At 39.6% G+C, this 461,373-nt stretch carries 401 protein-coding genes, 5 tRNA genes, 2 rRNA genes, 9 pseudogenes and 1 riboswitch (2 of these 418 only partly in view); of the genes and pseudogenes, 206 read left to right on the forward strand and 211 right to left on the reverse strand.

Annotated elements, in window-relative coordinates:
- Positions 1-485, reverse strand: partial view of a type I restriction enzyme subunit R domain-containing protein gene (locus PL9214_RS07815; protein ID WP_222425209.1) — the beginning only. It extends 775 nt beyond the left edge of the window; the window shows 485 of its 1,260 coding nt (coding positions 1-485); its start codon is at positions 483-485; its stop codon lies beyond the left edge, outside the window.
- A 94-nt stretch (positions 486-579) separates the two neighbouring features.
- Here PL9214_RS07815 and PL9214_RS33225 point away from each other — a divergent pair.
- Positions 580-753: pseudogene (locus PL9214_RS33225) on the forward strand (NACHT C-terminal alpha/beta 1 domain-containing protein); the annotation flags it as partial.
- A gap of 96 nt (positions 754-849) precedes the next feature.
- Here PL9214_RS33225 and PL9214_RS07820 read toward each other — a convergent pair.
- Together PL9214_RS07820 and PL9214_RS07825 are read right to left on the reverse strand one after the other, a co-directional pair.
- Positions 850-2,091, reverse strand: coding sequence for an anaerobic sulfatase maturase (locus PL9214_RS07820; protein WP_072718209.1), 1,242 nt, complete (start codon positions 2,089-2,091; stop codon positions 850-852).
- 96 nt (positions 2,092-2,187) lie between these two features.
- Positions 2,188-4,557 carry an arylsulfatase gene (locus PL9214_RS07825; RefSeq protein WP_072718210.1) on the reverse strand — a complete coding sequence of 790 codons (2,370 nt, stop codon included), beginning with the start codon at positions 4,555-4,557 and terminating at the stop codon, positions 2,188-2,190.
- A 229-nt stretch (positions 4,558-4,786) separates the two neighbouring features.
- Between PL9214_RS07825 and PL9214_RS07830 the strand changes: the two genes are divergently transcribed.
- The 5 genes from PL9214_RS07830 (at position 4,787) to PL9214_RS07850 (ending at position 9,430) form a co-directional block, all read left to right on the forward strand.
- Positions 4,787-5,224 (forward strand): YidH family protein, encoded by a 438-nt coding sequence (locus tag PL9214_RS07830; protein ID WP_072718211.1) that lies wholly within the window; start codon positions 4,787-4,789, stop codon positions 5,222-5,224.
- Between the two features lie 39 nt (positions 5,225-5,263).
- Entirely contained in the window at positions 5,264-6,751 is a 1,488-nt protein-coding gene (locus PL9214_RS07835) for an outer membrane protein (protein ID WP_072718212.1), read from the forward strand.
- A 92-nt stretch (positions 6,752-6,843) separates the two neighbouring features.
- Positions 6,844-7,350, forward strand: a complete 507-nt coding sequence (locus PL9214_RS07840) for a cupin domain-containing protein (protein WP_072718213.1) — start codon at positions 6,844-6,846, stop codon at positions 7,348-7,350.
- Positions 7,351-7,392: 42 nt separating this feature from the next.
- Positions 7,393-8,088: a MarC family protein gene (locus tag PL9214_RS07845; protein WP_072718214.1), complete on the forward strand. Its 696-nt coding sequence runs from the start codon at positions 7,393-7,395 to the stop codon at positions 8,086-8,088.
- A 280-nt stretch (positions 8,089-8,368) separates the two neighbouring features.
- Positions 8,369-9,430 carry a DMT family transporter gene (locus tag PL9214_RS07850; RefSeq protein ID WP_072718215.1) on the forward strand — a complete coding sequence of 354 codons (1,062 nt, stop codon included), beginning with the start codon at positions 8,369-8,371 and terminating at the stop codon, positions 9,428-9,430.
- A gap of 17 nt (positions 9,431-9,447) precedes the next feature.
- Here the strand turns inward: PL9214_RS07850 and argS are convergent, their stop codons facing one another.
- Positions 9,448-11,205 carry an arginine--tRNA ligase gene (gene argS / locus PL9214_RS07855; protein WP_072718216.1) on the reverse strand — a complete coding sequence of 586 codons (1,758 nt, stop codon included), beginning with the start codon at positions 11,203-11,205 and terminating at the stop codon, positions 9,448-9,450.
- A 243-nt stretch (positions 11,206-11,448) separates the two neighbouring features.
- Between argS and PL9214_RS07860 the strand changes: the two genes are divergently transcribed.
- From PL9214_RS07860 to ssuE, 5 genes and pseudogenes are all read left to right on the forward strand, one after another.
- Complete coding sequence (locus PL9214_RS07860) at positions 11,449-12,633, forward strand: sulfonate ABC transporter substrate-binding protein (RefSeq protein WP_222425210.1); 1,185 nt, start codon at positions 11,449-11,451, stop codon at positions 12,631-12,633.
- Between the two features lie 39 nt (positions 12,634-12,672).
- Positions 12,673-13,830, forward strand: a complete 1,158-nt coding sequence (gene ssuD / locus PL9214_RS07865; protein WP_072718218.1) for an FMNH2-dependent alkanesulfonate monooxygenase — start codon at positions 12,673-12,675, stop codon at positions 13,828-13,830.
- 3 nt (positions 13,831-13,833) lie between these two features.
- Positions 13,834-14,613: an aliphatic sulfonate ABC transporter permease SsuC gene (gene ssuC, locus PL9214_RS07870; protein WP_072718219.1), complete on the forward strand. Its 780-nt coding sequence runs from the start codon at positions 13,834-13,836 to the stop codon at positions 14,611-14,613.
- Between the two features lie 124 nt (positions 14,614-14,737).
- A pseudogene (locus tag PL9214_RS07875) lies at positions 14,738-15,421 on the forward strand (ATP-binding cassette domain-containing protein); the annotation flags it as partial.
- A gap of 56 nt (positions 15,422-15,477) precedes the next feature.
- Positions 15,478-16,041, forward strand: coding sequence for an NADPH-dependent FMN reductase (ssuE, locus tag PL9214_RS07880; RefSeq protein ID WP_072718221.1), 564 nt, complete (start codon positions 15,478-15,480; stop codon positions 16,039-16,041).
- A gap of 160 nt (positions 16,042-16,201) precedes the next feature.
- Here the strand turns inward: ssuE and PL9214_RS07885 are convergent, their stop codons facing one another.
- Together PL9214_RS07885 and ychF are read right to left on the reverse strand one after the other, a co-directional pair.
- Positions 16,202-16,570, reverse strand: coding sequence for a phage holin family protein (locus PL9214_RS07885; protein ID WP_072718222.1), 369 nt, complete (start codon positions 16,568-16,570; stop codon positions 16,202-16,204).
- 150 nt (positions 16,571-16,720) lie between these two features.
- Positions 16,721-17,812 (reverse strand): redox-regulated ATPase YchF, encoded by a 1,092-nt coding sequence (gene ychF / locus PL9214_RS07890; protein WP_072718223.1) that lies wholly within the window; start codon positions 17,810-17,812, stop codon positions 16,721-16,723.
- Between the two features lie 200 nt (positions 17,813-18,012).
- Here ychF and PL9214_RS07895 point away from each other — a divergent pair, with 200 nt between their 5' ends.
- From PL9214_RS07895 to PL9214_RS07925, 7 genes are all read left to right on the forward strand, one after another.
- The gene (locus tag PL9214_RS07895; RefSeq protein WP_072718224.1) at positions 18,013-19,026 is read left to right on the forward strand and encodes a DNA cytosine methyltransferase; all 1,014 of its coding nucleotides are present in this window, start codon (positions 18,013-18,015) and stop codon (positions 19,024-19,026) included.
- Positions 19,027-19,037: 11 nt separating this feature from the next.
- A complete protein-coding gene (locus tag PL9214_RS07900) occupies positions 19,038-20,504 on the forward strand; it encodes an aminotransferase class I/II-fold pyridoxal phosphate-dependent enzyme (RefSeq protein WP_072718225.1) in 1,467 nt (488 codons plus the stop codon).
- Between the two features lie 67 nt (positions 20,505-20,571).
- Complete coding sequence (gene cbiT / locus PL9214_RS07905; protein ID WP_072718226.1) at positions 20,572-21,171, forward strand: precorrin-6Y C5,15-methyltransferase subunit CbiT; 600 nt, start codon at positions 20,572-20,574, stop codon at positions 21,169-21,171.
- Between the two features lie 139 nt (positions 21,172-21,310).
- On the forward strand, positions 21,311-22,201 hold the full coding sequence (locus PL9214_RS07910; RefSeq protein WP_072718227.1) for a phosphatidate cytidylyltransferase: 891 nt from the start codon (positions 21,311-21,313) through the stop codon (positions 22,199-22,201).
- An 87-nt stretch (positions 22,202-22,288) separates the two neighbouring features.
- The gene (locus PL9214_RS07915) at positions 22,289-23,488 is read left to right on the forward strand and encodes an FAD-dependent monooxygenase (RefSeq protein WP_072718228.1); all 1,200 of its coding nucleotides are present in this window, start codon (positions 22,289-22,291) and stop codon (positions 23,486-23,488) included.
- Positions 23,485-24,435, forward strand: coding sequence for a DNA cytosine methyltransferase (locus PL9214_RS07920; RefSeq protein ID WP_072718229.1), 951 nt, complete (start codon positions 23,485-23,487; stop codon positions 24,433-24,435). Before PL9214_RS07915 ends, PL9214_RS07920 begins: the two co-directional genes overlap by 4 nt.
- Positions 24,436-24,530: 95 nt before the next feature.
- Positions 24,531-26,321, forward strand: coding sequence for a mechanosensitive ion channel family protein (locus PL9214_RS07925; protein ID WP_072718230.1), 1,791 nt, complete (start codon positions 24,531-24,533; stop codon positions 26,319-26,321).
- A 73-nt stretch (positions 26,322-26,394) separates the two neighbouring features.
- Here PL9214_RS07925 and alr read toward each other — a convergent pair whose 3' ends face one another.
- On the reverse strand, positions 26,395-27,615 hold the full coding sequence (alr, locus tag PL9214_RS07930) for an alanine racemase (RefSeq protein ID WP_072718231.1): 1,221 nt from the start codon (positions 27,613-27,615) through the stop codon (positions 26,395-26,397).
- A gap of 333 nt (positions 27,616-27,948) precedes the next feature.
- On the opposite strand from alr, the gene PL9214_RS07935 reads away from it, so the two are divergent.
- The 7 genes from PL9214_RS07935 to nuoK all read left to right on the forward strand — a co-directional run bounded on the left by PL9214_RS07935 (position 27,949) and on the right by nuoK (position 33,701).
- A complete protein-coding gene (locus tag PL9214_RS07935; RefSeq protein WP_072718232.1) occupies positions 27,949-28,446 on the forward strand; it encodes an HNH endonuclease in 498 nt (165 codons plus the stop codon).
- 171 nt (positions 28,447-28,617) lie between these two features.
- Positions 28,618-29,115: a phosphohistidine phosphatase SixA gene (gene sixA, locus PL9214_RS07940; RefSeq protein WP_072718233.1), complete on the forward strand. Its 498-nt coding sequence runs from the start codon at positions 28,618-28,620 to the stop codon at positions 29,113-29,115.
- Positions 29,116-29,234: 119 nt separating this feature from the next.
- Positions 29,235-30,407: a citrate synthase gene (locus PL9214_RS07945; protein ID WP_072718234.1), complete on the forward strand. Its 1,173-nt coding sequence runs from the start codon at positions 29,235-29,237 to the stop codon at positions 30,405-30,407.
- Between the two features lie 433 nt (positions 30,408-30,840).
- Positions 30,841-31,959 (forward strand): NADH-quinone oxidoreductase subunit NuoH, encoded by a 1,119-nt coding sequence (nuoH, locus tag PL9214_RS07950; protein WP_072718235.1) that lies wholly within the window; start codon positions 30,841-30,843, stop codon positions 31,957-31,959.
- A gap of 60 nt (positions 31,960-32,019) precedes the next feature.
- On the forward strand, positions 32,020-32,607 hold the full coding sequence (ndhI, locus tag PL9214_RS07955) for an NAD(P)H-quinone oxidoreductase subunit I (RefSeq protein ID WP_186440325.1): 588 nt from the start codon (positions 32,020-32,022) through the stop codon (positions 32,605-32,607).
- A gap of 82 nt (positions 32,608-32,689) precedes the next feature.
- Positions 32,690-33,307: an NADH-quinone oxidoreductase subunit J gene (locus PL9214_RS07960; RefSeq protein WP_072718237.1), complete on the forward strand. Its 618-nt coding sequence runs from the start codon at positions 32,690-32,692 to the stop codon at positions 33,305-33,307.
- 82 nt (positions 33,308-33,389) lie between these two features.
- The gene (gene nuoK, locus PL9214_RS07965; protein ID WP_072718238.1) at positions 33,390-33,701 is read left to right on the forward strand and encodes an NADH-quinone oxidoreductase subunit NuoK; all 312 of its coding nucleotides are present in this window, start codon (positions 33,390-33,392) and stop codon (positions 33,699-33,701) included.
- Positions 33,702-33,893: 192 nt separating this feature from the next.
- Here nuoK and PL9214_RS07970 read toward each other — a convergent pair whose 3' ends face one another.
- From PL9214_RS07970 to ndhC, 5 genes are all read right to left on the reverse strand, one after another.
- Positions 33,894-35,156 carry a M16 family metallopeptidase gene (locus PL9214_RS07970; RefSeq protein ID WP_072718239.1) on the reverse strand — a complete coding sequence of 421 codons (1,263 nt, stop codon included), beginning with the start codon at positions 35,154-35,156 and terminating at the stop codon, positions 33,894-33,896.
- A 291-nt stretch (positions 35,157-35,447) separates the two neighbouring features.
- Entirely contained in the window at positions 35,448-37,007 is a 1,560-nt protein-coding gene (locus PL9214_RS07975; RefSeq protein WP_072718240.1) for an SdrD B-like domain-containing protein, read from the reverse strand.
- A 300-nt stretch (positions 37,008-37,307) separates the two neighbouring features.
- Positions 37,308-37,811: an NAD(P)H-quinone oxidoreductase subunit J gene (locus tag PL9214_RS07980; protein ID WP_072718241.1), complete on the reverse strand. Its 504-nt coding sequence runs from the start codon at positions 37,809-37,811 to the stop codon at positions 37,308-37,310.
- Entirely contained in the window at positions 37,804-38,526 is a 723-nt protein-coding gene (gene ndhK / locus PL9214_RS07985; RefSeq protein ID WP_139294997.1) for a photosynthetic/respiratory NAD(P)H-quinone oxidoreductase subunit K, read from the reverse strand. The genes PL9214_RS07980 and ndhK overlap by 8 nt, the downstream gene beginning before the upstream one ends.
- Before the next feature lie 14 nt (positions 38,527-38,540).
- A complete protein-coding gene (gene ndhC, locus PL9214_RS07990) occupies positions 38,541-38,903 on the reverse strand; it encodes a photosynthetic/respiratory NAD(P)H-quinone oxidoreductase subunit C (protein ID WP_072718243.1) in 363 nt (120 codons plus the stop codon).
- A gap of 316 nt (positions 38,904-39,219) precedes the next feature.
- On the opposite strand from ndhC, the gene PL9214_RS07995 reads away from it, so the two are divergent.
- From PL9214_RS07995 to PL9214_RS08025, 7 genes are all read left to right on the forward strand, one after another.
- On the forward strand, positions 39,220-39,549 hold the full coding sequence (locus PL9214_RS07995; RefSeq protein ID WP_072718712.1) for a rubredoxin: 330 nt from the start codon (positions 39,220-39,222) through the stop codon (positions 39,547-39,549).
- 24 nt (positions 39,550-39,573) lie between these two features.
- Entirely contained in the window at positions 39,574-40,581 is a 1,008-nt protein-coding gene (locus tag PL9214_RS08000; protein WP_072718244.1) for a photosynthesis system II assembly factor Ycf48, read from the forward strand.
- Positions 40,582-40,681: 100 nt separating this feature from the next.
- Positions 40,682-40,930 (forward strand): cytochrome b559 subunit alpha, encoded by a 249-nt coding sequence (gene psbE / locus PL9214_RS08005; protein WP_072718245.1) that lies wholly within the window; start codon positions 40,682-40,684, stop codon positions 40,928-40,930.
- A gap of 21 nt (positions 40,931-40,951) precedes the next feature.
- A complete protein-coding gene (psbF, locus tag PL9214_RS08010) occupies positions 40,952-41,089 on the forward strand; it encodes a cytochrome b559 subunit beta (RefSeq protein ID WP_072718246.1) in 138 nt (45 codons plus the stop codon).
- 10 nt (positions 41,090-41,099) lie between these two features.
- Positions 41,100-41,219, forward strand: a complete 120-nt coding sequence (psbL, locus tag PL9214_RS08015) for a photosystem II reaction center protein PsbL (protein ID WP_072718247.1) — start codon at positions 41,100-41,102, stop codon at positions 41,217-41,219.
- A gap of 161 nt (positions 41,220-41,380) precedes the next feature.
- The gene (locus tag PL9214_RS08020) at positions 41,381-41,500 is read left to right on the forward strand and encodes a photosystem II reaction center protein J (protein WP_072718248.1); all 120 of its coding nucleotides are present in this window, start codon (positions 41,381-41,383) and stop codon (positions 41,498-41,500) included.
- Between the two features lie 382 nt (positions 41,501-41,882).
- Positions 41,883-43,484 (forward strand): B12-binding domain-containing radical SAM protein, encoded by a 1,602-nt coding sequence (locus PL9214_RS08025; RefSeq protein ID WP_072718713.1) that lies wholly within the window; start codon positions 41,883-41,885, stop codon positions 43,482-43,484.
- Positions 43,485-43,533: 49 nt separating this feature from the next.
- Here the strand turns inward: PL9214_RS08025 and PL9214_RS08030 are convergent, their stop codons facing one another.
- A complete protein-coding gene (locus PL9214_RS08030) occupies positions 43,534-46,392 on the reverse strand; it encodes a glycerol-3-phosphate acyltransferase (protein ID WP_072718249.1) in 2,859 nt (952 codons plus the stop codon).
- 231 nt (positions 46,393-46,623) lie between these two features.
- On the opposite strand from PL9214_RS08030, the gene psb35 reads away from it, so the two are divergent.
- Entirely contained in the window at positions 46,624-46,794 is a 171-nt protein-coding gene (gene psb35 / locus PL9214_RS31140) for a photosystem II assembly protein Psb35 (protein ID WP_186440307.1), read from the forward strand.
- A gap of 225 nt (positions 46,795-47,019) precedes the next feature.
- On the opposite strand, the gene PL9214_RS08035 is transcribed toward psb35, so the two are convergent.
- From PL9214_RS08035 to PL9214_RS08050, 4 genes are all read right to left on the reverse strand, one after another.
- The gene (locus PL9214_RS08035) at positions 47,020-47,778 is read right to left on the reverse strand and encodes an LmeA family phospholipid-binding protein (protein ID WP_072718250.1); all 759 of its coding nucleotides are present in this window, start codon (positions 47,776-47,778) and stop codon (positions 47,020-47,022) included.
- Between the two features lie 244 nt (positions 47,779-48,022).
- Complete coding sequence (locus tag PL9214_RS08040) at positions 48,023-48,580, reverse strand: Uma2 family endonuclease (RefSeq protein WP_072718251.1); 558 nt, start codon at positions 48,578-48,580, stop codon at positions 48,023-48,025.
- Positions 48,581-48,676: 96 nt separating this feature from the next.
- Complete coding sequence (locus PL9214_RS08045) at positions 48,677-49,297, reverse strand: pentapeptide repeat-containing protein (protein WP_437126711.1); 621 nt, start codon at positions 49,295-49,297, stop codon at positions 48,677-48,679.
- 28 nt (positions 49,298-49,325) lie between these two features.
- Positions 49,326-50,741 (reverse strand): HD domain-containing phosphohydrolase, encoded by a 1,416-nt coding sequence (locus PL9214_RS08050; protein ID WP_072718253.1) that lies wholly within the window; start codon positions 50,739-50,741, stop codon positions 49,326-49,328.
- A gap of 260 nt (positions 50,742-51,001) precedes the next feature.
- Here PL9214_RS08050 and PL9214_RS08055 point away from each other — a divergent pair, with 260 nt between their 5' ends.
- Positions 51,002-52,024 carry an adenosine deaminase gene (locus tag PL9214_RS08055; RefSeq protein WP_072718254.1) on the forward strand — a complete coding sequence of 341 codons (1,023 nt, stop codon included), beginning with the start codon at positions 51,002-51,004 and terminating at the stop codon, positions 52,022-52,024.
- A gap of 183 nt (positions 52,025-52,207) precedes the next feature.
- The gene (locus PL9214_RS08060; protein ID WP_072718255.1) at positions 52,208-52,996 is read left to right on the forward strand and encodes a calcium-binding protein; all 789 of its coding nucleotides are present in this window, start codon (positions 52,208-52,210) and stop codon (positions 52,994-52,996) included.
- On the opposite strand, the gene PL9214_RS08065 is transcribed toward PL9214_RS08060, so the two are convergent.
- Positions 52,997-54,091: a sensor histidine kinase gene (locus PL9214_RS08065; RefSeq protein ID WP_072718256.1), complete on the reverse strand. Its 1,095-nt coding sequence runs from the start codon at positions 54,089-54,091 to the stop codon at positions 52,997-52,999.
- Between the two features lie 161 nt (positions 54,092-54,252).
- On the reverse strand, positions 54,253-54,540 hold the full coding sequence (locus PL9214_RS08070; RefSeq protein WP_072718257.1) for a hypothetical protein: 288 nt from the start codon (positions 54,538-54,540) through the stop codon (positions 54,253-54,255).
- A 225-nt stretch (positions 54,541-54,765) separates the two neighbouring features.
- On the opposite strand from PL9214_RS08070, the gene PL9214_RS08075 reads away from it, so the two are divergent.
- Together PL9214_RS08075 and PL9214_RS08080 are read left to right on the forward strand one after the other, a co-directional pair.
- On the forward strand, positions 54,766-55,017 hold the full coding sequence (locus PL9214_RS08075; RefSeq protein WP_072718258.1) for a type II toxin-antitoxin system RelN family antitoxin: 252 nt from the start codon (positions 54,766-54,768) through the stop codon (positions 55,015-55,017).
- Positions 55,018-55,084: 67 nt separating this feature from the next.
- Complete coding sequence (locus tag PL9214_RS08080) at positions 55,085-55,273, forward strand: hypothetical protein (protein ID WP_072718259.1); 189 nt, start codon at positions 55,085-55,087, stop codon at positions 55,271-55,273.
- A 187-nt stretch (positions 55,274-55,460) separates the two neighbouring features.
- Here the strand turns inward: PL9214_RS08080 and PL9214_RS08085 are convergent, their stop codons facing one another.
- Both PL9214_RS08085 and PL9214_RS08090 read right to left on the reverse strand, forming a co-directional pair.
- On the reverse strand, positions 55,461-55,730 hold the full coding sequence (locus PL9214_RS08085) for a hypothetical protein (protein ID WP_072718260.1): 270 nt from the start codon (positions 55,728-55,730) through the stop codon (positions 55,461-55,463).
- On the reverse strand, positions 55,678-56,016 hold the full coding sequence (locus PL9214_RS08090; protein WP_072718261.1) for a DUF6972 family protein: 339 nt from the start codon (positions 56,014-56,016) through the stop codon (positions 55,678-55,680). The genes PL9214_RS08085 and PL9214_RS08090 overlap by 53 nt, the downstream gene beginning before the upstream one ends.
- Before the next feature lie 161 nt (positions 56,017-56,177).
- On the opposite strand from PL9214_RS08090, the gene acnB reads away from it, so the two are divergent.
- A complete protein-coding gene (gene acnB, locus PL9214_RS08095) occupies positions 56,178-58,766 on the forward strand; it encodes a bifunctional aconitate hydratase 2/2-methylisocitrate dehydratase (RefSeq protein ID WP_072718262.1) in 2,589 nt (862 codons plus the stop codon).
- A gap of 126 nt (positions 58,767-58,892) precedes the next feature.
- Positions 58,893-59,573, forward strand: a complete 681-nt coding sequence (locus PL9214_RS08100; RefSeq protein ID WP_072718263.1) for a type 1 glutamine amidotransferase domain-containing protein — start codon at positions 58,893-58,895, stop codon at positions 59,571-59,573.
- A 197-nt stretch (positions 59,574-59,770) separates the two neighbouring features.
- Here the strand turns inward: PL9214_RS08100 and PL9214_RS08105 are convergent.
- A pseudogene (locus tag PL9214_RS08105) lies at positions 59,771-60,626 on the reverse strand (transposase).
- A 273-nt stretch (positions 60,627-60,899) separates the two neighbouring features.
- Between PL9214_RS08105 and PL9214_RS08110 the strand changes: the two are divergent.
- Positions 60,900-61,673, forward strand: a complete 774-nt coding sequence (locus PL9214_RS08110; protein WP_072718264.1) for a putative sugar O-methyltransferase — start codon at positions 60,900-60,902, stop codon at positions 61,671-61,673.
- A 130-nt stretch (positions 61,674-61,803) separates the two neighbouring features.
- Here the strand turns inward: PL9214_RS08110 and PL9214_RS31960 are convergent, their stop codons facing one another.
- The 5 genes from PL9214_RS31960 to scpB all read right to left on the reverse strand — a co-directional run bounded on the left by PL9214_RS31960 (position 61,804) and on the right by scpB (position 64,611).
- Positions 61,804-62,358 (reverse strand): TylF/MycF/NovP-related O-methyltransferase, encoded by a 555-nt coding sequence (locus PL9214_RS31960; RefSeq protein ID WP_222425211.1) that lies wholly within the window; start codon positions 62,356-62,358, stop codon positions 61,804-61,806.
- Positions 62,359-62,373: 15 nt separating this feature from the next.
- Complete coding sequence (locus PL9214_RS31965) at positions 62,374-62,856, reverse strand: class I SAM-dependent methyltransferase (RefSeq protein WP_222425212.1); 483 nt, start codon at positions 62,854-62,856, stop codon at positions 62,374-62,376.
- A 47-nt stretch (positions 62,857-62,903) separates the two neighbouring features.
- Positions 62,904-63,701 carry a glycosyltransferase gene (locus PL9214_RS08120; RefSeq protein WP_072718265.1) on the reverse strand — a complete coding sequence of 266 codons (798 nt, stop codon included), beginning with the start codon at positions 63,699-63,701 and terminating at the stop codon, positions 62,904-62,906.
- 63 nt (positions 63,702-63,764) lie between these two features.
- Complete coding sequence (locus PL9214_RS08125) at positions 63,765-63,971, reverse strand: hypothetical protein (RefSeq protein ID WP_072718266.1); 207 nt, start codon at positions 63,969-63,971, stop codon at positions 63,765-63,767.
- Between the two features lie 112 nt (positions 63,972-64,083).
- Positions 64,084-64,611, reverse strand: coding sequence for an SMC-Scp complex subunit ScpB (gene scpB / locus PL9214_RS08130; RefSeq protein ID WP_186440308.1), 528 nt, complete (start codon positions 64,609-64,611; stop codon positions 64,084-64,086).
- Positions 64,612-65,094: 483 nt separating this feature from the next.
- Between scpB and PL9214_RS08135 the strand changes: the two genes are divergently transcribed.
- Both PL9214_RS08135 and PL9214_RS08140 read left to right on the forward strand, forming a co-directional pair.
- Positions 65,095-65,328 (forward strand): hypothetical protein, encoded by a 234-nt coding sequence (locus PL9214_RS08135; RefSeq protein WP_072718267.1) that lies wholly within the window; start codon positions 65,095-65,097, stop codon positions 65,326-65,328.
- A gap of 171 nt (positions 65,329-65,499) precedes the next feature.
- On the forward strand, positions 65,500-66,345 hold the full coding sequence (locus PL9214_RS08140) for a M28 family peptidase (RefSeq protein ID WP_072718268.1): 846 nt from the start codon (positions 65,500-65,502) through the stop codon (positions 66,343-66,345).
- Between the two features lie 53 nt (positions 66,346-66,398).
- Here the strand turns inward: PL9214_RS08140 and PL9214_RS08145 are convergent, their stop codons facing one another.
- From PL9214_RS08145 to PL9214_RS08160, 4 genes are all read right to left on the reverse strand, one after another.
- Positions 66,399-67,754: a mechanosensitive ion channel family protein gene (locus tag PL9214_RS08145; RefSeq protein ID WP_072718269.1), complete on the reverse strand. Its 1,356-nt coding sequence runs from the start codon at positions 67,752-67,754 to the stop codon at positions 66,399-66,401.
- Between the two features lie 13 nt (positions 67,755-67,767).
- Positions 67,768-68,976 (reverse strand): sugar ABC transporter substrate-binding protein, encoded by a 1,209-nt coding sequence (locus PL9214_RS08150; protein ID WP_072718270.1) that lies wholly within the window; start codon positions 68,974-68,976, stop codon positions 67,768-67,770.
- A 209-nt stretch (positions 68,977-69,185) separates the two neighbouring features.
- On the reverse strand, positions 69,186-70,874 hold the full coding sequence (locus PL9214_RS08155; protein WP_072718271.1) for an NAD(P)H-quinone oxidoreductase subunit 4: 1,689 nt from the start codon (positions 70,872-70,874) through the stop codon (positions 69,186-69,188).
- 252 nt (positions 70,875-71,126) lie between these two features.
- A complete protein-coding gene (locus tag PL9214_RS08160; protein WP_072718272.1) occupies positions 71,127-71,615 on the reverse strand; it encodes a DUF1269 domain-containing protein in 489 nt (162 codons plus the stop codon).
- 122 nt (positions 71,616-71,737) lie between these two features.
- Between PL9214_RS08160 and PL9214_RS31145 the strand changes: the two genes are divergently transcribed.
- Entirely contained in the window at positions 71,738-71,908 is a 171-nt protein-coding gene (locus tag PL9214_RS31145) for a hypothetical protein (RefSeq protein WP_186440309.1), read from the forward strand.
- 141 nt (positions 71,909-72,049) lie between these two features.
- Here the strand turns inward: PL9214_RS31145 and PL9214_RS08170 are convergent, their stop codons facing one another.
- The gene (locus PL9214_RS08170; RefSeq protein ID WP_072718274.1) at positions 72,050-72,310 is read right to left on the reverse strand and encodes a hypothetical protein; all 261 of its coding nucleotides are present in this window, start codon (positions 72,308-72,310) and stop codon (positions 72,050-72,052) included.
- Between the two features lie 203 nt (positions 72,311-72,513).
- Here PL9214_RS08170 and PL9214_RS08175 point away from each other — a divergent pair, with 203 nt between their 5' ends.
- Positions 72,514-73,464, forward strand: a complete 951-nt coding sequence (locus PL9214_RS08175; RefSeq protein ID WP_072718275.1) for an ABC transporter ATP-binding protein — start codon at positions 72,514-72,516, stop codon at positions 73,462-73,464.
- A gap of 40 nt (positions 73,465-73,504) precedes the next feature.
- Positions 73,505-75,274, forward strand: a complete 1,770-nt coding sequence (locus PL9214_RS08180) for a hypothetical protein (RefSeq protein ID WP_072718276.1) — start codon at positions 73,505-73,507, stop codon at positions 75,272-75,274.
- A gap of 29 nt (positions 75,275-75,303) precedes the next feature.
- On the opposite strand, the gene PL9214_RS08185 is transcribed toward PL9214_RS08180, so the two are convergent.
- Together PL9214_RS08185 and hpsJ-B are read right to left on the reverse strand one after the other, a co-directional pair.
- Complete coding sequence (locus PL9214_RS08185) at positions 75,304-76,212, reverse strand: glycosyltransferase family 2 protein (protein ID WP_072718277.1); 909 nt, start codon at positions 76,210-76,212, stop codon at positions 75,304-75,306.
- A gap of 143 nt (positions 76,213-76,355) precedes the next feature.
- A complete protein-coding gene (gene hpsJ-B, locus PL9214_RS08190) occupies positions 76,356-77,189 on the reverse strand; it encodes a hormogonium polysaccharide biosynthesis protein HpsJ (RefSeq protein WP_072718278.1) in 834 nt (277 codons plus the stop codon).
- 414 nt (positions 77,190-77,603) lie between these two features.
- On the opposite strand from hpsJ-B, the gene rfaE2 reads away from it, so the two are divergent.
- The 5 genes from rfaE2 (at position 77,604) to PL9214_RS08215 (ending at position 80,645) form a co-directional block, all read left to right on the forward strand.
- Positions 77,604-78,107 (forward strand): D-glycero-beta-D-manno-heptose 1-phosphate adenylyltransferase, encoded by a 504-nt coding sequence (rfaE2, locus tag PL9214_RS08195; protein ID WP_072718279.1) that lies wholly within the window; start codon positions 77,604-77,606, stop codon positions 78,105-78,107.
- A gap of 228 nt (positions 78,108-78,335) precedes the next feature.
- Positions 78,336-79,064: a GUN4 domain-containing protein gene (locus PL9214_RS08200; RefSeq protein ID WP_072718280.1), complete on the forward strand. Its 729-nt coding sequence runs from the start codon at positions 78,336-78,338 to the stop codon at positions 79,062-79,064.
- Positions 79,065-79,232: 168 nt separating this feature from the next.
- Entirely contained in the window at positions 79,233-79,955 is a 723-nt protein-coding gene (locus PL9214_RS08205) for a biliverdin-producing heme oxygenase (protein ID WP_072718715.1), read from the forward strand.
- A gap of 62 nt (positions 79,956-80,017) precedes the next feature.
- A complete protein-coding gene (locus tag PL9214_RS08210) occupies positions 80,018-80,266 on the forward strand; it encodes an ApaLI family restriction endonuclease (RefSeq protein ID WP_083579916.1) in 249 nt (82 codons plus the stop codon).
- 7 nt (positions 80,267-80,273) lie between these two features.
- Positions 80,274-80,645 carry a hypothetical protein gene (locus tag PL9214_RS08215; protein ID WP_072718281.1) on the forward strand — a complete coding sequence of 124 codons (372 nt, stop codon included), beginning with the start codon at positions 80,274-80,276 and terminating at the stop codon, positions 80,643-80,645.
- A gap of 23 nt (positions 80,646-80,668) precedes the next feature.
- Here the strand turns inward: PL9214_RS08215 and PL9214_RS08220 are convergent, their stop codons facing one another.
- A complete protein-coding gene (locus tag PL9214_RS08220; protein ID WP_072718282.1) occupies positions 80,669-81,244 on the reverse strand; it encodes a Uma2 family endonuclease in 576 nt (191 codons plus the stop codon).
- Positions 81,245-81,308: 64 nt separating this feature from the next.
- Between PL9214_RS08220 and PL9214_RS08225 the strand changes: the two genes are divergently transcribed.
- The 3 genes from PL9214_RS08225 to PL9214_RS31150 all read left to right on the forward strand — a co-directional run bounded on the left by PL9214_RS08225 (position 81,309) and on the right by PL9214_RS31150 (position 85,469).
- Positions 81,309-82,748, forward strand: coding sequence for a sensor histidine kinase (locus PL9214_RS08225; RefSeq protein WP_072718283.1), 1,440 nt, complete (start codon positions 81,309-81,311; stop codon positions 82,746-82,748).
- Between the two features lie 133 nt (positions 82,749-82,881).
- Positions 82,882-85,152, forward strand: coding sequence for a heavy metal translocating P-type ATPase (locus PL9214_RS08230; RefSeq protein WP_072718284.1), 2,271 nt, complete (start codon positions 82,882-82,884; stop codon positions 85,150-85,152).
- A gap of 35 nt (positions 85,153-85,187) precedes the next feature.
- Positions 85,188-85,469, forward strand: a complete 282-nt coding sequence (locus PL9214_RS31150; RefSeq protein WP_072718285.1) for a hypothetical protein — start codon at positions 85,188-85,190, stop codon at positions 85,467-85,469.
- An 847-nt stretch (positions 85,470-86,316) separates the two neighbouring features.
- Here the strand turns inward: PL9214_RS31150 and PL9214_RS08240 are convergent.
- Positions 86,317-86,547: a photosystem II protein, Psb35-related gene (locus PL9214_RS08240; protein ID WP_072718286.1), complete on the reverse strand. Its 231-nt coding sequence runs from the start codon at positions 86,545-86,547 to the stop codon at positions 86,317-86,319.
- A gap of 440 nt (positions 86,548-86,987) precedes the next feature.
- Here PL9214_RS08240 and pedR point away from each other — a divergent pair, with 440 nt between their 5' ends.
- The 8 genes from pedR to PL9214_RS08280 all read left to right on the forward strand — a co-directional run bounded on the left by pedR (position 86,988) and on the right by PL9214_RS08280 (position 95,313).
- Positions 86,988-87,290 carry a photosynthetic electron transport-dependent transcriptional regulator PedR gene (pedR, locus tag PL9214_RS08245; protein ID WP_072718287.1) on the forward strand — a complete coding sequence of 101 codons (303 nt, stop codon included), beginning with the start codon at positions 86,988-86,990 and terminating at the stop codon, positions 87,288-87,290.
- Positions 87,291-87,312: 22 nt separating this feature from the next.
- A complete protein-coding gene (locus PL9214_RS08250; protein WP_072718288.1) occupies positions 87,313-87,624 on the forward strand; it encodes a hypothetical protein in 312 nt (103 codons plus the stop codon).
- Positions 87,625-87,642: 18 nt separating this feature from the next.
- Positions 87,643-88,926: a histidine--tRNA ligase gene (gene hisS, locus PL9214_RS08255; protein ID WP_072718289.1), complete on the forward strand. Its 1,284-nt coding sequence runs from the start codon at positions 87,643-87,645 to the stop codon at positions 88,924-88,926.
- A gap of 363 nt (positions 88,927-89,289) precedes the next feature.
- A complete protein-coding gene (locus PL9214_RS08260) occupies positions 89,290-89,754 on the forward strand; it encodes an ABA4-like family protein (protein ID WP_072718290.1) in 465 nt (154 codons plus the stop codon).
- A gap of 141 nt (positions 89,755-89,895) precedes the next feature.
- A complete protein-coding gene (locus tag PL9214_RS33035) occupies positions 89,896-92,553 on the forward strand; it encodes an SUMF1/EgtB/PvdO family nonheme iron enzyme (RefSeq protein ID WP_072718291.1) in 2,658 nt (885 codons plus the stop codon).
- 184 nt (positions 92,554-92,737) lie between these two features.
- Positions 92,738-94,159, forward strand: a complete 1,422-nt coding sequence (locus PL9214_RS08270) for a dihydrolipoyl dehydrogenase family protein (protein ID WP_072718292.1) — start codon at positions 92,738-92,740, stop codon at positions 94,157-94,159.
- A gap of 9 nt (positions 94,160-94,168) precedes the next feature.
- Positions 94,169-94,333: an endonuclease/exonuclease/phosphatase family protein gene (locus PL9214_RS08275; protein WP_186440310.1), complete on the forward strand. Its 165-nt coding sequence runs from the start codon at positions 94,169-94,171 to the stop codon at positions 94,331-94,333.
- A gap of 41 nt (positions 94,334-94,374) precedes the next feature.
- On the forward strand, positions 94,375-95,313 hold the full coding sequence (locus PL9214_RS08280; protein WP_072718293.1) for a C1 family peptidase: 939 nt from the start codon (positions 94,375-94,377) through the stop codon (positions 95,311-95,313).
- A 106-nt stretch (positions 95,314-95,419) separates the two neighbouring features.
- Here the strand turns inward: PL9214_RS08280 and PL9214_RS08285 are convergent, their stop codons facing one another.
- Positions 95,420-96,256: a metal ABC transporter permease gene (locus PL9214_RS08285; RefSeq protein ID WP_072718294.1), complete on the reverse strand. Its 837-nt coding sequence runs from the start codon at positions 96,254-96,256 to the stop codon at positions 95,420-95,422.
- A gap of 103 nt (positions 96,257-96,359) precedes the next feature.
- Positions 96,360-97,124, reverse strand: coding sequence for a metal ABC transporter ATP-binding protein (locus tag PL9214_RS08290; RefSeq protein ID WP_072718716.1), 765 nt, complete (start codon positions 97,122-97,124; stop codon positions 96,360-96,362).
- 151 nt (positions 97,125-97,275) lie between these two features.
- Here PL9214_RS08290 and PL9214_RS08295 point away from each other — a divergent pair, with 151 nt between their 5' ends.
- The gene (locus PL9214_RS08295) at positions 97,276-98,262 is read left to right on the forward strand and encodes a metal ABC transporter substrate-binding protein (protein WP_367400267.1); all 987 of its coding nucleotides are present in this window, start codon (positions 97,276-97,278) and stop codon (positions 98,260-98,262) included.
- 28 nt (positions 98,263-98,290) lie between these two features.
- Here PL9214_RS08295 and PL9214_RS08300 read toward each other — a convergent pair whose 3' ends face one another.
- Positions 98,291-98,728 (reverse strand): DUF29 domain-containing protein, encoded by a 438-nt coding sequence (locus PL9214_RS08300; RefSeq protein ID WP_072718295.1) that lies wholly within the window; start codon positions 98,726-98,728, stop codon positions 98,291-98,293.
- Between the two features lie 134 nt (positions 98,729-98,862).
- Here PL9214_RS08300 and PL9214_RS08305 point away from each other — a divergent pair, with 134 nt between their 5' ends.
- From PL9214_RS08305 to PL9214_RS30540, 13 genes are all read left to right on the forward strand, one after another.
- Entirely contained in the window at positions 98,863-99,342 is a 480-nt protein-coding gene (locus PL9214_RS08305; RefSeq protein WP_072718296.1) for a DUF29 domain-containing protein, read from the forward strand.
- A gap of 165 nt (positions 99,343-99,507) precedes the next feature.
- Positions 99,508-99,780 carry a hypothetical protein gene (locus PL9214_RS08310; protein ID WP_072718718.1) on the forward strand — a complete coding sequence of 91 codons (273 nt, stop codon included), beginning with the start codon at positions 99,508-99,510 and terminating at the stop codon, positions 99,778-99,780.
- The gene (locus PL9214_RS08315) at positions 99,746-100,189 is read left to right on the forward strand and encodes a type II toxin-antitoxin system VapC family toxin (RefSeq protein ID WP_245824197.1); all 444 of its coding nucleotides are present in this window, start codon (positions 99,746-99,748) and stop codon (positions 100,187-100,189) included. The genes PL9214_RS08310 and PL9214_RS08315 overlap by 35 nt, the downstream gene beginning before the upstream one ends.
- Before the next feature lie 192 nt (positions 100,190-100,381).
- Positions 100,382-101,350, forward strand: coding sequence for a glycosyltransferase family 2 protein (locus tag PL9214_RS08320; RefSeq protein WP_072718298.1), 969 nt, complete (start codon positions 100,382-100,384; stop codon positions 101,348-101,350).
- Positions 101,351-101,479: 129 nt separating this feature from the next.
- On the forward strand, positions 101,480-102,181 hold the full coding sequence (locus PL9214_RS08325) for a glycosyltransferase family 2 protein (protein ID WP_083579917.1): 702 nt from the start codon (positions 101,480-101,482) through the stop codon (positions 102,179-102,181).
- A gap of 4 nt (positions 102,182-102,185) precedes the next feature.
- A complete protein-coding gene (locus tag PL9214_RS08330; protein ID WP_072718299.1) occupies positions 102,186-103,127 on the forward strand; it encodes a phosphoglycerate dehydrogenase in 942 nt (313 codons plus the stop codon).
- A gap of 7 nt (positions 103,128-103,134) precedes the next feature.
- The gene (locus PL9214_RS08335) at positions 103,135-103,995 is read left to right on the forward strand and encodes an FkbM family methyltransferase (protein ID WP_072718300.1); all 861 of its coding nucleotides are present in this window, start codon (positions 103,135-103,137) and stop codon (positions 103,993-103,995) included.
- Between the two features lie 297 nt (positions 103,996-104,292).
- Positions 104,293-105,048, forward strand: a complete 756-nt coding sequence (locus tag PL9214_RS08340; protein ID WP_072718301.1) for an SDR family NAD(P)-dependent oxidoreductase — start codon at positions 104,293-104,295, stop codon at positions 105,046-105,048.
- A gap of 43 nt (positions 105,049-105,091) precedes the next feature.
- The gene (locus PL9214_RS08345) at positions 105,092-105,352 is read left to right on the forward strand and encodes a Uma2 family endonuclease (protein ID WP_083579918.1); all 261 of its coding nucleotides are present in this window, start codon (positions 105,092-105,094) and stop codon (positions 105,350-105,352) included.
- A 297-nt stretch (positions 105,353-105,649) separates the two neighbouring features.
- A complete protein-coding gene (locus tag PL9214_RS08350) occupies positions 105,650-106,165 on the forward strand; it encodes a class I SAM-dependent methyltransferase (protein ID WP_072718302.1) in 516 nt (171 codons plus the stop codon).
- A 221-nt stretch (positions 106,166-106,386) separates the two neighbouring features.
- A complete protein-coding gene (locus PL9214_RS30040) occupies positions 106,387-108,984 on the forward strand; it encodes a 6-hydroxymethylpterin diphosphokinase MptE-like protein (protein ID WP_083579919.1) in 2,598 nt (865 codons plus the stop codon).
- Positions 108,965-109,762 (forward strand): class I SAM-dependent methyltransferase, encoded by a 798-nt coding sequence (locus PL9214_RS08365; RefSeq protein ID WP_072718303.1) that lies wholly within the window; start codon positions 108,965-108,967, stop codon positions 109,760-109,762. The genes PL9214_RS30040 and PL9214_RS08365 overlap by 20 nt, the downstream gene beginning before the upstream one ends.
- Positions 109,763-110,010: 248 nt before the next feature.
- Positions 110,011-110,178 (forward strand): hypothetical protein, encoded by a 168-nt coding sequence (locus PL9214_RS30540; RefSeq protein ID WP_245824226.1) that lies wholly within the window; start codon positions 110,011-110,013, stop codon positions 110,176-110,178.
- A 12-nt stretch (positions 110,179-110,190) separates the two neighbouring features.
- On the opposite strand, the gene PL9214_RS08370 is transcribed toward PL9214_RS30540, so the two are convergent.
- The 16 genes from PL9214_RS08370 to PL9214_RS08450 form a co-directional block, all read right to left on the reverse strand.
- The gene (locus PL9214_RS08370) at positions 110,191-114,606 is read right to left on the reverse strand and encodes a tetratricopeptide repeat protein (RefSeq protein WP_072718304.1); all 4,416 of its coding nucleotides are present in this window, start codon (positions 114,604-114,606) and stop codon (positions 110,191-110,193) included.
- A 115-nt stretch (positions 114,607-114,721) separates the two neighbouring features.
- The gene (locus tag PL9214_RS08375) at positions 114,722-116,113 is read right to left on the reverse strand and encodes a galactose-binding domain-containing protein (RefSeq protein WP_072718305.1); all 1,392 of its coding nucleotides are present in this window, start codon (positions 116,111-116,113) and stop codon (positions 114,722-114,724) included.
- A gap of 408 nt (positions 116,114-116,521) precedes the next feature.
- Complete coding sequence (locus PL9214_RS08380) at positions 116,522-117,952, reverse strand: sulfotransferase family protein (RefSeq protein WP_072718306.1); 1,431 nt, start codon at positions 117,950-117,952, stop codon at positions 116,522-116,524.
- A gap of 86 nt (positions 117,953-118,038) precedes the next feature.
- Positions 118,039-119,988 (reverse strand): glycosyltransferase family 2 protein, encoded by a 1,950-nt coding sequence (locus PL9214_RS30045; RefSeq protein WP_083579921.1) that lies wholly within the window; start codon positions 119,986-119,988, stop codon positions 118,039-118,041.
- A gap of 256 nt (positions 119,989-120,244) precedes the next feature.
- A complete protein-coding gene (locus tag PL9214_RS08395) occupies positions 120,245-121,948 on the reverse strand; it encodes a tetratricopeptide repeat protein (RefSeq protein WP_072718307.1) in 1,704 nt (567 codons plus the stop codon).
- A gap of 46 nt (positions 121,949-121,994) precedes the next feature.
- Positions 121,995-122,249 carry a tetratricopeptide repeat protein gene (locus PL9214_RS08400; RefSeq protein WP_072718308.1) on the reverse strand — a complete coding sequence of 85 codons (255 nt, stop codon included), beginning with the start codon at positions 122,247-122,249 and terminating at the stop codon, positions 121,995-121,997.
- A 25-nt stretch (positions 122,250-122,274) separates the two neighbouring features.
- The gene (locus tag PL9214_RS08405; RefSeq protein ID WP_072718309.1) at positions 122,275-124,743 is read right to left on the reverse strand and encodes a glycosyltransferase; all 2,469 of its coding nucleotides are present in this window, start codon (positions 124,741-124,743) and stop codon (positions 122,275-122,277) included.
- 54 nt (positions 124,744-124,797) lie between these two features.
- A complete protein-coding gene (locus tag PL9214_RS08410; RefSeq protein WP_072718310.1) occupies positions 124,798-125,643 on the reverse strand; it encodes a Stf0 family sulfotransferase in 846 nt (281 codons plus the stop codon).
- Between the two features lie 96 nt (positions 125,644-125,739).
- Complete coding sequence (locus PL9214_RS08415) at positions 125,740-126,609, reverse strand: alginate O-acetyltransferase AlgX-related protein (RefSeq protein ID WP_072718311.1); 870 nt, start codon at positions 126,607-126,609, stop codon at positions 125,740-125,742.
- Positions 126,610-126,663: 54 nt separating this feature from the next.
- A complete protein-coding gene (locus PL9214_RS08420) occupies positions 126,664-127,560 on the reverse strand; it encodes a glycosyltransferase family protein (RefSeq protein WP_072718312.1) in 897 nt (298 codons plus the stop codon).
- 47 nt (positions 127,561-127,607) lie between these two features.
- Positions 127,608-131,666: a tetratricopeptide repeat protein gene (locus PL9214_RS08425; RefSeq protein WP_072718313.1), complete on the reverse strand. Its 4,059-nt coding sequence runs from the start codon at positions 131,664-131,666 to the stop codon at positions 127,608-127,610.
- Positions 131,667-131,800: 134 nt separating this feature from the next.
- On the reverse strand, positions 131,801-132,865 hold the full coding sequence (locus PL9214_RS08430) for a calcium-binding protein (RefSeq protein ID WP_083579922.1): 1,065 nt from the start codon (positions 132,863-132,865) through the stop codon (positions 131,801-131,803).
- Between the two features lie 372 nt (positions 132,866-133,237).
- Positions 133,238-134,443, reverse strand: a complete 1,206-nt coding sequence (locus PL9214_RS08435; protein ID WP_072718314.1) for a response regulator — start codon at positions 134,441-134,443, stop codon at positions 133,238-133,240.
- Between the two features lie 384 nt (positions 134,444-134,827).
- On the reverse strand, positions 134,828-136,528 hold the full coding sequence (locus tag PL9214_RS08440) for a tetratricopeptide repeat protein (RefSeq protein ID WP_306341359.1): 1,701 nt from the start codon (positions 136,526-136,528) through the stop codon (positions 134,828-134,830).
- Positions 136,529-136,619: 91 nt separating this feature from the next.
- Positions 136,620-137,558, reverse strand: coding sequence for a homoserine kinase (gene thrB, locus PL9214_RS08445; protein WP_072718316.1), 939 nt, complete (start codon positions 137,556-137,558; stop codon positions 136,620-136,622).
- A gap of 69 nt (positions 137,559-137,627) precedes the next feature.
- Positions 137,628-137,882: a DUF7219 family protein gene (locus PL9214_RS08450; protein WP_072718317.1), complete on the reverse strand. Its 255-nt coding sequence runs from the start codon at positions 137,880-137,882 to the stop codon at positions 137,628-137,630.
- Positions 137,883-138,278: 396 nt separating this feature from the next.
- Between PL9214_RS08450 and PL9214_RS08455 the strand changes: the two genes are divergently transcribed.
- From PL9214_RS08455 to gloA, 5 genes are all read left to right on the forward strand, one after another.
- Positions 138,279-139,640, forward strand: coding sequence for a folate/biopterin family MFS transporter (locus PL9214_RS08455; RefSeq protein WP_139295000.1), 1,362 nt, complete (start codon positions 138,279-138,281; stop codon positions 139,638-139,640).
- Positions 139,641-139,654: 14 nt separating this feature from the next.
- Positions 139,655-141,130, forward strand: a complete 1,476-nt coding sequence (locus PL9214_RS08460) for a carotenoid oxygenase family protein (RefSeq protein WP_072718319.1) — start codon at positions 139,655-139,657, stop codon at positions 141,128-141,130.
- Positions 141,131-141,641: 511 nt separating this feature from the next.
- Positions 141,642-142,670, forward strand: a complete 1,029-nt coding sequence (locus PL9214_RS08465) for a glycosyltransferase family 2 protein (RefSeq protein WP_072718320.1) — start codon at positions 141,642-141,644, stop codon at positions 142,668-142,670.
- Positions 142,671-142,674: 4 nt separating this feature from the next.
- On the forward strand, positions 142,675-143,463 hold the full coding sequence (locus tag PL9214_RS08470) for an ABC transporter permease (RefSeq protein WP_072718321.1): 789 nt from the start codon (positions 142,675-142,677) through the stop codon (positions 143,461-143,463).
- A 121-nt stretch (positions 143,464-143,584) separates the two neighbouring features.
- A complete protein-coding gene (gloA, locus tag PL9214_RS08475; RefSeq protein ID WP_072718322.1) occupies positions 143,585-144,022 on the forward strand; it encodes a lactoylglutathione lyase in 438 nt (145 codons plus the stop codon).
- A 94-nt stretch (positions 144,023-144,116) separates the two neighbouring features.
- On the opposite strand, the gene PL9214_RS08480 is transcribed toward gloA, so the two are convergent.
- A complete protein-coding gene (locus PL9214_RS08480) occupies positions 144,117-144,314 on the reverse strand; it encodes a hypothetical protein (RefSeq protein WP_072718323.1) in 198 nt (65 codons plus the stop codon).
- Positions 144,315-144,527: 213 nt separating this feature from the next.
- Here PL9214_RS08480 and PL9214_RS08485 point away from each other — a divergent pair, with 213 nt between their 5' ends.
- From PL9214_RS08485 to PL9214_RS08500, 4 genes are all read left to right on the forward strand, one after another.
- Positions 144,528-145,295 carry a pentapeptide repeat-containing protein gene (locus PL9214_RS08485; RefSeq protein ID WP_072718721.1) on the forward strand — a complete coding sequence of 256 codons (768 nt, stop codon included), beginning with the start codon at positions 144,528-144,530 and terminating at the stop codon, positions 145,293-145,295.
- A 69-nt stretch (positions 145,296-145,364) separates the two neighbouring features.
- Positions 145,365-147,110 carry a hypothetical protein gene (locus PL9214_RS08490; protein WP_072718324.1) on the forward strand — a complete coding sequence of 582 codons (1,746 nt, stop codon included), beginning with the start codon at positions 145,365-145,367 and terminating at the stop codon, positions 147,108-147,110.
- Positions 147,111-147,161: 51 nt separating this feature from the next.
- Positions 147,162-147,455 (forward strand): small RNA NsiR4-regulated ssr1528 family protein, encoded by a 294-nt coding sequence (locus PL9214_RS08495; protein WP_072718325.1) that lies wholly within the window; start codon positions 147,162-147,164, stop codon positions 147,453-147,455.
- Positions 147,456-147,615: 160 nt separating this feature from the next.
- The gene (locus PL9214_RS08500) at positions 147,616-147,810 is read left to right on the forward strand and encodes a hypothetical protein (RefSeq protein WP_072718326.1); all 195 of its coding nucleotides are present in this window, start codon (positions 147,616-147,618) and stop codon (positions 147,808-147,810) included.
- Positions 147,811-147,853: 43 nt separating this feature from the next.
- On the opposite strand, the gene PL9214_RS08505 is transcribed toward PL9214_RS08500, so the two are convergent.
- Positions 147,854-149,590, reverse strand: coding sequence for a pentapeptide repeat-containing protein (locus PL9214_RS08505; protein ID WP_072718327.1), 1,737 nt, complete (start codon positions 149,588-149,590; stop codon positions 147,854-147,856).
- 170 nt (positions 149,591-149,760) lie between these two features.
- Between PL9214_RS08505 and PL9214_RS08510 the strand changes: the two genes are divergently transcribed.
- Positions 149,761-149,852, forward strand: a tRNA-Ser gene (locus PL9214_RS08510).
- A gap of 17 nt (positions 149,853-149,869) precedes the next feature.
- Here the strand turns inward: PL9214_RS08510 and PL9214_RS08515 are convergent.
- Entirely contained in the window at positions 149,870-151,234 is a 1,365-nt protein-coding gene (locus PL9214_RS08515; RefSeq protein WP_072718328.1) for a serine/threonine protein kinase, read from the reverse strand.
- Between the two features lie 249 nt (positions 151,235-151,483).
- Between PL9214_RS08515 and PL9214_RS08520 the strand changes: the two genes are divergently transcribed.
- The 7 genes from PL9214_RS08520 (at position 151,484) to PL9214_RS08545 (ending at position 156,750) form a co-directional block, all read left to right on the forward strand.
- Positions 151,484-152,317: an SGNH/GDSL hydrolase family protein gene (locus PL9214_RS08520; protein ID WP_083579923.1), complete on the forward strand. Its 834-nt coding sequence runs from the start codon at positions 151,484-151,486 to the stop codon at positions 152,315-152,317.
- 411 nt (positions 152,318-152,728) lie between these two features.
- A complete protein-coding gene (locus PL9214_RS08525) occupies positions 152,729-153,760 on the forward strand; it encodes a C39 family peptidase (RefSeq protein ID WP_072718329.1) in 1,032 nt (343 codons plus the stop codon).
- Positions 153,761-153,916: 156 nt separating this feature from the next.
- Entirely contained in the window at positions 153,917-155,296 is a 1,380-nt protein-coding gene (locus PL9214_RS08530) for a serine/threonine-protein kinase (RefSeq protein WP_083579924.1), read from the forward strand.
- Positions 155,297-155,426: 130 nt separating this feature from the next.
- Positions 155,427-155,636 (forward strand): type II toxin-antitoxin system HicB family antitoxin, encoded by a 210-nt coding sequence (locus PL9214_RS08535; RefSeq protein WP_072718330.1) that lies wholly within the window; start codon positions 155,427-155,429, stop codon positions 155,634-155,636.
- Between the two features lie 346 nt (positions 155,637-155,982).
- On the forward strand, positions 155,983-156,228 hold the full coding sequence (locus PL9214_RS08540) for a hypothetical protein (RefSeq protein ID WP_072718331.1): 246 nt from the start codon (positions 155,983-155,985) through the stop codon (positions 156,226-156,228).
- A 146-nt stretch (positions 156,229-156,374) separates the two neighbouring features.
- Complete coding sequence (locus PL9214_RS32240; RefSeq protein WP_245824222.1) at positions 156,375-156,521, forward strand: type II toxin-antitoxin system VapC family toxin; 147 nt, start codon at positions 156,375-156,377, stop codon at positions 156,519-156,521.
- Positions 156,460-156,750, forward strand: coding sequence for a type II toxin-antitoxin system VapC family toxin (locus PL9214_RS08545; protein WP_245824198.1), 291 nt, complete (start codon positions 156,460-156,462; stop codon positions 156,748-156,750). Before PL9214_RS32240 ends, PL9214_RS08545 begins: the two co-directional genes overlap by 62 nt.
- Before the next feature lie 90 nt (positions 156,751-156,840).
- Here the strand turns inward: PL9214_RS08545 and argZ are convergent, their stop codons facing one another.
- Complete coding sequence (argZ, locus tag PL9214_RS08550) at positions 156,841-158,958, reverse strand: bifunctional arginine dihydrolase/ornithine cyclodeaminase (protein ID WP_072718332.1); 2,118 nt, start codon at positions 158,956-158,958, stop codon at positions 156,841-156,843.
- Positions 158,959-159,252: 294 nt separating this feature from the next.
- On the opposite strand from argZ, the gene PL9214_RS08555 reads away from it, so the two are divergent.
- The 4 genes and pseudogenes from PL9214_RS08555 (at position 159,253) to PL9214_RS31155 (ending at position 161,992) form a co-directional block, all read left to right on the forward strand.
- A complete protein-coding gene (locus tag PL9214_RS08555; RefSeq protein ID WP_072718333.1) occupies positions 159,253-159,561 on the forward strand; it encodes a hypothetical protein in 309 nt (102 codons plus the stop codon).
- 80 nt (positions 159,562-159,641) lie between these two features.
- Positions 159,642-160,298 (forward strand): annotated as a pseudogene (locus tag PL9214_RS08560) (dihydrolipoamide acetyltransferase family protein); the annotation flags it as partial.
- A gap of 170 nt (positions 160,299-160,468) precedes the next feature.
- Positions 160,469-161,467 carry a zinc-dependent alcohol dehydrogenase family protein gene (locus PL9214_RS08565; RefSeq protein ID WP_072718334.1) on the forward strand — a complete coding sequence of 333 codons (999 nt, stop codon included), beginning with the start codon at positions 160,469-160,471 and terminating at the stop codon, positions 161,465-161,467.
- Positions 161,468-161,704: 237 nt separating this feature from the next.
- Positions 161,705-161,992 carry a type I restriction-modification system subunit M N-terminal domain-containing protein gene (locus tag PL9214_RS31155; protein WP_245824199.1) on the forward strand — a complete coding sequence of 96 codons (288 nt, stop codon included), beginning with the start codon at positions 161,705-161,707 and terminating at the stop codon, positions 161,990-161,992.
- On the opposite strand, the gene PL9214_RS08575 is transcribed toward PL9214_RS31155, so the two are convergent.
- The 3 genes from PL9214_RS08575 to xdhA are packed head-to-tail and all read right to left on the reverse strand — an operon-like array spanning position 161,873 to position 166,021.
- The gene (locus PL9214_RS08575; protein WP_072718335.1) at positions 161,873-162,229 is read right to left on the reverse strand and encodes an XdhC family protein; all 357 of its coding nucleotides are present in this window, start codon (positions 162,227-162,229) and stop codon (positions 161,873-161,875) included. The two genes, PL9214_RS31155 and PL9214_RS08575, sit on opposite strands and share 120 nt — an antisense overlap.
- A 59-nt stretch (positions 162,230-162,288) precedes the next feature.
- Entirely contained in the window at positions 162,289-164,607 is a 2,319-nt protein-coding gene (gene xdhB, locus PL9214_RS08580; RefSeq protein WP_072718723.1) for a xanthine dehydrogenase molybdopterin binding subunit, read from the reverse strand.
- 4 nt (positions 164,608-164,611) lie between these two features.
- Entirely contained in the window at positions 164,612-166,021 is a 1,410-nt protein-coding gene (gene xdhA / locus PL9214_RS08585; RefSeq protein ID WP_072718336.1) for a xanthine dehydrogenase small subunit, read from the reverse strand.
- Positions 166,022-166,227: 206 nt separating this feature from the next.
- Here xdhA and PL9214_RS08590 point away from each other — a divergent pair, with 206 nt between their 5' ends.
- The 5 genes and pseudogenes from PL9214_RS08590 (at position 166,228) to PL9214_RS08610 (ending at position 170,926) form a co-directional block, all read left to right on the forward strand.
- Positions 166,228-166,635 carry a DIP1984 family protein gene (locus PL9214_RS08590; RefSeq protein WP_072718337.1) on the forward strand — a complete coding sequence of 136 codons (408 nt, stop codon included), beginning with the start codon at positions 166,228-166,230 and terminating at the stop codon, positions 166,633-166,635.
- Between the two features lie 171 nt (positions 166,636-166,806).
- Complete coding sequence (locus tag PL9214_RS08595) at positions 166,807-168,759, forward strand: AMP-dependent synthetase/ligase (protein ID WP_072718338.1); 1,953 nt, start codon at positions 166,807-166,809, stop codon at positions 168,757-168,759.
- Between the two features lie 161 nt (positions 168,760-168,920).
- The gene (locus PL9214_RS08600; protein ID WP_072718339.1) at positions 168,921-169,367 is read left to right on the forward strand and encodes a YlqD family protein; all 447 of its coding nucleotides are present in this window, start codon (positions 168,921-168,923) and stop codon (positions 169,365-169,367) included.
- 181 nt (positions 169,368-169,548) lie between these two features.
- Positions 169,549-170,130, forward strand: a pseudogene (locus PL9214_RS08605) (biotin/lipoyl-containing protein); the annotation flags it as partial.
- A 97-nt stretch (positions 170,131-170,227) separates the two neighbouring features.
- Entirely contained in the window at positions 170,228-170,926 is a 699-nt protein-coding gene (locus PL9214_RS08610) for a hypothetical protein (protein WP_139295001.1), read from the forward strand.
- A gap of 328 nt (positions 170,927-171,254) precedes the next feature.
- Here PL9214_RS08610 and tnpA read toward each other — a convergent pair whose 3' ends face one another.
- The 3 genes and pseudogenes from tnpA to PL9214_RS08630 form a co-directional block, all read right to left on the reverse strand.
- Positions 171,255-171,674: an IS200/IS605 family transposase gene (gene tnpA / locus PL9214_RS08615; RefSeq protein ID WP_072718342.1), complete on the reverse strand. Its 420-nt coding sequence runs from the start codon at positions 171,672-171,674 to the stop codon at positions 171,255-171,257.
- 35 nt (positions 171,675-171,709) lie between these two features.
- On the reverse strand, positions 171,710-172,273 hold the full coding sequence (locus PL9214_RS08620) for an XdhC family protein (RefSeq protein ID WP_222425213.1): 564 nt from the start codon (positions 172,271-172,273) through the stop codon (positions 171,710-171,712).
- 175 nt (positions 172,274-172,448) lie between these two features.
- Positions 172,449-172,902: pseudogene (locus tag PL9214_RS08630) on the reverse strand (hypothetical protein); the annotation flags it as partial.
- 591 nt (positions 172,903-173,493) lie between these two features.
- Between PL9214_RS08630 and PL9214_RS08640 the strand changes: the two are divergent.
- The gene (locus PL9214_RS08640; RefSeq protein ID WP_072718345.1) at positions 173,494-174,387 is read left to right on the forward strand and encodes an EamA family transporter; all 894 of its coding nucleotides are present in this window, start codon (positions 173,494-173,496) and stop codon (positions 174,385-174,387) included.
- 114 nt (positions 174,388-174,501) lie between these two features.
- Complete coding sequence (locus PL9214_RS08645) at positions 174,502-174,681, forward strand: hypothetical protein (RefSeq protein ID WP_072718346.1); 180 nt, start codon at positions 174,502-174,504, stop codon at positions 174,679-174,681.
- 60 nt (positions 174,682-174,741) lie between these two features.
- On the opposite strand, the gene PL9214_RS08650 is transcribed toward PL9214_RS08645, so the two are convergent.
- Positions 174,742-175,329, reverse strand: a complete 588-nt coding sequence (locus PL9214_RS08650; RefSeq protein WP_072718724.1) for a phycobiliprotein lyase — start codon at positions 175,327-175,329, stop codon at positions 174,742-174,744.
- A 223-nt stretch (positions 175,330-175,552) separates the two neighbouring features.
- On the opposite strand from PL9214_RS08650, the gene PL9214_RS08655 reads away from it, so the two are divergent.
- Positions 175,553-175,720 carry an NblA/ycf18 family protein gene (locus tag PL9214_RS08655; protein ID WP_072718347.1) on the forward strand — a complete coding sequence of 56 codons (168 nt, stop codon included), beginning with the start codon at positions 175,553-175,555 and terminating at the stop codon, positions 175,718-175,720.
- A 166-nt stretch (positions 175,721-175,886) separates the two neighbouring features.
- Here PL9214_RS08655 and pstB read toward each other — a convergent pair whose 3' ends face one another.
- The 4 genes from pstB to pstS form a co-directional block, all read right to left on the reverse strand.
- Complete coding sequence (gene pstB / locus PL9214_RS08660; protein ID WP_072718348.1) at positions 175,887-176,705, reverse strand: phosphate ABC transporter ATP-binding protein PstB; 819 nt, start codon at positions 176,703-176,705, stop codon at positions 175,887-175,889.
- A gap of 159 nt (positions 176,706-176,864) precedes the next feature.
- Positions 176,865-177,764: a phosphate ABC transporter permease PstA gene (gene pstA, locus PL9214_RS08665; RefSeq protein WP_072718349.1), complete on the reverse strand. Its 900-nt coding sequence runs from the start codon at positions 177,762-177,764 to the stop codon at positions 176,865-176,867.
- A gap of 108 nt (positions 177,765-177,872) precedes the next feature.
- The gene (gene pstC / locus PL9214_RS08670; RefSeq protein ID WP_072718350.1) at positions 177,873-178,829 is read right to left on the reverse strand and encodes a phosphate ABC transporter permease subunit PstC; all 957 of its coding nucleotides are present in this window, start codon (positions 178,827-178,829) and stop codon (positions 177,873-177,875) included.
- An 80-nt stretch (positions 178,830-178,909) separates the two neighbouring features.
- The gene (gene pstS, locus PL9214_RS08675; protein ID WP_072718351.1) at positions 178,910-180,094 is read right to left on the reverse strand and encodes a phosphate ABC transporter substrate-binding protein PstS; all 1,185 of its coding nucleotides are present in this window, start codon (positions 180,092-180,094) and stop codon (positions 178,910-178,912) included.
- A 358-nt stretch (positions 180,095-180,452) separates the two neighbouring features.
- Here pstS and bioB point away from each other — a divergent pair, with 358 nt between their 5' ends.
- The 4 genes from bioB to PL9214_RS08695 all read left to right on the forward strand — a co-directional run bounded on the left by bioB (position 180,453) and on the right by PL9214_RS08695 (position 185,247).
- Positions 180,453-181,571: a biotin synthase BioB gene (gene bioB, locus PL9214_RS08680; RefSeq protein WP_083579927.1), complete on the forward strand. Its 1,119-nt coding sequence runs from the start codon at positions 180,453-180,455 to the stop codon at positions 181,569-181,571.
- Between the two features lie 19 nt (positions 181,572-181,590).
- The gene (locus tag PL9214_RS08685; RefSeq protein WP_072718352.1) at positions 181,591-182,175 is read left to right on the forward strand and encodes a biotin transporter BioY; all 585 of its coding nucleotides are present in this window, start codon (positions 181,591-181,593) and stop codon (positions 182,173-182,175) included.
- 283 nt (positions 182,176-182,458) lie between these two features.
- A complete protein-coding gene (gene lspA / locus PL9214_RS08690; protein WP_072718353.1) occupies positions 182,459-182,920 on the forward strand; it encodes a signal peptidase II in 462 nt (153 codons plus the stop codon).
- A 56-nt stretch (positions 182,921-182,976) separates the two neighbouring features.
- Positions 182,977-185,247: a transglycosylase domain-containing protein gene (locus PL9214_RS08695; RefSeq protein ID WP_072718354.1), complete on the forward strand. Its 2,271-nt coding sequence runs from the start codon at positions 182,977-182,979 to the stop codon at positions 185,245-185,247.
- A gap of 129 nt (positions 185,248-185,376) precedes the next feature.
- Here PL9214_RS08695 and PL9214_RS08700 read toward each other — a convergent pair whose 3' ends face one another.
- A complete protein-coding gene (locus PL9214_RS08700; protein ID WP_072718355.1) occupies positions 185,377-186,012 on the reverse strand; it encodes a Uma2 family endonuclease in 636 nt (211 codons plus the stop codon).
- A gap of 171 nt (positions 186,013-186,183) precedes the next feature.
- Between PL9214_RS08700 and PL9214_RS08705 the strand changes: the two genes are divergently transcribed.
- Both PL9214_RS08705 and PL9214_RS08710 read left to right on the forward strand, forming a co-directional pair.
- Positions 186,184-188,124, forward strand: a complete 1,941-nt coding sequence (locus tag PL9214_RS08705) for a serine/threonine-protein kinase (protein ID WP_072718356.1) — start codon at positions 186,184-186,186, stop codon at positions 188,122-188,124.
- A gap of 52 nt (positions 188,125-188,176) precedes the next feature.
- Positions 188,177-189,490, forward strand: a complete 1,314-nt coding sequence (locus PL9214_RS08710) for a site-specific DNA-methyltransferase (protein WP_072718357.1) — start codon at positions 188,177-188,179, stop codon at positions 189,488-189,490.
- Here PL9214_RS08710 and PL9214_RS08715 read toward each other — a convergent pair.
- From PL9214_RS08715 to PL9214_RS08740, 6 genes are all read right to left on the reverse strand, one after another.
- Positions 189,465-190,325 (reverse strand): hypothetical protein, encoded by an 861-nt coding sequence (locus tag PL9214_RS08715; RefSeq protein ID WP_072718358.1) that lies wholly within the window; start codon positions 190,323-190,325, stop codon positions 189,465-189,467. The genes PL9214_RS08710 and PL9214_RS08715 overlap by 26 nt on opposite strands.
- Positions 190,326-190,394: 69 nt before the next feature.
- Entirely contained in the window at positions 190,395-193,085 is a 2,691-nt protein-coding gene (topA, locus tag PL9214_RS08720; protein WP_072718359.1) for a type I DNA topoisomerase, read from the reverse strand.
- A 207-nt stretch (positions 193,086-193,292) separates the two neighbouring features.
- Complete coding sequence (locus tag PL9214_RS08725) at positions 193,293-193,517, reverse strand: hypothetical protein (protein ID WP_072718360.1); 225 nt, start codon at positions 193,515-193,517, stop codon at positions 193,293-193,295.
- Between the two features lie 146 nt (positions 193,518-193,663).
- On the reverse strand, positions 193,664-195,145 hold the full coding sequence (locus tag PL9214_RS08730; protein ID WP_072718361.1) for a dolichyl-phosphate-mannose--protein mannosyltransferase: 1,482 nt from the start codon (positions 195,143-195,145) through the stop codon (positions 193,664-193,666).
- A gap of 136 nt (positions 195,146-195,281) precedes the next feature.
- A complete protein-coding gene (locus PL9214_RS08735) occupies positions 195,282-196,262 on the reverse strand; it encodes an ABC transporter ATP-binding protein (RefSeq protein WP_072718362.1) in 981 nt (326 codons plus the stop codon).
- Between the two features lie 5 nt (positions 196,263-196,267).
- Positions 196,268-196,699, reverse strand: a complete 432-nt coding sequence (locus PL9214_RS08740; RefSeq protein WP_072718363.1) for a CoA-binding protein — start codon at positions 196,697-196,699, stop codon at positions 196,268-196,270.
- A gap of 430 nt (positions 196,700-197,129) precedes the next feature.
- On the opposite strand from PL9214_RS08740, the gene PL9214_RS08745 reads away from it, so the two are divergent.
- Complete coding sequence (locus PL9214_RS08745) at positions 197,130-197,984, forward strand: glycosyltransferase 61 family protein (protein WP_222425214.1); 855 nt, start codon at positions 197,130-197,132, stop codon at positions 197,982-197,984.
- A gap of 84 nt (positions 197,985-198,068) precedes the next feature.
- On the opposite strand, the gene malQ is transcribed toward PL9214_RS08745, so the two are convergent.
- The gene (gene malQ, locus PL9214_RS08750; RefSeq protein WP_072718364.1) at positions 198,069-199,583 is read right to left on the reverse strand and encodes a 4-alpha-glucanotransferase; all 1,515 of its coding nucleotides are present in this window, start codon (positions 199,581-199,583) and stop codon (positions 198,069-198,071) included.
- Positions 199,584-199,853: 270 nt separating this feature from the next.
- On the opposite strand from malQ, the gene PL9214_RS08755 reads away from it, so the two are divergent.
- The 3 genes from PL9214_RS08755 (at position 199,854) to PL9214_RS08760 (ending at position 201,752) form a co-directional block, all read left to right on the forward strand.
- Positions 199,854-200,324 carry a hypothetical protein gene (locus PL9214_RS08755; protein WP_072718365.1) on the forward strand — a complete coding sequence of 157 codons (471 nt, stop codon included), beginning with the start codon at positions 199,854-199,856 and terminating at the stop codon, positions 200,322-200,324.
- Between the two features lie 174 nt (positions 200,325-200,498).
- On the forward strand, positions 200,499-200,663 hold the full coding sequence (locus PL9214_RS31160) for a hypothetical protein (RefSeq protein WP_186440312.1): 165 nt from the start codon (positions 200,499-200,501) through the stop codon (positions 200,661-200,663).
- A gap of 150 nt (positions 200,664-200,813) precedes the next feature.
- Positions 200,814-201,752, forward strand: a complete 939-nt coding sequence (locus PL9214_RS08760; RefSeq protein ID WP_072718366.1) for an NAD-dependent epimerase/dehydratase family protein — start codon at positions 200,814-200,816, stop codon at positions 201,750-201,752.
- A 168-nt stretch (positions 201,753-201,920) separates the two neighbouring features.
- Here PL9214_RS08760 and PL9214_RS08765 read toward each other — a convergent pair whose 3' ends face one another.
- The 4 genes from PL9214_RS08765 to purH all read right to left on the reverse strand — a co-directional run bounded on the left by PL9214_RS08765 (position 201,921) and on the right by purH (position 206,312).
- Positions 201,921-203,354, reverse strand: coding sequence for an FAD-binding domain-containing protein (locus PL9214_RS08765; protein ID WP_072718367.1), 1,434 nt, complete (start codon positions 203,352-203,354; stop codon positions 201,921-201,923).
- A 70-nt stretch (positions 203,355-203,424) separates the two neighbouring features.
- Positions 203,425-203,979 (reverse strand): NUDIX hydrolase, encoded by a 555-nt coding sequence (locus PL9214_RS08770; RefSeq protein WP_072718368.1) that lies wholly within the window; start codon positions 203,977-203,979, stop codon positions 203,425-203,427.
- Between the two features lie 29 nt (positions 203,980-204,008).
- Positions 204,009-204,491 carry a 2-amino-4-hydroxy-6-hydroxymethyldihydropteridine diphosphokinase gene (gene folK, locus PL9214_RS08775; protein ID WP_072718369.1) on the reverse strand — a complete coding sequence of 161 codons (483 nt, stop codon included), beginning with the start codon at positions 204,489-204,491 and terminating at the stop codon, positions 204,009-204,011.
- Positions 204,492-204,764: 273 nt separating this feature from the next.
- Positions 204,765-206,312, reverse strand: a complete 1,548-nt coding sequence (purH, locus tag PL9214_RS08780) for a bifunctional phosphoribosylaminoimidazolecarboxamide formyltransferase/IMP cyclohydrolase (RefSeq protein ID WP_072718370.1) — start codon at positions 206,310-206,312, stop codon at positions 204,765-204,767.
- A gap of 919 nt (positions 206,313-207,231) precedes the next feature.
- On the opposite strand from purH, the pseudogene ltrA (PL9214_RS08790) reads away from it, so the two are divergent.
- Positions 207,232-208,969: pseudogene (gene ltrA / locus PL9214_RS08790) on the forward strand (group II intron reverse transcriptase/maturase).
- A 306-nt stretch (positions 208,970-209,275) separates the two neighbouring features.
- Entirely contained in the window at positions 209,276-209,644 is a 369-nt protein-coding gene (locus PL9214_RS08795) for a response regulator transcription factor (RefSeq protein ID WP_072718373.1), read from the forward strand.
- Between the two features lie 193 nt (positions 209,645-209,837).
- Here the strand turns inward: PL9214_RS08795 and PL9214_RS08800 are convergent, their stop codons facing one another.
- Positions 209,838-211,706 (reverse strand): chloride channel protein, encoded by a 1,869-nt coding sequence (locus PL9214_RS08800; protein ID WP_072718374.1) that lies wholly within the window; start codon positions 211,704-211,706, stop codon positions 209,838-209,840.
- A gap of 527 nt (positions 211,707-212,233) precedes the next feature.
- Here PL9214_RS08800 and PL9214_RS08805 point away from each other — a divergent pair.
- From PL9214_RS08805 to PL9214_RS08815, 3 genes are all read left to right on the forward strand, one after another.
- Positions 212,234-212,668 (forward strand): Hsp20/alpha crystallin family protein, encoded by a 435-nt coding sequence (locus tag PL9214_RS08805; protein ID WP_072718375.1) that lies wholly within the window; start codon positions 212,234-212,236, stop codon positions 212,666-212,668.
- Between the two features lie 249 nt (positions 212,669-212,917).
- A complete protein-coding gene (locus PL9214_RS08810; protein WP_072718726.1) occupies positions 212,918-214,138 on the forward strand; it encodes an HhoA/HhoB/HtrA family serine endopeptidase in 1,221 nt (406 codons plus the stop codon).
- 431 nt (positions 214,139-214,569) lie between these two features.
- Positions 214,570-214,659, forward strand: a riboswitch (Glutamine riboswitch).
- Positions 214,660-214,696: 37 nt separating this feature from the next.
- Positions 214,697-214,891 carry a hypothetical protein gene (locus tag PL9214_RS08815; RefSeq protein ID WP_072718376.1) on the forward strand — a complete coding sequence of 65 codons (195 nt, stop codon included), beginning with the start codon at positions 214,697-214,699 and terminating at the stop codon, positions 214,889-214,891.
- Positions 214,892-215,082: 191 nt separating this feature from the next.
- On the opposite strand, the gene PL9214_RS08820 is transcribed toward PL9214_RS08815, so the two are convergent.
- Positions 215,083-215,943, reverse strand: a complete 861-nt coding sequence (locus PL9214_RS08820; RefSeq protein ID WP_072718377.1) for an alpha/beta hydrolase — start codon at positions 215,941-215,943, stop codon at positions 215,083-215,085.
- Between the two features lie 691 nt (positions 215,944-216,634).
- Between PL9214_RS08820 and PL9214_RS08825 the strand changes: the two genes are divergently transcribed.
- Positions 216,635-217,669 carry a hypothetical protein gene (locus PL9214_RS08825; protein ID WP_222425215.1) on the forward strand — a complete coding sequence of 345 codons (1,035 nt, stop codon included), beginning with the start codon at positions 216,635-216,637 and terminating at the stop codon, positions 217,667-217,669.
- 19 nt (positions 217,670-217,688) lie between these two features.
- Entirely contained in the window at positions 217,689-219,095 is a 1,407-nt protein-coding gene (locus PL9214_RS08830) for an MBOAT family O-acyltransferase (protein WP_083579928.1), read from the forward strand.
- Between the two features lie 187 nt (positions 219,096-219,282).
- On the opposite strand, the gene clpB is transcribed toward PL9214_RS08830, so the two are convergent.
- Complete coding sequence (gene clpB / locus PL9214_RS08835; protein WP_083579929.1) at positions 219,283-222,135, reverse strand: ATP-dependent chaperone ClpB; 2,853 nt, start codon at positions 222,133-222,135, stop codon at positions 219,283-219,285.
- A 161-nt stretch (positions 222,136-222,296) separates the two neighbouring features.
- Here clpB and PL9214_RS08840 point away from each other — a divergent pair, with 161 nt between their 5' ends.
- Positions 222,297-222,668 carry an AAA family ATPase gene (locus PL9214_RS08840; protein ID WP_083579930.1) on the forward strand — a complete coding sequence of 124 codons (372 nt, stop codon included), beginning with the start codon at positions 222,297-222,299 and terminating at the stop codon, positions 222,666-222,668.
- Positions 222,669-222,727: 59 nt separating this feature from the next.
- Here PL9214_RS08840 and PL9214_RS08845 read toward each other — a convergent pair whose 3' ends face one another.
- The 6 genes from PL9214_RS08845 to PL9214_RS08870 form a co-directional block, all read right to left on the reverse strand.
- Entirely contained in the window at positions 222,728-223,021 is a 294-nt protein-coding gene (locus PL9214_RS08845) for a hypothetical protein (RefSeq protein WP_072718380.1), read from the reverse strand.
- Between the two features lie 324 nt (positions 223,022-223,345).
- Positions 223,346-223,705: a hypothetical protein gene (locus PL9214_RS08850; RefSeq protein ID WP_072718381.1), complete on the reverse strand. Its 360-nt coding sequence runs from the start codon at positions 223,703-223,705 to the stop codon at positions 223,346-223,348.
- Positions 223,706-223,826: 121 nt separating this feature from the next.
- Complete coding sequence (locus PL9214_RS08855) at positions 223,827-224,393, reverse strand: transposase (RefSeq protein ID WP_072718382.1); 567 nt, start codon at positions 224,391-224,393, stop codon at positions 223,827-223,829.
- 262 nt (positions 224,394-224,655) lie between these two features.
- A complete protein-coding gene (locus tag PL9214_RS08860; protein ID WP_072718383.1) occupies positions 224,656-228,639 on the reverse strand; it encodes a magnesium chelatase subunit H in 3,984 nt (1,327 codons plus the stop codon).
- Positions 228,640-229,168: 529 nt separating this feature from the next.
- Positions 229,169-229,627 carry an apolipoprotein A1/A4/E family protein gene (locus PL9214_RS08865; RefSeq protein ID WP_245824200.1) on the reverse strand — a complete coding sequence of 153 codons (459 nt, stop codon included), beginning with the start codon at positions 229,625-229,627 and terminating at the stop codon, positions 229,169-229,171.
- A 126-nt stretch (positions 229,628-229,753) separates the two neighbouring features.
- Positions 229,754-230,515, reverse strand: coding sequence for a DUF364 domain-containing protein (locus tag PL9214_RS08870; protein ID WP_072718384.1), 762 nt, complete (start codon positions 230,513-230,515; stop codon positions 229,754-229,756).
- On the opposite strand from PL9214_RS08870, the gene PL9214_RS31165 reads away from it, so the two are divergent.
- The 9 genes from PL9214_RS31165 (at position 230,500) to PL9214_RS08915 (ending at position 240,679) form a co-directional block, all read left to right on the forward strand.
- Positions 230,500-230,676, forward strand: coding sequence for a hypothetical protein (locus PL9214_RS31165; protein WP_186440314.1), 177 nt, complete (start codon positions 230,500-230,502; stop codon positions 230,674-230,676). The genes PL9214_RS08870 and PL9214_RS31165 overlap by 16 nt on opposite strands.
- A gap of 592 nt (positions 230,677-231,268) precedes the next feature.
- Positions 231,269-231,622 (forward strand): metal-sensing transcriptional repressor, encoded by a 354-nt coding sequence (locus tag PL9214_RS08880; protein ID WP_072718386.1) that lies wholly within the window; start codon positions 231,269-231,271, stop codon positions 231,620-231,622.
- Between the two features lie 21 nt (positions 231,623-231,643).
- On the forward strand, positions 231,644-232,321 hold the full coding sequence (locus PL9214_RS08885; protein WP_072718387.1) for a DUF2834 domain-containing protein: 678 nt from the start codon (positions 231,644-231,646) through the stop codon (positions 232,319-232,321).
- A gap of 163 nt (positions 232,322-232,484) precedes the next feature.
- Positions 232,485-234,134, forward strand: a complete 1,650-nt coding sequence (locus PL9214_RS08890; RefSeq protein ID WP_072718388.1) for an efflux RND transporter periplasmic adaptor subunit — start codon at positions 232,485-232,487, stop codon at positions 234,132-234,134.
- Positions 234,135-234,210: 76 nt separating this feature from the next.
- Complete coding sequence (locus tag PL9214_RS08895; protein WP_083579931.1) at positions 234,211-237,552, forward strand: efflux RND transporter permease subunit; 3,342 nt, start codon at positions 234,211-234,213, stop codon at positions 237,550-237,552.
- A gap of 41 nt (positions 237,553-237,593) precedes the next feature.
- Positions 237,594-238,190 carry a GUN4 domain-containing protein gene (locus PL9214_RS08900; protein WP_072718389.1) on the forward strand — a complete coding sequence of 199 codons (597 nt, stop codon included), beginning with the start codon at positions 237,594-237,596 and terminating at the stop codon, positions 238,188-238,190.
- Between the two features lie 11 nt (positions 238,191-238,201).
- Positions 238,202-239,509 (forward strand): hypothetical protein, encoded by a 1,308-nt coding sequence (locus PL9214_RS08905; protein WP_072718390.1) that lies wholly within the window; start codon positions 238,202-238,204, stop codon positions 239,507-239,509.
- Positions 239,510-239,555: 46 nt separating this feature from the next.
- On the forward strand, positions 239,556-240,029 hold the full coding sequence (locus PL9214_RS08910; RefSeq protein WP_072718391.1) for a hypothetical protein: 474 nt from the start codon (positions 239,556-239,558) through the stop codon (positions 240,027-240,029).
- A gap of 407 nt (positions 240,030-240,436) precedes the next feature.
- Complete coding sequence (locus PL9214_RS08915) at positions 240,437-240,679, forward strand: hypothetical protein (protein ID WP_245824201.1); 243 nt, start codon at positions 240,437-240,439, stop codon at positions 240,677-240,679.
- Between the two features lie 95 nt (positions 240,680-240,774).
- On the opposite strand, the gene pyk is transcribed toward PL9214_RS08915, so the two are convergent.
- The 7 genes from pyk to PL9214_RS08950 form a co-directional block, all read right to left on the reverse strand.
- Positions 240,775-242,202 carry a pyruvate kinase gene (gene pyk, locus PL9214_RS08920; RefSeq protein ID WP_072718393.1) on the reverse strand — a complete coding sequence of 476 codons (1,428 nt, stop codon included), beginning with the start codon at positions 242,200-242,202 and terminating at the stop codon, positions 240,775-240,777.
- Between the two features lie 68 nt (positions 242,203-242,270).
- On the reverse strand, positions 242,271-243,269 hold the full coding sequence (locus PL9214_RS08925) for an L-lactate dehydrogenase (protein WP_072718394.1): 999 nt from the start codon (positions 243,267-243,269) through the stop codon (positions 242,271-242,273).
- A 132-nt stretch (positions 243,270-243,401) separates the two neighbouring features.
- The gene (locus PL9214_RS08930) at positions 243,402-244,214 is read right to left on the reverse strand and encodes an SDR family oxidoreductase (protein ID WP_072718395.1); all 813 of its coding nucleotides are present in this window, start codon (positions 244,212-244,214) and stop codon (positions 243,402-243,404) included.
- A 260-nt stretch (positions 244,215-244,474) separates the two neighbouring features.
- Positions 244,475-245,401 carry a 15-cis-phytoene synthase CrtB gene (crtB, locus tag PL9214_RS08935; RefSeq protein WP_072718396.1) on the reverse strand — a complete coding sequence of 309 codons (927 nt, stop codon included), beginning with the start codon at positions 245,399-245,401 and terminating at the stop codon, positions 244,475-244,477.
- A 30-nt stretch (positions 245,402-245,431) separates the two neighbouring features.
- Positions 245,432-246,868, reverse strand: a complete 1,437-nt coding sequence (gene pds / locus PL9214_RS08940; protein WP_072718397.1) for a 15-cis-phytoene desaturase — start codon at positions 246,866-246,868, stop codon at positions 245,432-245,434.
- Positions 246,869-247,037: 169 nt separating this feature from the next.
- Positions 247,038-247,676, reverse strand: coding sequence for a transposase (locus tag PL9214_RS08945; RefSeq protein WP_072718398.1), 639 nt, complete (start codon positions 247,674-247,676; stop codon positions 247,038-247,040).
- A 179-nt stretch (positions 247,677-247,855) separates the two neighbouring features.
- Complete coding sequence (locus PL9214_RS08950; RefSeq protein ID WP_072718399.1) at positions 247,856-250,162, reverse strand: NACHT domain-containing protein; 2,307 nt, start codon at positions 250,160-250,162, stop codon at positions 247,856-247,858.
- A 236-nt stretch (positions 250,163-250,398) separates the two neighbouring features.
- Here PL9214_RS08950 and PL9214_RS08955 point away from each other — a divergent pair, with 236 nt between their 5' ends.
- A complete protein-coding gene (locus PL9214_RS08955) occupies positions 250,399-251,052 on the forward strand; it encodes a hypothetical protein (protein WP_083579932.1) in 654 nt (217 codons plus the stop codon).
- A 126-nt stretch (positions 251,053-251,178) separates the two neighbouring features.
- Here PL9214_RS08955 and PL9214_RS08960 read toward each other — a convergent pair whose 3' ends face one another.
- Both PL9214_RS08960 and PL9214_RS08965 read right to left on the reverse strand, forming a co-directional pair.
- A complete protein-coding gene (locus PL9214_RS08960; protein WP_072718401.1) occupies positions 251,179-251,799 on the reverse strand; it encodes a DUF3177 family protein in 621 nt (206 codons plus the stop codon).
- 119 nt (positions 251,800-251,918) lie between these two features.
- Positions 251,919-252,140 carry a Calvin cycle protein CP12 gene (locus tag PL9214_RS08965; protein ID WP_072718402.1) on the reverse strand — a complete coding sequence of 74 codons (222 nt, stop codon included), beginning with the start codon at positions 252,138-252,140 and terminating at the stop codon, positions 251,919-251,921.
- 383 nt (positions 252,141-252,523) lie between these two features.
- Here PL9214_RS08965 and PL9214_RS08970 point away from each other — a divergent pair, with 383 nt between their 5' ends.
- Both PL9214_RS08970 and PL9214_RS08975 read left to right on the forward strand, forming a co-directional pair.
- Positions 252,524-253,783, forward strand: a complete 1,260-nt coding sequence (locus PL9214_RS08970) for an FIST signal transduction protein (RefSeq protein WP_072718728.1) — start codon at positions 252,524-252,526, stop codon at positions 253,781-253,783.
- A gap of 74 nt (positions 253,784-253,857) precedes the next feature.
- The gene (locus PL9214_RS08975) at positions 253,858-254,457 is read left to right on the forward strand and encodes a hypothetical protein (RefSeq protein WP_072718403.1); all 600 of its coding nucleotides are present in this window, start codon (positions 253,858-253,860) and stop codon (positions 254,455-254,457) included.
- Between the two features lie 104 nt (positions 254,458-254,561).
- Here the strand turns inward: PL9214_RS08975 and PL9214_RS08980 are convergent, their stop codons facing one another.
- Positions 254,562-255,647, reverse strand: coding sequence for a metallophosphoesterase family protein (locus PL9214_RS08980; protein ID WP_072718404.1), 1,086 nt, complete (start codon positions 255,645-255,647; stop codon positions 254,562-254,564).
- A 496-nt stretch (positions 255,648-256,143) separates the two neighbouring features.
- Between PL9214_RS08980 and PL9214_RS08985 the strand changes: the two genes are divergently transcribed.
- Positions 256,144-256,422 (forward strand): hypothetical protein, encoded by a 279-nt coding sequence (locus PL9214_RS08985; RefSeq protein WP_072718405.1) that lies wholly within the window; start codon positions 256,144-256,146, stop codon positions 256,420-256,422.
- On the opposite strand, the gene PL9214_RS08990 is transcribed toward PL9214_RS08985, so the two are convergent.
- The 5 genes from PL9214_RS08990 to PL9214_RS09010 all read right to left on the reverse strand — a co-directional run bounded on the left by PL9214_RS08990 (position 256,406) and on the right by PL9214_RS09010 (position 260,755).
- A complete protein-coding gene (locus tag PL9214_RS08990; RefSeq protein WP_072718406.1) occupies positions 256,406-257,029 on the reverse strand; it encodes a cysteine hydrolase family protein in 624 nt (207 codons plus the stop codon). The genes PL9214_RS08985 and PL9214_RS08990 overlap by 17 nt on opposite strands.
- A 21-nt stretch (positions 257,030-257,050) precedes the next feature.
- A complete protein-coding gene (locus PL9214_RS08995; RefSeq protein WP_072718407.1) occupies positions 257,051-258,583 on the reverse strand; it encodes a leucine-rich repeat domain-containing protein in 1,533 nt (510 codons plus the stop codon).
- 20 nt (positions 258,584-258,603) lie between these two features.
- Complete coding sequence (locus tag PL9214_RS09000) at positions 258,604-259,320, reverse strand: metallophosphoesterase (protein ID WP_072718408.1); 717 nt, start codon at positions 259,318-259,320, stop codon at positions 258,604-258,606.
- Positions 259,321-259,322: 2 nt separating this feature from the next.
- Positions 259,323-259,904 carry a L,D-transpeptidase gene (locus PL9214_RS09005; RefSeq protein WP_083579933.1) on the reverse strand — a complete coding sequence of 194 codons (582 nt, stop codon included), beginning with the start codon at positions 259,902-259,904 and terminating at the stop codon, positions 259,323-259,325.
- Positions 259,905-260,110: 206 nt separating this feature from the next.
- Complete coding sequence (locus tag PL9214_RS09010) at positions 260,111-260,755, reverse strand: bifunctional 4-hydroxy-2-oxoglutarate aldolase/2-dehydro-3-deoxy-phosphogluconate aldolase (protein WP_072718409.1); 645 nt, start codon at positions 260,753-260,755, stop codon at positions 260,111-260,113.
- A gap of 134 nt (positions 260,756-260,889) precedes the next feature.
- Between PL9214_RS09010 and PL9214_RS09015 the strand changes: the two genes are divergently transcribed.
- On the forward strand, positions 260,890-261,264 hold the full coding sequence (locus tag PL9214_RS09015) for a DUF4870 domain-containing protein (RefSeq protein WP_245824202.1): 375 nt from the start codon (positions 260,890-260,892) through the stop codon (positions 261,262-261,264).
- Between the two features lie 12 nt (positions 261,265-261,276).
- On the opposite strand, the gene PL9214_RS09020 is transcribed toward PL9214_RS09015, so the two are convergent.
- From PL9214_RS09020 to infC, 4 genes are all read right to left on the reverse strand, one after another.
- Positions 261,277-262,227 (reverse strand): bestrophin family protein, encoded by a 951-nt coding sequence (locus PL9214_RS09020; RefSeq protein ID WP_072718410.1) that lies wholly within the window; start codon positions 262,225-262,227, stop codon positions 261,277-261,279.
- A gap of 45 nt (positions 262,228-262,272) precedes the next feature.
- Positions 262,273-262,758: a Crp/Fnr family transcriptional regulator gene (locus PL9214_RS09025; RefSeq protein ID WP_072718411.1), complete on the reverse strand. Its 486-nt coding sequence runs from the start codon at positions 262,756-262,758 to the stop codon at positions 262,273-262,275.
- Positions 262,759-262,875: 117 nt separating this feature from the next.
- Positions 262,876-265,914, reverse strand: a complete 3,039-nt coding sequence (locus PL9214_RS09030; protein ID WP_072718412.1) for an MFS transporter — start codon at positions 265,912-265,914, stop codon at positions 262,876-262,878.
- A 159-nt stretch (positions 265,915-266,073) separates the two neighbouring features.
- The gene (gene infC, locus PL9214_RS09035) at positions 266,074-266,607 is read right to left on the reverse strand and encodes a translation initiation factor IF-3 (RefSeq protein ID WP_072718413.1); all 534 of its coding nucleotides are present in this window, start codon (positions 266,605-266,607) and stop codon (positions 266,074-266,076) included.
- Between the two features lie 152 nt (positions 266,608-266,759).
- Here infC and PL9214_RS09040 point away from each other — a divergent pair, with 152 nt between their 5' ends.
- Both PL9214_RS09040 and PL9214_RS09045 read left to right on the forward strand, forming a co-directional pair.
- Entirely contained in the window at positions 266,760-267,686 is a 927-nt protein-coding gene (locus tag PL9214_RS09040) for an alpha/beta fold hydrolase (protein WP_072718414.1), read from the forward strand.
- A 147-nt stretch (positions 267,687-267,833) separates the two neighbouring features.
- On the forward strand, positions 267,834-268,688 hold the full coding sequence (locus tag PL9214_RS09045; protein ID WP_072718415.1) for an Rpn family recombination-promoting nuclease/putative transposase: 855 nt from the start codon (positions 267,834-267,836) through the stop codon (positions 268,686-268,688).
- A 16-nt stretch (positions 268,689-268,704) separates the two neighbouring features.
- Here the strand turns inward: PL9214_RS09045 and PL9214_RS09050 are convergent, their stop codons facing one another.
- The 4 genes from PL9214_RS09050 to PL9214_RS32675 all read right to left on the reverse strand — a co-directional run bounded on the left by PL9214_RS09050 (position 268,705) and on the right by PL9214_RS32675 (position 273,741).
- On the reverse strand, positions 268,705-269,274 hold the full coding sequence (locus PL9214_RS09050; RefSeq protein WP_072718416.1) for a 2'-5' RNA ligase family protein: 570 nt from the start codon (positions 269,272-269,274) through the stop codon (positions 268,705-268,707).
- 49 nt (positions 269,275-269,323) lie between these two features.
- Positions 269,324-269,704, reverse strand: coding sequence for a calcium-binding protein (locus PL9214_RS09055; RefSeq protein ID WP_072718417.1), 381 nt, complete (start codon positions 269,702-269,704; stop codon positions 269,324-269,326).
- A 36-nt stretch (positions 269,705-269,740) separates the two neighbouring features.
- Positions 269,741-273,211 (reverse strand): response regulator, encoded by a 3,471-nt coding sequence (locus tag PL9214_RS09060; RefSeq protein ID WP_072718418.1) that lies wholly within the window; start codon positions 273,209-273,211, stop codon positions 269,741-269,743.
- 404 nt (positions 273,212-273,615) lie between these two features.
- Complete coding sequence (locus tag PL9214_RS32675) at positions 273,616-273,741, reverse strand: hypothetical protein (RefSeq protein ID WP_281250309.1); 126 nt, start codon at positions 273,739-273,741, stop codon at positions 273,616-273,618.
- Between the two features lie 39 nt (positions 273,742-273,780).
- On the opposite strand from PL9214_RS32675, the gene PL9214_RS09065 reads away from it, so the two are divergent.
- Complete coding sequence (locus PL9214_RS09065; RefSeq protein WP_245824203.1) at positions 273,781-274,446, forward strand: GNAT family N-acetyltransferase; 666 nt, start codon at positions 273,781-273,783, stop codon at positions 274,444-274,446.
- 8 nt (positions 274,447-274,454) lie between these two features.
- Here PL9214_RS09065 and larB read toward each other — a convergent pair whose 3' ends face one another.
- The 3 genes from larB to PL9214_RS09080 form a co-directional block, all read right to left on the reverse strand.
- Positions 274,455-275,240 (reverse strand): nickel pincer cofactor biosynthesis protein LarB, encoded by a 786-nt coding sequence (larB, locus tag PL9214_RS09070; protein ID WP_072718419.1) that lies wholly within the window; start codon positions 275,238-275,240, stop codon positions 274,455-274,457.
- 17 nt (positions 275,241-275,257) lie between these two features.
- The gene (locus PL9214_RS09075; protein WP_072718420.1) at positions 275,258-277,024 is read right to left on the reverse strand and encodes an ABC transporter substrate-binding protein; all 1,767 of its coding nucleotides are present in this window, start codon (positions 277,022-277,024) and stop codon (positions 275,258-275,260) included.
- Positions 277,025-277,173: 149 nt separating this feature from the next.
- A complete protein-coding gene (locus tag PL9214_RS09080) occupies positions 277,174-278,286 on the reverse strand; it encodes a sulfate ABC transporter substrate-binding protein (protein ID WP_072718421.1) in 1,113 nt (370 codons plus the stop codon).
- Positions 278,287-278,551: 265 nt separating this feature from the next.
- Between PL9214_RS09080 and PL9214_RS09085 the strand changes: the two genes are divergently transcribed.
- Positions 278,552-282,067 (forward strand): ATP-binding protein, encoded by a 3,516-nt coding sequence (locus PL9214_RS09085; protein WP_072718422.1) that lies wholly within the window; start codon positions 278,552-278,554, stop codon positions 282,065-282,067.
- A gap of 15 nt (positions 282,068-282,082) precedes the next feature.
- On the opposite strand, the gene ispF is transcribed toward PL9214_RS09085, so the two are convergent.
- From ispF to PL9214_RS09105, 4 genes are all read right to left on the reverse strand, one after another.
- The gene (gene ispF, locus PL9214_RS09090) at positions 282,083-282,565 is read right to left on the reverse strand and encodes a 2-C-methyl-D-erythritol 2,4-cyclodiphosphate synthase (protein WP_072718423.1); all 483 of its coding nucleotides are present in this window, start codon (positions 282,563-282,565) and stop codon (positions 282,083-282,085) included.
- Positions 282,566-282,628: 63 nt separating this feature from the next.
- Positions 282,629-284,497: a pyruvate kinase gene (locus PL9214_RS09095; RefSeq protein WP_072718424.1), complete on the reverse strand. Its 1,869-nt coding sequence runs from the start codon at positions 284,495-284,497 to the stop codon at positions 282,629-282,631.
- A gap of 246 nt (positions 284,498-284,743) precedes the next feature.
- Positions 284,744-284,935, reverse strand: coding sequence for a hypothetical protein (locus PL9214_RS09100; protein WP_072718425.1), 192 nt, complete (start codon positions 284,933-284,935; stop codon positions 284,744-284,746).
- A gap of 376 nt (positions 284,936-285,311) precedes the next feature.
- On the reverse strand, positions 285,312-286,430 hold the full coding sequence (locus PL9214_RS09105) for a Gfo/Idh/MocA family protein (RefSeq protein ID WP_072718426.1): 1,119 nt from the start codon (positions 286,428-286,430) through the stop codon (positions 285,312-285,314).
- Between the two features lie 152 nt (positions 286,431-286,582).
- Here PL9214_RS09105 and PL9214_RS31170 point away from each other — a divergent pair, with 152 nt between their 5' ends.
- Positions 286,583-286,732, forward strand: coding sequence for a hypothetical protein (locus PL9214_RS31170; RefSeq protein WP_186440315.1), 150 nt, complete (start codon positions 286,583-286,585; stop codon positions 286,730-286,732).
- A 97-nt stretch (positions 286,733-286,829) separates the two neighbouring features.
- On the opposite strand, the gene gshB is transcribed toward PL9214_RS31170, so the two are convergent.
- Entirely contained in the window at positions 286,830-287,804 is a 975-nt protein-coding gene (gene gshB, locus PL9214_RS09110) for a glutathione synthase (RefSeq protein ID WP_072718427.1), read from the reverse strand.
- A 181-nt stretch (positions 287,805-287,985) separates the two neighbouring features.
- On the opposite strand from gshB, the gene PL9214_RS09115 reads away from it, so the two are divergent.
- Positions 287,986-289,437 (forward strand): trypsin-like serine protease, encoded by a 1,452-nt coding sequence (locus tag PL9214_RS09115; RefSeq protein WP_072718428.1) that lies wholly within the window; start codon positions 287,986-287,988, stop codon positions 289,435-289,437.
- A 21-nt stretch (positions 289,438-289,458) separates the two neighbouring features.
- Here PL9214_RS09115 and PL9214_RS09120 read toward each other — a convergent pair whose 3' ends face one another.
- Positions 289,459-290,358, reverse strand: a complete 900-nt coding sequence (locus PL9214_RS09120) for a 2OG-Fe(II) oxygenase (protein ID WP_072718429.1) — start codon at positions 290,356-290,358, stop codon at positions 289,459-289,461.
- Between the two features lie 448 nt (positions 290,359-290,806).
- Between PL9214_RS09120 and PL9214_RS09125 the strand changes: the two genes are divergently transcribed.
- Positions 290,807-291,031 carry a hypothetical protein gene (locus PL9214_RS09125; RefSeq protein ID WP_072718430.1) on the forward strand — a complete coding sequence of 75 codons (225 nt, stop codon included), beginning with the start codon at positions 290,807-290,809 and terminating at the stop codon, positions 291,029-291,031.
- A 64-nt stretch (positions 291,032-291,095) separates the two neighbouring features.
- Here the strand turns inward: PL9214_RS09125 and PL9214_RS09130 are convergent, their stop codons facing one another.
- Entirely contained in the window at positions 291,096-293,975 is a 2,880-nt protein-coding gene (locus PL9214_RS09130; protein ID WP_072718431.1) for a PAS domain-containing protein, read from the reverse strand.
- Between the two features lie 205 nt (positions 293,976-294,180).
- Positions 294,181-295,650 carry a leucyl aminopeptidase gene (locus PL9214_RS09135; RefSeq protein ID WP_072718432.1) on the reverse strand — a complete coding sequence of 490 codons (1,470 nt, stop codon included), beginning with the start codon at positions 295,648-295,650 and terminating at the stop codon, positions 294,181-294,183.
- A 124-nt stretch (positions 295,651-295,774) separates the two neighbouring features.
- Between PL9214_RS09135 and PL9214_RS09140 the strand changes: the two genes are divergently transcribed.
- Positions 295,775-296,809: a histone deacetylase family protein gene (locus tag PL9214_RS09140; RefSeq protein WP_072718433.1), complete on the forward strand. Its 1,035-nt coding sequence runs from the start codon at positions 295,775-295,777 to the stop codon at positions 296,807-296,809.
- Between the two features lie 59 nt (positions 296,810-296,868).
- Here the strand turns inward: PL9214_RS09140 and PL9214_RS09145 are convergent, their stop codons facing one another.
- Positions 296,869-297,948: a tocopherol cyclase family protein gene (locus PL9214_RS09145; RefSeq protein WP_072718434.1), complete on the reverse strand. Its 1,080-nt coding sequence runs from the start codon at positions 297,946-297,948 to the stop codon at positions 296,869-296,871.
- A 251-nt stretch (positions 297,949-298,199) separates the two neighbouring features.
- On the opposite strand from PL9214_RS09145, the gene PL9214_RS09150 reads away from it, so the two are divergent.
- On the forward strand, positions 298,200-298,784 hold the full coding sequence (locus PL9214_RS09150; protein ID WP_072718435.1) for an Npun_F5749 family FMN-dependent PPOX-type flavoprotein: 585 nt from the start codon (positions 298,200-298,202) through the stop codon (positions 298,782-298,784).
- 42 nt (positions 298,785-298,826) lie between these two features.
- Here PL9214_RS09150 and PL9214_RS09155 read toward each other — a convergent pair whose 3' ends face one another.
- Together PL9214_RS09155 and PL9214_RS09160 are read right to left on the reverse strand one after the other, a co-directional pair.
- Complete coding sequence (locus PL9214_RS09155; protein WP_072718436.1) at positions 298,827-299,213, reverse strand: hypothetical protein; 387 nt, start codon at positions 299,211-299,213, stop codon at positions 298,827-298,829.
- A gap of 161 nt (positions 299,214-299,374) precedes the next feature.
- Complete coding sequence (locus PL9214_RS09160; RefSeq protein ID WP_072718437.1) at positions 299,375-300,778, reverse strand: protein adenylyltransferase SelO; 1,404 nt, start codon at positions 300,776-300,778, stop codon at positions 299,375-299,377.
- Between the two features lie 180 nt (positions 300,779-300,958).
- On the opposite strand from PL9214_RS09160, the gene PL9214_RS09165 reads away from it, so the two are divergent.
- Positions 300,959-301,435, forward strand: a complete 477-nt coding sequence (locus tag PL9214_RS09165; RefSeq protein WP_072718438.1) for an ankyrin repeat domain-containing protein — start codon at positions 300,959-300,961, stop codon at positions 301,433-301,435.
- A gap of 56 nt (positions 301,436-301,491) precedes the next feature.
- Here PL9214_RS09165 and PL9214_RS09170 read toward each other — a convergent pair whose 3' ends face one another.
- The 5 genes from PL9214_RS09170 to rpsT form a co-directional block, all read right to left on the reverse strand.
- Complete coding sequence (locus PL9214_RS09170) at positions 301,492-305,511, reverse strand: DNA-directed RNA polymerase subunit beta' (protein ID WP_139295023.1); 4,020 nt, start codon at positions 305,509-305,511, stop codon at positions 301,492-301,494.
- A 227-nt stretch (positions 305,512-305,738) separates the two neighbouring features.
- On the reverse strand, positions 305,739-307,637 hold the full coding sequence (locus PL9214_RS09175; protein ID WP_072718440.1) for a DNA-directed RNA polymerase subunit gamma: 1,899 nt from the start codon (positions 307,635-307,637) through the stop codon (positions 305,739-305,741).
- A gap of 170 nt (positions 307,638-307,807) precedes the next feature.
- On the reverse strand, positions 307,808-311,125 hold the full coding sequence (rpoB, locus tag PL9214_RS09180) for a DNA-directed RNA polymerase subunit beta (protein WP_072718441.1): 3,318 nt from the start codon (positions 311,123-311,125) through the stop codon (positions 307,808-307,810).
- A gap of 207 nt (positions 311,126-311,332) precedes the next feature.
- The gene (locus PL9214_RS09185; protein WP_072718442.1) at positions 311,333-312,112 is read right to left on the reverse strand and encodes a TatD family hydrolase; all 780 of its coding nucleotides are present in this window, start codon (positions 312,110-312,112) and stop codon (positions 311,333-311,335) included.
- 173 nt (positions 312,113-312,285) lie between these two features.
- Positions 312,286-312,582, reverse strand: a complete 297-nt coding sequence (gene rpsT, locus PL9214_RS09190) for a 30S ribosomal protein S20 (RefSeq protein ID WP_072718443.1) — start codon at positions 312,580-312,582, stop codon at positions 312,286-312,288.
- Between the two features lie 352 nt (positions 312,583-312,934).
- Here rpsT and hisD point away from each other — a divergent pair, with 352 nt between their 5' ends.
- Positions 312,935-314,230, forward strand: a complete 1,296-nt coding sequence (hisD, locus tag PL9214_RS09195) for a histidinol dehydrogenase (RefSeq protein WP_072718732.1) — start codon at positions 312,935-312,937, stop codon at positions 314,228-314,230.
- 121 nt (positions 314,231-314,351) lie between these two features.
- The gene (locus tag PL9214_RS09200; protein ID WP_072718444.1) at positions 314,352-314,783 is read left to right on the forward strand and encodes a universal stress protein; all 432 of its coding nucleotides are present in this window, start codon (positions 314,352-314,354) and stop codon (positions 314,781-314,783) included.
- Between the two features lie 85 nt (positions 314,784-314,868).
- Here the strand turns inward: PL9214_RS09200 and PL9214_RS09205 are convergent, their stop codons facing one another.
- Positions 314,869-316,938, reverse strand: a complete 2,070-nt coding sequence (locus tag PL9214_RS09205; RefSeq protein WP_072718445.1) for a thioredoxin domain-containing protein — start codon at positions 316,936-316,938, stop codon at positions 314,869-314,871.
- A 215-nt stretch (positions 316,939-317,153) separates the two neighbouring features.
- Between PL9214_RS09205 and PL9214_RS09210 the strand changes: the two genes are divergently transcribed.
- The 3 genes from PL9214_RS09210 (at position 317,154) to PL9214_RS31175 (ending at position 319,830) form a co-directional block, all read left to right on the forward strand.
- Positions 317,154-318,719: a PQQ-binding-like beta-propeller repeat protein gene (locus tag PL9214_RS09210; RefSeq protein ID WP_072718446.1), complete on the forward strand. Its 1,566-nt coding sequence runs from the start codon at positions 317,154-317,156 to the stop codon at positions 318,717-318,719.
- A 225-nt stretch (positions 318,720-318,944) separates the two neighbouring features.
- Positions 318,945-319,442: a 2TM domain-containing protein gene (locus tag PL9214_RS09215; protein ID WP_072718447.1), complete on the forward strand. Its 498-nt coding sequence runs from the start codon at positions 318,945-318,947 to the stop codon at positions 319,440-319,442.
- Between the two features lie 238 nt (positions 319,443-319,680).
- Complete coding sequence (locus tag PL9214_RS31175) at positions 319,681-319,830, forward strand: hypothetical protein (protein WP_186440316.1); 150 nt, start codon at positions 319,681-319,683, stop codon at positions 319,828-319,830.
- A gap of 100 nt (positions 319,831-319,930) precedes the next feature.
- Here PL9214_RS31175 and PL9214_RS09220 read toward each other — a convergent pair whose 3' ends face one another.
- Complete coding sequence (locus PL9214_RS09220) at positions 319,931-320,617, reverse strand: diacylglycerol/polyprenol kinase family protein (protein WP_072718448.1); 687 nt, start codon at positions 320,615-320,617, stop codon at positions 319,931-319,933.
- Between the two features lie 442 nt (positions 320,618-321,059).
- Between PL9214_RS09220 and PL9214_RS32680 the strand changes: the two genes are divergently transcribed.
- The 3 genes from PL9214_RS32680 to PL9214_RS09230 are packed head-to-tail and all read left to right on the forward strand — an operon-like array spanning position 321,060 to position 321,770.
- A complete protein-coding gene (locus tag PL9214_RS32680; RefSeq protein ID WP_281250319.1) occupies positions 321,060-321,182 on the forward strand; it encodes a hypothetical protein in 123 nt (40 codons plus the stop codon).
- A complete protein-coding gene (locus PL9214_RS09225; protein ID WP_245824223.1) occupies positions 321,152-321,367 on the forward strand; it encodes a type II toxin-antitoxin system HigB family toxin in 216 nt (71 codons plus the stop codon). The genes PL9214_RS32680 and PL9214_RS09225 overlap by 31 nt, the downstream gene beginning before the upstream one ends.
- Positions 321,351-321,770, forward strand: coding sequence for a helix-turn-helix domain-containing protein (locus PL9214_RS09230; RefSeq protein WP_072718733.1), 420 nt, complete (start codon positions 321,351-321,353; stop codon positions 321,768-321,770). The genes PL9214_RS09225 and PL9214_RS09230 overlap by 17 nt, the downstream gene beginning before the upstream one ends.
- Before the next feature lie 264 nt (positions 321,771-322,034).
- Here the strand turns inward: PL9214_RS09230 and PL9214_RS31180 are convergent, their stop codons facing one another.
- The gene (locus tag PL9214_RS31180; protein WP_186440317.1) at positions 322,035-322,178 is read right to left on the reverse strand and encodes a hypothetical protein; all 144 of its coding nucleotides are present in this window, start codon (positions 322,176-322,178) and stop codon (positions 322,035-322,037) included.
- A gap of 63 nt (positions 322,179-322,241) precedes the next feature.
- On the opposite strand from PL9214_RS31180, the gene PL9214_RS09235 reads away from it, so the two are divergent.
- The 4 genes from PL9214_RS09235 (at position 322,242) to PL9214_RS32245 (ending at position 327,858) form a co-directional block, all read left to right on the forward strand.
- Positions 322,242-322,625: a helix-turn-helix domain-containing protein gene (locus tag PL9214_RS09235; protein WP_072718450.1), complete on the forward strand. Its 384-nt coding sequence runs from the start codon at positions 322,242-322,244 to the stop codon at positions 322,623-322,625.
- Between the two features lie 218 nt (positions 322,626-322,843).
- Positions 322,844-326,110 (forward strand): peptidase, encoded by a 3,267-nt coding sequence (locus PL9214_RS09240; RefSeq protein ID WP_186440318.1) that lies wholly within the window; start codon positions 322,844-322,846, stop codon positions 326,108-326,110.
- Positions 326,111-326,305: 195 nt separating this feature from the next.
- Positions 326,306-327,388, forward strand: a complete 1,083-nt coding sequence (locus PL9214_RS09245) for a DUF3474 domain-containing protein (protein ID WP_072718452.1) — start codon at positions 326,306-326,308, stop codon at positions 327,386-327,388.
- A gap of 119 nt (positions 327,389-327,507) precedes the next feature.
- Positions 327,508-327,858, forward strand: a complete 351-nt coding sequence (locus tag PL9214_RS32245; protein ID WP_072718453.1) for a hypothetical protein — start codon at positions 327,508-327,510, stop codon at positions 327,856-327,858.
- 153 nt (positions 327,859-328,011) lie between these two features.
- On the opposite strand, the gene PL9214_RS09255 is transcribed toward PL9214_RS32245, so the two are convergent.
- Complete coding sequence (locus PL9214_RS09255; RefSeq protein WP_186440319.1) at positions 328,012-328,728, reverse strand: hypothetical protein; 717 nt, start codon at positions 328,726-328,728, stop codon at positions 328,012-328,014.
- 47 nt (positions 328,729-328,775) lie between these two features.
- Positions 328,776-332,333 carry an AAA-like domain-containing protein gene (locus PL9214_RS09260; protein WP_072718455.1) on the reverse strand — a complete coding sequence of 1,186 codons (3,558 nt, stop codon included), beginning with the start codon at positions 332,331-332,333 and terminating at the stop codon, positions 328,776-328,778.
- A 127-nt stretch (positions 332,334-332,460) separates the two neighbouring features.
- Here PL9214_RS09260 and PL9214_RS09265 point away from each other — a divergent pair, with 127 nt between their 5' ends.
- On the forward strand, positions 332,461-333,324 hold the full coding sequence (locus PL9214_RS09265; protein ID WP_072718734.1) for an amino acid ABC transporter substrate-binding protein: 864 nt from the start codon (positions 332,461-332,463) through the stop codon (positions 333,322-333,324).
- A 212-nt stretch (positions 333,325-333,536) separates the two neighbouring features.
- Here PL9214_RS09265 and PL9214_RS09270 read toward each other — a convergent pair whose 3' ends face one another.
- The 4 genes from PL9214_RS09270 to PL9214_RS09285 are packed head-to-tail and all read right to left on the reverse strand — an operon-like array spanning position 333,537 to position 336,111.
- Entirely contained in the window at positions 333,537-333,872 is a 336-nt protein-coding gene (locus tag PL9214_RS09270) for a DUF3082 domain-containing protein (protein WP_072718456.1), read from the reverse strand.
- 3 nt (positions 333,873-333,875) lie between these two features.
- Positions 333,876-334,823 (reverse strand): 4-(cytidine 5'-diphospho)-2-C-methyl-D-erythritol kinase, encoded by a 948-nt coding sequence (gene ispE, locus PL9214_RS09275; RefSeq protein ID WP_072718457.1) that lies wholly within the window; start codon positions 334,821-334,823, stop codon positions 333,876-333,878.
- 57 nt (positions 334,824-334,880) lie between these two features.
- Positions 334,881-335,720: a 16S rRNA (adenine(1518)-N(6)/adenine(1519)-N(6))-dimethyltransferase RsmA gene (gene rsmA / locus PL9214_RS09280; protein ID WP_072718735.1), complete on the reverse strand. Its 840-nt coding sequence runs from the start codon at positions 335,718-335,720 to the stop codon at positions 334,881-334,883.
- 7 nt (positions 335,721-335,727) lie between these two features.
- A complete protein-coding gene (locus PL9214_RS09285; protein WP_072718458.1) occupies positions 335,728-336,111 on the reverse strand; it encodes a nuclear transport factor 2 family protein in 384 nt (127 codons plus the stop codon).
- A 186-nt stretch (positions 336,112-336,297) separates the two neighbouring features.
- On the opposite strand from PL9214_RS09285, the gene PL9214_RS09290 reads away from it, so the two are divergent.
- From PL9214_RS09290 to PL9214_RS09310, 5 genes are all read left to right on the forward strand, one after another.
- On the forward strand, positions 336,298-337,407 hold the full coding sequence (locus PL9214_RS09290) for a tetratricopeptide repeat protein (RefSeq protein ID WP_139295002.1): 1,110 nt from the start codon (positions 336,298-336,300) through the stop codon (positions 337,405-337,407).
- A gap of 240 nt (positions 337,408-337,647) precedes the next feature.
- Entirely contained in the window at positions 337,648-337,977 is a 330-nt protein-coding gene (locus tag PL9214_RS09295) for a DUF433 domain-containing protein (protein WP_072718459.1), read from the forward strand.
- Positions 337,977-338,357 (forward strand): DUF5615 family PIN-like protein, encoded by a 381-nt coding sequence (locus PL9214_RS09300; protein ID WP_072718460.1) that lies wholly within the window; start codon positions 337,977-337,979, stop codon positions 338,355-338,357. The genes PL9214_RS09295 and PL9214_RS09300 overlap by 1 nt, the downstream gene beginning before the upstream one ends.
- Before the next feature lie 407 nt (positions 338,358-338,764).
- A complete protein-coding gene (locus tag PL9214_RS09305; protein WP_072718461.1) occupies positions 338,765-339,382 on the forward strand; it encodes a L,D-transpeptidase in 618 nt (205 codons plus the stop codon).
- Between the two features lie 149 nt (positions 339,383-339,531).
- Positions 339,532-340,080, forward strand: a complete 549-nt coding sequence (locus tag PL9214_RS09310; protein WP_139295003.1) for a hypothetical protein — start codon at positions 339,532-339,534, stop codon at positions 340,078-340,080.
- A 62-nt stretch (positions 340,081-340,142) separates the two neighbouring features.
- Here the strand turns inward: PL9214_RS09310 and PL9214_RS09315 are convergent, their stop codons facing one another.
- The 5 genes from PL9214_RS09315 to PL9214_RS09335 all read right to left on the reverse strand — a co-directional run bounded on the left by PL9214_RS09315 (position 340,143) and on the right by PL9214_RS09335 (position 345,646).
- The gene (locus tag PL9214_RS09315; protein ID WP_072718463.1) at positions 340,143-341,261 is read right to left on the reverse strand and encodes a site-2 protease family protein; all 1,119 of its coding nucleotides are present in this window, start codon (positions 341,259-341,261) and stop codon (positions 340,143-340,145) included.
- A 247-nt stretch (positions 341,262-341,508) separates the two neighbouring features.
- A complete protein-coding gene (locus PL9214_RS09320; protein WP_072718464.1) occupies positions 341,509-342,495 on the reverse strand; it encodes an NAD-dependent epimerase in 987 nt (328 codons plus the stop codon).
- Positions 342,496-342,499: 4 nt separating this feature from the next.
- Positions 342,500-343,789, reverse strand: coding sequence for a nucleotide sugar dehydrogenase (locus tag PL9214_RS09325; protein WP_072718465.1), 1,290 nt, complete (start codon positions 343,787-343,789; stop codon positions 342,500-342,502).
- Between the two features lie 29 nt (positions 343,790-343,818).
- Positions 343,819-344,643, reverse strand: a complete 825-nt coding sequence (locus tag PL9214_RS09330) for a polysaccharide deacetylase family protein (protein WP_072718466.1) — start codon at positions 344,641-344,643, stop codon at positions 343,819-343,821.
- Between the two features lie 79 nt (positions 344,644-344,722).
- Entirely contained in the window at positions 344,723-345,646 is a 924-nt protein-coding gene (locus PL9214_RS09335; protein WP_072718467.1) for a glycosyltransferase family 2 protein, read from the reverse strand.
- 97 nt (positions 345,647-345,743) lie between these two features.
- Between PL9214_RS09335 and PL9214_RS09340 the strand changes: the two genes are divergently transcribed.
- From PL9214_RS09340 to groL, 5 genes are all read left to right on the forward strand, one after another.
- Positions 345,744-347,450 carry a hypothetical protein gene (locus PL9214_RS09340; RefSeq protein WP_072718468.1) on the forward strand — a complete coding sequence of 569 codons (1,707 nt, stop codon included), beginning with the start codon at positions 345,744-345,746 and terminating at the stop codon, positions 347,448-347,450.
- A 104-nt stretch (positions 347,451-347,554) separates the two neighbouring features.
- Positions 347,555-350,086, forward strand: a complete 2,532-nt coding sequence (locus PL9214_RS09345; protein WP_083579934.1) for a CHAT domain-containing protein — start codon at positions 347,555-347,557, stop codon at positions 350,084-350,086.
- Positions 350,087-350,215: 129 nt separating this feature from the next.
- On the forward strand, positions 350,216-351,007 hold the full coding sequence (locus tag PL9214_RS09350) for a DUF928 domain-containing protein (RefSeq protein ID WP_072718469.1): 792 nt from the start codon (positions 350,216-350,218) through the stop codon (positions 351,005-351,007).
- A gap of 31 nt (positions 351,008-351,038) precedes the next feature.
- The gene (locus tag PL9214_RS09355) at positions 351,039-352,982 is read left to right on the forward strand and encodes a CHASE2 domain-containing protein (protein WP_245824204.1); all 1,944 of its coding nucleotides are present in this window, start codon (positions 351,039-351,041) and stop codon (positions 352,980-352,982) included.
- Between the two features lie 333 nt (positions 352,983-353,315).
- Positions 353,316-354,989 (forward strand): chaperonin GroEL, encoded by a 1,674-nt coding sequence (groL, locus tag PL9214_RS09360; protein WP_072718471.1) that lies wholly within the window; start codon positions 353,316-353,318, stop codon positions 354,987-354,989.
- Positions 354,990-355,444: 455 nt separating this feature from the next.
- Here the strand turns inward: groL and PL9214_RS09365 are convergent, their stop codons facing one another.
- From PL9214_RS09365 to PL9214_RS09375, 3 genes are all read right to left on the reverse strand, one after another.
- A complete protein-coding gene (locus PL9214_RS09365; protein WP_072718738.1) occupies positions 355,445-356,800 on the reverse strand; it encodes a DUF3370 domain-containing protein in 1,356 nt (451 codons plus the stop codon).
- Positions 356,801-356,922: 122 nt separating this feature from the next.
- Positions 356,923-356,994 (reverse strand) — tRNA-Asn (locus tag PL9214_RS09370).
- A 121-nt stretch (positions 356,995-357,115) separates the two neighbouring features.
- Positions 357,116-357,664 carry an NYN domain-containing protein gene (locus PL9214_RS09375; protein ID WP_072718472.1) on the reverse strand — a complete coding sequence of 183 codons (549 nt, stop codon included), beginning with the start codon at positions 357,662-357,664 and terminating at the stop codon, positions 357,116-357,118.
- 182 nt (positions 357,665-357,846) lie between these two features.
- Between PL9214_RS09375 and PL9214_RS09380 the strand changes: the two genes are divergently transcribed.
- Complete coding sequence (locus PL9214_RS09380; protein ID WP_072718473.1) at positions 357,847-358,698, forward strand: alpha/beta fold hydrolase; 852 nt, start codon at positions 357,847-357,849, stop codon at positions 358,696-358,698.
- Between the two features lie 38 nt (positions 358,699-358,736).
- On the opposite strand, the gene PL9214_RS09385 is transcribed toward PL9214_RS09380, so the two are convergent.
- Entirely contained in the window at positions 358,737-359,225 is a 489-nt protein-coding gene (locus tag PL9214_RS09385) for a GNAT family N-acetyltransferase (RefSeq protein ID WP_072718739.1), read from the reverse strand.
- A gap of 300 nt (positions 359,226-359,525) precedes the next feature.
- Between PL9214_RS09385 and pheS the strand changes: the two genes are divergently transcribed.
- The 3 genes from pheS (at position 359,526) to PL9214_RS09400 (ending at position 361,891) form a co-directional block, all read left to right on the forward strand.
- Entirely contained in the window at positions 359,526-360,527 is a 1,002-nt protein-coding gene (pheS, locus tag PL9214_RS09390) for a phenylalanine--tRNA ligase subunit alpha (RefSeq protein WP_072718474.1), read from the forward strand.
- A gap of 39 nt (positions 360,528-360,566) precedes the next feature.
- Positions 360,567-361,214, forward strand: a complete 648-nt coding sequence (locus tag PL9214_RS09395; RefSeq protein ID WP_072718475.1) for an SH3 domain-containing protein — start codon at positions 360,567-360,569, stop codon at positions 361,212-361,214.
- Between the two features lie 110 nt (positions 361,215-361,324).
- The gene (locus PL9214_RS09400; RefSeq protein ID WP_072718476.1) at positions 361,325-361,891 is read left to right on the forward strand and encodes a hypothetical protein; all 567 of its coding nucleotides are present in this window, start codon (positions 361,325-361,327) and stop codon (positions 361,889-361,891) included.
- A gap of 3 nt (positions 361,892-361,894) precedes the next feature.
- On the opposite strand, the gene PL9214_RS09405 is transcribed toward PL9214_RS09400, so the two are convergent.
- Positions 361,895-363,157, reverse strand: coding sequence for a bifunctional folylpolyglutamate synthase/dihydrofolate synthase (locus tag PL9214_RS09405; RefSeq protein WP_072718477.1), 1,263 nt, complete (start codon positions 363,155-363,157; stop codon positions 361,895-361,897).
- A 114-nt stretch (positions 363,158-363,271) separates the two neighbouring features.
- Between PL9214_RS09405 and PL9214_RS09410 the strand changes: the two genes are divergently transcribed.
- Positions 363,272-365,932 carry a putative bifunctional diguanylate cyclase/phosphodiesterase gene (locus PL9214_RS09410; protein ID WP_072718478.1) on the forward strand — a complete coding sequence of 887 codons (2,661 nt, stop codon included), beginning with the start codon at positions 363,272-363,274 and terminating at the stop codon, positions 365,930-365,932.
- A 63-nt stretch (positions 365,933-365,995) separates the two neighbouring features.
- On the opposite strand, the gene PL9214_RS09415 is transcribed toward PL9214_RS09410, so the two are convergent.
- The 7 genes from PL9214_RS09415 to PL9214_RS09445 form a co-directional block, all read right to left on the reverse strand.
- Positions 365,996-366,418, reverse strand: coding sequence for a type II toxin-antitoxin system VapC family toxin (locus PL9214_RS09415; protein WP_072718479.1), 423 nt, complete (start codon positions 366,416-366,418; stop codon positions 365,996-365,998).
- A gap of 3 nt (positions 366,419-366,421) precedes the next feature.
- Positions 366,422-366,673, reverse strand: a complete 252-nt coding sequence (locus tag PL9214_RS09420) for a DUF2281 domain-containing protein (protein ID WP_072718480.1) — start codon at positions 366,671-366,673, stop codon at positions 366,422-366,424.
- Positions 366,674-367,340: 667 nt separating this feature from the next.
- The gene (locus PL9214_RS09425; RefSeq protein ID WP_072718481.1) at positions 367,341-368,120 is read right to left on the reverse strand and encodes a hypothetical protein; all 780 of its coding nucleotides are present in this window, start codon (positions 368,118-368,120) and stop codon (positions 367,341-367,343) included.
- A 12-nt stretch (positions 368,121-368,132) separates the two neighbouring features.
- The gene (locus tag PL9214_RS09430) at positions 368,133-370,136 is read right to left on the reverse strand and encodes a hypothetical protein (protein ID WP_072718482.1); all 2,004 of its coding nucleotides are present in this window, start codon (positions 370,134-370,136) and stop codon (positions 368,133-368,135) included.
- 321 nt (positions 370,137-370,457) lie between these two features.
- Positions 370,458-371,156: a haloacid dehalogenase type II gene (locus tag PL9214_RS09435; RefSeq protein WP_072718483.1), complete on the reverse strand. Its 699-nt coding sequence runs from the start codon at positions 371,154-371,156 to the stop codon at positions 370,458-370,460.
- A gap of 76 nt (positions 371,157-371,232) precedes the next feature.
- On the reverse strand, positions 371,233-372,531 hold the full coding sequence (locus tag PL9214_RS09440) for a TldD/PmbA family protein (RefSeq protein WP_072718484.1): 1,299 nt from the start codon (positions 372,529-372,531) through the stop codon (positions 371,233-371,235).
- Between the two features lie 99 nt (positions 372,532-372,630).
- Positions 372,631-373,296 carry a lysophospholipid acyltransferase family protein gene (locus PL9214_RS09445; RefSeq protein WP_222425216.1) on the reverse strand — a complete coding sequence of 222 codons (666 nt, stop codon included), beginning with the start codon at positions 373,294-373,296 and terminating at the stop codon, positions 372,631-372,633.
- A 381-nt stretch (positions 373,297-373,677) separates the two neighbouring features.
- Here PL9214_RS09445 and metG point away from each other — a divergent pair, with 381 nt between their 5' ends.
- The 3 genes from metG to lptC all read left to right on the forward strand — a co-directional run bounded on the left by metG (position 373,678) and on the right by lptC (position 377,304).
- Complete coding sequence (metG, locus tag PL9214_RS09450; protein WP_072718486.1) at positions 373,678-375,285, forward strand: methionine--tRNA ligase; 1,608 nt, start codon at positions 373,678-373,680, stop codon at positions 375,283-375,285.
- Positions 375,286-375,392: 107 nt separating this feature from the next.
- Complete coding sequence (locus PL9214_RS09455; RefSeq protein ID WP_072718487.1) at positions 375,393-376,007, forward strand: LabA-like NYN domain-containing protein; 615 nt, start codon at positions 375,393-375,395, stop codon at positions 376,005-376,007.
- 169 nt (positions 376,008-376,176) lie between these two features.
- On the forward strand, positions 376,177-377,304 hold the full coding sequence (gene lptC / locus PL9214_RS09460) for an LPS export ABC transporter periplasmic protein LptC (RefSeq protein ID WP_072718488.1): 1,128 nt from the start codon (positions 376,177-376,179) through the stop codon (positions 377,302-377,304).
- A 25-nt stretch (positions 377,305-377,329) separates the two neighbouring features.
- Here lptC and PL9214_RS09465 read toward each other — a convergent pair whose 3' ends face one another.
- Positions 377,330-378,031: a helix-hairpin-helix domain-containing protein gene (locus tag PL9214_RS09465; RefSeq protein WP_072718489.1), complete on the reverse strand. Its 702-nt coding sequence runs from the start codon at positions 378,029-378,031 to the stop codon at positions 377,330-377,332.
- A 24-nt stretch (positions 378,032-378,055) separates the two neighbouring features.
- Positions 378,056-378,403 (reverse strand): NINE protein, encoded by a 348-nt coding sequence (locus PL9214_RS09470; protein WP_072718490.1) that lies wholly within the window; start codon positions 378,401-378,403, stop codon positions 378,056-378,058.
- A gap of 685 nt (positions 378,404-379,088) precedes the next feature.
- Between PL9214_RS09470 and PL9214_RS09480 the strand changes: the two genes are divergently transcribed.
- The gene (locus tag PL9214_RS09480) at positions 379,089-379,286 is read left to right on the forward strand and encodes an NblA/ycf18 family protein (protein WP_072718492.1); all 198 of its coding nucleotides are present in this window, start codon (positions 379,089-379,091) and stop codon (positions 379,284-379,286) included.
- A gap of 174 nt (positions 379,287-379,460) precedes the next feature.
- Here the strand turns inward: PL9214_RS09480 and PL9214_RS09485 are convergent, their stop codons facing one another.
- The 15 genes from PL9214_RS09485 to PL9214_RS09555 all read right to left on the reverse strand — a co-directional run bounded on the left by PL9214_RS09485 (position 379,461) and on the right by PL9214_RS09555 (position 396,918).
- Positions 379,461-379,913, reverse strand: coding sequence for a hypothetical protein (locus tag PL9214_RS09485; RefSeq protein WP_186440320.1), 453 nt, complete (start codon positions 379,911-379,913; stop codon positions 379,461-379,463).
- Positions 379,914-380,019: 106 nt separating this feature from the next.
- Positions 380,020-381,168, reverse strand: coding sequence for an anhydro-N-acetylmuramic acid kinase (locus tag PL9214_RS09490; protein ID WP_222425225.1), 1,149 nt, complete (start codon positions 381,166-381,168; stop codon positions 380,020-380,022).
- Positions 381,169-381,181: 13 nt separating this feature from the next.
- A complete protein-coding gene (locus PL9214_RS09495; RefSeq protein WP_072718495.1) occupies positions 381,182-381,922 on the reverse strand; it encodes a PP2C family protein-serine/threonine phosphatase in 741 nt (246 codons plus the stop codon).
- A 133-nt stretch (positions 381,923-382,055) separates the two neighbouring features.
- Entirely contained in the window at positions 382,056-383,768 is a 1,713-nt protein-coding gene (locus tag PL9214_RS09500; protein WP_245824224.1) for an ABC1 kinase family protein, read from the reverse strand.
- 101 nt (positions 383,769-383,869) lie between these two features.
- A complete protein-coding gene (locus tag PL9214_RS09505; RefSeq protein ID WP_072718496.1) occupies positions 383,870-384,199 on the reverse strand; it encodes a DUF6825 family protein in 330 nt (109 codons plus the stop codon).
- Positions 384,200-384,298: 99 nt separating this feature from the next.
- On the reverse strand, positions 384,299-386,032 hold the full coding sequence (gene ltrA / locus PL9214_RS09510; RefSeq protein ID WP_072718497.1) for a group II intron reverse transcriptase/maturase: 1,734 nt from the start codon (positions 386,030-386,032) through the stop codon (positions 384,299-384,301).
- 921 nt (positions 386,033-386,953) lie between these two features.
- Positions 386,954-388,591, reverse strand: coding sequence for a hypothetical protein (locus PL9214_RS30050; RefSeq protein WP_083579937.1), 1,638 nt, complete (start codon positions 388,589-388,591; stop codon positions 386,954-386,956).
- Positions 388,592-389,146: 555 nt separating this feature from the next.
- Entirely contained in the window at positions 389,147-389,845 is a 699-nt protein-coding gene (locus PL9214_RS09520) for a Uma2 family endonuclease (RefSeq protein ID WP_072718498.1), read from the reverse strand.
- A gap of 177 nt (positions 389,846-390,022) precedes the next feature.
- Positions 390,023-390,994, reverse strand: a complete 972-nt coding sequence (gene rimK, locus PL9214_RS09525; protein ID WP_083579938.1) for a 30S ribosomal protein S6--L-glutamate ligase — start codon at positions 390,992-390,994, stop codon at positions 390,023-390,025.
- Between the two features lie 36 nt (positions 390,995-391,030).
- Positions 391,031-391,483 carry an ATP-dependent zinc protease family protein gene (locus tag PL9214_RS09530; protein ID WP_072718499.1) on the reverse strand — a complete coding sequence of 151 codons (453 nt, stop codon included), beginning with the start codon at positions 391,481-391,483 and terminating at the stop codon, positions 391,031-391,033.
- Positions 391,484-391,559: 76 nt separating this feature from the next.
- Positions 391,560-391,868, reverse strand: a complete 309-nt coding sequence (locus PL9214_RS09535; protein ID WP_072718500.1) for a 2Fe-2S iron-sulfur cluster-binding protein — start codon at positions 391,866-391,868, stop codon at positions 391,560-391,562.
- Positions 391,869-391,970: 102 nt separating this feature from the next.
- Complete coding sequence (locus PL9214_RS09540) at positions 391,971-394,346, reverse strand: TolC family protein (RefSeq protein WP_139295005.1); 2,376 nt, start codon at positions 394,344-394,346, stop codon at positions 391,971-391,973.
- A gap of 120 nt (positions 394,347-394,466) precedes the next feature.
- Positions 394,467-394,892: a DUF4278 domain-containing protein gene (locus PL9214_RS09545; protein ID WP_072718501.1), complete on the reverse strand. Its 426-nt coding sequence runs from the start codon at positions 394,890-394,892 to the stop codon at positions 394,467-394,469.
- 188 nt (positions 394,893-395,080) lie between these two features.
- Entirely contained in the window at positions 395,081-395,425 is a 345-nt protein-coding gene (locus tag PL9214_RS09550; RefSeq protein WP_072718502.1) for a BON domain-containing protein, read from the reverse strand.
- Positions 395,426-395,466: 41 nt separating this feature from the next.
- A complete protein-coding gene (locus PL9214_RS09555) occupies positions 395,467-396,918 on the reverse strand; it encodes a serine/threonine protein kinase (protein ID WP_072718503.1) in 1,452 nt (483 codons plus the stop codon).
- A 206-nt stretch (positions 396,919-397,124) separates the two neighbouring features.
- On the opposite strand from PL9214_RS09555, the gene PL9214_RS09560 reads away from it, so the two are divergent.
- A complete protein-coding gene (locus tag PL9214_RS09560; RefSeq protein ID WP_072718504.1) occupies positions 397,125-398,462 on the forward strand; it encodes an ABC transporter ATP-binding protein in 1,338 nt (445 codons plus the stop codon).
- Positions 398,463-398,467: 5 nt separating this feature from the next.
- Positions 398,468-400,195 carry an ABC transporter permease gene (locus PL9214_RS09565; protein ID WP_072718505.1) on the forward strand — a complete coding sequence of 576 codons (1,728 nt, stop codon included), beginning with the start codon at positions 398,468-398,470 and terminating at the stop codon, positions 400,193-400,195.
- A 98-nt stretch (positions 400,196-400,293) separates the two neighbouring features.
- On the opposite strand, the gene PL9214_RS09570 is transcribed toward PL9214_RS09565, so the two are convergent.
- From PL9214_RS09570 to PL9214_RS09590, 5 genes are all read right to left on the reverse strand, one after another.
- Positions 400,294-400,554, reverse strand: coding sequence for a DUF1830 domain-containing protein (locus PL9214_RS09570; RefSeq protein WP_072718506.1), 261 nt, complete (start codon positions 400,552-400,554; stop codon positions 400,294-400,296).
- Positions 400,555-400,864: 310 nt separating this feature from the next.
- Positions 400,865-404,113: an efflux RND transporter permease subunit gene (locus PL9214_RS09575; RefSeq protein ID WP_072718507.1), complete on the reverse strand. Its 3,249-nt coding sequence runs from the start codon at positions 404,111-404,113 to the stop codon at positions 400,865-400,867.
- Between the two features lie 49 nt (positions 404,114-404,162).
- On the reverse strand, positions 404,163-405,758 hold the full coding sequence (locus PL9214_RS09580; protein WP_072718508.1) for an efflux RND transporter periplasmic adaptor subunit: 1,596 nt from the start codon (positions 405,756-405,758) through the stop codon (positions 404,163-404,165).
- Between the two features lie 77 nt (positions 405,759-405,835).
- Positions 405,836-406,405 carry a PadR family transcriptional regulator gene (locus PL9214_RS09585; protein ID WP_072718509.1) on the reverse strand — a complete coding sequence of 190 codons (570 nt, stop codon included), beginning with the start codon at positions 406,403-406,405 and terminating at the stop codon, positions 405,836-405,838.
- A 399-nt stretch (positions 406,406-406,804) separates the two neighbouring features.
- A complete protein-coding gene (locus tag PL9214_RS09590) occupies positions 406,805-407,008 on the reverse strand; it encodes a hypothetical protein (RefSeq protein ID WP_072718510.1) in 204 nt (67 codons plus the stop codon).
- 581 nt (positions 407,009-407,589) lie between these two features.
- On the opposite strand from PL9214_RS09590, the gene PL9214_RS09595 reads away from it, so the two are divergent.
- On the forward strand, positions 407,590-407,973 hold the full coding sequence (locus tag PL9214_RS09595) for a hypothetical protein (RefSeq protein ID WP_072718511.1): 384 nt from the start codon (positions 407,590-407,592) through the stop codon (positions 407,971-407,973).
- Between the two features lie 72 nt (positions 407,974-408,045).
- Complete coding sequence (gene ygfZ / locus PL9214_RS09600; RefSeq protein WP_072718512.1) at positions 408,046-409,104, forward strand: CAF17-like 4Fe-4S cluster assembly/insertion protein YgfZ; 1,059 nt, start codon at positions 408,046-408,048, stop codon at positions 409,102-409,104.
- A 29-nt stretch (positions 409,105-409,133) separates the two neighbouring features.
- Here ygfZ and PL9214_RS09605 read toward each other — a convergent pair whose 3' ends face one another.
- The 8 genes from PL9214_RS09605 to PL9214_RS09640 all read right to left on the reverse strand — a co-directional run bounded on the left by PL9214_RS09605 (position 409,134) and on the right by PL9214_RS09640 (position 419,137).
- Complete coding sequence (locus PL9214_RS09605) at positions 409,134-409,409, reverse strand: (2Fe-2S) ferredoxin domain-containing protein (RefSeq protein ID WP_072718513.1); 276 nt, start codon at positions 409,407-409,409, stop codon at positions 409,134-409,136.
- Positions 409,410-409,542: 133 nt separating this feature from the next.
- Positions 409,543-412,428: ribosomal RNA gene (locus PL9214_RS09610) — 23S ribosomal RNA — on the reverse strand.
- Positions 412,429-412,634: 206 nt separating this feature from the next.
- Positions 412,635-412,707 (reverse strand) — tRNA-Ala (locus PL9214_RS09615).
- Between the two features lie 12 nt (positions 412,708-412,719).
- A tRNA-Ile gene (locus PL9214_RS09620) sits at positions 412,720-412,793 on the reverse strand.
- A 124-nt stretch (positions 412,794-412,917) separates the two neighbouring features.
- Positions 412,918-414,408: ribosomal RNA gene (locus PL9214_RS09625) — 16S ribosomal RNA — on the reverse strand.
- The 16S and 23S rRNA genes sit together here with 2 tRNA genes alongside, the layout of an rRNA operon.
- Positions 414,409-414,751: 343 nt before the next feature.
- Positions 414,752-415,441, reverse strand: coding sequence for a GvpL/GvpF family gas vesicle protein (locus PL9214_RS09630; protein ID WP_072718514.1), 690 nt, complete (start codon positions 415,439-415,441; stop codon positions 414,752-414,754).
- 52 nt (positions 415,442-415,493) lie between these two features.
- Positions 415,494-417,200, reverse strand: coding sequence for a nucleoside triphosphate pyrophosphohydrolase family protein (locus tag PL9214_RS09635; protein ID WP_072718515.1), 1,707 nt, complete (start codon positions 417,198-417,200; stop codon positions 415,494-415,496).
- Complete coding sequence (locus PL9214_RS09640; RefSeq protein WP_072718516.1) at positions 417,197-419,137, reverse strand: serine/threonine-protein kinase; 1,941 nt, start codon at positions 419,135-419,137, stop codon at positions 417,197-417,199. The genes PL9214_RS09635 and PL9214_RS09640 overlap by 4 nt, the downstream gene beginning before the upstream one ends.
- Before the next feature lie 109 nt (positions 419,138-419,246).
- Between PL9214_RS09640 and PL9214_RS09645 the strand changes: the two genes are divergently transcribed.
- The 3 genes from PL9214_RS09645 (at position 419,247) to PL9214_RS09655 (ending at position 420,839) form a co-directional block, all read left to right on the forward strand.
- The gene (locus tag PL9214_RS09645) at positions 419,247-419,558 is read left to right on the forward strand and encodes a hypothetical protein (protein WP_072718517.1); all 312 of its coding nucleotides are present in this window, start codon (positions 419,247-419,249) and stop codon (positions 419,556-419,558) included.
- Between the two features lie 121 nt (positions 419,559-419,679).
- Complete coding sequence (locus PL9214_RS09650; RefSeq protein ID WP_072718518.1) at positions 419,680-420,177, forward strand: 2Fe-2S iron-sulfur cluster-binding protein; 498 nt, start codon at positions 419,680-419,682, stop codon at positions 420,175-420,177.
- Between the two features lie 179 nt (positions 420,178-420,356).
- Positions 420,357-420,839: a bilin-binding protein gene (locus PL9214_RS09655; protein ID WP_072718519.1), complete on the forward strand. Its 483-nt coding sequence runs from the start codon at positions 420,357-420,359 to the stop codon at positions 420,837-420,839.
- Positions 420,840-420,856: 17 nt separating this feature from the next.
- On the opposite strand, the gene PL9214_RS09660 is transcribed toward PL9214_RS09655, so the two are convergent.
- The 5 genes from PL9214_RS09660 to PL9214_RS09680 all read right to left on the reverse strand — a co-directional run bounded on the left by PL9214_RS09660 (position 420,857) and on the right by PL9214_RS09680 (position 424,371).
- The gene (locus PL9214_RS09660) at positions 420,857-422,017 is read right to left on the reverse strand and encodes a pentapeptide repeat-containing protein (protein ID WP_072718520.1); all 1,161 of its coding nucleotides are present in this window, start codon (positions 422,015-422,017) and stop codon (positions 420,857-420,859) included.
- Positions 422,018-422,062: 45 nt separating this feature from the next.
- Complete coding sequence (locus PL9214_RS09665) at positions 422,063-422,725, reverse strand: V4R domain-containing protein (protein WP_072718521.1); 663 nt, start codon at positions 422,723-422,725, stop codon at positions 422,063-422,065.
- 95 nt (positions 422,726-422,820) lie between these two features.
- A complete protein-coding gene (locus PL9214_RS09670; protein ID WP_072718522.1) occupies positions 422,821-423,297 on the reverse strand; it encodes a bilin-binding protein in 477 nt (158 codons plus the stop codon).
- 103 nt (positions 423,298-423,400) lie between these two features.
- On the reverse strand, positions 423,401-423,673 hold the full coding sequence (locus PL9214_RS09675; protein ID WP_072718523.1) for a hypothetical protein: 273 nt from the start codon (positions 423,671-423,673) through the stop codon (positions 423,401-423,403).
- On the reverse strand, positions 423,670-424,371 hold the full coding sequence (locus PL9214_RS09680; protein ID WP_072718524.1) for a V4R domain-containing protein: 702 nt from the start codon (positions 424,369-424,371) through the stop codon (positions 423,670-423,672). The genes PL9214_RS09675 and PL9214_RS09680 overlap by 4 nt, the downstream gene beginning before the upstream one ends.
- A gap of 289 nt (positions 424,372-424,660) precedes the next feature.
- Here PL9214_RS09680 and hpsE (PL9214_RS09685) point away from each other — a divergent pair, with 289 nt between their 5' ends.
- Positions 424,661-425,659, forward strand: a complete 999-nt coding sequence (gene hpsE / locus PL9214_RS09685; protein ID WP_083579939.1) for a hormogonium polysaccharide biosynthesis glycosyltransferase HpsE — start codon at positions 424,661-424,663, stop codon at positions 425,657-425,659.
- Between the two features lie 24 nt (positions 425,660-425,683).
- On the opposite strand, the gene PL9214_RS09690 is transcribed toward hpsE (PL9214_RS09685), so the two are convergent.
- On the reverse strand, positions 425,684-426,631 hold the full coding sequence (locus PL9214_RS09690) for a glycosyltransferase (RefSeq protein ID WP_072718525.1): 948 nt from the start codon (positions 426,629-426,631) through the stop codon (positions 425,684-425,686).
- A 313-nt stretch (positions 426,632-426,944) separates the two neighbouring features.
- Here PL9214_RS09690 and PL9214_RS09695 point away from each other — a divergent pair, with 313 nt between their 5' ends.
- Complete coding sequence (locus PL9214_RS09695) at positions 426,945-428,039, forward strand: glycosyltransferase (RefSeq protein WP_072718526.1); 1,095 nt, start codon at positions 426,945-426,947, stop codon at positions 428,037-428,039.
- Between the two features lie 56 nt (positions 428,040-428,095).
- Here PL9214_RS09695 and PL9214_RS09700 read toward each other — a convergent pair whose 3' ends face one another.
- Complete coding sequence (locus tag PL9214_RS09700) at positions 428,096-428,347, reverse strand: hypothetical protein (RefSeq protein WP_072718527.1); 252 nt, start codon at positions 428,345-428,347, stop codon at positions 428,096-428,098.
- 61 nt (positions 428,348-428,408) lie between these two features.
- Between PL9214_RS09700 and PL9214_RS09705 the strand changes: the two genes are divergently transcribed.
- The 3 genes from PL9214_RS09705 to PL9214_RS09715 all read left to right on the forward strand — a co-directional run bounded on the left by PL9214_RS09705 (position 428,409) and on the right by PL9214_RS09715 (position 431,421).
- Positions 428,409-429,302, forward strand: coding sequence for a sulfotransferase family protein (locus PL9214_RS09705; protein ID WP_072718528.1), 894 nt, complete (start codon positions 428,409-428,411; stop codon positions 429,300-429,302).
- A 190-nt stretch (positions 429,303-429,492) separates the two neighbouring features.
- Positions 429,493-430,443 (forward strand): hormogonium polysaccharide biosynthesis glycosyltransferase HpsE, encoded by a 951-nt coding sequence (hpsE, locus tag PL9214_RS09710; protein ID WP_072718529.1) that lies wholly within the window; start codon positions 429,493-429,495, stop codon positions 430,441-430,443.
- 42 nt (positions 430,444-430,485) lie between these two features.
- Complete coding sequence (locus PL9214_RS09715) at positions 430,486-431,421, forward strand: glycosyltransferase (RefSeq protein WP_072718530.1); 936 nt, start codon at positions 430,486-430,488, stop codon at positions 431,419-431,421.
- 13 nt (positions 431,422-431,434) lie between these two features.
- Here PL9214_RS09715 and PL9214_RS09720 read toward each other — a convergent pair whose 3' ends face one another.
- From PL9214_RS09720 to PL9214_RS09725, 3 genes are all read right to left on the reverse strand, one after another.
- Positions 431,435-432,349, reverse strand: a complete 915-nt coding sequence (locus PL9214_RS09720) for a glycosyltransferase (protein WP_072718531.1) — start codon at positions 432,347-432,349, stop codon at positions 431,435-431,437.
- 37 nt (positions 432,350-432,386) lie between these two features.
- Positions 432,387-432,524: a hypothetical protein gene (locus tag PL9214_RS33040; RefSeq protein WP_367400318.1), complete on the reverse strand. Its 138-nt coding sequence runs from the start codon at positions 432,522-432,524 to the stop codon at positions 432,387-432,389.
- Between the two features lie 84 nt (positions 432,525-432,608).
- Positions 432,609-433,772, reverse strand: a complete 1,164-nt coding sequence (locus PL9214_RS09725; RefSeq protein WP_072718532.1) for a glycosyltransferase — start codon at positions 433,770-433,772, stop codon at positions 432,609-432,611.
- 60 nt (positions 433,773-433,832) lie between these two features.
- On the opposite strand from PL9214_RS09725, the gene PL9214_RS09730 reads away from it, so the two are divergent.
- The 10 genes from PL9214_RS09730 (at position 433,833) to PL9214_RS09775 (ending at position 448,152) form a co-directional block, all read left to right on the forward strand.
- Positions 433,833-434,783, forward strand: a complete 951-nt coding sequence (locus PL9214_RS09730; protein ID WP_072718533.1) for a sulfotransferase family protein — start codon at positions 433,833-433,835, stop codon at positions 434,781-434,783.
- A 143-nt stretch (positions 434,784-434,926) separates the two neighbouring features.
- The gene (htpG, locus tag PL9214_RS09735) at positions 434,927-436,906 is read left to right on the forward strand and encodes a molecular chaperone HtpG (RefSeq protein WP_072718534.1); all 1,980 of its coding nucleotides are present in this window, start codon (positions 434,927-434,929) and stop codon (positions 436,904-436,906) included.
- Positions 436,907-437,071: 165 nt separating this feature from the next.
- On the forward strand, positions 437,072-437,308 hold the full coding sequence (gene rpmB, locus PL9214_RS09740; RefSeq protein WP_072718535.1) for a 50S ribosomal protein L28: 237 nt from the start codon (positions 437,072-437,074) through the stop codon (positions 437,306-437,308).
- Between the two features lie 552 nt (positions 437,309-437,860).
- A complete protein-coding gene (gene hpsA, locus PL9214_RS31185) occupies positions 437,861-442,957 on the forward strand; it encodes a hormogonium polysaccharide biosynthesis protein HpsA (protein WP_186440321.1) in 5,097 nt (1,698 codons plus the stop codon).
- A 24-nt stretch (positions 442,958-442,981) separates the two neighbouring features.
- Positions 442,982-443,626, forward strand: a complete 645-nt coding sequence (gene hpsB / locus PL9214_RS09750) for a hormogonium polysaccharide secretion pseudopilin HpsB (RefSeq protein WP_072718537.1) — start codon at positions 442,982-442,984, stop codon at positions 443,624-443,626.
- 67 nt (positions 443,627-443,693) lie between these two features.
- Positions 443,694-444,611, forward strand: coding sequence for a hypothetical protein (locus tag PL9214_RS09755; protein WP_072718538.1), 918 nt, complete (start codon positions 443,694-443,696; stop codon positions 444,609-444,611).
- A 41-nt stretch (positions 444,612-444,652) separates the two neighbouring features.
- The gene (locus tag PL9214_RS09760) at positions 444,653-445,234 is read left to right on the forward strand and encodes a prepilin-type N-terminal cleavage/methylation domain-containing protein (RefSeq protein ID WP_072718539.1); all 582 of its coding nucleotides are present in this window, start codon (positions 444,653-444,655) and stop codon (positions 445,232-445,234) included.
- 186 nt (positions 445,235-445,420) lie between these two features.
- Complete coding sequence (locus tag PL9214_RS09765) at positions 445,421-445,975, forward strand: pilus assembly FimT family protein (RefSeq protein ID WP_072718540.1); 555 nt, start codon at positions 445,421-445,423, stop codon at positions 445,973-445,975.
- A 336-nt stretch (positions 445,976-446,311) separates the two neighbouring features.
- Positions 446,312-447,601, forward strand: coding sequence for a phosphopyruvate hydratase (eno, locus tag PL9214_RS09770; protein WP_072718541.1), 1,290 nt, complete (start codon positions 446,312-446,314; stop codon positions 447,599-447,601).
- Between the two features lie 146 nt (positions 447,602-447,747).
- Positions 447,748-448,152, forward strand: a complete 405-nt coding sequence (locus PL9214_RS09775; protein WP_222425217.1) for a hypothetical protein — start codon at positions 447,748-447,750, stop codon at positions 448,150-448,152.
- Positions 448,153-448,422: 270 nt separating this feature from the next.
- Here PL9214_RS09775 and PL9214_RS09780 read toward each other — a convergent pair.
- Positions 448,423-448,496, reverse strand: a tRNA-Arg gene (locus PL9214_RS09780).
- A 94-nt stretch (positions 448,497-448,590) separates the two neighbouring features.
- Here PL9214_RS09780 and moaC point away from each other — a divergent pair.
- The 4 genes from moaC (at position 448,591) to PL9214_RS09800 (ending at position 450,553) form a co-directional block, all read left to right on the forward strand.
- Positions 448,591-449,091 (forward strand): cyclic pyranopterin monophosphate synthase MoaC, encoded by a 501-nt coding sequence (gene moaC / locus PL9214_RS09785; protein ID WP_072718542.1) that lies wholly within the window; start codon positions 448,591-448,593, stop codon positions 449,089-449,091.
- 64 nt (positions 449,092-449,155) lie between these two features.
- Positions 449,156-449,410: a 2TM domain-containing protein gene (locus PL9214_RS09790; protein WP_072718543.1), complete on the forward strand. Its 255-nt coding sequence runs from the start codon at positions 449,156-449,158 to the stop codon at positions 449,408-449,410.
- A gap of 51 nt (positions 449,411-449,461) precedes the next feature.
- Positions 449,462-449,767 (forward strand): DUF3181 family protein, encoded by a 306-nt coding sequence (locus PL9214_RS09795; RefSeq protein WP_439331529.1) that lies wholly within the window; start codon positions 449,462-449,464, stop codon positions 449,765-449,767.
- An 81-nt stretch (positions 449,768-449,848) separates the two neighbouring features.
- Entirely contained in the window at positions 449,849-450,553 is a 705-nt protein-coding gene (locus PL9214_RS09800; RefSeq protein ID WP_072718545.1) for a glutathione binding-like protein, read from the forward strand.
- A gap of 107 nt (positions 450,554-450,660) precedes the next feature.
- Here PL9214_RS09800 and purQ read toward each other — a convergent pair whose 3' ends face one another.
- The 4 genes and pseudogenes from purQ to PL9214_RS33230 all read right to left on the reverse strand — a co-directional run.
- Positions 450,661-451,338, reverse strand: a complete 678-nt coding sequence (gene purQ, locus PL9214_RS09805; RefSeq protein ID WP_072718546.1) for a phosphoribosylformylglycinamidine synthase subunit PurQ — start codon at positions 451,336-451,338, stop codon at positions 450,661-450,663.
- An 89-nt stretch (positions 451,339-451,427) separates the two neighbouring features.
- Complete coding sequence (gene purS, locus PL9214_RS09810; protein WP_072718547.1) at positions 451,428-451,700, reverse strand: phosphoribosylformylglycinamidine synthase subunit PurS; 273 nt, start codon at positions 451,698-451,700, stop codon at positions 451,428-451,430.
- 44 nt (positions 451,701-451,744) lie between these two features.
- Complete coding sequence (locus tag PL9214_RS09815; RefSeq protein WP_072718548.1) at positions 451,745-452,059, reverse strand: calcium-binding protein; 315 nt, start codon at positions 452,057-452,059, stop codon at positions 451,745-451,747.
- Between the two features lie 11 nt (positions 452,060-452,070).
- Positions 452,071-452,332: pseudogene (locus tag PL9214_RS33230) on the reverse strand (IS701 family transposase); the annotation flags it as partial.
- Between the two features lie 10 nt (positions 452,333-452,342).
- On the opposite strand from PL9214_RS33230, the gene PL9214_RS31195 reads away from it, so the two are divergent.
- Together PL9214_RS31195 and PL9214_RS09820 are read left to right on the forward strand one after the other, a co-directional pair.
- Positions 452,343-452,480: a hypothetical protein gene (locus PL9214_RS31195; protein WP_186440323.1), complete on the forward strand. Its 138-nt coding sequence runs from the start codon at positions 452,343-452,345 to the stop codon at positions 452,478-452,480.
- 130 nt (positions 452,481-452,610) lie between these two features.
- Positions 452,611-453,027, forward strand: coding sequence for a hypothetical protein (locus PL9214_RS09820; protein WP_072718549.1), 417 nt, complete (start codon positions 452,611-452,613; stop codon positions 453,025-453,027).
- 51 nt (positions 453,028-453,078) lie between these two features.
- On the opposite strand, the gene PL9214_RS09825 is transcribed toward PL9214_RS09820, so the two are convergent.
- The 7 genes and pseudogenes from PL9214_RS09825 to PL9214_RS09855 form a co-directional block, all read right to left on the reverse strand.
- The gene (locus tag PL9214_RS09825) at positions 453,079-455,034 is read right to left on the reverse strand and encodes an alpha-amylase family glycosyl hydrolase (RefSeq protein ID WP_072718743.1); all 1,956 of its coding nucleotides are present in this window, start codon (positions 455,032-455,034) and stop codon (positions 453,079-453,081) included.
- A 268-nt stretch (positions 455,035-455,302) separates the two neighbouring features.
- Positions 455,303-455,809 carry a heme-binding protein gene (locus tag PL9214_RS30565; protein WP_072718744.1) on the reverse strand — a complete coding sequence of 169 codons (507 nt, stop codon included), beginning with the start codon at positions 455,807-455,809 and terminating at the stop codon, positions 455,303-455,305.
- Positions 455,810-455,848: 39 nt separating this feature from the next.
- Positions 455,849-456,430, reverse strand: a complete 582-nt coding sequence (locus PL9214_RS30570) for an NADPH-dependent FMN reductase (RefSeq protein WP_072718550.1) — start codon at positions 456,428-456,430, stop codon at positions 455,849-455,851.
- Between the two features lie 13 nt (positions 456,431-456,443).
- Positions 456,444-457,394 carry a thermonuclease family protein gene (locus tag PL9214_RS09840; protein WP_072718551.1) on the reverse strand — a complete coding sequence of 317 codons (951 nt, stop codon included), beginning with the start codon at positions 457,392-457,394 and terminating at the stop codon, positions 456,444-456,446.
- Positions 457,395-457,705: 311 nt separating this feature from the next.
- Positions 457,706-458,317 carry a PH domain-containing protein gene (locus tag PL9214_RS09845; RefSeq protein WP_072718552.1) on the reverse strand — a complete coding sequence of 204 codons (612 nt, stop codon included), beginning with the start codon at positions 458,315-458,317 and terminating at the stop codon, positions 457,706-457,708.
- A gap of 127 nt (positions 458,318-458,444) precedes the next feature.
- The gene (locus PL9214_RS09850; RefSeq protein WP_245824206.1) at positions 458,445-461,258 is read right to left on the reverse strand and encodes a hybrid sensor histidine kinase/response regulator; all 2,814 of its coding nucleotides are present in this window, start codon (positions 461,256-461,258) and stop codon (positions 458,445-458,447) included.
- Positions 461,259-461,369: 111 nt separating this feature from the next.
- A pseudogene (locus tag PL9214_RS09855) lies at positions 461,370-461,373 on the reverse strand (shikimate dehydrogenase); its annotated part runs 341 nt beyond the window's last position; the annotation flags it as partial.

Raw genomic sequence — 461,373 nt, forward strand, 5'->3', positions numbered from 1 at the left:
TTGAGTTGTTGGGGGTCTGCTTTTTCTCCGACTGAGGTTTCTTCGTAATAAGGTTTAAAGGCGTTATAAATATCTTCAGATTTGTTAACAAAATCGAGAACAAAAGTGTCATCTTTTCCGGGGGTGGTGCGGTTGAGACGGGATAAAGTTTGCACCGCTTGAACGCCATCCAGTCGTTTATCGACAAACATAGTATGAAGTAAAGGTTGATCAAATCCGGTTTGAAATTTATTCGCCACCAACAATACTTGATAAGCATCACTAGCAAATTGATCAGCAATTTCTGAAGTTTTAATCCCTTGATTCATTTTAACTTCTGTAAAGGTTTCTTCTGGATATTCTTCTAATACCATTGAACCGGAAAAAGCCACCAGGGATTTAATATCATCATAGCATTTTTCTCGCAAATATTGATCAAAAGCAAGTTTATATTTTATCGCGTGTTCACGGGAAGTTGAATGTTTGGGAGGGGGAGAAAAACCCATTAAGGGATTTTGATGTTTATCGCAATTTAGATTTTAATTCCCAACAGATTCAGGATTTTATTGAACAATGGTTTAACGATGCANTCTATTACTCGCAGATGGGACACCCACCCCCGAAGTCATCGACTGTTGCGACTATCTCACCGACATCTTACACCTCGGTTGGATAACTCCCGACCCCCTCCCGTTACCATTCCCGCAACGTTCCTTTGTGGCGTCGCAGGAGAATTTATTAGAAGCAGTTGAAAGTTGGGTTAGGGAATATTAAATGGGTTTCGGGTTTCGGGTTTCGGGTGGGAGATATTTTAAAATCAAAAGTTAAATCAGTAGGGTGGATAAGCGCAGCGCACCCACCTAATTCTTACTAATTCTTACCAAATCCAACGGGTTTTTGCTGTCGTTTTTGTGCCAACAGTTGCATCACTTCATCCGCATAACGACCTTGACGCAATAATTCTGCCATCATCGTCATCGGTTGATTAATATGAGTAAAAAAAGCTTTATATCCCGCACATAAATAATTTAAACCTGCTTCTCCATCCGGGGTTTCAATAAAGCGGTTTTTCGGACAACCCCCATTACAGGCAAAACGCACCTCACAATTATGACAATAGTTCGGCAAAGAATCAAATTTAGCCTGACCAAATTGATATTGTTTTTCAGATGCAATTAACTCGATCATGTGGGTTTCCTGAATATTACCCAGTTTATAGTCCGGTTCAACAAAGTGATCACAGGAATACAGATCCCCATTATGCTCTAACGCTAACGCCGTTCCACAGGTTTTAGAAAAAATACAAACCCCTGGTTGCACACCCACCCAATTTGCCAAAGCCGCGTCAAAATGTTGAATAAAGATTTTACCTACATCTCGTCGCACCCACTGATCAAAAATAGCGATCAGAAATTGTCCAAACTGTTCAGGTTTAACTGATCGTTCTGTTACTTGATGACCCGATTGAATTAACGTTGAACCATCTGCATTGACCCGTTCAATAATTGGAATAAACTGGATAAATTCAACCCCTAAATGATCTCGAAAAAAGCGATAAACTTCTAACGGATGATTACTATTAACCGCATTAACAGTACAGAGAATATTAACATCAACCTGATGTTTTTTTAAGATTTTCCAACCCTGCATCACCTGTTCAAAACTACCCCGTCCCCGCTTATCCACCCGATAGACATCATGGAACGGTTGGGGGCCATCAATACTGAGTCCAATTAAGAAATTCTGCTGTTTAAAAAATCGTCCCCACTGATCATCGAGTTTTGTGCCATTCGTTTGCAGAGTATGAATAATTTGCTGTCCGGGTTTCTTATATTTTTCTACTAATTCTAGCGATCGCTCAAAAAATTCTAACCCCATTAATGTTGGTTCTCCTCCCTGCCAAGCAACCGTCACTTCTGGGGTTTGATGGGATTCTAACAACTGCTGAATATAGTTCTCCAATACCTCATCGGTCATGCGAAACTTGCTACCCGGATACAGTTGCTCTTTAGCTAAGAAAAAGCAATACTGACAATCCAAATTACAAATTGCCCCAGTAGGTTTTGCCAGCAAATGAAAAGCCAGAGGCGCGTTCTTCGGTCGGGTTCCCATAGTCAGAATAATGCAGGAGGGAAAATTAATAATTGATAATTGATAATTGATAACTAATAACTGATGATGCGGATACTTGATAACTGATAACTGTCTCTACTGTCGTGCCATGATGATCTTCAATTGATCTTCAGGATTTATCAAATGGTCGTGGTTATCTGTCCCCACATCAAGCTGTACCCAATCGATTTTCCCCGTAAATCGACTACTGTTAAAGGTGTAGTCAGGGGTGACAGGCGTACCGGACTCATAGCCGATATCAGTCGTTTCGTCTGCGGAAAAAATAAACGCTTGAGTATGTTCCACCCGACCCGTCCCTACTGACTGACCGTCGTAGTAAAGTGTGACATTGCCACCCTTACCTAAACCACCTCCATCATAGTTAAACTCCATTCGCACTTGATGTTGACCGGGTGGGATCGGTTGTTCGGCTTCTGTAACAAAACTCTGAATACCCAGGACGTTATAGACAAACTTGGCTTTTCCTTCATGGCTATAGACACTCCAACCCCCAAACCGACCGCCTTGGGCAATAATCACCCCTTCTACTCCTTCTGAGGGAACTTGCAGTTGGGATGTCACGGAGAAGGATTTGTTCTTAATATTGACAACGCTGTTTTCCGAGAGACGCCCCATCCCCGCAAAGAACAACTGGGAATTCCCCTTAATTAAAGTTGGTCGCCCCGCAGTTTCAGGATTACACCGTTCCACCTGGCGATCATCCAATGGTAGAACATTATACTTAACCGCCTCTATGAGAAATAGGCGTTGTAGTTCGTGCAGTTTCTCTGGCATCTCTTTGGACAGATCATGGGCCTGTATCCAGTCTTTGCTGCCGTCGTACAGTTCCCAGACATCATCATCAAAGGGCAACATCTTTTGATTTGTCATCACCCAGGGGGTGCGGTGTTTTGTAACGGCACTCCATCCTTTATAGTAGATGCCTCGGTTGCCAAACATCTCAAAATACTGCACCTCATGGCGTTCTGGAGCCTTGGCATCATTGAAACTATAAACCATGCTCGTGCCTTCATATTGGCTTTGCTGCACCCCGTTAACCATGATGGGTTCAGGAATTCCCGCCAACTCCAGAATTGTCGGTGCAATATCAATCACATGGCAAAACTGGTTACGGATGCCGCCCTTTTCCTCAATTTTCTTAGGCCAATGAACAATCGTACCGTTGCGAGTGCCTCCCCAGTGGGATGCGACTTGTTTTGTCCATTGATAGGGGGTATCCATCGCCCAAGCCCAACCGACGGCATAGTGGTTATAGGACTCAGGAGAGCCAAATTCATCTAATTTTGACAACATGAACTCCGGCGTTTCCAGGGCTGCCATGCCGTTGAAGTTCGCCATCTCGTTAAACGCTCCTTGCAGGGTTCCTTCGGCAGAAGCTCCGTTATCGCCAATAATCACATAAACGAGAGTCTCATCGAGGATGCCTAAGTGTTCTAGGGTGTCGATGACTCGCCCGACGTGGTAGTCGGTGTGTTCCAGAAAGGCGGCATAAACCTCCATCTCCCGTTCCAACACGGGTTTAAGTTGGGGGTTCATGTCGTCCCAGGCAGGAATTTCTGCATGGCGTTGAGTGAGTTGGGCATCGGGTGGGATGACTCCCAGTTCTTTCTGTTTGGCGAAGGTGATTTCACGTTGTTGATCCCACCCGTGAGCAAACTTACCTTTGTACTTTTCGATCCACTCCTTGGGAACGTGATGGGGGGCGTGGGTTGCACCGGGAGCAAAGTACATAAAGAAGGGTTTATCGGGCATCAGGGCTTTTTGTTGACTGACCCATGCGATCGCTTTATCTGCTAAATCTTCGGTTAAGTGATAGCCTTGTTCTGGTGTTTTGGGAGGTTCTATGGGAGTTGTACCTTCATAGAGGGCGGGTTCCCATTGATTATTCTCCCCACCAATAAAACCATAGAAATATTCAAAACCCCCGCCTCCAGTTGGCCAGCCGTCAAAGGGGCCCATCGGGGAGGTTTGCCACACGGGGACTTCATGACATTTGCCTAAATAAGCCGTTGAGTAGCCATTCAATTTCAGGGTTTCTGCAAGGGGAGCTTTGGTGTTGGGACGCACGGAACTGTAACCGGGGGCGGCGGTGGCCGTTTCCGTAATATTGCCCATGCCGACGGAATGATGGTTGCGTCCGGTGAGTAATGCCTGTCGGGTGGGAGCACAGAGGGCGGTGGTGTGAAAACGGGTGTATTTGAGTCCCTGGGATGCAAGTTTCTCGAAGGTGGGGGTATTGCAGGGGCCACCAAAGGCACTGGAAGCACCAAAACCCACATCATCCAGCAGCACAATTAACACATTGGGAGCCCCTGCTGGTGGACGCAGATCGCGAATGGGGGGATAGTGCGTATCGGGATCTTTGGCATCGTAGGTGGTCAGTCCGATGGGGGTCTGATCAGGAATCGGGAGAATTTGGCGTTGAATAGAATTACTGGGCGTCATAATGATCTGGCTTTCCTAAAATTTTTTAAATATATCTCAGGAGTCTGTTAGCCTTAAAGTTAACCTAGATAAGAATCAGGGATTGGCAAATCTTTACATTTCTTTATAAATAAAAGTTGATTTAGATCCAACTAATGATTAAGCTAAATCTGATCTTTATTAGTCCCTCTTTCCTGCTAAGTCTTCATTATAAAGATAGGATGATTTGCCCCTCGAAATCTTACCCGTTATGACTCAACCCCCCAACAACTCAGAAACCCATAAACAGCTTTCTACTAATGATTTAGCCGAAGATCGTACCGAACTCGCTAAATACCGCAGTCGCGCCGCCGCTGATCGGACTTTAATGGCTTGGATACGCACTTCCCTATCCTTAATTGGTTTTGGTTTTGGTATTCCTACTATTGTCAGAACTATTGAACAAACCCACCTGACTCCTAAACTTGATCCGGTGCGATTTTCTGTTATTGTTGGACTGTCTTTTATTGGGACGGGAATGCTAGGAATGGCTTTAGGACTGAGAGAACATCGTCGGTTACTTCAACAAATAGAAAGCGATCGCTATACTTATGAAACTTCCCACAGTACAGAAATTATCGGGGTTGCTTTACTGGTGATTGGGTTCATCAGTTTTATTGGGGTGATCGTTAAATCTCTCATGTTTTAATTTTGTTTTCAATAACTTTAAACCCGTACAAACGACCAGATGAAATCAGTTTTAACTTCTTGTTTTAGTTTATTAACTTTTCTAGTGGTGACTCCCGCTTGGGCGAGTTCTGTTAAACTGGATTCTGAACAAAACCTCTCCTCTGTTTTTTCAGAAGATCAGCATCAGTTTTTGATTCATTCTGATTGGCATTTTTCCGGTGATCTATCTTCAGTTCAGGTTAATCCGGTTTCGGTTGAGAAAATTGCGATCGCTCCTTCACCTTCACAACAATCCACCACACATAATGCAGAAGATTTTAAACTCTCTAATTTGAATTCAACCTTTTTAAATTCTAGCAGGAATGCAGCCGATTTGCAACCGTATCAACTGAGAAAAGATGATGAAATTTTATCAAATTCAAGTTGGTCTAATTTAGAAAAAAATACAATCAGCCAAAATCCGATTAATTTTGATCAGGTTGTTAATGAAGTCTTGACTGAAGAGTCCCAGAGTTCGACTCCTAAAACTGAACAACCTCAGTCCCGCAACGGATGGCGATTTGAAGTTGAACCGATGCTATTTGTTCCGTTTAATATTGATGGTTATGCCATTGTTGGAGAAGGTGCGAGTGTTAATCGAGTCGTTTTAGTAGACTTAATTACGGCTGAAATTACCAATCGTATCTTAAATCAATTACCCCAAGATTTAATTGAAAAAGCGGTTGATCGAGTGTTAGAACGATTACCTTTTGATCGCAGAAATACTCGATTAGAAGATCGCATTGCTCAAGAGGTGCGAGAACGTTTACAACAACGGGGACAAGACCTAACAGAACGCTTAGAAACGCAGATTCGGGAAGGGGTACAAACAATAGTAGATCGAGTTCCTCCGGGTCAAGTTCCCGTTGAAGTTGATTTTAATATTGGGTTAGGACAGATTTTGGATTTCAATAAAATTTTAGAGTTAGGAACTCGTTTAGAAGCGTGGAATGGGGATATCGGATTCATCTTTCAGGGAACTTATGCTGAAATGGGTGTTACCGAGAACGGTTCACAAATTGATCTTGATTTGAATACGAAATTATTAACAGCAGAAGTCTCCCTTGCATGGCATTTAGGAACCCTTTCTCTCACTCAGGTTAAAGATTCTTCTCGACAAAAACCTGTCTATCCTTCCCTTGATTTTGAAGTTTATGGTGGGACTCGTTTTGGCTATCTTGAGAGTGATTTTAGTTTTGATCCTGGCCCAGATATTAACTATCGACCTGATTGGTTTGATCCGTCTTTTGGTGCACAAATTAAACTCAATTTAGCCGATAATTTAGCGATTACAACACGGGGAGGAACTGCCATTACAGGAGGAAGTGATGCTCTTACGAATTGGGATTTACTCATTGGTTTAGATTGGCAAGTTTCCCGTGATTTAACCTTATCCGCAGGCTATCGTTTATATCAATTAAAAGTTGAACAAGAAGGAGACTATGGAACCTCTACTGTTAAAATGACTTCACAAGGAATGCGTTTAGGATTAGGTTGGTCTTTCTAATTTCGAGACAAATTCACGAACTGTTAAACGCAGTGTATATGACCATCCTAAATCTGATGTAAAATCTTTCTATTCCTTGTTCTGTTTAATTTATGATTACGGTAGAAGAATTAATTAAAAAATATCAGCTTATTCCTCATCCTGAAGGGGGATATTTTCGAGAAACCTATCGTTCAGAGGGGGTAATTCCTCATCAAGCTTTACCGGATAATTTTAAAGGCGATCGCAATTATTGTACAGGAATTTATTTTTTATTGCCTCAAGGAACCAAATCCTGTTTACATCGAATTCAATCCGATGAAATGTGGCATTTTTATTTAGGGGGTTCAATGACTTTGGTGTTAATGCACGAAGACTATGGCGTACAGAATATTATTCTGGGTTCTGATATTCAACAAGGGGAAACGGTGCAGTTTGTTGTTCCGGCGGGATGGTGGTTTGGCGGTTATCCTAACTCAGAAAGTGTCTATAGTTTTGTCGGGTGTACCGTTGCGCCAGGGTTTGATTTTGCCGATTTTGAATTAGCGAGTCGGACTGACTTGATCTCCAAGTTTCCAGAGTCTTCTGAACTGATTTTAAAATTAACTCCTGATGCTTAATTAAAGGTACAATACATCCTTTATGCTCTATTAATTTAACAGATGGTAGAAGATTTATTAACCTTTGTTTTAGGCAGTTTTGCGTCCTTATTCCCCATTGTCGATCCCTTGGGTGCTGTGCCGATATTTTTAATTTTAGCGGCGGGCTATTCTCCAGAGTTGCAACAAAAATGTGCGCTTAAAACTTCCTTGAGCTTTGTAGGAGTTTTAGTCTTCTTTTTATTAGTCGGAGATGGAATTTTAGAATTCTTTGGTTTAGCAATGTCTGGGGTAAAAGTAGCCGGAGGAATTGTAATTTTTGAATCAGGATGGGAAGCGTTAAAAGCAGAACCCAGATTAACCCCAACGGAAGAAGAAGCCTTAAGTTGTCAAATTCAAGAACATAAAGATATTTCCTTTATTCCCTTAACCATTCCTTTATTAGCAGGGCCAGGAGCGATCGCCGTAACATTAGGATTAGCCGCCCAAGCTGGCGAAACTTTATCCTCAGAAACTATATTACATTTAGGGGCGATTATTGTTGCGATTGTCCTGATTGGAATTTTAGTTTATGGCTGTTTAATTCTATCCCGTCGTTTACTTAATCTTTTAGGAGAAAATGGAATTATTGCCTTTACCCGTCTTCTGGGTTTATTTATTTTAGCCCTGGGTGTACAATTAATCTTAAGTGGGTTAGAAGACTGGATTGAAGGTTTATTTTCAACCTATTTATCCGATTTAATCTCTTTGCCTCGATAGAGAAATTCTCAAAACAGGTTGATCCTTAAGTCCTTCTGTCCCAACGCTCAACACCTCACACTGGATGTAAAGAATAATCCTAAAGTTAGGTCTTCACAAAAATCTAACTTCAAGAGATTCTATTCGTTCTAAAATATTCTTAGAATCCAATGCAGAAGGGTATTTTTGTAGAAATAACATCATTTAGCAGCCTATTAAAAAATTAATATGGATCTTAAGACTGAATTTTTATTTCTGCATCCCTTTCATCCTGAGCAATTAACACTTTATATCAACTCTAATGACCCTTTCTCAACCCAAATTCCAACATATCCAGGGGATTATTCTGTTGATCGTCGTTACTTTACTTTGGGGAACAACATTTCCCTTGGTTAAAGATACCATTCATAGTATTTCCCCAGGTGTATTAATTGCTATCCGATCTGCTTTAGCGGCGATCGCTTTTTCCCTGCATTTACGGAGTTTGAATCTGAAGTTAATTCGAGATGGGATTATATTAGGAATTCTACTCTTTGCTTCCTTAGCCATTCAAGCGATCGCATTAGAAACTCTCTCCGCCAATCGTGCTGCTTTTATTGCCAGTTTAAACGTCATTTTAGTTCCCTTATTAGGGCAATTATTCGGTCAAAAAATACGACGGGGACTATTCTTAGCCGCCGGACTGGCGTTAGTGGGGGTGGGGGTGATGTCCTGGGAAGGCGGAATGCTGACGGCTGGAGACTTGTGGATGTTATTAGATGTTCTGCTTTATACCAGCTATATTTTGCTTTTAGAAGCCGTCACCTGCACTCATTCATCTCAACCCTTGACCGCCATTCAGCTTGTAGTAATGACGGTTTTAGCGACTGTATGGACGTTACCGGATTTGATGGGACAATGGCAGGGGATTCAGGGTCATTACGTCCCTTTATTATACCTGGCAGTGGTGACGGCCGTTACGACTTGGTTGCCTGCGATCGCTCAACATTGGGTTTCTGCCTCAGAAACGGCTGTAATTTATACCTTTGAACCTGTTTTTGCATCCGTATTTTCCTTTTGGTTACTCGGTGAAACGTTAGGACTGCGGGGTTGGTTTGGAGGGGCAATGATTTTAGCAGCAATGTTTATTAGTCAACAACACACGAACCCGACCGGCTTGAAGGGTGAAACAAGCTGTGAAGAAAATATTCTCATTCCTACAATTGAACCCCTGGTAATGAGTGAGGAAATTTGTATTAATTTTTCTTGGAATCATCCCGAATTAGGAACAGAACCAATCCCTGTATTGGCGGCTTCAATTCCCCATCCAGAGTTAATAGAACAGAGAATTGAAAGATTAGAAGAACCGGGAAGGATAAAATAATTTTATTCGGTCTGATCTTACATTCGTTCTAATACCGAAATTCCTAACAGAGATAACCCTAATTTTAAAGTTCGTGCGGTTAAATCACACAAAGCAATACGGGAAGTTCGTTGAGGTTCTTCTGCGTCCAAAACCGAACATTGATCATAAAATTGATTGAATTTTTGGCTTAATTCAAACAAATACAAGCATAAACGGTTGGGTAATAAATCCTGGGAAACCTCTACTAAAACCTCTTGTAATTGCAAAAGATGTTTAGCTAATACCAATTCTGTCTCGGCTTGCAAAACTAGGTTAACATCCGTTCCCAACTGTTGCCAATTAATATTCCCTTTACGACTAATGCCTTGAATTCTGGCATAGACATAAAGCATATAGGGGGCTGTATTGCCTTGCAACGCTAACATTTTATCAAAGCTAAAAATATAATCACTGGTGCGATTTTGGCTTAAATCTGCGTATTTAACCGCACTCAAACCTACAACTTTCGCAACCTGATCAATAAATCCTTCAGTTTCCGTGCGAGCTTCTTCGGTGATGCGGGTTTCTAAATCGGTTTTGGCATAATTTACTGCCTCATCTAATAACTCTCTTAACCGCACCGTTTCCCCAGAACGGGTTTTTAATTTTTTGCCATCTTCTCCTTTGACAACTCCAAAGGAAACATGAACTAATTCGACATTTTCCGGTATCCAACCTGCTCGTTTTGCTACTTGCCAAACCTGCATAAAATGGTTTGATTGTCCCGCATCAGTCACATAAATAATCCGGGTCGCTTTTTCGGTTTCAATGCGATGTCTTAAGGCGGCTAAATCCGTTGTCGCATAATTATAACCGCCATCGGTTTTTTGTACAATTAAGGGTAAAGGTTCCCCCTCTTTATTGGTAAATCCTTCTAAAAAGACACATTTTGCCCCTTGGTCTTGCACTAATAATCCAATTTTGTCTAATTCCTCAATAATAGCAGGTAAAAAGGGATTATAAAAAGATTCTCCTCTTTCGGTTAATTGAATATCGAGATCATCATAAATTAACTGAAATTCTCGCCGAGATTGTTCACACAATAATTGCCAAGCTCGACGGCTATCTTCTGCCCCCGCTTGTAATTTTACCACTTCTTGACGGGCTGTTTCTTTAAAGGTTTCATCTTGATCAAATCTAACTTTGGCTTGCCGATAAAATTCGACTAAATCCCCTAAATCTAACGCATTCGCAGTCGTTAAAGCATCGGGATAAACTTCTTTTAAATAAGTAATTAACATTCCAAATTGAGTGCCCCAGTCCCCAACATGGTTCAGGCGTAAAACATCATGTCCTTGAAATTCTAAGATTCTGGCAATACAATCTCCAATAATTGTAGAACGCAAATGTCCGACGTGCATTTCTTTGGCAATATTGGGGCTGGAAAAATCGACAATTATTTTTTGATTGGGGTTTGCTTTAGGAATGTTTAACCGTTCATCTCCTAACATTTTTTGCAGTTGGGTTTTTAAATAATCGGTTTTTAAGCGTAAATTAATAAAACCAGGGCCAGCAATTTCGGGAGTTTCGCAAATTCCATCGAGGTTTAAATGGTTTATGATTTGAGTTGCGATCGCTCTCGGATTACTTTTTAAAGGTTTGGTTAAAGACATCGCCACATTACATTGATAATCCCCAAATTTGGGATTTGTTGCTGCAACAACCATCGGGTCAGTTGTGGCGAAATCTTCCCCAAATGCGGCGACTAACGCTTGATTAAATTTAATTTTGAGCAGTTCTACTGTAGATGTCATGATTAACTCTTTCGACTTAAGGCTTCCTTGAAAGCTGTGCTTTTGAGTCGATTGTACCTTGAATTCAGTCCATCCAGAAAATAGCCTATTGCTGGGCTTGGTTCTTAAGTCCTGATCTACTCAGGTGGCTAATGGGAGAAGTTTACATTCTGTTACAGAGTAAGATTTCTTCCCCCACCTACTGATCTGGCGTCGGGAAGGGGTGGCTAAATCCATTTCAAAATGAAATAATTTATAAATGTATTGAAATTCAATCGAAATCATATTACACTTTCCCTATCGATTTATGATGGATTCTGCATCAAAGTCCATCGCCAGGGTGAGATCCCTAGCTCAGAAATTACGTTAAAGGTGAGAAGTGTGATGACTCGATTATTTGCCCGGTTAAACGTTCCTTTTTGGCTGCGACACCTCTCAACAGCCCTAAAACGTCGTTCTCTTCTAAGGTTTATGGGTTTATTTGCGGGTGGCTTATATTTAAGTTTTGCCTTAGCCGCTTGCAGTAGCGGAAATTCTGCCAATACTCCAACTTCTGTCGCCACCAACACAGCCACCCCCTCCAGTTCTGTGGTTAGAATTGGCTATCAAAAATCCGCTACCCTCCTCAACGCCTTAAAATCCCAAGGAACCTTAGAAAAGCGTTTACAACCCCAGGGAATAACTGTTCAATGGTCGGAATTTTCGGCTGGCCCCGCAATTTTAGAAGGCTTAAACGTCGGACAAATTGACTTTGGTTACACCGGAGAAACCCCGCCCATTTTTGCTCAAGCCGCGAATGCGCCCTTAGTTTATGTTGCCTATGAACCCTTGGGGCCGAAAGCCGAAGCGATTTTAATTCCCAAGGATTCACCCATTCAAAGTGTTGCCGATTTAAAAGGGAAAAAAGTTGCTTTAAATAAAGGTTCAAATGTGCATTATTTACTCGTAGCAGCCTTAGAAAATGCCGGGTTGCAATATAGCGATATTACTCCGGTTTTTCTGCCTCCGGCTGATGCAAGAGCCGCCTTTGAACAAGGAAGCGTTGATGCTTGGGTCATTTGGGATCCTTATTTAGCCGTTGCCGAAACTGCGATTGGGGCAAAAATTTTAACCGATGGTACAGGATTAGTAGAAAACCGAGGCTTTTTCTTAGCCTCTCAAAAGTTTGTTGAGCAAAATTCTCCTGTAATTACTGCCATCTTAGAAGAACTGAAAACCACCAGCGAATGGGCAAAAACTAACCCTCAAAAAGTTGCAGAATTTCTATCGAAAGAAACAGGAATTGATGTTAATTCTCTGTTATTAGCTGAAAGTCGTCGCAGTTATGGTGTTGATCCCTTAACTCCAGAAACCATTTCAGGTCAACAAAAAATTGCCGATACCTTCTATCGTTTACAACTGATTCCACAACAAATTAGCATTCAATCGGCGGTTAAAAATCTATCTTAACGGGTTCTTTTGTTAACTAATTATTGCAGGAATAAAACAATGCAAATTCTTTGGTTTTTTCCCACTCACGGAGATGGACGTTATTTAGGAACGAGCTATGGCGGACGAGCCGTTACTCTGGACTACTTAAAACAAATTGCCCAAGCCGTTGATCACCTGGGCTACACAGGGGCACTGATTCCGACGGGACGCTCCTGTGAAGATGCTTGGATCGCTGCGGCATCCCTGATTTCCGTCACCCAACGGATGAAATTTTTAGTCGCCCTCCGTCCCGGGATGACTACCCCTAGCACCGTAGCAAGAATGGCGGCTACCTTTGATCGCCTTTCAGGAGGGAGGTTACTGGTAAATGTCGTCACCGGAGGCGATCCCGTTGAAATGGCGGGGGAAGGGTTGCATTTGTCCCATGATGATCGTTATGCGTTAACCGATGAATTTCTCCAAGTTTGGCGAGGAGTAATGGCCGGGGAAACGGTTGATTTTCAGGGGAAATATTTGGATATTCAAGGGGCAAAATTGCTATTTCCTCCCGTACAAACCCCCTATCCGCCTTTATGGTTTGGAGGTTCATCTCCCGCAGCGATGCAGGTAGCAGCCAAACACATTGATGTGTATTTGACCTGGGGAGAACCCCCGGAACAGGTGGCGGAAAAAATTTCCCAGATGCGCCAATTGGCGGAAGCTCAAGGTCGCACAATTCGGTTTGGGATTCGTCTCCATGTGATTGTCCGCAACACCTTAACTCAAGCTTGGGATGCCGCAAATGAATTAATTGAATATGTGGATGATGAGGCGATCGCAATCGCCCAAAAAGCTTTATCCCGAACAGATTCCGAGGGACAACGACGGATGACTCAACTGCATGGAGGCTCAAAAACTGCCCTAGAAATTAGCCCCAACCTGTGGGCGGGTGTGGGGTTAGTGCGGGGTGGGGCGGGAACGGCTTTAGTGGGGGATGCGGATACCGTTGTTAAACGGATGCTGGAATATCAACAATTAGGAATTGAAACGTTTATCTTCTCCGGTTATCCCCATTTAGAAGAAGCGTATCGCGTTGCTGAATTGTTATTTCCCCATCTTCCTTTAGAGTATCAACCTCCCTCTTTAGAGACGAATATGATGAGTCCTTTTGGGGAAATTATTGCTAATGATCGCCATCCCAAATCTCAACGGATTCCCACTCCTACTGCGTCCTAAATTATGGCTAAAAAAGGATTAGATACCGTTTTAAATCATCCGATTGTTCCTTGGATTGTACCCGTCGGATTTTTGCTCATTTGGCAATTTTTATCTCAGGTGGGATGGTTATCGAATCGGGTTTTACCCGCCCCAACGGATGTCCTACAAGCTGCGATTAAATTAGGGTTAAGCGGTGAATTATTCAAACATATTCTGATTAGTACCCAACGAGCGATCGCAGGCTTCATTGTTGGGGGAATAATTGGGGTGGCTTTGGGCTTACTCAATGGCATTTCCCAACCAGCTAACAGAATTCTGGATACCTCTGTGCAGATGGTCAGAAATATTCCTCACTTAGCTTTAATTCCCTTGGTCATTCTTTGGTTTGGAATTGGGGAAGAAGCCAAACTTTTTTTAGTGTCTTTTGGGGTATTTTTTCCCCTTTATATTAATACTTGGCATGGAATTAAAACCGTTGATGCAGGATTAATTGAAATGGGGAAAGTTTATGGTTTAAATCCTTGGGATTTATTTTGGCAAGTGATTCTGCCAGGGGCGTTACCGTCTATTTTAGTGGGAGTGCGCTATGGATTAGGAATTATGTGGTTAACCTTAATTGTTGCCGAAACCATTGCGGCGAATTCAGGAATTGGTTATATGGCGATGAATGCTCGTGAGTTTATGCGAACGGATGTCGTGGTTTTAAGTATTCTCATGTACGCCTTACTGGGAAAATTAGCCGATGCGATCGCCTGTGGATTAGAAGCGAAATTATTGCAATGGCATCCAAGTTATCAATAGAAATAAAAGGAGAATGTACAGTATGAATACAAAAATTAGAGGCTCAGATGTGAAACTTTTAGGATTGAGTAAATCCTTTGGTCAAACCTCTATTTTATCCCATTTGAGCTTAGACATTAAGCCCGGAGAATTTGTGGCGATTGTCGGGCGTAGTGGTTGTGGAAAAAGTACCTTATTACGATTAATTGCTGGGTTAGATCATCCGACGGCTGGGGGGATTTTAGTCGATGGAGAACCCCTGCATCAACTCAATCCCACTGCACGGGTGATGTTTCAAGATTCCCGTCTATTATTGTGGCGGCGGGTATTAGAAAATGTGGGTTTAGGATTGCGGGGAGACTGGAAACCGAAAGCCTTGGAAATGCTGACGCAGGTGGGTTTAGGGGAACGCGCTCAGGACTGGATTGCCGTTTTGTCGGGGGGACAACGACAACGGGTCGCTTTAGCCAGGGCGTTGGTGAGTCAACCCCGTTTACTCCTTCTCGATGAACCCTTGGGGGCGTTGGATGCTTTAACTCGAATTGAAATGCAATCTTTGATTGAACAATTGTGGTTAGAAAAGCAGTTTACGACGTTATTAATTACTCATGATGTTGAAGAAGCTGTAGTGTTAGCAGATCGAGTTTTGTTATTAGAAGCAGGGCAAATCACGATGGATTTAGATATTCCCATTTCTCGTCCTCGTCATCGCGGTGATCCGACCGTTGCCAGATTAGTTGAACGAATTTTAGCACGGGTTTTAAAGAGTCACTCTTCTGTTCAAAACCCATTTCAATTAGCAGGATTAGGTTCACCAAGATATCAATAAGAAATCTTTAAATTGAATCTATTCATGTTTTAAATTCTAACATAGGAGTTTTTCTAATGGCAAAAATTGTAGCGATCGCAGGCAGTCCTTCCCATCCTTCTCGGACTTATGGAATTGTCGAATATGCCCTAAATTTACTGGCTCAAAATGGGTTTGAAACCGATTTAATTTCCGTTCGAGATCTCCCTTCAGAAGATTTAATCTTTGGACGCTATGATAGTCCGGCTTTAGAACCTGCAAAAGCCTTAATTCAAGCTGCATCAGGATTAATTGTTGCTACACCTGTTTATAAAGCGGCTTATACTGGGGTATTAAAATCCTTTTTAGATTTATTACCGCCTAAATTTCTATCAGGTAAAGTGATTTTACCCATCGCTACTGGGGGAACAATTGCCCATTTATTAAGTATTGATTATGCTCTTAAACCTATTTTATCAGAATTAGGCGCGGAATATTTATTAAATGGGGTTTATGCAGTTGATAAACAAATTCAACGTCAAGAAAATGGGGGGTTTTTATTAGATGAAGAGATTGAACAACGCTTACAAAAATCGGTTCACGATTTAGGACAAACCGTTGAGCAGATATCTAACCTTACCGAAAAATTAATTCCGGCATAAATTTTATGTTTTGGGGCTGAAACTTATTCAGCCCTAATTCAACTTTTTTAGGACAACATTATTAGCATTAATCAACCCTGAAATCCTAGTCTATTAGACACAGATTAAAGGTGCATCCCTAGGGTGATATTCTGGGTTCTCTGGTAAGATTCAATGAAAATTATCTAATACCGACTTGTGCTAAGACCTGAAACAGAAGAGAATTAATAAAACTCAAAGCTAAAGCCCCAATTACAGCACTCCAAATTCCCCACCGTAAGCTAAATCCTTCCACCAGTTTAGCCGCTAAGGCAAACATCACAACGTTGAGAATAAATGTAATAAAAGATCCTGCAAAAATTAAAGTTGCTGGGAGGAAAATTAAGACTAAAAGAGGGCGTACTAAAGCATTAACCAGTCCAAAAACCGCCGAAGAAATCAAGGCTTTTTTAAAATCATTAATTTCAACACCAGTAAATTGACTGAGTTGAGCAATTAGATATAAACTGACGGCTGTTACTAACCAAGCAATTAACAAACTGACTAACATTTTCCAAACTCCAATTTCTGATAAAGCTTGATTTTACACCCTCAACTCTAAGTGATCACAGTTTCAAGATAAAACGATAAAATCTTTATTTTTTCTTAATAAAAATTTATACAACCTTCTCCCCAACTCGATAGGGAGAAGGTTCAAACATTAAACATTAAATCGGAATAACATCACATCTCCTTCTTGAACAATATATTCTTTTCCTTCACTACGAACTAACCCTTTTTCCTTCGCCGCCGTCATCGAACCTGTCGCCACTAAATCTTTATACGCAACGGTTTCCGCCCGAATAAATCCCCGTTCAAAATCAGAGTGAATAACTCCGGCGGCTTGGGGTGCAGACATTCCGGCTTTAATTGTCCAGGCACGAGTTTCTTTCGGGCCAGTGGTTAAATAGGTGCGTAATCCTAATAATTCATAAGTGGCTCTAATTAAGGATTTTAAACCCCCTTCTTCTACGCCTAAAGACGCTAAAAAGTCCGCTCGTTCTTCTTCGGATAAATCCACTAATTCGGCTTCCACTTGGGCTGAAATAATTACCACTTGAGCATTATCTAATTTTGCGACTTCTCGGACTTTTTCAACCTGTTCATTACCTGTTGATAAATCATCTTCTGACACATTTGTTGCATAAATCACAGGTTTTTGTGTGACTAACCCTAACCCTTTAACGGCTTCTATTTCTTCTTCGGTTAATGTTGCTTGACGGGCGGGTTTTCCTTCATTTAATAATACTGCAACTTTTTCTAAAGCGGTGACTTCAATTTGAGCTTCTTTGCTGGTTCTTGCTTGTTTGCGGGCACGGTCAATACGTCGTTCAACTTGGGCTAAATCTGATAAGGCTAATTCTAAATTAATAATATCAATATCACGCAAGGGATCAACAGAACCCGCTACATGAATAATATCATCATTTTCAAAGCAGCGCACGACATGAACAATGGCATCTACTTCTCGAATATGGGATAAAAATTGATTTCCTAACCCTTCTCCTTGACTCGCTCCTTTTACTAATCCTGCAATATCAACAAATTCAATTCGAGTGGGAATAATTTGTTCAGAATTAGAAATTTTTGCTAAAACGTTCAACCGTTCATCGGGAACTGCGACAACGCCGACATTCGGTTCAATAGTACAAAAGGGAAAGTTAGCCGCAGTCGCCTTCGCATTAGCAACTAAAGCGTTAAATAATGTCGATTTACCAACGTTGGGAAGTCCAACAATTCCGGCTCTTAGCATGGGTTCGATGGTTGAGTTAAACGTTCAATAGACTATCAATTTATAATTATAAACTGTTTGGGGACAAATTTAACAAATTTATAATTTAACACAATTTACGCTACAGTAATATAAAATTAATGCAGTGCGAGCGTCCTCGCTCGCTAGTTATAATTAAAAGTTCATAATGATTTGCAAGACAGACAATATCGAGTAAAAATATGAGTCAATCTCTTAAAATAGCAGATTTATTTTCAGGAATTGGGGGATTTAGGCTGGCTTTTGAAAAAGCGGGTTATCAATGCGTATATTCTTGCGAAAAAGATCCCGCCTGTCAATCGGTTTATTTCGACAATTTTGGAGAACAGCCAGAGGAAGATATTACTAAAATTGATTATCAGAATATTCCTCAGTTTGATGTCTTAACGGCAGGTTTTCCCTGTCAACCCTTTAGTATTTGTGGAAAACGTCAAGGCTTTCAAGATACCAGAGGAACCTTATTTTTTCATATTTGCGAAATTATAGAAACCCATCATCCTAGGGTTGTTGTTTTGGAGAATGTCAAGCATTTGTTACATCATGATCAAGGGAGAACCATTAAGACTATTTTATATTCCTTAGAAGATTTAGGCTATTTTGTAGATTATCAATTATTGAATGCTAAAGACTTCGGACTTCCTCAAAATCGAGAACGGGTAATTATTATTGCTTGCAAAGATAAAAAATTTTCTTTTTCAAAACTGCAAAGGGTTTATCCTGTGCCTAAATTAAGATATTTTTTAGATAAAAAGGGGAAATTCGACTACTTAAACCCGGAAGATTATACATTAATTGAAGGTTATAAACAGCAGTCATCTGGTTTAATTTTTGTAGGATATCGAAATAAAAATATCTGGAAAAAAGGAATCAGGCCGAATACTGAACATTTATCGAGGGTACATCACCAACCAAATCGAATTTACTCCATTGATGGAGTCCATCCTACTATTCCATCCCAGGAAACATCGGGACGTTTCTTTATTTATATTCCCGAAGAAAATCAAGTTCGTAAGTTAACCATCCAAGAATGTTATAGAATTATGGGATTCCCTGATACCTTTAAATTGCATTCCAATTTAGGAGAATGTTATAAACAGATTGGAAATTCTATCTGTATTCCTTTATTCCAAGAACTTGCAATTCAGATTAAAGAACAAATTTTTGATATTTTTGAACATCAGCGTTTATTAGGATAGAACATTATTCAATGTTAGAACAATCTCAAACCCCCTTATTAACCGCCTTAAAAAATTGTGCTAATCAACCCGATACTCCCTTTTATGCTCCTGGACATAAACGAGGACAAGGAACTTCACCGTTATTAATAGAACTGTTAGGAACCCAACTCTTTAAAGCGGATTTACCCGAATTACCCGAACTCGATAATTTATTTAATCCTGAAGGTGTCATAGCAGACGCTCAAGCTTTAGCTGCTGAAGCATTTGGTGCTGAACAAACATGGTTTTTAGCCAACGGTTCAACGGCGGGAATTATTGCAGCAATTTTAGCCATTTGTGGAACCGGAGATAAAATTTTAGTTCCTCGAAATGTACATCAATCTGTAATTTCTGGGTTGATTTTATCCGGTGCGATCGCAATTTTTATACAACCCGACTATAATCAAACTTGGGACTTAACCTATAGTATCACCCCGGAAATTATTGCTCAAACCCTACAACAACACCCCGACGCGAAAGCCGTCTTAATGGTGTATCCGACCTATCAAGGAATTTGTGGAAATATTACCGAAATTGCTAAAATTACCCATCAATATCATATCCCCTTAATTGTCGATGAAGCACACGGTGCCCATTTTAATTTTCATCCTAATTTACCCCTATCAGCCTTAAAAGCTGGAGCAGATTTAACCATACAATCAACCCATAAAGTTTTAGGTTCCCTCACCCAATCTTCCATGCTTCATGTTCAGGGAAATCTTATTAACCGAGAACGATTATCCCAAACCTTACAATTCGTTCAATCGACCAGTCCCAATTATATTTTATTAGCCTCATTAGATGCGGCTCGTCAACAAATAGCAACCCAAGGCTATGATTTAATGAGTCAAACCCTATCTTTAGCTAAAATTGCCCGAACTGAAATTAATAATATTCCAGGTTTATCTAGTTTTGGAACACCTGACTTTCAACCTACATCAGGATGTGTTACCTTAGATTTAACTCGTTTAACCGTTAAGGTTTCAGACTTAGGAATCAGTGGTTATGAAGCCGATGAAATTCTCCGTCAACAATTCCACGTTACCGCAGAACTTCCCAGTCTTCATCACCTCACCTTTATTATCAGTTTAGGAAACACGAAAACCGATATTGAACAACTGATTAACGCACTCAAAACCCTTTCTATTCAACACCCTCCCATCACCACCCCCGGTCAAAATTTCTTCCCTACACCCCATAACTTGCCCTCCATACCCCCTTGCTCTTGTCGAGAGGCTTTTTTTGCCCCAACAGAACAGCGTCCCCTAGCAGACTGTATTGGGCGCATCAGTGCAGAAATGATCTGTCCTTACCCACCGGGTATCCCAGTATTAATGCCTGGTGAAATTGTGACCTCTGATGCACTAAAATTTTTGCAACAAGTGATAGCTTTGGGTGGGAAAATAACAGGATGTAGCGATCCGAACCTGCAACAGCTTAAAATTGTTAAAGGTTAAATCAATAATAGACATCGATTCAGTTATCCCTAAGCTGATCATTACAACTTTAAACCAAGCCCCAAAAATGTCCAAACTTTGGCCCTATGTCACCCCTGGTATTCCTGATGATTTATTTGAACGGTTACCGGGTATTCCGTTGAGTAAGCGAGAAGTTCGGTTATTATTAGTGTCTCTCATGCGACTACAACCCGACTCAATTGTCTGGGATATTGGGGCAGGTACTGGGACAATTCCGGTGGAAACGGGGTTATTATGTCCTCATGGTCGAATTATTGCCATTGAACGGGATGAAGATGTGGCGAATTTAATTCGGCTGAATTGTGAACGGTTTGAAGTTAAAAATGTTGATGTTATTGAAGGGAACGCCCCAGATTGTTTACAGGATATTTCCTATCTTCCCCATCGGGTTTGTTTGGAAGGAGGGCGACCCATTAAAGCGATTTTAAATGAAGTTTGGAAATATCTACAACCTCACGGACGAATTGTGGCGACTGCATCAAATTTAGAAACTCTTTATGCTATTTCTGAAGGGTTTGCTGAATTACAAGTCCGTAATGTGGAAGTAGTTCAATCTGCCATGAATCGCTTAGAAAAAAGGGGAAATCATCAAACCTTTGAGGCTGTTAATCCCCTGTTTATTTTAAGTGGGGAAAAAATAGATTGAATTCAAAATCTAAACCCCTATCGAGACGTATCATGGTACCTCTTTAGAATATCCTAACTCCTATACAGACGCACTATGGATCGTCTTTACTCACTTTTGACTCCTGACTCCTGACTCCTGACTCCTGACTTCTAACACTATGCCTTCTTTGTCTCGCATTATAAGTGGAATTATAGCAATTATTTTAGCTTTGGGAATGCTCATTTTTGGAGGATGGTATTTTACCCTTGGTTTTAGTGTGATTGTCTATTTAGGTCAATTAGAATATTTTCAATTAGTCCGGGCTAAAGGAATAGAACCTGCGGGGAAAACAACTTTAGTGGTAAGTCAAGCCTTATTGTTAACGGCGGCATTTTCTCCAACTTTAGTCGATGCGATGTTCGCCTTAGCCGGAACGCTCATTTGTTTTTATCTCTTATTTCAACCGAAATTATCAACAATTGCTGATATTAGTTCCTCAATTTTAGGTTTATTTTATGGAGGATATTTACCCAGCTATTGGGTACGGTTAAGAGTTGGACTTGAACCCCATACATTATTAGAAAAAGCCTTTGCGAGTCCCATTACATTTAATGAACATTGGTTAGAGAATTTATCATTTCCTAATTTATCCCAAGGATTAACTGCAACTTTATTAGCTTTTAGCTGTATTTGGGCGGCGGATATTGGAGCTTATATTTTTGGTAAGTGTTTTGGACGGACTCGCCTATCGGATATTAGTCCGAAAAAAACCGTTGAAGGAGCAATTTTTGGGGTTTTAGGAAGTATTGTTGTAGCCATATTAGGATCTTGGTTGTTACAATGGCCAGGGTTTCCCTGGGCAGGTTTAATCCTGGGATTATTAATCGGAATTGCCAGTTTATTAGGGGATTTAACCGAATCTTTAATGAAACGAGATGCAGGCGTAAAAGATTCGGGTCAACTCATTCCCGGTCATGGCGGAATTTTAGACCGGGCTGATAGTTATGTCTTTACCGCCCCTTTAGTCTATTACTTTATCACCTTATTTTTACCTTTATTATTAGCCTAAACATCTTCTGAAGACAAATTTACCAGTAACAGTAACGAGAATAAACTCACGAATAACTCAACACAAACAACATCAATTATTAATAATATGGCTTCAGAATTCAAGGTGATTATTATCGGAGGTGGGATGGGGGGTTTAACTCTAGCCCATGCTTGTCTACATCAGGGGATTTCCGTTGAACTCTATGATAAACGTGACCTCAAAGCCATGCTTTCAGGGCCAGGAGGAATTTTTATTCAACACAATGCTTTAAGAGTCTATAAACTCCTAAACTCAGGACAGCTTTCTCAGCGTTTTTACCAACAGGGAGGCAAAATCCTCAAAGGTGGATTTTTTAGTCAAACTGGAGACCCCCTTTATATCAACTCCCCTGAATTTATCCGCGAAGACGACTTAGGGGTATGTCTGCTGCGACCGGAACTTCAGCAAATTCTGTATGAAACCTTACCCCCCGAAATCGTACACCCAGGAGTCGCCTTTGAAAACTTTGAAGACATCGGAAACCAGGTGCGGGTTAGTTTTTCCGATGGTAGCACCGTTGAGGGGGATATCCTTGTGGGTGCTGATGGTCTTTACTCCAAGGTGCGGGCTAGACTTCAAGATCAGGAACGCTTAGAAGAGCCTGTTTATAGTGGTACTTGTTGCTGGAGAGGATACTTCAACACCTCTAGTTTATCCCTAGATTCCCGCTACAGTTGGGCAGAATTCTGGGGTCAGGGTCATCGGTTCGGCTATTTTGATGTCGGTGGGGGTCGGTTCGCCTTCTATGCCTTTAACAACACCTCAGCCGGGGGAAATGACGATGCAGTCGGGGGTTCCTTAAAGGCGTTACGTTCCATTTTTCAAGACTATGCTGAACCCATACCTGCCATTATTGACGCATTAGACCCGGAGAAGATTTACCGAGATGATATTGTAGACCGAGCCCCCTTGGGAAGCCAATGGGGTCAAGGACGAGTTACTTTAATTGGAGATGCGGCACACCCCGTTTTACCGACGTTAGGTCAAGGGGGTTGCATGGCGGTGGAAGATGGGTTTGAATTGGCGAAACAACTGTCTGTTCATACCGGAAGTGCAGATAATGTTTCTGAACTGTTACGAGAATTTGAAGCCCATCGCAGTCAACGAGTCACTCGCGTTTTCAACACCTCCCGACAAATTGCTACATTAGCACAAGCAGATACGGCTATTGGATGTTGGTTGCGAAATTGGATTTACAAACTGACTCCAACTCGGTTGGCGGACTTGCAGTTTAAATGGTTGTTTGATTACCAACCTAAACCATGAGTCTAAAATTAACTCAATTCAGAGTCATTGATTTATTCTGTGGATGTGGGGGATTATCCCTGGGATTACAAAACGCTGGCTTTAATATTGTTGCCGGATTTGATAACTGGAAATTGGCTCTTGATATCTATCAAAAAAATTTTAAACATCCCAGTTTTTTAATGGATTTAGGCAACTTACAGGGCGATTTCTCAAATTTTAAAATGTTTAAGGCCGATATTATTGTTGGGGGCCCTCCCTGTCAAGACTTTTCCAGCGCCGGAAAACGAGATGAAAGTTTAGGGCGAGGAGATTTAACCTTAGTTTTTGCTGAAATTGTAGCTACCATTCAGCCTCAGTTTTTTATCATGGAAAATGTGGCTCGATTTATTAAAACTCAGAAATATAAACAAGCAAAAACTCTTTTAAGATCGGCTAATTATGGGTTAAGTGAAATCATCTTAGATGCAAGTTTATGCGGAGTTCCTCAAATTAGGAAACGTTTTTTTTGGATAGGAGAATTTCAAGGAAAAGATGACCAATTCAAACAAAGTTTAGAAGCCAATTTATCTTCAAAATCATTAACAATCCGAGACTATTTTAACCAAATTAGTAAACCCTTAGATATTGAGCATTATTATCGACACCCCAGAAGTTATCAACGACGTGGAATTTTTAGCATTGATGAACCTAGTCCTACTATTAGAAGTGTGAATAGACCTATTCCTAAAACCTATCAACCTCACCCCGGAGACTCCGCTTTAATTTCCCCGGAAGTTCGTCCCTTAACTACCCTCGAAAGAAGTTATATACAAACTTTTCCAGAGACTTTTATTTTCACCGGAAGTAAAACCCACCTCGAACAAATCATCGCCAATGCTGTCCCTGTAAAATTAGCCGAATATGTCGGTCGCTGCTTAATTCACGATTGTGTTTCTACTGAAGGTATAAAATGTGTCAATTATTAACGCAGAAAAACGATTTGATCTTGATAGGTCAATGATATATAATAACTTAAACATTTTAACTAACCACGAGTAAAAATTCCCACTCCAGTGTATCTATGTTAAAAACACTAAGACTTCAGAAGCGTCACTTTTCTCAACTGATTGTAGCACTTGGAATTTCTCTGTTCGCTTTAATATCGACTTGGGGCATTCCAGTAACCTTCGCTCAAGATGCTTTACCGAGTGCCATTAACCCTGTAACCTCTGTCATTCAGGTCGGAAATCTAATTTCAGCACCTGTTATTGTTGACGGTTACGAGTTATTTCGAGTGGCTATGAAAATTCCCATAGAGGCGGATAAAAAACAAAACAATCCCTCTATTATCCAAAGAGCCAAGCTCATTGAAAATGAAATTCATGGAATTTTAGATAATCGATTGTATGGAGGCAATTTTGCTAAAGGCTTTAATCCTGATACTCTCACCATAACTGTTAAAACAGATAATCAAGGGAATAGCCAGATTTTAGTATCTGATCAGGATCAACTTCAAGAAAGAGTCATTTTCACGGTGACTCCTCAAGATGCAGAATATAATGGTTATTCTGTTCAAGTTTGGTCTGATAAACTAGCAACAATCATTAAAAAAGCTTTAATGCGAGGTTATGAACACCGCCAGCCCGCTTATTTATATCAAGCGAGTTTATGGTCATTGGGTTTAATTTTAGTTTCATCCTTATTGAGTTTTGCGGTTTATTTGCTCCAGAAAAACTTATCCAAAAAGACACAAAATCTAAATGATAAAAAGCAGGAATTAACTTTAGAACAAAATCAGATCACGAATAATCTGACTGATTCTGATGATTCAGCATCAATTTCTGAAATCACTACTAAGCTACAACAGTGGCACACAAGATACAATACCAATCAATTTAAGAAATTGGTTTTAAAACTCATTCAACTTTTAATTTGGGCATTTACTATTTGGAAAATTGCTAGATTATTCCCTCAAACTCGATTTTTTGCCCATTGGATGAGTCGAGATCCTTTGTCTATTTTAATTATTGTAATTCTTGTGGGGATAGCGATCCGAATCAGTACCCTTTTGATTGACTATCTCTTAAAGTCCTTCCAAGATGAACATAGAAACTTTAATCTGAGTTCCACTGCCTCTCAGCGTCAAGAACTCCGTTTTTCTACTTATAGTGTTGTTTTAAAAGGCGTTAGTAAAGCCATCTGGATTTCCATAGGTTTTATTGTTGCTTTAGACTCCCTTGAAATCCCAGTTGCTCCTGTCGTTGCTGGTTTAGGAATTATAGGTTTAGCCTTATCCTTTGGGTCTCAAAATTTGATTCGAGATGTCTTAAATGGAATTTTCACTCTCTTGGAAGATCAGTATGCCGTCGGAGATTATATTACGGTTGGTGAAACATCCGGCTATGTAGAATATATGAACTTACGCATTACTCAAATTCGCGGGAAAGAAGGACGTTTAACCACTCTTCCTAACGGAAGTATTAGTATTGTTCACAATCAAACTAAAGACTGGTCAAGAATTGATTTTAAAACAACAATTACATACCAAACCGACATTGATTTTGCCTTGGATATCATGAAAAAAGTGATTGAAGAAATGGCAAACGAACCCGACTGGCAAAATTCAATTCTGACTCCGGTTCTTTTGACAGGGGTAAGTGATTTAGCAGATGCAGGTGTTGAACTGGAAATGCGAATTAAAACCCGTCCGGGAACGCAATGGACAATTGCTCGTGAATTTCGTCGTCGCTTAAAATTGGCTTTTGAGCAACAAGGAATTGAATTTGGACGGCATGAACAAGCTGTATTCTTACCCGAAGTTGCTCAGTGGTTAAATCAACAATCTGTTAATAACGGGTACACTGATGAATAAACCGGGTTTCTGAATCAAAAATTCTGATTTGATTCTATCCCTAACATCAGAAACTCGGTTTATTAGGTGATTATTATTTTATATTAACTCGAGGAAGCCGATGTTTAAAACCACAGAGAATTTCCCAAGAAATGGTTCCTAATATATTAGCCCAATCGTCAGCCGAAATCGAATAATCTCCATCTTGACCTAATAATGTGACCACTTCTCCCACTTGTAAATCAGGAATATCACTGACATCTAACATGATTTGATCCATTGTAATTGTTCCAATTTGAGTCACCCATTGACCCCGAATTAATACTTTGATCTTATTAGATAGATTTCGAGGAATTCCATCGGCATAACCGATTCCAACAACAGCAATACGAGTTTGTTTTTTCGCAATAAATTGATAGCCATAACTGACTCCTGTGCCAGCTTCAATGGTTTTAACTTGTGTTACCCGTGCTTTAATTTGCATCGCGGGTTTTAAAGTAACAGCCGATTCTAAATGAGGAGCCGGATAAAGACCATAAAGACTTAATCCAATGCGTACCATATCATAATGTAAATTAGCATCTGCTAAGGTCGCGGCGGAATTAGCAATATGTAATACCGGAAATTTCAAATGAGTATCAGATTGCCAATGGTCTCGAATTTCATTAACAACATTTTCAAAACGATAATGTTGTTGTCGCATTATGGTTGGGTCAGGGCTATCTGCTGTGGCAAAATGGGAATAAATTCCGGCTAATTCTAAATTCGGTAATCGTTGGACTAATTGAAAAAATTCTAACCCTTGTTGCCAAGGAGTTCCTAACCGCGACATTCCCGTATCAATCTTAATTTGAACCCCTAAAGATTGATTTAATGAACTCAAGGTTTCTGAGAATAATAAAGCCTGTTGGGGGGTGCATAATGTGGGTTGTAGTTGCCAATGGGCGATGGCCTGTACTTCTCCAGCAGTATGTATCGCCCCCAACACTAAAATCGGTTTCTTAATTCCGGCTTCTCGTAATTCTATCCCCTCTGGAAGGGTCGCCACGGCTAACCATTCCGCGCCTGCCTGACAAACCGTTTTCGCCACTGAAACTGCCCCATGTCCATAGGCATCCGCTTTCACAACGGCCATTAAATGGGTTTGGGGAGATAATAACCGTTTAATTTGGCGAACATTTTCCCCCAGTGCCTCTAAATCTACTTCAACCCACGCCCGTTGACGAATTCCAACCTCTATCTCGGAATTGTGCAACGATGAATCGAGGGATTGATTCGTTGTGTTTGCAATCGAAATCGATTTTCCGCTCACCATATTTTAATTCACTCCTCAACCCAGAATTAGAATTGACAATTCCTAATCAATAGAATTGTCCTATCAGTTATTTACAGCTTTCTACTCTATTGTCAACCTTCCGCAATCTGTTGTTATAGCAGGGAACAGGCAACCGGGAATAGGGAACAGCAAGAAAAAGACAGATACAAGTCTAGGTTTGAACATCAATCTTGCTCATTCACCGGGCTGGAGACTTCTCAGTCATCAAACAAGTAACAGTTTATGAATTGACTTCGCCGTATTTTGCCGTTTAACCCCTGAAGACGTTAAGCTGTGTTAATATCGGTCAAATCTTATTGCAGAATCCAGACAATGGGTAATGTGTTAGTTTTGAATGCCTCCTATGAGCCACTCAATATCACGACTTGGCGACGGGCGGTTATTTTGTTGCTCAAAGAAAAAGCCGAACAGGTTGAGCATAATGGAAAATTTATTTTTCCCGATTTTCCATTTCCAACCGTGATCAGACTTCGCCATTATGTTCGGGTTCCTTATAAAGATATTCCACTAACCCGAAGAAATATATTGCACCGGGATAGTCATTCCTGTCAATACTGTGGATATACCGGAGATGATTTAACCCTAGATCATGTGATTCCGCGTTCTCGTGGTGGAGGAGATTCTTGGGAAAATCTGGTGTCTGCTTGTGTTCAGTGTAATGTCAGGAAGGGCAGTCGCACACCAAAAGAGGCTGGGATGACCTTGCGGATACCCCCGCGAAAACCCTACAGCAGCCTTTATTTTGAAGTGACGAAGCACGTCAAAAGTGGCATGAACAAAGAGTGGCAAAAATATATAATTGGTCTTTAAGCCCCTGTCTATATCAAGTACAGGGGTTTTTTGTTAGTCGGGTTGCGGGTGTTGCTTGGTTCTTGATTTTTTAAGAATTACGAATTAAGAATTAAGAATTAAAAATTGTAATTCGTAATTTGTAATTTGTAATTCGTAATTAAATGTTCATTCTCAATTGAAAAAAATTTTATGACGGATTTATATTTAATTCGGCACGGAATTGCAGCAGAACACGGAACCTATCAAAATGATGACGAACGCCCATTAACCCAAGAAGGCGATCGCAAAACTCGAAAAGTTGCCAGTCGCCTTAAAGAGTTAGAATTAGAATTTGATATAATCTTGACCAGTCCTCTGATTCGCGCTCGCCAAACCGCAGAAATTCTCAAAGCCGCAGGATTATCACAGCAGTTAGAAGAATGTGCTGCTTTAGCTCCCGGTGGTAATCTTCACGATTGGGTAAGTTGGTACAACAATTGGAAAACAACATCCGCTAAGGCATTCGCTTTAGTCGGACATCAACCGGATTTAGGTCATTGGGCAGAATTATTGCTCTGGGGGAATTTTCAAGAATCCTTAATAGTCAAAAAAGCAGGAGTCATCGGGATTACACTCCCCTCAACAGGTTCTCCCATCGGTCAGAGTCAACTTTTCTGGCTGACTTCCCCTAAATTTTTGCTGAGTTAAGCCGTTCACCCCTTCTCCAAAGCCACTAGAAAGTTAATAAAATCCTGTCAAAACGAGAACACTATCAAGCACTCTGATAATGTACCTTGAGAAAGATCCACATACATACATAAACTTTTATGACTGCTGTTAGTGAATTCAAACCTGGTCTTGAAGGCGTTCCAGCCACCTTATCCAGCATTAGCTACGTTGATGGACAAAAAGGCATTCTGGAGTACCGAGGAATTAGTATTCAACAACTGGCGAACTATAGTACCTTTCTGGAAACATCTTATTTGTTGATTTGGGGAAAACTTCCCACTAAAGACGAATTAACTGAGTTTGAGCATGAAATTCGCTATCATCGACGGATTAAATATCGGATTCGGGACATGATGAAATGTTTCCCGGAAACGGGTCATCCTATGGATGCCTTACAAACCTCAGCCGCGGCGTTAGGATTATTCTATTCTCGTCGGGCTTTGGATAATCCTCAATATATTCGAGAAGCGGTGGTGCGGTTACTTGCAAAAATTCCCACGATGGTGGCTGCATTTCAATTAATGCGGAAAGGAAATGATCCGGTACAACCCCGTGATGATTTGGATTATTCCGCTAATTTTCTCTATATGTTGAGTGAACGGGAACCTGATCCCTTAGCAGCATGGGTTTTTGATGTGTGTCTGACTCTTCATGCAGAACATACCATTAACGCTTCTACCTTTTCCGCCATGGTGACCGCTTCTACGTTAACCGATCCCTATGCGGTGATTGCTTCAGCCGTTGGTACTTTGGCAGGGCCATTACATGGAGGGGCCAATGAAGAGGTTTTAGTGATGTTAGAAGAAATTGGTGCTGTAGAAAATGTCGCTCCCTATATAGACAGTCTGATTGCTCAAAAATCTAAGATTATGGGATTCGGACATCGGGTTTATAAAGTTAAAGACCCCCGCGCTACGATTTTACAACAACTAGCCGAAAAACTGTTTGAGAAGTTCGGTCATGACCAATATTATGAAATTGCGCTGGAACTAGAACGAGTCGTTGCTGATCGTTTAGGCGGAAAAGGAATTTATCCTAACGTTGATTTCTATTCGGGTCTGGTTTATCGCAAGTTAGGCATTCCGGCCGATTTATTCACCCCAATTTTTGCGATCGCTCGTGTTTCGGGTTGGTTAGCCCACTGGAAAGAACAACTCACCAAAAACCGCATCTTCCGCCCCACTCAAATTTATACGGGTTCTCACAATGAAACCTACGTTCCTATCGATGAACGTAACTGTGCCATTAACCTAGAAGAATCAACGTTGTAACAGTTGACGGTTGACGGCTTTGCACTGAGCTTGGTCGAAGTGTTGACAACTCGCCGTTAACCGCAAACTTTCGTTTTTTTAATTTCACCCATCAGTAAGTTTCGAGAGTCAGCGCAAGTTTTGAGGACGGTCAAACGCTATACTAATTTACGGTAAAGTCTTAAAAAATCTTTACGAGAATGTGGGCTTTGTGAAGTCGTAGAGACAGCCTAGGGCAAGTCTCGCCTCAACCCAGAGCGGTTTAAAGTCACTGAACTTTGTCTCTAACTGTTGCTATCGCAACAAAATTTAGGGAATTCAAAGTTAAAACTTCATCTAAGCTGGGGGATCAACAAAGTCTTCAAAACAGGACGGACAATCTCCTATTTTCACTTAATGGAATTTTGCCGTTTTTAAATTAATCAAGCATCCATTGTTGCGTATCACAGATTCCATGAACCCAGGAATTGACTTACAAGAAAGTTTTGTAGAAGCCCTAATAGGTCTGGGCTTACCGTCAGAGATTGCTAAATTGTTTTGGCTTCCTCTGCCGATGGGACTAATGCTTGTAGCTGCAACCGTTGGTGTTTTAGCAACGGTCTGGTTAGAACGGAAAATTTCTGCCGCAGCCCAACAACGCATTGGCCCGGAATATATAGGCCCGATGGGAACCTTAGCCCCTTTAGCAGATGGCTTGAAATTGCTCTTTAAAGAAGATACGGTTCCGACAAATTCTGACCCTTGGTTATTTACCTTGGGGCCGATTATTGTAGCAATTCCCGTGTTTTTGTCCTATTTAATTGTCCCTTTTGGACAAAACATGGTGATTACAGATTTAGGAACTGCTATTTTTCTGTGGATTGCCCTTTCGAGTATTCAACCCATTGGGTTGTTAATGTCGGGTTATGCCTCCAATAATAAATACTCTTTATTAGGAGGGTTACGAGCCGCAGCCCAATCCATTAGTTATGAAATTCCTCTGGCTTTAGCAGTTCTGGCTGTGGTGATGATGTCCAATAGTATGAGTACCCTGGATATCGTCAATCAACAGTCGGGCTATGGAATTTTAGGTTGGAATATTTGGCGTCAACCCGTTGGATTCTTGATCTTCTGGATTGCAGCTTTAGCTGAATGTGAGCGTTTACCTTTCGATTTACCTGAAGCTGAAGAAGAACTGGTGGCGGGTTACCAGACTGAATATTCAGGGATGAAGTTTGCTCTGTATTATTTAGCCTCATACATCAATTTGGTACTCTCATCCCTGATGGTGGCGGTTTTATACCTGGGGGGTTGGGATTTTCCGATTCCTGTCGATTGGGTGGCTCATACGTTAGGGTTGAGTGAAACCACACCCTGGTTACAAGTGATATTGGCGATGCTGGGCATCACCATGACGGTTTTAAAAGCTTATCTTTTGGTCTTTACGGCAATTTTACTGCGCTGGACAGTGCCTCGCGTTCGGATTGACCAACTGTTAAATCTAGGCTGGAAATTCTTATTACCGGTTGGTTTAGTCAATTTGCTGTTAACCGCAGCCCTGAAATTGGCGTTCCCCGTTGCTTTTGGTGGATAAAGCCATTGATCTCCATAAACCACGATTACTTGCCTTCATCTGTTCGAGGAAGACATCATGCTGAAGTTTCTTAACCAAGTCACTGAGTACGCCAAAGAAACCTTTCAAGCTGCCAAATATATTGGTCAGGGGCTTTCTGTTACATTTGATCATATGCGTCGTCGTCCGATTACGGTTCAGTACCCCTACGAAAAATTAATTCCTTCTGAACGGTTTCGGGGACGGATTCACTTTGAATTTGACAAATGTATTGCTTGCGAAGTTTGTGTTCGTGTCTGTCCGATCAATTTACCTGTGGTGGATTGGAACTATAACAAGGAAAGCAAGAAAAAGCAGCTTAAACACTACAGTATTGATTTTGGCGTCTGTATTTTCTGTGGGAACTGTGTAGAATACTGTCCCACAAACTGCCTCTCCATGACGGAGGAGTATGAATTAGGAGTTTATGACCGTCATGAGTTGAATTATGATAGCGTCGCTTTGGGACGTTTACCTTATAAAGTCACGAATGATCCCATGGTCACGCCGTTACGCGAGTTCGCTTATTTACCGGCTGGGGAATTTGACCCCCATGATCTGCCGGAAACGGCTCGTCGTGCTGGCTTGCGTCCAGAGTCCATTATTGAACAACTGGAAAAAAAAGAATAAGGGTTGACCGTTGACGGGAAACCGTTGACGGTTAATTACTGCTGAATTGCTCTAAATACTTTAATTAAGGGATGATGAAATTGTGAATCTAGCAGAAGGGGTTCAATTTGTTGCATTTGGCTTATTAGCCGTGATGATCATTGGAACAGCTTTAGGTGTGGTACTGCTGACCAATATCGTCTATTCTGCGTTTTTATTGGGTGGTGTATTTATTAGCATTGCCGGATTATATCTTCTCCTGAATGCTGATTTTGTCGCCGCTGCACAAGTTTTAATTTATGTCGGTTCGGTGAATGTTCTCATCCTATTTGGGATTATGTTAGTCAACAAGAGGGAAACTTTTAAAGAACTTCCTCTAAGTTGGCTTCGCAAAGGCTCAACAGCCGTTGTTTGTGTGGGATTATTTGCCCTTTTAGGCGCAATGGTCTTGTCTACATCTTGGTCAATTACCCCAGTGGTTGCACCCGTTGAAAGTTCAATTGCTTTAATTGGACAACACTTTTTTACCGATTTCCTATTACCCTTTGAATTGGCTTCGGTGTTTCTTTTAATGGCGATGGTCGGAGCAATTATTCTGGCCCGTCGAGATTATATTCCTGATGTTTCATCTACCCAAAAAACTGAGACTCCGGTTTTAACTTTACAAGAACGTCCCCGTGAGTTCGTATCTATAGGAAGCGATCGCCCTCAAGATCGTTAGGGATTTTAAGGGTAAAAAGGGGGAAAGGGACTGCTATTTTTAATGTGTTCAATTCAAGTCAATAGGAGAAAATCGTAATCTTATGCAATTACAACTGGAGTATTTTTTGTTGTTAGCGGCGGCTTTATTTTGCATTGGAATTTATGGATTAATTACCAGCCGAAATGCAGTGCGAGTGTTAATGTCCATTGAAATCTTACTAAATGCAGTCAACTTGAATTTAATGGCATTTTCTAACTTTTTAGATTCTGCTAATATTAAAGGTCAAGTCTTTACTGTATTTGTGATTACTGTAGCTGCGGCTGAAGCCGCCGTCGGTTTAGCAATTGTTCTCACCATTTATCGCAACCGAGACACGGTTGATATGGAAGAATTTAATTTGTTAAAATGGTAAGTCAGTTATCAGTTATCAGTTATCAGTTATCAGTTATCAGTTATCAGTTATCAGTGGTTATATATACTTGGAGCCTACGGCTTCACTCGGTGCTAGATGCGTCTGTACACAAGTTAATGATTTCCCATCTCTCCTCATCCCCTCATCTCCCCGTCCCCTTGTCTCCCCGTCCCCTTGTCCCCTTGTCCTCCCTTATGGCTGAACAACCATGACTGCATAATGGTTTAAATTCAGGAGTTCGGTCACAATATTTTGGAGTTCTAAAGGCTGAAAGGATTGAATTTGTAGGGGATAAGTTACGGATAAATCAGGTTGTGCGACGGTGAAATAATATCCATATAACCCGGCTAACTGTCCTGGAGTCTCCGTTGAAAAGGCATAGTCATTACAGAGAAAACGTTGACTTCGCCTCAATTCGGTTTCAGAAATTGGCTCAATCATTAATTCATGAATTTCTTCACAAATTAAGTCTTCTACTTTCTCTAAATTTTGAGGTTCTAATAAAGCACTAATTGTAAATAAGCTAGACTCTTGTTGTAAAGAAAAATCGCTGCAAATATCATGGACAAGCTGAAGTTTCTCTCGCAGTTTTTGGACTAATCGAGAAGTTCGTCCCGATGCGATAATGGAAGAAATTAAATCTAAGCCATAAGCTTGTCTTAAATGGTCAATTCCTGGCCCTGTCCACGCTAAGGTTAATCGTGCTTCTTCAATATAAGGTAAACGCAGTTCTCGGCGACGAATTTCTTTAATTTGGGGGCGAACCACCTCATAAAGATGGGGGAAACTAGCAGGGGGGAAAAAATTATCAAAGGCTTCATGAATTAAATCCAAAGCTTGCTGCTCCTCCACACCCCCAATAATCACAACCGCCATATTTTCCGGTTGGTAACGACATCGATGGAAGCAACGCATTTCATAGGGCGAGTGTTCCATTAATTTCGCTTCTGTACCCAAAACAGAACGACTGTAGGGATGACGTTCATACACCGTTTCCATCAAGGCTTGAAAACTCAGCCAATCAGGATCATCTTGCGCTTGACGAATTTCTTCTAAAACCACATCCCGTTCTCGATTAAACTCGCTTTCGGGAATCGTTGCGTGTAGTAATAAATCCCCCAAAGCCTGCAATGTTTCCTTCAAATATTGAGCGGCAGTTGTAATATAAAAATGAGCATAATCGTGACTGGTAGCAGCATTCGCCACACCCCCACAACTTTCAATCACTTGATCGAACACACCAGGGCCAATCCACTCTGTACCCTTAAAAATCATGTGTTCTAAAAAGTGCGCCATTCCTGACCACATATCCGGCTCATAAATGGCACCAGCCCTTACCCAGACATCAACAACGACAACTGGGGTTGCCGGAATTTGCTGGTGAATAACCGTTAAACCATTATTCAGCTTAAACGTGCTGGCGGGAAACGTTGACGTTGCGAAAACTTGAGACAAATTGTTAAGTATTAAACTCCACTTAATCTAGCCTACTCTAAATTAATCAGGAGTAACCGAGAAAATCTGAGTATCTTGATACAAATTGCCGACGGAAGAACCCTTGCTTGTGACTGGCAGCAGAAAATAGAACATCGGGAGTCGCTTAACTCGGTGAACCAACAATTCAGCGTCTAGGTGTGAGGGAAAAAAATATCATCCTAGAGCAAGGCTAGGGGCTGTGTAAGCCAGGCTGCTGCTCTAGGATGATATAAGTATTAAATAGATAGCAAAATCAATGCTATGTCCGTTTTAAACGACAGTGGTTCCCGGAACGGGAATTAAAGCGTTTTGGTTAATGGCGGGACTGGGTTGGAAAGTCGCCAAACCAACGGCAACTTGGGCTGCTTGATTCGTACCTAAGATGACATTAGGAACGGCAGTGGTTAAGAACTGATCCGTTGTCCGAACAATGTAGTCCTTGGGAGTGTCAAGATTCAAGAACCCGAAGGAACCCGCCGCATCACTCACTGAACTCGGTTCACTGGAATCTAACTTGGAGTTGTTATTGAGGTCAAGATAGATTTCCGCACCGGGCAGATTGGGTTCACCCGGTTGAACAATGCCATCACCGTTAAGATCATTGAAAACAAATCCTGTGATGCTGTCCGGTAAGACGGCACTTGCTGTAGGAGCAAAAGTATAGAGGAAGTTAGCCTGAGCAGAACCTGCTGGAATCACCGGAGCATCAATTGTAGCCCCAGGCAGAGGTGAAGTTCTAACGTAGCTAGTCGTTGGGGGAACGGAAGTTACGGGGAAAGACTTGGCGACAGAAAGGGGATCGGCTAAAAGCTGGTAAGCGAGATAGGGGTTTTGAGCTAAGGTTTCGTTAGATTGCTGTCCAACATTAGTATTTAAGCCTTTGATAATGTAAGCCCCATCAGCACCACTCACCGTAGACTTTTCACCTAAGTCAAAGACGTTATTTCCATTAGAATCAATAAAGACCGTAACGCCTCGAATTCCGGGTTCTGAAGCTTCGGGGAAGCCATTACCATTCAGGTCATTAATGACTTTACCGTAAACACTATTGGGAGCAACAACACCCAGATCGGCTCTGGTGGTCGAGCCACCAAAGACATCAACCACTAACGGAGTATTGGTTGTTGATAAGAGATCACCCAGAATCGAGTTTTCTCCTGTTACCTCAGAAGCTTGAGCAATTCTCAACAAGTAGGAACCCGGGGGTAAAACATTAAAGTTATAAAACCCGGCTTCATTCGTAAAAGTGCTAGGTTCGTTGGAGTTGAGGAAACCATCGTTGTTCAGGTCAATGTAGACCGGAATATTGGGTAACGTCGCATCCGTAAAGGGATCATATATCTGAGTATTGGCAAACCCATTGGTATTGACAATCAGGTTGCCGTTACTGTCGTAGATGTTGGAATTATAGGGAACGATATTGCCGTTATCGTCGTAGACGTAGTTGTAGAGACCGAGCAGATTGTTATCTACAAAGACAGCCCCTGCAATGTTGCCACTCAGAGACGGAACAACGGGGGTAACGGCTCCAGTATTGGCAATGTTAAATGTAGCTGTGTCTGCGGCTCCTGTTAGGGTGACAGGTTTGGCTACCGTTGTCCGTGTAAAACCTGGAGGAACGACTTGTCCAACTTGATAGCTTCCTGCCGCTAGACTGGGAAACGAATAAAAACCGTTAATGTCAGTGATCGAAACTTTTTCTAGGGACTCGGGTAAACCATTGCCATTGCTATCTAAAAAGACAGTGACATTGGGAAGTGCAATATCTCCAGCATCAAAGATGCCGTTGAAATTAATATCATTAAATGTTGTACCGTTGAGAGTGCTCACGATTTGACTCCTCCACCAAAGTGAATTGCGAAGACCGATTCCGTTTAGCTGCGGGCGTAACCCGTTGCTTACCCTTGTAACTACACCCCTTAATTTAGAATAAGCGAGTGTATCAAGTCCAAGCCGGATATGAATTCTACATTATCGTAGGCAACTATATCAGACTTCCTAGAGATCTGGCAATTTGGATCGCCGGATTGAATTGCATCTTTCAATTAAATTTAGGTTTGAGCAACACCAGCACCCCATAAGCCATCGGGGTGCTAGAAGCTCATCAATATCTAAGGGCTGGCTTTGCCCTCAATAGGCATCTTGCAATTCATGGAAATCAGGAGAGATATAATCTTTTCTTAAAGGCCAACCGACCCAATCTTCCGGCATTAAAATCCGTTTGAGATTGGGATGACCTTCGTAGACGATACCATACATATCGTAGGATTCTCGCTCCTGAAAATCGGCTGCTTTCCAGATCCAGTAGACTGAAGGGACTCTGGGATCATCCCGTGGAACGAAGACCTTGACGCAGATTTCCTGGGGTTGTTCCACATTGTCATCAATTTTAACTAAGTGATAAACGCTGACTAAGGCATCCCCAGGGCCAGCATCATAGGCGCATTGACAACGCAGACAGTTGAACCCATAGGCATACAAAGCAGTGGCTAAGGGGATCAAATAATCTCGATCCACTTTAATCATTTCCACGCCCATTGTATTCGGGCCAAGGGATTCATGCTCAAAGCCATTTTGACTGAGCCATTGAGAAACTTTTCTGGCTTCAACGAGGGGGGCTTCGGAATTAGCCACGTTTTTCCTCCTTTGTCCGTTCGGCAATTAAAGCGGGAGGAATCGGCATTCCCATAGCTTCGGTTAACTGTTTGGGGGGAACTTGACGGGACTCGGTGACTAAATATTGGCCGGTTAAAATCGGTGCAACCGGTTTCATATTATGACGACGGGTGTAATAGCGATGGGTTTGTTGAAGATTAGCCCGTTCTTGCAAGGAATCATCCGAAATTTTCTTACGCAGTTTGATCACCGCATCAATAATGGCTTCGGGACGAGGAGGACACCCCGGAATATAAACATCCACAGGAATTAATTTATCAACCCCTCGCACGGCCGTTGTGGAGTCCATGCTGAACATTCCTCCGGTAACGGTACAAGCTCCCATGGCAATCACATACTTCGGTTCTGGCATTTGTTCGTACAAACGCACCAAAATCGGAGCATATTTCATGGTGATGGTTCCGGCGGTAATCAATAAATCCGCTTGTCGAGGACTAGACCGAGGAACCAAACCAAAACGGTCAAAGTCAAACCGAGAACCAATTAAAGCGGCAAATTCAATAAAACAACAAGCTGTCCCGTACAACAGAGGCCATAAGCTAGACAGCCTTGCCCAGTTGTAAAGGTCATCCACCGTTGTCAGAATCACGTTTTCCGAGAGTTCCTGAGTGACTTGGGGACGCTCAACCGGATTGATAATTTTTTCCATTTCGGGTGAAATGCTTTGAGTCATGGTTTTATCACCTTTTATGACCATTCCAAGGCACCTTTACGCCAAGCGTAAACCAGTGCAATGACGAGAATTGCAATAAATATCAGGGCTTCAATAAAAGCCAAGAGTCCCAAATTATGAAAGGCAACGGCCCAAGGGTAGAGAAACACGGTTTCAACGTCGAAGACGACAAACACCAAGGCGAACATATAGTATCGGATGTTGAATTGAATCCATGCCCCTCCGATGGGTTCGTTCCCCGATTCGTAGGTGGTGCGACGGACACCACTCCGGCTTTTGGGTCGTAGGACTTTGGACGCGCCCAAAGCCAGGATAGGAACTAGGCTGCAAATGATTAAGAAGCCTAAAAAATATTCGTAGCCACTAAGAACAAACACAATAAATCACAGATCGCGCTAGGTTTGTAACTGATTTTTTACATTTTGACATAATCCCCCGTTAATCTTCGATCTAACCGGGAATTCTTAAATTTACAACTCTGTAAGATTTTAAAGCTTGATCGTCATTCCTCTGCCGTTAAGGGTCGTACCCATTTCACGAAAGTCCTGTTTCTGGATTTTCGGGTAGTGGGGGATACTGTTCAAATCTACGTCTGCTGTTCATACTGATGTGGGAAGGTTTGTTGTGATTTGCTCAAATTTTGTAATATTATTTAATAGTTATTCTAATAATCCTCAACTCATCCCTGTTCAAATGAGTGAACCAGCCACTGAAGTGACAGCCCTTGATCGCCATGAGTGTAAGGCTTGTGGCTATGTCTATGAGCCAACCAAAGGCAGTTCTAATGTTCTTGCGGGGACAGCGTTTACAGATTTACCGACAAAGTGGCGTTGTCCCGTCTGTGGCGCACCGAAAAGCCAGTTTATCAATATTGGCTCTGAGGAAAACCCCTCTGGGTTTCAAGAGAACTTAGGCTTTGGTTTGGGGGTAAATACCTTGACCGCCCAGCAAAAGAATCTCCTAATTTTTGGGAGCTTGGCCCTGGGATTTTTGTTCTTTATGAGCTTGTATGGCCTAAATTGAGGGATTAAAATTTCATTGAATCTAATGCACATTGTTAAATTTTTGCAAAAAATCGTTATAGTCTTGACAGTTGCATTAATTTGTGCAAGCTGTCGATACCTGCCCCAACTCAGTTACAATCCCTGGGAAGTGGTTCCCACTGAAACCCAAGCGAATTTAGCTGACATTGCCTTTACCGGAACCAACCCGAAACATGGTTGGATTGTGGGCAGTGACGCGACGCTATTGGAAACCACCGATGGGGGCGACCATTGGCAAGTCAAGCAACTGGATTTAGGGGAAGAAAAAGTTCGCTTCAACGCCATCAGCTTTAAGGGGTCTGAGGGCTGGATTGTGGGACTACCCTCCATTTTGTTGCATACGACCAATGAAGGGAATAAGTGGGAGCGAATTAGCCTCAATGCTAAATTACCCGGTGCTCCATATAGTATTGTGGCTCTTAGTCCCAATACCGCAGAAATGACAACGGATGTGGGAGCGATTTACCAAACCGAAGATGGCGGGAAAACCTGGAAAGCTCTCGTTGAAGATGCCGTAGGTTTTGTCAGAAGTCTGTCTCGTTCTGCGGATGGTCGCTATATTAGCGTTTCGGCTAAGGGGAATTTTTACTCAACTTGGGAACCGGGATCTAAAGCGTGGGAACCTCATAACCGTTACAGTTCTAAACGGTTAGAAAAGATTGGTTTTGGTCAAGATGGCCGCTTGTGGATGATTGCTCGGGGCGGTGAATTGCGGTTTACTGACCCAGAAGATATCCAAGCCTGGGGTGATCCGGTTAACCCAGAATATTCTACCAGTTGGGGATTTTTAGATTTAGCTTATCGCACTCCTGAAGAAATTTGGGTCAGTGGCGGGAGTGGAAATCTTCTGTGTAGTTTTGACGGTGGCCAAACTTGGCAGAAAGATCGGGGAATAGAAAATGTCCCATCGAATCTGTACAAAATCAAGTTTTTCGACCCTGAACAAGGGTTTGTCCTGGGTCAAAGGGGGACATTACTCCGTTATCAAGGTTCGACCCCAGAAGCGGCTTAAATAAACCTGAGATAAATCAATGGAGTAGGCTTGTTCCACATTCCCTGCTCCCGTATCATATAGATTTGAGTGTTCAACCGTTGCTTGAGGAGATTTAACGATGTCAGGAACAACTGGAGAGCGTCCTTTTGGCGATATTATTACCAGTATCCGGTATTGGGTGATTCACAGTATTACAATTCCGGCTTTATTTATTGCAGGTTGGCTGTTTGTCAGCACCGGTTTAGCTTACGATGCCTTTGGAACCCCTCGCCCTGATGAGTATTTTACTCAACAACGCCAGGAACTTCCGATTGTAAGCGATCGCTTTAATAGCAAAGATCAAATTGGCGATTTCATTAGTAAATAGTTGACAAAGGAGTTTAATAAAATGGCAACTGGTACCAGTTCCAATGAACCGATAACTTATCCGATTTTTACAGTCCGTTGGTTAGCCGTTCATACTTTAGCAGTACCTACGGTTTTCTTCCTCGGTGCGATCGCGGCCATGCAATTTATTCAACGATAGGAGACTGACAATGGAACGGAGTAATAATCCCAATCGTCAACCTGTTGAGTTGAACAGAACTTCACTCTATTTAGGTTTGCTGTTGATTTTTGTTCTGGGTATTTTATTCTCCAGTTATTTCTTTAACTAACTGGATTTTTTCTCGATTTAACGATTTTGGATTCACTTCGTGACGCTTCGCGAACGTTGATTGAGGAAACATATTTTTTACCTAAATATTCATCCTAAATCTCATATCCAAAATCTAAAATCCCTTGTCAATTAAGCTTTTGAATTAACGAGGTAATAGCCGTGTTGCAATCAGGTAGACTTCCCTTGTGGTTAATTGCCACTGTTGCGGGAACAGGTGTTTTAGTTGTGGTTGGTTTATTTTTCTACGGTTCTTATGTGGGTTTAGGTTCTTCCTTCTAAGACCGATGTAGGTTGATGAGCGCGAGGTATCGTGTCTCTACCCGCTTGAAAGTTGAGTATAAATTTCCCTAAAACTTTCATACTCATAACAAAATCCCGCTCCCTTCCATTGAGTGGGATTTTTGTTATACAGCAGGGAACGGGGAACCGTTAGGAAAAGTCGATAGCGGTGACATAAATGCTTGTTTTAGAATTTAAAGTTAGAGCAAAAAAACAACAGTATAAAGCGATAGATTTTGACTGGAGCAATCCTGTTAGGGCAAGTCGATTCGTTGAACAAAGAATCTGCCGTCACATTGCTTTGCGATTGACAGTGAGAGTGTCAAAGCAGGTTAAGCTAGAATAAAAGTACATTTCAAGGAGTGTTTTATTGATTAATTCTGTGAGTGCTTCTGTTTTTGATTCTGAACGTTTGCTGTTTAGTCCCACACCTTCTAATTTAGATGCCATTCCGATTATTTTTGCTTTTCCCAATGAATATACCGTTGGTATTACCAGTTTAGGATATCAACTGGTTTGGGCGACTTTAGCTATGCGTTCTGATGTAGAAGTAAGTCGTTTATTTACTGATGTGCATGAACCCTTACCTCAACAACCTAAACTCGTCGGTTTTTCCTTTTCTTGGGAACTGGATTACGTTAATATTTTTGAGCGTTTAGAATTCCTCAATATTCCCCTGCGTTCGGTTCATCGGACAGAAAAACATCCCTTGATTTTTGGGGGTGGCCCCGTATTAACTGCTAATCCCGAACCTTTTGCCGATTTTTTTGATATTATTTTACTGGGTGATGGAGAAAATTTATTAGGCGATTTCATAGACGCTTATCAACAGGTTTCTCAGGAATCGCGCTCGACACAATTACGACATTTAGCCCTAATTCCAGGAATTTATATTCCCAGTTTATATGAAGTATCTTATGACAGTTTAGAAGGTAACATTAAAGCCATTAAACCGGTAGATTCTAATACTCCTCCCGAAATCCAAAAACAAACCTATCGCGGAAATATTTTATCCGCTTCAACGGTTGTTACGGAAAAAGCGGCTTGGGAAAATATCTATATGGTGGAAGTGGTTCGCAGTTGTCCTGAAATGTGCCGTTTCTGTTTAGCCAGTTATTTAACTTTACCCTTTAGAACAGCTAGTTTAGAAGCATCTTTAATTCCAGCGATTGAACGGGGACTGCAAGTAACGCGGCGTTTAGGTTTATTAGGTGCGTCCGTCACACAACATCCTGAATTTGATGAATTATTGAATTATTTAACTCAACCGAAATATGATGATGTGCGTTTAAGTATTGCTTCCGTTAGAACAAATACCGTTACCGAAAAATTAGCAAAAACCTTAGCAAAACGAGACACTCGTACCTTGACAATTGCAGTTGAAAGTGGTAGCGATCGCCTACGAAAAATCATCAATAAAAAGTTAGAAAATCAAGAAATTATTCAAGCCATTATTAATGCTAAAAATGGCGGTTTACAGGGGATGAAACTCTATGGCATGGTGGGGATTCCGGGGGAAGAATTAGAGGATGTAGAAGCCACAATAGACCTAATGAAGACGTTAAAAAAAGCAGTACCGGGCTTTAAATTAACGCTCGGTTGTAGTACCTTTGTACCAAAATCTCACACTCCATTTCAGTGGTTTGGGGTGAATCCTGATGCAGAAAAACGACTGAAATTATTAGAAAAACAATTAAAATCCAATAACATTGATTTCCGACCTGAAAGTTATAAATGGTCTGTGATTCAAGCTCTACTTTCTAGGGGCGATCGTCGAATTTCTAATCTTTTAGAATTAGTAAGAAACTATGGAGACTCCCTCGGAAGTTATCGTCGCGCCTTCAAAGAATTACGCGGAAAATTACCCCCAATAGAATATTATGTTAACCAAAATTGGGATTTAGATCAAGTCTTACCTTGGCAACATCTTCAAGGCCCTTTACCCGTCAATACCCTGAAAAAACACCTAACTGACTCCCTGTAGAGTGCTTAAGCAACGTGGACGCACCATCATATTATTTAGGTATTATTTTTTAATCCTCCAAAATTTCAACAGTTCCTTGATAACCATCAACTCGAACTCGTTGACCGTCTTTTAAAGAGGTAGTAGCCCCTTGAATATTCATCACCGCAGGAATACCATATTCTCGTGCGATAATAGCACCATGAGAAAGTTGTCCGCCGACTTCAGAAATAATCGCTTTTGCGGTTAATAAAATGGGCGACCATCCGGCATCGGTGTAGGGAACAACCAGAATTTTATCCTCTGTTTGATCTATAATATTAGTTAAACTACGACAAATTTTAATGGTTCCTTCCACACAGCCAATACTAGCAGGAATTCCTTGTAAAATTGCAGCATTTTGAATATTTTGTAACCGATGTTTCGGTAAGATAGTACCATAAACAACGGGGAGAATTGTGCGATCGCAATCTTCTTGAAAAATATTCCGACGTTGATGAACTTTCGGAATAAAATCGGGTTCAATATTCTGTTCTATCCAAGCTTTAATTTCATCCCATTCTAAATAAAAGATATCTCCTGAGTTCTCTAATATTCCTTGAGTAATGGCTTGAGATTCTATAGCCAAGATTGTCCATCGTAAATGAGCTAAAAGTTTCCCATAAACTTCAGCGATTTTACTTTTCGTTAACGTGCGTTCATAACATTGAGCTTGTCGCCATTTTTCCCATTGATTTAAGTTAGAAACGTTTAAATTTTCCATGCGGTAGTTTACATTTTTGATAATTTTGAATAGCATTTCTTTAAATATTTCTGGTTGTTCTAACCAATTCGGTACAGAAATATCGGTTCCCACTTCACTTAAATAGCCATAGGTTTGTAACCAGGTTTCAAATTGTTGATGAAATTGTTGATTTTCTGCGAGTTTTTGCTCGAAAGATTGATGAGTAATGGGTTCGGTTTCTGTAAAAGTTTCTCTAATTTGATCGGCTAGAGTTTGTAATGCTTGCATTGAAGCAACTTCTGGGGAAGTATGGGTAGGGATCCAAGCATCAGAAACTTTAAATAAGCTTCGACGAATGGCTAACCCAATGGGTGCAATAATATTATAGTAAGTCGCTAATTTTAATGTTTTTTGTAGGGTTTCTGATTGTTCTAAGAGTTGAGTTAAGGTTAGTAATTCAAGAGATTGATGAGATTCAATCTGTTGTAATGTAGGTAAAAATAGCTGTTCTAAATCTCGTTTAAAATCTTGATCTAAATGCCGTTCTCGTTGAATTAATCGCCATAAACCGGGTAATGAAGGGAAGAGTTTACCCAGGGGAGGTTTTCCCATTTTTTGCCCTCGGACTAAAAACTCTAACCCCTGTTTAGGTAATCCCATTAACGTAAAGATTTCTCCTAATAAACTGGCATTAAAATAGGCATGGGAAGCGAATAACGTAGCAGTTTGTTTAAAATCTAAATGGGAAACTTTTTTTCCTAAAACTAAGGTGAATAGTTCACCCCAAACCCCACAGGTTAAGGGGCGATTAATTGACCAGGTTAAGGGAGGAATGACCCCAGGAATGACTTCTGCTGCGATAGTTCTTGTCCAAATAGGGCGTAAATTAGTAATCGGACGAGTTTGCAAAATCCAAACTTTGACTCCATCCCAACACCATTCAATATCTTGGGGGATACCTTGATAAAAAGCTTCTATATCTTGGGCGAGTTGAACTAATTCTAAAATAACTGTTTTTGGTAAAAAACTAGGAAGCTCTAACTCCTCTATTAAGGTATTGATTTCTATTTCTAAATGTACCGGAGTAAATTGACCCCCAACTACTAATTCTGCCCCCCCTCGTAAGGCTTCAATAATAATTTGTGAACCCCCATCTAAGGGGTTGCGAGTAAACATCACGCCTGCAACTTCACTGGCTAAATAAGGTTGAATTAATACAGCAATTCCCGCATCAGGAAGGTGTTGATTTTGACGATAGGAAATCGCTTCAGGATTCCAATAGGATTGACGACATTGAATAATAGCAGGTTGTAATTCCGTCGGAGAATAAATAGGGCCAATGGTTTGATATTGTCCTGCTGCTGATGAGTTGTTACTATCTTCTCCAATAGCAGAAGAACGGATAATTAAGGGATAATTGGTTAATTGAATTTGTTTTTTAAAAGGGATATTAATATCTTCTAAACGGTTAATAGCTGGCAAAACCCACCCTAAAGGAACTTTAAACCCAGCCCGTTTTAATTCACTTAATCGGGTTGCTTTTTCGCCACAGTGTTGAATATCAAGTTTATCTTTTAAGTTAAAATATTGTTGTTTCATATACAGTCCTACATCATCTTTTTGAGCTAAATTAATGATAACTAATTCAACCGCTAAACCGATCACTGCCACCAATTCCCAAGGAGAAAAGGTAGGAGATTGGGATTTTTGATGCCAAAACCACACCCAAAATATCGCACTTAAACACCCTAAACGGGATGCCCAAAGTCGAGAAGAAGACTTAGAAATGGGCAATAATAAATAACTAACTCTCCAGATCATTAATCCAGTGATTCCGCTACTGACGGCAATAATCGGAGAATAGACTAATATTCCCCAAGTTGCATTGGTAACGCCTCCACCTTTAGCAATAAAATATCGTCCTGCGACTAATAAAATTAAACTGACGATTTGCAAAACTGGAGTATTGGGGAATAAAATCTTGGCAGTAATTACTGGAATAATCCCCCGTGCTATTTCTAGGATAACAGCAATGATTCCCGCTTGTTTTCCTCCCTGGGAAAAGGCTGCGGAAACACTAATATTTCCTGTCCCTAATTGTGATAAATTTTTCCCAGATAAGAGTTGGACAACCCAACGGGTTAGGGGTAATGCCCCCAAACTAAAGCTACCCAATAATAGTAATAGTATTACGCCAAAATACATGATCAATATTTTCCTGTAATGCGGTTTTAGGGGAAGCTTGTTATCGTTATCTGGTGAATGATAATATTTTAATGACTTCTGGGGTTTCCGTTATTTTTAATCCTAATCCCGATTCTCCCTGCTATTGTGATGATATTGGCGTGGGTGTAATTCAAAGAAGTTTTAGCTTTTAATTAACAAAAAATGAGATAATCGTTAAGGTATCATTAAATTAAGGAACAAATCGGTCTTATGGCAAGTAATACCCTATGGATTCCGATTGCAGTGCTTGTTGTCGGATTTATTGCGGCAGTCAGCATTGGATCAATTGCTTGGTATAATTCCAAGCGTCCTCCCGGTTGGGAAGGTAAAGAAAGACCGGACTATATTCCTAAAGTCAATTCAGAAGATGAGAAAAATTAAGGATAAAATCGGTCTGTAGATCTGGAGTTTTAATTTCCTCGAATGAGAGGTGCTATTTTTACGCCAGATCCGGATCGGTTTTTACTCATCTTTTCAGGTTTCAAACGTTACTGTCAAGATGAAAGTCGGGAAGAACAGTTGCTTTTCCCGACTTCAAACTCAAACCGATTTTCTTTAACAACTCTCCTCCGACAATTGAATGTTTAACGACAAACCAACAACGGTTTAGTTTTTCTTTCCTTTCGGAAATTGGTTGATTTGAGCAGACCCATAAAAAATCAGAGAATTGTTTTGAATTCGCAGTCGATCAACCTTTAATTGGGTTCCATCTAAGGCGAACTTGTCGAGATCTAATAAATCATTGACATGGTTCACCAAAGCTTGACTCAGGTTAATAGCCTCCTGATTTCCGCTATATTGGACATCGACAAATCGGATTTTTTGACGGTCTTGCACCTCCACTTGAGTTGTAAAATCAACTTGAACAGGTTCCTGTGAATTTCCGAGTAGAATTTCTGATTGAATTCGCAGGGCTTTTTCAGGAGTAATAGTCATTAAAGTTTGAGTAAACTTTAAGGGTTCTCCCTGATATTGAAGGCGCTGAAGTTTTTCGACTACAAACGGGGTATTAAAAGAGTCCGTTAAGTCTTCCTCTGTTAACACGACCCGTAAACTCGCTTGAGTTGGTTGTCGTAACTTCACTTGACCTGTAAAAATGGCGCTGAAATCAATAGACACCGCTTGCACATAGAGTTCCATGACTGCAATGCGGAGGCCATTGTACATCAGCATCCCGTTTCCGATGAAATCAAAACCATCGACGCTTCCCTGCAATAGCTTGGCTACAGGTTCCGCCCGAACGTTGGCTTCAATTTTTTCAGAACGCTTGAACAAAGCCGCGATCGCAGTCCCGACAACCTTGCTGACGAGGCGATCGCCACTTTGAGTCTGAAAAGAAGTGCTTCCAAACAAAGCCTGTACCATTCCTATGCTCGCTAGCCGACCTACCTATTATAACTTTTTATGAAGTTTTGTAAAAATTAGTAATGCTTATCGAAGGCATAGTTGAAAGTTAAACCAGGGATGGTTGTTACAGGAAATGGTGAACCCGTTAGAATGGTTGAGTCAATCGTCACCCAATAGCGCGTATAAGTCGTGTTGGCTCTTAAGGTACACAACTTGATCCGCGATCGCTATGCTGTAATAGAGCATTTGTCCGAGTTGCCGATTACAAAATCAACCATTCAAAAATTTGATTAACGGTTAACTGTAACTTAATTTCTGTTAAAATAGGTAAGGGAGTATCTCCCCGTAAAAGTTGTACCCGTTGGTCAGCAAATACAATTAAAACTGTTTCTTCATCGGGGTCAATTAACCATCCTAATTCCGTTCCATTTTGGGAACAATGCAACAAATTTCCTAAAACTTTGGTTTGACTTTGTTCAGGGGATAAAATTTCAATTGACCAATCAGGATGAACCTCGAATCGATTAGCAATTCGACCGGAAGAGGTGCGAGAAATTCTTTCCCATCGGAATACAACAACATCAGGAACAATTGCATTTCCCCCAAAACTACAGCGTAATTCAGGAAACGCATAGGCAATTTTGTGAGGTTCAGCAACGGCGTTAATCACCTCACAGAGTTTACCTTGAATTAAACTATGTTCACCTTGGGGCATTGGCTTGGGTCTAATTTGACCATTAATAAATTCTTGAGCAGGTTTCGTTTCCGGTTGTTGCAGGAATTCCTCTAATGTTAACTTTGGGGTGGTCGTTTGAATCATCACTTTGAACCCAATTTCTGTTTTAATTTTGATACTTTATTACCCTTAAAGTAGGCACTCCTAGGCAATATCATTAAAATCAATCCCTGTGTTCTGTTAGGTGTTCAATTGATCGCTTCCTAACGCTGTTCCTTCCAAACAAGCACCTTCTAAAATAACACCTAAAAATACAGTTTGTTCAACAATGGCACAAAGTAAATTAGCTCGTTCTAAATTAGTTCCTCGAAGAATAGCACCAGATAAATTAGCTTCTTCTAAATCAGCTTGAGATAAATCAGCCCCCGATAAATTTGTATTTCTTAAATCAGCTTGACATAAAATTCCTTGAGATAAATTCACACCGCGTAAATCAGCCCCCCTGAAATCAATTCCACTTAAATCTATATTTCCACAGGTCGCTCCGGTTAAAAATGCCCCGATAAAACTCGCTTCTTGAACCTCGGCATTGATCAGAATTGCTCCTCTTAAATCAGCATTTCTTAAGTCTGCTCTTTGCAAATTTGCACCGGATAAATCAGCCCCTCTTAAGTTAGCTCGAAGTTGAGATCCTTGTAAATTAGCACCGGATAAATTAGCACCGGATAAATTAGCACCGGATAAATTTACCTCAGCTAAATGGGCTCCCGATAAATCCATACCGGATAAATTCATATTACTGAGGTCTTTAATAGTTCCTCGCTTAATAACATTGAGATCAACAGATGGGGATTGAGTCATAGTCATAAAAAGTGATGATTTAAACTTGTTAAACTTTAGATTCTTTTGGGGATTTCGATTTTGAACTTAAGGCTTCCTCTAACCAAACGTTGGGTAATTGGCTGGGTTGAGTTGGCAATTGTATTAATCCAATTTCAGCTAATTTTACAACATTTTTCAAGGCTTCAACTAATGCCGGATCAAACCGAGTTCCACTCAACTCCTGACATTTTTCTACCGCCTCTGTTAAGCTATGGGCGTGGCGTTTTCCTCTAGGATGAGTTAAGCTTTGGAAATAAGCAACTAACCCTAAAATTCGAGCTTTAATATTAATTTCTTCTCCTTTTTGCCCATCGGGTTTCCCACTGCCATCCCAATATTCTAACTGATGAGCAACTACATCCCGAATAATTGCTAATTCTGGCATCGACTCTAATAATCTTGCTCCAATTAAAGCCCGTTCTGACCAAAACTTGCGAGTCGCATCATCCATTTCTTCTGGGCTTTGAGTAAATACTTCATCCGGTGCTGAAGACAACCCAATTCTATATAATAATCCGGCTAATTGTAACCGCCTTAATTTCACCGTAGGCAGATCTAAAATTTGTCCAAGGGTTTCTGATAAGGCAGCGACTTGTAAGGAGGCACAGGGGTTATTTTGATCTCGTTCATCAACCCGTTGCGCCATTCTTAAAAATGCTTGTAATTTATTGCCAGTAATATTGCGACTGATTCGTTTTGCTTGTCCTTCTAATTCCCAGAATTCGCGGTTTTGGCGGTTAACAGTAATCAGTTCTTGTTGAGAAGATTGTAAATAACTGACAATCCGAGAAACGACTCCGGTTAAATCAGGAACTTGATGATAAGGTGTAGCTATAATTTCCTGATACTGTTGCAATAAACAATCTGCTAATTCAGCATTATAGGGTCGAAAACGCTCAATTAAAATTTTAGCCGATTCTCGAACTAATTTTTGATCAAATGTCCATAATCCATAAAATTTTCGTTCTGTATCAATCGTGGGTTTGGTATGAGCCGGATATTCATCAGGCATTAATTCATGGCATAATACCATTGTCGTATAACTCGGAGCTAGAATAATTAAATTCCACTCCATTACCAAACTATCAGAACGGTCTAAATTAATTAAAGAAACATTTTCTAACTGTCCGGTGCGATGGGTCAAAAACCCACTATCTGCAACGGCGCTAATCACAACATGACGACAAGATTGAACAACATCAAAATAGCGATCAGCTTCTTGAAGATACCATTTTCCCTCTTGAAATGTCACTAACACAAGAGGTTGTTGCTCTGGAGGTGCATCACTATTTTGCAAAATGTGATCTTCAAGTGCATGACAGAGTGCAACTAGCGTATTCTTGAAATAGACACCATAACTAGAAGGCAGTTGACCATCCGAAAGGGAGGCTTTAAGCTGATTGAGCGTGGATTCTGGATTCATTGGCAAACGCGAGTCCCGACTATTCCTTAAATCTTAACTGCTATGGGCAGAATTATAAAAGTAAATAGCTAAAAATTTTAATTTTCTGGTCGAGATCGCCCAGAATTTAGGATAGGATCAATCCATCAAGGATATTACAGCTTTTAAACCCCTCCGCATTTTCTGTTTAATTTTAGCTTGATCTGACTTAACAAGAGAAAAAACAGGAATAGGGTGGAACAATACTGTCGATTTGTACTGAAACAATAGGGAAAGTAGACATGATCACTGAGTTTATTCAACAGATTCCTAAAGCCGAATTACATATTCATATTGAAGGATCGTTAGAACCGGAATTTATGTTAAATTTAGCTGAACGAAATCAGATTAAATTACCCTTTACTTCGGTGGAGGAAATTCGACAAGCTTACCAGTTTAACCATCTCCAATCTTTTTTAGATTTATATTATTTGGGTTCTAGGGTATTATTGACAGAGCAAGATTTTTATGATTTAACTTGGGCTTATTTGGAAAAAGTAGCTTGTCAAAATATCCGACATACTGAAATATTTTTTGATCCTCAAACCCATACACAACGCGGAATTCCCTTTGAAGTTGTACTGTCAGGTATTGATCAAGCCTTACAAGCAGGACAGAAAAAATTAGGCATTTCTTCTCGGTTAATGTTATGTTTTTTGCGCCATTTAAGTCCAGAGTCTGCGATGGAAATCTTAAAACAAGCGATTCCATATCAAGATCAAATTATAGCAGTAGGATTAGATTCTTCTGAACAAAACCATCCCCCCTCTCAATTTAAAGACGTTTTTGAAGTCGCTAGAAATTTAGGCTTTTTAACCGTTGCTCATGCGGGAGAAGAGGGGCCTCCAGAATATATTTGGCAAGCGATTAATTTATTAAAAGTTTCTCGAATTGATCATGGAGTTCGCTGTATTGAAGATCCAAAGTTAGTCCAGTATTTAAAAGAAAAACAGATTCCTTTAACGGTTTGTCCCTTATCGAACGTGAGGTTAAAGGTTTTTCCAACTTTACAACACCATAATCTCAAAACCCTTCTGGATTTAGGATTATGTGTTACGGTAAATTCTGACGACCCAGCTTATTTCGGAGGGTATATTCTGGAGAATTTTCTCGAAACTCAATCCGCTTTAAACTTCAGTTTTCAAGAGATTTATCAATTGGCTAAGAATTCTTTTTTAGCGTCATTTTTAGGGGAACAGGAAAAGCACAATAGAATTGATGAGTTAGACCAATTTATGCAACAGTTTACACAAAAATTAAGTTAAGCTGTTCAGTCTCTAAATTTGATCCAGCTTAATTTCCTAAACCCCATATCCTACACTTGATCTCAATAGTTAGTTTTGAAATAGGCAGGTTATTGCTATTTTCACTTTTTTTGTAGTAGGATAATTTGTACTTTTTAAACAGAGCAATTTCTTTCGCCTTGATCTTTTACGGAGATTGGATTTATGACCTTGCAACCGAATTTTTCATCCCCATCTACTCCTGAACCTGTCGCAATGTCCACAGGTAGTACAACATCCTTAGTAGGAGTTAATATTATTACAATTACAAATAAAAATGTCAATAGAAAGGGGGAATATATTGGGACGACTAACCCTGATTATATTGAAGTTTCTCCATTTCTAGCCCCCTTTGATTTTATAATTTATGGCTTAGAAGGTGCGGATACCTTATCAGGAGGTGCAGGGGATGATAGTTTATTTGGAGGGAAAGGAAACGATTCTTTAATTGGTTTAAATAGTAATGATATTATCCAAGGAAATTTAGGTGCAGATTATATTAATGGGGGAAATGGAGATGATTCGGTTTTTGGCGGACAGGGAAATGATACTCTTTTGGGTTCAGCCGGAAATGATTCCTTGGCTGGTGATAAAGGGGTAAATCAATTAACAGGAGGATTTGGATCTGATCGCTTTGCAGTTCGTTCTATTGAGTCAGAAAATACAGGTTCAGCATCGGATTTTATTCCCGATAATGCGGATGTGATTACAGATTTTACCCCTGGGGAAGATGTGATTGTCGTCAGTGGTGTTCCTTCCTTTGCTCAACTCAGTTTAGTTTCAATTACCCCTGAAGCTGTCCGAGGTATATTCCCCAGTATTGAACGCACCCTGGGTGGGGGAACCTTAATCGAAGTTCAAGCGACAGGTCAAGTTATCGGATTTTTAGAAAATATTGAACCCCAGCAATTATTAACTTCTTCGTTCCTATTTTTTCCCACTTCTTTAGGTTAGTTAATCGGTAAAATCTGAACTATTGGTTTCTCCATCACTTAAGGGTAAAAAGATCTCAACAATAGTTCCTTGATTTTTTCCGGGACTGACTAATTGGATTTTACCTCCCATCATTTCTACTAAATTTCTGGAAATGACTAATCCTAGTCCTGTACTTCCTAACGCATGGAGTCGGGATTCATCTTCAACGACAAACGGTTGAAATAGTTTTTCTTGAATTTGAGGGGAAATTCCAATTCCAGTATCTTTAACAGTAATGACTGCCATTTCTTCACTCTCTTGAGTATCACTCTGAACAATAGAGCGAACTTCTGTGCTAATCGAAATACTCCCTCGATCTGTAAACTTAATAGCATTCCCAATAATATTGATTAAAACTTGTTTGAGTTTTGTCGGGTCTGCTTTAACTTTAATCCGGTGAGAATAGTCTTGTTTATAGAGGCGTAATCCCTTTTGACGAATATTAGAAAATTGTAGATAAATAGCGGCTGTTAAACTGGCGTGTAAATCAATGGTTTTAATATCAAAGGAAACTCGACCTTCTTCAATTCGAGCTAAGTCTAAAACTTGATTAATTAATGTTAAGAGATGGAGAGAAGAATCATGAGCTTGTTCTAAAAGCTCTCGTTCTTCATCTCGATCATCACATAAATCATCTAATAACAGTTGTAAGGAACCAATAATCCCATTCATCGGCGTTCTTAACTCATGGGAGGTTTGCCTCAAAAACTCATCCTTTCGATGATTCATCTCCTGCAAAACTTTATTTTTAGCTTCAACAGAACGATATTTATCCAAGGTTATTTTAAGTTTTTGTTCGAGATCTGCTTTTTCAACCTGAAACTTTTCTTTCGTGGTTTGTAATAACGCCTCTAAAGCAACTTTTTCCAGTTTTAACTGTTGCAGATTTTGATAATAAATCAACGCCATTACAGAACTAAACAAAGCCACTAACACCGAAACAATCGGTATGAATGCTGTGAAGACTGGAAAACTTTGAGCAAAATAAGCAATAAGTCCCACTGCTATCACACCGACTATAGCAATTAGCACTCCTCGCTGTAGTTCCCTGGATTGTCTGAGCTTTTGACCCATAATATATTACACCCGTCAGTCGCTCCAAAGGTTGAATCTCAGCAACCCTTAAACTTACTTTTCTATTCTAGGTGACAAATTCCAAAGCGTAACCCATCCTGATCCGTCTGAAATTACCATTGTTCTAGCTGGGTTAGGAATTTTTTGATCTTTATTGCCAATCATAGCGTCAATGTCTGATTTCGACTGCTATAGTCTGGACAATTGATTGCGGCTTCAGATAAGGCGATTTTCGGTTGGACTGGACATTTGAGGTGATAGTTCCCTGTAAAGAACATACAATCTGCACAGGGGATTTGGTGCATTTGCTTGGCCCGTTGCATGGTATCCCGCATCGCAGCACCGATACTCCAAACTATCAAAATCACAAATCCCCAAGCCAAAACAAAGCAAATGGGCACTAAAAAGGGTTGAATAATCTGAATTAGGATTTGTAACAGTTCCAACACGATGCTCCTCCTTCCGTTCATTATTTTAAATCTGATTCTAACGCAAGGAAAACCGTTAATCATCCCTTGAACAACAAAATTAATTGATTTTCAAGCATCAGGGGAAGAGGAGGAATTAATATCTATTTAAAGTTTTATTTTTAGACAGCGATCGCTTATACCCTATCCTGATTTAATAAAATCTGCTATAATAAAATTGAGTAAACTGTTATAAAAGATTAAATTATGCAAGCATTTGAAGTCATGGGAACAGTGGATGAAAACGGGCAATTAATTTTAGATCATCAACTTGATATTAATACACCGAGTCGGGTGAAAGTAATTGTTTTAGTTTCTCCCCAGGATGAATCTAAATCTGATCCTGATGATACCCCTGTGCAAGAAATAAAAGCGAGTTTGAGACGAGCGTTACACGAAATGAAAACAGGACAAACAATCCCTTTAGAAAAAATGTGGGAGCGTATTGATGCAGAATAATTGGTTACAGTTTATATAATTAAAATTTGTGATATAATATTTTATTATTTTTAATAAAAAATAAATTATGGCTAAATCAGTTCAAAAAAGTAATTCTACAAAATCAAAAAATGAAAAGCTTGAAGGAATTACTAAAATATCTGTTGATGGCTATAAATCTATTGCCAATCCCTGCACTATAGAAATTCGGAATCTAACGATACTATCAGGAGCCAATAGTTCACTATCAAATGCTTGGAAGAGGGAGCCAGATTAGAAAATAAAAGACTACTGGGCTATCGTGAAGAATAGAAACCGGGTTTCTGAGCGATCCCATCTCAAATTCCCCTACAACCTTATGTTTTCTTTTATATCCTTAAATCCCAGAATATATTCTTCTGTCGATGGCAAATTATCTAGCTTATAAATTTTCATTTTTAACTCATCCAAGAACTCAACCTTTATCAAACCCACTCATCCGACAACAACCTGCCTTGAATGGGTTCATATTCATCCTCTAATAACCACAATTTAGCGGTTTCATAATCTTCAGCCGAAAAAATAACTGTATAATCCTTAGCGGGGTCATAGATTTGACACTTTCCCTGAGCATCAGCTAAGAGTAATAAGATATAAGGCGGTGTTAACATTGGGTCTATCCAAACCTCGGCGAACTGCCAATTATTCTGTACTGGGTTGAGTTCTTGGGATAATGTGATATTGGTTATATTCATCTATTTTTATTTCTCCATAATAAAGGGGTTGCCTTGTACCATCAGGACTAATTCGATAACCAATAAGCTCGCTAAAATACAAGCCATATCGATCATATTTCCTGACTTTACCCGTATATTCTCCTCTCTCTATAATAGCTTGAGCCACTCGATATAACGTTTCGCTATCTTTAAAAACATGGGCTGCAAGTCCTTTTCTTAAAAGTCTTTGCATTTGGGGGGTATTGGGCAAATGTTTAGCGAGATGTCGTGTATCAAATTGAATTGAGATCTCAATACCAGCCATTCATAAATTTAAGGTAAATATTAAACTTGATTATATTCTAATGGCATATTCTTGATTAACTTCAACTCCAAAAACCGTTATCCCAGAACACTCTCACCCCCCTAATAGCGATAAACTAACGATAATAGCTAGAACATTGTCTTAGGAGAACACCCGAACCTATGCTAGAAGCATATCGTCAACACGCAGAAGAACGCGCTCAATTAGGCATTCCCCCCCTACCCCTCAACGCCCAACAAACCGCCGAACTCTGCGAACTCTTGAAAAACCCGCCAGAAGAAGAGAAAGAATTCTTGATGACCTTGCTGAGAGACCGTATCCCTCCCGGTGTCGATGAAGCCGCTTATGTCAAAGCTGCCTTTTTAACCGCTATTGCCAAAAACGAAATCACCAGCCCCCTGATTTCCCATCAAGGCGCTGTTTCTCTTTTGGGTACAATGGTGGGAGGCTATAACGTCCAATCCCTGATAGACTTACTCCAAGTTCGGGATGAAAGTATTGCTTCGGCGGCTGCTAATGCCCTCAGTAAGACGTTGTTAGTCTTCGACGCCTTCAACGATGTTCTGCATTTATCGGAAGTTAATCCTTTTGCTAAACAAGTCATTGACGCTTGGGCAGAAGCCGACTGGTTTATTGGACGTCCGCAACTCCCCAAAACCATTACCGTGACTGTCTTTAAAGTTCCTGGGGAAACCAACACCGATGACCTGTCCCCCGCACCCCACGCCACAACTCGCCCCGATATTCCCTTACACGCCTTAGTAATGTTAGAAAGTCGGATGCCCGGAGGGTTAGAAACCATAGCCGAACTGAAGAAAAAAGGGCATCCCGTCGCCTATGTCGGAGACGTTGTTGGCACAGGTTCTTCTCGGAAATCAGCGATTAACTCCGTGTTGTGGCATATTGGTAACGATATTCCCTACGTTCCCAATAAACGCGCTGGGGGCTATATTCTAGGGGGAAAAATTGCCCCGATTTTCTTTAATACGGCCGAAGATTCCGGCGCCCTCCCCATCGAATGTGATGTTAGTAAACTGAATACTGGGGATGTGATCACCATTCATCCCTACAACGGTGAAATTACCAACGAAGCGGGAGAAGTGATTTCCACCTTTACCCTGAAACCCGATACGATTTTAGATGAAGTGCGGGCTGGAGGTCGCATTCCTCTATTAATTGGTCGTAGCTTAACGGATAAAACCCGTGCCGCCTTGGGACTCGAACCCAGCACCTTGTTTGTGCGTCCTTCCCTGCCGGAAGACACCGGAAAAGGCTTTACCCTCGCCCAAAAAATGGTCGGAAAAGCCTGCGGGTTGCCCGGAGTCCGTCCAGGGACATCCTGCGAACCGTTGATGACCACCGTAGGTTCTCAGGATACCACTGGCCCGATGACCAGGGATGAACTGAAAGAACTTGCCTGTTTAGGGTTTTCGGCTGATTTAGTCATGCAGAGTTTCTGTCACACCGCAGCATACCCGAAGCCCGTTGATATTAAAACCCATAAAGAATTACCCGACTTTTTCGCGACTCGTGGGGGGGTTGCCTTAAAGCCTGGAGATGGAATTATTCACTCTTGGTTAAATCGGATGTTGTTACCGGATACCGTCGGTACAGGGGGCGACTCTCACACCCGTTTCCCCCTCGGTATTTCCTTCCCCGCCGGGTCAGGTTTAGTGGCTTTTGCCTCCGCTTTAGGAGTCATGCCCTTAGATATGCCAGAATCGGTGTTAGTTAAGTTTACCGGAGAATTACAACCCGGAGTCACCTTACGGGATATTGTTAACGCCATTCCCTGGGTCGCCATGCAACAAGGTAAGCTCACCATTGGAAAAGAGAACAAAATCAACGTTTTCAACGGTCGCATCATGGAAATGGAAGGTTTGCCGGATTTAAAGGTGGAACAAGCCTTTGAATTAACCGATGCCACGGCTGAACGTTCCTGTTCTGGAAGTACGATTAAACTCAGTGAAGAAACCGTCGCGGAATACTTGCGTTCTAACGTCGTGTTAATGAAAAATATGATAGCACGGGGTTATCAAGATGCTCCTACCTTGTTACGGCGGATTGCTAAGATGGAAGCATGGTTGGCTAATCCGAGTTTAATGTCTGCGGATGCCAATGCGGAATATGTGGATACCCTGGAAGTGAATTTAAGCGAGATTAAAGAACCGATTGTTGCCGCGCCTAATGACCCGGATAACGTTAAATTAATGAGTGAATGTGTCGGGGATAAAGTAGATGAGGTGTTTATTGGTTCTTGTATGACCAATATTGGACATTATCGGGCGGCGGCTAAGATTTTAGAAGGTGCGGGTACGGTTAAAGGCCGTTTATGGATTTGTCCCCCGACTCGCATGGATGAACAACAACTCCGAGAAGAAGGGGTTTATGGCATCTTTGCCGCCGCAGGTGCAAGGACAGAAATGCCCGGATGTTCCCTGTGTATGGGTAATCAAGCCCGTGTCGAGGATAATGCTACGGTGTTCTCGACTTCGACCCGTAATTTTAATAATCGCATGGGTAAAGGTGCAAGGGTCTATCTCGGTTCTGCGGAATTGGCGGCGGTTTGTGCCCTATTAGGTAAGATTCCGACCGTTGAGGAATATATGGATATTGTGGCGCAAAAAGTTGATCCATTTAAAGGTGATTTATACCGTTATCTCAATTTTGATCAAATTGAGAATTTTGAGGATTTCGGACGGGTGATTCCTGTGGATCAGATGCCTAAATTAGAGGAGGTTTTGGTTTAGTATAATGATTGGGGTGGGTCTTGATTGACTCACCTTGATGATCCAATTATTACTCGGTGAAAATAGGACGCACCTCGATTAAATTTGTCTATCGAAGTACCCTAAGTAAAGCAGGAAAAAAACATCATGAGTAAGAAAATACTTGTCGTTCTAACCAGTGTTGAAAAGTATCCAACCCTGAAACGAGCAACGGGTCTGTGGCTTGGAGAGGCTGTTCACTTTGTTAAGAAAGTTGAAGAAGCTGGCTATGAAGTTGATTACGTTAGCCCCAAGGGAGGATATACACCGATTGATCCCCACAGTCTGGAAATGGCAGATCCCATTGATTGGGAATGGTATCAGAAGAAAGAATTTATGAATCGTCTTGGGGCTACTCTCAAACCCAGTGAAGTGAATCCAGATGATTATGTTGCGATTTATTACGCGGGTGGTCATGGTGTGATCTGGGATTTTCCTGATAATGAGGTACTACAATCCATCAGTCAAAAAATTTATGAAAAGGGTGGTTTTGTCTCTTCGGTCTGTCATGGTGCCATAGGCTTGCTGAATATCAAATTGTCAAGTGGATCATTGCTGATTAAAGATAAAGAAGTCACTGGTTTTTCCAATGAGGAAGAGAAACTGGCGGGACTGGATCAATTGGTTCCTTTCCTAACAGAAACTGAATTAGTAGCACGAGGGGCTATTTACAAAAAAGCAGATGAGCCTTGGGCTGCTTTTGCTATTGAAGATCAGAGACTCATTACTGGGCAAAATCCAGCATCGGGTGTGGCTGTCGCTGATTTACTGATTGCAGCCTTAAAATAGAAGTCTAACCATCTTGTTGTAGGCTAATCGTATAGTCTGATCGCTGATCTTTTAGGTCTGTATGAGGTGCGATCGCTCTTTGAGGAGTTGAGGTGCGATCGCTTGTAAAGTAGATTTCAATGCCTAAGTTTGACGAGGCTTTAGTGTAGTATTATGATGAGGGTTTTAGGTTCTTCAGTATCTAGTCTGCAAAAGATTTAGTTAAAATGCCAATTCAGTAAACATCTTGATTGAAAGTTTTTGAAATTTCTGAATCCATAAGCCGAACGTTTAATCAGTTTCAGTTTGTTATTAATTCCCTCCACTACTCCACTGGTTGTTCTATGATCAAAGTAGGCAATAATTTCATCTAGCCATCGAATCATTGTATGAATGACTGTTCGGGAAATACTTTTGAGCTTCATCTAACCACCTCCCCAATTCCCATAATCCTCCTAACCAATCATTTGTTTCCTCAAAAATTTGACGGATTTTTTCTTGTGTTCTTCCTTCAAGTAGGGCTATTAACTTCGACTTTTCTAAATCTACTAGAACTGCACAATAATTTCCTTTTCCTTTAATCAATGCTATTTCATCAATTCCTAATCTTTTTAAATCGGTGGGTTTCAACTCGGCTAATTTTGATGATGCGTCTTTTAACATCCTTTCTATTTCTTCTGTTGTGACTAACCCTTTTTTGGCGACACTGTTTATATCCTTTTCTAAAACTTCTTGTAGGATTCTATCAGCCAATCTTTTTGTATAAGTCCTTCTTTTCCCCACGAAATCTAAATCCTCACTAAACGGCTTTTTACATTTCTTACATTTGAACTGTCGTCTATTTATTTCTAAGAATACTGGCGATTCTCCCCAAGGTAAATCTTTAATTATATATCTATGGTTTTGATGTAATTTATGACTTTTTTCCCCACAACGAGGACAGATACTTTCCTGATGGATTGGCTCTATCTCTAAAATTATTCCAATCCCTTTATGCTGATGACGTGAGACTACTTTTACTCCTTCTAGCTCCAGAAGTTCTGTGAGCATTTTAATTTCCCTTGAGGAAGTCATTGTTACTGATTTACCCTGAATTTACCATTTTTCTGATTTTAGTTAACAACACAGATGGCTTAACTGTCAACCGGAAAAAGCTTTTCAGCTAGGGGTAGATATATTTTTTGTCTTTCTTGATTTTATTAACTATAATTTTAGCATACTAGATACTGAAGAACCACTTAAGAATTCTGTTGATTTGGAATATTTTTTCCAAAATCTTGAAGATTTAACTCATCTATGATAGTGTAAACCATAATACCAGCCTAAAGGACATTAGGGAATATAAGTATGGATTGCAAAGATATGGTTTTTAAAACTAGCCTGAGTGACAATGGTAACTATCCTGAATTATGTCTGCAAGCCAGTTTAGATAATGCCACATTCCGAGATTTTCGTCGAAATGAAATATACAATATTACCTTAGAACACGACTCATTTGAGCAAGGTCTAGAGTATCTTGAAGTCACCCAAAAATCTGGATCTAATGTCTTGAGTAAAATTCATGAATTTATCAAAAATGATCAAATTGGAAATCCTAGAGTTTTTGATTACGAAGCCATTGGTAAAATCGCACCAACAACCCTGCGATACATAAAAATCCTGTCTGATTTGGAATCGGAATTCGGAACTTTAGACAACTACAATATATGTGAAATTGGAGTGGGTTATGGAGGTCTGTGCAGAATTATCAGTAGTTATTTTCATGTTAAAAGCTATACATTAGTTGACTTGAAACCTGTTCTCCTACTCGCGCAACGGTATTTAGATCATTTCCCATTAAACACGACGCTGATCTATAAGACTATGAATGAATTACGCAAAGACAATTATGATCTTGTGATTAGCAATTATGCCTTTACGGAGATTAGACGAGAAGTACAACAAATGTATTTAGAAAAAGTGCTTTTGTCTGCTAAAAGAGGCTATATTACATACAATGAAATTAACCCAGAAGATTTTAATTCTTACACAAAAGAAGAGTTGATTGAAATCCTGCCCCAAATCAGAGTCAAGCCCGAAGTTGGCATCTTACACCCTAAAGATTGTACTTTGGTTTGGTAAACTCACATTTTTCTGTAGGGTAGGGTTAGGGTTCTTGCGAACCCTTATTTTTATTGTGTTTTGTACCTGACCTATGGTTTCTGAATTTGGAATTGCAAGCTGTTCAAGTTCATCCTACTCAATTGACGAATTACTGTTCACCTTTTGTAAACCAGACGGCTGTGTAATCAATCAAGTGTAAGTTAAATTGTTCTTGTCTTGACTGTTCAAAATCATGTAAGGCTTTCTTGCAGCCGTCCCAATACCCATAATCATCTACCTGAATTTTACCATGAGGAACGACCTGATCGTAGAGGGTATTAAAAATATCCATTGTGGATTCATACCAGTCTCCATCTGCGTGCAAAAAAGCAATATTCCCAATTTTAGACTGATATTGGGGCAAGGTTTGAGCAAATAACCCCTTAACAGGAATCACAATATCTTGAATCTCTAATTTTTGACAAATTAATTGGATATTTTCTGCCATTGGTGCTTTTAAAGCGCCCACTCCAGCCCCAGTAAGGTTGGCGGGTATTCCTTCGTGAATATCAACGGTTGTGGGTTCGGGCATTCCTTCAAAGGTATCAAAGGCATAAAGTAAACGGGGGCGGCGACTGTAACGTTTAATCACCCAAGCTAACAACGCACCTGATCCCCCTTTGCAGCTTCCACATTCCACAAAGTTACCCGGAATATCTTCCAAACAAACTTTTTTCGCTCACTTACGCTGTTGTTGTTCGGCTAACTCCGCTACTGCGTCAGGACTATAACCACTGACTAAATTAACGCTTTCAAGCACACCCGCCGATTGCAAAGAATGAGCAACACTATCATAAATATCAGGTTTGGCTAAGAGCGGATCAATCACGTCTAATTCGACTCCGGCCAACGCCAGATGACAAGCTGACCAACCATACCAACAGCCAATTTCTAAGGCTCTTTTACCTCTAAATTTTAGGGCGGTATTATAAAGAATATGGGCTTCATCTCGATTGAGAAATCCCACAGATTTCTCTCTTTGATCTACATACCAGTTATGGGGAATATCCCGTCTGAGATAGGGCCAATCCGATGCACTGGTATCTTGAACAATCATATTGGGAAAACATTGATCAGGTTTGATGATTTCCAAACCAGGTGAAACATAATCGCCCTCTGCTAACAAGTCTCTATCAATAAATTCTACGGTTTCTTTATTCATCTTTTTCCTTTCATGTTCGGGTTTAAATGACTTAACCAACCTAGTCTTTAATAGTAAAAACTGGTAAATTCGTCAATGATTCTAATATAGTTTTTAATCAGGCGACTAAAATCAAAGTTGTCTTTGACATATTCTACAATTTCTTGACGATACTCTTGATTTTTTTCGATCATTTCCTGAATGGCTTCCGTGACAATTTCCTGATTTTCTGGGGTCACATTCGTTAGAATGTCATCAGGTAAAACTTTAATAAATTCTTTTTTGTGTAAATTAGCACTCGCTGATTCAGAAATAACCACACATAAGCCTGCTGCTAAAGCTTCAAGGATAACTAAAGGGGCAACTTCTCCATCACTAATAAGAACTAAACAATTATAATCAGTGAGATGGGTATACACCTGTTGTAAACTCCAAATTCCTAAATATTGAGTTGTGTTCCCTTCTTGAAAATCAGGATCATCCAAGGGGCCAACAAAATCTAAGGATAACTTTCCCTCTACAATTTCTGCCAATAATCTCTGCCGCTTTCTGGGTTGAATCCAACCTAAACAAATGGCTTTATTATTGCCTCTTTCCTTAAAATTAATTTTCTGTGTATCAATACCATTCGGTTGCATTCTCATAAACCCAGAGTATCCTTTGTTTAGGAAAAACTCTTTTGTTTCATGAGAAGCAGCAATTATACCTGGCGCATCTATATAAGGTTTAAAAGCTTGTCGAAAGTTTTCCTCCCATTTATTTTCTTTCAACAAATAACCATATTGGCAGGTAAAACAATATTTCTGTTTCAGTTTTTTATTGAATTCACCAACAAAATCGCAAGCGTGTAAGGAATGAAAAACCAATAAGGTGACTAATTGAGAAATAGTTTACAGTGGATCAAGGTTTCCAGGGTTTAGTTGTGCAAGTTATTTATTTTTCATTCCTAAATGTACAAAATCAAAATTACTATTGTTGATCTGATCAATTGCCTGATCAACATCTTTCTCATCTATAAAATCAACTTCATATCCCAGTTCATTTAAAAAAAATTTATACTCGTTCATTAAAGTATAAATAGAATTTGATAAGGGTGGAACCGGAATGTAACCCCAAGCAACAAGAGCAATTCTCATTACAAAATATCCTCTGGAAAAATCCGCAGTGTAAAAGATGTATGATTAATGAATAAATACCATCTTTAGGTGCAATTGATCAAGAAATTGTTACCCCCAACCCGTGTCAATACTACTGCACGGTCGAATCTAGGGGTAAATCCAGGGGTAAATCCTCGGCAAAATTCAAAGATAATTGCTTGGGAAGCTGATCGACCTGGAAATACTGATGAAATTTTTTCGTAACTTGTAGCCAATAGGAGCGGGCGTTGGGTTGTTTGCGTTTGTGAACAAATCCCAATTCCACCAATTCCTGAACCTGTTGATAGGCTCCTGATCCTCTTAATTCAACTAAATCCGTTTGCGTAATCCCTCCATTCAGGGCGATCGCCGCTAAGGTTCTTAAGGCCCCTACTCCTAACTCTGGGGCGACTAAGGTGTGCATTAACTCCATATAGGCTTCTCGGAGTTGCAAGGTATATCCAGAGTCGGTTTCTACCACTTCTAAAGCACTATCTCGATGGGCATAGTCAGACATGAGTTGAATTAATGCTTCTTCAACTTCTTTGCGATCGCACCGGGCTAATTCTGCTAGTCCTCCAATGGAAAGGGGTTGACCTTTTAAGTACAAAATTGCTTCAATTTTCGCCACTAAACTCATGTTCAAAAACAGATGACAGATCACGGTTTGGAGTCCCTAACTGTTGACTGTACACAGTTATCTGTAAACCGTCAACTTTTAAGGGCTTGGCTTTGAGGGTTGCCAATTTTTGTTGACTCCAGAAAAATTCAATCAAATCAATCTGATTCAAAACTTGGTAATTTTTAATTTTAACTTTAGGAAACTTTGGACAATTTTACCGCAAACCTCGACAGGGATCAGGGCAGAACTTTAATTTCTGGTTAAGGTTGACGAAGATCGGCGGGTCATGAGAGAATTTTTGTATCTTTTTTAACGAAATTCTATTAGATCCCTTCCCTGTAGAAAAGGGCATTTTTGTCAACCGTCTTAATAAAGATTTTTCCTTCAAGACTAAGCTTCATTAAACTTAACAAAAATATAGAGTAATTGTAAGTTAGACAACAAAGTAAAAGGCATCAATCATAGACAATTGAATTTATATAGGATTTGGGAGAGTTCAAAATGACCAGGGAAAATACAGTTCCCTCAAATTGTCGCAATTGTCGGTATTATAAGCCAGAAGGGCGACGGGGGGGAATTTGTCAAATGTTTCATGCTCCCGTTCAAAGTCATTGGAAATCCTGTACCTTAGCAACTTTACCTTTTATTTACTTATGGGATCGAGTGGATACTGAATTTCAGGGGGTACAAGATGGCAAAGATCCTAGAGTTCGTTTAAGAGATAATATCGGATAATTCCTATCTCTCATCCTAATCAATGATTCTTGGGATAGGAGAGGAAACTATGATAAAAATTGTTTATGATTGTCTCTTAAAATCAATTCGTTTTTACTAAGTTGCTCAAGCTCATTTTTTCCAATTCATGTTAAAATAAATCTAAAGAAAAACCTTCTTTAAGATGATTGAATGCAGTTTCATTTAAAAACCCAATTAACTCAACATCTACAACAGATGATTCGGGAACGTGACCCTTACCTAGCTTCGGAGGGTCATTTTTATGTCCGAGAATATATTCGTCAGCAACTCCAACAATGGGGAACTGTAATTACAGATGAGTTTCAACAAACTGGAAGAACCCATCAAAATTTAATTCTAAATTTACCCGCTTTATCAAAATCAAAAGATTCTATTATTCTAATTGGTGCCCATTATGATGCTGTTCCAGGGTGTCCGGGTGCTGATGATAATGCTACTGGCGTTGCGGTTTTATTAGAATTAGCCAGAAGCATTGCGGAACATCCCCTCAAATATCCGGTTCAGTGTGTGGCGTTTGATTTAGAAGAATATGGTTTTATTGGGAGTCAACATTATGCTCAACGTTTAAAACAGCAAAACAAACTCATTCGTTTGATGCTCTCGTTGGAAATGTTAGGGTATTGTAATTCTAACCCGAATTCTCAACTTTATCCCCCTGGATTAAAATATTTTTATCCGAATTCTGGCGATTATATTGCGTTAATTGGCAATTTAAAAACAATTCCTGATTTAATTAATATGAGTCGCGGAATTCGCCAAACCAAAACGCCTTGTGAATGGCTTCCGGTTCCCAACCGAGGAATGATGGTTCCTGATACCCGACGCAGTGATCATGTTCCCTTTTGGGATTTAGGATATTCAGCAATTATGGTGACAGATACAGCAAATTTAAGAAATCCCCATTATCACAAATCTACAGATACCCTAGAAACTTTAGATTTAGATTTTCTCACGGGAGTTTGTCAAGGTTTAATTGTTGGTTTACGGCGGGTTTAAATTTGAGAAATGACCTATAAAAGACGAAGTTTTATTATTAAAATTTCAGTAGTCTAGGTTTTTAAGGAATCTTCGTTTCTAATATCACTCCGAATATGTAAATCCCGTTGAGGATAAGGAATTTCAATATTGTTCTCAGCAAAAGTTTTCCAAATTTCACAAGAAATTTCACTCATAATTCGTTTACCTCCGATGGGAGTTGCTAACCAAACAGCAATCTCAAAATCCAAACTAGATTCTCCAAAATTAATCAAATTCACTGAAGGAGCCGGATCATTTAAAACTTCAGGATGTTCATCAACAATTTTTAATAAAATATCGATCACTTGTTGAGGATTACAATCATAACTCGCTCCCACAATTAAAGACTTTCGTACTCGCCGATCACTACCTGTCATCGTTTTGAGTTCCTGAGTAAATAACAGTTGATTGGGAATAATTTTTTCTGAATTATCTTTCATCACTTGTACCGTTGTGGCGCGGATACTGACTTTTTTGACTTCACTGGACTCTCCTCCAATTTCAATAATATCTCCGGGTCGTAACGAGCCTTCAAACAGTAATAGGATTCCACTAATTAAATCACTAAAAATCTCTTTTAAGCCAAAGCCAATACCAACGGATAATCCCCCTGTAATTGCAGCAAAAGCTGTGGGATTAAACCCAATATATCCAATTACAATCACTATCCCTAAACCGATTAAAAAATAACGAATTAAAATCAAAGAAGCATGAAATGCACCTGAATCTAGTTCTGTTTTATCAACAAAAATTTGCAGAATCACATATTGTAAAATACTCACAGCTACTATCCAAAAATATAACCCCACTGTACTGATAAAAATTGCTCCTAGGGTGATGGGACTGTTAAATAAATTGATCACCTCAACTTGCATCAGTTGATTGACATCTAAAAATAAACTTAAAATTTCTCTCAAAACATATAAAATAAATATCGGTCTAAAAAAATAGAATTTGTACTCTTTAACCCGGTGAATGGGAACAAATAAACATAATCCGATTGAAAAGACCCGATAGAATAGATAAACCCATAAAAGCTGGATGGCGGTACTTAGGAGTCCTGATATCCATCCTTGAGTCGTTAATAAATTCCGAACTAAAGTTAATATAATTAAGTTAAATCCCCTGCCAACCAGATCGGGAATCAAGCATAATCCACACCAATAAAGAGGTAATGTTGTTTCTTCTTTTAGAGCTTTATTTAGAGTAATTGTCAGTTGTTTAAATTGCTGTTGAATTTTTTGTCTTACCCAATAGGATAAGCCATGACTCAATAAAATTGAGATCAAAATCATCCCCAATTGAATCTGCACTGGAGAACGAGCCAAAAAAATCAAGAGTTTAGTAATTTGATCAAAAATAAATGTTAAATCGGGTTGATTATACATATCAAATTTTATTTTAGGGTTGACTCAATTTCTGATTAACGGTTTCTGAAATTTTTTGAGCAGCATTTTCAGGAGTGATGCTTCCCGCTAATACTTGGGGATATAAACTACTGCCCTCTTTCGCCCAAACACGAGCCGATTGCACTTGGTCTAGGGGAATGGCGATGGCGGTTTTAGCTTGCTGGACTAATATCGCTTCTAATGGAAACAAACGACTATTAATATGAACTTGATAAGCCGGAATAAAAGAACCTCGGAGTATCATTAACCGCTTGCGAATCTGTTCCCGATTTGTAAAAAATTGAGCTAATTGTTGGGATAACTGTTGTTGTTCAGGACTAGACATCCGATTAAACAAAATGACACGGGAATAAAGAAGAGGCGCTGCGGGATTGTTCTCTTCCCCTGGTAATATGGTGATACCCAAGTTATCTTTTCCTAAAGCTTGTTCATAGTCTACAAACTGAGAAGAATCACAAAACACATAGGCTAATCGTTGATTGGTAAAGGCTTGTTGTAAGACATCAATACTATCGGTAAAAATCATATTGGGTTCAGATTGGGCGTTTTTTAGCCACTCCATCCATTTTGCCCAACTGTTTTTATCAAAAATAAAATCACCTTCGGTATTAAAGGATTTTCCCCCAAAAACTTGCACCCCCCAAAAGGTGGTGATAAAGGTAGACCAAATTCCCACTGAATAACCGGCTTTTGCTTGTTGTAGAAGTTCTGTTAAGGTTTTAGGAGGAGACTTAACTTTCTTTTTGTTATAGCAAAGAACTTGAGTCATCACAGAAGTGGGGATACCATAAATTTTTCCTTGATAGCGAACATGACTCATGGCTGTAGGCAGGTAACTCGAAAAGTCAAAATCGTCAATCACCGGAATCAAATTATCGTGAATCAAACTTGGAATTACCCCAGAGGTGGTAAATAGAAAATCAGGCCCTAAACCTTGATTGACTTGTTTACGAAACTGCTGCTCTAATTGATCAGCCGGAATATATTCACTAACAATCCTGACATTAGGATACAGTTGTCTATAATCATTAAAAGACTGTTGGATCATGTCCTTGATTTTGCCTTCAAAGGAATGCCAAACTAAAATCTGTCCCTGAACGGGTTGTTCCTGAGACGCAATAATCTTCTCCGAACCCTTAAGACTACAACTGGTCAGGAAAAGAAAAATTAAGATAATTAACTTAAAAAAACGATAACGCACTGGGTTTACCTGTTCTCTTGGTTAGATTGCTCAACCTCAAACGAATTATGGGTTGAACATAAAAAATAATGGCCAATCCTTCAGCAATTGATTATATCCTGAAATGCCTGATCTGTTAATTTATTCCCGATTCCATGCTATACCAAAAACAAACGATCGCCTTTTTGAATAAAAGCGATCGCTATTTTGATTAGATTAAAATGCAAATGTTATTTAAACATTCCTGAAACCGAAGCCACTTCGGGTTTAGCAATGCGAGGAGCTAAGAATCCTTTGGCATATAAATCAGGATTTGCTTTTGCCACTTGAATATAAGAATCCCGTACCTGACTATTGAGGGCAACGGTTTTGACATCATAAACCTTCGTGACCAGTTTAGGATATAACCCAATTCCCACAATCAGTACCAGGAAACTAGCAGCAATAAAGACCTCACGGGGTCTTGCATCACTAAAGGTGGCTTCCGTTGGTAACACACAACTGGTTCCAAAACAAACCGCTTCTTCCTCACCCGAATTTTGTAAACCGGTATCACCCAGCATACAAACAGGCGCTTCACCCGTTGCATAGAACAGTTGACGCAGCATTGACAATAAATAAATCGGGGTGAGAATTAATCCCACACCAGCCAAAGCCACAATCACAACCCGGAAGGTCGAGCTATAGATATCGCTAGTTGTGATACCGATAAACACTAAGACTTCACTCGCAAAGCCACTCATACCGGGTAATGCCAGAGATGCCATTGCTCCGGCTGTAAACAGAGCAAACACTTTCGGCATCGCTTTACCGATATAGCCCATTTCATCCAAAGCCAAGGTATGAGTCCGGTCGTAGGTAACACCCGCTAGGAAGAACAGCACAGCCGAGATTAAACCGTGAGAGATCATTTGTAATAATGCTCCACTCACGCCAATATCGGTAAAGGAAGCAATTCCTAACAGCACAAATCCCATGTGAGACACCGAGGAGTAGGCGAGGCGACGCTTCATATTGGATTGGCCAAAGGAGTTTAAGCCACCATACACAATATTGACAACGCCTAAAATCGCTAGAACGGGTGCAAAGTAGATATGGGCATCGGGTAGCATTTCCATGTTGACCCGAATCAAACCATATCCGCCCATTTTTAACAGCACTCCAGCCAGAATCATTGAAACCGGAGCAGAAGCTTCCCCGTGAGCATCCGGGAGCCAAGTGTGCAGGGGGAAAACAGCCAGTTTTAAGCCAAAGGCAATTAATAACCCGGCATACATCAACAGTTCTAGGGTGAGGGGATAATCCTTCAGACCCAGTTCCACCATATCGAAGGTTAAGGGGCCACCGCCATAGAACGCCATTGCTAAGGCAGCTACTAAGATAAATAAGGAAGCAGCGGCCGTATACAATAAAAATTTAGTAGCGGCGTAGCGACGTTTTGGCCCGCCCCAGATAGAAACCAACAAATACACCGGAATTAATTCCAGTTCCCAGACAATAAATAGGAGTAGTAAGTCTTGGGCAACGAATACCCCAATTTGGGCCGAATACAGCACCAACATCAGGAAGTAGAACAGACGCGGTTTTTGATCAACCTGCCATGCTGCAAAAATAGATAGAGTTGTAACTAATCCTGCTAGAAGTACGAGGGGAAGGGAAAGACCGTCTACTGAAACGGCCCAGTTCAAACCCAATTGAGGCGCCCAGGCAAATTTTTCCACGAGTTGGAAATTTGCACTGCTCGCATCGTAATACTTCCAGAAGACATAGCACATTAATAATAAGTCCGCGATGCCTACACCGAGGGCATACCAGCGCAACTGTTTACCGTTTTGATCAGGCAAGACAGGAATGAGCAGGGAAGCTACGAGTGGGAGCAGGACAATCGTGGTAAGCCAGGGAAATTGATCCGCCATCATGACAGTAAGAACAAATACTTATCTGTGAATGATTTCATTGTACTAAACTTTGTAACGATTTGTATATAAATTTTTACCGGAGATAACAATTGATTAAAGTCTATTAATCCTGGCTTTGCATAGATTTTAATCAATCGCTAAGATAAAATCCGATTCCATTTGATGATTTCCCTATTCAAAGGCGAAAAATTCTCAAATAGAATCGGATTGATTCGAGGTTAAGGTTGAATTAAGCTTTTCCCAAAACTCTGATTATTCGCCAAAATGCTCCCGCAATTTTTCTTCTTGTTCTGAGGATAAATTAGATTGAATCAATTCACCTTTATCCATATCTTTGAAGGCATCTTCTACTTTGTCTATCGTGACTTTACCCGTGAGTAAAAACAAAGCAGAGGTTCCTTCGGTTACTTGTTCACGTACACTTTTAATAAAGTCGTCATTAATGCCATAATCGCTAAATTGACCGGAAAGTGCTCCGACTAAGGTTCCAATGGCGACTCCAATAACAGGCATAAAAAATATTAAGCCAAATAACATTCCCCAAAATGCACCGCCTAACATTCCGGCTCCCACTAAATCAAAGGCTTGAATAGTTTTAGGTTTTTTTCGACCTGTTGGCCAAGTAACAACAGCAGCATCTTGAATTTCAACTAAATACTCTTTTTGAAGTTGAACTAACTTGGCGAGTGCAGCTTCAGCACCTTCGGCGGTATGAAATTTCCAAACAGTTAGTGTGGCCATAATTTTAAATTCCTATCTTGATGTTCAAGAATAATTCGCTAATTTGTCATGATATAATAATACCTGAATTTGCGTCGATCTATTCAACAATTACCGAGCGTATGTTAAATATTCTTAACAAATTGAGCGCTGTAGCGATAGGAACAGTATTTCTATTTCCTAGCATTGCAGTCCAAATCGCCTCAGCTTCTCCTAATTTGGGTGATGGCATTATCTGTGTTGCCAAAGGAATGACGAATCAAGGTCATAAAATATACTTTTATACCTCTGTCATTGATGACAATACAATATAGTGGTCAAACATTTACTGGAGTTTGTCACTAGAATTTAGGTTGACTGCGGATTGGTATTAACTTGGAAATGATAATTATCCTTTTGAGCTTAATCATGAGGATAATTATCAAATATTGACCGTTAGTTTATGATGCTTGAAGTTACAAAAACCATAAAAGAGGAACTAAAATAGCCGTTAAAATTGCTGCAAAAATTAGGGCATATTCTACTTTTTTACTAATAAGTTTTATAACTAAAATTAGGGAAATTGCCAATAAAACAGCCCCAATCTCTACTAAATCTTGACCTTTTTTATCAATCAACATGGCATTCGGTGGAACTGTTGGAGAAGCAGAGGGAACTTGAATAAAGCAGTGATAAGAAATAGAATTAGAAAAATAAGGATAAGTTTTAATTAACATAGATAGATAGCTCCAAAATTTAGTAAAAATCAATTCGATCAAAACTGATTCTGCTCAATTAATGACCTCGGTAAAGATAGGGATTAGTCTAAACGATCTTGAACAAAAACTTCAATGATTAAGATTTGTGTCCGAAAATCGGCTAGAGCTTGTTGTAGGGGAAGTCTAAGTTACAACTCCACACCCCTTTCATCCCTACCCCTATGACAAAAGACCTTGCCATTCAAACTCGTGGACTGACCAAACGATTTGAACGCCACTTTGCGGTTAATGATTTAGATTTACAAATCGCAATGGGTGAAGTCTACGGACTCATTGGGCCTAATGGAGCCGGAAAAACAACTTTATTGCGGATGTTAGCCACCGTCGAAGAACCCACAATGGGGGAAATTTATATTAACGGAGAGGCGTTATCACGGGATCATACTAACCCCAAAATTAAACAACGTTTGGGTTATTTACCCGATGATTTTCCTCTGTATGATGATCTCACCGTTTGGGATTATTTGGATTATTTTGCTCGGTTGTATTATTTACGAGAACCTCGACGGACTCAACGATTATATGAAGTTCTGGAAATTGTGCAGTTAACCCATAAACGCAATAGTTTAATTTCCACCTTGTCACGGGGAATGAAACAACGTTTGAGCTTAGGTCGCACGATTATTCATGAACCTTTATTACTTTTTCTGGATGAACCCGTATCGGGTTTAGATCCCATTGCTCGAATGCAGTTTCGGGAGATTATTAAAGCTTTACATGAAGCCGGAATGACCATTGTGATTTCCTCCCATGTTTTAAGCGATTTAGAGGATTTTTGTACCTGTATTGGGATTATGGAATTGGGGTATTTAGTCGAAAGTGCATCCATTGGAGAGTTATATAAACGGTTAAGTATCCCGTATATTTTTATATCCACATTGGGTAAACTGGATACACTCATCGTTGAACTGAAAAATCATCCTGCGGTTCAAAGTTGGGAAATTTTACCAGGGAATCTACAAGTTAAAGTTCACTTTTCGGGAACAGAAAAAGACGCTGCTATTTTATTGCGATCGCTAATTAAAGCCCAAATTCCCTTAAGCGAATTTCATCGAGTTCAAGAAAATTTAGAATCGATTTTCTTAAAACTCGGACATAAACAAGCGTCTTAGAATAACTCCCTCCGTTCAACTTTATTCAGGAATAACGATCATGAACCTTCCCGTTTTCAATCAATTGAGAGAGTGGAACCCCCAACTGGTTCGAGAATTAAAAGGTCGGTTTCGACTTCGCAATATTCTGATGGTCATCGGAATTTCTATCCTCAGTCAAGTGATTCTATTTTTTTCCACCTTCGATAATTTTCCAGGACTCAAGAAAATCCCAATTTCTAGCCCCTACTGTCCCTCTCAAAACCAAGCGTTTCAAGCCTATGAGAAACAATATTGGCAAATACAAGATAAACTGGTTAACATAACCGATGCTACAAAACGTTCAGTTTTAGAACAACAACTGAAAACCCTTGAAAAACTCAAAAATTCTGATTGTCCTCATAATTTAATTGATTTTAATCGTTGGTTTACGGACTACTGGACAAATATTTTTATTTGGATCAGTGTGTTAGCAGTTTTTAGCTTAATTGTTCTGGGAACCTATATGCTGATTAATGATTTAGCCACCGAAGAACGGCGAGGAACCCTGAATTTTATTCGATTAAGTCCCCAATCTGCCCAAACTATTTTAATTGGCAAATTATTAGGTGTACCGAGTTTAGTTTATCTCGGAATTTTGCTAACGATTCCCTATCAATTATGGGCTGGAATTTCGGCTAATATCTCACCCTTAGAAACCTTAAGTTTTTATGGTTTGACGGTAGCCAGTTGTGCATTTTTATATAGTCTTGCATTGTTAGTGGGTGTTACCACCAGTTCTTGGTTACATGGATTACAATCTTGGGTCGGGAGTAGCTTCATTTTCATGTTTGTATTGACTGCGAATAATAAAGCTATCACCCATGATGGTTGGGATTGGCTAAATCTATTTTCTCCGACCTGTTTGCTTCGCTATTTAATTAATCGCACAGGAGAAAGTTACTTAAATTATCCCTTCTCTCACGCCAAGATCCAGCAATTAGAATGGTTTGGATTACGGATAGGAGAAAATGGTGTTTCTCTATGGGGATTAGCGTTACTCAATTATGCGGTTTTGACCTATTGGATTTGGCAAGCGTTAAAACGGAACTACAATCATCCCAATCTTCCGGCTTTAAGTAAGAAACAAAGTTATTTATTAACGATTAGTTTCACCTTATTAGCTTTAGGGTTTACAACTGCTAATTTTGAATCGGTTTATAATGATTCTTCTGCAATTTTTATCGCTAATATTTTTCTAATTGTAGGTTTGATTTTTGCTCTTTCACCTCAACGACAAACGCTACAAGATTGGGTTCGATATCGTCGAGAACGGAAACAGGATTGGTGGATAGACCTGGGAAAGGATTTAGTTTGGGGCGAGAAAAGTCCGGCAATTGTTGCCATTTTGATTAATCTTTTAATTGTTTCTACCCTTTGGATTGTAACGATTTCCCTCATCGTTAAACCCTCTCAAAAAATCGAAATTTTGTTAGCAGTTGGTTTACATTTGAGTTTTATGCTGCTCTGTGCCAGTATTGCTCAATTAATGCTGATGATGAAAACACCAAAACGAACCCTATGGTCAGCCGGAATTGTATCAGCACTTCTGATTATTCCTCCATTTATTACTGCTCTGTTGTTTAATTCTAAACCCGCTAGTGAAGCTGCCTATGTGTGGTCTGTCTTGTCCTTTGTCTCAGTTTCTTTTGCTACCACATCCTCAATTGCCATGAGTTTTGTAGGTCAAGGATTAATGATTATTCTGTGTAATGTACAACTCACACGATTGTTAAAAAAAGCAGGGGAATCTGAATTAAAAGCCTTAGCGTCTGGAATAAAAGCACCCTGAACAATAAAAACCTGATCAAAAAATAAGGATTAAGGTTCTGTTCCCAGATTGGAGATAACAGTCTGGGATTCTACTTTTTCTAAATTGGGTAAGGTCATCGCTTGAAGTTGATCTGCATAAAGTTGAGGTGAGTTTTGAACCTCCCAAACTTTCAGCAGAATCAAATATTCATAAAACGCTTGCAAAACACACCAAGTAAATCCTGAACGACCATCTAAAATTCCCCCTAAAATCAAGTACATATACAGAAACCGAATTAGGGGTCTAAAAGGTAAACGTAAGGATAAATCTTTTAACGCACGTCGCCGTTCAACTTCCGATGAACCTAAGAATAAATCCTTCCAATTTACCGTTCCCTCCTGTAACTGGCGCAGTGTTTCTACGGCTTCATCCGTTGAATAACGATTGTGTTTTTCAATCCAACGGGATAACCCTTTACTACAGGTATAATGGGGATAGGTTTCTTGAATAAATCCCGTAGGGCCGTTACAAACTTCTCGTTCGGTGTGACCATAATCGGTAAACCAAACTTTATCCTTACGAAAAAGACGCATTTGATACCGAGGATATTGGGTACTGCGTCGAATCCAACTCCCTAAAAAGATCACCCGTTCCGCGACATAATACCCAATAAAATCATCGCTTTGGATGGCTTGTAAACATTCTTGAAACAACTCAGTCGTCATCCGTTCATCGGCTTCTAAAATGTAAACCCACTCATGTTTAGTGGGAATTTCTTGTAACATCCAAGTCCGTTGTTTTCCGTGACTTTCAAAGCGATGTTGCACCACGCGAACGGGATACTGTTGAGCGATTTCAACGGTACGATCTTGACTGAAAGAATCGACCACAATAATGTCATCCGATAAGGATGCCGATTCAATACAATCCGCGATATCAATTTCTTCGTTGGCAGTGAGAATATAAATAGAAAACATGAAAGATCAGTTATCAGTTATCAGTTGTCTGTTATCAGTTATCAGTTATCAGTTATCAGTTAGGATTGAGTTGATTGTTGGTTTGAATCAATAAAATCAAGATTTTTTTTCACTGATAACTGATTACTGTTGACTGATAACTGTTAAGCTGCTGGCGTTTTACGACGATTTCCACCCCGGAGAATACCCAGACCTTTTAATCCTGTCCAGCCAATTGTAATATAGCCAATGGCTAATAATAAGCTACTAATTCCGGTTCGTAAACTTGATTTTAACGATTGGGTTTTGGCTTGTTGTTCAAGTTCTTGTTTGCGATCGCGAATTTGAGTTAACAACTGTGTCGGTAAATTATCTGCTTGTTGATTGAGGAACTCTTCAATAGCTTTCGGATTCGATTTAGACTGTTCTAAAATGTCTTTAACTGGCTTCGGTAGATTGGGATTAGAAAGCGCTTGATTGAGAGCATCAGGATTTTGTGTCAAGCCAGAAAATTGATCTTTAAGCTGAGTTTTTCGCTGTTGAATTTGTTGTTGAAATTGCTCGCTACTAATTTGTTGTTCCAGTTGAGTTTGAGCTTGAGTAGCTTGTTGATTAATTTGTGTAAGAGCTTCGGCTCTAGCCAAACGAGTATTATTGAGATGCAACGGAAACAGTAACAGATACAACAATCCCAATAAACTTGCTAGTAATGCCACCCAAAATCTTAAACTGGTAAAAGGTTTACTGGGTTTGACAGTTCCTTCTATTGCACTATCTATCCAAAAGGCAACAAAGATCAAGGCTATTCCCACCATAGGCACAATACCTCGATCTACTAAGTCGCTGGTGACATTAATTTGCCACCCTCGATTGAGAAAATTCGGCGGAATCAAAAGTACCAGATAATCCACAAGGGAAGAGAGAAGTAAAATTACCCCAACCAGTTTTAGGATTACAGAGGTTGTAGAGGAAAATTGACGGCTAGAAGTGGCTTTCATTGGATTATGCGTAAGCTAAGTAATGGTTGACCCAGATCGAGATCTGAGTTTCCTGATGTCTCGCCTAACCCAAACTTTTGAGAGTTAGTTAGGAGATGTTCAGGCAGGAGAGTTCCTATCTTTCTCTATCAAACTTATGGGTCGGTTGCAACAGGTTTCAAAAATTAAGGGTTTGGCTTTATCTGTCCTTACCCATTCAGTATTTCATTTTCTAATTCCTTTGCAAGGTTAAGATCAACAAACGTTACAATCTTAATCGGTTCGGAGCAATAACAGCGAACTGAGATTCAGTAATTTGTTGGATAGAGGGGATTGGGACAGCTAAAAACCTCTTGACAAAACAAAAAAAACGTGAATGATATTCCTCTGGTGAACTGATTTCAATAAATTCTCATCCTCCTTACTTAGACTTGAATGACTCCTTATCTCTACACCTTAACCCAATTACAACAAGACATCACCCTTCATCCTGATCAGTGGCGTCCGCTTGTTTTTACGAATGGCTGTTTTGATTTAATTCATGCAGGTCATGTTCGCTATTTACAAGCCGCTAAAGCTTTAGGGCGATCGCTCGTTGTCGGATTAAATAGCGATTTGTCCGTTCAAAGGATTAAACCCCAAAAACCCGGACAGCCTCCCCGTCCGATTGTCCCTGAAGCACAACGGGCGGAAGTGCTTGCTAGTTTGAAACCTGTTGATGGTGTGGTGATTTTTTCCCAAACCACAGCCGATGATTTAATCGCGACCCTGAAACCCGATATTTACGTTAAAGGAGGAGACTACACCTTAGAAACCCTGCCGGAAGCCCCTATTGTAGAATGCTATGGCGGTGAAGTGGCTTTCATTAATATTGAAGTTCCCTCGTCCACCACTGCCCTGATTCAACGAATTCTCAACGGTTATAGCGCTACGCGCTAGGGAACAGGGAACAGGGAACAGGGAACAGGGAACAGGGAACAGGGAACAGGGAACAGTAAGCAGTGAATAAGTTTGCTGGATTGAGTAGAGACACGCCATGCTACCTTCCTCTACATAGCGCGTCTGTCCAACTGTAATGCGTATTGCTATAACTATTCCCGGCTCCTTGTACAATAATTGAAGTTGAGAATTTTGTACTCAATCAAAACCTGAAACGCCACGCCCCTTATGACTGACTTGACCACTTCCCCACAACTTGACCTCATGAGTGCGGATGAATTACGCTCTCAGCTTTTTGCAGGGTCGGAAAAAGCCCAATTCCAACTACTACAAACATTAACCCAAGGTGGGGAGACGGTTTGGGATGTTTTAATGGAATTTTTATTAAAACAGCAGTCTCATCCCCCTAGTGTAGTTGAGGGTAAAGTTTATCAAATTTTATATACGGCTCATCCCAATTCAGAAAAAGTCAGTACCTTTTTGCAAACCCATTTTCCTACGGGAATTGTCCCGTTAAAATCCGAAGCCGGAATAGATTATATTCCCTTGCAAAAATTACTCGCCGAACAAAATTTTTTAGAGGCTGATAAATTAAGTTTACAAAACCTTTGTGAATTAGCTGGTGCTTCTGCCTTACAAAGAAAATGGCTTTATTTTTCTGAGATTGAACGCTTTCCAACAACGGATTTACACACCCTTGATGCTCTTTGGCGGATTCATTCTGAAGGCAAATTTGGCTATTCTATCCAAAGAGAACTTTGGCTTGGTGTTAATAAAAATTGGGATAAACTCTGGCCGAAAATTGGGTGGCGCACGGGTCGAAATTGGACGCGCTACCCCCAAGGATTTACTTGGGATTTAACAGCACCAAAAGGTCATCTTCCTCTATCTAATCAATTGCGAGGAGTGCGAGTCATTGAAGCGTTACTCTCTCACCCAGCTTGGTTAAAGTCTTAAGGCCTGTTGCATTCAGAATATAACGAATCCCGACCCGCAAATGTGACAATTCTTAACACCATTTATCATCAAATCAGTTTAATCTTAAAAATTAGGCGGTTTTTTCACGGTGCTGTCATTAGCAAGACCCCTACTGTTGAATTTAGCTTTGGGATTAAATTTTTTAGTATGAGCGTTAACTTAGCAACCCAACTGCGAGAAGGCACGAAAAAGTCTCACACAATGGCGGAAAACGTCGGTTTTATCAAGTGCTTTTTAAAGGGTACGGTAGAAAAGACGTCTTACCGGAAATTAGCGGGAAATCTCTATTTCGTCTACTCTGCAATGGAAGAGGAGATGGAACGCCACCGCAACCATCCTGTTTTGTCCAAATTGTATTTTCCTGAACTCAACCGCAAACAAAGTTTAGAGCAGGATTTATACTTTTATTATGGAGAAAATTGGAAGGAAGAAGTACAACCTTCCGAAGCAGCACAAGCCTATGTTGCTCGAATTCGGGAAGTATCTAACTCTCAACCCGAATTGTTAATTGCTCATCTCTATACTCGCTATTTGGGTGACTTGTCAGGGGGGCAAATTCTCAAAGGAATTGCTCAAAATGCCATGAACCTCCCAGAGGGGAAAGGAACCCAATTTTACGAGTTCAACGATATTCCTGATGAAAAAGCTTTTAAAGTGAATTATCGTCAACAAATGGATAGCGTTGATATTGACCAAGACATGGCAACTCGCATTGTTGATGAAGCCAATGATGCCTTCGGAATGAACATGAAAATGTTCAATGAATTAGAAGGTAATTTAATTAAAGCAATTGGTCAAATGTTATTTAATACGTTAACTCGCCGTCGTACCCAAGGGTCAACGGAAGAGTTAGCAACCGCCGCCGAATAATCAGTTAAAACACGGAAGATTCAACTTAATCCTGAACGTAAGATGGCTGTAAAGCAGTCACCTTGGGTTCAGGATTTTGCAGTGATTTTAATTTAATTACAAAAGAACATACTAGAATCAAAACCATATCAACCGCAGGTTACAGACCTATTCGTATTATGTTTTATTACCCCAATAGACAACAGGCTATAAGAGTTCAGCAAACTTTAGAAACCCTTTATAAGGGAATTGGCGGTGAATATCACTATGGAGAGAGTGCCTGGAATTATGTTAATGAAAGAACGGGTATAGATTTAAGGGCTATTTTCTAAAGATAGATTGAAAACCCCGATTAAGTCTGGGTCTTTGTTACTGAAAAAAGGTCGAAACGCTTACCTGAATCTTGATGAAGAAGTATTAAATATTATTTCAAGTTTAGATATTATTCCTGTCCAAAGAAATCAAGGAATAGATGCTATTTTAAAACAGAATTATCGAGGTAAACCTGTCCCAATTCGGGTACAGCGTCAGGGAGAAAGCTTACACAAAGCACTGAATTTATTGCATAAAGCATCTCAAGCTAAAGGAGCTTTGAAATCGATTTTAGTTAAAACCTCTGATGATCTTTTTGAGCTTGAAGTAACAGATATTCCCAATCATGTCATGATTAGAGAAGCTCCTGCTTATACGGTTCACAAGGTACTATCTTAGATGAATTAAATTAATTCTTGGGTTTAAAACTCAACTTTATCATAAATATCAGCTATAACTATTTCAAACGGAATCGAGTTAAGCACTAGGTTTTCATTGCTATTATTATACTCCACAAATATCCAGTGTTTATGATCGGTTTTATAATAATGTTCAATATGAATTGTATATTGATCTATGAGGAGATATTCTTGAAAAGTAGGAAGAGTACGATAGGCTGCAAATTTTTCGTCTTTGTCGTAGTTTCGGGTTGATGCTGATAATACTTCTGCAATGATTAACGGATTTGTAATCGTGTCTTTTCTGCCTTCTTGGAGTTGAATTTCACCCTGAATAACCATAATATCAGGATAGGTATAGAGGGGTTTTTCGGGAATCCAAAGCCGTTGATCGGTAACAAATACGCGATAGGGTTGACGCTTGAGGGAAAAATTTAGTGTTCCACTCAAATTAAGAGCAATTTGATTATGATTGGGAGTTCCACCGGTCATGGGTCTAATTTCACCGTTAATATATTCATGGCGTTCTGAGGAATTCACCTCAAAATCGAGATAGTCTTCAAGGGTATAGATTTGTTTGACTTCAACTTGTAAGATCATGATCCTTTCCTTACCCTAAAATAGAATTTTAACCTATTCATAGATTAGCAAAAATTTATCACTTATGTTTCAAGCAACCCGGCGACGGTTAGCAATTTGGTATACCGCAGTTACCGCTATTTTATTATTATTATTTGCGAGTGGGTTTTATTTCTATGTGCGAAATACCTTAATTGAACGCATTGATGATACTTTAAATCACGTTGTAGAAGTGGTTGAACGTTCCCTTGTTATTGAACCCGTTTCTACCCCTCCAGCAATGTCTCCTGCGGTTTTAGCAGGTCAATTTCAAGTTAATGTTGAAGCGAGTTTTAGAAATAATTCTAATACCGTTGAAGATGATCATATTGATCTTGAGTGGTTTAGTCCAACGGGGGAATTATTATGGTCTACCTTTTCTCAAGCTTTAGATATTCCCTTGCATCCTAATCGAAGTGGGGAAACCGTTCATATTTCAGAACAATTGAACCCTTCAGAAATGATTTTAAGACAAGTCACAGACCGGGTAGAAATTGGACGGCAAGTATTAGGCTATTTACGAGTTAGTCATCCTTGGTTTGAAGTTACAAAACCCATTCGTCAGTTAATATTGGATTTAACAATCGGAACAATTTCAATGGTGATTGGTGTGGCTGCAATTGGCTGGTTTTTATCCGGTTTAGCAATAGAACCTGTACGAGATTCTTATCAACGATTAAAACAATTTACCGCCGATGCGTCCCACGAATTAAGAAATCCAATTGCGATGATTCAAACCAATGTGCAGGCTGCTTTAGCCGAACCCAATTTATCCAGTTCTGAACAACAACAATTGCAAGTTATTGAACGAATTACTCGCCGTTTAGGTCGGTTAGTAGATGATTTATTATTTTTAGCTAGACAGGATAGCGGTATTGTTAAACCCCAATTTGTTTCCCTTCCTTTGGATGGGCTATTAATGGAGGTTATAGAGGAACAAAAAGTGATCGTAACACAACAAAAAATCCATCTTTCCTTAAATTTTATTGAAGATTCTGAGGATATTATTGCCAATTCCAATAGTCATCCTATCACCGAAACTGAACCCTTTACTTTACAAGGAGATTGGGATCAATTGGTGCGATTATTTACGAATTTAGTCAGTAATGCTGTCCAGTATACTCCGGCTGGTGGTGAAATTAAAATAGAATTAAAACAGATTCCTAAAATTAAACGACAACCTACATTAGGAAAAGTAACAGAATCTTGGGAAAAAAATCATTCTCTCTTGAAATTTGAAGCCTTACAAGTTATAATTAAAGATACAGGAATTGGAATTCCTCCTGAAGCCTTACCCCATCTTTTTGATCGGTTTTATCGCGTTGATCCCTCTCGGACTCATCGTAATAGTGGAGGGTCGGGTTTAGGTTTAGCGATCGCCCAAGCAATAGTAGAAAATCATCACGGTCAAATTTCTTTAGAAAGCCAAATTAATCAAGGAACAACCGTTACAGTTACTTTACCTCTACATCCAAGTGGGTTATAAGCGATTACAAATTTAATTTTCTATCCCCCCTTGACACTCCAGTAAAGAGGAGACTTTAGAATAACATCAACAACAGTGTAGGGTGTGTCAGCAAAGTCAACACACTCCCTGAACTCATAATGGAGTTTAAATCATGAAAACAAGCTATTTCCAATTAAAGGGAATGGGATGCGCCGCCTGCGCCAATACCATAGAAACCGCCATTCAAAATGTGGATGGGGTTGCTGTTTGTCACGTTAATTTTGGTGCTGAACAAGCAACCGTTGAATTTGATCCCAAACAAACTAATATTGAGCAAATTCAACAGGCGGTTATCGATGCGGGATATAGTGCCAAACCGATAGAAGATACAACCTCCCATCTCCAAGATCGTGAAAAAGAAAACCGAGAAATTGAACAAAAATTAACCCGAAAAGTCGCAATTAGTGCCATTATCAGTGTGTTTTTAGTTATCGGAGGATTACCGATGATGACGGGTTTAAATTTACCTTGGATTCCCACCTGGATGCACAATCCTGGGTTACAATTAATCCTGACAACACCGATTTTATTTTGGTCAGGTCAAGCCTTTTTCTTAGGAGCTTGGAAAGGCTTAAAACGTCATCAAGCTGATATGAATACTTTAATAGCAGTGGGAACAGGGGCTGCTTATTTGTATTCTATTTTTGTCACTTTCTTCCCGCAATTATTTTTAAATCAAGGCTTATCGGCAGATGTTTATTATGAATCGGCTGCTGTGATTATTACCTTAATTTTACTCGGTCAATTACTTGAACATCGCGCCAGAGGAAAAACATCCGATGCAATTAAAAAATTAATGGGATTACAAGCAAAAACTGCTCGTGTGATTCGGTCTGGAGAAGAAATTGATATTCCCATTGAAGCGGTGAATGTTGGTGATATTATTCGAGTCCGTCCCGGTGAAAAAATTCCCGTTGATGGTGAATTAATTGAAGGGAATTCTACGGTTGATGAATCGATGGTAACGGGAGAAAGTATTCCCGTTGAAAAACATCCAGAGGATGAAGTGATTGGGGCTACGATTAATAAAACCGGAAGCTTTAAATTTCGAGCTTCACGGGTGGGAAAAGATACCGTATTAGCCCAAATTGTGCAGTTAGTTCAACAAGCGCAAGGGTCAAAAGCACCGATTCAAAAATTAGCAGATCAAGTAACGAGTTGGTTTGTTCCAGTTGTAATTGCCATTGCGATCGCTACTTTTATTCTCTGGTTTAATTTGACTGGAAATCTGACTCTCGCCATTACAACAACCGTCGGCGTTTTAATTATTGCTTGTCCCTGTGCATTGGGATTAGCAACACCCACTTCTGTAATGGTAGGAACTGGTTTAGGGGCTGAACATGGTATTTTAATTAAAGGTGCTAATAGTTTAGAATTAGCCCATAAAATCCAAACCATTGTATTAGATAAAACCGGAACCATTACCGCCGGAAAACCCACTGTTACCCAGTATGTAACCGTAGGTGGAATCAACAATGATCATGAATTAAAATTATTACGATTAGTCGCAGCGATTGAACAACAATCTGAACATCCGTTAGCAGAGGCGATTGTTCAATATGCTAAAACACAAGGGGTGACTTTTCCCTTACCTGAAATTCGCAATTTCCAAGCTTTAGCAGGAATGGGAGTCCAAGGGTATATTTCAGATCGATTTGTACAAATTGGAACGTCTCGCTGGATGGAAGAATTAGAAATTGAAACTGAACCTTTACAACAGTATCAAACAAGTTGGGAGTCTCAAGGAAAAACCACCGCTTGGATAGCCATTGATGGAGAAATAGAAGGATTAGTTGCGATTTCCGATGCGGTGAAACTAACCTCAAAAACGGCTATTCAAGCCTTACAAAAAATGGGTTTAGAGGTGGTGATGTTAACCGGAGATAATCAAAAAACCGCCGAAGTGATCGCTGCTGAAGTGGGAATTCAACGGGTGTTTGCAGAAGTTCGTCCTGACCAAAAAGCGAATATGATTAAATCCCTGCAAACTGAACGCAAAGGACGGAAAAAACAGCCTTCAATTGTAGCCATGGTGGGGGATGGAATTAATGATGCTCCGGCTTTAGCTCAAGCGGATGTAGGAATTGCCATTGGGACAGGAACAGATGTGGCGATCGCAGCTAGTGATATTACCTTAATTTCAGGGGATTTAATGGGTTTAGTCACCGCCATTAAATTAAGTAAAGCTACCTTGAATAATATTCGCCAAAACCTGTTTTTTGCCTTTATTTATAACTCTGCCGGAATTCCAATTGCAGCCGGAATTCTTTATCCCTTAACAGGTTGGTTATTAAATCCCATTATTGCAGGAGGAGCGATGGCAATGAGTTCAATTTCTGTTGTTACCAATGCTTTACGTTTACGTCAGTTTAAACTGAATTAAACTCGGTAACAATATGATTTTAATCATAAATAATTATGAATAAAAAACACAAAACAAGATTACAATTTAGCGGGATTTTGCTATCAATTTTAATAGCTAATTCTGCTCCCCTTCGAGCAATGGAATCCCATTCCGAACCCTCTAACAATCAATTTCGGACAATTGAACAGTCCTTATCAACAAAAATGGTAGTTACTGCGGGGGGGTTAGCCTTAATTGGGTTAGAATTGTGGTGGTTTTTATTGAGTAAACCCAAAGCCAAAAAAGCAACAATCAATCAGAATATTCAAGAATTAGAGATTAAGGAGAAATCTTGAAACCCGTTAAAACGTTAGAATTCCTGATCTGGCTAGTCTAAATGATTTGTGATTAAAACCTGTAGGGGTTGGGAGACCCAACCCAGACACCAAGAGGGTTGGGTCTCCTAACCCCTACGATAAAATATGATTTCAGCCGATGATTTTTCTGAGTCTTGCAAATGCCGCCTAGACATCCGATGCTGTATGGGTTTAAAATGGGAGGCTTCCCTACTCGCTAGGGGAATTATTGGAAACAGCCAACACAACTTAGTTTAAGTCTTCTATTAATGCAGTAATTGAAGGGAAACAATCAATAACTGTTGACAAAAAACTAGATTTATGATAATATAAACTGGGGGGATGCCTCTACCGCATAGAAATAACGTCCCTAGCTTGACGCTCTAGTAGTGAAAGCACCTTAACCCGTAGCCGAAAGGTTACAAAATTGTGTAACGTAGCTACCTAGAAATAAGTAGCCAACACAAATTAGTCGAAGTCTTCTATTAATGCGGAATCGAAGGAGGCTTCGACTCCACCTCCCGCCGCAAACAGAAATTAAAAAATCAGAGCCTTCTGTAGTTGCTAAAAGCTCTAACTCTTTAACCTCTGGAAAACTCCAAAGAAAAACTTTTAAAACTTAAATTTCTGCAACAAAATCTAGTTACAAAAAGTTGCGATTAAAAAGCAAAAAAAAGCCCCATCGTTGGAGCTAAATATGAGGGTTTTTATCCCCTGCAAAAACTTTGACTCTGAAAAATTTTATTAGAATAAATTAGAATAAAAAAATACCCCTGCCATCTTCCACGAATTGCAGGGGTAAAAACGTTACTTATTTTTTGTGATTTGAGAGTAAATTTTTAGAGAATTAATTGCCTAAATTATTGCTGGCGTAAGCATCTAAACTATAGGCAGGAATGCGGACGCTGTAGTCGGTTTCTTGACCTGTAACGGACTGAGCGATTTGCTCAAAGGAGTTGGAATTCCAGTTCCGTTCGTGAATGGGTTTGGTTTGTTCACCCCGGAAGTAAGCTTGAGTCCCAATTACAACAGCCGCAACCCAACCCACAATGAATAAAGAAATTAAAACGGTAAACATAACTTTTCTCCTAACCTGCTTTAGCTTGCTTTCTATGTAAACGATTGTAACAGACAGTTAAAAAATATTGCAATAACTTGACAGATTTTTTTTGGTGTGTTTACCGTACCTGGTTAGGGGGGTGGGGAGGAGAAGGGGAGAAGGGGAGAAGGGGAGAAGGGGAGAAGGGGAGAAGGGGAGAAGGGGAGAAGGGGAGAAGGGGGAGTATCCTGGCTTCCTAGCAACAAACTGTCAACCATCAACCGCCAACTAAAACCAGAAATTAAGGAAGAATTAAGAAAATAGTGATAAGCATTTCTGCTAGATTTGATATACACCAGTGATGTCTTGTACAGGCAGAGTTGATTAGAAATTTCTAAGCCTGATCGAATAAAGGATATTTTTTGACAAGTTCCCTTTAGAATAATAAATAGGTAATTATGCAGAGATTGGAAGCTAATATGACGCAAAGCGATTCTCGCACTCCTGTTTCACTCTCAGAACGAGAACTGCAAGTTGTGGAGTTAGTTGCGAGTGGATTAACAAATCAAGAAATTGCGGAGAAACTAGAAATTAGTAAACGTACAGTTGATAATCATATCAGTAACATTCTCACAAAAACTGCAACGGATAACCGAGTGGCTTTAGTCCGTTGGGCGTTGCAATGGGGAAAGGTTTGTCTGGATCATATTAACTGCTGTCCTCTACCGCTAATTCCCACTGACGATGAAACGGAAGCTATCATTTCTTCTTCAGTAGAATAGCGAAACAATAGGTTAATGTTGAATGCAAACAGTTAAACAGAAACAACGGCTTCGCTATCAAGTTCGCTGTCGGACACTTCCTTTAACGGTGTATCGAGAAGTGGCTGCACATTTGCGTCAGGTCGAAGGAGTGAACACGGGGTTAATTCCGACAAGCATTAGTCCTGATGAAATACTGCCAGAATTTGATTACACTCAAAGTCAGGTTGGCAGTTTATGGATCGAATATGATGACACTCATGATTCGGCAACTCGTCAACAGATTGATCAAATTTTGGCGTATTATAACGATCGTTATGGAACCTGGGAGATAATCGATCCGCCACAGGAGTAACGATTAATTAAGAAACTAATGGAACTGATTAAAGCATTACGAGGAACACGAGATATCCTGCCTGATGAAATTGGATACTGGCAATGGCTGGAGTCTGTTGCCAGAGATATTTTATTGAAGGCAAATTATCAAGAAATTCGCACCCCAATTTTTGAACAAACGGCTTTATTTGAACGGGGTATTGGGGAAGCGACGGATGTGGTCGGCAAAGAAATGTATACGTTTGTTGACCGGGGTGAACGTTCAATTACTTTGCGTCCAGAGGGAACGGCGGGCGTGGTTCGCAGCTTTATTGAAAACAAACTCCACGCGACCGGAGGAGTGCAACGGTTATGGTATACCGGGCCGATGTTTCGCTATGAACGACCCCAAGCCGGACGTCAACGACAGTTTCATCAAATTGGGGTTGAAGTGTTAGGAAGTCGGGATGCGAGGGCTGATGTTGAAGTGATTGCGATCGCGACTAATATATTACAAAAGTTAGGATTAAAAAATTTAAACCTCAACTTAAATTCTGTCGGAAATTCAACGGATCGTCAAGTTTATCGTCAAGCTTTAGTGGATTATTTAACTCAATATAAAGATGAATTAGATCCAGATTCTCAAGATCGTTTATCTCGAAATCCCTTAAGAATTTTAGATAGTAAAGATCAACGGACGCAGGAAATTGTTCAAGATGCTCCGAGTATTTTAGAGTATTTAGGAGACGATTCTCGCGCTCATTTTGAACGGGTGCAACAGTTATTAACGGCGTTAGAAATTCCTTACAGTTTGAACCCTCGATTAGTGCGCGGTTTAGATTATTATACCCATACGGCGTTTGAGATTATTTCCGATGATTTAGGTGCTCAAGCAACGGTTTGTGGCGGCGGTCGTTATGATGGTTTAGTGCAAGAATTAGGGGGGCCAGAAACTCCGGCGGTGGGTTGGGCAATTGGGTTAGAACGGTTAGTCATTCTGTTACAACAGTTGAATTCTCTTTCGAGTTCTAGCTTAGATTTTTATATGGTTTCTAGGGGAACTTTAGCTGAATCTCAAGCGTTAATTTTAACTCAAAAATTACGTCAAAATGGCTTTAGTGTGGAGTTAGATTTAAGTGGAAGTGCCTTTGGTAAACAATTTAAACGGGCAGATCGCAGTGGTGCTGTGGCTTGTTTAGTATTAGGAGATGCAGAAGCAGAACAGCAAACAATTAAGTTAAAATGGTTAAAAACAGGGGAAGAAATCACAATTAATCAATCAGATTTATTCGATAAAATTGACCAATTTCGGGAACACATTAAAACCCTAAAAACCCCTTAATCTCTCGTTCCAATGCTCTGCATTGGAATGCTATCAAGAGGCTCTGCCTCATTAATTCTAATAATTAGAAGTGATAGTGTGTGTTTAAGAGGTGTTTAACAGGCAAGATGCCTGTTCCACTTCCACTTCCACTTCTAGCAGGATTTTAACCTCCCGCGGCAAAGGTTGCCATAATAATAATTGATAACGCTAAACCGGGGAACAACAGAATCAATAACATAAAAAGATCGTGAGTATTCATAGTAATAAAGGGTCTAAATTAACTTGCCGATAGCATAACATAAATTTCCTAAAAAGTGGCTCGAATTTAAAAAATATTTTAAAATGATAGAGTTTAAAGCATTTATCCTCATCATTCTTACCATGACAATTGCTGTTGACCAAATTTTCAATGTTGCGAACCTGTTTGTGCTTCCCTTTTGGGCGTTAATGATTATTTTACCGAACTGGGGAGTGACCCGAAAAGTCATGGAGTCCTATCTTCCCTTTGTGTTGTTAGCGGGAGTTTATTTATATCTGTTTATTAGCAGTATTAACCCTGAGAATGCAGCAGCATTATCCAATCCAAAATTATCAGATATTGCCCATTTCTTCGCTGATGAAAATGCCGCAGCAACGGGATGGATTCACTTTTTAGTGATGGATTTATTTGTCGGACGTTGGATTTATTGGGATGGACAAAAAACGGGAATTTGGACAAGTCATTCCTTAGCGTTTTGTTTATTTGCGGGGCCGCTTGGATTATTATCTCATATTCTAACTCGTTGGATGAGTAAGTTGTTTTTTTCTCAACCCCAGTCTGATATTAATCCAGTATCAAATTCTTAGATACCGAGAAACCGGGTTTCTGTAATACTTTTCTGTATAACAGAAATCTTGTTAAAGAAACCCGGTTTCTGAGTTCCTAATAAATACATAGCAGATACCCAAGAACTAAGTACAAGAATAATAGTAGATAATCAAGTTAAAATGGAGGAAAAACGACAACAAATTAAGTTAGCAGAGCTAAAATTACAATATATTCAAAATCAAGAAAATCGAGACTTTCAAGCCCAACAAGCGGAACTGAATCATCAACGACAAAAGGAACTCCAAGAATATATCCAAAGTGTTAACTTAGCCATTCACAAAAGCAATATTGAGTTTCAACGCTGGCGTTTTGAACAGGAAAAAAGCCTGGAAACTGAATTAGCTCAATATAACCGAGAAACTCAATTAGCCATCGCTGAATATCAACGGGAAACAGCGATAAAAGTTGCCCATAACCAAGCAGAAGTTCAGAAAATTTTTGCGAATTGGCCCTTAACTTTACCTCCTGCACAAATTTTAGAATCCTACAGTCATAATAGTTTAATTCCTTTGCGAGTTTTTATCGCGCCACCTAAAGTTAAATTTGAACGGTTTGTCGAAAAACCTCAAAATTTCCCCGATATTGAATTAACCTTAAATCAACAATTGCGTGATTTTTTTGACTACTATTCTCAACAGGGAAGACCGATAGAATTTTTAGCAGGAGCTTGGGAAAGTAAACGCTTTCATAGTGAAGCGAGTATTAAAGCTTTATTTGGGATGTTAAAATCAGAACCGACCTTAATATTAGAGTCGGAATTTGATGGAGGTTATCTCAATTTTAGAATCGCCTATTGGACAATAGGACAACCTAAATATTCCTATCAAACCATTATTGCTCGTTTATCCTATCGGGAGATTTTGTATAATTCTGCTAAAACTCGCGCCTTGACTTGGAAGAATACAAAAGATAAACTGATTGCATTAGGAAAAACCCAAGCTGAGATTGAAAAACGGGGCGGGGATAATGAAATTAATCTCAAGATTTGGGAAGAAGAACAAAGTTTGCGAGAAGCGGGAATTGAGGATAATGAGTTAGAAATTCACTATAAAATTAATCGCAAACATTTTGAAGATTTGTATCAGTTTTTAATTACTTGTCATTGTTTAGTTGCAGGTTGGATAGCTGATACCCATCATCTATTTTTACATGATTTAACACCCTTATTGCCACAACTCCTCCCAGATTTAACTCAAAATATTCCTGAAGGAGAGGTTACAGATGAAGTGGTGGGGGTTGTGATTTCCGGTTATGAACAAATTTATCAAGCCTTAGCCGTTGAACGTTCCCACTGGGTTCCTGAATTAATATTAAAATTAGCCCAAGGTTTAGTCAATTTTCCGAATCAATCTTGGGCGAAAACACAATTGTTGAATTCTGTTGAATATTGGTTGAAGTTAAGAAACTCGGTTTCTCAAAGAAACCGGGTTTCTGAAGAATCTGAGTTATGGGATGCTGTTAATTCTGTTGTAACCGCTCAGGATTTAGATTATATTGAAAATGTGAATAACTTGTTAGCAATATTGGGAGAAACCCACCGGGTTAATATTGTTCAAACCTGTTATAAACGGGGACAAAACCATTGTCAAAAGGGAGAATATTCTACCGCAATTGATGATTTTACCCAAGTGTTGTTACTAGAAACTAATTCCCCCGATGCCAATTATAATCGCGGATTAGCGTATAGTAAATTAGGGCAATATCAATCGGCGATAGAAGATTATAACCAAAGCTTGCAATTGAATCCGAATTATGCTGAAGCTTACAATAATCGCGGTAATGCTTATTATAAATTAGGAGAATATGAAAAAGCGATCACAGATTATAATTCCTGTCTCGCCCTCAATCCTAATTTACCCGGAGTTGCCCATAATCGAGATGTTGTTCAAGGGGTTTGGGATGAAAAATGCCGTCAGGAACAGATGGAAACGGAAATAAAACGTCAGGAAGAAGAAGAAAAACACCTTCAAGAAAGAGAATTTAAATTTGATGTGATTACGGTTAACGTACTAGGAAAGGAAACCAAACTAGAACACTGTCGGGCTGAATTTTTCAAAGAAGATTTAGGCAATAATATCAGCTTAGAAATGGTATCCATTCCTGGGGGAACTTTTATGATGGGTTCACCAGAAGATGACACTGAAAAACCCATACATCCCGTTAATATTGCTGCCTTTTCTATGGCAAAATATCCCATTACTCAAGCTCAATGGCAAGCCATTATGGGGAATAATCCTTCTAGTTTTAAAGGCGCAAATCGACCTGTTGAATGTGTAACCTGGTACCAAGCGCAAGAATTTTGTCAGCGACTTTCCCAAAAAACAGGCAAAACCTATCGTTTACCGTCTGAGGCAGAATGGGAATATGCTTGTCGGGCGGGAACAACAACACCTTTCCATTTTGGCGAAACAATTACAGTCGATTTAGCCAATTACGACGCAAATGACAGTTATGCTTCCGCCCCCACAGGAACCTATCGTCAACAAACCACCGATGTTGGTAGTTTTCCCCCGAATGCCTTTGGATTGTACGATATGCACGGTAATGTTTGGGAATGGTGCGCTGACCCTTGGCGTAGTAATTATAACGGTGCGCCGAGGGATGGCAGTGTTTGGCAGTTGTGTGGAAATACTCAAAACCGGGTGTTACGCGGAGGTTCATGGTACACCCATCCCAGGGAGTGTCGCAGTGCCAATCGCTGCGGGATCAAGTCAAATGCTGGGCTCAGTAACTTCGGGTTTCGCGTTGTTTCCCTTCCTCCTGCGTGGATTCTGTAACCCTTTGACCGAGAAACCGGGTTTCTGCCGTTTTACTGCATAACAGAAAGATAGCTGAAGAAACCTGGTTTCTGAGCCGCCATAGTTGTATCGAGAAACCGGGTTTCTGCCTTAATCTTTCCTGCATAATAGAAAGATAGCTGAAAAAATCCGGTTTCTGAATCTACAATTTTAAGGTCAAAATATGGCAGTTGAATATGATTTAGTAGTGATTGGTGGGGGTTCTGGGGGTTTAGTTGTTGCCAGTGCAGCAGCACAATTGAAAGCCAAAGTTGCCTTAGTCGAACGCGATCGCTTAGGGGGGGATTGTTTATGGTTTGGCTGTGTTCCCAGTAAGTCTTTAATTCACGCTTCCCGGGTTGCTTATGAAGTTAAAAATGCAGCTAAATTTGGCATTTATACCGACAATTATAACATTAATTTTGCTCAAGCTGCAAGTCATGTTCAACAGGTTATTTCTACCATACAACCCCATGATTCTCCAGAACGATTTGAATCTTTAGGGGTTGAAGTCATTTTTGGAGGAGGTCAATTTTTAGACAAAAAAACCTTTAGTATTAATGGACGAAAACTAACCGCTAGAGCTTTTGTCATTGCAACGGGTTCGCGTCCAGCTATTCCTAATATTCCAGGGTTAACTGAAGCTGGTTTTCTGACGAATGAACAGGTATTTTCTGTGCAAAATTGTCCTGAATCTTTAGCCGTTATGGGAGGAGGGCCTATTGGTTGTGAACTCGGACAAGCTTTTTCTCGGTTAGGGTCAAAGGTGACAATTTTATCGAGTCGGAATCAAATTTTACCGAAAGAAGATCCTGAAGCAGCACAGGTGGTTCAAGAGCAATTGTTATCCGAAGATATTGTGATTTTAAATCATACCAAAGCAGAACGAGTTGAAATTGAAAATGGCAAAAAGAAAATTATTGCTGGAAACCATAACATTTTAGCTGATGAAATTTTAGTTTCGGTGGGGCGAGTTCCCAATATTGAATCCTTGAATTTAGAAGCAGCAGGTGTTACAATTAGTCAATCAGGAATTAAAGTTAATCATAAACTGCAAACAACCAATCCGTGTATTTACGCTTGCGGAGATGTGATTGGTGGGTATCAATTTACTCATGTTGCGAGTTATGAAGCAGTTGTGGTGTTAACAAATACCCTATTTTTTCCCATTAGTAAAGTAAACTATCGAGTTATACCTTGGGCTACTTTTACTGATCCTGAATTAGCAAGAGTGGGGTTAACAGAACAGCAAGCAAAAGAAGAATATGGAGAGAATGTTTATGTTTTAAAACAACCCTTTGTAAGTGTTGATCGCGCCCTAGCCGAAGCAAAACCCCAGGGATTTGCTAAAATTATTACTAAAGGCAATGGAGAAATTTTGGGTGCTCATCTCGTGGGTTCATCGGCTGGAGAGTTAATTCATGAAATTGTTTTAGCGATGTCCCATCGACTTAAGGTTTCTGCCTTGACAGGAATTCATATTTATCCTACCTTATCAGAAGTTAATAGTAAGGCTGCCTTATTATTGAAAAAACAACAATATGCGAATAATTCTTGGCAACAAACCTTTTTAGAGCGGTTTTTTAATTGGAGGCGATCGCTGTAATCAAAGCTTATGAAAATTCTCACTTTTAATATTCGTTATGATAAACCAGATCTGGGTAATAATGACTGGAAATTTCGTCGTTATGCGATCGCAAAATTGATTCAAAACCATGACCCAGATATCATTGCAACTCAGGAAGGAAAAGCGCATCAACTCCTAGATTTACATCGATAAATTTTAAGTAAAGGAATCTAACTCAACACCCAGAATAACTCATGAGCCAATATCTTCAGACTCGAAAACTTTCCCTAGTAGACTATGGGAGCCGTAAGGCGGTCAAAGTGGGTGCCTATCGTCCCAGTCCCCTAAATGATCAACAAAAGAAATATAGCACTCACCGTTTTGCTCAAAAAGAACTACCCATTCGGGTGGATTTACGACATTATTTAACGGATGTAGAAGATCAAGGAGAGGTAGGAAGTTGTACCGCTAATGCGATGGCGGGAGCTTATGAATATTTGGCGAAACGAACGTTAGGAGAAGCGGGAGATGTGAGCCGATTATTCATTTATTATAATGCGCGATCGCTTGATGATGAAGTGGATCAAGATGCTGGAACAACCATTTTAAATTGTATTAAAGTCTTACAGGAATGGGGTACTTGTCCTGAGCCTATTTGGCCCTATGATCCCGATGCTGTTTTCGATGAACCTCATCAAGAAGCTTATGATGCAGCTTACAATTTTCGGTTAATGGAAGCGGAAAGAATTCCGGTTGATTTATATGCGATGAAACATTGTTTAGCGGAGGGATATCCCTTTGCTTTTGGTTTGCCTTTATTTGCATCTTTTATGCGCGAAGGAAATAAGGGAATTCCGATGCCTAAACCGGAACAAGAAGATTATATTGGCGGTCATGCAATGTTATGTGTCGGCTATTCTGACCCCTATCAAGTCTTTGTAGTTCGCAATTCTTGGGGAACAGATTGGGGGGATAATGGTTATTGTTATATTCCCTATGAATATTTAGCAAATCCTGCATTTAATGATGGGGATTGTTGGACAGTAAAAAGCGTTACGGATCTCGATTTTAGTGAAGGAGTTTGGTTTGATGATGAAGGAGAAATTATAGAAGATTCGGAGGAATACGAAGAAGAAGAATATGATGAGGATGAGGAATATGATGAAGATGAGGAATATGATGAAGAAGAATAATGTCTTAGAATCAATCTATATATAGGTTGAATATCAAGATTAAAAAGGTTATTTTTTTGTTGATAAAGGGTTAGTGGTGCGTACTTTAGGCTTACGCACCCTAATTTTAATGTTTTATTCTTAATAATCCTTGGGTGGGACTGAATAAAAAGGCTAATACAAATAACCCAAATGTTACTAATACAATAGCAGGGCCGGAAGGGAGATTATAAAAGTAACTTAAGTACATTCCGCTAATACTGGAAATTACCCCAATAATGACACCGAATATCATCACGAGATGGAGACGTTCGACTAATAAATAAGCTGTAGCGGCGGGAGTAATTAATAAGGATAAAACTAAGATGACTCCAACCGCTTTTAAACTGGCAACAATGGTTAAGGCAATTAATCCCATTAATCCTAAATTGAGCAGGTTAACTGGTAAACCTGTGGCTTCAGCACCCAAGGGATCGAAGGTATAAAACAGCAGTTCTTTATAGATTAAGGTAACAACCGCCAGAATAATAATCGTAATAATAAAGGTATCTCTAACATCCTCGACCGTCACCCCTAGAATATTACCAAATAAAAAATGATTGAGGTCGATTTTATTATCTTTTTGAACTAACGTAATTAAGGTAATTCCCAAGGCAAAAAACGCTGAAAATACAATTCCCATGGCTGCATCTTCTTTGATTCGGGAATAAGTTCTAATAATATTCATGCAAATGGTACTCAAAATCCCGGCAATAAATGCCCCAATAAAAATATTAGCATTGAGGATAAAAGCGATCGCTAATCCGGGTAAAACGGAATGACTAATAGCATCTCCTAATAAGGCTAATCGCTGCACCATTAAATAGCTACCGACAACGGCGCAAATAATTCCGACTAAAATAGCAATCGTCAGCGATCGCTGCATGAAACTATATTGTAAAGGTTCAATTAACAGATTGATCATGGGATTTCAACTCAAAAAATTGTAGGGTGCGTCAGCGCTGCGCACGCACCAAATTTTATAAAACATTTATAGCGCGTAGCCCTATAAAACCAGGAAGGAGAGGTTAAGCAACTTTTTCAGCAAAGAAAAATACCCTTCCCCCATAAGCTTTTTGTAAATAATCTTCTTTTAAAACCTGTTGACGATTGCCCGTCGCAATTATTTCTTGATTCAACAAGATTAAATCATCAAAATTAACAATAGATTCCCCTAAATCATGATTAATCACAATCACAATTTTACCCGATGCTGCTAACTCTCGAAATAAACTAAAAATTATGGCTTCTGTTTTTTGATCAATCCCAACAAACGGTTCATCAAAACAAAAAATTTCTGCTTCCTGCGCCAAAGATCTCGCTAAAAAGACACGCTGTTGTTGACCCCCCGACAGTTGACCAATGGGGCGATTTTTATATTCAACCATTCCCACCCGTTCTAACGCCTGAGTTGCAATGCGACGACTCACCCCGGAAAAAGGACGTAACCACCCCGTTTTCCGTACTCTCCCCATCATCACAATATCCCAAACCGTTGCTGGATAGTCCCAATCAATTTGCGATCGCTGGGGAACATAAGCCACTCGTTGGCGTTGCTGACTCAGGGGTTTTCCGCCATACACCACCGAACCCGTCCCCATTGGAACTAAACCCAACATGGCCTTCATCAACGTACTTTTTCCTGCGCCATTAGGGCCAATAATGCCCGTTAGTCGTCCGGGTTGAATGTCCAAACTGATATCTCGAAGTGCTTCCACCCCTCGATAGTTGACGCTGAGGTGATGGACACTGAGAGACTGGTGCAGAGGATGGGGGAATTTTAGACTGTTCATAGCCGTTTGATCCATTGTTATCTGTATTTTATGGAGTGGTTTCCCCATTGACTTCCTGATCACGGAAGAATTTGAGGGGCTACTTTAGGAGGATTATTCTTCTAGTCTACTGCAAAAATGAAAAAATTATGAAATAATTAATGAAAAAATTATGAAAATAGCTGACCGAATGATGAAAATAATCACTCATAAGCCTGTATCTGTAGGATTTTTCAGTGTTTTACTGGGAATAATTTTAAGTGGATTAAGTAGTTGTACTCAATCAATAACCGAAAATTCTGTGAATCAGGATCAACCGAAAGTCGTATCTACCAGTACCATTATTGCGGATTTAACAGAACAGATTGGCGGGGATGAAATTGACCATCAAGGGATTTTACAACCGGGCGCAGATCCCCATGTTTATGAACCTGTACCCCAAGATAGTATTGCTTTAGAAAAAGCAGATTTAATTCTTTATAATGGCTATAATTTAGAACCAGGTTTAATTAAATTAATGAAAGCTGCATCCACCTCTGGAAAAAAAGTAGCAGTGGGAGAAGTGATTAAACCTTTGGATTTTCAATATAAAGGACAAACACAACCCGATCCTCACGTTTGGGGAACCGCTAAAAACGCTATTTTAATGGTTAATAAGATTAGGGATGAGTTAACTATTTTATCCCCTAAAGATAAAAGTATTTTTAATAAAAATTCAGCGAAACTAATTCAAGAGCTAACACAGTTAGATCGTTGGATTCAACAACAAATAGCAACCATTCCTCCTCAAAATCGCAAATTAGTCACAACCCATGATGCGTTTCAATATTATGCTCACGCCTATGGCTTAGAGGTAATGGGGACATTAATTGGGATTAGTACAGAAGAACAACCGAGCGCAAAAACTGTTAAAAATTTATCCGATTCAATTCAAAAAACAGGAGTTCCGGCTATTTTTGCAGAAACCACCATTAACCCTAAATTAATTACAACCGTTGCAGAAGAATCAGGTGTTAAATTAGCACCAGAGCAATTATATTCGGATTCGATTGGTGCTCCAGGGGGTGAGGGAGATACTTATGTTAAAATGTTAGTTAAGAATACAAAAACGATTGTTGAAGCATTAGGAGGAAAATATACCCCTTTTAATCCTAATTAACTTGATACAATGCTATAAGGGTTTTCCATTAGGGGTCAGGCCAAAAGTCAGAACTCATGATTTGTTCTACAGAAAAAGGACAAACTTCAGGAAACTGATCATCGGGTAAATCGGTTTCTGCGATCGCTAAATCTCTAGCTTCTGACCAACTTTCATTCAAAGCTTCCTCTAAACGGGATTTTAAACCTGGATTTCGCCTCAGTAGTTTAGTAATAGCGGTGCGTTGAACACGGATAGTCGCCCGCCAACTGTTTGTCTGTTTCCAATACTGAACCTGCCATTTCAGTAAATGAGCAATTAACTGTATGAAGCGAGATTCAAGTTGGTCATAATGGCGATTTCCCAAGTCTTCTAACTCCTCAATGAGATGAGCTAAATCTAGTTGCTCAAATTTCCCTTCCCGTAGAAGGTTAGATTGCTGGTAAACCCAGCTATAGAAGTCCTGTTCGTAAAGGGTTATACTCATGGGATATACTCGAACAGAGGATTAATATTTTGTTGATCATAGATTAACATAACGAATTAGGGGATGCGATGGGCTCCGCCCAGCCAAAGGCGATCGCTAATCAAGGTTAAGCATTTAGAGACAGAGAAAAAAATATGGAAAATTTAGTTAAACATCAACTTCAAGACTTGTATCAAACCGACGATTATTTATGGTTACAAAAAACCATTGAAATATTAAAAATAAAAAATTTTAACAATTTAGATTTAGACAGTTTAATTGAGGAGTTAGAAAGTTTGGGAAGAAGCGAATTTAACAAAGTTAGAAGTCTTTTAAGGCAGATTATTATTCATTTACTTTTGTTGGAATACTGGGAGCAAGAGTATGAGCAAAACTATCGGCATTGGCAAGCAGAAATTATTGCTTTTAGAGATGATTTAAGTCATGAATTAACGACGACATTAAAAAACAAGCTAATTCCAGAATTAGACTCTATCTATCAGGTTGCTGTGAGTTTAGTTAGTAAAAAAACAGGTTTATCTCAAAGTCTATTTCCGACTGTTTGTCCTTATTTATTTGAACAATTATTAGAAGATAATTGGTATCCCCCAAATAATTTAAACCGTATTAATTAACAGAAGTTTTCATGCCTAGAGTTAGTGTTATTATTCTAACGTATAATTTTGATCGCTTTCTTCGGTGAAGCGTTTGTATGTTAACATAAAGCAAGGGATTCTCTGTCTAAGTCTGGGCGGGGATTGTTTCGAGGTCTAACTCGCATGGGAGAAAGAGGGGACTTTATGCAGTCAATAAGGGGTATTTTTAAAGATGGGGTAGTTCATCCCAGTGAACAAGTTTCTTATGGCGAATTTCACCCAGTTATTATCATATTCTTGGATACACCGACAACTGCTACAACAGTAGGTGTATCATCGGATGAATCTGAATCTGGGTGGGACAGGTTGTTATCGGTTATAGAAGATTGTCAAATGGAAACGGGAATACCTGATTTAGCAGATCAACACGATCATTATTTGTATGGTACACCTAAGCACGATGATCAAGGGACATAAAGTTTTTGTGGATACATCGGCTTGGATAGCTTTGATTAATCAGAGTGATCATCTCGCGGCTCAATCTGAACAAATTCTGTTGAAACTTAAGCAACAGAAGATTACTTTAGTGACAACAGAGTTTGTTTTGTTAGAAGTAGCTGATGCTTTATGCAGTACGAATTTGCGCCAGAAAACTTATGCTTATATTAATGGGATTAAAAAGGCGACCGATGTGATTCAAGTTATCCCTTTAGATCCAAATTTGTTGGATAAAGGTTGGGCGATTTACCATCAGTATTCTGACAAAGATTGGGGGCTAACGGATTGTATTAGTTTTGTTGTGATGAGGCAAGAAGGTATTACTGATGCGTTTACATCTGATCGACATTTTGAGCAAGCTGGATTTACTAAATTAATGGTGACTTAGGGCTAATTTGGATAGCCTGTTGATCAGCTAATAGTGGCTTGATTTAGTCAGCTACATCTTCCTAAATCTACTTTGGTCAGGGGGGGTTTATCTTTTGGGGCGATCGCATTTATCAGAAAATTTTGAACAATTATTAGAGAATAACTGGTATCCCATAAATAATTTAAACCGTATTAATTAACAGCAATTTTAATGGCTAGAGTGAGTGTAATTATTCCGACTTATAATTGCGATCGCTTTCTTCCTGAAGCGATTGATAGTGTTTTAATGCAGACCTATCAAGATTATGAAATTATTGTTATTGATGATGGTTCAACGGATGAAACTCGTCAAGTTTTAGAGTCTTACCAGAATAAAATTAGATATTTTTATCAACAGAATCAAGGTTCGGCTGTCGCTCGTAATTTAGGGATTAAACAAGCTAAGGGTGAATTGATTGCCTTTTTAGATGCGGATGATTTTTGGATTGTACCAGAAAAGCTGGCAGAACAAGTTAATTGTTTTGAGCAACAACCGAGTCTGGGTAGTGTGCATACAGGCTGGCAAATTGTTGATGCAGGAGGTGATAAAATTATTGATGTGGAACCTTGGCGTGAGATTCCTGATCTGAATTTGGAAAGTTGGTTAATGTACAAACCTGTAAAAACCAGTGGAATGATAATCCGACAAAACTGGTTACAACAGGCGGGGGGGTTTGATGGGGAGTTGCGCCAGTCCCATGATGTTGATTTGGTGTTGCGTTTAGCGTTAATAGGATGTGAAGCAGCTTGGTGGCGACGGGTGGCGGTGGGCTATCGCAGGTATGGGGGGAACACGACTAGAAACACCCAAACTCAAGCTGAATGTCTGCTGAATGTGTTAAATAAATTTTTTGCTCATGGGGATTTACCCGAACCTATTCAAAAAATAGAGTCGCAAGTGCATTATCATACTTTAGTGTGGATTGCTTGGTATCAGTATGAGCAAGGATTTTATGACGAGATGGCTCGATTTCTCAACAGGTCTTTAGAATATAGTCCCTACTACAAAATGGAAACGATTTCAGACTGGGTAGAGCAGTTTAAAAAGTTTTCTATTCAAAATGGTTTAAATTTTGATATTTGTTTGTTGATGGATTTACCGGATTGGCAACAACTTATGTTTAGGATTATGGAAAACTGAAGGTATATTAATGTTGAAAGTTTTAAGTCTTGACTTTCCGAAAATAAGCTATTGCTCTAAAAAAAACTAGCTCCGCACCGTTTGCACAGATTCCTATACTAACTCTAATACTCGGAACAGATAACGATTATGATTAAATACTCTATTGTGATCCGATGTTATAACGAAGAACAACATATAGGACGCCTGCTCAGTGGCATCATTGAGCAAAGTGTGCGGGATGTTGAAATCATCTTAGTAGACTCTGGGTCTACGGATGCCACCGTTGCTATTGCCTCCCGTTATCCTATCAAACTTTTGTCAATCCAGCCCCAGGAATTTTCCTTTGGTCGAGCCCTAAATCTGGGGTGTCAAGCTGCCACAGGGGATATCATTGTGATTGCCAGCGCCCACGTTTACCCCGTTTATCGGGACTGGATCGAGCAACTGTTAGTTCCCTTCCGTGACCCCAAAATTGCCCTAACTTATGGGAAACAACGGGGAAATCAACAGAGTAAATATTCTGAACATCAAGTCTTTGCTAAGTGGTTTCCTGATGAGTCTCACTGGTATCAAGACCATCCCTTCTGCAATAATGCTAACGCTGCGATTCGCCGTTCTCTGTGGCAACAACTGCCCTATAATGAAACCCTAACAGGTTTAGAAGATTTGGATTGGGCTAAACGGGTACTGGGACTTGGCTATCAACTTGCTTATGTGGCAGAAGCAGAAATTGNGATTGGAGAGCGACCGTTTATGTTTGAAATTGAACGATTACAAGCGGTGGATATTGATGAAGAATTGGATTTTAAAGTGGCTGAATTGTTGTATAAAGAATTAAATCAGAACTAATAATATGGCTTTTAACGTTTTAATTACCTGCCCCCATTTACAAAAAACCATTGATCACTATCGTTCTTTTTTTGCAGAACGAAATATTGAGATTGTGGTTCCTGATATTGTTCAGCAAATGAGTGAAGCGGAACTGTTAGAAATTATTGATCAATTTGATGGGGTAATTGCTGGGGATGATCCTTTTACTGCTAAGGTTTTGGCACAGGGAAAACGCCTCAAAATTGTCGCCAAATGGGGCATTGGTGTTGATTCCATTGACCGGGACGCAGCAAAAGAATTAGGGATTTTGGTCAAAAATACCCCGGATGTTTTTTCCGACGAAGTGGCGGATGTGGCATTGGGTTATATTATCCTATTAGCTAGACACTTACATCAATTAGACCAATCTGTGCGTTCAGGAGGATGGCTACAACTTCCAGGGATGACTTTACGGGGTAAAACCTTGGGTGTTATTGGGGTTGGCAGTATTGGACGGGGAATTGTTAAACGGGGTGTGGCGGTGGGAATGTCAATTCTGGGTTATGATATTATGCCCATTTCTGATGCCGTTCAAGCTGAATTCGGGGTTCAGTCAGTTTCTTTTGAGGAGTTATTACAAGAATCGGATTTTATTGCCTTATCTTGTAATTTGACACCCGAAAATCATCACTTATTAAGTCATCCGCAGTTTCAGTTAATGAAACCGGGGGTACGCTTGGTGAATGTAGCACGGGGGCCATTAATTGATGAAATGGCGTTGATTGCTGCCTTAAAGTCTGGGAAAGTAGCGGGTGCTGCTTTGGATGTATTTGAAGTAGAACCCTTACCCATGAACAGTCCCTTACGTCAATTTGATCAATGTATTTTTGGAACTCATAATAGTTCCCATACTAAAGAAGCTGTATTTCAGGTGAATGAAATGGCGATTCAGAATTTATTACAGGGATTAGGAATTAAGGAGTAAATAAAAAATGATTAATAATGTAATTCAGCTAATGAATATAGACATATTTAAGATCCTAAAACTAAGGCAGAAAATTTTTGGAGATTTGAATTTGTGCGTTGATGCAGGTGCAGCCGCAGGAATATATTCCAAGAAAATGTTTAACATCAATCCTCAAGCTAAAGTATATGCCTATGAACCCTTTCCGGGGAACTGGATTCACCTAGAAAATACATTGAAGGAATATCAAACTGTCAAGATTATCAAGAAAGCTTTATCTGACAAGAAAGAAACAAGAAAGCTATATGTTTCATCAGTTGTGAGCGAAGGCAATCAGTCTTTTGCTAAAGATATGATAGGTTACTCATCAGTGGGTACTTTTTGGGGTAATGCGGATAGGTCTAAAACAGTAATAGATGTAGAGTGTACAACTCTTGATGAAGAAATTCAGGCTGGTATAATAAACTTTTTAAAGATGGATGTTCAAGGTGCTGAACCTTTAGTATTAAACGGTTCTAAACAGGCTCTTGAACGAGGGATAGAAATGATGTTTATCGAGTTTTCATTTCAACCTCATTTGCTACAAATATTACAAAAGCATCAATACGTCTGCTTTGATACTGGATATGTTTTTTCTTCTAGCTCAACAATGACTGAACTGTTAGATGTAGGTTTTAGAGATTTGAAGAATGTTACTCTTTCTACTGGAGATACTGTATTTACAGCAAAGTTTCATGGAGATTATGCTCAACTACAATCTTCTGAATTTAAAAAAACATTAAAAATCGGCTGGCTGCAAACAGATTTAATTTGTGTCAGTCTTGATTATCTCAAAAAGTTTTTCTATATCATAGCAACAGAACTAGGCTCGAAAATTGAAGATAAATAAATCAGTTTTTGTTATTACATGAGTTTGAAAAACGGATTTTTTTGATAAGTCATTACTCAAGGTAAGAGCATTAAATTAGTCATAGAAGTTGTTAGTACAAATTGGCAAGATGATTATTTAATGAAGCTCGGAGAATATATGGTCAATTTATTTAGAAGTCAAGATTTCTTGCGATCGCTAACTTTCCCAGAATTCAACTTAATGGCAGAACAGATATTTGAAGTGGGTCAATAATTCCGATCAGGTTAATGTTATCGTGGGGTATGAGTTAGAAGAGGCAAGTATTTTAAAAACGTAATGACTAAATTAGTAGTTTTAATTACAGGAGTTTTAGGCGGTATTGGTAAGGCGACTGCCCAGTTGTTTCACAGAGAAGGGTGGTATGTGGTCGGTGTCGATCAAGGCAGTATGGCTGATTCTGCGGTGGAAATAGATAGGTTTTTTCAAGCTGATGTGGCTGATGTGTTGGCTTGGGAGGAGATAGCCCAGAAGTTGACACCGGAGTTGGGTCGGGTTGATGCTTTGGTGAATAATGCTGCGCTCCAAGTTTGTAAACCTTTGGTGGAAACAACACCAAAGGAATGGGATCGGGTGATGGCGGTCAATGTCCGCTCCGTTTATTTGGGGGTACGTCAGCTTTATCCTTTGATGAAATCTCAGGGAGGAGCTATTGTGAATGTGAGTTCGGTTCATGCGATCGCTACTTCTGGGAATATAGCGGCTTATGCGGCTAGTAAAGGGGCGATGTTAGCGTTAACGAGAGCCTTAGCAATTGAGTTAGCCTCTAATCATATTCGAGTCAATGCCGTGCTTCCGGGTGCAGTAGATACACCCATGCTGCATTCGGGGTTGAGTCGGGGGCATTTACAAGGAGATAATATGCTAGATCTGGTGGAACAGTTGGGGTCTAAGCACGTTATGGGCCGTGTGGGTCAGCCTCAAGAAATTGCTCAAGCGATTTATTTTCTGGCCGATCACAGTCGCTCTTCGTTTATGACAGGTCAAGGGTTAGTTGTGGATGGGGGGGCAACCTGTCGGTTAAGTACAGAGTAAAAATAAAGCACTAGACTAACCAAACGTTGTTAGGAGGTAAAAAATGGTTGCGGTTAATCAAATTCAAACAAAAATCACCTTAGAGGATTTTTTAGAATTTCCTGAAACTAAACCTTCTAGTGAATATATTAATGGAAAAATAGAACAAAAACCAATACCACAGGGAGAACATAGTCTGATTCAAACTTATTTATCTGCAAAGATTAATGAAGTCGGAAAAGCAAATAAAGCAGCCTTAGCTTTTACAGAATTAAGGTGTACTTTTGGTGGACGTTCTCTAGTAATTGAGTTGGCTTGTATATGACCCGGGTTAATGCAGTTTTGCCCGTTGCGATAGGAACTCAAATGTTGTATGCTTAGTTGAATCGCAGAGGTTTACAGAGCAGAAGTGGTAAATGTGGTATTGCGCTATATTATCCTCTTAGCTAGACATTTACATAAATTAGATCAATCTGTGCGATCAGGAGGATAGCTACAACTACCCATGAATATCGCCTTACGTCAATTTAACCAATAGGAGGAAATTAACAAATGATTAATAACATAATCAAGCTTCAATTTTTTATTTTTTAAAACAATCAAAACATAAGGTATCCATATCATGTATCACTTAGGATACTACGAAGATTATTTAAGATTAAGACAACAATATCCAAATTTTCATTTCGATTATCCTAGAGATTGGTCTCTTAAGGAATATGGGACTCTTTGGATATTCGATACAATCAAGTCTAATCGTGCAAAGAAAGTATTAGAAGTTGGATGTGGATATGACACATTTTTTGCTAAAGAAATGAAAAGTATAGGAGTTGACTACTGGTATATAGATAAATCAAACAATTATCTGGGCATAGGAAAAGACGATAAGCGGTTTTATAATGCTGTTGAAGAAAGAAAAAAATATGGTGCGACTTTTATTGACGGTTTACTCGGATCGCATCACTCTAACTTACCCGATGAATATTTTGATCTAGTTTTTAGTATTTCTGTTATAGAGCATATCAGTGATGAAGTTATACCAACTGTAGTTAATGAAATTAAGCGTATATTGCTTCCAGGAGGTTGTTCCGCTCATTCTATCGATATTTATCCCAGAAGTACCAAAGCTAAATCTTAGCATATTTATAATAAAAAAGCAGGATTTTATGTACCATTACCATATTATGATCGGTGGGAATTTGAAGGAAAGTACACAACTTTCATTGAAAATCCTAAAGTTCGCCATCTAATATATAACGGCATATCAAATAATGACCCAATCGATAAAGCACCTTATGTTTCGCAGTTTGCAACCACACTTTGTCGTAGTTTTAAACCAGAACTTATTAAGCAATAATTATGAATGCTAAAACTATTTCAATCATTACTCCGAGCTTTAATCAAGCTCGATTTTTACCAGAATGTTTAAATACTGTAGCTATTCAAACATTCAAACCTCTAGAACACATAGTTTTAGATCCTGGTAGCAGTGATGGTAGTCGAGAAATTGCCGCGCAGGCTAAGAGTGTCACCCTAGTTGCCGAGCCGGATAAAGGTCAGTCTGATGCTATTTGCAAAGGCTTTGCTATGGCATCTGGAGATGTATTGGGATGGTTAAATTCAGATGATCGCTATCCAAGTGACTCCATATTACAGTTAGTGATGGATAGATTCAACCAACCAGATCGACCAGATGTTGTCTATGGCAAATCTCAATTCATAGATGAGAAAGGAGAATTTATCAAAAAAGCATTTGTCAATCCTAATGTTGAAAAACTCCTTGATACTCTTCACTATCAGGTAGGTATCATTCAACCATCTGTTTTTATACATAGAAGGGTTTTTGAAGGGGTTGGTGGTCCCAGCGATATTTACAACTACACAATGGATTATGAGTATTGGGTTCGCATTCATCAAGCAGGATTTAAATGGGCTTATTTAGATTGTTTGTTATCAGAACATCGTTGGTGGCCGGGAATGAAAACTGCTGGTCAACGAGGCCCTAGTTTAATAGAACACTTAAAAACCGTGTGGCATCATTTTGGCTATGTTCATAGTCGTTGGGCGCAACGATACGCAGAGTTTTTAGTGAATGGTACTGATGGTATTATTAACGCCGGTCAAGATTTAGGGCAAACCAAGCATCTTGTTGACAAGGTAAAAGCTCAAATTTTAAATGATTATAATGGTTGTTATTCTTCTTATAAGATTATTTTTGAAAATCGGAATAAGCAACCTTGGAAAGAAACTTATGAAGAAATGAAACGGCTTAATGTTTTTGATAAGCCTATTGTTCAACCCGTTTCTAATTATAGTTATTTAAAGAATTTGCATACCAGAACTATGCCTGTGAAAAAAGCAAAAGGAATAGCATGGGATACATGGTTAACTGTTAATGAAAATGAAGACTATTTTTGGCGTTACCAAGTTAGCAATAATTTCGATTGGCTTTTTTCTATTAAAGCAATTGAAAAAGAGTTCTCTAAAAGTACACAGTTTTTAGAGGTTTTATCACGTCAACGCAAGCGAGATACTTGTGTAGTTGTTGGCAACGGGCCGAGTTTACAAGAAATCAATTTGGATTTGTTAGATGATCAAGATGTAATAATTTCTAATTATGCTTACTATAATCAAAAATTGCTTAAGTATGCTCGTTATTTAACTATAGTAAATCACTTTGTTGCAGAACAAGCCTGTTATGAAATAAATTCCCTGAAAAATGTAATTAAGGTTTTTCCTTTCTGGTTAAGCTACTGCTTAAACAGGAGTGAAAATACCTTATTTTTAAATGCAAATCTCAGACCAGAATTTAGTAAAGATGCAATAGAATGGATATCTTGGCGTTCAACTGTAAGTTTTTTTAACTTACAGTTGGCTTATACTTTAGGTTATAAAAAGATTCTTTTAATCGGCTTCGATCATAGCTACAAACAAGCCTCTAATCTTGTAGAAGGTGATGTAATCGACCAGAAAGATGACGACAAAAATCACTTCGATCCAAATTATTTTAAGGGAAAAAAATGGCAAGCAGCCGATGTTGATAATATGGAAGCAAGCTATCGTCTTGCTAAGGAAGCTTATGAAGATAATTCCAGAGAAATAGTCAACTGTACGGTAGGAGGAAAACTTGAGATTTTCAGGCGTGCAAAACTAGAAAATGAACTTAGGAGTCATACAAAATACACACTCGTTTCATTATTTAATGGCATTAGTGAAGATGAGTGTCAAAAAAAAGAAGAATCTATTTTAAATGATTCCTCTCAAATAATTCTTAAGTATAAGAATAAACATAAAGGTGAACGTTGTGTAATTATTGGTAATGGCCCTAGTTTGAACAACATGGATTTATCTTTTCTTAAAAATGAAATTTCTTTTGGTTTAAATAGAATATATTTAGGATTTGAAACATTTGACTTTATCCCTACATACTATGTCGCTGTTAATGACTTGTTGATCAAACAAAGTTATATTGAAATCTCTAAGATTCCTTGTACTAAATTTATCAGCAATAGAGGAATTAAATATTTACAACCTCAAGAAAATTTGATTTTTATTAAGACGCATCCTTATTCTGGGTTGAATTTTAGTGTGGATTTATTACAAGGGTGTCAAGAAGGATCAACAACAACTTACATTGCTATGCAGTTAGCATATTATATGGGTTTTGATACTGTTATTTTGATTGGGGTAGATCATAGCTATTGCAAAACAGGAATTCCAGGACAAGAAGTGATTTATTTAGAACCCGATCTCGATCACTTTAGCTCTAATTATTGTAGTACAGGAACAAAGTGGAATATGCCAAGTTTGACAGAATGCGAAAAATATTATAAAATAGCTCTTGCTAAGTTCTGGCTTAATAAACGTCAAATAATTGATGCCACTCTAGGTAGCCGATGCCACGTTTTTATCAAGAAAAGTTATAAGGAGGTTTTTAATGGAACGAGTTACAGTTAACGACAAATCCTTATCGCAAAGACAATTTAATTCCTCTGAGTCAGCTAGCAAGATTTCTATGCCCGAAAAGTGTGTTGTTTGCAATTCATCCTATGTATCCTTTGTAAAGGAATTACCTACTAAGCAAAACAAGATAGTCGATCTTTTTTATTGCATGGAATGCGAGTCTTTTTTCAGCCCTTTCTCATTACCAAACAAAGTATCTTCTCAACTGGAATGGCATAAGTCTGTTCTTGATCGAAACTTAGAATGGGCAACGGATCTCTTAACTAAGATCCAACAAAAAACATCTATCGATGGTCCTATAATTGATATAGGTTGTGGCATCGGTTCATTATTATTAGCAGCAAAGCAAATAGGGCTTGAAGGTATCGGCTTTGATATTGATGAGGATTCCTGTATCTATGGTTCTACAAAGTACAATTTAAAGCTAGTAGGAACCTATTGGGAGAGGAGCAATTCACCTCAATGTGGTCTTATAACCTGTATTAGCGTTCTAGAGCATATTCACTACCCTAGGCTACTTATAAAAGATTTAGTGAATGTAGCAAAAGAGAATAAGTGTTATTTATATATATCGGTGCCATTTTTAAATCGTGATTGGTGGAAATTCTTAATCACTGACAACTTAAGTAAAGGACATATCTTTGAGTACCCCCATGTTCACGTGACACACTTTTCTAGTAAAGGTTTAGGGACTGTCTGCCGAGAGTTTGGAGCAAAAAGTCTTGACCCCCTCAGAGCTGGGGGATGGTTTGGTTTTTTAGTCAGCTTTTGACCGATTATGATGTGGAATATGCGAAGTTTGATAGAATGGGAAAAATATTATAACCCACATTCCGCAGATATTTAAGCCAATTGAATTTCCCAATAAATTGTAATAAATAAATGCCCAAATGATTGCCATATAATGATTCAGGCTATTTTTAATGTAGGATAATAACTGAAGTAGTTGAAAAAATAAAAAGATGAAACCCCCCTAGAAGCGATGGAAATCGTAAATAAGGAAATCAGGAAGAAGAAGAAATGAAAGCGATAAAAATAGTGCATGGATACTCAAGAGATAAAAGACCAGATCTGAAACAATTTATAATAGATATGGTGGGAAGTGGAGACGGAGATGTGCCATTTTTTTTTAAAATAGATGACGGAAACGCCGATGATAAAAGCGTATTTGTAGAAAGACTGAACTGAACTATAGTATTTTCAGATCTCAAAACTCTTCTGAAGACAAAACTTTAATCTTTGCTGTATTTCAGATGAGTCGGGCTTTATTTCCAGTGCTTTTTTATAACAGTCAACTGCTTCTTTAAATAATTGATTTTGTTGATATATTTGGCCTAATCTTTGATGCCCATAAAAGTAGTTAGGTTCTATTTCGACACAGTGATGATAAGAATCTATTGCTTTAGGTAAGTTACTTTGTTCAAGATAAATGTCGCCTAAACCTCTCCAAGACCAATAATGTTTCGGACTGATTTCTAATGCTTTTTGATAGGAAGATAAAGCTTCTTTATATTTTTTTTGCTGCAAATAAACTTCACCGATTCGATGATATATTTCTGGATGACTTGTACTTAATTTTGCTGCCTTCAAAAACTCCTCAAGTGCTTTTGTCAAATTTCCTTCTCGCTCTAGTTTGATACCTGCATCTAAGTGAGTCTTGAAAGAAGATGAAGATTTTTTAGTTGATTTATTTGACACTTGCTTGGGGAACTTTCTTGGTCTTTTTGTTATTTCTAAATAGCTATAAGTTAAAGATGCTTGGCTCAAAACTTTATAAAATTTCTGTCGAATTTTTGATCCATTATGATGTTCAAAAGAAAATTTCTGAGCACATTTACTGAGTTCTTTGCCAAAATCATAATTGTTAATTAATTGCCTTATTGCATCCATTAACTGAACTTGATTTCGCTCAGTTACTAATTGAACACAGTTAGTCTGAGCGGCATACTCAACTGTTGCTACTTCTAAAGGTCCATAAACTATAGTGGGAACTCCCGAGGCCAAACATTCAGGTAATTTATTTGCTATCGAATACTTTGTATAAACAATGCTATTGAAATCAAAATTATAAGCAACAATTAAAGCATCAGCACTTTTGAGCAATTGATAATAATCTTCTTGTGATAAGTTTGCTTCATAAATAGTTGTGGCTGTAAATTTTGCAAAAGCTTTAATGGCTTTTTCTTGCCAATGTTTCATCGTGTATATCTCTAATTTAACAGGTAAAGTATCGGCTAATTTCTCAACCACCTCAACCAAATCGGATATGCTATAAAAATTCATTTCATCAGATAAACCACCAACATAGCGAACTTTAAAAGTTTTTCTCTCATCTTGCTCTAACTCTGTTTTTGAATTATTTTCAGAATTTAACCAATCATTAACATCAATGCAATTGGCGATTGGAACGAAATCTAAACCATAGCGCTCTTCAAAAGCTTCTGACATCTTTTCACCAATACTCAGGCGTATCGCAGAGTTTTTTAAAAGAGCATGAAAAGATTTGTTTAATTCTGTATAAAGCTCTGAATTCTGCTGAGATAATCTACCCATCCAATCATCCATAACATGAGTAACTAATGGTACTTTCAAATCAGTAATAATTTCACAGGCTAAATCATAAAATTCAAGATTATCTGAAACGGGACGATAATAAATTATACTAGGATTAAAATTTTTGCATTCTCTAACCAAACTATCTCGATCTGAAAAAGTTAATTCCTCTAACGATTCCTTGCCTTTTGAAAATAACTTAAACTCTTTGTTGTCCCGAACGTATAGCTGTAACCAATTGTCGGCAGGATATTCAGCCAGTAATTTTTCCTTAATTTGACCGGTGGCTGACATGGAGCCAGTTTTAATCCAGTCAATCAATAAAAGACGAGGATAACGTTGATTTTGACGTGCTAAACACTCACCTAAATTTTCATAAACCTGACTGGGTTGTTTAGGGTCTATTTTAATACCTTTCTCATAGGCATAGATGGCTTTGTCAAATTTGTTTTGGTTGAATAAAACATTCCCCAAGTTGATAAAAGAACTGCTATCTATCTTTGGATAAAATTCTTTAAATATTTCCTTATAATCCTGCTTAGGAAAAACTTGACAACGACCCTTAACTGTGGCATCAATAATCCTCCGACCACTTTCCTCAAATACCTGCTTGGCAACCTGATAACTTTTTTCCGAATTTTCCAAATCAGGTAACTGCCATGTTAATCCTTTACCGAAATAATCAGGATCAAAATGATTGGGATCATCCCCATCAGAAATGATCGCTTGGCCTGGAGTTCCCTGGGTCACAAAATGATGATCGACTCCTATCAAAATTACCTCATTAAACCCCATATAATAAGCTAACTGCATCGCCACATAAGTGACTGTAGAGCCTTCAGTTAAACCGACATCAGGATGCTTACTAAAGAGTTCCCCTGGAGAGGGGAAAGTTTTGATAAACATCATATCATCCGTAGGAGAAAAATAGGTAATCCCCCGATTCCCAATAAACTTAGGACAAGGGATCTCGCGAATTTCATCAACACTTTGTTCAATTACAAAGGGATTAACGGCTACATAATAAGTGGGTAAAAACTCCCAACGTTCAAACCCTAAATAAATCTTATTGGTTGCAAAACAAATTTCATGCTTCAGAAATGATAAATCCATTTCGTTTAAACTAGGGCCATTGCCAATAATGACACAGCGCTGACCTAAATGTTTATTATGAAACTGCCTAATTTTTTCCTGAGATTTTTCCAGCATCGCCTTGACTATTTCTGAGTCTAATGCAGTTTCCCAAGACTCTAAAGCTTTCTCTTTTCGCTGTTCCCGCCAAAGAATCAAACTATCATTGATTTGGATGTTTTCTACTTCATCTGGGTTTAAAGTCCATACATTCATCTGTAACTTGGACGGCTGATTCAGATTTTCACTGGGATAAACCCATGCTGTGCTACCTAAAATCGTAGTATCACCGTACTTATCGTAAGACCTTAACTGTGTTTCGTGAACGTGAACTATTTTGATGTAATTACATGGATTATATACCTTAGCACCATGAACTGAAAACAAGTAGGCAATTTTATTATCACACCGAGGCAATCCCAAAGGAACTGACAAAGATTTTTTCAAAGATTCAGTAAACTTATAGTCTCCACAAACCGCCCAAACATCCTGAGATTGATGGGGATTTTTATGCAAAGTTTGTTCTGAACCTTTTTGTTCATGACGGCTGAGGGCAATAAAAGCATTAGGGTTAGTAGAAAATATGTCTCTAAGCCATGAAATAGATTGATCTAAGTAAATATCAGTGTTTGCCAAAACTGATATATTATCAGTAAATCTTGCCTGTGTTAATTTTACCCAATCCAGATAAGTCACCCGAGAAGACAGCCTGATAATTTCAATCTTAGAATTTTCTAGTTCTGGTTGATAACCATCATCAATCAGTAAGACAATTTTTTCAATTTCAGGACACTCTATATTTTTCTTCAGGCAATAAATCAATTCATCCTGTCTTTCGGGCTGCTTGGCTTTATAATAGGGTGTGAATAATACGATATTCTGAGGGATTACAGTCCGGTAAACCCCAACACCCTTATCCTTTCCTAACTTCCGCAAAACATCCCCCAATTGGTGTCCAGCTACCGCTTGAATTTCAGGATTATTAGGTTCAATTTGTAAAGTGCTTTTATAAAAAGTAATAGCCTGTTCTACTTTGCCCTGATTTTTTAAAGTATTAGCTAACTTCAAAGACATTTCAGCATCTTTGGGGTTAACTTCTAATGCCTTATAATAAGCCTGTAAATCCGTAGGATTCTGTTCAACTGCTCTGTGATAAACTTCAGAAACTTCTTCCGAATATCTCTGAATCTGATGTCGTAGAGCATCGCCTAACTTTTCATGGAATTGTGGCAAATTGGGATCGAGTTTAACAGCAGACCGATAAGCTGCGATCGCACTTTCCCACTCCTCTTTTTGAGCTAAAACATCGCCTAAATTATAAGATGACCAAACAAAATTTGGATCTAACTCAATCGCTTTTTGATAAGCTGCGATCGCTGCTTCTAACTTTTCTTTTTTAACTAAAATATCCCCTAAATTATGATAAGATAACGCAAAATTACCATTCAAATTGATTGCCTTCTGATACTCCTCAGCCGCCTCATCCCAACGTTCTAACGTCCGTAACGCATCCCCTAAATTATTATAAGACCAAGAAAAATCAGGATTCAATTCAATCGCTTTTTGATAAGCTACAACCGCCTCATCCCAACGTTGCAACTTTAGCAAAGCATCGCCTAAATTATGATGAACCTGAGCTATATCCGACTGAAGCGTGATGGCTGTTTCATATACCTTAACAGCTTCTTCCCACTGTTCCAACTTTAGTAACAAATCTCCTAACTCTCGTTGTACCTCAACCCAAGTCGGCGCAATAGTTAATACTTGCTGATAAGCAGCGATCGCATCCTCCCATTTTTCCTGTTCAACTAATACTTTAGCTAGACGATAAGCAGGTTCAGCCGGAGAAACAGATCGACGACGACTTTTAGCCATAGGAGGTACAACTTTGGGACTTTTAACAAAATTTTTAGGTCGCTGCTCAATAATCATAGTCAATTATATATAGTAATCTATAGACAGGGAATAAAACAATAACCCTGTGGCTTGTTGATAAGCTTCAACGGCGGCTTCCACTTCTCCTTGTTGCCAGAGGACATCGCCTAACTTATGATGAACTTCCCATAANCTCGTTAGTATATACTAAGTTCCAGTTTTTACCATCGGACGAGAGCAAAATTCTCAGAGTACGAGCACGATCAGCACAGGTATCTATTCGATTGTAAACTTGTACTTCCGTGAGTAAGTAAATACCTTCTAAATCTACTTGCCACCAAGGATTGACTTCTAGTTTTGTGTGAAAGCTAAATTTTCCGTCTTTAATACCATTGACTGCTGATTGCAATTGATTACAATGAGATGAGTGTGAGCTTTGCTGAGTTGGTTTCCTTAAAGCTACGTTAGGATGGTAACTAATATTATCATTAAATTTTATGAGGATAGTGTTTAAATCTCGTTCAAATTGTAACAATAGATTGATCAAGTGAAAAACAATTTTTTGATCAAGATGCTGATTCAGATTAACAAAACTGTTCAGGAGATTCTCTAAAGTGGCAACAGGTTCTCCACAAACTTCAACTTCATCAATAGGATGATAACTCATATCATTATTAAATTTCATTAAGATAGCGTTTAAACCTCGTTCAAATTGTAACAATAGATTGATTAACTGATTTAAGTTTGAACCTCTATATAAAAATGAAATGTGTTGAGATGGCTTATCAAGTGCTAAGTTTATGCTTTTGATATCAGTATCATCTATATTGTTATAACCCACTTTTTCTTGAATAATTTTAAAGTTTTTTGAGTTACAAAACTCCTGATTCATTTGACTATCATACACTCGGCGTGGTCTAGCAACAATTACATTAGATTTACGCCCACTATCGCCCGTCAGTGTAATATTAGCTATCTTATTTTTGTAATTAGGATCATATTCTAAATTGCAATAAGCGCATATATTTTTTATAAAAGTATCAGGTAACTCTACAAAGTTCTCATATTTGTCTATATAACTATCTGAGAATTCGTCCACGAAAGAAATATATCTAGAACAATATTCTTCAAATGTACCAACTGGTTTATGCCAGTCCCTTTCAGTCATTCCCAACCAGCAATCAATTGGATTTCTCAGTGTTGCTACAGTTTTAATTTTAAACCTTTTTGACAATACTCTCTTTAAGAGAGAATACTTTCTTTGGCTACTAATAAAATCTATATAACTGTGATCCCTAATAATCAGCTTTTTACTATTTTGCTGGCAAACTTGCAGTATATCATTGATTTGATTTGAGAAAAAATCCAAAGCTTGTTGTTGAGAAAAAAAATCATATTTCAATAGTTGCCCAATCGGATCAAAAGCAAAACTTTCATAATGTAGAGGGTGTATTTCACTTAAAAAAACTACATTAGGCATTGCAGCAAGGCATTTACTAATAATGGTTCCACCAGCACAACATAAATGATGTAGAGTGATAATTTCAATTTCTTTTTTTTTCATAACTTAGTTATAAATTCAAACGTAAAGGTTTTATTAATTTTTGCTCAAATTACTAAGAATATATTAAAGGAATGTTTCCTAGTAGAAGCGCATATTCGCTCAAGCGAGAACCAGATGAGTATGAGATCTGCTAAGTTGGTTTCCTTAAAGCTAAGTTGGGATTATAACTATCATAACTCAATCTCATTAGCTTAGTGTTTAAAATTTCGTTAAAATTGTAACAACAGATTTATTAAGTTGACTTTGATGTTGATATTTTTCAGTTCCCTCAAGTAAATAATCAAATCAAGAAATATTCTAGGTAGATGGTCTTAACATATAGCAATCCTATTTGAGTTGTATCCAAAATTTCTGCTCAAAAGGGAACAGGGGTAATACTTCTGGCTGTTTTATATAAGTTTTAAATTATTACAATCTATTTGGGATTGCTAGAGCTTCTGGGGAAACTCCAAATAAATTCTCATAAAGCTCTATATCTTGTTGATATCGCTCACGAACCTTAGCAATCAATTCATTATTATACATTTCATCAGGAAGGGGTAAGGTTTTTTGATCCTTAAGGATTTGCCAGAGTTGATTACCCTTGATTGTCCAAGGTTCATCCAAACTCATTTTTGAATATGGGGTTGAATGTTGACCTACGTTGATTTTAGGAACTTCTATATTTATAGCTTTCTCTAATTTAGGAATATCTTGCTTTAAATTTTCCATCTGAAGGTACATATCATAGTGATTAAACAGCAAAAAATCTACTTGCGGTCTCCAATGCTCATTCAAAAATTGTGATTTTGTTTCATATAAATACTGAATAAAATCTTGAAAAGAAAGGGAGTTTGATTCATCAGAATAAACTATATTAATAACATTTTGGGCAAAAGGTTCATATTGATTAAATTCTGACCTCACTAATTTATCCAGATAAGCACTAACTAACCGTAAAAATGGATTTCTAATAATTACAAACTTAAAATAACTTGTATCCAATAAATCACTATAACTTGACATTAAACTCCATGTAAATTTATTATGTAGATCATGCACATTTAGATTGTCCAAAGTTGCCATATTTTCATATTTTACTAAAACTGACTTAAAAGTTGAACAAGCATTTTTACTAATATAACAGTACATTATTTTTTTTTCCTTAGATACTAAATGGTGTTCCATTGCAAATACACTATTCTGATCCGTTAGCCGCAGTTTAGCTTGTTCCTGTAAATAATTAATTACCAAATTTTTGAGTTCACAGGATTTTACAGGTTCATAGGGCGAGAAGAGATGGCGCTGATACAATCGGATTTCAAAAAGATCTATTCTTTTTCCATCTCTCAACACTACTATCAATTTTAACTGCACTTGCTCTGATAATGTTTTCAGATTTAGTAGACAATCAAAGCCACAAGTCTTACTATAGGGTAAATCCTCATATTGCTTGACTACATGATTCCGTAGAAGGTTGACAGGAGATTGACAGTGGAAGTTGTTGTTAACTTCGACTTCGACAGTTAAAGCTGGGGATTTTTTTCCTAACACCCATCCTCTCAATGGTAATAATCCCCCATCCCACACTTCTGTCTCTTGAGGAGTGTATAAACCAAACCCAACTAAAATTTCCGAAAAATTATCTGCCTGAATTCTGTTAACTTGCCTCACTTCATAACAAGGAATTTGATTGATGTAACGTTTAACTTTTTCCATCTCTAAACTCTCTTTAAGAATTTTAGATTCAGCTTGAAGTTGGGCAATTTCTTCTTGATACTTTTTAAGAGCATCTTGGGGAAAATTATTAGGGATAAGTTCGTGCATAGATTGTTGTTCTGGTTTTTGAGGTTCTGTCATTATTGCTTCCTCCATTTAACTATTAAGTTAATCATTGAAAACCGACTTAGCGTTGATATTTTTCCAGAATAAGTTGAAATTCCTTGTTATGTTTCAATTCCTATTTTTGATAAAATCCATTTCCACTCTTGAGATTGGGTTAGAGCGTAAGAGTCAAAATCATAGCCAAATCCTTTGGTATTATTGGCGAAACTGGTAATCCAGTCAGAAATTGTTTTAGCCCAAGAGTCCGATGTGTAATCCAACGACTTGTGTAAATATTCAGCCATTTCTGGAAGATAGCCGGTGTGGTAAAGTAGCCATGCAATCCACACTAAAGTTTGGTAGCGAGACTGACATTCTAATGCACGCATTGATTCTGGTAAATTAGATTGAGCAAAAAAATTGTCCAACATTTTTTCGGTACATCTTGCCTGTTTTGGGGTATTTCGGAGAGTTGCACTACTTTGATGAATGCGATAGCAAGCTGTAACTTTAGGTAGCCAAGTCGCTTTACATCCCAATGCTACCATGCGTAAAACTATATCAATATCCTCTCCTGCGGTAAGCCGAGAGTCAAATCCTCCGACCTTTTGCAACCATTCCCGACGAAACATCATAGCACTTGGCAATACAGGTTTATATAATAGCCAGGTTTGCTCCGTTAATTCAGAGATACTATGCCACCATTCCACATCTCGAATGACTTCATTATACTCATTAATAATACGAAAACCACTATTGACAATTGCCAAAAACGGCTGAGTATCAAAAATAGCAACTTGCTCTTCTAATTTATGAGGTAAAAACCAATCATCTGCATCCAACAGAGCAATCAACTCACCCCGTGCTAAATAAAGTCCATGATTTCTAGCTTCAGAAACCCCCTGATTCTCTTGATACACATAGCGAATACGTTCTCTGTAGGATTCTAAGACTTTAGAGGTATTGTCAGTGGAACCATCATCCACCACAATCACTTCATAATCACTATAAGTTTGGTTAAAAATACTGTCTAGACTTTGCTGAATGTATTGACCTGCGTTATAAGCAGGAATAATAATACTCACTCGTGGTTTTTTCCAACTCAGAGTATAAATCATCAGTTCTTGCCAAACGGGAGATTGAGTTAGGGAGTAAACATCTAATTCATAGCCATAGGAAGAACAGTTCGTGACCAAAAATTCAATCCAACTGCTAATAATTGAGGCTGGAGTGTTAACGGTATAATTCAGTGACTTACGGAAATATTGCCCCATTTCCTCGAAACGACCTGTGTGGTACAGACGCCACGCTGTCCAAATTAAACTATTGTAGCGAGTGCTATTTTCCAGTTGACGAACAGAGATCGGTAAATCTGCTCTAGCAAAAAAACGATCATATAATCGTTCAAAGGCTTGCGCCTGTCTTGGGGTATTTTGAGTAATAGTTTTGCCGTGTTGTCGATAACAAACCCCTGCTTTTCGTAGCCAGTCTGACTGACATCCCTGCACCACCATTCGTAAAACACAATCAATATCTTCTGCCGGAAATGCCTCGGTTTGAAACCCCCCCACCTGTTCGAGCCAATCCTTGCGAAACAATGTGGCACTGGGCAATAAAGGACGCCACTGTACCCAAGCTTCTAAGTCTAGTTTGGGCAAGCCCTTCCACAATTCTACAGTAGAGATGATTTTGCCTTGTTCGTTAGTCATGTGCCAACCACAAATAACAAGGCCCAGACTAGGTTGAGCTTCAAAAACTCCGACTAATTCTGTTAATATATTGGGCAAAAAAAAATCATCTGCATCTAGGAAGATCACCCACTTCCCTTTCGCTAACCGAATGCCATGATTTCTAGCTTCAGATAAGCCTTGATTATTTTGGTAAACGTAGTAAATACGATCAAAGTAAGGCTGCAAAATCTCACGAGTATTGTCAGTGGAGCCATCATCAATGACAATGATTTCATAGTCCTTAAAATTTTGGTTGATGACGCTTTCTATCGTTTCTCGGATGAAGTGAGCATAGTTATAAGTTGGGATCACAACGCTTACTTTGGGTTGTAGTTTAATCATTAATTAGATTTGACATTGTTGTTTTTTTTAACGGATGAATAGTAAATCGAATTAAAATGATCTATAGCAATCCTATCTGAGTTGTATCCAAAATTTCTGCTCAAAAGGGAACAGCTTAACTGGGAACAGGGAACAGGGGTAATACTTTTAGCTGTTTCATATCACTTTTAAATGATTACAACCTATTTGGGATTGCTATATATTATTTTAATTTTTGTTTAATTTGTGTTATGGTTTAAGTCAAAAATTATCAATTTTAATTTGAGCAATTTAGAGTATCGGGGTCTTGCTGTTTCAGCAAGATTTGTGACAAATGATAGGAATATTTAAATTCTTCAGGTTGAAGATGGTTGGCTTTTGAATAACAGTTTGTTGCTTCCAAAAACTGACCCCGTTGTTCTAAAATATTGCCGAGTTTAAAATAAGCTTGAGCATCATTCGGTAGCATCTGTATTGCCAATTGATAAAAAACAATAGCTTTTTGGAATTCCTGTTGCTGTGTAAATATATTTGCTAATTTAAAGCAGAGTTTTCCATGATTAGGTTTGATTGCTAAAGCGTTATAGTAAGATTGTAAATCATCGGGATTGAGTTCAATCGCTTGTTCGTAACATTCCAGTGCCTCTTGTAGTTTTAAAATCCTTTCTTGTGGCTTCTGTAGTTGAGCCAACGCTCTGAGAGCATCTCCTAGCTTTTGGTAAATATAAGCTAAATTGTGTTGATTGTCACTCAAGTTAAGAAAACCCCGGTAAGCCGCAACGGCTTCTTCCCATTGGGCTTGTTTAGCAAGGGCTTCTGCTAAATGATAATAAGACCAACAAAAAGTAGGATGCAACTCAATAGCGCGACGTGATGCTACAGCAGAGTCTTCCCATTCTTCAAGTTCTAACAAAGCTTTACCTAAATTATGATACGACCAAGAGTAATTGGGATTTAACTTAATTACCTCCTGATAGGCGGTCACAGATTCTTTCCACTGTTGTTGATGCAGCAAAGCATCTCCAAGTTTCTGGTAACTCTCCCAATATTTAGATTCCAACTGAGTCAGCTTTTGCCAACAAATAATAGCTTCTTCCCATTGTTCTAGTTCCTGCAAGGTTATACCCAGCCTTTGATAACACTCTGTCAAGTTCGGGTTGATCTCTAGAACTAAACAGTAACTCTCTCTGGCTTGTTCATAGAGTTGATTTTGTAGAAACGTATTTCCTAATTCCAACAATTTTTTGTCAAGATTCAGAACAGGTTGTTTTTTTTCGAGATCTTGAGAGGCTTGAACAATACCAATTGACTCAAATTCTTGCGCTTGAGGTGAATACTGTTGGTCTTGTTGTACAACTTTAGCTAACTGTGAAAGTTCTGGTAACTTGGGATCAAGTTCAAGCGCGCACGAATAGGCAGCCTCTGCTGTTTCCCATTGCTTTAACTTAACTAAAATATTTTCTAGATGGTAATGTGACCAAGCAAAATCCCTCTTTAACTTAATCGCTTTCTGATACGCCTCAACTGCATCATCCCAACGTTGCAACTCTCGCAGTGCATCTCCTAAATTATTATAAGACCAAGAAAAATCAGGATTCAATTCAATCGCTTTTTGATAAGCTACAACCGCCTCATTCCAACGTTGCAACTTTAGCAAAGCATCGCCTAAATTATGATGAACCTGAGCCACATCCGGCTGAAGCGTGATGGCTGTTTCATACACCTTAACTGCTTCTTCCCACTGTTCCAACTTGAGTAACAAATCTCCTAACTCTCGTTGTACCTCAACCCAAGTCGGGGCAATGGTTAATGCTTGCTGATAAGCGGTGATCGCATTTTCCCATTTTTCCTGTTCAACTAATACCTTAGCTAAACGATAAGCAGGTTCAGCCGGAGAAATAGATCGACGATGACTTTTAACCATAGAAGGCACAATCTGAGGATTCTTAGAAAACTTTGAGGGTTGTTGGTCAATAATCATAGTCAATTATATAATAATTTATAAACACAAAATAAACAATTAAAGGTTAAGAAATCCTAGACAACTCTGCGGCTTGCTGATAAGCTTCAACGGCGGCTTCCACTTCTCCTTGTTGCCAGAGGGCATCGCCTAACTTATGATGAACTTCCCATAACTCAGGCGACTTCTGAAGCACTTGTTGATAACAAGCGATCGCCTTTTCGGGCTGTCCTTGATCTAACCAGATATCTCCTAATGCTCCTTGAAAAAAGATTAAATTCGCGTTTAACTGAACTGTTTTTTGGTAAGAGATGAAAAACAACCTCGAATCTAAACTCTATGTTATCCTAAAATAAATTCAAGATAGAATCCAATTTTTCTGAAAAAACGGTCGCAGAACATTCAATTTCTACTCGATTAAGGGCATTTTTTCTGAGTTTATTCCATAGATTTGAATCTTGATAAAGTTTAACGCATTGTTGAGCGAAATTTACAGGATCATCCGCAACTAATAATTCTATTTCCGCGTTCCATCCTAACTGTTGAGCTATTAAGGATGTGGTAACAATGGGTAAACCATAAGCTGCGGCTTCATGAACTTTATGGGGAATTCCGGCTGCGTATCGGGTAGGGGCTACAAATAATCGAGCTTGGTTATAGAAAGGGATTAAATCATCAACTTTGCCTAATAATTTGATTGATGAATTGTTTAAATTATTAATTTTTTGTTTAATTTCTTCAACGGTATTATTACCAATAATTATAAGTTCAATTGTCTGATCAAGTTGATTTTGAATCAGGGGAAAGATTTCATGGGTTAGCCACAACAATGAATCAGCATTAGGAGATTCTAGTTCATAAATTGAACCTACAAATATTAAATTTTGCCGTTCTGCAAAGGGTTTAGGTGTGGGATAAGGCGAAAAAGTATGACCTAAAATGCTAAGGTTTGTGTAGCCTTGTTGAATAAATTGTTGTTTTTCTTGGGGGGAAACGGTAATAATATGATGGCTATTTTTAGCTAGTTTAATTTCCTCTGTAATAGCTTTTTGACGTTCTTCTTCAGTAAAATTAATTTTATTTAAACGTTTATATTCATAATCTCGAATACTAAAAATTGCTTCTGCGTCATAAATAATTTTTGCTGAATTTAGGAAATTTTCTTTAACTAAAATGGAGTTTAAATGTTTAATATTATGGGGACGACTAACAAAAACCAGATCATAATATCCTTGGCGTTCTCTGAGAAAATCTTCTAACATTACTAACCCATAACCTCGCATGATTTCAACGGTTTGGGGAATATCAGCATAAATTGTTGACCAATCTTCGAGATAACGGAGATCCCCAGGATAAAAGGTAATAGAATAGCCTAATTTAACAAGATGAGACAGAATAGAATGGCTGCGAGTATAGCCTGAACCGACCCAAGGATGAGGGATTCTATCATCAATATATAATAGGCGTTTTTGTTTTTCTCTGGCTTGAGTTCGAGCAAATATTAGGTTTTTGAGATCGCAGGGATATTGAGATTTAAACCAGTCTTTGTGTTTTTGTTTTAAAAGTTGTTGATTTTTTTCCATTAGGGCGATCGCATGATCACTAGAACCTGTATGACTGGAACTAGCAAACTCATAATGAAGAATATTGACATTAGGATCATAAATTATTTTTTTACCAATTTTTTGTAATCGAATACAATAATCTGTTTCTTCATAATAAGCAGGTTGATAATCTTCATCAAACCCACCTAATTGTAAAAATAAATCTCGTGGTGTTAATAGAAAAGCCGCAGAACAATAATCAACGGAACGTTGAAATAAATATTGGGGTGCATTAGGTGAGTCTCCCCGTCCATATCCTAAACAAGTCCCATCTTGCCAAATAATACTCCCTGCTTCTTGCAAAGTTCCATCAGGGAGGATTAATTTTCCACCGACTGCACCAATATCCTTTGAGGATTTAATTGTATTAAAAGCCGAAGAAATACTATCCCCTAAAATTTGAGTATCATTATTTAAAAATAGCAGATAATTTCCTTGAGCAATTTTACTGGCTTGGTTACAGGCAAGAAGATAATGAAGATTTTGCTCATTGAGGATAATTTTTGCACCATTGATTTGTTTTAAGAGTTGGCGAGTGGTATCAGTAGAATTATTATCAACTAATATTAATTCAAAAGATTGAAAAGAATTTCTGATCAGAGAAGTTAAACAACTTAAAGTTAATTCGGCTCTATTATAGAGAATAATAATAATACTAATTTCTGGATTTTCAACCCTTGGAAAATTCAGTTGAGATCCGGTATTGAGAAAACTATCTAGGGCAATTTGGTTGAGGCTATCAACGGCTTGTTTAGCTTGGTCAAGTTGTAACGAAGAGTTTACCTGTGATATTAAATTTGGGTTAAGGGTCTGATTTTGAATCGAGTTAAAGTTCTGTAATTGAGGGTGATTAGGTTGCAGTTGTAGGACTTTTTGATAGGCAAGTTGAGCTTGATCAAAGCGTCCTTGTCTAGTCAGTGCTTTAGCTAACCCCAGATAGAGATCGGCATCCTTGGGGGAGATCTCTAAAGCTTGATAGTAGGTTTGTAGATTATCAGGGTTTTGCTGAATTTTCTGTTGATACAGGTTAAGGAGATGTGATCGTTCTGATGCTGCTTGTTGTTGCAGAATATCCCCAATTTTTTGATGAATTCCAGGGAGGTTGGGATTGAGTTCGAGGGCACATCTGTAATAAGAAATAGCTTGCTTCCATTGGTTTTTAAAATAATAATATTCGGCGATTTGTAAATATTTTGTTATTTCAAGCTGCATTGCTTTGAAGTAAACATCTTTATGTGGGTTATCTTTTTAAAACAAATATTAAAATCAGAAAATTAATTTTCTGATTTCTTCGTTATTCTTCTCTCCCCTATATTTATAGCATATTTGAATTTTATTAAAATTTTCCTTGGTAAATTTAATTGCAAAATCCAGATCTTTTTTTGAGCTTATTTTCCGATGTTGGCTTTCAAAGTCAAAAGAGATATTCTCTGATAGATTCAAGTATTGCAGAATTCTAGTAACTTGAAGCGCAGTTTCAGACCATATTTCTTCATAAGTTATTATTAAAGGTTCAATTTTATGTTTTTTAAAAAATTGTTTCCAACCGAATTCTTGTTCTAAAATATGTAGAAGCCATTCCCAGACACCTTCTTCATTATAAATAAAATCTAGATCATATTTATCCTGAAAATTCTGATCAGTTGAATGATAAACTTGAGTTTCAACAGCTTTATATAATGACATGGCTTGGCTAACTAAATTTAATCTATATAGGTAAATATAATTAATATTTTGTGAAAACAATAAATTCTCTTCTTGTAAAAATTTTTCTACAAGCTGAAACTGAAAAAAAGACATTTCTGCACCAAATACACTAGGACTATTATCAGGTTTTGAAGAGGCAAATCTAATAATAGACTGAATATACTCATTCATATTTTTACAGGAAAAACGCTTTAAATTTTCATCTATAAAATCAGGATTAAACCACTCTTCGGGTAAACCTGCAATATCTGTCTTTATTAACATTTCTGTTAACCAGGAACTACCACTTCTAGGAGTAAAACATATAAAGTAATATAATAAGGGAGGGGAAGTTTTCAAAATTTCCTCAACTTTTAAAACTTCCTCAGCTTGTTTCACTGTATTTAACTGAAAGTTATCATTCATATGTTTTCACAAATTATTTAGGAATACTATAACACATTTTCTAACTAATGTTTCACTTTTTCATATAAAAAAATAGTTACACTTTCAATAGTTATCTTAATTTAAAAATCGTTCAATTTTAAATTCAAAAACGAAATCTGGATTTATGATTTCTGTCATATCATTAGTATATGTTGATTTTATTAGATATATCTCACTAAACAATGGTAAAATCAGTTCCAACATATTTGATAAAAAACTATCATAAAAAATTAATATTTTTAAATTATTATTGGCCTGTCCATTTTTTTTGTACAAAATATATCTAGAGATAATACTCCAATTTAAAACTTTTCCAACTAAAATTACTTCATGTAAAGATTTATCTTTAATCTCAATTAATCGCAAATCGTCATTATCTTTAAATACATATTTATTATAAATTGGAAGTATACCCTCATAAAAATAAAAATCATCTTTTATATCTTCTAATAATAGATCACCCTTATTTGTATCCCAGGTTAAGTCTCCAAGACCTAAACCTAATTCAGATAGAATAACATTAGGTTGTTTTATTAATTTAATTTTTGGCTTATTTATAGTTATTTCTAATTTTTTTTGAATATAATCACAGAAAAAATCAAATACTATTAAATTACCCTTCCTATTTATATGTGTATCTGTTTTGTAATAAACATCCTCCTCATGTTTCAATATTTCATATAAATCTATTACTCTATCGCCTAATTTTTCTTTGTATTTATCAATTTCATTCCTATACAAAATTTTAACGTTATCAGGTAAATATTTTTGACATTGAACTGATTTATCAGGATAAACAAATAAATAATATTTATTAAGATGCTTGTATTTATCTAATAAATTATTTGATATATTCCCTATATTTTGAGAATGTTTTTGTATTTCTGAATTTGAATCATTATTTAAAAACAAATATCCACTTTTTCCTATTAGAGTTTTAATCATATTAGAAGACCAGAACTAATATAAAAATTATGTGCAATTTACAAACTTTTTCCATCAAGTTTTCAGTAGATAATACTTACTTAAAAACGAATCAGCATAATCATTGCCTATGTCAATTATTCTTTGCTGTTCCCGACATTGATAGCCAAAATTATATAACGCCTCAACTAAAAAAGCAACATTGGTATCGTGAGCAATTAAATAGCCTACTCCCAACTGGCGAACTCTTTCTCCTACCGCTCCAATATCAAAAGCAAAAGGATATAAACCATTTTCTAGTGCTTCACTAAGAGTATAGCAATAGGTTTCAGGCACTGTCGTAAAAAAGGCAACAAAATCCAGTTTACTTTGACTAATTAAATCATTGAGTTCTTTTGGCTCATAAGCTCCAGAAATAGTAACGTTTAACAAATCTTCAAACAAACTATTATTTGCTGTGTGACCAATGACTATAAATTCAATATCCTTTTGAACTTTAGCTGCATATTTGGCACATTCATAAATAGTTTTTAATCCTTTTATTTCTGATATACCCCCCATTAAACCTACCCTAATGGTTGATTGATAATCATTTTGGGAATGTAAAACAACCGTTTTGTTAACATCAGGATGATACCTTAATGTAAATTCGATTTCAGGGAAATATTTACTCATTCGTTTAGCCATATCTTGACTAGGAACAAATACCTTTCGGGCAAACTGTAATATTATTTTTGATTTTAGCCGCCACTTTTCTATACTATCTATTTCTTTATAAATTTTTTGTAAACTTTTATGGGTTCCATGTCCCTTAATACATATTTCGCATCCTTTAACCGGAGGTTCTTGACAATATCTACCCTCATTCTGACTCAGCGTCACCCTGGGACAAATTGATGCATAATCATGAAGAGTAACATCATAGCTGAGAGCTAATCCTTCTAGTAAATTTTCAATAAAATTATTAGACATCTCCAAAATAGAAAAAAGGAGGGGTAAAAAGATGATAAAATTAAATTTTACCCCGGATTAGAGATGAGTAAATTANGTTGTTGGCATTGGCGCATACATTGCTGATATTTCCCTTGTTCAAATAACTTTTGAACCTGTTGCAAGGTCACGTCAGGGAAAATTGTTGTGTAGGATACAGAAATTGATGTTTCTGGTTCCATTCCCCTGAGTTGGGGTCGGGGTTGTGTTCCTCCAATTTGGGGTTGCCAAGAAAGAACTTCTGAGACTATCCTCGAAAACAACGGTTGGGACTCAGCTTGATCTTGATGGGTTTGGCTATACGCTAACCCCAGGGTGAGGGTTTGCATCGCCATTAAGAGTCTAGGGTTCAACTCCATCGCCCGACGATAACAAGCTATCACTTCTTGCCACCGTCCTTGTTGTCTTAAGGCTTTGCCTAAACTATTGTAGGTTTCAAAACTGGAATTTAACTCAATGGCATGATGATAGGCATCAATGGCAGCTTCTAACTGACCTTGAGCCGCTAAGACTTCCCCTAAATTATGATAGGCTGTGGCATTGGTTGGATCACATTCCAAGGCATAACGATAACAGGTTGCTGCGGGTTGAAGTAAACCTTTTTTCCACAGTAAATGACCTAATGCTAAATGATCCGTTGCACTAAAAGCAGTGGGTTCTATATTAAATCCTTGATACCAAGATTCAATGGCTTGATCTTGATTTCCTATTTGCTGGAATACTTGACCTAAACGGTGATAGGCAACTGCTAAATTAGGATTAAGAGCGATCGCTTTTTGATAGGCGATAATTGCTGATTGCCACTCTTGACGTTTGGCATATAAATTCCCAAAATTAGTATAAGCAATAGCATTTTTGGGTTGAAGTTTAACTAACTTTCGATAAGCTTTGATTGCTAGATCTAAACGTCCCAGTTGATTGAATGCTTTTCCTAAAATTTCATAAGCTTTACCTTGGTTTGGTGATTGAGCGATGACTTGCTGACATTGAGCGATCGCTTTTTTGAATAACTGATCATTCAAATCCTGTTCCGCTTGTTTCAAAATTTCTGTTTCATTTCCTGTAGAGACATTGCATACAACGTCCCTACAAGGTTTTGTATTAGAGAGAGCAATTTTTTTTGATTGGGTTGCTTGTTGTTGAGCCGTTTTTAATGCAGCTTGAGCTTCTTTCCAGTTGGGTTCTTGCTTTAACGCTTGACGAAAACAAGCGATCGCAAACTCTATTTTTCCTTGGCTTAAAAGGGTTTTTCTTAAATTCAACTGTTCCTGAGCACTCACTAAATCTGGCTGCAACTGATAAGCGTGATACCAACATTCTGTCGCTTCCTCTGTTCGATTTAATTTTGTTAAGACTTTTGCCAAATTTTGATACAGTTTCTCACAATCTGGCTTGTATTTTAAAGCTTTTTGATAAAATTCAACCGCTAATTCCCATTGCTGTTGTTTCGCATATAAACTCCCTAAATTCCCTAACGCTTCGGGTAAATTAGGCTGTAACTCAATCGCTTTTTTATAGGAAGCTTGAGCTTGTTCAAAATTTCCTTGAAGCTGTAGCACATTTCCTAATATTGTGTAAGCTTCTGCACAGTTTTTATCGAGGTTTAAGACTTTTTTACAAGCTAAAATTGCTTCCTCAAAGTTTTTTTGAGTCAAATGCTCTTTCGCCTTTTTCAACCCATTTTCTAATGCCATTACATCAAGGTTTGAGGATAACATCATGGGCTTGGTATCACAAGAAGAATAGTTAGATTTAGCCGTTTCCTTTAGAATATCAGAAAATTGAATCAATGTCTCTAAAGATTTAACCTTAATTTGCAGATCTTCCACTAAAGGAGTGGGATACATCAATTGTCGCAAAAAAGAACACCCTAAAGCTTCTCCTTGGATAGAATAATGTTTCAGTCCCAATTGCTGACTAATTAGCCAATAATAAGGGCGAATATAATGGGGAGAAACTAACTCCACTACAACGGTATTCGCTTGACAAAAAACCAGATTTGTTAATCCTGCCCCATGGGGTGCGATAATGACTTCAGCTTGCGAAAATAAATCAGCCTGTTCTTGAACTGTCAAGGTTTCTAACTCTATCGATACAAAACCCCATTGATTCAAATACTCTAAGATTTCTCCTTCATTCAAAACTCGTCGATATCGAGCTTGGTTGCGACTAATATAAATTCGTTTAGGATAGGATTTTATTTCAGGTGAAATATCAGTTAAAAATAAACTTCGCAAAAACTTAATCGTATTAGGGACAACCCAACCCACCGAAGCCGGATAGGAAGGGACAATTAAACTAGAGGCTTGCAAATAAGAAACTTGATCACTTTCTATAATTTTATCAGCCGGAATTCCAATTTTTTCTAAGGTTTCTCGTTGAAAGCTTTGTTTTGTTGAATTAATTAAAAACCCATCTATTGTGTTTAAATCAATGCCATTTTCTTGTAAAATTTTAATTCGGGGTAAAATATCAACCATCCAATGAAAATAGACATTTCCTGATAGTCCTGATAACACCACAACACGACCTTGAATGACTTTTAGGGGTGGAAGCTCATCTAACCCAAAAACCTGATGTTGACTCCAATCATAATTTTTACATCCGGGTAAAGGAGTCGGATAAAATTGAGACAATTCGGGAATTAATTCATTGTCTGAATTGAAAATTGCGATCGCATTACAGACATTCCACCAACTGGTTTTAGGAGCCACCCAAGCTCGTCCTTCAGGAATGAGCGTTACAGTAGAATTAAGATAGTTTTCTAGTAAATTTGCTGGAGAAAAATACTGTTCAATTCCGGGTGCGATTAACTGAGGTTTAAACTGTTGACGAAGTTGTTTTAAACAAGATTGACAGTCTAATCCTTGACATTTAGGTTTATTTTTTTCAGGAAATTTTACAGATTTAGGGAGTTTTAATTGATAGCGATCTTTGGCGAACGTTAAAATTAATTTTTTTTGATCAACTTGCTGCTGTTTTTCTAAAAACTCACTAACTTTTTGATAAAGTTCTGTATTATTTGGTTGTTGGGATAAAGCTTTATGATATTGCAAAGCAGCCCTATTAAAATGCCATTTTTTAGCTAAACAATTCCCCCAGTAAATATAAGCTTCAGTTAATTGGCGTTCAATCTCAATTGCTTGTTTATAATAACGTTCTGCACTGGGATAATTGCCATATTCCACTAAAACTCGACCTAAATATAAATAGGTTTGAGCTAAATATTTTTGGACAAGAGAAGCTTGAGGTATTGATTGTTGTAATAATATTTTTAAAAATCGACCACTAGCAGCCGTCGCTTGATCCATTATATCTTCACTGTTGAACCTTTCTGCCCACTGACAATAAGCTGTTATCCAAGATTGTTCTAAAGCTACAATTTTTTGCAGATAACTGATTGCTTCTGCGAGGTTATTTTGAGCTATTAATACAGTTGCACATTGACTGTGAAGCGAAATAGAATCCGGTTGAATCTTTAACCCTTCTTGTAAATATTGCAGAGCTACCGAAAACAAATTGTGCTGATAAAAAATTCGCCCTAAGTTTTCATAAGCTTTAACGAAACTGGGTTTAAACTTAACCGCTTGCAAATAATTTGAGATCGCTGCATCTATATTTCCATTTTTTAAATAAGCTTCACCTAAATTATTATAAATTTCTGCTTGTTCAGAGTTTAAATTAAGGGCTTGCTTAAAAAGTTCAATAGCTTGAGAATATTCCTCAATTTCTATCCATAAACATCCTAAATTATTATAAGCTCTGATGAGTTGAGGTGCAAGTTCAATTGTTTTTTGATAACTTTTGATGGCTGATTCAATTAAACTTTGATTTTGATAAACCACTCCTAAATTATAGTAAGCTTCTGCATAATTTGGGTTTTGTAAAGTTGCTTGTTTATAGTAACGAATTGCTGTCTGAAAATCCTGTTTTTGTTCAAAAATAATCCCTAAATTATAATAAACTTCCGGCCATTGAGGACGGCTTTCAAGAGCTTGTTGATAATAGGAAATCGCTGGGTTGAGTTGTCCTTGATTTTGTAGAAACAAAGCTTTTTCAGCGAGTTCTTTTTCTTCTAAGTTTTCCATGATTCTGTACTCACCAACACCCTGAAACTAAATCAAGTCAGATTTTGTTGCATTAATTTGCAAGAATCAATTTAGGCTGTAGGGGGAAGGTTCTCTCATCCCTACAAAAACATCTAAATCTGAGATTTTTGCTTTTAAATTAGGTCAAAATTGTCATTGCTTAAGGTTAAGTTTTGACCCATATCTAATAGAGGTGTTACGCCTCCTTGTTGGTCAATATAGTACAGTAAACCCGTTTCAGGATCATAAATTAGATTCGCATCACCAGCATCCGCAGCATTTCCAGAGAAGTTAGCAAGGGTTTGGAATTCTCCGTTGGCGATTGCACCGGGTACACCTGGAGCGATAGCTGAGAAATCAGCAGCGCTTAAGGCTATGACATCATCTGAAGGATTAAAGTCAGTTAATGTATCTTTGCCAAGATCATTGATATTTCCCTCATAGACAAAGGTATCTTTTCCTGCACCACCCGTCAGGGAATCATTTCCTGCACCACCAATTAAACTATCATTGCCTTTATCACTGGAAAGGATATCATCCCCATCATCTCCAATTAAGGTATCGTCACCTTTACCGCCATAGAGATAATCACGGTCTAACCCACCATTGAGGGAGTCATCGTCGTCACCCCCATAGAGGCTATCAATCCCGGCTCCACCATCAAGAATATCTTTTCCTTTCTCACCATAAAGCAGGTCATTATCCTCACCTCCGACAATTCTATCGTCATCTCCCCCACCATAAATGATGTCATCTCCAGAACCCCCATCTAGGGCATCCTGTCCTTTCCCGCCATAGATGGTATCTTTGCCTTCATTCCCGAAAACCGTATCATCTCCTTCATCACCATAAATCAGATCATCCCCGACTCCGCCAAAAACCAAATCTTTTCCTTTTCCGGCATAAATGGTGTCGTTCCCGTCTCCCCCCAAGAGGGTATCATCTCCTTGTAAACCCGTGATAACATCATCACCGTCACCAGCATCAATCACATCACTTTTCTGACCGGACTGGATAACATCACTCGTTGAACTTCCAGCCAATACATTAGGTTGGTCAAGTGAGCCGACTACTACTAACCTTCCCGTTTCATCTCGAGACTGGCTTGCTGGTGGGGTCGCACTTTGTCTGACTGTCTCGGCAACAGCAGCCTTAATTCTTTCTTGGACGGTTACATCTGGAATGATTAGGTTGGACATGGTTTCAAGTTTAGTTAAACCCCATAATTAAGTCATTAGGGCAATGTAGATGCTGGAATTCAAGACAAAAAATTGGAAGAACGTAATATCCATGATTTGCCTCTATTGTCCTAAGTACGTGGGCAGGATTAAATTTTGGCAGGTAGCAATATGTAAAGGAGGCTTAGATAAGTCATTAGAGAGCGTTGGAAGAATTCACAGTTGTTTGTATAGGAAGGTTTTATAAAGCCTCCCTACTTATAGCAATAACTGCTCTAAAAACTTCTAAAGCTGTATCCTTTTCTCTATTATGGGTTCTCACTACCCATCCTGTCAGTCAGAAAAGTCATATTTTTCCGTTGCAAAAGTCAGATCTCTACCCAAAGATAGTTGTCAAATTGTTTTAGTGCTGGAATTTAATGGGGAGTCAGACCCTAAGTAGGGGAGCATAAATAATGTCAACCAACGAAGACCTAATAACTTAAAATCAGTAATATCGCGGACATGAATCGAACAACCTTCTCCAAATTTTACCGCCGTCAAGTAATACCAAATCTGAACGTGATCATTTTCCCAATAAAATTCTTGCTGGATGGCTTCTCCCGTTTCAACGACTGCTACAAGGGAATAAAACAGGTTGGGAGTCAGTTGATTGAGCAAATTTTTGAGAGGAAATTTACCGATCAAGTCTTGTCGTTTTTGACCTAATAACTTCCCAAAAATCGGATTAATCACCAGTCCATGAAAATTGTTAATTTTTTTAGTGATGGGATCTCTCAAAGCTTGGAGAACACAAATTCCATCTTCTAAACTATTTAATAAATTTGCTAGTAAAGCGCGAGATTGATACAGAATTTCTATGGTTTGTTGATGTTGTTCAATTTGCTCTTTGAACTGATATTTTTGTTGTTGAATTGTTAGTTGAGTTTGAATCCGAGCAATCACTTCTTCGGGTTGAAACGGTTTTGTGATATAATCAACACCACCAGTTGAAAAGGCTTTGATTTGATCAAAAGTTTCATCTAATACACTTAAGAAAATCACCGGAATTTCTGAGGTTATTTCATCAGATTTTAGAATTTTGCAGATTTCATACCCATCCATTTCCGGTATTTGAATATCGAGTAAAATGATGTCGGGTGGGTTATTATGGATTGTTCTTAATGCCATCCTACCATTAGTAACACAGCGAACTTTATATCCCTCTTTACTCAACACATCTGTTAAAAATTGCAGGTTTTCAGTCAGGTCATCAACAATTAAAATATTACCTTTGAAGCCTGAACTTTTTTCCTCAGCAGTGTCATGGCTGGTTATTTTAGCTTCAGAAAAGGTGGGTGTGGCACTTATTACTTCTATAACCCGCCGAAAGTTGCTTTTAGTAATGTTTTCCCCAAAAAGGTCTGAAAGGCTTTGCCATAATATGAAAGCTAAATTTTTAATATGGCCGATGCTGAGATATAAGCGTTCGGCTAAGTTGCTATAGGATTCGTTGTTCCAAGCCACTTTGAGGATTTCTTGTTCTAAAGGAGTCAATTGTTTACCTTTTTTGGACTCCAGAGTAGTTTGTACAAGGTACAGTGCTTCTTCAAACTTCATGGCGTGTTGATCTTGCTTTTATCTGTACATAAGTAGGTGGGCATAAATAACGTCAACTAACAAAAAGCCAAACCCCTTATTCTGAAGGACTTACAGCGTTTATCATTTGAACTTTAATTATGACCACGTACTTACTTTCGTTTTTTCCTGCCTACCTACTGATGCAAAGCATGAACAGGGAACAGGAAATACATCGTTGCGAGATAGTTTAATAACTTAACAGTGTTTTAAATGTAGGACACATTGCCATGATTATAACTGGTAAAACTTTATTTGACAAGAGAGATTTTTGCGGATTTTTTCTTCCGTATAAATACGGAGCTATAGCAAGTCTAAATCGGTTGTAATAACCTCTATGACTCAAACCCTGACCGTAGGGGCAATTCATGAATTGCCCCTACGGTNTCCTTCATTCAAAACTCGTCGATATCGAGCTTGGTTGCGACTAATATAAATTCGTTTAGGATAGGATTTTATTTCAGGTGAAATATCAGTTAAAAATAAACTTCGCAAAAACTTAATCGTATTAGGGACAACCCAACCCACCGAAGCCGGATAGGAAGGGACAATTAAACTAGAGGCTTGCAAATAAGAAACTTGATCACTTTCTATAATTTTATCAGCCGGAATTCCAATTTTTTCTAAGGTTTCTCGTTGAAAGCTTTGTTTTGTTGAATTAATTAAAAACCCATCTATTGTGTTTAAATCAATGCCATTTTCTTGTAAAATTTTAATTCGGGGTAAAATATCAACCATCCAATGAAAATAGACATTTCCTGATAGTCCTGATAACACCACAACACGACCTTGAATGACTTTTAGGGGTGGAAGCTCATCTAACCCAAAAACCTGATGTTGACTCCAATCATAATTTTTACATCCGGGTAAAGGAGTCGGATAAAATTGAGACAATTCGGGAATTAATTCATTGTCTGAATTGAAAATTGCGATCGCATTACAGACATTCCACCAATGGGTTTGAGGAGCGACCCAAGCTCGTCCTTGAGGAATGAGCGTTACCGTAGAATTAGGAGAGTTTTCTAGTAAATTTTCGGGAGCAAAATACTGCTCAATTCCGGGTGCAATTAACTGAGGTTTAAACTGTTGACGAATTCTTTTTAAGCAGGGTTTACAGTCTAAACCTTGACATTTAGGCTGATTGGGATCAGAGGTTTTTGTAACTGAATTAGGAAGTTTGAATTGATAGCGTTCTTTGGCTGATTTGAAAATTAACTTCCCCTGTTCAACTTGCTGCTGTTTTTCTAAAACCTCACTAATTTTTTGATAAAGTTCTGTCTGATTAGGTTGTTGGGTTAAAGCTTTATGATATTGCAAAGCAGCGGCGTTAAAACGCCATTGTTTTGTTAAACAATTCCCCCAATTAATATAGGCTTCCGTTAATTCTGACTGAGTATCAATAGCCTGTTGATAATAGTGTTCGGCTATGGGATAATTGCGATATGTTAATAAAACATTGGCTAAATTTAAATAAGTTTGAGCTAAATATTTTTTAACAGAATTTATTTCTGGTTTAGATTTTTGTAATTCTCCCAAAAATTGACCACAAGCTCTTGTCACTTGCTCCATAAGATCTTCTGTTTTAAACTGTTCTGATGCTTGACAATAGGCGGTGATCCAAGGTCGTTCTAAAGCTACAATATCTTGAAGATAAATGATAGCTTCTTCGAGTTTCTTTTGAGCCAGCAATAGGGTTGCACATTGACTTTTCAGCGAAATCGAATCCGGTTGAATCTTTAACCCTGCTTCTAAATATTGCAACGCTAGAGAAAACAATTGATTCTGAGAAAAAATACTCCCTAAGTTTTCATAAGCTTTAACGAAATTGGGTTGAAGCTTAACTGCTTGTAAATAATTGCTGATTGCTGCATCTATATTTCCACTTTTTAAATAAGCTTCACCTAAATTATTATAAATTTCCGCTTGTTCAGGGTCAAGCTCTGTGGCTTGTTTCAAAATTTCAATAGCTTGGGAATATTTTTCACTTTCTATCCATAAACATCCTAAATTATTATAAGCTCTGATGAGTTGAGGTGCAAGTTCAATTGTTTTTTGATAACTTTTGATGGNGAGGAATTACGCGATCGCATTTAACAACAGCTTAAACGCTATGGGAAGACTGGGGAAGTAGTGTATGCGATCGCTACATTTCCAGAGATTACAAAACCGATGACTGAACCGTTGCCCCCTGAGTATCCAGTTGCAGAACTTTAACCTGTGGGTGAACACCTGCTTGTTGCCAAGCTTGGGTCATCGCTTCTGCAACCCCATCGGCAGAGGTCTCGTCCGTTAACGCCAATAACGTTGGCCCAGCACCACTAATCACTAATTCACAAGCACCCCCATTCAACGCAGCAGCACGAACTTGATCAAAGCCTCGAATTAACGCTTGTCGATAGGGTTGGTGAATTTTATCCTGTAGTGCAACCCTTAACCATTCAGGGTTTCCGGTTTCTAAGCCCCGAATTAATAGCCCCAAATGGGCTGTATTAAAAATAGCATCTCCCCGACTATAGGTTTGGGGTAAAACGCTTCGGGCTTCTGCCGTTGAGAGTTCAAAATCGGGAATTGCCAGAACGGGTACAATCTTACAATGCCAAGGAATTTCGCAAATTTCCCACCCTGGACTGTTTTCCCCTCTGGAGACGGATAATTGACAATTTCCCAATAACGCCGGAACCACATTATCCGGGTGCCCTTCCATTTCAACGGCCAGTTGCAGGATATCCATTGGGCTCAAAGGATTTCCGGCTAACGCATTACCCCCCACCAGTCCCCCAACAATAGCCGTAGCCGAACTTCCTAAACCCCTTGCTAAAGGAACCCCTAAATCAATCTTAATTTGAACGGGAGGGGGGGTTTGACCCAGATGTTGATAAAGCTTCACAAAGCCTTGATAAGCCAAGTTACTTTCATCCGTTTGCACTCCTGCCGCTTCTGTGCCGTGAACCGTAATGCGAAGCGTCTGGTTTGTGGAGGTTTCTAGGGGGGAAAATTGCAGGGTATTGTATAAGGTTAGGGCGGCTCCAATACAATCGAATCCTGGCCCTAAGTTGGCGGTGGTTGCCGGAACGGTGACAGTAAACGTGCTAGGCATTTTATCGATCTAAAATAACAAATAGGCAACTTGTGATCTTAGCCGACAATGCCTCCTCATCGTTAGAGATCAACGATTTTCCGGGGGTTCATCAGGAGATTGCCCAATTCCTAGGCTTTTTTTTGATGAGCGTAATTTTTTCCAAAGATGTTTGATTTGTTGATAAGCTTCCTCTGAGGTTACTTTTCCGTTTGTTTCCAGTCCACAAATATAGTTGACTCGCTGGGCAAATTCCTGCAAGTTGGAATTAAAAACCAACTTCTCAGGCGTAAATTCTCCGTGGTAGCGACTGCGCGGAAACAGGAAATCATCACGTTCTGACATAGCTATCTCCCAAAGAATAGGACTGTGGGGTTGAGATGGACGGACAATGAGCCATTGACCACCACTGAGAGGATGAAACCGATTAAGGACAAGTTGATATTCTATTGAGCAAAACCCTCATTATACTTAGTATAGCTAGATTAACACTGAACGAATTCTAAGATGTGAACTACACAGAAAAACTGCCGATCTTCTGGATCAGCAGTTGATTGGATAAGTTCCTTTATTTTTGTAGAATCCCAAGTCTATAGACTCAAAACTCATATTTTTGCTCCCGGGTCACCCAATCAGATCATCGGGAATGGGCAACCGCCAACACTCAACTGTACCCATTCAACAGTCCACAGGTTATGATCAAGATATTCACATTTCTTAATCTTTCTTAACTTAATCCTGATGGCTTCAACAAGCATCGAGAAACTCCAGCAATTCTTTCAGAAGACCCTATTTTTTGACAATGAGCCCACCCCAGAACTGATCGCCATTTTACTGGTGTACTTTGTCCAAGGAATCTTAGGACTGGCTCGTTTAGCAGTGAGTTTTTTCCTCAAGGATGAATTGGCGATGAGTCCAGTAGAAGTCTCAGTTTTACTGGGAATTGTCCCCCTGCCTTGGGTTGTAAAACCTTTATTTGGGTTCATTTCCGACGGTTTACCGATTTTTGGCTATCGTCGTCGCCCCTATTTAATTCTATCGGGACTATTAGGAGCCTCATCCTGGGTTGCTCTGGCTACAATTGTGCATACTCCCTGGGCGGCTGCGGGTGTAATTATATTAAGTTCCCTTTCTGTAGCGATTAGCGATGTGATTGTTGATTCTTTGGTTGTGGAACGAGCGCGTCATGAATCTATCAGTCATATCGGGTCTTTACAATCAGCTTGTTGGGGATCAATGGCAATAGGAGGATTAATTACAGCTTATTTAAGCGGTTATCTGTTAGAAAAATTTAACCCTCAAACGATATTTCTAATGACCGCTACTTTTCCCTTAATTGTTTCCTTAGTGACCGGATTGATTACAGAAGAAGTTATACCGGAAAACTTGAACGGAAAAAGAATCAAATCTCAACTCAAAAATTTGCGTCAAGCCATAACACAAAAATCGATTTGGTTGCCTACAGCCTTTATTTTTGTTTTGCAATCAACACCAACGGCTGATGCTGCTTTTTTCTTTTTTACGACGAATGAATTAGGATTTCAACCGGAATTTTTAGGGCGAGTTCGTTTAGTGACCAGTTTTGCTTCTTTGGTGGGAGTTTGGTTATTTCAACGCTTTCTTAAGTCGGTTTCCTTTCGGAACATCTTCTTCTGGTCAACCCTGATCTCAACGGTATTGGGGATGACCATGTTGTTATTAGTGACCCATACCAATCGTGTCCTAGGGATTGATGATCATTGGTTTAGTTTAGGAGATAGTTTGATTTTGGCCGTCATGGGGCAAATTGCCTATATGCCTGTTTTAGTATTATCAGCCCGTTTATGTCCCCCTGGGATAGAAGCCACGTTATTTGCCTTATTAATGTCTGTTTCCAATTCAGCCGTATTAATTTCTTATGAATTGGGGGCTTTACTGACCCATTGGTTTGGAATTACTGAAACCAACTTTAACCAATTATGGCTCTTGGTAATTGTAACCAATCTTAGCACCTTATTACCCCTTCTTTTCATTCATTGGTTGCCCGATAATAATGCAGAAATAGAACCTTTAAGTCTTAACCTTGCCTCCTCTGAACGGGAACAATTAACTGTCAACCTTTAACCTGATTATCTAAAATGCAGAATCTGATTTCTACCTCTTCCAATTCCTCAGACTCCTTATCCTACGATCTCCAAGCTTGGCAAAAAGGTTATCTGTCTCAACCGAATGAATATGATTACTGGATTGATGATATTGAGGGAGAAATTCCTCCCGAATTAGAAGGAACCCTTTATCGCAATGGCCCCGGTTTATTAGACATTAATGGACAAGCTTTTCGTCATCCTTTTGATGGGGATGGCATGATATCTGCGATTCGTTTTACCAACGGTCGTGCCCATTATTGTAATCGATTTGTGCGAACCCAAGGTTATGTAGAAGAACAAAAGGCAGGAAAAATTCTCTATCGGGGTGTTTTTGGAACTCAAAAACCGGGCGGCTGGTTGGCAAATTTTATGGATTTACGAATTAAAAATATTGCCAATACTCAAGTCATTTATTGGGCGGGAAAACTCTTAGCGTTGTGGGAAGCGGCTCAACCGTATCGACTTGATCCGCATACCTTAGAAACCCTAGGAATTGATGATTTAGATGGGATTTTAGAACCCGGAGATGGGTTTGCGGCTCATGTTAGGATTGATCCAAATTGTGAAGAAAATGGCGGTGAACCGTGTTTAGTCAATTTTTCGATTAAACCGAGGTTATCCACCCTCATTACAATTTATGAAATTTCTACTCAAGGAAAATTACTAAAAAAACAGGTTCATTCTGTTCCAGGATTTGCCTTTATTCACGATTTTGCCATGACTCCAAATTATTGTATTTTCTTCCAAAATCCAGTAAAATTTAATCCCATTCCCTATTTATTGGGATTCTCAGGAGCAGGGGAATGTGTTAAATTTGAACCCAAAGAACCGACTAAAATTATTGGGATTCCCCGTAATTCGAGCAAAATTAAATATTTTGAAACCTCATCGGGTTTTGTATTCCATCACGCCAATGCTTATGAAGATCGCGATAGAATTATTGTAGATTCTATCTGTTACGAATCCCTCCCCGAAGTTCGCCCCAATGACGATTATCGAGAAACAGATTTTTCTCGTTTAAATCCAGGACAACTCTGGCGTTTTTCTTTAGATTTAACTACTGGAAATGTAGAGAAGAATAGAATTGAATCTCGCTGTTGTGAATTTCCAGCTTTACATCCAAATTTAATGGGTAGACCTTACCGTTATTTATATTTAGGAGCCGCCCATTCTCCCCAAGGAAATGCACCATTACAAGCAATTCTCAAACTAGATTTAAACACCAATCAGCGTCAATTGTGGAGTGCTGCACCGGAAGGATTTGTGAGTGAACCTGTATTTGTTCCGCGTCAAAATGCGATCGCAGAAGATGATGGATGGCTGTTAACGGTGGTCTATGATTCCCATCACCATCGTTCAGATATTGTGATTTTGGATGGTCGAGACTTGACTCAAGGAGTGATTGCCCGATTACACTTAAAACATCATATTCCTTACGGTTTACACGGCACTTTTGTAACCCCTTAAGGGAGGAATAATTGTTAAATTTTATAACTTTTAGGTTCTACGTTCTCCTGACCCAGAAAGAGGCGTAGAATTTTTTTATAGGGACTAACCTTGACAAGAGACTGCGGTAAAAGGATGCTTGGCTCAAGCAGAAGATTGGGAAGCGTTGTTATACTTGTCAACAGAGGAATAAATCTGGTATACTTTTTCTCAAAAGTTAATTAATCATTAAATTCTATCACTGGATCTTGGATAAAAATTGATTAGTTAACTTTTTTAGGAAGAGTTTTTATAAAAAAAATTAATAATTTACTTGTTATTAAATTTATTTTTTCTTAAAAATAGAACTTATTTATAAACGTTAATTTTTTGTTTAACTTAGACGTTGTAATCTGCCTTTCAAAAATCGAGACTAAGACAACTTTTTAAACACATCTAAAACACAAGCGTAGCTCATCAATTCCTGAAGAGTGAGCAGATGTGTTAGGCTAAATAACAACTGAATGAGCAGACTCTTAAGCGAGGCAGTACGATGAAATTTAGCATCGTGATTACAACCTATAATCGAATAACTTTACTGAAACGGGCAATTGATTGTGCATTAAATCAAACTGTGCCGTGTGAAGTGGTTGTTGCTGATGATTGTTCAACGGATGGTACTGAAGAGTATGTTCGAGAATTATCGGCATCCTTAAAAACCAAAGAGGATTATCGACTGGTTTATCATCGCAACCTTACTAATCAAGGTCATTCAGCCACGATGAACGCAGGAGTTGCTGTAGCGTCTGGAGAGTGGATTAAACCCGTAGATGATGATGATTATTTAGCAACAGATTGTATTGAAGAAATGATTCAGGCAATTAGTGCCTATCAAATTCATAAAAGTCAAACGTCTACATCCCAAGTTGTGATTTGTTCGTGTCAAGCTGCCCAAGTTGATCCCAGCGAAAAAGAACTTAGTCGAACTCGAATTATTGGCCCTGGAAAAGTTTTTTATATTCCCCAAGAAGACATTCATTATGGAATGCTTCTCGAGCAAATTCCCTTTGGAACGCCCATTCAAGTCGCCTATCGCAAAGACGCATTTATTCACTCCGGGGGATGGGATTCCAGTTTAGATGCTAACTGTGATGATATTGATTCTTGGATTAGAATTTCTCAATTTGGCGATGCCATTTTTATTAATAAATGTTTAGCTTATCGAACAATATGGCCCGGAGCTTATAATCAAAAGATTTCTTTAGAAAAACGACTGGATACAAATATATTAATCAAAGAAAAACTTTATCAACTGGTTCAGAGAGAACATAAAATCCATCTTCCTACTCTTCAAGATATCCGTAATTATCTCAAATTACATTGGAGTATTGTCGCCCTCAAAAAAGCTAAAATAGTGAATGCCTTTTCTTTGTCATCAGCCTCTATTTTATCTCCCAAAGCTTGGAAATTGTTACTGTCTTCCATTTTAAATCGAAAACAGCAATGGTTAAAAATCAAACAATTATTTATGCTCAACAAAGAACCCAAACCTTTAATAAAAAAAATAATTTTGATTGAATAATTTTATGAAATATATTTTGAAAATAGCTCAAACTTTACTGCTAACATACTATGCCTACATGGTTGAATATCGAGCCGAACTATTTTTATGGGCATTGTCTGGTTCCTTGCCTTTTATTTTAATGGGAATTTGGATTAAAGCCTCCCAAACCCAAAATATTGAACTGAGTGAACTTGAATTTGCTCGATATTTTTTAGCCGCCTTTATTGTTAGACAAGCTAATGTTGTTTGGGTCATTTGGGAATTTGAAAAAGAAGTCGTTCAAGGGAAACTATCCCCTCGATTATTACAGCCCATTGATCCCGTATGGCATCATTTTCTCAGCCATATTGCGGAACGATTTGCTCGTCTTCCCTTTATTGCAGGGCTAATTCTTTTATTTTTTGCCCTTTATCCTCAATCCTTTTGGATACCCAGTTTAGGACAAAGCTTATTATTTTTATTAATCTTAATCCTGGCTTTTATGCTGCGATTTATTATTCAATATACCTTGGCTTTATTTTCCTTTTGGACAGAACGAGCGAGTGCTATTGAACAAATTTGGTCTTTACCTTATTTATTTCTATCAGGAATCATTGCGCCTTTAGAAGTGTTTCCGCCCTTGATTCGGGAACTGACCTTATGGACTCCCTTTCCCTATCTGGTTTATTTTCCAGCTTCTATTATTGTAGGATTTCCCGTTGATATAGTTCGAGGTTTATTGATGATATTCTTGTGGGGAACCTTATTTTTTATCATCAATCGTTGGTTATGGAAACAAGGACTAAAACAATATTCAGGAATGGGGGCCTAAAAGTAGTGAGTCCTTCAGGACTCTGTTTCTAAGAAAAAGCCCTAAAGGGCTTACTACGATTTAATCGGTTTTATTAATATAATGAAATGCATCTTAAATCAATCATCAGGACTAGATCAACATGAGACTCCTTCATACGATGTTACGGGTCGGAAACTTAGACCGCTCTCTCAAGTTTTACTGCGATATTTTAGGAATGAAACTGCTGCGTCAAAAAGACTATCCAGGGGGTGAATTTACGTTAGCTTTTGTGGGTTATGGTGATGAATCCGAGCAGAGCGTGATTGAGTTAACCTATAATTGGGGGGTAGAACAGTATGAAATCGGCACAGGTTATGGTCATATCGCCCTGGGTGTCGATGATATTTACCGAACTTGTGAACAAATTAGATCCGCAGGGGGTAAAATTACTCGTGAACCTGGCCCCATGAAACACGGAACAACAGTTATCGCCTTTGTGGAAGATCCCGATGGTTATAAAATTGAACTGATTCAGTTAGGAACTCAGGGGTCTAATTCTGAAAAAGAAACTGCTGTTACTGCTTCGACAGCATCTTAATTAAACCCGCCTTAACCTTCCCCTTATTCAGGGGAGGGACAGAATTTTTAAAGTAAATTTTTGTTGAGGAGATTTCATCAGGATTGATCAATCATTAATCTACAACATGAATTAATCCTCGCCGAAGGCGTTCAAAGACTTGATCAATATAGGAATGTTCTTCTAAGCTTAAGTCGTTTTTGGAGAGTAATAACGACATCAGGACTCGTTGGTCACTTCGGGTGATTTTGCGCGAAGAAAAAATTTGATTCACCAATCCTTCGATACTAACTGTGGATTCACTCACCAACATGGGTATCACCTACACGCAGCTGATCTTGGTTCTTATTATTCCTTCAATTCCCCTCTTTGGCAGTGACGCAAAAACCCCTATAGGTGTGATCAAATTCACAGTTTAACTGTGATTCTTATCAATACTGCTAACTCCTAACTTCTAGTCAGCAGATAGCAAAAACCCTGAAAATATTTTATGATAGCGACAACGCCCTTTTTTGCCATCTGTCCTATGAAACAGAGAATGATAGCTGGTGTTGCTTTGTTAGTGGTACTGAGTCCTCTAACTCCAGCAAAAGCAGAAAATTTAGAAGAAACTCAAAAACTTCTCGCCACAAAACAATGTCAGAACTGTGATCTCAGTGGTGCGGGTTTGGTACTGGCTAATTTAGTCGGTGCTAATCTCAATGGAGCCAACCTGGTAGGTGCTAATCTCAGTCGCTCAAACCTAACAGGGGCAGATCTGCGAGGGGCTAACTTGACTGGAGCGAGTTTATTTGGGGCTAACTTAACGGGTGCCAATCTCACAGGGGCTATTCTTAATGGAACAGATTTAAGAAGTTCCTATCTCACTAATGCGATTTTAGATCCTAAAAGTCTCAACAATGCTCAGTTAGTGGGTGTGGTCGGGCTTCCTGCCAATAGTGGCAGTGCTGAGGACTTTTACCGTTTAGGGGTGACGGAAGCCAAGTCAGGTCATTATGTCAATGCCATTGATTTTTATAATCAAGCCTTAAGACTCGATCCCAATTTAGCGGCAGCCTATTTTGGTCGAAGTATGGCACGGGCAGATTTAGGAGATTTAGTCGGGGCAATTGGAGATGCAAAACAAGCTCAACAATTGTATAAAACCTTAAATTCTCCAGAGGGAGAACAAATTTCACTCCAGTTAGTAGAAACCTTGGAATACCGACAAAATCCTGACACGAATAAACCCAGGGGTGGATTTTTGGGGATGTTAGAAACAGCCGCACCGATGTTATTAAGATTATTGTTCTAACTCAACTGAGTTTCAATCAAACAATCTGCTATATCATGGTTTTCAGGCCGTTGAAGAGGGAGTAAATCGATGAGCGATCGCAAAAATAAATCCTTATGGAATTCTATCACTCAAAAAGCAGGGGGTTTGAAAGACAGTGTAAGTCAAACCGCAGCAAATACCAGTAAATCTTTAACGGAAAAAGCCACAGAAGCCGCCAAACAGTCCGTATCAAATCTAGGAGAAACGATTAGCCATAAAGCGACGGAAGCGGGAAAAACCATTAGAGAGACGGCAGCCCATTCTGTAGAATCGACGTGGAAAAAAGGTCAAGATTGGGTGGATCATTTGGGTTCAGAATCAGAAGAACCGTTAAACCCGAATCCTAATGCACCGGATTGGAGCTTAGATGAACTTTATCATATTTTTATTTCCTATCAAACGGCTTATCAAGGAGGCAATCAAACCGTTACCTTAAAAAGTGGAAAAACCTATACCGTTAGAATTCCTCCCAACCGCACAGAAGGCGCTAATTTACGAATGAAAGGATGTGGAGTCCAAGGTAATGATGCGTTTTTGGTGCTGCATACCTTTTATAATTCTGAAGTCAATTTAGATCGGCAGATCAATCGTTTAATGAATCAAGTTCCGTTGTATGAACAAACTAAAATTAGGTGTTTAGAAGCTTATAACCGTCTAAATAATGTGCAAGCTACTCAAGATTTTACCGCTTTAGATTTATTAGATTATTTAGTTCTGACCTCTAAACTTTATTCGGATATGGGTCAACGCTATATTATTGCTAGTCATCATTCCCGGTCTTTGGGTTTAGAACAGTGCTTAGAAAAGGCATTAGAAACATCGAATTTAGATTTAGATGAGAGAATGCGATTAAAAGGAACCTATCAGTATGTTCGTTCTGGGGAAGCGGTTCCTGATTTAGAGGCGTTAACAAAAATTGATGCGATTATTCTCAATTCATCCTTGAAAGCAGACTTAAAAAAATACTATTTACGCGCTAGTGTAACCTCCAGGGTTTTAGCCTTGGATATTCTGATTATTAATGCCATTTATAATCAATCCCAGTTATCAGAGTCTGATCAAAAAAGATACGCTAAAACCTATATTCAACTTCGAGAAGGGCAAAATGTTATCGATGTGTTAACCTTAGTTGCCTTAGATGAATGGATGATGAAGGCTGAAATTCCAGCGATTGGGAAAGTGATTTATCAATTAATTCGTAAACCGGATTCCCCCTTAAAGAATGAGTTTGATAGTGATGACTATTTAGAAGGCTTTAAAATCATTCAAGCCACCCTAAAATCTATCTTGGAAAATACTCAAGATTATCCCGCAACGGGGATTCAACAGATTGATATTGCTGAAGTTAAAATTGAACGATTAGCAGAAAAATCTTATAATTCTGTGTCGCGAGGAGGATTAGGATTATTATCAGGAAATGTAATGATTAAAGGTGCAGTTCCTTTAGTAGAAATGACGGCTAGGGTGGCGATTGCTCAAGTCGCACAAGGGTCAACCCCTGATAAAATTAAATTGGGAATTCCGGCGGTTTCTGAAACCGGAAATCAGTCTACAGCAATCGGAAATAATTGGATGGCGGTGGGTTCCTTTGGAGAAGATGAAAAACCCATTCATCATTTATTTGGCGCAGCATTTTATCGTACAATTATGGATGAGATAGATGGGGTGAGTGGTTTGGCTGAACCTGCGAATAATAAACCCATTCATCAAGGTTTAGGACTGTTAAAACTTTTAAAAGGACAACCAGATAAGCAACGAGTCATCAAAGATTTAGAAACTCAAATGTATCGTTAAACCGGATTAGGGTAGAATAGAAGGGTTAAAAGATGAAATCGGAATTATCTTATGTCTTCGGAAGCTAATACAACGACAGGCGCAGATGCAATTGATGTGGCGATCGCTAAAGGAATTGATTTTGATGGTACACCGATTCCTCCCCTGAAACTGGATCTCTACAATAAAGTAATGGGATTAGAAGCCGGACGTCAACGCAGTGGTGTTAGCAATACGATGCGGTCTCGAATTGTTCGCATTGGGGCTAAACATATTGCTCAAGATGAACTGAATCAACTCTTAATTGATGCGGGATTTCAAGGGTTAAAAGATAAAGAAATCCTATTTTATTACGGCGGTAAATAATAGGGAACCACAAAGACATGAAGAAGAGCATCTTTATAACGGAATATTAAAATTTTCGGGTTTACTAGGACACTTTGACCCTGATTTTATCAGTAAATGGGGGTGAAGCGTCCTATTCCCCAAAAGCGGGTAAAAATATGTCGTTTTTATTAAAACCCTTATGACATCACCTCCAAAATTTGATTGGATTACTTTTATTGCTCGATTTGGCTGTGGTTTTATTATTGGTGGATTTTTGTCTGCGTTGCGGTTTCCTCAATCTTTTCTGATGGCTTTTGTAATCGGTGGACTCCTCTGTGGCGTTTTAGCTTGGCTTTTAGGCGATCGCTTCTGGACATCCCGTTGGTGGTGGTAGTATTAGACACTAAACAAGAATTCACCCCTGAAAAATCAGCTATTTATTTTTCCCATAAAAGTGCGATCGCAAATCGAACTAATTCCCCCATCAATGAAACCCGTTCCGATGGATTTGCAGTTTGTTCCCAACGAAATAGATTTTCTTTAAACAAAGGTTCCTGTTGTGCACGTTGAACAATTCCTTGAATAATCACTTGATGTTGAATTTCTTCGAGTTCTACCCCATTTTTAGTTAAAAAATCTAATAATCTTTGCACGCTAACGACAAATTTTTCAGGTTCTTGCGATCGCAAAATCGATTGAATTTGACGAGAAATTTCTTGAGATAAAGCTTGATGGTTATGATGTTCGGCTACTGGGGGAGGAGGTAAGGCAGGTTCAGGAATCTCTTGCAAATCTAGGGAGGCATTAAAAATAGGAATTTCTAAATTTAAGAGTCCCAAAATATCAGATCGCTTCTGTAAAATATTCTTTTTCATCGATAGATAGGACGTTAAAATTTGTTCGGCTAACAATTTCGTATTCACTAAATGATTAGCTTTTACTTGCAAGAAAAACTGATCAGGTTGGGATTCAAAGCCTTGAATCATTAATTGTAGTTCATAACTTTCCTGTTCAACTTTAACTAACGTATAAACTAAGGCTTCCCAATTCGGATATTCCATAAATTCTACTGTAATTAAATGGCTATCTTCCGAAGGTTCATTGGCTAATTCTCCCGGTAAAAAATCTCGATCACTCGGATAACGATTTTTGGGTTTTTTACTGGTATAATCAAATTGAGTATAGACATAATCACACTCTACCTTAGTCAATTCAACGTCTAATTTTTCCCAATTATGAATACAACACCCGGTTAATTTAGCGCCTTCTAAATTGGTTCTAATTAAATGGCTTTCAATTAATAAAGCATCGCGTAAATCGGCTTCACTTAAAATAGTATCGCTTAAATAAGACCCGCTTAAATCTGCCTTGCGTAGGTTGGCTCCTCTTAAATTAGCCTCGCTTAAATTTGCCCATAAAAGATAAACTTCTTCTAAATTTGTCCGTAATAAATACGCTTTCTTAAAACTAGCTTTTAATAAATAAGCACCGGTTAAATTTCCTCGGCTTAAATCCGCACTATCGAGAATGGCTTCTGTTAAATCAGCCCCGGTTAAAATCACTCGGTGCATATCGGCTCCGGTTAAATTCGCCGAGCGTAACGTAGACCCATTTAAGTCAGCTTCGGTTAAATTGGCTTGAGTGAGAATAGCATCTTTTAAATTTGCACCAATTAATCTTGATTCTCGCAAATTCGTTCCCGTTAAATTCGCAGCAATTAAACTCGCACGAGTTAAATTCGCCTCCATTAATTCTGCACCCATTAATAAAGCATGATTTAATTTGGCTTGCTCTAAATTAATTTGATCTAATTTTGCACCCGTTAAATCCGTATTACTTAAATCCGCTTCTGTCAAAATCGCCCAATTCAAATCTGCTTGTTTCAAGGTTGCAAATCGCAAATCTGCTTTAGTGAGATTAGCACCACTCAAATTACTTTGATTGAAATTACTGCGCGTTAATACCGCATTGCGTAAATCAGCCCGACGAAAACACGCCCCCACTAACTGAGCTTGGTTTAACACCGCCCAACTGAGGTTTACGCCTGTTAGGTTCGCGCCCGTGAGGTCAATCTCTTGCAAATTGACACCACTTAAATTTGCCCCACTTAAGTTAATATAGGTAAAATTGCGCTCTCCCGCTTGATACCGATCTAAAAGTTCTTGTCTGTTCATGGCAGAGCTTGAGAAGACGCTAAAAAGGGTTCGTTGGTCTATGCTGAATCATACACCTTGGTTTGTTCTCTACAAGGGGGGGTGTTCCCTCACGACCCCGAACCCACATTTTTTTCTAAACCCCTAGACAGACCCAAAATGATCTGTTAGTATATTTAATTGTCGCTCCTGGAGAGGTGGCTGAGCGGTCGAAAGCGGCAGATTGCTAATCTGTTGTACGGCAGGTAACTCCGTACCGAGGGTTCGAATCCCTCCCTCTCCGTTAATCAACCCATGAATTTAATGAGGATAGAGCCAATCTTGAATTTTTTGGGTTAACCACGCGCATTCCTCCGCCACAAACATTTCACCAATGCGATAGGTTTGGGATGTGGTGCGAATGACAATCTCATATTTAGATCGCTTTTTCTCCATAAAAACGCCAATAATATCGGATAGAGAGGCTGATAATAAACGATATTGAATTCCCCTGGATTTTCGCAGGATTCTAAACTGGGTGTGATCAAATTCAACCCAGGTTTTTTCATCAGTTAAAAAGAATATCCACAGGAAGCCAGAAACAAATAGGAGTGAACACAAAAACCAAAATAACAGGGGATTACTCAAAAACATCGGTATACAAATTGATAAGAAGAAACCAAAACCGAAATAAAGGATGAGCAAATGAGAACACCCGATTTCCAGGTTAAATAGTTTTCCAAATCCTTTAGGCGGTAAGTAAATCTTTAAATGCTCTGGGGTGTAATCAACATTAATCGTACTATAAAACGGTTGATTCAGTTTTTTAATTAAAGCCCGTTGGGGAGTCATATTTTGATTCTTTTGCGGACGAATTTTGCCCGCTTTTAACAACTCTAAAGCTTCCCGTGAGGTTTGTAAGCGTTTTTCTAAAGAAATTTCGGTTATTTGTTCAATCCAGTGAACAAAATTCGGATTTAAACTAATTCGATCTTGGAAGTGAATTCGAGCCTCTTTTTGAGGTAAATCCGCCGGGAAAGTATTCGTTAATAAATGAATTAATGTGGCTCCTAACGCATATAAATCCGATGCGGCTACCGCCCGACCCCAAAATTGTTCTAAGGGTGCATAACCACTGGTTCCGACAACAGTAAACGTTACGCCTGTAACACTGGCTTGGGCTTGTACGGCTCCAAAATCGACTAAATAAATTTGTTCTGAATCATCTAAAATTAAATTACTCGGTTTAATATCTCGATGTAAAACCGGAGGACTTAATTCATGCAAATAAATTAAGATTTTTAAGATATCCTTAGCAATTTTTTTAACTTGAGATTCCGTAAACCGATGTCCTTGATCTAATAAATCTTGTAACGATGAACCGGGAATATAATCTTGGACTAATCCAAACCAAGGTAAACCCCCCCCAACACTTTGATCGAGGGAAAAATAATCTCGATAATGAGGAATTCGAGGATGATTTAAAGCTTGTAAAACCTGCGCTTCTCGTTCAAACAGTTTTAATTCTTCCCACGCCATTTGCGGACTAAAGGCTAACAGCTTGATAATGACTTTTTCTTGAGTTTGCCGATCTATTGCCAGCCAAGTTTGACGTCCGGTGGCGGTACGTCCACATTGGGATTGTAGTTGATAGCGGTCTTGGATAATTTGTCCTGAGTTTAACATATTCAACTCAAAATGAAGCGATCGCATACTATTTAGGGTAACACGGGATTACTGAATGTCAAAGAAAAGCCAACAATTCCTTTAACTAACTTGTTTTAATCTAGGTGGAGAACAAGCTTGACTTTACAATTGTTCCAAGCCGTGAGTCATTAATCTTGGTTAATCTTCCATTTCTGGTTAAAATATGTGGGATTTTAATACAGCAAAATCACCGTTGCTGTCGTTTCCCATAATCAATACACCTCCAAGATGAAACAGGTTCAGACAGTTGTAGTGCAGTGTCTTGTTGCAATCACGATTGGTTGTTTAGGATGGTATTCTACATCGCCATCGGTACGCATCGAAGCTGCGCCCCCCCAAAAGCCAACTTCCCCCTCAACCCCTCGCCCACCGCAACCCGTCATTGAACCCCAACCGGAAGTGCTACGCAATAAACATCGAATTGTGGTTGTTGGGGATAGTATTACCCAAAGTGGAGGACAATATGGCGGTTATGTCTGGTTGCTACAACGCTATTTAAATTTTTTGTATCCTCAACAACCCGTTGAAATAATTAGTTCTGGGATTTCTGGTAATACTTCAACCCAACTGTCGGAACGATTTAAACGAGATGTTTTAGATCAAAAACCCGATTTGATTACCATTAATATTGGAGTTAATGATGTCTTGCAAAGTTTCCAAACTCCAACACCAGCCAGACCGAATATTCCTACACCTCAAGAATATCGCCAAAATTTAACGGCAATGGTACAGGTTGCAACCGCTAAAGGAATTCCTGTTTTATTGCTATCCCCCACCATTATTTATGAAGATCTCAGCAGTCGAGAAAATCAACGAATTGCAGAATATATTGCTGTAATGCGGGAAGTCGCTTTGCAATATCGCTGTCAATTTATTGACTTAAATTTTCCCTTTCGTCATGTGATTATTACCTATCAGCGTTATGGGGGACAGGGACAAAATCTATTAACTCGTGATGGGATTCATCCTAATATTGCAGGTCATCAAATTATCGCCTATACCATTCTGAAAGGGTGGGGTGTTCCTGAACCTAAAATTCAAAGCTTAAAACTCAATGATTAATTTAATCCTGATTGTTCAAATCATCGACTGGGAATTACCCCTAGGAGATCACTCCCATCAGGGGTGATCACCCGTTTGTCATGACAGATGAATGAGTTTCTTAACGCTTTACAAGAGCGGTAGAATTTCGGTTTTATCCTGATTTCAACCTATATTTCCACAAAAGATCAGTGAGTTGTCAATCACGAACTGTCAACCCTGAAACCTTTCCTTCTGGGGAATCTGGATCTTCTTTGAGAATTGTTAATTTTTGTAGAGGAGTACCCAATTATGCTAATCTACAGAATAATCATTAACGTCTGAAATTTTTATCAAGTCAGGAGTAGTCTAACCCCCTGTAACCTCGGTCGAGTTATTGCCATCGTCATTTGTTTTTCTCACAGTCTAAATTTATAGCATCAATTACTGAATATGAAATTACAAGACATCCTAGGAACAGAACAACGTTATGATATTAAAGCGATCTCAACTGATGAGGAATTAACTCGTCAAATTCAAGTTATATTAATTAATTTGACTTTGCTTGATCCTCCAGCAGATGGCAAATTTGGCCCTAAATCAACAGCGGCTCTCCATCGATTTCAAACCTTAATGGAATGCGGAGAACCGGGATTTTTAGGATTAAAAACCGCCAAAAAATTAATTGAAACCAAGCGAGAAGACATTTCTACTGATGTTCTCATTCTTAAAATTACAAAAGAAACTATTTTAAAACTTAGACCTGTTGCTTCCTCTCAACTGAGTGATGCAGAAAAGCAAGGAGTTAAAGCAGGTCAAGAATTTAAACTCCTCGCCTACGAACCTTTACGGGGTCATATTCGAGTCGCATTTCGGGCTGATGAATTTGGAGAACAATCTGTTTGGTATGTCTTTGATCAACACGCCGAAATTTATCAAGGGAAAAATTTAGTTTGTCCTAAACCTCGTCCTCAAAGTATCAAACTGGCTAACTTTCCCTATCGTTCTCAATTGGATAACTATTATAATCCCACAGGTTCCTGTAACGTCACTTCTATTGCTATGTGTTTGCAATATTTAGGAATTCGTCGGCGTACCAGTGGCGGTCAATTTGAAGATGAACTTTATGAATATGCCTTACAAAAAGGTTATAGTCGCTGGAGCCCCTATGATTTAGCTAAAATTGTTAAAGATTATGGGGCAAAAGATTACTTTGCAGAACGGGCGACAATGGAGGAATTACAAGATTGGTTAGCCGATGGCAAACCTGCGGTGATTCATGGGTATTTTACCTCCTTTGGTCACGTTATGCCCGTGGTGGGTTATGACGAACAAGGCTTACTGGTACATGACCCCTATGGAGAATGGTTTTCATCAGGATATCGTACCGATTTAAGTGGGGCTTATTTGCGGTATTCCTACCCTTTAATCCGTCGAGTTTGTATGCCTGATGGAGATTTTTGGGTGCATTTTATTACCACTTAATTGACCCAATTTAGGGGGTCAGAAACCGGGTTTCTTATGTTATCTTTCTGTTAATAGCAAAGGTTAATGCAGAAACCCGGTTTCTTGGAGGTGTGTACAAGCTGAACAATTTACTGTTATGATTGAGTTAAGATCTCATCATTCCCAGACTTTACCATGAGTCAATGTCTTAACCCTGATTGCCTGCACTCTAACCCAAAAACGACTAATTTTTGTCAAAAATGTGGATCTAAGTTACTTTTAAAAGAACGATATCGAGGGTTAAAAATATTAGGACAAGGGGGATTTGGCAGAACGTTTCAAGCGGTGGATGAAGATAAACCGTCTCAACCCTATTGTGTAATTAAACAGTTTTTTCCTCAAGCACAAGGAACGAATAATCAAGAAAAAGCTGAGGAACTGTTTAAACGAGAAGCGATACAATTAGAACAGTTAGGCAAACATCCCCAAATTCCTGAATTATTCGCCTATTTTAGTCAAGATCACCGTCAATATCTGGTTCAAGAATATATTGAAGGACAAAACTTAAATCAAGAATTGTCTGAAACAGGAGCTTTTTCAGAAGATAAAATTATTAAATTATTAGAAAATGTCTTACCTATTTTAACCTTTATTCATCAACAACAGGTGATTCATCGGGATATTAAACCGGAAAATATTATTAGAAGAAAGAGTGATCATAAATTCGTTTTAGTGGATTTTGGAGCCGCCAAAGCAGCCACTAGAACAGCGTTAGCAGTGACAGGAACGGTGATTGGTTCTGCGGGATATGTCGCACCGGAACAAGCGGTAGGAAAACCGACTTTTGCCAGTGATTTATATAGTTTAGGGGTGACTTGTATTCATTTATTAACCAATATTGAACCGTTTGATTTATTTGATGTGAGTGAAAGTGACTGGGTGTGGCGAGATTATTTAACGGTTAAAGTGAGCGATCGCTTAGGTCAAGTATTAGATAAATTGTTGCAACAGGGAACAAAAAAACGGTTTCAAACGGCTCAAGAAGTTTTGGATGCTTTACAATTAACTGTTAAACCAACATCCTTACAAACACCCCAACCAACACCCCAACTCAATATCGAATTAAAGTCAGCTAAAGGGGTTAATTATGATCAATTAGAACAACTTTTGAAAGCCGGAAAGTGGAAAGAAGCTGATCGAGAAACAGCCAATAAAATGTTAGAAGTAGCAGGAAGAACACAGGAACTATGGTTAATCCGTGAAGATATTAATAATTTCCCATGTGAGGATTTACGCACTATTGATCAGTTATGGGTCAAATATAGTAACGGTCGCTTTGGTTTCAGTATCCAGCAGGAAATCTGGCTAGAAGTTGGGGGTAAGGTTGACTATGAGACAGAGAAAAAGTTAGGCGATCGCGTTGGATGGAGAAAGAACAGTAGTTGGATGAACTATGATCATCTAACCTTTTCATTCCAAGCTCCCGTAGGCCACCTCCCTCGTGTATTTACGTCTGGTTGGGGCGGAGGTAAGGGTGGTGTTCTTGCGTTGCTTCTCTCACGTCAAGAACTGTAAGCTGTAATCTCTAACAATTTCAGCCCTTTATCAAGTCGAGTTTTTGGGGTTCTGTTTGACCCAATTTTCGATATAAAAGGGAACGGTCAATAGGAATTAAGATGAAAGTAAAAGATAGAGAAATTACTCAATGAAACGTTATGCCATTATCATTGAAAAAGCTGAAAGTAACTATTGTGCTTATGTTCCAGATTTGCCGGGATGTGTTGCAACAGGTTACACAATAGAAGAAGTTGAAAAAGAAATTAAAGAAGCAATTATTTTTCATCTGGAAGGATTAGAAATCGAAGGCTTACCCATCCCTGAACCTACGTCAATATCTGAATATGTTGAAGTTTAATTTAAAAAGAATGTAGAGAATTCCCAATGTAATATTTCTGGTGGTTCAGAAACCGGGTTTCTTATGCCATCTTTCTATTAGCAACAAAGGTTAAGACAGAAACCCGGTTTCTAGCAAATGCTGGGGGTCAGAAACCGGGTTTCTTAAATAATCTTTCTGTTAGTAGCAAAGGTTAAGGTAGAAACCCGGTTTCTAGGAGGTGCTGGTGGGGTTCAGGAACCGGATTTCCTATGTTCGATCATGATGTAGATTTAAAATGCGATCGCAAAAAACATCTCCACACCCCAAACCTTGGTAAATCTTAATTCTGCGTCTAAAATAGAGATTAACCGTTTTTGTAAACAATATGAATTCGATTATTCTCAATAATCTTAACCCTGTTATTTTTGAAAAAATCCAGAGTCTAGCGCAAAAGCATAACCGCAGTTTAGAGGATGAAATCAAAGCTATTCTCGCTCGAACAGTGGAAGCAGAAATAACCTCTCAAGTTTCTACAAGGGCTAATTTTCGCTCCCAACTTGCAACAGCACGTCAAAAACATGGCAATCAGACCTTTAGTGATAGTGTAGAATTGCTAAGGAATGAAAAATAAATAACTTGCACAACTAAACCCTGGAAACCTTGATCCACTGTAAACTATTTCTCAATTAGTCACCTTATTGGTTTTTCATTCCTAAGAGAGGATAGAAATCGTTGAGTAAATTCGTTGTTGATGCCAATGTCGCTATCAAATGGGTCTTGCCTGAGATTCATTCTGAAATTGCCCAGCGTCTCTTGGATGATGCCTATGAATTATTAGTGCCTGATTTCTTTTTTTCGGAAATTGGTAACATTTTATGGAAACGAGTCCGACGGAGAAACAACTTTAGAACTCGCTCAAACTGATTTAACTGTTCTGATGACAGGGGATTTACAAATCTATCCCTCACAGTCTTTAATGCCAACGGCTTTAGAAATTGCTGTTAGAGTTGACCAAGCTGTTTATGATTGCGTTTATCTCTCCTTAGCTGTTATGAATCAATGCCAGATGGTAACAGCAGATGAAAGGTTTTATAATTCTATTGCTAGAGATGTTCTATCCCCCTATCTTTGTTGGATAGAAAATTTACTGTAAAGCAATATGGGGGTCAGAAACCAGAAACCGGGTTTCTTAATCAATCTTTCTATTAATAGCAAAGCTTAACGCAGAAACCCGGTTTCTCAATTAACCAACTTGTACGACGCCGTATTTACTGGTTAATTTGTCTAATTGATTCACTAACAAACTCAGGAACAGTCCGACGTCGGTAACAACGCCAATAGACTCTACAGAACCGCGATCGCTGAGTTTGGTCACAACCGCCGGGTTAATATCCACACACACCATCTTCACCCCGGAAGGCGTCATATTGCCAACCCCAATGGAATGTAACATTGAGGATAGCATCAGAATCATATCTGCACCCCGTAACAGTTCCGCATAATGCTCTTGAGCTTTAATTAAGTCCATTTGCGTATCCGGTAAGGGGCCATCATCCCGAATCGAACCCGCTAAGGAGAAGGGAATATTATTTTTCACACATTCGTACATAATTCCACTCTTGACGACTCCCTGTTCAACGGCGGCGGCAATACTTCCGCAACGACGAACACTATTAATCACCTTAAGGTGATGACGATGACCTCCTTTAACAGCGACACCTTGTTTCATATCCACACCGAGGGAGGTTCCCATGATCGATTGTTCCATATCGTGAACGGCGATCGCATTTCCCCCTAATAACGCCTGCACATAGCCTTGGCGGATCAGATGGGATAAATGTTGAGCCCCTCCGGTATGAATCACAACCGGGCCAGCCGTCACCACAACTTTACCGCCGCGATCGCGAATTTGGCGCAGTTCCCAAGCCACTTGTTCGACAATTAACTCAACGCGGCGTTCACTGGATACTCCAGCAGACATAAAGCTGAATTCTTGAGGGCCATTGCGGGGTTCACGGGATTCAGTTTTGCGGATCGTCCGCAGACCGACGACATCTACCACCACTCGTTCACCGAGTTTTAAGTCCCGTAGAATCTTACATTGAGCGACAAGACCGTTGGGGGTTTCGGAAATGGCGATCGCACCGTCCATGCGTTGATTTTGAACCGTTAGCCATTGTCCATCTACCCGAACTTCAGTCGGATAAATGGTGGACACATAGAAATCATCGGGGCCAACACCATCTTGTTCGACGGGTTGTAAGCGAGCATCGCGTTGATCTTCGTCCAGGGAAACAACGCCAATATCAATTAATTGGCTAATAATTTCTTCCATCACCTCATGGGAAGGAGCAGATATTTTAATCTCTGCTTTCGAGGTGCTTTGTCGTTGTTCTCCTAAGTTAAAGTTTAGGACTTGGAAACTTCCGCCGCCTTCCACGACTAAATCTAAGGCGCGGTTAATTAAGCCAGCATCTAATAAATGTCCTTCCATCAGGACGGTGCGGCTTTCAATATTGATGACAGCGTGACGATCAATAATAATCGGTTCTGTCACCCGCAGGGTTAAACATTTGGCGGCTCCCCCTGCTTTTAAAAACTCTGTTAAGGGAGTTTCAAGGACGGTAAAACCAGCTTCTTGCAGTCGAGCTTTTAAGTTATCGCTGGCTTTATTCATAATCACCATCTGATTAATATTGACGGTATTACAAGCAAAGTTAACGGCGTCGGGTTCTTCAACAATAATCCGTTTTTCTGGGGGAACTCGCAATTCAATTAAGCGATTTGAATAGGAATCAAAGGCAGGAGGATAATACATTAAATACCCACCTGTTAACGGACAAAAACAGGTATCCAGGTGATAAAACCGTTCATCCATTAACCGCAGAGATAGAACTTCAATATCCAGCCATTCTGCAATTAGGGGATGAGAATCAAGTTCAGACCGGAAGCCATATCCTGCCCATAAATAACGTCCTTCTCGGTCAAATAAAGCATCTCCAGCACCTTCAAAGGGGAGGTCTTTTGGAAGTTCGTGAACGGTAAATCCTTGACTTTCAAACCAAATTTTAAAATAGGGTTCTTCCCCTTGACGTTCTTTATGATAAAAACGACTAAGAACGACGGTTTTATCGAGCACTAACCCAGCGTTGGCGGTAAATACCATATCCGGCCAACCTTTTGCGGGGGTTACTAAGTCAACAATGGCGTTTTCTTTGATAAGATGGTACAAACTTTGCCACTGTTCTCTGGCTCGATCAAAGGAGGATTTGTGGATATTGCCCTCCATCCAAGGATTAATTACATAGTCCACATCATAGTGGTCTGGAGGACACATCAGGAAACGAATTGAATCTGTCATTTTAGTTAGAATAGGGTAGACGCTACAGGTTGCTACCGATAAGAGATTTGAGTCACTACAAAATCCCACTTCTAAGGTTGAGAAGGGGGGTTAGGTCTATAAAAAGCCAATTTTTAATTATATCACTGGGATGTGGACACACGGGGTAATTAAATGTCATGTTTTCATAACATTGAGTTGATGGGTGAGTCAGGTATTTTTTGAGATTCTTACTTAACAAAATAGCGATCGCATCAACAAGTGATACCAATATAATAAAATCATGATTATAGTTAATTACATTTTTGTATTAATATGGGATGCCCATTCAGCCGAATTTTAAAAGCAGATGAAATTTTAGCAGAGGCAAAAGCTCATAGAGAAAAACTTCTCAAACAATCAAGACAACGTTCACAAAATGGTAAATCTATCCGTCCTCCAGAAATTAACACCCTACTCAAGAAAGGGGGAAATAAGTGGAGTTTTGGAAACGAAAAAGTATTAGAAGATTTTGTTTGGGATAATTTGAGGAATCTGTTGGAGCTTACTCCATTAAAACGCCAATACAAAGTAAATGGAGAGATTTGTGACATTTTGGCTTTGGATAAAGATCAGCAATTATAGCAGTCCTAAATCATTATCAAGAGCATGATATAATGATATACACTACTTGATTATAACAATAAAAATTATGAATGGCTTANATGAACACCCTGCAAAATGCCGTTGTCAGAAATATGACGGCGAGTTTATCGGTTCCGGTGTTCCGGGTGGGATATACCATCACAACGGATGCTTTGGATCAGCTTTATAAACAACTGAAATCCAAAGGCGTCACCATGACCGCACTATTAGCAAAAGCGGTGGCACTGGCGTTACAAAAACATCCGATTGTCAATGCCAGTTATGTCGAAAATGGGATTCAATATCATCAGGGTATTAATATTGCGATCGCTGTGGCAATGCCCGATGGCGGTTTAATTACTCCGGTGTTAAAAAATGCCGATCAAGTTGATATTTATTCCTTGTCTCGCACTTGGCAAGATTTAGTCGAACGGTCTAGGGCAAAACAGTTACAACCGGATGAATACAGCAGTGGCACCTTCACTCTGTCTAATTTAGGAATGTTTGGTGTAGATCGCTTTGATGCCATTCTCCCTCAAGGTCAAGGTTCAATTTTGGCGGTGGGTGCGTCTCGTCCCCAATTAGTGGTTTCTGCCGATGGTTCAATGGCTGTTAAACGCCAAATGCAAGTTAATATTACTTGTGATCATCGCATTATTTATGGGGCAGATGCAGCCGCATTCCTGCAAAGTTTGGCAAAATTAATTGAAACCGATGTTCAATCTTTGACGATGTAATACAGTCATCAGTTATCAGTTATCAGTGAAAGAGTTAACAGTTAATAGTTTTAAACTGTTAACTTAAGCTTCTTCAAAAATGATCACGGATTCCGGTTGACTATTGACGGTTGACTGATTATTATTAGCTAATCAATGTTGACTGATAACTGATAACTGATAACTGATTTATGAAAGCTATTATCATGACCGAAGTTGGGGAACCGAATGTTTTACAACTTCAAGACGTACCCGATCCTAAAATTCAATCTGAAACCGAAATTTTAGTTCGTTTAAAAGCGGCGGGAATTAATCCCATTGATACAAAATTACGCAGTCGGGGGACTTTTTACCCGGATCAAATGCCCTCAATTTTAGGCTGTGATGGGGCGGGAATTATCGAGGCTGTGGGTTCTGAGGTCGAAAAATTTCAAGTCGGAGATGCGGTTTATTTTTGTCAGGGGGGACTAGGTGAACAGTCTGGAAATTATGCAGAATTAATCGTTGTTGATGAAAAGTTTGCAACGCTTAAACCCCAAAGTTTGAGTTTTATTGAAGCGGCTGCATCTCCTTTAGTTTTAATTACCGCTTGGGAAGCGTTGTATGATCGAGGACGATTACAACCAGGACAAAAAGTATTAATTCATGCAGGTGCTGGCGGTGTGGGTCATGTGGCTATTCAATTAGCAAAATTACAAGGAGCAGAGGTAGCAACAACCGTTGGTTCTGATGAAAATATAGATTTTGTGAAACAATTAGGGGCTGATTTTGTTATTAATTATAAACAAACAGATTTTGTTGAAAACGTGTTAGAATGGACGCAGGGAGAAGGAGTTGATTTAGCTTTTGATACCGTTGGTAAAGAGGTGTTTTATCAAACGGTTTTTGCGATTAAAAATTATGGGGATTTAGTCACCATTTTAGAACCTGATCCGAAGTTTGGAAGCTTCAAGGATGCTCGGTTAAAAAATTTACGCATTAGTTTAGAATTAATGTTAACGCCAATGTTACAATCTCGCATGGATGATCAATTGGATCAAACAAAAATATTACAACAATGCGCTCGGTTAATGGATGAAGGGAAGTTAAAAATTGTTGTGAATCAAACTTTTCCTTTAGCAGAAGCAGCCGAAGCTCATCAACAATTAGAAGCGGGAGGAATGAAAGGAAAATTAGTCTTAACAATGTAATATGAAATAACGCGCCATTAACCCACGTAGAGACGCGCCATGGCGCGTCTCTACAGGGAAAAAATACTTAAAGGATGGAAGATTAGATGAGATAATACAAATATTAGTAACTCTCGCTTACCCCTCATGACCTCACAGGAACGGACAGAAAATAATCATCAAGAATTAGTCGGTTTTATTTAGAGTATTGCTGACAAACTGCGTGGCCCTTATCGTCCGCCTCAATATCGGCGAGTGATGTTACCTTTGATTGTATTGCGGCGTTTAGATGCGGTCTTAGAACCTACAAAACAAGCGGTTTTAGAGGCGAAAAAAAAATATGAGGTGACCTTACAGGGGGAGGCGTTTGAAAAAGCGATCGCTAAGGTTGCTATTGCAGAAAATCGTCAACAACCGTTATATAATTTAAGTAAATATCCCTCTTCTGTCAGTCTCCGAAATCAACAAGTCATAAAAAGTAGAGTTATCCATTCGGAAAATAAGATTGAAATTGATTANCTGAGTTTCTCGTTGTGGTGCGCCTGATAAATCGATATCAACCCATTGTTTTTCTCCGGTTTTTAAAACCTCTCTAGCTTGCTGAATAACTTTTGCTTCTCCTGCACCTCCGCCAATAGTATTAAACGTGCGACCATCCTCACAAATGATCATTTTTGCCCCCAGTTCTCTAGGGACTGAACCGATAACACGGGTTACGGTTGCAACGACCACAGCACCTTCATATAAAACCTGAATCAGTTGTTGATAAAATTGAATAATCATGAAGTTAGAAAGGCAAGTGATGAAATGGGTATATTAGGATGAAGGACTGATTAAATTCCTCAATGTTCCAAGGAGTTTACTGACTTTAATTGTACCTGTTCAATAGCATTTAAAATCACTTCTGGTGTGGCTGGAGAAGCTAAAAAAATAGAATCAGTATGACCAAAGGCTGCAATTGCATCTCGAATTGCTTCCCGCACCGATATTGCTAACATAAAAGGAGGTTCTCCGACGGCTTTACTACCATAAATTACGCCATCCTGGGCAGCCCGTTTTAATAAATGAACGTTAAAGTTTTTAGGAATTTCTTTAATAGTGGGAATTTTATAGGTACTGGGGGCAAAAGTTTTCAATCTTCCCTGTTCATCCCAAACTAATTCTTCCATCGTTAACCATCCCATTCCTTGCACAAAACCCCCCTCTATTTGCCCAATATCAATTAAAGGATTTAACGATTCTCCCACATCCTGTACAATATCCACTTGACGCAGTTTAAACGTTCCCGTAAACCCATCAATTTCTACCTCACTGACAGCCGCCCCATAAGCATAATAATAAAAAGGTCTACCCTTGCCCAGTTTAGGATCATAATCAATATTTGGGGTACGATAATAGCCCGTTGCCGATAAACTCACTCGTTGATTATAAGCTTGTTTAACTACTTCATCAAAGGCTATTTTATAACGGGGATAACTTTGACAATAAATCCAATCTTCCTCAAAAATTAAATCTTGAGGTTCATCAAGATTTAATACTTTTGCAGCGACTTCTGCTAATCGTTGTTTTAGGATTTCACAGGCATTTTTAACCGCTTGACCGTTCAAATCTGAACCACTAGAAGCCGCCGTTGCTGAGGTATTGGGAACTTTATCCGTACTGGTGGGCATGATTCTAAATCGTTTAATATTCACCCCTAAAGCTTGTGATGCAACTTGTAACATTTTCGTTTGTAAACCCTGCCCCATTTCTGTGCCGCCATGATTGAGTTGAATACTGCCATCCTGGTAAATTAATATTAAAGCTCCCGCCTGATTATATTCGGTTTTAGTAAAAGAAATCCCAAATTTAACCGGAGTCATCGCTAACCCTCGTTTTTGATAATCATGATTTTGATTAAATTGTTCAATTTCTAGTTTTCGAGATTCAAAATTTGATTTTTGTTTGACTTCTTCCCAAACTCGTACAATTCGATTATCAACAATTTCTTGACCGTAATGGGTGGTATTAGTTTCCCCTTCTCCGTGATAAAAATTACGTTCTCGGATGGTTTCAGGCGGTAAACTTAATTTACGCGCAATTTTATCGATAATCTGTTCAATAATTGCCATCCCCTGTGGCCCCCCAAATCCCCGAAAAGCTGTATTAGAAACTTTATTCGTTTTTACCACTTGTCCCCGAACTTCCAAGTTAGGAATATAATAACAATTATCAATATGAAACATTGCCCGTTGCATGATGGGAAAGGATAAATCGACACTCCAACCGCCATCGGAATATAAATCAATATCTAAGGCTAAAAGTTGACCGTCTGAGTTAAATCCAACTTGATATTGGGCTAAAAAAGGATGTCGTTTTCCGGTGGTAATCATATCTTGATCTCGTTTGAGTCGAACTCTCGCCGGACATCCGGTTTTTTTAGCTGCTAAAGCGGCAATAGCTGCGATGGGGTTCGCTTGGGTTTCTTTCCCTCCAAACCCTCCTCCCATCCTTAAACAAGTGACAACAATTTGATTACGAGGAATCCCTAAAACTTCTGAAATAATGGCTTGAGTTTCGCTGGGATGTTGAGTAGAAGAATAAACTTGATAACCGTCTTCAAGATTAGGAATTACCCAAGCAACTTGTGTTTCTAAATAAAAATGATCTTGACCTTGTATTTCAATATTCCCCGTTAAAATAAAATCAGATTTTTGTAAAGCAGTTGTGAGGTTTCCTCGACGCATTATATTTGTATCGCCATGAACGCTATTATTTAGGATAGCATCTTGAATCGTTAAAATTGGGGTTAAGACTTCATAGTCAATTTTAATCATTTCTGCTGCTTTTTGGGCTGCAATTTCTGTTTCTGCAACGACCCAAACCACAGGTTGACCCCAATAGTTAACTTCATCATGGGGTAATAAAACCTCATCATGCTTAATAGTTCCCGTGTTATTGATTCCAGGGATATCATCAGCCGTTAAAAGGGTAACAAACCCCGGAATATGATTCAGATTTGCAGTATCAATTTTTAATATTTTTGCTTTAGCATAGGAAGATAAAACTGGCCATAAATATAACATTCCGCTTGGGAGTCGTTGGTCATCGGTATAAATTGCTTTTCCACTAACATGATTAATGGCACTTTCATGGGATTTGGATTTAGGATTGTCTTTCATAATTTTATAGCAAGGTAATGGGAGAAAATTCGATAAAGAATTTTTCAAATAAATTAGCAACTAATTGTTTACGGTAATCTGCGCTTCCTCGCAAATCAGTTAAAGGGTTAAAGGTATCTTTTAATAAAATTTTAGCATTTTGAATTGTTGCATAATTCCAAGGTTTTCCAATCAGCATTGTTTCAATATTAATCGCTCGAATCGGAATGGCTGCAACTCCACCATAGGCAAGTCTGGTATGAATAATCGTATTATTGATATCTAAATCAATGGTAAAAGCGGCGGAAACAATACTAATATCATCGGTTCCCCGTTTTCCAATTTTATACGATTGACTCAAACGATGAACAACATTAGCAGTTATGTTTTTAGGAATAATGATAGACACAATCACTTCTTGGGATTGTAATTCCGTTTGACGATACCCTTTAAAAAAATCAGCAATGGCAATTATCCGTTCTCCCCTTAAACTCGCTAACCGCAATTTTGCATCTAAAGATAATAAAACAGGAGCTAAATCTCCAATAGGAGAAGCGGTTGCTAAATTACCTCCAATTGTAGCCCGGTTACGAATTTGTCGAGCCGCAAACCAAGATAACATTTCATCTAAACTAGGGTATATTCCCTTTAAGTTTTCTTCAATCTGGCTTAGAGGAATTGCAGCCCCAATTTCTACATAATCTGAAGTTTGTTTAAGTTCCAGAAGTTCTGCAACAGATTCTAAAGAAATTAAAGTCGGAAACTCTTGATAATGATGGCTCATTTCTAAGCCTAAATCCGTTGCTCCTGCGACTAATTTAGCATGGGGATACTGTTGTAAAAGCTCTAAAACTTCAGAGAGTTGAAGCGGACGGAAAAACTGCTGATGAGGAGTGATATAATGGACAGAATTAACCGATAAATCAATTTGTGTTAATCGTTCACTAAATTGATCACAAGGATGGGTATGATTAACGAGTTCTGCGGCTCGACGAATAGGTAAATAACCCGTACATCGACATAAATTTCCTTCTAAAGATTCATCATTAACCTCACCTTTGTAGTACGCCGTAAACAAACTCATAATAAAACCCGGAGTACAATAACCGCATTGGGAACCCCCCAAACTCACCATCGCCGCCTGTACCGGATGCAGACCGTCTTTCCCAACCCCTTCAACAGTAATAATTTCCCGTCCCGCCATCGCAGCCAAGGGAATTAAACAGCTATTCATCGCTAGATATTGGGGTTGTCCATTCGACCCCTGACCCACAACCGCCACTGTACAAGCTCCACAGTCCCCATCCCCGCACCCCTCCTTCGTCCCCACCCGTCCACTGCGGCGCAAGTATTCCAGCAAGGTTAGGGTCGGGGAAAGGTCTTGAATCAAAACCTTTTCACCATTAATCGTGAGGCTGAAGGTGTTGTTTTGCATAGGCTGTAGGTTTTAAGGGTTGGGATTTCCGATTATTCCCATCTCTGCACAATTATCTATATTTGTCAAGATCTTCTCCAGAATGACTGTGACCAAAATTTTTTCAATCTCCCCTTGACAACAATGTACTATTTATGTAGTACATTAATTAGGAATAAAAAATACCCAAAAAAACGAAACTGTAAGTGGGATGGAGGTGAGCGAGTTTGAAATTAGCTGAAGCCTTGATTTTACGAGGGGATTCTCAGAAAAAAATAGCGCAATTAAGACAACGGTTATCCCTAATTGCAAAAGTACAGGAAGGGGAACAACCGGCGGAAAACCCCGAAGATTTATTAGCGGAATTAGAATTAATAACGACTGAATTGGTAACTTTAATTAAACAAATTAATCGAACCAACTCAACTACGCCCTTCCAAGAAGGAACCTTAGCCGATGCGTTAGCAGAACGCGATATATTAATGTTGAAGCGAAGTAGCTATGAAAATTTAGTTCAAGAAGCCGCTATTCGACAAGATCGATATAGTCGTTCTGAAGTGCGCTTTATCAGTACCATTGATATTGCTGCAATTCAGCGACAGTTTTTATTACCCGTCATAAATTATTCGGGTTGACGGTTAATTATTAATCAAAATTCTATCGCCTAAACCTAAGCCAGACAAAAATCTGTCCGCTATTTCCCTAGAGAGTCCTCTTGCTCCGTTAAGATAGTCACAGTATCAAAATAGAATCCTCTAATTTTAGGGATTCCTTTCAACGTTGTTGATTAACTAACATGGCTGTCTATGATTAATCCTACTGACTGGCGTTCTCTGTATTCTTCTCTACACTGTTTTCCTGAAATTTGGCCAATTTTGGATCAAAATGTCGGTCAAATTATTGCGCTACATGACCCTCACGGGAAACCAGAAGTTCGCCTAACCTATTCGCAAGTGTGGCAACAAATTCAACAATTTGCCACCGGCTTACAAACCCTGGGAATAGAAGCCACAACGGAAGCTTTACCTGTACGGATCGCTTTATTCTCCGATGATAGCCCCCGGTGGATGATTGCAGATCAAGGAATCCTCACGGCTGGGGCGGCAGATGTGGTACGAGGAGCAACAGCCGATCCCTTAGAATTAGCTTATATTCTTAAAGATAGTGGCAGTACAGGCTTAGTGGTAGAAAACTTTGCCTTGTTGAAAAAATTGCGTCCCCAAATTGAAGATCTACCGATTCAATTCGTAATTTTACTGTCTGATGAAACCCCCAATTCCCGTGATTTACCCACCATTCCCGTTTTAAATTTTAACCAACTGATGGAAAAAGGGAAAAATACCCCCCTTAAACCCATACAGTATCATCCTGATACCTTAGCCACACTCCTTTATACTTCAGGAACCACTGGAAAACCGAAAGGAGTAATGTTAACCCATGAAAATTTACTGCATCAAATTAATGCGATTCCTGATGTCATTCACCCCGACCCAGGTGAAATCTTCCTCAGTATTCTTCCCACTTGGCATACCTTGGGACGCACCGGACAATATTTTTGCTTATCCCAAGGATGCACCGTTGTTTATACAAGTATTCGTTATTTTAAGCAAGACTTAAAGCAATTTCAACCCCATTATATGGTCAGTGTTCCCCGAATTTGGGAATCAATTTATGAAAGTGCACAAAAACAATTTCGAGAACAACCTGCCCTTCGACAAAAAATTGTTAATTTCTTGTTTTCCATCAGTGAAAGATATATTTTAGCTTGTCGCCTTGTTCAAGGATTAACCTTAAATTTAGATTCTCCTTCAACTTCTGAAAAATTCCTCGCCCAGTTACAAACCTGGATATTAGCGCCGATTCATTATTTAGGCGATCGCTTAGTGTATCAAAAAGTTCGAGAAGCCACAGGGGGACAACTGAAATTTGCCATTAGTGGCGGGGGTTCCCTAGCCATGCACTTAGAAAATTTCTATGAAATTGTCGGAATTAATTTATTAGTTGGCTATGGTTTAACAGAAACCGCCCCGGTGTTAAGTGCCCGTCGAGAATGGCATAATTTACGCGGGTCATCGGGTAAACCTATTCCCCAAACAGAACTGTGCATCGTTGACCCCGAAACCCGTCAAATCTTGCCCTGGGGTCAAAAGGGGTTAGTATTAGCCAGGGGGCCACAGGTAATGACAGGATATTTTGAAAATCCCCAAGCCACAGCCAAAGCCATTGATGGTGATGGCTGGTTTGATACCGGAGATTTAGGTTGGTTATCCCCGGACAACGACTTAGTATTAACGGGTCGGGCGAAAGATACAATTGTTTTAACCAATGGTGAAAATATTGAACCCCAAGCCATTGAAGATGCTTGTTTACGCAGTCCTTATATTGATCAAATCATGTTAGTCGGTCAAGATCAAAAATGCTTAGGGGCTTTAATTGTTCCGAATTTAGATGCTTTAAAACAATGGGCAATTCACCAAAATTTAACCTTAAAATCTTCCGAAGCATCCCTGAACCCAACTCAGGAAATTACCTTAGACAGTCCTGCGGTTCAAAGCTTGTTTCGAGAAGAACTCAACCGCGAAGTTAAAAACCGTCCCAGTTATCGCATTGATGATCGTATTGGCCCGTTTCAGCTACTTTCAGAACCCTTCTCTATGGAAAATGGGATGTTAACCCAAACCTTGAAGGTTAAGCGCCCCGTTGTAATGGAACGCTACCGCGATATGATTAACAAAATGTATGAAACCGTCACCCGTTAGCAGTCAAAGGTGAATAAGAACTTGTCAACTGAGGATAGCCGTCACCATCTTTGCATATCCTTGTGGGATGCAGTCGATGTACGGTTGTGTACGGGGGGCGTGCGCGTCCCCCTACAGGTTACGGGTGACGGAGGACTGACAACGGACAAACAGAATAACTTATGGACAATCTCAGACAATTACTGTTAAAACGACCGATCAACGTGAAAGCGGTGGTCACACCCCGTTGGAAGGAAGAAGCTCAACAGCAACTTCAAGTCCAAATTAATCAAATTGATAGTCAGTTGCAACAGTTAGAAATGCAAGGACAACGGATGATTGCAGAAATTAAACGCCAAAGTCTGCAACCCCTTGGCCCCGATGCCCTGCAACAAGTAGAAGAGATACAAGTTCAGGTGAATGAACGTAAAAGTCAACTCTTAGATCAGAAAAATCAAAACTTGCAACAACTCCAACAAGTTCAAACGTTGGAACTCGAACAAGAAGTGAGTCAAGGACAAATTGAAAGCATCTTTACCGTTGTAGAAGGCGACAATTTGATCACTAAAATGCAAGTCGAAATTCTCTTACGAGATGGTCTCATTGAAGAAATTCGCGGAGACATTTAAGGGGGGTTGACGGTTGAGGGTTGACCGTTAATAGTTGGCTGTTGACGGCTTTACACTGAGCGTTCGACGCTCGCTCAAGCCGAAGTCTTGCGATGTCCTGAGCTTGCGAAGGGTCGAAGTTTTGACGCTTAACAGTCAACGCTTATTGATCACGTTTGAACTTTTATTTTTTTTAGCGCTTATGGCAATTCACGAAGTTTTTATGCCTGCCCTTAGTTCAACGATGACGGAGGGTAAAATCGTTTCTTGGCAAAAATCCCCCGGTGATAAGGTGGAAAAAGGGGAAACCGTTCTGATCGTTGAGTCAGATAAAGCCGATATGGATGTGGAATCCTTTTATGAAGGATATCTAGCGACCATTATTGTTCCGGCCGGAGAAGCGGCCCCTGTGGGTAATACCATTGCGTTGATCGCAGAAACCCAAGCTGAAATTGAACAGGCGAAACAAAAAGCTTCTTCTCAGAGTGCGACAACATCCGCCCCAGCACCCGTGGCTCAAGCCGTTGCAGCCAGTTCACAGGCAACCACTGCAACAGTTGCAGCCGCACCCCCGACAACCTCTCGCAATGGCAGAATTGTTGCTTCTCCTCGCGCCCGGAAATTAGCTAAAGAACTCAATATTGATTTAGCCAGATTAAGCGGAAGTGGCCCCCATGGTCGCATCGTCGCCGAAGATGTGCAAGCCGCTTCTGGAGGTTCAACTTCAACCCCAACGGTTCAACCGTCTATCCCTGCTCCTACCGTTAGCAAGCCTGTTGCTCCGGTTTCAGCCCCAGCNTGCTATAGTTGTAATAGAGCTAAAAAATATTACAGATCGAGGAGTGGTTCAACAACTCACTCGTTACTATAATAATTTGATTATGGTTAAGCCGATTGATTTGGAGATAGATTATAATAAACCTATCCGTCTAATGGCGATTATGCCCAGCTTTCATAAACACAATTTTGTTGACAAAGAACATAGCAAGCTATCTTTAGAGTTTTTCTCTTTTGAGATTCTTGAACAATCGGATAGTTTAGCTCTATCTTTAACTAATATTGATAGAGAAAAAACTGTTTGTACAAAAATAAATTATGATAAAAATGATGTATTTGATTTATCCTGTTATTTACCCCATCCACCTAATAGTTTACTAAAAATAATAGCAAATTGCTCACCCGAAAAACAACAAGATATTTTAAAGTTGAGAAAACATATTTTGTGTTTTCACGAAAAAATTCAAGAAATTTATGCCCCAGGAGTTATTAAGTACGGACGAGGTAAAGATAATATTTGTGTTGAAATTCGTCAAGATAATCTCTTTTATCTCTATTTACCAATCCCAGATCGGCAAGTTATGGGTTCTAAATATCCTTTAGGTAAAATGCAAATTTTTACAAATGACTTTCAACAGATAAATCTTATTGGGTATATTCTTAAAGGTAAAAGATCTATTGATAAAGTCTATCACTACAAAGATTTTGAAAAATTTATCCAGGTAATAGATTCTATAGAATCTCTGAATCAACTAGAAAATCTGATTAATATAGCTTTGCAAAATTGGTTAGAAAGGTTGTAGGAGAAACGGGTTATTTCCTATCAGGTTTGTTGCCCTGAAATAAATTTCGGGCTAAAAGCTAAAACCATCTAAAGATGGTTAAAAATTAAAACAATAACCCGTTTTAACGGGTTTAAGTTCTGAGCCGGAAATTGATTTCACGGCTCTATCTGGATGGGACAGATTTAGCTTTTAACTTAATCCGCTCAAAATCTGAGTTTCCCTGAAATAAATTTCGGGCTAAAAGCTAAAACTATCTAAAGATAGTTAAAAATTCAAAAAACAACCCGTTTTAACGGGTTTAAGCTCTAAGCCGGAAATTGATTTCACGGCTCAGAGCTTAAAGCATCTAATCCTTATCTTGATAATCTGGTTCTAAACCCAAAATTGTAGTCCCATAACAATGATGTTGTTTTTGATTATTCACATAAGCTTTAGCATCTTCCAATTGTTTCCCTCCTAATGTTAAAACCCCATACCCATGTTGCCAACTAAACCCTAACCCCGAAGTTGAAAGCGTATGATTCAAATGATAAGCACTACTCCCTTTAATTTTTTTGACAAATTCAGAAACCGATAATTTTGGAGGAATAGAAACCACAAGATGAATGTGATCTTCCACACCCCCAATTGCATGAACAATACATCCTAAATAATCGGCTTTACCAATAATATAACCATAAAGCTCTGATTCTCGATCAGCCGTTATCAAAGGTTGTCGATTTTTTGTTGCCCAAACTAAGTGATAATAGGTACGCCAAAACGCCATATTAAATCCATCAAGACCCTTTTCCTAGAATACAATTAACGTTTAGATCGGTAAACTTGAATTAATTCCGCAGCAATACTAATCGCAATTTCTTCAGGGGTTAAAGCACCAATATCTAATCCAATAGGAGAATGAATTGGCTGAAGTTGATGAGAATAAATCCCACAATTCTGTAAAGCTTTATAAACAACTTGGATTCGTTTTTGGCTGCCAATCATGCCAATATATTGATACGGTAAATTAATATTTAAAATACTTTTTAAAGCTTCAATATCATATTCATAACCTCTTGTTACTAAAGCAATATATAAGTTTTTTGGGGACGTTAATTGTTGTAAAACGGTTGCAATACTTTGATTAAAAATCAAGGAATTGGGGGGAAATCGTTCAGGAGAGGTAAATTCAGGACGAGAATCTTGGATCACGATTTGAAAGCCCATAAAATCAGCAATTTTAGCTAACTTTTCTCCGATATGACCTGCTCCAATAATGAGTAAGGTAGGAGGGGGTTCTAAGGTTTCTATAAAAATTTGATCCGAGACGGGGATAGGATGTTCAGATGTGAGTAAATAGGGGAAAGCAGCATCAAAAGAAGTCACTAAAATAATCGATTTTCCGGCTTGCAATGAAGATAGAATATTTTCTGCTAAATTGATCGCTTTTTCTCCTGACNTATCTTATCGATTTGTCGCTTGGCTCCAAGAGAATCATGATGTATTTGCTCTACATCTAAGCAATTTGGGGCTTGTTTGGGCTTGAACTTTGTTCAAATCCCGTTAATAAAAAGGCTTGTTCAATTTGCCAGCGATTTCGGTACAACTCACAAACTTGTTGAGCCGATAATTCCTCTGGATCTAAGACATTGGTTAAATAGCGATACCAAGTTTTTCCCCATAAGACTGAGACTAATCGCACGGGGTGATGACATTGGTTAGAACGATTCTATCCACAGCATTCCTTCTTCCGTTAGAATTCTTAACAGTTCTCGCAATCCAGCTATTCTTCTATACACTAAGCCAATAACTACTGCCATCATCACCGGTAAATTTAATACTCGCGAACGCAGTTTTTTTTCCTGAATTCCTCGGCTTTCCTTTAACGGTTTAAAATTTTCGGGTGTTAGTAGTCTATACAGTTCTTTTTCTAGCACTTCTAATGGTGGCCCTGCCATTTGACTTTGATGCCTTAAATCCGCATTTCTCAAAATTCTCCCTGTTGTTTTACTCATCTGATTTCTTTCCCCCTTCCACTAACACTGACCTTGGCGATCGCCCCTTTAAACTAACACCTACAGTTGCCACGTTGCCAGGGCGACTACTCATCGCCCTCTTCAACTCCCATTAGTCGTTGCGATCGCCTTTCCTTAAGTTGACACCAATGGGCGCGCCTCGCCCCTACGGGGGATAATTTAATCATTAACAATCTTACTCTGATCATTCTGAATCAGGCAACTGTTCTAACTCTTCAGCAATTAAAGTTTGTAAATCTTCGCCACAATGGGTTTGCAGATGAATTATTGATGCTAATAACTCTGCTAAACTATCCATTTTTTAACTATAGCTTAATAAGTTTCCTGTCTGAATTTTATCTAAAACCTGAATAACGGTTTGACATTCTTCTTCGAGTTCTGCTATCAAATTTTGTCAGTTTTAACTTTTAATAAAAGATGTGCGATCGCTAATATACATAATGGTTTCCTCATCGGTTTATCGTTAAATATGAAGGGTGCAGAATAGTGCAATTAAACTGCTTAGTTTTGCGCTGTTGCTGCACTAATGATTTTACCTAGCGTGGTTTCAGAGTTTAAGAGAAACCCGCTATGCGACAGAAATCAATAGGGATTTCCTATGCCATTATCGCTCCGTTATTCTTTGGTGTACTACCCTTATGTTGGCGGTATGTACCCCTCCCAACACTGCTTTTAATTCTTGATCGCTGCTTATTCACCTTTGCCATTGTAGGAGTGATTTTATTCATCACAGGTCAATGGGAAACAGTTTGCAACTTTGGCTTAAAAGTTATTGCAAAAGTGGCTATATCTGCCTTTTGTTTAGCGTTACATTTAGGCTTTTTTATGGGTGCGATCGCTCTAGGACATCAAGTAGAAGCCGCCATCGGAATGTTCCTCGCTCCCGCAGCAACAGCCGTTTTATCAACAATTTTATTAGGAGAAAAGCTTAACACAATTAAACGGCTTTGTGTTGGAATTTCGGTATTTTCAGCGATTATTTTCTTCTATGAAGCTCAAGAAATCCCTCATTTTGCTGTCTTCATCTCGTTAACTTGGGGGCTGTATTTATGTGAACGCAAACACGCTTTAAAAATGGTCAGTAACCCCCTCGCCTACAGTTGGCTGGAACAAAGCTTAATTGCAGGGGTTTTAATTGTAATTGTAATTTTCAATAGCGTTTTTCCGGCTAATGTTCAACCCTTAACTGCTGTTAATTCCAGTGCTTTCTTAGTATTGGCTGGCGGATGTACCTTAGCAACCATCGCTAGTTTTTTACAATCAAAAGCCTCTCAAATGATTGACTGTTCCCAGGTGGGGATGTTAGGGGTACTTTCTCCCGTTGTGCAGTTTATTGTTGCGGTACTCGTCGATCAAAAACCCGTCAGCTTGTTACAACTAACTGCTATCATGCTGTTATTAATTGCCGTTGTCTTATACAACTGTCCTCCCCTCAAAAACCCAACATTATCAAAAGCAAACTAATTGAAGCAGAAACCGGGTTTCTGAATGAAAACTCTTGATTTTCACAACAAACCCTAAACGAGAAACTCGGTTTCTTGAAGCTCTTGAAAAATCATCTAAATAGGAGTTAATATTATGTCCTGTCCTCAAGTCGGTTGCAAGCTCAGAAAAACGTCCGAAAACCAAGCGGTTTGTTTAAAAAATGGTTGTGTGTTTAGATTAGAAAAACAGCAAACTGTTGATCATGGAGAGGGGATTTTATGGTTTTTATTAATTGCTGTGTTTGTGTTTATTATTGTAGTCGGTAGAGGATAATTTGGAAAAATCAATGATTAACAATGAGGTGGGTGCGCTGCGCTTACCCACCCGACGAGATTACCAACCAAAAGCTGAATAAAATTGGCTATCTTCAGGGGTTGATTCTGATGAATTTTCAGCATCAGGATTAACCCTAATTTCCGTACAAAATGTTGAGGTATTAAACCCACCAAATCGTTTAACGGCGCTGGTTCGCATCCGCACATCTGAACCAACAAACCAAAAGCGTTCAATGGAACTCATGGTTTCATATTCAGTAATTAAAATTAAGGCATCATCTTCATCCATTTCAAACTCACCCGCAACGGGCATAATTTCTGCATAACCCCGTTCTCGCAACATTTTGCCTTTACGGGGATTTTCAGCATCAGGAACAATAGCAAACACCGTTGATCCTTTGTGGTTTTCGTCTTCCTTATCCCAAGCCATTTCCCCCGCCCAGGTGACATAAGCACCCCCGGCGGCTAAACTGGGGTCAACTTCGTGCATCTGACAAATTTCGATGACTCTAGGATCGCCTGCATCTAAGCTGGTGACTTGAATATCAGAAAATCCTTTTTCAGCTTGTCTAAAGGCTAAATGGTGAGTGGTTCGTTGCGATCGCCAGGTTCCCGCACTCTTGTGAAAAAATTCCATTGCATCCATCACGGTTAAAATCCCTTCATTCACTGATGTTTCAAGGTTTCACCCTTTATCATAGAGCGATTCTGAGTTAGTTGTGAATTTTTGCAACAGAGATTAGTTCCAAAATGTGCATTATGGACAGTTTGTCAAGCTGTTGTTACGATAATTTACATTTAGTGTGATACAGGTTAACTTAGTCAGTCCGAATCTTTGTGATTTGTACAACTTAGTCAGAGGAGTGAATATGAAAACGCCTGCAAACCTCAGTCTTGAACAACAATTCAAGTTACAAGTTCTAAAAGAACAAGTCAAAACCTTAAATTTAGAAGAAGCCCAAGATTATTTAATAGAACTGTTATGCCAAAGTATGGTTAAAGATAATCTCCTGCGTCAATGGATTAAAAACCCTTAATCAGTTATCAGTGTAGAGACGTGCCATGGCACGTCTGTATCAGTCATCAGTGGAGAGTTAGCAGTTAATCGTTTATAGTTCATTGTTAATGATTTATGGCTGAAAACTATCAGCCATAAACTCCAGACTAACAACTGATAACTGATAACTGATAACTGATAACTGATTATCCAAACCGACCACTAACGTATTGTTGAGTGGCTTCTTCTTTGGGATTTTGGAAGATGGTTTGGGTGTCATCATATTCCACTAAATAGCCAAAGCGTTTTCCACCTTCTATGGCTTTGGCGTTAAAAAATGCCGTCATATCTGCAACTCGTGTGGCTTGCTGCATATTGTGAGTAACAATAATAATGGTGTAATTTTGTTTGAGTTCGTGAAGTAAATCTTCAACGGCTAAAGTAGAAATTGGGTCTAAAGAAGCACAGGGTTCATCCATTAACACAACATCAGGATTAATGGCGATCGCCCTTGCAATACAAAGTCGTTGTTGCTGACCGCCTGATAATGCAAAACCACTTTGATTGAGTTTATCTTTCACTTCATCCCATAACACGGCTTGACGCAGCGATTTTTCGACAATATCATCTAATTCCGCTTTATTTTTAGCTAATCCATTCACCCGAACCCCATAGGCAATATTATCATAAATTGATTTGGGGAAAGGATTGGGTTTTTGAAACACCATTCCGATGCGACGACGAACTTCTACCGGATCAACATTAGGGGCATATAGATTTTGATTATGATAAAATATATTCCCCTTTAATCGAAATCCTTGAATTAAATCATTGAGACGATTAAAACAGCGTAAAATCGTACTCTTTCCACAACCTGAAGGCCCAATAAAAGCCGTGACTCTATTTTTAGGAATTTCTAAACAAACGCCCCGAACAGCCTTGAAATCACCATAATAGATATCAATATTTTCAGTTTGGATGACCGTTTCCATTTCTACCGAGGCATACTGATGAAAATCGTACATGAGATTAACTCCTTAAAGGATACAATAATTAAAAAATCCACATCAAAATTAAGTATTTTCATCAATTCATACAAAATTCTGATGACCGTCTAATTACAGGTTAAAGTTACCCCAAATCGAGTAACCTAGCCATTATCATTTCGGGTTTAAAGCTTAGACTTAAAACTGTTTTTGACGAGTCGCAAATCGGGCAATTACGCTCGTTAATAACACTAAAGCCACCAATACCAGGGATGCTGCCCAAGCAAACTCCTGTAAAACTTTATCAAACCCTCTAGCAAATTCATAAACTAAATAGGCGAGGGAGGGAAGGGTCGGAGACAAAGGGCCTTTAGGCCAGTTATTGGTATAAACAACGGTAAATAATAGGGGTGCAGTTTCTCCAGCAGCCCTGGCAACAGCTAACGTTACCCCGGTTAAAATGGCGGGTAAGGCGGCAGGAAGAACTACTTGTAATGCTGTTTGATAATTAGAAGCCCCCACCCCAACGGATGCCCAACGAATCTCTTGGGGAACAATTTGTAGAGCTTCATCGGTGGTGCGAATAATCGTAGGTAACATCAAAATCGAGAGAGCAATCGCACCCGCCAGCACAGAAAACGTTCCCATTTTTAACACAATAAAACTGTAAGCAAACACCCCCGCAATAATTGAAGGAACACCACTCAAAACATTTGTAATAAATCGAATCCAACGCACAAATTGACCATTTTTGCCAAATTCCGAAAGAAAAATTGCAGCTAAAACCCCAAAGGGAATAGCAACTATAGTAGCAATTGCCACCACTTGTATTGTGCCAAGAATAGCACTGGCAATGCCTCCGGTTGTTTGACCCGCAACGGGGGGAAGCTTGGTAAATAAATCTAAATTTAAACGTCCAGCCCCCTTAACTAAAACATAAAACAAAACTGCAAAAAGCGGAATCAAGGTGATTAAAATACAAGCTGTTGCAATCCCGGTCATTAAAAATTCAAAAATGTCACGGGAACTTTTAGAATTGCGAATTAAACTGAAACCTTGACTTCCAGCATAGTTTGTTTTTTGGGAAAGATTTGACATAAAAGAATACTCAATGTTTTCAGCTAATTAGATTATTGAAAAACGAATTTTGAGAATTTTTAAGATTTAATGGATTCCTCAATTAACTTCCATCCACTGCCATCTCCATTATTGGTATTTAGCCTTAACTTGATTAACAATCCACTCCGCAGCAATATTAACCAATAAGGTGAGAGCAAATAAAACTAATCCAGCATACATCAGAGCCGAAACTTGTAAACCAGAGGCTTCTGGGAATTGATTTGCCATCAAAGAAGCAATGGTATTCCCTGGAGCAAAAAGGGAAATTTTCAGATTATTCGAGTTTCCAATAATCATCGTGGCTGCCATGGTTTCTCCCATTGCCCGCCCTAGACCTAACATAATTCCCCCCACAATTCCAGAAAAAGCGGCAGGAATTAAAACTCGAAAGATTGTGACCCAACGAGTTGCTCCTAACCCCAAGGAAGCTTGACGTAAATCCGGCGGTAAACTCGCTAATGAATCCCTGGCAATGGCGGTAATAATCGGCAGAATCATAATCGCTAAAATTACCCCTGCCGGAAACATTCCAGGGCCAGCTGGAGGGGTACTAAATAACGGTATCCAGCCGAAATTTTGATACAGAAACATTTGAAAAGGTCTTAAAAATGGAATTAAGACAAAAATACCCCAAAGACCATAAACCACACTGGGAATCGCCGCTAACAATTCCACCAAAAACGTTAAAGCGGTACGAATTGAAAGGGGAATAAAATCCTCACTTAAGAAAATCGCAGTTCCTAACCCCAAAGGAACAGCAAATACCAAAGCAATCAATGAACTCACCAGCGTCCCATAAATCATAGGAAACGCACCATATTGATTGTTAACCGGGTTCCAAGAACTACTGAATAAAAATTCTAATCCAAACTCTTGAATAGCTGGGATCGCTTGTTGAGCGATGGGAAAACCCAGTAATAGTAAGACTAAAATAACGCCCCAAGCCATCAGCCGTGTTAGCCAGACAAATCCTTGATCTAGCACTTTTTCTACAGGGGAACGAGATTGAGGAATTCCTGTTACATTTTGATTCGGTAAGACCATACAAGATTAATTATACATCATAAAATCGGCACCCGACACCCGACACCTGATAACTGATAACTGATAACTGATAACTGAAATTACTCAACTTTAATCGTAAAGTCTGGGCTAATTTGATCGGCTTTTTCTGCAACTTTTTTAACAACGGCTGGAGGTAAAGGCACATATCCTAGTTCAGGACTAATTTTTTGGCCTTCAGTTAATCCATATTGAATCATAGCTTCAACAGACTTGGCAACTTCAGGATTATCATATTTTTGATAAGCCAGTATCCAAGAATAAGTCACAATCGGATAGGAATCGGCTCCTTCAGGATTGGTAATAAAAGCGCGTAAATCTTCCGGTAATTCGACAGACTCCAGGGTTTTTGCAGCAGCCGCATCGGTCGGTTTGATGAAATTTCCGGCTTTGTTTTGCAAATCGGCCATCTTCAAGTTAGCACTTTTGGCATAACCATATTCAATATAACCAATCGCACCGGGAGCTTGATTAATTTGAGCCGTTACCCCATCGTTGCCCTTGGCTCCAATTCCCACAGGCCATTGAACGGTTTTACCTTCTCCCACACTATTTTTCCACTCTTCGCTCATGGCACTTAAGTTTTTAGTGAAAACCCCGGTTGTTCCACTACCATCAGACCGATAAACGACTTGGATGGGTAAATCTGGAAGGGTAATACCCGGATTATCTGTAGCGAGTGCTGGGTCATTCCAGTTGGTGATTTTACCCGAAAAGATATCGACTAGATTTTGTTGAGATAATTTTAATTCAGCTAAATCAGGGACATTATAAGCTAATACAATACTTCCGGCCGTCATCGGTAGCATTAAAACCCCGTTAGTGACTTTGGCAATTTCATCATCTTTCATGGCAACATCACTAGCGCCAAACTGAACTAATCCCTGGACAAATCGTTCTACCCCAGCACCACTTCCCACAGCTTGATAATCAATTTGTAGGTTTTTGGTTCCCGCACCAATATCACTAAACCAGCGTTGATATAGAGGGGCCGGGAATGTAGCCCCTGCACCCACTAAGTTAACGGGTTTTTCTAAACTAATTAATTGAACCGCACCAGAAGTTGTATTGGGGGCTGTGGTGTTGGTAGCGGTTGGGGTTCCCTCTGTACCTGTTGTTGGACTTGGAGCCTGGGTTGTGGGGGTATTACTTCCGCCACAGGCAGCTAAACTCAAACTTAGGGCTAACGCTGAACATTTAGCCACAAACTGACGAGAGGGATTAAGAGAATTCAGACGGAATAGCATAAAAAAAAATCAATGTTTTGTTAGAGCCGCTACCGTAGAGAATACCGTCTCTATAACAAATTCAGGTAAAGGAAAGGTTAAGGATTCCAGAAGACCGGAAACCTTGATGATGAGGCTAGACATCAAGGAGCAGGTTTTCAATCCCAATCTTTGATAAGATAACTCAGGAGACACAGAGGATGGGTAACTTTCGGGACAAGGGGACAAGAAGACAGGGATAAAAATCACCGAAACTCCTCAACCGTTAAGCGTAAACCATCAACCGTCAACACTTCGGCAAGCTACTTCGACTGCGCTCAGTACAAGTCAGTGCAAAGCCGTCAACCGTCAACATCCTTGGATAACTGGCAATTCCAGCATGATCAATGTAGTTTCAGTACGACCCGCCCTCAACCGTTCGTCTTCCGACAGTAATTCTGTGTTGGAAGTTCCTCAGCATTGGAACACCCTAGAAGACTTGCAAACGTGGCTGCATTATTTAGTTGAAGGGATTATATCAGGCGATCGCATCAGTCGAGAAGCAGCCCTCGCCCTGAGTGATCTCGAAGATCAAGACCAAATTTTATTACTGTGTCAAGCTGCGGATCAAGTTCGTCAAGCCTGCTGCGGGAATACCGTTGACCTGTGTAGTATTGTTAATATTAAATCTGGGAACTGTTCGGAAAACTGTGGTTTTTGTTCCCAATCTGCCCATCATCCGGGTGAAGCGTCTCCGATTTATGGGTTAAAGTCTGCTGATGAAATTTTAGATCATGCTAAAGCCGCAGAAGCAGCCGGAGCTAAACGGTTTTGTTTAGTTTCTCAGGGACGAGGAATTAAATATAATAGTCCGAAATCTACGGAATTTGAACAAATCTTAGCAACGGTTCACCGGATTATTCAGGAAACCAATGTTAAACCCTGTTGTGCGTTAGGGGAATTAACCTTAGACCAAGCTCAAGCTTTAGCCGAAGCAGGTGTTACTCGCTATAACCATAATTTAGAAGCTTCAAAAGCCTTTTATCCCCAAGTCGTCACCACCCATACTTGGGAAGATCGGGTACAAACCGTTAAAAACTTAAAAGCCGCAGGAATTCAAGCTTGTACAGGTGGCATTATTGGCATGGGAGAAACTTGGGAAGATCGGATCGATTTAGCGTTCTCGTTACGCGAGTTAGAGGTGGAGTCCGTTCCCATTAATTTATTAAACCCCCGTTCGGGAACCCCGCTCTCAGAACAATCTAAACTTGACCCCTATGAAGCGTTAAAAGCGATCGCTATTTTTCGTTTAATTCTTCCTCAGCAAATTCTCCGCTATGCGGGAGGACGGGAGGCCATCATGGGAGAACTGCAAGGTTTAGGCTTACAATCGGGAATTAACGCCATGTTAATTGGCAATTACCTAACAACCTTGGGTCAACCCCCTGAACAGGATCAAGCGATGTTAGCATCCTTGGGACTCGTCGGCGGTGAAGCTCCTGTTCCTGGTTTCTCCTAAAGGCTAATATTTCTCTGTTGTGACTCCTGCACTTGAGTTTCTCTGGGCGATTATCGGTGTTTTATTAACGATTGGTGGCACTTTTTTAGAAGCGTTTGTCACCGATCCCTCTTGGCTTTGGCAACAACAAAATGTTGAAGTTCACTCTTTAGGAGTAACCTATCAAATTGGGGCGGTTTTACTTGTGGGTTGTCTGGGAGGAAAAAATGCTGCCGCCATGTCCCAAATTGCTTATCTAGCTTTAGGATTAACGGTATTACCCGTTTTTTCAGAAGGAGGCGGACTAGATTATTTTAAACAGCCTACCTTTGGATATCTATTAGGCTTTATTCCGGGGGGATGGATTTGTGGTTTTTTAGCCTTTAAAGCGTTACCAAAATTAGAGTTATTAGGGTTTAGTTGTTTGTGTGGATTGTTGACGGTTCATGGTATGGGGATAATGTATTTAACTCTAAGTCACCTCATTAATGGAGCCTCAACCCAAGGAATTCTTCTGACAGAAGCCTTTGAAAAATATTCCCTTCAACCCTTACCTGGACAATTAGCAGTTAGCTGTGCGGTAGCTGTTTTATCTTATATTTTAAGGGGATTAATGTTTTATTAAAGTTAACTAATAACTGAGTACGGGCGGAGTAACCCAAAGTCCGTCAACTTAAGTTCCCCGCGCCCGGAAATAAATTTCGGGCTAAAAGCCCAAACCCGTTAAAACGGGTTAAGAAAGATAGGTATTGAGTAATCTTGAGTCATCTTTAGATGACTTGATCTCTTAGCCCGAAATGCAAGTTCAGGGCGTCGGAGGCTTAAGTTGACGGACTTTGGGAGTAACCCCGCCCCTACAACTGATAACTGATAACTGATAACTGATAACTGATAACTGATAACTGATGATGCAATTTCAGAAAAATTCTAATTTTTGGATCGTGGCAATTGCGAGTTTGATTTTAGATCACCTGACTAAATTCTGGGTGGTAAGAAATTTTGAACTCGGAGAAACTTTACCCCTTTGGCCGGATGTTTTTCACTTAACTTATGTTACTAATACCGGAGCAGCCTTTAGCTTGTTTAGTAATGGAGGTGTTGCTTGGTTACGATGGTTATCATTGCTGGTTAGTCTTGGATTAATGGCAATGGCTTGGTTTGGCCCCCGTTTCAATCGTTGGGAACAAGTGGGATATGGTTTAATATTAGGGGGTGCATTAGGGAATGGAATTGATCGCTTTATATCCGGTCATGTTGTAGATTTTATCGATTTTCGACTGATTCATTTCGCCGTGTTCAATTTGGCAGATGTTTCGATTAATATTGGAATCTGGTGTTTAATTATTGCAATTTTCAGAATTAAAACCTGAGTCCTGAAATCAGAAGGTACAATGAATACAGCCCAATGCCACTCTGAGTGCTGAAAATGTCCACAACCAAGCCCCCTCAGAAACCCCAAACTCTCCTGAACACAATCACACAGGTTGTCCAGACACTTCACGCCAAAGTTAATTTTTCGCGGCTGCTCCTCAAGCCCAACGCTAAAGTCCCCGAATTGCGGGTACACCATGCGGATACCGATAAACCGGAAGTTTATCCTTTATTGGGTGATCGCTATGTGGTGGGGCGTTCTTCCCGAACCTGCGATATTGTGGTACGGAACCCCTTGGTGAGTCAAATTCATGTCAGTGTTGTCCGAAATGCTAAAGGAACAAGCTTACTACCCAGTCGTCCTGGGTTTATGATTCAGGATGAAGACTCCACAAACGGTTTGTATTGGGGAAAGCGAAAGATCAAGAATCTGCCGTTACGACATGGGGATAGTTTAACTTTAGGGCCACCTGAACTCGCCTCCGTTGCCCGTGTTGAATATAATGATCCTCCGGCTTGGTATGTGCAAACGATCCGTTATGGCTTTTATGGATTTTGCGGCATTAGTGCTGTGGTGGGAGCGGTAGTACTCTTTGAGTGGCAGAAATTTCAAGTTGACCCCCTACCGGAAACCGTAACCGGGCCTGTGATTATTCATGCAGCCGATGGTCGTCCCCTACGAGAAGCGAATACCATTGCCCATTTGGAAACGGATCGGTTAGGAGATTTTGGCCCCTATTTACCTAAAGCTGTTGTTGCATCCGAGGATAGTCGCTTTTACTGGCATTTGGGAATTGATCCCCTAGGAACGTTACGGGCTTTATTAACGAATGTGCGGGGTGGAGAAATTCGAGAAGGAGGAAGTACCCTTTCTCAACAGTTAGCCCGGAGTTTATACCGGGATTATGTAGGTACAGAAGATTCGGCTGGACGCAAATTTCGAGAAGCAGTTGTTGCCTTAAAATTAGAAGCGGTTTATGGTAAAAATCAGCTACTTAAAACTTATTTGAATCGGGTTTATTTAGGAATTAATTTATATGGGTTTGAAGATGCGGCTCGATTTTATTTTAATAAATCAGCAAAAGATTTAACGCTTTCCGAAGCCGCAACATTAGTCGGAATATTACCCGCCCCCAATAGTTTTAATCCGATTCAAAATTATCAATTAGCAGTACAATACCGCGATCGCGTCATTAGTCGAATGTTAGAAAAGGGGATGGTGAGTGAAGAGGAAGCGGATCGCGCTCGTCGTTCTCGGATTGAAATTAATCCCAAAGCCAAAGAATTTTTAGAAAGTACCATTGCCCCCTATTTTTATGATTATGTTTTTGTTGAATTGGAGAAATTATTAGGGGAACAGTTAGCTCGTGAAGGTAATTTTATTGTAGAAACAGCCTTAGATATTCCCACTCAAACCATTGCAGAATCTTCTCTAAAACGTGCAATTCAGACGACCGGATCAGGGAATGGATTTTCTCAAGGCGGTTTAGTAACGTTAGATTCTAATACCGGAGAAATTTTAGCAATGGCGGGGGGAAAAGATTATAAAGAAAGTCAATTTAATCGTGTTACTCAAGCTCAACGTCAACCGGGATCAACGTTTAAATTATTTACCTATTTAGCCGCTTTAGCTCAAGGCATTCCTCCTGGTCAAACCTATTCCTGTGAACCCTTAACCTGGAAAGGACAAAGTTATCAAGGATGTGAACGCAGTGGCGGTGATCTTGATATGTATCGGGGGTTAGCATTATCAGAAAATGTAATTGCTTTGAGAATTGCTCAAGATATTGGATTAGATCGGGTGATTGACATAGCAAAACGTTTAGGAATTCAATCTAAACTTGATCCGGTTCCGGGTTTAGTTCTCGGTCAAAGTGAAGTGAATCTATTAGAATTAACGGGAGCTTATAGCACCGTTGCGAATGAAGGATTATATCATTCTCCTCATGCCATTAAACGGATTTTAGATAGTAGTGATTGTACGGATATTAATGATCCTAATACCTGTCGGGTGATTTATGCTTATGATCGAGAAAATCCAACGGTTCCTTCTGTTTTGTCTCCTTCTGTGGCTGAAACCATGACCACTTTATTACAAGGAGTTATTCGTCGGGGAACGGGTCAAAGTGCCTATATTGGGTTAGGAGAAGCGGGTAAAACTGGAACAACAAATGATAACGTTGATTTGTGGTTTATTGGTTATCTTCCAGATTCTAAATTAACAACGGGAGTATGGTTAGGTAATGATGATAATTCTCCTACTAATGGAACCAGTGGGAATGCGGCTCAATTATGGCGAGATTATATGGGTCAAATTGCTCGATAATTGTTGATCATAGGGAACAGGGAACAGGGAACAGGGAACACTTCGACAGGCTCAGTGCTTCGCAGGGAATAGGGAATAGAGGGGAAAAGAAAATAGGGAACAGGGAATAGAGGAGAATTATACAAAAAATCATGATTCTCCTAATTCAAAAATCTGTTCAGCCGTTAAATTTAATTCAGGGAATATAGCAGATTGGATGAGATCATTTTCTCGAAATAAATTAACCATATATTCACCATCAATCATTTGATAAACTGAAATAGTGGGTTGTTTGGGATTACCAATATAACGCCGACCTCCTAACCCTAAATAATCAACAATCCAATATTCTTGAATTCCTAATTTTTCATATTCTGATAATTTTAATAAATAATCATCTTGCCAATTCGTACTCACAACTTCAACAACTAACGGTAATGTTTCTCCTTGAGTAATCGTTGAACGTTTTTTCCATATAGGTTCTTGATCTAAAGAATTTTTATTGATCACAGTCACATCTGGACTATAACCTGAATTGTCGGAATCAATGGGTTTAATAATACATTGTCGAGGAATCAAATAAGGGAATTGTAAACGCCGAATTTCTAAGGTCAACTCAGCCGCAATTTCTCCTGCAATTTGTTCATGAGTTCCTGTCGGCTGCATTTCTTTAACAACTCCTCTATGTAATTCATAACGTCCAGAACCATCAGGAACCCAGTTCAAAAATTCCTCTAAGGTCATTAATTGAGCTTCCGATTCTGATTCTAATAAAGTTTGTGTCATAGCTGTTAATAGTTTTAATTAAAAATTATACACAGATAATAGTATAACAATGAAATTAGGGATATAAATATAGGCATCGCTTCCTAGAAACTCCTAGAAACCTGCTTTCTTCAAGAAACCCGGTTTCTGTTTAGACTAAAATAGACTTAAGCTGGTTGGACTTGATCATCTATGAGTTATTGCCTAAATCCCCAATGTCCTCAACCCCAAAATACCCCAGAGGCTAAATTTTGTTTAACCTGTGGGGCAAAATTATTATTACGAGAACGGTATCGCGCCATTAAAGTGATTGGTCATGGGGGGTTTGGCAAAACATTTTTAGCCATCGATGGAGATAAACCCTCCCGTCCTCCCTGTGTAATTAAACAATTTCGCCCCCAAATGCAGGGAAATTCTCAAAAAGCCATAGAATTATTTCATCGAGAAGCAGAACGATTAGATGAGTTAGGAAAACATCCCCAAATTCCTGAATTATTAGCCCATTTTGAACAAGATAGCCATCAATATTTAGTTCAAGAATTTATTAATGGGCCGAATTTAGAAGAAGAACTTTTGCGCCAAGGAGTTTTTAATGAAACTCAAATTCGTCAAGTTTTAAATGATTTACTCCCGGTTTTACAATTTATTCATCATCATAGAGTTATTCACCGAGATATTAAACCCGCTAATATTATTCTCAGAGAAACTTCTCAACACCAAGGTCAGTTAGTCTTAGTAGATTTTGGTGCCGCAAAAGTGGTTACTGATACTGAAGTGGCGATGATGGGAACTGTAATTGGTAGCCCTGAATATGTTGCCCCAGAACAAACCAGAGGACAAGCAATTTATGCCAGTGATATTTATAGTTTGGGGGTAACTTGTATTTATTTAATGACGGCAATTTCACCCTTTGATTTATATGATATTCATGAAGATCGTTGGATTTGGCGAGATTATTTAAAACACCATTCTGTTAGTTCAGAATTAGGAAAAATTCTGGATAAAATGTTGGCTGTATTACCCAGTCAACGTTATGATTCTGCATTCAAAGTCTTAAAAGATTTATATCCCGGTGGCATACCTGTTGCGATCGCCCGCCATTTACAGCCCCCGCCTTTACCTCCCCCACTGCCAACCGTTAGAACTCCGATTTCATCACCATCCCAGACCTTACCCCCCCGCACCATCCAACAACCGACCCCCCCACAAAAACAGCGTGTTCAACCCTTGCGATCGCCTTCCTGGCGTTGTGTTCATACCCTCACAGGTCATCGTAACGCTATCACCGGAGTTGCGTTTAGTCCCGATGGGGAGACATTAGCCAGTGGGAGTCAGGATCAGACCCTTGAAATTTGGCGGCTGGAGTCGGGTAAACGGTGGTATACCTTGGTGGGTCATAGTAACTGGATCACAAGTATTGGTTTTAGTCCCGATGGTAAGACCTTAGCCAGTGGGAGTCGAGATCAAACCATTGAAATTTGGGATATGACCAAGGGGAAACGGTGGTATACCCTCACGGGTCATCAAGATGGGGTGGAAGCGGTGGCGTTTAGTCCCAATGGTCAATTATTAGCGAGTGGAAGTCGGGATAAAACCATTGAAATTTGGAATATGAATAAGGGAAAACGGGGGTTTACCTTAACAGGTCATCAAGATCGAGTTTATAGTGTGGCGTTTAGTTCGGATAGTCAAAAGTTAGCAAGTGGGAGTCGAGATCAAACCGTAAAAATTTGGGATTTAAAGACAGCAAAGGAAGTCCAAACCTTAACGGGTCATGGTGACTGGGTGAGAAGTGTGGCGTTTAGTTTAGATGGTCAATTCTTGGCTTCAGCATCAAAAAATGGGATGATTAAAATCTGGATAAATCAACAGGAAAAATGGGTATTATTAAGAACATTAAGAGTAGATGATCAAGAGATATTTAGTATCGTTTTTAGTCCTAATTATCAGATATTAGTGAGTGGAGGAGGACAGGGATTATTAGATATTTGGGATGTGCAGAAAGGGATATTATTAGAAACCCTTAAAGCCCATGACAGTGATATTTTTACAGTGGCGTTTAGTGGGGATGGTCAATGGTTAGCAACGGGCAGTTATGACCGGACAGTCAAATTGTGGAAACCATCAACTTGATCCTTCTAAGTAGATATAATTAAACTATAAATCTAATAAACGAGTCACAACAATGGCAACAGGTATACCCGGTAAAACTAAATACAAAAACTTTACAAATAGCAGCCAACTTTCATTTCGCTTAGAATATGAGGGAAAAGTTAGTCTTGAAGAAATTTTAGATAGTCCTTCGGCAAAATTAAGTTGTGTTGTCAGAGTAGATAAACCGATTAATAACAAACTCATTTATGGAGAAAATTTTAGAGTTTTAAGAAATTTATCAGAGCATTCTGATGTGGCTGGAAAAATTGGATTAATTTATATTGATCCACCCTATGCAACTGGATTAGGGTTTGAGTCAAGGCAACAAGCTTATGCTTATCAAGATTTTAGGGAAGGTGTAGATTATTTAGAATTTATTCGTCAACGCTTAGTTTTACTAAGAGAACTGTTAGCCAATCATGGCTCAATCTATGTTCACCTTGATCAAAATATGGCTTTTCCCGTTAAAATATTAATGGATGAAATTTTCGGATCTAAAAATTTCCGTAATTGGATTACTCGCAAAAAATGTAATCCCAAAAATTATACTCGAAATCAATATGGAAATATTTCAGATTATATTCTTTTCTATACAAAAACTGATGATTATGTCTGGAATCAACCTTTTGAATCGTGGACAGATGATAAAGTAATTAAAGAATATCAATATATTGAAGAAGAAACAGGAAGACGTTATAAAAAAGTTCCAATTCATGCACCTGGAGAAAGGAAAGGAGCAACAGGTCAACCTTGGCGGGGGATGCTTCCACCTCCGGGTAAACATTGGCAATATACCCCTGAAACCTTAGAAGAAATGGATAAACGAGGTGAAATTTACTGGTCGTCAACTGGAAATCCTAGACGAAAAGTTTACCTTGATCAAAGTAAAGGAATCGGTGTTCAAGATATTTGGCTGGATTTCAAGGATGCTCATAACCAGAATATTAAAATTACAGGCTATCCTACAGAAAAAAATCCTGAGCTTCTCCAACGAATTATTATGGCTTCTTCTAACCCTGGAGATCTAATCTTAGATGCTTTTGTTGGCAGTGGAACTACCGTTGCTGTCGCAGAAGAATTACAACGACAATGGATTGGAATAGATAACTCTCTGTTAGCAATAGAAACAACAATTTATCGTTTAGTTAAAGGAACTCAAGCTATGGGAGATTTTACCAAGAGAAATGGAAGTTTACCTAAACAGGAACCTTTAATCAATACAAATAGAATTCTAAAAAGTGGTTTAGAGGTATATCTTGAGATGGAATCTGAGCTTGATCAGGTTGCAGAAAGCCAGATTGAAGATTGGAACAATTTACTTAATTTTCAAGCCAATCTTTGGTAAACCTTTCATCCAACATTTTTAAAGTACAGACCATCACTCGCCCTTTTCCATAAGTTTCTAGAGAAGCATAATCATTCCACATTGATCCCAGGGTCAATCCAGGGCCATCATTTAAAAAGAAAACTTTTAGGGGGAGATTATAAGTATCTGCATAGTTGAGAATATTAGTAATTTTCTCTCGATTTCCACTAATACGATCATCTTCTTGTGCTCCTCCTCGATCTGAATCATAACGAGCAAACCCAATCACTAAAGGAGCACCAGTATAACTAGAGATTAAAATATCTGCTGGAGTTTTTTCTAGCCAATTTTCTAAGACTTCATCAAGCATAATATCTCGTCCTGCTCGGATGGGGCCTTCAATTAAATATTCTGAGCCAAAATGGGTTTCAAACCACAGAAAAAATGCTTCTGTCAATTCATATCCTTTCTGACCTCGATGTTTATATTCTACTAGGATTGCCATGAGAGCTTCATCAGGAGTGGAACGAGTGGCTAATTTCTCTTGAACCTCTTCTATCTTTCTAAATCTATTTCCATAGTCTTCAATAATATTGGGAATTCTTTTCTTAACTTTTAACATTTCAACAGAAGTATCTGGAGATACATACTTACGAAAAACTCGTAATAATTGTGTTCTAGACGGATTAGGAATTTCAGTAATCCTCAATAGTAAATCAGCCGAAGTGTTAGCAATATTGACCAAATTTGCAAACTGCTCTATAACACTCCCATAAATCATTTTGGCTTCATCCAAATAATCTGGATAAAATTCTGAATCTATGAAAGTGATATATTGAGAATTTCTAGTCTTGTATTCAGCAAACGAAGCCAAAGCTAATCTCCTCTAAACAAGAGTCGCACGCTATTAACGTGCAACTCAACATCTTCTGCTAGAACTGAACTATGAGGTTGTTTTTTTACGGGTCGTTGAGGATTTTTTAGCCGTGGTTTTGGTGGTTTTAGCGGTTGATTTCGAGGCGGTTTTTGTCGTTTTAGACTTACTTCGAGAACTCGAACTTGAACCCGCTTTTGCTGCTAATAATTCCAAACCTTGGGCTAATGTAAAGGCTTCTACAGCCGAATCTTTTGGTAAAGAGGCATTGACTTTTCCGTGTTTTACATAGGGCCCATAACGACCATCATAAATATTCACGGGTTCGCCATCTTCCGGGTGAGTTCCTAACTCGCGTAACGGTGGAATTTCTTTTTTCCCCCGTCCTCCCCGTCCACTGGTTTTCGGTTGAGCTAATAATTCTAAAGCTCGTTCTAAACTAATGGTTAACACATCATCTGGGGCTTTAATTGAGCGATAATCTTTACCTTCTTTCCCCTGGTCATGAACCACATAAGGCCCAAACGGCCCCAAGGCGGCTTTAATTTTTGCCCCGGTTTCAGGATGGGTTCCTAACAGTCTGGGTAATGCCAATAACCCTAACGCCATGTCCATGGTGACGCTTTCCTTATCAACCCCTTTGGGGAGAGAAACCCGTTTTGGTTTTTTATTCTCTTCCGACTCTAACCCCAACTGAATATAGGGGCCATAGGGGCCAATTAACACATAAATGGCTGTTCCGGTTTGCGGGTCAGTGCCTAATTGTTCTGGGCCTTCGGCTTTTTGTCCCACTAATTCCCGAATCACATCAGGAGTTAAGTCCGCCGGAGTTAAATCTTGGGGAATGGAGGCGGTGATCATTTCTTCACCTTTCCCCGCTTCAATATAGGGGCCAAACTTCCCGATACAAACTCGGTAATGAATCGGATCATTTTCATCCCCTAACTGTTCCAATTCAATCGTCCGGGCAATTTTGGTATCAATTTTACTTTCCTGGTCTTTAACTTGATGTTCGAGTCCGGTTTCTCCTAAATAGAATTTTTGTAAATAAGGAAGCCAAGGCGCTTCTCCGGCGGCAATATCATCCAGAGTATCCTCCATACGGGCGGTAAACCGGATATCCACCAAATCGGGGAAATATTTCTCTAATAAATTAGTAACTGCAAAAGCCGTAAAGGTGGGAATCAGGGCATTATTTTTTAACTGTACATAGCCCCGGTCAATAATTGTCCCGATGACGCTGGCGTAGGTACTGGGGCGACCAATGCCTTCACTTTCTAAGGTTTTGACTAAGGAAGCTTCCGTAAACCGGGCGGGGGGTTGGGTTTCGTGTCCCACCACATCCAAGGCTTTACAATTGGGATGGTCGCCCACCTTCAGAGACGGTAATAAGACCTCTTGGTCTTCCAAGGCGGCTTCTGGGTCATCAGAGCCCTCAACGTAAGCCCGGAGAAACCCCGGAAAATCGATGCGTTTCCCGGTACTGCGGAACCCGGCATCCTCAACTTTTAACTCAACGGTAATATTGGTTTGACGGGAATCAGCCATCTGAGAGGCAACGGTACGCTTCCAGATTAAATCATAGAGGCTGAGTTCGGCTCCACTGAGATCGGTTTCTTGGGGCGTGCGGAAATGATTTCCCGCCGGACGGATTGCTTCGTGGGCTTCCTGGGCGCCTTTAGATTTGGTCGTATATTGACGAGGTTTAGGACTGAGGTAGTTTTTCCCATATTTCTGTTCCACACATTCCCGCGCTGCGGTGATTGCTTGCTCCGATAAATGTACTGAATCCGTTCTCATATAAGTAATATAACCCCGTTCATACAAACTTTGGGCAATTTGCATGGTTTGACGGGCACTTAACCGCAGTTTCCGGTTGGACTCTTGCTGCAATGTGGAGGTTGTAAACGGAGGTAACGGTTTGCGGGTAACGGCTTTTTCTTCCAGATTAGTGACTGTCCAGGGTTTACCAGAGATTCGTTGTTTTAAAGCTTCTGCTTGGGCTTCATCGAGTAAAACCACATTCCGACCTTGAGCAATTTTTCCAGTGGTTTCATCAAAATCGCTTCCGGTAGCTACCTTTACCCCCCCAAGGCTGACGAGTTTAGACTCAAATTGACTTTGGGTGTGTTCCAGAAGCGCTTTTAAATCCCAATATCCTCCAGACCGAAACGCCCGACGTTCTCGTTCTCGACTGACGAGCAACCGCACCGCCACCGATTGTACCCGTCCGGCGGATAATCCCCGCGCAATTTTTTTCCACAGCAGGGGGGAAAGCGTATATCCATAGAGGCGGTCAAGAATGCGGCGGGTTTCTTGGGCGTGAACCAATTGTTCATCAACAGTACGACAATTTCTCAGCGCTTCACGAATGGCCTCTTGGGTAATTTCGTGAAACACCATGCGTTTAATTGGAACTTTGGGTTGCAGAATTTGAAGTAAATGCCAACTAATACTTTCTCCCTCTCGGTCTTCGTCAGTGGCGAGGACAAGTTCATCCGCTTGCTTGAGGGCGGCTTTGAGTTCTTTAACGATTTTTTGCTTATCTTTGGGGATAACGTAAATGGGTTCAAAGTTGGATTCTACATTGACCCCCAGTTGCGCCCACTTCTCCGTCTTATACTCTTCAGGAATTTCTTCCGCCGAGGGAGGGAGGTCACGAACATGACCCATTGACGCTTCCACCCGATAACTGGACGGGAGGAAGTTGCGAATGGTACGCGCTTTAGTGGGAGATTCAACGATGACTAAGGTTGACATGGCGCCTTCTTCGGATAGCAGCGAACTGGGACAAATGCAAGAAAAGGGACGGTTAACTGCTAGGAGTGAACAGCCCTTTAGCTCTATGCTATCTTGCAAAGTTCATTTAATTACGACCCATTCTGTAATCAAGCATGATAGCACCCCGATTTGACAACATTGATCAGGGTGTTTACAGAATTTTAAATTTTTAAGACCAACTTTCCCTCACGGAGGAGATTCCGGGTAAGAAATCTCGTCTTTGAGTCCAGACAAGTTAATGTAGATTTGGGAAGTGGCTGTTTCTGAATGGGAGTCGGATCTATTTTTTTTTGAGAGGTCGGCTAATGACCAAGTTAAACTTAAGATCGCTAGTTTAGCGATCGCATCTAATTGTTGATCTTGAGATTTTGTGATCGGATTGGTTTTCGGATCAGAATTATTAGTATTCATAGAAGTAAATTGTATAGAACCTATCCCAATTATTCTTGATCCGGCTTGACATTTCCGTAATGTTTGTCAATTTTTCTTGTGATAATTCTTACAAATTTCTGTGACTCATCTCACAGTTATTTCGGCTCGTTACTAAATTCTGAAAATTAAATCCAGGACTGAAACCACATCCGCATTTTCCACTCTCCAGGAGACAAAGGTAAACCTAAATATAAAGGCATCCAATACAAAAAACCGAATAAAACTAGAAAGATAACCGTACCTCCCAGCCACCGAAATTGAGGTTTATGGCTATATAACCAGCGTTCTAACCACCAAGCTAAAGCCATACAACTAAAAACAAACCCCGTCATGTAATGGTAAATAAATAAACAACGGCTTACTTCCACCCAAGGTAATAAATTAGCCAACCAATTCAGGGTGAGAAATGTTGTTAACCACAGTTCCGGTGTTGGGGGAAATTGAAAAGAGGATTGAGGTTTTAACTGGAGAAATCGAACGGATACCTCCCTCCAAATTCGTTGAATTAACATCCCGATTAATAAGAGACTCGCCAAGGTTGATAACCACCATAAAAACGGATTTCCCATCGCATGAACGGCATAAATGAGGGGGAGTTGATCAGGATAATTTAAGGGTAAAACTGGATTAGGGGGCGTTGTAGCTTCAACTTTGGTGAAAAAATAAGCAACGGGTCGTAACATTAAAATCCAACTGTACCATTTAGAACAGTAGGGATGAACTTTTTCCCCATCTCCTAAGTTGTGATGATACGCCCAAATTTTAATTTGAAGACCCCAAAAACCCGGAGTCGGATTTTGTTGTAAATGGGGAATCCAAGCAATAATATAAACTAGAATAGGAATCAGAATTAAAGTAACTGCAATGGAAATCGGGGTGAGTTGATTTAGGTTTTGTAAGGGGGATTTAAAGGAAGTGTCTGAGGGTGATGGTTTTGAAGTTGGGGTAAATTTGGCAATGATCCAACCAGCGATTACGACTAAATAAATTCCTAATAAAAATCCTAAGCCATTCCATTTCGTTGCGATAGAAAGTCCTAAACCAATTCCAGATAAACTCAACCATAACCAACGGTTAAATGCTTTTTTTTGTAAGGCGATTAGAAAGAAAAGTTGTCCTAATAATCCAAAAAAGACAATATAAACATTACTTAAGGCATAGCGGGATTCAACAATAAATAATCCATCAATTGCCATTAAAAAAGTAGCAATTAAGGTATAACTACGACGGTGAGTGAGTTGATAAGCGATCGCTCCTACAATTAAAGGAATAAAGGAACCAAATAACGCATTAAACCAGCGATAACTCCAGGTTGAGAGGGTAGAACCTGTTAACTGATTAATGGTGTCTTGTCCAAAGGGCAGTTTAGAACCCAGCCAAATTCCTATTGCAATTAAATATTGGCTGACGGGAGGATGGGAATTAAAAAAGGGAGTTTGGGTTAAATAATTATTGCCAAATTTAGCATAATAAACTTCATCAAAGACTAAGGTATTAAATCGGCTTAAACCCCAAAATCTTAGGAGGATAGACCCGATAAATATTGTGATCATTGCCAAGGTAAACCCGGAGACTTGGACTGGAGCTCGAGAGGTGGGGTGAGTCATCGCTGTTCATAGTAAGTGCTAAGGGAACTTAAACAAATTTTAATGCTAAATCAGGCTTAAACTCAACTGATAATCTGCAAATATTTCCCTGTTATTGTAAAGCCAATTACTCTAATCATTGTTATTGCTGTTTTCATTAACCACTGGCATGAATCCCCCTTTCTTTTAACTTCTGCATAAAGAATTCTTCTAACGTTAATCGCGCTGAATTTAAACTAAACAGTTGAGCATCCATTTCTTTTAATACTCCTAAAAATACTTCGGGATCACCTTTGAGATGTCCTTCCCAATAGTCTTGATCGACTTCTAAATCTGATATCCAATTTTTTAAACTATTCATATCTCCCCCTTTCCCTTTAACAGCGTAGGTTTGAGTTGTTCCTAATAAATCATCCAGAGAACCGATACTAATTAATTCCCCTTCGGCTAAAATAGCAATGCGATCGCAAACTTTCTCCACATCGGATAAAACATGACTATTGAAAAAAATGGTTTTATTTTGTGCTTTTAACGATAAAATAATTTCCCGAATTTGATAACGTCCCATCGGGTCGAGTCCTGACATTGGTTCATCTAAAAATACCACTTCAGGATCATTAATTAACGCTTGCGCCATGCCTACCCGTTGTAACATTCCCTTAGAATATTGACGCATTTGCTTTTTAATCGCGGCGGATTTTGCTAATCCGACTAAATCTAATAATTGGGGAATGCGTTGACGTTGAATCGATTTGGGAATTTGAAAGAGTCCAGCGGCAAATTCTAAAAATTCCCATCCTGTGAGATGATCATAAAAATAGGGATTTTCAGGTAAATATCCGACTCGTTGTTTAACCAAGCGATCGCCAATGGGTTTCCCTAATAATAACCCTGAACCTGATGTCGGACTTACAATTCCTAATAGGGTTTTTAATAAGGTTGTTTTCCCCGCACCATTTTGTCCTAATAAACCAAAGGTTTCCCCAGCGTGAATCGTTAAAGTACAGTTTTTTAAAGATTCAATCTTTTGATTCATCCAAAAACCCGTGCGATAAAATTTTCCTAAGTTCTGCGTTTTTACCACAGGGTTTAAAGGAAGAATTGAAGCGGAATTTTTAACTTCGATAGCCGAATCCATAAGCGTCACGGATGAATAGGAATGTTTAGGCGATAATATTCTATTTTAATACAACAATTCATCGCTATATTCAACCCCCCATTCAAAGCAATTTCAGCCGCTTGAGCATCAAAAATCCCACTTTGCGCCCAAACGGTTTTTGCTTGAACGGCGATCGCTTCTTCGACAATTTCCGCTAAATATTCAGAACGGCGAAACACATTGACAATATCAATCGGTTCAGGAATTGCTGTTAAATTCGGGTAACAGGATTGACCGTCAATTCCTGTAAAAGCCGGATTAACGGGGTAAACCCGATAACCCACGTTTCGTAAAAATTGCCCCACTTGATAACTCGCGCGCTCCGGTTTATTGGAATATCCCACAAGAGCAATTACTCTCCCTTGGGTCAGAACCTCGCGCATTGCTGTATCGTCTTGATTGAGATTAATAGACATATTTAAAATAAATTAGGGGTCATTGTATTGTACCTAATGGTCTAATGTGCAAAACAACATACATTTGACAAAACCTTTAAAAAAAGGATTGCTCACCTTCAAGAAATAGCCAATTATCAAAAAGAATTTGTTTCCACAGGGAATTATGCCAGAGCACAATAGCACTTTAATTCATGATTAAATCCTGAGATTGCATTCAGTTTAAAGACATTAAGCAACGGTATATCATTACACTTTTATGATCAATTTAGCTTTTTTAAAACAGCGAGGATTACGCCTTTTAATGGGGCGAAAAACCTATCAAGAGTTATGTGAAAAACAATAAACTCTTTATGCAGGTCACAGTTCAATTTCTTCCCGTGCCATCTACTTACCAGGAGAACTTGATAAAGTAACAGGTGTTCCCGAAAAAACAACTTATGCAAAGGAATTGCAACGAATACAAGGGGGAATAACTGAACACGCAGCAACAATAGCTTATAAGTTGAGAGATGTACAAATCCACAATGGATATATTTATAAAGAAGCGATGAAAGTTCCTTTGACTAAAACAAAAGAATCGTGGTTTAATCACGGTGAAACAGAGTATATTCCTGAAGCCGCACTCGCTTGCACGTTTTGTGGAAATCGTTACTTTGGTCATTGGATGACCGATGATGTTGTCTTGAATTTGGCAGCGAAACAATTAGCAACAGCCGTTAGAACGTCTCAGAAACTGAGCTCTAATCAAATCGAATATAGCCATCTTTTTGAGATCAATTCTACTCCTGTTACCCAAGCTAAATTTAACGAATTGATCATGATTCAAGATTATGCCCAAAATCAATTTAAACGAGAACGATATGAATATATTCGATCTAAAATTCAGCCTCTAGGTTCGTCGTCCGTGAGTCCAGGTGTGATGTTATTACGGGGAAAGTCAGGCATTCAGCGCTCTCTCTGTAATGAGGCTGAAGTTGCTGAATTTTTGAGAAGTCAAGGCTTTACTATTATTGACCCCGAAAAAACACCCGCGCGGGAAATTATACGTCAATCTCTAGGAACTAAAATTATTGTTGGAGTTGAAGGAAGTCAATTAGCCAATGGATTATTTACCGTTGTCCAAGATGGTGTTCTATTGACGTTACAACCCCCTTATCGATTTAATAATGTCTACAAAGGTCGAGTAGATTGCTTAGGAATTAAATATGCGTTTGTTGTGGGTACACAGGTTGATAATGGATTTGAAATTAGTATAGAAAACTTGGCAAGAACCCTGGATTTAATTGATTCACAACTGATCTAAGCAATCAGCAACGAGATTTTTAAACTGGGTTTGGGGTGATAATTACTGAACTTTAAATTGATTTTCTACACCCCAGACACATTTTTACCGACCGTATAATTGATTTAATTTCAACAATTGATCACTTAATTCCTGAGTCAATAATTCCGAACTTTCATAACGCCAACGCCAATTTCCAGCATTATCACGGGGATCATTCATGCGGGCACTATGTCCTAAACTTAGGATATCCTGGAGGGGAATAATAGCTAAACTGGCAACGGAACTTAACGCTAAACGAATCATTAACCAGTTAATATTTGTGATTTCGTCGGGGGAAGAATACCCTAAATATTCAGCAAAATATTGTTTTTCTTTTGCACCTGCTGTTTCCCACCAACCGATGGCTGTATCATTATCATGGGTTCCCGTATAAACTAAACAATTTTGAATATAATTATGGGGAAGATGTACACTATTTGCATCTCCTCCAAAGCCAAATTGTAAGATTTTCATCCCTGGAAAATCATAATGATCTCGCAATTGTTCAACTTCCGGGGTAATAATTCCTAAATCTTCCGCTAAAACGGGTAAATCTCCCAGAGCTTGTTTAAGTAAGTCAAAAAATTCATAACCAGGCGCTTTAATCCATTCTCCTTTCATCGCATTTTGTTCACCCCCCGGAACACGCCAATAGGCTTCAAAGGCGCGAAAATGATCAATGCGAACATAATCTACATATTCTAATGTTGTTTTAAATCGTTCAATCCACCAAGCAAAATTTGTTTTTTGCATCGCATCCCAATTATAAATCGGATTCCCCCAAAGTTGTCCAGTTTCACTAAAAAAATCGGGGGGAACTCCGGCAATATAAGTGGGTTCTAAGGTGTGCGGGTTGAGTTGAAATAGTTCAGAATTTGCCCAAACATCAACGCTATTATGGCAAACATAAATGGAAATATCGCCAATAATTTTAATTCCTTGTTCATTGGCATAATGTCGCAGATCTTCCCATTGCTTAAAAAACAAAAATTGCAGAAATTTTTGATATAATATCGTTTCTTTTAATTCCTCAGTCTTAGCTTTTAAGGTATCAGAATTTCGATGGGCTAAGGCAGGTTCCCAATAATTCCAAGCTTTGCTTTCGTGGGCTTCTAATAAAGCCATAAATAAGGCATAATCATTTAACCAAGCTGAATGTTTTTGGCAAAATGTTTCAAATTCAGTATTATGTTGTTCATCTAATTGCTTTTTAAAGCGAGTGTAAGCTTTTTGAAGATATAAAGCTTTATGGGGAACAACGGTTTCATAATTAACTTTATTTGCAACTTTTTCTTCTAACTCTAAAGGGACAATTTCTTGAGGTTCTAATAATCCTTCCTGGACTAATCTTTCTAAATTAATCATTAAAGGATTTCCGGCAAACGTGCTATAATTCATAATATAAGGAGAATGTTCTTCTGCCGTTGGCCCTAAAGGTAAAATTTGCCAAAATTTATAACCACTACGCTTTAAAAAATCAATAAATTCATAAGCCGATTTTCCAAGGTCTCCAATGCCATGTTGACTGGGAAAAGAGGTAGGATGAAGTAAAATTCCACTAGAACGTTGAAATAACATCACAATATTTTACTAATATTTCATTGGATAAAAATAGCATAAATTTAAACCTATAACATCTTTCTAACGATAGGGAATCGCTGAACTGGGAATAGAAGGAAGTTTCCTTTTCTTATAGACAGGTGTGATGGTACATCTTAAGCCCAAAATGGGCTATTCTGGATATTTACTTAAAGTTCCAGTTGCTGATTTCGGGAATTGATATGATTGAATCAGTAGTCTCTCAACTAACAACGATAGCAGCATCCCCTTTAGGACACGGTAAAATCAATGATCAAATTTCTTAATCTTTTCCATCCCTTTTTATTAACAACTGGTTTGAGTATCGGGAGTCTTATTTTATCTTTATCCTCGGTTCAAGCTCAAGACGCAGTTGATATTCCCGTTATTCAAGGAACTCCCGCCCAAACCTATACCCCAGGTGCTTGGCAACCTGTCGCTAGAGTTAATCCTAATCAACCAGTCACTGTAACTATTACCAATGAAACCGGATATAACTTAGAAACGGGATTAACGACGGGGCAGACTAACACTCAAATTCCTCCCGGTGGGAGTTATACCATCAATAATGTTCCCAAAAATTCTAATATTGTGATTAATTCTATCGCCAGGGCTGCCGTCCTTGACTATCGGATTGATGTACAGGATAATGTTGTTAATGTGACTGTAAAAACGGCTGCTGGTGTTGCCGGAGATAATGCGATTAATATCCAAGATACAGGCGCAATTTATATTTATTAATCGCTATTTTTTAAACTGTAGAGTTTGGGACATAACTGAACCTTGATGTTTAATGTTCGTTCAAAACACCTCAACTCTATCTAAAGAATTCATTCACTAGGATGAGGGGAAAATATAGGATTTTAGGCATACTATAGCCAAGCTGACTCAATAAACCCTTTGCCAAATGCCAATATGAAACGTCTACATTATATCGGGATACTGGCAATAGTGATGATCGCCTTATCAATATTGCCCGGTATTGTTTATCGAATCTTTTTTTCCTCTAAATCTACCATTCCCGCACAGGTTGATACACCCCATCATGCTGTTTCTCCCCAAGTTTTATGGCATCAGTAACTTGATTTTCACGGGGAGGTTGCAAACTTAACCGTCTTCAATCAGTTGACGATGGTACCCTTATTCGATATGAATATTAAATAAGAACCCATCAGGATGAGGACTTTTATTCTGCTGGGGGTAAGGATTTAACTGTTTTAGGAAATAGAAATGCGAATTTTAATCATGGGTGGAACCCGATTTATTGGGGTTTATTTAACGAAACTTTTAGTTGAACAAGGGCATGATGTTGTTTTATTTAATCGAGGGAAAAAGCCTGCACCTATTGAAGGCATTCAACAAATTCATGGCGATCGCACCGATGCTGCCCAAATTCAAGACAAATTAGCTCATGAAGAATTTGATGCTATTTTTGATAATAATGGACGAGAACTCAGTGATACCAAACCTTTAGCAGATTTATTCAAAGATCGGGTGAAACATTTTGTGTATATGAGTTCGGCGGGTGTTTATTTAAAATCCGATCAAATGCCTCATATTGAAGGGGATGCTACTGATCCCAAAAGTCGTCATTTAGGCAAATACGAAACCGAGAGTTATTTACAAGCTCAAAATTTACCTTGGACATCCATTCGCCCCACCTATATTTATGGGCCATTAAATTATAATCCCTTAGAATCTTGGTTTTTTGATCGCATTGTTAAAGATCGTCCTATTCCAATTCCTGGGAATGGATTTCATATTACCCAGTTAGGTCATGTGAAAGATTTAGCAACAGCAATGGCGGCGGTTTTAGGCAATGAAAAAGCAATTGGTCAGGTGTATAATGTTTCTGGAGAACGTTATGTTACCTTTGATGGTTTAGCGAAAGCTTGTGCTGTGGCTGCGGGTAAATCCTTAGATTCTCTGCAACTGATTCATTATGATCCTAAACAGTTTGATTTTGGCAAACGTAAAGCGTTCCCGATGCGTGTACAACACTTTTTTGCGGATGTTCATAAAGCCATGCAGGATTTAAACTGGAAACCTGAATTTGATTTAATTTCTGGTTTAAAAGATTCGTTTCAAAATGATTATTTAGCCCGAAAACTCGACCAAGCAGATGTTGATTTTTCAACGGATGATGAGATTATTCAAGCACTACAATGAGAAACCGGGTTTTTGCATAACTCTTGATTGGAAACCAAAAGGTTAGAAGAAAAACCAGGTTTCTGAACCCTAACTAGAATAAGAAACCGGGTTTTTGTAGACAGCTTGGTGAAAAACCAAAAGGTTAGAAGAAAAACCCGGTTTCTGAGTCCTTGGTTTCTGATAACCTTAAAGCTTTTGCTCTTGATACAGTTGTTTAAACAAACGTTGCTGTTGATTATGATCAACAATGGGTTGGGGATAACCGCAGGATTTGCGATCGCGGGGCGATATTTTTCCAGTCACTAATTGGTCTGTTTCTAAAGATCTTAATTCGGGCAACCATTGACGAATATATTCCGCTTCAGAATCGAATTTTTGGGCTTGACTAGCCGGGTTAAAAATCCTTAACGGTTTTGGATCCATTCCACTCGAAGCACTCCATTGCCATCCACCATTATTAGACGCTAAATCCCCATCAATTAAGGTTTGCATAAAATATTTTTCTCCCCATTGCCAATTAATAATTAAATCCTTGGTTAAAAAACTAGCAACGATCATTCGACAACGGTTGTGCATCCAGCCAATTTCCTGAAGTTGTCGCATTGCAGCATCAACAATGGGATATCCCGTTTTTCCCTCACACCACGCTTGAAAATACTGTTCATTATTATGCCAAGGAAAGCTTTTAAAAGGTTCTCGATAGGAGCCTAATTCTAATTCAGGAAAATGATATAAAGCGTGTTGATAAAATTCCCGCCAAGCCAGTTCCTGTTGCCAAGATTGAATCTGATTTCGGGTTTCATCACTGCGACAATTTTCCATCGCTTCTATCGTTTTTTGCCAAATACTTCTAATACTAATTACCCCAAATTTTAACGCCGCACTCAGTTGAGACGTGCCATCAATAGCCGGAAAATTTCGCTGTTCATCATATTCATAAAGAGCGCGATCACAAAATTCCTCTAAACGTTCTTGAGCAGCGATTTCTCCAGGTTCTAAAATTAAAAAATTATCCCAAATAAAGCCTAATTCTTGGGCAGAAGGTACAGGAATAACCCCGATATTTTTGGCTAATTCTTGTTCAGTTTCCGTTAAACCAATTAACGGTTTAGAGAATAGGGGTTGCGGTTTTGCTTTAGGTTTAAGATTCCAATTTCTCCAAAAGGGAGTATAAACTTTATAAGGTTCTTGGGATTGGGTTAAAATTTGATTAGGAGCATGAAGTAACTGATCCCAAGTTGTTTCTGTTCTAATTCCAATAGACTTTAAAGCTTCTGAAACGCTGCGATCGCGGTTTCTAGCAAAGGGTTCAATATCTAAATTAAAATAAACCGCTTTAGCCTTTAATTCTCTGGCTAATTTCGGAATAATTTCTTGAGGTTCTCCCTGTAAAATTAATAATTGACTACCCAGTTTTTTATATTCTTCTTGGAGAAATTGCAAACAGCCGATCATGTAAGTGACTCGAACCGGAGCAATATCATCCCGCTTTAAAAGATTAGGATCTAAACAGAATAAACCAATCACTTTAGAACTGGATTCACAAGCCTTTATTAAGCCTAAATTATCCTGTATTCTCAGATCTCGGCGATGCCAAAATAAAATTAAATCTTCCGACATAGAATTAGATTTCGGTATAGAAACTGATTCTATTTTAACCGAAATCTATCTATATTATTCAGATTTAAGATTAATTTTTGAGATGGGGTTTAGCTAAGAGAAAACTAGAAATGGTTTTAGCATCCACAGGTTCACCGTCTAAAATTGCTTTTTCCAGTTCTTCAGGTGTCATTAATAGCGTATCAATATCTTCATCATCATCTTGTTCTGGGGGCGTTTCTAACTGCTCTAAATCTTGGGCTAAAAACACATAAATAATTTCATCGGAATAACCCGGTGCTAATATAAATTGTCCTAATTTTTGCCAGCGATGAGCACGATATCCGGTTTCTTCTTCGATTTCTCGTTTAACAGTTTCAGCCGGATCTTCATCCGGTTCAACGGTTCCTGCGGGGAATTCTAAAGTGCGTCCTTCTACTGCAAATCGATATTGTTTAACTAAGACTAATTTTCCTTCAGATGTGACAGGAATCACTAACGCTCCACCCGGATGACGAATACATTCCCAATTTCCTTCTACCCCATTGGGAAGGCGTAAATGATTAACATCAAAATTAAATTTTCGTCCTCGATAAAACAGACGATTTTCTAAAATAGTTGGCGGTTCAGATCCGGGTTTTGTCATGATTTTCAAGCAGGTATAAAACAGGATAATCAAAGTTTTTTAACGTCCGAACAATCAACGGTTTCTAACAGTTGAATGATGGTTTTTCCGGTGACAGGATCAACCCAATTCGGTGCTATTTCCGCTAGAGGAACTAAGACAAATGCTCGTTCTCTCATACGAGGATGGGGAATTTCTAACACTGGGGTTTCCCAGATTAAATCATCAAACAAAAGTAAATCTAGGTCAAGGGTTCTTGGCCCCCAACGTTCCCGACGGATGCGTCCGAGTTGGTTTTCAACGGTTAATAGGGTTTCTAAGAGATGCTCCGGTTTGAGTTGAACTTCCAGAATAGCACAACCATTAATATAATCCGGCTGCGGTGGCCCAATCGGGGCGGTTTGATACCAACTTGAACAGGATTTGACTTGAATATCAGGATGATTATTGAGGATAGCTAATGCAACTTCAACATTTTTTTTAGAGTTTCCTAAATTACTTCCTAATGCGATCGCAACGGATGAAACTTTCATTTTATTGTTATTAATAAATCAAGGTTTAATATTGAAACTATGGTGCTACGCTTTAGGGAACAGGGAACAGTAAGAAGCGCCAAAAGCCTTGAAATAAATTTCAGGCTAAAAGCTCAAACCCGTTAAAACGGGTTAAGAAAGACCAGAGTTTAGTCATCTTTAGATGCCGATCGCTTTTAGCCCGAACTTCAGTTCAGGGCATTAATTATTTAAGTTGACACCAATGGGTCTCCCCGCCCTTAAACCTGAAATTTATTTCAAAGTGATTCTGGCTTAATGAACAAAATGACGAATTCCTGTGAATACCATCACTAATCCTAATTCATTTGCGGCATTAATTGAATCTTGATCTCGCAGACTCCCACCCGGTTGTACAATGGCTGTAATTCCTGCTGCGGCTGCGGTGCGAACGGAATCATCAAAGGGGAAAAAGGCATCACTTCCTAAAACGGCTCCCTGAGCATTTTCTCCCGCTTGTTTAAGCGCAATTTCAACGGAGCCAACACGGTTCATTTGTCCGGCTCCAACTCCCAAGGTTGTTTGATTTTTAGTGACAACAATGGCATTCGATTTAACGTGTTTAACTACTTTCCAAGCAAACATTAATTCTGCCAATTCTTCAGGGGTGGGTTGCTTTTCTGTTACCACTTTCCAGTCCGTTGATTGTTCCACGACATCATCGGCACTTTGAACTAAAAATCCTCCTGCAATCTGTTTAATAATTTCCTTTGGCCTTTGAGTAGAATCGGGTAAAATTAACACGCGCAGGTTTGATTTTTTCTTGAGAATTTGAGCCGCTTCCTCATCACAACCCGGAGCAAAAATACATTCTAAAAAGGTTTTGCTTAATGCCTTTGCGGTCTGTGAATCAATGTTCTGATTTAAGGCAACAATTCCCCCAAAGGCTGAAATTGAATCTGCATTAAAGGCTTTTTCATAGGCTGTAACTAACGTATCTGCAATGGCAACTCCACAGGGATTGGTATGTTTTAAAATCGCGGCTGCTGGTTGATCAGGAAACTCACAAATAATTCGTCTGGCTGCTTCTAAATCCACTAAATTATTATAACTTAACGGTTTACCTTGCAAAATTTGACCCGATGTCCAACCCGTCGGTTGAGTTCCGGTTTGATACCAAGCTGCTGCTTGATGGGGATTTTCACCATACCGTAAGGATTGAATTTGAGTTCCGGCTAACACAAAATTTTGGGGTAAAGGGGAATCTTCGCTAAGTTCTTGTTGTTCTAAATAAGCCGCGATCGCTCGATCATAAGCTCCTGTATGTTGAAAGGCTTTTAAAGCGCAATGTTGACGAAATTCAAAAGAAATTTCTCCATTTTTTGTCTGAAATTCTTCTAAATAACTTCCATATTGTTCAGGGTTACATAATACCGTTAAATGGGCATAATTTTTAGCGGATGCTCGCAATAAAGTGGGGCCACCAATATCAATATTTTCAATGGCTTCTGCTAAAGTTACATCGGGTTTAGCAATGGTTTGTTCAAAGGGATAAAGATTGACGACGACTAAATCAATGGGACGAATCTCATGGGTTTCTAATTCAGTCACATCTTGAGGCACATCTCGCCGTGCTAAAATTCCCCCATGAATACGGGGATGGAGGGTTTTTACTCGTCCCCCTAAAATTTCAGGAAATCCCGTATAATCGGAGACTTTTGTAACGGGAAGTCCCGCTTCTTTTAAAGCCATTGCTGTACCGCCACTACTAATTAAATCAAATCCTAATTCTTCAACCAGACTTTTGGCAAACTCAATCAGTCCGCGTTTGTCAGATACACTCAATAAAGCTAAACGCGCCATTCAGAAAAACTCCCAAACTCAAAAAATCAACAGTTTACTATTGTGACACTTCAAGCTCAATTTCTCTTTGCTGTTTCATGATTCCTTCAGACAGAGACGTGATCGTTTTTAACTCAATGACGACCCCGACACCACCCATCTCAAGAACCCAACTCGTAATCAGGGGATGTTTTAAGCGCAGCAACCCGCTAGAATATAAATATGTGTGCGAGACGTTCCTGTCAAAGTCTAGGGATAACACCCAAAACGTAAACAGGGAGATAGGTTCAGACAATTGGTTAAAGGATACCAATCCAACAATAAATCCAATTAAGCCTATCTTAACTTTGAAAATGTGACCTTAAAGGAAGGTCAATCTCGGAGTCAATGGTACGGATTACCAAACCTAAAAGTACGGTAGCCAAACCAAAGAGATTCAGCAATTCCCACAGCACAAGACTGATTATCAAAGTGTTGAAGCTGGGAATAACGGGAAATCGGATATAAGTCAGATATCTAAGAATTTCTCTAGCCAATTGCCCAAGAATAACGAAAGTGAACATCTGGCTTGAACCGTCGTCAATATTAAGCAGCGAAAGTGACTTGATTACGTTACGTTCAAAAGAACAAGGGGAAAAGATAGAAAGCTCAATTGTCTTTCTATAAAAGGTAAGGTTTTGCATATAACACTTATCCAGACTCCCAAAATACCCCGGCGGAAAGGATGATTCTAAAGGCAATAATCCCATTTTCAAGGAACGTTAAAACCCCTCATCTACTCCTACAGAGGTCGAACACTGTTAGGCAGCCACAAATCTAAGGCAAATGTTGTGAGGGCGAAAGATGGAACTCAGAAGCCAAAGCCTAAATGTAATGTTTAGGATACGCTGATAGATTCCGGTTTAGTTGTTAGGTAAGGTTTCAATTAGCAGTAAAAACGGTGAAAACGAGTATAACCAAGACTACGGCTGCATGGAATACTATCAATTGGGCGAAAGTCCAACGGGTAGTATTTAAGCTGCAAAAGAGAATTTACCAGGCATCATTATCGGGACAGAATGCAAAAGCTCGAAAGCTTCAGAAACTTCTAGTCAAGTCATATTATGCCAAACTTATAGCGATTAGAAAGGTAACTCAGGATAATCAAGGGAAGAAAACAGCCGGGGTAGATGGAATAAAATCAATCACACCCAAACAACGGTTAGAACTTGCCCAAAATCTGAGTAAATACCAAAAAGCAAAACCACTCCGAAGGAAATGGATACCCAAACCCAACGGGGAAAAACGCCCACTAGGTATACCAACTATAAACGATAGAGTAAGGCAAGCCTTGGTTAAATTGGCACTAGAACCTCAATGGGAAGCCAGATTTGAGGGTGAAAGCTACGGGTTTAGACCCGGACGGTCAGCCCATGATGCCATGTCACGAATCTTCCAAAGCATCCACAAAGGAGAATACTATATTCTCGATGCTGACATCTCAAAGTGTTTTGACCAGATTAATCATGAATACCTACTGTCCAAAATTGATTGTCCATCAACAATAAAAGCTCAAATCAAACAATGGTTAAAAGCTGGAGTGATGGATAACGACATATTTGAAGCAACAGAGGCAGGCACACCGCAAGGTGGTGTCATCAGTCCTCTACTCGCTAACATCGCATTGGATGGAATGATAAAACTTGTAGAGCAAATATCCCCTAAAAAGAAAGGACGCTCTCAAGCAACAGTCATCAGATATGCCGATGATTTCGTTGTGATAAGCCCACAACTTGAAATTATTCAACAGTGCCAAATTGTCATCGAAGAATGGCTAAAACCCATCGGGTTAGAACTGAAACCAGCTAAAACTCGTATATGTCATACACTGAGAGAAATCGAAGCAAAAGACGAAAAGGTAAAACCAGGATTCGACTTTCTAGGTTGGAATTTCCGACAATATCCAGTTGGTAAACACCATGCTAGGAAAACTGGAGGATACAACTCAAAAGTATTAGGATTCAAAACCCTAATAAAACCTAGCAAGAAGGCAATTAAAGCTCACGCGGATAAAGTGAAAGAAGTGATTAAAACCCACAAAACTGCACCTCAATACGCATTAATCAAACACCTAAATCTGGTCATTAGAGGATGGTGTAACTACCATTCCAAAGTTGTTTCCAAAGAAACATTCTCCTCTTTAGACCATATAACATGGCAAAGATTAAGAGCATGGACAGTCAGTAGATGCGGTAAAGCCAGTTACAAGAAACTGAAAAATTACTTCAGAAAAAACGGTAATAGTGCATGGAGTTTTGAAACCAAAGATGGCTTTAGATTACTTACCCATGCAGAAACACCTATCACCCGTCATGTAACTGTAAGACCTGACGCATCACCTTATGACGGAAACTGGACATATTGGAGTACAAGAAAAGGTACATCCTTTGATGTACCTAAAAGAGTAACAACTTTGCTCAAAAAGCAAAAAGGCAAATGTAACTTCTGTGAACAATATTTTACTCCAGAAGATATTGTAGAAATCGATCATATTCATCCCACAATTTTAGGCGGGAAAAACGAATATAAGAACCTACAATTACTACATCGCCATTGTCACGATATTAAAACGGCTACTGATGGGTCTTACAACTCAATCATAAACCGGATGTTCTGATGATAACAGTCAACTAGACTAGGAGCCGTGTGCGGTGAAAGTCGCAAGCACGGTTCTGAATGGGAGGTGAGGGTTGTAAAGCCCTCATCGACCCCTAATTCCCTCAGTTAGTTCGCTTAATCATGGCGGCAGCTAGAATGCCTACTGCTTTAAGCGATGGGAGCCTATAAAATGGGAGTATAGATACTATCAAATTCACAAAATATAAAAAAATGCAAAGAAACTCTCGAAAATGGGTAGATTTGAGGTAACAATTGGTCACTAACCTTGGTGTAGCCTACGCAGTCTGAGTTGAACTTAAATTTCAAAAGCTGAAAGTATAAAGGATATGACTACAGTCATGATTGTCGATGATAGCATCTCCCTCCGAGAGATGATTGCAGATATGTTGCGTAAAAGTGGCGTGGAGGTAATCTCAGCGGGAGATGGGATGGAAGCCTTAGAAAAAATTGAACAAGTCAAGCATCTGGATTTGGTGGTGTTAGATATTGTCATGCCGAATATGAATGGCTATGAACTTTGCCGCCATATTAAAAAACACCCCAAAACCCAGAATGTCCCTGTAGTAATGTGTTCGAGTAAAAGCGAGGAATTTGATCGCTATTGGGGAATTAAACAGGGGGCTGATGCTTATATCTCAAAACCCTTCCATCCCCAAGAACTCATGAGTACAATCAAACAACTTCTACGCAAGTAAGCCGTTATACTCAACACTGACTGTTGAGAGGGGCTGTGGGCCTTACCCGGTCACAACCCCGTCAAAAACCCTGGCTAGAGGAAATGGAGCCAAATTGCGGTAAAAAAAGATGGGGTAGTATTCGTGAAAAAGCCCCATCAAGTCAAAAAGAGTCCTCAATTTTACCAGTTCTATTTGGAACCTAAAGCGGTGACTACAGATTGGGTAAATACGGTTGCAAGGCGTCTTTAGTAACCGCAATATTACAAGCTAACGCAATTTGTTCTTTTTCAATAATGCCAACAACTTGACGGGGCTGTTCACGAGTCACAACAGGTAACTGGGGTAAATCCCGCGCAGCCATGCGTTCTAAAGCCGCTTTTACAGGTTCATCTTCATAGGCGCAAAGGATTTCGGTTGTACAAACAGCCTTTAATTTTTGCTGTCCTAATGCTAAAGATTCCTCCTGATTTGTCGCTTGAAAAATTGAGCGACGAATATCCGTAACCGTTACTAATCCAGCTAATTGAGAGGTTTCATCTAAGATTAAAGCCGTATGACAATTAAGATGTACCATCACTGAACCTGCCTCTAAAATAGGCATTGAACAAGGAAGAGTTAAATAAGATTGACCCATCACTTCAGAAATCCGAATCGTTTGTAAGACTTCTAACTCATTGGGACGTTCTAAATAAACCCCCATTTGTTGTAAATTTAATCCTGAATCTGATTGATTAGATTGCACCACATCGACAATTAAAACACTCACGCCCACCGCCACCATTAACGGTAAAATAATTAAATAATTTTGCGTCATTTCAAATAACAATAAAATCGCCGTTAATGGCGCTCGCACACTTGCCGCTAATACCGCCGCCATTCCCACCATTGCATAAGCTGCTGGGGGTGCAATATCGGGTAAAAAAGGGTGTAATAAACCCGCTAAGGCTTGCCCATAAGTCGCGCCTAATGTTGCTCCAATAAACATCGCTGGCGCAAAAATTCCCCCGACTAATCCACTCCCTAAACTGACAGAAGTGGCAATGATTTTAAGAATTAATAAAATCATTAATAAATCTAAAGAAAATTGCCCTTCCTCTAATAAAGCTTGAATGGTTCCATAACCAGGCCCTAGAATATGGGGAAATTGAATCGCAATCATCCCGACAAATAATCCCCCTAACATCGGATGAAAGGTGCGAGGAATTTTAGTTAAAAATAGGAAAGCTGGAATTTCGCCTCGAAAACAACGTTGAGCAAATTTAATCGCTTGGGTATAAGCTAAGGAAACAAAACTAGCTAAACACCCTAATCCTAAATAAAGTAATAATTCCCAATTGCTTCGGACTTCATAAAGGGGAGGAGAAAAGGCTGGATGATCACCCAAAACAATCCGAGCAACCACCGAAGAAACCACAGAAGCTAATAATACTAAACCGACACCTGAAGCCGCAAAACTTGTGCCTAAAATCACTTCTAAGGCAAAGAAAACTCCCGCAATCGGTGCATTAAATCCCGCAGCTAATCCGGCGGCGGCTCCGGCTCCTAATAATAACCGATAACGTTCTTTTGAAACTTGAAAAATTTGCCCTAAAATTGCCCCTAAATTCGCCCCTACTTCTACACTCGGCCCTTCCGGCCCCAAGGAAGCTCCTGAACCTAACGAAATCGCCGCAGCTAATAGTTTAATAAAAGGTCTTAAGGGGGAAATAATTTGGATTCTTTGGGTATTAATTAAGGAAGAAATGCCCTCGCCAAAAAATTCTTGATAACGACAGCGAATTAACCCCACAATTAAGCCGCCAAGAGGTGGAATTAAAGCGATTGTCCATAAACCAAAGGGCACCATTAACCCCATAAAATCTTCTAGGGTTAACCGTTGAAATAGTTCCACTAATTTATGGAACATGACCATAACTAATCCCGTTCCCCCGCCAATTAAGAGGGCAAACATTAAAATTAAAAATTGCGGGGGGGGCTGTAAACGGTTTAAGAGGCTGGTTAGGCGGTCAGAAACAGAGACAGAGGCGAGTTCAGTTTGCTGCGGGAGGACGCCCTCATTATTGGGCAGAGTAGTCGTCATTGATAGACCCACAATTATAATAATCTTTATAAAATTTAAAACAAGTTCTAACGTTTGGGAGCATTAAAACCCAAAGAGGGTACTCATCCATAAAGGACAGGGACTCCAAATTTCATCGATTGGATACCCAAGACCATACAGAAAGGACATTCGCTACGGCGTCCGACCTGATGCTGATACCCGTCTTAGGCTTCTAATCTTAACTGTTCCAACTTCATGACTCATCACCCGTTTGAGGTGAAGGAAAAATCAAACACTCCTCTTCCTTCATCTCTTTCAGTCCCAACGATCAGTTCTCAGTTGGACTTGACAATGTTTGCAATCCTATCGTTCGGTTAACCGAGACGATATTTGCTTAAAGTTGCCAATACTTGCTGAATTTTATCGTGAGTACGGCTATTTCCCGTTTTCGATTCGTTAAAACCGAATTATCCCGGCGGCCGAATTCATTATCTTAGAATCAAAAGGCTGCAATCAAGCCTATATAAATAGTGTATCAAATAAAAGCGTTAATGGAGGTAACGATTATGCCGTTAGTCCGTTGGCAACCGTTCCAAGAAATTGATTCTCTACAACGAGAAATGAATCGTTTGTTTGATAGTTTAGCTTTGCCCACCGAAAAAATGGGGATGTCCATCTTTCCTCCGGCGGAACTCCATGAAACACCCGATGCGGTTATCCTGAAACTGGAAGTTCCGGGGATAGATTCCAAAGATTTAGACATCCAAGTCAGTGCTGATGCAGTGGCGATTACCGGAGAACGAAAATCACAAATCCAAACGGAAGAAAAAGGGGTAACTCGAAGTGAATTCCATTATGGAAAATTCCACCGTGTGATTCCACTTCCGACTCGGATTCAAAACACCCAAGTTAAAGCCGACTATCAAGATGGAATTCTCAGCTTAACCTTACCGAAAGCAGAAGAAGAGAAGAACAAAGTCGTTAAGGTAACCTTAAATTAAGGGGGAATTCAAGGATTAGTAATTGTTTAAGGTTTGGCTGGAATCAAGGACAAACAAAAAAGTCGGTAATCTCAGTCGAAATTTAAACGAGATTCGACTATAATAAAAAAACAGGAAAGCGGATTTATGGAAATATTTCCGCTTTTCTTGATCTAAATTACAATCCTAAATTTGAGGATAATAACATTGAATCCAAATGAATCAGAGTCCCAGTCTAAACCTTCAATTGAGATCGTGGAGGATGAATTTATGGGAAAATCCCAACTCCAAAATAAAACCTTTTATCAGATGAGCCGTTATGTTTTGGTTGCTGTTTTCAGCGTCGTCTTAACCTTAACCAGCTTACAATTTTTTCCCAATTTTTTAGGAACTTCTGCCCAAGCTGACCCCATACCAACCCCGACTCAACCCCAACCTGTAGCTGTCGTTCCTAACCCGAATTCTGCCAGAAATTTTGTTGCGGCTGCGGTGAATCGAGTCGGGCCAGCCGTGGTTAGAATTGATACAGAACGGACTGTTTCTGCTAATATTCCAGATCCTTTTTTTGATGATCCTTTTTTCCGGCGTTTCTTTGGGGAAGGAATGCCTCAAACGCCCCAAGAATATCAACAACGGGGACAAGGTTCGGGGTTTATTGTCGATAGTAGTGGGATTATTTTAACCAATTCCCATGTGATCAAAGGAGCCGATAAAGTCACCGTTACCCTCAAAGATGGTCGTCAATTTCAAGGGGAAGTTCGAGGCAGTGATGACCCGTCTGATTTAGCCGTTATTAAAATTAATGGGAATAATTTACCCGTTGCTCCCTTGGGGAATTCCAGTGAAGTTCAAGTGGGAGATTGGGCGATCGCATTAGGAAATCCATTAGGATTAGATAATACCGTAACTTTGGGAATTGTCAGTACCTTAAATCGTCCCAGTTCTCAAGTGGGAATTCCTGATAAACGATTAGATTTTATTCAAACTGATGCGGCAATTAATCCAGGGAATTCTGGAGGGCCGTTATTAAATGATAGAGGGGAAGTGATTGGAATTAATACCGCTATTCGCGCCGATGGTCAAGGTATTGGATTTGCCATTCCCATTGATGCTGCAAAAAGCATTCAAGCTGCGTTAGTGCGAGGGGAAAAAATCGCCCATCCCTATATTGGCATTCGCATGGCAACCTTAACGGCGGATATGGCAAAACAACTCAATCAAGACCCTAATTCTTTAATGTTAATTCCTGAAGTGAATGGGGTATTAGTCGTACAAATTATGCCCAATAGTCCAGCAGCCAATGTGGGTTTACGTCGGGGGGATGTGATTACAGAAATTGATGGACAAGCCATTACCAGTGCTGACCAATTACAACGTTTAGTCGAAAAAAGCAAAATTGGTCAGCCCCTAAAAATCACCCTCCATCGCGGACAAAAAACCGAACAAATTTCAGTGCGTCCCGGTCAATTGAATGAAGAAGCACTGCGGTAAACTGTAGGTTTTGAAGATAGGTATCGCCCCTCCGACAGAAAAAAATGCACTCTTCCTGAATCCAGTTGCAGGAAGGGTGCATTTGTCAGGAGAAAACCTAAAAAATTAATAAAAATTTAAACAATCAGGAAAGTTCAAACTTATAGCTTAGACCCGAATTAACGTGATGATTGATGAAATCTGAATCTGAGACTTTTCTAGGCTTCGGAGCCGTGTTATTCTTGGGTTTGTCTATTAGCAAAGCCGGTCTTCCTAATTATAACCAATTTATTCGGTTTTGAACCAGAAGATCGGTCACAGGACAGATGTAATGGTCAAGATAGGGGTTAAGAAAAAAAACCGATCAAAAAACGTATAAGAATTATGTAAAACTAGCATAAGCTAATTTGATATTAACCCGTTTTGGCGCTAAAATCAAAGAGAGTAGTGAAATCGTTCATCTTTTGGTAGTCTTCTAATCCTCGAATATCAAAAAGACTACTAGAAGACGGAAGTAGGGAGTTCTCCCGAAGGAACGCGCCTGTTTTCACTGCGAGTTGAAACAGGAGGCGAAAAACCATGACTTTGAGTAAAGAACGTGTGCGCGAAACTTCCGCATCGGATATTCCGACCAGTGAAAGTTTCGATTTTGATTTGTGGGCAATAAAAGTGAAACGTCAGCTAATTGCGGCTCTCAATCACCAACTGGCTCCCGAACTTTCTCAGAACGACGCTCAAACAACCTCTTCCCCATTATCAGGAATTAAAGGTTGAGGAAAATAGCTAATCCCAATTAATCGGGTTTTATCCTATTTTCTAATTCAATAATATTATTTGTAGGGGCGACAAATGAGTCGCCCTTACCTGTATTAAGACTGGTTATTTATCCACCCTAGGACTAAGGATGGTAAACTCTTTCTATTACCTATCTATTACCTGTTCCCTGTTCCCTACTCCCTACTATATCAAGTCAGAAATTGTTCGACGGTTTGCCAATATTGTTCCCCTCCCACCTGTCTAACATTATTATGGCCTGCACCGGAAACAATTAACAGTTGTTTGGGTTCTATTGCTGCGGTAAATAAAGCTTCAGTCATAGACTGAGGAATTAACTCATCTTCTGTTCCATGAGTAAATAATATCGGCATTTTTAAAATTGGAACTTTAGCCAGAGAATCAAATCGTTGAGTTAAAATTAAATTAATTGGAAACATCCAATATTTCTTTTTATAATTAACCATTTGCCGAATATTAGTAAAAGAGCTTTCAATAATTAATCCAGCTATTTCTGGATGGTTGGAGGCTAAATTAATCGCGATCGCTCCTCCTAAAGAATGACCAAAAACATAAATATTGTGAGGATTAAATTGACGTTCATTTACTAAATAATTCCAAGCCACTTCTACATCCTCATAAACCGTTTTTTCCGAGGGAAAGCGATCTGTACTGCGTCCATAGCCTCGATATTCTACTAATAAAACTGATAATCCCATTTGGTTAAATTGTTTAGCATAACCCACATTTGCTCCAATATTATTACGGTTTCCATGTAAATCAATAATCACTTTTTCTGAATTAAATTTACTAGGAACCCACCAGCAATGCACTATTTCTACTTTTCCAGAAGGGATAGGAATTTTTAACTCAATATTTTCATACGTTAAACCCACATCATCCGGGGTGATGGAAATAAGACGAGAGGGGAAAAAAATAAATCGAGTTTGTCGAAAAAACAGGAATAAACAAGCACAAAAATATGCGATCGCACCAATAACTAAAACAATTAATCCCAATTTAAACAGAGCCGTTAAAATAATATTTAACATGGTTTTATCCCCTCACTTTTTGATGAGATTTTCTTTTTTAAATCTCTATTCCCTGTCTTAAAAAAAGGTTAAAAAGATAAAAGAAAACTTCCTTTCCACACAACTTTATTCTTTACGGTTTAAATCAAGCCATTTCCGTTTAATTTCAGGAAATTTCCTACAATGATCCACCAAGGGTTATTTGTTTCTATAATGACAAGACAGAGTATCAACGATATTGTGTAGTAAATTGGGGTCAAATTTAAGGACAATATATCTTTTGTTGCTATAGCGGTGACTCCCCGATAAGTAGAATAAGAAAAGAAACAGATTGAATAGCTAAAAAGCATGCAGAGTAAGCTGTTCAGCATTTTAGGTTTAATCAAGTCGAGCGACTTATCCCCATAGCTGTCACTCTCCGAAAATCTTTGCCATTTCTAAACTCCAGAGCTTTTGTATAGGAAGCAAGTACCCCTAGTTTGGAATAATAACTTTTATAACTTTTGTGGGTTTTGTAGTCGTATGAGGTAGTATTGATCCTACAGAAGACAATCTTCTTTTTAAACCTACATTACTTGATTATAGCTCAACTTGTATTGAAGATTTAAGATTTATGTTACTGAGTGTCCGTCACAAGTTTAAGTACCTTGTTCATCGTTGGAAAAAATTGAATTTCGTGAGATTATTATTAATTGGTTTTATATCCTTCCTCTTGACGTCTGTATTGCTCTATCAAATCGCACCTGCACCTGAAATCCCAATCATCAGCGAAAAATTTAGGAAATTTGAAGAACATAAAAACGACTACAATACGCTTTTTTTTGGCTCAAGCCGAATTTATCGTCATATTATTCCTCGTGTTTTTGATCGGCAAATGGCATCTAAAGGGTATAATATTAAATCCTATAATTTAGGAGTTTCCGGCATGAATTTTGCAGAAACCTATTTTTTTATTCAACAAATTTTAGAAACTAAACCCATGAATATTAAATGGGTTTTTATAGAGATTCCTGATTTTAATCTCAATATTGCCGATGAAAATTTGAAAACAAATCGAGTCATCTATTGGCATACACTCAAACATACTTTATGGATATATCGATTCATTTTCAAAGCTGATTTTTCCGTGAGAACAAAGCTTCTGCTCATCCAAGAACACACGATTCCTTTAATTCATAATCTATTTAATATCAGTAAAGCTGATCCCATGATCCGAAGTTTTATCCTCAGCCAAACTGATCAAAACCCTTATTTAATCCGAGAAACAGATCAACGAGATTATAGTTCCCCACAGGAAGATGGATATTTAGCTTTAGATGATGAGGATAAAAAATATACTCATTTTGTGAAGCGAAATCAAGATTATTTATCTCATCTAAAATCGTATCAAAACAATGTTTTAAAATTCATTGAAAATGAGAAAAAAAGTAATAATGGATCTTCCCTTAACACTCTTGAGATTAGAACGATAGAAGATATAACTCAACTGATTGTAAAAATTGATGCACAGCCTATTTTAATTATTAGTCCAATTTTATCTAACCAAGATAAATTTATTATCGCTTCCAAACAAGGACAAATTCCTCCATTAATTTCTTTTAATAATCCAATAAAATATCCTGAACTCTATGAGCCTAAGAATCGATTTGATAGCGATCACCTCAATCAAGCAGGAGCGCACAAATTTACTACAATTCTAGCTGAGCAATTTGCTACCTATCTCAATTCTCAATTAAAAAAAGATTAAACCATAAAATATACAAACTATGTTATTTACAGAATTTCGGTTTATTATCTTCTTCATTATTATTTTTACAACTTATTGGACTTTAAAGAAAAATCAACATCGAAAAATATTTTTACTGCTTTGCAGTTACATTTTCTATGGAGCGTGGAATTGGCGATTTTTATCATTAATTTTGATTTCTACCTTTATTGATTATTGGGTAGGTATTTATCTATCAAAAACACAAGATAATTCCTTTAAAAAAAAATGGTTAATTTTTAGCTTAATCACAAATTTAGGAATTTTAGGGTTATTTAAGTATTTTAATTTTTTTACGGTTTCAGCTTCTCAATTTTTTAACTTTTTAGGACTACCTCTTGATTTTCCAACGCTTCACTTGATTCTTCCTGTTGGAATCAGCTTTTATACCTTTCAAAGCCTGAGTTATTCTATTGATGTCTATCAGGGAAAACTAAAAGCGGTCAACAATATTTTAGATTTTGCTTTGTTTGTAAGTTTCTTTCCGCAATTAGTGGCTGGGCCAATTGTCAGAGCGAGTAGCTTTTTACCTCAGTTAGAGACATCTCGAAAATTTGAACAGATCCCTTTTAAAAATTGTTTTATTCTATTTTTAATTGGATTTATTAAAAAAGCTTGTATTTCTGATCGCATTTCACCCATTGTAGATCAATTTTTTGATGCTCCAGAAACCTATACAGCCTTTAGTGCCTGGCTAGGTGTGTTGTTATATACAGTGCAAATTTATTGTGATTTTTCAGGTTATACAGACATGGCAATTGCTACAGCTAAATTACTGGGTTATGAACTTTGTATCAACTTTAATTTTCCTTACTTCGCTTCAAATATGAGTGATTTTTGGCGACGTTGGCATATTAGTTTATCAACTTGGTTACGAGACTATCTTTATATTCCATTAGGTGGAAATCGAGGTGGAAAATTAACAACTTACCGAAATTTAATGGCAACTATGGTATTAGGAGGATTATGGCATGGTGCTGGTTGGAATTTTGTGATTTGGGGTACTTTACATGGAATTGCATTAGTTATACACCGCGAATGGTCAGCTTATAAGCTTCAATTTTATGCCCTAAATCAGATTCTTAAAATAATTAGTCCTTTATTAACATTTTATTGGGTTTGTGTCGCCTGGATTTTCTTCCGTTCTGTTAATTTGAAAACAGCTTTAGTAACTTTTAATTCATTTGTTTTATTTCAATCATCGGGAAACAAAACCCTCAGCTTTAATTTAGTTTGGCTTCTGCTCGGTTTAACTATTATTCACTATGCAACGTATAAACACTGGTTCAACTACAAATTAGAAAAACTTCCTAACAGTATATTTGCTATGTTGTATGGGGTAGCTGTAGCTGTTGTGTTGATGTTTGTTGCTTCACAATATTCTGCTTTTATTTACTTTCAATTTTAAGACTTACACAAAAATCGAATTTCTTATCCTTTTTGCGTAAGCCTTGAATTTTCCAAGTCAACCTAACCTATAATCTAAGATGAAATCTTTATAGGAAAGAAGCCTCCGAAAAGTCAGGAGTATACTCATCATTAGATTGTCTTAATCAATCCTTGTTAAAATTAACCAGTAAACCCCAATCCTCAAACTACTCATCCTTCACAGGTTCAACCGTAATAATATCATCCCCCTCTGGACTTTTAGAGGTGTTTAAAATCACAGGTTGAACATCCATTTCTAACGGATCAGATTGTGTTTTTTTCCGCATGGGTTGAACATTCATTACTAACGGTTCTTCTTTCTTTTTAGGAGTTAAAGGTTGATGATTAAAAACTAATTTTTCATGGTCGCAATCCACATAAATTGTATCTCCTGTGATGAATTCTTGCTCTAGTAATAAATTAGCAATATGATTCTCTAATTCCCGTTGAATGGCTCGTTTTAACGGTCTAGCTCCATACACTGGGTCATAACCAATATCTGCTAAATAATTTAAGGTCGCAGGCGATAATTCAATGGATATTTTTTGATCTGATAATAACCGTTGAATCCGCTTAACTTGAATCGCAACAATATGACGTAATTCCCCTTTACTTAACGAATGGAATAGAATTGTATCATCCACCCGATTTAAAAATTCGGGGCGAAAATGCGATCGCAATGCTCCCATTACCCGCTTTACCATTTCCTCATAACGAGATTCATCTCCCGCCACATCTAAAATATGTTCACCCCCGATATTACTGGTCATCACAATTACGGTATTTCTAAAATCAATAGTTCTTCCTTGGGAGTCGGTAATTCTGCCATCATCTAATACCTGTAATAAAATATTAAACACATCAGGATGGGCTTTTTCCACTTCATCAAATAAAATCACCGAATAGGGATGACGTCGCACCGCTTCCGACAGTTGACCGCCTTCGTCATATCCCACATACCCCGGAGGTGCCCCGACTAACCGGGAAACGGCGTGTTTTTCCATGTATTCGGACATATCAATCCGAACAATAGACTCTTCACTATCAAATAAAAACTCCGCTAACGCTTTAGCTAACTCGGTTTTTCCCACCCCCGTTGGCCCCATAAACAGGAAAGACCCAATGGGACGCCCCGGATCTTTCATTCCCGCCCGTGCCCGTCGAATGGCGGCTGCAACGGCTGAAACCGCTTCCTGTTGTCCGATCACCCGTTGATGTAAATGACTCTCTAAGCGCAGTAATTTTTGCCGTTCTGACTCCAATAAACGGTTAACTGGTATCCCCGTCCATTTCGCAATAATCGCGGCGATATCGGCTTCTGTGACCTCCTCCCGCAACATGGAAGATCCCTGAGATTGTAACTTGACTAATTCCGCTTCTTTCGCTTCCCGTTCTTGATGTGAAATTTCTAATTGACCATATTTTAATTGGGCGGCTTTGTTGAGATCATAAGCTCGTTCGGCTTGTTCGATTTGAACTCGTAATTGTTCTTCTTCTTCCTTCAGTTTATTAATACTATCTAACAGTTGTTTTTCCCCTTGCCATTGGGAAGCCAGTTTTTCTTGTTTAGTTTTTAAGGTTTCAATTTCTTCTTTAATTCGGTCTAAACGAATAGCAACTCCTCCATCATTTCTCCGCTTGCTTTCTCCATTACTTAAATTTTCTCCTTCAATGGATAATTTTTCCATTTCTAACTGCATCACCCGCCGATCAATTTGTTCTAATTCAACAGGTTTTGAGGTAATTTCCATCTTTAATTGGGCTGCGGCTTCATCAACAACATCAATGGCTTTATCCGGTAAAAAGCGATCGCTAATATATCGACTCGATAACATTGCCGCCGCCACTAACGCACTATCGGTAATTTTGACTCCATGATGGCGTTCATAACGGTCTTTTAATCCCCTTAAAATCGATATCGTATCTTCAGGAGAAGGTTGATCAACATAAACTTGTTGAAACCGTCGTTCTAAAGCTGGATCTTTTTCAATATGTTTGCGATATTCATCAACGGTTGAAGCGCCAATACAACGCAATTCTCCCCGTGCTAACATCGGTTTGAGTAAATTACTGGCATCCATTCCCGATGAACCACTTCCCGAACCTGCACCCACAACGGTATGTAATTCATCAATAAATAATACAATTTGTCCTTCGGAATGGGTAACTTCTCGTAATACCGATCGCAATCTTTCTTCAAATTCTCCTCGATATTTTGCTCCCGCAATTAAACTTCCCATATCCAAGGAAATTAACTGACGATTTTTTAACGATTCTGGCACATCTCCATTCACAATTCGTTGAGCTAAACCTTCTGCAATTGCGGTTTTTCCCACTCCTGGTTCACCAATTAAAACCGGATTATTTTTCGTTCTGCGAGATAAACAACTGACCACCCGACGCACTTCTTCATCTCGCCCAATAACCGGATCAAGTTTTCCGGCTTTGGCGAGTTCCGTTAAATCTTTACCATATTTTTTTAACGCTTCATAACTGGTTTCTGGGCTTTGGGTTTCAACTTTAGAACTTCCCCGAATGGCTTTAATGGCTTCTTCCAGTTTCGGACGGATAGAAGGGGGACGACTGGGGCGGTCATACCCTGGACGTCCGGGGCGTTGGGTAGTCGGTTGTTCTCCGGCTAAGAGTTTACGGCCAATGCGATCATCTTCGGAGAAGGCGAGGATTAAATGTTCTACGGAGATAAAACTATCTTGTAGCACCTGACGAGCTTCTTCCGCCTTATCTAAGAGGATATCGAGGCTTTGTCCTAAATATAAATGTTCAATACGTCCGACTTTGGGTTGACGTTTGGTAAAGGCATCTAACTGTTGGCCTAAAATATCCGTATCCACTCCCGCCCGACTCAGGAGACTGGTGGCGAGTCCATTTTGTTCAAGCAGGGCGGTGATCAGGTGTTCGACTTCTAAATTCTGATTTTGAAAACGACGCGCTACATCCTGGGACTTGACAACGGCTTCCCAGGCTTTATCTGTAAATTTACTTGGATCGGTTGGTTGCATCGTTGCTGCTTATCAATAAAGGGTAAGAAATAATGATCACTATACTGCCCCCATTTTAACTATATTTGGGTGCAATCTGTTAATCAATGTAGGATGATGGAGAAAGGGCGATCACGTCTATAGCATAAAAACTTTCGTAAATCCGGTGGAGTAATTTTAAAATGATCCAAAGGCTATATATCCATAACTTTAGATGCTTAGAAAATTTTGAACTGAGCTTAAAGGATCTGCCATCGGCTTTATTAATTGGTAAAAATGGAGTAGGTAAATCAACCATTTCTGATGTATTACAAATCTTTCAATCTATTGGTCGAGGAAAGAATAGAGTTCGTGATTTAGTTAAACCCAAGGGTTTTGCTCGTGGTCGCTCTGATGTGCCAATCCGCTTAGAAATAGAAGTATTACTTCAGGAAAAATTATATCAATATATTTTAGCTTTTGAGTTACCGAAAAATTTTAAAGGACTTCGAGTTTCTGAAGAAAAACTATTAGTGACAGGAGAGCCAATTTATTCTCGAACTCAGGCACAATAATAAAATATTAGTAGCGATTAAAATCCTTTTTTGCTTATATTTTTTAAATAGTTCATCTATCAAAACTCTCGAATTTTCATGGATTCTACTTCTCCGGTTTCAGCATTAATTTTAAATATTTTATATTCTCTGTCATATTGAGGAACTTCTTGCAGTGGATTATTAGAATTTACACAATCAAACCCTAATGTAATTAACCAAAATTGTTTATCCTCAGATAATTCAACTTCTTCTAATCTTAAACTTTGGATAGAAGAATCTATCATATCCTGTAAATTATTAAAGTATTTTTGTGCTAAACCAACCGCAGCACGAACATCAATTTTAGGTAAATTTTTAACTGATGATTCCATATTTTTTCCTTCAATGGGTTGAAATGATATCCTAATTAAAAATTATATCCCCTCAGTAAAGATATGATATACCACGTTTCTATCCAGGGGAATAGGGATTCCTTGTTTCTAGGTTCTACCTAGAAATGCTTCTCCTGTGGCTCTGCCACCCATATAATAATAGAGGCAGAGCCTCAATAGGGTATTCCCAGGCGGGAGCCTGGGAACAAGAAAAGCGAGTTAACGATCTTTTAGAAGAGTTAATAGAGGCAGAGCCTCAGTATAGTATTCCCAGGCGGGAGCCTGAGAACCAGAAAATAGCAAAACTTAAGCCAGAAATCCGGTTCATTGGAGGGGTTGGTGGGGTTTTAAAGCCTCAAAAATAACCGATAACAGACGTTTCTGAATGGCGGGAGTTCTCAACACTTTTTTGTCCGCAGAAAACGGCTGCAACCCTAGCAAAACGACATCATATTTAGTTCCAATCTCCAACCCACTCGCCTCAAAAATCGGTTCGTATTCAGCAGGAACTGGGATATTTTCAATCCAATATTCACCGTGAATGGTTTGACTGTCAAAAAACGCGATGCCGAGATTACTTTCTTTGTAGCGAAAAAACTTAATTTTTCGGACTTGGCGTTCCTTGGCTCCGACCAAATCTGATACCAGATCGGCGGCTCCGAATATTTTATTCAGATCGAACATAAGTTAAACCCTCTATAGTCGTCGGTTAATACTAAGTAGCGATCGCATACTGCTATTATTATAGCAGTATTCGTTAATCCAAATTTTGTAAACTCTAGCAAAAGTATCTATTTATATTTTATCACATCCACAAATTAGCAGGATTATCTTGATCTTCATTCCATTTGGCAGGATTATTAACAATATATTCCTGAATCTTAGCTAATGATTGTTCATCTCGAATGATATGATCATAAAATCGAGGTTGCCATGCAAAATTATCGTAACCATTTTTACGACACCAACGGGTTACAGAAGATTTATAAGCATTAATAATAGCTTGTAAGGAACCTGGTTTTAAGGGTGCAAATTTGTTAGATTCATCCGTCCCTTGTAGAGACGTGCCATGGCGCGTCTCTCCGTGTTCTTCGTTCTGCGATCGCTCAATCACAAGAATCCCATGTACATGATTAGGCATAATAATATAAGCATCTAGGTAAATATCCTGAAAATGATTCGGAATGTCTGACCAAAATTTATTGGCAATTTCACCAATAGCAGAAAATTGAATATTACCGGAAACGATATCACCAAAAAACCACAGTTTATCCTTTGTGCAAATGGTAACAAAATACCAGCCATTGGCAGCATAATTATGATGAGGTAATCGTGTAGATTCAATCCGATATTTATTTTTATATAATGTCATCGTTGTCCATCCTACATTTATTCTTACCCTACATCACGGCTATATTTCCTAAACCTAGTAGAGACGAGCCACGGCGCGTCTCTCTCTTAAATTAATATTTATATCAGATCACGGTGGTGTTCCCTAGATCTCGTAGAGACGCGGCATGGCACGTCTCTCTCTTAAATTAATATTTATATCAGATCACGGTAGTGTTCCCTAGATCTCGTAGAGACGCGCCATGGCGCGTCTCTACAGGGGGTTATGGATTGTTTAAAGGATTTTATTCAATCCCTTCAATACGGTCTTCAACTTCTTGGTATAACTCGCGCAGACGATCTAAATTCTCTTCGCTGGTTTCCCAATAGCCACGACCATTCACTTCTAACAACGTGCTAATAATCTTGCGGAAAGAATGAGGGTTTAAGTTCATCAAACGTTTCTGCATTTCTGCATCTTCAATAAACGTTGTATTTACATCCTCATACACCCAATTATCCACCGCACCCGCCGTTGCACTCCATCCCATTGTATTAACAAGGCGCTTAGAAAGTTCCCGCACCCCTTCATACCCATGAGATAACATTCCTTCATACCATTTCGGGTTTAGAAGTTTAGTCCGTGCATCCAAACGCACCGTTTCCGATAACGTCCGAACTTGAGCATTTGCTGTTGTTGTATCCGCAATATAAGAGGCAGGTTTTTTGCCATCTTTGCGTAAACTGGAAATTAATTTGGTTGGGTCAGAATCGAAATAATGGGAAACATCCGTTAAACTAATTTCTGAAGAATCTAAGTTTTGGAAGGTTACATCTGCGGTTTTTAACGCCGACTCGAAGATATTTCGATCTTGTTCCATTGTCCCTGGATTATCAGAATTAAAGGCAAAAGATTTGCGCTTCAAATACATTTCCTGTAACTCAGATTCCTGTTCCCAACTGCTATTTTCAACGGCTAAATTAACGTTAGACGAATAGGAACCCGACGCATTTGTAAACACCCGAGTTGCCGCTTGTCGGACAGAAACCCCTAATTCTTTCGCTTGTTCTAAAGCGTGTTTGCGAACAAAATTCATTTCTAAGGGTTCATCTGCTTCTGCTGCCATTTTCACGGCTTTATCTAACAGCGCCATTTGGTTAATAAATAAGTCGCGGAACACCCCAGAACAGTTAATCACCACATCAACACGCGGACGTCCCAACTCTTCTAAAGACAGTAACTCCAACTTATTCACCCGTCCTAACGCATCGGGTACGGGTTTAACCCCCACCATCCACATCACTTGGGCGAGGGACTCCCCATAAGTTTTGATGTTATCGGTTCCCCAGAGGACGACGGAGATGGTTTCTGGGTAATTTCCACCATTTTCGACCTTTTGCCGTTCTAACAGCCGTTCTACGACGATTTGGGCGGACTTGACGGCTGCTGCGGTGGGGATAGACTGGGGATCGAGGGCGTGCATATTTTTGCCCGTCGGTAACACATCGGGGTTACGGATGGGGTCGCCTCCTGGCCCCGGTAAGATGTATTCCCCTTCTAACGCGCGCAGCAACGAACCTAACTCGTTATCGGCGCAAACCTGTTGTAAGCAGAATTCCAAATACTCAAATAACGGTTTAATGGGTTCGGGGTCAACTTTGGTAAAACCGGACTGATACAGGGACTCAACCCAGGGTTCTTTTTTACCCATATTGAAGAAGTTGAGTTTGGAGACTAAGGAAACCCGTCCTTCTGCATCGGTTTGTTCGTGGACTAAGGCGGTAACAGCGGCGCGGGTGGCTTCCGTGATTTTTTGTAATAACTCCACATCCGCTAATACCCCTAAATTATTATTGCGGTAGAGTTCCTCAATATCGCGGTTGAGGCTATTGGCAATAATTCGGGGTAAACTGAGAAGACCTTCTTCTTCTCGATCAATACTGGCGATATTCACCAGGGTTGAAATTGCTTCTTCGGCTGTGGGGGGTTTCCCAATGACGTGCAACCCACAGGGTAACAACCGCGACTCAATTTCCATTAACCGCCGATACACTTGTCCGACTATATTATCTCGTTCTTCTGCGGTTAATTCAGAAGCGTCTTTTTCGGGTAAAGTGACATCTTGGTCTAAATTCACCAAGCGACACTTATCCATAATACTGTTAACAATTGCCACGCCCCGACCGCTATCTTTTAGGGTTTGATAAGAGGCAATTAACTCGTTGAGTTCTTGCAGTCCTTTATATAACCCTGCGTTTTCTGCTGCCGGAGTTAAATAAGAAATGGTCGCGGCATAACTGCGACGTTTGGCGATGGTGGCTTCGCTGGGGTTATTGGCGGCGTAGTAATACAGGTTAGGAATACTGCCAATTAAATTATCAGGGTAGCACTCTCCCGACATCCCCATTTGTTTACCCGGCATGAATTCTAAGGAGCCGTGCGTGCCGAAGTGTAACACCGCGTCGGCTTGCCAAACTTGTTCTAAATAGGTATAGTAGGCCGCAAAGCCGTGATGGGGACTGGCTGACCGGGAGAACAATAACCGCATCGGGTCGCCTTCATAGCCGAAGGTAGGTTGAACGCCGATAAACACATTCCCGAACTGTTTCCCGAAAATTAATAAATTCTCGCCGTCGGTATTTAAGGTTCCCGGTGGTGGCCCCCAATTTTCATTGAGTCGGTCATAATAGGGGGTTAACCGTTCATATTCGGTAACGGACATCCGATAGGCAATATTCAGTTCTGGGCTTTGATATTGGGCGGTGGCGTCGTGGATGACTTCCTGCATCAGTTTCTCGGCGGACTCTGGCACGTCTTGAACGTCGTAGCCATTGCCTTTTAAGGCTTTGAGCACTTCATAAATAGACCCGAACACATCCAAATAAGCGGCTGTCCCGACGTTGCCTTTATCGGGGGGGAAACTGAAAACGGTAATAGCAACTTTTTTGTCTAATTTGGGTTTTTTCCGTAGATTTGCCCATTTTAAAGCTCTTTGGGCGATCGCTTCAATTCTATCTTGCAGTGCGATCGCTTTTCCAGTTGCCCCATCCCGTCCTGATATAATAATGGGTTCAATAGCGCCATCGAGTTCAGGAATAGCAATTTGCAGCGCCACTTGGATCGGATGTAACCCTAAATCACTTTCTTCCCATTCTTCAGTGGTTTGGAAGACTAAGGGCAACGCCACCATATAGGGACGGTTTAACCGTTTTAAGGATTCTATTGCTTTTGGGTGATCTTGTCGAGCGGGGCCACCGACTAAGGCAAACCCGGTTAAGGAGACAATAGTATCGACAATAGGTTGGGGTTGAATACCTTTCGGGGGGTTATCCCAGAAATATTCCTCGATGGGTTTAGAAAAGTCTAACCCCCCTGCAAACACGGGTAAGACTCGTGCCCCTAACGCTTCGAGTTCCTGTACCATTGCCACATAATGGGCATCATCTCCCGTTACCAGGTGGGTGCGTTGCAGCACTAACCCGACGCAGGGGGCGAGGGGATCTTTTTGGTCATCGGGAATATCGTCGCGGCTATTATTCCACTGGAAATATTCTTTCGCATCCTCGAACATTTTCGGGGCGAGGGGATGCCAAATACCCATATCGGGATAGGTTACGGGGTCAGCAAATTGCAGTTTTTCTTTGCCCGTAAACACATATTTTGCCCCTAACATCAGTAGGAAGTTTTCCAGGTTTTCGGAAGAACCCCCTAACCAATATTGGAAGGATAACATAAAGTTGCGAGCGTCCTGGGCTTTGTCCATCGGCAGGTATTTCAGGACTTTAGGCAAAGTTTGCAGCAACTTCAACATCGCGTCTTGGAAAGACCCCCCGGACTGTTCTTTCCGTTTTTTCATAAACTGGGCGATGGCACTTTTGCTTTGTCCCAGTTGCGCCATTGAGAATGTCCCCATTTTGTTGAGGCGCATCACTTGAGGCATAGAGGGGAAGACCACCGCCACATCCAGTGTATCCCGATAGGGGGTCACGGCCTCAACAAGTTTATCGGCTAAATCTTCAATAAAAATCAGGGAGGCGATAAAGATATTCGCCTTTGATAAATCTTGTTTAAAACTTTCGTAGTTTTCCGCAGATCGTAACTCTTCGATCAAATAACCGCTAATTTCGATCGCAACATTAGGGTTATTTTTGTTAATGGACTCCACTGCTGCCGATAAGGCACTTTGATATTGTGCTTCTAACACCACATAAACGACTTTCATCAGTTGCCGCCCGTTCAGGTTCTCTGGCTTGATGTGTCTAATGGTGGGTTTTACATAAGTAAACATATCTTAATTTGTTCCTTTTTTGTCTACTCTCTCTTAAGGTGATCGGCTATGGGCATCGCCAGATCATTCGGGCTTACACAGGCAAGATGCCTGTTCCACTTTGAGTATTGTTACCAGAAAATGGGCATTCTGGGCAAATTTGTCCCCCATTTGCAATAATTCGACAAAAAAATCGACATTATTTTTTACATTACTTGACTTTTTGGAAGCTGTTATTCTCAAGAATTATTTGCAATAAGAAAGAATCGGCAAATTTATATGAATTTGATTTTTTGCTGCCTGCTTATGAAGGAAGGAGAAGTTAATCTGATTAGGATAACATACGATTCAGTTTTTGTCCAGAAATCAAGGATCTATGAGCTTGGGTCAAAAAATTCTGTTTTAACAATATGGTTATTTATAATAGTAGAGAGAGAGTTCCCAGATGTTGAGGTGCGCGCGTTGGTACTTACGCACCCTACAATCTAGGAAAATAATAACAGCTTAAGCCAAACAATTTACATTAACTTTCGTTTGGAGAATCTCATCTTTAGTTACCAAAAGCATCCTTGATATTATCAACGGTGCGCTCAATGGCATTTTTTGTATTGTCTACCGCTTTCTCAGTTCGAGCAGCATCTTGATTAGCTCTTTCTTCAATTCGTCCGGTATCTTTGCTGGCTTTGCGGTCAAGGAAACTACTATTATCCGTTGCTCGATCAACTCGATCAGCGTTTTTATTGGCAGTTTGTTTCACCTGATCTTTCGTATTTTCAATGAAATTTTTGGCTCGACCTGTATCTTTACTCACTTTCTCTTTAACTTGATTCCCTGCGTCTGATAGGGCGATCAAGCTGGAAGTTGGATTAGCCATTGCAACAAGGTTCGTTGAGAAAAATATCCCTTGCCAAAAAAAGGCGATCGCTGAGATAAAAAATAAAGTTGTCATCATCCAGCGTCCCACCGTTGAAGCCAATTGGGTAAAATAATTCAGTTTCATAAAATACATTGTTTTGAATTTAACATTTTATTTGTACTTGATCTAACTGGCTAACTAAATCTTTCCCTAGACATAATTTTTCTGTTCGTAAGTTTGGGTCATTTTTTGAAAAATTATGTTCCTTCTCCTTGGTAATCAGTTATCAATTTTTAAGACACAATATTCTACCCCAACATCAAAAATGCGAGTTCCTCCTCCTTCAGCGATGGTTTGTCGCAATGCGTTGGTATCGGTGATGGCTACCCCAGCCAGATAATTAATCCCCATCTCCGCTAATTCTGGCAACCAAGGAGTTGTAGGCCCCATTAACACTAACTGCGCTTGTTGCGATAACTCCACCAAGCGGGGAAAGGTTTTGTTAGCAATGGAAGTGGCGGTGAGGAAAACCCAGTCTGCTTCTGGGAGGAGGTATTCACAGGCGATGTCGGGTAAATCTTGAGCAATGGGTTGACGCTCTAAGACGGTAATATCTGCCTGTTGTTCGTACTGAGAAAGTCCGGGGTAGCGACCAATAACAACGACTCGTTTTCCCTGAATTAAAGGCAGAAAATGCTCAAATACAGCTAGATTAGCTGAACCGTGAGAAGATAGGCGTTGAGCTTGTAGTAGTAGCGGTGACGTGCTATTAATCACGGAATTGATCACCGCCATACCGATAGTCGCTTGGTAACTATCCCAGGAACGCACCCAGGAAGCTAAATCAGCGACGGCTTGACCCACTAAAGTGCCTGACCAAGATAAGGTACGATTGGGTTGACCCGGACTCATGCACAACCCTATACCCTCGGCTTGGCAGAACGTCCAGGTCAGTCCTAAGATAATTTCCTGCACCGTCGCGTTACTGTGGCTTGATTTCTCCAGTAGGAGATCATAAATTTCTCGTGGATGAATTTTCATTGAAATCAGTTTTTAGTTTAGAAGAAATTGTATCTGATGAGAAATATAAAAATAGCTTTTCAAAATTAAAAATGACAGTAGATATTTTATCTGATGAATCTGACCAAGATAACTTAACTAACTTGCTTCGAGATATGGGAATGAAATATAGCATGGTTTAAGCAAAAATTCTTCTCTGGATGGTAATATCGTAATCATAAACTAATCTAGCTGACTCCTTATTCTCACTCCTAGTTGCTTTCGTTTCATGGTTTTTTAGGGTGAGTGCAGCGTGATTACTAAAAGTTATCATGATCAAAGTCATAAGCACCAATTCAGAACACAAAAAATTGCTCTGTCTGTATGCCATAAGCTGCTCCGCACCTAAATTGAATATTTTGTAGCCTAGAGTCCTTCTAGCAAGGCTTGTAAGCAAAAAAATTAAGTGCGTGACAGCTTATAATTTTAGCATTATCATCCTTTCTTATTTTTAGTCAATTAATAATACATCATTTAGAAATCACTTGATTGAATTGAGTATATTATAAGTTTTTAAGCTGTATATTCTTTTCAATATTGCTCTATTTTTCCTATTTTAAATATTAATATAATTTTTTTAACTGTGCTTGATTTTATACAGATAAAGTCCCGAAGTGCTGAAGCACTTCAACGGTTTTTGAGTTGCTTCAACTTTTGAGTTAGGAATATTTCGTACAGAAGTAGAAGATTAAGGTACAATGATTAAATATTTGTCAATTTTATATTAACAAACAGATGAATGACTTAGAACCGACGGTTGAAGAACTGAACAACTTGCTAGAACACCATCATCATTCTGAACATTCTAGCCATCCCCATATTCATAGTGAAGAATCTTTGCGAAAGATAGTCAATCGTCTATCACGGCTTGAGGGACATATTCGAGGCGTTAAAACAATGGTACAAGAAAATCGTCCTTGTCCTGATGTGTTAGTGCAGATTGCCGCCATTCGAGGAGCTTTAGATCGGGTGGCTCGAATTATTTTAGATGAACATTTGAGCGAATGTGTGGCTAGAGCAGCGCAAGAAGGAAATATTGATGATGAAATTGAAGCTTTAAAAGCAGCATTAGATCGATTTTTACCTTAAAGTCTTGAAGGGAGTTTAACCATGAAAAATAAAATCATTTTTGGATCAATTTGGTTAGGTTTTATCCTGTATGCGTTTATTTTTGCTCCCCCAGATCAACCCGATACTTTTACATTAATTCAAAATCTTTCAACCGGGAACTGGACAGGAATTAATCCTTTAATTATTGCTCTATTTAATATTATGGGAATTTGGCCGTTGATTTATAGTTGTGTTCTGTTTATAGATGGACGGGGACAAAAACTCCCGGCTTGGCCCTTTGCTACCTTATCCTTTGGTGTCGGAGCTTTTGCAATTTTACCTTACTTAGCATTCCGACAGCCTAATTCACAATTTGTCGGAAAAAAATCAGGATTAATTAAAGTTTTAGATTCTCGAATTACGGGAGTGTTATTAACCTTGGGAGCGAGTATTTTAGTCGGTTATGGATTAACCCAAGGAAATTGGGGAGACTTTATTCAACAATGGCAAACCAGCCGTTTTATTCATGTGATGAGCCTTGACTTTTGTTTATTAAGCTTTCTATTTCCGGCTTTATTAGGAGATGATATGGCAAGACGAGGGATGAAAAATCCGGCTATCTTTTGGGGGGTGAGCTTGGTTCCTTTATTAGGCCCTCTCTGGTATTTAATAACCAGAATTCCGTTGAACGAGATGCAACCCTTAACAACATCTGAATCAACCTCCATCTCGGTTTAACATGAAACTCATGATGAGGCTACGGGAAATCCGGGTGAGACACAATTATAAGAATTATTGTGGTCAGTCCAAAATTCCCAGAAGACCCGTTATGCTATATTTCCGAAGACGTATTGCGAATTGAATTATTTTCTGTTATTCATTCCCTATCCCTAGCCAAACTATGCAACAGCATCCTCCCTTCTGGAAGTCCTATTTTTCCCTAATCTTGGGTAGTATTTTGATGACGGGCTGTGGGAGTGAACCTCAAGCCGCGACTGTCCCACCCGTTAGCGTCAATATTGCCCAGGTAGGCTCTAGTGACGTTAAAAATAGTAGTATTTATAATGCCAGGGTTGAAGGGGTTCAGAATGCCATTATTCAACCCCGTGTCAATGGTTTGGTGAAACAAGTTTATGTGCGGTTGGGCGATCGCGTTTCTCAAAATAGCCCTTTAATTCAAATTGATGCAAGACAACAACAAGCGAATTATGAAAGCCAATTAGCCAGCGTTGAGTCCCGAATGGCTCAGTTAAATAGTGCAAGAGCGAATTTAGATGCTCAACGATCCGAACTGCGACGCATCCAAGCGGAACTGACTTACCAATCTCAAACAGCAGATTTAGAAGACGCTCAACAAACCCTCGCTGCAGAACAGAAAGAAAAACAGCGCTTACAATATGAGTTGGAATTTAACTCGGCTGGGGATGAGTTGAAAACAGCCCAAGAAAATGTACAAGTGGGAATCAAAGAGCGGGAACGCAGACGGGCGATTATGGAAGAACGGAAAAAATCCTATGATCGCTATCAGCAATTGTATGAACAAGGAGTAGTGTCGGCTGAAATTTACGATCAAAACCTACGGGACTATCAAGCCACCCAAGCTGATTTTGCAGCCCAAGAACGAGAGGTATTGTCCCTAGAGGCGAGAGTTAGAACCGCGCAACAAAACCTAGAACGGCAAGTTTCTACCCTAAACACCCAAATTGAGGGTCAACAAAGACGAGTTGATGCAGCCGTTGCTAAGGTTGAAGGTGCTAAACAAGATTACAATCGTCAAATCTCAACCCTCAACGCACAAATTGCGACTCAACAAAATGTGATTATGGCTCAAGAAGCAGAGGTCAATAGACTTCAGCGAGACATTGATCAAGCCCGCTCCGATGCAACGGCTCAACAGGTACAGCTAGAATATTATGAAATCAAAGCCCCCATTAGTGGAATTGTGGGGGATGTGTTCGTGAAAGTGGGAGATTTTGTCGATAGCCAAACCAAATTGACCAGTATTCGTCAAAATGATTTATTAGAAGTTCAGATTAATATTCCTATTGAACGGTTATCTCAAATCAGAGCCGGAACAACAGTAGAAATCCTAAGTCAAGAAACCGGAGAATTAATCGGAACCTCTCAGGTGTCTTATATTGCTCCGAGTGCGGGTACGGGAAGCCAAACCATTTTAGTGAAAGCTATTTATGATAACCGAGGGAATAAATTACGAACAGATCAAATAGTTCGAGCTAAGGTGATTTGGGAACAACAATCAGGAATTACGGTTCCAGTAACAGCCATTAGTCGAATTGGAGATCAAAGCTTTGTGTTTATCGCCCAAGAAAAAACCGAAGCTGGGAAAACTCAATTAGTTGCGAAACAACAGCCGGTGAAGTTGGGGAGTATTCAAGGTCAAAGCTTTGAGGTTTTATCAGGTTTAAAAGCAGGAGAAAAAATTGTTACCGATGGTGTGGTTAAATTGCGAAATGGCACACCCATTGCCGATCAAAAACAGCAACCGACTCCGGCTTCATCCTCAAAACAGGAAACACCGAAATCCGAATAATGATCAGGGATTGAAATTTTAACTGGATTTCACAGACTTAGCTAATAATTAACAGTCAACCGCCAACCGTCTACCCATGATTCTGTTTGTTAACACCTTTATTAAACGGCCTGTCTTAACGACAGTGTGTAGCATCATCATTATTTTGGTGGGTGCGATTTCAATTCCGTTGCTTCCCATTACCCAACTGCCAAACTTAGCTAATACTCAAATTAGTGTGACGGCGGTGAATATTGGGGCGGATGCAGAAACGACAGAAACCACCGTAACCACGATTATAGAGCGGGAAATTAACGGGGTAGAGGGGATGAAATATATGTCCTCCAGCACGGGAAATAATGGGGTGAGTAATATTTCCGTGTTTTTTCCCAATGATGCTGATCGCAATATTGCTCAAGTTAACGTTCAAAACCGAGTCGCTCAAGCGGAATCCAATTTACCAGATGGTGTGAAACAAACAGGGGTAACGGTTGAAGCTTCATCGCCCAATATTCTATTAGTGAGCGCGTTTTATTCGGCAAAAGATGAAACGGGAAAACCCCTCTACGATCCCACCTTTATTAGTAACTATATTGATCTATTTATTGTTGACCAAATTAGTCGAATTCCTGGGGTCGGTCAAGTCACGATCTTTGGAGAACGGAAATATGCCATGCGGCTTTGGCTTGATCCCTCTCGAATGGCAGCTAGGGGGTTAACGGCGCAGGATGTCGTCGGGGCTTTACGCGAACAAAATATTCAAGTAGGAGCCGGAACCCTGGGTCAACAACCCACTCCCCCCGGTCAACTGTTTGAAATTCCGTTGCAAGCGGTGAGTCGCCTTCGCACGGCTGAAGAATTTGCCCAAATGGTACTCAAAACCAATGATGATGGCAGTTTAGTTACGGTTCAGGATGTGGGTCGGGCGGAATTAGGGGCGGAAAGTTATAATTCTAATTCCACATTTAACGGAGAACCTGCTGTTGGTTTAGGGATTTATCAATTACCGGGAAGTAACGCCTTAGAAACCGCAGATCAAATTAAATCCACCATTGCGGAAATGAGTAAAAGTTTCCCCCCCGGTATTGAAAGCCGTGTCGCTTACGATACCACTTTGTTTATTAAGGTGTCCCTTGAGGAAGTGGTGATCAGCTTGTTTATGGCGATCACCTTGGTGGTGTTGGTGATTTTCATCTTTTTACAGGACTGGCGGGCAACCTTAATCCCTTCGGTCGCCATTCCGGTGGCGTTAATTGGGGCGATGGCGGGGTTAAAAGCTTTTGGGTTTGAACTCAATACCTTAACCTTGTTTGCTTGTACCTTGGCGACGGGTTTAGTGGTGGACGATGCCATCGTGATTGTGGAAGCAGTCTCAATCAAAATTGAACAGGGAATGAAACCCCGTCAGGCGGCTTTAGATGCCATGCAGGAACTCACTGGAGCCACCATTGCCACCTCAATCGTGTTGATGGCTGTCTTCATTCCGGTATCATTTTTCCCCGGAACCACAGGGGCAATTTATCGTCAATTCGCGATGACGATTATTTTTGCCTTGATCTTTTCCACCTTCAACGCCCTTTCCTTCTCTCCCAGTATGGCTGGGTTATTATTGCGCCGCAAACAAGAAACACGGGGGCCTTTAGGATGGTTTTTTGATAAATTTAATCAAGGTTTTGGTTGGGTACAGGAAAAATACGGTCGATTTATTACCTTTTTAACCCGGATTAATGCGTTGGTCATGGGCGTATTTGTGGGGGGTTTAGTCGCAACGGTATTAGTTTATCAATTAGTACCATCGGGGTTTGTTCCTGAAGAAGATCAAGGATATTTATTAATTCTGTTTCGGACTCCTGATGGGGTATCCCTCAACTATACCTCCAAAGCAGCCGAACAAATTGTTGATCGTGTGTTAGCAATTCCTGAAATTGAAAGTGCTTTTGTAGTTCCGGGGTTTGGATTTGAAGGACAAAACCCAAGTCAGGGGATCGCGTTTGTGTTATTGAAACCTTGGGAAGACCGACCGACGGAACAACAGTCGGTTTATGGCGTTTTAAGACGATTAAATGGATCTTTACAATCAATTCCAGAAGTTCAAGCCTTTGCCGTTAACGCGCCTCCGGTACAAGGTTTAAGTAATACGGGGGGATTTGAATTTCAGTTATTAGATAAAACCGGAAGTTTACCGATTCAATCTTTAATTGAAAATGGGAATCGTTTAATTGCAGCAGCGAATGCTAATCCAACTTTTCAAGGGGTTTTTAGTCAGTTTTCCGCCAGTAAAGCTCAGAAGAAAGTTGAGGTGTTACGCGATCGCGCTAAAGCTTTAAATGTCAATATTAATGATGTTTTTGGCACACTTCAAACCTTTTTAGGATCATCCTATGTGAATGATTTTGTCTTGGGTCAGCGTCAATATCGGGTCTATGCCCAAGCAGAAGCGGAATTTCGGGCTAGACCGGAAGACATTAATCAGTTATATGTGCGTTCCCAAGATGGGGAGATGATTGCCTTGAGTAATTTGGTGAAACTGACGGACTTTGTGGGGCCAGAAACCATTAACCACTTTAATATCTTCCGTTCGATGCTCATTCAAGGCAACCCTGCACCCACCGCCAGTACGGGTCAAGCTATCGCTGCTATGGAAAAATTAGCCAACGAAGTTTTAGACCCTGGTTTTGGTTATTCTTGGCAGGGAAGTGCCTTGGAGGAAAAATCATCGGGGGGTTCGGCGGTGATTATTTTCGGATTAGCCTTTATTATGGTGTTTCTGGTGCTATCGGCCCAATACGAAAGTTATATTGATCCCACCATTATTATGCTGTCTGTGCCCTTAGCGGTTTTGGGTGCTATGGCTGCGGTTTGGTTCCGATCCAATATTCTGCTGAGTGGGACATTATGGCCGGTGATTACCAATGATGTCTATGTGCAGGTGGCGTTGGTGATGTTGATTGGTTTGGCGTCTAAAAACTCGATTCTGATTGTGGAGTTTGCGAACCAATTACGGGAAAAAGGCTTAAGTATTACCCAAGCCGCCATTCAAGCCGCCGAACAACGGTTCCGACCGATTCAAATGACGGCAATTTCTAGTTTAATCGGGTTCTGGCCGTTAGTGGTGGCTTCGGGTGCAGGTTCGAGTAGCCGTTGGTCATTAGGTACGGCAATTTTTGGGGGGTTATTAGCGGGAACGTTATTAAGTTTGTTAATTACACCCAACCTCTATATTACGATTAAAACCCTAGAATCCCGTTTCCTCAAAGGGGAAAAACCCGAAAAACCTAATAACAATAAATCCGATAAAAATCAACCTCAACCTCCTGCGGAGAATGGGTATTCTCAAGATGGACTGGGAAACTCTCAAGATGGACGGGAAAACCCCGCCCCTACACCAAATTCCAGTACAACCGCATCAGATAGTAGTCCCGTTAATCGTAATTCGTAATTCGTAATTTGTAATTCGTAATTCCCTATTTTCCTAAAACAATGTCAAATGAATCTCTTTCCCCTCAACCTGCTTCTAATTCTGAAAGTCAATCTCAACCCTTGAGTTTAAACTCTTTATCTGAACGGATTGATCGCTTAGAACATAAATTAGACCAAGCACTATTATTATTAACGGATTTGTATCGATATCGCAAATTGCGGGATTTATTGGCGACTGAAAATTGGAGAGAAGCTGATGAAGAAACCACCAATATTATGTTAGAAATTATGGGAAAAAGTAGTCTGGATAATATTATTCCTGATGAAGTGATGAATTTTCCTTGTAGTGCATTACAACTGCTCGATCAATTATGGATGAGTTACAGTAACAATCGTTTTGGTTTCAGCGTCCAACAACAAATTTATACCCGTTTGGGGGGAAATGATGATATTTCTGATGTTGATATGAAAGTGTTACAAGCGATGGGGACTGAAATGGGATGGATGGTCAATAATAAATTATTAGACTACGAAGATTTGGATTTTAGTTCATCGGCTCCCGTAGGTTGTCATCCCTCTGGATGGTGGCGTTCTCCTTATGGGGCGAAAATGGCAGTTTATTTTATTGCGCGTTTAATGCGTTGTGGTATTAAGTGATCAGGAGAGTTATGAATCGAAATTTTAGCCGATTCAATTTTAATCACTGGTTGAACCAAAGGCAAATTAAACTTTTAGAATCCGCTTATCAAAGTGCTGAAGAAATTAAAGCTTTAGAGGAGAAATATTTTCAAGGAAATCCTATTGATTATCGTTCTGACTCTCAAAAAACGATGGTTGATTTTGTTAAAAGTTTATGCAATCGCCATCTTTTCAACATTCGATTTAATTTAGCCCAATTTAAAATTAATAGTTTTTTATTACCTCAAAGTTCTATCGATGAGGAAACGTCTCAATCTATTAGAATACCTGAATCTGAAATTATAGAAAAACTCAATTTTATTGATTCTATTGTTAAAAAATATCGAGAAAAGTCTGAGGATATCTTAATCGAAAATCTAGCTAATCCTACGATCAATTCCTCAACTCTGATGGGATTAACTGCTGACGAAGTTAAACAAGAAAAAGATGAGTCAGCCAGCACCCTAACTTTAGATCCGGCTGTGATTGCTGCTCAATCTAATCTTTCGCGTCAATCTCAAACTAAAAGTTGGTTTAATTGGGGTTTGTTCGGAGGTCAAAAACTTCCCCCCAATTATGAACAACAAGTCGTTCAAGAATTAAGAATTAGACGCATCCAAGATAAATTAGCAATGCGTTGGTTAATAATTTTATTCTTAATTCCTTTATTGGTTCAAGTCACTGTAAAAACTATCATTTTTGAACCTATGCTTGGAAATTATAGTAATAAAAATCCAACTAAAATCGAACTAAACGCAGAAATTCGACAGGAGTTTTTAAGAGAATATTCAGCTTTTAAAGAAGGTCTGGAAATTCAACAGTTATTAGGGGTAATACCCAAACTGTCAGAGGTTGAGAAAGAGGAAAAGCTATCGGAAAAAGCGATTGAAATTTGGCAACAATCTCGTAATCGAGCTTTAAATGGGTGGAAAAATATATTATCTGATGGTGTTGCTTTACTAACTTTTGTGGGATTAGTGTATTTTAATCGAACTAAAATCACAATTGTCAGAAGTTTTTCTAATCGAACTTTTTTAAATTTAAGTGATCCTTTAAAAGTATTTTTGTTTATTTTGATTACTGATATGTTTGTCGGTTTTCACTCCGCCGAAGGATGGGAAGTTTTATTAGCAGGGGTTTTAGCTCACTTTGGACTACCCGAAAGTCCAGTAGCCATTAATGCGTTTATTGCGACGGTTCCTGTGATTATTGATTCCTGCATCAAATTCTGGATTTTTAGTTACCTTACCCGTTACTCTCCGGCTGCTTCTGCTATTTATGAACGGATGAATACTTAATCGCTAAATAGCTGATAAAATTATCATCAAATCTATTATAAAAATAATGATTCGACCTCTATTGTCCTTGGGTATCTTAACTGCATTACTTTCTGTTAGTTTATCTGTCAATGCTCAAACCTGCACGCCTTTAACGGTTGTTAAAGGGGAAGGAACAAGCGTTACTAAAAAAGTGTCCGCCCCCAATGCTGGAAGTATTCCCCGCATTCCTGTGGGGTATCGAGGGAACTGGGATACAGATTTTATTGTTCCAAACAATGCCCCCTTTACTGAGTATGTTGCAACGATTCAATCTTTATCGAATGATAGGGGTACATTTCAAATTAGAATGTTTCTGAAATATGCTGATGATACGGCTGACCAAGCTTTTGAAGGAAATATTCAACTTGACCCCAATCAGTCACAACAAATCAGTGGAACTCCCCGACCCGATAGTCAACCTTATCAAGTTAATGTCAATGTTGGAGGCATTAAAGCATTAGGATATAGTTACACCCTTTCTGTTGAAGGCTGTCAATAAAAATAATAGTAGAAGAGGGTAGAGGAGATTTTACCCTCTAGATTAACGGCATCAGTCTTTGCCAATCACCTGATTGGCGTGACTCCTATTACTTTGGGTTACATAGACAAATTCAGATTTTCAATATATCATTTTAATATATCAGAGTTATCTATCCTACCGAAAAGCATTCAGAATTCAGAAATTCAGCCTTTCGAATTAACGAATTTTAATCAAGTTTTTTAAAGTTTTGTAAAATAAATTAAAAATAGCATTAAAAAACGGAAAAATAGAGCTATTTTTAAAATAGAAGGTTATTATTACATTAAATTTTAAGTTCAGATTGAAAGTGCAACAGAATTATTCTGTCTGTCAATGTAAGTACAATTTCTGAGAGTTAGATTTATTCAAGGAGGATCATGATGAATATGCGACTTGTGATTTTTTCGGGAATCGTGATGATGCTAGTCGGTACAATTGCGGGACTCGGAGCCTCTAAATATAGTGAAAAACAATATCAATGCTGTAACATCGGCCCATCCTTAGACTTGGGTTATAGTCAGTCGAGAGCACCTCGGACTTACGCTCTAGCAGGCGCGGCTATGGGTTTTATTATTGGTTCTTCCCTAGAATTAGTTCGACAATCAACGCCTCAAGAAGCGGAAAAATAATCATTTGCTGCACTTAAAGCCCTATCTCAACCGCAGGGTTAATGAAATTAGATTCGATTAAACCCCTCCCCCGTTAGGAGAGGGATAAAGGATTTTTAATCACTCAAGGTATGAATTTTTAAGAAATTAGTACCCCTGGCAGTATTTGCTGGAATTCCGCCCACAATTAAGATTTTATCTCCAATTTCTGCGAGTTGTCGTTGTAATAATTTCTCTTGAGCCAGATCAATTAATCCTTCAAAAGAATTGACGTGATGTTGTAATAAAACAGGTTTAACTCCCCAAACTAAGTTTAAACGGTGATAAACATCTGCGTCGGGAGTCAAAGCAATAACCGGAACTTTCGGTCGTTCTGCGGCTGCTAAAGTTGCGGTGTATCCGGTACTGGTATAGGAAACAATGCACTTTAAATTCAGAATTTTATCAATCGTATTTAAAGCTTCTGTTAACGCATGAGTTTCATCCGACAGAGCCGGAGGATAATTTTTAAACTCAATTTCTGGTTCGACATCATGAGCAATTTTAGAGAGCATTTGTACCGCTTTAACCGGAAATTTGCCAACGGCGGATTCTCCCGATAACATAACAGCATCCGTCCCATCAATAATCGCATTAGCAACATCACTGGCTTCTGCACGAGTTGGACGAGCATTGTGAATCATACTATCTAACATTTGGGTGGCTGTAATCACCGGAATGCCTTTTTGATTACACATCCGAATAATTTGTTTTTGCAAGATGGGGACTCTTTCCGGGTTCATTTCTACTCCTAAATCTCCCCGTGCTACCATTAACCCATCACATTCATTAATAATGGATTCTAAATTGGCGATCGCTTGAGGTTTTTCAATTTTTGCGATCACTGGCATCTCCGGCACTCCCTTTTCAACTAATAACGCTTTTAATGCTTGAACATCCTCAGCACGACGCACAAAACTCAAAGAAACCCAATCAATTCCTTGGGAAATTCCAAAGTCTAAATCTTGTTCATCTTTTTCCGTGAAGGAGGGAAGACGCAACGTTAAACTGGGTAAATTCACCCCTTTACGACTTTTTAAAGTTCCCCCTTCAATAATGCGACATTGAACCGCATTTCCCTGAATTCCTTCTATTTTTAATTCTAATAATCCATCATCCAGTAAAACTTGCGCTCCCGTTTCTGCTTCTTCAGCTAAATAGGGATAATCAATCGGAACAGTATTGGGTTTGTTCTCAAATTCATCAACAGGAACAAAGGTTAATAATTCTCCATCGACTAATTCTATTTCTTCCGAAGGTAAATATCCAATTCTAATTTTAGGCCCTTGTAAATCTTGTAATAACGTAATCGGAGTATCTAATTCTTCTGAAACTTGTCGCAATAATTTTACGGTTTCTGCATGATCTTCATAACTGCCATGAGAAAAATTTAAGCGAGCCACATTCATTCCTGCATTCACCATTTGACGGATGACTTCTGGCGATTTACTAGCAGGGCCAATCGTTGCCACGATTTTTGTTCGATTTTGTAAAGGTTTGAACATTATTTTTTACCTACTATTAAGCTGGGGGAAACAATGAAGCGGTATCTCTTTTTCTGGCTCTGTGATGTTTATAAATGAAGTTTTTCAATAATTTCATACAACACTTTGCATGAGTTTTGCAACTGTTTCTCTTCGGTTTCGGTCAACGAAAGATTAATAATTTTAGTTGCACCTTTGCGGTTGACTAAAACAGGTAAACTTACACAAAGTTCAGGAAGACCATATAATCCTTGAACAGAACGACTCACGGTAATAATTCGATTTTGATCTCGTAAAATAGCTGTGACAATATCCGTAACCCCTAAACCAATGGCATAGGAAGTATATCCTTTGCGTTGAATAATTTCATAGGCGGCATTTTTAACTTGCTGAAAAATATCCTGTAATTCTTCATGCTCATAGGAAGGAGATCCTTCCCAGTCTGCATCACAAATTTTCATTCCCGCCACATTAACTTTACTCCAAACCGGAACTTCACTATCCCCATGTTCACCAATAATATAAGCATGAATGCTGCGGGGATCAAGTTTCAATTTTTCTGCTAATAAATAGCGAAAACGGGCAGTATCTAAAACTGTTCCTGACCCAATTACCCTAGAACTTGGAAACCCGGAAAGTTTCAAGCTTACATAGGTCATAATATCAACCGGGTTAGCAACAATTAATAAAATTGCATTCGGACAATATTCAGCAATATCTCCGATTAATTTTTTAAAGATTTCTACATTTCGTCCGACTAAATCTAAACGAGTTTCTCCAGGTCTTTGACTGGCTCCGGCTGTTATAATCACTAAATCTGCATCTCGTCCTACATCAGCAACAGTTCCGACTGTTACTTGCGTGGGTTCAATAAAGGAGAGCCCATGAACTAAATCCATGACTTCTCCGACGGCTTTTTCTTGATTAATATCTTGTAAAATTAGTTCATCAAAGCAATTCTGAATTAATAACGAATAAGCACAGGCCATCCCGACTTGTCCAGCACCAATAATCACACCTTTACGAGGACGAATGGGGCTTAAGGGATTATGATCATCTGGATGAGTTGTAAATAATGGCTCAAACATAAACCTCCGAGGATTGATAGGATAATAAAAAAGGCTAATTCCCTGAAATTGATCGATGATCTGGAATCATTATATCAATGATAATCTCGAAATTAACAAATTTAGATTTAATTTTTTAAACTTAAACATTATTTAACCTTTGATTTTCTGAATTAAATGATCAAAATAACGATTTAAGACGGGGAATAGTAAACTATGTAAAAAATTTAAAAGTTTCATTTCTAATCCAGGAGCGATCGCAAAATCATTATTTTTAATCCCTTTAATAATCTCTTGAGCAATATCTTCCGGTTCCCAAGGTTTAACTGTTCCGGTAATGGCTTTGGTTTCTGAAGGTTTTGTCTGGTTTTCAGCTAATAATTGAGATGTATTTGTATCGGGCGGATAAACAATAGAAACTTGAATTCCCAAGGACTTTAATTCTCCTCGCAACGATTCTGCTAATCCTCTTAAAGCAAATTTAGTCGGACTATAGGCTGTATAACCATAAATTCCAATTAATCCGGCTCCTGACGAAATGAGAACAATTTTACCTTGTTTTTGTTGGATCATTGTAGGTAAAATTTCTCGAATACAATACAACGATCCCCAATAATTTACAGCCATTGTTTGTTCAAATATTTCTAGGGTAAGGTCTTGAAAATAACCGGGATGAGCCATTCCTGCTGATAAAATTAAAATATCAACGCTCCCTAAAAGTTTAATCGCTTTTTTGATTGAATTTTCAGCTTCTTCCCGTACAGAAACATCAGCCGAAAGGCTAAATATTTTCTGATTTTGAGATAATTTTACCGCTTCAATTTCCGTTTGAGCTTGGTCAAGAGTGGTTTGATTTCGAGCAATAATTGTTAAATTTGCACCGAGGCTTGCTAATAATTGAGCCGTTGCTTTCCCAATTCCACTAGAACCACCCGTAATAATAATATTAGTTTGATTAAAATTCATATCAAAATCATAGCAAGTTGGATTACTTTTAAGGTATTATAACGAAAACCATCAAAATAAGATAGTCTGCTAAAATTATTTTAGCCTATTGCGAGTAGTTAAAAATTATATAGCAATCCTAAATAGGTTGTGGCAAAATCCCATACATAAAAATTTTGGGGAAATCAAAAATTTGACCCTGAGNAAAGAGGGATTAGGACATCAATAAAACCATCAAACTAGAATAACAGGAGACTTTCTTTGCGGTTTCCTATTCCCTTCTATAACACTTTGGCCCTTAATAGGGCCACAGGTAATGCCATCATTTTCCGCCATTTTGGAACATAAGCCCGCTTGCTAAAAACATCATATTCATTGCGTTCAATTTCATCTAAAATTTGCCGATAAAGCACTAATGCTGCCCAAACCGGCCAACGAATATCCTCACTTAAAATGCTAATTCCTCGTTCTGCTTCTGCATAGAATTTTCGCGCCCTCTGAATTTCAAAGCGCATTAATTCCTGCCAACGATCATCAACAATTCCCTTAAATAAATCCTCTTCTGTATAATTAAATAAGGCTAAATCATCTAAGGGTAAATAAATCCGTCCTCGTCGCGCATCTTCCCCCACATCCCGCAGAATATTGGTGAGTTGATTAGCAATTCCTAATGCGATCGCTTCTTGATTCGGAATTATAATTTCTGGGTTAGGATTCCAAGGAGTAATCACCGGAGGAGCAACACCCATCACCGCCGTTGACATTAACCCCACTGTTCCCGCGACCCGATAACAATACAATTCTAACTCCTCAAAGGTTTGATATCGGTTGCGGTATAAATCCATGCGTTGACCCGCAATCATATCTCGAAAGGGTTGAATATCCAGAGGGAAACGACCCAGGGTATCCACCATTGCCACATCTACATCATCCCTAGGATGCCCTGCAAATAAAGCTTCCAGGTGTTCTTCCCAACGATCTAAGGTTTCCTCCGTTGTTGTTGCTGCCATTGGCCCATCGACCAACTCATCAGTCCGACGGCACCAAACATAGATCGCCCAGATCGCCCGACGCTTGGCTTCTGGCATCAATTGAGTGCCTAAATAAAATGTCTTGGCATACTCCGCAGTAACCTGACGGCAGAGTTCATAGGAGTCTTCCAGTGATGCCAGAGTTCTCATGCACGGAGATTTAGAAAGTTGTAGCATTCGTTGTTCTGCTGACCGACGATGGATGGGCTAGGAAGGAATAGGACTTGGGGAAGCAACGTTAGCCGATGGCGCAGACAAAGCCAAAAAACGATCCGAAGTCAAATCTTCTTGAATCGCCTGTGCTGTCAGCTTACCAGAAAGCACAGCCCCTTCCATACTGGCCAAATAACGCTGCATCGTGTAATCTCCAGTCAGATAGAAATTAGGAATAGGCGTTTTCTGGGATGGACGATGAGCTTGTCGCCCAGGAGTCGCTTTATAAACGGAACGCGGCGTTTTCACGACGTGGGATTTCAGCAATTTAGCGGGGTGGGGGATTTCCTCTGGAAAGAGTTTCTCCAACTCTGCCATCGTCGCTGCCACGATGTCCTCATCCGATTTACTAATCCAATCCTTTGCCGGAGCCAATACCAATTCCAGCATAGAACGGTCAGGATTGGAATACTCTTTACAGGTATTACTCATATCTGCATAGACGCTGAGTAAGGGAGAACGGGAAAACAGCAAATGGTCAACATTTGTTAACTTGCGATCAAACCATAAATGCACGTTAATCACCGGAACCCCTTCTAACCCCTCTAGCTGTTTGAAATAGTCCATTTCTTGCCAAGGTTGGGGTAACATCACCTTCAGGGGGTCAACGGGCATGGCAGAAACGTAGAGATCAGCCGTTAACACCTGATCAGGGGTGTCGTTTAACCCGCGAATTAAGAAGCCTTTGACGGTTCCATCTGCGTTGAGTAAAAATTCTTTAATCGGGGCATTCAGACGCACTTCTCCGCCGCGTTCTGTGATGTAATCTACCAGAGGTTGGCACAGCCGTTCCGTGGGAGAACCGTCTAAAAATGCCATTTTAGAACCGTTCTTTTCTTGGAGAAAACGGTTTAAAGCCGTTAAAATCACCGTTGAGGAGATTTCATCAGGGTTGATGAAATTCAAAGCTTTAGACATGGCAATAAACACTTCTTTCTCAACCCTTGGCGGAACGTTGTGGAGTTTCAGCCATTCTGAGAAAGAATATTTATCCATCTCCTCGACGTATTTTTGACCCTGGAGCATGGCGGGAATTAACCCTAAACCAAACCGAATTTTTTCCGGCCAGGTCAACATATCGTTATTACGGAGAATTGCCACTACTCCGTTAAAGGGGGCTGGGAGATTAGGAAAGTCAAACCGGGAATAGGTTCCGGGTTTCTCCGGTTGGTTGAAGATCATGGAATGTTCTTTCCATTGCAGCCGATCTTCGATGTCCAGTTCTTTGAATAACTGCAACATATTGGGATAGGCCCCGAAGAAAATATGCAACCCGGTTTCGTACCAGTCGCCGTCTTCATCTTTCCAGGCTGCGACTTTCCCCCCCAAAACGTCCCGTCGTTCTAAGACGATAGGAGTGTGACCAAGATCGGTGAGATACTTGGCACAAGCCAGTCCCGCTAAACCTGCTCCAGCGATCGCAACTCGCATCAATAACCCTTCTGAATGTTTTCTTAATGTTTTTCCTGATTATACGTTACATCTTGTTACATTTAAACCCAACGGGGTCAAAAATTCTGGGGTGGGGGTTGAGGTTATAAGAGATTTCAGGGTGAGGCGCGCCTCACCCCTACGGGTTGGGTTCAAGGATGAGCCTTAATTAAAAGGGTAGATCAATCAGTAATTCAGGTTTAATGGGATTTAAAGGGGGATGTTCTGGATCGTCATCCCAACGGGCAGGATTTTCAACGATATATTTTCTAATATGATTTAAAGCCCTTTCATCTCGGATAATTTCTTCATAATAATCTCGTTGCCAAATTAATCCTTGACCGGAATTATTACAAATTCTATTAATCAATTTAGAAACAGAAGATTTATACCAACCCACAACAGCACCCAAGGATTTTGGGGCAGCACCATGAGGTTGTTGTGTTGATTTTGCTGAGATTTCTAGTTGTGATAATGATGTCCGGTGTAGGGGCGAGGCGCGCCTCGCCCCTACGGGGAATTGAGGATCTGAAAGGATTTCATGAAAGATTAAAATGCCATGAATATGATTAGGCATGATGACAAAATAATCTAATTCAACATGAGGAAATGTTTCAGGAATTTGTTGCCAAGTATTAAAAGCGATCGCACCTAAAGAATTAAATCGCATTTCACCTTGAACAATATCTCCAAACAAACATTGTTTTTCTTTTGTACAAATTGTAACAAAATATCCTCCTGGTTGAGTATAATTATATCCTTTTAAACGAATAAAACGACGATGATGAATTTGTGGATTGTAGGGCATATTAGTTTAAAAATAACTTAGTAGAGTAAACATCCGAATTCTACATTTTTAGTGCGATGATAGCAATCCTAAATTGATTTTAGAAACGATAATTAAGATATGAATCTAAATTTCTGTGTCAGGGTGAGGCGCGCCTCACCCCTACGATAAAATGGATTTCTGATTAGGCTTTCTATAGCTCATCTAGGGTTGATTTCAGAGATTGGTAATAATAATGTTTGCTCAATCTCATTACGCACGTTGGGCGATACTTTACAACCGCTATTGAGACAATCAATCAATAATTTATTAGCATTGTAATATTGATTTAAAAGGTGTTTTTGTGAATCTTTAAAATCCCAATAATGACCAACGTTTCGATATTTAATGATTGCATATCTTAATTTTTTTACTAAATGTCGAACGCTATCATCCCACCAGTATTGATAGGCATCTAAGTCAAAAGTAAGATAGTAATCAGGTTTTTTACTGCTTATTTCAAGCAGTAAATACTTAAGTTCAGGCTCAAATTCTAGTTCAGAGTCATTGATAAAAGCGGGGGCATCGCCGAGGATACGACAAAGCTCAAAATCAAGGTTAATATCACTATGCTTTACAGCATCATGCTTTAGATTAAGACCTAGAGAAACGGCAATCTCAGAGTCGAAGCACTCCTCAAAAAGGTCAATATAAGGGTTAGGATTAAGGCAAGCAGCATCCAGAGAAAGAGATATGTCATAGTAAAATGCTCGTATGGCTGACAGCTTGTACGGAACTTTAACTGAACTAGATTTCTGTTGAACCCATATTAGAAATGCTTGTAAATGGTCATCTTCAGCTACCAAAACATCAATTTTTTTCTTTATTAACCTCAATAGCTCATCAGCATTCTTTAACATCCCAGTAATCAGCAAAAATACTTCACGCCACCTTGGATCAGTGATATGGTTGATGCTAACTAAGTTTGGCCAATCTGTACACTTCGCAAAGCTTTTAGCTGTGAAATACTCCTGAAATGTTAAGTGAGAAAAAGAGTAAATTTTTTGCGCCCGCTCCACCAATAACCCATGCTGCGCTTCAATTGATTTCAATATCGCCTCACTATCCAGTTGTAGAGCTTCTGGGTCATTTTGAGCATCAGGTAAATTGCGAATATAATCAGAAATATACTGCTCTAATTCTTTTTGTTTAAAGAAATAATCTCCTCGCTCAAATGTTGTTAAAGCAATTTGACTTAGTAAATCTTTTTTACGCTGTAATGATAGATTTTTATAAACCTGATCTCGTTCTATGTTTCGTGTTTCATCCCATTTTTTTAGTAAAATATTAATTCCTTCTTCATAAAGTTCTGAACGATTAGCCGGAAATTTGAGTGAGTCTTCAAAAACTAAACATAGTAACGTTAAAAGCAGTGGATTAGTTGCTAATTCTCGAATTCGACTATTTTGTTCAAGTTCTTGAATAAATTCATAGAAATTTCCAAGATCGTTAAGTTGAAACCAGTTTTGAACAAAAGTAAAAATCTGTTTATTATCGAAATCTGCAACTGCAACCTCTCTAAATTTCTCAAAATTATAAGTTTTCGCTGCACTTCGACAAGTGATTACAAATTTATTCTGGCGAAATTTTTCCGACAAATCACGAACTTGCTTGATAACACGGCTATTATCCTCTATTTTTACTTCATCCAAACCATCTAATAAAATTAGTAACTTCCCCTGTTTCAAAAGAATAGATACCTGTTCACAAGAAACATCATAATCAGAAAATATCTCGGTGATGTATTCCAATAAGCTCGGTTTTTCTGCGACTTCTGCAAATTGCTTGAGTGTAATAAAAATTGGCACAAGTTCAGCTTTAAAATTAGCTTGATTACATTGGATAGCTAAATATTTTAAAAACGTGGTTTTTCCTGACCCTGGCTTACCTAATACCATCAATTTTGAGTATTTCTTAACCGCTTCTTGTCCTGATATCGCTTTTTCAGTTATTCTACCCAGCCCAACGCGATCAAAGTTTTCAGGGTTGCAGTCTTGCAACAGTTCATCAATTTCGCATCGTCGATGACTGGTAATTTTTTCCAGAACATTAACGTTAGTGTAAAGGTCACTGACATCAATGGGTTGTGACATCGTGAGCGATCGCATTGTACCACATTGATCTTGAATTATTTCATAACACTTCTGGCGGACTTCTTGCACTAAATCATTTAGCTCATCCTCTGACAGATTAGAGGTTTGAGAGTCAGAAACCTTAAATTTTTGATACTCAGTAGTTAGAAAATTGAGCAAGCGACCATATTTCCCTGGGCCTTTGCCATTAATACTAAACTTCTTGTAAACATGACTCATTCGAGTGCGAAGTGCCGTATCAGAAATATGAAGTTCTGTTGCTATCTCTAATTCTGTCTTTTTACTATTAAACCAGATTACAAAAGCATCCTCTTGCTCTGGTGAAAGATCATATTTACGAGCCATTTCCATTAAAAATTCACGGGGTAGCGACATTAACCAATTTCTCCATAGCTTGAAAGCGAATCCAGTCTTTCTAATCTAGCCTAAAACTATAGTTAAGACTACTCTAATATTACTGATTCGGGAATAAGAATAATATTAAAGAGCAGCCTAAAATTGAAGATTGTAGATAAGTCAGCCTAAGTCAGTCTAAGTCAGCGTTAACTTGAGAGATATCTCCAAAACAAAATTGCGACATTGAATTTAGCAATTTTTTGGAGATGGTTTTTATGAAAAGAACCTACATTAATGGACGGGTTTACTACCAAGACGAAAAAGGCATTCGGCTACCATCCGTTACTACCATACTGAAGGCTACACAACCTATTGAGTCTGTTGGGACTCTTTCTAATTGGCGCAATAAGGTAGGAAATACAGAAGCAACTCGTATGACTTCAACGAGTCGTCGCCGAGGAAAATTATTGCATCAGTGGGTTAAGGACTATTTACAAGGGTTATCTCCTGTTGCTGATAGCCTAATTCAACCTTATTGTTATAGTCTGAAATCGGTTTTAGAGAAACTCAGCGATGTACAGTTAATTGAGACAGTTGTGCCAAATTATGTCGAAGGATATGCTGGGAAAGTTGATTTAGTTGCTCGTTATCAAGATGTTCCCTGTATTATTGAATTGACAACGGCTGAACAACCGAAACAGCAAATCAGAAAACTTTACGATAAGCCGTTACAATTGGTTGCTTATGGAGGTGCAATTAATCGCTATTACAGAGATAGTTTGTTTGGTGCTAAAATTTCTAACGGTTTGATTATTGTTGCACTTCCAGATCAAGATGCAGAAGAATTTCTGATGGAACGGAAACAATTAATTATTTATTGGCAGGAATGGTTAAAACGATTGGAAAAGTATGTTAAAAAAGCTGCCTGATCAATGATTTTCTCTGTCTTTACTCTTTCTGACCTAAATAGAAAATATCCCTGGTGGCTTTCCTCATAGGGGTGGGTTCAACACGTTAACCTAAAATATCCTAAAATCCACCCCTAAAAGATTAGTTTACCCCATAGCTGAACGTCCTTGTTTTCCTAATTTAAAGAATACAAAATAACCTAAACACAGAATATAAAATGCTAAACCCACTAAAGCTAAAAAGCCTAAAAACTGCTCAGTTAAGTTGGGATGAAAGGTTGCTTTATATAACCAAGGGGGATCTAACCAGATCCGACAATTTGGATCAGCTAATAATTCTTTTTGACCTTTAAAAAATGCACAATGTAGAAAAGGAACTAAAGCGATCGCACCTAAACTATTATAAACGGTCACAGCCCACCGCCAAGCAGTAAAAACTAACTTGATGGCTGAAGCTGGCATTTCTGAAACTTCTTCATTGAGATCCGCCCAAAACCAAAGGCTAATCGGAATTAAAATCCGTGCCATAATTGAGGAAAGAAAGCTAATTGGCAGAGCAGCGATCATTAAATACACGGTAATCATTAACAAACTAGCAACACGCCAATAGATAACCATTAACCGTTGAATCGCTTCTACTTTCCCAACAAACGCCCAAATGGAGATTACTAACGGCAGGATAACTGTAAAGATAACCGCTAATCGATAATCCATCCAGACGAACGGTTGAATCCAAGGAGATTGTACAGCCAGTAAAGGATTGAACATTCTGAATCATCAAACCCAATATTATAAAAATTAAGCAACTGGGTTAACTCTAGTTAAATCCCAGTTGCTTATCAATCAGCAAACTTTAGAGAAGAGTTCTTCCCTGATCAAACGGTTGATTAATCTTCATAAAGCCGACATTCAGCAGCATCGGGGTTATCGTCGCAATAAACTTGGAAAGAGGTTTTGGGTTTTTCTTGTTTTTGGTGTGAAGCTTCCGCTTGTAATTCTTCCACAGCATCCCAAGCTGCTGCACATTCTTTAGAAGTGGCGCCGCTAACATCGCAGACTGCACGCGCTTCTTCCAGTTCTTTTTCGATGAGTTCGTTGATGTTGTTCATAAACCTTTCGTTAAATCCAATCTACTAAGTACAGGTTCTAATCCCACTTTAGAACATTAAGCAAGGGTTACTCACTGTGTCCATTTTACTGCCCAGTGCAGCCAAAGTTTGGATTTCCCCCCTCACTGTAATACATCAGCCTTAATCTAACCACAACTTCAAGCTGGATTTTTTAAGATTTGCTGACGTTGAACTAATTGTGTTACAGATCAATAAATTATGCCAGATTGGGTCACTCTTTGACATTTGCAACCCTTGAGCTAACCCAGATGGCAACGGTCAGAAATAGTGTATCTGCTGTATTTCTACACAATCTGCTATCTTAACACAAGAGAGCAGACTATTCAGGGAGGGCGAAAATGGCAGAATCGACAACCAAACCGATGCGCTGGGTTAGTGCTTTATCCCAACGTCCTTCATTAGAAGCGGCGATTAAGGAAGTCGTGGAACTAGCTCAAGATCACCTACGCGCTTCTCCAGATTTAGGCTTAGTCTTTATTTCCTCTGCCTTTGCTAGTGACTATTCCAGATTAATGCCGTTACTCCAAGAACAGCTTTGTCTTCCCACTTTGATTGGTTGTGGTGCTGGGGGGGTTGTAGGGATGAATTCTAGGCACCAAGCTCAAGAAATCGAGGGAGAACCTGCTCTCAGTTTGATGTTGGCCCATTTGCCTGATGTTAAAGTTCATCCGTTTCATTTATCCGCCGACGATTTACCCGATTTGGATAGTCCCCCGGATCAGTGGGTGGACTTAATTGGGGTAAAACCGGAAGATCAGCCGCAATTTATTGTTCTCGTTGATCCGTATTTCGGTCAAATCAATGATTTTTTGCAAGGTTTAGATTATGCCTATCCGGGTTCGGTGAAAGTGGGAGGACTGGCCAGTACGGGTGTCATGGGAGGAACAACGGGAGTGTTTTGTGGTTCCCGACTGTACTCGGAAGAAATTGTCGGTTTAGCCTTGCACGGGAATATTGTGATTGAAACCATTGTTGCCCAAGGTTGCCGTCCCATTGGCTATCCCTATCGAGTCACCCAAGGGGAACGCAATATTGTCTTAGAAGTGGAAACTCAAGCAGAGGATGCGGATTTGGAAATGGCTTCTTCTGGGGTATCCGTGCGTTTATCCCCCTTAGAAGCGTTGCAAGACCTAGTACAGGACTTAAACGAAGAAGATCGACAACTTGCTCAAAATTCCCTGTTTGTTGGGGTTGTGCGGGATGAATTTAAACAAAAATTAGAACCGGGAGATTTTTTAATCCGTAATTTAATTGGGGTTGATCCTAGGGCTGGGGCCATTGCCATTGGCGATCGCGTTCGTCCAGGACAACGGATTCAATTTCACCTGCGCGATTCTCGCACCTCCGCAGAAGATTTAGAATTGTTAATGGAACGCTATCAACGACAAGCTTCTTCTTTTCCCGAAGAAATGACCAATGCGGCGGCGTTAATGTTTTCTTGTTTAGGACGGGGAGAGGGACTTTATGGGGAACCTAACTTTGATTCTGAACTCTTCCGACGGTATTTGAACATTCCTCTGAGTGGCTTTTTCTGTAATGGTGAGATTGGCCCGGTTGGAAATGGAACATTTTTGCATGGTTATACCTCGGTCTTTGGCATTTGTCGGCAAAGGAAAAATTAACCTTTCTACGATGATCAAAAGAGGAATAAAGAGTTGTACCAACCTATCGAGTAAAAATTCAGTTTTTAAAATTTATGAAGCGAAATTCAGAACATTTTTTAGTCTTGGAACAATTATTTAAAGTGGGCATTGATCGGGCTGATTCGATGCTAGAAACAATTACTCGATCCCCGATAAAATTAAAATTACTTTCTTTGGATATATTTCCCCCACAGCATTTGACGCTTCAACTGGAAAAACAGTTAGGTTCAACGGATCTCAAGGCAATGGAATTGGTATTTACTGGAGAGTTTCAAGGAAATAGTCAACTCATGTTTCCTAAATCCACTGCCGGGATGTTAATTGATTTAATTGACAATCAAGAGCGGCGAAAATTAGATAAAGATGTGTTTGAAAAAGCCATTTTTAGTGAAGTTGGTAATATTTTTTATAATGGGATTATGGGAGTCATTAGCACCCTATGTGAATATGGAATTACTTATATGATTCCTAAATATAAAGAAGGAAATCTCAGACAGTTACTCTTAGGAACGTTATCTCCTAAATATTCACTAGCCGTTATTGGAACAGTTCAAACGTTCCCCGACCGCAATCTTGTTTTCTGGTTTCAATTTGATACCTTAGATAAATTGTTAGCCCAAAGCAGTAATCTTTCAGATTATTTTGATGTTTAAGGGAACAGGGAACAGGGAACACTTCGACAGGCGAGCGTGCAAAGCAGGGAACAGGGAACAGGAAAGAAATTATTAACTTTTAGTCCCTGAGTCCTGAACTTTTTTTAGGATAAGATTAACTGAGCAAAATTATCAATCTGATCCGTTGCACTAAATCCTTCAAAGTAACGGCGAACAGTCGGTGGAAACACTTCAAAGTTAAATTGAGCATCTCCGTTAGCAATATCTGCCCAAAAATAGCGGAGATGAGGAACTAATTTCTCAGCTTCTTGAACGGTTAATTTTAAGGGTGGATTCGTTAATAATTTCATCATAAAAGGAAAGGAACGCTCACCCATCCATTCTCTTGATTTTAACGGTAAATCTGGCCAATCTTCAACGGCGGTAATCCGATGGGATTCTATTTTCAATACAGGTTTCCCTTGAGCATTTGTATTGACATGAATGACTCGATAGGGATGGGGATAACTGACTAATGATCCCGTTGTAATATCATAAATTCCTTGCCATTGGGCAATATCTTGGACGTGCAAATGTCCGGTAAAAACTAACTGCACTCCGGCTTGTTTTAATAAATTCAAAAAGCGAGGGGCGTTTTCTAACATATAGCGTCGTCCCAACGAATTTGTCGCTTGTCCAGGTAAATGTTCAATCACATTATGATGAATCATCACGAAAACCAATTGATTTTTGACATCAAATAAAACCTGTTCTAGCCACTCTAACTGTTCTTCTCTTAAACAACCGATTTGATTACCCTGGGCATCAAAATGATTAGAATTTAATCCGATTAATTGTAAACCGGGTAAAATTTCCTGGGTATAATCTAAACTTTGAGTTTGTTGATATCCAAAGGAACGATAATACTGAGGGAATTCCCTAAAACCGATTAAATTTTTCTGACTTTCTAAGACAGGAAGATCATGATTTCCGGGAATAACATAAACTGGGTAAGGAAGCTGGCTTAACCGTTGACTTAACCATTGATGATTCTCTCGTTCTCCATGTTGGGTTAAGTCTCCGGGTAAGAGGAGAAAATCTAAATCTAACTGTCCTAGATGCTCTAATACCAGTTCTAAAGCAGGAATACTCACTTCAACTAAATGAAAGCGATTTGGATGATCCCAAATGGTCTGGGGTAGGGCAATATGCAAATCACTGACAACGGCAAATTTAAAATTTAAGCTCATAAAGAAATCAGTACAAGGGGAAATAAAAAGGCATTGCTTAACACAAAAATTGACCGGATTAGGGTATGAGATAACCGGAATCAATGTGTTTCATGAGATTGATTTTGTAAATCGGCTTTGATATCTTTCTTAAAAGAATATAGCGAAATTAACGGGGTTTTTTAAAGTATATTAAGAATTTTAATATTTACGTTACATTTCTTGATATATTCCTGACGATTTGTTTGAGTAAAAATCTCTATTTTGTTTAAGGATTGGGATTAAAGTTTTTATATTTTTTTCTTTATGTAAATAAAATAAGACGAGATCTTCATCCTTGAAAAAAGTTCATCTGTAACAACGATCTGTATTTTTGAATACAGACAAATGATTTGTTTTCTGAATGTCAATCTGTACATATACTCATTTTTAACATAACTCTAAAAAGAGTTGAAATTCTTTAAGAAGTGTAATACAATCCTTAAAGAATTGTTAAAAATTTTTTAGCAGTATACCGATGCACAAGGACTATTACGGCTTATTAATCTCCGCGCTAAGTGTCCGTCATCGCTGGAAATGGCAAATTATTCTTCCTTATGGCGGGTATTTGACCTCCAGCGAAGACTATTCATCTGCCGAAGATGCTCTCAGTGGCGGAAAATGTTGGGTAGAACGAGAGTCAACCTTTAATGCAATTAATAGCTGTTTGGCTCAGTTTTATAGCGCGGGTGTGCTCAATCCTTCGGAATATAGTAGTTTAATGGATTCTCTGCGGGGTATTACTCAACGCTGTTAATTTGAGCCTCCAGTTGTTGAATTTGAGAGTGCCAAGTTTCTAAACAGGAGGGAATTTCTTCCAAGGTCACGACCTCTAATAAATAGTTTAAATAACGCTTAAGGGTAATCGCGTGAGATTCTGGATAATCGGCACAACAATCAGAAATCATCACGGTTAAAAATCCCAATTGAGCAGTTGAAGCGGCGGTAAACAAAACGCACACAGAAGTCGCTAATCCGGCGGTGAGTAAAAAACGTTTGCCTCTTGTCTGAAGATAATCAATGAGTTGGGTATTTTGACATCCATCTAAAGTGTATTTTTCAAAGACTTTTTCCCCTGGAAGTTCCCTCGCCCAATCTAATACCTCAGCACCGGATGTTCCTCGAATGCAAATCGCACGTTCTCTCAAACGATATCGGGGTAGCCAATTAGAGCCATTCGGTTCAAAGACTTCGCGTAAATGAATCACTTCTAGTTCTTCTTGGCGACAAAAGTTGAGCAGGCGACGAATATTGTTGGGAAATTCGGGAAAGGCTGCTTGGAGTTGAGGTTCCCAAAAATCATTTTGAACATCAATCAGCAGTAGTGCAAAAGGTTGCCATTGATGAGAAAAATTAACAGTCATAAACAAATAAAGGGTAAACGTTTAAAACAAACAAATGGATTCAGGAGAAACGGGACATTCTTTTTTTGAAAGCGGATTTCCGATTAAGTTCAATTCTTTTAACTGGTTTAACCCGGATAAGGATTTGACTTCTGAAATTTTATTTTTTTGCAAGGAAACTGTATGTAAATTCTTCAGAGAAGAGAGGGAATTTAAACTGTTAATTTGATTTTGACTTAAATCTAAGGTTTTAAGGGCTTTTAAGGAAGAGATAGACTTAATATCAATAATTTGATTTTGGTTTGCATTCAAATCTGTTAAATTTGTTAAAGACGCTAACGGGTCAAGACTTTTAATTTGATTTGAACTAATATTGAGTTGAGTTAAATTCCTTAAAGGGGAGAGGGGTTTTAATTCGGATATTTGATTTTGGCTTAAATCAAGAACCACTAAATTTTTTAAGGAAGATAGAGGAGTCAGGTTAGAAATTTGATTATCATTGAGATAAAGTTCTTGAAGGTTGGTTAAGTTGGATAAAGGACTAATATCTTGAATATTATTAGATGTAAGGTACAGTTTATTTAATTGGGTTAGAGTTGCTAAAAAATTTAAGCTTGAAATTTGATTTGCGTTTAACGCTAGAATTTTGAGGTTGGTTAAGGATTCTAAAGAAGGAATCGTGATAATTTTATTAGATTTAATATAAAGTTCAGTCAGTTGGGTTAAATTTTCTAAGAAACTCAAGTTAGAAATTTGATTAGAGTTTAAATACAGTTTATCTAACTGAGTTAAGGAGGATAAGGCTTGAATATCTTTAATTTGAGTGGAATCTAAATGCAGTTCTGTTAAGTTTTTTAAAGGGGTTAAAGCGCGAATATCACCCAGGGGATTTGAATCTAAATGCAGTTCTTTTAAACGGGTTAACTTGGCTAAAGGGCTGAGATTAGCAATTTGATTAGTAAATAGTTGAAGTCGCGTAAGTTGAGTTAATGTATTTAAGGGACTCAGATCAGAAATTTGGTTTTTGAATAATGCTAGGTCGGTAAGATTGGTTAAATTAGATAAGAAAGTCAGATCAGAAATTTGATTAACACTGAGATCTAATTGAGTTAGCTGGGTTAAGGAGGATAACGGACGAATATCAACAATTTGGTTAGCACTCAAATGCAGTTGGGTTAAATCAGTTAAGGCGGAAAGGGGGGTTAAATCAGAAATTTGATTAGAGTTTAAATTTAGGGTTTTTAGACTAACTAAAAACTTTAAGGGAGTTAGGTCAGAAATATAGGTATTACTGAGATTGAGTTCGGTCAGATTTAATAAAGTTTGATTCGCTTGTAAACAATCGGTAGTCTCTAATTTTTTTAATAATTCATGAATAGTTTTTGCAACGTCTGAGGAAAGATTAGAGCGATTTTTACATAAATTTGTGAAATCTTGAACTTCAGGGGGTATTGAGGGAGAAGAACTAGAGGAAACGGGTTCAAACCCTTGAGAAATCACAGCACAATTGGATAATCCCAAGGTCAGTATAATTCCTACAGGGAATAACCTCGATAAAATAGGGATTAAGATCATAGAAATTTTTGGGTTTCTAATTATGAAATCGTAAACAATCTTCTACTGGAATTAGAGGGTTTAAATTCATCAATCCAAGCCGTTCGAGAGTGACTCATTTGATTAGCTTGCCAAATTTTACCGCTATTAACCTCTAAACCTGTTAACCAACCATTCCCATAAACCCAAGTATCAATACAAATGGCATAGCCTAAATTCAGAGGTTTACCATTCTTTTGACGGGTATGACCACAAATCATGGTTTTTCCTGAAATATGGGGTTTAGCCGAATAAAATTTAGTTGTCAAGAGTTGCTGAGTAGATTGCTGATTTAAGGGAAGTTGGGAGTCAACATTCCCATGAACAAAAAAATGGTTTTCTGTTTCCCAATAGTCTACACAACTCTTTTCCAGAAATTCCCAATGGTGGGGGGGAATATTTTCTAAATCGGTTGTTGTTTGGCTGGTTGGATAGGAAGCTAAGGTTTCATATCCCCCCCACTTACACCAAGCATCAAACTGTTTAGGAGAATTCCGCGCCTCTAACATTAAAATTTCATGGTTTCCTCGCAACGCCACTAACTGTCCGGTTCTGTGGAGGGTGATTAATCGTTCGAGTACCCCGTTAGAATCGGGCCCTCGATCAACATAATCCCCTAAGGTAATGATTAAATCATCAGCTTGAAGTTGAATCATCGACATGAGAGTATCCCACGCCATTGAACAACCGTGAATATCCGCAATCGCAATAATTCGCATAGTTAGTCATGCACAATAACGGGGGTTCCGACCGATGCCCATTCAAACAACCATTTGGCATGATTGACTGCAACATTGGTACAACCGTGAGAAACCGGAGTCCCAAATAAATTATGCCAATAGGCTCCATGAATTGCCATCCCTCCATCGTAGTACATCGTGTAGGGAACATCCGGGACGTCGTAGTCTGGGCCGGTCATACGGGTCGTTTCATATTTGGTATAAATTTTAAAGACTCCGGTACGGGTGGGGGTGTCCGCTTTTCCGGTGGAAACAATCACCGCATAAACGGGTTGATTTCCTTCCCAAGCAATTAACCGTTGTCGAGATAAATCTATTAAAATCCAGCGTTCTGAGGATTGCTGTAATTCCATCATATTACGCGCAATTAAGTTGTGTTCTTCATCGGCGATCGCTAAATTTCCTTCGGTTAATCCTACCATAACTGTTAGAATTGCCCCCGTTGCTAAAATTCCTAAAGGCTGGAATTTTTTTAAAGAAAAAATGGGGGTATAATTAAACGGATTGAAGGAGTTAAAGTGGGAAAAAACGATGGGTTTTATGAAAGAGTTTGGGGTTTTCATGAGCTACTCCTCTTATTGAATTCAATTCAGATGAATGGGTTGGGGGATTAGATAGAATTAGAGGTTCAAATCCCTAGAGATTGATGACCGGATCGCGACGCTATCCTTGCTAATTTCTCTTAATTACAGGGTAATTCTAAGACCGAAAATTGTCAAAGGGGATTGGCAACAAATTTTGATTCCCCTTGCCCTATCGCTTCACCTATTTAATTGGAAATTTCGGATAACTGTTGCAGGAGTATTTGGGTTTTTTGCGCGATCGCATCCCAATTTTGTTCTACCATTACAGCAGGGGGAAATAAATCTCCGGCTAGTCCTACCGCGATCGCTCCGGCTTGAATAAAGGCAACGGCATTGTTTAACGTTACCCCTCCAGTGGGAATCAGAGGGATATTTCCCATCGGCCCTTTTATACTTTTAAGATAATCCACACCGCCAACGGCAGAAATTGGAAATACTTTCACACAACTGGCTCCTGCTTGCCAGGCTGTGATAATTTCTGTAGGGGATAAAGCACCCGGAATGATCGGAATTTCTGCTTGTTTTGCGGCTTGAATCATTGCCGGGTTAGTATGGGGAGAAAATAGAAATTGAGCACCCGATGCGATCGCATTTTTGACATCTTCAACGGTGAATAAAGTTCCGGTTCCAATCACACAGTCAGGTAATTCAGAACGTAACTCTGCAATTAATTCAGGAGCTTGATCACTATTCCAAGTAATTTCAATTAACCCCATTCCTCCGGCGGCGGTTGCTTGTGCCATTTGTTTTCCCAGTTGCCGTTTAGGAGCGCGGATAACCGCGATCGCTCGATATTGTTTTAACAAAGATAGCCAAATTTTAGAAGTCACTGTCAGTTTAAAATGCCTTTAAATTTTATAAATACTGTAATTATTATATAAAAGATCGTCCTTTTCCCTGGTTTGTTCAGATCCCTTGCCTACGGTTGTTTTTCATGCCCCCTTAAATTGTTAACTGAGTTATAATGAAGGGGTTATTGAGTTTTCATGGAGCGTTAGACATGGATCGAGATCAACGGCTAATTTTATCAGCATTTAGTCATGGTGCAATTTTCTTTAGTGCTACGATAGTCGCCATTGGAATTCCCATTGGCATTTTATTTTTCTCCAAAGATCCGGTTGTTAAAGCAAACGCGAGAGAATCGTTAAATTTTCATATTAATTTATACATTTATGGATTTGTATTCTGGATTCTCACCTTTCTATTAATTGGATTTCCTTTATTATTGGTTTTAGCCCTCGTTAGTTTTATTATGCCCATTTTGGCAATTATTTCTGTGGTTTCTAACCCGGATAAACCCTATTCTTATCCATTCATTTTTCGGATTATTGAAGGATAAGAGCCTTTATTTTTATTCGGGAAGGGTGATCAAGTTATCTCCATCAAGGGGAGCTTTTAGATCTGGATCATAGGTTTTAACACTGGGAGGGAGAGAGACTAAATCCTCAATATTTCTTAACATGGCTTGACAAATGGCATCAAGCTGTAAATCGTTTTCGTCATAACCAAACGGATTTTCAATTTGGCGGGCTATTTCTTCAATTCCCAGTAAGGTAAAACTGATAATTGCCACCACTAACCCTGTAAATGCTTCTAAATTATTGACAACTTTTAACGGTAAAATTAAACAATAAATTAATAAAATTTGTTGCAGATGAATTTGATAAGCCAAAGGAATCGGAGTTTTTAAAATACGTTCACAAGCTCCTAAAACATCCACCATAGTATCTAGGAGTTTATATAAAGCAGTCAATTGATAAATATGCAGATGATGCTTTTTATTTTGATTTTGTAAATAATCGCCTATCCAAAAGGCAATTTCCAAAGGGGGATGATTCATGGTTTTTAGTTTTTTATATTGTTCTGGAGACACTAAAGCTTCAATTTCAGAATTAATTTTTTCTCCTCTGAGATGAATTTTTGTAGCGACGGCAAAAGCAACTAATAATTTTAATATCGCAATTTTATCATCAGTCTCACTGACTTCTTTTTCGGGAACCATTAACCAAATTTGACGTGCAAAATTTCTAACGGTATTGACTAAAGTTCCCCACAGTTTCCGACCTTCCCAAAATCGATCATAAGCCGTATTGGTTCTAAAAACTAATAATAAACCGAGAACTAAATCTGGAAAAACTAAATAGCTCAATGCTTCAGTAGGGAGTAGAAAACCATAAATATGAAATATAGAAACTAGAATGCCCAATGTTGTGCATAAAATTACACGGGGCATAATGGCTGGAATGACAGAGCTTTTAACACGAATTGCTAACTGAAACCAATTGTTTTCAATCGTAGACATAGAGGATTTTAACTTGTTCTTCTCCTGACAATTTGCGTTAACAGATTATCCGGCTGAGGGTCGCAATTCTACTATTTTATTTCCTTCTACAGTGGGGGTTGGAGTTTGAGCATTTAACTTTTGATTCAGTTCTCGAATTCGTCGAGATAAGAGGCGAATAATATTAATCGCAATACCCGGAGTTTCATCAATGGCATCATAAAGCTGCATTTGCGTTAACACCAGACATTCACACTGTTCTAAGGTGCTCACAGTGGCTGAACGAGGTTCGGCATCAAATAAAGACATTTCGCCAAAGCAGGTTCCTTTTCCTAACTCGGCTAAATTGCGATCGCCAATATGAACTCGCACCCGTCCAGAGACGACAATATAGAGTGCGCGCCCTTCTTGACCTTCGGTAAAAATACTATGTTCTTCGGGGAAGGATAATTCATCCATTACCGATGCTAGACGTACTAAAAAATCGTCTCGCAATTCTTTAAAAATCGGGACACCCCTGACAAATAAAAGGCGTTCAACGCTGGTTAACATAGGTTTACTAAAAAATTAAAAATTCATATCTAGGAGGGAACAGGGAACGGGGAACAGGGAACAGGGGGGAAATCTTAACTTCTGTAGTCTGTACTCTGCACTCCATAATTCTTATCACTACTTCACTCCAAGCTGCACCATAAATTCCTCAACTTGGGCTGCGACTAAACGATCGGGATCGTTTTGTAGCATTGGCAATAATTCTATCAAAGCCCGTTGAGAGGCAATCTTTAGATATGCTAAGACCGCTTCTCGGACAAACCCGGTGGGATGGCGCAAGGACATCAAAGTTTGTTCCGCCGTTAAGCTCCAGCGAGCGCTTCTAGCCAGATGGAAACAACAAGCTAAGGCCCAGTCCGATAGAAAATGACGGTATTCTAATAAACGGCGGAGGCGATCGCTAGGTTTGAGCGGTTGATAACTGACCAAATCCGATAAATTCTCCAATTTCTCGAATTTAGAGTGCTGATCCAGAACGCTAATTAAAGCGCGCTTATGAACAATATCAACGACATTATCCAGGATTTCTAAACCCCGCGCCACATTAGAAGAAGAATTAGACTGAATATTAAAAGAAGCCGCTTGAATAGAGCTATGAGGATACAAAAACTTCATCAGCAAAAAGCAGCGATCCACCGCATCAACTTCTAATCCTTCTAAAGCTCGTTTTAACAACTGTTGAGGAGATTGCAGATTGGGGACACCCGGATCAAACGGATCAAACGTATCGGAATCTTCTGAGTCCGACAGCACCGGTTTTTCTAAGGACAAATCCAGCAAAGCGGCATAAATTTGACCAATAAACATTAACTCCTGCTCAATTAAAACTTCTACCCCCGTTCGTCCCACCCGATCTAACACCCCTTCAATTCCAGCATCTTGAGGAATTTTAAGTAAAATTTTCAAGATATTGCGCCGGGTGGTTCCCCAGGAAATCATCAACTCACTGATCAAGGTATCAAGGGCTTCTGTGGTGGCAATTTCACCCAAAGCTGTCCAAGCCTGTAACCGCACTAAATCCGGTTTATAGATATCACTGGCTTGCTGCATTAATAGAGGAATTGCTTCATTCCCCAATCTTACGAGAGCTTGTAAGGCCGTATCCCGTGTAGAACGATAGGACAGTGCCTTCATTAACGAGGGATAGTATTCTTCTAAATGGGTTGAAGCAATAACATCCAACAACGCACAACGCACCCGCAAAGATTCATCCTGTAATAAATCATTGAGATAGAGGCGGAGTCCTTGTAAATAATCCGCTTCTCCCAGGGCACGAACCCCCATCACCCGTTCCCGTTCAAGGCTAGAAGTGATCATGCGCCGGATGGTATTGGTAGCGGCGGCTTTTTGTTCGCGATCGCCTCGACGTAAAATTAAGGCGGCGGCGGTTCCCCGAACAACCGGATCAACTTTATTTTGGAGATAGGGACGCAACTGTTCAATATCGGGGCTAGTTTCCGTTAACCACAGATATCGTAACGCCAGAGCGAGAACCTCTGGGGGAAGATTGCTTTGGGTAAAGGCTCGAATATCTTCCAAATAGGCCGGATTTGGATGATTGAGCATAATTTCCAAGCTCTGACGCTGGAGGCTAGGGGAAAGGCTACCCAGGAGGGGAACCAAAGTTTCCCCAACGTTTTTCGCATCCAGTTGGCTCAGGAGTTCAATACAAGATCGTTTATCCGCGTCTTCTCCAGGTTTTTTCAAGGTTTCAACGACATTGCGCTTGAGTTGGGGCATATCGATGTCTGAGACACTCAGCCGTCCCCGTTCCGCACTGCGAACCAGTAAACTGACATATTGGGCTCGAATCAACCAAACGACAAACAACCAAACCAAAGCCATTAGGATGATCAAACCCACGAACACTAATCCCTGTTCACTGTGTAACTGGGTTTCGCTAGAGTTGGGTAAAATGATACTGGTGAGCCAAAGGGTGATTAAAATCAGTACCCCCGTCACCCCCGTTGACATGGGTTCAAATACCCCGTTCACCATGGATTGAATATCGCTGCGAACGTGATCCGGTAGGGGTTGAAATAAAACGGCTCCGGTGGTTTCAATTAAGGTGTAATGGAATAGTTCATCTAAAAACCGCAGGATCACAAATCCTACAAACACAGAAAATAGTCCAGTGATCCCACCAATGAAGGAAAATGTTCCTAAAATAATCACCCCAACGGGTAAAACAATTGCCGTGACAAATACCCCCGTGCGTTCGACCAAACGGCTAGAACCGAACCATTGAGTTAAGACTTGAGAAACACTTAAAATCCCTTCAAAAATTCCCAGGAAGCTAACAATGCCACTGGCTCCGGTTGTATCATTTTGAAATTCCAACTGACTAAAAAATTGGAAATCCACTAAAACATATAACGCTTCTGCCAGAACAAAAAAGGAGACTAAAGGAATCACATACCCTAATACGGGGCCTTTGAGGTTGCGAGTGCTAAATTCTTGTTCTTCGTCGTCCGGTGTCCAGCGTGTGGAATCAGGGAACGATTGACCATAGCGTTGAGACAGATAAAATAAAATTCCGGCGGCTAGGAGTACCATCACACCGGAAACCAAGGTAACATTATTCAATCCAACGACTCTTAATAGCACGGGCAGGGAAAATCCACTAATCACCCCAGCCACTAAAAATCCGCTACTAATAATCGGATAGGTGCGTTTAATTTCTCGAATATTAAACAGTTGGTTAGCGGTGATGGAATTATTTAAGTCGTTGAGAACATAAGACGCTTCCACCCATAACCACATTAAAAATAGGGTAATAAATTGAACGCTTAACCCTAATATTTTAACCTCGGATAATCCAATTCCCCAACGAAATAAAAACAAAGGAATTGCCATCATCACAAAGATAATCACAATTGCCCGACGCAGGGGAAATACTTTTTGTAGCGACGAATAGATAAAGCCTAGCCCTGAACCCATTCCCGCACTGGCGATATAGATCCAAGGCAATTTATCGGCACCGTATTCATCCAGAAATAAACCTACGGTACTGAGTTCTAACCAAATTAACCCGACTGATGCCAAGGTATACACTAAAAACATCAGTAGGGTTCTTTCTACTTCTTCCTGACGGAGATTCAGTCCCCGCAGCACCCCTTGTCCCACCAGAGCGGAACTACTCACTGGCTTGTCCATGCGATGCCCAAACCCCTTTGTGTGATTATCGGAAGTCTAAAATTAGAGTTTAACCGATTTGTTGCGACTATCGGGTGTGAGTTGACCCTTGATGATTGAGCGTTAATTGTTGACCGTTGACCATTGGCGGTTAACCGTCAACGGCCAACACAATCACGTTTACTTTTTAGGCGAGAGCAACATCATCATGCTGCGTCCTTCTTGTTTGGGTTCTTGTTGCACCTCAGCCAATTCTTGTAAATCAACAGCCATACGGTCGAGGAGTTCTTTAGCGAGGTGACTGTGTTGAATTTCTCGACCCCGGAACATAATTGTGGCTTTGACTTTATCTCCTGATTGCAGGAAGCGTTTGGCTTGATTGACGCGCACTTTGTAATCGTGATCGTCAATAATGTAGCGCATCTTGACTTCCTTAACGTCAATGGTGTGTTGTTTTTTCTTGGCTTCTCGAACTTTCTTTTCCTGTTCGTACTTATACTTGCCATAGTCCATAATGCGACAGACGGGGGGGTCGGCTTTGTCGCTGACTAATACCAAGTCGAGTTCTTTTTCCTCCGCTACCCGCAAGGCTTCACGCGGTGTGATAATCCCCAGTTGAGAGCCATCTGCATCGATGACCCGGATTTTGGGAAACCGGATATTTTCATTGATTGGAGGCAAATTGCGATTGATTTTTTTATCGGTCACAGGCATTAAAGAAGTTTGCAAGCGATTTATAGGATGGTGAGATAGATCTACAATTTCTTATTGTACTCACTCCCATCGATATTTTGTCCTTAATTTAACCTAAATTCCAGAAACGTTAAGATTAGAAATTGTAAAGTTATATTTTGATCGGAGGACATTTGGTTACTTCCACAAGCTGGCAAAACCAAGTTGGGTGTCAACGAAACTGGATTTGGCGAGGTTGGCGCATTCGCTATGCTTATAATCGCCCTCGTTTGTCCCCTTCCTCCATTCCCCGTTACCCGATGATTTTTTTACATGGGTTTGGGGCCTCTATTGGACATTGGCGATACAATTTAACGGAATTGAGTCAAAGCAATACGGTTTATGCTTTAGATTTATTAGGGTTTGGAGGCTCTGAAAAAGCGATCGCTCCCTACACGGCTCAGTTATGGGTTGAGCAAGTTTATGATTTTTGGCAAACGTTTATTGGAGAACCTGTGATTTTAGTGGGAAATTCCATCGGTTCTTTGATTAGTTTAATGGTGGCTTCTCAATATCCTGAATTAGCAAAAGGATTAGTTTTAATTAGTCTTCCTGACCCTGGATTACAGTTAGAAATGTTACCGCCCTGGGCAATTCCTGTGGTGGAAACGGTACAAAATATTGTGGCTTCTCCTCCAGTTTTAAGATTATTCTTTTCTCTTGCCCGTCGTCCGAGTTTTATTCGTCGTTGGGTAAAATTAGCTTATGAGAATCCCAATGCGATTACTGATGAATTGGTTGAAATTTTAGTAACTCCTGCCCTGGAACGGGGTGCAGCACGGGCGTTTTGTTCTGTTTTTAAAACAATGGGCAGCCCTCGCTTAGGGCCTGCGGTTAAAACTTTATTCCCTCAATTAAATGCGCCTATTTTGTTGCTTTGGGGTTTACAAGATCGATTAATTCCCATTCAATTTGCCAACCCTCGTCAATATTTACAATATCACTCGAATTTAAAATTAGTTGAGTTGGAAAATGCTGGACATTGCCCTCATGATGAATGCCCGGAACGGGTGAATGCTGAAATTTTAACTTGGCTGAAGGAAAGCTTTGATTGGGGTTAAGGGTTGATGTTTTTATGTTGAATATTAAATCAAGCGTACCCCCATGTCAGCCCTAACAAAATTGTCTCATTCCAGGCGGCGTTTGTCAAGTTCGTCAGTTACCTTCTGAATTGATAGAATCTATAGCAAACAGATTTGACAAAAATCATGAGATTTATCAACCCCAAAACGGACTACGCTTTTAAAAAAATATTTGGTTCTACCGAAAGCAAAGACATTTTGATTAGCTTTCTCAATGCCTTGGTTTATGAAGGTAATTCTACCATTGAAGACTTAGAAATTATCAATCCGAACTTACCGCCTAAAATCGCCGGTTTTAAAGATACCTATCTCGATGTTAAAGCCAAACTGAATAACGGCACACTTGTCCTTATTGAAATGCAGGTTTTAAACGTGCAATCTTTTGGCAAAAGGGTTTTGTTTAATGCGGCGAAAACCTATTCTTTTCAATTGCAAGCTGGAGAAGGGTATCGAATGCTTAAACCCGTTATTGCTTTAACAATTACTGATTTTGAAATGTTCCCAGATCAGGAGCAAATGATTTCTCGTTTTGTTTATCGAGAAAAATCTGAAGGTTGGTACTATCATGATAATGATATTGAGTTATTATTCGTTGAGTTACCTAAGTTTACCAAAGAACTCGACCAGCTTGAAACCATTACCGATAAATGGATTTACTTTATCAAATTTGCGCGATCGCTGACATCTATTCCTGAAAATATGGAGGATATTCCTGAACTACACCGAGCTTTTGAAATTGCTAATCAAGCCGACTTAACGGCTGAGGAGTTAGAAGATTTAGAACGTCGGGAAATGTTTATTTATGATCAGCAAGGAGCGATCACCCTGGGACGTGAACAGGGACGCGAGGAGGGACGCGAGGAGGGACGCGAGGAGGAAAAGCGTGACATTGCTCGAAACCTACTGGATCGACTGAGTGATGAAGCGATCGCTCAAGTCACAGGATTAAGTCTAAAAACCGTTCAAGAGTTGCGCTCTTAAAGTGAGTCCTAATTAACTATTGAGGAAAAGCAATATTTAAGAAAGGAAACTGTGCTTTGATATTCCAGTTTTGTCCGTTATGAATTAATAAAGTTAACTCAGAGATGGTAAAGTCAAAATAAATCGAACGTTGGGCAAATTCTAGCCATGCGGTTTTAAATGCTGTTCGAGTTAAATCTTTAAATGCTACGGTGACATGGGGAGAAAACAAACGTTTTTTCGAGACTTCATGAACAATATTAAGCTGTTGTTCTAAGTCATCCATTAACTGTTGATGAATCTTGATTAATTCAGGGGTTTTAATTACATCCACATAAATAACACGGGGTGGAAAGGCATTAAACCCCGATAAGGTGATCGAAATCGAAGACTGTTTGAGCGCAAATTCACTTAACCGTTGTTCTAAAGTTTGTAGGTCTTCTATTAACCATTTAAACGGAGGTTGTAAGGTTATATGAGGTGGGGATTTTAACGCATGGTGGCTATTATAGGTTTGGGCAAAATAGTGTTTAATTTCTGTAATTTGATTTTGAATTTCTTGCGGAGGAAGTAAGGCAATAAAAAAGAGTCGTTCTGATGGTTTCATAAAATTAATCTATAGCAGGGAACTGGGAACAGGGAGGACAAGAATTAACTTAAAAGTGATAACCTTGCTCTATCCAATATTGCCAATCTCCCAAAGCTTGTTGATTTTTTTCATCGGGGTCTATGGCTTCTATATCTGACAGTCGGACGGTATGAACATTATCTTCATTGTTACCCACATCAACAACTTCTACATACATATCACTTAAACATTCATCTTCTGATGCCATTCCTAACACCTTAACTTCTTTCTCTTGAATTTTTCCCGTTTTCCTAACTTTTCTGCTCCATTTCCCAGCAAACGGAAAATTTATATTATCATTGAGGTAGTAGTACCAACCCATGGCAACTTCTTGTTCATCGTAAGCATCCACAATGATTTCGTAGGTAATGCGCTCTTCTCTGCTTTCATCCTTTTCAATACTAACCATCACTTGAATTCCAACTTTTAATAACGTAAGAAAGCCCTAGATTTGGGGAGTAATCATAACCGTTAATACTTTGTCGCCAATGCCTTTTAACTTATGGAATTCTTCGATAAGAATATCCTGGGAAGGGAGATAATCAGCCACCTCTTTAGACACTAAAATACTATTGGGATGGGCAACTTCCTGTAATCTTGCAGCCATATTCACCGCAGGGCCAATAGCGGTATAATCAGAACGTTCTGGAGATCCGAACATCCCAACAACGGCTGTCCCGATATGAATTCCACAGCGAAAACGCACGGCTTCAACGCCATTTTCACCGAAAATACCCTGTTCTCGCCAGCGTTGATTGAGTTTATCAAGGGATTGTAACATCTGTCGTGCCGAATTCACCGCCTGTTCAACCTGTTTTTCGGGGGGTAACTCCTCCGGGGCGCCATAGAGTGCCATGACCGCATCCCCAACAAACTTATCCACTGTACCGCCATTGGCAAAAATTACCCGTGTCATTTCAGCTAAATACTCATTCAAAACCACCGCAATGCCTTGAGATTGTAACTGATTTGACATTTGGGTAAATCCGACAATATCACTAAATAGAATAGTAATTAATCGAGGTTCGGGACTCAAATCCAAGGCTAATTGGCCCGTTGCCGCTTTTTTCACCATGGTTTCCGGTAAAAAGCGTTTCAAAACAGACTCCGTTAAATACCGATTTAACTCAGCAACTCGCCGTTCATTCTCTTTTAACGATTGTAAATTCTTCACTTCTGCTAACAATTCTCGATCATTAAAGGGTTTGGATAGGTAGGCATCAGCCCCCCGTTCAACGCCTTCTAAGCGGGTATCTTCATCGGCTTTAGCCGTTAATAAAATCATCGGAGTCCCCTTCAATTCAGCGTTTTCTCGAATTAAGCGAATTAAATCCAACCCCGATACTAACGGCATCATTAAATCAGTAATAATCACTTCTGGATGATATTTTTGAGCCATTTCAAACCCTTCATGACCATTACAAGCCACAACAACATTGTATCCCGACTGGCGGAGAATTTTTGAGACATAGCGCCGTAAATCTGGGTTATCATCCACGACTAAAACTAAATTTGTGGAGGTGCTATTGTCCCCTAAAGCTATTATTTCTTCAGGAGTTTCTGACCCATCAGTATTGTCTTCATCACTAATATCAACATCAATATCTGCAAATTCCACCGAGGCGCGACTTGAATTTAATTCCGCCGGAATTTCTAATACTTGTTCTCCGGGTAAATGGGAGGTTCCTAATGGTAACCAAACGGTAAAAGTTGTGCCTTTTCCATAAACCGACTCCACAGAAATTTGTCCTTTGTGAAGTTCCACTAATTCTTTCACTAAAGCTAATCCTAAACCCGATCCTTCATAGGAACGATTCGCCGAGCCTTCCGCTTGACGAAATCGTTCAAATAAATAGGGAATTTGTTCCGGTTTAATTCCAATTCCAGTGTCTTGAACTTGCAGACGACAATGATCCCCCAAAGGTTCAACCCTCAACGTAATCGTGCCTCCGCCGGGGGTAAACTTCATGGCATTCGAGAGTAAATTATAGAGAACTTTATCAAATCGTTCTAAATCTAAATATAACAACGGACAGGAGTGTAAATCCGTTTTTAAGTAGATTTCTTTCTTCTGACAATAAGGTTGAAACGACTCAACGGTACTATGACAAAAGGCAATCAAATCACAGGGACGGAAACTCGGCTGCATTCGTCCGGCATCAAACCGTTGTAAATCTAATAATTGATTGACTAACCGTAACAAACGTCGAGAATTTCTCAGGGCAATTTTAGCTTGTTCTTGGGGTAAATCTTGCTGTTGATTAATCGCAGATTCTAACGGCCCAATCATTAACGTTAAGGGAGTCCGAAACTCATGGGAAATATTTTGAAAAAATTCCGTTTTAATCCGATCAGCTTCTAACAATCGTTCCGCTTGTTGTCGAGTTTTTTGATATAAACGGGCTTGTTGCACCGCTAAAGCCGCTTGTACCGCCACCACTTCCACTAAATTAATTTCTGAATCATGCCATTTGCGGGTACGATTATTTTGTCGTAGGGAAATACTGCCAATAATCTGACCATCCGAGAGTAAAGGCATCACCATTAAAGCTTTAGAAGCCGAACGCAGAGGTAATTCAGCAATATGAGATTCCGGCTGTAAATCTAAGTCTTGAATCACAACCGGTTGTCGGGTGCGTAATAGTTGTTGTAAGACCGGATTTCCCCGAATGGGAACTAAAGACTGCGGCAACATTTCCAAAGGTTGCTGGGGGTGAAGGTCAGCATCGACAGTAGCCATAGGAGACTCAGACGACCATTCTTCGCTCACTAAAGAAGCTTGTCGAGCCGCATCATACAATCCCACACACTGAACATATTCATCATCTCTTGTCCACAACGATAAGGCACAGCCATCAACTTGTAACGCTTCTCCCAATTGTTGGGTAATGGCGGCAAAAATCGTGCGGGGATCAAGACTAGACCGAATGGCGGATGTAATCGTATTGACTAACGCTTCTCGTTTAGCCAGTTCTCGGACTTGTTCATAGGCGCGAGCTTGAGATAATGCTAACGCGGCTTGATCTGCGACGGTAATCACTAACTGCACTTCATGATCCTGCCAAATATGAGGTTCTTGGCAGTGATGCAACCCTAAAACAGCCATTAAGTCCAGTTTGTAAAATAGGGGGACGACTAAACTAGAGCGAATTTGAGTTTGACTGTAAGCTTGTTGACGTTCGATCACCGAGACGACCCGTTCATCGGTTTCTGCTTCTTGGATAACTTCCACATCAGTCGTTTCCCACACTAATAATTGCAAGAGATCCGTTGAGGGCTTTTGATGATCCGAGGTGTCCAAAAGTTCTCCCCGTCCTGACTGATACATAAACCATTCATCCACCATTTGCCCATCTTGAAACGGTCGCAAAAGGCAATAACGAGCTTCAAACATTTGACCCACCGTTTCCACAATCCGTTGTAGCATTTCCCGGTAGTTAGGGGCAGAACGAATGGTATTCGTAACAGCATAGAGAAGGGACTCTTGTTGTAGCGCACGTCGCAGTTCTTCGGTGCGGGATTTGAGAACGGTATGGGTTTCTAAGGCTTGTTTAACGATCGCTTTGAGTTCGTCTGCGTCCCAAGGTTTAGTAACGTATTTAAAGACTTTACCCGAATTAATCGCTTCAACTAAATCTTCAACATCGGTGTAACCTGTAAGAATAATCCGAATAATATCGGGATATTGAGCCGCCGTTAAACTCAAAAATTCCGTCCCGCTCATTTGCGGCATTCGTTGATCGGAAATAATCACAGCCACGTCAGATTGAGACGCTAAGATGTCTAGCGCCGTTGGCCCGCCTTCTGCTCGCAATACACGGTATTCCCGATGAAAAGTGCGATACAGCAGATCTAGGTTATCGGGTTCATCATCGACAACTAAGATAGTCGGCTTAGATTTTTTCAGGGAATTCATGCACCGATCTCCTGCTGCAAGGGCTGTAGGGGGCTTGCGTTCTTTGTGGGTAACAGATTGGGGTGAACCCGCCCCTACCGGGTTATCAGGGTTAAGAACGTGTCAAGTGGTTTGGTGATTGAGGATGCCCCCTATTAATCTTATGCTTCTAGGGTGTTAGGTGTTGGATGTTGGGTCTTGAGGATGGATAGCTAACCGTCAACTGCTCATCAACAAGCCAAGCCCCCTTTTGTACCCATCCGACTAGAAGGAATCGCTGCTCTCAGTTGAATCGGTTTTCCAGTGTCAGATGCCGTTTGTGGTTCAATTGTTAACCCCAGAAACCCCGACCCTCTCTCAATCTTTGTTGATTCTTGTTGGACATCTGCATCCAACCTTTGATGATCAAGATACTCATTGATTACTTATCCGATGCAGGTATAACCACAATCAGGATATTGATGCACAATATTTATTGTACCTTGATCATCCTGGGTGCGGAATTGTTGGATGTTCTCAGGAAGAGATAGGTGCAAGGATTTTATATACATTCTTGTGATCTTTATTATTCCTGTGCGATCCCTAAACTGGTGAATCATTTGTTTTTCTCTTCCCCATCTAACTCATCCTTTTTCGGATGCGAAAACCTCACTGGGCCGGGAACTCCTCCTCCGGTAGGAGGTTCTGTGGATTATTCTCGGTTACAAATTCGAGCGGCTACTTTGGCAGATCTCAGTGCCTTAACGGATGTTTTAGCCGAGAGTTTTCATTCCCGTGAGGGGATTTTTGGCTGGGTTTATCCGATTTTGCGGTTCGGGATTTATGAAGATTTACGCCATCGTCTGGTCATGGGTTCCGAACACTATCTGTGTTTAGTTGCTGTTGCATCATCGGTCGGGGTTTCGTCATCGGTTTATAGACTCAATCAGGAATATATTTTAGGAACGGTGGAAATGAGTTTGCGATCGCGGTATGCTTGGCAATTATCGTTAACCTCTCGCTATCCCTATTTATCTAATTTAGCGGTTCATCCCCATTATCGACAGCAGGGAATTGCCCAACAGTTACTGAGAATTTGTGAACAAACCGCCCAAGGTTGGGGATTTTCTCATCTTTATCTTCATGTGCTGGAAAATAATCGCCCAGCGAGACAGCTTTATTACAAACAAGGTTATCGATTAAAAGAAATTGATTCAGGTTGGGATTCGGTATTATTTGGACAGCCTCGACGTTTGTTTTTACAAAAACGAATTTGAACCTTTTTTTAAGGTTGAATTCGTTGTTTTAATCGTTCTCCCAGACGTAAAATTTGACACGCTAAAATCCCCGCCCCAAAGCCATTATCAATATTAACAACACCCACTCCCACCGCACAGGAATTTAACATGGTTAACAGAGGGGCTAACCCATTAAAACTGGCACCATAACCGACACTGGTTGGAACTGCAATCACCGGACAATCGGCTAAACCCGCAACGACACTGGGTAAAGCACCTTCCATTCCAGCCACCACAATTAACACATCCGCATCGGCAATTAAAGGCCAACTACTGAGTAAGCGATGAATTCCAGCAACTCCCACATCCCATAACCGTTTCACGGAAAAACCACATAAAGTGGCGGTTATAGCTGCTTCTTCCGCAACGGGTAAATCGGCAGTTCCGGCTGTTAAAATGGTGATTGTTCCGTTAGTATGAACCTGGGGAATGGTATCCGGTTGAATGGCACAAATTTTAGCCGATTCATAATAGCGTAAATCTGGTATTTGTGCTTTTAATTGCTGATAAATATCGGGTTCAATGCGAGTCGCCATCACCACCGGATTTCGAGATCGCATGACCTCGATAATTTTTATAATTTGTTCGGGGGTTTTATTGAGTCCCCAAATCACTTCAGGAAATCCGGTTCTTAATTTGCGGTGGTGATCAATCCTAGCAAAATCGCCAACGGGTTCAAAATCAAAGTATTTAATTTTATCTAACGCATCTGTTGGGGTCAGTTGACCGGATGCAACGGATTCGAGTAACTGTTGTAAAGCTTCAGGATTCATTGAGGTTTAAAAACTAATTATTCAGCAATTTTGAGTTCATACAAATTCCAAAAACCTCCTCCTAAAGGGGTGAATTGAATGCCTTGAATGCGATCGCGAATCGCTTCAAAGGAGAGGGGATTAACCATATATAATAACGGCACTTGTTCGGTAATAATTTTTTGAGCTTTGCCATAAAGTTCTTTCCGCTTTTTCGGATCAAATTCTTGGGACGCTTTCACAAATAAATCATCAATTTCTTTTTCCCAATCGGACACTTGCCAACCTTTAATTTCAGGTTCTCCTGGTTGTGGCCCTTGATTGAACGTGTGTAACCGTCCAGTCACTGACCAAATATTATAACCTCCATGGGGTTCTATTCCTCCTCCAGTAAATCCCCCTAGATAAGTATCCCAATTTCGGGAACTTGAAAGACGTTCAACTAAAGTATTAAAGCTGAGAAATAATAAATCAACTTGAATCCCAATTTTAGCGAGATCTTGGTTAATTTGAGTTCCCATTTGTTCCCGAATTTTTTTACCCGCACTGGTTAATAGGGTAAAGCGAACCAAATTCCCCTCACTATCGGTTAATTTTCCTTGATTATTATACTTAAATCCAGCATTAATTAACAGTTTTTTCGCTTGTTCAGGATCATAGAGAAAGGTTCTTAATCCTTCTTTTGGAGATAAATAAAAGGGACTTTGTACAGGAATGGGAGAAAATTGCAGTTCTCCTAACCCTAAATAGAGATTATTTTTCATCACGTCCCGATTAATCGCATAATAAACGGCTTGTCGGAACGCTTGATTATTAAACCATTTAGATTTAATCGGATCGACAAAGGGTTTACCTTGGGCATTTTTACCTTGATTTAAGTTAAATGCCATAAACACAGTCCCCATATCTGGCCCTGCATTAAAAATGGTAAATTTTCCCCGTTCTTCTTCGGGTTTTAATAAGGGAAATGCTTCGGGTTGAATCTGTAAATTATCTAAAGAACCTGAACGAAAATTCAATAATTGAGTATCGGTACTTTCAATAATTTGCCAGACAATTTGTTCAATATAGGGTTGGGGATTTCCTTGTTTATCTTTGCGCCAATAATAAGGATTTCGTTGTAAAATTACCCGTTGATAGGGAGCATAGCTTTGGATGCGATATTGACCATTCCCGACAATTTCTTGGGGGTTTGTATCAGTTCCCCAAGTGGTTAAAAATTTGGGGTTTCCCTGAGCATCAGTTTCGTTGATTGAGGGTTTTAAAATATGAGCCGGTAAAATTGTTAGTCCAGCTACATATTGTAAAAAAGGAGCAAAGGGTTCTGCAACGGCAAATTCAACCCGACGATTATCTAATTTTTTAACCGTTGGAAAAGTTCGACTTTTTCCGACTCGTAAAATATCTTTAAAACTGGTTGGAATTTTATCGTTTAAATAAATTTCATTATAGGTAAAAATAATATCATCAACTGTAAAGGGTTCACCATCTGACCACTTCAACCCATCTTTTAAGGTAATAATAATTTTTTGTTTATCTTGAGAAATTTCCCAAGATTCCGCTAACCCAGATTTAGGGATTAATTCTCCGGTTACGGGGTCTTCTTGAATTAACGGGTCATATAAATAGCCAAATACATTATAAGCAGATTGACTCATGGGCGGATTAAACGTCGCTGGGCCGCTAGGGGTGGGAATCACCAATCGAGACGGAATTTGGGATTGAACGGCACTACAGGCGCTCAGAACCAGTGCTAATAGAATAATTACAGTCTTTTGGAACCAATAAGGTTTAAATGGAATCATTTTACAAAAACTAGCTGATTGCTATAGCAATCTTAAATCATTTTTGAAAAAAACTGTAGGGGGTAATGTTTTTCCAACACCCTAGAATAAAATATTATAACTAATTGAGTCGGAGGGTGATATACTTTATATCGCTTTCAGCTTTAATATTAACGAGAACCCGTATTTTTAATTTCTAACTGAATTTGATCAAAAATCCCATTATCTTTAAAAAATTTGTCTTGAATATTATTCCATCCGCCTAGATCTTCGGCGTTAAATAATTTCTTAATGGGGGGAAATTTTTGAGAGGCAATCGGATCTAAGGGTCTAAATCCTACTTTAGTAAAAGCCCTTTGTGCTTCAGGAGTAAAGAGGAATTTTACAAAGGCCTCTGCGACTTCACGAGTTTCTCTGCGATCAACATATTTATCTACAATGGCGATGGGATTGTCAATAGAAATATTAACATCAGGAATAATTACTAAAGTATTTTTAGCGAGTCCATTTTGAGCCGATAAAATCATTTCATTTTCATAATTAATTAATACATCTCCTTGATTTTGTCGTAGAAATAAATCCGTTGATTCCCGCGCATCTTTAGCTAATACAGCGACATTTCTATAAACTTGAGTCACAAAATTTAAGGCTTCGGTTTCCGTCCCCCCGGTTTGTGTAATCGCCCCCCACAACGCCAGGAAATTCCAACGCGCAATTCCTGATGTTTTGGGGTCAGCCGTAATCACCGAGACTCCGGGTTTTGCCAAATCAGACCAAGTACGGATGTGTTTAGGATTTCCTGCCCGGGTAACAATCGCGCCGACTGAATGGGCGACAATCCCCTGATTGGGGACTTCCTGTTCCCAACCCGGTTGAATTAAGCCAGCTTCCTGAATTTTGTTGGTGTCGAGGGCTAAGGCTAAATGCACAACATCCGCCGGAAATCCATTAATCACGGCGCGAGTTTGGGTGCTAGATCCAGCATAACTTTGTCTAATTCTCACGTCCTGGTGATGTTCCCGATGCCATTTTTCTTTAAACATAGGAATAATTTCGGCATAGGCGGCGCGAGTCACCGCATAGGACACTAAACTCAGTTCAATAGGTTGACGTCGAGGCGTGATCTCGTCTGTGGGAGGAAGGGGAGAGGGAGAAACGGTATATCGATTACAGGCGGGGAGGAGGAGACTAAAACTCAGACTGGCTAGCAACAAAAACAAAAAGCTATGAGAGAGTATCCAAAATCGAGAGTCCATCCATTTCTGCAACTGACGATAGAACATAGCCCGTGAAACTCCTCAGTTATTGATTAAGATTTTAATCAAAAAATACTATAAGTTGGTAGGATTAGTGTACTTTATAATCAATAATATAACATTTTCGAGGATCAGGCGATCGCCAATCGCGGATTAATGTTGTTTTAAATACAAAAGAATTCAGGGGACAATTAGGGTTATAAACCTTTGCTAAAATATGAGGATGTATTGACTGTTTACCCACTCAATTCGGATTTTTTAGACTTTGAGTAGCTCCCGTAGGAAAAATAATATGGTTCGTTTTCATAAAAAGTTATTTCCTCAATCCAAAAGTTCAATTACCCGTGAAACTCTGATAAAAATGGCGGTTAGAATTGCGTTTGTTATCTTGGGATCAACCGCCCTCAGTTATCTCCATTTAATGTCTATTTTAGAAACTCAAACTATCAAACAATTAGATAAATATATTGTAGAACGGGGACAACGGGAAAGCAATATTTTCACCTTAGCAGAAGATAACCATGCTGTCTTAGAACAGGAAATTAAACGTCGTTTAGAAGAATGGGAAGATTATGACCCTCAAGCAGAATTTGATCAACGATTTGTCCGTTCTCATGATGGAGTGATTCGCAATCAACCGGAAAAGTTTGATCGCAGCCGTCAAGCCGGAGTTTATATTGGCAAAAATGTTGAACTTACTCCCGAAATTCGTCGTCGCGTTCTCATATTTTATGATTTAGTTATTTCCTTTGGAATGGCTTGGAGAAGTCGCTTTCAAAATACCTATATTAATACACCTGAAAATATAGGAATTATGTATTGGCCGGAGGTGCCTTGGGCGGAAAATACAACATCAGATCTCTATATTCCAAATGAAGACTCTTTTTGGATTACCAACTCCCAACATAACCCAAGTCGTCAGACAGTTTGTACTGGACTTTCTTATGATCGCATTGCCAGAGATTGGACGATTTCCTGTGGAACTCCTGTTGATATTGCAGGTAAACAGGTAGCGACTATTGGTCATGATATTGTTTTAAATGAACTCCTAGAACGAACCTTACAAGACCGCCTCCCCGGAACTTATAATCTGATTTTTCGCTCCGATGGTCGTTTAATTGCCCATCCCGATAAAATGGATGAAATCAAGGATAAGCAGGGAAAATTTGAGATTACTCAATCTCAAGATTTGCATTTAATCCGAATTTTTGAGTTAGTCAAACATTTAGAATCAGGACAAGTTGTTGTAAAAAATGATCAAGATCAAGAATATTTAGCCGTTGCCAAACTGGAAACGCCTGATTGGTATTTTGTTACAGTATTTCCCAAATCTATTTTAGCAGAAGTTGCCTTTAAAAATGCTCGTTTTGTTTTGATTTTAGGAGGAATTTCTCTAATTTTTGAAATTGTGATATTATTATTTGTTTTGCGTCAACAAGTGGCTGAACCGTTAAGTCAACTGATGGTTGCAACGGAACAAATTGCGACGGGGGATTTTAATATTAATCTCGATATTAAACGCTCAGATGAATTAGGGCAATTAGCATCATCCTTTAATACAATGGCTGGGGAAGTTCAGGCGCGAGAAGTAAGACTCAAGCAAGCACAAAATGCTTTAAAACGAACCGATAAACTTAAGGATGAATTTTTAGCGAATACCTCCCATGAACTTCGCACGCCCTTAAATGGAATTATTGGGATTGCGGAATCGTTAATTGATGGTACAACAGGTCAGTTAACCTCGGCTACCCTATCTAATTTAAGAATGATTGTATCCAGTGGCAGAAGGTTAGCAAATTTAGTTAATGATATTTTAGATTTCTCTAAACTCAAACATAAAACCCTGGAACTTCAACTCAAACCCGTCGGGTTACGAGAAGTTGTCGAAGTTGTGATTACCCTGAGTCAACCCTTGATTGATCAAAAAAAATTACAGATTCACAATAAAATTTCACCCTTATTACCTGCGGTAATAGCGGATGAAAATCGCCTACAACAAATTTTTCATAATTTAATTGGAAATGCTTTAAAATTCACCGATAGTGGTAAAATTGAAATTACCGCTCAGGCTATTTCTAATTCAGCATCACAACAGCTACAAATTACCGTTTCTGATACTGGAATTGGCATTCCAGAGGATAAATTAGAACGAATTTTTGAGTCCTTTGAACAAGCGGATGGTTCCACAGCTAGAATTTATGGCGGGACAGGATTAGGACTGGCGATTACCAAGCAATTAATTGAATTACAGGGCGGAGAAATTTGGGTAGAGTCAACACTTAATGAAGGGTCTCAATTTCATTTTACTTTACCCATAAGTCTGGATTTAGAAAGCCATTCTTCTAGTATTTCTATCTTGAATTTAAGAGATCATTTTCCTTCATCTGTGGTGATGAGTTCTGCTGTTTCGGTCTATTCTGAAGACAGGTTTACGGAGAATGAAGAACAGGTAATTGAGGAAAATTCATCAACTTTGATTCAAGATCAACAACAAGTTTACAAAATTTTAGTAGTTGATGATGAACCTGTTAATCGTCAAGTTTTAGTCAATCATTTATCTTTATATCAATATGAAATTACAGAAGCCGCTTCAGGTTATGAAGCCTTGGATTTGCTTAGAAACGGTTTTAAACCGGATTTAATATTACTGGATGTGATGATGCCTCGAATGACGGGTTATGAAGTGACGCGCAAAGTTCGAGAAATTTGGCAACCGAATGAGTTACCTATTGTGTTACTGACAGCTAAAAATCAAGTTTCTGATCTCGTCATTGGTTTACAAGCAGGGGCAAATGATTATGTAACGAAACCTATTACAAAAAGTGAATTAATTGCCCGAATTACAACCCATTGTACTCAAGCCGCAACTTTCTTAGAAAATGCCCGTCTTTATTTAGAATTACAAGCTTCAGAAGCCAGGGAAAGAGAAAGATCCATGCAGCTTGAGCAATCTTTAGAACAACTCAAAAATGTTCAATTACAAATGATTCAAGCGGAAAAAATGGCAAGTATTGGTCAATTAGTCGCTGGAGTGGGTCATGAAATTAATAATCCAATTTCTTTTATTTTAGGTAATCTCAGTTATGCCGAAACATCGGTTAAAGATTTAATTGAGTTAATTCTTCTTTATCAGGACAAATATCCTCAACCTTGTTTAGAAATTGTTGAGAAAATTGAGAAAATTGATTTATCTTACTTAATTGAAGATTTACCCCAGGTGATAACTTCTTTAAAAATGGGATCAGAACGAATTAGACAAATTAGTATTGCTTTACGCACATTTTCTAGGAGAGATACAGATCAGAAAGTAGAATTTAATCTGCATGAAGGAATTGAGAGTACCCTGATGATTTTAAAACACCGACTTCAGGGGAATTCTAAGCGACCTGAAATTACTATTATTAAAGATTATGGAGATTTACCTCCGATTAATTGCTATCCTGGACAACTAAATCAAGTATTTCTTAATCTTGTCGCCAATGCTATTGATGCGTTAGATGATGCGATGGAAGATCGAGCTTATCGAGAGCATTACAATTCTCCTCAAAAAATTAGTATCCACACAGAACTCTCTCAAGATGAACAATGGGCAATAATCCGAATTAAAGATAATGGTATGGGGATGATAGAATCAGTAAAACAAAAAATATTTGAGCATTTATTCACAACAAAACCTGTGGGGAAAGGAACAGGAATTGGTTTATCAATTAGTCATCAAATTATTATGGAGAAACATGGAGGTAAACTCAGTTGTGTTTCTTCTTGGGGAGAAGGTTCAGAGTTTATCATTGAAATTCCAGTCGAATAAAAATGAACAGGAATTTTAATTTACTTTTTCTAATAACGCTACTGCATAAGCTGCAATGCCTTCCTCACGACCAACGGGGCCTAATTTTTCATTAGTGGTTGCTTTGACACTAATTTGATCAAGATCTAAGTTTAATGTTGTAGTCAGCATATAGCACATGGCTTTAATATGAGGTTTTAATTTCGGACGTTCTGCAACAATTACAGAATCAATATTCCCGACTTTCCAACCCCGTTCTAAAATCAGTTGATTCACCTGCTTTAATAATACTAAACTATCTGCACCCGCCCATTTTTCATCCGTTGGTGGGAAGTAATGCCCAATATCTCCTAAACTTAAAGCGCCTAACATAGCATCCATAATGGCATGGGTTAAAACATCCGCATCACTATGTCCTAATAACCCTAATTCATGGCTAATTTTTATCCCGCCTAAAATTAAGGGTCGTCCGGTAACTAATTTATGAATATCATACCCATTGCCAATGCGAATATTCATCAGATATTGTTTCCTATTAAAATCAACATAGTTTTTTATTTTACCATCAATTCGGATCAAGTTTTATAAATCGGAAATACTCAACTTTCTTAACATTGAGGTTTTTTTGTCTTGGTGGGCTTGCATTCGTCCTAAGACATCACAGAGAAATTGTAATGCTTTATCAATATAAGCGCCTTTATTTAACATCACACATTCTGCCCGACTTCCCATGGCTGCATCCGTTACTTCTGCACGAGATGGCATTCCTCCTTTTGCCAAAGATTCTAACACCTGAGTTGCCCAAATAACCGGAATATGAGCGGCTTCACACAGCCATAAAATCTCTTCTTGAACTTCTGAAAGTCGTTCAAATCCTAATTCTACACCTAAGTCTCCCCGTGCGACCATAACAGCCAGGGGAGGATGTTGCATCGCTGTTAATAACAATCGAGGAAGTTGATCAAAAGCTTGTTGATTTTCAATTTTTAAAATGATCCCTAAATGTTCTCCTCCGGCTCGTTTTAATTCTGTAATTAATTGTTCAATATCTTCAGGTTGCTGCACAAAAGAAAGTGCTACCATATCTCCAAATTGAGCAATAAATTCTAAATCTTGAATATCTTTTTCTGTTAAAGCTGGAAGATTTAACGTAGTATCGGGAAGATTAATGCCTTTTTCACTTTTGAGTTTATCTTTCCCATTGACAACGGATGTAATTTCAACTCGAAACCGATTTTCAAATACTTCTCGAATAATACCTGCTATTTTTCCATCATCAAAAAAGATCCGTTCCCCGATTTTTACATCTCGAAAAACTTCAGGTAAACTACAACCGATACAAGCTGGTTGGATGAGATTTCCCTGTTCATCTAAAACCGCCGATTTTCCTAAAATTTCTCCTTGAATAATCAGGAGTGAATCGCCTTCTGCTAAGGTAATGGCTTGAGGTTGGGGCGAAATTTGAGTAACAGTATCTTTGGCGATTAATTTCTTCCCTCGATACAAAGATAATTTAGTATCAGAAACAAGATAAGTTGTTTTATTACTTTCACAAATACAAGTGGTTTTATTGACTTCGATTACGTTCAAAAATCGACGGCTTCCCCTGGTATCAGTCAAGCGAATTTGATCCTCAACTTTTGCCAGTTCTAGTAAATTTCCTTGAATCGGAATTACATTATTTTTATCGGGTAAGGTATGAGGTTGAGAAGTAAAATAAATTTTTTCCGGTTTAATAACTTGTCCTAAAACGTTGCGCGTCGGTTTGCATTTGATTAATTCTGGCCCAGGTTCAATCTGTTCTGTGCGTAATTTTGGCCCCGCTAAATCAAAGGAAATGCGGCAGGATTTCCCTAGTTGTCGTTGAGCAGCGCGTAAATTTAGGATCATTTTTTCCCAAGCTTCAGGATGATCATGGGCGCAATTAATTCGCATCACATTCATCCCTTGAGCTAATAAATTATAAATAATTTTAGGATCATGGGCGGCTTCACTGGGAATTGTTACCATGACGCGGGTGTTATGTTGTTTAGGACTAGGGCCTAATATGGCGACAGCGTTTTCTGCTAATAGGGCACTCCCGACCGCAAAGGTGATGGGGGCTTCCTGTTCTAAATCAGAGGGAATAGGGCGTTGATCTAAGCGATATAATGTGCCTAAAACAGCATCTAAAGATGCCATTACATGGGCTTCCATACGTCCTAAAGAACTTAATCCTAATCGAATTAATTCCCGTTGTAATTCCCGCAGATCATGACGACGGATGGCTAAATAGTGAACTAAATTATAGGCACTTTCTCGACAAGCTGGAGAGGTTTTTTGTAGTAAATCAGCTAATTCTTCTTCTAGGGATATGGCGGTTTGTCGGAGTTCGGTTACAGAACGAATCGCTCTTTCAATGGTAATCGCACGAGACAGTTCAGCAGATGTATATCGCTGTTGTGGTTTCATATCTTTAAGTAGACCTAAGTTAAGTCCAGGAAAAAGTTTTATTCTGGACTTAACTTTGATTTTAGAGTAAGAATCCTTCCTCGCGCAATCCCATTGTTAAAAAGCCTCAATAAACTTAAAAATTATTAGGAATCCGCAAGAAAAATTACCAGGGGAAATGTAGGGATATTTTGCTGAACTGGACGTTAGGATAAAATTTAAACTTAACTTAAACTGTTCTTAAACAATCTAGGCTATACCCGATGTTTAAAAACTCTGTGAAGATGAATGAATAGAAGGTGCAGAAACGGGATGGGACTGAGAAGCAGCAACACCAAAAAAAACAAATAAAATCAGGAATACGCTAACCACATAACTTAAACTGATCATCGCGTAGGAATTAGCCATACCATTGAGGAATTGTTTAATCAGCAAGAAATTGATGAGTAAGGTGTTCATGATTGTAACCTCCATTGTGGAATTTATGAATCGGTGATACTCAACCCGCAAAAGAGTTAGCACCCGGTTGATTTCATTGGGTGATGTTAGCGTTGTTCTATAGGGATGACTCTTTTGGAGGATGTTGCTTCTAATGCAAACTCATTCAGATCAAACTAGCAGGCATAGAAATTATAACAACTGCCACCAGGGCTTTTCAGGTTGTTTTTTGCAGCTATCTTACAAGCATTTACTTCTTGTCTGAGGAGTTGCAAATCTATAATACCACAATCACTGTTCAATGAAAAGTTAAATCGAGGATTATAATCCCGTAGTAGGATGGCTTATGCCCACCCCTAATCATATTGAAGAGTGAAAATAAGCCGTTTTTTCAGTTTTATTCAGACTTTAAAAAGGGTTCAAATGGGGGGACATTAACCCAAGTTCCGGTTTCATTGGATTCATGGGTTAAATCCATTAGCAATTGAGAATAAACCCCTTCTTTTAAGGAGGGTTCTAAACTTTTTCCTTGTTCAATTCCGCTTATCCATTGATTAATAACTCGCATTAAAGGCGCAATCCGACCATCAGGATAAATTTGAGGAAATTCTAATTGTTCAGGAATCGAAATTTCGCTTAAAGCTTCACCTTTCTTGCTTCCCCATAGCCGAAATCCATGTACATAATCTTGTTGATTATCACTTCCTAAAATTAAGGTTCCTTCACTGCCATAAACTTCTACCCAATGTCCTCGTCCTTGATAGGTGACAGAGCTTAAACAAACTTGACAAGGCGTGCCATCATTGAGTTCTAAAATTAAGGTACAAATATCATCCGCATCAACGGGTTTTAATTCCCCTCCCGCTTCAGGATCAGGACGTAAGGGAATGGTAGTATTGAGTTGCCCACAGAGGCGTTTAATTGAACCAAATAACCAGGAAATATAATCAAAACTATGGGAACCAATAGCGCCTAATACACCGCCTCCTTTGTCTTTTTGAGCATACCAATTCCAAGGACGGCTTTCATCGGCACGACTGGAGACTAACCAATCAATTTTGATCAATCTTTTTTGACCGACATAATTTTCGGTTAAGAGTTGGGCAAACTGTTGCCAAGGGGGAATAAACCGAAATTCAAAATCTAAGCTGGTTATACGGCCTTTAGATTCAGCAAGTTGATAGAGATATTTGGCTTCTTGAACTGTAAGTGTTGTCGGTTTTTCTAATAATAAATGTTTGCCAGCATTGAGGGCTTGTTTTGCCATTTCAAAATGTAAAAATGGGGGCGTTGAAATCGCCACTCCTTGGACTTCAGGTAAGGCAAAAATCTCATCAATGCTATTAAAAGCATAGGGAATATTATGGCTAGATGCGATCGCTTTTGCTTTTTCTAAATCTCGATGATAAACGGCTACAACTTCGGTTTTAGGATGGTCTTGAAAGGCAGGAATATGAACTTTTTTACCGAATCCTGTCCCAATTACAGCAATACCAACTTTTGTGTCTGTTGTCATGGTTTCTCCTGATGAAAATATCCGCAGTTTTAGATCGGCATTAAACGACATCTCTGTCTTGATTGAAATTAAAAATATTGTGATTATTTTAACATAAATAGGTATAATATCAACAAAGGTTGTTTTGATTAAAATAGCTAAAGGATGAAAGAATGGGTTATCGCACCTCTCAACTTTTGAGTATTGTTCAAGCTAATGTCAGGGTATTTGTATTTGCTTCAACAAATTTGTCAGGAGATGCGATCGCTTTAACTTTTGTTAATACTTTGTCCCAAATGACAAGATTTGCTTTAAATAATTAACCCCCTTTTATTGCTAAAATTTATCACCCTGGACGAGTTACTCTTTGGATAAACAATACAAAATGCTCCGAAAAATCAAACCCTATACCCGCTAAGATTACAAACGAGTCTTAATTTTATTTTCTACCCATGCTATTACTTTTTCTCCTAAAGAAACGTTATCTAATAAATCAATTTCTCGAATTCCCGTCGGACTGGTAACATTCACTTCTGTTAAATAGCCTCCAATCACATCAATTCCGACAAAATATAAGCCATCTGCAATTAATTTAGGGGCTAATTTCTGACAAATTTCATACTCTCGATCTGTAATTTCTGTTTTAGCGACTCGTCCGCCCACAGCCATATTTCCTCTAAATTCTTGACCTGTGGGAATGCGATTAACTGCACCAATGGCTTCTCCATCTAATAGAATAATTCGCTTATCTCCGTCTTTAGCTTCGGGTAAAAATCGTTGAATCATCACTGGATATAACCCTTGTTGAGTGCTAATTTCAATTAAAGAATTGAGATTGCGATCGCTAGGTTCTAAAAATAAAATTCCTTCTCCTGCTTTTCCACCTAATGGTTTCAAAACTGCGGCACTTTCTTGTTCAACAAATTCTCGAATGACCCGTTTATCTCGACTCACAATCGTTGTCGGGATACAATCTTTAAATTGCAGCGCATACATTTTTTCATTCGCTGTTCTTAACCCATGAGGTGAATTAATCACCAAAGTTTTTTCAGAGTTAATATAATCTAAAAGATAGGTAGCATAGAGATAGGGAATTGTTACAGGGGGATCGGTTCGCATAAACACCGCATCCATATTTTCTAAAGGTTGAAGGGTCGGTTGCTCAATAGAAAACCAAATTTCACCGACAACCCAACGACCTTGATCCCTAACAATGGGGGTGAGGCGAACTGGCGTTAAAAGTGCCCAGGTTTGACCCTCAATCACATTTAATTGATGCACTTGTGTCACCCAGATTTCATGTCCTAAAACTTGCGCGGCTTCCATTAAAGCAACGCTGGTATCATGGCTGGGATTTAATTTTCCGATGGGGTCAATGATGAAGGCAAATTTCATCTTTATTCACAGTTAACGGTTAACAACTTAAAGGGACGTTACAACAGAAGACAAATTTTAAATCCTGACTTTGAAACCGTCCTTTCATCCCTTGGGACTGTCAAAGTGCCAGGATTTAGAATAAAATTAAACTAGCCAAGGATCAAGTTTTCCTTAATTATATTCATTTAAGTTCAGCGAAATGTCAACTTCTTTAACGGTAATTGCACCTCAACCTCGGATTTCAGTTCCCACCTCTAATCCCAATAATCCGGCTTATCTTGTACAACCTGGAATGGGGTTAGATGGTGTTGTTAAAATTCAAGAAATTAATGGTCATAGCTGTAGCGGATCATTGCTAACAACCGGACGTCATATTTTAACGGTTGCCCATTGTGTCACAGATGAATTCGGACAAGCTGATTATAGTTCTCCTTCAGAATATACGGTTTATTTTGATTTACCGTCTGGGACAGTCTCGATTCCCGTTTCTCAAATTTATATTCATCCCGATTGGACTTCTGATACTAATTATAACAATGATATTGCTATTTTAGAACTTTCTCAACCTGCACCTGAAGCCGCTAATCGCTATGAAATTTATACCGGGGCTGATGAAGTAGGACAGATTATGCAAAAAGTAGGCTATGGTGTTCCAGCAACGGGAAATTCTGGAGAAGCCGATTATTCTGATCTAGTTTTAACTAAACGAATGGGGCAAAATCGTTATGAAGCTTCTGGCGAATTATTTAATAGTTATCCTTATTATTATAGTAACCAACCTGGAAAACAATTAGTTTATGATTTTGATAATGGCTTACCCCAAAATGATGCCTTTGGGCGAGAATTTGGCATTAACGATTTAGGATTAGGATTATCAGAAGTTAATATTAGCCCTGGAGATTCAGGGGGGCCAGCCTTTATTAATGGAAAAATTGCGGGTTTGACCTCTAATGGTTTTAGGTCAGCCACACCGGGTATTGATGTTACTAATGCCTTAGATGATAGCTTTGGAGAATATGCTTCCGATACGAGGGTTTCAGTTTATGCAGATTGGATTAATCAAATTATTAATTCTTCTCCCTATAGTGGTAATGATGATATTGTTGGCACGATTAATAATGATTTTCTCTATGGATATCAAGGGAATGATACCCTCAACGGTTTAGGGGGAGATGATCATTTATTTGGGGGAAAAGGGGAAGATAATCTTTATGGAGATGAGGGAAATGATCTTCTTTATGGAAATTTAGAGTTTGATATTCTCTGGGGTGGATTGGGAGATGATTTTTTAGCGGGAGGTCAAGATTTTGACTATCTCTATGGAGAAGAAGGAAATGATACCTTAACAGGAGATCAAGGCAGTGACTATTTAACCGGAGGAAGTGGCTCTGATCTTTTTATTTTGTCTTTAGCAACGGCAAATTCAGATCAATTGTTAGCAGATACTATTGATGATTTTGAACCCAGTTTTGTTGATAAGATTGGCTTAACAGAAGGTCTAACAGAAGCCAATTTAACCTTAGAACTTTCGACCAATTTCTATTCTAACTTACCTGAAACGGTCATTCGGGTCACAAGCTCAAATCAAATTTTAGGGGTAGTTTCTAATATTTCTCCTGAACAACTTCAAGGTCGTTTTATTTCTGTTTAACAACGGATAAAACTTAGAAATTTATTTTCTAGCCCAACCATTAATTGTAAATCGACTATCCGCAAATTGTTTAGACGGACAATAAACGGGTAAAACTTCGTGCATTAAACCGCTATAAAAAAAGATAATGCGATTATTCAAAGGTTCGATGGTTTTAAAATTTTCTAATTTTGAGTAAGCATCTTCACCGTGCCAATGGGTATCATAAATTAATAATTCTCCTCCGGTAAAAGCTTTGGGTTCTCGATAGAAATAATAAACATAAGTTAACGTTCGAGTTGCATCTCTTTCTGAACCATTATCATTATGAATGCGGAAATAGTGGCCGTGATTATGGGCGGTGAGTTGAGCATCAATATGAGTAATCGCAAAAGGAGGAATATTCAGGTGTTCTAAAGCTTTCCAAAACACAGCCCTAACTCGGTTGAGAATAATATCAGCAAATTCTGGAGAATAATACAACACTAAAGAATTTCGATGTTCGGGATAATCAGCCGTGTTTGTTGCGGGGCCAGTTAATTCATAGTTTCCTTCTTGTTTAATCGCATAATCGAGAAGAGTTTGATGTTCTTCTGGAGATAAAAAATTATCAATTTGCCAATAGTTAATATTAAAAAGTTCAGCTTTCGGTGTCGGGGGAAGGGAAGGAGATTGAGTTTTAATAAAAATTGGAGGTTCGGTGATCACCCCCACTAAAGAATCACTGGAAAACCATAAGGCTTGCTGCTGTCCATTGACCGGAATTTGAAACAATTTAGGCGGTTCATCTCGATTTTGTTCTGTTCGATGAACCACTGCATTTAATAAATTTAAGAGTAAAGGAGAATTAGAGGGTAACGTGATCCCATATTGATAGCCACCGAGAAGCAGTAACGTCACCTGAATGTCTTGAATAGTCGGTGTGAGTGTTGGGTTGTGCATAAATTCCTGAAGCCACTGGAAAAGTTGATGTTGATTTTAACTTGAATCCTATACGGCTGATGATCACTTCAAAAATTTTATAGGAACAGAACCCCAGTTTCTTCAAGAAACCGGGTTTCTGCGTATGTGAGCAAAGAATGTTGGGGGTGATCGCAACTTATTAGACGCTAAGGTGACAGTATCTTGATGGCTCCCTAGCAGTAGTAATGTAACTTGAACGTCTCCAAGGTCAAGGGAATTTTAGAAAGAAACGAGGCAATTGTCAACCGGGAACCACCGTAATTTTACGGAGAATTCTTTTTAAGATTAAACGCTTAAAATTCCGAATAATTACTGAGTTATTTCTAGGTAAAATCTGTTACCATAAAGCAAAACAATTAAATAGTTATTGATTGCGATCTACCCAGATCATCGATTTTAATTCACAACTTTAGGGTTTAAAAGTTCTATGCTTAGACAGTCTGACGTAGCCCGAATTTTAGGAGTTTCCCATCAGCGAGTCTCTCAATTAAGATTGAGACACCGCATTGAGTTTGCTTGGGATGAGGACTTAAGAACGTGGGTGACAACACCCGAAGAAGTGGAACGCTTCTTAGAATGTCGAGCCAAGCGTTCTGCTCTGGTTTATCATCAGGAACCCTCCTTATCTATAGTGCGTAGCACTAGAGAATAGGGAATAGAGAATAGGGAATAAGTTGGCTAAATTTAGACGTGTCAACCACTGTTTAAGTTTGTTTTCAGGCGGTGGAGGACTGTACTTCTAACAGCAGGGTAGGATTTTGTCTAAACTCTTGTTTTAAAGGGAGTTCAATAACAAATTCTGTGCCTTTTCCTAATTCTGAATAGCAGGTTAATTTACCCTGATGTTTGGCAATAATTTGATAACTAATAGCTAATCCTAAACCCGTTCCTTTTCCAACGGGTTTTGTCGTAAAAAAGGGTTCAAATAAACGATGTTTGACTCGATCTGTCATCCCAGCGCCATTGTCAGTAATGCGGATCACTACTCGATTCATGTCATTTAATTCGGTGTGAATCCGAATGGTTGGGGTTGTGGAAGAAATCTGCCATCCCACCGCCGGGGAATTCAAGCACTGGGGAGGATGAATAAACTTAGATTCTCCTTCTAATAACGCATCAATGGCATTACTGAGAACATTCATAAAAACTTGATTCAACTGACCGGGATAACATTCGGTTTTCGGTAAGTTACCATATTCTTTAATCACTTGAATGGAGGGATTTCGTTTTTCCCTAGGGCTACCTGCTTGGGGGCGAAGCCGATGTTGTAAAATTAATAAAGTATTCTCCAACCCATCATGAATATTCACAGGTTTCATGTCTGCTTCATCCAAGCGAGAAAAATTCCGTAGGGAGAGAACAATTTCTCGAATACGGTTGGCTCCGACTTCCATAGAAGATAAAATTTTAGGTAAATCATCGAGGATAAAATTTAACTCAATGGTTTCTTGATGTTGTAGAATTTCAGCATCGGGTTGGGGATAATACTGTTGATACAGAGCGATTAATTCTAATAAGTCTTGGATATATTGACTGGCATAGGTAATATTGCCATAAATAAACGTAATGGGGTTATTAATTTCATGGGCAATTCCGGCGACTAATTGACCTAAACTGGATAATTTTTCGGTTTGAATCAGTTGCGCTTGTGCTTGTCCTAATTCTCTTAAAGTCAGTTCTAATTGTTGCGCTTTAGCGCGTTCTCTAGCTTCTGATTGGCGTAGAGCTTCTTCTGTTTTTTTGCGATCGCTAATATCTTTAACGGTTCCCGTCATGCGGATGGGTTGTTGTTGCTCATCGTGCACCACAACTTTACCATGATTGAGAATCCATTTCCATTCCCCAGCATGGCTTAACATTCGATGTTCCATTTCACAAAATGGGGTTTCTCCGGCTAAATGTTGTTTCAGAACAGCAATTACGGATTCTCGATCATCAGGATGAACTAACTTTAACCAAGAACGAGCTTTTCCTTGAATTTTGTTGCTGTCATACCCCAACATCGAACTCCATTGGGGACTAAAATAAACCTCTCCACTGACTAAATTCCAATCCCATAATCCTTGATCGGTTCCGGCTAACGCTAATTTTAACCGTTCTTCACTGGCTTTCAAAGCTTCCGATGCTTGGCGTTTTTCAGTAATATCAAAAATAGCACCATTTAACCAACAAGTTGATTCTTCATCGGTCACAATAACTTGTCCTTTTTCATAAACCCAGCGAATGGTTCCATCAACTCCAATTAAGCGATATTCTAAAATGTAAGGCTGTCGAGATTCTAAACTGACCCGAATCTTACGCTTGACTTTATCTACATCATCGGCATGAATAATACTATTAAAAGAGCGGACTCGATTTTGAATAAAATCACTGGGGGGATATCCCGTAATCGTTTCAATCCCTTGACTGAGAAACACCATCATCCGGTCTTCTTCTAAGATTCCCCGATAGACTGCACCGGGAATATTAGAGACTAAGGAACGAAATTCTCCTTGACGTTCGCGTAATGTTCGTTCAATTTGTTTGCGATCGCTAATATCTCGTGCAAAGGCACATTGATATTCTTTTCCATTAAAATTGAGATGACTAATCGTAATTTCAACCGGAAAAACTCGGTTATGTTTGGTACGATGGCGAGCTTCAATATTCAAAGATCCACAACGCCTTAAAATTTTCCAATGTAATGACCAAGAGGATTCAGGAAAATCAGGATTAATATTATGAATGGTCAACTTTAATAATTCTTCAGGTGCATAACCCAGAGATCGACAAGCAGCATCATTCACATATAAAATTTGTCCGTCTTCTCCCACCCAAAAAATCGCATCGGCGGCTTTATCAATGGAAAATTTAGTTAGTTTCAGGACTTCTTCTAGGGGTTCCTGGAGATTTAATTTAATGGGAAAAGTTGTATCTAATCTAAATAAGTAAGAGAAATTGGCTCGAAGTTTATCTAATTTTGAAGAGCTTTGAGAAGAAATAATTTGATGATGGCAACTTTCACAACTATTGAAAAATTCAACCGATGGGGTAGGTGGGAAAATCCCCGTGGCGGATTGAGTCAGTAGGAGAATCAATCTCCCGACGCTCCCCAAAAACAGAACTGTAAACACAGCTTGACTGATAGCGAGGGCATTATGGGTGGGATAGAATTCTCGCAACAGATAGATCAGATGAAGTGTTCCATTGGCGATTAAACCCAAGATTAACAATGTTCCCAGGGACAATTGAGGTTGAGCGGTCGAAGGCTTGAAGGAAAACCTGGTTAAAACTCGACGCACCCAGGACGTTGATTCTACCGTTGGGGATGTCTGTAATTCTGAACCTCTGAGTTGACGATAAATCAGCCACCCCGCTAAGGCGTACTGAGCTATAATCATCAGCCCTTCTGTACCCAGAATAGAGGATTGTAAGGGAATATTACTGATGGCATTGGGATAACAGAGGGGTGCAAATCCCTCTAAAATAATGGTATTTTCAAAAAAGGCTTTAAAAAATTCAAACATTCGCTTTAAATTGCCGATGATTTTAGAGAGGGCAATAGCAGAGTTAATAGACTTTTTGGAGAAAAAGCCCTGATCTTGATTGTGTACCACCCTGAATCTGCGGACTCTGTTATTCTGGCTTTATTGTAAGAAATTATTTAACGTTACTCTACAAATTAATACAAGTTGTTATACTTTTATGGAGTTATTTAAAGTTTTCTATCATTTTATCTCAATTTATCCACCTAAATCCCCCTTAAAGAGGGAGACTTAGAAGGGTGATTCCCCAAAAAAAAGGGGGGGTTCAGGAGATGATCTAATTTAAGACCCAGTTGACTAACATTCGCACGCCATAACCCGTTGCTCCGGCAGTATTATAACCGTTGTCTTTATCTGTCCAAACCGGGCCAGCCACATCTAAATGAGCCCAGGGGGTTTTTTCTACAAATTGTTTCAGGAATAAGGCGGCTGTGATCGAACCCCCAGCCCTTGGCCCGGTATTTTTCATGTCGGCGTGCATGGCTTTTAACCCTTCAAAATATTTCTCTTCTAAGGGCATTCGCCAAAGTTTTTCGCCGGATGTTTTGGCGGCGGTTTCTAACTCTTGAGCTAACCCATCATCAGGACTCCATAACCCCGCAATATCATCCCCTAACGCAATAATACAAGCGCCTGTTAAGGTGGCTAAATCAATCATGGCATCCACCCCTAATTTGTCTGCAAAAACCAGGGCATCCGCTAAGGTTAATCGTCCTTCTGCATCGGTATTATTAACTTCAATAGTTTTACCATTAGAAGCTTTGAGAAAATCTCCAGGGTGCATGGCGTGACCACTAATCATATTTTCGGTCACGGCGCTAATAAAATGCACTTCCACATCGGGTTTTAATTGACCAATCACTTTAGCTGCGCCAAAGGTAGCTGCCGCTCCTCCCATATCCATTTTCATCATTTCAATACCACTGCCACTCACTTTCAGATTCAACCCTCCAGAATCAAAGGTTAATCCTTTACCAATAATGGCTAATTTGCGGCGGGGCGTTCCTGTAGGACGGTAGATTAAATGAATAAATTTAGGCGGTAAATCCGAGGCTTGGGCAACCCCTAAAAAAGCTCCCATTCCTAATTTTTCACAGTCTTCTTTTTCCAGAATCTTGAGTTCAAACCCGTAGGTTTCAGCGAGATTTTTTGCCATATCTGCCATTGTAATCGGGTTAATTTCGTTAGCAGGAGCAGCGACTAATTCCCGTGCTAAAATGACACCGGAACAGATATTTTGAGCGCGAGTAATGGCGGCTTCAGTTCCCGGTAAACTCAATAATTCAATTTGTTCAATTCCATGCCCTTTTTGATCGGGGTCTGATTTAAAACGGGTATCTTGATGTAAGGCTAATTCAATGCCTTCTGTTATGGCTTGGGTGCTCGCATCAGCGCTTTCACAAACGGGTAAACTCACGCCAACCGTTTTACATTTCAGGGATTTTGCCGCCTTAGCAAGGGATGCCCCCGCCCGACGCAAGGTTTCTAAGTTTAAGGTGTCTGACTTCCCTAAACCCACGATAATCACTTTGCGAATCGGGCTATTTCCACCGACGCGAGTGGAGATACTGCTATCCGGTTTACCCTTAAATTCAGTCTCCTCAATTAATTCTTTTAAAGTTCCAGCGAGTTTTTCATCTAACTGGGCTAACTCGCCTGTTAATTCGATGTTTTCTTCAAATATACCAACGGCCAGAACATCGCCTGACCAATCCAAGGGGGATGTGTTCGTTGCTATAAATTGCATTCTCGTTTTTTGTCTTGATTTGACTTGACTATAAAAAACTATAAACCTTTTTTGGCTGTCAAGGTTCAAGAACGATTCAAAAACATTAATTTTATAATCAATTTAATCTAATCAAGATCAAAGAATGAACCGACTTTTTACTTACCTATACCCTCAAGCGTTTTTCACTTCCAAGCCAATTCAGGAAATTGCTTTTGAAACGTTTTCTCTTCCTTACTACAACCAAGTTCGACATACCCTTGCACAATCCCTTCGCGACTACCCAGTTTTATCCTTGAGAAAAGCACAAGTTGTTGATTATCTCAGGGTTCATACCCATCATTATCTACGAAAGTTAGCTCTCAAAGCGCGTGATCAACCCTTAGACGAGATCAGTCTATCCTTACCTGAATTAAGTATTGAATGCCGAGGATTGGAATACGCGATACCGGGTTATCTTTATGGCTTAGGAGGAATGTTAGAAGCCATTGACCAAATGAAACGAGGAATTGTTGAGCGTGCCTATTGTTTTAGTATGGTGGGTCATCATGCTCATCCAGATTGGGGACATGGTTATTGTCTTCTTAATCCTCTGGCTGCTGCAACTCGATATGCTCAACTTCAGGGATTTGCCAAAATACTAATCATTGATTGGGATATTCATCATGGAGATGGAACTCAGGCAATTTTTAGTCATGATCCCAGTGTTTATTGTATTAGTATTCACAATGCTGTCGATCTTTATATGGCGAAAGCTTCCGATTTGAAAGTGGGAACAACGGATGCTGCTCAAGTCGTTGGACACTGTAATATTCCGATTATTCCTGCATCTTTTCCCATTGAAGTTTTACAAGAAGAAGGGATTACAGGAACGTTTTATTATGGTTATGAAAGTCTGAATAAGTTTCAAAAAGCGTTGGAAAAAATGCCTTGGCAACCGAATCTAATTGCTATTTTTTCCGGTTATGATTCCCATCAAGAAGATTGTGGTGCAAGTACGACAGGTTGGACAAATGATGACTTCTGTAAACTGACTCAAATTACGCTAGATTTTGCCAATAAACATGAATGTCCAGTTCTGTCCTGTCATGGGGGTGGCTATAATTTACCCGTCACCGTTTCAGCCACACTTTCTCATCTCAAAACATTAGCAACTTACGTTGGACGTGCGGTTATTTAAAGTTATTAGTATTGTTTTTAGGATTTTCTAGCAAGATGGGCTTTACCCATCCTACGAGCTTATTGTTTCCAGGTTTCGTGCCAGATTTTTCCCCCCACTTCCACACCACACAGGTCGCTGGTGGCTTCCAAAATCATACGGTTTTTAGCTGTTAATTGCAAGTGAATTTTTCCGTGCATGGTATCTCGACAGCGAAAGATTAATCCTTGTTCTGTTGGTGCTCTTAATAACGTTCCAGGGTAATCCGTTGTTGCGATTAATGACACTTCATACTGTTCATTTTTAGCATTCATCACCCATTTTCCCCAAGGTTCAATTTCCCAATGTACCTCGGAATTCCAAGGCCCAAATTCATAAAATTTGCCTTGATAATGAATCCCGACCAAAGCAACGGATTCAGACCACCATAACACCCCCCGTTGTCCACCTCCTGCGGTTAAGGCTAAATCCGGTTCTCCATCAAAACTATTACAATTGACCCAAAACCATTGTTTCGGAAAACTACCTCCCCAATTTTTTTCGCTGTAAGCGGGAGCCTTTTCAAACTCATAAATTCTCCCATTCCAATTAATCCAACCTGTTGCTAAACCATGAGCCATTAAAATTTGCCATCCGGGTTCAAAAATTTGTAAAAAAGATAACCATCCGGCCGTTGATTGTTGGGGTTGATTAGGATTTCCCCATCCATAAATCGGTTGAATTTGATATTGCCAATGACAAAATTGATTTGTAGCGGGCTCAGATAATTTTCCTTGATGAAAGGTGGCGGTTCCTTGATAGCCTTGGTGAATATAACGCTCAAAAATTTGGGGTTCTAAATATCCGGGGGAGGCGGTTAAATCGGTTTTTCCCCAATGTCCTAATGCCAGTTGATCGGAAGTTGCCCAAAATTTTTTAACATCAGGAAAGGTTCGACATAAATATTGATCATCTGGCCCTAAAATTTGCGCGGCTCCCCCACTATGGGGTTGATTTCCTCTCGGATCTTCGATAGAATACATAAAGGCAAACGTTTGTTTTTCCGGGGGTAAGGTCACTCGATAATACCACCCTTCAAAAAAACGGCGATCGCTTCCATCCCAATGATATCCACTATGGGGCGTTTGTAAAGAATTCAATTGACGAATCAAATTAAACATCAATAATCCTACACCAATAAACGATCAAGACCTATTAAAATTATAGAGTAGGGAACAGGGAACAGGGAACAGGGAACAGGGAAAAAATAACCGCAGTATTAGTATTTTAGGGTATTTCTATACCTAAATTATGGCTTTGAGTGCTATCCTTAAATCATGAATAAAAATCAAAATCGTAGTGAGTCCTTTAGGACTCTCTTCCCTATCTTAAATCTTAAATTAAGAAAGCCCTGAAGGGCTTACTACAGGTTATGAATGATATTCCAGGTTGGCGTTTATCTTTAACAAGTGCATTACACCGAAATCGCCATTTAGTTTATTCCCGTTATTTCCAATTAGCCACGGTTGGTTTAGAAGGTCGTCCCGCAAATAGAACGGTTGTTTTTCGGGGGTTTTTACCGGAAACAAATCAACTGCAAATAATTACGGATAGTCGCAGTCAAAAAGTTAATCAAATTCAGAATCATTCTTGGGGAGAAGTTTGTTGGTATTTTCCAGAAACCCGTGAGCAATTTCGCCTGTTAGGTGAATTAAAATTGATTTCCGATAGTTATCCTGATTTAACGTTAACCACCGCTAGAACAACCCTTTGGCAATTTTTATCAAATGCGGCGAAACAACAATTTTACTGGCCAGATTCTCGCCAACCTCGTTCAGAATCTACCGCTTTTCACCCCCTAGCCATTATTCCCCTTGAACCTCCGTCTAATTTTATTTTATTATTACTTGAACCCCAGGAAGTTGATCATTTAGAACTCCAAGGAGAACCTCAAAATCGAACGTTTTATTATTATGATTCTGAACAAGGTTGGTTAGCAGAAATTGTTAATCCCTAAACAGGCTGTTAACAGTCAACAGTCAACAGCCAACCTTTGATCTCAATTTCCTCTGGAGGCTTTAACATTGGGTACAGCAGAGCCATAATTGACTCGACACCCCAAATTAAATAAACTGGAACTACATTCTAGGGGAACAACCTGATCTCCTAATAATGCACTACAGCTAACATAATTATCATTATTTGTATCTTTCAAAACACATTCAATGGGTTTTGCACCCGAACTATTTGTCCACATTTTCATTCCCAATTCGGCGACATAATGTTGATAAAAGAAAGCAAAAATTCCAATTCCTAACAGCACAATTGCCCCTAAGGTAATTCTGACTTTCCAACTACTCAGAATATTCCCCAAAAACCCTTTGATACTGTCCATGATTGATGCAGTCATCGGGGTTGCTGTATCTACAGGTTGATTCTCTGTCATAGTATCGTTCCTCTAAAATAAGGGCTGCTGAGGTTAAATCCGGTTTAAGTTTAACGCTCAGGGTCTTACTTTCGTATTTTAACTGACTTTATCGAAGTTCAGACTGGATTTACACCAATAGGTATAGGGATTTTTAGGGACATCCCATTAATATACCAATACTATTCGGCTTTAATTTTATCTAATAATTGATAAAAAGGTTGCCAATTATCCTCAACGGTAATCGGTTCCCAAATTGCCTCAATTTCAGGACGAACAATCACCACTTGAGGATTATAGTCTTTTAACCGTTGTTTGATTTCATCTAGTTCAGGATAGGATAAAGTTTGTAAATGATGATAATACAGTTGTCGCCAACGATCTAAATGCTGCATGGGTTCAGCGTCTTTTAAAATATTTTGCGGTTCGTCTTGCCATTGCTCACAAAACTGTTCTCGCAGTTGAATAAAAAAGTCATGATAATGAATCAAATTATCTTTCAGTAAATTAATCGTAATTTGCAAAAGTTCTTCCGCTTCTGGTGTGGGAATTTGGGAAAATCCTAAACGATTAATCATCCGTTGACGATAGAAATCTCGATAATATTGTTGAAATAAAGTTAACCCGGCTTGAAGGTCTTCTGAAGGAATGACTAAAGATAAGGGTTTTTGTAATAACTCTAAGTTTCCTTCACAAACAAAGGGTTGATTTCCATAACAATATAATCCCCCATAATCAAAATAAGCGGCGGTAAATCGGAGGTTATAGTGAGGCATAAAGGCGTAGGGGCCATAATCGAAACTTTCCCCCGTAATTGACAGATTATCGGTATTTAAGACCCCATGACAAAACCCTGAAGCCATCCATTGTGCGGCTAATTCTGCGACTCGTTTGACTAATTCCGCATAAAATAAAGCATAGCGATCGCGTTCTGATGTTAAATTAGAATAATAATAAGTAATGACATGATCTAACAATTTTTCGATTAAATCCGGTCGTTTAAAATAGTGTAGTCGTTCAAAGGTTCCGAAGCGAATATGAGAGCGACTAAACCGCACCATAACGGATGAGCGAGTCGGGGAAGGTTCATCTCCTCGCCACAGTTGTTCCCCGGTTTCAATTAAACTTAAACATCGAGAAGTTCTTACCTTCATGCGATGTAACATTTCAGCCGCTAAAACTTCCCGCACTCCCCCTTTTAAGGTTAGTCTTCCGTCGGCATTTCTGGAGTAGGGCGTTCTTCCCGATCCCTTTGTTCCAAAATCATATAATTCCCCATCAATTCCCCGCACTTGACCATATAAAAACCCCCGCCCATCTCCCAAATAGGGGTTATATTCTCCAAATTGATAACCGTGATAGCGCATGGCTAATAACGGTTGCACGGTTTCAAATTTGCCAAAGGCTTCGATACAATGCTCGTCTGTAACGGTTTCCGGGTTAAGTCCTAACTGGGTTAAAACTGCATCATTACGGAACCGCAGGATATGGAGCGGAAACTCACTCGCTGCTACAACATCGGAATAGTCACCGCCTAACGCCTCAAATGCGGGTTCATAGTCGAGGTGCAGGAACGGATTAGACATAAAATCCCCAATGATAACTTATTGACAATATTAGCCTGATTTTCAAACCCTGTCAATTTCTTATGTTTAAAAATCTTAAATTCCCTATCAGATATCCAGGGATAAATGCTATTATTTTTCAGGAATCATTAACCCTATCTCAATATTTTTAAATAGAGTAATAAAACAGGAGTAAAGCTCATGAGTGAATTAATTAAGGCAATTCAAACAGGAGAAATTGAGAAAGTTCAAGCTTGTTTAAATCAAACCCTTGATCTAAATGCTCAGGATGAAAACGGAAATACGGCATTAATTACCGCCATTAATTTAGGACAAAAAGAGATAGTAAAACTATTATTAGAAGTCGGAGCCAATGTCAACAGTAGCGATAATGATGGTTGGACTCCCTTAATGGAAGCCTCAGCGAGTGGGAACTTAGAAATCGTGCAGTTATTATTAGATTCTGGTGCAGAGATTAACGCTAAAACCAATTTTGATTTAACCGTATTAATGGCAGCCGCAGGAAGCGGACATCAACCGATTGTCGAATTCTTATTAAATCGAGGAGCAGATTTAACCGCTAAAGATCAGAATAGTTGGACAGCTTTAATTTGGGCTGCTTCTGAGAAACATACCGAGGTTGTAGAATACATTAAACAATTTCGAGATCATCATTAAAATAGGGAAGGTGAAGCGGGCAGGGATACCCGCTTACAATCCACTATCTAACCGTCTTATTCGTCCTCATCATCCTCATCATCTTCGTATTCATCATCAATCAACTCATCATCGAGAATAGAGGACAATAAGGGATCATCTTCACTATCTTCATAGAACGCTTTACTGGTTTTACCCGGTTTCGCAGGAGGAGTTTCCCGTTCAAAACTGCTATAAACCCGTGCGGTTTGGTCATCCAAGACCACATCTCGCAGTTCGTCTTCGTCCTCTTCATCCAAATACAAACTGCCATTATCAAAGCCATAGTCGGCATTCCCCGCTTCCTCATAGGCATTGAAACCAGTTCCGGCTGGAATCAGACGTCCGATAATCACGTTCTCCTTCAGACCCCGTAACCAGTCGGATTTTCCTTCGATAGCGGCTTCCGTCAACACCCGTGTAGTTTCTTGGAAACTGGCGGCGGAAATAAAGCTATCGGTATTTAAGGAGGCTTTGGTAATCCCCAATAATACAGGCGTATATTTCGCCGGGGCACTTCCGGTAATGGACATGGCATCATTCACCTGTTCCACCTGGCGCAATTCCACCAGTTCACCAGGTAACATCGTCGTATCTCCCCCATCGTCAATCCGAACTTTCGAGGTCATCTGACGGACAATCACCTCAATATGCTTATCGGAAATATCAATTCCCTGGGACTGATACACCGACTGCACCTCGTTCACCAAGAACGTCTGACACTTTTGGAAACTGCCCAAGGCCGCATCATACATTCCTTCAGCTTGTTCGAGATAATGATCATAGAACACTTCCAAAATCTCGTGGGGGTTAGAAGGGCCATCGGTCAGGGGTTGCCCCGCATCTACTTTTTGACCATCAGACACTAACGGGGTTTGACCAGAGGTTAAGGGATAATCCGTAACAGTGCCATCGCTTTCAACTACCCGCAATTCGGGAACATCTTCATCCATCGATACTTGGGCGGTTCCTGGGCGACGGGCTAAAATACAAGCTTCCTTGGGTTTACGAGCTTCTAACAATTCTTCAATTCGAGGCAACCCTTGAATAATATCCCCGGTTTTCGCTCGTTCAAACACCAGTAACACCAGGTTATCCCCCCGTTGTACCAAATCTCCATCTTTAACATGGAGAATTGCACCCGGAGACACCCGGTAAGGACGACCTCGACGCATGGTAATTTGATTTCCCGTTACAGGGGTTGTTCCTGCACCGACAATTTTGTCGCCCAACGCAATGACTTGGCCCGACTCCGGCAAAATCATCCCTGGAGCAATTTCAGCCCCTTCAACCAACAGTTGACCGAGTTTCACATCCGGTTTCACACCTTCTGGAAAATCAATAGTGGTTTGGTCAATATCCCGTACCACTAAACAACGGCGCAGAATTTCCGTCCCCGACCGAATCCCCTGAATAATCCCATATTCCTTACACAGAATCTCGGTGCGGGTGACAACAGCCCCTTTCTCAATTTCCAGTCCATCATGAACCAGTAACCGCGTCCGGGTGCTTCCCTGAGTCGCATCAGCCGTTACGTCCCGACGAATCACCAAAGATTCTAAAATCACTAACTGTAACCGCATGACATCGGGGCTACTTTCATCGGGAAGTAACTCAATATCAGCGGCTAACTGCGGAGCTTCCGTGCCAATACTAATCACCAACTGGGTTCGCAGGAGTTCCACCCCTTCCACAGACCGCACCCGTTCCCCATCTTTGTAGGTTAACCGTTGTACCGCCCGCAGAGCAATAGACTCATTTAAAGACTCCTGAGATGGAACCGGGGGAGTTTCAGGAACGCTAAACTCCACAACGGGACGCAACAGCAAGGCGGGGCCTTCGGGGGTTTCTACATATTCCACATAATGCAACTCTGGAGAGATAATCCCTGGAATCACCTCTTGACCGGGATTGACAATCTGACCATCAATCGCCATCACCATTTCCGGGTCATCCACTAAATGCAGTTCGCCCGGTTTGATCACGATTTCCCGCAGAATATCATTTTTCTGAGTTACTTCTATGACCCCATTGGTTTGACAGAAGATGTCTTTAACCACTTCGGTTCCAGCTTCTACATACTGCCCATCCTCAGTTAACAGTAAGGAAATATCCTTATTCACCTCATGGCATTCTTCAGGAATCCATAACAGAGTTCCTCCCTGGGTGACTTCATAACCTTGTTTCCCCTTACCGCGTTTAGCGACTTCCACCCCAGCGTATTTGATAATCCCCCCGGTTTTTGTCCGGTAGCTGTCGTCCATGAGTTCCGCAATCACATCATGGTTTTCCACCTTGGAACCGGGACTAACTTTCAGCAGGAAGCGGTGGTTGCTATTGGTCTCAATAATATATTGTTCCCGTCCCTGCATTTGTACCAACCGCACCAAGGCTTCATCCAGGAGCACAGAGGCGGTAATAATCTCAATTTCACGCGGTAACTCATCGGGGCTAATTTGTTCGCGAATTCGGACTAATCCCCCATGTTCAGAGACGAGTTTGGTTTGGGCGAGAACGCTTCCCGGTTCTACTGAATCTCCGTTTTTAACCGCAGGTTCAGCCCCAGGAGGTAAGTTATAAACTTCTCCGCCTAAAACCCAAATCAGACCCCCCCGTTGGGCGATGCGGGTCATATTTCCTTGACGGTCGGTTTTTTCTTCGGGAACCACATCCGCAAATTTGACTTCCCCAGCCAAATCCGTGGCTACGTCTTTTGTAGCTTTTTCCGTTGTCTTCCGGGCTGTCCGACCTCCGGCGGGAATTTCAGCTAAGATTTGGTCAGCTTTGACCCGTTGACCATCTTGAACAACAATGGTTGTCCCTTGGGAGAGGCTGTGTTTTTCTTGTTTTTTCTCTCCATTGTCCACCAGAATATGGCCATTGCTTTCCACAATGAACGCATCATCTCCGTGACGGGTACGGAAGGGACGGGCGCGTAAGGTTTTCGGGAACTTAACGACTCCATCCCCATGGGCACGAATCACCGCAGCGGCTTCGGCGGTAAAGACCCCCCCGGTGTGGAATGTCCGCATCGTTAACTGGGTTCCGGGTTCGCCAATACTTTGAGCCGCGATAATTCCAATGGCTTCCCCTAAATCAACGTTATGACCGTGGGCTAAACTCCACCCATAGCAAGTTTGACAGACAGAACGGTTCGCTTCGCAGGTCAGGGGTGAGCGTAAAAACACCTCTTGAACCCCAGCATTCTGAATAGCGACGGCTAATTCTTCACTAACAGCTTGATTTTTAACCGCCTGTTCCCCTTGATATTCAACAATTTCTCCGGTTTCCGGGTGGCGAACATCTTCCCCTAACACCCGACCCATTAATCGGTCTTTCAGGGGAATTAATACCCGGTCGCCATCGGTCATACTGCGAATGCGAATCCCCCGTGTTGTTCCACAGTCAATTTCCCGCAGAATCACATCTTGGGAAACGTCTACTAAACGACGGGTTAAATAGCCGGAGTCGGCGGTTCGTAAGGCGGTATCCACCAACCCTTTCCGTGCACCGTAGGAGGAAATAATATATTCAGTAACGGTTAAGCCTTCACGGAAGTTGGTTTTAATCGGTAAGTCGATAATTTCCCCTTGGGGGTCAGCCATCAATCCCCGCATTCCCACTAACTGACGAACTTGGGAAATATTTCCCCGTGCGCCAGAGAATGCCATCATATAAACGGAGTTTAACGGATTACTAGCCTTGAAGTTTTCCACCACATGATCTTTCAAGGTTTCGGAAGTACCATTCCAAGTATCAATTACCTTTTGGAAGCGTTCAACTTCGGTAATTTCCCCTTTCATATAACGGCGTTCCGTGTTGCGAATTTCTTCTTCCGCTTCTTCTAAGAGTGCTCGTTTGGACGGGGGAACTTGTAAGTCATCCACACTAATCGAAACCCCGGCTTTTGTGGCATAGCGGAATCCCAAATCCTTTAATTCATCAGCAATTTGGGCGGTTCTGGCTGTACCATGATTCATAAAAGCCCAGGACATTAATTTTTTTAATTGTCCTTTATCAATAACTTGATTCCGAAAGATTTTTTTGTTAGTCATGATTGAGTAAAAAGGGAACAGGGAACAGGGAACAGGGAACAGATTTTTAGGATTTAGACGTGTCAGATACCTTAATTGGCAGTGGTATATCAGTCTTTTCAGCAATCAGTGGTAGAGACGCGCCATGGCGCGTCTGTACTCAGTTTTAAGTTTTGAATTTTAATCTTTAGTCTTGAGTTAATCGTTGTTAGCTGTTAACTCAAGACTATTAATGATTAACAATTCACGCTTTACTGATTATTGATGACTGAAAACACGGTTTTATTGAAAATCACCCGTCCTGGGGTGGTACGAATATATTGAGTTAGAATATTACCCTCCTTATCTTCTCGAACTCGACGTAAGAGTTTACCCGTTTTCTTACCCACATAGGTTTTAGTAATTATCCCAGTGATGGCATCCTCCTGTTCAATATTGACCTGTTCTGCTTCATCGGATAACATTTCCCCCTCAAAGCGTACCATCACATAGGAATGTAACTCTAAAGACCCTTGTTGATAAGCAACAATGACATCCTCCAAATCGGCAAAATAACGCTCTTTTTGATCTTTAAATTTTGGATTTTCTGCGGTTAGATAGTAACATCCCAAGACCATATCCTGACTGGGGGTAACAATCGGTCGTCCCGTCGCCGGAGATAGAATATTATTGGAAGCTAACATCAACAATCGGGCTTCAGCTTGAGATTCAATGGAGAGGGGAACGTGAACGGCCATTTGGTCACCGTCAAAGTCCGCGTTAAAGGCTGGACACACTAACGGATGCAACTGAATCGCCCGACCATCGACTAAAATGGGTTCAAAGGCTTGAATCCCTAAACGGTGCAAGGTCGGGGCACGGTTTAACATCACCGGATGTCCTGAAATCACTTCTTCTAAAACATCCCAAACACTGGCATCGTTGCGTTGAATCAGTTTTTTCGCCGCTTTAATATTATTGACTAATCCTTGACGAATTAAGCGATTAATCACAAAGGGTTGGAACAATTCAATCGCCATTTCACGGGGTAAACCGCACTGGTGCATTTTTAATTTGGGCCCCACCACGATGACAGAACGACCGGAATAATCTACCCGTTTTCCTAATAAGTTTTGGCGGAATCGTCCCTGCTTCCCTTCAATAATATCCGACAAAGATTTTAACGGTCGATTATTAGCTCCAACTACCGTCCGACCCCGACGACCGTTATCAATTAAGGCATCAACCGCCTCCTGTAACATCCGTTTTTCGTTACGGATAATAATTTCAGGAGCTAGAATTTCTTGTAATCGAGCTAATCGATTATTGCGGTTAATCACCCGACGATATAAATCGTTTAAATCCGAGGTGGCAAATCGTCCCCCATCCAACTGCACCATCGGGCGTAAATCAGGAGGAATGACGGGAATTACATTCAAAACCATCCAATCTGGTTTAGAACCCGTTGCCACAAAGTTATCAATTACCCGCAGCCGTTTAATTAGTTTGGCGCGTTTTTGTCCTTTAGCTACGGCAATTTCTTCTCGCAGTTTTTCGGCTTCTTCTTCTAAGGGGATATCCTCTAATAAACGGGCAATGGCTTCCGCCCCAATTCCCACTTCAATTCCCGTTAAAGTGGATTCTTCACTATAAATTTGGTCTTCAATTTCTAACCAAGTATCTTCTGTTAATAACTGTTTATAGGACAAGCTATCATGGTTTCCTGGATTTAACACCACATAGGCGTTAAAATAAACCACTTGCTCCACATCCCGTAATGGCATATCTAATAGAATAGCCATATAACTCGGAATCCCTTTGAGATACCAAACATGGGTAACCGGAGCCGCTAATTTGATATAACCCATGCGATGGCGACGGACACGGGATTCTGTGACTTCTACGCCACAGCGTTCGCAGACAATTCCACGATGTCTGACCCGTTTATATTTTCCACAATGGCATTCCCAATCCTTGGCAGGGCCAAAAATTCGTTCACAAAATAACCCATCCATCTCCGGTTTTAGCGTTCTGTAATTGATGGTTTCGGGTTTGGTGACTTCTCCCACCACTTGACCATTCGGCAGCGTTCTCTCTCCCCACTGACGAATTCGTTCTGGAGACGCTAATCCAATTTTAACGTAATCAAACCGTTGTTCAAGTTTAGCCATGTTTCAGTTATCAGTTATCAGTTATCAGTTATCAGTTATCAGTTATCAGTTATCAGTTATCAGTTATGTGGTTTTTAGCTAACATTTATAAACGACTAACTATCAACCATCAACTCTTCATTGACAACTGACAACTGGTAGAGACGCGCCATGGCGCGTCTCTACACTGATTATTCGTCTTCTTCTTCCACTGAACTACTTAAGTCATAAGTGGGTTTAGCGGGGGCAAAGTTATTGGCTGTGTAGGTCATGCGGGTGGCGGGGATATCAGCCATTAAGTCTACTTCCACATCTCGACTTCCTCCTTCGTCGGTGGTTTCCACTTTATGTACCGCAATATCCAAACACAAAGATTGCAACTCCCGCATCAACACTTTGAAGGATTCTGGTGTTCCGGGACGGGGAATGGTTTTGCCCTTAACAATAGCGTTGAGGGCTTCGTTGCGTCCTTGCATATCGTCGGATTTGACCGTTAACAACTCCTGTAAGGTATAAGCGGCCCCAAAGGCTTCCAACGCCCACACCTCCATTTCTCCAAACCGTTGACCTCCTTGTTGCGCTTTCCCTCCCAAGGGTTGTTGCGTTACCAACGAGTAAGGGCCAGTAGACCGGGCGTGAATCTTATCATCGACTAAGTGAACCAGTTTCAGCATATAGGCAATACCGACAGTCACGGGTTGGTCAAAGGGTTCTCCAGTGCGACCATCATAAACTAAGGTTTTCCCCGGATAATTTTCATCAAATAACCAATTTTTCTTGACCTTATCACGGGCTTCGCGTAATTTCGCATGAACCGTTTCCCGTGACATTTCAGACCCGTGCATTTCATCAAAGGGAACGACTTTAAACCGTTTTTTCAGGTTTTGACCCGCCCACCCTAATAAACACTCAAAGATTTGACCGACGTTCATCCGGCTGGGTACACCCAAAGGATTTAACACAATATCCACTGGGCGACCATCGGGCAAATAGGGCATATCCTCAATGGGCAAAATCCGAGACACAATTCCTTTATTTCCGTGTCGTCCGGCCATTTTATCCCCAACTTGGATTTTGCGTTTTTGGGCAACATAGACCCGCACCACCATATTGGCACCGGGGGGAAGTTCGTCTCCTTGTTCACGAGTAAACACCCGCACATCCACAACCCGACCTTTTTCACCGTTGGGAACCCGCAGGGAGTTATCGCGCACATCCCGTGCTTTTTCTCCGAAAATCGCCCGCAGGAGTTTTTCTTCCGGGGGTTGGTCAGATTCCCCTTTGGGAGTGACTTTCCCGACTAAAATATCGCCAGACTCAACCCAAGCTCCAACTCGGATAATTCCACTACCATCGAGTTGACGCAGGGAATCTTCCCCAACGTTAGGAATTTCACGGGTAATTTCTTCCGGGCCGAGTTTGGTTTGTCGAGCTTCAATTTCGTATTTTTCAACGTGGATGGAGGTGTAAATATCTTGTTGAACGAGACGCTCACTAATTAAAATCGCGTCTTCGTAGTTATACCCTTCCCAAGGCATATAGGTGACTAAGATATTGTGACCGAGGGCGAGTTCTGCCCCTTCCGTTGAGGAACCATCGGCTAACACCTGACCTGCCACAACCTGATCTCCTTCATAAACCAACGGACGCTGGTTTAAACAAGTATCTTGGTTAGAACGTTGATATTTCTGTAACTCATATTCGTATTCCTTACCGTTGTTATCGATAACTCGAATACAAGACCCGTCAATATAACTAACCTCCCCATCTGTCCGAGACACAATCACCATCCCACTGTCACGGGCTGCTTGAGCTTCTAATCCCGTTCCTACTAAGGGCCGTTCAGGACGTAACAAAGGTACAGCCTGACGCTGCATATTAGACCCCATCAAAGCTCGGTTAGCGTCGTCGTGTTCGAGGAAAGGAATTAAAGAGGTTGCTACAGACACGATTTGCACCGGAGACACGGCAGCATAGTCTACCTGGGTGGGAGTCGTTGTTGTGAATTCCTGGCGATACCGTACTGGAACAATATCTCCTAAAATTGTCCCCTCGGCATCGGTGCGGATATCCCCCGGCGCGACCCGCAAATCGTCTTCTTCGTCGGCGGTCATGTACACCGCAGGTAAATCTCGGCGGACTTTGCCATTCTCAACTTTATTGTAAGGAGTGGCAATAAATCCGTAGGGATTGACCCGTGCTAAGGTTGCCAAAGACCCAATTAATCCGGCGTTTGGCCCCTCTGGGGTTTCAATGGGACAAATCCGACCGTAGTGGCTAGGGTGAATATCTCGAACAGCAAACCCCGCCCGTTCACGGGTTAATCCTCCAGGGCCAAGGGCGGATAAACGACGTTTATGGGTCAGTTCCGCCAAGGGATTTGTCTGATCCATAAACTGCGATAATTGAGAACTACCGAAAAACTCTTTAATCGCGGCAACAAGGGGTTTGGGGTTAACCAAAGACGCAGGAGTTAAAGCATCAGCATCACTCACCGTCATCCGTTCCCGAATAATCCGTTCTAAACGGTTTAACCCAACCCGGACTTGGTTTTGCAGCAGTTCACCCACCGAACGTACCCGACGATTTCCTAAGTGGTCAATATCATCGGTTTCGCCGATATCGTATTCCAAGTTAACTAAATAATCGATAGCCGCCAGAATATCAGTAGAGGTCAAAACCCGTGTGGTATCAGGAATGGTCAACCGCAGTTTTTTATTGAGTTTATAGCGTCCCACCCGACCCAAATCATAGCGTTTGGCATCGAAGAAACGGTTATTGAGTAACTGTTCCCCTCCGGCTACCGTTGGGGGTTCCCCAGGACGGAGTTTGCGGTACAGTTCCATTAAGGCGTCGTCTTCGGTAAATTCTCCTTCCCGTTCAATGGTTTTTTCAAAGTATTCGGGATGGCGTAACGCATCAAAAATTTCGTTATTAGTAAGACCCAAAGCTTTTAATAAAACTTGGGCTGATAGTTTTCGGGTTTTATCAATTCTCACCCACACTAAATCATTTTTATCGGTTTCAAATTTTAACCAAGCCCCTCGGTTAGGAATTAAGGACGCGCTATAAGTCCGCCGTCCGTTTTTATCAATTTCAGATTTATAATAAACCCCCGGACTTCTGACAATTTGATTAACAATAACTCGTTCTGCCCCGTTGATGATAAAGGTTCCCCGTTCTGTCATCAAGGGTAAGTCTCCAATAAAGACTTCTTGTTCTTTAATCTCTCCAGTTTCTTTATTAATTAAACGAGTGGGAACATACATCTGAACGGCATAGGTACTATCCCGCCGTTTCGCTTCATCAACGTCATATTTAGGGCGTTTGAGTTTATAGTCTTTGGCTAAAAAATGCAGTTCCAATTTACCGGTATAGTCGGTAATCGGAGAGAAACTTTCTAATTCTTCAATCAGCCCCGCTTCCAAAAACCAACGAAAGCTTGACCGTTGAATTTCAATTAAGTCAGGAAGCAAAAAAGTAGGTTCGTTGTGGGTTAGATTTGCCATTTATCAGTTATTAGTTATCAGTTATCAGTTATCAGTTATCAGTTATCAGTTATCAGTTATCAGTTATCAGTTATCAGTTATCAGTTATCAATGAAGAGTTAATGGTTGATAGTTAGTCGTTTATAAATGTTAGCTAAAAACCACAAAACTCATAACTGATGACTGATGACTGATAACTGATAACTGTATTAGGCTCCCCGCACGTCTCTATACTGATAATTGAAACAGTTGACAAGCATTATGGGTGGTTTGTTGACAGAGGGTTTCTAGGGGAATGTTCCGCAGTTGAGCAACCGTTTCTGCAACATGACGCACAAAGGCAGGTTCGTTGCGTTTTCCGCGTTTAGGAACAGGGGCTAGAAAAGGACAATCCGTTTCGACTAAAATCCGATTAGATGGAACTTGACGAGCGGAGTCTTGAATGGCAATTGCTTTTTTAAACGTCACGGTTCCACTAAAGCTGATATACAACCCTAACGCCAAAAACTGCTCTTGTTCTTCCGGGGTTCCTCCCCAACAGTGCATCACTCCAGAAACTGTCCCCCGTTGTTCCCAAAATTTTTGTAAGAGATGAATCATGGTTGCGGCTGCATCCCGACAGTGAATGATCACAGGTTTATTCAATCGATAGGCAATTTCTAGCTGTTCGGTGAACACCTGGATTTGTTGCTCTCGGTTATCGGCTTTATAAAAATCAAGCCCCATTTCGCCAATGGCAACGACTCTATCATCGGATTGGGCGAGTTGGGTAATGGTTTCCGCCGAGGTAGAATTCCAGAGTTGGCTATCCAACGGATGCAACCCAACAGCAAAGCTGAGTTCGGGGACTTGATTAGCAATATCCTGTATCTCCTGAAATTCTCCAGGGTGAACACAAGAATGCACTAAACGAACGACTCCCGCTTCTTGCCATCTTTGTCGAATTGCCTCTAAGTCGGATGCCAATTCTTTAAAATTAATATGAACGTGGGTATCAATCAGTTGCATAGTCTGTATAGTCACAGTAATCAGTTATTAGTTATCAGTAATCAGTAATCCGTTGTGTTCCGCTTTCTTGCGGGTTCACAATTGACAACTGTTGACGCTTCACTGTTGACTCTTCACGATTGACTGTTGACTCTTCACTGTTTACTGATAACTGTTTACTGATAACTGATGGGTTAGGCAGCAACGGTTTGGTGACGCTTTAAGGCTCTTGCCAAGCGAGATTTTTTGCGTGCACCATTGTTAGGATGCAGAACCCCTTTTTTGACAGCTTTGTCAATTTTACTAAAGGCAGCCGACATTTGTTGATTGACGGCGGCGAGATTATCGGTTGTAGGGTCAGCCCCGTATTTATCAACTGAGGTCAGACATTTTTTCATTAAGGTTTTAACGGCTGACTTGTACGATTTGTTACGCAACCGATTGCGCTCTGCAATTTCGACTCGTTTGACAGCAGATTTAATATTGGCCATAGGTTCTGGTTGAAGAAGACGCAGGTATTCCGATTAGAGATACTAAGTTACAGACCTACTACTATAACATTTATTTTGTCAAATTCAACCCCACTTCCTATGGACTCACAGGAAGCCAAAAAATTCTCGACTCTGGCATTCTAGCAAAAAAAATGGGTTTCAAGCCCCATCCTAGAAGGACAGCTTTTTATGCTATACTCAATGGGGTATGTATCCCCTGAGTATTGGCAAGGAAGCAAGGGGGATAAGTTCTGAAACTGTGGTCAGTTTGGCCCAGCCCTTAGAAAGTGAATCCTTGTTGTCTGTTTCCTATCTCGGCCCTAGTTTCTTAAGGTTGGCACTCCGAATCACCATGCTGCGAATTATTACTCAGTGGGTTGAAGCACAAGCTGAATTGCGACGGATCTCTGACCGTACCCATGATGACACGATGATCCATAAAGAGGCAACGGTGCGGGAGGTGCTGCAAACAGTTCGGCGTCAAGGAGATAAAGCACTTCTCCACTACACGGAAGAATTTGATCAACAGACCTTAACATTAGACGAATTGCGGGTGAGTGGTTCAGAGTTAGACGCAGCTTACCAACAAGTGTCTAAAGAATTACTCGATGCGATCCAGTTAGCCCGCAAACAAATTGAAGCCTTTCACCGCCAACGGATTCCCAAGTCTTGGGTTCAGTTTGAAGATGACGAGGTGGTTCTCGGAAAACGATATACTCCCGTTGATCGGGCTGGACTTTATGTACCGGGGGGTAAAGCTTCGTACCCCAGTACCGTGTTGATGAATGCGGTTCCGGCTCAAGTGGCCAAGGTTCCTCGGATTGTCATGGTGACACCCCCAGGGCCAGAGCATAAAATGAATCCGGCGGTTTTAGTCGCGGCTCAGGAAGCTGGGGTTCATGAAATTTATCGGGTTGGGGGGGCACAGGCTGTTGCCGCTTTGGCCTATGGTACGGAAACCATCCCGAAGGTGGATGTGATTACCGGCCCTGGCAATATTTATGTGACGTTGGCCAAAAAATTAGTTTATGGAACCGTGGGCATTGATTCCCTGGCGGGGCCATCGGAAGTTTTAGTGATTGCGGATAGTGTGGCGAACCCGATTCATGTGGCGGCGGATTTATTAGCCCAAGCCGAACACGATACCTTAGCGGCTGCAATTTTATTAACAACGGATTCAGCTTTAGCCCGACAAGTAGTGGCTGAAGTGGAACGACAGTTAGTGAACCATCCCCGACGCACCTTAACCGAAAAAGCGATTGCCCATTATGGTTTAGTGGTCGTCGTCGAATCCTTAGAGGCGGCGGCTCAATTGTCCAATGAGTTTGCCCCCGAACACTTGGAATTAGAAGTGGCTGAACCTTGGGATTTACTCGAAAGTATTCGCCATGCCGGGGCTATCTTTTTAGGGTGTTCAACACCGGAAGCTGTTGGGGATTATTTAGCTGGCCCTAACCATACTTTACCGACATCCGGCGCTGCCCGTTATGCCTCAGCGTTAGGGGTGGAAACCTTTATGAAACATTCGAGTTTAATTCAGTATTCTCCAACGGCTTTACAGAAGGTGGCTGGGGCTATTCAAGTTTTGACCACCGCCGAAGGTTTACCGTCTCATGGGGACTCGGTACGGCTGAGAACGGAACCTTAGAATCAGCAACTTTCTCTCAACATTCATGGGGATGTGTAACGTCTTGCCTTTAGAATAGGAGTTTGAGTCCTGCTAGATTTCAAATTCCAGATTTTTCAATTGTTTTAGAGGAGACGTTGCTGTGCTGAATACGATTTTGGTTGCTGTGGATGATTCACCGACTGCGAAGTTTGTGATTGAGGCACTAAGCCAACTACAATTGCAACCCACAACAAACGTGATCTTCTCTCATGTTGTGCCAACGGTGGCATCGGATTTTGATCTGGTGGCTGATAGACCTCATCTGGGTAGTGATGAGTTTCCTTATCGTCATATTGAAAAGCAACTTCGAGGTTATCAGGATCAGTTAGATTGTGAAAGTGAAATTGAAATTGTGGCGGGTGACCCAGCAGAGGAAATTATTCGGTTAGCGAATATTTATCAAGCGGATTTGATTATCATTGGTAGTCGGGGACTAACGGGGGTCAAACGAATTTTACAAGGGTCGGTGAGTTCTCAGGTGGTTTCGGAAGCCAATTGTTCGGTTTGGGTGGTTAAGGAAGTTGAGGATTAGTTGAACGTTGCGATCGGTACATATCTCCCCCCGTATTAAGGAACGTTGGGGGGATCATCTGTCGCGTTGATAATTGTATTTCTGATTAGGAACGAGATTGACTGGCTTGCAATTGTTGTAACATTTCCTCAGAACTTTGGGCAGGTTTGTTACATTTTAATCCCTGACAAACTAACCCGATAATATCATTAGGAAGGGTATGATCTGCTTTAAAAATAGTAGCGGGGAAATATTGAACACTCAATGCTGAAATTTGTTCGAGAGAAGTTCTAACTAAAGTATTATTCCGATACCAATCTAATGCTGTAAATAAACTGGGACAGGCTTGGGGGGATTTTTGCATCACGGAACTAAAGGCAGTTAACCCTGGTTCAGCTAAATCTAAAAGTTCCAGATTTTCTGTTAATAGAAACAGACGGACTAAATTAGAAATTGCTACCCCATTGGCGGCTGGAGTGGCATTATCAATATAGCTGCGTTCGCGAATTAATAAATCTTCTCCCATGTCTTTAGCGGTATTAAAATATCCTCCCAATTCCACACTCCAGAGTAAATTATTAAATTCTTCTTGAACTTTTTTTGCCTGTTCTAACCAATAATCTGACTGTACAAAATCAGTTGTTACCGTTAAACTCGCTTGATATAAATCAATCAACGCTTTAATGAATAACGCATAATCTTCAGATTGAGCAACAACGTCCGGTTGTCCTTCATAATTCACACGATGTAAGCGTCCGTCTATCCACTGGTTTTTAAGAATAAATTGAGTGGCTTTTGTAGCTAATTCTAAATATTCAACGTCTCCCAAAACTCTCGCGGCTGTGGCTAAACCAGAAATCATTAAACTATTCCACGCTACGATCATTTTAGTATCTGTAACGGGGGGAATTCTTCCTAACCAATGATGGGTTTTTGCTTCTTGATTATTTCGAGCAGGAGCAAAGGTTTTTACTGTTTCTGGTAATTCTCCATAGCGAACTTTAAAAAGTTTGGCTAAAGCAGATTCAATAATATTACTTAACTCATCTGAATTTGTTCTTTGTAAAACATTTTTTCCTTCAAAATTTCCGGCTTTTGTAATAGTAAATTGTTCTTGCAAGACGGCATATTCTTCGGGAGTCAAAAATTGTTCTAGTTCGCTATTATGCCAAACATAAAAGGCTCCTTCTTCTGGTTCTGATTCGTTAGAAGAGGTAAAATTATCGGCATCTTGAGACGCATAAAAATACCCTTCTGGAGCCGTCATTTCCCGTTTTAACCAAGCTACAGTTCCTTGAATTGACCGTTTAAAAGCCGGTTTTTGAATTCCCGCACTCCATAAATTCGCTAAATATTCAACAATTTGTCCATTATCATAAAGCATTTTTTCAAAGTGGGGAACTGTCCAAGTCGGGTCAACGGTATAGCGATGAAATCCTCCGGCTACATGATCATAAATTCCCCCTAATGCTAAGTCTAAACCCCGTTGGGTACAAGCTTGTTTGGCATCATATTGATCCTCAATATTAAACCGAATTCTTCGCAATGCCATGTCAGCATAAGGAATCATGGGAAACCTTGGCCCCCCATATTCATTACGGCTAACAACCCCGGTATTAGCTTCTAATCCTTTTTGTAATAAATCTTCCGTTAATTCAGAAATCGGTAAGAGTGTAGCTTGTTGCAAATGCGTCATGATTTCATCTTTAAACGCTTGCAATTTAGTTTTTTCTAAGTCATAAAATCGACGAATTGCTTGTAAAACTTCTAAAAATCCAGGTCTACCATAACGAGGTTCTAAAGGAAAATAAGTTCCACCATAAAAGGGAATTCGTTCATCAGGGGTTAGGAAAATATTTAACGGCCATCCTCCTTGACCCGTCATCATTTGTAAAGCTTGCATATAAATACTATCAATTTCGGGTCGTTCTTCTCGATCTACTTTAATGGGGAGGAAATTTTGATTCATATATTGGGCAATTCCTGGGTCAGAAAATGCCTCTCCTTCCATCACGGTGCACCAATGACAACTCGAATAACCAATAGATAGAAAAATCGGTTTATTGGCTAACCGTGCTGTTTCTAAAGCCTCGTCACACCAAGGCCACCAATCAATTGGATTTTCTGCGTGTTTCCGAAGATAGAGGCTTTTGGATTCAGAAAGGCGATTAACCATGAGAAATACCTAAAAATTTATTAAGATTCAATCAATTTCTTTAGTTTAACATTTTGATTTGCTGATTGGTGGGTATTAATTGAGGTTGAGTTAGGTATTAGGAATTTATGGTTTAATATTAAGTCTGGGTAGAGACGCGCCAAAAGCCTTACGGCATGGCTCCGCCAAGGCACGTCTCTACGGAGATTATTTATTATATTTAGGGTTTTAAAATTATGGTTTCTCGCCGACAGTTTAATCAACTCGCTGCTTATTTTTCTCTAGGCTCATTAATTCCTCCATCTATTTCTAAACTTTTTAATTTTAACACAACAGAAGCCGAAATTCAACAGGAATTAAAGACATTATTATCAATTTTAGATCCAGAAATTGAACTTTTAGTCCCCACCTATTTAGGAAATGATCAACGGCGTTTTTATGGTCAAGGTGTGCCGGAAAATATTAAACAAATTCATAAATTTCCCTTGGGAACAGGGGTTACTTATGTCGGACGAACTCGTAAAGTTTGGAGTGGGGCAGGATGGACAGGACAACCCACAATTACAAGAGATCGAGGAAAAACCTATTTAATTATAGGGGCTTTTGACCATTATTTAAGAAAAATAGAATTAGAGACACAGCAGGAAATTTGGAGGTATAAATTTGATGATGTGATTAAAGGAACATCCAGTATTTATATTGATGAAACTGCAACGGATGAGAATCGTATTGTTGTTTTACAAGGCAGCCGTAGTAGTTTATCTAAAGGCGGATTAGCCACCAGTTTTCGGGCAATTTCCTTTAGGACTGGGAAAGAACTCTGGAAATTAGATTTACGTCCCACCCCAAGTTATAGTCGAGATAACGATAGTTCTCCTTTATATTTAGGAGATGGTGTCATTTTTAATGCTGGGGAAAATGCGATTGGTTATTTTCTCAATAGTTCGGTTAAAACGGCGGAAAAAAAATCAGGATTTTTACAACCTCAAATTTTATCGGAAGTAAAACTCTATGGAGATGGAGACAGTAGCCGACATGGTGGAAATTTAGTCAGTGAATCTTCTCCCTCGCGGTTAGGAAATCGAATTTTTATGGCATCGGGTTCTGGACATATTTATGGAATTGATTTAAAAACACGAAAAATTATTTGGGATTTTTATACAGGTTCCGATATTGATGGTTCGGCGGTTATTTCTCAAGATGGAAAGTTATTTTGTGCTATTGAAAAACAATATATTCCGGGAAATGGAGGGGTTTTGAAACTAAATCCTAACCGAGAACCGAAAGATAGTGTGGACTGGTTTTTACCGACTAAAAATCAAAGTTTTAATACCTGGAATGGCGGTGTTATTGGTTCTGTGGCGTTGAATGATGAATACAATCCCGATGGATTTCCGGCTATTTTTGCCACCAATGCCATTGATGGATATTTATATATTGGCTCTCAAACCATTACGACTGGAAAAACCGTGAATGGGCCGTTAGGAACCGGACAATATAAAACTCCTATCATTTTAGCACAAAAGAAAATAGGAGCTTCAATTTCAACACCTATTTTTACCGATGGTTATAAATTAATTACGGCTGGATATGATGGAGTTTATTTATTTAATTTATATTGGGAAGAAGCGAGAGCCAATCAAAGCAATGTAATTCCTAACCAACGGGGGGAATATTATCGCTTAAGAGTCGAACAAACGGGACGATTTAAACCGGGGGTTTCTTTCGAGTCAACTCCTGTAGTTTGGCAGGGTCAGGTTATGATTTGTGGACGGGATGGGGGATTATATACTTTGGGTTAAATGACTAAACGTAGTTTCGCCTTAATGATCTAGTTTTGGGTGTGAACCTCTGCAAAATTTTCTAAGTCTAGTTACTATAAAAGTAGGTGAGTAGATTCATTCCAAGAGGTCATTCTGAGTCAAGGCGTTGGAGTCCTCGATAAACGAAACTCAGACCCCTTCAGAATCACTTCTAAATAGACCTTGATGTCTACAACTTCTAATAAGGAGATTAGGATAATTGCTATGACAAACTCAGATACTCAAATCACCCGTACTTATTTACAGGAAGATATACAAGAAATTCTCTATATTGCCATTTGTCGCAAACAAGATAATGAGGAAATGACCCGTCAAGATTTGTTAGAAATTGCTAAAGATTTAGGAATTTCTTACCAGGATTTAGAACTGGCTGAACAGCAATGGCAGTTACAGAAACAAGAAGCCGATGAAAAGTTAGTCTTTAATGCCTATCGTCGAAATCGACTGAAACAAAATTTAATTCAGTTTGCCATTGTTAATGGTTTCTTGATTTTAATTAATCTGGTGATTGCTCATAGTATTGGATTTGCAGCGTTTGTCTTTCTATTTTGGGGATTATTTTTAACCCTCAGAGCCTGGAAAACTTATCAAACGGAAGGAGAGGATTATGAAACGGCTTTCAAAGCATGGCGATTGAAAAAAACCGTTGGGAAATCTATTAATGCTTTTGCTGATAAAGTTTTAAAAGGATTGCAGTCTTAACGGATAAAATAGAAGAACTCGCCAAGAAACTGATGTAGAGATCAGTAAATTTACCTCTTTACATCCGTTTCTCCCTTTCAGGCTTAAGTATTTCTAACAATTAAAATATATTGCATAAGTTAAACAAATGTAAACTTGAACTGAGTGCAAATAAATGTTGCAAACTGACACACTTTCTAATTTTTCCCCTAAAATAATAAGTATAGAAGACTGACTGATTCTTATGAGGTGAGGCAGTATGAACATCTTAAAATCTGTTAAAGAAATGATGACCTATCTGACGGAAGCCGCAGGACGGATGTTTGTCGTCAGTGATGATATGTACCCCGCAGTCGGTACCCAACCCTTTGAAGGAACTCCCAACAAAGATCCGCGTTGGAAACACTAAAGATAACAACACAATTGAATGTGTGATTACCCCTTGTTTTTTCTCCCGCTTTCAAGATCACTTTAAATCCCTCGTAATGCTTTACGGGGGATTAATCTTTTTAGAGGATTTGATTGAGAAAAAAAGCTAAGGACGCACTTCCAAATGGAACAGTAAGATTATCAATCCCATATTTTGAAAAGCTTTCTAACGTCGTTGCTACAAGGGCTACAACTATTGAAATTATCCAAGTTGGTTGATCATTGCCCTGAATAACTAATAAAATGGTAAGGGAAATAATAAAACTAACGAATAGCATGGTTAGGGAACCTTCCCAACTTTTGGAACTTCCTAAAAAACAATATTGATGTTTACCCCATTGTTGACCAATCACGGCGGCTAAACCATCCCCCCAAGCCATGATTAAAATCCCTAAAGCAGCATATTGAGGTTGTTGAATTGTCCAAAACCAACCGATTAAAACCCCAATACTAATGGCATAGAAAAACGTTCCTAAACTGTTGCGTCCCACACTATTAATACTGGGAAGAATTGGAGTTTGATAGGAAATAATAGCAATGATCCCTGAAATTACACTGGCTGCAATTCCCACCCATGCGGGAATATTTAACCACCAAGCTAATAATATCACATTTCCAGTTCCGATATGCACAATTTTTCGGGAGACTTCAGCATTTACTGAAAAAACGCGGTTGAGTCCTTCTGCTATTACTAAGATTAAACCTAACCAAACCGCAACTAACGTGATTTGGAATCCTAAAGAAGGAATTTCAGTTAAACTCGGCATGGAATTAATCGGGTGTAAATTAACCTAAACTATTAGTATACGCTGATTGTTGTATTTTCAGAATTCCTCTAACCTTTATTCTTTTTAAGTATGTAAAGATAAATAAACAAGATCGCATTTTTTAACCTCTAATCAATTTTATGGTTTGAATACGGGTTAATAGTAAAAATGCGATCGCTTCTAAGAGAAGGGATGGTTTAGCAAGATTGTTTAAGTTTATAAACATTAGCAGAAAATTTATTTATCAAATAAGTTTATGATATAATATCCCTCTTCTGTCACTCTCCGAAATCAACAAGTAATAAAAAGTAGAGTTATCCATTGGGAAAATAAGATTGAAATTGATNGTCGTTATGGCTATGATATTGCGATCGCACTTATAAATGTTTATAATATGACAAATGCGTAAGTTCAGAACAAAATCTGGTTTAGTTTAGAAAAAATGGCGAAATGCGTGTTATCAGCCGAAAAATCCTGCGAGATTTCTGTGAAAGCCATGCGGATTCCTGTGATGCACTTTATGACTGGTACAGAGTGTCAAGTAAAGCTGAATGGCAGAACCTAATTGATGTTCAGCAGACTTATCCAAAAGCTGAAGCAGTTGGAAGTTTTACAGTATTTAATATTAAGGGAAATCGATATCGGCTGATAGTTGATTTGGTTTACGATTCTCAAAGGATCTACATCAAATATGTTTTGACTCACGCTGAGTATGATAAGGATGAGTGGAAAAATGATCCGTACTTTTGATGCAAAATCTTATACAGATTTACTTGTTCGATATCAACCAAAACCGATCGCAACTGAAGCAGAAAACGATGCAGCGATCGCTCTGGCTTGCGAACTAGAACACAGCCCCGATAGAACGCCGGAAGAAGATATATTTCTGGAGCTTTTGATAACGTTAATTGAAAAATTTGAATCTGAAAATTATTCCATTCCCCCAGAAAATTCTGCCTCAATGTTGCGACACTTAATGGATGCGAGAAATTTAGATAAATCTGACTTAATTCCAGTTTTGGGAACCGAAAAAAAGGTTGAGGAAATTATGGGTAATCGCCGGGTGTTTGAAATAGATGAAGCCAGAAAAATTGCCGACTTTTTCCAAGTCGATATTAGTTTATTTCTCGAATCGCGATCGCAGTCTATCTAACAGCAAAAGTGATCGCCTGTCCGATTTAGAAAGGAGATCGCTCTTTTTTACCACAGATAAATATAGAGGGAAGAAGGGCGATCACTCTTTTTTTTGCAAAGGCGATCGCATTTTTTAACCTCTAATCAATTTTATTGTTTGAATACGGGTTAATAGTAAAAATGCGATCGCTTTTAAGAAGGGCGGGTTTAGTAATATTATTACTGAGAATTGAATATTATTTCAGAACCCGCCCCTACGCTCTTATGGATATTTAAGTTAAATTTATACACTCACAAAAACATCGACAGTTAAGTTATCAGGAATAATGCCAGCTACAATTCCTAAATAATTATCACCCACTTTCAAGGCAGTAGCCATAATGGGTTCTGCACTATTCAAACTTAAGCTAATGGGTTCAAAAGACATCTCCGAAATAGAAAAAAGGAGGGGTAACAAGATGATAAAATTAAATTTTACCCCGGATTAGAGATGAGTAAATTAAGAGAGTATCTGGACAAGAACCCCCAGCAAGCAAAAAGGCTATTAGGGATGGAATATGAACAGCTAATAGAACTCATTCAAGCTGCGGAGTTATTAGAAGAAGAAAAACGACAGGAACAAGAAAAAACTAAAATCAGGTTGATTAAAGCAGGTGGGGGTCGTCGGCAGAAATTATCTGTGGAGGAACAAATCTTACTGACTCTAATTTATCTGCATCAAATGCCCACATTTCAAATGTTAGGGTTACAGTTTGAAGTGAGTGAATCAACAGCGAATGATATTTTCCATAACTGGATAAAAATCTTGAGAGAATTACTACCAGCAAGTTTACTTGAGCAAGTAAAAAAAACGAGAGTGATTGGGAGTGGGTAGAAAAAATTCTGCTGGAATTTGAGTTAGTAGTAGATAGCTATGAACAGCCCAGGGAAAGACCAACAGACAATGAAGAGCAGAAAAAATATTATTTAGNTTTTACGCTCAGTTATGGATTATGGGCAACAAGTATTTGGATTACCAGTAGTTTGGTTTTCAAGATTCCACTCAGTTTTAGTTTGATTTTTACAATTGTAGGGCTGAGTTACGCCCCCCAAATGTTAGGGTTTTTAATTGGTTTACCTTATTTAGGAATTGCCATTGGGGTATTGCTTTCAATTTGGAGTTTACTCGCTCAATTTGTAGGATTAGAAACCATTGCCATTTTTGATGATTGGTCAGCTTTTATTTGTACTTTAATCGGGTGGGTTGTCTTACAAATTCTGCAACGAACCATTGGTCGTCCGATTTTAGCATTTAGCCGCTGGTTATCAAATTGGGCGGCGGGTACTTCATTAATTACAGACCCAAAACAATTAGAACAAATGCTCATGGATGGCAGTGATCCGCAACTGGTTACTGTTGGTAAAGAACTTTGGTTAGAAGCAGAACAGCAAGAAGAAACACCCCAACGAAAACCCTCATCTTGGATTAAATTTATTGCTATAGCTGCCTTAGCTTTATTATTAGTTTTAATCTTGACCCCCACTGATAAAAATCCTTTTTACATCTGGTTTGGATTATTAAATGATTCTTTCCGATTAGGTTTAAAATTAATTCAATATAGTTTAATCGCCCTGTTAATTTCTATTATTTTAACGCCCCTAGAATCCTTAAGCTGGTGGGCAGGATGGTATGGATCTCAACCGTTACAAAATCCTGGGCAATTAGTAGAAGAAGCTTGCCCAGATACTCCCATCAATCATTATGTTGTGTATTTAGATGGCATCAATCAAGGTTCCTATCAATATTTACCCGAAGTTGAACGCTTTTTAGATGATTTAGCAACAGCAACTCCTGATAATATTGCCATTGTTAAAGGGATTATGCCCTATTCTGTCACCAATAAGCCCTTAACTAAAAATCGACCCTTCGCCTTTTTGTGGCGCATTGTAGATTCAATGGCGGTTAACAATCCTGCTAATCCCATTGGGTTTATTATTAATGCTCGAAATGTTGTTGCAGTGGCTGTTTCAGCCGATCCTCGTTATGGCCCGATTCAAAATCAAGGTTTAGCACAGGTTTTGTATAATAGTTTACTCAATTATGGTTATCCCCTCGGTAGTTCGATTCCGGTGACGTTAATTGGCTATAGCGGTGGGGGTCAGATGTCGATGGGGGCTGCAACCTTCCTCAAACGCACCCTTAATGCTCCGATTACGGTGATTTCTATTGCAGGGGTCATCAGTGGAAATACGGGGGCAATGGTGACAGAACATCTCTATCATCTTGTTGGTGAAAAAGATAGTGTTGAAAAAGTGGGTGCAATTATTTTCCCTGGACGCTGGCCAATTGCGTTATTATCTAATTGGAATTGTGCCAAACGCCGAGGAAAAATTAGTTTTATTTCTTTAGGGCCCGTCGGACACAATATGATGGGTGGCCCGATGGGAGATGAGAAGCTCCCGAATGGTAAAACATTTCTCGAACAAACCGTTGATATTGTCACCGGAATTTTATTAGAAAATTGGGAACTGACCGGGTTACCACCGGAGACGTTTAAAAAACCCAGTAACTATGAACGCTACAAACAAGCTCCTTTTAATCAAATTAATTATTATCCGATTCAACAAACCCTTAATTCTCAATATTATCAACCCGTAGGAACGTGGATAGGTCGCTTAATTTTACCCGAAGAATCAGAACGTCAGCGCGTCAAAGGCGTGTTGTTTGAAATTTATCATGCGGATGATAAAAATCAACATCGAATCGGGCAAATTGTCAATTTGAGATGGGATTTTGACAACCCTGCTGTTAAATTAAGAGTGCAATTAGTTACCCAAGATTTAAACTTTATTGATCAGGTCAGAGTAAGTGAATCCCAGGGAAATATTCACCCGGAACGGATTAATGGTTGGTCAAAAGTTGACCCCTTAGAATCCATCGCAGGAGCTAGACCCCAGGATGATGTGATTGTTTTGTTAAAAGAGCCTGTGCTTTTAAAAGATACCGGAGCAGAACCTCCAAGTCTCTATATTCAGCATGATCCTGTAGAAATTACAGGTCGATTTTATGGATTAGTTACGTTTGTTAAAAATTTAGGAAAAGACATCTTTTTAGTTCGTCATTATCAACCCCAATCTCAAGGATTTGACGGCTCTGAAGAAAAAGTCTATTTGCCTTCTGTGATAGCTAATCGAGATGAGATTTTGTCTTCGGTTAATCAAGATTTAGAACACTCTCCGATTAATCCTTCAGGATGGTATATTTTTGGGCAAAAAAATATTGATGGTCAATTTGTTGTCCAAGCACTCGCCCCTCGTCGATTATTTTCCCTCAATCCAGATGTTGTGATTTCTGGACAACAACAAACCCTAGATTATATTAATCATGAATACTGGAAAAATAAAGTTACCCCCAAAGGGGAAATTAAGACGATTTTACTCAATCCTAATCAGGAGAATTCGATTTATTCTGTCCATCCTGAATCCCTTTGGCAAGAAGGTGATCGCGCTTTATTAATGCACGTTTATGGAGGCATTGGAGGGCCGAATGGAGATCATACTCCCTTTGGGATTTACTTCGGACATTTTGCCTATGGCATAGCTACGGTTGTGCGCGATCGCATCACCCAAGAGTTACGCTTTAATATTGAGTATCGCCAAATTTATACCCATAATTGTGATGGGATTATTTCAGCAAATTTAGACTGGACACGGTACGCAGGAGATCGTCAATTTGGATGGTTAGGATGTCGTCCTTTTACCGATATTCTGATTAAATTTCCTCCCCTAACTCAAGATTATGATTTTGATGGGTTCAAATTTTCTCCCTTGGATGTGGTGATTAATGAACTTGATATTATGACGGCTCGATATCGCATTGGAGATGGTACCGGAACCACCTTTGTCAGTGCGATTAATTCCTGTTCTCAAGATTCCAGTCAAGCCTTGTACTTATCTCTCAGACGAATGCTGGCTCAATTTGAATTAAATCCCTTATTAATGAAATGGTTGCGAGAAAATCCTGACCATGAACAAACCGAACGATTCTTCCAATTAAATACCTTAGTGAGAAGTTTAGAAAAGATCTTAACGCCGATGGGAAAAGTCAGGAAAGATTGGCAATACAGTGCCCCAACTTTAGGTCGTTTTCCAGAAGAAACCCCTTTAAAAACCTTATCTCGATTAGCGGATAGTTGGCGATCTTTATTACCTCGATTAATTAACGATCAAATCGCCATGATCTTTCTACAATTAGGAGCTTATGTCTGGATTCTCCGCACGAATCAAGTCGGCGGTAACGATTCCTCCATTGAACCCCTAATTCCTACAGATTTTTGGTTTGGCGTTCCTAAACTGGAACACTTTAAATATGATTCATGATCCCCAAATTTCCTGAAATTGGCCCAACTCTGAACCCAATTTAAGATTTATTGCAAAAATGAACGTCTAATAACGGTAAAATAAATTCCGTTCAGAACCCGCAGTTTAGGTTGGCATCCCAAATCCTGATGTTTGCGATTCAATTCGGGATGACCACAAAACTGGGGATTGTTCACAAGGTCAAATCAAAATTTCGTGCAATTATCCAATCGTTCTAACCAGTCAACCCTAAACCCCTTACCGAGTACAACCTCAGAGTTACCCTTTACTCTTCAAGATGTGAAAGCTGCGATTCCCGCCTACTGCTTTGAACCCTCGGTGTGGAAATCTCTGAGTTACTTCTTTATTGATATTTCCATCATTGCAGCCCTTTATTTCATCGCCTATAAACTCGATTCTTGGCTATTTTTCCCCATTTTCTGGGTGATGCAAGGAACGATGTTTTGGGCCTTATTCGTTGTCGGCCATGATTGCGGTCATGGGTCTTTCTCAAAAATCAAATGGCTAAATAACTTAATTGGCCATCTCTCCCATATCCCCATTCTTGTCCCCTATCACGGTTGGCGAATTAGCCACAGAACCCATCACGGAAATACCGGAAATATTGACACGGATGAAAGTTGGTATCCGGTGACGGAAACTAAGTTTAATATCATGCCTTGGTATGAAAAGCTATTTCGCTTTTATATCCCGTTACTGGCTTATCCGATTTATCTATTTCGGCGCTCTCCCAATCGTCAAGGGTCTCATTTTCTTCCCAGTAGCCCCCTATTTAAACCGTCGGAAAAATGGGATATTATTACCAGTACATCCCTGATGATTGTCATGGTAGGGTTTTTAGGATTCCTAACTTATCAGTTTGGATGGCTATTTTTTGTCAAATACTATTTCATGCCCTATTTAGTATTTGTCATGTGGCTGGATTTGGTCACTTACTTACATCATACCGAAGCCGATATTCCCTGGTATCGGGGGGATGATTGGAATTTCCTTAAAGGAGCATTATCGACCATTGACCGAGATTATGGGTTTATTAACCCGATTCATCATGATATTGGGACTCACGTTGCTCACCACATTTTCTTGAGTATTCCCCACTATCATTTAAGAACAGCCACAGAAGCGATTAAACCCCTTTTAGGTGACTATTATCGTTACTCAACTGAACCGATTTGGAAGAGTTTTATTCAATCCTATTGGTCTTGTCATTTTGTTCCTGATAACGGTTCAAAAGTCTATTATCAATCCGGTTGGAATTCTGACAAAACCGTTGATTAAAAACTGATCAATTCAGAAGCGGGGTTTCAGATTAGAAATCCCGTTTTTTTTTCTAAAAGTTGAAAAATTAACTCTGAATTTGATATGAACAATTTTATATGGGGTGAGAATATCTGTTTATGTCTTTTTACCAGCAAAACCTAGAAGCCTTTCTGCAACTGTTACAGCAACAACCTCAATTATTTACCGAGTCAAAACGTCAAGAATTACTTGCTGTAATTGAACCGCTACCGGATGAGATTGAAACGTTATCCGTTGCGATCGCCAGTTGGTATGAAACAGATGATGAAATTGTTGATGCTCAGTTAGATATCCTCAATAATTCTATTTTAATGGCTAATAATTCGTCTAGCGATGCGATCGCCCCATTAGCACTAGCTCGTTTTTCTAAAAATAACGTTGATGATGTCCCTAAATTGAATCAACCGTTAAATAAAGAAACCTTAAAAAAGGCTATTCAAACATTATAACTAAAAATCTGGCTTAACCCCTCCCTACAAACTGATAACTGATAACTGATAACTGGTACAGACGCGCCATGGCACGTCTCTACTGATAACTGGTACAGACGCGCCATGGCACGTCTCTACTGATAACTGATAACTGATAACTGATAACTGTAATTATTGAATTTTAACGTTTAATTGATAGGTTGCATTCCCACGAGTTCCCCCAACAATAATTTCATACGTTCCCGTTGCGGGTAACTTTAAACTAGATTGGGTGGCTTCTGTTTTTAAAACCTGTCCATTGGGAGCGATAACATCAAAAACAGCGTTATTTTCTAACGAGGTCATTTTAAGATCCATTCTCTGGCCTTGATTCGCTTTTAATAAATAAATGTCTCGACTTCCTCGAACAACAGATTGAGACACAGTAGCTGAATTTTTCCCCGGTGCGAAACGAATTTGAGAAACTAAACACGGTTGTTTTTGATAAACTACTCGTCCCGTATTCAAAGAATCACCTGTTAACGTCCAGGTTTCTTTAGTTTTTTGAGTATCTAACTCAATTTTTGTGGTAACATTTAAGGATAATTTATTCCCATTTTTCGTTCCTTGTAACGTTTGAGTATAGGACGTATAATAAGATTCTTTTTGATTATGAATTGTAGCTTCCACTCGACCCGTGACTTTATTTCCCTCAATATAAATCCGGGCAATGGAGTCCATATTATCATCAGCAACTGAAAAACAATAGCCTTGAATAGAAGCAGAGGAATTAGAATTTTGAGCCAATTGTATCGGAGGATGGCTAGGAACCGAGGCTACAACATTAATTTGGGGTGTAACATTCAGAAACGTTCCTGCAACGGCGACAAATCCTAATAATTTCATCATTATTCTTACCCGGTTGACTATTAAATATTTACTGGTTTTTAGGGTTTCTAATTCCCTGATTTAAACATTTTCTGACATAAGGTTCTGTCTTCAGGACTAACTCTTAAATTTGTTTTTAAATAATCTTGTACCCAATTGCAAGCATAAGCAAAATCATTCAAGGTTAAAACTTGATCTAAATTCCATAATATAACGGTTTTATCGGCACTGGCTGAAATCAAGGTTTTGCTATCGGGACTAAACTTAACATCATAAACTTCATTATCATGAGCATTCAAGGTTTTAACTAAAGTGCCATCCATTTTCCAAAGTTTAATCGTTTTATCTTGACTAGCAGAAGCAATAAATTTTTGGTCAGGACTAAAAGCCACCGCCATAACAGTTCCAGTATGTCCCCTTAAGGTATGTTCATCCATAAAGGATTTCAGCGATGGATTCCACCGCCACAATTTTATCGTTTGATCTCGACTAGCTGAAGCTAAAACCTGTCCATCAGGACTAAAAGCCACATCCCAAACCCCATCTTGATGACCCGTTAAAGTTTGTAACAGTTGACCCTGGAAATTCCAAATTTTAACGGTATTATCGTCAGAACTAGAGGCAATCCATTGACGTTCAGGCTGAATTGAGATTCCCCAGACTTGACCCTGATGACCCTCCAAGGTCTGGCGCAGTTTGCCATCGAGTCCCCAGATTTTAATGGTTTTATCCCAACTTCCCGAAATCAGAGATTGACTATCAGGACTAAATTTCACATCCCAAACTCCCCATTTATGCCCCTTTAGGGTTTTATCAGGTTGGGTGTTTAACAATCCTGTCTGAGTTCTTTGCCAGAGTTTAATGGTTGCATCATCAGAGGTTGAGGCTAACCAGCGACCATCAGGGCTAAATTCTACCCGATTCACCCGCCACAGATGTCCAGTTTTCAAGGTTTGTAATAATCGACCCTTATTCGTCCAGAGTTTAATGGTTTTATCTAAGGAAGAGGAAGCAATAATTTGACCATCAGGGCTGAAATTAACCCCCCAAACGGTATCTTCATGTCCAATCAAGGGCATCACCAAAGAATAGCCGATTTTCGAGAGTTTAATGCTTTTATCCCAACTCGCAGAAGCAAGGGTTTGACTATCGGGACTAAACGCAACAGCACTGACTTCTCCCAGATGTTGCCATAATGTTTTATAGGGGTTATACAAGGAAGTCGTGGAATCTTTTCGCCAAAGTTGGATTTGTTGATTCCGAATTCCTCCCGCTAAGAATTTGCCATTAGGACTAAACGCCACACCCCAAACTTCATCTTCAAAGGGGCCAAAGGTCTGGAGTAACACCCCCTCCCGACTCCAGAGTTTAATCGTTTTATCCCGACTGGCGGAAGCCAACTGTTGACTATCAGCACTCCAAGCCACCGACATCACCTCAGCTTCATGTCCGGTGAGGGTTTTTAACAATGTGCCATCGGATTTCCAAATTTTAACCGTTTGATCTTCACCTCCAGAGGCGAATCTTTGACCATCGGGACTAAAGGAAACGGTTTTAATTTTTTCAGTATGGGCGGCTATGGTTTTTAATAGTTTCCCTTCTACTGTCCATAATTTAAGGGTTTTATCAAAACTGGCGGAGATAAGTTTATCTTCGGTGGGACTAAAACTCACAGCCATCACCGGGTCTTCATGTCCAGTCAGGGTTCTAACATAAGTTCCATCGGTTTTCCAAAGTTTAATCGTTTTGTCGTTACTGCTGGAAGCCAGAAGAGGTTGACGGGGACTAAAAGCAATACTAAAAATGGCATCCTGATGTCCTATCAGGGTTTTTAACAGTGTGCCATCGGGTTTCCAGAGTTTAATCGTTTTATCCATACCCCCAGAGGCAATTAAATCTCCTTTGGGACTAAACGCTACGGAATGAATGAGGCTGGTATGTCCCAAGAGTTGATTATATTCTTGAATTCCATAAACGGATTTTTGTAAAGTTAACTGCACAGTTTCACGGGTTTCGGAATCAACATGGGGTAAGGTTTGCAATTGTTTATAAGCTTTCATCGATTGAATTAAAGCTTCAAATCGTTGATTTAGGGCAAATAAAGCTTCAGAAGATTGGCGTAAAGCTTTCATTTCATTGGTTTTTGCTTGCTGTTCATTAACTCTCGCTTGATGATATTGAAACCAACTAATTCCACTTAATCCAATGGCAATAATTAAGGCACTACTCACCGATAATAGTAAAAATCGTTGCAGTTTTGCCGTTTGTTTTTCTTGCAGGAGTCGGGCTTCTGTTTCTCGCATTTTTGCGGCTTCTAAAGCTTGCTGCATTTCCCGGCGATCTAATTCTTCACTTTTGGCTAAAAATTGATAATCTAAATCAGTAATACTGCGACCACTTGACCAATTTTGGGCTTCTTTTAAGGCTTGTCCTCGTAAGAGTCGGGAAGAATCTTGTTGATTTGATTGTACCCAGGCATCAAAAGCTTGAGAATAGGGACGCAGGCTACTGAGTTGTTGGGTGACCCAATCGGCATCAAATACTTCTTGATAAATTCGGTTTTTGACCCGGAGAATTCCGCCAGTTTTGATGGCTAAACCGGATAAAATCAGTTCTGATTGTTCGTTACTATCATCCGTTAAAACTTCTAATCCCTGAAGAATATTTTGATAGATACCGAGGATTCTTCCTAAGCGATAGTGATTGTATTCTATGCGGTTACGGATGGTTCTTAAATGTTCCGGTTCATCTTGGGATTCCCATTTATAAATTATATGCGATCGCACTAAGGATTCTACCCAAAATCCTTCCGTACCCGGAGGAATTGTTAAAACATCATTGCGGGTTTCTTGAGCCGAATTAAGTACCAATTGACAAATTTTTTGAGTTAAAAAGGGTTGTCCTCCTGTCCAATTAATAATTTCCCGCATCACAGCCTGAGCATTGGTAATTTTTTTCTCTAAGCCTGGAATTAACGGTTTAACCTCATTGAGGGTAAAGCCTTCTAATTCAATGGCTGTCCCAATATTAAAGGGGGTACGATTGCGATCAGAAATTAAATCGGATGGTGTTGCAACCCCAAATAAGGCAAAGCTAACCCGGTTATATTCAGGATTAATTGCTCTTTGGTTATAACAAAACCGAATAAAAGCAAAAAAATCATCAACTTTAAAATTTAAGCTTAAAATACTATCAATTTCATCTACAAAAATAATTAAGTTTTTATCGGGAAATTGCGTTAATAAAATATCCTCTATAAAATTGCTTAACCGTTGAACCACTGAAATATCTTCTTCTTCTTTCCACCAATTCTTTAAATTAAATTTCCCTAAAAGGTTAAATCCGCGCCATAATTCGCTAACAATTCCTTTATACCATTGTTGCGCTGTTACCATTTCGCTGCCAATGCGCGTCATGTCTAAAGTTGTACACTGAAAGCCTTCCTGTTGTAAACGATAACGAGTTTTAACCAGCAAAGAGGATTTCCCCATTTGTCGAGAATTTAAAACATAACAAAAATTCCCTTGTTTTAATTGAGAATATAAATCTGAATCCGCTTTGCGGACAACATAAGTCGAAGCATCTTGGGCTAAACTTCCCCCAATTTGATAGTTAGAATAAATCATGAGATCTAGGGAACACCGAACAGCTTAATGGGTAGCCCTATATTATTTTTTGAGCCTCTTGCCTTAAGATACTCATTAATGGTATAGGATGACAGAACATTTTAATCTGCCTAAAAATCTAACACAGATGAACAAAAAACTGGCTGTTTCTCTCTTGACTCTTCTGTTTACCGTTAATTTTCCCTTATTAGGTTGGGCCGAAACCGTGTTAGAAAAAGTAAACCGGACAGGGGTGCTGACCGCAGGGGTGAGGACGGATGCGGTTCCCTTTGGTTATACGGACAAAAATAACGCCTTACAAGGGTATTCTGTTGATTTAATTAAATTGATTCAACAGCGTTTAGAAAAACAATTGAATAAACCGATTAAATTAGACTTAAAAACCGTCACCTTAAAAAATCGATTTACTCAAATAGAAACAGGTCAATTAGATATTGTCTGTGAAGCCACCAGTATTACACCAGAACGAGAAGAAACCGTTGATTTTTCCATTCCCTATTTTACCAGTGGAATTCAACTGTTAGTCCGAGAAGCGGATGCAGAACGTTTAGATCCCACAAAAGCCTCAGAAACTCAATTAGAAACTATCCAAGAAAATAATATCACCGTTGGATTCTTACTGGGAACCACAACAGATGATGAATTCCGTCCGATTTATCCTGAAGCAAAATGGCAAGTTGTTGGTAGTCGTGCGGATGGAATTCGGCGGTTAAGATCAGAAGAAATTGATTTAATTGCGAGTGATGGAATTCTATTATTAGGTGAATTATGGGAACAAGGGGAAGACTTTAAAGCGTTTCGTTTAGTACCTGAACAACCTTTAACCTTTGAAAATTACGGCTGTATTTTACCTCAAAATAGTGCTCAATGGGGAACCTTGGTGAACCAAACTATTACCTCTCAAGAAAATACTCAACTCTGGAATCAATGGTTTGATCCTAAAACAGGGCGTTTTCCTTACCAACGTTTTCAAAGTAAAGCCAAACCTTAAAGGGGAAAGTCCTCTCCCTTTACTTTTTATTCCTCGGATCATTAGTGTCAACTTCAGCCGAAAACCTCTGATTAGATCCCCCTAAATCCCCCTTAAAAAAGGGAACTTTGAACTCTAATCCTCCCCTTTGAAAGGTAGGGGGGATCTAGGACTAGAAAACAATCAACGAACTTTCGGTAATAAGCCTATTTTTAGCCTTAAAAATATAGGTTTTAACCATTAGAGGACGGAACATTCGGTTTTATTAACCGTTGAATACTAACGTATATTGCTAATAGCATTACTCCTACCGATAGGAAACTAAATAAAACCGTTCCCATTGTGAATAAACCTACAACCAGGGTACGAACTGCTGTTGATATTTGAATCACCGTAAAATTCTCGGATTGAATGGGTTTGTTAGCGAATTTTTCAGCGATAATATGGGTTAATTTATAAAAGACTAAGGCAACTCCCCCATACATTAACCCATTCGTAATACAACGGAATAAATTAATAGTATCTGTTTGTGAGGTCGTTTGAGGTGTTTTAGAAGTAGGTTCAGTCATAGTTTATGAGTGTGCTAAACGAATACCAGTAGAAATAAATTTTGCTGTCCAAAACTCTAATTCTGGGTTAGCGATTTGGGTTTTTACAGCTTCTAAAACCCGTAAAGCTTCGGCTTCAGATTCTGTTAAGGCAAACACCGTTGGCCCGGAACCGGACATCATGGTTCCCAGAACACCTTGAGCCTCAAAAGCTTCTCGAAGTTGTAAGACTTGGGGATATTCGGGTAAGGCGACTTTCTCTAAATCATTGTGCAGTAATTTACCAATTTCTGCCCCATCTCGGTGCATAATTGCAGAAACCATCGGCCCAGAATGAACCCGTTGTTGGCGAGTTTGTAAATCCTGGGCTGCTGAAATGTAGGTATCGTTAAACTGTTGACGATAGGTTTTATAAGCCCAAACTGTCGAAATTCCCAAGTTCCGATATTTAGCTAAAACCACATACAAATGATCTAAATTTGTGAGGGGAGAAAGGGCTTCACCTCGTCCCGTTGCTAAAGCAGTTCCGCCTTGAATACAAAAGGGAACATCGGAACCAATTTGAGCCGCTAATTCTTCTAATTCACTTTGAGTTAAACCTAATTGCCACATTAAATCTAAACCGACTAAAACTGCCGCTGCATCTGTTGAACCTCCGGCTAAACCTGCGGCTATAGGAATATTTTTTTTGATATTAATTTCCACTCCCCCAAATTGTGCCATAGCATCGGGGAATTGTTGGGCTAATAATGCCGCCGCCCGATAAGCTAAATTGGTTTGATCATTGGGAACTTCTGCATGAGCACAGCGCACACTAATGGTATCAATTCCAATCGATTGAATGTCAATTTGATCGGCTAAACTAATACTTTGGAGTACCATCGCCAATTCATGATATCCATCGGGGCGATCGCCTATAATTTCTAAGTAGAGGTTAATTTTTGCCGGAGCAATTAAAGAATAGGAACGCATTTGTATTCAGAAGTCAGGAGACAGGAGACAGGCAACAGGAAACAAGAAATACACAGACTATATATCTGTTACTAATTCCGTTGTTTCCAGAAGATTAGCCAAATTTACCCATTGTTCAACGCTGAGGTCTTCGGCGCGAACTTGGGGGTTAATCTCTAATTGTTCCAGTAATTGGGTTAATTGATCTCGACTGACCACACTTTGTAAATTATTTCTTAACATTTTGCGTTTGCTGGAGAAGCCTAATTTTAGTAAGGTTTCCAGATAGGACGGGTTAGAGGCGGGATGTTCGATGGGACGGGGACGCAAACGAATCACCGCAGAATCCACTTTTGGCGGGGGATAAAAGGCTTTTGCGGGGACATCACAGATATAATCGCAGTCGGCGAGATATTGGACTCGCACAGACAACGCTCCAAAGGTTTTAGACCCTGCATGGGCGGTGATGCGTTGGGCGACTTCTTTTTGAACTAACAGGACAATTAATTCATAGGGGTTGGGGTTTGGTTCCGCAATGGTTCCTAATAATTGTTCAACAATTGGCCCGGTAATATTATAGGGAATATTAGCAACAACTTTATTAAGATTTTGGAAATTGGGAAAATCCTGTAATTGCCCCTTAATATCTAGGGTTAAAATATCTCCTTGTAGCAATAAAAAATTATCCAGATCTCCAAATCTTTTAACCAGATTTTTGCATAAATCCGTATCAATTTCGACCGCGACGACAGATTGAGCCACCGATAGCAATTGAGTGGTTAGAATTCCGGTTCCAGGGCCGATTTCTAATAACCGATCTGAAGGAGATAATAATGCAGATTTAACAATTTTACTTAACGCTTTTTCGCTGCGTAACCAATGTTGAGCAAATTGTTTTCGAGGTTGGGGCGATCGCATAGATGAATTAAATAATGGGACTACCATGATGATGAATTAAATACCATTTATTCGCCATCCGAGTATAAATATTCGTTGCCATTGATGTTGCTTGCAGGCGACGGCGACCGACAATTTGCATCACATTTTCTGTTAAAATAACATAAGCAATATCTCCATTAATTTCCGTTGAGATAACCTCAGTTTCAATTTCCAAATATTGAGTGGCTTTAAAAATTTGCTCCCAGGAAGCTCGAATTGCTTCCCATCCTTTCACCGCTTTCCGTCCAGGGTGAATGCAAACCGAAGCAGTTCCCTTTGACCAAATGGTACTCATTGCTTCTAAATCCTGTTTTTCAAAAGCTCGATAAAACGCTTTATTGATCGTTAATACAAGTTGTTCATCCGTCATAACGCTGAAGTAGGGTGAGGGGGTGAGGGAAGCCAGAATAAGCGGATCTCTTCACAAGTGGCCCGAATTATGTCAGTATCATTTCCAGCATCAGGTGTTAGGGATCGGTTAACGGTTAACCGTTGGCTATCAACCGTCAACATCAGAATGTGACAGACTCGCTCAACTTCTCACCCAAAATAGGCCGTGTCAAATCGAACTCAATTGTTAGTTAGTCGTGTTTTAGTGGCTGTGATTGCCATGACCACACCACAAATTGCTCAAGCTACGGAAATTGTAGCTCAAGCCAACCCCCAAGCCAACAAACAGCTTAATGATTTGTTAGAACAGGGCCGAAAGTTGGTGGATGCTGGAGATCTGGAAAATGCCATTACCATCTATACCCAAGCGGTTTCTTTAGATCCTAGAAACGCTAAAATTTATTCCGGGATTGCCTATTTAGAAGCGTTACGCGGTAACTTCCAAGTTGCGGCTCAATATTATCAAAATGCCTTAATCCTAGAACCGAATAATGCAGATTTTCAGTATGGTTTAGGGTTTAGTTTAGCCAATTTACAACAATATGATGCGGCGGCGGATGCCTATCGTCGAGCGACAATGCTCAAACGCGATAATATTCAAGCCCATCAAGGATTAGCAGCAACGTTATTCCGTAAAGGAGACTATAAGGGGGCGATTCAAGCTTATCAAACGATTATTACTCTTGATCCTCGCAATTGGCAAGCCTATTCTTCAATGGGAATGGCATTTCTGAAGCAAGAAAACGTGATGAAAGCCTTAGAAGTGCTGCAACAAGCGGCGATGATAGCACCCAATGAAGCGAGTATTCAAATTAAATTAGGGGCGGCTTTACTTAAATATGGCGATCGCAATGGGGGTGTTGCCGCCTTTGAACGTGCCGCCCAACTCGCTCCCCGTGATGGCGATGTGCAATTCCAAATTGGTGAAATTTTTAAAGCTGAGGAAAACTGGGAAGCCGCCAGCCAAGCTTATCAACGGGCTTTAGCGTTAAAACCAACTTTGATGGAAGCGAATGCAGCCCTTGGAGAATTGCAACTCGCACAACAAGATTATGTCGGGGCAATTATTAGTTATCGTCGGGTGATTGAAAATAATCCCAATGATGCCTCTGCCCATTTTAATATGGGATTGGCACTGAAAGGACGAGGCAGTCGGGAGCAACAAGCGATCGCTTCTTTTCAAAAAGCCTTAGAACTTTATCAGCAACAAGGCAATCCCGAAGGCGTCAAGAAAACCCAAGCTGCTTTACAGCAATTACAACCGAAGAAAAAGTAAATTGATGTCATTAGCGATCGCATTTCCCTGAAAAACTAAGTTTTTGATAAGCTGTTTTTAGGAAGGTGCGATCGCACAAAGTCATATCAAAAACCTGTGTCATCATCTGTAGCAAACATTTAAAGATGGAATAAGTACCCAAACATAATTATTGACACATTTCTAATTCTCTATTCCCTGCGAAGCACTGAGCTTGTCGAAGTGTTCCCTGTTCCCTCTTGAAAATAGGAGTATTCACCGATGCAACTGGAAGATTATTTTGACTTTCAACGACCTGATGATATTCGAGTCAAAGGAACGCGAATCGGAATTGAAACCATCCTATATGATTTCATTCATCGTGCTCGTACTCCCGAACAAATTGCTCAAACTTATCCATCTCTTAACTTAGAACAAGTTTATGCGACTATCCTTTATTATCTACACAATAAAGAAGCCGTTAGTAACTACATTGCAGATTGGTTGGAGTGGAGCCACCAGCAACTAAAAGCACAACAACTTAATCCATCCCCTTCTGCTATTCGCTTGAGAAAACTAAGAGCCGAAAGAGAGGCTATCGAGAAAGGATAATGCCTTTAAAATATTTGCTGGATGAAAATGTAGATCCGATCTACAAAATAGGATTAAGTAAAATTGAGTCAGATTTAATCGTTTGGGCTGTGGGTGAACCTTACTCTCCCCCTAGAGGTACTTTAGATCCAGAAATTTTACTTTGGTGCGAGGAGTATAATTTTATATTGGTGACGAATAACCGTAAATCTATGCCTGTCCACTTGCTCGATCACATCAACGAAGGTCGTCATATACCAGGCATTTTTATTCTCAATGTTAAGTTAACTGTGGGGCAAAATATTAATGAGTTGATTTTCTTAGCACAGGTATCTTTTGAAGGTGAATATCAAGACCAAATTATTCATTTGCCCCATAGTTATGTTTTAGGAGTGCAATAATCGCCCCTAACAAATTATCCTGACTAGGGGAAACCTGTGCAAGGGTACTTCCAAGGTTTCATCAATTATCCAGAGTTAGTCTATTAAATGCTGTTAATACCAGGTCATGATTTACCTATAGGGGAATTTCAGCCGGATTTTTGACCTCAGTTTAAGGAATAAAATTAAAAGGGGAGGTTGAGAAACCCAGTTTTTTGATTGTTGTGAAATTTTTGGAACTGTTTCAGATTTGCTTAGTCCTATTTTTTAGGGTACATTATAACAATTGCCAAAACTTAGGATATAGACACTTGACGGGTACGAGTGGGGGGAACCTTGCCCCTACGACTGTTAACTGTCTGTTCTCCACACCTTTCTTTTTCTCCTGTTTCCTACTATCAATATTATTTCTGAGTGAGGAGTCCAATATGACCGCCAGAGTCAACACTCAATTTTTATCTCAATCTTTTATCGCTACTGGTATTAGCCTAGCCACTTTATTCTTATTAGGACAACCTATAAAAGCGCAAACTTCGGTTTCACCGGAAACGGTCAGTTCTTCATCTTCTACGGTTGTTCCTATCCTTCCCGCTCAAAACCTCAACCCGGATGTTCCCCCCTTAGATGACCCCGGTTTATTTTTACCATCCTTAGAGCAGCCAAGACGTCTGGTTCTACGGTTGGGTCAACGTCGGGTTTATCTCTATCAAGGAGAACAAGTTGTTGTTAGTTATCCCGTTGCTGTGGGTAAAGAAGGATGGGAAACGCCGACGGGGAATTTTAAAGTGATGCAAAAAATTGAAAATCCCGTTTGGCAAGACCCCTGGACGGGAGAAGTTCGTTCTCCAGGCCCTAATAGTGCGTTAGGATTACGTTGGATTGGGTTCTGGACAGATGGAAAAGATGTGATTGGGTTTCATGGAACCCCTACAATCAATTCAATTGGACAAGCCGCCTCCCATGGCTGTGTCAGGATGCGGAATGAGGATGTTGTAGCTTTATTTGAACAGGTGGAAGTCGGAACTCCGGTTATTGTTGAACCTTAAATATTTGATGTTCTATAGAGATTTTCAGGAATCACATCGAGTTCAAACTCATCTGATTCCTTTTTTGATTGTCTCAAAAGACATCAAAGATCTGATAAGCTAAGGCGTATTAAGGTTATTTGAAAATTAATGCTCACCCAAGGGGAGGAATGATGGCGCGGAAACGTCTTTCCGATATGGTACGGCAGGAAACTGAAAAAAGTGCAACGGCTGAAGTGGAAGTTGTCGTCGATGAAAGTGGGGTTGGAGTTCAATCGACTGCCTCACCTACAGAATTTGAGGCTCAACCCGACTTATTAGAGAAAATTGTTGAGTTGAAAACACATTTAGAAACGGCTCAAAAACAAGAACATTCCCTTCAAGAAAAAGTTTTAAAATTACAAGCTGAATTAGATGATAAAAATCAATTTATTGACCGCATGAAAACCGAAATTCAAGAGGCAGATTTAAAAGGAAAATTACAAAAAGCGCAAGAGGCTGCGTTACAATTATCCGAGGCAAATTCTAAATTAATTGATGAATTGAAAAACCTAAAGGAAGAAAATGAATCGTTGAAAAATGCCTTACAACTTAAAGCGCAACCACCACAATCTAAAGCCATTGTCAAACCCAAGGCTACATTAATCCCTCGTCCCTATTCTTCCCCCTCTCAACCTGTTTCTAATGATGATTTTTCCAGTAGCACTTGGTTGCTGTAGAGACTAATATAAAAGAAAAGGGCGAGAAAACCTCGCCCCTACATGGATTAATCGGTTAATCTCTAAGCGGGATTAGCTTGCAAACGCTGCTCTAATAAGCGACGAATCGATGCTTTTTCAATAAATCCCACTAACACCCCATTGCGAACAACGGGTAATTCATTTAATTGTTGTTGTTCTAAGACAGTTACCACGTCTAATAGTGGTTGTTGAGCATCAACAGTTGTTGAAAATTCCACAGGTTGCATCACTTCTTGAACTTGAATTAACGGCCATTGAGAGGTCGGAATTGTTTTCAGGTCATCCCCACTAATTTGACCGACTAATTCCCCGGCTTCATTGGTAACTAAAAATTGACGAGTTGCGGTTTTTCCAATAATATAATCGTTGACAAAGGTTCGTAAAGAAAGGGTTTGAGGAACAATCGGATTTTCATCAACTAGGGCATCCTCTGCGGTAAATTGAGATAATTGATTGCGGAGGGTGGCATCTTTGGCTAAAATTCCGGCATTACTTAACAGGAACCAACCGATTAAAATTGTCCAGAAATTAATCGAACCTCCGGCAAATAGAGGTAAAAATCCTAATAAAATTGCTAACCAACCAAATCCTTGACCGACGCGACTGGCAAATACAATGCCTTTAAATTGATTACCTGTAATTTTCCAGATGAGTGCTTTGAGAATATTGCCACCATCGAGGGGTAAACCGGGAATTAAATTAAAGACCGCTAAAGCTAAATTGACATAAGCTAAGAGATTAATTAAGGCTGTTAATGGGGCTGCGATGGTTAAAGAAGAACCCATCAAAGTTAACCCAACAAACAGGAATAAACTCACTAATGGCCCAGCAATGGCAATCCAAAAAGCCCCAGCAGGTGTTTTTGCTTCTTGGTCTAAACTGGCTAATCCACCAAACAAAAATAAGCTAATTGATTTAACGTTAATTCCTTGTTTGATGGCGACAAAACTATGACCTAATTCATGGGCTAAAACAGAAGCAAATAACAGTAACGCAGCAATTAATCCTAATAGGAATGGCAGTCCTAAACCCAATTGGGGAAATTGGGCTGCTAAACTTCCGCCATAACTTAAGGTCATTAATGCCAGAACAATAAACCAGGAAACATTAATATAAAAAGGGATTCCGAATAAATTACCGACGCGAATAGAGCCATTCATGTTGGCTACCTCTCAACTCATCCAAAAGCCAATTCAACTTCTGGTTGTTCATAACCCTATCGTAACGAATTGTAAAAAAACTGAGCAATCCGCCCCAGGTTGTAAATACTAGACGATTGAGTACGGTTTTCCGCTTTGACAATCAAGAAATACTCAGGCATTGTTCTTATGAAATTGGGTTTCTCAACGTCCAATCTCGATTTTATCCCCTTAATTAGAACCGGAAACCCGGTTTCTGGGGTGAACTCTAAACTTGATAATAAGAACGATACCACTCTACAAATCGTTGGACTCCCACTTCAATTGAAGTATTGGGTTGAAAGTTTACATCTTGAATTAAAGCATCGACATCAGCATAGGTCATGGGCACATCTCCGGGTTGAATGGGCATAAAGTTTTTAATGGCAGGTTTACCTAATGTTGCTTCTAATACTTCAATTAAATGCAACAATTCAACGGGTTGATTATTACCAATATTATACACTTTATAGGGGGCTGTTGTATGTTGATTTTCACCCGGTTGAGGAATTCTATCTAAGGTACGAATTACGCCTTCGACAATATCATCAATATAGGTAAAATCTCGTTGCATTTTTCCATAATTAAACACATCAATGGGTTTATCTTCGAGAATGGCTTTGGTAAAAATAAACATTGCCATATCGGGACGACCCCAAGGGCCATAAACAGTAAAAAATCGTAATCCCGTTGAGGGAATATTGTATAAATGGCTATAACTATGGGCGATTAATTCATTAGCTTTTTTAGTTGCTGCATATAAGCTGACGGGATAGTCTACATTATCTTCAACGGAAAAGGGAATTTTCTTATTTTCCCCATAAACGGAACTGGAAGAGGCATATACTAAATGTTGAATTTGAGAATGGCGACAGCCTTCTAAAATATTCAAAAATCCGACTAAATTACTATCAAGATAAGCATAGGGATTTTTTAAAGAATATCGTACTCCTGCTTGGGCGGCAAGATGAGCCACTCGTTCAAAATTTCCCTCAGTAAATAACTGATTCATTCCCTCTCGGTCAGCTAAATCTAGTTTTTTAAAAGTAAATCCTTCCCGATTTTTTAATTGGTCTAAACGGGCGTGTTTCAGAGACACATCATAATAATCATTAATATTATCAATTCCGATAACAGTATCTCCTCGGTCTAATAACCGTTGACACAAATGAAATCCAATAAATCCAGCCGCACCAGTGACTAATAAATTTGCCATTTTTTTATAAACTCCAGTAGTGAATATGAGAGGGAATTAAATTAGGGTTAAGAACAGACTTGACATCCATCACGACACCTTTATTTCCTAAACACCCTAATAGTTTTTCTACAGGAAGGTCGAGGTAAGTTTGATGGGGAACCGCAAGAATCATCGCATCTAGGTTCAATAAATCTGACCACTTTACTAATGTCATAGCATATTCTTGTTGAGTGGCAACAGGGTCAGCTAAGGGGTCATGAATTAACGGTTGAATTCTAAATTGATGAAGTTCCGCCACAATATCAGGAACGCGACTATTGCGTAAATCAGGTACATTTTCTTTAAAGGTTAATCCTAAAATTCCAACTTTTGCACTAGGAATGGAACAATTGGCTTGAATTAACAGTTTAACTAAACGTTGAGCTAAATAAGTTCCCATGCTATCATTAATCCGTCTTCCCGCTAAAATAACTTGGGGATGATAGCCTAATTCTTCGGCTTTTGCCGTTAAATAATACGGGTCAACACCAATACAATGACCGCCAACTAATCCAGGGGTAAAAGGTAAAAAGTTCCATTTGGTTCTAGCTGCATTTAATACATCTTGAGTGCGGATATTTAAGTGATCAAAAATAATAGCTAATTCATTCATTAAAGCAATATTTAAGTCTCGTTGAATATTTTCTATCACTTTCGCTGCTTCTGCAACTTTAATCGAAGGTGCACGATAAACCCCGGCTTGAATAATGCAGCTATAAACTTCAGTAATACTATTTAAGGTGGGTTCATCTTCTCCTGAAACCACTTTCACAATTTTTTCTAAGGTATGGGATTTATCCCCCGGATTAATTCGTTCTGGAGAATAGCCTAATTTAAAATCAATTCCTTGTTTTAAACCAGAAATTTGGGCTAATATTTTACCACAGATTTCTTCTGTTACCCCTGGATAAACCGTTGATTCATAAACAATAATATCTCCGGGTTTTATTACTTTTCCTAAGAGTTCAGAAGCTTTAATTAAGGGGGTTAAGTTGGGTTGATTATTTTTATCAACAGGCGTGGGAACTGCTACAATATAAAAGTTACAGTCTTTTAAATCTTGAAGAGATGCTGTAAATTTTAAAGATGAATTTTTTAACCGTTCTGGGTCAATTTCTCCGGTAATATCAATTCCTTGTTTTAAAGCTTCAACTCGTTCTAGTTTAATATCAAATCCAACGGTTTCGGGGAAAACTTCAGCAAAGGCAATGGCAACAGGTAAACCTACATATCCTAAACCAAGAACAGCAATGCGATGGGAATGAGAATACATTATGATTTGAAAGATAAAAGATTAGGGGATTATGACATCGAACAAGAATTAATCACGTCACCCGCCGTTCTAAAAGTATACCCTAATTGTTGTAACCAATATAGTAAACAATTTAGGGTTTTTAAGGCTGAACCTTGTTGACGAGTATACCATACTTTTGCTCCCCAGGGAATTGATAAATCCTCGACGGAATAGGCTGGAATAAAATCAAAGGGGTGCATATAAACTTGAACAATAGGCGGAAGGGGAGAAACTGAGGATAACAGTTGAATTAAGGATAATTGAAATAAATCAATCCATAATAACCCCATCGGTAATGGAATTAAGGGTAAACTATTAACGGGAATTTCCCAGATATTATCTTGTAAATAGGGTTCAATTGGAACATTTTGATTATTAAACCGAGAAGGCATTTTTCCAGCAAAAACCGAGGAATCATACTCATAATTAGTTTGTTTTAAATACTGATATAATCCTTCAGGAATTCGAGCTTGAGGCGCACGAAATCCTCGTATTTTTTGACCTGTATACTCTTCTAAAATCGCTTTTGATTTTGCTAATTCTTTGATAATCTCATCTTTTGATAGTTCAGGCATTTTTCGATGGGTAAAACCATGAGAACCGATTTCAAATTTTTTTTGAATCGAAATATTAATTTCTTCTTGAATATAGGGAACAATTTCTCCATTAATAAATAAAGTTGCGGGGCATTGATATTGATTTAGAATCTCAAAAATCTTCGGTAAACCCACTTTAACTCCTCGAATTGTTTCTGTAGAAGCGGGAAGTCTTCCTCCCCAGTCCGTTTCAACATCAATGGAAATAATTGCTGTTTTAGATAATTTTTGATTCATGATTTTATCCTCCTAACTCTGTAAGGGCGGGGTTCTCCCGCCCCTACGTTTTCTGACCCAGGGTGGGCGAACCTCGCCCCTACATCTGTTTCATTTCTCGACGAATTGCTGATAATTGATCCGCTAATATTCCATAGAAAAAGATTATGATTCCTGATAATAATATAATCACATCTCGATCCGCTAGGTTATCTTCTAATATTATGCCTGAAATCGAACTAATTAAACCTGCAACAATTAAAAATAAACTGACGGGTAAAAATACTCTTAAAGGGGCAAATAACACCACAATTCTAATAATTAACAAAATGGTATTTAATCCATCTCTAACAATTTTAACTGAACTGGGACGACCCACTCGTTGATTAATAATAATCGGAACCCACTGAATTAACCACCCATTATTAATTAAGGCAATGGTTGTTGTGGTACTAAAGGAAAATCCATCGGGGGCAAGGTGCATACAATCAAAAATTGCTTCTCGTCTCATGACTCTTAAGCCCGAATTTAAGTCAGGAATCTTCCATCCTGTCACCCAATTCGCTACCCATTTTAAGATTAATTTTCCAGGTTTTCTTAAAAATGGAACAGGTGAATTATAACGAGTTCCTATCGCAACATCTGCATCGCCTAACGCCATTAATAAACTCGCTAATTGTTCAGCATCGTGTTGACCATCAGCATCTGCAATGGCAATTAATCCATATTTTGCTTTACGAATTCCTGTTTTTAAAGCCGCACCATAACCCCGATTTCGACCCTGACGAATGACTTTTGCTCCCGCTTGCTTTGCCTTTTCTGCTGTTGAATCCGTTGAACAATCATCAACCACTAAAACCTCAAATTCGCCTCCAGTTGGTTTCAAGAGGTTAATCATTCCCGTCACAACCGTTGCAATTGCGGCTTCTTCATTAAAGGCAGGAATGACTAAAGACAGTCCTTTTCCTTCCGCTAAGGTTGTTTGAATTGCCGTTGTTAACTCTCCATCCACCACTTGATACATATCGTTTATCTGCTGAATTTCTCAACCTATTGTATTATCTGAAAGGATCAGACTCGGATTTCGGGTCAATTATATCTGATTTTGGATCAATTTTTAGATGCTAGTATCCCGTCTCCAGAAGTTTTTAACCGCCCCAGAAGATCATCGATTTAGCCCTCGAATGATCTTTTGGTTGACCTTGAGTCTAGTTTTCTCCATTAGTTTTGCCATTCCGCCTTTACAAAAAGCTTTCAGTGGAGAATATTTAATCATGGATGATGCCCGACAACATCTATTTTGGATGCAACGGTTTGTTGATCCTGATTTATTTCCTAATGATTTAATTGCTGATTTTTATCAATCCATTACGCCTTCGGGTGTGAGTGGATTTTATCATTTGATGGCAAATTTAGGGATTAATCCTCTGCTTTTAAATAAGATTTTACCTTTATTTTTAGGATTATTAACGACTCTTTTTTGCTTTGGGATTTGTATTGAACTTTTACCTGTCCCAACGGTTGGTTTTATTGGGTCTTTATTGTTGAATCAAAATCTTTGGTTACATGGGGAATTAACAACGGCTGTTAGTAGCGGTTTTGCTTATCCCGCGTTTCTATCTTTTCTCTATTTCTTGTTACGTCGATCTCCTCTGGGCGTGGGAATTTGTATGGCAATTATGGGGAATATTTATAGCCCCTTAATGTTAGTTGCTTCTGGGGTTTTAATTTTGCGGTTAATTCAGTGGGAAAAAGGGAAACTGCAATTTTCTAATAATCGTCAGGATTATATCATTTCGGCTGTTGGTTTAGGGGTTGCAACCTTAGTGATTATCCCTTATTTTTTCTCTACTTCTGAATATGGCCCGACCATTTCAGCCCAAGAAGCTAAAACGATGCCGGAATTTTTAGATAAGGGAAGAACAGCATTTTTCTATAGCAATAGGGGGTTAAATTTTTGGTTTAAAAATAGTCGCAGTGGCCTTAAAATTTCCCTGAATCCGCCTTTAGTTATATTAGGATTTTTCTTACCAATTTTGTTCCGATTTCCCCGTCAGTTTCCGTTGGTGGAAAAAATTAGTTCTAAAATTAATATTCTGCTGTATTTAATCCTAACATCTATAGGGTTATTTGCGATCGCCCATCTCTTATTGTTTAAGTTATTTCTTCCCAGTCGCTACACCAGTCATAGTTTCCGCATCATTTTAGCGATTTCAACAGCAATTTTTTTAATTGTTGTCTTAGATGGGATTTTTCAAGCTACTCTTAAACAAATTATTGCTTTAGCATCAACGGTTGTATTTAGTTTTGTGCTAATTTTTTATCCGTTTTTTATTTGGGGAAAAGCTTTTCCACGAACTGCTTATACCATTGGAACAGATCCAGCAGTTTATCAGTTTTTACAACAACAACCGAAAGATACTTTAACGGCTTCTTTATCCTTAGAAGCAGATAATTTACCCATTTTTTCTCAACGTCCGGTTTTAGTTTCCTGGGAACACGCTTTACCGTATCAAAAGGGATATTATCGTCAAATTAAACCTAGGGTTTTAGATTTAATTTTTGCCCAATATAGCCCCAATTTAGACACAGTGAAACAGTTTATTCAGAAGTATGGCGTTGATTATTTTCTGATTGATCAAAAAGCTTTCAGTCCTGAATATATGACCGAGAATGTTTGGTTTAAACAATGGCCAGATCAAGGAAAACAAGCCTTAAGTCAACTTCAAGGAAAACAACAACCGATCCTGTTACAATCGTGGAATCGTTGTACTATCTATCAAAATCAACTCTATCGTCTGGTAAAAGCAGATTGTCTCATCAAATAACCCGCAGGGTGCGTAAGCGCAGCGCACACACTACCTGACATTTTATTATCGCAGTTTTTGACACACTCACCAGCTAACCATAGGCTCATTTAGGGAGGTCAATCATGTTAAAAAAAAGTTTAATTAATCTCGGAATTTTACCAATTTTTTTATTTAGTAATTTTACCTTAATTTCTCTCAAAAATCAACCTCCGACCTCGGTTGAAAGTTATAAACCTGATCCAGCAACATTATTTAACCAAGGAAAACAATATTATCAACAAGGACAATATACTCAAGCTGCTGATATTTTACAACAGTCTATTTTAGGGTTCTCTCAACAAGGAGATGTTGTTAATCAAGCGATCGCTTTAAGTAATCTATCATTAGTTTTACAACAATTAGGACAATGGGAACAAGCCGAAAAAGTTCTACAGGAAAGTTTGGCTTTAATTCAAGATTTATCCTTTCCTAAAAAGCCTTTAATTCTAGCTCAAATTTTAGAGATTCAAGGTCAATTAGAACTTACCCAAGGACAACCTGAACAAGCCATTAAAACTTGGCAAAAAGCGTTTAAACTTTATGCGGAAGCGGGAAATTTGTTAGGAGAAATTACTAACCAAATAAACCAAGCAACGGCTTTACAAACCTTGGGACTCTATCGACAATCTTTAAAAATGTTAACAGAAGTTAATGAAACCCTGAAATCTCAACCGGATTCTTTAATTAAAGTAACGGCTTTATTAAGTTTAGGCAATACTTTAAAAAAAGTGGGAGATTTAACAACGGCTCAAGCTGTTTTGCAAGAAAGTTTAGAGTTAGCAAAAAATTCTAATTATTCTCAAGTTTTAAGCCAAATTTATTTAAGTTTAGCCAATCTTAATCGCGCTCAAAATAATTCTGATGTCGCTTTAGAAAATTATCAAAAGGCAGTAAAAACAGCATCGAATAGTTTAGAAAGACTGCAAGCTTTGATTAATGAATATAGTTTACTGATTGATTTAAAACAAGACAAAGAAGCAGAAACTCTATCGAAGGAAATTCAAGATTCTATTTCTCAAATTCCCGTGAGTCGGAGTTTGGTTTATGCTATGGTTAATTTTACAAATTCTTTAATAAAGTTAAATTCAAGTTCTAATGATTCTAAAATTATTGATTTATTAAATACTGCAATTCAATCTTCTAAAACTTTAACAGATCTCCGTTCTGAATCTTACGCTTTAGGAAGTTTAGGGAAATTTTATGAACAAAATCAACAACCCTTAGAAGCTCAGAAATTAACTGAACAAGCGTTATTAATTGCTCAATCTATTAATGCTTCTGATATTGCTTATCAATGGCAATGGCAACTAGGAAGACTTCTAAAACAACAAAATCAGAAAGACCAAGCGATCGCTGCTTATACTGAAGCGGTTAATACTTTAAAATTTCTCAGAAAAGACTTAGTTGCGATTAACCAAGATGTGCAATTCTCCTTTCGAGAAAGTGTAGAACCTGTTTATCGAGAATTAGTCGATTTAATTTTACAATCTCCGACTCCCGATAACCTAAAAACGGCCCGTGAATTGATAGAATCCTTACAACTTGCTGAACTCGATAACTTTTTCCAAGAAGCGTGTTTAGATCAAGAAATTAAACCTCAAGAAATTGATCAAATTGATCCCAATGCAGCCATCATTTATCCGATTATTTTAGCCAATCGTTTAGAAGTTATTCTCTCAATTCCGGGTCAACCTTTACGCCACTATTCTACCGAAATTTCTCAACAACAGGTTGAAAATACAATTCGTCAATTACGACTGTCTTTTCAACCGATATTTTCTACAAAAGAACGATTGGAATTATCTCAAAAAGTTTACGATTGGCTCATTCGTCCGGCTGAAGCTGATCTCAAAAATAGCTCAATTAAAACCTTAGTCTTTGTTTTAGATGGTTCTCTGCGAAATGTGCCAATGGCTGCCCTTTATGATGGCAAAAATTATCTAGTTCAAAACTATAATTTAGCTCTAACTCCAGGTTTACAACTCTTAGCTTCTCAATCTTTAAAACGAAATCAAATTAAAGCCTTAACTGTTGGGTTAAGTGAAGCTCGTCAAGGGTTTTCGGCTTTACCTGCCGTTGCGTCTGAACTTGAAAAAATTCAGGCAGAAGTTCCGACAAAAGTTTTATTAAATCAACAATTTACCCGTGAGGCTGTTCAACAACAAATTCAAGAAACCCCCTTTCCCATTGTTCATTTAGCCACCCATGGACAATTTAGTTCTAAAGCGGAAGATACTTTTTTATTAACCTGGGATAGTCGAATTAATGTTAAGGATTTAGATGATTTTCTCAGCCGTCGCCAACGGGGAGAACAAAATCCGGTAGAATTATTAGTCTTAAGTGCTTGCGAAACCGCAACAGGAGATCAACGGGCTGCTTTAGGATTAGCGGGTGTAGCGGTGCGTTCTGGGGCACGGAGTACCCTAGCGACGTTATGGCAAGTTAACGATACCTCTACCGCCTCCTTGATGGCAGAATTTTATCAAGAATTAACTCAGCAACAAATCAGTAAAGCCGAAGCTCTGCGTCAAGCGCAGTTAAAGCTGTTACAACAGCCAAAATATCAAGATCCCTATTATTGGGCTCCCTTTGTTTTGGTGGGAAATTGGCAATAGATTTGTAACTCTGAAGATAGGTTAATAAAATTAAAGTATTAGTGCATCATCCAAGACCCGTGATCTAACAGGAGTCCTCTTGACTCTAGTTCAATTCTTTCTGAGTATTCTTTGGAGACTCATACTTTTATGTTTCACAACCGTTTGCACCAGCACTGGATTAGCCTATCTCTCCTGACCCTTGTGGGGGGAGCTTTTGTTCCGCAACTGTCCGTTATGGCTCAACCAACCCGTTCAGAGGGAATCCAAATTAGCATGGCTTTTGAACCCCCACCAGGGGAAGGAATGCCCAGCCGCACTGCCGGAGGAGGGTCTCGCGGTCAAACTCTGGCTGCGATTCAAACCGCACCCCCCTTAATGGCCTTAGTTCCGGCATTTTATTCTCAAACCAATCGCCAAGAAACGGATATTAAAGGATTGACGGTTGCGGCTACCCCGACATTCTTTTTCTATGTTCCTGCAATTCCGGCAAAAGAAGCCGCTTTTAGCTTAAAAGATGAAAATAACAACGATATTTACCAAACTCGTTTAACGCTTCCCAATCAACCCGGTATCCTCAGTATTGCTCTACCAAAAGATACTCCTCCGTTAAAAATTGGTCAAACCTATCGTTGGTCATTTGGGGTGATTTACAACGATGAAAACGCGCAGGAACCTAAAGTTGTGTTTGTAAGCGGGGAAGTCACCAGAACAGAACCCGATGCCACGTTAACAGCTAAACTACAACAAGCTAAACCCCTAGAACAAGCTAAAATTTATGCTGAAAATGGAATTTGGTTTGAAAGTTTAGCCACTTTAGCCCAACTGCGTCAAAATCAACCGATGGATGAAACATTAACCAAGCAATGGAATGAACTGTTACAATCCGTTGGTTTAGAATCCATTGCGAATCAACCGTTTGTGAATGCGCTTGAGAACTAATTAAGGTTAAACTCGAATGAAGTATGGAGTTATGAAACAAAAACAAACGGTCTTCAGACTTCATACTTTCAGATGGAAATCTTCTGGGCAATGGCTGAAGTTATTTCGTTATTTATGGTTAAGTCCTGTGATAACGGCTTCAGTTATTGCCCTGCAAAGTACAGGTTTTTTACAACTTTTAGATTGGGCAACCTTTGATCAATTTGTGCGGTGGCGCCCCCTAGAACCTCCTGATTCCCGGATTGTCATTGTTACTATCGATGAACCGGATTTGAAAAAGCTAGGGCAATGGCCGATTCCTGATGCTATTTTAGCACAATTAATAGAAAAAATAAAGCTTCAAAAACCGATTGCGATTGGATTAGATATTTATCGGAATTTACCTGTTCAACCGGGACATGAGGATTTAATTAAGGTATTTAAAACAACCCCGAATTTAGTGGGTGTAGAGAAAGTTGTTGAGGATCAAAATCGAGCTTCCATTGAACCGCCTCCGATTTTAAAAGATAAAAATCAAGTGGGGGCGGCGGATTTAATTTTAGATGCAGATGGCAAAATTAGACGGGCATTATTATCTATAAAACCCCCAGAACGTCCTACGATTTTAAATTTAGGGGCGACCGTTGCTTTACTTTATTTACAAACTCAAGGGATTATCCCTAAAATGACTGCGAATCAGCAAGTCAAATTAGGAAAAGCTGAATTTACACGATTTACAGAAAATGATGGCGGTTATGTTCGCGCTGATGATGATGGCTATCAAATTTTATTAAATTATCGGGGATCGCAGGATAATTTTCATAAAATTTCCATGACTCAAGTGTTAAATAATGAGATTCCACCGGATTTTTTTCATGATAAAATTGTATTCATTGGCCCCTTTGCTCAAAGTTTAAATGATCTATTTTTTACTCCTTATACCAGTAATTTATTTAGTATTAATGATCGTACACCAGGGGTAATTATTCATGCTAATATTGCCAGCCAACTGATTAGTAGTGCTATCGATGGACGCACCTTAATTCATGTTTGGTCAGATCGGACAGAATGGTTTTGGGTGTTTCTTTGGTCAACGGTTGGTAGCAGTTTAGGATGGATTTATGGGGGAACCCGTTGGACAGTTTATTGGTTGATTTTAGCCAGTGGAGGTTTAATTATTATTTCTTATAGTGCTTTTATTAGTGGTTGGTGGCTTCCCTTAGTTTCTCCCTTATTAGCATTAGTCAGTTCTGGGATGGTGGTTACGGCTTATATTGCTAATGTTGAACGTCAAGATCGAAAAATGGTGATGACGTTATTTCAACGGTATGTTACCCCCAAAATTGCGGAAACAATATGGCAAAATCGAGAGGATTTATTACAAAAAGGTCAAATTTTAGGGCAGAAAATGATAGCAACTGTCCTGTTTACGGATATTAAAGGTTTTAGTACCATTGCTGAACGCATGGAACCCGCAATGTTAATGACTTGGTTAAATGAATATATGAATGCCATGGCGAATATTGTGTTTGAACATGATGGGGTTGTTGATAAATTTATGGGGGATGCTATTATGGCAGTATTTGGAGTTCCTATTCCTCGAAATAGTACCCAAGAAATTGCTCAAGATGCAACTTCTGCGGTATCCTGTGCCTTAGCGATGGGAGAAAAATTGCGAGTGCTTAATCAACATTGGCAACAACAAAATCAACCCCTAATTTCTATGAGAATTGGAATTGCTACCGGAGTTGTCGTTACTGGAAGTTTAGGCAGTTCTCAACGGATGGAATATACAACTTTAGGCGATAGTGTTAATATTGCTGCGCGTTTAGAAAGTTATGATAAATCCTTTTATAGTGAGGGAACCTGCCGGATTTTAATGAATGAAGAAACCCATCAACAAATTAATGGCAAGTTTCCCACTCGTTACGTCGGTCGTGTGCAATTATATGGACGTCAACAGTTAATTAATATTTATCAAGCAATCAACGATTAAAAGGGAACAGGGAACAGGGAACAGGGATAATACTTCTAGCTATTTCATATCACTTTTAAATTATTACAACCTATTTGGGATTGCTATATGATTTTTAATATTAGTATTTCTGCTTTCGCCCCCTATTCACCATTCCCCAATCGTAATTCGTAATTCGTAATTGCCTATTGCCTATTGCCTATTGCCTATTGCCTATAGCAAGATTGCCTATTGCCTGTTCCCTGTTCCCTGTTCCCTGTTCCCTCTTAAAACTTAAGTAGGACGGATTTCCGAACTAGCACTCGGAACAGTTGAGTGCTAAAGTAACCTATTGGTGATTAACAATATTGTAAGATGGCTAAAATTGTTTCGTTTAGTGAAGAATCTCGTAAAGCCTTAGAAAAAGGCGTAAATGCCTTAGCCGATGCGGTGCGCGTCACCCTTGGCCCCAAAGGTCGCAATGTCTTATTAGAGAAGAAATTTGGTGCTCCTGAAATCGTTAATGATGGCATCACGGTTGCTAAAGAAATTCAACTTGCTGACCCCCTCGAAAATACAGGCGCTCGGCTGATGCAGGAAGTCGCCTCCAAAACCAATGAAGTGGCTGGAGATGGAACAACAACCGCCGCTATTTTAGCCCAAGCCATGATTCATGAAGGGCTAAAAAACGTCGCAGCCGGGGCTAATCCGGTCGCCTTGAGACGGGGAATGGAAAAAATTGCTCAGATTTTAGTCCAAGAAATTCAAGCCGTTGCTAAACCCGTTGAAGGAGATGCGATCGCCCAAGTCGCTACAATTTCCGCCGGAAACGATGAAGAAATCGGTCAAATGATCTCCCAAGCGATGGAAAAAGTTACCAAAGATGGGGTGATTACCGTTGAAGAATCTAAATCCATCACCACCGAATTAGATGTGGTGGAAGGAATGCAACTGGATCGGGGATATATTTCTCCCTATTTTATTACCGATAATGAACGGATGGTGGTGGAATTTTCTAACGCCAGAATCTTGATTACGGATAAAAAAATTAGTTCTATTCAGGACTTAGTTTCTGTTTTGGAAAAAATTGCCCGTTCGGGTCAACCGTTGTTAATTATTGCTGAAGATATTGATGGGGAAGCTTTAGCAACCTTGGTGGTTAATAAAGCCAGAGGCGTGTTGAATGTTGCGGCGATTAAAGCTCCGAGTTTCGGTGAACGTCGCAAAGCTTTGTTACAGGATATTGCCGTTCTCACAGGGGGACAATTAATTTCTGAAGAAGTCGGATTAAGCTTAGATACGGTTTCTTTAGAGATGTTAGGAACCGCCAGCAAAATCACCATTGAAAAAGACAATACCATTATTGTAGCTGATAGCAAAACTCAAGCCGATGTGAAAAAACGGGTTGAGCAGATTCGCCGTCAATTGGAAGAAACCGACTCTGAATATGATGCCGAAAAACTCCAAGAACGGATTGCTAAATTAGCTGGTGGTGTGGCAGTGATTAAAGTCGGTGCTGCTACGGAAACGGAAATGAAATCTCGGAAACTGCGAATTGAAGATGCGTTGAATGCAACAAAAGCCGCCGTTGAAGAAGGAATTGTTCCGGGTGGTGGAACAACGTTAATTCATCTGGCTAAAAAAGTCGATGAAATTAAATCCCAACTCGATGATGAAGAAAAAATTGCAGCCGGAATTATTTCTAAAGCTTTAGAAGCTCCGTTATATTATATTGCCAGTAATGCTGGGGCTGAAGGTGCTGTCGTGGTAGAAAATGTCCGTGACACTGAATTTAGCATGGGTTATAATGCCTTAACGGGAATATACGAAGATTTAATTGCTTCTGGAATTATTGACCCGGCAAAAGTGGTACGTTCTGCACTGCAAAATGCCACATCTATTGCGGGATTAGTGTTAACAACTGAAGCCTTAGTGGTCGAAAAGCCTGAGAAGAAAGCCGCAATGCCCGATATGGATGCCATGGGCGGTATGGGCGGTATGGGCGGTATGGGTGGCATGGGTGGCATGGGTGGCATGGGCATGATGTAGAATGCCGTGATCTCACATCCCTGCTGATCTCTAGCTAGGGCTTGCTGAAGCAACGGATCTACTCTGGTCATTGAGAAATATCCGTTGCTTTAATAACTTGTTTTAATTAATCAGGCAAAATAATTTTGTTTTTTAAAAGATTGTTAGGAATTTTTGATATTTTATTGAGAATAACTTTCAAATAGTTGACGAGATTATCGGGGTTCTGGTATCATTGAAAAAACAGCACCAAAGGGCTTATTGTGTCTAATTGTAAAAATGAAGGCTAAAACCCCGATTGTGTCGTTCAATCTGTTGGTTTTATAACTAAATTTCGGCGTATCGATGCACGAATTTTGGGAAAGGAATGTTAAGCAACAGATAGAGGTATTGACAAAATGAACAATTTATGGTGTAGTCCTTAAAAGCTGGGTTGGTAACAAGCTTTAATTCGTGAAATTCAACTGAAACTAGATTTATTTTAACGGTAATGTTTGCACCGTCAAAACTTGAGGAGCAGACGCATCTGGAGGATAAAGAAAATCAACTTTAACAGGTCTGGTTTCTTTGGGTTTTAAGGTTAATTTGACTAACGGTTCTCCGGGTTGACCCCGTTTTTGTACTAAATGAACATAGCGAGTTTGGGATTTTCCTTGCTCATCTTTATAACTAAATCGAACTGTTCCTCGGAAAAACACTTGGGGTGCGGGGGGGTCAAAAAACCTTAAGCCGGGTTGGGATAATTTTTCTTCTTTGATGGGAGTTTGTAACGTTAAAATAACCGTTTGGAGTTGATTGGTAGGGTTATGTAAGGGTAAATTTAAGTTATATTCTATGCCATAATTTCCATGAGCTTGATAAGCAGTATCAGGATATCGAACGACTAAGGGAGCACTTTGAATTTGATTAGTTCCTAACTGTCCTCTTGGTAATGTTGCAAGAGGATAAGAAAAAGCTTCTCCCGGTTTAGGAATCGTTAAAATAGAATTATTAGTATCAACAATATTGCCATTCCAACGGGAACCTAATGCAACTCCAGCGACTCTTCCATAAATGATTTGTTGAGGATTTGTATTCGGTGGTGTCGGAGTGCGATCGCGCGGTGTTACTAATGTTCCTAACTTTAATAATTGTTCCCATTCTGTTAATGTGGGTGCAATTTCGGTTCTATTTTGTTGCACCGTTGCATATTTCGCTAAACTGGCAATATAAACTTCTCCATTACTTTCTAAACGCATTAAGGTTGACCGACCATTTAAAGGCGGTTCTAAATTTTTAACCGGAATGGGTGCATTTAATAATAGACGACTGCTTTGGGGCGGAATCACAATTTTTTCAACAAATTCAGGTTGTCGTTTTCCCCTTAAAATATCACTCATGACCCGACTTCCTGGCCCTGCATAAATATTCCCATTAATATTATCTAAAACAGCATCCAGAGGAATAAATGGAGCATCGGGTTGACTTAAATAACTCGCGGCTTGTAAAATATGAATTGTAATAGGTTTATTGCCTGGATTATAAGCTAATATTCCTAAATAAAGCGTTCTTAAATCGTTTTCTTGGGCAGGTTTAGCGACGTGGTGGGCAAAAATATCAAATTTACCTTTAAAAGGAAAATTTAAGTGGGCTTCTGGTTGTTTTTTATCGGTTTGGGGAAAGGTTGAAAGTAAAATTCCTTCGTTTAAAATTAGTTCAGGACTATTACTATTAAAAACAGGGATTTGATCTAATTGTCCGGGTAACGGTCGCACTTCTTGAGGTTGTACAATTTCCCGCGCAGGAGGGGCAGCTTGGGCTAATAAAGTTAAACTGAGAAATAAGGGTAAAATCATCCTTGTTATTAAAATAGACAGAACAATATCCTACGTTTCTCAACAGAAATGCAGGATACTGATTGAAATACCAGATCAGGTTATGGTCTGATTTAATATTCAAATATTATTGGGGTGAACTCCTCGGGTGGGATTCGAACCTACGACCAATCGGTTAACAGCCGACCGCTCTACCGCTGAGCTACCGAGGAACGTTGTGTCTCTCTTTTAGCCACAGTTAATTATAGTAGCGCCAAACCCTAGAATTTTGCAAGCCTTTTTGAAAAAATTTTTTGAAGTTTGATTTTAAATCCTGAAAAGCCTTTATAGAGGCTATTTTAAGCCCATTCTCAACTGAGCGAGGCGGGTTTGAGCCTCTGCATCTAGGGAACTCGCCAAGAAACGACTAGACGATTGCTTCCGGGGTTGATGACGGCGTTGGCGACGGCGGGTTGTAGCTTCCACCGCTTCGGCTAATTGTTCGGCGGACAGCCATTCAGCCCCATAACCCGTGACCGTCAACTGTTGAGCGCGGTCTGAAGTGGCGACAATTAATCGACGTCGGGACAACCGCAATTGACGACCCAAAGAAGCACAGAGTTTTTCAATATAAGTATCTGCGGTTTGTCCAAAACCTGTATAATGAATCGACACATTGCGGGTAATGGCTTCGCTAAAACTGGGAGTATTTTGATAGTGGGCATCAAACACAATGCGAGCATCTAACCCTTCAAAGGCACTATAGTCCACTAACGTTTCAATCAAGTGTCTACGGGCTTCTTCCATCCCGTCACCATCCCGTTTCTGTCGCAATAGCGGCCATATTCCAATAATGTTATAGCCGTCTACGAATAAGACAGCTTTAGCGAGAGAGCTACTCATGGTTCAGTTGTTAAATAAGCTTGCAAGGGTTGGACGATTAATAAAAATACGCCCAAGGTTAATTTTTTCTTTACATATTATCACAGAACTATACAGTTGATGGTTGACCGTTAACTGTATAGTGTTCCCGGTGAAGCGGATTACTCATTTCTGAAAAGTACATTTCAGGATACGATAGGATTATGGCTACTATCGATATCCAGGGAGTTAAACACACTTACGAATTGACGTCGCCCACCTCATCGGGTGACGTACTGGTTTTTATTCACGGTTGGTTATTGAGTCGTCATTACTGGCAACCCGTCATCGACCTATTAGCCCCACAATATCAATGTTTATCTTATGATTTACGAGGATTTGGAGATTCTCAACTGTTGGCGGGAAACCCCTCACGACTCGCCGTTTATACCCCCATTTCCTACGCTGAAGATTTAGCCATTCTGTTGGACACCCTAAACCTCAACAATGCTTGGTTAGTGGGTCATTCTCTAGGGGGAACCATTGCCCTTTTAGGAGCGGATAAACTGCCAGAACAGGTGAAAGGCGTTATTTGTGTGAATGCGGGTGGGGGAATTTACTTAAAAGAGGAATTTGAGAAATTTCGTTCCGTTGGTGAACAAATTGTTAAATTTCGCCCCCGATGGTTGTGTTATTTACCGTTATTGGATTTAATCTTTACCCGCGCTCAAGTCGCCTGTCCCCTCAAACAACGGTGGGGACGACAACGGTTAATCGATTTTGTCATTGCCCATCCTGAAGCCGCATTAGGGGCATTATTAGATTCTACAACCGAAGCGGAAGTCCATCGTTTACCCCAGGTGGTGTCTCGACTGCAACAACCCGTTTATTTTATAGCGGGACTGCAAGATGGAATTATGGAACCTCAATATGTTCGCCATTTAGCCAGTTTTCATTGGCTATTTCGTCAAGGGGATAACAATGTGATTGAGATCCCCAACTGTGGGCATTTAGCCATGGTGGAACAAACCCATACCGTTGTTGAGCACATCAAAACGATTATAAATCAGTATTAAATCAAGGTTAAGGGATCATTAAACTGTTCCCCATCCCCCTATACATGACGTCCCATAATCACTAAATCTCGTTCAATGCCATCTAAATTAGCAACTTTGGGTAAATAACCCCATTGTTTAAACTCAAAAGTTTCAAATAATTTTAAACTCGGTTGATTGTGAGCAAAAATTAACGCCACTAAAGCTTTTAATCCTAACTTAGGACTGTGATTTAGGGCTTGGGTTAATAGTCTTTTACCAATTCCTTGACCTTGATACTCAGGATGAATATAAATACTGAGTTCTGCGGTACTCTGATAAGCTGGACGACCATAGAACGCCTGAAAACTTAACCAGCCTACAATTTGGTGATCTAACTCGACGACCCACACCGGACGAGTTTGGGCTTTGTGTTCCTGATACCAAGAAATTCGGCTTTCGACGGATATTGGTTCTAAATCAGCCGTTGCTGTGCGTCCCGGAACCGCCGCGTTATAAATCTCTACAATTGTTGGTAAGTCCGTCTCCACTGCGTCCCGAATCTGCATACCCATCCTAACCCCTGTTTGCCCCATAATTCCCCCTACACCCATCATCTTAAAAAACCTAGTGTAGTCGAGTCAGAATCAAGTTCTCAAGATGGGTTCGGCACAAAAAATATGTCCATTTTTTGCTAATCAGGGGAATCTTCACTCTTAATCCGTCTAACCTCTGAATTGGTTGTGATCTTGATTTTTTTAGCCCAAAGACTCATCCCAGAAGGAGGGCAAATTAAGTTAAACTCAGCAAAGGCAGGACAAATTCAATCCCCCTACCCCCCTTAAGCGCTCTATTCTTGATCCTAATATATGGCAACTCAACTTAGTGAATTAGAAACTCAACTGGAAGACTTACGCGCCGAGGGAATAACAGCGATCGCAGCTTGTCAAACCTTGGATGAATTAGAACAATTACGAATTAACTATTTAGGCAAAAAAGGTAAAGTTTCTGTAGTTTTAGGGGCTATGGGAAAACTTGACCCCAGTGAACGACCTCGCATTGGAGCGTTAGCCAATGAGGTTAAAAAAGCCTTAGAAACGGGTTTAGAGGAAACACGCACCGCTTTACAGCGTGCCCAACTCGAAGCCCAACTTCAGTCGGAAACCCTGGATGTGACGATGCCAGGAGTTTATCATTCCCAAGGTCGAATTCATCCCCTCAATGGCATTATTGATCGCGCTTTAGACATTTTTGTGGGGTTGGGGTATACCGTTGCTTCTGGCCCGGAAATGGAAACGGACTATTATAATTTTGAAGCCTTAAATACCCCCCCGGATCACCCTGCACGGGATATGCAGGATACGTTTTATTTACCCGATGGCAATTTATTAAGAACCCATACCTCATCGGTACAAATTCGCTACATGGAACAACATCAACCCCCCATCCGCATTGTCGCACCGGGTCGGGTTTATCGTCGGGATACTGTTGATGCGACCCATGCGGCGGTGTTCCATCAAATTGAACTCTTAGCCATTGAAGAAGGGTTGCGGTTTACAGATTTAAAAGGAACCATTAAAGAGTTTCTCCGACAAATGTTTGGGGATTTACCCGTGCGCTTCCGGGCGAGTTATTTCCCCTTTACCGAACCTTCGGCGGAAGTCGATTTACAATGGCAAGGAAAATGGCTAGAAGTGTTAGGATGTGGCATGGTTGATCCTAATGTTTTAAAAGCTGCCGGGTATGACCCCGAAAAATACACGGGATTTGCAGCAGGTTTTGGTGTAGAACGGTTTGCGATGGTTCTCCATCAAATTGATGATATTCGGCGGGTTTATGCCAGCGATTTACGCTTTTTACGTCAGTTCTAATAAAAAAAAATGTGTGGGATTTAATGAGGAGTGAAATTCATGAATAATTTTCGATTAAGGAGTCAGTCCTTTCGAGTTTTGGCATTCGTTGTATTAGCCGTAATGGGAAGTCAATTACCCACCTTAGCTAATATTCAAACCAAACCCCAAACCCCGAATTCGGACACCCAAATCGCTCAAAGTCGTTCCAGTTTGTGCCGTCGCATTGGCGAACCTCAAGGATTAGCAGTTCATGCGCGACCGACTCCAAATTCCCCTGTTGTTGGTGGAGTGGGTTTTAAAACGGAAGTTACCTTAGCCGATAATTCTCAAGGAACTCGTGGCCCCGATGGTCGGACTTGGATTGAAATTACTGCCCCTGTAAAAGGTTATATTTCTAATGGTTTTCCTGATGCAACGGGTAATTTATTAGACTGTGGAAATCAAGCGGAAAATCCTAAGCCAACACCCGTGAGTCTGTGTCGTCAAATTGATTTATATGCCGCACCGAAAGGGGTTGTTGTACGGGAAAAACCCTCTCGATTTTCTGAACGAGTTGGGGGTGTTGCTTCAGGAGCACGGGTAAGATTAGTTGAGAATTATAAATTAATTCCTGATACTAATGGTGAAAAACGGGATTGGGTTGAAATTAGTGAGCCTCTGGAGGGATATATCTCGGCTAATACGTTAATTATGTGTCGAAGATAGGGACTATAGGAAGTCGGGGGAGTTATTTTGAGATCAGTTGTAAGGGCGAGATCACCTCGCCCCTACATCGGAAATTCATTTTAAGGATTTGGGATTTAATAAAATTAAAAATGAGAAAATACTTAATTTTAGGTTCAGGAATTTTAACAAATATTTGCTTAATTTTTCCCCTATCTATTAATACCTTAGCTGAATCCCTAGGAAATCTTAATAATACTCAAATACAGTCCTTAGAAAATTTAGGTATTCCGGTAGCCCTCCCGAACTATATTCCACCGGAGTTCAGTGTTTCTAAATTCACAACTCAAGGCTCCCCAACTTCGGGACGATCCAGTTATGAAATTCTTTATCGAAATTCCGATAATCACTGTTTCTATATTTCTGGATTTATGGGGGGTACGGGTGGCCCAGAAGCCGGATTTTTATTCCCAATTGAAACACCGTTATTTGGAAAAACGACAATTAATATCGGGGCGGTTTTTGAGGGGAGTTCCTATAATCAAACCCCCTCACCCGAACAGTTAAATTCTCCTCAATCTGAAATCTGGAGTTTTTCAGTTAAAGATTCAGTAATTTACGGAATTGGAACTGAGGAAAAACGGGAGGGCTGCACAATTAATCAAACGATTACCCCCCTAGAAATTAAAAAAATTATGCAATCCATGACTTGGTTATAGGGTTTAATTTTTCTCAAGAAGTTGTAAAAAATAACCCAATAAATACAATGATCCACAGAGAACAGGTAATGTATTTTCCTCGGTAATAGCCACTTCTAAGGCAGGAATTAAATCTGGATAAACTTCACAACAGTTTAAACCAGGACACAAAGTTTTAGCAAGAGTAGCTAACTGTTCTGGTTCTGCATAAGGATGATCGGGAATGGGAACTAAATATAATCGATCACCGGGTCTTAATACGGCTTTAAAAATATTAGTATGATCTTTAGTTGATAACATTCCCATCACCCAAGTGACTGAGGAAATCTGCAAATTGTCTACATATTGACGTAAAGCTTCTGCGGCTGCTGGATTATGAGCTCCATCAATCAGTAACCGATGATTTTGCCAGGTTATCCATTGTAATCGTCCTGGCCATTGAGCCTTTTCTATCCCTTTAGCGATCGCCTCCTCTGAAATATTCCATCCTTGCTGACCCAGGATTTGTGCCGTTGCAATGGCGATCGCAGAATTCATTAACTGTATCTTGCCGAATAGGGGTAAAGGGTATTCTAAACCCTGATAACGGGCAATGGGGAAGGAATTGAGGCGGTTTTGCTCCCCAACCCAAACCGCAGGTTTAACCCAAGTCACCGGACAGTTAAATTCACTCGCACGGCGTTGAATCACCTTTTCAGCTTCTGATGGTAAAACACCGACGACAACCGGACATCCAGGTTTAAGAATTCCCGCTTTTTCAAAGGCGATCTCTGCAAGTGTTGAACCCAAATATTCTTGATGATCTAAACTAATGGAAGTAATCACACTGACCAAAGGATGATCACAAACATTTGTGGCATCTAAACGTCCCCCTAATCCCACTTCAATGACAGCAATATCTACCTTTTTTTGGGCAAAATATAGCCAAGCTGCCAATGTCACAACTTCAAACAGAGTTGGAGGAGGTTCATCGGGTAAAATTGCGTCTTCGACTTGTTGTAAAACTTGTAAAAAATCGAGTTTTGAAATCGGTTGCTCATTAATACATAAGCGTTCTGTCCAATCTATTAAATGAGGAGAAATGTAGCGCCCGACACGATAACCAGCCTGTGTCAAAATAGAAGACAGGTAAGAACATACAGAACCCTTGCCATTTGTGCCTGCGATATGGATGATAGGAACATCAAAGTGAGGATTTCCTAAACGTTCCAGGAGTTGTTGAATGCGTTCTAAACCCAAATGAATGCCAAACTGTTGATATCGTTGTAGAAATGTTTCCATATTCACCCTATTGAATTACAACTTTTACTGCCCTTTAAGAATACTGTTGAACAGGTTACTATTAAATACTATGCAATGATATTCTATCTCTAAAATCAGTAGTAAAACCGGGAGATTAGCGTGAAATTGAGATTAATTCGATATGGTATCCATAAAATTTTATATGAAACTTCATTCTGGATAGGTGGATTTGTGGGAATTTTGATTGTAAGTGCCATCGAAATTTCCAAAGATATGGGTTTCTGGGTTCCTATCCCCTTTGTAATAATGGGTTTTTCCGTAATATTATGCGCGAATTTAGGAGGATTAAAAACCGGATTAGCCTGCACCAGCGTTATTTCTATTTATATTATCTATATCGCTTGGATAAAATGGGTTCCTAGTGTTTTCACCCCAGAACCCATTCGGATTAGTTTAGTGATTTTATTGATTTTGATAACGGCTATTTTATTGGGAAGAACAACCGATAAAAAAAATTTAGTAATTCAAACTTTAAAAACAACTCAAAATGAGCTAAAAAAACGAGTATTAGAATTAGCCGAAACCAATGCTTTATTAGATCGGGAAAATCAAGAACGTCAACAAGCAGAGGCGGTTTTACAAAGCTTAATCTTAGAGACTGCATCCGTAACAGGGGTTGAATTTTTTCCCGCCTTAGCCCAACATTTAGGGTTAACTTTAGGGTTTCGCTATGTTATTGTCACAGAAGTTATACAAGAAATACCCGGACGAGTACGAACCTTGGCTTTTTGGGGAGGCGATCACTTTTTAGAAAATACAGAACTTGATCTGGATCAAACCTTGTGTAATGAGATTAATAAAACTCGATCCTTAACCTATTTTTCTGACCGGGTTCAAGAACTTTTTCCTCATCTTTCATTCTTAGTAAAATTGCAAGTTATCTCCTCTATTGGAGTTCCGATTATTAGTCATTCTGAACAAATTATTGGTTATTTATGTTTACTCCATGATCAACCAATCAAAAATGAAGATCGAATACAATCTTTGATTCATATTTTTGCGGGACGAATTGTGGCGGAATTAGAACGAAAACAAGCAGAAGAAGCGCAACAAAAAGCAGAAGCTAAATATAGAAGTATCTTTGAAAATGCTATTGAAGGAATTTTTCAATCTACACCTGATGGTTATTATCTTAGTGCTAATCCAGCCTTAGCTCGCATCTATGGTTACGATTCTCCCGAAGATTTAATCCAGAATCTTAGGAATATCTCAGAGCAATTATATGTTAATCCTAAAGAACGACAAGAATTTACCCAAATTATGCTAGAACAGGGTCAAATTTCGGGATTTGAATATCAAGTTTATCGCCAAGATAGACAAGTGATTTGGATTTCGGAAAATAGTCGTTCTGTTTATGATAATCAAGGCAATATTTTATATTATGAAGGAACGGTAGAAGATATTACCCAACGGAAACTGGCTGAAGAAAAGCTCCTTTATAATGCTTTTTATGATGAACTTACAAGCTTACCTAATCGAGCTTTATTTATTGATCGGGTACAACAATCTTTAACCCATTCTCAACGCCGTTCTGATAGTTTATTTGCTGTTTTATATGTGGATTTAGATCGCTTTAAAGTCATTAATGATAGTTTAGGACACGCCGTAGGAAATCAACTATTAATCGATTTAAGTCAACGATTGATCAATACAGTTCGAGAAGGAGATACTGTCGCCCGTTTAAATGGAGATGAATTTGCCGTTTTAGTAGAAGATATTCAAGAGATTGAAGACGCTACTCAAATTGCAGAACGCATTTCCCTAACTTTATCCCAACCTTTTCAACTCGAACAACAAGAAGTATTTACGAGTGCTAGTATTGGAATTACTTTTAATTTTCAAAGTAGCGGACATCTCTATGAATCCGCAGAAGAATTATTACAAGATGCCGACACAGCCATGCGTCATGCTAAATATTTAGGACAAGGATCTCCTCAACTTTTTGATCAAAGAATGCAGAAAAATTTCCGCAGTCGGTTACAGTTAGAAACGGATTTAAGACGGGCAATTGAACGGGATGAATTGTTATTAAATTATCAATTAATTGTATCATTGTTAACAGGAGAAATTGCCGGATTTGAAGCCTTAGTGCGTTGGAATCATCCGAAACGGGGTTTAGTTTCCCCTGTACAATTTATTCCTTTAGCTGAAGAAACCGGGTTAATTGTTCCTATAGGAGAATGGGTGTTAAGAACCGCTTGTAAACAAATGCGTCAATGGCAAATTGAACAATTAGTGAATCATAATGTGACAATGAGTGTGAATGTTGCGGGACGGCAATTTGCTCAACTTAAACTTGTTAATATGATTCAAGATATTTTGCAAGAAACAGGTTTAGATGCTAAACTTTTACGGTTAGAAATTACAGAAGGGGTGATTATGGAGCATTTTGAATCTGCTACCACCCAATTACAACAACTGCGAGATTTAGGAATTCAATTGTCAATTGATGATTTCGGGACAGGATATTCTTCTTTAAGTCGGTTACAACAATTTCCCATTGATATTTTAAAAATTGATCGATCTTTTGTTAGTCCATTAGGAAGTAAAGCGGAAAATCGAGAAATTGTAGAAACGATTATTAATTTAGCGGTTAATTTAAAAATGAGTGTTGTTGCTGAAGGGGTAGAAACCTTGGAGCAAATCTTAGAATTAAAACAATTAGGCTGCCATTATGGACAGGGATATTTCTTTTCTCGTCCCTTGGATAGTGAGGGAATTAAACAGTTAATTCTTAATCATCAATTTAAGTATTTATAGCCTGGTTTGGAAAAATGCGATTACCGTTAGCTGTATTAAAAAAAATCAACAAAATAATTAAATTTAGATTTCAGCAGGAATTATTAAATTAATCATTTCATGCTGATTTTTGCGATAAATTCTAAAATCACTATCTAAGGTTAATATAGAGCTCCCTGGAATTAATTCACTCATTCTTACTAAACAAGCATCGGCTAAGGACATCGGTACATTCTGATAACGCTGCATTAAATTTCCAATGACTTCAATTTCTTCTGTTAAATGAAAGGGAATTTTAATTACTCCCGATTTCAATAAAGCAATGACAGCTTTCTCTCCTCCATAAGTCCTATGCAGCAAAAAACACGCTTCAGAAATAACCGCTTCACAAGTAAATAATGGAAATTGACTTTTTCCCCATTCACTCACTGCCCAACTATGATATTGATCTTGGCGTTTGAGATAAGATACTAATGGCCCTGTATCCAATAAGATCTTATTTCTCATTTTTTACCAATTACCCTGCAAATACTTTTTATTGGTAGAAAGGTCAGAAGGGCCACCTTCTAAGCAACCTGCAAACTCTTGAGCAACTTCATAGGCTGAAATCTTTTGTTGTTCTTCTTCTGGAGGTTGAATTTCTTGTTTTTGGGCTTTAAAATGCAAAAATTCAATAAAACTAATCACTTCCTCCTGTTGTTGAAGCGGTAAGGTTTTAATCATCTCGACAATAGCTTCTGCTTGAGTGATTGTTTGAGTCATCGTATTTTCCTATTGTTTTTAATAATATAAATTCTAAATTAGAATTCTTTTACTAAGAAAGGTGCGTCGAACGCACCCTACAGATTGATAATTTTTAGGTATGGGGGCGGTGGGACTTGAACCCACACGACCGGGTAAGGGTCAACGGATTTTCATTCTCCCGCAGCTTTCGCTACTGCCCATTGGCGTTGAGAATTGGACTCTCTCTTTACCCTCGGCTTAACGTTAGGGTAGCTCCCGTCGAGTCTCTGCACCTTCCAAAGTTTTGATTTTAGATTGGGGAAATTCCCTCATTTCTAAAGTCTTTGGCTTGGCTCAGGATTGCCTTGTCTGACGTATCAGATTTAGGTTTCCCTGAATTTGAGAGCTTACACTTGAGGAATTTCTCACCTCAAGGCTCAATTTACCTTAAGTCCGTAGCGTCTACCATTCCGCCACGCCCCCGTATTGGGTGATGTGTTTATTTGTTTTTTATAACCACATTTTTATATTTAAGCATTTTATTTTGATTTAGGCAAGTGTTTTTTCAATTTTTTTTCGGAAACCGCTCAATCCCTTTCTAGTCAAAGTTTTGGGCTGACATCGCCACGCCTAAACCTCCCTCATTTCCCTAACTAAGGTTTAGATCTGGCCATTGCCAATGATGGCTTTGTGGTTATAGTGACTCTTATTCTTCAGTTTGTTGTTGAGCATAATTCAGATTCTTTTGATATTCTATAACCTTTTTTTGAGCAATTTCATAATTAGGGTCAGATGAAGGAGTTGATTTCATCATGTCAATAGCACTTTGCCATTCATTGACAACTAAATTCCACTCCTCTTTAGATTTTGCAGATTGAGCTAAAGTAGCTGCACGGGTAGCTTTATTAACAGCTTCTCGAAAGTAATTAACTGGAATTGATGATTTTTCAGGTGAAGGAGAAGCAGGAATAGGACTAGACTCTTGTGGAGAATGTAAAGTGTTAGGATAATTTTTTGGTAAAAATAAAATAGAATAAATGCTTAATATTAAAGCAATAAACCCGATTAAACAAGAACCTATCGCTAAATTTTGGTTCAACTGAACATTATTTTTAAATGTAGCTAAAAAAACGTTAGTTTCCTCTAACCTTTTTTCTAAATTTTCTAACTGAGTTTTGTTGTGTTCAATTTCAGATTCAGTCTGATTTCCAGTTTCGCTAATTTTAGTCAAAATATCTTGCTCCTTTTTGATTAAAACATTAAAATTTTCATTCCAATATTTCTTATATTCTTGATAATCATTCGATAGAGACTTAATTTGTTGTTGAGTATGATCTAAATTAATAGAGTTTTTGAATAATTGGTCTTGATACTTTATTGATAATTGATCTAATTCTTGCTTGATTTGAGCTAAATCATCAATGACTTTCGCTGCTTCTTGAAAGCGTTTTTGTAGTTTAGCTAGTTCGTTTTCAACTGAATTCATGGTTTAATTTCCTTATGGTTTTAAAAGATGATTCAGGTTTTTAATCCCTGGTTTAAGAGAAATACAAGCTTCACAGATTTGAGTCATTGCCTGAATTTTATGAATTAATTCATCATCTAAATTAACTAATTTGTCTGTTGTATTGTTTTCTAAAATTTCTATTGTATTCAATTGATAGATTTGTTTTAACTCAGGTAATAAATTTTGCAAAATAGAATCTAATTTATCATTATAAAACTTGGGAAACTTAGAAGCAACATCTCGAACATCAGAATATTTTAATGATTTTGGCTTTTCCCATAATTCTTGGTAAATCAATCGATTTTCAGTAAAAACTAAACCCATTTTCCCTGAACCGAACATACTTTGATCTACAAATGCTAACACTCTTTCCCCAGGTTCAAGATTAGCATATTTATAAAGTGCGTTTGCCAGTTTATCCAGAGGAATATTAGGAGCTAAAAAATATTCATCGCTGGGTTCTGAGAAATAATAGTTAAAAACGTTTAAGAGCTCATGAGTTTGATGTTCTAATAATGTATAAAGCCTAGCTTCTATTTCTTTAAGTACCTGTTTCGGATTATTTTTTTGATTTTTCAGTAATTTATAAATTCCAAAACCTGCAACCCCAGCAATTAAAGCAACCCCTCCTGTCATAACACCCACACCACCCAAAGCCGACATAATCGCACTATAAGCGGCCGCCCCCGATAAGGTGCTAATGGCTGTTCCTGTACCCGCGACACCAAAAGCCCCCACCGCAGCCCAAGCCGTTGCAAGAGTCGCCGCGCTGGTTAATGTTCCTGCAACCGCAGCGATACCTAAATTCACTCGATCTTGTGTGTCCATTTGAGAAACAGATACAATTGACACTAAAGCGGCGGCTCCAATTAATGCTGCCCCTCCTGTGACAACGGCTAATCCCCCTAACATTCCTAAACCTCCTGCGGCAACAGAGCCTCCTCCTAAAGCCGCGAGTGTTGCGTTGGTTGCGGCTCCACCTGCTAAACCTCCAATTGCAACTTTGGTTCCGGCTTGTACTCCTAAATTCCCCAAAACAGCATGAGCATTGGGAACAATTTGAGCCGCTGTTCTAACAGACTTAGTAACTGTTTTTACCTTATCTATAATATCTTCTGGGTTTTCCTGATTCTTTTGCTCAAACAGTCCATCTGAGGCTAACTTATAAATAATTTTGCATTCTTCTGGAATATCTGAGCCTAGAACTAATTTCTCTAATTTAAGTAATTGCTGAAGGTCAGTAATTTTTTGATTATCTCGAACTTGAATATAAACTGATAAATATTTTTCTTGGTCGTCTTCCAATAAAAAATTTCGTTCAATTAAATCAATAATAAATAATTCGGTTGTTAGTGCTTTGGATTTTATACTAGCATTCAAGTATCTCTGTTTAACCTCTATGGGAAGATTAGAATTAGTAAGAATTGAATCCAGATCGTTAAGATAATTTAGCTCACTAATAGCTTCACCTGCTCTAACAGATTGATAAATTCCTCTTAAGGCTTGTTTTTGATCGTCAGAAATATGAGCAGATTCTAACGCTTTTTCTAAACATTGCTCTATCCAGAGTAAGCGATAATTTTCGCTGGCTAATTGATATTTTTGAAAAAATTCAGGATCTAAATTTTTCTGATTGCTGGTAACGATAAAATCTAATAAATCAATAGCTGCTATATCATCATTTAACTGCTCCGATGTTATGCTTTCATAAGCTTTTATACATCTAATTTTGCTATCCTGCTTAATCTCACAATCGGTAACTAAATTGTTAATAATTTTGGAATAATGATTATTTTTATCGTATAAAGTATGGAGAATTAGCAGAACATCATTTTGAGCTAAACCCGTCTTTTTTAATCTGAGTTTATATCCTTCTTGAAGTTGCTCAGGAATATTAACATTATAGGATTTTCCTGAACGTAGAGTTACTTTTCGGTTTCCACCCTGATTGGCAATCTGATTAGAAATAAAAATGTGATAAATTTCTTCTAACATAAATGGCTTCACTATTCCCTTGAAGAGATATAATAACTTGAGATTGATTAATTGTCATCAGTAAATTTACGGAAAAAAGCATCCCGTTATTCCTAAAGTTATACTGGGGAGAGTAACAGATAAATAAAATAGACAACCGAAGACATCCTAGAAGAATTACTTGCTGATGAATCCTAAACTCATTAAAACTTTCTAACTGTTGATTAGTTCCCATTCATAACGATGCGCTCTTTTGGTGCGGAAACACGCGATCGCTATTGTTATAATCTATAGCAATCTGTGTAGAAGTTGTAATTATTTATTGTGAAATATCTAAACTTTCTAATTTTCAAAAATCAAGTTAACTAAACTTTTTAAATCCGGCACTTCTAAATCCGGTTGAGCAGTGGCGGGTTTGGTTGCACCTCCTCCAGGTTTTCCTTGACGACGATTGACCCAAACCGTTGTTAAGCCTAAACTTTTGGCTGTAGCAATATCATGAAAAATACTCTGGGCAATGTGCAGTAATTGATGAGAAGAAAGCCCTGTTTTATTTAAAGCAAATTCAAAATTATGAGGAGACGGTTTATAGGATTGAGCTTGTTGGGCGGTAATAATGTGATCAAATTCTATTTGCAGATGTTTATTAGTTTGGGCAAATAAATCATCATCAATATTAGAAATAATAACCAATTTATACTTTTGTTTTAAGGCTTTAAGAGCTTCTACCGTATCCGAAAAAGGTTGCCAATCTTGAATTGAATTCGCTAAACTCTCTAATTCCGGGGGAGTCGGAGAAAACCCTAAACGTTCTCCGAACTTTTGTACCACTTCTCGGAGAATTTCTCGATAGGTTTTATAGTCTCCGCTTTGAGCTTCTGGTTCTAAGATGGCAAATAATTCCAGTAACTCTTGATTACTCATTTTAATCCCATGAGCCTTGACTAATTGTTGTAAAACGGGAGTAATCCCGCTTTCCCAATCAATTAAAGTCCCGTAACAGTCAAAGCTCAAGGCTGTAAATTGATTAAATTGAATCATGATAATTTTAGGGAAATTTTAAGGGGGAACCTGATATCGCCTTCTCAATTCTGGAGAATTGTTAAAATCTAGCGGATTAACCTTTACCAATGACTGATAACCCTTCAACAATAATCGAAGGAGTATAACAAGACCCATTCCAAGAGGCATCACCCCCTAATTCTACAACTTGTTTGAGGGCTGTATAAACATTCCCCGCCACCATTGTATTTTTCACCCGTCCGACAATTTCACCCTTTTCAATCCGATATCCTAAATCAACATTAATGGAAAAATCCCCACTCATTCCCGCACTTCCTCCTAACATTTGATCGACGATTAACCCCCGATCTAAACTTTGGATTAATTCATTTAAAGACCTTTTTCCGGGTTTTACTAACAAATTAAATAACCCTGGTGTCGGATAACTGCCTAAATGGGTACGAAATCCGTTTCCGGTTGTACCGCTTCCCAAGGTGCGACCTGTGGTTAAGTCGGTATAAAACAGTTGTAAAACCCCCTTTTCAATAAAGGTAATGGGACGGGTGGGAATTCCTTCGTCATCAAAGGGACAACTATAGGGGCCTGTGTCGGGTTCCTGAGATAAGGTTAAGAGGGGAGACATCACCGGGGTTGTTAAGCGATCGCTCCAAGGAGAAGCCCCTTCCAAGACCTGTTTGCCATTCAAGGCGGCGGAAATGGTTCCCCAAAGCATATCGGCGGCTTTAGCGGTGAATAACACCGGAATCCGGGACATAGGAGAAGGGACATTATTTTTAGCCCAATTTAACCGCATTAAAATTCGTTCAGCCAGGAGGGTGGGTTCCAGAAAATCCCGTTGGGTCTGGCCATCAGAAACCGCTAAAAAATCATCCCCCCGAACCCATTCCGTTTCCACATAACCACTGAGGGTGGTGTCGGTATGGCGACATTCCAGTCCCCGTGAGTTAATCAAGCGAATCGATTCCACTTCACAATCCCATTCCGCCATACATAAGACATCGGGATAGGAAGAGCGAATTAATTCAATCGCCTGTTTCCCCCAACTAACCAATTGTTCAACGGGTACAACTTCCCCAATATCAGGATAGTGGGATGGAGTCGTTGATTCGGTCAGTTCAATGGTTTCGGGTTCATTGAGGGTACTCAAGGAAATCGCCCGTTCAACTAATTTTTTCGGTTCCACTGGGCCATAAGCAACCGCTAAACCCGGACGGCCATCTCGCCAAAGTCGCAAGGTTGTCCCTTCCGATTGGCTACTTTCGAGTTGTTTCAGTCGATTGGCTTCAAAAAATATCGGCTTGGATAGGGATTGAGATTGGAACACTTCCGCAGCCTCAGCGCCCGATGCGGCAGCTAACTCTAATAGCTGTTCGGCGGATTGGTCGTAGGTCATGGATGGTAGTCATGGCATAGCGTCATCGTCCATCCTACCGTGATCGGTGATTCCTATTCCCTATTTCTATGGAGACGACTTACGGCGGTGGAGGACATTCTAAACGCTACCTTGACGGAGTAAATCGGTAATTTCCCGGTGACAATACTGGGTCAACTCTTCTACGGCTTTTCGGGCTTGTTTCCCTTGATATTGACGTTGTACTCGCGGGGTAATCCAATAGGGACGGCCAATTAAGATTTGGATTCTTCGATAGAGAATCATCGGATGCCAACCCGGTTGATCAAATAAGGGTTCAGTTGGATCAAATACACGCAGTAACCGCAAAGGAATTGCTGACGGTAAGGTTTGTTCTTCTAATGTTGCGATCGCCACAGGTAAAACCGCTAGGTCTGAGACCCCTGAACGTAACGCTAAATGAGCAAATCCCCGTTGAAAGGTTCCAACAACATTTGGTTGGGTTTGTTGTAACATTGGGGTTGCTCCTTCGGGAAAGATCCCCACCATTTGTCGTTGGTTTAACAGTTGGGTTGCTTGTTTGAAAAACTGTTGAGGTCGATGTTCAGGTTCATCAAAGGGGAAGGCTCCAAATGTCGTGACAAGTTCACGCAAAAGCGGTACTTGACCCATATAATGATGGGATGCAAAACGAAGGGTACGGCCGACACCTGCGGTTAAGACAATCGGATCAATAACGCTGCGATGGTTACTTACCACAATCGCAGGGCCTGTTTCAGGAATTCGATCTTCATAGGAAATGAACATCTGTATTCCCAATACGCTCACCAGCCACCGACAACTCAATCCCGTTTGATCAAAGAACATGAATCACCAACACACTGCTTGAATCGGGTTACATTGACGCTAAAAACTTAAGACTTGTTTGAGAATTTTGAGAAACTTTAAAGAAAATATTATAATCTATAAGTTTCGGTGTCATGTACTGTGAAATTTTTGTTCAGGTACTAGACAGAAACACCCTAAAAAGCGCGAATTTCTACACCTGTAGAGTGAGCGTGGACATCAATAAAAAGTGCTCTTAACATCACCGGAGAAATCCGTGAAGGAGAAATCCTCCAACCCAATTAAACGCCCTACTGAGGCGGGTCTAACAAGAACAATATCGGTAGCCTCCATTTGTTTAATATGAAATTGACACAGACCCATTTCAATACCTTTACCCTGACAACACCTCTCTATTATGTCAATGATGTTCCTCACATTGGTAGTGCTTACACCACAATGGCTGCCGATGCCATTGCTCGGTTCCAGCGACTTCAAGGAAAATCTGTCCTATTAATTACTGGAACCGATGAACATGGTCAAAAAATTCAACGTACCGCCGAGGAGTTAGGGCGTTCTCCCCAAGCTCACTGCGATCAAATTGCCGATGGTTTTGCTTCCTTGTGGCAACACTTGAATATTCAGTATGATCGCTTTAGTCGCACGACAGCACCTCGCCATGAAGCCATCGTCAATGAGTTTTTTCAACGGGTTTGGAATCAAGGAGATATCTATCTCAGCCAACAACAAGGCTGGTATTGTGTCGCCTGTGAAGAATACAAAGAAGAACGAGAATTAGAACAGAAAAAATACTGCCCCATCCATACCAATAAAGCCCTAGAATGGCGAGATGAGCAGAACTATTTTTTTCGGCTGTCTCAATACCAAAAACAGCTAGAAACTTTATATCAAGAGCATCCTGACTTTATTCAGCCAGAAAGTCGGCGCAACGAAGTCATCAATTTTGTTAAGCAAGGATTACAAGATTTTTCGATTTCTCGCGTTAATATTGACTGGGGATTTCCCGTTCCCTGTGATCCAAGCCATACCATTTATGTTTGGTTTGATGCGTTGTTAGGCTATATAACGGCGTTGCTTGACCCAGAGGATGAACCCACCTTAGAAAATGCTTTATCGAAACGGTGGCCGATTAATTTACACCTAATTGGTAAAGATATTTTAAGATTTCATGCCATTTACTGGCCCGCTATGTTGATGTCGGCTGGCTTATCTCTTCCCGGTCGTATCTTTGGACACGGTTTTTTGACCAAAGATGGGAAGAAGATGGGCAAAAGCTTGGGAAATACCCTTGATCCCGTTGCTTTAGTCAATCAATATGGTGCTGATGCGATTCGCTTTTATTTCTTGAAAGAGATAGAATTTGGACAGGATGGTGATTATAGTCAAACTCGGTTTATTCATACCGTTAATGCTAACTTAGCCAATGACTTAGGAAACTTACTCAACCGCACGCTGAAAATGGCGTTTAAATACTTTAACGGTTGTGTTCCTGATGTTAACGGTGAGGATATCCCCAAGGATGATGCCCTGAAATCCCTCGGTCTGACCTTGGCAGATACTGTCACTCAAGCCTATGATGCTCTGGCGTTTAGCGAAGTTTGTACGGCTATTTTCACCTTAGTTCAAGCCGGAAATAAATACATTGATGACAAAGCTCCTTGGAGTTTGTACAAGCAAGGAAAACAGGAAGCGGTTTCCCAAGTCTTGTACTCCGTTTTAGAATCCGTTCGACTGGCAGCTTATCTTTTGTCCCCCATCATTCCCAATATTAGCACTCGGATTTATCAACAATTGGGATACACCCTCGATTTCAATGATCAGACTATACTAGCGACAGCACTGTCCTTTGACATCCATGCTGTTTGGGGCGCGTTACCTGCTAATCAACCCTTGCAGGAAGCGCAACCTGTCTTTAGACGCTTGGAAGATGCAGAGGGAGCATCATCCTAATTCAAAACCGTTTAAGTGATAGTCTAGTTTAACATAAAACATCCTTTTCAATTGGTTTACTTTACCCATACTCCGATCATTTTTTTCATAAAAAAAGAGGTATAAGAATGTTGAATAATATCAATCATGGAGAACTTTTTACTCCTGAACAAGTTCTTGAAAACAGGGGCCGAGTTGCCATTTTTATCGATGGTTCTAATCTATTTTATGCCGCTTTACAATTGGGAATCGAAATAGATTACACCAAATTATTATGTCGTTTAACGGCTGGTTCTCGGTTGTTACGCTCCTTTTTCTATACAGGAGTAGATCGCACCAATGAGAAGCAACAAGGCTTTTTATTATGGATGCGACGCAATGGTTATCGTGTCATTGCTAAAGATTTAGTTCAACTTCCTGATGGCTCCAAAAAAGCTAATTTAGATGTAGAAATAGCCGTTGATATGATGGCTTTAGTGGGTTCTTATGATACCGCCGTTTTGGTGAGTGGAGATGGAGATTTAGCGTATGCGGTGGACTCCGTAAGTTATCGTGGGGTGCGGGTGGAAGTCGTGAGTTTGCGATCAATGACCAGTGACAGTTTAATTAATGTCGCGGATCGCTATATTGATTTAGAAATGATCAAAGAAGATATCCAAAAAACACCCCGCAGTCCCAACTACACCTACCGTCCCCTATCAGGAATTAGTTTAATAGATGGGCAAATTATAGAAGATTCTTAGAAGAATCACAGGAGTAAAAACTTACCTAGTTCCTAGTTTTTACTCCTCAATTTCTAAACTTTTGAACTCCTAAATTGTTATAACACTCGCAGCAATTGTTAGGACATAGATTGGTTCACTTTCTATCTATTCCCTGTTCCCTGTTCCCTGTTCCCTGTTATAAAATTAGATGCGGTTGTTACTCCTTTGGGTGATAATTTTAGTCGGAATTTCTGCCTGCGCCCCAAAAAACGTCGAACCAACTTCAACGGACGCTAAATCGAAGACTTCTAAAGAATTTGAACGGACATTAACCTTAGATGATGTTACGTTAGAACAAGCTGATGAACAAGGAAAATTACTCTGGAACATTAAAGCCAAACAAGTTAGTTATAGTAAAGACCAGAAAATGGCAACCGTGAAAAATCCGGTTGGAGAACTATATGATCAAGGGAAACTTCTATATAAAATTAAGGCAGATCAAGGAGAATTTGAACAGAATAGCAAACGAATTTTTCTACGCAATAATATTGTAGCAACTGATCCCAATACAGGCTTAGTTTTGAAGGGAAAAGAGTTAGAATGGATTGTCCAACAAAATATTATTGCGGTGCGGAATGGCGTTACAGGAGATCATGCTCAACTTCAAGCCATTGCTAAAGAAGTTCAGGTTTTTTATCGTCAAAAACGGGTAGAATTTTGGGATAAAGCCACGGTTAGTTCTAAAAATCCTGTTGTCAAGTTACAAAGTGATCATATTGTTTGGTTATGGGAACAACAACTATTAACCAGTAATTTAAAAACCCAAATTGAACGATATCAAAATCAAACCATTACAGACCGAGGGGTTGCAGAAACCGCCGAAATGAATTTAAAAACCCAAATTGCTACCCTCAGAAAAAATGCCCAAATTGCTTTATCTCAACCTCCGTTACAAATTTCCAGTAATGAATTACAATGGAATTATCAGAAACGTACCATTAGTTCCCCTCAATTTATTACCATTATTGAACGAGAACAACAAGTTACTGTGACCGCTAATCAAGGTTGGGGAGATTTAAAAGATAATATCTTTTATTTAACCGGAAATGTTGTTGGTATTGGCGCAAAACGTCAAGCACAACTCAATTCTAATTTACTGACTTGGTATGTTCCTCAACAGTCTTTTTCCGCCGAAGGAAATGTGGTCTATCGTCAAATTGATCCCCCGTTTAATTTAATGGGGGAAAAAGCCGTTGGTAAATTTGAGAATGATACCGTTGTTGTCAGTGGCGGGAATACAGGAACCCCTGTCGTTACGGAAATTGTACCGGAATAGCTAAATAGTTCTCATTGTCATTTGTTTATAAAATATGGCGATAGATATGTAACGGTAATTTTGTCCGTTTTTTAAAATCTAGAAAAGACTTATAACCCCCACGCTGTTGACGTTCTAAAACAATGATTTTAGCAGCATTGATGTTTAGTCCTAATTCAACTAATTCATCAATTGACAACACATTTAACCGTCGCCAGGAATGATGGATTTCTTTATTAATATCAAAACTGAATAAAATTAACGGTGCGATTCGTTGTAGCGTTGATTGAGGAATGCCAATTAATTCTGAAAGTTCTTCTAAACTCGTAAAATTGTAACCTTCCCGTTTCATTTCTTCTATTTGATTGGCATAAACAATCGGTAAATCTAATCCATGTACTAAATCATGTTTGGAGCAATTATTAATATCAATTTTATCTCGATGTTTAGCAATTAATTGGATGAGATGAGATTCGTTTGAACTCGATAAAGGATTATGAAAAGTTTTAGCTAAAAATTCTTTTCTCAGAGCGATCGCTGTTATAATTTGACCGATCCAAACTATGCCAGCAAAGGACGTATTTGATAAAATAAAAGCCGCAGCGACAAACCCTAACCCTGTATAAATCCAAGATTGAGTTTTGGTTTTATTTCCCGCATAGACAATGGCTAACCCACCTAATACAGGAAATAAAGACCAGTATAACCACTGCGGAACTTTCTGAAACCATCGAGATAGATTGGACACGTTTAATGTCACTCCTGTTGCTATTTACAGTTCATTTAATAATTTCCGGCGTTTTTCTTCATATTCTTCGGCGGTAATGGCATCTTGATCATACAGTTTTTTCAGTTGAGAGAGTGCTACAGTAATATCCTGTGCAGAACGACTTCCATCTAAAACTGAGTAAGGAATACCTGGATTAAATTTAGCATTGAACGCTTGATCCGACATTAACAATAAACCTAGAAAATCAAAAAAGGCTAGAAATCCGGGAATAAAAGTCCAAGAAAACAATAAATAAAGAATTCCGCCTAAATTTTCCCCTAAATAAAACTTATGAACTCCAAATATCCCTAAAAAGAAAGCCAGTAACGCGGCTACGATTTTATTTTTCATTGAGTGATCTCCTGAAGGTCAAGGGTTAAAATTGTTAATGAGATTAAAATGAGTCGCAACTAAAGATCTTTATTCAGGTTCTGGCTTTTGGAAAGCCGACCCATGAGAAAATATAACAAAATGATAGCAGTTTGTAGTTCAAGGATTGTCAAATAGCCCTTAACAAAAAAGTTAACATCCCAAGTAGAATTGCAATAAAAAATTAGAATACCTAGCACAGTGTAGGGAAGAAAACGAAATCGACTCCAGAAGGGTCTGGGTTGATCGGTCTTAGCAGGAGTCATGTTAAATTTTCCATCCTCATGAGTCAGAACTCAAACCTTAATAAGATTCGTCAATACTCTATATAAGTTTAACACATCAAACTTGAACGATTCCTGATGATTGAGCCTGCAATTTTTCCTCAGTCTAACAATATATAGACCAGTCCTGTCTGGGGTATTAGGACATAGACTGATGCTAAAACCGCGCACAGAAAACTCTTTTCCAGCCTATTCCCTGTTCTCTGTTTCCTGTTCCCTATTCCCTGCTATACCTTTTTTTGTAAAAACTCGTATCCTGTGCTACACCATCTCTCAAAAGATTTGCTATCTTCATAGTAGGCATCTCCCTAGAGGAGAATGGACAATTTGTCAAACAGTTGTTACAGTTATTAATAATACTAGAGAACTGATAGGAGTCAACCATGAATCAACCCGCAGAACTATCTCTTGAGCAACAATTTAGCCTGACTTCCTTTAAGCTGCAAGTCGGTCAAATGAGCCGAGAACAGGCGCAGGAATTTTTAATCAATCTCTATGAACACATGATGGTGCGGGAAAATATGTATCAGCATTTTCTCAAACACCATTGGGGTCTGGAGCCTAATTTTGTACAAGAATAAAACCAGAAGGTGTCGCAGTCGGCGACCTCTATCTCTCACTTTTTTTCAAGGCGTGGGAACAAGTTAGGGGTAATGGGGCGTCAACCTGCTTCTTCAAGGTCAAGCTCTTGACTCAAGTTAGGTTAACTCACCCGTGAATGAGGTTGAAATGGGAAACTAATCCTAAACGATGATTTATGATTTCCGTTCTAAAGTTGCTTCCATAACACTAATTAAATTCAGAGTATGTCCTGCCATGATTCCACTAGAATAATAATAATGGTTGAGATCAACTTGTCTGAGGGTTTCAAACCCATTGCGACGTTGGCGGTCATCTCCTAACACTCGATAACGTTGCACAATCGATTCAGGGCCAACTAAACCTTCCCCTTCAATTTTGCCCAATTGACTGTGCTGTAAAACAAACGTATATTCTCTTTCGTTACTGTCTAATCTTCCCCGATACTGTAAAACAATATCTTCTCGATCTTGGCTGGGAAATACTAATTTTGTCACCATACTGAACCAGTCGCTTTGAGGCCAAGCAACAACTGTTTTTCCGCGAACGGCTATCGGCATTTCATTGCGATCAAGCCAATTTCCTTCTAATAACCATTGACCAGATTCCATTAAAAATGTGTGAGCCACAGTCCCACCCTTATTCTTCGCAGCTAGACTGAAAATTTTTAACCGATAGAAAACACAGAACTTCTAGTTTGCGAGATTATATGTTATCTATTGAAGTTCTTTACTTTCATGGTATCACGTTGGGAGTAAAGACAGTATGAATTTCTCCCAGTAACACCTCAGAAACTGCCCCTGTTACTGAAGGTAAATTTCCAGGGATTCCTAACCAGCGCCAATAGGCTAAAACGGCAAACGTGATCGCTTCTTTAAAATCAGCATTTAAGCCTAGTTCAGAAGTGGAAAAAACAGGAATCGGATTAAACAAAGTCTGTAACCGATATTTCAAATAGCGGTTATGGCTTCCCCCCCCACACAATAAAATTTCATCGGGTAACTGGGGCAAAAATTGACAATAACTGTGATAAATTGAAGCAGCGGTTAATTCAGTTAATGTCGCTAAAACATCGGCTGCACTTAACTTATAGGGTTCTAGTTCCGTTAAACAGCGTTGCCAATAGTCCCAACCAAATAATTCTCGTCCCGTCGATTTTGGGGGCGGTTGTTGAAAAAAATCTTGCTGTAACCATTGTTCTACCAAAGGCAGACAAGGCGTTCCCGTCGCTGCCCAGGCTCCATCTTTGTCATAACTTTGAGTGCCTTGGGAAAAATATTGTACCGCTAAATCCAGTAACGTATTTCCCGGCCCGGTATCCCAACCTAAGATCGGGGTAGAGTTCAGTTTCGGTAAATAAGTAACATTGCCAATTCCCCCGATATTTTGAATACAGCGATGATATTGGGGATGACGCAGCAGATAAGCATCCAGAATGGGAACCAGAGGTGCTCCATGACCTCCGGCGGCAATATCCCCCACCCTAAAGTTACTCACCGTTGTGATCCCTGTTAAATGGGCAATGAGTTCCCCCCGTCCCAGTTGCAGACTGTAACCGAGTTGGGTGCTTTGGGGAGGACGATGAAACACCGTTTGTCCGTGGGAACCAATGAGATCGGCTGGTTGAGAAGACTGTTGTAAGGTCATGACAGCCTGAGCAAAGGTTCGGGCGATCGCATCATCCAATTGAGCTAATTCTGCCAGGGAGAGGGGGGTTCCACTGCACACCTGCAAAATTTGCGATCGCAACTCCGAAGGATAGGGATAAGTTGCTCCTGTCACGAATTCCACCGTCAGATCCCGTTGGCAACCCGTAATCTCAACTAGAGCGACATCAATCCCATCAACGGAGGTTCCACTGATCAAACCCATTACACGCATTATCAATTACCGGGGATTAACTCTCTACCGATCCAACCGCGACCACAATAACGGTAATATTGTCCCGCCCTTCCCGGTCTTTTGCTTCTTTGACTAAAGCCTTCGCTGCGGCTTCACAAGCTCGAATGGATTTGAGGTTAGCCGTGATGATTGTATCTGAAAGTTCTTCCGTCAACCCATCACTACACAACAACAAACGATCTCCCGGTTGTACATCCATCTGATCAATACTAATTTCCGAAAGATCTTCGCGTCCCAAACATTGAGACAGAACATGACGCCAAGGATGAGAACGAGCCTCATCAGCAGTTAAGGCATTACGTTTCACCGCTTGAGCCACCCAAGTTTGATCTTCTGTAATTTGTTGTAACTGATGTCCGCGCAAACGATATAAACGAGAATCTCCGACATTGGCAAACCAAGGGTTCTCCTGATCTTCTCGGAATAAGGCGACAACCGCCGTTGTTCCCATGTCGGAGCGTTCAGGATGTTTTTGTTGATCCTTTAAAATAGCGTTGTTGGCGGCGACAAACGCATTTTTGAGGAGAATTGGGGATTGATCAGAACTCTCCCAATGCTCAAGGATGTATTCTTTAATGGTTTGGGAGGCAATCAAACTCGCCTCCTGACCTCCGGCGTGTCCGCCCATGCCATCAGCAACAATGAAAAAACGGCCATCAGGATCAATATAGTAAGCATCTTGGTTGACGTTCCGAACATTGCCTGTATCCGTCATCCCAGCGAAATAACGTTTCATACACAAATATTGGTTGATATCTAAAACTCCCAAGCGGGTTTTATCCTAAAATTTTCCAATATCTGCTGATCAGGATGCGTTTAAAGAGGGCTAGGATCAATCAAAATCTCGGAGTCTAAACGGAATCGTTGATTTACATCATCCGATCCAAACGATCAATCCGTCGCAACAACCTTAAGAAAGCAATTCCTAGACCAACAGCTAAGAATAATACAACGAGAGCTAATCCCACCTTATCACTAATCAATAACAGTGTAGCTGATAGAGTGAAGGCACTGATCAGTACCGCGTAATTTGTCCCCATTTGGACATTACTCACCCGTCTTAATACCCGGTCGGTTTCCGCAAGACGAACCCGCATTCGGATATCTCCTTGTTCGAGTTTTTCCAAGGTATCTTCAATGCGTCCGGGTAAGCCTAACGCAGAAGAACTCACTTGAACCGCTTGGCGGCTGAGTTCATTAAAAATACTATTCGCGGTATTGGGAAGATTTCCATTAGACATAAGCTGCATGGCAAACGGCTGTGCCACCTCCATAAAGTTAAATTCCGGGTCGAGTCCTTTTCCGACGCCTTCTAAGGTCGAGAAAGCCCGCATTACAAAGGTAAAGGTTGCGGGAAATCGAAAGGGTTGGTCATAAGCAATTTCATAAAGATCATCACTAATGGAAGCAATAGATTGATTTTCAAAGGGTTGATCCATAAAGTGATCTAACATATATTGAATCGACCGACGCACCGGCCCCATATCCCCTGTGGGTGCGAGTGCTCCGACCGCAATCAAAGATTTCATCACCCGATCCCCATCTTTTTGAGTAATCCCAAATAGGGTTTCCATGAGTTTTTCTCGCAGATTGGACGTAATTTGTCCCATCATGCCAAAATCATAAAAAATCAGTTCGCCACCGGGACTGACCGCAATATTTCCGGGGTGGGGATCGGCATGGAAAAAGCCATGATTTAGGAGTTGTTGTAAATAAGCTTTAGCTCCCATTTGGGCAAGTTCTTTGCGATCAAGTCCTGATGCTTCCAAGGCTTCATAATTGCTAATTTTAATCCCTGGAATATATTCTAAGGTCAGAACTCTAGGGGAGGTATATTGCCAAGAAACTCGGGGTACTTTTACCCAATCACAATCGCGGAAATTACGGCGGAACGTATCGGCATTGCGACCTTCATTCAGGTAGTCAATTTCTAACCATAAAATCCGGCAACATTCATCATAAATACCGACCCAATCTCGACCTTTTCCCCAACGGGGATGATTTTGGAAGTACCGAGCAATGCCTCGCAGAATCGCTAAATCAATTTCAAATAGTTTTTTCAGTCCGGGGCGCTGAACTTTAACAACAACGTCTGCACCGGAATGCAGTTGGGCTTTATGAACTTGACCCAAACTCGCTGCTGCTAAGGGAATCGGATCAAAATTTTGGAATAAATCTTGAACGGTTTTACCCAGATCTTCTAGGATAATTTCTTCGGCTTGTTCATAGCTGAAGGCGGGAACTTTATCTTGGAGTTTTGAGAGTTCTTCTACATATTCGATGGGAAATAAATCGGCACGGGTGGAAAAGAGTTGTCCAACTTTAATAAATGTTGGCCCTAAATCTAAAAAGGTTTCCCTCACCCATATCGCTTGTGCTCGACGACGAGCATTTTTTTTCTCTTCGGTAAAACCGCCCCGGTAACTCCATTTTTTAGCATCGATCCACAACCAAGTTAACCACGTCAATACAAACGTCCAAATATCAATAAAACGTCGTTGACGAGAATAATTTTTGCGGTTCCAACGATAAGCTTTTCCTCCATAATTCTGACGGAGGGGAGTTACAGAAGGCGGATTAATCCGTTGTTCCGCATCGGAACCCCGAATTGAGTGATTAACAGACACGACCGTTTCCAAAATGAAGTTGACCCAATAAGTGCGTGTTTTTACTACAACAGAGTTTACACGGTACGATTGCGATAGCGTTGGAGTTCAGATCGTAATTCCGCCACTTCCGCCCGTAGTTCGTCAATGGTGGCTTGCAAATCTACAGGTTCACCGTTGGAGGATGGGGAGTTAAAGGGGGAGGAACTATCACTGACAACAGTTCCGGCTTCTTGGGAGGCGCGTTCCATCACCTGTTGGGTAAATTGTCGCAGATTTTCTTTCTGCTCGGCGTCAAATTTCCCCAGTTCACTCAGGAAGTTTGCCAGACCATTTCCCAGTTGTTCGTACAGTCCTTCAGCTAAGGCGCGGCCGACAAAAAACGAATTCACGGCGGGTTTACTCATAAAACTTATAGTTTTGCTAACTATTAGGGGTCGAGGGGGGCTTTACAACCCCCAACTCCCATTCAGAACCGTGCTTGCGACTTTCATCGCACACGGCTCCTAGTCTAATTGTCTGTTATCATCAGAACATCCGGTTTCTTTTGGGTTGTACGACCCATCGGTTGCCGTTTTAGTATCGTGACAATGGCGATGTAATAATTGCAGATTTTTATATTCATCTTTACCGCCTAGTGACGTGGGGATGATATGGTCGATCTCTGCAATATCTTCTGGGGTAAAATATTGTCCACAGAAATTGCATTTGCCTTTTTGCTTTTTGAGCAAAATTGCTACTCGTTTTGGGACATCATAAGATGTTCCTTTTCTTGTACTCCAATACATCCAGTTTCCGTCATACGGTGATGCTTCAGGTCTTACAGTTACATGACGAGTAATAGGTGTTTCTGCATGGGTAAGTAATCTGTAACCTTTTTGGGTTTCAAAATTCCATGTTCTATTACCGTTCTTTTTGAAATAATGTTTCAGATTTTTGTAACCTGCTTTACCACATCGGCTAACTGTCCATGCTCTTAATCTCAGCCATGTATTATGGTCTAAAAAGGAAAATGTTTCTTTGGAAACAGCTTTGGAATGGTAGTTACACCATCCTCTTATGACTGGATTTAGGCGTTTGATTAATGCGTATTGAGGTGCAGTTTTGTGGGTTTTAATCACTTCTTTCACTTTATCCGCGTGAGCTTTAATTGCCTTTTTACTAGGTTTAATTAGGGTTTTAAATCCTAATTGTTTGGTGTTTCCTCCTGTTGTACCACAATGGTGTTTACCAACTGGATATTGTCGGAAATTCCAACCTAGAAAATCGAATCCTGGTTGTACCTTTTCGTCTTTTACTTCGATTTCTCTCAGTGTGTGACAGATTCGGGTTTTAGTTGGTTTCAGTTCTAACCCGATGGGTTTTAACCATTCTTCGATAGCAATTTGGCACTGTTGTATGATTTCTAATTGTGGACTTATCACCACGAAATCATCGGCATATCTGATGACTTGAGCTTGAACGCGGTTATTCTTTTTAGGGAATTTGTGTTTAATTAACTCAATCATTCCATCCAGTGCGATGTTAGCAAGTAAAGGACTGATGACCCCCCCTTGCGGAGTGCCCGCCTCTGTTGCTTCAAATATGCCGTTATCCATCACTCCAGCTTTCAACCATTGTCTGATTTGGGCTTTTATTGTTGATGGACAATCAATTTTGGACAGTAGGTAATCATGATTAATCTGGTCAAAACACTTTGAGATGTCAGCATCTAGGATGTAATATTCACCTTTGCTGATGCTTTGGAAGATTCGTGACATCGCGTCATGGGCAGAGCGTCCGGGTCTAAACCCGTAACTTTCACCCTCGAATCTGGCTTCCCATTGAGGTTCTAATGCCAATTTAACCAAGGCTTGCCTGACTCTATCTTGTAGAGTTGGGATTCCTAAAGGACGTTTTTCTCCGTTAGGTTTGGGTATCCATTTTCTTCGGAGTGGTTTCGCCTTTTGGTATTTACTCAGGTTTTGAGCAAGTTCTAGTCGTTGCTTGGGTGTGATGGATTTAATGCCATCAACCCCGGCTGTTTTCTTGCCCTGATTATCTTGAGTAACCCTTCTGATTGCTAAGAGTTTGGCGTAATATGACTTAACTAGAAGTTTTTGGAGCTTTCGAGCTTTCGCATTTTGTCCCGATAATGATGCTTGGTAAATTCTCTTTTGCAGCTTAAATACTACCCGTTGGACTTTCGCCCAATTGATAGAATTCCATGCTTCCGTAGTCTTGGTTATACTCGTTTTCACCGTTTTTACTGCTAATTGAAACCTTACCTAACAACTAAACCGGAATCTATCAGCGTATCCTAAATATTACATCTAGGCTTTAGCTTCTGACTCCATCTCTGGCCCTCATAACATACGCTTTAGATTTGTAGCTACCTAACAGTATTCGACCACTGTAGGAGTATATGAGGGGTTTTAACGTTCCTTGAAAATGGGTTTATTGCCTTTAGAATCATCCTATCTGCCGGGGTACTTTTGGGAGTCTAAGTAAGTGTTATACGGAATTAACCTTACCTTTTATAGAGGGTTTGTTGAGCCCCCTACCTTTTCCCCTTGTTCTTTTGAACGCAGCGTAATCAAGTCAATTTCGCTACTTAATTTTTACGACAGTTCAAGCCGGATGTTTACTTTCGTTATTCTTGGGCAATTGGCTAGAGAAATTCTTAGATTTTGACTTAAATCCGTTTTCCCGTTACTCCCAGCTTCAGTGTTTTGATAATCAGTCTGACACTGTGGGAATTGCCGAATCTCTTTGGAATAGGCTACCGTACTTTATTATTCGGAAAGCCGCACCATTGACTCCGAGATTGACCTTCCTTTAAGGTCACATTTTCAAAGTTAAGATAGATTTAATTGGATTTACTATTGATTTAGCATCAATTACCAATTGTCTGAACCTATCTCCCTGCTTACGTTTCGGTGTTTAAACCTAAACTTTGGCAGGAACGTCTCGCACTCCGTAACAAATTATAACCCGCCTTTCTCATCTTCGGCTTCTATCCAGGCAGAAATACTTCTGTAGAAACTTTGTATGTAGTGGAGGTTTGGAGTCTGATTCCCCTGATGGCCCTCTAGGTTGTCCTTGTCTTTGTTCCCCAAGAGTTGATCCTCACCCAAAGCCCCGGAAAGGTTATGATTAACAAACTGATCCCTGATTCGGTGTTAACCCAGTAAGAAATTGTTAGCGTTAATTTGAGTCGAATTAACTCCTAATAATTGAGCCAATACTTGTTGAGTTGAAGCTAATTTAATTAAAGTATTGGTATTATCTTGACCTAAGGTTAACTGTTCAAAGCTTAATCCTCCGGTTAAGACGATCAAATCTTCTCCAGGGATAAAGTCAGTCATCACATCATTACCTGAACTAGCGGCCATATAGAACTGGTCTGCACCGACACCTCCGGTCAAGGTATCATCCCCATTATCTCCCGATAACAGGTCATTATCCGCACCACCGGACAGGTTATCATTGTCTTGACCTCCATACAGATTATCATTCCCTTCATTGCCTTCTAGGTTGTCATTGCCTTTGTTCCCAAAAATTTGATCCTGACCCAAACCCCCGGAGAGGTTATCATTGTCTTGACCGCCATAGAGGAGATCTTGATCATCACCTCCATTGAGTTGATCATCATTTTGATTGCCAAATAAGGTATCATTACCTTGCTCCCCATTAATCCCATCATTACCGCTATTTCCAAAGACTAAATCATCCCCAATTCCGACGCTAATCGGATCATTTCCAGCCGTTCCATAAATTGTATCGTTTGTATTTGGGGTTGGAGTTGGGGTTGGGGTAATATTTGAAGATAGGGTCGCTTTATAAATTTCCCAATCGTTACCATCCGAACCTTGCCAGATGATATTATTGCCAGAAATATCATAGTTCTTATCCTCAGAATTATTATTCGTTAACTGGAGGATACTACTGCCATCGTAAGCGTAAATTTCATAATCATTTCCATCAAAAGTCTCCCAAACAATATTATTGCCTGATATTTTAGGATACTCATCAGCCTCAGTATTATTGGTTAATTGAACGGTATTAATCCCATTATAAAGATAAATTTCATAATCAGTCCCATCCCAACCATTCCAAACGACATTATTTCCTGATATTTGGGGAGAATCATCACCCTCAGTATTATTGGTTAATTGAGTGGTATTAATTCCATTGTAAAGATAAACTTCATAATCATTTCCATCCCAACCAAACCAAACGACATTATTTCCTGATATTTCGGGTTCTAGTTCTTCATAGTCATTATTAGTCAGTTGAGTGGTATTAACCCCATTGTAAAGATAAATTTCATAATCAGTCCCATCCCAACCAGACCAAATGACATTATTACCTGATATTCTGGGATCACGTACTTCTTTATATATATTGAGTTCCTCAGAGTCATTCTTAGGCAGTTGAATGACATTAGCCCCATTGTAAAGATAAATTTCATTGCCGCTTGGCCAGACGACATTATTACCAGATATTTGAGGATTGCCGTTATAATTTGTGTTATACGAATTATCACTCAATTCAATTGTGGTGCTGCCATTATATAAGTAAATACTTGAAACTCCAGATAATCCCCCGGAGTACCAGACGATATTATTACCTGAAATTTCTGCATTTTCATTGCTAAAATAACTATTAGTCAAGGGAATACTATTAGCACCATCATGATAATAGATTTGATAGGCAGACCCATCCCACTGATGCCAAGCAACCTGATTGTCTGAAAGACTAGGACGCTCATCATCAGCGTTATTATTAGTCAATTGAAGCGTTGTAAAACTAGACATCTTCTTACTCCTTCATTCATTGTTAGCACTGGTTGATTTTGGGTACGACAGGCAAACAATAAAAACCAAATTGATATCATCCACAGGATGATCTCGTAGGACAAATTTATTGGGCAAGTTGTCCCCTATGATTAACAGGAGAAAACAGTAAAAGAGATCAGATGTGGAGATAGGATTACCTGTTATTAGTTAATAATAACATTAAAGTAATAACACAAGTTGCTAGTTACAAATCTTATGATTTTGAACCCTCCTAAGCTAATAACAAGCAACTTATATTCCATCTTTAAATGTTTGCTACACATCCGTATTGTGTAGAGACGCGCCATGGCGCGTCTCTACCGATGGCGCGTCTCTACCGATGGCGCGTCTCTACCGATGGCGCGTCTCTACCGATGGCGCGTCTCTACCGATGCAACGTCTCTACCGATGCAACGTCTCTAGGGGTTTAGGGAGCATAAGTAGCACCGATTTCAGGATTTCATATTAGATTAATAAAGAATCAGGAATTAATCAGAATTTTGGAGATTTTGAGATCACCATAGTCCAACCCACTTAGTCGGGATTAATTCCTAATGCTCTGAGTTGTTCGGCTAAACGTTCGGCCCGTTGACGTTCGGTTTCAGCCCGTTGACGTTCGGTTTCCGCTAAGGTTTGAGCTTGGAGTGCAGCTTCTTCTGGAGTGGGAATTAATTCACCTTCTGGACTAAAATAACGCAATTGATTGTTATAAATTCCCAAATATAACCCTAATACATGACTCCATAATAACCCTGATTCATTCATTAAAATCGGTTGATATTCTTCACCGCTTAAGCGAAATCCTGCTAACTCTAAATCTTCTGGAGAAAACCAGAAATATTCTGGGGTTCTAAACCGATTTTGATATAGGTTTTTCTTTTCTTGTCGATCAACTTTAGCGGTAGAATCTGACAGTAATTCGATAATAATATCAGGATATTTCCCATCTTCTTGCCAAACGACCCAAGACCGACGAGGACGTTTAACCGTATTTTTAGCTACAAAAAAATCCAGCCCTCTGAATTCTCGATTTTTGAGTTGTTGTTGACTATAATAGATGGTTAAATTAGCTCCAATAAAATAATCTTCTCGATCTCGCCAGAGCCAATCTAAACCAGCGACTAACAAGGCTAATTGTAAATAATGTAAAGAACTTTCCATCTCCGGTTCATCACTTTCTAGTTGACTGGTATCTGGCATTAAATCTGCGATTTGTTGAGCGGTTAGTGCCATTGGGTTTATCTCCATTATTGAAAGAGGTAACAGGGAATTACGAATTACGAATTACGAATTACGAATTACGAATTACGAATTACGAATTACGAATTACGAATTACGAATGGGCAATCTTGCTATAGGGTTAATACTTTTGACTATTTTATATCAAGTTTAAATGATTATATTATATAACTAATGCTCAAACCCTGGGGGTGTGTTCTTCTTTTTTTTTCTGTTCCCGATTTCCTGGGAAGCACTGAGCTTGTCGAAGTGTTCCCGATTCCCTCCTATCATTACATTTTTTTCCAGAAATTCAATAATTTTATCCGATACATCAATTCCAGTAATCATCTCAATGCCTTCAAGTCCGGGGGATGAATTAACTTCTAAAACCAAAGGGCCTTTATCAGATCGAATCATATCGACTCCTGCTACTTTTAATCCCATCACTTTTGCTGATTTAATAGCCATATTGCGTTCTTCGGTCGTTAATTTAACATTTTCTGCTTTCCCACCTCGATGCAAATTAGCCCGAAATTCTCCAGGGTTACTCAAGCGTTTCATGGCTGCAATCACTTTATCTCCAATCACAAAACAGCGCAAATCAGAACCCTCTGCCTCATGAATAAATTCCTGAACTAAAATATCAATATTTAATCCTTGGAACGCTTCAATAATTGATTTAGCAGATTGATAAGTATCCGCTAAAATTACTCCCATTCCTTGAGTTCCTTCTAACAATTTAATAATTAAAGGTGCTCCTCCAACCAGGTTAATTAAACTATCAATATCTTTTAAAGACGTTGCAAATCCGGTTTTCGGTAATTTAACTCCTTCCTGGGCTAATGCTTGCAACGCATTCAATTTATCACGGGAACGAGTAATACCTTGGGATTGATTTAAGGTAAACATTCCCATTAGTTCAAATTGACGGACAATTACGGTTCCATAAAAGGTTTTTGATGCCCCAATTCGAGGAATAACTGCATCAAATTTTCCTAAAGGTTTTCCTTCGTAAATAATTGCAGGATTTTTAGAATTAAGCGAAATATGACATCTTAAATAATCAATAATCTGTATCTCATGACCCCGTTGTTCCCCAGCTTGTCTAAGTCTTCTAGTCGAATACAGGGAACTATCTTGGGATAAGATCGCAATTTTCATAACAAAAAATTAGTCTTGGCTGCTGCGTTTTTTATGTTATTGAGAATCACTTAAAAAGGATTGATGACAAGCAATTAAAAACCGTCCTTTAAGGGCTTGCCTTCCTAATAACATCCGAAATCCCATAGCATCTCGATTTGTTAAAGTTAATTCCATTAACCATCGTTTTCCCATCAGTTCAATATCCGTTAAAATCACAGGGCGTAATTCCGTCTGTCCGCCCGAATTACGGACGGGACGGTATTCCAGTAAGTCCACTTCAGCACTCACCGTATTGATGGTATCCCGTTGGATGGGATGTACCTTAAACCGAACCCGTCGTTTACCCGGAGAAGGTTCGCCAGGGGTCTCTACAATCTGAATATCAAAAGCGTGCAAACTCGATGAACGTGCACCTGTATCAATTTTGGCTTTAATTTTTCCAATCCCCAAATCTGGCAACGCCACCCATTCCCGCCATCCAATTATTAGTAATTTGGTTTTAGTCATCGTTAGCTGTTGACTGTTGAACACTCCTTTTTTCTGATTAACTTTCCCATTCCCTGATTTCCTATCCCCCTATGATTTACTTTCGCTTTTGCGGTTTTGTTTTCACGCTAATGGGGCCATTAACAATCGCTTGACAAGCTAATCGATAGGTATCCGGTTTTTTCCTAAGAATGCGTTCTTCTGCGTCTGTGCGCGGAGAAACATTGTCCATCCCTTCTACAATTTCCACAATACAAGTGCCACACTGACCATAACCCCCACAGTTCATCATTTTGCCAGTGAAGGTATATAAGTCTATGCGGTTTTCTAGGGCTTTAAGTCTTAAGTTAGCCCCATCGGCTGCGATCACGTCCTGATTTTCATTCACGAATTTGATATTAGCCATTTCAATTGCAATGTCCTAGCTTAATGAACATAACCTCTCTCTAAATTATTACAGAATGTTAACAAATGGGTTGTCAGTTATCCGTTAACCGTTAACGAATAACTAAAGCGGATAATCTGACAGAATATTACCCGGAAGGTTGCTGACGGCTCGTTGTAAGGAGGACAGAGCACGGTTATAGCCAATAATGGCGTTGAGGAGTCGGTTTTGAGCGCGGGTTAAGTCCGTTTCCTGGTTAATCACTTCTAACTGAGTTCCCACCCCAGCTTGAAAGCGTAAACGAGCTAAACGTAAAGCTTCCGTTGCTTCTTCCACCCCTAAACTAGCGGTTTGAATATTATCAAAGTTGGCTTGTAGGTCATAGTAAGCTCGTTCCACATCTAAACGAATTTGATTGAGTAATTGATCAAAACGTTCGTCAGCGATGCCAATATCTAACTCCCTCTGTCTAGCCTGAGCTTTGGCTGCACCCCCATCAAAGAAATTCCAAGAAAACTGAACTTGAGCTTCATAACCGTCGGCCCAACCTTGGTTAGCGGTATAACTCGGATCATCATTAATAAATCCCAAAACGTTATAACTCGCGGCTAGGGTAACATTAGGCCGGGTAGCAGCTAAGGCGGCTCGTCGTAACTGTTGAGCGCGATCGCGTTCCGCTAACTGTTCTTCTAATTCAGCCCGATTATTGTAGGCTTGAACAATGGTATCTTCTAGGGTTAAATCCCAAGCTCCCGCCAAAGCAATCGGATCAGCGGCTAATAAATTTGAATTTTCATCAATATTCAAAATCGCTGCTAATTCTCGCCGACTTTGCAGTTGATTTCGCCGTGAATTGGTCAGATCCTGTTGGGCATTTGCCAGGGTAACACGAGCTTGCAACACTTCAAAACGGGTTCCCACACCCGCCCGTTCCAAGGCTTCTGCATCCTCTAAACTCTTCTGGGAGTTCCGTACCGCAGCCGCTTGAATTTCAACAGCAGCATCGGCTTCTTGTAGATTGTAATAGGCACGAGCCACATCAAATCGAACTTCTTCTATGGCCGTTTCTAACCTTAACTCAAAAATGCGTAACTGTTCTTCTGAAGCCCGAATTCTGGAACCTCTCAATCCATTTATCCCTAAGTCATACTGCAATTGCAGGGAATTATCAAAGGAATAGGTTCCATAAAAAGTCTGAAACGGCAATTGATCAGCCTGTTCAGGATTATTAAAACGCTGAACTCGGATAGCGCGGTTCCTAGCTCGAACTTGTAAGTCTTGCAGTGCAGAAACAGTCCGACCAAAACTGGAACGAAAGATCAAACTTGGATATAAATCGGCTTGATTTTCCCTCAAAGCTGCCAAGTTTTGTTCGACTTGTAGTTGGGCAATGCTGACATTTTCATTATTGCGAATTGCTAAATCAATCGCTTGTTGTAACGTCACCGGAACGGTTTCCTCAATATTAACTTGATCGGGTAAGGTAGGCCTATACAAGGGATTGGGACTCGGAAACAGAATGGCCGGGGGATTGGTTTGTAACGTTCCGTTGGGCGTCGGTGGCGGAAAGGGTGTTGTCGGGGGGGTAAGGTCAGGAACTGTCAAGGCAGGGGTACTGACTTGAGCCAGTTGAGTGGGTTGAGATTGTCTTTCTCTATCACTTGAAGGTAATAAAGGAGAAGTCAGGGTTGCAGCCTGGGTAGAGGGATTGGGTAATGCGGTTTCCACCTGTAACGGCAGGTTACTTTCTGCTGATAAGGAATTATTTCTTAAGGGATGGGGTAAGTTAAAATTAGGGGTTTGACTAGGGGTTTGGGTCTGTACACTGTCTCCTGATCCGGTTGTGTTGGACGTCAAGGTTGTACTCGGTTGCGTCACAGAAGGTTGTTCTGAAGTTGCATGAGCAACAGTCGATACCGTCGAGGGTGAAACAGGCTGTTGAGGGGTTTTTGTAGGATTTTGTTTAAAAACTGGGGCGGGTGATTCGGATCCCCCAGAGGATTTCGGTGTCGCGAAATTCTCGATCAAGCGATGGCTTGAAGCAGCTACAGGTTGAGATTTTGTCGGATTTTGCTTAAATGTTGAGGTTAGGATTTCTAAAGGTAAAGACCCCTGATCAGCAACCCTTGATTCCATAGATGGGGAAACGCTTGTTCGGTGGTGGTTTTGATAGGGAAGTTCAGATGTAGAGACAGAAATCTGTTGTCCCTTTTGAGGGTTTTTGTCTAAATTGAGATCTAACGGTACAGCATCAGAAGTCTTCTCCGGGGAATCAGTCGCCTTTGGAGATAAGGACTCAAGGTTGGCTTCTGGTTCTATAGGAGCCGTAGGATAAGAGTCTTGAGGATTTTGTTTAAACTCTTGGGATTGAGTTGTGTTTGAGTTGGACGAATTATCTTGAGATTCAATGGGGGAAGGAACAGCCGTTCCTGGCCCCACATTGATTAATGTAATTGCTCCACTCACTCCCACAGCCATCAAATTACGAAGAACGGACATAAGGCTTCTTTTCTGTCTACAAGTCCAGAAACAATTTTAGAGCAAGCGAGCAATATTCCTAAGTTTTTTGGGACTAGCTGGTTTATGAGAACCTTTAGGCACGACTAGATCTTGATTTCCTTAGCAGGCAATTTCTTTTGCTTCTAAGTCTAACAGGCGCAAGAGATTCAGATCGCCCCGTTCAGCCGCCGCTTGACGTCGCCGCTCTAATAAACGGCATAGATGATCGGAGTGAACTTTGGCTAAGTTTTCGTCGAGAGCTTTCTCAAACGTCACTAACCGCAGTGTTGTACCTTGTCGTGCTTCTACAGGCTTAATTTCGGTGGGGGTTAAAGGGGTAACTTCCTTGAAGGGATGTTCTGGTTCTGTTTTGCTGTAGGAAACACCCCGATATTTTAGGGGCTGAGGGGTTTGAGGCACAGGAATATGGCGAGGATAGCTAAACTGTACACCTTGACCCCGATATTTACCTGTTAGTTCGCTTTCCACCACATCAACCGGGGGAAAAGAGGCATCATACTGATTGCCACGATAGGTGAGTTTCATATCTGTTTCTCCTGACCTTAGTTTTAAAGAGGGATGAGATCTCAAAGACAAATTTTAAACGATTTTTTTATTTCTGTATTCATTGTTACACTTTTTCAGGTCAGATGAGCAAACTTAACAAAAATTTATGAAAGTTTCAGGATAAATTAGGAGGGCGGAGGAGCAGGGGAAGTCAACGGTTAATATTCCTAGCCAATGGTGACTTGAGAGGTATCGACGCTAAGGGCTCCGGGTTGGAATTGGGCAATATTGACGGCTTTTTCCAGAAAACCTGGGCTGGGAACTTTTCCTTTGAGAATAACGGTTCCCCCTTTTTGAGCGACCCACAAGGAACCAATATCATCGAGTTCAGGATCTTCGTCAAAGGCTAAGACAACCCGTTTCGCCAGACCGCTTTCGTCATATTCTCCCGCAATTCCAATACGTTCTGGAGGAAGGGAAGTATTGGCTGCGGCTTGTTGTACCGTATCGTTAGACGGTTTACTGGGAACTTCACCGGTAAGGGTGCCAAAAATACGTTCAAACCATCCCATAAAATTAAATATCCTACATTGCTTAATAAGATGAATTCAGTCTAGTGGAGATTGGATTGAGAAGCAAGCCATTTTTGCAATTCTTGTTTTAACCAGTTTAATTCTTCTTCGGGTAATTGATGTCCAAAACGATAGGTTTTGCGACGGGATAAAAAGAAAATATTCGGTTCCTGAGTAACGATTTCCAAACTCGGATAATAATTACCTTTATCATCGGTTGTTCTAATTAAATTAATTTGTTGGATTTGGGAAATATCTCCTTGCTTATGAATGGGGAAATAGGAATACCAAAAGATATTAAATTTTTTGTTTTTAAAATTAAGTTGAACTTTTTCAAAAGGTTTATAATCCAAAAAAGCTTTATAAATTAATAATCCTAGAGTTACAGGAATTCCCAATAATGTTAAATAAAATAGAATGATTAAACTTGAATTAATTTCTGTAAAGATAGAGGGTTCTATAACTCTATACAGGGGGGAAGTGATTAAAGCAGCGATCGCGCTTAAACCTAATATTTTAATAGGCATAGCTCCCGGAATGAATTGTAACCCTCTTTTAATGCCCTGAATCGGATTGCCTAAAATTTTCTGAAGGGGAGAAATATATTGTAAGGAAAACTGAGAGGGAATATTAACGTTAAATTCGTTGGAAGATTGAGATAACTGGATAGAAGGTTCAGAGTTAGTTTTTGAAGGAAATTTAGGTTTATAATTTAAAGCATATAAAGCCACTTGAGTTGAGGAAAACCGAGAGGTTACTGCGGGTTCTATTAAGGTTTCTAACCACTTTTGAAAGGCGGGATCTAGGATGTCCCCGTTAAACTTCATTTTAAAGTTTTCTTGGGGTAATTCGGCTGGAGGAATTCCGGTTAACAGATGAATTAATGTGGCTCCTAGCGCATATAAATCGGAAGCAGGAACCGCTAAACCTCCAAATTGTTCAATGGGAGTATAACCAAAGGTTCCAACAACAGTAAAGGTTGACCCTGGAGTTCTAGGTTGAAGTTGAACTGCGCCTAAATCAATTAAATAAATATGATGATCTTCTCCCCAAATTAAATTACTCGGTTTAAGATCTCGATGCAATACCGGCGGATGAAGTTGATGTAAATAATTTAAAATTTCTAAGACTTCAAAAGCTATCCAGTAGAGTTGTTGTTGGGTAAAGCGATGATTTCCTTCTAATTTCTCTTTTAAGGAGGAACCGGGAATATATGCGGTCACTAAAGCAAACCAGACATTCTGATCATCCAGGGAAAAATAATCTCGATATTTAACTAAGCGAGGATGATTTAATTGTTTTAAAATTTGGGCTTCACGTTCTAATAATTTTAAATCTTCCCATTGCATTGAACCTCCCAACGCCAATAATTTGACAACGGCTTTATCCTTCAGCATTAAGTCATCTGCTAACCAAGTTTGGCGAACAGGATTCTCATTGAGTTGGCGTTTGAGTCGAAACCGACGGTTAAGTAGAGTTCCCGCAGTCAGCATTATCCCCAAAAAATACAAGTTTATATGATATTGTAGCTAAAAATTCCTGTTGAGTGAAGGTCTTATTATAAAAAAATTGAGTTTTTATTATTTAAACTTGATTTAAACTTGAAAAATATTTTAAAGGATTATAATTTCTGTTAAGATGACTCTCAGGTCAACAAAAATGGCACAATAGAAGCAAATTGAACAGGAATTCTTGAAATATGAGTGATTCCAAAATAGCACCTTTGATGATTCTCAAAGACGTTGGTAAATCCTATCAACAGCCCAATGGACAGCAAATTCCAATTCTTAATAACATTAACTTAGAATTGCGCCGAGGTGAAATCATCGCTTTATTAGGGCCTTCGGGTTCAGGAAAATCAACATTAATGCGAATGATTGCTGGCTTAATTTCTCCCACCCAGGGACAAGTTATTTGTCATGGAAAACCTTTAATGGGTATTAATCCAGGGGTAGCAATTGTATTTCAAAGCTTTGCCCTTTACCCTTGGTTAACGGTTTTAGAAAATGTTGAATTAGGATTAAAAGCCAGGGGATTTCCGCTAGATTGGCGACGACAAAAAGCCCTAAAAATGATAGATATTATTGGGTTAGATGGATTTGAAAATGCTTATCCAAAGGAACTATCCGGGGGAATGCGGCAACGAGTTGGGTTTGCTAGAGCTTTAGCGGTTGAACCGGAGTTATTGTGTATGGATGAACCGTTCTCGGCTTTAGATGTTTTAACCGCAGAAAACTTGCGAATTGAACTTTTAGATTTATGGTTAGAAAAACGCATTCCGACCGAGGCTATTTTAATTGTAACGCACGGGATTGAAGAAGCGATTACCTTAGCAGATCGTGTTATTGTTTTAGGTCGAAATCCAGGGCGAATTCGGGCGAATTTACCGATTAAATTAAATCATTATCGAGATCGTAAAAGTGCCAGTTTTCAAGCCTTAGTTGATCAGGTTTATAAAATTCTAACTAATCCCGATTTAGAAACCTTAGAATCTCAAATAAGCCTCACCACAGCCCCTAATAATACTCCGAATAAATATCAATCTTTACCCTATGTGCGTATTGGTTCTATTGCGGGTTTATTAGAACTTTTAGAAGACCGACAAAATCCTGATTTATATCGTTTAGGGCAAGAACTACAACTGGAAGTTGATGATTTACTCCCCATTGTAGAAGCAGCAAAATTTATGGATTTAATCGCAATTCGAGAAGGAGATTTGAACCTGAAACCCATTGCCCTAGAGTTTATTCAGGGAAATATTGACCAGCGCAAACAAATTATTCGTCAACAATTACTTCAACATATTCGGCTCGTTCAACAAATTTACAACCTATGTCACTCGAAACAAAATCATCGGATTCCTGAAGATTTAGTGTTAGATATTTTGAATAATCATTTTAGCCCTAAAGAAGCTCAAAGACAGTTAAATACAGCGATTGACTGGGGACGTTATGCAGAACTTTATGCCTATGATGAACCCAGTGGGGAAATCTTTTTAGAAACATCTGATTTTAGTTCAATAACACCGGAGGGATAAACAATATGACGAGATCTCTTACTCCTAAAAATCAAACCTTAGATCGTTCTCGCTTGACCTGGCAAGATGGTTTATTAATTCTAGTAGTTATTACCATCTTATTAGTCATTGTTCGCACCGCTTCCCAATTTGTAGGAGATTATAAACCGGATGTCAGAATCTCCACCCATTTAGAGCAACTTCCCAGTTATACTGCTCAAACCTTATTAAGAATGGGATGTGCTTATTTTTTATCCTTAATTTTTAGTTTAGTTTATGCCTATTCTGCTTATCGTTCTTCCTTGGCTGCTAAAATCTTAATTCCCCTTTTAGATATTTTACAATCGATTCCCGTTTTATCTTTTTTACCGGGGGTTGTACTCGCTTTAATTTCCTTATTCCCAGGTCAAAGAATCGGAGTTGAATTAGCTGCTATTCTGTTAATTTTTACGGGGATGACTTGGAATTTAGTTTTTAGTTTTTATCAATCTTTGTCGAGTATTCCTAAAGAATTATTAGAAGTTGCTACGGTCTATCATCTCAATGCTTGGCAACGGTTTTGGTCAGTAGAATTACCTTCGGGAATCTTAGGATTAGTTTGGAATAGTGTGATGTCCGTTGCTGGGGGATGGTTTTTTTTGATGGCAATTGAATCCTTTACATTAGGGACTCACAGTTTCCGCCTTCCGGGTTTAGGATCATTTTTAGCTCAAGCTTCTGATCAAGGTGATTTCATCTCTATTGCTTGGGGATTAGGGGTTTTAATTGGAATTATTATTATTCTGGATTTTTTGGTCTGGAAGCCATTAATTGCTTGGGCAGAAAAATTTAAGTTAGAAATGGTTGAATCCCAAAATGTTCCTCAATCCATTGTATTAGATTTCCTGCGACGTTCCCCAACTTGGAGAATTTTAACTGAACGCTTTAGTCAGCTTTGGTCAGAAAAAATGAGTCAGACTATCGGAAAAACTGATCTTCATCTTACCGCCGTTTTACCCTCAAAATCCTATCCAAATTGGGGGACTGATCTATTCTTAACCGGGTTTGGATTTATGATTTTATGGGGAACTTGGGAAGGAGTTATTTTATTACAAAAATTAGAGTTTCAAGACTGGAAGCAAGTGATTACAGGTGCTATTTTAACCGCTTTACGGGTTGTGATTGCCTTATGTTTATCTTTATTATGGACTGTACCTGTGGGAGTTGCCATTGGTCGAAATCCTCGACTAGCCCAAAGTTTACAACCCTTAGTTCAAATTGCGGCATCTGTTCCAGCAACGGCATTATTTCCGGTCTTATTACTATTTTTAGCTCGTTTAGGAGGAGGATTACAAATTGGTTCAGTAGCACTGATGATGTTAGGAACAATGTGGTATATCTTATTTAATGTGATTGCAGGGGCGCAGGCTATTCCCTCAGAATTATTTGAAGCCGCTAATATTTATAAACTTTCGTTAATATACCGATGGAAAACAGTAATTTTACCCGGAATTTTTCCCTATTTAATTACAGGCATGATTACGGCTGTTGGTGGGGCATGGAATGCTAGTATTGTCAGTGAATATGTTCAGTTTCAAAATCAAACCTTAACCACTCCCGGATTAGGATCTCTGATTTCTAAAGCCACAGAAACAGGGAACTATCCTTTATTATTTGCTTCTACGGGTGTGATGTCGTTATTAGTCGTCTTAACAAACCGTTTGATCTGGCGGAAATTATATCAATTTGCTCGCTCAAAATACCAACTATTGTAATTATTAACCCTTTTTCCTTCGTAGTGAGGTGTTCACGCCTCATCTTTATCTTTAAGTAAGATATTGAGGCGTAAACGCCTCACTAAGAAGGAAAAACGTTATTCAGTTTCTTCAACTTTTAAGGAATTACAAGGGATTTTTTCAAGTTCAATTCGGGTCGGATCTCCACTGGAATAAACTTCTAAATCTGTGTGAGATTCGCCCACAAATATGCAATATTCTCCAGGAAAAACAACCCGTTCAAAATAACCCCGAATTGTACTTTGCAAACGAAGAATTTGCACCTGTCTAGTGGGGTTTTTATAACTACATAAAATTTCAGTCTTAAGGGAATCTACAGGCAAGTGTACTGTTTGCATGGTGTTTTATTAAAGTGAGGTTTTAAAGGACTGTTTTCAAATTTCTTAACTTTTCAGTTAAGGGTAAGGGAGAAGGAGAGGGAAAGGGAAAGAGTCCCAAGCCCAATTAGAAATCAGAAACGTCATCTATGACTTTAGATAGATTTGTCCTGATGGTTCTCTACAACCTTGATGGCAATGATTAATCTTGTGATGTTATCAAATCATCATAACTTAACAATTTATGAATTAAGTTATGTTAACTATATTATACACTTATTAACTCAGTTGCAACAAGGGAAAAGTTGTCAGAATCATCAACACAATTTCTTTATAAATTTCGGGTTTTATCCGAACTGTGTGAAGATTTTGTTGAGTGATCCCCAGAATAGATAACAGACTGAACCTTACCGTTTCCATTGCTACTCCCATTTCCATTAGAATAAGATCCCCTGTCTGTATTCAAGGTGACATTTTCCCAATCTTGGGGTTGAGAATTATGTCCCATCAAGCGGGATTGCAGACTTGTGGCAATGACATAAAAAACCGGAATAATATATAAACTCAGAAACGTTGAGACAAACATTCCCCCCATCACAGCCATTCCAATTGCTACTCGGCTCCCCGCCCCTGCCCCTGTCGCAAACGCCAAAGGTAAAACCCCTAAAATGGTCGATAAAGCTGTCATCATAATCGGTCGAAATCGTAACCGACAAGCTTCTAAGGCTGCTTTTTGAATGGATAACCCCTGTTCTCGGAGTTGGTTGGCAAATTCTACAATTAAAATTGAGTTTTTAGTGGCTAATCCAATTAACATAATTAACCCAATCCGACTATAAGCATTTAAGTCTAATTGTGCAATCCATAAAGCTCCAAATGCGCCTAATAACGACAAAGGGACGGCTAATAAAATAATAATGGGGTCAATATAACTTTCAAATTGGGCAGCTAAGGTGAGGAAAATAAAGATTAAGGCGAGAGCAAAAATAAAGTTAGTGGCTTGACCCGCTTCTCGAAATTCTAAAGATTCTCCAGAGTAAGCCGTTTGCATTCCCGGAGGTAAAATTTCTTTCGCTAAATTTTCTAATGCCTTTAACGCTGCTCCTAAACTCACTCCTGGTGCAGGACTGCCTTCTAAAGTTGCTGAGCGAAAGCGATTAAAGTGGCTGATTTGAGGCGGTGTTGTGGCCGTTGAAATCGTGACTAAATTACTTAAAGCAATCATTTCTCCCTGTTGGGAACGCACATATAATTCCTTTAAATCTTCGGGATTCGCTCGATACTTTTCATCGGATCGAACCACAACTTCATAACGTTGATTTCCCTGATTAAAATTCGTAATTTCTTGACCGCCGACTAAAATTTGTAAGGTTCGAGCTATATCCTGTACCGAAACCCCTAAATTTCCGGCTTGGGAACGATCAACCGTTAGGGTTAATTCCGGTTTATTGAGTTTTAAATTGGTGTCAATATTGACTAATTCAGGTAAATCTCGCGCCCGAATTACAAAGTCTTGGGACACTTGGGCTAATTGTTCTAAATCATTGCCTTGTAAAACAAATTGTATCGGTTGACCTTGACCTCCTCCAGGTAATCCCCCCGGATTAGTGGGGAAGACTAAAGCATCAGTAATTGTTGAAAATTTACCTAATAATTGCTTAACCAGAGATTGTTGAGATTGTTCTGGTTTTGTCCGTTCAGACCAAGGAATTAAACGGGCAAAAGAAAATCCTGTATTGGCTTGGGCTGCCCCTCGGCTAGAACCAGCAATGGCAAAGTAACTTTCAACTTCGGGTACTTGGCTGAAGATTTTTTCAACCTGCTGTACTACGCGATTTGTATAGTTTAAACTAACCCCTTCTGGAGCCGTAATTGGAGTAAAAATTCGACCTCGATCTTCAGTGGGTAAAAACCCTTGAGGTAATTGTAAGAATAACCAAACTGTTAATCCTAAAGACGCAATAAATCCTAAAATTAGAATCGGTTTCAATCCCATTAATACTCGGAGAGTCCAAGCATAAATGCTAGTAATTTTATTCAAAACCCATTCAAATAAATCCAAGGGTAAAGCTAGGAGTTTCATCAATCCCCTACGCTGGGTTTCATGACGTAATAAACGGGCAGAAAGGGGAGGGGCTAAGGTTAAGGCAACAATACTTGAAAAAACAACAGAAGCTGCTAAAGTTAAAGCAAATTCATTAAATAATCGTCCACTGGTTCCACCCGCAAAGGCAACGGGGACAAATACCGCAACTAAAACAACTGTGGTTGCAATCACCGCAAACACCACTTCTCCGACGGCTGCAAAGGTCGCAGGAAAAGGTTCGAGCCGTTTTTCTTCCATATAACGGATGATATTTTCTAAGACCACAATCGTATCATCTACGACTAAACCCGTTGCTAAGGTTAAGGCAAATAGGGTTAAGGTATTAATGGAAAATCCCAGGAAAAACATGACACTAAATGCACCAATTAAAGAAATGGGAATGGTAATCGCTGGAATTAAAGTTGCTCTCCAATTTCTCAAGAATAAAAAGATAATTAAAACTACCAGTCCAATCGAAATTAACAAACTAATCCAAACTTCTTCAATCGCCAGTTCTACAAACTCAGAATAATCCACGGCAATTTGATAACTGACTCCTTCGGGGAAACTTTTTTCTAATTCGGCTAATTTTGCTTTAATCCCATGGGCTACTTCTATTAAATTCGCATCAGAAAGTTTACTAATTCCTAATGAAACAGCAGGAGTTCCCTTAAAACGGGCAATAACTCGATCATCTTCTGCCCCAATTTCCGCCCGTCCAATGTCTCGAATTCTAATTTGCGCTCCATTCTCATTGCGTTTAATAATTAAGTCTTCATAATCTTGGGGAGTTTGTAAACGACCTAAAGTTCTCACTGGATATTCCGTTTCTTTTCCTTCAATTCGGCCACTGGGAATTTCAACGTTTTGTCTTCTTAAGGCTTGTTCAACGTCTAAAGCGGTAATTTGACGGGCTGCCATTTGTACCGGATCTAACCATAATCGCATGGCATAGCGACGTTCTCCTGAAATCGAAATACTGTTAACTCCATCAACAGTTTCTAAAGCATTTTTAATATAAAGATCTGCGTAATTACTTAACTCTAAAGGAGATAAAGTTTTAGCAAAAAAGGCAATCCATAAAATTCTTTCATCATCTCCTGATCGCTTTTCTACTACAGGTTCATCGACTTCATCGGGTAAGTTTCTGGCCCCTCTGGCTACCCGACTTCTCACTTCTTGGGCGGCGACTTCTAAATCTCGATTTAATTCAAATTGAACCGAAATAGAACTACTTCCTTCTCGACTACTGGAGGTTAATGTTTTAATGCCAGCAATGCCGTTAATTTGTGCTTCTAAAATTTCCGTAACTTCCGTTTCCACTACCTGTGGACTCGCCCCTGGATAGCTCGTTGTCACGGTAACAATGGGCGGATCAATTTTAGGATATTCCTGCACGGGAAGGCGAGTATAACCCACGATTCCTAAAATAATAATCAGCAACGAACAAACCGAAGCAAAAACAGGCCTTTTAATAAAAAAATTAGTAAACATAATATCAGTTATCAGTTATCAGTTATCAGTTATCGGTGATTACTACTTTTTAATGTTGACCTGTGGCATTGGGTGCAGAATTAGGAGATAAAATATTAATTGCAGCCCCATCAGATAATTTTTGTGTACCGGAAACAATAAGTTTTTGTCCCGGTTGAAGTCCTTCTAAAATTTCAGCCCGATCGCCTTGAATTAAACCTAATTTAACAGGTTGTCGTTTTGCGGTTAATTTTTCCTGTCCTTCCGCTAAAAAGACAAAGCGTTGATTACCTTGAAATTTAACGGCTGTCATCGGTACAACCACTGCATTTAGTTTTTGTTTCCAAACGACTTCAGCCCGCACAAATTGACCATCTTTAAATAAGCCTTGACCATTATCAAACGTGGCTTTTGCTAAAATCGTTTGAGAGTCTTGATTCACCGATGGGGAAATAAAACTGATGCGTCCTGTGGCTAATACTTTTCCCTGAGCATCAACCATTTGCACAGCTAATCCTATTTTTAAATCTGCCTTACGTTCTAAAGGAATAGGTAAGCGTAATTCTAACTGATCATTAGCGGTTAAACGAGTAAGGATATCCCCTTTATCCACATAATCTCCTACTTTAATATCCACATCCCCAACTATTCCAGTAAAGGGTGCTAAAACGGCTGTTTCTTGCAACTGAACTTCAATACTGCGAACTTGTGCTGCGGCTTCTGCAACTTGTGCTTCCGCCTGTTGAATTTCTTGAATCCGAGTTCCGTTTTCTAACTGTCTTAACGCTTGTTGTTCCTGTTCTACAACGGCCCGACGTAAATTAATTTCTGATTGTCGATTTTTTTGTAATTGTTCTAAACGACGTTGCGCCGCTTGTAAATTAGCTTCAGCACTGTTTTTTTGCGACAATAACGCATCAAATTCATCCTGGGAAATTGCCCCAGATCGGCTTAATGCTTCAAAGCGATTCACCCGATTTTCAGCTAATTGAGCTTCGGCTCGAATCGAATCAATTTGAGCTTGAGCTTGATTAATTTCTGCTAAAAAACTACCAGATTCAGCATCAGCTAATCCCGCTTTTGCTTCCGCTAATTTTGCCCTTCCTTGAGCAATTTCTTCAGGACGACTTCCAGCTTGTAATTCCGATAAACGAGCTTGAGTACGAACTAGATTGGCTTTCGCTTGCGTTAAACTTGCTTCTACATCATCACTTTTTAATCGTGCAATTGCTTCTCCCTGTTGAATCATCTGCCCGGATTCTACTAATATTTGAGTAATTCGACCTTCAATTTCCGGTTTAATATCTACCGCCCGTTTTGCTTCTAATGTCCCTACAAATTCAGAAGTTTCTTCCAGATTGGAAGTTTCTACCCCAGCGATTCTAACCCCATTTCCTCTAGGCTGTTTCGGTTGGTCTGCTGTTAAGTTTTCCCCCTTGTTTGGGTTGGCTTGCCACCATTGCCCCCCTGCAAAACCCAGACCTAATGCTATTAATGTAACTAGAGTAATGGGGAACCATCCTGTTTTTACAACCGTCGATTCTGAGACAGTTGTTGCAGGTAAAGATTGAGGGTTAAGGTCGGTTTGGATTAGAGGATTATCCTGTTCAGCCCAGTCTTGATCCTGCTCTTTTGTGGTTGATTTAGGGGATTTAGAATAAGACATTGTTCAGCTAAATTTGAGGTCGTTTTTTACGGAGCAGAATGATGAGAAAAGAGATAAATCCAGTATTTTACTAGACGTTACAATATGTTAAGCTCACCTAACATCTTCCTTGAGATAGAGGAGGAATGAGGTAAATTTTCTTTTTCCAAACATTCATGTAACCACTCCATTTCTGATACCAACATGAATTTTGCACGTTCCCAAGTTGCAGATTGGAAAGAGTCCGTCACCAAATTCCCCATTTCTTGAGTCTCTAAATAAGCTTTTCGTTGATGACAAACTCTTAAACGATTTTCAATTAATCGCACTCGTTCGGAAGATTCTAAATCTCCAAAAAAGAAATATTTGACTAAAAATCGAGCGCGACTTTTAACCCAGCTTTCTTGAGGTTGTTCTAACATCTTTTCCCGCCAGCGAGTACACCCGCTAGGAGTAATCGCATAAATTCTGCGACTAGCTCCGGCATCCCCAGACTCTTCCAGTAATACCTGAATGTGGTCTCGTTCTTCTAAACGTTTGAGCAAAGGGTAAATTGCTCCATAGTTCACACTCATACAACTACTAAGAAACAACTCTAGTCGCTGTTTCAGTCGGTAGCCATGTAAGGGTTCTCGCTGTAATAGTCCTAGGGCAGACAGTTCTAACATTATATCAAATTGATAGTTTATTCAGTAATTTTTACCCTACAGGAAAGTTTTTGATCGATTTTAAAACCCTACCCGGAATATTTCACCCAGTAGGGTATAGGGTTATCTACACCACAAAAGATCTCAGTAGTTCTGAATATAGCAGATTAGTAACTGGACTCAGCCCTATAGCTTTACACCTGACATCAAGGATGAGTCCGATATCGATGCAGTTAGCTTCTGTTTAACAAGTGTGATTAACTCACTCGTTTTGTTAATGCTGAAACTTCTACAACTTGCATTAAATGGGATAAGATAGATCACAATCGTAATTTTTATCAAAGCAATTACACAGGGGGAAGTTCGTAAAACCCCAAACCTAAAACCTTAAGCTTGAAAAAAAGTAACTATTGTGATAATTTAACTTAACGCCAGTTTCGCCAAACGCTGATTCCGAGTTTTTAAGGGGTTAAAAGCATGACGAGCAGAAGAGTTCTGTTTATTCTGAGCAATCTCCAAGGCAAAATTAGGCATTTCTTGATGACAATAAGAACAATACCAATACACTCGGTTATGCTCAATATGACGGAGCATGGAAGAAGAGCAACAGGGACAGTCATTCATGGATATTATTCTCCTATCAAAAAATCAAATAAAATGAACTCAACAGTACAGATACAGTTGATAAACTAAAATGTTTTAAAACCGGGTTTTTGTAATTAAACTAATTCCGTGCTTTCGCAGAAATCTGGATTGTATTAGATCGATTTTTTATCAAAATTTTCCATTTGTCTATTTTAATTTGTTCATTCTCAGTTACGATGAACAGTCGATTCAAAATTGAAGAAACTTCGAGTTTGAGTTTAAGGCTAGAGGCGAACAATGAAGAAATTTTGAAGCCAACCCTAAAGTTTTTAATTGATTATTTCTTCATCCTTTAACTTCAGCATTAAACTTTACTTCCCTAATGTTTCACCTATCATGCTAATTTTTACTCACTTCAGAGGCAAATTACATCTTCCTTTTGAGAGGTTTCCTGTAAAATAGAAGCGTTTATCGGTTAATCAAACTGAGCATAGCTTTTTTAAGTATTGTAACAATTTAGAACCCTTAATTGTTTAGTTTGCCCCATCTAATTTAAACAAGATTTGGCTACTTTCAACCTGAACTGAGACAATGAAAAAATCCCTCTAAAATTGAAATCCATGAGACCTAAAATTAAAGATCCAATGGCTTGGCAGCAAGCTGAACTCCTGATGCAACCTGCTTTTATTCGTCTCCTCGACAATATCCGTAAACAATTAGACGAATCGATTTGGACAGGAACTTACCAGGAAATTCAAGACCCATTCCCTGGATATCGGCTAGACTTAGAACATAATGGTCAAAAAGTCAGCATAGATATTTGGGAATTGTGTTATCAAATCTGTTTTCAAAACTATCGTCCTACCCATGCTGCTCAAGAAAGTCTTGAGGTTGAAATTGACACAACCTTAATTGATCAAGAAACAGGGGACGTTGATTGGCAGAAGCTCGAAGATAAAACCCGTCAGATTATTGAAGATTTATTTGCGCGTCTTACGCCCTGAAGCAACCCATTTTTGCGCTTAATTTTCTATACTCATCAATGTTGAAAAAATTTTAATCTTCCAACTCCAACAATGATTTCAGAATTACAAAATTTACAAGCCAAGACTGGTGCTATTTTTGAAACCTCTAGCCTAGAGAAGGTCATTCCGATGAGCTTTGGAAATGACACCGAAGCGATCCATGCCAGCCAACAGGGTGTTGCTTTATATGATCGATCTCATTGGGGACTGTTAAAAATTTCCGGGGAAGACCGACTGCGATTTTTACATAATCAAAGTACCAATTCTATTCAAACTCTCAAACCGGGAGAAGGTTGTGATACCGTATTTGTAACTTCAACGGCTCGAACCCTTGACCTGGCTACAGTATTCATCACAGAAGATGCAATTCTCCTGTTAATTTCACCCAACCGTCGTCAGCAGTTAATGGAGTGGTTAGATCGATTCATTTTCCCAATGGATCAGGTAGAATTGCAGGATCTCAGTAGCCATTATTCCATTTTCAGTCTCCTAGGGCCAGATAGTCGCAGTGTTCTCCAGAAGTTAGGTGTAACCGATCTGCAACAACAGCCGTTAGGTTGCCATCAATTATTGGAAATTGCCGGTTCAACTGTCCGTATTAGTGCTGGTAGTGGTTTAACAACCCTTGGCTATACGTTCATCATTCCTACCTCTGCTGCTGTCTCTGTGTGGCAAACCCTAACCCAAGTGGGTGCTATTCCATTGGGTGAAGTTGTTTGGCAACATTTACGCATTCGCCAAGGTCGTCCAGTTCCAGACGCTGAATTAACAGAAGCTTACAATCCTCTGGAAGCAGGTTTATGGCAAACGCTTTCCTTTGATAAAGGCTGTTACATTGGTCAAGAAACGATTGCGCGTCTCAATACTTATAAAGGAGTTAAACAGCAACTGTGGGGTATTCGCTTGAATGCACCCGTTTCACCTGGAACGCCGATTTGGATTGAGGATGCCAAAGTTGGAATATTAACCAGTTATACCAACACGGATGGAGAGCATTTTGGCTTAGGTTATATTCGCACCAAGGCAGGTGGAGTAGGTTCTAAGGTCAAGGTGGGTGAAATAGAAGCTGAAGTTGTTGATGTTCCTTTTTTAAAACATCCTCCCCTATAGGATTTTGCTGAAGGTGGAGAAATCCTCAATCACTTCTTCACCTTCATTCTCAAAGCCTCCACAGGACATCCACCTTGTAAATGCTGTTGAATAATAGTTGATACATCCATCGGTTCAAGGTGACTGTACCAAACCTCATCAGGTAGAACAATCATCATCGGCCCGTTGCCACACTGTCCTAAACAGCCTATTCCCTGAATTTGGACATCAGGAGGAGATTCATCCTTAAACAACACTAATATCTTGTCACTCCCTTGTTTATGACAGGTGCGATTTTGACAAATCAGAACTTGTTTGAAACCCATACGGTTAAAGGGATCTCCTAAAAAAAACCTTTAAACAACAACTGCCCCGATTTAAGTCAGGGCAGCTATTCAGATAAACCTTAATAAAAAACAGAAAACTGAAGACTGCATAGAAAATCAGAAGAAAAGAGATGAGGTCAAGCCCTCGGTCTGTTAGTGTGTCTCGGCTGCATCCATCGCTGGACTTCGACCTAACACCTATAAACGGGTGTTCTGCCCGTGACCTTACTTGGTTAAGCCAATGAGAGTAATCATCTTGAGGTGGGCTTCCCACTTAGATGCTTTCAGCGGTTATCCACTCCGCACATGGCTACCCTGCGTCTACCGTTGGCACGATAACAGGTACACCAGAGGTGCGTTCCTCCCGGTCCTCTCGTACTAGGGAGGACTCCTCTCAATACTCTTACGCCTGCACCGGATATGGACCGAACTGTCTCACGACGTTCTGAACCCAGCTCACGTACCGCTTTAATGGGCGAACAGCCCAACCCTTGGGACGTACTTCCGCCCCAGGTTGCGATGAGCCGACATCGAGGTGCCAAACCTCCCCGTCGATGTGAACTCTTGGGGGAGATCAGCCTGTTATCCCTAGAGTAACTTTTATCCGTTGAGCGACGGCCTTTCCACACAGTACCGTCGGATCACTAAGGCCGTGTTTCCACTCTGTTCGACTTGTAAGTCTCACAGTCAAGCTCCCTTATGCCTTTACACTCTGCGAATGATTTCCAACCATTCTGAGGGAACCTTTGCGCGCCTCCGTTACATTTTAGGAGGCGACCGCCCCAGTCAAACTGCCCCCCTGAAACTGTCTTGTTCCCGGATTCACGGGAACCAGTTAGAATTCTAGCCTCTCTAGAGTGGTATCTCACCGATGGCTCCATCATCCCCACAAGGATGACTTCAACGCCTCCCACCTATACTGCGCAAGAGAAGCCCGAACCCAATTCCAGGCTACAGTAAAGCTTCATAGGGTCTTTCTGTCCAGGTGCAGGTAGTCCGTATCTTCACAGACAATTCTATTTCGCCGAGTCTCTCTCCGAGACAGCGCCCAGATCGTTACGCCTTTCGTGCGGGTCGGAACTTACCCGACAAGGAATTTCGCTACCTTAGGACCGTTATAGTTACGGCCGCCGTTCACCGGGGCTTCGGTCATCAGCTTTAGGTTTCCCCTGACCGACTTCCTTAACCTTCCGGCACTGGGCAGGCGTCAGCCCCCATACTTCCTCTTTCGAGTTGGCGGAGACCTGTGTTTTTGGTAAACAGTCGCCTGGGCCTCTTCACTGCGACTTACTTTCATAAGCACTCCTTCTCCCGAAGTTACGGAGCCATTTTGCCGAGTTCCTTAGAGAGAGTTATCTCGCGCCCCTGGGTTTTCTCAACCTTCCTACCTGTGTCAGTTTCGGGTACAGGCATTGATAAATTAACGGTTTTAGGGCTTTTCTAGGAAGCTTGATGCTCTCTACTTCCCCTCCTTAGAGGGTCGGACTCCCGCCTTAGCTCAGTCTGTTTTCTCCAGACCTCAACACCTTGAACGGTTGCACCGGTAACCATCGTCCGGCTAGCACACACCTTCTCCGTCCCCCTGACCAATCTACCAATGGTACGGGAATCTTCACCCGTTGTCCATCGACTACGCTCTTCAGCCTCGCCTTAGGCCCTGACTTACCCTCCGTGGACGAGCCGTGCGGAGGAACCCTTAGGATTTCGGGGTGTAGGATTCTCACCTACATTTTCGCTACTCAAGCCGACATTCTCACTTCTGGTTCGTCCACATCTGCTTTCGCTAATGCTTCTCCCTACGCCAGAACGCTCCCCTACCAATACAATACAATCATATTCCACAGCTTCGGTACATCACTTAGCCCCTTTCATTTTCGGCGCAGCAACGCTTGACCAGTGAGCTATTACGCACTCTTTTAAGGTTGGCTGCTTCTAGGCAAACCTCCTGGTTGTCTGAGCATTCCCACCTCCTTTCTCACTTAGTGATGATTTCGGGACCTTAGCTGGTGGTCTGGGCTGTTTCCCTCTTGACGATGGAGCTTATCCCCCACCGTCTGACTGGTTGCTTTCCTCTGGGTATTCAGAGTTTGACTCGATTTGGTACCGCTCTCGCAGCCCGCACCGAATCAGTGCTTTACCCCCCAGATTTTTCTGCAACCGCTGTGCCTCAACACATTTCGGGGAGAACCAGCTAGCTCCGGGTTCGATTGGCATTTCACCCCTAACCACACCTCATCCGCCGATTTTTCAACATCGGTCGGTTCGGACCTTCACTTGGTTTTACCCAAGCTTCATCCTGGACATGGTTAGATCACCCGGGTTCGGGTCTAAAAACGATGACGACTTCGCCCTGTTCAGACTCGCTTTCGCTTGGGCTTCGACCTCTTCGGTCTTAACCTGCCATCGCCTTTAACTCGCCGGCTCATGCTTCAACAGGCACGCGGTCATCCGTTTAATCGGACTCCCACTGCTTGTAAGCTGACGGTTTCAGGTTCTATTTCACTCCCCTCCCGGGGTTCTTTTCACCTTTCCCTCACGGTACTGTTTCTCTATCGGTCACACAGGAGTATTTAGCCTTACCTCGTGGTCGAGGCGGATTCACACGGACTTTCACGGGCTCCGTGCTACTCGGGATTCAGCTTGGCTCTTCAAACTTTCGACTACAGGACTTTCACCTTCTCTGGTGCAGGTTTCATCTGCTTCGTCTAATTCTCTAAGTCCAGTCTTGCTGTCCCACTACCCCAACTGGATACCCAGTTGGTTTAGGCTGTTTCCCTTTCGCTCACCACTACTGGGGAAATCGCTTTTGCTTTCTTTTCCTCGGGCTACTAAGATGTTTCAGTTCGCCCGGTTCGCTCATCTACATCTATGGATTCAATGTAGTGTTTCTAGGTTGCCCTATTCGGATACCTCCGGCTCATTGCTTGCTTCCCGCTCCCCGGAGCTTTTCGTCGGTCGCCACGTCCTTCTTCGCCTCTGTGTGCCAAGGTTTCCACCGTCAGCCCTTTCTATCTTGACCAATTCTCTTTTTGAATCACTGTTCGTTTCCGAACTCCTGAACACCAAAATTTTCCGGGTTTTTTCTTCCCGGTTTGGGTTTCATTTTTGATCCCTTCTGATTTTTCTATGCAGTTTTCAAGGTTCTGGCTGGAACATTTCCAGCATTTACTCTTTCTGGTGATGAAAGCTGTAGTGCTAGTTTGTTCTCGGTTTTGATGGGTTTAGTGGAGGTAAGCGGACTCGAACCGCTGACATCTGCCTTGCAAAGGCAGCGCTCTACCAACTGAGCTATACCCCCACATTGTTTAGGTGGGCCATCCTGGACTTGAACCAGGGACCTCACCCTTATCAGGGGTGCGCTCTAACCACCTGAGCTAATAGCCCTTTTACCCAACCTAGTTGACGTTTGAAAGTCTCTTTTTCTTTTTCCTAGTTCCGACCTGGGATGACTTCTGTGAGTGCTTTTTTTGTTGGGATTTGGCACTTCTCCAGAAGTAGGTCTCCCTGAAAAGGAGGTGATCCAGCCACACCTTCCGGTACGGCTACCTTGTTACGACTTCACCCCAGTCATCAGCCCTGCCTTCGGCACCCTCCCCCCTTGCGGGTTAGAGTAATGACTTCGGGCGTGGCGAACTTCCATGGTGTGACGGGCGGTGTGTACAAGGCCCGGGAACGGATTCACCGCAGTATGCTGACCTGCGATTACTAGCGATTCCTCCTTCATGCAGGCGAGTTGCAGCCTGCAATCTGAACTGTGCCAAGGTTTCTGAGATTCGCTCTCCCTCGCGGGTTGGCTGCTCTCTGTCCTTAGCATTGTAGTACGTGTGTCGCCCAGGACGTAAGGGCCATGCTGACTTGACGTCATCCTCACCTTCCTCCGGTTTGTCACCGGCAGTCTCGCTAGAGTTCCCAACTTAATGATGGCAACTAACGACGAGGGTTGCGCTCGTTGCGGGACTTAACCCAACATCTCACGACACGAGCTGACGACAGCCATGCAGCACCTGTCTTCTGGTTCCCTAAGGCACTCTCTCCTTTCAGAGAGATTCCAGAGATGTCAAGTCCTGGTAAGGTTCTTCGCGTTGCATCGAATTAAACCACATACTCCACCGCTTGTGCGGGCCCCCGTCAATTCCTTTGAGTTTCACACTTGCGTGCGTACTCCCCAGGCGGGAAACTTAACGCGTTTGCTCCGGCACGGCCCGGGTCGATACAGGCCACACCTAGTTTCCATCGTTTACCGCTAGGACTACTGGGGTATCTAATCCCATTCGCTCCCCTAGCTTTCGTCCCTCAGTGTCAGTTGTAGCCCAGCAGAGCGCTTTCGCCACCGGTGTTCTTCCTGATCTCTACGCATTTCACCGCTACACCAGGAATTCCCTCTGCCCCTACTACACTCTAGCTCTCCAGTTTCCACTGCTTTTACGAAGTTAAGCCTCGCTCTTTAACAGCAGACTTGAAGGGCCACCTACGGACTCTTTACGCCCAATCATTCCGGATAACGCTTGCATCCTCCGTATTACCGCGGCTGCTGGCACGGAGTTAGCCGATGCTTCTTCCTCAGGTACCGTCACTTTCTTCTTCCCTGAGAAAAGGGGTTGACAATCCAAGAACCTTCCTCCCCCACGCGGTCTTGCTCCGTCAGGCTTTCGCCCATTGCGGAAAATTCCCCACTGCTGCCTCCCGTAGGAGTCTGGGCCGTGTCTCAGTCCCAGTGTGGCTGATCATCCTCTCAGACCAGCTACTGATCGTCGCCTTGGTGCGCTCTTACCACACCAACTAGCTAATCAGACGCAAGCCCCTCTGTTGGCGATTAATCTTTTACCTCTCGGCTCATCCGGGATTAGCAGTCGTTTCCAACTGTTGTCCCCGTCCAACAGGCAGGTTCTTACGTGTTACTCACCCGTCCGCCACTAGAATCCTAAGATTCCCGTTCGACTTGCATGTGTTAAGCAGACCGCCAGCGTTCATCCTGAGCCAGGATCAAACTCTCCATTTTGAAGAATTTGTAGCTCTTCTGTTGACTAGACTTGCTAGTCATGTTATCTTTTGGGAGTCCTCAGTCTTTATAACTGATTCCTCTCCTGATTTTTTGACTAGGAGTTCGTTAATTCGACTTTCAAACGTATTATTTTTTCTAGGTTCGGTGCGCTTTCGGTTCTTTCGTCTCTCAAGCGCATTTACCAATGTATCTAATCTCCTCGGCTTTGTCAACCCCTTTTCTTGACTTTTTTTTGAACCGGGGCAAATCCTTGTCTGGTAATGGTTTATAGCTATTCTCCCCTTTCTAGAGATGGAACGACTGGAAAGCATCTGTTTGTAAGGGCCATACAAGCTGGTTGTTACAAAAAATGATAAGGGGGTACAGCGTTCCCCAGACTGAGTTGCCAATGAGTATATTGGCTTTGCCATTGCTTCAGTTGCTCTTGTAGTTTGGATTCGTTGCTCTGCGGCATCAATATATAGATTCGTTCTCTATTGGGTTGGCTATCGGCTAGGCAGGTTTCTGGATAGGTTTGACACAGTACCTCAACTAACTGCTGCCATTGTTGGGCTTGCTGCTGCTGATGTTGTAATTGATGGTGATGTAATTGTTTTTTAGCTAAAAAGTAATCCCGACCGCGCAAAGGAGGTAAGTCCGTGGGATTAGTTTGAGTGAGTGTGTTTGCTGGCGGTTCGAGGGGAACTCCTTGTAAACAATACTCTGCTTTTCCTTCGAGTTGGTCTAATTTGTGTAAATAGTTCTGTTGATATAAAACTAAATGCTCCAACAGGGCTGTTTTTGAACGGAAACAGGTTCCAAAACGGACGGGTAACAGAGAAGTTTGGTAAAAAATGGTACAGGTGATTTGATCATGAGTGACAACGGCTTGCATTAATTGTTCGTCTGTATCAGGGAGATCTTCGGCTTGTAAATCGGGTTCTACAAGAGCAGATAATCCCTGATCACTAATAATTTCTAAAGAACCCTTAATCCCTTGAGGAAGCTTGAGGGGTGATGTGGGTGTTTTCAAAAAAGCGTAAATATACATTGGTTAATATCTACAAGTGAATATTAGGAATAGAATCAAAAGATCAGGGTATTTATTCTAGGGAACCGGGCTGTGCAGGAATCCACTCAAAATCAAGGCTGAGTTGAGCTAATCCAGATTGCCAATTGGGGGATAATTCTAAATCCTCATTAGAATTCCCCCAATCTATCTTAACTCCTTTCATCCAGCTTTGGAGTTCAGGAAGAGTTTCTAATAAATTAATGATTTGCAATTTTAAAACGACTAGGGATTGAGGAGATCGACACAATTCACTCCAATCAGATTGAATAATAGATTCAGGAATAATGGGTTTTAAATCAAATTTAAGAGGTTGGCTAGTCGCAATATCCAATTCCCAAGAATCGCTTAAAAATTCTGCACTTAGAACCATTAATAATCTTAATGTTCCTGTTTGCCATAAAAATCCAGGTTGGAGGACTTTGGCTTGAATCCCACTCATTAATTGCATAACATTATAACTGCTTTTAACGATCTGCCATAATAATCTTAGCGATAAATCGATTAAGGGAATTTCAGGTTGAAGACGAATTAAGCTAGATGACGATTTAGAACTGTAAATTATATCAACTAATTCATCAGTAATTTGAATTAACTCGATTAATTCAGATTCTTCTGTTTGGGAGTCAAGAGTTAAGAAAGAGTTAACAGAATTGGTAAGTTGTAACTGTTTTTTTCGTTGTAGTCCGTGTAATCCATAATATTTAATTTGGGTTTGAATATAAGGTTGAATAATATTCGGATCAGTAAGTCGAACGTGAGTTTTGAGTAAAGCAGAGTGGGGAATAGAAGCTAAAATGGAATATTCAACATCTTGAATGGGGGTATTTTGAAACAATTCTTCATCTACAGGGGCATTTTCTAAAAAATAATGAAAGGGACTCACTTCGGATGTTTTAGAATCAGGAATAAATTGAAATCCTATTTCTATACTCATTTCAATGGGTTCCCATTGACTTTTAGGGGATAAAAATTCAGCTTGGATAGGATGATTCAAGAGATTAAACCCTTGAAAATTATCTTGAAAGTGATGTGTGATTTGTCGTACAAAAGATTGAACTTCTAAAGGATTTTGGCAAAAAGAACAATCATTAGATTGAAGATAAGCTTCTGAAGTAATTAGGGTAGGAGGGGAATCACTGGTTGCTAAATCAATAGAACTTTGGAAATTTTCAGTTTTAATGATGAGACTAGCAACTAATCTTAATTTTCCTGGAGTCCAATCTTGATGGGGTAATAAAATTTCAGCATTAATTCCCGTCAAAAGTCGCATAAATTGATAAGAGGTTTGTGCAAAATTCCATAATAACTGAGAAATTAAAGTATTAAGGAATAAAATAACAGGAGTTTGAATACTGCTGTCTTTTTTAGGGAAGGAGTCGGATTTAATATTAGAAGCAGAGATTGGATGAGTTTGATAAGCCGCTAGAAGTTCAGAAACTTCTTCTGTAACATAAGGAATTAAGTTTTCAGGGGTTTGGGGTAAATCACTAGGCCATGACCCATTCGGTGATCGCAAATGAGCTATAATTTGAACTAATCCTTGCATAGCCTGGATAACAGGGGCGGAAATTTCAGGAGAGGGAGGAACTAAATTAAAAGAGACTTCATCTTTAAATTTAATTAAAGTTTGATCGGGAAAATTCATTAAATTTTTAAGTTGATTTTTCGATAAGTTTTCGATATCACTGGGAGGTATTTCTTGGGAGTTCATAGATGGAATTAAAGGGTTGTTATTCATAAGTCTCTTTCAAAATTAACAGATTTTACAAAATGTAGATAACCTTGTTTTTCGGTATAAGTAACAATGGCTAATCCCGTTTTTCCCCAGAAAGCTAGAGATTTAGGATTAACAGGGCCAAAATCATAACTGATCAAATTCCCTTCCAAATCAAAAAAGGTGTATTTTCCTTCTTCATCCGCTATAACATATCCCCAAGAGGTAGCGCAAGCAACAGTTGGGGGAGAACTTAAAGGAATGCGAATGACGCTCAGGGGCTTTAAACGTAAGAGAACAAGGTAAGGTTGATCATCGAGTCCAATTCCCAATAAAGTATAGGGTTGAGGAGTAGGTAGCAGTTGTTTTAAAGGAATAGATAATTTAAGATTTCCAATGGGCATTCCTCGGCGAGTATAGACCCGGAACATATTAAAGTTTTGTTGTTTAAAGTTTAACCAAACACAAAGTAAATGTCTGTTATCTAAGAAGAAAATTTCGGGAACTTGAGATACAGCTAGGGATAATTTTTTCAGAGGTTTGAGAACAAGATAGTCTGATTTTTGGGTTAAAGAGTAGAATCGTAATTGTCCTGAAAATGCTAAAGCCATATAGCGACTATTGGGTTCTATCGTAATTTTATATAATAACTCTGGATCAAAGGTTTTTATGACAGAGGTTGAATCTTCATTTTCCCCAAAAAAATCAGGAGAGATAGGAGATTGCTGACGATTAGATTGTAAGGATTGAATCGAACTTAAATTTAACAAAGATTGAGATTTTTTTTGAAAAGGAGTGCAGTGATAAATTCGATTCGGGGTTAAAACACAGCAGCCGTTTCCCAGGGGAAGCATCCCCAAAATAGGTTCAGGAAATTGAATTTGTTCTTGAGAAGAAATAGCAACTTGCTGAACCGATGGAGATAAATCTTGGGGGATAGACCAAATTTCTAAAGCCTGACCAAATCCTGTATAAAGATAAGGAAAATTGGAAATACAATTGAAGGGGAATTTAGACTGATGAACCGAAGGTAAAGAGATAGAGTGATGTAAGATCAGAGGAGAAACGGAGGTATAGACCCCTGCTAATTGGGTGTGATTTTTAGTCGGTAAATTGGAGTTTTTCCAAGGAACAATAAAATCAGCAAGGCTTTGAATTTGGGGATGAACAATGACTTTGCGTAAGGCTTCTGCCATTTGTTCTGCGGTGTTGTAGCGACGAGCCGGGAGCTTTTCTAAAGCTTTTTGAATTACAGTTTGTAACGCTTCAGGAATCTCGTTAGGGATCTGCAACCGTTGATTTAACTGCGCCCACATTAACTCACCGGGTAAACCATGAAAAGGACGATCTCCAACTAACAGTTCAAATAAGACAATTCCAACCGCATAAATATCGGATCGGGCTGAATAAAGGCCATAAAATCGTTCTGGGGCCATATAAGCTGGAGATCCCCCGGTAAAGGTGGAGGCTTTTTGGGCAATAGATAATTTGCCTACGATGGGCAGACGACGGGCAATTCCAAAGTCTGATAATTTTGAAGACCATCCTTGGGCTTGTAGAGTCAGTAGGATATTTTCAGGTTTAATGTCACAATGGATAATACCCCGTTGATGAGCGTAGTGTAAACCTTCTAAAACACCAATGATCAGGTTTAACGCTTCTTGTAGTCGCAGAGAATCCTGTTGTTCAAGAAGATGGCGCAGAGTTCCCCCCTCGCAATAGTCCATGACCAAATAGCGTCCGGTTTGGATATGTTCTAAACCGAGACAAGCAGCAATGTGGGGATGTTGTAGACTAATAATGAACCACAGTTCCTGCAAGAATTGGTGAGTAGGTGCGCGCTGATGACTTAATTCCTTCAGAGCCACCAGTTGTCCAGTGCGACGATCACTGGCACAGTAAACTTTACCAAACTGACCTTGTCCTACTAACCCCAAAATTCGGTATCGAGAAGCCTGCATGGTGTATTTTAGACCACCTCATTAACGGTATTTCCGATAGTATTAAAGTATACCTAAAATATAGGCATTACTGACCCATTAATCCGTTACCCAGCGATGAAGAGTGCTTATGTTTTCTCCCGTTGAATCGGAATCTACGAAACTACAGCAGGGGCCTGCCCCTACTAAAATCATACAATCTCAAAGCCAATATCGAACCTGCCAAATCAAAGTACCGGATTTAGAAAAACCGGTTCCTGCGGTTTGCGTTGATCAGGAATACTACAGCTTTTTTAAAGCGGTAGAAGGTGCTGATAAAACCTTAGAAATTGTGGCTAAACTAGGAACTGGAGGAGACAGTACGGTAATTACAAAAACCCCAAAGGGATATGCAATTTGGGTGAAAGAGCCTCAAGGTGAACTGCATCGTTCTAAAGCCTAAATTCGGGATTATGATTGAATTTGGAGGAGTTAACGCCCCTGTTCTCCTGAATTGAGCGGTTCAGTTGTGCAGTCTACATTATTTCTGCTCTGTGGGTTCTCTAATTTAATTTTTACTGGAAATGGCTAAAATACTTCGACTAGAACCAATTGCCGAAGAAATGGCAGTTAAAACTAATTCTAATTTGCTTTCGGCATTAATGACTAAGGAACTTCACGTTCTGAAAGAATGCGGAGGACGAGGAATGTGTGCAACCTGCCATGTTTTCATTAAAGATGGTATGGAGGGTTTATCTAAAGTCAGCCGTCGTGAACAAAGAACCTTGGAAGTAATTACAACAGCTAAACCCAATTCCCGTTTAGCTTGTCAAGCTCATGTGCTTGGGGAAGGAATTATTGTTGAATTACCTTCGGGGATGTATATTGATGCCATCGAAGATGTAGAATCACTGATTGGACGGCGAGCAGAACAAGAATTACTGCATCCGATCACCGGACAAGTTGTGGTGGAAACGGGAAAATTGATTACTCGATCTATTGTGAATCAGTTGAAAGATACTCGTTTGCAAGTTGGCGAATATTTAGCTCGAACTCGTAACGCTAAAGATGATGTCTCTTAATCAGTTATCAGTTATCAGTCATCAGTTAATAGGGAATAAGCAGTTTTGTAATGGAGACTCTTGCAATAGGCAAAAACTAACCTCCCATAGCCAACAATGATTAACGATTCACTGACAAGTGTTAACGAATAATTGTTAACTGATTATAGGTGACATTTATACCCTGGCAATTCTTATTTATGTTAACTGAGTTACAACGTTTGAGTATTGAGGCTGATGGCCGTTATGCAACACCCGAAGAATTAGAATTTTTAAAGTCTTATTTGGAGACTTTTCGATATCGTATTAGTGCCTATCAAAAACTTCAAAAGTATGAACCTATAATTCTTCAAAAAATACAAAATAAACTCATCAAAACTAATCCTCAAATTTTTATGAAAGGATCTATTGATTTTACCTCAAAGTGGCGTTTAGATACGATCCGAGTTTTACGATATTCGGCCATGGTTTTATTAATTAATGATCCTGATTATTTACAGGAACGTTTATTAACTTGGTTCGCAACAATTTTACAAGCGTTTAAAGTCCAAGATATTACTGAATTTACTTACCAAGCCATGTCCGATGTCTTGGAAGATTATTTGACACCAGAGGAAAAAAATGTATTTTTTCCTCTGATTGAACTTAATATCGCTATTTTGTGCAAAAAAAGAACATCATGAATTTTCCAGAATCTCAATCATTTATAAACTTTTCCATTCGGTAATATAGCACCCTGTAGCTGTGCCCCCTTAATTTCCGCATTTGCTAAAATTGCTCCTTTCAAATTTGCCCCTCTTAAATCAGCCTTGCTCAAATTAGCCCCCATTAAATTAGCCTCTGTCAAATTGGCATTAGCGAGATGAGTATTTCTTAAATCAGCATTAATTAAACAAGCTTGAATTAAGTTCGCCGAGCTTAAATTACTGGCGCTTAAATTAGCATCCATGAGTAAGGCTCCTGCTAAATTAGCTTCACTTAAATAAGCACCTGCTAAATTAATTCCTGTTAATAATTTCTGCCTTAAATCAATTCCACCTAAATCAGCACCGCTTAAATTAATGCCACTTAAATGAGCTCCATTTAAACACACATTCCGCAGATAGGTTTTACTCAAATTCGCTTTACTCAGGTTAGCTCGGCTCAAATTAGCTTCATTGAGATCCGCTTCTAATAAAGTAGCAAAATTCAAAAAAGCGTCTGTTAAATCAGCGTGTCTTAAATTGGTTTTTAACATTTGAGCTTTCGTTAAATCGGCCCCCGTTAAATTTGCTCCACTTAAATTCGCTCGGATAATGGCAGCTTGACTCAAATCTGCTCCTGATAAGTCTACATCTTTCAAATTAGCTTGGGTTAAATCCGTGTTTTTTAAGATGGCTTGACGGAGATTAGCTTTAATTAAATAAGCTTTGATCAAACAGGCTTGAGTCAAAACCGCTTCTATCAGAATTGCAGAACTAAAATCTGCACTTTTGAGATTACAATGCCTGAGATCGGCCTCTTGCAAATTTGCCCAATTCAGGTGAGCACCTTCGAGGTTAACCCGACTCAGGTTCGCCCCTGTTAAGATTGTGCCACTCAGACTCGCTCCACTAAGATTTGCTCCTGCTAAATTAGCTCCGGTCAAATTCGCTTTACTCAAATTCACCAAACAGAGATGGGCTTCGCTTAAGTCAGCATTGCTTAAATCTGCACCAATTAGATGAGGTCGATTTTGGGGTTCTCGAATATTAGTTAAACCCAGAGTCGGTACCGCATTGGGCCGATAAGAATTGCTGCTCAAAATAATTCCTCGCAGATTGGCACCTTTAAAATCCCGTTCTCCATCTGCATATCGACTCAGCAGTTCAATAGCATCCATGGGTTTAACCTAAAATAATTCGCCTATCAACGGGTCATTCCTCCCTCACGATGTTTCACACAGTTGTTTCAGAATCGTTTCATGATCTTTTCCTTCATCAACCCAAGCTTCTGTGGTTTGTAAACGATTACTTAAACCGAGAATAAAGTAATTACAATCTGCTCCCATCGATTCACAGGTGGTTTGAACACAATGGAGATCTCGTCCGGTTAATCGACTAAAAAAGGAACTAAAAACTCCAGCTTCTAAAAAACAAGCGGGGTGCTGGCCTTGGGGAGCAGCACTGGCAAAGGGTGAATTTTTAGTCATCAGGATTAGAAATCCCGTGTTAGTATAGCGTGCATCTAAATCAAAGGTTCCCCATCCATGAGTTTTCCAACATTGTTGTAAACATTGAATGAATTCAATCATTTCCATCTGGGCTACAGCTTTACCATAATATTCGCTGGTTTCTTCACAAAAGCGAACATAAAAGTTTTTTCCCCACCAACGACCACAGTTAAATAAAACTAAGCGGGTAGCTTGACCTGTTTCTTGTTCTAACCCAGTATAGATCGCCTGAATTAGGGTTAAGGGAAGCCCCAATAAACGGGAACCGAGACGATTTTCTAGTAAACCTAATTCTAAATCCCCTTTAATATAAGCATTGTAGGCGAAATAGTTACCCGGAAGTTGCGGTTTACTCAGTAAGTTGGTAATTTCAATCATAATAAAACAGGCTGTATGGACGGTTGACAGTTAACCGTTAACGGTTGATAAACAGAGGAATAAATGCAAAGAAAAAACGGTTAGTTTTCCAGGGTTTACGACTTCTCGGCTCCAGATTCTAGCAAGCCCGTTTTGACCTGTTCCAAGAATGGTTGCAGGAAAACTGTGGCTTTTGGAGAAAGTAATTCATTTAAACGAGCCATAAGCAATTGATAAATTTGAGTATCAATTGATTGGGTATTATGAGCGTGAACTAAACCAGATAACCACTCAATAACTCGTTGCTGAAGGTATTCGGAATCATTTAATAACATTGCCATCGCACTATGACGAAGAATCAGAATCCATTGCTGTAAAATTTGTTCTAATCGTTCTTCCTTTTCGTGAGGAAATTGGCTAGGAATTTGATCCGCAATCGGTTGGAAAATAACTATTTCTCGATCCCGAAGGAATTCATAAATTTTTAATCGCTGGGCTAAAGTTTCTGCATAACTTTTAAAACCCACCAATTCTTCTGTTTGGAGATAGCGATTTTCCGCTTGAACTAATAATTCATTTAATTCGGCTTGCATACAGATTTGATCAGGTTCATGAATTTGATGGAAAATTTTACGAAGAGGAAATAAAAGCTCTTGTTGATGCTCCCCTATTTCCCAGAGTGGACAGCATTTGTGTTTAAAATAATCCCATTAAATCCTCAATGGTGACATCAGGATCATCCAAGGAAACAGGAGTAGAGGAAGAAGAGGATATGGGCATAACCCCCACTTGGGGAACCCCTTCCCAATCAATTCCTTGAAAAAAATCGCTGACGGATAAAGTTAAATTCATCTGGGATGAAGTCGGAGAATGACCGTTTTGTAGTACCCGTGAGGGTGTACCTAGCCAGTTGAGGTTACTAAAAAAGTCCTGAACCGACTCACTCATCCAGGCGTTTTGATTCGTCATCGCAGTATCACTCCATCTTGTAATTTCCGTTGAATGTCTCTGGCTGTTGCGCCTTCATTCAACCAGAAACCCGCAGCATCAATGCGATCAGGGTTTCCTAAGAGAAATTTACAATAGGTTTCTCCCATGGAATAACATTGCAGTTCAATACAACTGAGACTTTTTTTGACCAATTTGCTAAAAAATCCGGCAAATAATCCAGCATAAATATGACAAACCGGTTTTCCCACATCTCCTAAACTACGAGCAACGGCGGAGTCAAATAAGTTAATGAAAATACAACCGTGTTTGCGATCGCTCATATCGACTTCCCAACGTCCCCAGCCTTGGGCGGTGAACGGCCACCACCAAGTTTCTAATAAAAACATTAGGTTAGACTGTCGGATACTTTGACCAAACTCGGCTTCATACCAGTGTTGGAAAAACTCTGCATCCTTAACCCCCCATTCTTTTCCAATGGTGTACATAATCACGGATGAGGCATTGCCAACTTCCTCTTCTAATCCCTCCACTAAACCAATAATAAAATCTTCACTGGTAAAGATATTTCGCATTTCATTCCAGTCTGTCACCGTACCCATTGATGAGTCAAAGCTGAAGAAATCTTGAAATCGATAATGATTATGGGCCTTCGGATGGGTTTTTTTGAGTTTGGAATGATTCTCAATATGATGTTGGGTTGCGGTGGTTAACACCATCTGCTGCATACTCCTTTTTAATCAACAAGGTAAGGTTCAAGAAAATCAACGTTTAATTTATAGGGAATCATCGAGGTAGACTGTGGCAGATCAACGTTGATTAAGAGTCGCGGCTGTTTCTGCCAATGGTTTACCTCAACAAGCAAGACTTAAGCTTCTGTGCCATGTACGTCTATTGCTGTAAAGGCAGGTTCTTCTCGCGTGGTCAGGAATTGAATTAGCCTGTCTGGTTACTTTACCCAGTTGTCAACCAGAAACATGGACGCACCTCTGTATCTAATTTAACTCGATTCTTGGCGGTGAAACATCACATTTTTTTTACAGAGCAAGTTTTGACAGTTGCTTCCTCTTTCCCTGTCCCCCTCCCTCTCCCCNCACCTATAATGGTGCTAGTCGTGTTTCCAATGTTTTAGAAAAATTGCGATCACAAAAGGGAACAGAAAATATCACTTGGGAAATTATTGTTGTTGATAATAATAGCAATGATCAAACCGCTAATATTATTCAGGAGATTATCACATCATGGCATGAATTGTTTCCACTTCGCTATATTTTTGAAAAACAACAGGGTATTGCCTTTGCTAGACAACGAGGAATAGAAGAAAGTCAAGGAGAATTGGTTGCTTTTATCGATGATGATAATTTTCCTGATGAAAATTGGGTATTACAAGCCTACTTGTTCGCCAAAGAACACCCTAAAGCGGGGAGTTATGGGGGACAAATTCATGCCAATTATCAAGTGGAGCCGCCTCAAAATTTTAAACGAGTTGAACATTTATTATTAGCAATTCGAGAAAGTGGTGATCAGCCCTTTTTATTTTGTCCTGAACGCTTACAACTTCCTTGCGGTGCGGGGTTAGTCGTGCGGAAAAAAGCTTGGTTGGATCACGTTCCTTCTCAATTGATGAATATAGGACGAGGAGGAAATGATTATGAAATTTCTTTACATTTATATCAGGGAGGTTGGGAAATTTGGTATAACCCCAAGATGCACCTTGATCATTATATTCCCAGTAAGCGGCTTGATAAAAAATATTTGTTATCCCTAGCTTCTTTATATGGTTCAAAATCCTGTGAATTTAGAATGTTGATTACGTCGACTTGGGAAAAACCCCTAGTATTTTTTAAGGTGATGTTTGGAGGGATTAAACGCTCTATTAAACATCAAATTCAGCATTCAAAAGATATTAAGATTGATCTTGCTGCTGCTTGTGAATTAGAATTTTTTAGAGCCAGTGCTATCAGTCCTTTTTATTTTTTAAAAAAAGCTATCTTCAAAAAATCTTGATTTTCTTAAATTACAACAATCGAATTAAAATATTTTTTTTAAAGTGGATAATATTTTTGAGGAAATAGCGGGTGGAAATAAAACAATAATTAAACTTTTTAAAAGAATTATCAGGCAAAATCGCCATTGTTGTAAGGCGGAGGAATCATATCGAATATAATTGAATAAAAACCCAATAGTAGCACGACCTTTTTCTGGAGATGGATATCCTTCTAAAGCTCGATCAATAAAATATTTATAAATTTTTGCTAAACTTTGTTTTTTTAAATGTTGTAATGACGAAGGAGCTTGCAAAAAGGCTTTTTCAATCACTGCTACACATTGTTTTTCTTGTCTAAGTATTTGGGATGAAATAGAATAGGGAGACATTCGATAAAATACCTGAACCACAGGAACAGCTACAAAATGATAACGAGCAGCTAAACGAATATATAAATCTCGATCTTGTCCCCCTAATAGGGATTGGTCAAATCCTCCAACTTCCGCAAAAGCTTCCCGACGAATTAAAGGATTAGAACCATTTTCTAAAAAATTTTGTATTAATAACTCAGCATAAACATCCCCATTAAATGTTAAATGTCTACCGGATTTTAGAAAATTTCCTGACTCATCAATATAATCTGTCCAGCTATAGGCTACCGCAGCTTGAGGATGGTTTTTTAAAGCTTGATATTGAGATTCTAATTTATCAGGAGTCCAGAGATCATCCGCATCCAATAAGGCTATATATTCACCAGTAGCAACAGCAAGTCCTCGATTTCGGCTCGTTGGAGCACCAGAATTAGGATAGGAAAAAACTTGAATTCGAGGATCATGAATATGAGAAACAATATCTAAAGTAGAATCTGTTGAACCATCATTAATTACAATAATTTCAAAATACTGAAAGGTTTGATTTAAAATAGAATCAATTGTTTGTTTAATCGTTTTTTCTGCATTATAGGCTGGGATGACTACAGAGATTATCGCCATATTTAAAATTAACTTTGCAGACTAACTTCTAGTATCAAATTTATATCAGAAAAATATTAATTGAGCAATGATTAACAAGAGTTGTTTACAAAAATTAAAATAAGGTCAATAAAATTAATACATTTTTTACCAAAAAGCCAGATCATCTATGTTAAGTTAACACTACATAGATTAAAATTCAGGTTAAAGCTTCATACTTAAGGTATAAATTCTGAGTTTCCCTTGAAAATGTTGTTGAGATTTTACAACTCTCCTAATTTTATTTCATGAAAATAATTTCTATTGTCAACCTGAAATTATAAATTCTCGGTATATGATACTTTTTTCTAAAATTCATGTTTTAATGCTCCCAGATTTTCGCCAAGATAACCCCTATCAATCTTTACTGACTGAAGGGTTAGCTCAAGAAAAAATTCACGTTGAGTTTTCGCATTACTATCTAAATTATTTTCCGATTTTAAGAGGTGCTTTAAAACACAACTTCCGTTCTGTTAATATTGTTCATCTTCATTGGCTTGAATTTTATATCAAGGCACCCAAAAAATTTCCTAAATTGCTAGTTTGTCTTAAGTTTTTATTAGATATTATTTTGGTGCGAATGTTAGGTCTTAAAATTGTTTGGACTGTTCACAACCAATTTTCTCATGATGATTCATTTCCCGAATTAGAACGTTGGACAAGAGGTATTTTATCTTGGTTAGTAGATGGGATTATTTTCCATAGTTATTCCAGCTTAAAATTAGTCGATAGGGTTTGTAATTTTAATAAAAAAAAATCGATTATTATTCCTCATGGACATTATCGAGATGTTTATGACGTTCCCATTAATTCTAGTGAGTCTCGAAAACGCTTAGGATTACCCTTAGCAGGTCGTATTTATATGAATATAGGTTATCTAAAACCTTATAAAAAAATAGAGAAATTGATAACTATATGGAAAAATAACCAAGATTTTTTTACGGATGATACCTTAGTGATTGTAGGTAAGCCTGTGAATAAATCTTATTATTTAGAATTAGAAGAATTATCTAAAAATATCCCTGGATTGATTCTGATTCCAGAGTTTGTTGAACCTCATAATATTCCTACTTTTTTAAGTGCTGCGGATGTGATTGTATTTCCTTTTGAAAAGATTTTAACATCAGGAAGTTTAATTTTAGCCATGTCTTATAACAAACCTATTATTGCACCAGACTTAGGCGGAATTGCAGAAACCTTGGGTGTCGCTAATCAACTTTTATACGACCCCAAGGATGAACAAGGTTTACTGAAAGCCTTACAAAAAAGCACAACTCTTGATTTACAGGCTTTAAGTTTATTAGTAAAACAAGAATGTGATGATTTAGATTGGGGTTTAATTGCAAAAAAAACAGCAGAGTTTTATCAATTTATTCTATGTAAATATTAACTAACCTTGATAAATTAAAGGTTTAATTCGATCTATATAAGCACATCTCCAGGGTGTTAATGCAGAGAATCCCTTTTTAACCGTTCTTTGAATGGTCGTTTTTGATCAATATTGTAGTGATACCAATGTTGAATTCGGGGTAAGGTTTTTTTGGGGGGGGGTTCCCCTCTAAACACTGAAAATACAGCCACATCCCCATATTGCTGCATTAGATTCATATTTTGCCAATTCCGTAGGGGCGCATCCGATCTTGGGGGATAGGGTAAATCACGGGTAATACATAACGTCCGTACAGAAGTATTTAACATTAAATTTAACCTTCCATGATGACAATTAGTCTAAACAGATTGTATAATACAAGTTAACCCAATGCTATCGATTGAGGTCTGGCTTCCGTTGAAACCTTTTTACCCCCGATTATTTTTAGTTGGCTGTCCCCGTTCAGGGACAACACTATTGCAAAGTTTATTAGCGGCTCATTCCAAAATTGCATCTTTTCCTGAATCCCATTTTTTTCCTTATTTGTTAGGAAATCGTTCAAGTTGGCGGGCAAAATTGAGGATTCCTTCTCCTTTAGCTCGAAAACGATTTAACCAATTTTTAGCAGAAACAGGTCATCCTGAATTGAAACGATATTTACCTAAAACGGTGGTGTTTAACATTCAATATATCCAAGGGTTTATTCGAGTTTTGGATGAATTGACTCAACAGCAGAAAAAAAAATTATGGTTAGAAAAAACTCCTGGGAATTTATATTATATTAGCTATATCGAAAAACGAGTTGCCGGGGCTAAATTTATTCATTTAGTTCGCCAGGGAACAGATGTTGTTAGTTCCCTTTATGATGTCACCCATCAATATCCTGATGATTGGAAAGGAGCTTGGAATTTAGATCGTTGTATTCGACGATGGATTAAAGATGTTCGTTTAAGTTACCAACATCTACATAAACCTAATCATATCCTAGTTCAATATGAACAACTCATTGAAAACCAACCTTTGGTTTTAGCAAAACTCTGTGAGTTTATCGGTGTAGACTATGAACCGAAAATGTTGCAAAATTATCAGAAAGCTGCCAAAAAAGTAACATTACCCTTTGAATCTTGGAAGGTTTCTGTACAACAAGGAATTTATAATCCCTTTGATCAGAAATTTCATCAACTGTTTAACGAAGAACAAAAACAATATATTCTTCAAGAACTTTCTGAAGCAAATTTTGAATTTAGCCAAAAATTAGCTAGATTTAAGCTTTTGATTAAATAGATAACAGCCCTAGAACATCAAAAAAACTAAAAAAAAACCAATATGCAAAGCTTGTAAAAGGGAGTTTTTAAGAAGTAGTGTGATCAGTCCTTTTTATTTATGGAAGTGGAAACAACGAGATTAACCGAAACTTATTAATTTTTCTAGTTATAAAATAGGATCAACTCATTCTAAAGAAGACTTACGAACAATGATCGATTTTACCATTGTTATTCCTACCTATAATGGCTCTATTCGTGTTCCTGATGTTTTAGAAAAATTGCGATCGCAAAAGGGAACAGAAAATATCGCTTGGGAAATTATTGTTGTTGATAATAATAGTAGCGATGAAACCGCTACTATTGTTCAGGACATGATAAATTCTTGGCAAGAATTTTTTCCTCTGCGGTATGTGTTTGAATTGCAACAGGGTGCGGCTTTTGCCCGACAACGGGGACTAGAGGAAGCTCAGGGGGAGTTAATTGGGTTTCTGGATGATGATAACTGGCCGGATGAAAATTGGGTAGCCCAAGCATATCAGTTTGCACAGGTTTATCCCCAAGCGGGTGCCTATGGCGGACAAATTCATGGGGTTTATGAAGTTCCACCCCCAGAAAATTTTAAGGCAATTGAGGGATTTTTAGCTATTCGAGAACGGGGGCCAGAACCCAACCGTTATCAACCCCAGGTGTTAAGCTTACCCCCAGGAGCAGCAATGGTGGTTAGAAAGCAGGTGTGGAGTGAAATTGTACCCAAGCAACCTCAAATGAGTGGGAAGTTGCCAGGGGGAAAAATGGTGCAAGGGGATGATTGGGAACCGTTAATGTATTTATACAAAGCAGGTTGGGAAATTTGGTATAATCCATCTATGCACACTTACCATCAGATTCCGGCTTGGCGACTCAAACGGGATTACTTGTTATCTTTGATTCAGGGATCATGTTTATCTTTTTGTCCCTTACGAATGATCGGTGCTAAATTCTATGAAAAGCCTATGATTTTGGTGCGAACTATAGTAGGAAATAGTTACAATGCAATTGAACATTATTTTAAATATCAGGGTCAGTTTAAAACGGATTTAATTGCTGAGTGTAAAATGCAGATTTATTTAAGCCGGATTAGGAGTGTTTTTTACTTGTTAAATAGACAGTTTAAAGACTAAAATAAAAATCAATTAGAAACAATTGAATATTGCTAATAAATTATGGTTTTAATTTCTGTTGTTATTCCTGTATATAATGGAGAAAAAACAATTCAACAAACAATTAATTCAGTTTTAAATCAAACTTTTAAAGACTGGGAATTAATTATTGTTGATGATGGTTCTCAAGACTCAACAGTTAAGATAATTAGGGAAATAGAAGATTCACGAATTAGAATATTGTCTTACGATAATGGAGGGTTAGCTATTAGTCGCAATCGAGGTATTGATCAGGCTCAAGGTGAATATATTACTTTTCTGGATGCTGATGACTTATGGACTCCAGAGAAATTAGAAGCGCAGTTTCAAGCGTTACAAGAGAATCCAGAGGCTGCTGTTGCCTATAGTTGGACAGACTATATTGATGAGTCAAGCCAATTTTTGCATTCTGGCAGACAGATTACAATTAATGGGAATATTTATCAACATTTATTAGTAAATAATTTTTTAGAAAATGGTTCTAACCCGTTAATTCGTAAACAAGCGTTAAATCAAGTTGGGGGATTTGACAGTTCGATTAACTCAGTAGCCGATTGGGATATGTGGCTGAGATTAGCAGCACTTTATCAATTTGTAGCAGTTCCACTCCCTCAGATTTTATATCGAGTTTCTACTCGTTCAATGTCCTCTCAAATTAAAAATCAAGAAAGAGAATGTTTAAAAGTCATTGAAAAAGCTTTTGAACAAGCACCTGAGTCTTTACACCCTTTAAAACGAAAGACTTTAGCAGAACTATATAAATATCTAATGTGGAAAATTTTTCAGCAGCAGCCGAATCCTAAGCAAGGTTTGATTTTAATGGAATATCTTATTAATTATTCTACCCATGAGCCTGAATGGAAAAAAGAAATAAAATTCATCTTAATCATGTTTATAAAAAGTTTAATAACCTTAACTTTACCTTCTAGGTTTTCCCAAAAAATTCTTAAAAAAGATTAGTTATATTAAGGAGTTAATTAACTATTTTGGGTCGAAAAAACATGAGTATTATTTTAATAGTTGCACTCATAATAATTTTTGGTTTTAATAATAATTCGGGTTTATATTTGCAATATTGCCATAAACAGTAGGCAGCTATTCCAGCATTCTGCCGTGAAGGAGAGTCTTCAATGGCTTTAAAAGTAAGGTATTTATATATATTCGCAAGGCTTCTTTTTTTGAGGAATTTTAATGAATCAGGAGCTTGGCTAAAAGATTGTTCAATTACTTTTGTGCTACTTGCTTCTAATTTTAACACATTAGCAGATGCTGATTGAGAGGATTGTCTATATAAAATTTGAGGTTTAGGAATAGTAATAAACTGATACTGTTTTGCTAATCTAAGCCACATATCCCAATCTTCAGCAGGGGGTAAGGATGAATCAAATTCACCAACTTCTTCTAAAGCATCACGACGAATTAAAGGATTAGAGCCATTTTCAAGTATATTAACGACTAATAGGTTCGGATAAACATCCCCATTAATAGTAATGTGACTCCCTGGTCTTAAAAATCGGCTAGATTCATCAATGTAATCCGTCCAACTATAAGCAACAGCAGCTTCAGGATTATTTTGCAAAGCTTGATATTGATCCTCAATCTTATCTGGTGTCCACAGATCATCTGCATCTATAAACGCTATATACTCACCATTAGCATGAGATATACCTCGATTACGACTAACAGCTTGATTCCCATTAGGATAGGAGAAAACCTTGATCCGAGGATCATTAATACTGGAAATAACATCTAAAGTTGAGTCAGTGGAACCATCATTGATTATAATCAGTTCAAAATCAGTAAAAGTTTGATTTAATACTGATTCAATTGTATAATAAATTGTTTTTTCTCCGTTGAACACTGGAATAATAACTGAAATTAGAGGCATATTTTTTAATCAAGAGTAGTTTCAATCAATGATGTTATTACACCAATATTTTTAATAATACCATATTTATTGAGGATAGTTTTAGCTTGCTGTTTCGGTAAAAAAACTCCGTAGATCCATCATTAATAACAATTAATTCCCAGTCTATAAATGTTTGATTCAAAACAGACTTAATGGTTGATTAAATGGTTTTTTCAGCATTATAGACCTGAATAATTATAGAAATCATAGAGATCAAGTAATAGAAAGTAACAGAAAATTACATAACCGAAGCCAGCACTTGATCATAAAGACATTCTAGTTTGGCAGTATTTATTTTTACATTGAATTCTTGTTCTATTCTTTTGCGTCCCGCCATCGCAAATTTTTGTCTTAATCTAGGGCTTTTAGCTAAATCCAAGATATATTGACTTAGTGTTTTCCAATCTTTTTCTGGGATCAAAAACCCGGTTTCACCCTGAATAATAACTTCAGGTATTCCTGCATGAATGGAACTAATAACGGGTAATTGCATCGCTTGAGCTTCCAGTATTGTTATCGGTAAACCTTCACAAATACCTCGCTGATCTAAAAAACTAGGAGCGCACATTAACAAGGAACGATTCATCCATGTTTTCACTTCAGCAGAAGATTGTACTCCTAAAAATCGATAACGTTTGAGTAAACGTGCAGCTTGTTGTTCTAAAGCTACTCTTTGTTCTCCATCCCCAATAATAACTAATTCTAGTTCAGGTATAACAGACTGTACTTCTGCCATTGCTCGAATTAAGTCATCACAGCCTTTATACTTAACTAACCGCCCAACAAACAAGACAATAGGCTCACGACAAATGCTAGATTGAGGTAAAAAATGATCAACATCTACTCCAATATATTGAACAATGACTTTATTTTCAGGACAACCCAACTCAATACATCGAGAACGAATGAAGTTAGAAACGGCAATACAAGTATGAGCTTGTCTAAATAACTTTTTCTGAAAATTCCTATAGACTGGAGGCCAGATTCCTTCACCATAAAGCCACACTAAATCATCGTTAGTTCTATTGCTGGATGTCACATCATGTCCATGACAAGTGAGAATTAATGGGATTTTCAAACGGGACATTAACGGTAATGCCCAAATCCCATCTGTTGCAAAATGGGTATGAATTAAACAGGGTGATAATGCTTTTAAACGTTCAGACCAATTCCCATAACCCCACCCCGTTAGCAAATACAAAAATCTTCTATTTGTGGTGACTTTAGCCTGATCGCTCAACATTAAGGTTCGCTCTGGTGGTAAGGGATATCTTAGTCCTTTAAAACGACCACTCCCTATATAGAAACCTTGATAAGATGAAAAATTTTCTACCTGAGCAGGAATAAAAGTTTCTGAGTAAGGGAGCAGTGCATCTCGATAAATTAAAACGGTTTTCTTCATGTTTTAAATGATGCTAAAATTAACAATAGTGTCAACTCAGATTTGTGAATTACTTGATTTATGGAAAAATCGCCGATTTTTATCGTTGGTTGTGATCGATCAGGAACAACCTTACTGAGACTGATGCTGATTCAAAGCCCGATTCTCCACATTCCTCAAGAGTCAATGTTTGTCTATTTATTAGAGAGAGAGCCTGAGAATTACGGGGATTTGACATACCCTTATCAACGTTGGTTTTTGATCAGAGATTTACAAACTAACCCAGCTACTCCTGAATCTTTTACATTTCCTATTTTTAATCTAACTCTGGAAGAAGCGGAACGAGCCATCTTTGAGATAACACCAACTCATGTTTCCGGTGCCATAGAAGCTTTATTTAAAGCTTCTGCTTCTAAACTAAATAAACAACGGTGGGGAGATAAATCGCCCCGCCATGTTAAGTATATCCCACTTTTAGCAGAATCATTTCCTCATGCAAAATTTGTTCACATCATTCGAGATGGTCGGGATGTCGCAATCAGTATCCGTAAAGCCAAATGGGTCAGTAATAATATGCAAGAAGCTGCCACTTATTGGAAACAACGGGTGCAAGCGGGGAGATTAGGAGGATCAACACTATCAAAAGATCGCTACTATGAGGTCTATTATGAGCAACTGGTCTATGAACCCGAAAAAACCTTAAAGGAATTATGTCAGTGGCTTAACCTTGACTACACTGCACAAATGTTGGAATACTATAAAGGAGCACAAGATCGTATATCAGAACAACATAAAAGTTTATTTCAATTAATTGATCAACCCATTGACCCATCACGAGTATCTGCTTGGAAGCGATCACTATCTGCTTTAGAAATAGCTGACTTTGAGAGTGTGGCGGGTGATTTGCTGGTTGAACTGGGTTATGAGATCACGGGGTTGAAAATCCCTCTCCGAGTGCAAGCAATCCGCACCTTGCGAAATAATTTAGGGCCACTATCCTATAAGCTGCGTAGATTTTTTTCAAAAATCTAACGATTTACAACTGAGAGGGTGTTTCTTTTCATGAATACGGAAATCCGAATCAACCTTTGGGCGGTCATCCATCCCTAGTAGGGTAATAGCGATCGCACACAATCTAAATACAACCCTAATTTTATAGATAACCTCACATCACTATGACCGTACTTGAACAGGGAACGATTACCATCCATACCGAGAATATCTTCCCCATTATCAAAAAATCCCTCTACACAGACCATGAAGTCTTCCTGCGGGAACTCGTTTCCAACGCCGTTGACGCCATCGCTAAACTGAAAATGGTGTCCCGGTCTGGGGAATACTCCGGGGATATCGGCGAACCTGAAATCACCATTACCGTTGATAAAGACAACAAAACCCTCTCCGTGACCGATAATGGCATCGGGATGACCGCCGACGAGGTGAAAAAATATATTAACCAAGTCGCCTTCTCCAGCGCCGAAGAATTTGTCGAAAAATATAAAGCCAATTCTGACCAATCTATCATCGGTCATTTTGGTTTAGGGTTCTACTCTTCCTTCATGGTCGCCCGTCAAGTTGAAATTGATACCCTTTCCTACCAAGACGGAGCCCAAGCCGTACACTGGACGTGCGATGGTTCTCCGGTGTTTCAACTGGAAGACTCTGGCCGCATCCAACGGGGAACTACCATCACCCTAACCTTGATGGATGAAGAAACCGAATATTTGGAAACCTCCCGTATTCGTCAATTAATTAAAACCTATTGTGATTTTATGCCCGTCCCGATTAAATTGGACGGCGAAACCATTAACCGTCAAAAAGCACCTTGGCGGGAATCTCCTAATAATTTAACGTCTGAAGATTATTTAGAACTTTATCGCTATCTTTATCCATTCCAAGAAGAACCCTTACTGTGGGTACATCTCAATACCGACTATCCTTTTATTGTCAATGGGATACTCTATTTCCCCAAACTCAAACCCGATGTCGATGTTACCCAAGGCAATATTAAACTCTTCTGTAATCAAGTCTTTGTTAGTGACCACTGTGAAGATATTATCCCCAAATTCTTAATGCCTTTACGGGGGGTAATTGATAGTACCGATATTCCCCTGAATATTTCCCGCAGCGCCCTACAAACTAACCGCACTGTCCGCAAAATTGCCGACTATGTAGCGAAAAAAGTTGCAGACCGTCTCAAAGAATTGTATCGGGATAACCGCAAAGAATATATTCGCTGTTGGCAAGATATCGGTACTTTTGTCAAGTTTGGTTCCCTCAACGATGATAAGTTTAAAAAACAAGTTGAGGATATTCTGATTTACCGGACAACCTACACTCCAGAAACCCCCAACACCGAAGAGAAAGCCGTTGAAGTGCAGGTGCAAACTGAAGAAGGAGACGTTTGGCAGGAGGTAGCGTCCCAAACCCCTGAAAATACCGATGAAAAAGGACGTTATTACACCACCTTAAGCGAGTATCTCGAACGCAATAAACAACGCCATGAAAATCGGGTGTTTTATTGTACCGATGAAGCCACTCAAGCCACCTATATCCAGTTACACACCAGCCAAGGGTTAGAAGTCCTGTTCTTAGATTCCTTTATTGATAGTCATTTTATTAGTTTCCTAGAACGGGAACATACCGATGTTAAATTCTCACGGGTGGATGCGGAACTGGATGAGAATTTAATTGATAAGGACAACAACAGCGAAATTGTTGACCCCAAAACCAATAAAACCCGCAGTGAAGAAATTAAAGATTTGTTTACCGCAGCGCTAAATAAACCGAAATTAACGATTCGGACTGAATCTTTAAAATCGGAAAATACACCTCCGGCGATGGTATTATTACCGGAATTTATGCGACGGTTACAGGATATGACCGCCTTAATTCAACAACAAAAAGCAGAATTTCCTGAAGAACATATTCTGTTAATTAATACCGCCCATCCGTTGATTCAAAATTTAGTTAATTTGAGTCAAGGGGCGATTATTCAAGAAGGTGGCGAGTCTCCTTCGGCAGAATTAGCAAAAATGATTTGTCATCATGTCTATGACTTAGCGTTAATTGCTCAAAAAGGCTTTGATGGGGAGGGAATGAAGGACTTTGTAGAACGCTCTAACCAAGTGTTGACGCGGTTAACGTCTAATTAAAATCACCCAAGCTCTGAACTTGCATTTCCCGTGTCGTAGGGGTGAGGCGCGCCTCACCCTCACATGGATTGTAATTAGGGTTTACCCAAAAACTGGGTTTCTCAAACGAAAACTCTGTATAATAAAGGTTTGGACTTTTGAGAAAATACTAAACTGGAGTTAACCATGTCTCGGATTTGTCAGTTAACGGGCAAGAGAGCCAATAACGGAATGGCTGTGTCTCACTCCCACCGTCGTACCCACAAGCTACAAGAAGCAAATTTACAATGGAAACGGATTTGGTGGCCCCAAGGCAAACGCTGGGTTAGATTGAAACTGTCTACAAAAGCAATTAAAACCATTGAACTCAAAGGGTTACAAGCAATGGCTAAGAAAGCGGGAATTGATTTGAATAAATTTTAACTGAGGGCGACAATAGCCATGATTTTTTGCTCCCCCCTGAAACATATAGGGGGGCTATTTTTTGCAATTTCTTAATTTTTGGCTTCTGCGATCGCTTTTCCTAATCCTTTGGGCATTCTAAGAAATAGAGTAAAGTCCCTAAAGGCATCTTCGACGATGGAGAGTGTGATAGCAAACACAACAAATCAGTGATAATTTACAGTCCCAATCCAGCTAAAAGCGTTATTTTATAAAAGGGTGAGCATCTGGAGAACGTGGTAATCGGTAAGATTTCAACCAAACTGAACTCTAAAAAACCCGTATTTTTACCAAGGTGATTTTAGGGGGAAGAATGCTACAACTAAAGATAGGGAGTTTTTCTCGTCTTAATAAATTTTAATCTGTTTATAAATCTACTTAAATTTTAGTTTGAGGCATATTGTCTCAACTCCCACAGGTAACTGTGAACTTTTAAGAATCCTTTATTAGCCAGCACAACCATTTCTATCAAAGGTTAGGTAGGCATCTATGTCAAAGCGTCACAACAACAAATTCCATAATCCGATTCTGTCTATGTTCAGCGCGATCCGGATCGCTGTCAAACGAATGACACGAGGGGCCATGCGATCGCTTTTGCGAGTTTGGATGAGGATAAATCGTCATGACCGTTATGGTCGGGCGGGGTTTGTGTTGCCAACGGTGACGATGGTGTTATTAGTGGTGGTGCTGTTGAGTATAACTATTATGCTGCGATCAATGGATCGGGCGAAAATGGCTCAATATCGGCGGGTGGATGAGCAAGTTCTACAAGCGGCAACCCCGGCATTAGATCGGGCGAATGCCAAGCTAACAGAATTGTTAGCAGATCCCACTCTACCCAAGGAAACACCTTCAGATGAGGAACTATATCGGGCTTTAAACCGAAAAGATGATCAGGGTAAATATTATTACACCTTGGGTGGCGAAGAACGAATTGTTATTCAGTATGATGTCGATGGCGGGGGAATTTACTCTCTTACAAAGGAAGTGACAGACAATGTAGCTTTAGAAAAAAGAGAGAATATAACAACAGCTTGGAGATTTCCTGTTGATACGAACAACAATGGCAAATATGATAGCTATGCTCTCTATGGAATTTATTTCAAGCGTCCACCAGATACATCAGATACACCACCTAAACCTAGACCTAGAAGCCCCCTTGATGCCAGAAGTTTACCAATGGACATAAGCCAAACTGTAAGTCAAGATTGTGCCGCTTTGGGAAGTAGTGCGGGTTTCATTGATAGTTCCGGTTGGGCTAGAATTGGGGGAAATCTAAAAAAAGCATTTTTCGTTTACACAACAACAGTACCGATTCCTGAAGGCGCTGTACCTGCTGATACTGCTACACAGCAATTTGAATTCTTTAAAGGAACTCCGAGCTTTTCCGCCCTGGAATATCAGCAAGATAGAAGTCGAGTTCCGTTAACCAATAATGCCGTTGTTTATGAAGATGATTTAGATATTTCTCCAGGGCCATTTTTTAATCTAAATGGACGCATATTTAGTAACAGTAACTTAATTGCTTCTCCTCGCAACTCAGCCGCTGATACAAAACTGCGACTTTATCAAGTCAGTTCCCCTAAATCCTGTTTTTATACCGCAGAAAATAGCAAGATTATTGTTGGGGGCAACGTAATTAATGGTGTAGTTGATAACGATGCGTTAGCCAATCCTGTTGAGATTCATTTATTCAAAGAAGCACAGGAACCCAATAAAACCGGAAAATCGTTATCAACAAGCAATGATTCAGTTACTCTAAAAGTTAGTAACATTATTTATGATAATAAAGCTCGTGCGGATTTAATTACCGCTTTAGTTAAGGATCAACTCGGAAAGACTGAAACCTCTGATCCTGAAGAAGTAAAATCGACTGTTGCTGCTCGTCAACCCACAACTCCAGAGCAGAAATTAGAGTATCGCACAGAAGCTCTGACCCGATATTTTAAAGATCGCAGTCGCCGCATCCCTATAATTGATCCCTTCAAAGCGAATGCAAGTAGTGCAACAATTGAGGGCTCAGGTGATACCTTACGTCCGCCGGATACATGGATGTTATCTGTTAAACCTACCGATGGTAGTGATATTGTTGGTGTGGGACTAGAAAAAACACAGTTGCCTGCTACCGATCCTGATGCAAAAGCCACTGAACTAGAGAAAGAAGAATTTGAACTCGGTGATCGGATCGTAGCCGGAAATAATTTAGCCTACAAATATTACCTGAACCAATGGCGCAGCCTGACAGATAAATTTTATATCGAAGGTTCTCAGGTTGAAACAAATCCGAGTACAGGAACTACGAAGTGGACTAATCCGAAGACAAATCCCCGCTACCGCCGAACTCAAGTTCAGCCCCTACCAGATTTAGGCACAATTGGTCGGAATGGATTTTGGGAAGAAAGTGCTGCCTCGAAACCCGAAAAACCCTTAGATGGAATTGGAGGTTTACGAGTAGTGACAGGAGCAGGAATCTACAACCGCAACCTTTCCTTCCTTCCTCCTCCTGTTCCTCTCAATCGAAATTCTAGTGCTGCGGCTAAATATGATAAATATGATAATCCAGATACCACTGTATTAGAGGAATTTGAAGTAGTCTGGCCCGATACGATGCCGATGTCCCCGATTGCGGGCTCAAAAGTTTATGATAAGACAACTTCCTCTTGGGTCGATGTAGCAACTCCTTTACCCACAGGAAATGCTCAGAATTCCAGAGGCGACCTGCGGATGCGGGCAACGGCAGTTTATCACTATGCCACAGATTTCGTAACAACTGAAGGAACAACACCTGATCGGGAACAAAAACCGATTGCCTGCGTGAGTAGCTACTATGATCCAACGGATAGTATAACGGCTAAAAATATGGATGGTCTGCCTTGGAATAGTTCCCCATCAGGTCGTTCTAATAATGGCATTGTTTATCCAGCACCTAAAACAGAAAGACCCACTTCCGCCTCTTTTTCAGCCACGACGGGATTATTTACAGCAACCCCGGCTGAGTTAGGAAATCAAGCCAATATGGTTTTTCCAGATGGCCGATTTGTTAATCTTCCCCTGCGTAATGCTTTAAACACCCTATCAGATGGTGGAAAATTGACCCTAGCGGATCAATCTGCGATTGATTCAACCCTCTGTGCGTTAGATATTCTCAATGGAGATATTACTCCTAATGCTTACACTCGCACTGTAGACAACATCACATCAGTATCGAGTGATATTCCTCATGGTGCAATTCGAGAGGTCAGTTTCTTAGATAGTCGGGAAGTCAAAGCCTTAGATAAAGATGATGTTAGTACCCGTGCTGATGAAACCTTTGCCTTAACCGCAAACAGCAATTTACCAGGAACCTATCAGTTACCCCTAGAAAATCGCTATCCCCTAGAAATTCGGGCGACTGTCTTGGATGTACAAGCCTTGAGAAATACAACCATTACTCAGGGTGTTGAAACAGGCCCCAAAAACGGAACAAATGAATATATGCTTCCCTTTAGTGGGATTATCTATGCCAGCCGAGATGATGGCAAACCCGATTATAGCGATCGCACAGAAGCAGAAGGAATAAAACTTAAAAGCTCGACGGACTATAAGATCGATCCTAGTCGCAGTCCTAATGGCATCCTGCTGATCAATGGTAAATATTTAGCCCGCGGCGATGTTAAGGACGGTCACGGAGTCCCACCGACAAGTGCAGATGATGTAGTTAAGGAAAAAGGACTGACCTTAATATCTAATCTCCCCGTTTATATCTATGGTGAGTTTAATTTACACAGTCAACAAGAGTTCAGCGATAAAACCTTGAATGTTAATAATTGGGAAACTGATTTTTATGCTCGCAGTACCCTGAACAAAAACTTTGCTTGTCATAAAGGTGATCCGAGATTACCCGATAAGTGCCAGGGTGGAGACACTTGGCGACCTGCTAATGTGATTGCTGATGCGGTTACGGTTTTGTCTCGAAATCTAACGGCCACTGATCTTACAGCCGGATTTCGCTTCGGATATCGCAATGAGGGAGATTTTGAACTCAGAAACAATGCTTATACCATTTCCATCAACCCTGCGGGTTATGATTTGAATGTTGATGGAGACACTAGCGATTCATTTAATGAGAATGACTTCACAGTCTTGGGAATGCAATTTAAGGGATTTGATCTTAACGGCAATGGGGCCTTAGATGCTAGTGTTCCTGAAACTACTATTAAGTCTATTCCGGCTAAATTAGCGCGTGTGCTGAATGGATTTAACCCGTATAACGATTTTGCAGTCAATGGTTTAAGCAGTAATGTTGCCTTTGATGCGGCTGAAGATGGAACACCTAGCGAAACGTATAAAGATACTGACTATTCTCCGATTAGTACGACTGATTCGGATGGTAAGACGACTACTATTCAGCCGGAGAATGGGATTAATAGTTCCTACTTTAATAACTTTGTTACTCCTATTCAGCGACGGGGTATTTTTCCTGAATATTTGATGGAAATTTGCCTGAAGTTGCCTGTATCAGCTTGTGGCCCTGGTGATTGGGTTGTTATTGATAGCAGCGATACTCAAAAACCAGCCCGAAATCTTGTTAATCCTTCTACTGCGGTAGCCGTAACTACTCTCAAGTCGGGTACAACAGCAACTCCACCTGATCCAAAGTATCAACGCTTTCCTCGTCGTGTGGCTTTTCTCCGTACATCATCTAATACATTACAGTTAGATGGTACTGCACCCATCCCTATTGGGGTAAATGGTAGCGCAGAGGTAAAGGCTTATGCTCCAGTAGCCTGTCCCACTGGTATTAACCAGTGTATAGTCTTTAGTAGTACCGATGCCACTAAACAACCTCGAACACAACCTAATGCCCTTTGGTTCCAAACCCGTAACGCTGCTGCGCGAAATTGGGGTTCTAATTATCCTTTATGGTATTACAATCTCGCTACTCCCGGCACCTCCAAGACCACCTTTGTTGGAACAGAACAACCCTTGCTGGTACCCGTATTACAAATTCATGCCAGTAGTAATGAACCATCAACCAATACCACTAGCTTCCCATTCGGAAGTAAGACGGCTGAAGAGGATACCCGTTGGTTACCAAAATCAGTTGACTCTCAGGTTTTTAACTTAGTTGCTGCTGCTGGAGATACTCCCCCCAGAGCGGGAGAATTCAATGGAGGTCTACAAAACCTGGTACGCTTCCTAGAAAATTGGTATACCAACGCCAAAACCATTAGAAATAACGAGATAGTTGGTTCCTTTATGCAGTTATCACGGAGTGGATATGCAACAGCACCCTACCAACCTGTGACAGCAGCACTGATTTCAGATGGGATTTTTGGGAACAAAGCAAGTAATGACCAGAAAAAGTACCGAATTATTAACTCTGGAGGTCGTACCCCATTCTTTACACCACCTACCCGGGCTTGGGGTTTTGATGTGGGTTTGTTATCCCAGACACCAGATTTATTTACCCAAAAATTCACCATTCCACCCACCAAAACTTCCCCTAATGAATATTTCCGCGAAGTCAGCCGAGATGATCCCTGGGTTAAGGAATTGCTCTGTGCAAAACTTGTGGATGCTACAAACAACATTGGTGATAAAGCAGTTAGTAGCCCCTATCGTCCAGAAGGCTGTTCTAATGGTTCATAAATTTCTACGCTTAGGACAAGGTTTATGATTAACCCAAACAAAAGAAAACTCAACGATTACTTACCTGTATCGGAGTCAGGATATACCATCCTTGAGGGACTAATGGCGGTTGTTGTTGTATCGGTCATGTTGTTAGCAATTGGCCCTGTAATTGCCTTTTCTGTGGGAACTCGCGTACAAGCTAAACGGGTTGAACTGGCAACCCAAGCGGGAAAAAGTTATATTGATTGGGTGAAAGCTGCTCCTGATGCCAATGCAATAAAAGAAAGAGCACCCAAACAAACTGCAACTACCGCTCCAGCAACAGGTGATTTAGCAGGTGATTGCACATCAAAAGATGGTTATTGTACAACAACCGATAAAAAATTGTACTGTGTCAATCTTGATGAGGAAGCAGGGTGTCAAACAAAGAGCCCTGTTGATATGGTGATTCAACCTCTCATAACGAGTGGTGATGCTACGACTCCAGAAAAAGGCTATCAAATGACGGTGGGAGTTTATCGTGCTAACTCCTTTGTCTCTGGGATAACGCTTCAAGCTGCTACTAAGTCAGATAGCTTAACAACAAATGCTTTAGGTAATCGCAGTTTACCTTTAGTTGTGATGAAAACTGAAGTTTTACCATCAGGTGCAACCTTTGGAGACCTTCAAAAACGACTAAAACCTTAATCTTCACCGTAATATTTTAAGTCTAACTTAATTCACCTACTTTTCTTAAGTTAATGGAGCAATAAAAATGAGTATCTTTCTAAAATTATTATTTAAACCTCAAATTAGGTCAAGTCCGGCAAAATTTGATCAAAACTATCAAGTCAAAGGCATGACAATGATAGAACTCTTAGTGGGTACAGTTATTGCTTTTATTGTAATCACGCCATTAATGGGAATGGTCATTGGTCTATTAAATGATGATCAACGAGAAAGTGCTAAAGCAAACACCGAAGAAGAAATTCAATCTGCATTAGATTATATTGGAGAAGATGTTAGTCAAGCTCTCTATATTTACACGAACACAACATCAACCGATCCTACATTAAATATGCAGATTGATAGCCTTAAAAGCAACAACTTTTTACCGACTACGGGAACCCCTATTCTGGTGTTTTGGAAACGAAAAATAGTAGAAGATGCTGTTCCTGTAGATACAACTAAACAGCCTAAAGATTGTACAGCAACTACCTGTAATGATACTTACGTTTTATCATTAGTGAGTTATCACTTACTTCCAGAAACAGATAAAACATCAATTTGGTGTCAACCTTCAGGAACAAATTGTCCTAGTCGAATAGTTCGGTATGAAATTTCTGATGGGTTAAAGAAATCGGATGGAATAACCTACTATACAAAGACAGAACTTGGAACTCAACTTGAGAGCTATGCTCAGGAAAATAATAACGCCTATAATCCTAATTTTAGTCTATCTAAACCCTTAGATAATGTTACAAATAAAAATAATTTTCCTAACTCACAAGTGTTAGTTAACTACATTGAAAAATTTGAACTAGATCCTAGCTCAACAAATGACTTAGCTAAATTAGCAATTCAAGGAAATGCACTAAGACGTAATGATGCTAATGCGACTTGTGCCACTAACTCACCCTATTGTCCAAAATCATCAGTTCAATTGCGAGGATTAAGTGGTCTTGGAAATTAAAATCGACTCAAAGGTTATTCAATAATCAAAAAGGATTAATTATGAAAAATCAACAAATATTAAATAGACTGTTAATTGATCGATTGAAAAAAAAATCTAATCATATAGATCAGGGATTTACCCTGATTGAATTATTAGTTGTTGTTTTAATAATTGGTGTTTTGAGTGCGATCGCAGCCCCCAGTTGGGATGCTTTTACAACCAGACAACGCCTTAAAACTGTTAATGATCAGGTATTTCAAGCGATTAAATCGGCTCAAGCAGAAGCAAAACGCAAAAAAGGTGATGTTACTCTAACATTTGATAAAACAGTTGATCCACCAACCGTTAGTTATGAGGGTAATGTACAGAAGCTCAATGTTTCTGGTGAAATTAAAACAGGAACTATTAAACTTGTTACAGGTGCAGGAGATACAACAGTTGCTACAGATTCAGAGATTATTTTTGATTATCGAGGAAGTATTAAATCTGGTCAAATACTTCCCTTCACAGCAACAGTCTCTCTCCCAGATGGAAAAGGTAAACACTGTGTTATTGTAGACAGTCTACTCGGAGGAATGAGGATAGGATCAGGAGACTATAACAGTTCTACTAATAAAACAGGTTGTCGAGTTCCATCTTAAAGTTTTTTATAAGCGATCGCATTCCTTAACTCCGTAATCTCACTAATTGACTAACCTTTCAACTGCTAAAATTATTTCCAAAAAAATCCGTAATTTTCACCTATTCAAAACCTCTGATTTCTCTGAAACTGGTATTTAAGTTTGTTTAGAAAACATAACTATTTACTTGAAATCAGGTGTGTTGCAATGATCAATCCAAAAAAAACCTGCGATCGCTCCTTAACCTCATCCTATAGCGGATTTACCCTACTAGAAAACCTCATCATTGTATCCATGATGGGTATTTTGAGTGCCATTGCAGCCCCTAGTTGGTTAAGTTTTATCAACCATCAACGCCTCACGACTTCTATTGATCGAATTTATTGGGCGATGCAAACCACCCGTGAAGAAGCCAAACGCAGCAAAGAAATCTGGCAAATCAGCTTTAAAGATCAAAATAATACCGTTCAATGGGCGATACATCGTCGAGACGATACCCCCACACAACCTCAATGGATGACCTTAGATCAAAACGTTCAAATAGATCCCACAGAAACAACCCTCTATCAAAATCAAACCACTAAAATTTGGAGAATGCAATTTGACCATAAAGGTCGTGCCAATGGTCAGTTAGGCCGGGTGACATTATCCCTTCGCAATGGTAGCCAAGCCAAACGCTGTGTGTTTGTATCTACTTTATTAGGAACATTAAGAAAAGCTCAAAACAATCCTAAACCCAAAGATGGGAAATATTGCTATTGAAAAAGTTGATGATTTACAGGATTTTCCTCGTTACTCTCACCGCGAAAATGGGTAGGGGCGACGCGCGCGTCGCCCCTACAAAGATTATCGGAAAACTTTCCTAACCCTTTAACGGTTCGTAGTAAGTTGTCAGAATTGCGATCGCTTCATCCCGCTTCATGCGCTGAATTTCGGCCATTAGCTCAATAACCTGATTTTATCACCCAGCAGTCAACAGCCAACCCAAACCTTAAAATGTTCCAACAGTTGCAACCCAATATCCTAAGAACCTGGTAACTTTTCTCTAGTCTCAAAATTTCAACAACGAGACCCCATCCGTCATTACAAAGGATTGATATGTCAGATAGCGCGATTAACACCATTATTGCCCGTGAAATCCTTGACTCTCGCGGACGCCCCACCCTGGAAGCCGAAGTCTACCTGGATAACGGAGCTTATGGACTCGCCCAAGTTCCTAGCGGAGCCTCCACCGGAAGCTTTGAAGCCCATGAACTGCGCGATGGCGATAAAAGCCGTTATGGGGGTAAAGGCGTTCTCACAGCCGTTAAAAACGTTACTGAAATCATCGCCCCAGCCCTCAACGGAGTCAGTGCCCTCGAACAAACCATCATCGACCAAATCATGCTCGATCTCGATGGCACTCCCAACAAAAGCAACATTGGTGCCAATGCCATCCTGGGTGTTTCCCTAGCCGTTGCGAAAGCCGCCGCCGAAAGTGTAGGTTTACCTCTCTATCGTTACCTGGGTGGCCCCATTGCCAACGTTCTCCCCGTTCCCTTAATGAACGTGATCAACGGAGGTGCCCACGCCGCCAATAACGTTGATATTCAAGAATTTATGATCGTTCCCATTGGTGCGCCCACCTTTAAAGAAGCCCTGCGTTGGGGGGCGGAAGTCTTTGCTTCCTTAAGTGGGGTGCTAAAAGAAAAAGGACTTTTAGGGGGGGTTGGAGATGAAGGTGGTTTTGCCCCTAACCTCGGTTCTAACCAAGAAGCTCTGGATATTCTCATCCAAGCTATTGAAATTGCTGGATACAAACCGGGTGAACAGGTTGCCCTCGCCCTGGATGTCGCCTCCAGTGAATTCTACAAAGACGGAACCTATACCTATGATGGTCAACCCCACAGTCCGGCTCAACTCATTGACTACCTGAGTGAATTAATTGGGAAATACCCGATTGTTTCCATTGAAGATGGTCTACAGGAGGATGACTGGGATAATTGGAAATCCCTCACCGAGAAAATAGGCGGTAAAGTGCAACTGGTGGGAGATGACTTATTTGTTACGAACCCGACTCGTTTGAAAACAGGCATTGAACAGAAAGTCGCCAATTCTATTTTGGTAAAACTCAACCAAATTGGTTCTCTGTCCGAAACCTTAGCCGCCGTTGACTTAGCAACCCGTAACGGGTATACCTCTGTAATTAGTCACCGGTCTGGGGAAACTGAAGATACCACCATTTCAGACTTAGCCGTTGCCACCCGTGCCGGACAAATTAAAACCGGTTCTCTGTGTCGCAGTGAACGGATTGCCAAATATAACCGTTTATTACGCATTGAAGACGAACTTGGCCCCCAAGCGGTTTATGCTGGAGCCGTTGGTTTGGGCCCCCGTTTTTCTAAATAAGAGAGAAACAGTCGATAAAACAGTCCAGTTTTGGGCTGTTTTATTGATTCTCAAAAAATCTCTCCAGTTTTAGACACGCCAACACGGTACGGCGTTTAGAGGTACAATTTCAAGCGTTCTCGTCAGATTAATCGGGGAAAATTAAGATGAAAATGGATTGGAACTGGAAGTTAGGGAACTTTGCAATCGCAGGCTTAATGGGATTAGCAACGGTGGGTTTAGTCTTCGTAGAGGCCATATTCTCCCCCGTCAGTGCTGCTCAAAGCCTCTCTTGCACGGGACGAATGAATAATGGATGGACTTACTCAGCCCAGTTTCTCGACGGACGTTTTACCCAAATTCGTTGGGAACGTTCAGGACAGCCACCCCAAGTCTCAACCCTCAAATTCCTCTCTAATAATGACAAAGGCCAACCTATCTACAAAGGCTCCTTAATGGCAGCCGTAACAGTAACTTTAGTGGATCTCTCTGGTGGCAATGTTCAACCGGGTTCGCAAATTTCTGTTGGTGTGGAAGAATGGGGCTGGAGTCGAGGAAACTGTAGTCTCTGATCATCAAAAATAAGCGGGATGGGGGAAACGAGCGCGTCTTTAGACCTGAGAGGTAAGTGACACTGCGGTTAAACCCCCATGTCTTTTCTAATTCTTAGAATTTAGATGTTAGAGTGGACGGAATGTGATAGGTGATGCAGATTTTACGATTAATTTTAATGTAATCAGTTGGGTTTCACTGTGGTTGGAGCAACGGTTGTTAGCACCAAATAAAAAAAGATAGAAACAAGGTAATCTTGCCTCTATCTTTTTAAATGATTAATATTTAGACGGGCTAGGAGGGATTCGAACCCCCGACACCGTGGTCCGTAGCCACGTGCTCTAGTCCACTGAGCTACAAGCCCTTGCCAGGTCAGAACAACAACCCCAGGAACAATATACACTGTTGAACGAGGGTGTTTTCTTCACCGCTTTCTTATATTAACACATTTTTCCCAAATGGCAAGCAATTTTTCTGAAAATTCTTCTGATCGCCTCACCCACCTTAATGAGACGGGAGAAGCCCGCATGGTGGATGTGTCGGGGAAGGTCGCAACCCTTCGCCAAGCCATCGCAGGAGGACAAGTGCGGATGTTACCTACAACTTTTGCCGCCATTGAAGCGGGAAATGCCCCCAAAGGGGATGTTTTAGGGACAGCGAAACTCGCGGGAATCATGGCGGCTAAACAAACGGCTCAGTTAATTCCTTTGTGTCATCCCTTACCGTTAAGTAAAATTGATGTCCAAATTCTGCCCGTTCCCCAATTACCGGGGTATCAAATTCAAGCGGAAGTGATTACCAAGGCTGAAACTGGAGTGGAAATGGAAGCGTTAACGGCTGTTTCAGTGGCGGCGTTGACCTTGTATGACATGGCGAAAGCCCTAGAAAAGTCGATTGTGATTGAGTCTATCCGCTTGTTAAGTAAAACAGGGGGGAAATCGGGAGATTACCACCACTAGATAGAAGAAGTCAAGCCCCATTCAGCCTAAAATAGAATAGAAAAAGCTTGGGAATTAACTGTCTATGCCTCCTCGTTGGCCCCGTAAACCCGACCGCAAAGATCCTGATTATCGTCGTTTAGATGATCGGATGAATTTTGCCATCCATGTTGCTATTTTTGCAGCGATTAATTCGGGTTTATGGTTTTTTCATAATTTACAATCGGCTGATTGGCCTTGGTTAATTGAATTTACGGGCGTTTGGTTACTTGCGATCGCTATTCATGGTATTTATATTTTTGCGATCGCTGACTATTCTCCTGTCAGTTCAAATCGATAACATTCAAGTTAACGGTTAACCGTTAACCCACAATTATTTAGGAGATTAATGATGTCTGTTTTAGATACAAGAAACATTGAAAAATTAGCGGCTGAAATTGGAGAGAATATCTATATTGATATCGCCAAATGGCATCTCTATTTAGCTGAAGCGCATTTACATACTCAATTAGCTGAACAACTGTATCCCCTTTTAGAAAAGGGAGACTTTACCGAAAGCGAAGTTCAACAAGTGTTGCAAAAAATTTATGTTAATTTAGGAGGAGGAAAACAAACTACCTCGCTTGTCAATTTAATTCCTAATTCAGGAATTCAAGAATTGGTGAGAATTTTAAAAGACTTCCAAGAAGAACTGTAACGGGTTGCGAGGCGTTCACGCCTCTCTGAATTTTTGGAGTCAAGTGCCAGTCATCTGTAACAATATTGCCTAATAAAAACCATGATTGAACTTTACTACTGGCCTACTCCTAACGGTTACAAAATCCCGATATTTTTGGAAGAAACCGGATTAGACTATCAAATTATTCCGATTAATATTGGGGCTGGTGATCAATTCAAACCAGAATTTCTTAAAATTGCTCCTAATAACCGAATGCCCGCTATTATTGATTTTAATCCGATTGATGGTGGGGAACCTTTGTCTGTCTTTGAATCAGGAGCAATTTTAATTTATTTAGCCGAAAAAACCGGACAATTTCTCCCCCAAAATTGGCGCGATCGCAAAACCGTTTTAGAATGGTTATTTTGGCAAGTGGCAGGACTAGGGCCAATGGCGGGACAAAACCATCATTTTGTCCAGTATGCACCGGAAAAACTCCCTTATGCCATTGATCGTTATGTCAAAGAAACCAATCGTTTATATGGGGTTTTAAATCGTCAATTAGAAGGGCGAGAATACATTGCTGGGGACTATTCAATTGCAGATATGGCTTGCTACCCTTGGATTGTTCCCTTTGAACAACAACAGCAAAATTTAGACGATTTTCCCCATTTAAAAGCTTGGTTTTATCGCATTCAATCTCGTCCGGCGGTGATGCGGGCTTACGAGACAGGAAAATCCTATTCTTCCGGTACAACAATGACCGATGAAGCGAAAAAGATTCTCTTTGGTCAAAGTGCAAAAACGCTTCAAAATGGGGAATAGGGAATAGGGAATAGGCAACAGGGAACAGGGAACAGGGAATAGGGAATTAGGAATTATTTCCCCTTCACCTTTGCTGAAAAGGAGTTGGGGGAGAGGAGACATAATTCCTAATGCAATAAGGTTTTAAACAATTTAATTCCGTCAGTATTTCCTAACATTGGATCAGAGGCACGTTCTGGGTGGGGCATCATTCCTAAAACGTTGCCTTGACGGTTACAAATTCCAGCAATATTATTTAAAGAACCGTTAGGATTTTCTTCGGGTTTTGGAGTTTTATCCGTTCCATAGCGGAATAAAACTTGGTGATTTTCTTCTAATTCTGCTAAAGTGTTTTCATCGGCATAATAACACCCTTCCCCATGAGCAATGGGTAAATTGATAACTTCTCCCGTTTTATATTCAGAAGTCCAACTAATATTATTATTAACCACCGTCAACGGAACAGACTCACAAATAAAATGTAAATCCCGATTTCTGACTAACGCACCGGGTAATAATCCTGCTTCCGTTAACACTTGAAATCCGTTACAAATTCCTAGGACAAATTTACCTTGGTTGGCGTGTTCAATTGTTGAACGCATCACAGGAGAAAACCGTGCGATCGCACCACAACGCAAATAATCCCCATAACTAAACCCCCCCGGAATCACCACCACATCAATATCCGATAAATCCGTATCTTCATGCCAAATCATGCGGGTCGGTTGTCCCAATAATCCTTGAGTTACCCAAGCCACATCTCGATCGCAATTAGAACCCGGAAAAACAATAACCCCAAATTTCATAGTTAATTTATGTAGTAAATTACAAATAGAAACGAGTTGATCAAAAAAGATATTTCACCTCATCTTTGATCAACCCACCTGTTCAGAAATCAAGCTGTAACAGATGCAACCTCCGTTAGATCAAATCGATAAATTTCAATCACAGGATTTGCCAACACTTGATCGCAAATACGGTCAAGCTGAGTTCTCGCTTCCGCTTCATCGGTTGCAGAAAGCGTCATTTCTATATATTTACCAATTCGCACCTGTTCAACATTGTCATATCCCAGATGTTGAATGCCGGATTTGACCGCCACGCCTTGAGGATCAAGAACAGAAGGACGGAGGGTAATATAAATTCTAGCTTGGTAGTGATGGGTCACAACAATCCCTACTTAAACTGCACAGTTCTTATTATCACTTTTTATTAGATCACTGAAGAAACAAAGTCCTCAACAGTCAGTAAGTTTATATTAACTCCCGGCAAAAGAGCCAGAATTTCTAACCCAACTTGGATACTTACCCCTTCAGCAGAGGGAATAATGCTGATTTGCTCGAAAGTCAAACCCCTGTTGAGAACCAATAAGTCTTGACCCTCTTGAAAATCCATAATCAGATCAGAGCCATAGCCGGGAATAAGGACAAAGCGATCGCTACCTTCACCTCCAGTTAAACTATCTATTCCTTCTGCACCCACAAGCACATCATTTCCTTGACCTCCGGTGAGTTGATCATTGTTCATTGCCACGCTTATTGACGGCGGACAAGTTCAATTTTCGAGGAAAATCTCTTGTCGAGTACCGTATCATCAAAAACTAAACAAGCTTCGGGATGGGTCTGAAGTTCTGAATGCACTTTTTCCCAAATTACTTCGGTTGTTAAGTTTTCTGCATTCAAGTAACGATTAATTGTATCATGGCTAAACTCTTGAATATGTGAGCGCGAAGTTGGTTATAGTATAATTGATTTGGCTACTCAGAAGATATTGGCAATAGTATAGATAATTGATGCTCATATTTTTGGGCATGAATTCTGATTTTATTTTAAAATTTATTATCCCTTTTGAGATTTCTTTTGGGTTGGCGATCGCTTTTGAGTTTCGAGTGCGATGCCGTGAGGCGGCGGCTACGCCATCGCGCTTCTCATTAGTACCCTACATATAGCGTCACTGCGTAAGTCCTGATGCAGTATCAATTCAGATCAAGGTATTAGGAGTAACAAATGAACCTGTAAGCCTAATTTCCTGTCAGTATGGTTTAAATAGGGTTTACTGACTTCAGGAGAAGCTTAAAAATGAAACTACGCAATTTAACTGTATTGGGATGTGTTTTCGGGATGGTTTTAGCTTTAGCACCCAACGCTTGGGCTGATCGCCAACAAATGACCCAAGGGGGTTCTCTTTCCTTATCAGGTACCTCTGGAGGGCCTGTTAATAGTCAAGATTGCGGATTTATTGCTCAAACCCCCAATCATATTATTGAAATTACTGAAGATTTACCGTATTGGCGAGTGATGGTCACAACCTCTGGTTCACCTACATTATTAATTGATGGCCCTAGCGGACGTTATTGTATGTTACCAGAGGGTTCTGCCAACAGTGGAATTTTACAATATTCCGGTTATGGAACCCAAGGTAATTATAACATTTATATCGGTGATCGTCAACAAAATCAAAATCCTTATCGGCTGTTAATTACAGATCAGAAATAGCACTTCTGAGCAGGAGACTTGATAACTGATAACTGATAACTGATAACTGATTTATGATTCTCGTCCTGATGCCCAAAGATCCCGCCATTTAACAATACCTTCATTGGCAATAACCCAACGACGAGATACTAAATTTTCGCGTAATGGGGATGTTCCTTCTCGTAAAATTGCATATTTATAATTAATCAATTTTCCAGCACTTTCATTAAAAGGAATTTCCCCAAACCAAGTGTTAGTATTGATATATTCTAAGGGGTAAGCGTGGGCAATATCCCAATTCCCTAATTCAGGACAATCCCCAATGACAACTACTCGTTCTCCGGGTTGAGTTTGAATTCCGTTTAATTGGACTCGAACAATGGTTTGTGCTTTTAAACGTTCCCCAACTTGAGACAAAACAATTACTTGTTTAGAAGCGAGTTCTAGGTTATAAATTTTTCCGTCTTTGACTTCATATTTATTCTTAGACATGACATCCGTATGTTCTCCATCATTTAACTCGGTTTCGACTTCTTCAAGAGTTACCGTTTCTCCGCGATTCATTGCTACAAATAACAGACAATCTCGATAGCGACGAACATAACAATAAACATCCGGCGTAATATATTTTTGCCATTGACTTCCTAATGATACGGCTGGATTTAAACGTCGTAAACCGGATAATAATCGAATCTCTCGATAAAGGGGAGAATCCGTATCCCAATTTTCCATCATCGGACGATTATAGGGGTCATTATTTCCATAAGGATTTCCGTCTCCATTGGTATCATTATGGAGGAATTGTTCTGTGCCATAATAAACACACGGAATGCCACGAGATGTCATAATTAAAGCGATCGCCATTCGCAAAATTTCAGGATCAGGATTTAACGTTTGGAATCGGTGCATATCATGGTTGTCAATAAATGTAATCAATTCCGTTGAACTATAATAGCGATGATCTAAATCTAAAACATCTTGAATTAAGTGAAATCCGGCTTCTTCAAATGCGCCTAATGCTCGACGAATTGCAACACAAAATCCAAAGTCTAAAATCGACATTCCAGACTCATTTGCAAATTCCACAGATCGATCTTGTTCTGGACTCGAATAAATCCACTCGCCAAAGATAAAAACATCAGGTCTGTAGGTTTTAATATCGGCGTTAAATTCCTGCCAAAACCAAATTGGCATATGTTTAACCGTATCAACCCGTAACGCATCAACTCCTCGATCTAACCATTGTTTAATGGCAGATTTGATATAATTTCGGTATTCAATATTATTTTCATTAAAGGTGGCTAATCCTGACAATTCACAATTCATGACTTGCCATTCATCTTCCCAGTTTGTGACTTCTCCGTAATGATGATACCAGTTCTTCTCATCATTATTAAAATCTGCAATTTTGACTCCATCATCATATAAAATTCCTTTTTTTCCACTAATATCGGGGTTACTATGATTACACACAATATCTAAAATCAACTTCATATTGCGGCTATGGAGTTCTTCGATTAAGCGATCAAAAGTTGTGTGGCGGGTGTCTTGAGTTGCATTCAGAGAGGGGTTTTCATCTTTACCAATAAAACGGGGATTTAATCGTTTAAAATCGCTTGTCCAATAGCCATGAACTGCCGCCGTTTCACAGAATAAATCTTCGATTTGTTCAAATAAAGGCGTTAACCAAATTGCAGTTACTCCTAAGTTTTTTAAATAATCAAGTTTATCAATAACTCCTTGTAAATCACCTCCCCAATATTTTCCCCAATCTTGTTGTTGTGAATCATAAAGTTCAGGATTAGGGCCTTCGCTATTATTGGGATCACCGTCATAAAATCGATCTACAACAATAAAATAAATCGTTTCTTGGCGAAATTCAATATCACGGGTATAAAGAAACTCTAAATCAATATCAAATTCCGCCTTATGTTCTTGAACAAGTTCCTGAATTTCACTTTGAGCTTCGAGGCTAGAAACTTCTTCTTTGGGGGATGTGGTTTGGGGAGGAAAGACTGTATTTGACATGGGGATATTAATAGGAACTAGATTAAATAGATGGGTTTGTACCCTATCCTCAGTATTATTGAATCTGAGCGGATTCAACATCTGTCTAAAGAAAGAAGAATCCCGACAGAAATTTCCGAAAATCCTTCTACTCCCACAAAATCAATACAAATTACATTTCTTGATAACAGTTTTACCTTAAAATTAGATCAAAAACTGGTACTCAAAATAAACAGGAAAATCTTGTTCCGTTTAGGATTTATTGCCTATTGCCTGTCCTTTTTCATCATTAACAAATTGGAATTTGCACCTCACTATATTTTAAATTTTCAGGGGTCATCGGAGAGTTATAAAATAATCGACGAGGAGAACCGATAATTTCATATTCAGGATGTTGTTTTAACCAATTTTTTAACCGTTGTAAATGGATTTGATAACTTTCCCAAGTATAAGCACCTTGGATACCAATACTCACTACTTTCATTGTTGGGGTATCGGTGACATTGACATCAGATTGTATTTGTTGAGGGGTAATTTCAGGATGAGAATAGAGGAAAGAAACCTCGGCTTGATTGATAGATTCAGACTCCTGTAAATACCGAGCTTCTACAGGGGTTGTCATGGAAATATTGTTGCTACTAATATGTTGAAATAGGGGATTAAATGCCCTGCGAGTGGCTTGAGTTAAATCCCCTTGATGTAAATAGGTTACCCCTCGATAAGCGGGATATTGTTTAACTTCAATCACTCCAACAGGAGTGGGTTGTGGAAATCCGTCTGGTAAAGAAGCCATAATCTCAAAGCAGGTGGGAAGAACCCACCTCAAAACAACAATTTAAGCTGAAAGTTTCATTAATAAACTTGCTACTTTTGCCCCTAAATTTTCAACATCCTGCTGTTGTTGGGAATCTTTCAAATTGCCATCTTCATTAAAGGTTTCAAACGCCTTAGAAATTGAACGTTGTTCAGGAATAACTAACACCCCAATACTTTCTAAAATTGCCCGAACATGAACTAATCCCCGCATTCCTCCAAACCCCCCAGGAGATGCACTCATAAGGGCTGCAACTTTATTGTTAAAACAAGCTAATCCGGGTAAATTAGGTTCAGGACGAGATGCCCAATCAATGGCGTTTTTTAATAAGGGTGTAATTGAACTATTATACTCAGGACAGGCAATTAATAAGCCTTGGTGAGCTAACATTAAATCTTTAAATTCACGAACAGTTGCGGGAATTCCTTGTTGCGCTTCTAAATCTTCATCAAATAAGGGCATCGGTAAATTCCGCAAATCAATATAAGTCACTTCTGCCCCGGCTGCTTTTGCCCCGGCTGCGGCAATTTGAACTAACTTTTTATTAAAGGAGGCTTCCTTAGCACTGCCAGCAAACGCGAGAATTTTGGGGGGATTTGCCATGATTTTATCCTCATCAGGTCTGGGTTTTATTGTAAATGAAAGTCGGGGAATTTGTCGAACTTGCGGTCTGAAAAATCGGACAAAAATCCGATAATTGTTGCAAACTGGTTAACGTGATTTCGGGTTTATCTCGATACATCGTCACCTGTCCACTGACATAAATATAGCCGCGTCCTAACCCGGTATATCGTTTATTAATTAAATAAACGAGGGGAGCATATTTTCCATCGGTGGCTTCAGGAATCCATAATTTCAAATTGTGGTCTTTTGTTCCCGTATGAATAATAGCACTATTCCCGATCCATTTGGTAATTCCCTCCTGTAAATCACAGAAAATAGTCACCCATTGTTGTTTCATGGCGGCGAGTAAAATTTTAGGATAATCTAAACGCACGGATAACACGCCATTGGGTTGTCCATAGCGACGAAAATCATCTACAATTGAAGCTCTTAATGACCACCAAGGCATTAAAATTGTATAGTTTCTAAACCCACTGTGTTCATTGGTTTGAGGATTCCAAATCATGCGATTATAAGCTTGGGCTTCGGCTTCAGCTTCCATCATTTCTTGATGATATAAGCGAGAATATCCATATTTAATATAATAAGGACTCCACCCTTCCTTAATTAATTTTAAATTAAAGTTTTCCCCATATTTATGAACATAACAAATTAATCGTCCGTGATGATCTCGATATTTTTCTAAACAGACTTCTGCGGGTTCATTGCCATCAAATTCAATATCAACTTGGGTTAAAAAACCATGTTCATTTGTAAAATATTGTTGTGCCATTTCTGCCGCAGCAATTCCGGCATTAGTTCGAGGTTTAGAATCATGGTTGAGTATTTCTTCCGTATCGACACAATCGAGTCTTAAAAATTCCCGCTTATCATTGAGTAACACTTTGATAGTGTCTCCATCCACGACTCTTGTTACTTGTAAGTTCTTAATTCGAGTTCCCACAATATTTAATTTTCCTTTGAGTTATAAATGATACAATTTATCTTGACACTAGAATTAATAGCTTTTATTATAATACCATAGAGGATAACAGAGAATAGACAAAGGTTTATTAATTAAAATATAAGGATCGTGGTGATTTAGATAATTATTGCTGCTTTCATTGACAGCAAGAGCATCAACGCCATCATCAAGTTTTGTATCAAGATGGCGTTCCTCTGCTCTCAACTTCTATTCAGGCTTGTTGTTGCACGTTATTGTTATCTTACATTGCGCTAAATGTAACAACAAACTAATAATAACTCATGCTGACTTTAAGTGTTAATAAATTTCTCAAAAATATCGCCAAATTCTTTCCGAACATAAGTTTTATGAGCTTGTTCGAGCCACTGAAAAGCATACTGGTTAATGGCTTTAAATTGTTCTTCTAAAGCGGAGGTAGTTGTCGAACGGTTAACGGCGTTTGTTGCTGTATTTAAGCTGGTTTTAGCATATTCATAATGAATCGCGTTTTCCTGTTGAATTTCTGAAATTTTAATTAATGCTTTATACAAGTCTTTAAGTTTTTCAATAAAAGCTTTACCAACATCAATAGAATAGGAATACTCACCCATCGTAAATTTAATTTCAATGTCCATATCCAAAGTTCCCGCCGTTTCCAGCTTCACATTTTTAATAATATGGTGACTGTAATTATAGCGGTGAAGCAAGCGTTTTTTGCTCATAGCAGAAGTACCATCCAGATGAATCAAAGCGCGATTAGTAAAGCAATATTCATCGGTTTTTGACTTAATTAGAAAATAGATTTTTTCCCCTTCTTCATGGATGATATAATCATCGGTATCTACTTTGTTATAGTCTGCGGGTTTGATGACAGCACCAATATCACTTATACCCAAAGCATCCGCCGCAATATTTTTGAACATATATTTGCCTCTGCGATCGCATGAATAACATTAACTGAATTATATCCCAGATTCCGCACTTCAAAAGAGCAACAGACTGTACTACATAAATTCGCTAGATCTATAGTATAAATACTTATTTGTCTAATTAATTAGAATCCCCAACAAGAGGTTCTATTAAATCAATAATTTGCTCAAATTGGAATTGACGCACCAGTTTAGTCAAGCTTTTAGCAAAAGAAGTTTCAGTTTCGGGAATTTCTAAGATTAATCTCATGATTTGCTGCTCATCTGCTTCCAGAACGGCTTGATATAATCTCAGTACCCATTCTTGGGGCATTATTTGGAATTGTTCTGTAGTGAGTCGGGGTAATTCATTAATTATTCCTCCTGTTTGACTCTTGCCATCTGTCCTATTTTTATAAATATATTTGATTCCTAAATGCTTGGTTAAAGTTTCAAAAATGGTATATTCTTTAAAGGGTTTACGCATAAAATCGTCACAGCCAGCCGACAGAGTAATCGCTTTTTCTTCTTCTAAAACACTCGCAGTTAAAGCAATAATCGCGGTTGCATTACCTTGAGTTGTTGATTTAATATATTTAGTGGCTTCATAACCATCCATGATAGGCATTCTCATATCCATAAAAATTAAGTGAGGTTGCCATTGTTGCCAAATTTCTATAGCTTCTTGTCCATTACTGGCTTGTTTCACCTCAAATCCTAAAGGTGTGAGTAATTTAATCAATAATTGTCGGTTAATCGGTTTATCATCTACTGTCAAGATTTTGTAAGTCGGTTGATTCGGTACAAGGGCTAAAACCTGCCGTGTTTCTCCCTCACTACTGTGTATTTCTTTGCCTAATTGTACCTCAAGGAAAAATTTAAAAGTTGTCCCTTTTCCTAATTCACTTTCAACAGTAATATCTCCCCCCATTAACTGCACAAATTGACGACTAATAGCTAATCCTAACCCGGTTCCTTCTTGTGCTTCTCGTCCTGATTCTGTTTGACTAAAAGCTTCAAATAATTTAGTGATTTCTGATGGAGAAATACCCACACCTGTATCCCTAATCGTAAAATTTAAAATATAGTTTTCATTTTCTTTATTTTTTGTGGCATTAATGGTTAGAATGACCTCACCTTTGACAGTAAATTTAATAGCATTTCCTAATAAATTCAGCAAAATTTGTCGTAATTTTATGCCATCTGTATAAATATAATGAGGCAAGTTTTTACCGCGATCAAAGATTAATTCTAACCTGGCATTAATCGCCCTTAAATATAACAAATCTTCTAAATCATCTAACAATTGATAGAGATCAAAATCCTTTTTATTTAGAGTAGTTTTACCAGCTTCAATCTTAGCAAAATCTAAGACATTATTAATTAAACTTAATAAATATTCCCCACTTCTTTGAATAATTGCCGCATTTTCATATTCTTCATAAGGTAAATTTGGGGTACGTAACATTAACTGCGAAAAACCTAAAATAGCATTAAGTGGACTTCGCAATTCATGGCTCATATTCGCAATAAAAGCACTTTTCGCTTGATTGGCTATTTCCGCTTTTTCTTTAGCAATCACTAACTCTGCTGTTCTTTCTTGAACTCGATTTTCTAAGGTTTCAAAAGCAGTTTGTAACTGATGAGCCATAATCTTAAAAGATTTAGCTAGAGTTGATATTTCTGTAACACTTTTAGCTTCTATTAGCTCATTGTCTTGGTCAAAGTTTTGCCATTCCCCTAATGCTAAATCCTCACTGGCTTGAGTTAATTGTAAAATCGGTTTAGTAATCCATCGAGCAGTCAGAATACCAATGATTGTGGCAATAGCAAGAGTTAGACCACATAATACAATTGTCAAATGGGCATTTTCCTGAATATGTTCCATGAAGTCAGATTCAGGAATAACAATAACGGTTAGCCAGCTTAAATTTTGTTTGTTTACCGGAAAAACCTGCACAAAATATTTCTGACCATCAATTGATAAATTAAATTTTTGAATTTTTTGAATATCTTGTAATTTAAAGTGATCTGTTAAATATTGAGAGGTTAATCGAATCAGTTGATTATTACTAGCTGTTGCTTTTAATCGCCGGGAATTCGCATTAACATTTTGGGATAATTCACTTTTAGCGGTCGTTATAAATGGGACTTCATTAATAGAATTGGCAATCATTTGCCCTTGTTTATCTATTAAAAATGCTTTGCCTGTGTTCCCAATTTTTAGATGTTGGAGAAAATCTCCAAACTGAATCAGATATATACCTGCACTAACCACCCCTTGAAATTCTCCGCCGTTATTATAAAATGGTAGGGTATAGGAAACGACCAGAACTGGATGATCTTTTCCCTGTGATAAACTGACAAAAATGCCCCAATTTCCCATCTTGGTTTCCCGTGCCGTAACGTACCAAGGCTTACCTCCGGGTGGGTCATTATGGGGATTATAATCGGTTCTAATCTGTAGTAACTGATGGGTTTTCCCTGTGATATCTGCTCGGTAACGATAGAAGTTTTTACTTTTTGAAGTATTCAAAATTCTAACAGTCAGTTGATCGGATGTATGCCGTAAAACTTCTAAAAAGTCTTTCCGTTCGTTAGAAATTAATACATTACTAACACTAGAAAAAATTTGTAATTGTTGGGCAAAGTGTGTTTTTAGTCTGGGTAAATTTTGGTAATCTAAAATTCCTTGACGGATGAGAGAAGCATTCGTTTGAGCAACTTGTTCGGGTGCATTAAGATAGCTGTTTAAGTTTTGTTCAATGCGATCGCCGATTTCTAACATCAAAGATGTTGCCATATCTTCCACCGCTTTTTGTCCACTACGATAGGAGAGAAAACCAACTAATCCCACTGCGCCTACAATTTGCAGGACAAAGGGGACAATTAACACTAATCTCAGGGGAATTTGTCGAGATCCTTGGGTTTTATCGGCGCGATCAATAGTCATCATTAAGTAAGAAGTAATATAGCAATCCTATTTGATTTGTATCCAAAATTTCTGCTCAAAAGGGAACAGGGAACAGGGAACAGGGAACAGGGAACAGGGNTGTTGATGATACACTTCT

The sequence above is a fragment of the Planktothrix tepida PCC 9214 genome, assembly GCF_900009145.1.
GTDB lineage: Bacteria > Cyanobacteriota > Cyanobacteriia > Cyanobacteriales > Microcoleaceae > Planktothrix > Planktothrix tepida.

Excerpts from the sequence above, each read along its gene's own strand:
- PL9214_RS07920 (WP_072718229.1), top strand. The coding sequence starts at position 23,485 with ATGAGTCTAAAATTAACTCAATTCAGAGTCATTGATTTATTCTGTGGA.
- PL9214_RS09560 (WP_072718504.1), top strand. The coding sequence starts at position 397,125 with ATGAGTGATTCCAAAATAGCACCTTTGATGATTCTCAAAGACGTTGGT.
- PL9214_RS08760 (WP_072718366.1), top strand. The coding sequence starts at position 200,814 with ATGCGAATTTTAATCATGGGTGGAACCCGATTTATTGGGGTTTATTTA.
- clpB (WP_083579929.1), bottom strand. The coding sequence starts at position 222,135 with ATGCAACCAACCGATCCAAGTAAATTTACAGATAAAGCCTGGGAAGCC.
- PL9214_RS31965 (WP_222425212.1), bottom strand. The coding sequence starts at position 62,856 with ATGAATAAAGAAACCGTAGAATTTATTGATAGAGACTTGTTAGCAGAG.
- PL9214_RS09595 (WP_072718511.1), top strand. The coding sequence starts at position 407,590 with ATGAGACCTAAAATTAAAGATCCAATGGCTTGGCAGCAAGCTGAACTC.
- psbE (WP_072718245.1), top strand. The coding sequence starts at position 40,682 with ATGTCAGGAACAACTGGAGAGCGTCCTTTTGGCGATATTATTACCAGT.
- eno (WP_072718541.1), top strand. The coding sequence starts at position 446,312 with ATGTCAGATAGCGCGATTAACACCATTATTGCCCGTGAAATCCTTGAC.
- PL9214_RS09470 (WP_072718490.1), bottom strand. The coding sequence starts at position 378,403 with ATGAAAAATAAAATCGTAGCCGCGTTACTGGCTTTCTTTTTAGGGATA.
- PL9214_RS09565 (WP_072718505.1), top strand. The coding sequence starts at position 398,468 with ATGACGAGATCTCTTACTCCTAAAAATCAAACCTTAGATCGTTCTCGC.
- pstB (WP_072718348.1), bottom strand. The coding sequence starts at position 176,705 with ATGTACGATTTTCATCAGTATGCCTCGGTAGAAATGGAAACGGTCATC.
- PL9214_RS08540 (WP_072718331.1), top strand. The coding sequence starts at position 155,983 with ATGAATTCGATTATTCTCAATAATCTTAACCCTGTTATTTTTGAAAAA.
- PL9214_RS09700 (WP_072718527.1), bottom strand. The coding sequence starts at position 428,347 with ATGTTAAATACTTCTGTACGGACGTTATGTATTACCCGTGATTTACCC.
- PL9214_RS09165 (WP_072718438.1), top strand. The coding sequence starts at position 300,959 with ATGAGTGAATTAATTAAGGCAATTCAAACAGGAGAAATTGAGAAAGTT.
- PL9214_RS09680 (WP_072718524.1), bottom strand. The coding sequence starts at position 424,371 with ATGGTGTTAACCACCGCAACCCAACATCATATTGAGAATCATTCCAAA.
- PL9214_RS08815 (WP_072718376.1), top strand. The coding sequence starts at position 214,697 with ATGACTTTGAGTAAAGAACGTGTGCGCGAAACTTCCGCATCGGATATT.
- PL9214_RS09445 (WP_222425216.1), bottom strand. The coding sequence starts at position 373,296 with ATGTTCATTTCCTATGAAGATCGAATTCCTGAAACAGGCCCTGCGATT.
- PL9214_RS09045 (WP_072718415.1), top strand. The coding sequence starts at position 267,834 with ATGAGATTTATCAACCCCAAAACGGACTACGCTTTTAAAAAAATATTT.
- PL9214_RS08340 (WP_072718301.1), top strand. The coding sequence starts at position 104,293 with ATGACTAAATTAGTAGTTTTAATTACAGGAGTTTTAGGCGGTATTGGT.
- PL9214_RS08990 (WP_072718406.1), bottom strand. The coding sequence starts at position 257,029 with ATGACTGTTAATTTTTCTCATCAATGGCAACCTTTTGCACTACTGCTG.
- PL9214_RS08910 (WP_072718391.1), top strand. The coding sequence starts at position 239,556 with ATGATTCGACCTCTATTGTCCTTGGGTATCTTAACTGCATTACTTTCT.
- PL9214_RS31160 (WP_186440312.1), top strand. The coding sequence starts at position 200,499 with ATGAAACGTCTACATTATATCGGGATACTGGCAATAGTGATGATCGCC.
- PL9214_RS09350 (WP_072718469.1), top strand. The coding sequence starts at position 350,216 with ATGTTTCACAACCGTTTGCACCAGCACTGGATTAGCCTATCTCTCCTG.
- PL9214_RS08035 (WP_072718250.1), bottom strand. The coding sequence starts at position 47,778 with ATGGTACAGGCTTTGTTTGGAAGCACTTCTTTTCAGACTCAAAGTGGC.
- PL9214_RS09630 (WP_072718514.1), bottom strand. The coding sequence starts at position 415,441 with ATGTATATTTACGCTTTTTTGAAAACACCCACATCACCCCTCAAGCTT.
- PL9214_RS09795 (WP_439331529.1), top strand. The coding sequence starts at position 449,462 with ATGTCTGTTTTAGATACAAGAAACATTGAAAAATTAGCGGCTGAAATT.
- bioB (WP_083579927.1), top strand. The coding sequence starts at position 180,453 with ATGATCAATGTAGTTTCAGTACGACCCGCCCTCAACCGTTCGTCTTCC.
- hisS (WP_072718289.1), top strand. The coding sequence starts at position 87,643 with ATGGAACTGATTAAAGCATTACGAGGAACACGAGATATCCTGCCTGAT.
- PL9214_RS08465 (WP_072718320.1), top strand. The coding sequence starts at position 141,642 with ATGAAATTTAGCATCGTGATTACAACCTATAATCGAATAACTTTACTG.
- PL9214_RS09825 (WP_072718743.1), bottom strand. The coding sequence starts at position 455,034 with ATGTCAAATACAGTCTTTCCTCCCCAAACCACATCCCCCAAAGAAGAA.
- PL9214_RS09135 (WP_072718432.1), bottom strand. The coding sequence starts at position 295,650 with ATGCAATTTATAGCAACGAACACATCCCCCTTGGATTGGTCAGGCGAT.
- PL9214_RS09160 (WP_072718437.1), bottom strand. The coding sequence starts at position 300,778 with ATGTCTAATCCGTTCCTGCACCTCGACTATGAACCCGCATTTGAGGCG.
- PL9214_RS08805 (WP_072718375.1), top strand. The coding sequence starts at position 212,234 with ATGCCGTTAGTCCGTTGGCAACCGTTCCAAGAAATTGATTCTCTACAA.
- PL9214_RS09590 (WP_072718510.1), bottom strand. The coding sequence starts at position 407,008 with ATGAATGACTGTCCCTGTTGCTCTTCTTCCATGCTCCGTCATATTGAG.
- PL9214_RS09060 (WP_072718418.1), bottom strand. The coding sequence starts at position 273,211 with ATGAATTCCCTGAAAAAATCTAAGCCGACTATCTTAGTTGTCGATGAT.
- PL9214_RS08290 (WP_072718716.1), bottom strand. The coding sequence starts at position 97,124 with ATGAACAGTCTAAAATTCCCCCATCCTCTGCACCAGTCTCTCAGTGTC.
- PL9214_RS08370 (WP_072718304.1), bottom strand. The coding sequence starts at position 114,606 with ATGATTATTGAGCAGCGACCTAAAAATTTTGTTAAAAGTCCCAAAGTT.
- PL9214_RS08600 (WP_072718339.1), top strand. The coding sequence starts at position 168,921 with ATGGACAATCTCAGACAATTACTGTTAAAACGACCGATCAACGTGAAA.
- PL9214_RS09495 (WP_072718495.1), bottom strand. The coding sequence starts at position 381,922 with ATGAAACGTTATTTCGCTGGGATGACGGATACAGGCAATGTTCGGAAC.
- PL9214_RS32680 (WP_281250319.1), top strand. The coding sequence starts at position 321,060 with ATGGCGAAATGCGTGTTATCAGCCGAAAAATCCTGCGAGATTTCTGTG.
- PL9214_RS07830 (WP_072718211.1), top strand. The coding sequence starts at position 4,787 with ATGACTCAACCCCCCAACAACTCAGAAACCCATAAACAGCTTTCTACT.
- xdhA (WP_072718336.1), bottom strand. The coding sequence starts at position 166,021 with ATGCAAAACAACACCTTCAGCCTCACGATTAATGGTGAAAAGGTTTTG.
- PL9214_RS09665 (WP_072718521.1), bottom strand. The coding sequence starts at position 422,725 with ATGATTGAAATTACCAACTTACTGAGTAAACCGCAACTTCCGGGTAAC.
- PL9214_RS08110 (WP_072718264.1), top strand. The coding sequence starts at position 60,900 with ATGGATTGCAAAGATATGGTTTTTAAAACTAGCCTGAGTGACAATGGT.
- PL9214_RS08520 (WP_083579923.1), top strand. The coding sequence starts at position 151,484 with ATGAAACAGGTTCAGACAGTTGTAGTGCAGTGTCTTGTTGCAATCACG.
- PL9214_RS08240 (WP_072718286.1), bottom strand. The coding sequence starts at position 86,547 with ATGTTTACCGTTTTAATTTCTTTATTCATTGTGGGTTGGGTTGCGGCT.
- PL9214_RS09055 (WP_072718417.1), bottom strand. The coding sequence starts at position 269,704 with ATGGTTAGTATTGAAAAGGATGAAAGCAGAGAAGAGCGCATTACCTAC.
- PL9214_RS08880 (WP_072718386.1), top strand. The coding sequence starts at position 231,269 with ATGAATGACTTAGAACCGACGGTTGAAGAACTGAACAACTTGCTAGAA.
- PL9214_RS09640 (WP_072718516.1), bottom strand. The coding sequence starts at position 419,137 with ATGCAGGCTTCTCGATACCGAATTTTGGGGTTAGTAGGACAAGGTCAG.
- PL9214_RS09820 (WP_072718549.1), top strand. The coding sequence starts at position 452,611 with ATGAAACTACGCAATTTAACTGTATTGGGATGTGTTTTCGGGATGGTT.
- PL9214_RS08420 (WP_072718312.1), bottom strand. The coding sequence starts at position 127,560 with ATGTCTAATAATTTTATTGAAAATTTACTAGAAGGATTAGCTCTCAGC.
- folK (WP_072718369.1), bottom strand. The coding sequence starts at position 204,491 with ATGAAAGTTTCATCCGTTGCGATCGCATTAGGAAGTAATTTAGGAAAC.
- PL9214_RS08595 (WP_072718338.1), top strand. The coding sequence starts at position 166,807 with ATGATTAATCCTACTGACTGGCGTTCTCTGTATTCTTCTCTACACTGT.
- PL9214_RS09705 (WP_072718528.1), top strand. The coding sequence starts at position 428,409 with ATGCTATCGATTGAGGTCTGGCTTCCGTTGAAACCTTTTTACCCCCGA.
- PL9214_RS09540 (WP_139295005.1), bottom strand. The coding sequence starts at position 394,346 with ATGTCCGTTCTTCGTAATTTGATGGCTGTGGGAGTGAGTGGAGCAATT.
- crtB (WP_072718396.1), bottom strand. The coding sequence starts at position 245,401 with ATGCTACAACTTTCTAAATCTCCGTGCATGAGAACTCTGGCATCACTG.
- PL9214_RS08040 (WP_072718251.1), bottom strand. The coding sequence starts at position 48,580 with ATGATTCAAACGACCACCCCAAAGTTAACATTAGAGGAATTCCTGCAA.
- PL9214_RS08310 (WP_072718718.1), top strand. The coding sequence starts at position 99,508 with ATGCAGTCAATAAGGGGTATTTTTAAAGATGGGGTAGTTCATCCCAGT.
- PL9214_RS09340 (WP_072718468.1), top strand. The coding sequence starts at position 345,744 with ATGCTAGTATCCCGTCTCCAGAAGTTTTTAACCGCCCCAGAAGATCAT.
- PL9214_RS07915 (WP_072718228.1), top strand. The coding sequence starts at position 22,289 with ATGGCTTCAGAATTCAAGGTGATTATTATCGGAGGTGGGATGGGGGGT.
- PL9214_RS09330 (WP_072718466.1), bottom strand. The coding sequence starts at position 344,643 with ATGAATCAAAAATTATCTAAAACAGCAATTATTTCCATTGATGTTGAA.
- PL9214_RS09220 (WP_072718448.1), bottom strand. The coding sequence starts at position 320,617 with ATGCCGAGTTTAACTGAAATTCCTTCTTTAGGATTCCAAATCACGTTA.
- psbL (WP_072718247.1), top strand. The coding sequence starts at position 41,100 with ATGGAACGGAGTAATAATCCCAATCGTCAACCTGTTGAGTTGAACAGA.
- psb35 (WP_186440307.1), top strand. The coding sequence starts at position 46,624 with ATGGCAAGTAATACCCTATGGATTCCGATTGCAGTGCTTGTTGTCGGA.
- PL9214_RS08705 (WP_072718356.1), top strand. The coding sequence starts at position 186,184 with ATGAGTTATTGCCTAAATCCCCAATGTCCTCAACCCCAAAATACCCCA.
- pstS (WP_072718351.1), bottom strand. The coding sequence starts at position 180,094 with ATGCTATTCCGTCTGAATTCTCTTAATCCCTCTCGTCAGTTTGTGGCT.
- PL9214_RS08495 (WP_072718325.1), top strand. The coding sequence starts at position 147,162 with ATGTCTTCGGAAGCTAATACAACGACAGGCGCAGATGCAATTGATGTG.
- PL9214_RS08125 (WP_072718266.1), bottom strand. The coding sequence starts at position 63,971 with ATGAGAATTGCTCTTGTTGCTTGGGGTTACATTCCGGTTCCACCCTTA.
- PL9214_RS08535 (WP_072718330.1), top strand. The coding sequence starts at position 155,427 with ATGAAACGTTATGCCATTATCATTGAAAAAGCTGAAAGTAACTATTGT.
- PL9214_RS08845 (WP_072718380.1), bottom strand. The coding sequence starts at position 223,021 with ATGGAATCATCAGTTAAAAATTTACCTAAAATTGATGTTCGTGCTGCG.
- lspA (WP_072718353.1), top strand. The coding sequence starts at position 182,459 with ATGCAATTTCAGAAAAATTCTAATTTTTGGATCGTGGCAATTGCGAGT.
- htpG (WP_072718534.1), top strand. The coding sequence starts at position 434,927 with ATGACCGTACTTGAACAGGGAACGATTACCATCCATACCGAGAATATC.
- nuoK (WP_072718238.1), top strand. The coding sequence starts at position 33,390 with ATGCAATTACAACTGGAGTATTTTTTGTTGTTAGCGGCGGCTTTATTT.
- purQ (WP_072718546.1), bottom strand. The coding sequence starts at position 451,338 with ATGAAATTTGGGGTTATTGTTTTTCCGGGTTCTAATTGCGATCGAGAT.
- purH (WP_072718370.1), bottom strand. The coding sequence starts at position 206,312 with ATGGCGCGTTTAGCTTTATTGAGTGTATCTGACAAACGCGGACTGATT.
- PL9214_RS09435 (WP_072718483.1), bottom strand. The coding sequence starts at position 371,156 with ATGATTCAATTTAATCAATTTACAGCCTTGAGCTTTGACTGTTACGGG.
- PL9214_RS08000 (WP_072718244.1), top strand. The coding sequence starts at position 39,574 with ATGCACATTGTTAAATTTTTGCAAAAAATCGTTATAGTCTTGACAGTT.
- PL9214_RS08170 (WP_072718274.1), bottom strand. The coding sequence starts at position 72,310 with ATGTTAATTAAAACTTATCCTTATTTTTCTAATTCTATTTCTTATCAC.
- PL9214_RS32245 (WP_072718453.1), top strand. The coding sequence starts at position 327,508 with ATGTCTTTTTACCAGCAAAACCTAGAAGCCTTTCTGCAACTGTTACAG.
- ispF (WP_072718423.1), bottom strand. The coding sequence starts at position 282,565 with ATGAATATTCGCATTGGCAATGGGTATGATATTCATAAATTAGTTACC.
- PL9214_RS09725 (WP_072718532.1), bottom strand. The coding sequence starts at position 433,772 with ATGAAGAAAACCGTTTTAATTTATCGAGATGCACTGCTCCCTTACTCA.
- PL9214_RS09155 (WP_072718436.1), bottom strand. The coding sequence starts at position 299,213 with ATGACAGAGAATCAACCTGTAGATACAGCAACCCCGATGACTGCATCA.
- PL9214_RS08295 (WP_367400267.1), top strand. The coding sequence starts at position 97,276 with ATGAAAATAGCTGACCGAATGATGAAAATAATCACTCATAAGCCTGTA.
- PL9214_RS09095 (WP_072718424.1), bottom strand. The coding sequence starts at position 284,497 with ATGAAACCACAACAGCGATATACATCTGCTGAACTGTCTCGTGCGATT.
- PL9214_RS08865 (WP_245824200.1), bottom strand. The coding sequence starts at position 229,627 with ATGTATTTTATGAAACTGAATTATTTTACCCAATTGGCTTCAACGGTG.
- ndhK (WP_139294997.1), bottom strand. The coding sequence starts at position 38,526 with ATGACTCAAAGCATTTCACCCGAAATGGAAAAAATTATCAATCCGGTT.
- ychF (WP_072718223.1), bottom strand. The coding sequence starts at position 17,812 with ATGCTAAGAGCCGGAATTGTTGGACTTCCCAACGTTGGTAAATCGACA.
- PL9214_RS08345 (WP_083579918.1), top strand. The coding sequence starts at position 105,092 with ATGGTTGCGGTTAATCAAATTCAAACAAAAATCACCTTAGAGGATTTT.
- PL9214_RS08320 (WP_072718298.1), top strand. The coding sequence starts at position 100,382 with ATGGCTAGAGTGAGTGTAATTATTCCGACTTATAATTGCGATCGCTTT.
- PL9214_RS09715 (WP_072718530.1), top strand. The coding sequence starts at position 430,486 with ATGGTTTTAATTTCTGTTGTTATTCCTGTATATAATGGAGAAAAAACA.
- PL9214_RS09585 (WP_072718509.1), bottom strand. The coding sequence starts at position 406,405 with ATGTTAGAACTGTCTGCCCTAGGACTATTACAGCGAGAACCCTTACAT.
- PL9214_RS08330 (WP_072718299.1), top strand. The coding sequence starts at position 102,186 with ATGGCTTTTAACGTTTTAATTACCTGCCCCCATTTACAAAAAACCATT.
- PL9214_RS09300 (WP_072718460.1), top strand. The coding sequence starts at position 337,977 with ATGCCTTTAAAATATTTGCTGGATGAAAATGTAGATCCGATCTACAAA.
- PL9214_RS08435 (WP_072718314.1), bottom strand. The coding sequence starts at position 134,443 with ATGAAGTTTGAAGAAGCACTGTACCTTGTACAAACTACTCTGGAGTCC.
- PL9214_RS08100 (WP_072718263.1), top strand. The coding sequence starts at position 58,893 with ATGAGTAAGAAAATACTTGTCGTTCTAACCAGTGTTGAAAAGTATCCA.
- PL9214_RS08610 (WP_139295001.1), top strand. The coding sequence starts at position 170,228 with ATGGTTAAGCCGATTGATTTGGAGATAGATTATAATAAACCTATCCGT.
- PL9214_RS09030 (WP_072718412.1), bottom strand. The coding sequence starts at position 265,914 with ATGGACAAGCCAGTGAGTAGTTCCGCTCTGGTGGGACAAGGGGTGCTG.
- PL9214_RS09015 (WP_245824202.1), top strand. The coding sequence starts at position 260,890 with ATGAAGGGGTTATTGAGTTTTCATGGAGCGTTAGACATGGATCGAGAT.
- PL9214_RS08160 (WP_072718272.1), bottom strand. The coding sequence starts at position 71,615 with ATGGCCACACTAACTGTTTGGAAATTTCATACCGCCGAAGGTGCTGAA.
- PL9214_RS08730 (WP_072718361.1), bottom strand. The coding sequence starts at position 195,145 with ATGACTCACCCCACCTCTCGAGCTCCAGTCCAAGTCTCCGGGTTTACC.
- pedR (WP_072718287.1), top strand. The coding sequence starts at position 86,988 with ATGACGCAAAGCGATTCTCGCACTCCTGTTTCACTCTCAGAACGAGAA.
- PL9214_RS08700 (WP_072718355.1), bottom strand. The coding sequence starts at position 186,012 with ATGACACAAACTTTATTAGAATCAGAATCGGAAGCTCAATTAATGACC.
- PL9214_RS09075 (WP_072718420.1), bottom strand. The coding sequence starts at position 277,024 with ATGATTCCATTTAAACCTTATTGGTTCCAAAAGACTGTAATTATTCTA.
- PL9214_RS09085 (WP_072718422.1), top strand. The coding sequence starts at position 278,552 with ATGGTTCGTTTTCATAAAAAGTTATTTCCTCAATCCAAAAGTTCAATT.
- PL9214_RS08060 (WP_072718255.1), top strand. The coding sequence starts at position 52,208 with ATGACCTTGCAACCGAATTTTTCATCCCCATCTACTCCTGAACCTGTC.
- groL (WP_072718471.1), top strand. The coding sequence starts at position 353,316 with ATGGCTAAAATTGTTTCGTTTAGTGAAGAATCTCGTAAAGCCTTAGAA.
- PL9214_RS09105 (WP_072718426.1), bottom strand. The coding sequence starts at position 286,430 with ATGACAACAGACACAAAAGTTGGTATTGCTGTAATTGGGACAGGATTC.
- PL9214_RS08530 (WP_083579924.1), top strand. The coding sequence starts at position 153,917 with ATGAGTCAATGTCTTAACCCTGATTGCCTGCACTCTAACCCAAAAACG.
- PL9214_RS07845 (WP_072718214.1), top strand. The coding sequence starts at position 7,393 with ATGGTAGAAGATTTATTAACCTTTGTTTTAGGCAGTTTTGCGTCCTTA.
- PL9214_RS08840 (WP_083579930.1), top strand. The coding sequence starts at position 222,297 with ATGATCCAAAGGCTATATATCCATAACTTTAGATGCTTAGAAAATTTT.
- PL9214_RS09545 (WP_072718501.1), bottom strand. The coding sequence starts at position 394,892 with ATGAAACTCACCTATCGTGGCAATCAGTATGATGCCTCTTTTCCCCCG.
- malQ (WP_072718364.1), bottom strand. The coding sequence starts at position 199,583 with ATGTTATTTCAACGTTCTAGTGGAATTTTACTTCATCCTACCTCTTTT.
- PL9214_RS09115 (WP_072718428.1), top strand. The coding sequence starts at position 287,986 with ATGTCAACTTCTTTAACGGTAATTGCACCTCAACCTCGGATTTCAGTT.
- PL9214_RS09150 (WP_072718435.1), top strand. The coding sequence starts at position 298,200 with ATGAATGATATTCCAGGTTGGCGTTTATCTTTAACAAGTGCATTACAC.
- PL9214_RS08335 (WP_072718300.1), top strand. The coding sequence starts at position 103,135 with ATGATTAATAATGTAATTCAGCTAATGAATATAGACATATTTAAGATC.
- PL9214_RS09005 (WP_083579933.1), bottom strand. The coding sequence starts at position 259,904 with ATGAAAACCCCAAACTCTTTCATAAAACCCATCGTTTTTTCCCACTTT.
- PL9214_RS09440 (WP_072718484.1), bottom strand. The coding sequence starts at position 372,531 with ATGACCTACGACCAATCCGCCGAACAGCTATTAGAGTTAGCTGCCGCA.
- PL9214_RS08505 (WP_072718327.1), bottom strand. The coding sequence starts at position 149,590 with ATGAACAGACAAGAACTTTTAGATCGGTATCAAGCGGGAGAGCGCAAT.
- psbF (WP_072718246.1), top strand. The coding sequence starts at position 40,952 with ATGGCAACTGGTACCAGTTCCAATGAACCGATAACTTATCCGATTTTT.
- PL9214_RS09100 (WP_072718425.1), bottom strand. The coding sequence starts at position 284,935 with ATGAACACCTTACTCATCAATTTCTTGCTGATTAAACAATTCCTCAAT.
- PL9214_RS09325 (WP_072718465.1), bottom strand. The coding sequence starts at position 343,789 with ATGTATTCTCATTCCCATCGCATTGCTGTTCTTGGTTTAGGATATGTA.
- rpsT (WP_072718443.1), bottom strand. The coding sequence starts at position 312,582 with ATGGCCAATATTAAATCTGCTGTCAAACGAGTCGAAATTGCAGAGCGC.
- PL9214_RS08960 (WP_072718401.1), bottom strand. The coding sequence starts at position 251,799 with ATGTTCAATCCTTTACTGGCTGTACAATCTCCTTGGATTCAACCGTTC.
- PL9214_RS09790 (WP_072718543.1), top strand. The coding sequence starts at position 449,156 with ATGCCTCCTCGTTGGCCCCGTAAACCCGACCGCAAAGATCCTGATTAT.
- PL9214_RS09520 (WP_072718498.1), bottom strand. The coding sequence starts at position 389,845 with ATGGCACTAACCGCTCAACAAATCGCAGATTTAATGCCAGATACCAGT.
- lptC (WP_072718488.1), top strand. The coding sequence starts at position 376,177 with ATGCGGTTGTTACTCCTTTGGGTGATAATTTTAGTCGGAATTTCTGCC.
- PL9214_RS08200 (WP_072718280.1), top strand. The coding sequence starts at position 78,336 with ATGACTGACTTGACCACTTCCCCACAACTTGACCTCATGAGTGCGGAT.
- PL9214_RS09645 (WP_072718517.1), top strand. The coding sequence starts at position 419,247 with ATGTTTTCTCCCGTTGAATCGGAATCTACGAAACTACAGCAGGGGCCT.
- PL9214_RS08230 (WP_072718284.1), top strand. The coding sequence starts at position 82,882 with ATGAAAACAAGCTATTTCCAATTAAAGGGAATGGGATGCGCCGCCTGC.
- PL9214_RS09535 (WP_072718500.1), bottom strand. The coding sequence starts at position 391,868 with ATGGCTAATATCAAATTCGTGAATGAAAATCAGGACGTGATCGCAGCC.
- tnpA (WP_072718342.1), bottom strand. The coding sequence starts at position 171,674 with ATGGCGTTTTGGCGTACCTATTATCACTTAGTTTGGGCAACAAAAAAT.
- infC (WP_072718413.1), bottom strand. The coding sequence starts at position 266,607 with ATGCCTGTGACCGATAAAAAAATCAATCGCAATTTGCCTCCAATCAAT.
- pds (WP_072718397.1), bottom strand. The coding sequence starts at position 246,868 with ATGCGAGTTGCGATCGCTGGAGCAGGTTTAGCGGGACTGGCTTGTGCC.
- PL9214_RS08155 (WP_072718271.1), bottom strand. The coding sequence starts at position 70,874 with ATGATGGCGGATCAATTTCCCTGGCTTACCACGATTGTCCTGCTCCCA.
- PL9214_RS09570 (WP_072718506.1), bottom strand. The coding sequence starts at position 400,554 with ATGCAAACAGTACACTTGCCTGTAGATTCCCTTAAGACTGAAATTTTA.
- metG (WP_072718486.1), top strand. The coding sequence starts at position 373,678 with ATGAAATTGACACAGACCCATTTCAATACCTTTACCCTGACAACACCT.
- PL9214_RS08455 (WP_139295000.1), top strand. The coding sequence starts at position 138,279 with ATGGCTTCAACAAGCATCGAGAAACTCCAGCAATTCTTTCAGAAGACC.
- PL9214_RS09320 (WP_072718464.1), bottom strand. The coding sequence starts at position 342,495 with ATGGCAAATTTATTAGTCACTGGTGCGGCTGGATTTATTGGATTTCAT.
- PL9214_RS09215 (WP_072718447.1), top strand. The coding sequence starts at position 318,945 with ATGACAAACTCAGATACTCAAATCACCCGTACTTATTTACAGGAAGAT.
- PL9214_RS08280 (WP_072718293.1), top strand. The coding sequence starts at position 94,375 with ATGAGCCAATATCTTCAGACTCGAAAACTTTCCCTAGTAGACTATGGG.
- PL9214_RS09430 (WP_072718482.1), bottom strand. The coding sequence starts at position 370,136 with ATGTTAGAAGAAATTTATCACATTTTTATTTCTAATCAGATTGCCAAT.
- PL9214_RS30040 (WP_083579919.1), top strand. The coding sequence starts at position 106,387 with ATGAATGCTAAAACTATTTCAATCATTACTCCGAGCTTTAATCAAGCT.
- PL9214_RS08975 (WP_072718403.1), top strand. The coding sequence starts at position 253,858 with ATGAAGCGAAATTCAGAACATTTTTTAGTCTTGGAACAATTATTTAAA.
- PL9214_RS09175 (WP_072718440.1), bottom strand. The coding sequence starts at position 307,637 with ATGGCTAAACTTGAACAACGGTTTGATTACGTTAAAATTGGATTAGCG.
- PL9214_RS08895 (WP_083579931.1), top strand. The coding sequence starts at position 234,211 with ATGATTCTGTTTGTTAACACCTTTATTAAACGGCCTGTCTTAACGACA.
- PL9214_RS08795 (WP_072718373.1), top strand. The coding sequence starts at position 209,276 with ATGACTACAGTCATGATTGTCGATGATAGCATCTCCCTCCGAGAGATG.
- PL9214_RS08045 (WP_437126711.1), bottom strand. The coding sequence starts at position 49,297 with ATGACTCAATCCCCATCTGTTGATCTCAATGTTATTAAGCGAGGAACT.
- PL9214_RS08450 (WP_072718317.1), bottom strand. The coding sequence starts at position 137,882 with ATGTCAGAACGTGATGATTTCCTGTTTCCGCGCAGTCGCTACCACGGA.
- PL9214_RS08855 (WP_072718382.1), bottom strand. The coding sequence starts at position 224,393 with ATGACATTATATAAAAATAAATATCGGATTGAATCTACACGATTACCT.
- PL9214_RS30045 (WP_083579921.1), bottom strand. The coding sequence starts at position 119,988 with ATGATTAAACTACAACCCAAAGTAAGCGTTGTGATCCCAACTTATAAC.
- PL9214_RS09025 (WP_072718411.1), bottom strand. The coding sequence starts at position 262,758 with ATGTTAACCAGCGTTGAACGCCTTTTATTTGTCAGGGGTGTCCCGATT.
- PL9214_RS09125 (WP_072718430.1), top strand. The coding sequence starts at position 290,807 with ATGCTTAGACAGTCTGACGTAGCCCGAATTTTAGGAGTTTCCCATCAG.
- PL9214_RS09120 (WP_072718429.1), bottom strand. The coding sequence starts at position 290,358 with ATGCACAACCCAACACTCACACCGACTATTCAAGACATTCAGGTGACG.
- PL9214_RS08830 (WP_083579928.1), top strand. The coding sequence starts at position 217,689 with ATGTTATTTACAGAATTTCGGTTTATTATCTTCTTCATTATTATTTTT.
- PL9214_RS08850 (WP_072718381.1), bottom strand. The coding sequence starts at position 223,705 with ATGTTCGATCTGAATAAAATATTCGGAGCCGCCGATCTGGTATCAGAT.
- PL9214_RS08270 (WP_072718292.1), top strand. The coding sequence starts at position 92,738 with ATGGCAGTTGAATATGATTTAGTAGTGATTGGTGGGGGTTCTGGGGGT.
- thrB (WP_072718316.1), bottom strand. The coding sequence starts at position 137,558 with ATGCCTAGCACGTTTACTGTCACCGTTCCGGCAACCACCGCCAACTTA.
- PL9214_RS09295 (WP_072718459.1), top strand. The coding sequence starts at position 337,648 with ATGCAACTGGAAGATTATTTTGACTTTCAACGACCTGATGATATTCGA.
- PL9214_RS08565 (WP_072718334.1), top strand. The coding sequence starts at position 160,469 with ATGAAAGCTATTATCATGACCGAAGTTGGGGAACCGAATGTTTTACAA.
- PL9214_RS09185 (WP_072718442.1), bottom strand. The coding sequence starts at position 312,112 with ATGCAACTGATTGATACCCACGTTCATATTAATTTTAAAGAATTGGCA.
- PL9214_RS09305 (WP_072718461.1), top strand. The coding sequence starts at position 338,765 with ATGACCGCCAGAGTCAACACTCAATTTTTATCTCAATCTTTTATCGCT.
- cbiT (WP_072718226.1), top strand. The coding sequence starts at position 20,572 with ATGTCCAAACTTTGGCCCTATGTCACCCCTGGTATTCCTGATGATTTA.
- rfaE2 (WP_072718279.1), top strand. The coding sequence starts at position 77,604 with ATGACTCCTTATCTCTACACCTTAACCCAATTACAACAAGACATCACC.
- PL9214_RS08740 (WP_072718363.1), bottom strand. The coding sequence starts at position 196,699 with ATGTCTATTAATCTCAATCAAGACGATACAGCAATGCGCGAGGTTCTG.
- PL9214_RS07900 (WP_072718225.1), top strand. The coding sequence starts at position 19,038 with ATGTTAGAACAATCTCAAACCCCCTTATTAACCGCCTTAAAAAATTGT.
- PL9214_RS09675 (WP_072718523.1), bottom strand. The coding sequence starts at position 423,673 with ATGACGAATCAAAACGCCTGGATGAGTGAGTCGGTTCAGGACTTTTTT.
- PL9214_RS08650 (WP_072718724.1), bottom strand. The coding sequence starts at position 175,329 with ATGGATGCAATGGAATTTTTTCACAAGAGTGCGGGAACCTGGCGATCG.
- PL9214_RS08885 (WP_072718387.1), top strand. The coding sequence starts at position 231,644 with ATGAAAAATAAAATCATTTTTGGATCAATTTGGTTAGGTTTTATCCTG.
- PL9214_RS09265 (WP_072718734.1), top strand. The coding sequence starts at position 332,461 with ATGAACAAAAAACTGGCTGTTTCTCTCTTGACTCTTCTGTTTACCGTT.
- PL9214_RS09455 (WP_072718487.1), top strand. The coding sequence starts at position 375,393 with ATGTTGAATAATATCAATCATGGAGAACTTTTTACTCCTGAACAAGTT.
- PL9214_RS08350 (WP_072718302.1), top strand. The coding sequence starts at position 105,650 with ATGTATCACTTAGGATACTACGAAGATTATTTAAGATTAAGACAACAA.
- nuoH (WP_072718235.1), top strand. The coding sequence starts at position 30,841 with ATGAACCCAGGAATTGACTTACAAGAAAGTTTTGTAGAAGCCCTAATA.
- PL9214_RS08300 (WP_072718295.1), bottom strand. The coding sequence starts at position 98,728 with ATGAGTATAACCCTTTACGAACAGGACTTCTATAGCTGGGTTTACCAG.
- ssuE (WP_072718221.1), top strand. The coding sequence starts at position 15,478 with ATGGCAAAAATTGTAGCGATCGCAGGCAGTCCTTCCCATCCTTCTCGG.
- PL9214_RS09800 (WP_072718545.1), top strand. The coding sequence starts at position 449,849 with ATGATTGAACTTTACTACTGGCCTACTCCTAACGGTTACAAAATCCCG.
- PL9214_RS09395 (WP_072718475.1), top strand. The coding sequence starts at position 360,567 with ATGAATAATTTTCGATTAAGGAGTCAGTCCTTTCGAGTTTTGGCATTC.
- PL9214_RS09605 (WP_072718513.1), bottom strand. The coding sequence starts at position 409,409 with ATGGGTTTCAAACAAGTTCTGATTTGTCAAAATCGCACCTGTCATAAA.
- PL9214_RS08180 (WP_072718276.1), top strand. The coding sequence starts at position 73,505 with ATGAACCTTCCCGTTTTCAATCAATTGAGAGAGTGGAACCCCCAACTG.
- PL9214_RS09355 (WP_245824204.1), top strand. The coding sequence starts at position 351,039 with ATGAAACAAAAACAAACGGTCTTCAGACTTCATACTTTCAGATGGAAA.
- PL9214_RS09650 (WP_072718518.1), top strand. The coding sequence starts at position 419,680 with ATGGCTAAAATACTTCGACTAGAACCAATTGCCGAAGAAATGGCAGTT.
- PL9214_RS08800 (WP_072718374.1), bottom strand. The coding sequence starts at position 211,706 with ATGACGACTACTCTGCCCAATAATGAGGGCGTCCTCCCGCAGCAAACT.
- PL9214_RS08950 (WP_072718399.1), bottom strand. The coding sequence starts at position 250,162 with ATGTCGCTACCCCGTGAATTTTTAATGGAAATGGCTCGTAAATATGAT.
- PL9214_RS08030 (WP_072718249.1), bottom strand. The coding sequence starts at position 46,392 with ATGTATTTTGGCGTAATACTATTACTATTATTGGGTAGCTTTAGTTTG.
- PL9214_RS09380 (WP_072718473.1), top strand. The coding sequence starts at position 357,847 with ATGGCTACTATCGATATCCAGGGAGTTAAACACACTTACGAATTGACG.
- PL9214_RS08515 (WP_072718328.1), bottom strand. The coding sequence starts at position 151,234 with ATGTTAAACTCAGGACAAATTATCCAAGACCGCTATCAACTACAATCC.
- PL9214_RS08055 (WP_072718254.1), top strand. The coding sequence starts at position 51,002 with ATGATCACTGAGTTTATTCAACAGATTCCTAAAGCCGAATTACATATT.
- PL9214_RS07885 (WP_072718222.1), bottom strand. The coding sequence starts at position 16,570 with ATGTTAGTCAGTTTGTTAATTGCTTGGTTAGTAACAGCCGTCAGTTTA.
- PL9214_RS08275 (WP_186440310.1), top strand. The coding sequence starts at position 94,169 with ATGAAAATTCTCACTTTTAATATTCGTTATGATAAACCAGATCTGGGT.
- PL9214_RS07820 (WP_072718209.1), bottom strand. The coding sequence starts at position 2,091 with ATGGGAACCCGACCGAAGAACGCGCCTCTGGCTTTTCATTTGCTGGCA.
- PL9214_RS07910 (WP_072718227.1), top strand. The coding sequence starts at position 21,311 with ATGCCTTCTTTGTCTCGCATTATAAGTGGAATTATAGCAATTATTTTA.
- PL9214_RS31170 (WP_186440315.1), top strand. The coding sequence starts at position 286,583 with ATGGGTTATCGCACCTCTCAACTTTTGAGTATTGTTCAAGCTAATGTC.
- PL9214_RS08260 (WP_072718290.1), top strand. The coding sequence starts at position 89,290 with ATGACAATTGCTGTTGACCAAATTTTCAATGTTGCGAACCTGTTTGTG.
- PL9214_RS08640 (WP_072718345.1), top strand. The coding sequence starts at position 173,494 with ATGCGACAGAAATCAATAGGGATTTCCTATGCCATTATCGCTCCGTTA.
- PL9214_RS08490 (WP_072718324.1), top strand. The coding sequence starts at position 145,365 with ATGAGCGATCGCAAAAATAAATCCTTATGGAATTCTATCACTCAAAAA.
- PL9214_RS08205 (WP_072718715.1), top strand. The coding sequence starts at position 79,233 with ATGAGCGTTAACTTAGCAACCCAACTGCGAGAAGGCACGAAAAAGTCT.
- PL9214_RS09420 (WP_072718480.1), bottom strand. The coding sequence starts at position 366,673 with ATGACTCAAACAATCACTCAAGCAGAAGCTATTGTCGAGATGATTAAA.
- PL9214_RS09020 (WP_072718410.1), bottom strand. The coding sequence starts at position 262,227 with ATGTCTACGATTGAAAACAATTGGTTTCAGTTAGCAATTCGTGTTAAA.
- PL9214_RS08365 (WP_072718303.1), top strand. The coding sequence starts at position 108,965 with ATGGAACGAGTTACAGTTAACGACAAATCCTTATCGCAAAGACAATTT.
- PL9214_RS09760 (WP_072718539.1), top strand. The coding sequence starts at position 444,653 with ATGAAAAATCAACAAATATTAAATAGACTGTTAATTGATCGATTGAAA.
- PL9214_RS09765 (WP_072718540.1), top strand. The coding sequence starts at position 445,421 with ATGATCAATCCAAAAAAAACCTGCGATCGCTCCTTAACCTCATCCTAT.
- hisD (WP_072718732.1), top strand. The coding sequence starts at position 312,935 with ATGCTGCGAATTATTACTCAGTGGGTTGAAGCACAAGCTGAATTGCGA.
- PL9214_RS09850 (WP_245824206.1), bottom strand. The coding sequence starts at position 461,258 with ATGATGACTATTGATCGCGCCGATAAAACCCAAGGATCTCGACAAATT.
- PL9214_RS31195 (WP_186440323.1), top strand. The coding sequence starts at position 452,343 with ATGAATTCTGATTTTATTTTAAAATTTATTATCCCTTTTGAGATTTCT.
- PL9214_RS33035 (WP_072718291.1), top strand. The coding sequence starts at position 89,896 with ATGGAGGAAAAACGACAACAAATTAAGTTAGCAGAGCTAAAATTACAA.
- PL9214_RS09000 (WP_072718408.1), bottom strand. The coding sequence starts at position 259,320 with ATGCGAATTATTGCGATTGCGGATATTCACGGTTGTTCAATGGCGTGG.
- PL9214_RS09775 (WP_222425217.1), top strand. The coding sequence starts at position 447,748 with ATGAAAATGGATTGGAACTGGAAGTTAGGGAACTTTGCAATCGCAGGC.
- hpsA (WP_186440321.1), top strand. The coding sequence starts at position 437,861 with ATGTTCAGCGCGATCCGGATCGCTGTCAAACGAATGACACGAGGGGCC.
- PL9214_RS08915 (WP_245824201.1), top strand. The coding sequence starts at position 240,437 with ATGCGACTTGTGATTTTTTCGGGAATCGTGATGATGCTAGTCGGTACA.
- PL9214_RS08065 (WP_072718256.1), bottom strand. The coding sequence starts at position 54,091 with ATGGGTCAAAAGCTCAGACAATCCAGGGAACTACAGCGAGGAGTGCTA.
- PL9214_RS08995 (WP_072718407.1), bottom strand. The coding sequence starts at position 258,583 with ATGATCTTAATCCCTATTTTATCGAGGTTATTCCCTGTAGGAATTATA.
- PL9214_RS09205 (WP_072718445.1), bottom strand. The coding sequence starts at position 316,938 with ATGGTTAATCGCCTTTCTGAATCCAAAAGCCTCTATCTTCGGAAACAC.
- PL9214_RS09415 (WP_072718479.1), bottom strand. The coding sequence starts at position 366,418 with ATGAGAAATAAGATCTTATTGGATACAGGGCCATTAGTATCTTATCTC.
- PL9214_RS08315 (WP_245824197.1), top strand. The coding sequence starts at position 99,746 with ATGGTACACCTAAGCACGATGATCAAGGGACATAAAGTTTTTGTGGAT.
- PL9214_RS08460 (WP_072718319.1), top strand. The coding sequence starts at position 139,655 with ATGCAGAATCTGATTTCTACCTCTTCCAATTCCTCAGACTCCTTATCC.
- PL9214_RS08965 (WP_072718402.1), bottom strand. The coding sequence starts at position 252,140 with ATGAACAACATCAACGAACTCATCGAAAAAGAACTGGAAGAAGCGCGT.
- PL9214_RS09310 (WP_139295003.1), top strand. The coding sequence starts at position 339,532 with ATGATGGCGCGGAAACGTCTTTCCGATATGGTACGGCAGGAAACTGAA.
- PL9214_RS08250 (WP_072718288.1), top strand. The coding sequence starts at position 87,313 with ATGCAAACAGTTAAACAGAAACAACGGCTTCGCTATCAAGTTCGCTGT.
- PL9214_RS08220 (WP_072718282.1), bottom strand. The coding sequence starts at position 81,244 with ATGATCTTACAAGTTGAAGTCAAACAAATCTATACCCTTGAAGACTAT.
- PL9214_RS08380 (WP_072718306.1), bottom strand. The coding sequence starts at position 117,952 with ATGACAGAACCTCAAAAACCAGAACAACAATCTATGCACGAACTTATC.
- rsmA (WP_072718735.1), bottom strand. The coding sequence starts at position 335,720 with ATGCGATCGCCCCAACCTCGAAAACAATTTGCTCAACATTGGTTACGC.
- PL9214_RS08695 (WP_072718354.1), top strand. The coding sequence starts at position 182,977 with ATGTCCACAACCAAGCCCCCTCAGAAACCCCAAACTCTCCTGAACACA.
- PL9214_RS08525 (WP_072718329.1), top strand. The coding sequence starts at position 152,729 with ATGAAATTACAAGACATCCTAGGAACAGAACAACGTTATGATATTAAA.
- PL9214_RS08175 (WP_072718275.1), top strand. The coding sequence starts at position 72,514 with ATGACAAAAGACCTTGCCATTCAAACTCGTGGACTGACCAAACGATTT.
- PL9214_RS08980 (WP_072718404.1), bottom strand. The coding sequence starts at position 255,647 with ATGAGCTTAAATTTTAAATTTGCCGTTGTCAGTGATTTGCATATTGCC.
- PL9214_RS09145 (WP_072718434.1), bottom strand. The coding sequence starts at position 297,948 with ATGTTTAATTTGATTCGTCAATTGAATTCTTTACAAACGCCCCATAGT.
- ispE (WP_072718457.1), bottom strand. The coding sequence starts at position 334,823 with ATGCGTTCCTATTCTTTAATTGCTCCGGCAAAAATTAACCTCTACTTA.
- PL9214_RS08145 (WP_072718269.1), bottom strand. The coding sequence starts at position 67,754 with ATGTATAATCAACCCGATTTAACATTTATTTTTGATCAAATTACTAAA.
- PL9214_RS08645 (WP_072718346.1), top strand. The coding sequence starts at position 174,502 with ATGTCCTGTCCTCAAGTCGGTTGCAAGCTCAGAAAAACGTCCGAAAAC.
- PL9214_RS09080 (WP_072718421.1), bottom strand. The coding sequence starts at position 278,286 with ATGTTCTATCGTCAGTTGCAGAAATGGATGGACTCTCGATTTTGGATA.
- PL9214_RS09285 (WP_072718458.1), bottom strand. The coding sequence starts at position 336,111 with ATGACGGATGAACAACTTGTATTAACGATCAATAAAGCGTTTTATCGA.
- PL9214_RS09720 (WP_072718531.1), bottom strand. The coding sequence starts at position 432,349 with ATGCCTCTAATTTCAGTTATTATTCCAGTGTTCAACGGAGAAAAAACA.
- acnB (WP_072718262.1), top strand. The coding sequence starts at position 56,178 with ATGCTAGAAGCATATCGTCAACACGCAGAAGAACGCGCTCAATTAGGC.
- PL9214_RS08415 (WP_072718311.1), bottom strand. The coding sequence starts at position 126,609 with ATGATTAAAACTCTAATAGGAAAAAGTGGATATTTGTTTTTAAATAAT.
- xdhB (WP_072718723.1), bottom strand. The coding sequence starts at position 164,607 with ATGAAAGACAATCCTAAATCCAAATCCCATGAAAGTGCCATTAATCAT.
- PL9214_RS31180 (WP_186440317.1), bottom strand. The coding sequence starts at position 322,178 with ATGTCTTTTGAACCCATTAGCTTAAGTTTGAATAGTGCAGAACCCATT.
- PL9214_RS08405 (WP_072718309.1), bottom strand. The coding sequence starts at position 124,743 with ATGCAGCTTGAAATAACAAAATATTTACAAATCGCCGAATATTATTAT.
- PL9214_RS09550 (WP_072718502.1), bottom strand. The coding sequence starts at position 395,425 with ATGGGATGGTTTGAACGTATTTTTGGCACCCTTACCGGTGAAGTTCCC.
- PL9214_RS09255 (WP_186440319.1), bottom strand. The coding sequence starts at position 328,728 with ATGATGAAATTATTAGGATTTGTCGCCGTTGCAGGAACGTTTCTGAAT.
- hpsB (WP_072718537.1), top strand. The coding sequence starts at position 442,982 with ATGATTAACCCAAACAAAAGAAAACTCAACGATTACTTACCTGTATCG.
- PL9214_RS08770 (WP_072718368.1), bottom strand. The coding sequence starts at position 203,979 with ATGACAAAACCCGGATCTGAACCGCCAACTATTTTAGAAAATCGTCTG.
- PL9214_RS09230 (WP_072718733.1), top strand. The coding sequence starts at position 321,351 with ATGATCCGTACTTTTGATGCAAAATCTTATACAGATTTACTTGTTCGA.
- PL9214_RS09730 (WP_072718533.1), top strand. The coding sequence starts at position 433,833 with ATGGAAAAATCGCCGATTTTTATCGTTGGTTGTGATCGATCAGGAACA.
- ssuC (WP_072718219.1), top strand. The coding sequence starts at position 13,834 with ATGGCTAAAAAAGGATTAGATACCGTTTTAAATCATCCGATTGTTCCT.
- PL9214_RS08870 (WP_072718384.1), bottom strand. The coding sequence starts at position 230,515 with ATGAAAATTCATCCACGAGAAATTTATGATCTCCTACTGGAGAAATCA.
- PL9214_RS07840 (WP_072718213.1), top strand. The coding sequence starts at position 6,844 with ATGATTACGGTAGAAGAATTAATTAAAAAATATCAGCTTATTCCTCAT.
- PL9214_RS09660 (WP_072718520.1), bottom strand. The coding sequence starts at position 422,017 with ATGGATGCTATTGAACTGCTGAGTCGATATGCAGATGGAGAACGGGAT.
- PL9214_RS09655 (WP_072718519.1), top strand. The coding sequence starts at position 420,357 with ATGTTAACTGAGTTACAACGTTTGAGTATTGAGGCTGATGGCCGTTAT.
- PL9214_RS32675 (WP_281250309.1), bottom strand. The coding sequence starts at position 273,741 with ATGTATATAAAATCCTTGCACCTATCTCTTCCTGAGAACATCCAACAA.
- PL9214_RS30540 (WP_245824226.1), top strand. The coding sequence starts at position 110,011 with ATGAAAGCGATAAAAATAGTGCATGGATACTCAAGAGATAAAAGACCA.
- PL9214_RS07995 (WP_072718712.1), top strand. The coding sequence starts at position 39,220 with ATGAGTGAACCAGCCACTGAAGTGACAGCCCTTGATCGCCATGAGTGT.
- PL9214_RS08930 (WP_072718395.1), bottom strand. The coding sequence starts at position 244,214 with ATGAATTTTAATCAAACTAATATTATTATTACGGGTGGTTCTAGTGGA.
- PL9214_RS09315 (WP_072718463.1), bottom strand. The coding sequence starts at position 341,261 with ATGAATGGCTCTATTCGCGTCGGTAATTTATTCGGAATCCCTTTTTAT.
- PL9214_RS08945 (WP_072718398.1), bottom strand. The coding sequence starts at position 247,676 with ATGCCCTACAATCCACAAATTCATCATCGTCGTTTTATTCGTTTAAAA.
- PL9214_RS08955 (WP_083579932.1), top strand. The coding sequence starts at position 250,399 with ATGAAAAGAACCTACATTAATGGACGGGTTTACTACCAAGACGAAAAA.
- PL9214_RS09210 (WP_072718446.1), top strand. The coding sequence starts at position 317,154 with ATGGTTTCTCGCCGACAGTTTAATCAACTCGCTGCTTATTTTTCTCTA.
- argZ (WP_072718332.1), bottom strand. The coding sequence starts at position 158,958 with ATGACAGATTCAATTCGTTTCCTGATGTGTCCTCCAGACCACTATGAT.
- PL9214_RS09260 (WP_072718455.1), bottom strand. The coding sequence starts at position 332,333 with ATGATTTATTCTAACTATCAAATTGGGGGAAGTTTAGCCCAAGATGCT.
- PL9214_RS09240 (WP_186440318.1), top strand. The coding sequence starts at position 322,844 with ATGTTAGGGTTTTTAATTGGTTTACCTTATTTAGGAATTGCCATTGGG.
- PL9214_RS09140 (WP_072718433.1), top strand. The coding sequence starts at position 295,775 with ATGAACCGACTTTTTACTTACCTATACCCTCAAGCGTTTTTCACTTCC.
- PL9214_RS09400 (WP_072718476.1), top strand. The coding sequence starts at position 361,325 with ATGAGAAAATACTTAATTTTAGGTTCAGGAATTTTAACAAATATTTGC.
- gshB (WP_072718427.1), bottom strand. The coding sequence starts at position 287,804 with ATGAAATTTGCCTTCATCATTGACCCCATCGGAAAATTAAATCCCAGC.
- PL9214_RS09050 (WP_072718416.1), bottom strand. The coding sequence starts at position 269,274 with ATGAAACCATCAGAACGACTCTTTTTTATTGCCTTACTTCCTCCGCAA.
- PL9214_RS08395 (WP_072718307.1), bottom strand. The coding sequence starts at position 121,948 with ATGATTATTGACCAACAACCCTCAAAGTTTTCTAAGAATCCTCAGATT.
- hpsJ-B (WP_072718278.1), bottom strand. The coding sequence starts at position 77,189 with ATGAAAGCCACTTCTAGCCGTCAATTTTCCTCTACAACCTCTGTAATC.
- PL9214_RS31150 (WP_072718285.1), top strand. The coding sequence starts at position 85,188 with ATGAATAAAAAACACAAAACAAGATTACAATTTAGCGGGATTTTGCTA.
- rpoB (WP_072718441.1), bottom strand. The coding sequence starts at position 311,125 with ATGGCAAATCTAACCCACAACGAACCTACTTTTTTGCTTCCTGACTTA.
- PL9214_RS08285 (WP_072718294.1), bottom strand. The coding sequence starts at position 96,256 with ATGATCAATCTGTTAATTGAACCTTTACAATATAGTTTCATGCAGCGA.
- PL9214_RS08970 (WP_072718728.1), top strand. The coding sequence starts at position 252,524 with ATGCGCTGGGTTAGTGCTTTATCCCAACGTCCTTCATTAGAAGCGGCG.
- PL9214_RS09555 (WP_072718503.1), bottom strand. The coding sequence starts at position 396,918 with ATGCTGACTGCGGGAACTCTACTTAACCGTCGGTTTCGACTCAAACGC.
- ssuD (WP_072718218.1), top strand. The coding sequence starts at position 12,673 with ATGCAAATTCTTTGGTTTTTTCCCACTCACGGAGATGGACGTTATTTA.
- PL9214_RS08820 (WP_072718377.1), bottom strand. The coding sequence starts at position 215,943 with ATGTTAAATATTATTTTAACGGCTCTGTTTAAATTGGGATTAATTGTT.
- PL9214_RS08755 (WP_072718365.1), top strand. The coding sequence starts at position 199,854 with ATGATCAAATTTCTTAATCTTTTCCATCCCTTTTTATTAACAACTGGT.
- PL9214_RS09845 (WP_072718552.1), bottom strand. The coding sequence starts at position 458,317 with ATGTTCAAAAATATTGCGGCGGATGCTTTGGGTATAAGTGATATTGGT.
- PL9214_RS08500 (WP_072718326.1), top strand. The coding sequence starts at position 147,616 with ATGACATCACCTCCAAAATTTGATTGGATTACTTTTATTGCTCGATTT.
- PL9214_RS08710 (WP_072718357.1), top strand. The coding sequence starts at position 188,177 with ATGGCAACAGGTATACCCGGTAAAACTAAATACAAAAACTTTACAAAT.
- PL9214_RS08075 (WP_072718258.1), top strand. The coding sequence starts at position 54,766 with ATGCAAGCATTTGAAGTCATGGGAACAGTGGATGAAAACGGGCAATTA.
- PL9214_RS09530 (WP_072718499.1), bottom strand. The coding sequence starts at position 391,483 with ATGACTAAAACCAAATTACTAATAATTGGATGGCGGGAATGGGTGGCG.
- PL9214_RS09695 (WP_072718526.1), top strand. The coding sequence starts at position 426,945 with ATGATACTTTTTTCTAAAATTCATGTTTTAATGCTCCCAGATTTTCGC.
- moaC (WP_072718542.1), top strand. The coding sequence starts at position 448,591 with ATGGCAAGCAATTTTTCTGAAAATTCTTCTGATCGCCTCACCCACCTT.
- PL9214_RS09580 (WP_072718508.1), bottom strand. The coding sequence starts at position 405,758 with ATGTCTTATTCTAAATCCCCTAAATCAACCACAAAAGAGCAGGATCAA.
- PL9214_RS07895 (WP_072718224.1), top strand. The coding sequence starts at position 18,013 with ATGAGTCAATCTCTTAAAATAGCAGATTTATTTTCAGGAATTGGGGGA.
- PL9214_RS08735 (WP_072718362.1), bottom strand. The coding sequence starts at position 196,262 with ATGGATTCGGCTATCGAAGTTAAAAATTCCGCTTCAATTCTTCCTTTA.
- PL9214_RS08555 (WP_072718333.1), top strand. The coding sequence starts at position 159,253 with ATGGGATGCCCATTCAGCCGAATTTTAAAAGCAGATGAAATTTTAGCA.
- PL9214_RS08140 (WP_072718268.1), top strand. The coding sequence starts at position 65,500 with ATGCAGTTTCATTTAAAAACCCAATTAACTCAACATCTACAACAGATG.
- PL9214_RS08430 (WP_083579922.1), bottom strand. The coding sequence starts at position 132,865 with ATGTCCAACCTAATCATTCCAGATGTAACCGTCCAAGAAAGAATTAAG.
- hpsE (WP_072718529.1), top strand. The coding sequence starts at position 429,493 with ATGATCGATTTTACCATTGTTATTCCTACCTATAATGGCTCTATTCGT.
- PL9214_RS08480 (WP_072718323.1), bottom strand. The coding sequence starts at position 144,314 with ATGTTGGTGAGTGAATCCACAGTTAGTATCGAAGGATTGGTGAATCAA.
- PL9214_RS08655 (WP_072718347.1), top strand. The coding sequence starts at position 175,553 with ATGAAAACGCCTGCAAACCTCAGTCTTGAACAACAATTCAAGTTACAA.
- PL9214_RS09375 (WP_072718472.1), bottom strand. The coding sequence starts at position 357,664 with ATGAGTAGCTCTCTCGCTAAAGCTGTCTTATTCGTAGACGGCTATAAC.
- PL9214_RS09235 (WP_072718450.1), top strand. The coding sequence starts at position 322,242 with ATGAGTAAATTAAGAGAGTATCTGGACAAGAACCCCCAGCAAGCAAAA.
- PL9214_RS30050 (WP_083579937.1), bottom strand. The coding sequence starts at position 388,591 with ATGTCTAGTTTTACAACGCTTCAATTGACTAATAATAACGCTGATGAT.
- PL9214_RS08890 (WP_072718388.1), top strand. The coding sequence starts at position 232,485 with ATGCAACAGCATCCTCCCTTCTGGAAGTCCTATTTTTCCCTAATCTTG.
- PL9214_RS08185 (WP_072718277.1), bottom strand. The coding sequence starts at position 76,212 with ATGTTTTCTATTTATATTCTCACTGCCAACGAAGAAATTGATATCGCG.
- PL9214_RS07850 (WP_072718215.1), top strand. The coding sequence starts at position 8,369 with ATGACCCTTTCTCAACCCAAATTCCAACATATCCAGGGGATTATTCTG.
- PL9214_RS09575 (WP_072718507.1), bottom strand. The coding sequence starts at position 404,113 with ATGTTTACTAATTTTTTTATTAAAAGGCCTGTTTTTGCTTCGGTTTGT.
- pstC (WP_072718350.1), bottom strand. The coding sequence starts at position 178,829 with ATGGTCTTACCGAATCAAAATGTAACAGGAATTCCTCAATCTCGTTCC.
- PL9214_RS09335 (WP_072718467.1), bottom strand. The coding sequence starts at position 345,646 with ATGTATCAAGTGGTGGATGGAGAGTTAACAACGGCAATTCAAACAACC.
- PL9214_RS09670 (WP_072718522.1), bottom strand. The coding sequence starts at position 423,297 with ATGCAAGCCGAATTAAATGAATTATTAGTTCAAGCGGAAAATCGCTAT.
- PL9214_RS09345 (WP_083579934.1), top strand. The coding sequence starts at position 347,555 with ATGTTAAAAAAAAGTTTAATTAATCTCGGAATTTTACCAATTTTTTTA.
- PL9214_RS09385 (WP_072718739.1), bottom strand. The coding sequence starts at position 359,225 with ATGCAGATTCGGGACGCAGTGGAGACGGACTTACCAACAATTGTAGAG.
- PL9214_RS08485 (WP_072718721.1), top strand. The coding sequence starts at position 144,528 with ATGAAACAGAGAATGATAGCTGGTGTTGCTTTGTTAGTGGTACTGAGT.
- PL9214_RS08225 (WP_072718283.1), top strand. The coding sequence starts at position 81,309 with ATGTTTCAAGCAACCCGGCGACGGTTAGCAATTTGGTATACCGCAGTT.
- PL9214_RS09690 (WP_072718525.1), bottom strand. The coding sequence starts at position 426,631 with ATGGCGATAATCTCTGTAGTCATCCCAGCCTATAATGCAGAAAAAACG.
- pstA (WP_072718349.1), bottom strand. The coding sequence starts at position 177,764 with ATGTCAAATCTTTCCCAAAAAACAAACTATGCTGGAAGTCAAGGTTTC.
- PL9214_RS08050 (WP_072718253.1), bottom strand. The coding sequence starts at position 50,741 with ATGAATCCAGAATCCACGCTCAATCAGCTTAAAGCCTCCCTTTCGGAT.
- PL9214_RS09425 (WP_072718481.1), bottom strand. The coding sequence starts at position 368,120 with ATGAATTCAGTTGAAAACGAACTAGCTAAACTACAAAAACGCTTTCAA.
- PL9214_RS08925 (WP_072718394.1), bottom strand. The coding sequence starts at position 243,269 with ATGTTTGAGCCATTATTTACAACTCATCCAGATGATCATAATCCCTTA.
- PL9214_RS31175 (WP_186440316.1), top strand. The coding sequence starts at position 319,681 with ATGAACATCTTAAAATCTGTTAAAGAAATGATGACCTATCTGACGGAA.
- sixA (WP_072718233.1), top strand. The coding sequence starts at position 28,618 with ATGACGGATTTATATTTAATTCGGCACGGAATTGCAGCAGAACACGGA.
- PL9214_RS08080 (WP_072718259.1), top strand. The coding sequence starts at position 55,085 with ATGGCTAAATCAGTTCAAAAAAGTAATTCTACAAAATCAAAAAATGAA.
- PL9214_RS08900 (WP_072718389.1), top strand. The coding sequence starts at position 237,594 with ATGTCAAATGAATCTCTTTCCCCTCAACCTGCTTCTAATTCTGAAAGT.
- rpmB (WP_072718535.1), top strand. The coding sequence starts at position 437,072 with ATGTCTCGGATTTGTCAGTTAACGGGCAAGAGAGCCAATAACGGAATG.
- PL9214_RS30570 (WP_072718550.1), bottom strand. The coding sequence starts at position 456,430 with ATGGCAAATCCCCCCAAAATTCTCGCGTTTGCTGGCAGTGCTAAGGAA.
- alr (WP_072718231.1), bottom strand. The coding sequence starts at position 27,615 with ATGGTGAGCGGAAAATCGATTTCGATTGCAAACACAACGAATCAATCC.
- PL9214_RS09755 (WP_072718538.1), top strand. The coding sequence starts at position 443,694 with ATGAGTATCTTTCTAAAATTATTATTTAAACCTCAAATTAGGTCAAGT.
- gloA (WP_072718322.1), top strand. The coding sequence starts at position 143,585 with ATGAGACTCCTTCATACGATGTTACGGGTCGGAAACTTAGACCGCTCT.
- PL9214_RS08765 (WP_072718367.1), bottom strand. The coding sequence starts at position 203,354 with ATGTCGGAAGATTTAATTTTATTTTGGCATCGCCGAGATCTGAGAATA.
- ygfZ (WP_072718512.1), top strand. The coding sequence starts at position 408,046 with ATGATTTCAGAATTACAAAATTTACAAGCCAAGACTGGTGCTATTTTT.
- PL9214_RS07945 (WP_072718234.1), top strand. The coding sequence starts at position 29,235 with ATGACTGCTGTTAGTGAATTCAAACCTGGTCTTGAAGGCGTTCCAGCC.
- PL9214_RS07825 (WP_072718210.1), bottom strand. The coding sequence starts at position 4,557 with ATGACGCCCAGTAATTCTATTCAACGCCAAATTCTCCCGATTCCTGAT.
- PL9214_RS08985 (WP_072718405.1), top strand. The coding sequence starts at position 256,144 with ATGCACAAGGACTATTACGGCTTATTAATCTCCGCGCTAAGTGTCCGT.
- PL9214_RS08860 (WP_072718383.1), bottom strand. The coding sequence starts at position 228,639 with ATGTTTACTTATGTAAAACCCACCATTAGACACATCAAGCCAGAGAAC.
- PL9214_RS09480 (WP_072718492.1), top strand. The coding sequence starts at position 379,089 with ATGAATCAACCCGCAGAACTATCTCTTGAGCAACAATTTAGCCTGACT.
- PL9214_RS08410 (WP_072718310.1), bottom strand. The coding sequence starts at position 125,643 with ATGAATGATAACTTTCAGTTAAATACAGTGAAACAAGCTGAGGAAGTT.
- PL9214_RS08305 (WP_072718296.1), top strand. The coding sequence starts at position 98,863 with ATGGAAAATTTAGTTAAACATCAACTTCAAGACTTGTATCAAACCGAC.
- pheS (WP_072718474.1), top strand. The coding sequence starts at position 359,526 with ATGGCAACTCAACTTAGTGAATTAGAAACTCAACTGGAAGACTTACGC.
- PL9214_RS07935 (WP_072718232.1), top strand. The coding sequence starts at position 27,949 with ATGGGTAATGTGTTAGTTTTGAATGCCTCCTATGAGCCACTCAATATC.
- PL9214_RS08905 (WP_072718390.1), top strand. The coding sequence starts at position 238,202 with ATGAATCGAAATTTTAGCCGATTCAATTTTAATCACTGGTTGAACCAA.
- argS (WP_072718216.1), bottom strand. The coding sequence starts at position 11,205 with ATGACATCTACAGTAGAACTGCTCAAAATTAAATTTAATCAAGCGTTA.
- PL9214_RS08725 (WP_072718360.1), bottom strand. The coding sequence starts at position 193,517 with ATGAATACTAATAATTCTGATCCGAAAACCAATCCGATCACAAAATCT.
- PL9214_RS09270 (WP_072718456.1), bottom strand. The coding sequence starts at position 333,872 with ATGACTGAACCTACTTCTAAAACACCTCAAACGACCTCACAAACAGAT.
- PL9214_RS09635 (WP_072718515.1), bottom strand. The coding sequence starts at position 417,200 with ATGAATAACAACCCTTTAATTCCATCTATGAACTCCCAAGAAATACCT.
- topA (WP_072718359.1), bottom strand. The coding sequence starts at position 193,085 with ATGTCAACCTTAGTCATCGTTGAATCTCCCACTAAAGCGCGTACCATT.
- PL9214_RS09505 (WP_072718496.1), bottom strand. The coding sequence starts at position 384,199 with ATGAGTAAACCCGCCGTGAATTCGTTTTTTGTCGGCCGCGCCTTAGCT.
- PL9214_RS07835 (WP_072718212.1), top strand. The coding sequence starts at position 5,264 with ATGAAATCAGTTTTAACTTCTTGTTTTAGTTTATTAACTTTTCTAGTG.
- scpB (WP_186440308.1), bottom strand. The coding sequence starts at position 64,611 with ATGAGTTTAGTGGCGAAAATTGAAGCAATTTTGTACTTAAAAGGTCAA.
- rimK (WP_083579938.1), bottom strand. The coding sequence starts at position 390,994 with ATGAAAATTGCGATCTTATCCCAAGATAGTTCCCTGTATTCGACTAGA.
- larB (WP_072718419.1), bottom strand. The coding sequence starts at position 275,240 with ATGAATCCTGAAGCTTTACAACAGTTACTCGAATCCGTTGCATCCGGT.
- PL9214_RS08470 (WP_072718321.1), top strand. The coding sequence starts at position 142,675 with ATGAAATATATTTTGAAAATAGCTCAAACTTTACTGCTAACATACTAT.
- PL9214_RS08090 (WP_072718261.1), bottom strand. The coding sequence starts at position 56,016 with ATGGCTGGTATTGAGATCTCAATTCAATTTGATACACGACATCTCGCT.
- PL9214_RS07925 (WP_072718230.1), top strand. The coding sequence starts at position 24,531 with ATGTTAAAAACACTAAGACTTCAGAAGCGTCACTTTTCTCAACTGATT.
- pyk (WP_072718393.1), bottom strand. The coding sequence starts at position 242,202 with ATGTTCAAACCTTTACAAAATCGAACAAAAATCGTGGCAACGATTGGC.
- PL9214_RS08810 (WP_072718726.1), top strand. The coding sequence starts at position 212,918 with ATGGGAAAATCCCAACTCCAAAATAAAACCTTTTATCAGATGAGCCGT.
- PL9214_RS09815 (WP_072718548.1), bottom strand. The coding sequence starts at position 452,059 with ATGAACAATGATCAACTCACCGGAGGTCAAGGAAATGATGTGCTTGTG.
- PL9214_RS08135 (WP_072718267.1), top strand. The coding sequence starts at position 65,095 with ATGACCAGGGAAAATACAGTTCCCTCAAATTGTCGCAATTGTCGGTAT.
- PL9214_RS08085 (WP_072718260.1), bottom strand. The coding sequence starts at position 55,730 with ATGAATATAACCAATATCACATTATCCCAAGAACTCAACCCAGTACAG.